Origin of the sequence: Streptomyces sp. BHT-5-2 (assembly GCF_019774615.1) — a bacterium.
Lineage (GTDB): Bacteria > Actinomycetota > Actinomycetes > Streptomycetales > Streptomycetaceae > Streptomyces.
The window spans coordinates 2,915,781-3,377,153 of sequence record NZ_CP081496.1 but is presented as its reverse complement, the minus strand read 5'-3'; the positions used below and the strand labels follow the sequence as shown (position 1 = coordinate 3,377,153).

Here is a 461,373-nt window from a genome sequence, read left to right as displayed (position 1 = left end):
ACCTTCCGCTTGAGGGAGTCGGGGGACTTGAGGCGATGGTCGAAGCCGACGAGCTGGGCATGGCTGCGGTTGGCGGCAGCCTGTACGTCGCGGCTGATCGACGGCTCCGCCGCGCGGGCCCGGGCAAGGTACGCATCGACCTTGCGATTGTCCGCGGCGTTCAGGCACAGTCCGTCGCGGTCCCAGCCGTCCGGGTCGTCGTCGCACTGCCCAGGATCGCCACCGCTGCGCATGGCGGTGGTGTGCTTGCCCGTCGTGTCGGAGGGGTCGGCGGCGTACGCGGGGAGCCCGGTAGCGGCCGTGGCCAGGGCGAGAGCAGCGCCCAGTACAGCAGCCGTCCGGCCCAGGTGATGCATGCTCATGTGGAGGGAGTGTCCCTTCGTGGCGCGTGGCACCGCCTGCACCGGGTGAACGGTGCGGGCAGTGATCGTCACCGGGGACAACGGGCGAAAGGACGGAGAAGTACCGCGGAGCAACCCCAGATACGCGGTATTGGCGTGATGCCGCCGTCCGGCGGCGCAATCGTGCGGCGGAGCGGCGTTGTGAGCCAGCCTCCGAGCCTGTGATCGTCTCGGCGAATCTTGGACTCCCGAACGCGGATGCCCAGCGTCGTCCCACAGCGGGACCGGTCAAAGTCCGGTGAGACGGGTCAAAGTTCGATGAGACAGGTCACCAGGCGCAGGGGTGAGCCGGGCCGGGGCGACAGAGCGCACCAGGAACAGGCCGCAGAGGGCGGATGTGGTGGGTGGCTGCCCTTTGCGGTGCGGTGAAGGCAGTTTCGTCGGCCGTGAGGACAAGCGCCCCGATGAGGTCGGCTTTCCTTGAGTTGGTCGCCGTAGTAGACGCGTACGGACGTTTTCATGGGGGGCAGTTGCTGGTCAGACGTCCACTCGCCGAAGGTGAGCGTTTTCTTCGTTTCAGGGGTGCTGCTCTAAAGCGAGGGGCGCCGCGGCACGTTCATCCATCCCCCGGCTCTGGCACTGATAGTGGCCGGGGCCGGCATGTCTACCGCGGCGAGCTGGGCTGCTACTTCGACTAGAAAGCAAAGGAATGACGCGGTACCGGCACGCCGACTCAGGCGGTCGGCGTGCCGCTGGCCGACGTCGCGCAACTGCTCGGCGTCGCTGAGGGCGAGCACGTCATGATCCGGGACCGGACCGCGGGGCCGCGGAAGCGCCCCCAACTGGGCACTTCCTACCTGCCGATGGCGCTCGTCGAGCCGGCTGCTGGTCCTGGGCGCGGCCAAGGCGGGGCCAGGACCGGGGGGATCTACGACCGGATTGATGAGCACCTCGACGCGCCGATCTCGGTGCCGAAGGGATCGCGCCGGTCCTTTTCGGGAAAACCTGCGTCATGCCGGCCACGAGTTCGCCGGCTCGTCCAGCCACACCTGTTGCCCATCCGGAGTGACCGTCAGACCGAACCGGTCAAAACCGGGGGAGGCCTGGGCGGTCCACCAGTGGTAGGCGGCTTCCACCTCGTCCCACAGCCGACGCGGCCCCGACTGCCACACGCGCGCCTCCGCGCGATCGTCTCGGAACAACACACACGCCCATGACCGGTCGCTGAGGCCATAGAACCAGACGGGCCGGGCGCCGTCCCGTTTGTCGGCCACGGCTTGGGTGCAGTCCCGGACCCGGAGACCGAGCACGAAGGGCAGAACGCCGAAGCGGCCGCTGGCGAATTGCTCCTCGGTGACACTGGTCCGCGATGTGTCGGCGCCGCGAACCCCTTCGGAGGGCACATAGTCACTGGGGCTGATCGCCGTGCGGCGCTGACTCCGCGACTTCATGAACTCGACGCCGCTGGTGAAACGCCCCGAGGCGGCGGCCTTTTGAACCGTGAGATGGACGACGGCGTCGGCGTTGCTGTAGTGCGTGCCCCACGGGGCGACGATCAGACCGCCGGGCCGAGTCTGCTCGACCAGCGCGCCGGGGACTTCCCGCAAGCCGTAGGTGACCAGGATCCGGTCGTACGGGCCATGTGCCGAGTCGCCAGCGGTGCCGTCGCCGACCACGACAGTGGGGTGAAGTCCCGCAGCGTTGAGGCGTTGTGCGGCCTGCTGGGATGCCTCTGCGTCGACCTCGATCGTGGTGACTTTGCCCGATCCGCAGCGGTGAGTGAGGGCACCTGCGGTCTCCCCGGTGCCGGTGCCGTTGTCGAGCACGCGCATGCCCTCGTCGACGTCTAGGTCGCCGAGCAGGCGGTAGACGACAGAGGGCATGGAGGAGGAACTCGTCGCCGTCATCCCCGGGCCGGGGCGGGTGTGCCGACCATCGTCCCACTGGGTGACGATCGGCTGGTCCGCGTCTGCGGCCGCATGCCAGGCATCCGCATCCGTGGCTTTGTCGACGCGGTTGCTCGCTCTGCTCATCATGTCCCACGGCCACATCACGTCGGGCAAGAACATCGCACGGTCGACGGTTGTGAACGTCGCCTCCCACTCCGGACGCAGGGCACCGGCATCGAGAAGCGATCGTGCCAGCCGCCGGCGGCCGGGACGATCCACTGCCACCGTCATGGGTTCATTCCCTGCGGTGCGTGCCGTCGCCGGGCGGCGTCGTCCCGTCAGGACTCGGCTCGTCGGGAGTCCAAGGTGATCCGGGCAGGTCGTCGTCCCCGTCCCCACCATTGCACAACGCGTAGACCAACGACATTCCAGCTACTCCCGGAAGTTGAGGGCGTCAGCCTCGTAGCCTCGTGCACCGGAGAGCCGATCCGCAAGACGACCACCGGCCGCAACGCGGATGAAGCCCCGCAGATGGGCGAGCAGTTGACCGATATCGCGCCGGGTGCCCCGCGCTGGGCACTGGCGTGCGCCCAGCGCGGTCTCATGTGTAGACGCGTCGGGCGGACACCAGACTCCCTTGAACGACTGGGCGAACTCCGGCAGGAACATCAGGTGCTCGAAGCGCGTCATTCACCGGCCTCGGACCTGTCGCATGCGTTGCTCGGCGCGGCCCCTCGCTGACGGGCTCGGCAGGTAGACCTGCGCACCGGCTGCGACGGCAGCAGCGGCACCGCAGAGCGTGGTGGCATCTTCGTCGGGATTTCGGTCCGGCTGACACCAGGTGCCAGACAGCTAGAAGAGGCCCGTTGACGTGTACTGCGGGAGGTTGTCGACGATCTCGCGCAGCCACGGGCTGCGAACGGCTGGTATTCGGACCAGCGTCTGCTGGAACGTTCCCTGGTCGGCCCGGAACAGTCGACAGGGGCGCGGCAGGGGCGGGTCGTCACGGAGGACGTCGCCGGGTATGCCCCCCGACGCTGGAACCGGCAGGTCCGGCTGGGGAGAAGTCATCGACAACCACACCCCCAGCGGCAGCGGCACCGGATATGCCGACGCAGCCGGGCCGGCGGGGGTCCAGGTCTGACCCGTCTGCGGATGGACAGGCACGAGGAGGATGTCGACGCCCACGTCGGGGGCGGGCCGTCCCGGTCCGGCCAGTACGGCGCGCCGCTTCGACGGACCCACGGGAAGCAGGGCGTCGAGGGCGCGTTGGAACACGTCCGTGGCCATACCTTCGGGGACCTCCACCGGCTGTCCTTCGGAGGCGGCCAGCAGGTGGGCGAGAGCCCGGCCGGCTGCGGCCTCCCATTGTGGGCTCCATGACCAGTAGTGGCTCGTTCCCAGCCGTCCTCCCCAAGTCGCGATCGGCTCGAACGGGGGTGTGCTCTTCCCCTCCCTGACCAGTTCCTCCCAGGAGAGGGGCGCGGTGTCGGCACCGTCAACGAGTATGCGATGCACGGCATGTGGGGCGAGCCACACCGCCTGCCAGAGCGAGCAGTCGTCGATCCTGGTCGCCACGGGCAGGCCGCACTCTTCGCAGGCCATGTTCGGGCCGTCCCTACCGTCGACGCCGCAGCAGGCGCCGCCGCGTTTCTCGGGAATGAACCGGGTGCCGCGCACATCTCCGGGTGCGATCACGATCGCGCCGGGCGCACCGTCGGACAGGGCGTAGACCGGCGCGTAGATGCCGCGGGCCTCCGCTTCGCCCAGATCGATCTCGTCCCACTTCCGCCACGGCGGTCCGGAGGGATCCGGATCCACGGCGAACGTCCCTGCGTCCATAAGCACCGGGAGCTGGATCCCGTTCCCGTATCTCTGATGGGCGTGGAACGGAAGGGAGACCTGGGACAACGGGGTGGTCAGTTCGGCATCACACCGCGCGCAGACGAAAACGAACAAGGGCCCTCCGCATAGGAAACATCCGTATCGTCGCACCTCCGCGGCAGCCGGCCAACGTGTTTTTCGTCCGCCACGGGGGCCGACGCGTCCCGCAAGCGCACAGCCCGATGGTCTGAGGGCGTACGGGCCTGTGGTGGGCGCCGAACTCCTGAAGAATGCGGGGAAACCCGTGTGTGTTGGGTAGCGGCATCGAAGGGGTCAGCGCATGGCCCCTCCGGCCACAGCACGCGTACCGGGGTGCCTGTCCGTTCAGTGAAGTCCCGTTCACCCACGAGGGTCTGAGCCGGCTCACCCCCTGGCGTTCGGTGGCCTACCTGCGTGATCTGCTCATCCAGGTCGGGGTCCTGCCACCTGTCGACCGACAACTGCTGCTGTTCCAGCGATGGCTCGCCGAGAGGCTGCCCGCCATCGACGATGCCGGGCACCGGCAGTTGCTGGAGCTCTTCGCCGCCTGGCACGTCCAGCGCCGCCTCAACACCCTGGCCGGCCGCGGTCCGTTCACCGGCAAGCAGGTCCAGCAGGCCCGCGACGAGATCCACCTCGCGCCCGCCTTCCTCGATCATCTTGCCGAGCGTGGATGGTCTCTCGCCGACTGCACGCAGGCCGAAGTCGATGCTTGGTACGCCGGCGGCTACACCGCCCGGCGCCTCACCCACGCCTTCCTGCGGTGGGCGATGCGGTCCAAACACATGCAGAAGGCCACCGTCCCGCACCGTTCCACAAGCAATCCCGCCCCGCTCGCCCAGCACCAGCGGCTCGCGCTGCTGAGGCAACTCGTCAACCACGACGACGTGCCGCTCCAGGACCGCGTCGCCGCCCTGCTCGTCCTTCTCCACGCACAGCCGCTCACCTGGATCGCCCGACTCGGCACCGACGACGTCCTGCAAGAGGAAGGCGAGGTCTTGGTCCGGCTCGGCGACCTACCATCGCCTGCTCCGGCCCCCTTCGCCGGGATGCTGCTGGACTGCCTGGGTCAGTGGCCGAACACCATGACCGCGACCAATCCGGAAGCCCGGTGACAGTGGGAAGGAGCCGTCCAGACACGACGCGGTAACCGTCAAGACTGTTCTGTGAGGAAGTCCACCACAGAGTCCACGAACTCCGCCTGCCCTTCTACGTTCGCCATGTGCACCGTGGGCAGGACGGTGAACCGCGCGCCGGGGACCGTCGCGGCGAGCTCCTTCCCGTGGTCGGCGGACGTGACGGTGTCGTGCTCGCCCGCGATGACCAGTGTCGGGTTGTGGATGAGCGTGGCCGTGCGGCGCAGGTCGTAGTCGCGCACCGCGGCCCAGCTCCCGGCCACGCCCTCGCGCTGCGTGGCGAGCAGGGTGCGGCGGAAGCCCTCGACAACCTCGTCGTCGCCTTGCAGCATGCGGGCCGGGAACCAGTTGTGCAGGAACCTCTCCGCGGTGACCTGCATGTCGGGGGCTTCCAGCAGTTCGGCGATCGGTCGATCCCACTGATTCGCCGGGCCGAGGTACGCGGCGGTGTTGGAGAGCACCAGGCGGTCAACGCGCTCCGGAACGTGGATCCCCAACCACTGCGCGACGATTCCGCCCAGAGACAGGCCCAGCACGTGCACCCGCTGCAGGCCCAGGGCATCCAGCAGTTCCACCACGTCGCGCCCCAGTCGGTCCAGGGAATACGGGCCGCTCGGGACATCGGAAGCGCCGTGGCCGCGCGCGTCGTAGCGCAGCAGCCGGAAGTGCTCGGTCAGAGCCGACACCTGGCCATCCCACATGTGGAGGTCGGTGCCGATGGAGTTCGAGAGCAGCAGCACCGGCTTGTTCTCGTCACCGTCGAAGCGGTAGACGATGCGGACGCCATCGCCGGTGGTGATGGCAGTACGGGTCTGAGAAGTCATGTCGGCTCCAGTGGTCTAGCGGGTATGCGCTCAGCCTATGAACGCCGTCTGCAGAGTTCTATTACAAAGATCCAACGAGCCCTGTAGGTTTGCTGGACAATGTCAAACTTCACGCTCCACGAGTTGCAGTGCTTCAACGCCGTTGTGCTCGACGGCGGCTTCCAGGCCGCCGCCGAGCGGCTGCACCGCTCGCACCCTTCTGTGTTCGCCGCAGTCGCCAAGCTGGAGCGCCAGCTGGGCCTGGAACTGCTGGATCGCTCGGGCTATCGGGTTCAGCTCACCGAGGCGGGGCACGCCTTCCACCGCAAGGTGCGCTCCCTGCTGCACGAGGCCGAGGAACTGCAGACCTACGCCGCGCAGTTGGCGATGGGCGAAGAGGCCGAACTGCGAGTGGTGCTGGGGGACCTGTGTCCACTCCCACCGGTGTTGGAGATGCTCAGCCGCTTCTTCGCGCAGTGCCCGCAGACACGACTGCACCTGCAGTTCGAGACGGTCACCGGCCCCTGGGAGCGGCTGCTGGAGGACGAAGCCGACCTCATCGTGCACCGCGTCCCCAAAAGCGACGTGCGGATGGAGTGGATCGATCTCGGCCGCGTCGCGCTGGTGCCCGTCGTGGCGCCCGGTTTCCTGCCCTTCCCTCCGGACGCCGACATCACACCGCAGCGGATGCAGGTCTTCACCCAATGCATCGTCCGGGATTCGGCGCGGCATCCGTCGGAGCAGGGCCATTTCCTGGTCGAAGGCGCACCCCGGAGCTCCGTTCCGGACCACCTCATGAAGAAGGAGCTGATCTTGCACGGCATGGCGTGGGGACACGTGCCGCGGTTCATGATCGAGACCGAGTTGCGTGACGGAAGCCTGCTTTCCATCGCCGGACGGCACTTTCCCGGTGTGGTTGAGGAACTCTCGGCAGCTCGCCGGCGCGACCGGCCGCACGGGCCAGTCGCTGACCAGCTGTGGGACTTCTTGGCCCGCCATGCCCCGGTCCTGCGGCCGACGCTAGGCCATGTGCCGAAGGCGAAGAACGCACCGGAACACCACAGGTGACATCGCCACGACCACCATTGGGTGTACCAAGGTCGCTTCTATGCGTCGTCAAGTGGGTCGGAGACGTCCACTGAAGCCCCGCCATCTTGAAGTCGCAGGTAATCGTGGTGGTATGGCGTCGTGCCGGGGTGCTCGTGCTGGTCGCGGGCGGCAGTCTGTGTCCTTGATCGTCAGGCAGTGGTCAACGCCGGGCCGCTCGTTTCCAGGCCGTCGTTTCCAGGTCGCGGCGGCGTAGGGATTCGTAGGCTCGCGGGATGACGGAGATCAACGAGGTCGCCGAACGCGTCGCAGCCCGCCGGGCGGAGCTCGACGAGGAGGAGAAGCTCCTGGCCGAACGGTTCGATGCGGTCCGCGCCGAGCGGGAGGAACGCGCGGTGGCGATGCGCGTGTGGGAACGCATGCACGCCCAGCTCGACGCGGAGAAGCCGTCGACGCAGGCGGAAACGGCTCAAGTGGGCGGGCGCGGTTGTGCTGTTGGTCCCGCACCGGAAGGCCGGCGCGGGCGAGGACATCCTGCCGCCGGACTACCAGCGGCTGATGAAGATCGTGCGAGATGCCGGTGGTCCGGTACGGATCAAGGACGTCGGCGTCGAGCTGGACCTCGTGCAGCCGGCGCCCTCGTCGCCCCGGGGCCGAGGGGGAGTTGGTTGCGGAGGCTGTTCCGGCGAAAGTGAAGGAGCCTACGAGCCTCCGCCCGCCCGACCGGAGGGATCGGCGGCGGCTCTCATGCCGCGTACCGTCTCCAGGTAGTCGCCGATCGCGTCCCGGTTGCGGGTCAGGCAGTCGATCCGCTTCGTCAGGTGGCCGTGTTCGCACTCCAGAACCCTGAGCATCTCGGGCGTCAGATCGTCGAAGTAGATGCTCCGGGGCTTGTCCAGGCAGGGCAGGATCTGCCGGATGATCCGGGTCGGCAGCCCGGAGCCCAGCAGTCCCTTGATCTGCATCACACGGCCCACGTGCGCTTCCTCGTACTCACGGTAGCCGTTGTAGGAACGCCCAGGCGTGATCAGCCGCTGCTCCTCGTAGTAGCGCAGCAACCGCCGGGAGGTGCCGGTGCGTTCCGCCAGTTCTCCGATCCTCATGCCGCCGAGCGTACGGCGTCGCCTTCGGGCCCCGTTTGACCCTCACATAAATGTGAGGGCCAAAGACTCGCAGGGCGGCCAGGACGCGGCCGCTGTGCATCTGCGACGAGGAGGGCCTGCCATGGTCTGGATCGATGTTCCCGTCTTCTACCAGGAATGGGCGACTCGCAGCGGCGGTGTCATCGACGCTGCCGCCGGGGTGGGCCCCGACACTCTGGAGGACGCCCGGCTCGCCTACCGGACGTTCTTCCAGGACAGCTTTCCGGCACCGGACGGGGTGACCTTCGACTCCGTGGACGCGGACGGGGTGGCCGCCGAGTGCGCGACTCCCGCGGACGCCGTCCCCGGCCGGCACCTGGTCTATCTCCACGGTGGCGCCTACCTGGCGGGAGACCCGCAGGGCTACCGTGGCCTGGTCGGCGAACTCGCCCGACGCCTGCGCGCCCGCGTTCTGGTCCCGCACTACCGGCTCGCGCCCGAGGCGGTCTTCCCCGCCCCCATCGAGGACGCCGTCACCGCTTACCGCCGGCTGCTGGAAGAGGGCGCCGAACCGCACAACGTGGTGCTCGCCGGCGACTCCGCCGGTGGCGCGATGGCGGTCAGCGCCCTGGTCGCCGCTCGTGACCAGGGACTTCCGATGCCGGCCGCCTCGATCGCCATCTCCCCCTGGGCCAACCTCGAACACACCGGGGCCACGATGTTCACGCTGGACGGCGTGGACCCGTCCGTCAACCGTGCGGGGCTGAGCCGCGCCGCGGACATCGTCCTGGGCGGCGCCCCGCGGAACAACCCGCTGGCCTCGCCGGTCTTCGCCGACACCCGCGGACTGCCTCCGGTTCTGATCCAGACCGGCGGTCACGAGGTCATGCTCAGCGACGCGGTCAGGCTGGCCGCCAAGCTGGCCGAGGACTCCGTACCCCTGCGCCTGGATGTCGCGCCGGGGATGGGACACGTGTGGCATCTGCTCGCCGCTCACCTCCCTGCCGCGGACAAGGCGGTCGCCGACGCCGTCGCCTTCGCCGAGGAGCACCTTCCTGCCGCGGTCGCCAGGTGACGCGCACGTTCCGCGGGATCCAGGCTTCCAGGCTGGCGAATCACTGCCGTCTCCGGCGCGCGGCCCGGCTACCCCACCGCCCCCGCCGTATCCACCTACCGTGCCCAACCACGCGCTCGTTGGTTGCCGGTGGCGGGTGCGAGGCTGTGGGATGGACGAGCTGATGCGTGGTCAAAACCGCTTTCAACGCCGGTCCGAGGCGGACGGAGTTTCCGGGTACTCCACCCGCCTCGGACCGGCACCCGGTCACGCCGGTGCTGCCGACTGCCGCTCCGTCGCAAGGACTGCGAGCGGGGAACGCCGGCCCTTGCGGATGCTGCGCAGCTGCGTCGAGTCGACCTCGGGGTGCTGTGCGGGCAGCGCGTCGACGTGGCCGGGGGAGAAGCGGGGCACGGTCACGGCGCCGCCCTTGGACGCTCCGCACTGGACGCGGCCGTGGGAGACAGACGTGAGCCAACCGAGGCGCCGCATCCACTCCTAGTCGACCCTACGCACGCCGAGCCGAGCGGCTGCCTGCTCAGGGCCGAGCGGCGCTTCCCACGCCAGGATCTCTGCGAGATCCGGCCGGGCGCCGACCTCGTCGACCTGGTCCGGGATCAACGCCGCTGGTAGTGCTCCCAGATCTTGATGGCGACATTGTCCTTGATGTCAGCCCGAACTATGACGTCGCCGCGTTTGGCGGCGTTCTTGAGCTGGGTGAGGGTGCGCGGTGTGGTGCCGTAGCCCTCTTTGTTGACGGTGAGGCGATGGGCATCGCCTATGCGAAGGGCGCCGAACACCTTCGTGTGCGCACTGAGGCAGAGCTGATACTCCTCCGTGTGGGGGTCGTCCTTGGATCCGTCGATCTTCTCCGTGACGGTCAGTTTCCCCGCCTTATACTTCAACACTCCCTCTACAGGGCCGGTGAAGATGCCTCCGCCGTGGCCCTTGCGGCATGCGTCGATGGGGGAGTGGGCAGCGGTCGGGTGCCCTCTGGAATGGCTGGCGGACTGCGATGCCGCGTGCCCGGCCGTCGCCGTCAGGCCGACGGCGGCGACAGCGGCGACAGATATCGAGGTGATACGCCGAACCTGACGGTGTTTCCCGTCGGTGCTCATGGAGGGCATGTCATCAGCTCCCGAAAACAGGGGATGGTTCTGCAGGACGGGGGTCAACATACTTGCCGTGATTGACCCTGTTTACGCGGTCTGGTGTCAACGGGCCAACAGCCCGACCTCGGCCGTGTAACGGATCCGGCATGTGTGAGCTGTGGCCTCTCGGTGTGGTGTCGGTGGCGGGTGCGAGGCTGTGGGGATGGACGAGCTATGCGCGGCCGTGTCTACGGCGCGGACCACGATGACCCCGACCCCGGTCCGCAACCGGGCCACGTCTACCGGTGACCGGGCTCGCACGGCGGGCGCAGGGCATCTGGGATCGGCAGGGTGGGGGTATGTCCAAGCCTCGGCCCCGCATCGTGGTGCATCCGCCGGCGCCGACCGGTGGCCGCCGTGTGTATGTCGATGCCGAGAGCCTGGGCGTCGCCTTCGACGTGGCCGATCTGCGAGAGTTCCTTCGCCGAGCCGGCCGGGACCCGGAGGACGTCTGGCTCGACGACCCTGCGATCGAATGGCGCGTCGGCGGCCCCGATGTGTGGAGCATCGCGACGGGATGACGGCGTAGAGCCCGGCGCAGTCGGCGGCGCCCGCACACCGGCGCCCAGCCCACGGTCGGCGGTGACCAAGGCCGAGGGCGGTTGCCCAGGGCACCGTCCCCAAAGCACAGCCGGGTTCCACCGTGCCGTGTGACACTGCGCTGATGATCGAGATCGAGACCCCGCGCCTGATCCTGCGCCGCTTCCGTATCCAGGATGCTGCCGCCATGGCGGATTGTGGCGATGGCTTCGATGCCGCCGGCGGCGCCTTGCAGGTGGCCGAGGGCTCCCTTGGTCGGCCTGCAGCACGGGAGGGAGACCTCGTTCCTGGGGCGGCCTACGGCGCGCCTACCCGGGATCGGGGCAACCGTTGGGGGAGAGCGGTCCGGCCGACCCGACGCCGAGTCCATGGTCCGGACGGTGCCTTCCCGGGCGGTGAACGCCGCGCTGCGCCTGTGCTGGCCGGGCCTGGGCTGTCGGCGGGGCTGGGAGCGTGTCCGGCCGGGGGCACGCTCTGGGTGAGTCGCCGCTGTGGTCCGCCGTCACGTGCGCCCCAGTGTGCGTTCTCCTTCCGGGCCCGGCTGCCAGGGTGTGAAGGCGATGGGCAGTTCGGCGATGCCGTAGACCACGCGATGGTCGTGGGTGCGGATCTCGTCAGGGGCGGCGGCGAGCCGCAGGTCGGGGAAGCGGCGTAGGAGGCTGGTCAGCAGGGTGCGCAGTTCGATGCGGGCGAGGTGGTCGCCGATGCAGCGGTGGGGGCCGTGGCCGAAGCTGAGGTGTTTGACGGCGTTGGCGCGGTGGGGGTCCATGCGGTCGGGGTCGGTGAAGTGGGCGGGGTCGCGGTTGGCGGCGGGCAGGTGGAGCACGACGCGGTCGCCGGCCTGGATGGGTTGGCCGGCGATGGACAGGGGTTCGCGGGCGACGCGGAGCAGTCCGAACTGCAGCGCGGTGGCATGCCGGAGGGTCTCCGCGACGACGCCGTCGACTAGGTGGGGTCGGTGGTGCAGGGCCTGCCACTGGCCAGGGGCGCGGAGCAGGTGGAGGACGGCCAGGGCGAAGGCGTTGGTGGTGGTCTCGTGGCCGGCGATGAGGATGAGCTGGGCCAGCGCGGCGATCTCGTCGTCGGTCAGGGGGGTGCCGTCGGTCTGGGCCTTGACGAGGCCGCTCAGCAGGTCGTCGCTGGGGGCGGTCCGCTTGGCGTGGATGAGGCCCAGGAGGTAGGACTTCAACTCTGTTTTGGCGGAAAGAAGTTGTTCGCGGGTGCGGTCGAGGGAGAGGAGTTCGCGGGTGAGTCGCTGGTAGAGGTCGCGGTCGGTGAAGGGGACGCCGAGCAGCTCGCTGATCACCAGTGCGGGGACGGGCAGGGCGACGGTACTGATCAGGTCGGCGGGGCGGGGGCCTGCGGCCAGGGCGTCGAGGTGGTCGTCGACGATGGCCTGGATGCGCGGGGCGAGCTGGTTCATCCGGTGGGCGGTGAACTGGCCGTTGACCAGGCGGCGCAGCCGGGTGTGTTCCGGCGGGTCGCTGGTGAGCAGGTCCAAGGGGCGTAGGGCGGCCATCTCCTGGGGGGTGATGAGGCTGGCCCGTACGTGGGAGTTGAGGTGGGGGCGCCGGGAGCTCAGCCGCGGATCGGCCAAGCCGGCGCGGACGTCGTCGTAGCGGGTGACCAGCCAGCCCGGCGGTCCGTCGGGGAAGGCCATGGGGTGCCACCGGGAGGTGGGTGCGCAGCTGCTGGAAGGCGGCGGGCAGGCCGAGGGGGTCGGGCCGGTCGACGGGCAGCGCGATCGGCTGGGGCTGGTTCTCGTGGGTGTCGGGCACTACCAGTTCCAGTCACTGTCGCAGCCGGTAAGGGCCAGCAGGGCCCAGGTGTCGGAGAAGACCGGCGCGTCGAAGGGCAGCGGACGGGGCGCCACTTGGTCGGGCGGGGCGGTGAAGCCGCCGTTCGGGTCCTGACGGGAGATCAGGTGTGAGACTCCCGCCCGCACCAGCGGGTCCTGGTTTACGCGCGCGCCCATGGCCGACAGGGCCAGCAGGCTGTAGCAGGTGCTGGCGATGTCGCTGAGGTCCCCGGGCCGGTAGCCCCAGCCGCCGTCGGCGTTCTGCGCTTCGGCGAGGAACCGGTGGGAGGCGGTGCTCGCGTGGGCGATGCGCGACCGTAGGTCGGTGCGGGCCGGTTCGGGCATCGAGTGCAGGGCCCACATCGCCCGCCAGATGGTGTTGGCTTCGCTCAGGCTCCAGCTGCGTTCGAAGGTGCCGTCCTCGTGCTGGGCGTCGAGCAGCCAGCGGGCGGCGCCGGCGCCAGGCCGGCGGGCCCGGTGTTGAACACGGCCAGGTTCGACATGGGCGGCACGCCGCCGTCGACGTTCAGGCACCCGAGCAGCCCGCTGACACCGGCCTCCGTCAGCGGGTGGGCCGGGGCGAATTCCTGAACGGCCAACAGCGCCGGCAGGTGCGCCGCCAGATAGTTCTCCCATACCGGGGCACCACTGGAGCCCAGCAGCTCCAACAGCCGCTCCCGCTCCAGGTCCGTGACCTCCGCCCCCCTGCCGAGCCTGTACGCGACCAGGACCCGCACGCTCAGCATGATCATCTCGATCCAGGAGACCGTGTTGTCCTCCCCGGGACCCGCCAGCCGAACCGGCTGCAGCATCGACTCGTCGAACGGCACCGCACCTGTCGCGGCGAGGTAGGCGTCGAAGAGCAGCCGCTTGCGCGCGATCGAGAAGTGGTCGAAGCCGGCCAGCAGTTCCTCGCCGACCACATCAGCGCCGGTCGTCCGGCCGTGCAGTACCGCCTGCGCCAACGCGCTGTCGAAGGCGGTGGCCTGCGCCGGGGGCGTGGCCAGGAAGTCGACGAGGCGCCGGACCGGACCGGGATGGCCGCCGCGCCGGCGCAGCAGCACGAGCAGTAGCGCCGACTCCAGCGCGCGGCTGGCACACGGCTGTCGCACCGCGCCATCGGCGTCGACAGCGGCGCCAAGGTGCGCGGCCACCCGGTCGCGCACGGCCGCGAGCCCGACCGGAGCCGGTGGTGCCACACGGGTCGTCCGCAAGCCAACGGCTTCGATCTCATCCGTCGTCATCGTCGCTCTCCCCTACAACGTCGCCAACCCCTGAGACCCCTCACGCCCGTTGTCCCACAGCGAGCGGCGCCTCACCTGGAATCGCCGATCATCGAGTCCCAAAGCATGAGAAGGCTTGACGACAGGGAAGTCACCCCGGTACAGGCCCCGGAGAACGTTCCACCGCACAGGCCGAACATCGCGGAGGCGTGCTCGGTCGCCCCCGTGAGCAGGAAGCTCGGCGCCGCCGGAGCATCGCGTGCCCGCCGTGCACTCCCACCCCCGACAACGAAGCGCCACCAGGAGCAACGGCGACTCCGGCGTCCGGCTGGCACGCGGCCGCCGCACCGCCCTGCGGCGTCGATGGCGGCCGCCAAGCGTACGGACTCCGCTCCCTGACGGCCGCGAGTTCCACGGGAGGCGCACACCGGCGCGCCGGCCGTACACGGACCGGCCAGCGAAGTCCCGCCCCTCGCCGTCGTTACATTCTCCTGCCGGGGACGGCCGGTTCGCGCGAGGCTGACACCGCTCTACGCGAGTGACCACCCGGCATCGCGTCACCGTTGCCGAGGTTGATCGGCGGTCCCTTGGTCACCTGTTCCACCACCCTGTGGAACGGGGAGGTGAATAACGCCACGTGCACCGGCGAGCTGTGCGTCGACATAACAATTGAAGGCATTCCTTCCGAGGTTTCAACAGAAAGCGAGGGGGAATGACACGGCGGATCTGCTGTTGAAAGGGGAGGGCTCGTGCGACGTATCCAAGCCGTCGGTGGCGATCAGACCCTGGCCGCTCGCACCAGGTGCCTGAGCTCTGGTCGCTCCAGCTCTCCGGTCCTGTCATGAGCGGCGCCATCTCGGAGTCGAAGGAACGGGGCGAGGATTTCTTCGACCCTTATGGCGCCCAGTGGGACAACCCCTTTCCGGGTCTGCGCCAGGCCCAGGAATTCCAACCGGTATTCTTTTCTTCACAGCTGGATGCCTGGTGCGTCACGCGCTACGACGACATCGTCGCAGTGCTGCGGGACACAGAGAGCTTCTCTGCCCGTGAGCACAATCCGCGGCCCGTCGCCGAACTTCCTCCCGAAGTGGAGGCGGTGCTGAAGTCCTGGCGGGGGCAAGGGGTCTCGATGGGCTCCCTGGATCCCCCTGAGCACGGCCGCGTGCGGACCGCCGTCAACGTCGGCTTCACGACCCGGGCACTGGTCAGTTACGCACCGCGCATCCGCGCGGTGGCCGCCGGCATGCTGCAACGCCTCACCACCGCACCGGACTTCGACCTCGTCGACGAGTTCGCCCGCCCGTACGCGCTCACCGCCGTCCTGAGCGTGCTCGGCATCCCCGAGGAGTACCACGAACGGTGCCGCACGTGGAGCGAGCAGCGCCTGGACCTGCTGCTGCGCCACGACCTCGACCCCGGCCACGCCGTGCAGTGCGCCCGAGGACTGCGGGAGTACGGCGAGTTCGCCACAGCCATCACCGCCGAGCGCCGGGCCCGGCCGCAGCAGGACCTCATCTCCTACCTGTTGCACGAAGCGCCGTCCGGGCATCAGCTCACCGCCGAGGAGGTCGCCGCCCAGATCCCCGCGTTGATCACGGCCGGGCACGAGACCTCCGCCCAGGCGCTCGGGTCCACCGTGTGGCAGCAACTGCGCTCCGCCGGAGGCTGGCAGGAGTACGTGAGCGGCGCCCTTACCACCGACCGGCTGGTGGAGGAAGGGCTGCGTTTCGACACCGCCCTGTTCGGCATGTACCGGACGACGCTGCGTCAGGTGACCATCGCCGACACCGTGCTGGCACCCGGCAGCCGACTGCTCCTGCTGTACGGCGCGGGCAACCACGACGCCAGCCGGTACGCGGAGCCCGACCGCTTCCTGCCCGGTCGGACGTCGGCCGCCCCGCACCTGGCCTTCGGGCGCGGCATTCACTACTGCATCGGCGCCCCTCTGGCGCGCATGGCACTGGGGATCGCCCTGGAGGAGCTCGCTCTCCACATACCCGGCCTCGCGCTGGTCCCCGGCACACGGCCGCGCTACCGCAGGAACTTCCCGCTGCGGGCCGTCGGCGGTCTGCGGGTGCGACCGTGAACGGGACCCGAACGCCGCCCGCCGCCGTCGTCTTCGACCTCGACGACACCCTGACCCTCGACAACTCCCTCTACCTCACCGCCGGGAGGCTGGGGACGGACCTGCCCGCACTCGCGACCCTCATCCACGACGCCCACAACGGTGAGGTCTCCGAACTCGCGCACCGGTTCTTCTCCCTGCTCACCTCGCGAACGCCGACCGTCACCCGCACGATGCTGACGGACGCCTTCGCCGCGGTCCGGCTGCGTCCCGAGGCGGTCCCCCTCGTGGCAGCCCTCCAGGCCACCGGCCATCCGGTGGCCCTGATCTCCAGCTCCTTCGACCTGTACGTCGCCGCCATGGCCCAGCGGCTGGGGGTCGACGACTCCTACAGCAACATCCACCTGCGTTTCGATCCCGGCGGCGTGCTCGTCCGCACCGACCTCACGGTCTCCGGCGACCAGCTCAAGCATCGGCAACTGCATGACTTCTGCCGCCGGCACCGACTGGATCCCGCTCGTGTCCTCGCGGTCGGGGACAACGTCAACGACCTGGGCCTGTTCACCTGCACCGGCAACGGGGTCCTGCTGCACAACGCGGCCAACTCCTCCCTGCGGCCGCACGCCCGGCATGTGATGACAGACCTCCGCGACATCACCACCCTCTTCCCTCCAACCGTCCAGGCGGCCGTGCAGCGAGCTCTGAAACAGGAGGCCGGATGAGCCCCGAACCCCGCGCGGCCGAGGAGCCGGCCCGCCAGGTGGTCGCCATCACCGGTGGCGCCCAGGGCCTGGGCTCGGCGCTGGCCGAGGTCTTCGCGAATTCTTTTTGCCGCCGGACACGCTCTGGGTGGGAGCGTCAACGTCGCCCATGCGGCCGCCCTCGCCGTGACCACCACCGCAGTCACCCTGTGGCAGCGTTCCCTCGTCCCGGCCGTGGCCGCACACGGGCTCTACGATGCGTGCGCCTTCGCTTGGGGGGACCGTGCTGGGAGATGTCTTCAAATGTCACGCCCACATCAGGAGCGATGCGAGGGTGACGGCTGCTTGATAGGACTCGACGGTTTTGTCGTAGCGGGTGGCGATGTCACGCCATTGCTTCAACCGGTTGAAGCAGCGTTCGACCACGTTGCGCTGCTTGTAGAGCTGCCTGTCGAAGGCCGGCGGGCGTCCGCCCCGGCTGCCGCGCCTGAGCCGGTTACGGATCTGGTCGGCCCGTTCGGGGATGGTGTGGCCGATGCCGCGCCGCCGGAGCCAGGCGCGGATGGCCTTCGAGCTGTAGCCCTTGTCGCCCAGGACGTGGGCGGGCCGGACCCGTGGCCGTCCGAGACCGACCCGGGGAACCCGAATCGCCTCCATCACGGCGGTGAGCTGGGTGCAGTCGTTGGTGTTGCCACTGGTGACAGTGAAGGCGAGCGGGCGGCCCAGGGCGTCGCACGCCAGATGGATCTTGCTGGTCAGACCGCCCCGGGACCGTCCGAGTGCGGGCTCGCGCAGCCCCCCTTTCGGGCCCCGGCAGCGTGCTGGTGGGCGCGGACCACGGTGGAGTCCACCGACACGAGCCAGTCGATGTCCCCGGCTGCGTCCGCCCTCGCCTGGGCCTCCCGCAGCATTCGCTCGAACGTGCCGTCCAGGGCCCACCTGCGAAAACGGGTGTGCAGCGTGGCCCACGGTCCATACCGCTCCGGGATATCACGCCAAGCCGTGCCGGTACGGAACTTCCACACGATCCCGTTGAGCACGGTCCGATCGTCCAGCCGCTTCCTGCCCCGCGACGACTCAGGCAACAAGGGCCGGACAAACTCCCACTCGGCATCGGACAGTTCATGGCGACGTATCACCCAACCATGATCCACCACTCAAGATCATTTGAAGACGCGGCCTAGGCCGAACCGTCCCTACGGATGTGCCCCGACCTGTTCCCTGAGGCCGGGGCACATCCGTGTGCTTCGACCAGCTGGAGCGCCGGTTGTCCGGTTCGGCCAGGCGGCGCACCAGTCCCGCCTCCTCCAGGGCGTCGATGAGGGGCGTCACGGCTCGTGGCACCACGCCCAACCGCTCCGCCAGTTCCGTCATCTGTGGCGATGTCCCACTCCGGGCGAGAAGGCCGAGCACCCGCTGCGCAGGGGTGATCCCGAAGGGTGCAAAGCGTTCCGTCTGCCGGGCGCGCACCTGTTTGGCCACGCCGATATTCCGGCCGCCCAGCCTCTACTGCATCAGTTGAGTCGATTTGCGGAAGTCGGCTACCGTTCGGCGGAATCAGAGGGAGGGAGATCCAGGTGTCGAGCCGCATACGACGATGGACCGCTGGGGTGCTGGGTACCGCGCTGGTAGCCGAGGCTGTCCTGGGCTGTGCGCGGGACGAGGGCGAGCGCGTCGCGTCGATGGGCGGTGCCCGTTCGGCGTGCGCGTTGCCGGTGACGTTCAAGGTGGGCGGACCCTGGAAGGCGAAGCCGCTTGAATCGATCGACTCGGGCACGAAGAAGTGGTTCCACTTCTCCTATGTCTGCAAGCTCGAACTGGGGACAGGGAAGGAAATGGTGGAGCTCACCGTCGACATCGACGACCTCAAAGGAAACAACCCTCGCGAGGTGTTGGGCGGCCACGACGGCGAGCACATATCCAGCCATGGCGAGTACACGCACGAACAGCACATAAACGAGTCGACGACGGTCGCCGAACAGCCGGCAGCGGAAATGGACTACCGGATGGACCCGCCAGCAGAAATACCCGACATCTGGGTCCGGAAGCTCGCGGTGGTGGCGCCAAAGGGCACCATCGTGGTGGAAGTACAGAGCAACGACCCCGGCGGTAAGGAACGTACCCGTCAGGTGTACGACCGGGTGAAGTCCTCCATGCGGGTTGCCTCCTGACGTCTGCGACCTTCATCCGGTGGGAGATCCCGGACTAAGAGCGACCGAGGATTGGCATCATCTCAGGCGGCGTGCGGTTGGGCGGTCCGGCCACCGGTATAGGTTTCTGGCCTGCCGAATCAGCGCGCGAACGGTGACGAATGCAGCGGCAAGGTAGAGGTAGAAGTCGACTACTCGGCCGTCTCGCTCGAAGCAGCGTCGTATCTTTCCGTAACCGTTCATCCAGGATTGGGTGCGCTCGACCACCCAGCGTTTGCCGACTTGGATCGGTGCTGGCACGCCCTTGCGGGCGATCTTGCCAGCGAGGCCCTGTTCATCGAGAACCCGGCGGCTGGGCTTTCCGTCGTATGCGGAGTCGAGATGCACGGTGGCGTCAGTGGGTAGGTGCCCAATCTGATGCTTGGCGGCGTGAGTTCCTGCCGCAGCACCGCGAGCAACGGCAGCAGCTGCTGCAGATCGTCTCGGCCGCCGAGGTCCGCGGGCAAGCGCGCGTGGTCGAGATGAACCGCCAAGTCCTCGACAATCTGGAGAAGATCGTCACCGGCCTGGAGTCCGGCCCCGGGCAGTCGGAGGCGACCGCCGATGCGAGCTGACAACATCCAGCACATCGTCGACGCCGCCCGCCGCCGCAGCGAATACACCCGCGCCAAGGCCATCGAGGCCCTCCGCGCCCTCGATGCCGCGGGCGAGCCGGTCACTTTCGAGACCGTTGCCAAGCGGGCCGGGGTGTCCCAGCCGTGGCTTTATGCCCAGCCGGACCTGCGAACGGAGATCGAGCAACTGCGGGCAGCACACCGCCGAGAGCCCAGATCACCGATTCCCGCACGTCAAGGCACTTCCGACGCTTCCTTGCCGCGGCGCCTCGAGGCTGCCAACGCCCGCATCCGGCGGCTCACCGAGGAGAACCAGCAACTGCGCGAGCAACCGCCCACGCACTCGGTGAACAACGCGCCGTGACAACTCGCACCAACCCACCACAAGCAGGAGCGGGTAATCCCAGGCGGGGCAACTCGCTCGCATCGTCTTCACCTCAGTGACGTGGTGGACCCGGGTAAATGTTTCATGTGCGCGGCCAGTCCCGAGACGAGAGACACTCGCAGGCTGGTACGGACGGGACATGGTAGATACAAGAAGACGTCAAGGGCGTTTGGGGGAGGACCAGTTGGAACGGTTCGGATCGTACGCCGTGGTGCGGGAACTCGGTGCGGGCGGGATGGGCACGGTCTACCTGGCCCGGTCGCGCGGCGGGCGTCTGCTGGCGGTAAAGGTGGCTAGGCCAGAGTTGGCCGCAGACACGGCCTTCCGGGCCCGGTTCCGGGCCGAGGTGGACGCGGCGCGCAAGGTCGGCGGCTTCCACACAGCGCAGGTGGTGGACGCCGATCCGGACGGGGAGCCGCCTTGGCTGGCCACGGCGTATGTGCCGGGCCCGACACTCGCCCACTTAATCGCCGCCGAAGAGCACATGGCCGAGGGAGAGCTGCGACAGCTCGGCGCGGCGCTGGCGGAGGCGCTCCAGGCGGTACACAGATGCGGGCTCGTGCACCGCGATCTGAAGCCGGGCAACATCATCATGGCGCCGGACGGTCCACGAGTCTTGGATTTCGGCATCGCCCGGGCCATCGAGTCCACCCGGCTGACCATGACAGGCCACGCCTTCGGCACTCCCGGCTATCTCGCGCCCGAACAGGCGGAGGGCCGGGAAGTGACCGGCGCCGCCGATGTGTTCGCCCTCGGCGCCGTCCTCGTGGCGGCAGCGGGCGGCAGCGCCTTCGGCGAGGGCACACCGATGATGCTGATGTACCGCTCGGTGCACGCGGAAGCGGACCTGTCACCAGTCCCCGAAAGCATATGCGGGATCGTCGGGGCCTGCCTGGAGAAGGACCCGGCTCGTCGCCCCACCACGGAGCAACTGCTCGACGCGTTCACCGGGGTCGTGGACGCCTCGCACCCGCCCACCCTCGTGGCGCCACCGCCCACCCTCGTGGCACTGCCCACCGAGGACGGTCCTGGAAAGGCCCAGGAACTCCTTCCCGAGGACGCCGAATTCTTCCAGGCCGAGGACGACGAGCGTGCCATGGTCATCGATGCCCACGGGGTCGAGATCAGGCTGGTCGGCCTCAATGGCATCAGCATCGACTTCCCCTGGAACGAAATCGCGAGCATCGGCCACACTCTCAAGGACGCCAGCCTGCAATGCACGCTGTTCATCGAGTGCACCGACGACGTTCCGTACGACTGCACGCTGACCGCACCCGACGACGTGACGTACGACAGATGGGCACGGCACCTGCTGGACGTCCTGAATCACTACTGCGAGTAGGAGCATGCCTCGGTAACCGGCGACCCGCGCGCGTTCCGTGACCATTCGTATTCCAGGTCAGTGGCCCCTCGAAAGGAACTGCTCCCATCCCAGATCTATATCGACCAGCCCGTACTGAAAGAACCCCCAGTGCCCTCACCCGCTACGTCACGGACCACCACCACGACGCAAACACACAGGTCAACAGCCTGCCGAGCAGGCGAACTCAAGGTAATCCAGCAGCAATTCGGTCACGAGTGTGACAGGTCCACGGCCATCTACACGCACGTCAGCGACGACTTCATGAACACCGCCCTGAGCAAGGCCCTGGCCCCGGCGTTCGCCGGCGTCTGACGAGGAAGGACCGACATGAACGAAGCGGTCAAAACCGAGGTTCTGGCGGAACTCGACGCGCTGCGGCGCGCGAGCGGTGTCGCCGCCGGACACGCCGACCTGGTGCGCGAGTACTCGGCGGACGGCTCGGAGTGCCGGATCGTCTTCGCCGACCTGGCGGACGGCGAGGTCGTGGAACTGGTCCGCGGAGAGCGGGAGCTCGCCCGGTCCGGCGGCTACACCCTGGAGTGGAAAGTCTACGGCCACGACAGGCAGCAGGGCCTGGCTGCCGCGCTCGAAGAAGCGGGCTTCGAGCCCGACGAGGAGGAGCAGGTGCTGATACTCCCAGTCGCCGAGGCATCATCGTCCCTCTTCGGCACCTCGGACTACGAGGTACGGCAGTTGACCGACGACGCTGCGCTCGACGACTACGCCGAGATCTCCCGCCAGATCGGTCGGCGTAACGCGGACGAGGAGCGTCGGCAGCTGGCTCGGCTGCTCGAAGAGCAGCCTGACGCGATGAGCGTGCACATCGCCTATGCCCAGGGCGAGCCGGTCTCCTGCGGACGGGTCTACTTCCAAGCTGGCAGCCCTTTCGCCGAGCTGGCGGGCGCCCGGACCAAGACGACCCACCGTCGGCAAGGCTTCTTCACCGCAGTGGTCGGCTCCCGGCTGCGGCAGGCCAGGGAGCGCGGCTGCCGCCTGCTGGTCACCGATGCGCTGCCCACCTCTGAACCAATCCTGCGCAAGCGCGGTTTCGAGGTGGTCACCTTCACCCGGCCATACATCTTCGAGCCGGACAACTGAGCGCCTCGGTGCGCCGACGCCGTGGTCGCGGCGACGGGTGCGCTCTTCGTCATCCGTGAGCCCGCCGGCGGCCGCCACCGCGCACCACTCGACATACCGGGCGTCCTGCTCGCCACCACCGGCCTGCTGGCGCTGGTGTATGGCTTCACGCGTGCCGGGTCCGCCGGAGGGCCGGATACCCTGACAGTGTCCGTGTTCGTCGCCTCAGCCGTGCTGCTCTTCGCCTTCGTGCTCACCGAGGCGAAGGTGCCCTTCCCGCTGCTCCCCTTACGCGTCCTGACGGAGCGCAACCGCGCCGGTGCCTACCTCGTGCTCGGACTCGCCGCCGTTCCGATGTTCGGTCTCTTCCTGTTCCTGACGTACTACCTCCAGCTCGTGCAGGGCTACTCTCCAGTCCGGACGGGCTTCGCATTCCTGCCGGTGATCGCCGGCATGATCGTCGGCTCCACGCAGCTCAGCCCTCTCCTGATGCCCCGCTTCCCGCCACGCCTCGTCATGGCGCCGGGACTACTGATCGCCGCGGTCAGCATGCTGCTCCTGACCCAGCTGGAGGTGGATTCGGCGTACGCGGATCTGCTCCTGCCCGCGCAACTGATGTTCGGCGTCGGCATGGGCACGGCCCTCACGCCCGCCATATCACTCGCCACGCACGGCATCGAGCCGCACGACGTCGGGGTTGGCTCCGCCATGGTCAACGCCTCACAGCGGGTCGGCGGCGCCGTCGGCACCGCCCTGCTGAACACCGTCGCGGCCTCCACCACGACGGCCTACCTCTCCGTGCACCCGGCAGACGCGACCAATCCGGCCGCACACCAACTGCTCCGGGCTCAGGCCCTGGTCAACGGCTGCACACAGGCCAGCTGGTGGGCGACCGGCATCCTCGTCGTGGCCGCCCTGATGTCCACCGTGCTCGTGAACACCGGCGTTCCACAGGGCAGTCCGTTGCCCGCACCCGGCAACGCGGCCAGCACGGCGGACACTGAAGGCGCGGCCCAAACGCCCCAGCGATGAGGTTCCCGATCGGCGGGGACCGGGATCGGCGGGCCGACGGCATCGAGCAGCACCCCACCAGCAGGAGCGTCGATGAGGGAACTCCTGGACAAGTTCGAGACTCGCCAGCGGCTCGTCCGCGAGACGGCCGAACGGCTGCGTGCCCAGATCGCCCACCTCACCGAGTAGCTCACCGCCGCCGAAGGCACCTTGAAACGCCTGGAGATCACCCGACAGACCCTCCTGGAACTGGCCACCGAGGACGGCACCCCACCGCCCGAGCCGCTGCCTGCCGGACGTAGCAAGATCCTGGCCGCCATCGAGAACGCCGGGGAAGGTCTCCGTGCCAGGGACGTCTGCCTGGCGCTCGGCCTGGGTGCCGAGCCGCGGCACACCGAAGGCACCCGAGCCAAGCTGAAGCGCCTGGTGAACCAGGCGAAGGCCCGCGTTCGGTATGGGCAGCACCGAGCCCGCCGCTTTGGGCCGTGGGCAGGCGGGGCCTCCGTCGGGAGGTCCCGCCTGATCGGGTTCGGGTGGGTCAGAAGCGCACTGTGCGGTCTCGGGTGACTGTCGGGACGGCGATCACGGCATCGAATGCCTCGGGGACTGGGGTGCTCAGATGGGAGCTCTGGAACCGGATCCCGTTGAGCAGTGGTGCCCCCTGGGCGTCGCGAGGTGCGTGGCGCAGGTCGGTCAAAGTGATCTGGTCGGCGAGTCCGGAGTCGGCGAGGGCGGCCTCGACGCTGCCGGGCTCGGCAGGCTCAAGGTGGGTTTCGGCGAGGGTGAAGCCGACCGCGGTGCTTGGGTCGGGGTACATCTCCGGCACATGGTTTGCTGTGTGGACGAGGGCCACTGCGCGGTAGTCCTGGCCGAGCATCCGGTGGAGGTGCTGGCCCATGGGAAGTGTGGTGAGGCCGCCGGCGAACTCCAAAGAAAACGCCGTCTTGTGGATGTGGTTGTTGTGTGCCGCAAGGACGATCCGGGACCCCGGTTCTGTGTGATCAAGGTGCCAGCCCACGGATTCGGCCATGTAGATCTCTCGCACCGACAGGTCCGCCGCCAAACCCCGGCCGGACAGCAGGGCGTTCATCGCCTGGTACATGTAGTCGGTGTGGCAGGCTGCCTCCACCCGGCGCCTGGCGATGTCGAAGCGGCCCTGGCTGCTGCGGGAGACGTAGAGCGGCTCGGCAGCGCGCAGCCGCAGCAGCAGGCGCGCCAGTGTGGCGGTAAGTTCGTTCTGCTCGTCGGCAGGCAGAGCCGCCCACGCGGGGCCGGCCGCGGCGCCGGAGCCGCAGTCCTTGAGGAACCGGTCGCTGACGTCAAGGACCGTATCGACGAGGGGCAGTGCGTCGGGGTCGACCTCGCGCAGGTAGTCGGCCACGGGTTCCAGGGCGGGTCGTAGTGCGCCGCCGGCTTCGGGGACGTCGATGCCGGCGAAGCGCAAGGGGTGGGCGCTGGTGCGGTTGTGGTGGCGCAGCCAGTTCATGAGGTCTGCGGCGCCCCATTCGGCGGCGGCCCGGCTGACGTTCGCCAGGTCGCCGTCATCGCCCCCGCCCTGGAGCCAGCGGTCGAGGGGGAAGGCTTCGCTGAAGCCGAACTCCATGGCGAAGACGGTGAATCCGCAGCGTTCGGCGAGAAAGCGGAGCACCCGCTGGCGTGCGCGGGAGAACTCTTCGACGAAGTGGGCGCCCTCACCGATCGCGATGACCCGGGCGTCGCCGACGATCTCCCGGAGCACTTCGAGGTCGTCGAGGGGGTGCTGCGGATCAAGAGTGGTCAGGGTGGTGGAGTGCATGCGGAACCAATCGGCAAGCACGGCACGGGAAGAACGAGAAGAAGGCTGAACAGGCACAGCTGGAGCTCATTTCTCGGCTCGGAGGTTCAGGACACAGCCGCCTGTCCGCACGCGGGCGGACGCGGCGGCGCGACGATGCGCAGACGCGACCGGCACCGGGCCATTGGCCAACGGCGCGCCGCGTTTGTCGACGAACCCCGTCAGAGAAAGTTGCTGAAGACTGCCATGATCGAAAAACTAACACTGGGCGTCGCACACGAGCACGCGAATTTTCCGGTGCTTGATCGCGTGGCCGGGGGCTTCCTCGTGGCCGACGCCGTCGGGTACCGGCCGCCCCCGCCCGGAGCGGTTGCCGAGGCCCCGCTGAACGCGGCCGACCCGCCGATCTGCCGAGTGGAATTGTCGGCGCTCGCGGACGCCATCGACATCGTGAACGCCTACGCAGAAACCGCGCACACCGTCGCGGACCTGACGGAGCTGCGCGATGCGGCGACGGCCGCCTCCCTCAAGAGGTGGGGCCGCGCCCCTTGGTGCTGCTCCCCGGACCCGGACCCGGACGCGGAGCAGACCGAGGCCGAGCCTGACATCGCTGCCGAGTGGGCAGCAGCCGGCGGCCACTACCGCTGAGTGGTGCGGTGTTCCGGCCAAAACGCCGCATCACTTACCCACGCGCAGTGGTCCATGTTGGCGTTTGCCCGGCAGTGCCCTCGCCGCCGCGGAGTCCGCAGCCTCGATCACTGCTCTGCCACCCGCTCGACGGCGTCCGCGCACATCTCGGCGAACTCGTCGCCGTAGCGCTCCACGCTCTGGTGCCAGTCGTGCGCGCCGCGCATCAGGGTGCGCAGCGCGTCGTGGTCGTAGCGTTCCAGGGCCGTGCGCTCTGCCTCGTCCAGTCCCAGGCTCTCGGCGAGGGCCGGCAGCCCCTGCTCCAACTCGACGAACCGCTCTGTCCGTTCCTTGACCATCGTGCGCATCAGTTCCATGGCCGCGGTGCGTGAGCACCGGCGCTCGCCCTGGAGCAGGAGCACCAGGTTGATCTCGCCGACAGCTTCTTCCTTCTCCACCGACACGATGTCGTTGTCGAGGATGACCACCTCGGCGGCGAGCTGCCGCAGGTCCCCCAGCAGCGGGCTCGCGAGGGCGCGGGCCGGGCACTCGTAGTGCCCGACGCGTTCGGCCATGTCCAGCACGGGCAGCGCGCCGATCGTGCGCGTGCGCAGCGCGAGGTGGTCCGCTGAGGCCGGGGGCCGCACTCGGCTCCGTGCGTGTGCCTCGCCCACGTAGCCATCGAGGTACATGCGCCAGTCGGTCGCGGCCCGGGCACGCCAGGCCCCGGACATCCCGGCGGCGCTGCGTCCCCACAGGTCCGCGAACGCCCGGGCGAGCGGATGCTGGGCCGGGCCCGGGCCGTCGAGTGTCGAGGCGACTTCCCGGACCAGCGCTCGTACCGCGTCGGGGTCGGAGCCGACCGGCCCGTCGAAGTGGTCATCGAAGAGGAAGTACCAGCTCTGCTGGTCCACGGCCAGGTCCAGTTCGGGCCCGGTGGCCGTGGGATGGAACCGGGCTGCCACGTCGGCGTATGCGCCCATCAGGTGCCGGCGCTCGGCTGCCGGGCCCGGCAGAAGTCCGTGGGACCGGGGCCACGCAAGGTGCACGCGACGCGCACGGTCGGCATCCGGACTGATCCGGCCAGGGAAGGGGATGTGCAGGTCCATGCCTTGGGGCACGAGCTCTCCAAAGGTCATAAGGCGCGGGCATACGGAGCCGGACAGCAGCGAAACAGCCAATGGCTCCGGAGATGATCATGGATTTCCCGGCCGTCGTCCAGACCGCCCAGCAGCGGGTCCTCCTCAGACGCCGGGAGCGTAGCCGCGTCGCCACCGGGCGGCCCGCGATGCGCATCCGTGCCCCATCGCGCTCCACGGTCTCGCCCGGCAGGATCAGCAGGCTTGGCTCGCTTGCCTGCCACGCGCCTCCGACGCGGCGCGCCTGCACCGCCGCACCTCGCGCCCCGGCCATGAACACCGTCGGGCCGGGACGATGCCCGCCCAAGGTCGACTGCGTCCATTCGGCCCCTGTCCGGCAAAAAGCGGCCGCATTGGCCCCGTTGGGCCTGGCGGGACCAGCCGCGGATCGACCCCTCGATCGCCTTGCAGTGGCCCTCCCCTCCAGGCATGCCCGTCAACCGGCGCGTGTGTAGCGCGCTTGACGTTTCACTTGATCCAGTACCCCTTACGGGTCGGAGCCGTGACCCGGCAGGTCCGCAGAAATGGGTGGGCGCTCGTGGCCATTCTCAGTCCGCGCGCGGGACTGCTGGTGAACAGGCCGGACTGTGCGACGTCGAGCGTGCGAAGGTGCGGCGGTAGGAAGTGGGGGTGGTGTCCAGTGCGCGCCGGAAGTGCAGCCGCAGGTTGGCGGCCGTGCCCAGCCCGCTGTCCCGCGCCACCTGTTCCACCGAGCGGTCCGTGGTCTCCAGCAGTTCCCGTGCCCTGCCGAGCCGGGCGTTGAGCAGCCACTGCAACGGGGTCGTGCCCGTTTCCTCGGCGAACCGCCGCATGAAGGTGCGCTGCGAAAGGCCCGCGTGTCGGGCGAGTACGCGCAGCGTGAGCGGCTCGCCGAGCCGGTGCAGGGCCCATCCACGGGTACCGGACAGCGACGCCTCACCGGTCACCGCGACGGGAGCCGGCACGTACTGGGCCTGCCCGCCGTCTCGGTGGGGGGCGGCGACCAGGCCGCGGGCGATCTGGCTGGCGGCCTCCGCTCCCAGGTCGCGGCGCACGATATGCAGGCACAGGTCGATGCCGCAGCACACCCCGGCCGAGGTGAGCACGTCGCCCTCGTCGACGTAGAGCACGTCGCGGTCGACCGTGACGGCCGGGAAGCTCCGCTCGAACTCGTCGATGTGCTTCCAATGGGTCGTGGCGCGCAGTCCGTCCAGTACGCCTGCCGCGGCCAGCGCGAAGGCGCCCGTACAGATCGACACCACACGCTTACCTCGTTCGCGGGCCTCGGCCAGGGTGTCGAGCACGGCGTCCGGCAACGGGAGGATCGGTTCGAATCCCGGCACGATCAGGGTGTCGGCGGTGCGCACCTGTTCCAGAGTCCCGTCGGCGACCAGTGCGAAACCCGCGGTGGTCGCCACCTTCGTCTCCAGCGCGCACAGGGTCATCTCGTAGGAGGTTTCCGGCCGGGTGGTGAAGATCTGCGTCGGGATCGCCAGGTCGAGTGGGGTGACCCCGTCCAGCGCCAGGACCGCGACTCGATGCACTGTCATGGCAAGATTCTAACGAAGTATGGAATTTTTGCCTCTCACCAGGTCAGGGCGGTCGCGGTCAGGCTGAAGACATGACCGGACCTACCTACGAAGCGACCGACGACCTGATCAGGCTGCCCGGCACACCGCTTGCCGACGCCGTCATGAACCTCATCCGACCGGTGGAAACGCCGTCCGTCTTCAACCACAGCATCCGCAGCTACCTGTTCGCCCGGCTGGTTGCCGGCCGCCTCGGCCTGACCGTCGGCCGCGACTACCACGACGACCTGTTGTTCGCCGCGTGCGCGATGCACGACCTCGGCGTGGCCTCGGACGGCCCGCACAGCCAGCGGTTCGAGGTCGAAGGCGCCGACCGGGCCGCCGCATTCCTGATCGACCACGGAATACCCGCAGCCGACGCCGACCAGGTCTGGCAGGCCATCGCCCTGCACACCTCCCCGGGCATCGCGGAACGCCGCGGCACGCTGTGCGTGCTCGTCCGCGAAGGCGTCGCCCTCGACTTCGGCGGCCCACTGGGCGCCGGACACGTCGACGCCGTCACCGACAAGCAGGCCGACGCCGTGCACGCCGCCTATCCACGGCTGGACATGATCCGCTCACTCACCGACGCGATCGTCGCGCAAGCCGCGAAAAAGCCGAAGAACGCACCCCGATACGCGATCCCCGGCGAATTCCTCCGTGAACGCGAGACCTTCGGCCGGACCCGGCTGGAGCACGCCTGCCGTTCGTCCCGCTGGGGCAACTGACTCCACGGACTCCACGACCCCGTCAACAGAGAAAGGGCAGCGCCGCAATGACCATCCACACTGTCGAGGTCCCCGAGGACAACGCAGTCTTCGGGCAAACCACCAGCGCCTTCGCGAACTTCGGCTATTCCGCGGCGGTTCGCGCGCACGGCCTCCTGTTCATCGCCGGAACGATCGGTCGCCGCGCCGACGGAACCATCCCGGACACCATTGAAGAGCAGACCGAGATCGCCATCCGGAAGATCGAGGAGATCCTTCGACTGGAGAACCTCGACACGTCCGCCCTCGTCGACGTCACCAGCTACCACGTCGACATCCGCCAGCACCTGCCCGGCTTCATCGATGCCAAACAGCGCCTCGTCAACGCGCCCTACCCGACCTGGACGATCATCGGGGTCAGCGGACTCGCCAGCCCCGGACTCCTCATCGAAATCCGCGCGACCGCCGCGTATCCCGACGCATCCCGATAGACCGCCGCCCTGGGCCCGCTCTCCGGCCCAGGAGCCCGTCACGGCGGACGTGAGGTTCGCTTCTGTACCGACCGGAGTCACCGCCCCGCCGTCTGAAGGCCGTTGAAGCAGGCAAAACGCGGAAGAAGGCCGAGGAGAGCACCAACCTGCTCGCTCTCGAACTCACATCCGGCGCCCTTGGCCTGCTCATCAGTCAGAACTCCACCGGCCCACTGGGACTTCGAGGAGGGCGAGTGGGGGGCTGGGGTGGCGACGGGCCCCGGGTGGATCAGCGGTCGGCTTCCGCCTGCTTGACGATGTGGCGGAGCTCGCCGCCGTGTCCGGCGAGGGCCTTCCGGCCGGTCGGGGTGAGCGCGCGCCAGGCGCGCCGGCGGATCTTTGAAGGCGGGCAAGACCGCGCTGCGGCCGGAGCCGGAAGCGTGTCGCGCGGGTCCACCGCCAGACCCGTCACGGGACCCCTCGGACACGTCCTAGCAGGGGTCGTGGTGGCTGCTCGCCCACACGGCGGGGGTTCGCTGCGCCCAGGGAGCGGCCTGTTCCAGCTGTCCGGCGAGACGGAAGAGGACGTCCTCGCGTCCGAATCCCGCGGCGAACTGGATGCCGATGGGGAGTCCGGTGGCGAGGTCGGTCTCCAGGGGGACGGACATCGCGGGGGTGCCCGCGACATTGAACGCGGCGGTGAAGGGCGAGCGGTGGAGGAGTTGCTCGATCCAGCCGAGACCGTCGGCGCCCCCGGCACTCCCGGCGTACGTGCCCAAGGGGACGGGCAGTTCGGGCAGGGTCGGGGTGAGCAGCACGTCGTAGTCGGTGAAGTACTGGCCGATCGCGCGCGCGACGCTGTTGCGCATCGCGAGCGCGTGGACGAACTCGGCCCCGCTCACCTGTTGTCCGTAGGCGTAACTGGCCAGCGTCTCGGGTTCGACAGTGGTGGAGTCGACGGGTCGTTCGAAAGCCGCGGCGAAGCCGTCGATCCACGTCACCAGATTGGTGCTCCAGAGGCGGGCATTGGCCAGGATGAACTCCTGCCAGCTGACGCCGAGGCCAACCTGGACCTCTTCCACCTGGTGCCCCAGAGACTCGGCGAGTCGTGCGGAGCGGAGTGTGGCGTCGACGACGGTGCCATCGACGGCCCGACCGCCCCAGGGTCGCGTAAGGAGGCCGATCCGCAGGCTTCCTGGGGAGCGAGTGATCTCCTGTGCGTAGGGCCGCTCCGGCCGCGGGGCGAAATAGGGGTCGCCGACCTCGGGGCCATGGACGAGGTCCAGTAGCGCGGCGCTGTCGCGTACCGAGCGGCTGAGCACGCCGTGGACGGCGAGCCCGTTGAAGACCTCGTCCGCGTCGGGGCCCATGGAGATCCGGCCGCGGGTTGGCTTCAGCCCGAACAGACCGTTGCTGGCCGCGGGGACACGGATGGAGCCCGCTGCGTCGGTGGCATGCGCGATCGGGACGATGCCCGCGGCGACGGCGGCTCCCGAGCCGCCGCTGGATCCGCCAGGGCTACGGGTCGGGTCCCAGGGGTTACGGGTGGCTCCGTACAGGACGCCTTCAGTGGTGGTGCTGTACGCGAACTCCGGAGTCGCCGTGCGTCCGAGCGTCACCAGCCCTGCGCGACGGAAGCGTGCCATGAGCGACGAGTCGGCCCCGGCGACGTTTCCGGCGGCGATACGGCTGCCCAGCTCCACCCGCTTGCCGGCCATCGCGACGGCAACGTCCTTGATCAGGAAGGGCACCCCCGCCAGTGGCGTACCGCCAGGAGTCGGCGTGTCCTGTGCGGGCCAGGTCTCGACGACGGCGTTGATCCGTGGATTCACCACGTCGGACGCCAGCTGGGCGGTCGAGGCGAGCTCGGCGGGAGTCACTTGGCCGCGAGCCACCAGGTCTGCCAGGCCGACGCCGTCGTAGCTCACGTACTCGGAGAGCTTCATTTTCGTCCGTTCAGGAGGATCGGTACCGGTTGGCGATACCGATCGGTATCTCATGAGACCGATCGGTATCGTGTGGGACTGAGCGGTACCGTAGCATTGCGGCCAGGGCGGTGGACCACCCCACGGGACCGATGAGGGGCCGTATGGCGAACAGGGACAGAGCCAGCAGGCAGAGCAGGGTGGCCAAGTTGCCGCCCCGGGAGCGGATCCTCGACGCGGCGGAGCACCTCTTCTCGCGTGAGGGGATCAAGGCGGTGGGTGTCCAGGCGATCGCCAGCCGGGCCGAGACCACCAAGATGGCGCTGTACCGCCATTTCGCGACCAAGGACGCGCTGGTCGAGGAATGGCTGCGCATCGTCGCAGCCGACTACACCGCTGTGTTCGACCAGTTGGAGACCGCACACCCCGACGAGCCCCGGGCACAGATCCTGGGGATGGCCCGGTTCATCGCGGACGGACTTCCCGAGATCTCCCACCGCGGGTGTCCGTTCATCAACACCATCGCGGAACTGCCCGACCGCACCCACCCGGCGCGTCGGCTGATCGAGGCCCATAAGGCCGGCCAGGTGCGCCGGCTCACCGACCTGTGCGCCCGGGCCGGGCTGCCCTACCCGGACGAGGCGGCCGCGGAGATCACCTTCGCCCTTGAAGGAGCCCAGGTAAGCGCCCAGAACGGAAGCATCGAGCACGCGGGTGAGCGGCTCATGAGGATCGTCGAGGCTGTCCTGACCTCGAAGGCCGCCCCGTGAAGGGGCACGCCACGAAGTGAGGAGGCACGTAGCTGGGCAGGGCAGGAACCCTGCGCAGCTAACGGCGACCGATGCGCGGAGGCTCTGCGGCCACGGCAAGAGGCGCGTCTGCGGCCTCCAGGATGATCCGGCCGTCAACTGCGGGGCACTGTGAGCGACTGGTGGGCGACCCGGGCGCCCTGTGGTGCTCAACGGACGAGGTGGGGTGGAGCGGTGCGGCGCAGGACGACGTAGCCCTGGTCGGCGTAGACGCGGTGGTAGCCGACGGCTGTGGCCTGGTTCACGACGGTGCGGGCCTCGCCGGCAGGCCAGGCGTCGGAGGTGTCCGCGACGATCCAGTCGGCCGGGTGCCGCCGGGAGGCCAGGTGGTGGTCCAGGACGCCTTGGGTGGCGAGATGGACGGTCGTCCGGTCGGTGAGATGCGGGGCAAGGCTGTTGCTGGCGAGGACGTGGGCGCCGTCCGGTATCCGGGCCAGGGCCGCGCGTGCCGCGACCGTGCGCGGGGTGTCCTGCCACAACCCGGTGGTGAACAGCTGCGACAGCGGGAACGCGAGGGTGAGCGCGGCAGCGATGACAAGTACCAGGCCGGGAACAGCGGTTGCGGCCCGTGAGCCGAACCGCGTTCCGAGGGGTGTACGGGCGGGCGCGCGTGACAGGGCGGCGGCGGATGCTCCGTCTCGTGCCCGACGGGTCCGTGCCAGGGCGTCGATCAGGGCGGTGAAGACGATCGGTGCCAGTACCGCCGAGTAGTGGTACTGCGTTCCCCAGTAGGCCGGGTTGTCGGAGGCCAGGCGCCAGCCGAGCGTCGGTAGGGCGGTCAGCAGCAGGGGGCTGCGCAGGGCGAGGAACGCCGAGGGCAGCAGGATCATGAACACGGTGACGGCCTTGGTGCTCGGGGTGAAGAGCCGAAGTGCCCTCTCCCAAGCGTGGGAGAGCATCGCTGCCCACCCGCCGTCCGCGTCGGCGGCCAGGTAGCCGTACGTCCCATCGGGGCTGAAGTGCGGGATGATCGCGAAAACGGTCAGGGCCATCGCGACCGGGCCGAGGACGCACAGCACGGCCCCGGCCCGCCGGTGGCGGCGCAGCAGCAGGAAGCCGAAGGCGCAGACGGTCAGTCCCATGTCCTCCTTGACCAGCAGGAGGGCCGAGGCCCAGCACGCGGCCCGCACCCAGCGCCCATCGAGGTAGGCGGTCAGGGCGAGAGCCAGTAGCGGTACGGCGAAGGCGACCTCGTGGAAGTCGAAACCGATCAGTTGCTGGAGCGGCCAGGACAGCGCGTAGGCGGTGCCCAGGCAGGGAGCGGCCAACCGGCCGAGGCGGGCGAGGTGGTGTGCGGCGGCGCGGGTGAGGGTGTACGCCGAGGCGGCCACGAGTGCCGCTTGGGCCACGAGCAGGACCTCGATGTGCGGCAGCAGCCGGTAGACCGGGCCCAGCAGCGCGAGGACGGGGTGGAAGTGGTCGCCCAGCAGCGGGAAGCCGTCCGCCGCCAGGCCCGCTCCGCCGGTCGCCGTCCGTATCTCGGAGACGGGCAGGTGCCCCTCGGAGTAGGAGCGGACGGCCTGGCCGAAGATGCCCAGGTCGTAACCGGTGGTGCGGAACTGGGCGTGCCGGCGCAGCGCGAGCACGCTGTAGATCACGAACGCGACAACGGCGACGGTGGCGGCCACTGTCCTGGACCGCACGGCCGACCGGGCCCCTGACAGCGCCGGCTCTGGAGCGGTCGGAACACTGCGCCGGGGGGCGGCTGTTGCAGGGGCCGTGGTCACAGGTCACCTCATGGGAGCGGGGGATGGGCCCCGAGGGTCTCCCGACCCCCCTGAGACAACGCTGAAGCATCCTGAAGATCGCTTCAGGATGAGGGTGCCGTCACCGGTGATACTGGTGGGATGCGCCTGCTGGTGATCGAGGACGAGGAGCGGCTGGCCGCCGCCCTCAAACGGGGACTGGAGGCGGCCGGGTATGCGGTGGACGTGGCCCACGACGGCCGCGTCGGCCTGTACATGGCTCGCGAGAACCCCTATCAGGCGATCGTGCTCGACATCATGCTGCCCGGCCTGAACGGCTACCGCGTGTGCGCCCGGCTCCGCGCGGAAGGGCTCGAGGTCCCGATCCTGATGCTCACGGCCAAGAACGGCGAGTATGACGAGGCCGAGGCACTGGACACCGGCGCCGACGACTACCTGGCCAAACCGTTTTCGTACGTGGTGCTGGAGGCCCGACTGCGCGCCCTGCTGCGCCGCGGCGGCGCGCGCCGGCAGGCGGTGCTGCACATCGGCGACCTGTGGCTGGACCCGGCCGGCCGCACCTGCGGACGAGGCCAGGCACGGATCGAGCTGACGGCCAAGGAGTTCGCCGTACTGGAATGCCTGGCCGAGCGGGCCGGCGAGGTGGTGACCAAGACCGAGATCGTCGAGCAGGTCTGGTCGGCGGACTTCGACGGCGACCTGAACATCGTGGAGGTGTACGTCAGCGCGCTGCGCCGCAAGATCGACGCGCCGTACGGGCGCGCCTCGATCGAGACCGTACGGGGCAGCGGCTACCGCCTGACCGGACAGGGGCACCCCCATGACCGGCACACCCGCTGACCGGCCGGGCGTGCGAGTGCGCCGGGCGGCCGGACAACCACGAGCCCGGGCGGCGCTGACCGCCGCGCTCCTGGCGGTGCTGGCCCTGGCCGCGGGCATCGCCTGGCTCCAGTACGCCGACGCCGCCGCGGGCCCACCGGGCACCACCCTGGTGGAACGGCTCAAGACCGAACGGGTCGGCCCCCAGCTCGACCAGGCCGTACTGCTGGGCGTCCCCCTGACCGGCGTGCTGGTGGCCGGCGGGACCTGGGCGGCGGGCCGGGGCGGTGCACCCGTGCCGCGCCTGCGCGCCGCCCTGACGGCGGGGGCCGCCGCAACCCTGCTGCTGCTCGCCGACGGCCTGTGGCTCCAGGATCTTGATGCCATCCGTCCCGACTACACGGCCCAGGCCGCCCTGTACTGGGGTATGCGCCTGGGCGCCCCGACCATCGGGCTCATCACCGGCGCCACCGCCTGGGGCTTCGCCCGGCCCTCCGGCCGCGGCCTGCCCCTGCGAGCCGGCTCCGCCTTCCTGGCCGGAGCCACCGCCGCGCTCCTGGTGCTCCTCGCGCTGCTGTGGCTGCGCCACGTGAACACCTCATACCCCGTGTTCAGCGTCGACGCCGCGCTGACCTGGGGCACCCTCGTCGGTGTCCCGGCCGTCGGACTCCTGGTCGCCGCCACCGCCTGGGCCGCCGCCGGCCGCGCACTGCGCCCCGTCGACGAGATCCGCCGCGAACTCGACGACATCACCGCCCACTCGTTGGACCGCCGCGTCCCCGTACCGGCCTCCGGCGACGAGATCACCAAACTGGCCCGCTCCACCAACGCCACCCTGGACCGCCTGCACAGCGCAGCAGAACGCCAGCAACGCTTCGTCGCCGACGCCTCCCACGAACTGCGCAGCCCCCTGGCCACACTGCGAGCCAGCCTCGAAGCGGCCCTGACCCACCCCCACGGCATCGACTGGTCCGACGTCGTACGCGGCGCGCTCACCGACATCACCCGACTCCAGAACCTCAGCGAAGACCTGCTCCTGCTCACCCGCCTCGACGCCAGCACACCACCCCAGGGCGACACCGTAGAACTGTCCGCGCTCGCCCACGACCTCGTGGCCGAGTACCAGCACCTACGCCACACCCACCCCCTGGACATCCGCTGCACCGCCGACGGCCCCGCCCATGTGCGCGGAAGCGCCCTCCAACTGGAACGGCTGCTGCGCAACCTCCTCGACAACGCCTGCCGCTACGCACGCACCACCGTCCAAGTCACCCTCCGCACCGAGCACACCGACCACACCCCCTGCACCGACACCGACGACCGCCCCACGCTCCGCCTCCACGTGGTCGACGACGGCCCCGGAATCCCCCCAGCCGACCAGGAGCGCGTCTTTGAACGCTTCACCCGCCTCGACGACGCCCGCAGCCGGCACACCGGCGGTGCCGGCCTCGGCCTGGCCATCGCCCGTGAAATCGCCGTACGCCACGGCGGCACCCTGCACGTCGCGGACAGCCCCCAGGGCGCACACCTCGTGACGGAACTACCCCGGCACCACCCCGAGCAGTAGGCCGCTGTGCGTACCCGCCCCGAACCCCGGCAACAGGAAACCGACTTCGAAGGTCACCCGTAGCCGCGGCTCGCCAGAAATCACACCAGTTGTGAATTTGCCACCCTGGCAAACGAGTTGAGCATCCGGCTCTCGGTCGGCCGCACCGGGCAGTGTTGGGACAACGCGCCGGCCGAGTCGTTCTTCGGCACCCTGAAGAGCGAGCTGATCGGCGACCGCACCTGACCGGGCCGCCCCGCCGTTCGGCCGCGGGATGGGGGAACGGGTGTAGAGGGGGGCGGCTTTGGGCTGTGAGGTGCCGGAGACGACGCGAGCCATTGCCCAGGCGGCGTTTCCCCAAGCTCAAGTGCGGGCGTTCATGGGATAGGGGGCCAGCCGACCAGCCGCTGGCTGTAGTCGGGGTGAGCGATGGGTGCACGGAGCCGGGCCACGGGGGTGGCCATGGCGGCGACGAGCGTGGGGATGTGGTCGGTCAGGGCCTCGTCGGCGTGCGCGTAGTCGGTGCGCAGCGCGGCGGCCCGTTCCTGGGTGAGAGTGCCGTGTTCCAGGTGCCAGCCGAGGTCATCGAGGGTTTCTTTGAGCTCGTAGAGTCTTTTGGCGGCGCGCAGGGCGGCGGCGGAGGCGTCGTCGCAGTGTTCGTCGGCTTCGAGGACGGTGCGGTCGAAGAGGAGCTGGGTGTGCCAGCGGACGTGGGCGTAGGCGGCGTCCACCATGGTGGGGAGCAGCGGGTTGAGAGCGTCGAGGTCGCTTTCTGCTGTGCCGGTGGCGCGCAGGTCGTGAAGGAGCACTGTGGCGCGCAGTGCGGCGAGGTCGCAAGGGTGCCGGCCGCTGTTGTTCGGACGGGGTGGCGGGGTGTGGTCGGTGAGGAGGGCGTTGGCCGCGTCCAGGAGGATGAACAGCTTGTCCCCGGTGGCGGACTCCAGGGCTTGGGTCAGGCCCTCGTATTCGGGCAGTAGGTTGACCGAGAGCATTGCTTGGGCGCCCAGCCGAGGGCGGAGACCGGTGATGACGCGGTTGGCGAGGTCGCATGCCCAGGCTTTGTTCAGGGCGAGTTCGCGGTGGACGCCGGACCATGGAGCCCAGGTGACGGTGCGGGAATGGTCGGTGATCTCGGGCTTCTCGGGCTGGGGGCGGATGACCAGGTCGCGGGCACGGCGGCTGAGCACAGTGGCGGCGAGGGTGTCGACGAGCGCGGCGTGGAAGGCGCGTCGCTGGGTGGAGTAGCCGAGGACTGGTCCGCCGGGGGCGAGGCGCGCGTTGGTGATGCGTCCTTGCCAGTAGGTATGAGCGAGCACGATGGTGGCACGGGCGGCTGCGGTGAGGGCGACGGTACCGAGTGAGGACATACGCCGGGTGCCTTCCATGGTGGTGCGCAGCCGTTCGTCGGTGCTGAGCGGGTCGTGGAAGACGCCGTCGTCGTTGATGGTGGCTCCGCCCGCGAGCCAGCCCGAGTAGGGAACGGTGGCTTTGTCGAAGTGGCAGGATGCGTAGTCCTGTGGCAGAACGACGCACTCGGGCAGTTGGTGGATGGTCACGCCTTTGCTGGGGCCGAGGTCTTCGGCCAGCCGCACAGCGAACAAGAACACTCCGCAGTCGCGTCCGTTGACCTCCAGGCGGGCGGCGACGCATCCGGCGTGGGCGCGTTGTGGAAGTCCCAGTAGGGAGATGAAGAACTTGGCTGCTTCCGCGCGTGGGGTGGTGAGGGTGAAGCTGCGGGTCGAGTGGTCGTATCGGGCAATGGTCTGCGGGTTGATGTGTGAGTTGCCGGCGCCGATCTCGGTGATGACGATGGAGCCGTAGCGGTGCACCTGGTCGAGTTCGGCGAGCAGCTCGCGCAAGTCATCGTCGAGCGTTCCGAGTTCGCAGATGGGGCCCACGCACATCGCGACGTGTGCGGCCAGTCCAAGGCAGGCCGCTGGATCGACCTGGGCCATCCACTCGTACAAGGTGAGCATCTTGCCGGGGTTGTGGTGCAGGGCGAGGGCTCCTCCGGCGTACCGCACCAGGGCACGGATCCGGTCGTCGTTGCGTGCGTGCCGCTCGGGGCCCGTGGCGGGGCCGCCGACGTGGAAGGGTTCGGTGTCGAGGAGCTTGTCGAGATCGGCGGCGGTGGTGCGAGAGGCGGAGTGCAGCAGCTGGCTGAGCGGTAGCTGTTGGCCTTCGGGCGTGGGGTCGGTGGTCATCGTCGGTTGCTCCTGCCGTGATTGCAGTGTTGGTTGCAGTCGTCGGTGAGCGGCAGTGGTGCGCGGACGTCAGATCCGGTCGAGGGTTTTGCGGGCCTGAGCGTGTTCGACGGCAAAGATGTGAGAACGGTCGAAAGCGTCCAGCCTCACCGTCAGCGTTGAGCATTGACGCCCCGCTTGCCAGATGGTGACGGTGGACTTGAGCGGGATCCGCTCGTCCTCGGGCTTGCCATTCGGCTCCAATTGGCCTTCCAGGACGGCAGGGAGGGGAAAGGCGAAGCGGTGGAAGGCGAACTCGCAGGCATGCATCACCGCGTACCGGTCGCCCTGACCGGGCAGTGGAGTGGTCAGTTTGGCGACCGCCCAGGTGATGGCCTGGATGGCGGCCTCGATCAAGAGCATTCCGGGGACGTGCTGTTGATCGGCGGTGTGGTCGCGCATCAGCTCACTGTCGTTCGCGATGACCAGCTCGCACCTGAACCTGTCCCCGTCGGTACTGGCATTGCCGATGACGACGTTGTCGCTCGCGTGCTTGAGCACCACCCTGCGCGCGACCGGCACGGCAGGGGACCCGTCGAAGGCAACCTGCCCGCTCGTCGTCTTCTGCGCGGCCTGCTGCTTGACCCACTCCCACGTGGCGATGTCCAGTCCGAGCCCTGGGCGGATCAGCATCGGCGGCGCGTCCGTTCGCAGCTCCTCCACGAGTTGGTCGACCGTCTGAACGTCGGGGTGGCAGGTCGAGCGGTGGAAAGACTCGCCGACCAAATAACGCACCGTCTGATCTGACATCTGCCTTCCTTTCTTCCCGAATGCGCAAAATTCAGAACCATCTCGACAATTCTGGTGTTCGACCTGGAACGGGCCAGACGGGATGGGGGAGGGGGCTTGTCAGGTGAATTGCCGTAACCGTTCCCGGTGTTCCTCCTATTGGGCCTATTGGGAGCCTTGGTGATCGGGGACGGACGGCGTCGACGGCTAGGGGATTTCGGGCCTTGCACATCCCGGCCGAGCGTGGCTGCGCCGCCGCGTGCGGAGCGCAGGAAGACCTGCGCTGAGGGACATGTGAGACGTCTTCGGCGAAGGCCGCGCCCTCGCTCAAGAGCCGACCAAGAGCCTCCGCCGGAGCCGCTGCCGCACCCACCCCTCTCCCGCTCGGCATGCAGATCCTGCACGGCGCGAACCGGAAACGGCCGCGATACAAGGTAGGCAGACGCACGGCAGGGATGGGAAGAGACATCCACACCGGACAGCGTGAACGTGTTGAATCGGGGCGCCCTTGCGAAGGCGGCCGGAGGTGACGATCTGCCCGGGTGCTGCTCAGGTCGAACTCGTGAGGCCCGGTGCTCTGATGGCGTCGTCGTTCACGGTCGGGCCGGTGGGCGGGAGGCAGCCGACGATCAGGTGGCGCCGGTACTGGATCTTCTTCAGCCTGCGATTGATCACGCGAGTGAGATGCACGAGGTCGGCGGCACCGCGAAGTCGGCGACGAGGGCCCCAGCATCACCACGGCATCTGCCGTGTCGGAGCCCGGCAACGACCCTTCCCCGACGGCTGGTTCGGGTGGCCGTGGTGTGCCCGGCTCCCTGCTGCGCAACCGATCCACACGCGGCGCATGCCAGGCCCCCTTATCCTCGGTACCACCGTATCCGCCACCCCGGAGGTATCCGATGGCCCGCTCACTCATACCGGACCAGTCCGTCCCGCAGGCCGACACGGCCGCAGCCCTGATGGAGCGCGTGGTCGAACAGTTCGGTAGCCGGGCCTCGGTGTCGGCCGTCTTCGGCGAACCTGTCACCAGCGACGGAATCACCGTCATTCCGGTCGCCGAAATCGGCTTCGGATTCGCCGGGGGCACGGGCCCCGAAGCAGGAGCCGTCAGCGCCGGCCAAGGAGGGGGCGGAGTCGGCGCCCGCCCTCGCGGCTACATCGAGATCAAAGACGGCATCGCCACCTACAAGCCTTTCCGAGCCCCCTGGGTGAATGTCGCCGTACCGCTCGCCGCTCTCCTGGCAGGGACCGTCGTCCCCCTGCTCGCTCGCCGCCTCGCCAAGCGCCGCCCTCGCTGAACAACTGCAACGACGAACCAGACATCAACCCGCGTACCGCCCTCTGAGACGAGCCGGCTTCGAACTTGAAGGCCGGCGCCCCGAGTTCACCTTGAACGTCAACACCGGCGAATGGACCGACTCCCTCCGCTACGGGCATGCTGGCCAGTGCAACACCTGTAGTGCCACCGCTGATTCAGGAGATCCAGGTGATCCAGGTGATTCGGCTGGGAGTGGTTTGCCCGGTCAGCAGCCTGCTGACTTCAGAGTTCCGCCGCGTTTGCGACCGAGTTGCCGACGTTCGGGTTTGACGAGGCGCCGCACAGCGGAGAGCTGTCTGGGGCACTGCGCGCGATGGTGGCGTGCCGATCAGTTGCCCCACTGCGGTCGAGACTGCCGGAGGAGGCATGTGAGCATGAGCGATCGCGTAAGCGGCGTCGTCAGGTGGTTCAACCAAGCCAGGGGATATGGATACCTCGACGGAGACGACGGCAGCGAGGTTCGGGTCACGAGGGAGGCCATTGGTGACCTCACATTCGTCACCGAAGGTATGAGGGTCACGTATGTCCCCGCCGTGGATGGTGATGGCGTCGTGCATGCGGAACACGTCCGAGTCATTGAGTAGCGGGCAGAGGCTTCCGGCTCAGGCGCTTTGAGTGCGAGGTCCGGCCGCGTGAGCGTCTCGTCTGCCCCTTTGCAAGCGGGGCTGTCGGCCAGGCTGGCAGCCCCGCTTGGCTTGCAAAGGCATGGCGCCAGCGCTCGGTTGGCCGCGCCGTTGAAGGCCCGAGTCAGATCCTGGTGCGCACGGGTGACGGTCGCGATGCTCCCGAACTCACCGCACTCGCCGACAGATCACGTTGTCCGGGTTGCGGAGCCACACCCGTTGCTGACCGAGCCGGTCACCGGCTCCCAGCAGCCCGGCAACTGCGCCAGGCGCGTTCGGGAGCTTCTTTGGCTGCGGACGGCTGTCGTCGTCGGGAGAAGGCTCCTCGGGAGGCGTCCACGGGGTAGAACACTCCGTCCCATCGATCATCAAAGTGCGTCCAGCCTTCGTCGCACACCGCTTGGCGAAGCAACGCGGAGTCAGCCTTGTGAAGGGCGGATCAGTCCGGGACGGCTCCGACACCGTGATCACGCCAGCCACAGCACGGTCGTTTCAGTGGGGGAGAGGCGGCCCCGGCGGCAGCAGGCGCTGCGCCCGGCCCTGGTGGCGGGACTGACGCCGGGAGGAGCCGGCCGTTGTCAATCGGTGTCGTCGGCGCGGAGGGTCAGGTCGAGGAGGCCGGGGAAGCGGGCGTCGAACTCTTCGCGGCGCAGCCGGTTGAGTCGTTTGGGGCCCTGGTCGCGCTGTTCGACCAGGCCGGCATCGCGCAGGACCGAGAAGTGGTGGCTCTTCGCGGCCCGGCCGACCGGTACGTCGAAGTTGCTGCAGCTGAGCGCCCAGTCGGGGTGGCCGGCCAGCTCGCGGATCAGCTGCATGCGCACGGGATCCGCGAGCGCGGACAGGGCGGTGAGAAGCGGGACGTCGTCGGGGTGTGTGTGCACGGGCGCCGAACGGTGACTCGCGCATTCAGCCTGGTCCGACATTTCGAAGTCCTCCTCCGCCCAGTGTTCGATGGCCATCTTACAGTGCTAGTGTTCGCTTCCGGTCGAACACTCATGGAAGGGTGGTTCTGCATATGCGTGCGGTTGAGTTCCAGGAGTACGGCGGTCCCGAAGTGCTACGGATCATCGAGGCTCCGACGCCCGAGCCGGGGCCGGGCCAGGTGGCCATCGAGGTCGTCTGGGCGGGGGTGAACTTCGCGGACGTGAAAGCGCGTACCGCGGGGTACCGGGTGACGTCGCTGCCCTACCGCCCTGGCTTGGACGTCTCCGGGCGCATCCGGGCGGTCGGCAAGGGCGTGGCAGGGCTGCGGGTGGGGCAGGAGGTCGCCGCGCTCGTCGAGGGCGGCGGTTACGCCGAGGTGGTCTGCGCAGAGGCCGCGACCGTCTTCCCACTGCCCACGGGGCTGGACCTGCGGACCGCGGCCACGCTGCCGACCGTGCTGCCGACCGCGCACGCCCTGATCCACGAGGTGGGGTGGCTGCGTGCCGGGGAGAGCGTGCTGGTGCACGGCGCGGCGGGAGGCATCGGCACGGTGGTCGGGCAGCTGGCCCGGGCAGCGGGCGCCGGCGCGGTGTACGGGGTGGCCTCCAGCGACGCCAAGGCCGACTACGCGCTCAAGCACGGCTACGACGCGGTGTTCCGGCCCGACGCCTTCGAGACGGACGTCCGCCGGGCGACCGGCGGCAGGGGTGTCGATCTGGTCCTGGACCCGGTGGGCGGCGACACGCTGCGCCGCGGCCTGGCCGCACTGGCAGTCTTCGGGCGCCTGGTGTCCTTCGGTAACGCCAGCGGTGCCGAGCCCTGGCAGGCCGGGCAGGACGAGCTGTACGCGCAGGGCCGCTCCATCGGGGGCTTCTCCGCGCTCGCCCTCGCCCAGTCCGCCCCCGACGCCCTGCGTGCGCTTACCGAACGCGCCCTGCGCACCGTCAGCGACGGAGCGGTCGTCCTTCCCGTCACCGCCGAGTTCCCCCTGTCGGATGCGGCCGACGCACACCAGCTCATCGGTGGACGCACGTCCATGGGCAAGCTGCTGCTGCGCGTCACAGACTGACCGCAGACTCCCGCACACGACGGCCCGTCAGACGGGTCCAGCCCGCTTCTTCCGTCGTGTCCTGCCCACCGCCGGCCGATCAGCCGGTCCCGGCCCCGTGTTCAGCGCGCCGCGGCCTCCGGAGCCCCCAGGCGCCCATTGGGCTGCCTGCCGTATCTCGGACTGCCGCAGGAGGGAAGGATGGTGGTGGATATCGCGGTCGCCTGAGGCAGCCCTGCCGACGGCCCCGTGGTCGCCTGCGCCATCGCCTCGACACCAGCCGCGCCGCCGGCTCCCGCCTCGCCGCCGACTTGGACGAGTGATCCCACCGCCGAGCTCGGCGTGTCCGCAGCGCCTGCGGAGCCAACCGCCGAGGCGGTTCGGTGTGTTCGTGGCCCGCGTTGGCAGCGAGGTGTCGACCGTTCCCCGTGCCCGTCGGCGAGGCGGTCGGCGGAAGGGGACGGGTGCCTCACCGGGAATTCCGCCGGTGGGCACCCAAGCGCCCAACCCCAGCCACCTGCTACTACAGCCGGTGGTTTCACGGTGAGTGAGCAGCAATCTCCCGGAGGAGTCGACCGGTACGCCCTTGACCTCAAGCCCAGTTGAGTTTCTACGGTCGATCTCGTCGAACCGACAGACAACGACAGACAACGACAGGGATCCCGGTCATGGAGTATTCACACGGCGACACCGACCTGATCAAGCAACCCATCGGCTACTGGAGTTGGGCGGCCTACAAGGCCGTCGTCGCCCGCACCGGGGCCGCCCTCGCCAGGATCGGAACCACCCAACCGCAGTGGTGGGCCCTCGGGCAGGTGGTAAACGCCGACACCGTCAAGACCCGTGACGAGGTGTCCCGCCTCCTTCGGAACTACCTCGACACCGGCCCGGAAACCATGGAGTCAGAGATCGACACGATCATCGCCCAGGGCTGGATCACCGAGGACGCCGAAGGGCGCCTGGGCATCACGGCTGAGGGCAGGGCGTTCTACGACAAGGCCGCGGCCCTTCAGGACGAGCTCTGGACGGAACGGCACGCGGGTGTCTCCGACGAGGAGTACCTGATCACCCTCAAGGTGCTACAGCGCTTCATCCACAACACGGGCGGGCGAGCTTGGCACCACTAGCGTCATGGGGTTTCACGGTGGGTGAGCGTGTGCGCGAGCGGGGGCGAGGACGATCCGGTCGTACAGGTGGCGGATCTCGTTCACGGCCGGCGGTCGGGTGTCAGCGGCTGACGGGATATCAGCCGGCTCCGGATGGTGACCAGAATGACCACGGCGAGCACGGACACAGTGGTGTGCCGGTACCACGAGCACCACTTGTGTACGTGCTCGTTCAGTCCCACCTGTCCCTTGGCCACCTGGAACGCCCCCTCCACCATCCGCTGTCCGGCCGTCGGGATGTCAGTGGCGGGTGCGAGGATGTGGTCCATGCGCCCCATCGGTCAGCGCATGGGCACATCAACGCATCAGGGCACCGCCGTTGATGTCGTACGTCGCGCCGGTGATGAACCCCGCATCGGGACCGACCAGATGGCGCACGAGGAGGGCGACCTCCTCCGGCGTCGCGATGCGGCCCACCGGTACTTGCGCGATGAGACCAGCAAGCGCTTCCTGGCCGATTCCGCGAGCCATCGGGGTGTCGATCATGGCGGGCGCGACGGTGTTCACGGTCACCCCGTACGGCCCGAGTTCGGCGGCGAACACGCGAGTAAGGGCGGCCAGTGCGGCCTTGGACGCGCCGTAGGCGGCGCCGGTGGGCCGAGCGGTCTGGCCGGCGAGCGACGCCATGTTCACCACGCGGCCCCAGCCGCGCGCACGCATGTCCGTCGCTGCGATCCGGGTGAGGAAAAACGCCGCGCGGACATTGACCTCGAAAACCTGATCCCACTCGGCCGCCGTGGTCTCCCACAAGGACTTCGGCAGGGCCCTCGCAGCGTTGTTCACCAGGATGTCCACGGGCCCGAACCGATCCCGCCCGCGCCGGTACGCGCACTCCACCGCATCGGGGTCGGCCAAGTCGACACCTACAGGAAGGACCAGGGCGCCGTCGGGATCGATCTCCACGGCCGTCGCGCGGTTACGCTCCTGATCCACATCCCACGTCAGCACCCGCGCCCCCGCGTCGTACAGGACCCGGACCACGGCGGCGCCGAGACCCTGGGCGCCGCCGGTGACCAGAGCGGTGCGCCCGGACAATGCTCCGCCGTACACCGGCGTGACCCCCGTGTCCCCGCTCATCAGCGGTTGCCGAACATCAGCGGGCGGCCGACCCGGGCGTCGATCCGCAGATATCGCCACAGCCGATGGGAGCCGATCCGGGTCTCGCGCAGCAGCCCGACCACCCGCACGGTCGCCGCCAGGTCCGGGGCGTCCGCGAGGACATAGCTGATCCACTCCCCGGCCGCACCGGTCTGCAGCCGGTCGTCGTCCAGGGTGCCGAGGACGCGTACGCCGAAACGCCCACCCAGGTCGTCGAAGGCCCGCAGGATCGCGGGGTGTACGGCTGACCGCTCCTCCTCGGGGGCGTCGAAATAGCTCTGGGTGACCCCGAGCCGGAACAGCACACGCAGCGGCCCTTCGTCGGCTGACTCGGCGGTGGACAGAACAGATCGGGGGGACTGCGCAGGCATGGACAGCTCCGTACGGTGTCGGCGATACGTTGTCGAACAGCGGCCCGTGGGGCCGGTACGGACACCAGCCTGCGCGCCGTCCCCGCAGCCGAGAAGACCCGCCTCGTTCCTGGTAACGGCTGTACCAGGAACGAGGCGGGCAGGCGGTGCGATACTCGGTGGCCATGGCACGACCGACACCACACACCACCCTGGGCAAGTTCCTCGCCGCACGGCGGGCGGCCGTGGCACCGCACGAGGTGGGGCTGCCCGCAGTGGGCAGCCCCCGCCGGGTGCCGGGCCTCCGCCGCGAGGAGGTCGCCCTGCTCGCCAAGGTGAGTGTCGAGTACTACACCCGCTTGGAACAGGGCCGGGTATCCAGCGCCTCGCCCGCCGTCCTTGCCGCGCTGGCCGGCGCACTGCGGCTCAACGCCGACCAGACGGCCTATGTGCACCAACTCGGCAGCATCAACAGCAAAGAAGGCGGACCACAGCCGCCCCGCTGCCCGAACACGCTGCCCGCGCGGGTGCACTCCCGCACGAGGGTGCTGCTCGACAGCCTCACCGGCAGCCCCGCCGTCCTGCTCGACCGGAGCATGGACATCCTGGCGTGGAACTCACTGGCATCCGCACTGTTCCTCGACTTCGGCACCGTGCCGACCGAACACCGCAACCACCTGCGCATGGTGTTCCTCGAACCGCGGGTGCGCCAGCTGTACCGCGACTGGGAGCACACCGCGGGTAAGTGCGTCGCCCGGCTGCGAATGGAGGCCGCCCATGAGCCGCACCCTCCGCGACTCGTCGCGCTCGTCGACGAACTCAGCGCGGTGGACGGCGACTTCCGTCGGCACTGGGCTCGCCACGACGTCCGTGCCATCACGCACGGCCGCAACCACTTCGCGCACCCGCTCGCCGGGCCCCTGACTCTGGACTGGCAAGCCCTCCGAGTCGCCATGGCGCCACAGCAGACCCTGGTCGTCTATACGCCGCCACCAGGGGATGCCGGCACCCACTCGGGCCTCGAATTCCTGGCCTCGTGGTCGAGCGCCCCATCACGGGAAGACCCGAAGGACCAGGCCAATCAGGGTATCCAGCGGGGAAAGCGGGGCAACCAGTGAGGTATCCGCACCTCCGAAGCGGGCATCCGCTTACCGTGGACCACCCGGAGGGCGGCCGGTGGCTCCCAAGCCGGCGCTGAGTTCGGCAGCGGGGCTGGGCGCGACCAAGGCGCCGGTGCCTGGGGCGACTTCACACCACGTCGCCCAACCGATCCGCCTGCTGCCTGCTGCCCCGCATCACGGTCGATCCGGGAGAACGGGGCGATCCGGCCGGCCCGTCGAACTGCTCCGCGGCAGCGGTCCCGCACTGGTACCACCATAAGGATCGGCGTACGTACCATCGGTGCAGGGGCCCTCTCCTGCGCCATCGGCTGGCAAGTACGCTTGGTCCCGTGAAGCAGTACAACCAGCGCGGTACCGATGCGCACACCTACACCGTCCTCGCCTTGACTCTGATCGGCACCGCCATCGGCGGCTTTACCTTCAGCGCCGCCTCGGAGTGGCAGGGCAAAGTCCTCGCGCTGATCATCCTGATCGGTTGGGGACTCGGCGTCCGATGGTGGAGCCGCACCCGGCCGCTCCACACCAGTGACACCCACTGACCTCGCGAGGCGACGAGAACGCGGGCGGGGGCCACGTCACTTCAGTGCCGTGTTCGCCGCCACCGTCAGGATCGACCGTAGCTGCGTGATGATGTCCAGCCGGTTCTGTACGAACTGCGGATCCGTGATCCTTCCGCTCTTCGGATCGGTGTTGCCGGCGCCGAACTGGAGCACCGGTGTGTGCACGTGCCCGCCTGGCAGCCTGTCGTGCAGGCCCAGTCGGTCGCGCAGCAGGGTCGCGCGGTAGGCGATCTCATTGGAGAGGTAGTTGCCACCGCCGCCCTCGCGGGCCGTGGAGCCCGGGGTCGGGCCGTCGGGGCGTACGACGGGTTCGGTGCCGCCGGTCGGGATCTCGGTGACCTCGGTGTGGTCGTAGCTCGGGAACCGGCCGGTGTGCGCGGTCACGATCGCCTTGTAGGGGAGGGTGGTTGTCGTCCACTGCGGCTGTGTGGCCGGGGCGGCGACCGGGATGGTCCCGGTGCTGCTGGTGTTGTCGTTGTCGGGATAGCCGCCGCGCCAGGCCCCGTTCGTCCGCTCGACGTCGAAGCGGCCCACCCGGCCCTGGCTCACCGTCGTGTACAGGTCGACCTTCGGCAGGTACGGCGCCAGCGTCCGCTCCACCGTCCCCTTCGCGAAGTCCTGCCAGCGAACCGGGAACGTCACGGCCTCGATGCGGGCCGGACCGGAGTTGGTCCGGATCACCGTCCCGTCGAGAGCGAGTGCGACGGCCCCGGACGGGTTGGAGATCCGGATGTCCTGGTCCAGTGTGAACGGGTCGAAGCCGGTGACGAGAATGCGCTTGATGCCCGTGGCGCGCGACGGATAGCGGATGTCGCTCTGGCCGCGCGAGGTCCGCTCCAACTGGTTCAGCAGGACCGAGCGTTGCGCGTCACTGAACCGGAAACCCGGCTTCCACGTACGCAGGTCCCGCGTCATCCCGAGCCGCGCCCAGTACAGCGGCCGGTCGTCGCCCCGGCCGAGGCCGCCGCCCGCGGGGCCCCGCCCCTGCGCCCGGTCGACGGCGCGCCGCCACAGCGCCGTACCGTCCCGAACGACGATGCCGCGGGCCTGCTCAAAGGAGTGCGTCCGGGCCAGGTCGCGGACGAAGTCCGGGGCCACGGAGTCGAATCCGGAGCGTCGCAATATCTCCTGCGGTGCCGCCTTGTCGAGGCGCTGCTCCTCGACGGTCGGGGTCGGGGCGCCCCGCGCGGCCCGAGCCGCCGCCGTGGTCGCGGGTGTTGCCAGCCCCGCCAGCAGGGCCATACCGAGAATGCCGATCCGAACACGTAGGGAATTCAAGGGGCTTGGGGTCCTTCCGTCGCTGTGGGGGCGTGCGTACTGTCGGAACGCTGCAGTATCGCGCGACGGAAGTGGTCTACGCCATGGGTGTGGCTCATGGGTCTCGAACTCAACAAGACCAACAAAATCCATGGAGGTGTCGGCCGCTGTCGCTGGTCTTGACCGCGGGACAGGCCGCCGACAGCCCGCTTTCCGTCCCCTTGGGCGGGAGCTGCGATGTGACGGTCGCCGGCTTTCCTGCCACGGTCGTAGTGGGCCCTGGCACCTGGAGGCTTGGTTGGGGAGACGAAGGTCCGTGAGGATGCCGCGGCGGAAGTGTGTCGGGGCCACGCCGACCGAGGCGATCCCTGACCGTGGGCAGGATGCCTCCGGGAATGCTTCAGCATCCGGCTGTACACGGAAGCGCCGGCCACAGGCACGTCACCGTCGAAGGCCCCCAGGGTCCGGTCCAGTTGTGTCGCGGCCCGTTGGCCCACCAACTCCTGTTCCGAGCGGTCCATGCCGTAGGTGTCGGCAATCATGCGCGCCCAGGGCACGAACTCTTGGTGGGTGACCAAACGAAGCGGAAGCGACAAGGTCGTCATCCGGCATGTGTACAACACCCGGCCGGGCCGCTGCGGAGTTGCTGGGAGGCGGCTACGACGACCGGTCACGCCGCGTTCCGGAGGGCTGCCGGGCGTACTCCACGCGGATCTCCGCCCAGGGCGGCTTGTACGTAGTCAATCAGGTTCCGGGGGATGATTGCGGATCACCCCCTTGGCAGCTCGGGTAGTCGAAGACCGCGTGACGAGGTGCGGCGAGTGATCGAGCGAAGCTGTGCGATGCCGCCCCTCTGACGGGCGAATAAAGGGGCGGACGGCGCGGTCCCGTTGTGGGATGGGTCGCACATCACGGTCGATGGGAGGCATACATGAAGATCCGTACTCTTTCCGCTGTGGCGTGCCTGGTGGTGGGCGCGACGCTGTGCGGTACCGGTGCCGCGGCCGCCGACGGCGGAGCCAGGGGCGCCGCCGGAGATGATCCCGGTACGCACTCGCGAAACCGGATCCAGATCCGCGTCTGGGATTCGTTCAACATCTGCGGCAACAGCATCCTCACCCCGTTGCTGAACCCCGCATCGAGGGGGACCTGCGGCGACAAGTGACCACGGTGGGCTGTGGTTACGGCGCGGGTACGAGGGTGGTGCCCGGCAGCCCAATGCCCGGAGATACGGCGAACGTCCAGGTCAGTCGGCGTTGCCCCAAGCGAGGCCCTCAAGCAGGAACCGGGAGACGGGCGGCCTTCGTGTGAGTGCGGTTCGGCAACGGAACGCATGCCCATGCGGGGCCGTCCGCCCGTCCGGCGAATGCTCGGGCAAGCAACTCGGTTCGAGGAACATTTCGACTCGTCGATATCCCGCGTCAATATGATGCGCGCTGTCTTCTGGCGGCCGGGCTGCAAGTACTGCTTCCACATGCGCGTCAGGCTGGGCCGCAGTGCCCACCGGCTGCACTGGGTCGACATCTGGCGTGACTCGGCTGGAGCGGCAGCGGTGAGAGCAGTCAACGACGGCAACGAGACCGTGCCGACGGTCATCGTGGCGAGCCGCGCCCCTTCGGCTCGTTGCTCCGGCGGCACTCTGCGGTTATGTACTGATCGGTCCAATGTTGTGGTAGCGTCGATAATGTATCGATCAATCCAAAACGATGTGGCTGCGGGATGAGCAACGCAGCGGCAGTGGCAGCGGTGGTAGGGAGTGGGGACGTCGACATGACTACGGACGTGCTTGCGGGCGGGGCGTTGGCGGGCAAGGTGGCTCTGGTGACCGGGGGTTCGCGGGGGATCGGGGCGGCTGCCGCGCGGGCGCTGGCCGCCGAGGGGGCCGCGGTGGCGATCAGCTACACGGCGTCGCGGGAGCGGGCCGACGCGGTGGTGGCGCAGCTGGAGAAGGCCGATGTCCGGGCGGCCGCCTACCGCGCAGACCAGGCCGAGCGGCGGCAGGTGGCCGATCTGGTGGCCGCCGTGGCGTCGGACTTCGGGCGGCTGGACATCCTGGTGAACAACGCGGGCGTGTCGGTCAATGGCCCGGTGGACGACGCCGAGGGCGATCTCGCGGCGTTCGACCGGCAGTTGGCGGTCAACGTCGGGGGTGTCGCCTCGGCCATCCGTGCCGCGGCCGGTGTCCTTGAGGAGGGCGGGCGGATCATCACGGTCGGCTCGACCCTGGCCGCTCGCGCCGGCTTCCCGGGCGTGGCCGACTATGCGGCGACCAAGGCCGCGATCGTCGGCTACAGCAAGGGTGCGGCCCGGGACCTGGCGCCGCGGGGTATCACGGTCAATGTCGTCCAGCCCGGCTGCGTGGCCACCGACATGAACCCGCCGGAAGGGGACTTCGCGGATGCTCAGCGCGCGGCCAACCCCATGGGGCGGTTCGGGCGTCCGGAGGAGATCGCGGCAGGCATCGTCTTCCTCGCGAGCCCTGGGGCGTCGTATGTGAACGGGGCCGTGCTCGACATCGACGGCGGTTACATGGCCTGAGGCACGACTGGGGTCGGCAGCTCGCCGGACAGGCGCAGGTACAGGTCGCGCAGCATCGCGAATTCTGCGCCGTGGCGCATCACCTCGCCGTCACGCCCCGGTGCGACGTGATCGGGCCGGGCCGGCAGGGACAACTCCCCGCCGGCCCGGCCCGTCAGTCGGTGCCGGCGGCGGTCGGAGGCCGTACGGGTGCGTTCATGCCTTCCGCAGGCCGAGGGTGCCGTTGCGGTGCTTGAGCGACTGCTGCGGGTCGTAGCCGGGGAAGGGGCGATCGAAGAGCCAGTTGTAGAGCATCTCCCGGCAGATCTGCGGCTGGAACGCCGGCACCTGGTGCCCGGCACCGGGCACGCTGACCTGCGTCAGGTTCCTGTGGTGGCGCACGAATCCCTTCGGGTTCCCCTGTGCCTGTGTCCAGATCATGCGGGGCGCGTTGCGCCACTCCGCGTGCGCGTGCTCGCCTTTCTGCCGCATGAGGTCGTCGAGGATCTCCTCCGTGCTCCGGTATCCACAGGCGGTGTCGAAGTTCCCGGTGTAGAGCAGGGCCTTGTAGCCCTTGTCGAGGAGCTCGGCGTACTGCCCGGAGCAGTCGGCCATGTTGTCGTCCACCAGCCATTCGGCGACCGGGCCCTCGTTGTCTGCGCACTGCCAGGTGACGTCCGCCGGGACGTGCAGGGCTTCCTTCACGTTCTTGCTGTCGAGGTAGGCGCGCAGCGCGCCCATGGGTAGGTCGTCCCACCGTCGCACGTCGTAGATGTCGAAGTTTCCCCCGTACGCCAGGGTCGTGGTGACCAGGTCGTTGCCGAGCTTGGTGGCCTTCGCCATCTCTCCGGCGTCGAGGGCGGCCTGGTAGTCGGCGTGGGCCTCGTACAGGGCGTCCCGCTGGCTGATGCCGAGGAGCCCGGTCGTGTAGACGTAGTCGATCATGGCGCGGAGCGACAGCTCGGGTTTGATCCAGCCGTTGCCGACGGAGACGCCCTTGAGATTGATGTGCCGTCCGCCGGTCTTCCGGCGGTTCTGCCTGTCGATCGCCAGGGCGATCGTCGGCACGTACTTGCCGGCGTAGCTCTCCCCGCAGACGTACACCGGGCATTGCGCGTACTCCGGGTGCGTGCTGAAGAACTCCTGCAGGGCTTGCCAGAACATCTCGCCGAGAGCGTTCTCGCTCCGGACGTACTCGCCGACGTCGGAGTAGCTGTATCCGGTTCCGACGGGCTGGTCCCAGAAGACGACGTGCGCTTCCTGGTTCCAGCTGTTGGCGGTCACCGACACTGTTCCCGCGGCGTCGGCGCCGATGGACAGCGGTCCGTTCTCCAGGAACAGTCCCAGCAGCGAGGAGGCGCCGGGCCCGCCGTTGAGCCAGATCAGTAGCGGTGTCTGGCTGATGAGGTCCTGTTGGTCGTGGACCGCGACGTGGGGGTTGCAGGTCTGGCTCTCGAAGAACCAGTAGAACAGGTGGTTCTTGGTCCCCGGATGCTCCTTGCTGTCGATGTGCACGTGTCCGGAGTAGGAGCGGGCCTTCTTGGTGTCCGGGGTGTGGAAGTCGATCCGCTGGGTGTTGGGGATGTTCGCCGGAATCGAGGCGACGAGGTCTGCGGACATGAGCCACCTTCCGTTCGGCATTCGGGGTCAGGGAGCCAGAGGGCGGCGGCGCCGGGACTGCGTGTGGTAGGAGCCGGTGAACAGTCCGGCCGTCCGTTCCGGCTGGTCCAGGACTCCGATGCGCTGTCCCTGGAGCAGTTGCAGTGCGGGGAACCGGCCCTTCTCGAACAGCAGGATGTTCAGCGACCCGCCGTACTTGAAGTTCCCGATCTGCTCGCCCTTTTCGACCTCGACCGGCATCGCGAGGCCCGGCCCGAGACCTTGGAACTTCTCCCTGAAGTTCACGGAGGCGATCGAGTTGAGACCGACGGGTACGAGCCCGACGAACCCCACCTCGTTGTTCTTTCCCTGGGTGTCCGGGTACCAGGTCTTGATGATGAGGTATCCCCGGCGGAAGTTGTCGAACATCTCGTAGTCATACCCGTAGCCGACGTTCCCCTTGTTGAGCAGTTCGGGGAAGTCGCGCATCCCGTAGTAGACGCCCCTGATGTCTTCACGGGCCTCCACCACCTGGCCCCTCACCGGGGAGTGGTACCAGTGGTACGAGTCGGGCATCAGGATGCACGACACCGCAGTACCGCCGATGAACATCTCGGCGTAGTCGGAGTCGCCGAGCAACTGCCTGACGTTCATGGTCACCGTCTTGACCGGGATCGGCGTTTCCTCGGTCAGCTCATCAACGATCATGTTGATGACGCAGTCGGCCGGGGCGACCACCACGCTGTCGTCGTCCTTGTAGTCGATCGGCCGTTTGCCGTCCTGCAACTCCCGGACGAAGAAGTCGTTGAAGGTCCGCCAGGGCCCGGGCCTGAAGTCGGCCATGCGCTTCGGCCCGAGCTCGTCGACCCACTTCTGAATGAGTTTCTGTCCCTCCGGCCCGTCGTCGTCCATCTGCTTCCCTTGCAGATGTGTGAAGTCGGCGGTCATTTTGAACCCCGGGCCGGACGTCACGAAGACCATGCCGTAGTCGTTCTCGTAGTTGATCCAACTGAACTTCTCGATGTAGTCCAGCCCGTTGTTGACCCCCGTCTTCCAGTGGTACCACTCCGTGAAGAAGTCGCACAGGAACTGGATGCCCTTGCCCTTCCAGTCGCAGCGCACTTCTTCGGGAGTGTCCTCCGGGTACGGCACGACGTTGGCGACCGCCGCGTCGTACATGGTCTTGAAGCCCTCGTGGTCGGTCTCGTACCACAGCGTGATCTTCTTGAGGAAGTCGTCGAGGTTGTCGGAGTACTGTTCGTCGCCCTGCGTCATTTTCCTGTCTCCTTCCGCGGGAGGGGTGTCGACCCCGTCTTCCTGTCCGGACGCACTGATCCCTGTAGCGGCGCGGCGGGGGAGGGCGCGGTCCGGCCGTACTCCGCCGTTGCGTGAGACGTGCCGGTCAGCCGCAGATGGGGTTGACGGCGAGGTCGTCGACGTTCACCGCGTATCCGTCGCAGCCGCCGCGGATGTTGGAGAAGTGGTATTGCAGGTGCGGCCGGGCCACGAGGGGCTTGACCAGCGAGACGTATTGGTAGGCGTCCCCGTGTCCGGCGTCCTGGAGGATGCTGTACGCCTCGTCGGGTGTCGGGCCGGCCTGGCTGGTGATCGGCATGACGCCTGCCCACGACGAGGTGTGGTAGATCGGCTGGTCGATCTCGCCCTCAAGCGTGGCGTGGAGTTCGATCGACTTGATGCGGGAGGCGCCGTCGCCGGTGTTGTAGACGAGCCGCCAGTCGGTCACCTGCGACATGTCCTGGGTCGGGCCGATGGGCGAACTGCCGTCGGCCACCATGAGCGTGGCGTTCGGGAACGTCATGTGGACCTCGTCCGCGGCCGCATCGAGCAGTTGCTGCAGGGACAGCTGGTCCGCCGCCCGCACCCCGTGGCCGGCCGACGCGGAGGCCGGCGCGGCCGCCTGTGCCGCACCGGTTCCCGCAACACCGGTCACTGCCAGTCCGCACGCGACGATGACGGCCGCGACACTGTGCCTGAGCTTCATTGCCTCTCCGTTCTCTTCTCGGAAGGGGACATGCTCATCCGACCCGCGTCGACACAGGCATGGCGATTCGCCTGGACCGAACGGGAAGCCCTGAGCGCGACCAACGATTCCGTCACGATGAGTACTCGCTCAAGAGCGAGATGTAGCCATGGAGTTGGAAGTGGGTGTGCGGCCAAGACGACCGAAACCACCGCCGCTGCCTGCGGCAAAGCAGCGGAGACTGATGCTCCGGGGACGGCAGGCCGCCACTGACGGTCGCCGGGGATCGGCGCTTCGGACGAGCAGCGTCAGCGCTCACGCCTCCCTGTCGCACGCCCGGCCAGGCATGACACGCCAGGAGTCGGCGACCACCCCCAGCCGCAGGCCCGCCCCACTCGACCTCCCCGAACCACGCACCCAGGGCGGGCGACCGCTCCTCGCACGCGTTTACGAACTCAATACGCAACATGCCGGCCTCGGAACCGAGGGCCGGAAGCCGCGGCCCTGCACCCGCCCTTGGGTCATGCCGGGTTCGCGCGTTCCGGGACGTGCGCCCTGATGCGCGGGGGCGTACGCCCTGATACCTCGATCGAGGGATCGTCGGTCAGATCGATAGTGGGCAGGATTGCGGCCGGAGATCTTGCCCCGGATCCGGTCGATCTCCTGGTGAGGCCCACTAGCTCGGTTTCCGTGCGGCTGGGCGTGAGGCGATGCGTGCCTCACGCCCTGTGGCGGTCGGAGCTGGCCGGCGGAGAGATCGAGCTGCGCCTGTCTGTGGCGTATTTCCTTGACGACGATGAATGGAGCTCCACACGGTGGCTTTGACGGTTGAAACGGTCGCGACGGAGTTGGAAGCGGCGAACAAGGCAGGTGACCCACTCGCCGATGTCTTGGTGTCCGACCTGATCGACAACAAGGAGGTCGATGGCGTCAACGGCCTGTTCCGCACGATCGGGACGCTGAAGCCAGGCCAGGACAACTCGCACCTGCCGCAGCGGCTGCGCGAGTTCCTGGACACGGCCGCGGGCGAGCCGCCAGGCTGGAGCCAGCAAGACGTCAAGGCCGCGGAGGGTTTCTTCGCCCACCACCACGGCGAGGCGTCCATGCTCCAGGGCACCGTCGGGCTCATCGGCACCTACCTTTCCCCCACCGGCGCCTTCACCCTCCGCTCGACCGGCCGCCTGGGCGGCGTCGAAGGCCCCGGCCGGCGACTGTCACAGTCCTCCCGCCTCTTCCTGGACATGGGCAACAAGAACGCGCTGCGGGACGGGTCGCTGGCCGCGACCGTCACCAAGGTCCGCCTGGTCCACGCCTCGGTCCGGCAACTGCACAAGAAGAGCGGCGAGTGGAACTACGAGAAGTGGGGCGAACCGGTCTCGCAGAAATACACCACCGGCGCCTCCTTCGTCTTCAGCACCCAGATCCTCCAGGCAATGAAACACCTCGGCATCGACGTCTCCCGCGACGACGCCCACGGATTCATCTGCGCCTGGCACTACGTCAACCACTACCTCGGCACCCCGGAGAAGTGGCTGCTGCCCAAGGATGCCGACGAGGTCGAGCGCCTGTGGAACTCCCAGCGGGACACCGAATGGCAGAAGACCGACGACGGAGTCTTCATGACCAAGCAGGCCGTCGACTTCTACCGGAAGTTCCTGCCACCGGGCGCACACGACGCCTACATGGCCATGGTCCGCGTGGCACTCACCGACAAGTACGCCGACATGGCGGGCCTCCCGCGCAGTGTCCTGGACCTGGCAGGCAAGCCGCTCGCCACCGGCCACGACGTCATCAGCAGCATCGGCGGCGGCCTCCTGGGAGGCACCGCCAAGGACACCGTCGGCGTCAACCCCTACAAGGAAATCCTCGGGGTGGCGTCCAAGGCGTTCAACGCCGTCGAACGCTACGCCCTCACCCACGACCAGGACGACCAGCCGCAGATGCACCAGGAACTCCACGACAACCGCTGACAGAACCCGCACGTCGGGTGGGATGCCACTCGGCCGCCGTGGGTTGGGCCCGCTGCCGAGCGCAACGGGCCCAACCATGCGCGAGCCCCTCGCACGTAGCCCAACCGGCGGCTGTAGTGTGCGGTGTGGTCTCGGCCTGGGATGGGCAGGGGTGTGTCCGCGTGGCAGTGTCGGGTCTCCGCCGCTCCCGAAATGCGTGATCGAGGCGCAGGGGACCTAACCACTGCGTCAACCGCAGGACCGTCCCCGCCTTCGACGTCATGCGTTCGCTGCGCAGGAGCGGAGTCAAGGTCATCAGTGACGGAAACGGGCACGCGATCATCACGGCCAAGGTGCCCGCGAACGGCAGCAAGCCCGTCGAGGAAGGCGACTTGGTCCTCCTCCGTGCCCTGTGTCACGACCACGGACCTGGTGCCGAGGGAGCCACGCATCGTCCGGTGAAGGTGGTTCCGGCACAGCACGGCTGAGGACGCCCCCGGTCGGACGGCCCTTAACGGCCTGGCAAGCAGAGCGTCACACGGACCCATCGGACAGCCCTTAGCGAACCGGCCGCATGGTTGGCATGGTTGAGCCATGAAAACCCAGCTCAATGACATGCCGAGCCACCCCTGGCTCGGTGCCCCGATCGATGCCCGCTCTTTGTTCGCGCCGGAGCAGGCCGCTCTGATGGCCACGCTGCGCGGCCTGGCACCCACTGACTGGGGCAGGGAGGCGCTGCCGGGCTGGACCGTGCGCGATCTCGCCGCCCATATCCTGGGCGACTTCTACGGGCGGCTCGCCCGGGACCGCGACGATCACCAGGAGGGCCCCACCTTTGTGCCGGGCGAAACCCTGGAGGCGTTCATCCACCGCATCAACCAGGAATGGGTCGACGCCTACCGCCGAGTGAGCCCGGCCGTGCTCACCGACACCCTCGGCCTGATCGGGGAGCAGATCGCCCACCACTTCGAGGCCACCGACCCTGACGCCCCGTCCCTGGGAGTCTCCTGGGCCGGCGTCGATCCGGCACCGATGTGGCTGGACAGCGCCCGCGACCTCACCGAGTTCTGGACCCACCGCCAGCAGATCCGCCACGCCGTCGGCCAGGCCACCGACTCTGATCCGCGCCTCCTCTCAGTGGTCCTGGACACCTTCATGCGGGCCCTGCCCCACACCCTGCGCGAGGTCATCGCGCCCACCGGCACGCAGGTCCAGGTGCGGATCGACGCGTTGGCCGGTGGCACTTGGACGGCGACGGCCACCGCAGACGCCTGGTCACTTGCCGAGCCGGACAACAAACGCCCCGACGCGCTCGTCGAGCTGGATACGGAAACCGCATGGCGGTTGTGCACCCGCGGCATTCAGCCGGACACCGCACTGGCTCGCGCCCGGATCGACGGCGACCGTGAACTGGCCGAAGCAGCCTGCCGGATCGTGTCAATCGTCTACTGAACCGATGGATCTCCTTGCTGGAATGGACACACCGAACCAGTTCGGAGGCATTCACCCCCGATGCATCGGCGGCCAGTCGTCTCCCCCCTATAACCGGCCGCCATTGGGAAATCCGAACCGGCCGGACAGGAGGGAGTGCGTACCGCCTGCCCGTCAGGTGGTCACTCGACGGAGCACGGTGTCGATGATGAGGTCGATCTCCCGGGGGCCCGGTGGTTCGCCGGTGAGCAGAAAGCTCTGCAGTATCAGCGCGGGACCGGTGCGGGCGGCCAGCGGGTGTACGACCTCGGGTTCGAGCTCGCCGCTGTGGACGCCCGCGCGCAGGATGGCTTCGATGCGCTCCAGGCGTGGCGTGATGACCCTTTCGGCGAACATGGCACGCAGTTCCGGCTCGTGCAGCATGTCGACGATGAACTCGATGCCTGGTACGAGAGTCCTGCCCGCCAGTACGTCGTTCAAGGCGCCCAGCGCGCCGGCGAGGTTGTCCCGGGCGGAGCGCTCCGGGTTCGGTTCGGGCAGCGGGGGCAGGGCGTGGTGCAGGGCGTCCAGAACCAGGGGCTGCTTACCGGGCCAGCGCCGGTAGAGCGCGGCCTTGCCCGTGCCGGCACGGGCGGCGATGCCGTCCATGGTGAGTCGGCCGTAGCCGTTCGCGGCCAGCTCGTCGAGCGTCGCGACGTAGATCGCGTGTTCCAGTTCCGTACCCCGGCGGCGGCCGGGTGTCGCACTTCCTGCCATGGGCTCGACAGTAGACGCTGGCGTTCCCTTCTGCCTACACTCGCTTTAGTGAACAACCTCGTCTACTAGAAGAGGTGAGGGTTGAATGACCGATCTGCACACCACGCATGACCACCAAGGCGGCCAGGAGCCGGCATTGGACTTCGAGGCGATGTACCAGGGGCGTGAGGTCGCCTTCGGAGCGGACGACCGCCGGTCGGACCTGATCCCGTGGCAACTGGACGCCCCCCAGCCGCTGGTCGTCGAGTTGGAGGCGGCAGGGGAAATCACCGGGCCGGTTCTGGAATGCGGCTGCGGTCTCGGGGACAACGCCCTGTTCTTGGCCGGTAAAGGTCATGAGGTGACCGCTTTCGACGCCGCCCCCTCCGCGATCGAGCGCAGCCGAGCCAAGGCAGTGGCCGCAGGCAGCCCGGTGACCTTCGTCGTCGCCGACGCGACGGAACTGCACGCCAGTGGTGTCCCTGGTGGCTTCCGCACAGCCGTCGACAGTGCCATGCTGCACTGCCTGGACGCCGATCAGCGGCGGGCGTACCTGGCCGGCCTGCGTCAGGTGTGCGCACCCGGCGCGAGGCTTCATGTCCTGTGCTTCCGTGGCGAGTTGGCCGCCTACCTGGAGATGCCGGCCGCCACGGACGAGCGCAGCCTGCGCGAGGCTTTCCAGGACGACTGGGTGATCCGGCGCATGGAGCCTCGCCACTACACCACCGGTTTGACCCACCAGGAATGGCAGAAGCTGGCGTCCCCCGTCTCGGACGCCTCGGAACAGGACGGCCTTGTGGCCGTCGACGAGAACGACCGGGTTCTCCTGCCGTTCTGGCAGATCACCGCAGAACTGGCGTGACGGACCACAGTCAAGTCCTGGGTGCCTTCTCGGCTGCCCGAGGAGGCATCCGAGGGCACCACTCCCGGTTCCGCTCAAGGTCGTCCGTGGTCAAGACCGGGGCGGACGTCGACAGTCAGTTGCTGCACCGGGGTATCTGTCCTCGCGTCGCGAGCGGCAGGTTTCCCGTGCGGCCTGTTGCCGACCTTGCTGATGGGCGTGAGTTCTGGCCGCGTCCGGCTGCGTGGGTGGGGCCTGGTCGGCGGACACCGGTTCCACCTCGCCGATGTCCTGCGGTGTGAGATCGAGGTCGGAGGGCTCGTCGGCGCCGGGTCCCGCTGCCTCTCTTCCGGCCCTGCGCCGGTCGTTGACAAGCGAAAAGACAACGGCGGAGAAGTAGAGCGCCCAGATCGGCGCGGCCAACGCCAGCATGGACAGCGGGTCCGTGCTCGGTGTCGCCACGGCCGCAAAGACCGCGATCCCCATGACCATGCCCCGCCACCTGCCGAGCATCCGCCGGCCGGACCACACTCCGGTGAGGTTCAGCATCACCAGCAGCAGCGGCATCTCGAAAGCGAGACCAAAGACCACCACCATGCGGGTGACGAGGTCGAGCAGGTCGTCCAGCGGCAGCAGGTTGGCCACCCCGTGCGGGGTGAAGCCGATCAACACCTTCGCGGTCGTGGGCAGCACCTTGTAGGCGAAGAAGGCGCCGCCGAAGAAGAGCGGGACGCCCGCGCCGACGAACGCGTAGGCATACTTCCGCTCGTGCCTGTGCAGGCCGGGGGCGACGAACGCCCACAGCTGGTACAGCCATACCGGCGAGGCCAGCACGACGCCGGCCATCAGGGACACCTTCAGTGCCAGGGTGAAGGGCGCGAGCAGGCCGCTGATCGTGATCCGCGCGCAGGTGGTGTCCGCGGTCTGTCTGGCCAGATCGGCGAAGGACGTCGGGCAGCCGACCGAGTCCAACACCGGCCTGGTGAAGAAGTTTACGATGCCCTTGTAGGAGAAGGCCGCGGCGATCGTGACGACCAGGATGGCAAGGACGGCCTTGGCGAGCCGGTTGCGGAGCTCACGGAGGTGCTCCGCGAGCGGCATCCGACTCTCGGGATGCTTCTCCTTGTTGCGGGCTGACTGGGGCACGGCACGTCCTCATCTCGTGCGGCGGACCGGAAATCCTCGGACTCAGTGGCCGGTCGTGCTGTCCGTGGGCGCGGTGCGGGCGGTGGAGCTTCCTCCGGGAGCGTTCGAGATCGTCCGCGGTCCCGGCGCAGGACCAGGGTCGGGGCGTGGCTCGTTCGAGGCGTCGTCGTCCTTCATGGCCTGGGTCTCTCTCTTGAGGATCCGCATGGACCTGCCCAACGCCCGGGCCGTGTCAGGCAGTTTCTTCGAGCCGAAGAGCAAAATCACCACCGCGACCAGGATCAGCAGGTGCCAGGGTTCCAGCGCGTTGCGGAACATCGTCACACCACTCCTTCGAACGTCTCGGTCCTCGTGTCTGTTTCAGTGATCCGTGCCGCTTGTTCCTGCGCGACAGCGGCGGGAGCGGAAGTGCCCGTGGCCTTGTGCGCGTGTGTCTGGGAAGAGGTCACCCGGCGCACTGGGCACGGCGGTTTCACCTGCGCCCATCGCCCGCGCCATCGGGAGATTCCCACGGTGTCGCCCAGCCAGGTTTCACACGTGAATCCGTTGTCGGCTGTCGGGCCGGCGGGGCGTGTGGGGGCGTTCGGGCCGGATGGACGCTCGGCCGCTGCCCCTGGGAGCAACCGCGTTCGGGCACGCGGAACAGCCGATGGGGTTTCGCGTTCGGCCATGGTGCGTTCCTCGGCGTTCCCTGGCGTGACCGTTCCTGTTGCCGACCGGCGTGGTGTTCACACACGACTGTCGGGCATCTGAGGCGAGGCGAGTGGAGCGGGCCGGCTGCCGCGAGGGCGTGCCGGATGTCGATGTCCTTGCGGGTCATGTGTCCTCCTCCCTGTCGGATCGGGGGCGATTCAGGTTCCGGGGCGCCCGGCAGCCGTCCAGGCCGCGTACTCCTGGCGGACGTAGCGGCGGTGGTCGGGGGCGGGCGTGGCCGTGTCGGGGTGGTGCGGGCCGGCCACCAGGTCGGGGTGGCGCCGGTCGTGCCGGACGAGTTGCTCGGCGGTCTCGGCGGCGGCTGCGGCGGGGCCGGGGCCGGGGTCATCGAGGGCCATCCGGTCCATGAGCGCTGCCCGGCGTAGCAGCCAGGCGCGTTCGGCGGCTGTCGCATCGATCGGGGGGCCGGATACGGGCCTGGCCCGGCGGCCGTCGCGTTCGGCTCCGATGGCGAGCACCTGGTGCATCTCGCGGCGCAGGTCCGGCGCATTCGCGTACGCCTGGTGCGGGGGCGGGGCGGCGATTGCCTCACCGCTGTTCGGGGTGACGTGCATGCTCACACCTCCGCCGGTGGCTACGGTCCGGCGCCGCGGCGTCGTCTCCTGGTCGGAGGCGCCGTGATCGAGGGCCGGTGGGTGTGCCGCGGACCGCAGGGGCGGCGGGGCCGGGCCGGGGCAGCCGTCGACGGGGAACGGCTTGTGGGGCGCGAAGGCCCACCCGGCGGGGCCGTCGGGTGACCCGGCGTCGCAGTCAACCGCGGTGACGCGTCGCTGTGCTGCGGCGCCGACCTCGACCAGGGCCCGCAGTCCGCGCCGAACGACCGGCCCGGTCATGGCGCGTACCTGAGGCATGCGCGGACCTCGCGGCCGCTGCGTGTCTGGTGGACCTCGGTCGACTGGGCGAGGCACTGGACGATGCCGGTGCCGCGACCGTGTTCGTCGGGGGCGACGTCGCGGCGATGCCGTTCCACCGCCGTGCCGGAGTCGGTTACCACGATGTGCAGAGTGCCGTCGTCGAGGACGAGCAGCAGGGTCATGCGCTCGCGGCCGTACTGGGCGGCGTTGGCGGCGAGTTCGTCGACGATGAGAACGGCGGAGTCCCGCTCACTTGCGGGCACGCTCCAGGTCTCCAGCAGAGCGGCCGCGAGGTGACGGGCGGCGGCGACGTGTGCCTCCTGCGCGGGCAGGGTGAGCAGCGCCTCGTGGCGGCGGGGCCGGCCGAGCAGTGGGCTCGGGCTGGGGAAATCGGTCACAGACATGGTCTTCTGGCTCTTCTGTGGATGTGCGTAGAGCGGAACGGGGGAGACGCCCGGCAACTTCGGAGCTGTCGGTGGGCCGGCTCCTGAAGAGGCGCGCTCATTCAGTTCCACGTGCGACGCGCATCGAACGGTTCAGGCTGTTCGCCTCTTTTGCTCGACTTCTTGTGGGTGATGTCCCTGTCGGTGGCCTGGCTGGGCTCACTTGCCTCAGCAGGGGCTCGATGCCGTACCCGGTCGGACCGGGCACCGGAGGCTCGTTCCCTCGCCACGCGCTCTACCGGACGGCCCCGCGGCAACGTCGCGCCGCAGGGTCGGACGAGTGTCCCGGCCCGCGTCAAGTCGGCCGCGGACGCAGCCGGTTCGCCCGAGCCGGGGTGAGGGGCACCGGTCCCGTGACATGACGGCCCCGGCCGCGCCTCACGCCCTGATGGTGACCATCTTCTGACCGTTGCCTGCGATGATCTCGAAGTGGTCGATGGTTCCCGGGGACATGGCAACCGCCCCTGGGATCGTGGTGCCGGGAGGATACTGGCCCGCCCGCCAGGTGGCGCCGTCCGTCCTGGCTCCGCCGGGTCCGACCGCCTGCAGCCGGCAGGTGATTCCGGCAGGTGCCCCCTTGGCGGAGACCTGCAGAACGCTGCCCCAGGCAGAGGGCGAGACCTTCACCGAGGCGCTGACGCCGGTGGTGGCATCGCTTCCGGAGAAGGTGCGCCAGACAGCCGGTGCGGTCGGCCCGGGCGGCGTCGCCTGACTGCCCACGGAGCCGATGGCCGCCAGCCAAGTACCGCCGGCCGCTGCCGCGATGAGCGTCAGCGAGGCGGCGGCGCCGGCCAGTTGTAGTCGCCAGGTCCTGCGGCGTCTGGCCGCGGCCTGTCGGAGGAGCCTCTCCAGCACACCCCCTGCCGGCTCCTTCGACACCGCGGGGGCGGCGGGCCGTTCGGGCAGTGGGCCCCGCGCGCTCTCGGCTGCCCGTGCCACCAGCCGGTCGACCAGGTCTCCGTCGGCCGCCGGCACTGTCCGTCCTGCGGCTTCGGCTTCGGTCACCGTGGCCAGCAGCGCGGGCAACCCCGCCAGCCGGCTGTGTTCGGCCTGGCACTCGGCGCATTCCGCGAGGTGGATGCGCACCTGTTCCCGTTCCGCCGAGGGCAGCGTGCCCAGGACGTATCCCCCCAGCGCCAACCGGAGGGCGTCGTGCTCCGCACTCATGGTCGCCACCTCCTGCCCGTCCCGGTCATGGCTCGATGCCCCGTTCCTCCAGCGCCAGCCGCAGGGCGCGCAGGGCGTAGTGCGTCCGCGACTTCACGGTGCCCAGCGGGATGCCCAGCACCTGCGCGGCCTCCGTCATGGTCCGGCCCCGGTAGTAGGTCTCCAGCAGCACGGCGCGGTGGTCCGGGGACAGCGACCGGACGGCGTCGGCAACCGCCCAGCTCTGCAGCGCCTGCTCGATCTGGTCCTCGCCCGGCGTCTGCTCGGTGGCCCGCTGAAGGGCCTCGCCACCGACCTCGGCCGGTCTGGCCTGCCGGGCCCGGTGGGCGTCGATGACCAGGTGCCGGGCGACGGTACACAGCCAAGCCCGGGCCGGGCCGCGGGCCGGGTCGAACGCGGCGGGATGCTGCCACGCCCGCAGCAGCGTCTCCTGCACCACATCCTCTGCCCATTGCCGATCTCCTGAGGTCAGACGCAGCACGTAGTGGAACAGGGCCCCTGCGTGCTCGGCGTACAGCGTGCGCAGGAGTTCCTCATCTGCGGTCGAAAGCGCCCCTCTACCAGAGACACGGTGCGCGGAGCGATTCGGATCGGTCCTTGGACCACCACGTTTTCGGGGACTCCAGGGCATAAGTCGATCATCGCGCAAATGCCACCTTTTGTCCCGTAACGCACGGCGCGATGCGAGTGACGCTCCGTATGTGCCGCAGGTGATGTTTCCCCGCCGGGTCTCGTGGCATCCAGAGGGCCGAGCGTGCGCGGGCGGCCCGGAGGTCGACTGGTCTGCGACGACGCCAAGGGGTCTCACAAAAAGCGCATATCACCCGAACCGGGGACTCGCGCCGTCCGTGGAGCCGGACAAGAGCCGACTCACACGCAATTCCTCATCGATTCCCCACGCGACAAAGGACCGATCGGAGATGACCGGGATACACCACGCGACGGACGCACTCCTGGCGTCGGCCAAGTTCGCCCCGCTCCCGTGCATCCACGCAGGCACCACCGTGCAGTCCTCGCCCGCGCCCAGCACACGCCACGGCGACGGTGCCGGACCCACGGCGATCGGGGGTCGCACAACCACCGCGACAGGAAACCGACCGGCCCGGTGTGCGCACCACCCGTACGCGCACGGCCGACCTGCCTCGGATCACTCGCGGCTCCTCGCAAGGAGAACTGCCGCCTACCGCCGGAACCTTCACACCGCGCAGGGGCGGATCTGCGGCGCGGGGCACGTCGAGGCGGCCTGCCGGCCTGGGCCGACATCCATGCTCGTCCGCCGGTTCCGTGAGGAGCGCGCGCCCCTGGACACGGCATCCACCACACGTTCCTGCGGTTACGCGCGCCGAGCCGGCGCAGCCCCCATCTCCGTCTGATCAGCAAGGAACGGACACCATGTACCCGAACTCTCGCCCACCATCCCGGCGATCACGCACCGCGGCCGGTCTGGCCGCCGCCCTCATCGCCACTGCCGGCACGGTGGGGCTCCTCAGCTCATGCGGCCAGTCGCCGCCTTCCCCGGCCGACGGAGCCGGCGCCATCACACCGGGTCCGGGGCAGCACCAGACGGCAGGGATGCCCGGAGCCACGGGGTCGGGGAAAGGCTCCGCTCCCGATGCTTCGCCGATGCCCGGCATGAGCAAGCCCATGAGCCCCTCGAACACCGGCGTGCCGGCCGTGCCGGTGACCGGGAACGCGGTGGCGATCAAGAACTTCGCCTTCTCCCCGGCCACGCTGAAGATCAAAGTGGGCACGAAGGTGACGTGGACCAACCAGGACACCGACACCCACACCGTCACCAGTACCGGTTCGGGCGGCCCGTTGCATTCGCCCGCCCTGGCCACCCAGGCCACCTACAGCTACACGTTCACCAAGCCCGGCACCTATGCCTACCTCTGCACGATCCATCCGTTCATGACCGCCACCGTGGAGGTGACGCAATGACCAACTACTACGACGGACACGACGGAGTGCCGGCCGACGCCGCCGCTCAACCCGACACCGAACACGGTATGACCCGACGTCAACTCCTCCGGCACGCAGGGTGGTTCGGCGGCGCGGTGGTGCTCACCGTGGCCAGCGGAGAGGTGATAAGCCACATCGCCGGCTCCCAGGACATCAACGCCGGCACCGCAGCAGCGGGAAGCGGCGCGCTGCGGTTCGTGCAGGTCTCCGACAGCCACATCGGGTTCCAGGGACCGGCGAACACAGACGTGGTCGGCTCCTTCGCCGAAGCGATCAAGCAGGTCAACTCGCTCGGATTCAGACCCGACTTCGTCATGCACAGCGGCGACCTGACCCACCTGTCCACAGCCGGGCAGTTCGACCAGGTCAAGCAGATGATGGCCGGAATGAAGACAGACCGCGTCTTCACCGTGCCGGGCGAGCACGATTCCATCGGCGATGCCGGCCGCGCCTACCGGCGGACCTTCGGCACGGGCACGCTCGGCGACGGCTGGTACAGCTTCGACACCCACGGCGTGCACTTCATCGCCCTGGTCAACACCCTGAGCCTGGAGAAGCTCGGCCACCTCGGCACCGACCAGATCGACTTCGTTCGCAAGGACATCGCCGGACTGCCGTCGGACACCCCCATCGTGGTCTTCAGCCACATCCCGCTGTTCGCCATGTACCCGAAGTGGGGCTGGAGCACCGACGACGCCCTCAAGGTCATCGCTCTGCTGCGCCGCTTCTCCTCCGTCACCTGTCTCAACGGGCACGTCCACCAGCTGTTCACCAAGACAGACGGCAACATCACCTTCCACTCCGCCACCACCACCGCCTACCCCCTGCCCAAACCGGGCCGCGCTCCCGCCCCCACACCGCAGGTCGTCCCCGCCCGGCAACTCAAAGAGGCACTCGGCATCCGCAGCGTCGGCTACCACCGAGGCGACCGTGAACTGGCCATCAAGGAACAGAGACTGGCATGAACACCCACAGGTTCCTCGCCCCCGCCCTGCGGTCGACGACCGCCGCGACCCTCGCCGCCGGCGGATACATTCACGCCCAGCTCTACATCGACGGGTACCGCTTCATCCGCGTCATCGGCCCCCTGTTCCTGCTCCAGGCCAGCACTTCCTTCGCCTGCACCGCCCTGCTGCTGGTCGGGACACCGCCCCTGCTGCTGAGGGCAGTCTCGGCAGGCGTCGCGCTCGGCGCTCTTGGCGGCTTCACGGCTTCGCGCACCGTAGGAGTGTTCGGATTCACCGAGCACGGTCTGCAGCCCGAGCCACAAGCTGTCCTCAGCCTCCTCGCCGAAACCGGCACGCTGCTGCTCCTCGCCGTCTGGCAGGTGACCATGACCAGACGACCCCGCACCGCTCGACCACCCGTCAGGGCACCCAACCCGGTCACCACCCGCACACCACCCGACTGAACCACCGCCACCAAGCCGCTCGCGATGCCTGCGTCCTGGCTCCGGGTGCGGCGGGACCGGCAATGTCACACCCCGCCGCACGAGCCACCACGACGGACCGGAACGGCAGCGCAAGGCGACCAGGGGCTCACCGGTTGCCTGGACTTCGTGTCGGCCCAGGCACTGCACGACGCACTCCTGCTCGCCGAAGCCCCCTCACGCGGCCTGACCACCGACCGCTCCCCACCACGCTGCGCGAGCCACAGGCCGACAGCGGTGCGGATGCCGTACGCCAACAGACAGGCCGGCAGGGCACACCCGTCCGCGTCCCTTCGACCGGCACCGCCACTCCAGCCGTGCCGCGGCTACCGCACACCCCGCCCGCGGGCACCGACACCGTTGAACCCCGGAGTACCCCATGTATCTGGAACCGCGCCCAGGAATCGCCCTGGCCGAGCCCGCACCTGAGCGAGCTGCGGGCCACCCTGCTCCACCACGGACCGAGCTGATCGGAACCTGACCTGACTTTCGGCGCTCACCCCTCGAGACCCCCCGGTCGACGTGCCCCTCACAAGATCGGTACTTCGCTGGCCAGTCTGGGTACACAGCACGAAGCCGCTGGTGTCTGCCCGCGCCCGGGTTGGCCGGGGCCGTGGTGGCGGTGACGTGGACGGCGTGGCCGAACCGCGGGGATGTGGTGTCCGCGTCGAGCGTGACCGAAGTCCCGTACTGGAACGTGATGAGGGCATTGCCGTTGCCTTGGTTGACGCCCTCTGCTCAGCCATGATCATCAACTCCTGCCGTTCCCGACCCGCCTGAACGTCGTTTCGGTGGCCCGGCGAAGCGCTGTCGGCCGTCCAACAGCTCGCCGCTCAAATCATCGCCCAGGCGATCACTTCCCGCAGCAATGAGGCGATCTCCGCGCCCACGACAAGATCTCCGGGGCCTCGTATCGCAAGTCCGGGCGTACGCGGCGCAGGGCCGGCCCGTCGCCGTCTGCCGGCCGACAGCAGCACTTCCGATCTTGCATGGCACATCGTGATGATCACCCATAAAATGGATACCGCTGACGCACTGGCGTGCCGGTCGGCACGCGGAGTCGGTGCGGAAGGGCGATCGACCCGGGGACGGGATGCCTATGGACCAGGCCGCCGGCCCGGCGCGGACCGTCATCCTGACCGTGGACGACGACCCGGGTGTGTCCCGTGCCGTCGCCCGTGATCTGCGGCGACGCTACGGCGCGTCGTATCGCATCGTGCGTGCGGAGTCCGGCGAGTCCGCCCTTGCCGCCCTGCGCGAACTGAGGTTGCGCGGCGGCCCCGTCGCGGTGATCGTGGCCGACTACCGGATGCCGAAGATGAACGGCATCGAGTTCCTCGAGCGGGCCATCGACATCTATCCCGGCGCCCGGCGGGTGCTGCTGACCGCGTACGCGGACACCAACGCGGCCATCGACGCGATCAACGTCGTCGACCTCGACCACTACCTCCTCAAGCCCTGGGAGCCACCCGAGGAGAAGCTCTACCCCGTCCTGGACGATCTCCTGGCTGCCTGGCGGGCCACCGACCACCGGCCGATCGTCATCACCAAGGTCGTCGGACACCGCTGGTCGGCGCGCTCGTCGGCGGTACGGGAGTTCCTGGCCCGCAACCAGGTGCCGTACCGCTGGTACGCGTCCGACGACCCGGAAGGCCGGCAGCTGCTGTGCGCCGCGAGCCAGGACGGCCTGCGGCTCCCGCTCGTGGTCACTCCGGACGGCACGGCCCTCGTCGAGCCGGGGGACCTGGAGCTCGCCGCCCATGTCGGCCTCGCGACGACCCCGGCAACCGACTTCTACGACCTCGTGATCGTCGGCGGTGGACCGGCCGGTCTGGGAGCGGCGGTGTACGGGGCCTCCGAGGGCCTGCGGACCGTCCTCGTGGAACGCTCCGCGACCGGAGGCCAGGCGGGTCAGAGCTCGCGCATCGAGAACTATCTCGGCTTTCCGGACGGAGTGTCCGGGGCACAGCTCACCGACCGGGCCCGGCGCCAGGCGGCGAAGTTCGGTGCCGAGATACTGACCGCGCGCGAGGTCACCGGGCTGGAGATCAATGGCGCGTCGCGCGTCGTCCGGTTCTCGGACGGCTCCGCCGTCGCCGCGCACTCCGTGATTCTCGCGACTGGTGTGTCGTACCGGCAACTGGATGCACCCCACGTGCCCGAGCTGACCGGCTGCGGAGTGTTCTACGGCTCGGCCCTGACCGAAGCGGCCGCATGCCAAGGCCATGACGTGTACATCGTCGGTGGCGCGAACTCCGCCGGCCAGGCCGCGATATACCTGGCCCGGAGCGCCAAGTCGGTCACCCTGCTGGTGCGCGGGCCGTCCTTGTCCACGTCGATGTCGCACTACCTCGTCCAGCAGGTCGAGGAGACGCCCACCATCTCGGTGCGCACCAACACGGTCGTCGACGCCGTCCACGGCTCGCGTCAACTGGAGCAGATCACCCTGCGCGACACCACGACCGGCCACACCGAACTCGTCGACGCACAGTGGATGTTCGTCTTCATCGGGGCGGCACCGCTGACCGACTGGCTTGGGGACTCGGTGCTCCGGGACTCCCGCGGATTCATCCTGACCGGCCCCGATCTGACCGCGGACGGGCGCCCGCCGGCCGACTGGGAGTTGGACCGGCCGCCCTACCATCTGGAAACGAACGTCCCCGGAGTGTTCGTGGCCGGCGACGCCCGCGCCGAGTCCGCCAAACGCGTCGCCTCCGCAGTCGGAGAGGGAGCCATGGCGGTCATGCTCGCACACCGATACCTGGAGCAGTCATGAACAGCCGGTCGCTGCCGTGCAGTCAGGCGGAAATCGGCTCGCTGTTCCTGTTCGAGAAGCTGGCTCCCGACCAGCTCGCCCGGCTCTGCCGCGAAGGCTGTGTGGAGGAGTTCGAACCCGGGCCCGTGTACGGGGAGGGCGAAGCCGCCACGTGCTTCTACGTGCTGCTCGAAGGGACCCTCGTCCTCTCGCGCCGGATCGGGGACTACGACGTGGAGGTCAACCGGACTTCCAGCCGCGGGGTGTACGCGGGAGCCTTCCAGTCCTATCTGGGTGACCGCCTGCGGCAGGTGTACAACAGCTCCCTGCGTGTCACCGAGCCCTCACGCTTCTTCGTGCTGCCCGCGGAGACCTTCGCCGCGATCATGCGCGAGTGGTTTCCCATGGCCGTGCACCTGTTGGAGGGCCTCTTCTTCGGGACCAAGAGCGCTCAGGAGGCCGTTGGCCAGCGAGAGCGGCTGCTGGCTCTCGGGTCGTTGTCCGCGGGGCTGACCCATGAGCTGAACAACCCCGCCGCCGCGGCCGTGCGGGCCACGTCCGCGCTGCGCGAGCGGGTTGCCGGGATGCGCCACAAGCTCGGCACCATCGCGGCCGGCCCCTACCGGCGGGACAGCCTGGAGACCCTCGTCGACGTCCAGGAACGCACGGCCGAGCGCGTCGCCAAGGCCCTCACCCTGAGCCCGTTGGAAGCCTCGGACCGGGAGGACGCCGTCTCCGACTGGCTGGAGGACCACGGCATCGGGGACGGATGGCAGCTCGCACCGACCTTCGCACAGGCCGGCCTCGACACCGACTGGCTGGACCAGATCGCCGCGGTCGTGGACCGGGACACCCTCGAAGGTGCCGTGCGGTGGCTCAACTACACCGTTGAGACCGAACTGTTGATGAACGAGATCGAGGAGTCCACCACCCGCATCTCGGCCCTCGTCACCGCGGCCAAGCAGTACTCGCAACTCGATCGGGCGCCCTACCAGGTAGCGGACGTGCATGAACTGCTGGACAGCACCCTGCTGATGGTCTCCGCGAAGATCGGCCCCCACATCACCGTCGTCAAGGACTACGACCGCAGCCTGCCGAAGATCCCGGCCCACCCCGGCGAACTCAACCAGGTGTGGACGAATCTGATCGACAACGCTGTCTCGGCGATGAACAGTACGGGCGCCGACGGCACGTTGACGGTACGCACCGCGCGCGAGGGAGACCATCTCCTCGTCGAGTTCCAAGACACCGGCCCCGGAGTCCCCGTGGAGATCCGCGACCGCGTCTTCGACCCGTTCTTCACCACCAAACCGGTGGGGGAGGGGACCGGTCTCGGCTTGGACATCTCATGGCGCATCATCGTCAACAAGCACAGAGGTGACCTGCGGTTCCACTCCGTCCCCGGCGACACCCGCTTCCAGGTGCGCCTCCCGTTGGCCTCCGCCGAGCCCCCTGCCCCAGAGGAGCCGTCATGAGTTCCCCGAACGGAATCGACACCTCGGTCCCGCCCAGCGGAACCGGATGCACCGAGTGCGACGCCGGCGGCGGCTGGTGGTTCCACCTGCGACGTTGCGCACAGTGCGGCCACATCGGCTGCTGCGACGACTCGCCCGCCAAGCATGCGACGGCCCACGCCCGGGCCACCGGTCACCCGGTGATCCGCAGCTTCGAACCGGGCGAAACCTGGTTCTGGAACTACGAGACCTCGGAAGCGTACGCCTCGGGCCCGCACCTGGCTCCCCCCGAGAGCCACCCGGCCGATCAACCCACCCCCGGCCCCGCGGGACGAGTCCCGGAGGACTGGGCCGACCATCTGGGTTAGTACTGCAACCGCGTGTGGCGTGACGGATGGTGTTGGGTTTCGCCCGTCGACAGACAGCTCACGTGTCCTTGATCAAGACAGTGATCGAGCTTGACTCCGGTCCGTGACGGTCCGTCGGAATTCCCGACAGGCCGTCACGGCGTGTCGTGCCTTTCGTCTCCCGCGCCGGTTTCCGGGCGCCTGCTTCGAGCGGGGCGTCATCGTGGGCCCGGGGCCCGCCGACTGCTCGAGCCGTCGCCGTCCGGTCGCTGGCGTCATTGTCCGCTGTGAATCCTGCCGGCGGCCCGTAGCTGGCTGGCCGTGCGTCACAGGCCCACCGTCACGCTGTCGGCCGGCCTCGGCGCAGTTCTTGTCTTCCGGCGGTTACTGTGCGCCCGGTTCGCCGGGCGTGTGCTCTCGCACGCGAGCGTGGAGATGCATGTCGTGCCGGCCGTCTGTGTGCAGCAGTGCGTCGCGGTGGACGCCTCCCTGCACGAGTCCCACCTTGACTGACACGGCTTCATACGGGTGGATGCCTACGAGGGGTAGGAGTACGGCAGCAGGCCGGGCCCGCGGCGTGCTGCTACCGTGGCCCCGCCCTGTGCGTCGTGGGAGGCGCACGGGCTGTTCAGCGACCGGCCGGCGGTGGGTTGCGCTGGGGACCGTGCCCAGGAGTCGAATCCGCGGGTGACGTTCTTGGCTTGCGCAAGGGTGCAAGTATGATCCCGACGGGAGTTCTTCCCTCTCCCTACGGGGCGTCCCTCACGGCGGCGCCGCACTGCTCGGGAACGATACGGTCTGGACGGGGTTTTCCATGCGTTACCTGGTACGCGATCGCATGCTGGCGTTCCACGAAGAAGCCTGGGTCGAGACCGAGCATCGGGAGAAGCTGCTCAAGGTCAACCGCAAACTGTTCCGTCTGCGGACCACGTTCGACTTCGTGGACACCGAGGGCAACCAGGTCGCCAGCATCGTCAAGAAGGCCCTCACTCTCCATCACACCATCCTGATCAAGCAGAATGGCGAGCTGGTGGGCCGTATCAGCAAGCGGGCCTTCGGGTTCTTCGGGGACCGCTTCAAGGTCAGCCTGACGGACGGTCGGCGGCTGCGGATAGTCGGCAGCTTCTGGGACCGCGAATTCGACATCCTCTACGACGGCACTTGCCTGGCGCGCATCTCGCGCCGCTGGTTCAGCATCCGCGATGCGTACGCGGTGGATGTGATGAGCGAGCCGGACGCCCTGCTGTTGATAGTCCTGGCGGTCTGCGTGGACCACACGCTGGAGGACCGCAAGGGCGAACGGCTCACCAATCTCTGACTGCGGAGCGCGTCAGAGGACGCACCCGTGCGCACACCGCAGTGCACCACACATATCCGCGCGCCAAATCTCGTGGCGCTGAATCGGGGGAGAACAACCTCACCATGATGGGCCATTCGCATGCCGTGAGCGGCGCTCTGCTGTTCGCGGGCACCGCACCCTACCTGCCGCCGCTGGTGCTGCACACGCATCTGGCGCCGCAGGAGGTCCTCATCGGCACAGTGCTGTGCGCAGGCGCCGCGCTGCTGCCCGACCTGGACCACCATGACGGGACGATCGCCAACTTCCTCGGCCCGGTCTCGAAGACGCTCTGTCGGTTCGTCAGCTGGATCTCCGGCGGACACCGGCATGCGACGCACTCCCTGTTCTTCGTCGCCCTCATGACCGTCGGCAGCTGGGCCGGAATCACCTACCTGGGGCGGCCGTTCACCCTCGCCATGACCTTCTTCCTCCTGGCCATGGCCGTGCGCGCGCTCAATCTCTGCCCGCCCGGGCACGGCTTCCACGCGTGGGGCACCATTGTGGCCCTGGCCGGTCTGGGCACGGCGGCCATCGACAAGTTCATCCCGTCCGCGCCCGGTTGGCTGCCGTACGCCATCGGTCTGGGATGCCTGGCGCATCTGATCGGCGACTCCCTCACCAAGCGCGGCGCACCGTGGCTGTGGCCGCTCAAGACCCGGTACGAAATAGTCCTCATCAAGAGCAGCGGCAACAAGCTGGAGACCGAGATACTCACCCCGCTGATGGGCGCCGCCACCATCGTTCTGCTCTGGCTGACCGTCCTGGCGCCGCACCCCCTCAACTGACGTCCACCACCGGCCGGCCGGACCGCCGAGCAGATCAGAAGAACGCCCCGGACCACGAGAGGCCCGGGGCGTTCTTCCTGCCGGTCCCGGACGGTGCATCGCGACGCGCGGCCGAAGAAGGAACGGAAGCGTCGGCGCATATGGCCGTTCGGCCTGATCGCGGCTGACTCCGGGCGTCGTCAGCACCGTAAAGGGGATCACAGCAGAGAAAGCACGTGGTGCGGAGAGCGCGGGGGCCGTCGCCGCACGGCCGCCGTCCTGGGCGCCAACCTGCCACCGGGACACCTACCGGCCAGGCGGACGGGGCGCCGGGCGTATACGAACTGCGCAAGGCACTGACCGCCGCGAGCCTGTCCGAAGAGACGGACCAGTAGTGCCGTGCCGCGGCCACGCTCGACCTGGTCTGCCGGGGAGTCCTGGCGTGAAGACGCCCCACAGGGCCGCTACACGCTCACCGTGGTCAGCCACCACGGCAGGCAGACCACCAAACAGCACGTCACAGTCGTCGGCGCACCCGTCGGCCACGGCCCTTCCTGGACGGTCCCCGGCGCCGTCGCGGCGGCCCGCACCGCGGGCGGAGTGATCGCGGTGCGCCGCCGCTCACGCACGACCGCGTGGTTCGAGTAACTCCTCGCCCATTGCCGCCCTTCCGCTGTCACGCCACCGTGGTCCGTGGCCTTCACGCTGACGTGAACAGCGTGAAGTCAGCCGGCCCTGCCGATGTCGCGCATCTCGATCGTCTCGGCGTGCGGCAGGTAGGCGAATCCGGCACTGCTTCCCGAAGGCTTCCCTGATCTCCTGCCAGGAGCCAGGACGGATGGCCGGTCCGGGCTTGGTGGCGAACGCGGGGTCCGGGTCTCGGTGAGGAACTCCGCGAAGCATGCCAGGAGGCGTCCTGAGCCGGAGGTGGCCCGAGTAGCACTGGCGCACCGCGGGAGTGATGACCGCCAGCTGGAGGAGGTTCGGGTGGCGGGGGAAGGGGCGGTGAGTGATCCTGCGGAAAAGTCACCTTGATCAGCGGAGGTCTTCATGAAGCGCTTGATCGTTCTCGCTACAGCGGTAGCGGCCTCAGCACTGATGATCCTTGGCGCCGGCACCGCCAACGCCGACGACGACTTTGAACGCGATATCGGAGTCGCTCCTCAGGTGGGAACTAACCAGATCACCGACAGCCTTCAAAGAGTCGGATCCTGGCTTCTGGGCGGCTGAGCTCCTCCCGGCAAGCGGTCAGCGGCTCGGAGCCGGTCGTTTCCGGATCGGAGCCGACTGTGGCCGTAGGCGGCTTTTTTCAACCGCGCATGCCCGGCAGAGGTCAGGGTCATCGGGCGGGCGACGGCAGCGGGCATGGCAGGCAGACCGATCGAGAGCGGTGGATCAACGACGGGCCGCAGCCTGCGGCATTGTGCGGACCAGGCAGGATGGTCGCCATGAAGGCACGCTTGGCCAGTTCGCCTGCCACTGGTTGACCACCGTGCGCACAGGTGCCCGGGACGGGCGCGGTGATCTGGTCAGATGGGCCAAACACGGCACGGTGAGCGGCTGAGGCAGAGTCCGACCATCGGCAACGGGGTGTTCCGCTCGGTGACCGGCGTGCCGAGGGTGGTCTCCAGGACGGACTTGAAACGCTCCCACGCGCGGGGGTGCCGGGATATGTACGTGCGCAGTGCCGCGTCCGCCTCGTCCTGCGGGATCACGCGCGCGGTGGCCGATGCCGGACCGTGCGTGCCGATGGTCACGTGGACGTGTGGGTTGGCCTGGATGTTGCGGAACCACCGGGCCCGGTCGCCGAGGCCGGACGCCACCACGTACGTGTCCGGGGTGGGGTGGTCGATGACCTCCAGGACGACATAGCGGGTGGCGCCGGACCGCCGTCCGGTGTGTTCCAGCATCAGCGTCCGCGACCCGAACAGGAAGCCGAGCCTGGCCCGGTACAGCCGGATCGGGGCGCGCATCAGCCAACGGGTGCGCAGGATGCGGGTGCCGATTTCGACGATCGCGCTGGAGGGCGTGGGCGTTTCGGGCATGGAGATCTCCGTCTCGGTGCGGATCTTAGATGCGGTCGGTGTTGCCGCCGGGGCCGGTGCGGTAGATCGACAGCATCTCGGTGGCCCCGCGCTGCATGCCGTCGCCGGGCAGTGGGTCGATGCCGAGCACCTCGCGCAACTGCGTGCGCAGGATCAATACGGCGAGGTCGTTGACCAGCAGGACCGCCGCGCGCACCTCGGGGTCCGCGCCGGTGTCCGCGGCGCCGGTCTGTGCCAGGGCGGTGAGCATGGCTGTGCTGACCGCGTGCAGCCGTCGGAACAGGGCGGTTCCCACCGGCCCGGCGGTCAGCAGCAGCCGGCCGAGATAGCTGGGACGGGGAGTCGGCGGGCAGGAACTCCGCCATCGCTTCGGCCAGAGTGGGCAGGGCCGCCTGGTCGAACGGACCCTTGTCGCCCGGCCGCACGGTGCGCGTCAACATCGCTTCGAAGGCGTCGGCCATGTGCTCGTCGACCGCCTCGCGCAACTCGTCCTTGGACCGGTAGTGCCGGATAACGAGCGCGGGCGATACCCCGGCCGCCGCCGCGAGGCTATCCAGGAAGGCTCCGACGCCGTGATCGCATCAGCCACCCCATCTGTCCAATCCAGACCACGCCCTCGACCAACAGAAACATAGGCGAGGTCAAGCAGAGAGATAAGGCAATTCATATGCGACGTATGACAGTTGCTGTCCGGCACACGGCGGATCCCGCGACGCTGATCGCGCTCGGCGAGACCCCGCACTGCCCCCTCCGAACGGCAACCTGGACTCCAGGGGCGCCCCAAGAAGGTTCAAAGATCAGGCGGTTGGGACGGGCGGGCTCTTGACGACGGGCTTGGTCTAGTCCAATTGTTGTCGGTGAACGGTCATCCCCCCTCTCTTCCTCCCCACGGAAGGACCGGACACCCGATGAGGAAGCCGACCCGTATAACCCTGGCCGCAGCCGCCGCCGGAGCATTGTCCGCCGCAGGAATCACCGCCGCCGGTGCGAGCACCGCGCACTCGCAGATCCGCTCGGCCGCCCGTCTCGACGGGGCGGTACAGTTCGCCCCGTACGTGGACATGAGCAACTCCGCCGAAGGCCGGCTCGACGCGGCCATCACCGACCACGGGCTGAAGACCTACACCGCCGCATTCACCATCGGCTCCGGTTGCGACAACATCTGGGGCGACACCCTCCCGGTCGGCAACGACTCGAACGTCGATCCCGAGATCGCCAAGGCCAAGTCCGAGGGCGCCAGCGTGATCATCTCCTCCGGTGGAGCGAGCGGTGAGCCGCTGGCCTTCACCTGCACCGATCAGAGCAAGATCGACGCGGGCTACCAGAAGGAGATCACCGCCTACGGCACCAACTCCCTGGACTTCGACATCGAGGGCGCGGCCGTTGCGGACACCGCGGGCCTGGCCCGGCAGATGACCGCGATCAAGGACCTGAAGGCCAACAACCCCGGGCTGACCGCCTCGGTGACGCTGCCGGTGTTGCCCAGCGGCCTGACTGGCGACGGCATCAACGTACTGAAGGCCGCCAAGGCGGCCGGCGTGAAGCTGGACAACGTCAACGTCATGGCGATGGACTACGCGCAGGGCACCGGTACCGACATGGGAGCGGCCGCGATCAGTGCGGGCAAGGCCACCCTGGCGCAGATGCAGTCCGTGGACTCCAGCTACACCTACGCCAACCTCGGCCTTACCCCGATGATCGGTGTGAACGACGACGGCTCCACCTTCAGCCTGGCCGACGCCGCCTCGCTGGCGAGTTGGGCGGCGAGCAACGGCGTCGGCAGAATGTCCTACTGGTCCGTCAGCCGCGACCAGGCATGCACGTCGGCTGCGACGGCGTCGGCCAAGGGCAGCATGGAGCCCGCGAAGACCATGAAACCTGCGTCCTCGCCGGTGTGCAGCGGCGTCTCGCAGTCGCCGTACGCCTTCACGGACGCCCTCGGCAAGGGCTGACCTCCGAGCTGGACAGGATCGTGCACGGATCACCGCGTGTGGCGTGCGACCACCGTGGTGACCGCACGCCACACGGGCGCCGTGGGGACCGGGCCCGTCGCGCCGTGGGCCGACCGACCGCGAAGCCGATCCCGGGTACGACTTCCAAGGAGCGCCCGACCACTGGCCACGGCCGCCACGCGAGCCATCACGCCCGGCTCGACACGGACCTGCTGGGGTTCATCGAGCGCCGACCGCCAGCTCGCCGGCGGTCGGGGCCGGTGGCCAGGCAGCCCGCAGGGGGACGCGTGCCAGCGGGGCAGTGCACCGACGCGTTCAACCGCTCGGCGCAGGGCCGGGACCGGTACGCGGTGAAGATGGCGTTCGGCTGCTTCTGGAGTTCGCGGGCCCGCTCGGGACCGATGCTCGGCCGCCGCCGCTCCTCGTAGAGCTTGTGGGCCGCCGGCGGGGCGGCTCTGATCTGCGGGGTGCGTGACTGGACCTCGAAGACCTGGCCTGAACGGGGATCCCTCCAGCCCGAGTTGACGTGCATGTACCCCTTGGCGCGGGCCCAGGTGTTGGCCCACTTCTTGCTGTCGTCGCCCCAGGAAGAGAGCAGGCCGGCGGCGACAACTGGACGGATGCGTAGGTGAGCTTGCCCTGGAAGCGCTCGCGGACCGTGGCCGCGGCGCCGCGGAGGAATGCGTTGATGTGCGCGCCGAGCTCGCGCATTGCTTCGGGCCACCGCTCGGGTCGGCTCATCAGCTGCTCGACCCGCTCCTCGGGGCTGTCTCCGGGCGGGAACCCGCGGTTCATCACGCTCAGCTCAACCTCTGCGACGAACACGACTGTGGCTGCCTGCTGCCGGAGTAGTTCCGCTCGCTCTCCAGCCCTGCGAGTGGTCCGCCGCCGACGCCTGCGCTGCCGTTCGGTCCTCCCGTTGCGCTGGTCGGCGTCAAGCGGCGGGTGGGATGGCTCGGCGGGAGTCGAGTCGTTCTTCTTCGCCACGACGGGTGCAACAACTGCCCGAGACAGAAGCATGAGTTGGTGGCATCGGTCACGGCGGGGTGGCCGCTGCCGGTACCGCAGATGACGACAGCGGTGTGCAGCGGTGGGGCGCGCTGGACGGCCGGCCGCCGTTGTGTGGCGTTGTCACGGTTTCCGATAGATGGCCGAAAGGTGTCTGTTTCTGGCGATGCCCATGCCAGCGGACGATCTTGTCCGCAATGCGGGGACCGTGCCGGCGGGGGAGGTGAGCAGTGCCGGAGCGTGTCGTCCCTGCGTGAACCTTGATCAGTTCCCCTTAAACAGGGCGGAGTTGACGGCTGTACATATCAAGTCATTCGCGACGGTCTGCTTGACCGGTCGCTTTTGAGATCTATATGTTCATCCGTGTCCGGACGAAGCCCAGGGATGAGCGAATTCTTTCGATTGGGGAGTTGCTGCCGTGGCCGCGGATGCCGCTGACATACGTTTCGACCAAGCTCTCACGGCTTATGAGACGGTCGCCGCCGACTATGACTCACTCGCCATCGACCCGCTCTTCTCCCGATGGGTCTCCTTCTACCAGAGGCTCATCGAGAAGTACGGTTCAGGTGGTAAGAAGCTACTCGATGTGGGATGCGGTACGGGAAACAGCGCGGTCGCTTTTCGCAACCTCGGGTACGAGGTGACGGGTTCCGATCTGTCCCCCGCGATGATTGACCGCGCACGGGCGAAGCCGGATAACGAAGGCATCCCCTTCGTGGTCGGCGATCTCCGAGACCTTCCGGACCTGGGCTCCTTCGACGCAGTGACTTGTATGGGCGAGCCGCTCAGCTATCTCACCGACGACCAGCAGCTTTCGGGGGCATTCCGCAGCGTTGCCCGGCAGCTGGCCGATGGCGGGGTGTTCGTCTTCGATATGAATACCCTGGGGAGCTATCAGCGGGCCTACGCGGTGACGCGCATCATCGACGAGGACGGTCACTTCGATGTCTGGGAAGGCGGGCCGGTGCCCGTGGAGCCCGATGCCGTCATCGACGTCACTCACACCTATTTCCGGCGTGTGGGAGAAGGGGGGCGAGCCGAAGGTGTCGAGGCGAACACCTGGCGGCGCGTCACCTCCCGGCACGTCTACCGGCACCATTCCGACGCCACGGTGCGACGCCTACTGGCGGATTCGGGATTGCGCCTGGTCGCCGCGCACGGTCTCACAGCCGGTGAACTGACCGATTCCGGCGACGAGATCCGCGGCCGCAAGATCCTCTATGTCGTGAGCCGCTAGCACCGCGCGGCTCCGCCCCATGAGCCGGCTGACCGATCCGGTCGTGCTGACTGCGCCCGGACGTGGATTCTCCAGGTCGGCCGTACCAGAAAACAACTCTCGTGAAGGAGGTGGCTCATGCGCAAGATGACGGTGAACGTGAAGCCGGTTGTCACCGAGGAGAAGTACCTCGTGCTTCACTCCGCGTGACGACGCTGCGGCCGGGCTCCTGCTGGAGTCCGGCCGCAGGCCACACTCAGGAGAATATCCACGCCAAGGGGAGCGAGCATGCCCATTCGCCGGGCTCGCAGTATCGTCTGCTACTGGCACGACGGCGCGTTCGTCGTGGAGAATTTCCGCACCCGCATCACCGTTTCCCTCGACCCGGTGGCCGCGGAACTGCTCAACGAACTCGGCGACTGGACGGAACCGGAGAAAGTGGCGGCCCGTTTCCCGGACTTCGACCCCGAGTCCGTCCGGCAGTCGCTCGCCGACCTGGAAGAGTCCGGCCTCATCGTGCGTCAGGGGCAGTCCGCCGCCGAGCACGATGAAGTGGTGGGGACGAGCTGGCCCGAATGGAATATGAGTGCCCGCTACCTCCACACCATGACGAAGAACGCTCCGTACACCGAAGACACACCGGAACTGCGGGAGGAGTTGGCGGCCCAAGGCGGGCGGCCCGCGCTCTTCAAGTCGTATCCGGACGCCGATGTTGTCCTCCTGCCCCGCATTCCACGCCCCATCGGCGCGTCCTTCGAGGAGGTCCTCTACAGTCGGCGGACCCACCGTGCGTTCGCCGACGAGGACGTCCCCCTCGTGGACTTCGCGACGTTGCTCTCCTCAGTGTTCGGGCCCGCGCAATTCATCGACGCCGACGCCTACGGAAGCCTGATGCAGCGGACAAGCGCATCGGGTGGAGCGCGCCAGGAGATCGAGGCGTATGTTCTCGTCCGCCGTGTCGAGGCGTTGGCTCCCGGAATTTACCACTACAACGGGCTCATCCACGGCCTGGAATTCCTCGGCGACTGTCCGCCCTGGCAGGACGTGGCCCAACTCAGCGTCAATCAGCGCGGAATAGAGGACGCAGCCTTCGCCATCGTGCTCACCTCGCTGGTCGAGCGGATGCGGTCCAAGTACCGCACGGCGCGCACCTACCGGATCATGCTGATGGACGCAGGTCACCTCGCCCAGACCTTCGCCATGGTGACCACCGCCCTGGGCCTGGGGCCCTTCCAGACCGCGGCGTTCGCCGATACCGACGTCGAGGACCTCCTTGGCATCGACGGAGTCGACGAGACCGCGCTCTACCTGCTCAGCGCCGGGGTGCCGGCCGACCCGCAGCAGGACGGCACCAACGGACTGAAGACGCCGGCCGGCCTGGCCGCCTTCCGCCGAAGCCGCATCGCACACTGACGAACGAAACGGACACAGCAGAGCCCGTTCCACACACGTGTGCCGAACACGTCGGCGCCCACTATTCCAGCATGCCGTTCCGCCACCGGGCCTGCCGACGATGCCACCCCACCCGGCAGGCCCGGTGGTAGAGGGGAGCGGAGCGGTTCGGCCGAGTTCGGCTCGGCCCATCTACATGCCTACACCCGGGGACTGGACCGGGACATCGATGCCGTGATCGCTGGGCTCACGCTTCCGTAACAGAAACGGCCCCACCGAGGGCGTCAACACCAAGACCAAGCGGATCGCACGCCAGATGCATGGAGGAGCGGGCTTCACCCTGCTTCGGCACCGCATCCTCCTCGGATGGCCTCGGATAGCGGCACGCTCCGTCACCACCGAAAGTGAGACAGGGCCAAAAACTCTACAGCCCCCGTGGAGGAACTGGCCATAAGAGCGACCGAGGATAGGCGTCTGCGACTCTTCGAGATGGATGACTTCTGGTCGAGCGATCTGATACCTCCACGCGGTTTCCAACCGCCGGCGGCGAAGCGCGTAAGTCATTGGGCGGGCCGATGCAGCATGTGGTCGTGGTCACCCGTCCCGACCGGGGCGGGTTTCCTGTCGAGCCAGAGGGGTGGTGGCCCAACCGCGTTCCAGTAGGGCGAACAAGTCGCGCATAGTCCGGGCCGGGTCTTCGCTTGCACGGGCGAGGCTGGGGGCTTCCAGGGCGAAGCGTGCCAGGCCGGTGACGGCGGGGTCTTCCGGGGTGAGCCCGGTGGCACCGGCGAGGGTGGCGGCCAGTGCCTTCTCGTGGCGCGACCACATGCGCCGGGCGTAGTCCCGCAGCGCGGGGGTGGATTCGACGAGGACGAAAGTGGGGTCGTCGGTCCGCACGGCGGTACGGGTGTGCACCATGTGGTCGCGCAGGGCGTGCAGCACAGACTGACCGGGGGCTCGGTCGCGAACGGCGGCGACCAGGGCGCTCTCAACGTCCGCGTCCAGATCGAAGACGAGGGCTTCCTTACTGGGGAAGTGCTTGAAGAGCGTGCTCAGCGAGACGTCAGCCGCCTCCGCCACCTCGCGTACACCGACGTTGTCGAAGCCGTGCTCGGTGAACAGCCGCACCGCGGCATCCGCCAGGGCCTGCCTTGTCTGGGCCTTCTTGCGCTCGCGGCGTCCTGACGTTGTCTCGACCATGCTCCCACCTTACCGCCCTTGAGGGGATTCGATCGCAAAGGCAATCGGATCGAAAGTCGGAGCAGTTGTACTTTTTGAGCTGCTGTGCTTCTGTGTGCGGGTACGCCTGACCGGCACCCTGCCGGACCCCGGAGCGCGTCACCACACCGGAACGACTGATCTGCCATGCCCGAAACAGCGCGTCACCACACAACAGTCACCACACAACAGCAGCACTCTCCTTAACCGTCGAACGGAGCGTGACCCTCATGTCCACCACCCCTCGCATCGCGATCGCCGGCGCTGGCCTCGGCGGCCTCGTCTGCGCGCGCGTCCTGCAGCAGCACGGCGTGCCGGTCACGGTCTTCGAGCATGAGACCGACCCTCGCTCCCGCTCGCAGGGCGGCACTCTCGACATCCACGAAGACACCGGCCAGGTCGCCCTGCGCGCAGCCGGACTGTTCGACCAGTTCCTCGCCCTGTCCCGGCCCGAAGGCCAGGAGTGGCGCCTGTACGACCGCCACGCGACCCTGATACGTCACGACCAGGCCGACGAGGACGATCTGAGCAGGCCCGAGATCGACCGCGGCCAGCTGCGCGCGCTCCTGCTGGACTCCCTCGCCCCCGGCACGGTCCGCTGGGGCCACTCCGTAAGGGCCGTCACCCCGCTACCCCAGGGCACCGCCCGCCTGCACCACCACGACCGCACCGGCGAGGACTTCGACGACTTCGACCTGGTCATCGGCGCCGATGGCACCTGGTCCCGGGTACGCCCCGCGCTCACCGACGCCCAACCTTCCTATGCCGGTGTCACGTTGGTGGAAGCCCACTTCGACGACGTCGACCGCCGTCACCCCGGCATTGCCCACCTGGTCGGTCGCGGCACCATGTCGGCCAAGGCGGGCCGCCGCAGCCTGGTGCTGCAGCGCAACAGCAACGGACACGTCCGCGCCTACATCACCTTCCGCGGCCCCCAGGACTGGCACGCCGGCCTCGACCTCGCAGACACCGAAGCAGTACGCGCGCGCCTCCTCGCCCAGTACCAGGGGTGGCACGAGAGCCTGCTGGACATCCTGCGCGACAACGAGGGCGGTTTCACCAACCGGCCCATGTTCGTCCTTCCCACTCCCCACTGCTGGCAGCGCGTCCCCGGCATCACCCTGCTCGGCGACGCCGCCCACCTGATGCCACCCGTCGGCGTCGGCGCCAACCTCGCCCTGCTCGACGGCGCCGAACTCGCCCAAGCCGTCATCGACCACTCCACCATCGACGAGGCCCTCGACGCCTACGAAAGCGTCATGCTGCCCCGCGCCGCCGACAACGCGAAGACCGCCCAGCAGATGCTCACCACCCTCATGCCTGACACCGACTCCGACGACGCCGCCTTCCCCGACAGCCTCTGGCCAGCCAGAGCCCTCCCTGACTCGCGCCCCGCTCACACCAGCTAAGCCCGGCCGACAACACACCCGTCCCCGACGCCCGCCGATGGAACAGCCCACCAGATGACGCGCGTAGCGGCTACGCGTATGGCTCATCGTGCGCTGAACGGTCACTGCCGCCACACACCCGGTACGCCGAGCAGGTGTCAACAAGCTCGACCTTCTGGTGCCAACTGGAGCGACCAGCAATGCGCCTGGGCCCAAGTCAGGCCATCGCCTCGATGTCATCTACCTCGAAAAGTCGCAGCGTCGTCTATCGAGGTCCTCGTGGTGCTCGCGCTCTGCCGTCCATTGCCTGTGCGACGGGGCGTTCAGCGGGTACTGGCTCGCACCACGGCCGCAGCCGCCCTGCCCAACCGCCGCACACTCCTGCACGACCTGGGATACCAAGACATGGACGCACTCCCTGACCGACTCGTCGACACGATCGTGGCCCACGGCCGGGCCGAGGACATCGCCCGCCGCGTCCACGAACACCTGCACGCCGGTCAACCTCCACTTCCTCACCCCCACACCCCACAACCCACCCATCCGGCAGTGGGAGCAACCAGCCACGCACCTTCCGACCTGATCCTCGACGCACCTGCGCGGGGACGCTGCACGAGTGCGGCTCCCCACAGACAGGGGCCGACGCCGACGATGTTCCACCTGCTCCGAAAGTTCCCCCACATGCCCGAGATATCAATCCGATGCGCAAGCACGGCTCGGGTGCCTCCTGTCCTTGCTGCCGTGCGGAGAGGCCGTGCCCGTCTTACCGTCATCCCTGTTCGAGCCTGTCTGGGAGCAGTTCTCGGCGTTACCGCCCAAGCGACCTGAGTTCGACCCTGCACACCCGCTGGGCTGTCACCGTCGACGCGTGCCCGACAAGATCGTGTTCCGTCTGGTCGTTGAGGCGCTGGTGCACGGCTCCGGCTACGAGCGGGTCGCCACCGTCGGGTGTTCGGACTGGACGATCCGCAACCGGGTCAAGCACTGGGCCACTCTGGGACTGGCACAGGAACTGCACCGCGCTGCGCTTTCCGCCTACGACAAGATGATCGGCCTGGAACTGTCCGAACTGTCCGCCGACGGCTGTCACACCAAGGCCCCCTGCCAAGGCGACAAAGCCGGGCCGTCACCGGTCGACCGCGGCAAGCAGGGCCTCAAGCGTTCGACCATGGTCGACAGCGGCGGGATACCAATCGGTCTGGCCTCGGCCGGCGCAAACCGACACGACTCCGTCCTGCTCGGACCGACCATCGGCGCCGCCAAGCATCAGATTGGGCACCTACCCACTGACGCCACCGTGCATCTCGACTCTGCATACGACGGAAAGCCCAGCCGCCGGGTTCTCGATGAACAGGGCCTCGCCGGCAAGATCGTCCGCAAGGGCGTGCCAGCACCGATCCAAGTCGGCAAACGCTGGGTGGTCGAGCGCACCCAATCCTGGATGAACGGTTACGGAAAGATACGACGCTGCTTCGAGCGAGACGGCCGAGTAGTCGACTTCTATCTCTACCTTGCCGCTGCATTCGTCACCGTTCGCGCGCTGATTCGGCAGGCCAGAAACCTATACCGGTGGCCGGACCGCCCAACCGCACGCCGCCTGAGATGATGCCAATCCTCGGTCGCTCTTACCGTCCAAGTCAGCCCGCCCCAGGACGGCCTCGTCGAGCTTCCGCCAGTCCACCGCATCCAAGAACCCGACCACCACGTGCCGGACATTGGCAGGCGCCACAAAAACCTCGGCCAAGCCCTCGAACTCCATGCCACGCCAGCCTTGCTGCACGTAGAGCGTCACCTCGGGGCCCTCGTCGACGGTCTGCGTGATTCGGTACGCCTCAACCGCGGAAGCGACGTCGCGTCCATCGATCTCGACGACCAGATCCGTTTCGGGGCACGCGGCGATTCGAACTCGGTGCACGTCTGGATGCGTGGTGCTCATGCCCACGACCCTAGGCCCTGTCTCCCCGATCGAGAGTCTGCGGCGTGGCCGATCGAATCGAGGGGTGACCAGGCCCTGGGGGGCAGCTCAGTCGGCGGTGTCCGCTATCTCCCGGCTGCGGCCAGCCCACTGGATCACGTATGGCATGGCGAGGCCGGCTGCGACGAACACGCCGCCCATCACCAGCCAGCCGGGCGTCCCCCAGGTCACGCAGAGCAGGCCCAGCAGGCTCGGTGCGACGGTATAGCACAGGCCCATGCCCATGCCGAACACTCCGGAGTACTGGCCCTGGGCGTGTGCGGGAGCCAGCCGGAACCGGAGCTCCAGCGATCCGGCCGCATGCCACAGCGAGCCCACCGTGTGAACGGCGACGCCAGCCATCATGATGGCCACGGCGGCCCAGCCGGGTACTGCGGAGGCTGTTGCGATGACCGCCATGCCGATCAGGAACGCCAGCCCGGCGCGGCGGGTGGCCCGGCCGGCGACCGTGCCGCCCTTGATCCCGCGACTGGTCCGGATCTGCAGGAACACCACCATCACGGTGTTGACGGCGATCGCCAGACCGACGAACCACCGTGGTGCGTCCGTGTGCAGGACCACCCACAGCGGCAGGGCGTACGAGAGCACCTCGCTTTGGATCCACATGATGCCGTCGAGCACGACGAACGCCATGTACGGCTTGTCCTTGAGCGCGATCCACCGGCCTGCCTCGCGCGGGGACGGCAGGGGTTCGAGTTTGGGCAGCTTGAACAGGACGGCGGCACTGCCGATGAACGTCAGCGCGTTAGCGAAGATGAGGGCGTGGTAGGCGAAGTCGCTGTCGATCTGTACTACCGCACCGGCCGCCATCGCGCCGAACGTGCTGGCGAGCATGGCCACCGATCGCAGGTAGGAGCGGAACTTCGGTACCTCGTCACCGCCGAAGCGGCGGATCATCGGGCCACGAGCCGCACCGCCGGACGAGCCGGCGAGGTCCGTCACGGCCACCGCCAGCGTGAACGCGAGGAACGAGTGGGCGAACAGCAGCGACGTCATGGACAGGGTCTGGATCAGCAGAGTGATCAGGAAGATGTCCCGCGGGCCGCGGCGGTCGGCGAGATGCCCTACCGGGATACCGGCGATCAGACCGACCACTCCCGCGACGCTGAGGCCGAGGCCGACCTGCCCGATGGACAGATGGATCACCTGATGGGCGTACAGCGGCACGGTTGTCAGGAAGGCCGCGGTGCCGAGCTGGTTGACGAAGCCGGCGAGAGCCAGCTTCCGCTGGGGGCCGGACTCCAGCAGGAGCCCTCGCCGTACCAGCCAGGATCGGCGTGCGTCGCCGATTTGCCCGGGAGCGCTCTCGGTTGACGCGGTGGGGGCTTGATTCACCCTGTACTCCATTGTCTGTCGATCGTGCCGTGCCGGGATCAGGGGTGTGCGTGTGAAGGCGGCGTGCCACACGGCTCCGGTGCGAGGATCACGAGGGGCGAGCTGCTCGTTGAGAGACTGAGCGGCAGGCCCAATGGCCCTCGCACTGTGGTGACTTGAGACGAGGCAGGCGTGGAGTATGCCCAGGTGGGAGCCATGATGAGAAGACGCCCGGTGTTGGGGGAATGTCACAGTGAAATCGGGAATCTGCGCACGGCACGCCGGGTTATGGGTAGTGGTGCTTCCCTCTCATGGATGCCTGTTACGAGCGAAGCCAGATGAGGAGAGCGGCGGCGGTGACGGTGCCGAGGTAGACGTATCCGCGCTTGTCATATCGGGTGGCGACGGCTCTGAACTGCTTGAGCTTGCCGATGGCGCGCTCTACGGTGTTGCGCTCTTTGTACCGGTCCTTGTCGAAGCCCGGAGGCCATCCGCCGAGTGAACCCCTGCGTAGGCGGGCGGCCTTGTGGTCCTTCTTCTCCGGGATGACGTGGCGGATGCCGCGCTTACGCAGGTAGGTGCGGATCTTGCGGTTGCTGTATGCCTTGTCGGCGCCGACGCTGTCCGGGGTGCGGCGGGGACGGCCGAGCCCCGTGCGCGGAACGCGGATCTTGTCCATGACCGGCTCGAACTGGGTGCAGTCCGCCCGCTGCCCCGGCGTGATGAGTAGCGACAACGGGCGGCAGCGTCCCTCTGCGGCAACGTGGATCTTGGTCGTCAGCCCGCCGCGAGAGCGGCCGAGGGCCTCACCTGGCGGTCCACCTCCTCCAGCGGGTGCCGCAGGGTGATGTGCGCGCGTAGATGAACTGATCTTTGCGGTGCCCCTTTTGAGGAACTGGGTGGGGCGGGTGGCGCGTTCTTGGGTGCGCCGGCGGCGTGCTGGTGGGCCCGCACGGAGGTGGAGTCGACATTGACGTTCCAGTCGAGGTCACCGTCGGCGTCGGCAGTGGCCTGGACGTGCTGGAGGAGCATCTCCCACGTGCCGTCGGACGACCACAGCAAATGGCGTTTGTGGACCGTCTTCCATGGGCCGAAGCGTTCGGGCAGTTCACGCCACTGCACCCCCGTGCCGAACCGGTGAATGATCCCGTTGATCACTTGACGGTGATCCCGCCAGCGGCCGCATCGGTTGTTGCTCACCGGCAGCAGTGGTGCCAGCACAGCCCACTCGGCGTCGGTCAGATCCCCCCTGCTGAGCATGACCAGAACAACGAACTACCTGATCGAAGAGACACGGCCTAACCCGGCAACGCACCCTCGTCGAAGGCTTTGCCGGGTGCCGACACATGTTTGGCGTGCCTGCCGCTCCAGACCTTCACGCAGTCAGCACACCGGAGGCAGGGGCTACGTTCAGCGACGGCGCAGTGGGAACGGCGCCACGTTGCTCCTTCGGATGACCCCGGCTCCGCCATTGGTGGGAGGTTGTGCCTGTCTCCGGCGCCATGACTCGGAATCCATCCCGCGTTCGGTGTGACGGGAATCTGCGATCACTTGCGGGTATCCGCTGGTCCTCGCGAGTTGGGTAACCGGTTACCCAACTGCTTACCCAAGCCTCTGAACTGCGGGTAAGCCTCTCTGCCGCCGGGTAAGCCTGAACGGCGCCGAGATCTGGCCGACTTCCTCGACGGCTGGGGTGACGGGCGCCGCGGACCCGCGAAGAACTACGGGCCAGTCCTACCGCCCGGACAGCGCTCGGTTACGTCTCGTGCCCTGTCCGGCTTCGTACGGCGTCGGGTACGGCGGGCGGACCTCTCCTTCATAAGGCCGAGGTGAACTACGCCCTGTTACATGCCGCGCGCTATGTGTGGTTGCCTGGTGGGGTGTCCGATCCGGGGGATGGAGCGGACCACGCGGGGCATGCGGCGTCCCCTGGAGCGCCCAGTGCGCCGGGATCGCAGCAGCGGCTTCCGGGCTCGGAGCTGGGGATGTGGTCTTCGCTGATGGGAGGGGAGAGTTGTCATGACGGAGAGGTCTTCATCGCTGGCGTTCCGCTCACGTTGTGCTCGAAAGGGACGGTGGCGCCAGGCGTGCTCTACCCGGGCGTCGCCGAGCCGGCCATGCCTGTCTCGGCGACGCCCGCTACGTTGTCGGCCAGTCGGGGAAGCTTGGCGCTGGTTGCATCGTCGGCGGGGAGGTAGACCACTACCCGGGCATGCGACTGCTGCTCCATTGGGGCGAGCTTCATGTAGTCGACGCTCAATGCGCCCAGTACCGGATGGTTGAAGTGTTTGCGGGCCGGCTGGAAGGCGGCGATGTCGTGCTGCTGCCACCAGGCCCGGAACAGCGGGCTGGCTGCATGTAGCGCTTCCGTCAGCTGCTCGAAGCGTGCATCGCCCGCATACTGTGCGGCGGCTGCCCGGTACTGTGCCAGCAACTGCTGGGCCTCCCGTTGCCAGTCCGGCAGCAGGGAATGCATGGCCGGGCTGGTGAAGACCAGCCAGAGGATGTTGCGTTTGGCAGCAGGCAGACGCAGGGGATCGCCGATCAGCCCGGCTTCGGCCCGGTTCCAGCACAACAGGTCCCAGCACGGGCTCAGAGCGTAGGCCGGATACGGGGTGAGCCCGTCGACGAGCTTCTGCAGCAAGGGGGTGGAGGTTGACACCGGCTCAGCCGGGATCGGGATGTCGGCCAGCGTAAACAGAAGACGCAGCTCGTCGGGATCCATACGGAGCGCTTGGCCGATAGACCGGACCACTTGGCGGCTCATGGTGATGGGCCGTCCCTGCTCCAGCCAGGTGTACCAGGTGACGCTCACCCCCGACAGCTGCGCGACCTCTTCGCGCCGCAGACCCGGCGTCCGGCGCCGCGGCCCTTGGGGCAGCCCCACAGTGGCCGGCGAGACACGCTCCCGTCGGGAGCGGACGAACGTCGCCAGTTCCTTGCGCCGCGCTGCAGACTCCATCAACGGGATCCCCTCTGACATACCCCCGCCATGAATCCAACCCGCGTTTGAGGCTGTCGAGTTGGATACCAGCATAATCTGTGTCTGGTCCCCCTTTCCCGGGGTGGGCAGCATGGTTCCATGACCTCCGCACGCACGCCAGCCGCTGCTCCAGCGTCGGCAGAGCACGCGCTTCACGACACCACCCGCACCTGGCGCGCAGTGCTGGTGGCCATGTCCGGCACCTTCATGGCGATCATGGATGTGTTCATCGTTCTGATCGCCGCCCCCGCCATCCAACGCAATCTGCACGCCACGGACGCCGAGGTGCAGTTCGTCCTGGCCGGTTACCAACTCACCTATGCCGTGACCTTGGTGACCGGAGGACGCCTGGGCGATCTGTACGGACGCAAGCGCATCTTCCAAACCGGCCTGCTGGTCTTCACGGTCGCCTCGCTCGCCTGCGGGCTCGCGCCCACCGCGGGGGTGCTCATCGCTGCCCGCCTGGTCCAGGGCGTGGGCGCCGCGCTGCTCTTCCCACAGGTCTTCGCGATGATCCAGGTCCTGCTCCCGGAGAGCCGCCGAGGCCGCGCCTACGGCATCCTCGGCGCGGTGATCGGCATGTCCACCATCGTCGGACAGGTACTCGGCGGCCTGCTCGTCCAAAGCGACCTGTTCGGCACCAGCTGGCGCCCGGTGTTCTGGATCAACGTTCCGATCGGCGCCGTGGCACTCCTGCTGTCAGCACGACTGCTCCCGGAGTCCCGCGCCCCCCAGGCCCGCCGTCTGGACCCGGCTGGCACCGTGGTCCTGACCGTCGCACTGTTCCTGTTGGTCTTCCCCCTGATCGAAGGAAGGGAGGTTGGCTGGCCGACCTGGACCTGGCTCTGCCTGGCCGGGGCAGTCCTGGCACTGGCGGCACTGGCGTGGGTGGAGCGCCGGGTCAGCCAGTCCGGACGCTCTCCTCTGGTGGAGCCGAAACTCTTCCGCCAACGAGCCTTCCTCACCGGCCTGGTGCTGATCCTGATCTACTACAGCGCCCTCAACTCCTTCTTCCTCATCTTGTCGATCACGCTCCAGGACGGGCTCGGACTGTCCGCCGTAGCCACCGGACTCGTCTACACCCCACAAGCCATCGCCTTCTTCCTCGCCAGCCTGCTGGCAGGCCGTCTGATCAGGCGGCACGGACGCCGGGTACTGGAAGCCGGCGCGGCCATCGCACTGCTCGGATTCGCAGCCACCATCGCGGCCACACTGGCCGCCGGCGCACACCTCAACGCCTGGATCATCATGCCTTGCCTGATCGTCCAGGGCTTCGGAGAAGGACTCCTGCAGACCCCGCTGCTCAACGCCATCCTCTCCAGGATCGACGAGGACCACGTCGGCCTGGCCTCCGGCGCCTTGTCCACCGCCCAACAGGTCGGCGGTGCACTTGGAGTGGCCGTCATCGGCGTACTGTTCTACAACGCCCTTGGCAGCGCACGCACCGGCCAGGTCGGCGTGTACGCGCACGGATTCGGCATCGCGACAGTGTTCAACGCGGTCGTCCTGGCAGCCGTCACCGCACTGGTGTTCCTCCTGCCGACCCAACGCCGGGCCGACACTGCCTGACAGGGCCACGCCCGGCCCGCACCACGCTTGCCGCCATGCCCGGGGCAGCGTGGACCCCCGTTGCGTGCCGGGCCTCCAGAACGGCACTCGGGCGCAGGCACGCCGCGCCAGCGCCCGAGTGCCGCTCGTGAGTGGACCGGCGGGCGAAGAACCTTGGGACGGTCGCAGGCAGGGTCGCGGAGGCGGCGCGCGCAATGGCTGCCACTCTGCCGAGTTCAGACAATCGCCGCGGAAGATCGCGCCAGGCGTGGGCCCGGCGCACGCCTGGCGCGAAACTCGTATCTGAAAGTTCGCACGCATGTGTGCATGCGGGGCGGTGCCGGCGACTGCGGCGCCGAAGACCGAAGTGGCGCTCTGAACGGCCCGCCAACGGAGCCGGGCCCGGCCGGTGGCGGCAATCAGAGCGAACGGTGCTCTGCACCGTGTTCGGTCTGGGCCTCGCGTCGATGGCACCTGTGGGGCAGACGAGACGGCCAGGGAACAGCGGAACACGGTTCCCTGATTCTGCCCTGACGGCAATCACGATGCGGGGGTTGAGTGTCTGTCAGCCAGGTCCCTGGCGAGCTGACTGATGCGTGCGCGGGCCGTCTCAGGGGCGAGCACCTCGATGTGGTCGCCGAACTGAAGAAGCTGACGCACCGACTCGATGTCGGGGTAGCGCACGACGACGACGCACGAGCCTTTTTCCGCGTCGGAGACATGGTGGATGCGGGTGCCGAGGATGCGCCGCGCCAGGTCGAGACCCTTTTCCGGCAGGCGGATGGTCACGCTCACGCGATCTTGCTCCTCAGTGCGTTTCTTCAACTCGGCCCATCTGGTGCGGAGGGTTTCGCCTGGTTGGAGCACGGCTGGTGCGTCTAGCTGTTCGAAGGCCGACAGTCGTTCCAGAGCGAGCAGCCGGCTGTCGCCCTGGTCATCGGCGACGAGATACCAGCGACCTGATTTCGCCACGATCCCGTACGGGTCGACCACCCGTGTCGAGGCCTGGCTCTCGGCGCTGCGCCGGTACTGGATTCGAAGGCGTCGCCGGTGTCGCAGGGTCGAGGCCAGATCCGATACTTCGACCGCTGCCTGGGGGGCAGCAAACCACGCGGTGCTGTCGACAAGCACAAGGTCAGCCAGCCGCAGCGGGCTCGGCGACTCAGGGGCTGCAGCCTGGCAGGCGGCGATCTTGCGCTCGGCCGACTCCCACGCCGCAGTTAGGCCCATTCGCTCACGTAGTGCGCTGTCCAAGCCGGCCACGGATAGGGCCTCCAGTTCTGGTGGTTCCAGATGGGATGCGCTGAGCCGTGCACTGGGGAGCAGGACGATCCCGCCGTTCCGCCCACGTTCGGCATAGACGGGCACGCCCGCTGTCGATAGCGCCTCGACGTCCCGCAGCACAGTCCGCCGGGACACCTCAAGACGCGCGGCGAGCTCCGTGGTAGTGAGCCGCTGACGGGTCTGCAGGAGCAGCAGGAGATGCAGGAGCCTTGAAGCCTTCATGCTTACCCATGTTCTCAGAAAAGGTGACAGGTTCCGTCGCGATTGGGTGATCCACTGGGTGCTGGGCCGAGAAATCAACGAGTTGAGGAGCACTCCATGCCCGCACCGAACCTGTTCCTGATCGGCGTCCGCGACGCCGAGGCCGCCACCGCCTTCTACAGCGACCTGTTCGAGATCGAACCGACCTTCACCAGTCCCCACTACGTAGCCTTCGAAGCTGCCCCCGGTGTCCTGTTCGCACTGTGGACGGGCTACAGCGAGCACGCGGTCCCGAGCCTCCCTCGTACGACAGAGATCGGACTCATGGTGCCGGGGCCATCGCAGGCGATTGACGAGATCTTCACGAGGTGGGCCTCGAAGGGGGTCCACGTTGTGCAGGAGCCGCATGATGCTGTCTTCGGCCGCACGTTCGTGATTACGGACCCTGACGGCAACCTCATCCGAGTCTCCCCGGTCGACTGACCTGCACTATCCCTCCCCGCATATCTCCAAGCTGAAGGGCCGGCCACACACCATGGCCGGCCTTTCAGCCTGTCTAGGAGCTCAGAAATGTCGCATTCGAACGCGGCCCTCACCCCGCGCCACCGGCTGAAAGTCGCTCGACCCGTCGCTGACGACGGCTGGCCAATCAGCGAAGTCGCGGCCCGCTTCCAGGTGTCCTGGCCGACCGTGAAGCGCTGGGTCGATCGCTACCTCGCAGGCGAGTCCATGCAGGACCGATCCTCACGACCGCGGAGCTCTCCGGCCAAGACACCCAAGACCATGACGAAGAGGTACGTCAGCCTGCGACTACGTCTGCGGGAAGGGCCGGTCAGCTCGCTGCGAGACTCAATATCGCCCCGTCGACAGTGCACCTCATTGAGGACCGGGTAGAAGGGCTGCTCGGGCAGCCGGGGTGGCCAGGCACGCCAGTTCAGCTCTCGAACCAGGTCCAGCTCCTTGGGGCCGGTGGGGCGCCACAGGGTCGTCGTTGCTTGCTGGCTGGTCATGGGAATCGCTCTCTGCACTGCGCTGGCCGCCGGTGCGGCTGGTCGGGAGACCGGACGATACCGGCAACACAAGCGCAGCGGCCGCGAAGTTTCGGACCCTACCCCCACGGCTGACCAGCGGTTGTCGGGTAGGCCCGGCGCATTACTGCGCCGGGCCCCCCTCAGAGTGAAGTAGGCCGCCGACGAGGTGCCTCAGGCTGAGGTCCTTTTCCGACGGCCCCTTCCCGAACGGAACGGGCGAGTTTCCCCGCATTCCGCTCTCCAGTGATCACGCCCGTTTGGGCGCGGTGGGCCGTCCGGCGTGGATGCCTTCGTGACAGCGGCGGCAGATCACCAAGGTTTTCCGCCGTCGCATGGCCATAAGACGAACCCATGCCGGTTTCTCTCGCCGCCCTGGCCGGTTGAGATCCGCGAGTTTCCGAACGTGGTGCACTTCCAACTGCGTCCGGGATTCGCACATTTCACAACATCCCGCAAGGAGCCGATGGATCAGCTCGTTGCGTTTGCTGCTGGCCATCACGGGTTTGAGGTCGGTGAGGGTCGCAGGGCGCTGTCGTTTGAGTGGGATCCCGCCGAAGCGGGCGACCAGCGGTTTCCTCCCTCGATCGCGTTCAACCGTGACCTGGAAACAGGTGCGCGGACCGTCTGGCGTCTCGATCAGTCTCTTGTACTTTCGAGCCGTCTTCGTGACCGTGCTGCGGTGTTTCCCTGCCAGGGTCTTCAGCATCGAAGTCTCCATGACCCACCGGAGCTTGCCCAGGCGAAAGACGTCCTGGGCCAGGAGGTAGTACTGGATGACACCTTGAAACTCAGACTGATACTTCGCAACGATAGTGAAGTCATCGTCACGCATCACCGAGCCTCTTAGCGCCGGTTTTCCCTTACTCATGTAGAGCGCGCATCGCTGCCTGATCGCCTGTCTGGGTACGAACAACCCAATGGAGCCGTTGACTGCCCGTCGGTTGCCGGTGATCTTGTCGTTGGCGTATTGGGACTTGATGTCGTAGCCGAGGAAGCGCGCCGCCTGGCTGGTGGGGTGTGTGATCAGCGTCTTGGGTTCGGAGAGTTCCAGCTTGAGTTCTTCTCGCAGGAACGTCCGGATCTTCGACTTGATCTCCTCTGCTTCGTGCCTGGGCCCGGCGAATCCCAGCAGCCAGTCGTCGGCATAGCGGACGTACCGAAGCCGCCGGTAGTCCGGATCGTTGGGGTCTTGGCTCGGCAAGGCTCGGCGGCGAGGCTCAAGCTCGCGCACCGATTTCCGACAACCGCGCCGTCTTGCCCCTTGGATCCAGTGCTCCAGCTTTCGGTATTCCGGGTTCGGCTGTCGACGCCGGCCGCGGTTGTATTCGGGCAGCAGCGACTGTTCAACGAACTGGTCGAGCCGGTCAAGGTAGATGTTCGACAGGATCGGGCTGGCCACGCCACCCTGCGGAGCACCGCTGAGTGTCGCATTCCAGCGCCAGTCCTCCAGGTATCCAGCCTTGAGCATGTGCCCGATCAGCCGGAGGAATCGGCCGTCGTGGACCTTCTCCGAGAGGATCGACAGCATGACGCTATGGTCAAGGCTGCCGAAGCAGTCGGAGATATCGCCCTCAACAAACCAATGGGTTCCCGTCCAGTACCGTTCCACCTCGCTCAGCGCGGTGTGACAGCCCCGGCCGGGACGGAATCCGTGGGAGTGGTCGGAGAACTGGACGTCGTAGTACGCCTCAAGAAGCATGCGAACTACTTCGGCCACGAGTTTGTCCGACCAAGTCGGCAGTCCTAAGGGTTGTCCCGTAACGGCTGGCCACGAATGAGATGTTCTTGATGTGGCTGGTGTGATCACGGCGTCGGAGCCGTCCTGGATAGGCCCGTTCACGGGCCTGAGTCCGCGCTGCTTCCGCAAGTTGGTGACGGCGCTGCGCCGCGAGGGCGGCGACGGGGTGCGCCGGGGCCGGCCCTGGAGTCTGTCGCTGGAAGATCGGGTGCTGCTGGTCACGACCTATTGGCGCACGAACTTGACGATGCGCCAGCTGGCCCTACTGTTCGGGATCTCGAAGTCCGCAGCTGACCGGATCATCGATCAGCTCGGTCCGCTCCTCGCATTGCAGCCCCGGCTCCGCTTCGCGAAGGACGCCGTGCTCATTGTGGACGGCACCCTGGTACCCACCCGTGACCACACGGTGGCCGAGCAGTCGAAGAACTATCGATACTCCACCAACCACCAGGTCGTCACCGACGCCGACACCCACATGATCGTCGTGGTCGGCCGACCCTTGCCAGGCAACCGCAACGACTGCAAGGCGTGGGCTGAGTCCGGCGCGAAGGCTGCCGTGGGCAGGACCCTGACGATCGCCGACGGCGGCTACCCCGGAACCGGACTCGTGATGCCCCACCGCCGCCGCAAGGGCGAGGAACTGCCCGCGTGGAAGGAAGCCCACAACAAGTCCCACAAGCAGGTGCGCGCCCGGGTCGAGCACGCCTTCGCCCGTATGAAGGGCTGGAAGATTCTGCGCGACTGCCGGCTCAAAGGCGCTGGCGTCCATCACGCGATGCTCGGCATCGCCCGCCTGCACAACCTGGCCCTCACCGGATAGACGGTGGAGGGCTCAGGTCGTCTGTCCGTCTGTGTTCACCAGTGGGGCCGGTGTGTGGCGGGGCCATGGTGCGCCCGCCCGTTCCGAGGCGGCGGCCCGAAACGCTTCCGCCAGCGAGCTTCCCGGATACGTGCCGAACTCCGGGTATTTCCAGCGGTAGTAGCAGGACCAGTAGCTCACCACACGTCGTTCCGTGCTGGCGAAAAACGCAGGATTCCGAGCGATGAACTCCCCATAGAGTCCGCGCTGGACCGAGTCCGGGACACCGAGTCCGGGCAGCCCTCGGTAGATCGCCTCAAGGATCTCCACCACGTACTCGCCGGCCAGCTGCACGACGAACGGGACCACCCATGCCTCGTCAAGCCTCACGATCTGTTCGAGGTGACGCTGACGGGCCCTGCCATCGCAGTGCCGGGAGTACAGGCAGTGCAAGATCACCTGCTGGATCCCGGGCAGTGAACGCACCACGTCAGCGTTCGGCTCATCGTGGTAGATCCGATAGGGGATGGTGACAGTCTCACCCCACACCTCGACATTCAACGGGTCCGCCGATGAGAGCCTGCCGTCCGGTACGACTGCCAGAACACTCCGGACGTCACCAGCAAGCCGGGACGGAAACGCACTCACCAGGGCATCGGTGCTATTCGGCGACTCCCAGGACTTCTCCACTACACGAGGGTAAGCGGCCAGCGCCTGGCCCCTCACCCGCCTACCCGATCAACGGCTCGCACCATCGCTGCCACGTCATTGCGGGACAGCCCTTAGGTAAGTCAGGTGACCCAGAAACATTCCTCCAAGTTCCTCCCGATTGAGTCGGGGATACAACGAAGCGCCTCACGGCGCACACCGTACGTGCGAGTTTCTCCGCATACGGCTCAAGCGGGCCTCTGGCCGGTTGGCTATGGTTCCCTTTTCCGGTCACCGGCGTGAAGTTGCCGGTGGCATTGCGTGTGAATGACCACCAGGTTGCTCGGGTCGTCTGTTCCGCCCTTGCTGTGGTAGGTGAGGTGGTGCACGTGGATGGCGCGGTACTTGGCCGTGAACCACCTCGCCCAGTCGTTGACGTCGTCGGGGTCGTACCCCGCGCCCTCGATCAGGTCCTGCCCGCATCTGGTGCACAGTCCCTTCTGGCGAGCCGCAAGAGACAGAATCCTCTTGGATTCAGTCTGCGGCATCCGTTTCCGGGCCCGTTCCCTCCAGTAGCTTTCCAGCTCGGCATCGTCCCGGGAGTGTGTTCCCGTCACGAGCACGTGCCGGACGATTCCGGTCCACGCGAACTTCGGCAAATACCGCTCGGCGGATACGAAGACCCACCGGTCCGCGCGTCCCTTATGGAATTGACCCCAGTACCTTTGCCTGAGCCATACCCCTGTCTTGGTGGTGTGCCCCTTGCAGGCCCATCGCCATAGGGCCTGGTACGTGAAGTTGTCCAGCTTGCTGAAGGTTTTTGTCGAGACAACGTGCCGGTAGTAGGTCGACCATCCCCGGATGAAGGGGCCCAGGTCACCCACCAGCCTCTCGGCCGGTGCGCCGTTGTGTCGGCGGATGGAGTCCTTGATCTTCCTCTTGGCGCGCTGCACTGCATCCTTGCTCGGCTTGATGAGCATCTTGCCGTCATACCGGCGGACGTTGAAGCCGAGGAAGTCGAAGCCGTCCCTGAGATGCACGACCTTCGTCTTGTCCTCGTTGAAGGACAAGCCCCTCGGCTCCAACCATTTTGCCAGTTCGGCCTTCATCCCCCACGCCTCCTCTTCCGTGGTGCAGAGAACCACGAAGTCATCGGCGTACCGAACAAGAGCCGGGGAGTCCTTGCGCCTTCCTCCGGAGAGGTTCGCGCCTATCGCTTCCCCCATCCCGTGCAGGGCCACGTTCAGCAGCAGTGGGCTGATGACACCGCCTTGCGGGGTGCCCTCGGCCGTGTGCGCGTAAGTGCCCCGCTCCATGACTCCTGCCTGCAGCCAGCCCTTGATCTGCCGCCGGCCTGGGAACTGGCCGATGGCGTCCATGAGATGACTGTGACTGATCCGGTCGAACGCCGCTGACAGATCGGCGTCCAGGACCCAGAGGCGTTTGGCCTTCTTCTGCGACGACACCACAAAGATCGTGGCTATCGCATCGTGGCAGCCCCGACCGGGTCGGAACCCGTAACTCCGCCCTTCGAACCGCGATTCCCATTCCGGCTCCAGGGCGTTCTTCACCCTGGCCTGGTTAACGCGATCCCGAATGACAGGGATTCTGAGCGGCCGGGTCTTGCCATTGGCCTTCGGGATGTACACACGCTTGACGGGCTTCGGGGAGATCTCCGGCTCGGCCAAGACCTGCCGTGCCAGACGCCCTCGATCCTCCGGGGCCAGCGCAACGACCCCGTCAATTCCCGCCGTCTTCTTTCCGGTGCTCTGCTGTGTCACCCGGCGCACACTTGTCACGGCGTTTGCCCTGGATCGCAGCATGAGCTTTTGCAGGTTGCGCACCTGCTTCAGGTTTCCATTCCGTGCGGCCCTGTAGATCCGCTGGCGCAGTCGCTTTACAGACTCCTCTTCCGCGCGCCAGTCGCTGCTGGCCCAGAATTCGGCGTCGCCCTCGGGTCCGTTCATCAGATGCGCCGCTGCATTCACTTCGTCGTTCCCCCCTCTGTCTAACTTGCGCCTCAGCACAAGCTCGTGTCCATCTTCCCTACATGGCCTACCTGATCCACGTCGGCGCCCTTTTGGACCCAGCCATGAGGCCGGTATCCGCCGGGTTATGGTCGGCGGGCGAGAGAGCCCGTGCTGCCGATCTTTCCCCTGGGCTTTCGCCCAAGCGGCATTCGCTTCTTGGATCATCCTGTCCCGCACGGGGATTCAGCCCTCGTTGCCTCCGGCCTACCGGTCGACTACACCGGACCCATACGGGGTTTCCACGTTCCACTGCGTCTAGTTGCGTCCGGGTAGGGCGCCCTCTATGAGCCGACTCCCACGGTGGCCTACGCCCCCTTCCCGACCGAGGGTGACGCCGTGTCGCGCTTTCTAGCGCGAGGACTTGCTAACCGCCGAATGCTTGCCATTGTCGCGGCATGACTTTAACGGCCCTTTGCTACGAGGGTTCACTCTCGTTCGCCCGCTCGGACTTCCTCCTCGTCTGTTGCCCAGCGATGGCTCACCAGGCTCTTGGACTTGACCACCTCGGCTCAGCACCCCCGCGTTACCACGGACGCACCCGAGGCTGAGGACCGGCCGTTGGCCACAGGCCGGGAAGTTCACCTACCTCTCTGTGTACTTTCACTAGAAGCGCAGCGACTTCGTGTCGCACACGGGACAAGCCTTTAGCAGCCTGAACGTTGCAGCGTGCCCCAGCCGTCATGGGCAGGGGGCACGCTTTCTCATTTCTCCAGGCGCCGGGATTACGGGTTGAGGCGTACTGTCTCTACAGCACCCCGATCACAGCGTTCTCCTCCCAGATCACCGTGTCGAGGACGGTCCACTTGATGCAGGCGGTGACGTAAACGTTCGGGCCGCCCGTCACCAGAAGGTGTCCAAGGATGTCCAGGCCCGCGTAGTACACAGTGTTCGCGGCGCGGGGGACCGTATGGTGCGTGAGGTTGGGCGCCGTGGCTGCGGTGCGGGTCGCGAACGCGAGGTCGTCGTCACGGTGACGTTCGTCGATGAACGTCACCGCAGCCACCTGGCCGCGTTGGGCAGCCAGCGTGGTGGAGTCGAGTTCCACCAGGTCCGCGCTCAATGGCCGATCGTCGACCCGGGTGGCGACCGCCTCGGCGAGCGCGGCTGGACGTTAACCAGGCCCACCACTACTGGCGTCACCGATAGAACCACCGCTCAGAGGTCCAACCGAGCACATCAACCCCGCGAAGGTGCCACCTCAAGGCGCCGCTCACCCGCACGACGCGGCGCGATCACGTCGGAGTAGTGGTGATCGAACGTCAGAATGAGCGGACGGCGCAGGCGCCACGCCGGCGCAGCATTTATGGTGTCCGCCAGTCCAAGCGCATGGCCTTGGTAGGTGGTCATCAGTCGCTCAGCTTCGGCGAGCAGGTCACCATCCACGTCCGCAACAAGGGCCCGGCCGAGACGAACGAGTGCGGCGATATGCCGTACTGCGCCGATGGCGGCGTGCTCGCCGGCCTGCCGGGTAAGGAGGTAGTCCAGCTCGGCCATGCACAACGGGGAAATCACCAAGGTGCGGGGCTGACCCAGTACCTCCCGTGCAGCATGGTGATTGCGGTCTTTCGGATTGAACACGGCCAGCAGCACCAAAGTATCGGCGACGGCAAAGGCGGGCGCCGCGGTCACTGGCCCATCCCCTGCACGTACTCGTGAACGCGCTCGGACAGGTCGGCCGGCCCATCAAACAACGCAGGCCAATCGGGAACATCCGGATCATCCGCAAGCGAAGTCCCCGGGACCGCCACCTGCCCAGCCGCACACTGAACCGCGACCGCCTCGGGCGTCCGCCCGGTAAGAGCCGCCAGCTCACGGATGTAGTCCGCCGTTTGACCAGTGGCAGTGACATGAGCAGTGATACTGCGCCCCTCGGTGGAGGCGGCGGCAGCCGGCGAGCCAGGACATGGTGCGTTCGATGGTCCAGCGGTGCCGGCCCAGTCGCTGGGAGGTCTCGACGCCCTTGCGGGCGATGCGGTGGGTGATGCCGCGCTTGCGTAACCATCGACGCAGATGGGAGTAGTCGTAGCCCTTGTCACCGTGCAGCTTGCCTGGCCTGCGTCGTCGGGGTCCTCGGCGGGATCGGATCGGCGGTATGCCTTTGACCAGGGGGGATCAGAGCCTGGCTGTCGTGCAGGTTTGCGCCTGAGATTCCGACGGACAGGGGCAGACCTGTCCGTTCGGTGATCAAGTGGATCTTCGAACCGTATTTGCCCCGGTCCACAGGATTCGGGCCCGTCAGGTCCCCTTTTTGAGGGCCCGCATGTTCACCGAGTCGATCGCGCAGCGGGACCAGTCCAGCTCACCACGAGAGCCGAGCTCGTCGAGAACCAGGCGATGGAGCTTGGCCCACACCCTGGCCTTGGTCCACTCGGAAAAGCGCCGATGAGCCGTAGCTCCGGATGGCCCGAACGACGCGGAGGGCAACTGCTGCCACGTACATCCCGACGTGGCCACGAACACGATCGCTGCCAGCACTTCCCGGTCGCCGTGCCGGCGTCGCCCACCACCCTGCGGCCGCGACGGCGCCTCCGGCACCACGCGCTGGAACAACTCCCACAACTCGTCCGGCGCCAACCGCTCAACGATCCCCACCATGACCGACAGCCTATCGGGCCATCCAAATGAGATGACTTCTAACGAGTTGGTGCGTGATAGCGGGTGAGGCGTCGGGCCTGGCGGGTGGCATGATCCGGGTGTGGTGATCACGGTCAATCGGATGGTGCTGGCGCATCGACTGTTCACGGGGACCTCTCGGCAGCATCTCGCTTGCCTGGCCGAGGAGTTGGCCGTGCCGTGGCAGGCCGGACTCGAGGGCCGACGCCATGCTGCGCGAGGAGGAGCCCGGAAGCGGGCCGCGGGTGCCGGCGCCCGCCACCAGCTGGTGTTCGTCGACCGACTGGTGGCCACGCTGATCCATCTGCGGCACGACCTGCCACATTCGGTGCTGGGCCTGCTGTTCGGCGTTGACCGCTCCACCATCACCCGCGCGATCGCAGAGATACGCACGCTTCTTGCCAAGCGGGGGTGCGCGGTTCCCGACCGTCCTGGCCTGCGTCTTCGGACGCTGACGGACGTGTTCGCCTACGCCCAGGCCGAAGGCATCGAGCTGCGGCTGGACGCCACCGAGATCCAGGTCCGCAGGCCGCCGGCCAACCGTGGCGGACGTCGTGCGTTCGTCTCGGGTAAGAAGAAGCAGAACACGATGAAAGCCACCGTGATCGCCGACTGGCGGGGCCGCACGTTGTGGACCGATGCCCTGCGGCCTGGACGTATGCACGACGCCACGGCCGCCCGCAATGAAGGCATCGCCGTCTGCTTCCAGCACTTCCCCGACGTTGAGGTCCTCCTGGATGACGGCTACCTCGGCCTGAGCCGCGACCACCGCGGGCAAGCGATCACACCGCCCAGAAAACCCCGCCCGGGAGCACTGCCCGGCAGAGTCGAACAGTGGGAACGCGACCGCCACGGGCACTCCTCCGACCGCATCACCGTCGAACACGCCCTCGCCGATCACAAACGCTGGAAGCAACTGACGCGCTGGACCCATCGCCGCGACCGCCTGGCCGACACCTACCGCGCCATCGCCGGCCTCGTCTCCGACCGCACCGCTCAAGCCTGAACCAGCGGTCCTCCAACGGACCAGCACTCCTCACCCGCTATCACGCACCAACTCGTAAGGATGCCGCCGACCGGGCGGCAAAGGAAACCGAGGCGGCGAGGAAGAACTCCAAGTGGGCGGCAGTCAAGGCCAAGGAGGCCGCGGACGCGGCCCGGGCCGCCGCCAATGCGGCCCAGCGGGCCATCGGCGCGGCCAACGCCGCCAACCGGTCCGCACGCATCGCCGCGCTGGCCGCTGCACAGACTGCCGCTGCGGCAGCCGCTGCGGCCAACGCTGCCAACGACGCCTACAACGCCGCCATCGCAGCGAGCAACGACGCCGACAGTGCCGAGAATGCCAAGGCGCAAGCTGCGAAGGCCCGCGAGGCGGAGCGGATCGCGAAGGATTCGGTTGCCGCCGCCAATCAGGCAGGCAAGGCGTCTCTGGCCGCCTCCGTGGCAGTCAAGAAGGCTCTGAGCGCCACCGACAACGCCGACGCCGCCGCCGACGCTGCCGACAGGGCCAACCGCCACGCCGAAGCCGCAGGAATCCACTCCGGCGAGGCCAAGGCAGCAGCCATCGAAACCCGTCGGCACGCCAACGAGGCCAGGCGCGCAGCCAACGCCGCCGACGCCCTGGCCCGCAAGGCCGCCAACGCAGCCTTCGACGCACGCGACGCCGCCAACGAGGCTGCCAAGCACGCAGGGAAGGCGGCCGCTGCGGCCGAAGAAGCCGCCAAGCACGCCGGCGAAGCGAAGAACGCAGCCGACGAGGCCGACAAACACGCGAAGGCTGCCGCCGCGGCTGCAGCAGAGGCCGACAAGGCCAAGCAGACCGCAGAAAAGGTGTACGAGGTCGCCCGGGAAACCGAAAAGGAAGACCTCGCCACCCGCACCTCCGCCGCCATCGAACGCGCCAAGTCCAACACGACACAGACCGCCGCTCTCACCCATTCCGTTGCGGCCAACATGGCCGAGGCACGGTCCCTGGACACCACGGCGGCTTCGCTGGCCACCGAGGCGTCCAAGCCCGACGCCGACGCCAAGACAATTGCCCCCAAGGGGCGCCAGTTGGCCATGCAGGCGATGAAGCTGCGCGGTCCCTGGATGCAGGAAGCTGCCGCCCGCGCCCTGGGCGGTACGGACGATGACGTCCTGGACTACCTGCGTACCGGCTGGAAGAAGGCAGAGCAGGACGAGACTCGAGAACAGGTCCGTCAACTCAGTACCCAAAGCCCCTTCGCGCGCGTGCGCACCGGCGCGGCCGATGCGCTCAAGGGCACCGATGCGCAGATCCGCGACTTCTACACCACGGGCCAGTACAAGGTGGGCGCCGACGACTACAGCGTCCGCGTCTCCCAGATCAACCACGACGGCGGGCCCGGTGTAAAGGAGGCGTCCAAGGCCGCCCTCGCCGACGGCAGCGGCAAGGCACTGGTCGCGTTCCTCAACAGCGGCCAGTACGTGGCACGCAACTCCGACGAGTCAGTCATCGCCTCGCAACTGGTCAATGACCGTGGCCCCGAGGTCAAGGCCGCAGCCAAGATCGCACTTGCGGGACCCGCCGACCAACTGCACAACTTCGTCCAGGTCGGCCAGTACATGGCCGACCGCAAGGACAAGCTCGCCGACACCCACATCGCGCGCGTCCAGGTGCTACTCGCCCAGACCGCCCGCGTCGCGGCCAAGGCCCAGCAGAACAAGTGGATCGCAGCCGAAGCCGCCGCCAAGGCCAAGAAGGCATCCACCGAGGCCGACCAGGCGGCGACCGAGGCCAAGAACAACGCCAAACTCGCGGAACAGTACAAGGCCGATGCCGACAAGGCAGCCACCAGCGCCGAAAAGAGCGCTGCCGAGGCAGCCAAGTCCGCCACCACCGCACGCAACGCCGCCGACACCGCCGACCGCGACGCCGCAGCAGCCGAAGAGTCCGCAGCCCAAGCAGAGTTCTCAGCCAACTACGCCCGCAACTCGGCCGAGTTCGCTAACGACGCCGCCGACGAAGCACGTGAATCCGCGCACGCCGCTGGAAAGAGCGCCAAGGAAGCCGACACTCTCGCCAAGCAGGCATGGGAGGGGGTCCGGAAGAAGCGCGAGGCCGAGGAAGCCGAGGCACGCCGTAAGGCCGAGGAGGCCCGCAAGCAACAGGAAAAGCAAAAGGCGAAGAAGCAGTGCTACTTCAATCCCTTCAGCGACCGAGGTGACGTCGCCTGTATCAGCGGTGGCCTCGCCAACGGCGGCGTCGACCTCATCATGGTCGAAATCGCCCCCAGAGTGACCGCAATCGCCTTGGCGGTCACTGGCGTAGATGAAGTCATCGATGCATGCGTCGAGGACCCATCGGCAGGAAAATGCCTCCTCGCCATCACCATGAACATCCTCCCTACCGGGAGGTTCAAGGCAGCAAAGAAGGGCCTCGATACTGTCGAGGAAATCTCGAAGGGGACTCGAATAGGTAAACTAAAAAAGTGCTTCAAGTGCTTCCTCGCCGGCACTCAGGTGCTCATGGGTGATAACTCGACCAAGAATATTGAGTCGGTAAAGGTTGGGGATTCGGTGATAGCCACCGATCCGTTCAGTGGCGAGACCGGTCGGCGCACCGTAACCGACCTCATCGTCACAGAACATGACAAGGACTTCGACGACCTCACAATCGTCACCCCCAGCGGTGATCAACATCTCACGGCTACAAACGAGCACCCCTTCTGGTCTCCCTCCCAGAAAGCATGGGTCGAGGCAGCCTACCTTCGCCCGGGCATGACGCTCAGGACCGTCGACGGAAGCACGGTCAGCATCAAGAACAACCGTCCCTTCACCAATAACGCCAGGACGTACAACCTCACTGTTGCAGGTATGCACACGTACTATGTACTGGCGGGCAAGAAGCCAGTGCTTGTCCACAACAGTGGTGACTGTGGTGGTCCCGGGCTGTCCATCATTGAGGGGCAGTTCGGGAAGAAGTGGGGAAAGCATGCTCAGGACTACGGTCTCAACCCCGGTGATACTTCTGCCCGTGTGTGGTTCCGTGACAAAATCGCAGACGTTCGCGCTTCGTATAACGAGGTGCGGCGAGGCGCATGGAACCCGGCGAGCGGCGGCGGAGATGATTACTTCTTCTACCGTAAAGGAAAAGATCTCCTAGTGACGAAGGGGGGCGGTACGTTCGTCACTATGTTCCCCATGGATAAGCCAAACGGCTGGTTCGAGAAAGCCACTCCCTATTCATGAGGGTGTAGAAAATGACCGAAAGAAACGTTTCTAACCTTCGGGCCGGACAGCGGGTGCGGGCTGCGGTTGGCATCAAGTATCTCGCGGATGAGGCCGACGATGTCACATCGGTCGAGGCTGTGGAATTCCTGCCAGACGCAGGTCCTTCCATTCTCCTGTCTTGCGGTACGGACTGGACTCTGCAGATCTCCGAAGGCCGATGGCCGGTGCTGCCCGCCTGGTGCTGGCCCGCCGAGTCGTGGGCTTTCGAGAAGCTAGATCAGATCGGAAGCCCTGGGCTCGACAGAATCATCTCAACCTCGGATATTCGCAATTCCGTGGGTGAGATCTGCGGCATCCTCCTGGAGTTCCCCGCAGCGTGGGTAACCGTTAGATCAGGTGAAGCGCTGACGTGGAGTATCTCCCGCAAGGAGTGACGACAACGTCTGAAGCCCCGCCAGTCATCTGGTGGGGCTTCAGCGTGGAGTGTGAGGGGCGTGTCCCCTGTGGCGGTGTAGCCGCGGGAGTTCAACGGCGCCCTTAGACGTCATCTCATTTGGCTGTTTCGGTAGACTGCTGGTTGTGGTGGGGATTGTTGAGCGGCTGGTGCCGGATGAGTTGTGGGAGTTGTTCCAGCGGGTGGTGCCGGAGGCGCCGATGCGCCCTCAAGGTGGCGGGCGGCGTCGGCACGGAGACCGCGAGGTGCTGGCCGCGATCGTGTTCGTGGCGACGTCCGGCTGTACCTGGCAGCAGTTGCCGTCGGTGTCCTTCGGGCCGTCGGGGGCGACGGCCCATCGGCGGTTTGCCGAGTGGAGCAGGGCCCGGGTGTGGGCGAAGCTGCACCGCCTGGTCCTGGACGAGCTCGGCTCCCGTGGGGAGTTGGACTGGTCGCGGTGTGCGATCGACTCGGTGAACATGAGGGCGTTGAAAAGGGGGACCTGACGGGTCCGAATCCTGTGGACTGGGGCAAGTACGGCTCGAAGATCCACTTGATCACGGAGCGGACCGGTCTGCCCCTGTCCGTCGGGATCTCGGGGGCGAACCTGCACGACAGCCAGGCGCTCGAGCCCCTGGTGTGGGGTATCCCGCCCATCCGCTCGCGCCGCGGCCCCCGGCGTCGACGGCCCGGAAAGCTGCATGCCGACAAGGGCTACGACTACGACCACCTGCGGCGATGGTTACGCGGCCGCGGCATCACCCACCGCATCGCCCGCAGAGGAATCGAGAGTTCCACCCGCCTGGGACGCCACCGCTGGACCATCGAGCGGACCATGTCGTGGCTGGCCGGCTGCCGCCGACTCCACCGCCGCTACGAGCGCAAGGCCGACCACTTCCTTGCCTTCGCCAGCATCGCCTGCACCCTCATCTGCTACCGCAGACTCGCCAAATGAGATGATGTCTAATGCTGCAACCGCATCTGGCGTGACGGATGGTGTTGGTTCTCGTTGGTGTGACTGTGTGCTGATGAGCTGACGGTTGAGCAGGTCGAGTCGTGGTCGGAGGGGATAGCCGGGCTGCATGCCCGCTTCGCCCACCGTTTCGGCAGGTCCGAGCCGCGTGAGCGGGCACTGGACTACCTTCACGGGCTGATTGCTCCTGTGGAGAGGAAGAACGGCTGGACGTTGTCCGAGCAGGTTGGGCAGCTCCGCCCGGACGGTGTCCAACGCCTGCTCAACCACTCCGACTGGGACGAGAACGCCGTCCGCGACGACATCGAAAAGATGCTGCCAGGGGATGTAGAAAGTCGCCTAGAACTCTTCGGTCTTCTTTCTGACGTCGGGAAGAGATGGTCCTACGTGAGGCATCCCGAAGGGACGGAAGCAGGGAAACTTCGTATCGTCCTGGTCAGTGATGAATCGCATTTCGAAGACCTGAAGTCGACCTTCGAAAACCTCCTCGGCTCCTGAGGCGCGGAGAGGCCAGACCTGCAAATCTGAAACCTCATCGGGCATCCTTGGGATCTAGTCTCGATCTTGCATGAGGGGGCCGTCAGCAAGCTGACGGCCCCCTCCGCTCGTTGAGGTATTTGACCCCGAACCCGACACGGGCAGATCGAAGACTTCGCAAGGCAGATTGATAGGGGATACGGTGGCTATTTCTGGAGAGAGACTAAGTAACTGGATCGAGGAAGTGACGGAACGATCCTCAGAGTTGATGCGGACTTTTGAGGACTGTTTCGGACGCGAACCGGGAGAGAATTTCTTGGTTAGAGCCAGTTCGGAGCGTGAGACTGGAGTGATCCAAGGTCTGTCTACCCTTGGAGCCCCTGACGCCCTGTGCGACTTCTATGCGCAGATCGAAATGGTCTCGCTGCCTGATGTAGGAAATGGGCTTTTCGTGCATCCGGCGGAGGATCTGCTGGATGACGCGGAAGCAGGCCAGCCTACAAGAGTGGTTGGGGCCATCAATGACGGCATCATCGTGTTCGCCTCCGACGGCGGAGGCGGATTGTTCGCCATCAGTCGATCAAATGGAAAGGTCTATCGCCTGGAGGGCGGATCTCTTGTCGGCACCGTCCATGATGTTGACGACTCGGGATGCACTGAGATGGCGCACAACTTTTCGGGCTTCTTGGAATATGTGCGACAGGAGTTTCTTCAGGCCGTTCCACGGTAAAGGAAGTAGGCTCCGGGAAGTATCCTGACCTGACCGAGGTGGCCCTGACCGAGAATCCTTGGTCAGGGCCACAGGCGTATTGCGCCCAGCCTTCCCGCATCAGAGTCAGGCCGGTTCCAGATGGCCATCCTCGGCAGCGCCATGGTAGCGATGAGGGACTACCTGGCCAGGCCGAGCGCGGTCAGCACCCAGGCCGCGGAAGTACTCTGCGTAAACAACGTCCGCTGCCACGTCGCCGACGGCACGACCGGCTTCGCCGAACGCGCCCCCTACGACCGCATGGTCGCCTGGTGCACCCCACCGCTGCTACCGAATGCGTGGACAGACCAAGTCGCCGACGGTGGCCTCATCGTCGCCCCGCTGCCGATCGCCAACGTGCCCAACATGACCCTCGTCGCCAAAGTCCGGGTCAACGCCGGCGCCCCGAGCGTCGAGGCCGTCTTCACCGGTGGCTATATCGAGGCGACGGCCTCACCCAGAGGCGATCTCGACCTGCCGGGCCGATGGGTGGACTGGGAGAACCGCGTTCCGGCACCCTCCTGGATCTCCCTCTCGTGGCGGGCGGACGACGACCGGCTGCACACCGGCGCCCGCACTGCCTTGGACCGGCTCCTGCACGCCGCTCACACCGAGCCCTACGACGGCACAGAGGTCGACTGGCCGAGCTGGCGAACCTTCGCCGCCGCCCTCAGCTCCCCTGGGCTCACCATGGCCGGACTCCGCCCGGACCTGTGGGCAATCGGCCACACCACCCCCGACACGGCCGCCGTCATCCAGCAGGACGGAACGATCCTCGCCGACAGCCCCAACTCCCCGTCCCTGGCCGCCCTGCGCGACTGGCTCACCGCCTGGGAAGAGGCCGGACGCCCAGCCTCCGAGACCTACACCCCGAACCTGGTCCGCGCGGACGACAACAGGCAGGGCCCGGCCGGCTGGCACCTTCGGCTGTCCCAGTAGCCGTTCACCGACACGAAGGAGATTCCCTATGTTGCACGGCATCGGCACCGAGGTGCAGGTCATCGCCCCCTGCCCCGCCTACGGCATGTACGGCGTGATCATCGGATACGGCGATGGCGCTGACTACCAGGTCGACATGGACGCTGTGGAGCGCAACTGCTTCGACCACGCCGAGTGCATCGCCGGATGGAACGGCAGCAGCCTGCGCCGGGTCAGCGGCGGCGATGGCCACGACGACGTGCTGCCCGCACCGGTCGACCCGGGCGCGACGATCCCGCTCACGGACGAGGTCGGCCTGGCGGCCTGAGGAAAGACCTGGGGCCCGGTGCCTTCGGCGGTGAGCCATAGGCGAGACTGGACGGGCCCGGCGGCCGGGTCCTGCGTCCGGCCGATGCTGCCGCCGCCGGGCACCTCACCGTCACGGCAGAAGTCTTGTAGGTTCTCGTTTAATCTGTCGGGCGCCGGTCGCTCGACCTGGGCTTATGTCCCGGTGTCTCAGCGGTTTGTCGGCGGTTCTGTCTCGTCGATCTGTCGAAATCCTCAGACAGATCGGGCATCTTGCTGGCCCGGACAGATTGGTGAGACGCTTGTCCTGTCGCAGTGAGCCTGTCAGATGGCGAGTCTCTGACCTGCTGGGGTGCCAGATCGTTTGAGATCACAGGATTCCCGCGTTCTCAGCCGATGTGGCTTTCGCGGAAGTCCCGTTCGCGATAGAGGCAGAAGCGCCGGTAGAGAGGGTCCTGGGTTCCGAGGGTGGTGTAGATCCGGGCGAATCGTCGGCTCAGCTCGGCAGTCGTGGCCAGATAGAGCTCTTTGGGGACGATGGTGTTCGTCGGCGGGTCGAGGACCAGGGTGGCCAGCACCACGATCTCGGGGAAGGCCGCGAGGCGGTGGCGGTCCTCCGCTGGAATCATCTTGCTGGCGGAGTGCGCTTCGATGCGGTCGAGGCGATCGGTCCACTCTCGCCTGAGATCGATCGGCATGCCGGAAGCGGACCACTCGTCGACGATCTTGCAGCCGACATCGAGGGCTTGCCTCATCTTTCGGTGGCGGCGGGCGAAGCGGTCGAGTCGCCGTTGGGCGTGAAGGACTTCCGGCAGGTGCGCGAGCGGGATGTCATGCGTGGAACGGGTCCAGAGCCGATGCCTCAGGCAGACGTGCTGGTGGGCGGGCGAGAGCGTGATCACCACGGAAGCCGATGGACTGCGGCTGGCCGTGCAGCAGCGGCAGGGACGGCCGATCACCCGGTCGGAGTGAGACCCCGAGGCGTCGGGGTTGAGGAAGTCGGCGAGCGCGGGCAGGGCCCTGGCGAGCCTGGCCGCTGGGCGTCCGGAGAGCGTCGCCAAACGCTCCACTGAGTGGGATGTCCAGCCGGTTGTGGTGTTGCTGAGCGGGGAGAACTCCGGCGGCAGGGGACCCAGGAGCCGGGCGAGGGGGCCTGCGGGTCGGTTGTTCGCGACGGCCAGGCGGTGGAGATAGGAGCCGAGGGTCTCGTTGTGGATGGGGCCGGGCGAGACGGGCAGCTGCCGGAGCTGGTCAGGCCGCATCGGCGTCGGGCCTCTTGCGGCGGGGCCGTCGTGCTCGGCGGCGTTCACCGTGTGAGCTCTCGGCGGCCTGGTCCACCTCGATGGTGTCAAGGGTCTTGCGGGTGATGACTTCGCTGCCGTTGAGGATGGCTTCGAGGGCGGCTCCGCGGACCAGTTGGGAGAGGCTGCCGATCGCACCGTCAGTACGTTCGTGGAGATAGCCGTCGAGTTTGACCAGGCTGCCGGGCTTGTGCCGGTGCAGCCGCAGCGCGTCTTCGAGCGAGGCGATCAGGCTCCGCCAGTTCTGCCGCTGTGCGCTGGTGCCATAGGCGAACGGTTGGGTGTCGGTGACGGTGTAGCGGCCGGCGATCTGCTGTCCCCGGACCCCGTTGAACAGGCCGCTCGCGGCGACATCGATGCCGGCCAGTACGAAGGTGGCGGGGATGCGCTCGGACAGGTATTTGAGCTGGTCGGAAGCTTCGGCCCCGGCCTGAGTCGCGAGGTTGAGGTTGTGGATCTCGTCGACAAGCGCGAGCTCGACCCGCATTTTGATCAACAGGTCGCAGACGGCGTTGGTAATGGACTTCTGGGTTTCTTGGCGGACGACCGGGAGCCCCAGAAACCGTGCGAACTCGATGGCGAGCATCTTCGGGGTGGCCCGGGGCGGGACGGTGACGTAGACAACCGGCATGCGTCCCGCGGCGGCCGGGCCAAGACGTTTGCGGACCAGGAGCTCATGGTTGCGGCCGAGCTGGGCGATGGCGGTGGTCTTGCCGGTCCCGGCCTGGCCGGTGACGATCAGTCCGCGGCGGCCGGAGATCTGGTGCCGGTTGAGCAGGACGAGGCGCCGTCCGGTGGTGAACACGTTGCGGATGGTGGGGGTGGCCACGATCACCAGCCGGGAGTGGTAATCCAGCCGCGGCTCGTTGTAAGCGAGGCGGTTCTCCTCACTCAGGGCCCTGAAGGCCCGAAGCGAGAGCATCTGCGGGCATGCTGGGATGGCGTCGACGAACCGGTGCCAGCCATCTTTGGTGGTCAGCGGATTGTGTTCGTCGTCGAGGGTGTCGGCGGGGGGTGTCACCACAGCGGTTTGCCTTCCTCTTCCAAGGGGTTGAAGACGCCGAACGGTGTGACCGGCACCTCCTCGTCCTCGACCTCGCGATCCCCTGCATCGGCGGCTGCGGCAGGCGGAAGTGCGGGCCGTGAGGGCGCTTCGAGGGCGGCCCGGGTGCGGGCCAGGACCTGCTTGGACCTGGCAGGCGGCTTCCCGGACCGGTGCAGAAGTTTCGCCAGGACCTGGGCAATGGCGGTCTCGCTGGTGTCGTCGTGGCCCTGGTCGGCGAGAAGCTGGCGCGCGTGACGCCAGGTGAAGTCGGCGAACGGGGCCCGAACCATGGGCAGATGCGTCCAGGGCGCCTCGATCCACCGGCGGCTGTCGCTTCGCCGTACCCAGACACGGGAGACGTCGTAGGGGTCGTAGTGCACCTCCCAGAGGTCGTCCTTGGCCGTCAGGCCGGACGGCTGTCGTCGCAGGCGGTTGAGTTCGGGGCTGTCGTAGGTGCGGTAGTTGACCTTGATGCCGTAGTCGTTGATAGCCCTCCAGACCGCGGGCAGGAGCTCGATGTAGTCCTCTGCCGACAACGCGACGGGCAGATAGCCGGCGCGGGCAACGGCGATCGCGTACGACTCGTTCGGGGACAGCGTCCGTCCCGACATGTAGGGGTTGCGCAGGCCCTCGTGGGGACGCTGCTGCCAGCAGATGATCCACTCATCGAGTAGGTCCTGGAGCTGGGCGAGGGTCCAGACCGCTTCGGATGCCGGGTCGCTGCCGCGGCGGGTGACGTCCGAGCCGGTGTAACCCGCGACGTACTGGCAGAAGAGCGAGTTGATCGACGCGAAGGTCCTCTCCACGATCGCCTTGTCCGTCGGGGTTCGGGGGCGGGCGAGCTGAAGCGAGATCCCCAGCAACGAGCAGGCGGAGGAGAACGTGTCGGAGACGAACACCTTGCCGTGGTCAATCACGATGGTGTCCGGGACAATGACCGGCTTGGCCGCGGCCTGCTCCAGCCGCGTATCGATGGCCATCAGCCGCTCGTGCGGCAGGATCGAGTCCGCCATGGCCAATGTATGGCTCCAGCCCGGCCTCATCGGTTCTGGAACCAGCATCCTGGCCAGCAGCACTGCGGCGTCGACGCCTTTCGTGCCCGCGGGTCTCAGCAGGGCCGCGCAGATCGTGCGCGTGGTGACATCGACCGCAATTGTCAATTCCGGTCGGGCGATGACGCCGTCGTCCAGCACCGCCATCACGTCCAGGCGGGTGGAATCGATCTGCACGATCTCTCCGGGCCGGGCGGCCATCGACGGCGTGAAGGGGCCCATGGGCCGAAGAGCCTTCTGACGGCGGACCGTTGCCGATCCGAAGGCTTCGTTGTTCTTGGCGAGGCTGTTCACGAGCCGGTAGAAGGTCGCCCGCTTCGGCAGAAGTTTCACCGCCTCCTCGCCGTGTCTCGCGTCGAGGATCTGCTCGGCCTGCATCATCAGGCGCTTGCGGTCGCCGGTCGACAGCTCCGTCTGTCCATCCAGGGCTTCGGTGACAGCTGCCACGACACGTTCGTCCACTCGGCCGGTGCCGGGGACCGGCGCCGGCGGCTTCCGGGACCGGCCGTCCACCAGACCCCACAATCCCTCGGCCTCGTAGCGCTGCCGCATCCGCAGAAACGTCCGCTGGCTGAGCTGCTGTCCACCGGCCGCCAACTCAGCGACCTTCGCGGCCTCGCGCTCCATCAGCGTCCGCCAGGCCGGGTCGTACTCCGGCCGAGGAGAGGCGCCCTCCGGCGCATCCGGCGGCAACCCGGTGAGCACCTCCACGACATGCCGTTCCCAGAACCGGGCCTGCTCGACGACCGGCGGGGGCAAGGCGTCCACCAGCGCGAACGGCGGCAAGGTCGCCGCCGGGACAGCGTCCGACCCTCGGTCCAGCACCTCGAAGTCCGCGGCCGCCATCACATATCCCGCGGCCATGACGCTGGTGTCCCCGTCGTCGCTGAGCAGCCGAAGAGCCGTGCCCTCCAGCCCGATGACCTGGTGGGTCCTGCCCTCGAACCGGACCCGATCCCCGACCCGCAACACCCCTCGCGGAGCCAGCTCACCCACGGCTCACCTCCGCGCAACCGATCACAGAGCCATCCCCCAGCGGAACCGTCAGATCGGCCCGTAGCTCACCGCACCACAGCAGGTGGAAGAGCGTGGGCAGCACCGCCAGCAGATCCCCCACATCCCTGGCGCCGTCCATCAGCAGCCGCGGATCTCGGAAGACATCCGTGAGCCGAGCCACGACCTCGCCGACCCGGTTGCGCGGGTGCCGATAGCCCGACAGCCAGCGGACGTTGGCCATCTCCACCGGCTCGGGTTCGTGTACCAGCGCATACGACCAGCAACCCATGGCCTGACACATCGCCTCAGTCGCCGAGAACTTCACCGCGTCCTCCGGACCTACCCGGTCCTCCGGCCGGACATCGACCACCAGACCCGACCCGTCCTCCAGCCGTGCGAAGTAGTCCGGCGTATGCGAGATCCGACGCGTCGCCCCCGGCCAGGTCACCCGGAACGGCTGCGAAGCCAGCCCCACCACCCGCCGGTCATGGTCGAGCAACATGGCCCGGTCCCGCTCCAGCCACGACTCGAACCCGACCAGCGACTCCGTCGTCGCCGCCCAGTACCTGCCCGTGAAGTGCCGCTGCCCGCGATACGACGCGAACTGTCGTACCGGAAGTACAGACTCGAACGGGACCCGAGATGCTGCCTCCAGCACGGACTTCCTCGGCCCACCGCCCTCCCCGTCAGCCCACTCGACATCGACCAGATCCAGGTCCATCGCCACCCCCGGCTCCGCTTACCTGCCGAAAGCGACGGTGACAGGTACAGCGAGAACGAGACCAGAGAAGTGAGATCAAACCCCACGAACGAGGCAAACGTCGCCGCTCAGCACGCGACGCAGTGAGAATCCGCCAGCGCGAACGAGAACGACTGAGAATCCGACAGCTTCGATGCGACAGGACAACGCTTGACCTGCGACGTCTCCGGGATGCGGCGTCTCGGCGACAGAACGCTGAGACAACGACATTTCTGATGAGAACCTACAAGTCTCCTACGCGACGCGCCGGATGTCCCAGGCGTAGTTCTCCCAGTATCCGGCCAGGCTGATGATTTCCACGGATTTTCCTGGTCGGGGGGCGTCGACCATGCGGTTTCCGCCGGCGTAGATGCCGACGTGTCCCCACCCGTCTTTGTCGAAGATGATGAGGTCGCCCGGTTGCATTTGGTCGCGCGATATGGGAGCTCAGACATGGCGCTGTTCCTGAGAGGTGCGTGGCAGGACGACTCTGTGGCTGGTGCCTTGATACACCGCGTATGACGTGAGGCCGGAGCAGTCGAATCCTCCGCCGGTGGTGCCGTTGATGGTGCCGCCGCCCCATACGTAGGGGACGCCGAGCTGGGTGAGGGCGGCTTTGACGATCGGGTTGGAGGCCCCGTCGGTGTCTGTGTTGCCGGTGCCGGTGGGCTGTGCCGCGGCGTACGACTTGGCTTGGGCGAGGACTTTGTTCACGTACCAGTCGGCGTGGTTGTAGGAGTAGATCGCCTTGTAGAGGCCGTCGCTGGTGCCGGTCTTGGCGCCGTTGGCGCACAGCATCCGCGCCGCGGCATACACCGCATCGGTCGGGTCCCAAGGGGTGGGAGGGTTGGCGCCGCCGGGCGGGACTGGGTACGCGTACCCGGTGAACGTGGAGGGAAGGAACTGCATCGGCCCGACCGCGCCCGCTTCTGAGCGCATTGTGGGGTGGCGGGCATGGTCGGTCTCGACCTTGCCGATTGCGGCGAGCACCGACCAGTCCAGTCCGCGGCAGGCGGCGGGTGCCGCCTGCCGGTAGAGGGCCAGCATGTCCGGGGGTATGTCGCCCACCTGCCCGCCTCGGGCCGAGAGCTGTGACCCGGCCGCGCCCTGCTCCTCCGGGTGGCCGGCGGCGCCGTTGGCGACAGCGGCGATGAACAGCACCAACACGCCGATCAGCGCGAACGCTGCTGTGCCAAGGCCGACGCCGGTAGCGATGGCGGGCTTCTTCACGAACGCCTCCCGGGCCGCGGGGGCCGGGACGGCGGGGGCTGGCGGCGCGGCGGAGCGGGCGGAGTGATGGGCCGGTTGGCAGCGGCGGCGCGGGTGCGGATGCGGTGCAGGCGCTGCTGCAGACTCGCCTGCTGGCTGGAGGCCGGCGGGGTCAGCGGCCGCTGCGGCACCATCTGCGACCGGCGGCTGCGCCGCGGCGCAGCAGCGGTGGGCGCCGAGCTGAGCGGCCGGTTCGGCGCGCGTCGCGCCGCCGGGGAGAGGGGGCCGGTGGTTCGGCGGGATGAGCGGCCCGAGGGGCGGGAGGGCAGCGGCGGCAGGCCGCGGCGTGCACGGACGCGGTTGCTGATCCAGCGGCCGCCGATGCCACGCCAGTACTCGTCGGCGAAGTCCCGCACCTGCGGCTCATACACATTCCGGGCAGTGTCGAGGCGGTCTTTGAGCTGGGCGGCCGCGGTGGTGACCTGGCCGGGCACGGCCTGCACGGCGGCCACCGTGCGCCGTGCGGCCCGCGGCCCGTAGACGGGCAGCCCCACCGTGCTCTTCAGCCCGATGCGGCCTACCCGCATGCCGGTTCGGGCTCCGGCCCGCATGGTTCTCTCGGCGCCCCGCGCGAGACTCCCGGCGCCCTTGGCCAGGCGCCCGGTGAGCGCGCGGGCACTGCCGGCCCGGCGCCCAGGCCGCCGCCGACCGCCCCGGCAGTGCCGCCGGTGGCGGCCATCAGGCCGAGCATCAGTGCGGCTCCGCCGATCTTGCCCAGGGTGCCGCGCCGACCGCCACCGGCGCCGAGGTCGGAGGGGGCGGCCGCGCCGCCGAGCTTGGATGCCCCGATGCGCGCCTTGAGCCGGGCGGCCATCTGGTGCGACTTGCGGACCAGGCGCTTTCGGAAGATCAATGCACCGACACACAGGATGTCGACGGTGACGAAGCGAACGACGATGCCGCCGGGAACGTCGCGCGGGGCGGCGGAGACCACGGCGGTGACCGCGACGACGAACACCCCGAGCCCCACCACGAGTCCGACGAGCAGCGCCAGGCCCCGGGCGATCGCGGCACCCCGCGACCACAGCCATGCCCGTCCGGGCCCTGGCAGAGTGCCGGCGATCAGCGCGCAGCGCAGCAGCATCGCCTCGGCTGCGAGCCATGCCTGGGCGGCCAGGTAGCTGCCGGCGAGCCCGATGATCAGCACGCAGACCAGCAGGGCGGCCAGGAGCATGAAGAAGGCTCCCGCGAGCTTGTCCACGGACGCCTTCTTGGCCTCCTTGGCGTCGCCGGTGACGCAGAGCTTCTCGAACTTCTCGTCGGGCTTGGTCCCGAAGGTGTCCACGCCCCACTGCGCCGCCTTGTCCTTGACGAAGTCCTCGATCTTTCCGCCGGGCCCGGGCAGGAGGATGTCCCCAGCGCCCGGCATGTCCCTGATGGTCTTGGTCTGCTCGGCGACCTGCTGGTTGACGAAGGCCGTCTCGATCCGGGAGGACGTGAAACGCGACGCGCACTTGTCCTTGGTGTCGTCGGTGAACGTCTGACCGTAGGTGAGCACCTGAGAGGGCTGCACCACGAACGCGTTGACGAGTTCGTCGGTGATCGGTGTCGTGATGCCGGCAACTGTGTCGGCCGCCGAACGTCCGGTGGGGTCCTTGTCGCCCATGACGATGGCGGCCACGGCCACTCCCAAGTCGCGTGCCTTGCCCACCGCGCCGTCGGGGCCGAGCAGCATCTGGGGCGGCGAGGCGAGGCTGGTGACGGCGAGCGCGGAGATCAGCAGGGACGCCGTGAGCTCGCCCCAGCCGCGGGAGCGGTCACCGAAGAAGAAGTGCCACGCCGCGACGGTGCCGCTGAAGGCGAGGAACAGGCCGGGCAGGCCGAGCTGGAGCAGAACGCTGTTGTAGAGGGAGTCCGATACCGCGAGGGCCGGCTTGAGGAGCAGCGAGGCCAGCTTGAAGCCGAGGGCCCACAGGAGCAGCCAACAGGCAAAGGCGATCAGCCACTTGGTGCACATGAACAGCAGGCTGGTCAGCCACTCTTCGACCTTCAGGTCCCAGTCGGACCACTCGCCGCTCTCGGAGTCGACCTTGAACGCGGAGACCGGGATGCCGTGCTCATCGGTGATATGGAAGGAGTCGAGCAAGTCGTCCTTGCCGATGCCCAGCCGGTGCAGCTTCTGGCGCAGACTCTCCTTCTGCTCCCGCAGCGCCTTCCGCGACGCTGCCTTACCCTCAGCCGTCTGCGAGTACCGCAGTCCGCCGGCCGACGGCGCACCCGAACCGCTCGGTGCGCCCGGCGTCGGCGTCTTACCGGAATCCGCGGAGTTGGACGGGGTGGGCTGCTGCGCACTGGCCGACGCGAACGGGGCGGGGGAGGGGGCGGCAGCCGCGTGCGCGGCCACGGCCGTGGTGAGAACGGCCGCGGCGCACAGCGCCAGCAGCAGCTGCCAGGCTCCCCGCCGCCCTATCCATGCCGTGTGCCCGGCCAGGCGCAGCCACCTCATGCCGACATCGCCGGGTCGGAGTGAATATTGGCCTCTGCCTCGGGGTCGGCGGGGATGACGACCTGCATCCCGCCGATCCGCCCGTACAGATCCCGGTGCAGGCACTCGCCGGCACGCTGCGCGCGGAGCTCGTCGTCCACGTCGATGGGGGACAGGCCAGTGGTGACCAGCTCCACCAGGTCCTCGTCGGTCGGGTCGAGGTCGAGGAAGGCCAGGCCGCGCTTGGCGAGGGTGACATCGGTCTGCCGGAAGAGGAACTTGCGGGGGAAGAGTCCGCGGATGACCTGCCCAGTGGCTGATGCCTCCGGGCCAATGTCCTCGCCGTCGTGCGACCCGGCCAGGACCCCGGCCTTGTGCTTGCGGCCGTCGCGGACGAGCTCCAGGAGCAGGGCCATGCCCTCGGGGGAGGAGGTCAGCCACCAGCACTCGTCCCACACCGCTACGCAGAACTCATGGGGGTTGGCGAAGCAGATTTCCCGGCACAGCGCCGCGATGAGATACAGCGCCGCCCGGCCGAAAGTCTTCTCGTACTCCAGCGTCGACAGCCGGTCAGCACTGAGTTCGTTTTCCTTGGGCAGGGCCAGGTTGGCGGTGGCGAAGACGATCGCGTCCGCCTTCGAGGAGTCCACCACCGGCAGCGTGGGGTCGAAGATGGTGCGGGCCAGGTCCTTGCGGGCCACCGCGGCCAGCTTGCGCGCCACGGCGTTCGAGGTCGCATCGCGCTTGCCGGGTGCCTGCAGTTCGCCCACCAGCGCTGCCATGGACGGCGCTGGCCCGGCCAGGGTTGCCTCGATCGCCTCCGACAGCGCGATGCCCTGGTCGCTCATGGGGCCGATGCCCAGCAGCAGCGTCAGGAACGACTCGGTGCGGCGCTGGGCCTGGCCGGCGTCGCGGATGGTGCGCAGCGGGTCGAGGGAGACCTGGGCTTGGTCATCGATGGTGATGACCTGGGTGGTGCCAGGGCACGCCTTGGCGAACCGCAGCCACTCCTGCTGCGGGGTGCGGTCGACGATGACCGCCCGGCCGCGGCTTCCCGGCTGCCCCGTCTGTCGGCCGGCGGCGAGGATGTCGTACACGGCGGATTTCATCGCGACGCTCTTGCCGCCGCCGAGCTCACCGACGAACGCGGCAGACGCGGACGCGGACTTCTGCGGGCCCAGGGACCAGTCGGTGAGCACGGGCCGGGTGCCGCCGCCGGCCAACTGCAGCCCGTACAGCGGCCCCTTGGCATCCCCCAGCGCCGATCCGGCGAAGGCGCCGGCCATCGCGAAGTCCCTCGCGAGCAGCACCTGGGCGTAGGACAGCATCACCTTCGGCGTGCGGGCGCCCGGCAGCATCCCGTAGAACAGCCGCTCCTGCTCCCCGACGGGGCGGATGAAGGTGTAGTCGTGCTTTCCGAAGTGGGTCTTCAGATCGGCGGCGCGGGCCTCAGCTTCGGCCGGGGTGGTACCCCACACGCACAGCGTGCCCATGGCTTGGACCTCGACCTCCGATTTCGAGCGGGTCACCGCACTGCGGAAGTCCTCCATGTCTTCGGCGGCCTGATGCACATGCGACGGCACACCGGAGACCTCCCCCTCGTACTCGCCGGGCTGGTTCGCCAGCTCATTGGCCTCCCGACGCGCCTTGGCCTCGGCGACAGCACCCGGGGTGACCTTGAGCCGCATCACCCAGTCCACCGGAAACCCGAAATCGTCCAGGCTTGCGAGGTATTCGCTGCCAGGAAAGATGAACCGCTCGGGCATCTCGGCCAGCGACAGGAACGTCTGGTAGGACTCGCCCCACTCCGTGGAGACTTGCAGCCAGCGCCGCCCGAACCGGCTCTTGCCCGCCTCGTCTTCTTCCCGTCCGGCCTCGGCGGGATTGCTGCCCTCCGCAAGGATGACCTCGCCCAGAGCCGCAGCTCCGCGGCCGCGGCTCCGTCCGGTGCTCTGCTCTGCTTCGGGCAGCAAAGGCTCCAGCACTCCCCGCCGGGCGCTGTGCCCGTAGATCCACAAGATTTCCGCCTCGCTCGCGGGCCGCAGCGCGATCGTCGAGGGCCACGTTCCGGCAAGCGCACGCGCCTGCTTCAGCCGGCGCTCCTCTTCGCGTGCGCTGACCGGTGCGGGCAGCAGGCCCAGCTGCAGCGCCATTTCAGCGCGGGCCGCATCGAACGCCATGCCGGCCGCCCGCTTCTTGCCGCCGGCGGGCAGCGGGACGGCCAACCAGTCCGCGCGGCTGGTGAGCTCCATGCGCTCCAGCTGGTCCCACACCCGCGTCGCCAACTGCGCGTAGCGCTCGCACGCAGCCAGGTCGACGCCGTCGGTCATCTTGCGCACCACCGAGGCCGGGTCGACCTGCGGACACAACGACAGCAGCATCGCCTCGCCCTGCAGCTGCTTGACCAGAGATTCCAGGGCGCGCAGGCGACGTTCCTTGACGGTGCGAGAGGACTGCGCATGTCCGCTGCCCTCCACCCGCCACAGCGCCCAGCACGTACCGTGCTTGGTCCAGATGACGTTGCCGGCTACGTGCCGGACGGGGATCCGCATCACTGCCCCCGCTCGTTCGAGTTCGTGGTGGCGGCCGGGCCGGCGGCGCGGGCGGCAAGCAGCGCACCCACGCCCGACGCAACCCGCACCACCGGCGTGTCGGCATCCGGCTGGCCGACGGCTGACGCGATCTTCGGGGCACCGGTTGCGGGAACGGTGCGTACCGGCTTGGTGAGAGTGGGGACGACCTCCGGTCGAGCGTTCGCGCTGCCCGTCCCGATCGCCGGCTGCCATGTCAGCGTGCACAGCCCCACCGCGGCACCGCGCCGGGGACGCCGCACACGGCGTCCACCCAACCGGCCGGAGTTCCCGCTCACGGCCAGCCCAAGTGCACTGGCGGCGACGGAGAGGGGGTTGCGGCCATCGACGTGGATCCGGCCGACGACGAGCGCCAGGGCATAGGGCACACCGAGCAACGGCAAGAGGTCCAGCACGCCGTGATGTGCCCACACCCCCCGGGTCACCAGCAGCGCTGCGATCGCGGCCAGGGCGACGAAGATCTGCGGCCACGTGTAGGGCCCGCCCCAGATCCGGCCGCCACCGGGCCAGTTGCCCACCACGTTCTGGTGCCGACGTGCCCTGGTGTAGCAGCGGCCGATCAGCGGCTCAGGCTGCACAACGGGGGTGCTCATCGCCGGCCGCCGTCGAGCGGGTCGATGCGGTCGACGATGCGGACGGCTGCCGGGGCCGCGTTGCCGGAGGGGTTCTTGATATCCTCGCCGACCTTGTCCCGCAGCGCGGTCATGTTGACGACGATCGCCATGACCACCGCCCCGCCGATCGCGGCAACTGCGGCTTTCATCACGCTCTTGGTCTGGCCCCACACCAGAGCGATCGAGACGACATACATCAGCCCCAGCACGCCCACGAGGAAGAAGTCCTTGAGCTGGGTGACGAGGCTGTTGGCGTCGGAGATGGCCCCGGCCATCTGCATGAGCCCGTTCATGAGCCCTGTCCTTTCTGAGGATGTGAAGAGCGGTCGGACGTCGCCAGGGCCGGCGCGGCTTCCAGCGCGGCGATCTCCCAACGGCCGCCGCGGGCGCGCAGCTCGATCGCGTACGTCATCGGCCAACCGTTCGCGTTCCGCCCGTCGCCCTCGACGTCGACCAGGAGCCGCCGCTGCACCCCATCCGGCGGGGTTTGAGCTTCCGCTCCTTGGGCCGGCCCGTGGCCGTGGTCGGCGATCTGCGTGAGCGTCACCGCCGTGTACGGCGCCGGCCGCACGGGATGCAGCGTGATGCCGGGGGAGAGGTAGCGCTCGACGTCGCCCTGTCCCGTCAGATACGCGGCAAGAAAGCCCTGGATCGTCTGCACCGCCGGGTCGGATGCCAATGGCGCGTGCCCCGACCCGTACGACAACTCCGGGGCCTTGGCAGCATCTCCGGTCGGGGCTGCCACCTCGGCGGGCAGCGCGGCCGCCACCCACCCCGACGCCGTGCCCCTCGTGCCGGCTGTGGAACGGACCGGTACCTGGAAGTAGTGGAGCTGGCCCGCGTCGTCCTTCGACGATCCAGAGATCCGGGCGGCCACGGTCACTGACCAGTAGCCGGCCGTGACCTGCCGTACCTGTACGGCGGATGCCGACTCCGCGCGCTCCGCCCCGCCCTGAGACGGCCAGGTCATGGACCGGGCAGCGGGGTAGAACGCCGCGAGCTCCTGCACGGCCGCATCCCCCTGCCCGGCCTTCACATAGGCCGCGACGTACAGCTCGGCAAAGCCCGCCGGAGCCACCGCATCCGATGACGCCGGCTGTGCCCGCGACGCCTCGGCCTGCGCGGGCGCGGTCACCGGTGTCGTAGCAGAGGCCAGGGCCCAGCCGCCCAGCAGCGGACCGGTCAGCAGCAGGCCCCAGGCGCTCCACCGCACCACGGCCGTCCAGTTCGCCATGGCGCCCGTCGACAACGACGTGGTGGCCCACCCGGTGTCCAGCTGGGCGGGCTGCTCCACCGGCGGCGCTTGCTCTTCCTTGCGGGGCCACTTCATGACCGCGGCCCCTTACCGAGCAGATGCCCCCAGGTACCCGTCGGGTCCAGAACCCAGATGTACCGACCGTCGCGGCGAGCGGCCGCCAACTGGTCCCTGACTGCTGCCTTCAGGGCCTGGCTCTTTCCGTAGCCCACAGGTCCGAACGTCGCCTTCACGCCGTCACCTCGCCCTGAACGGCCTTGGCACGGGTCAGCTCGGCGATCCGCTCGCGCAGCCGCGCCGGCGGAAGCGCCAGCACCTCCCGCACCAGCACCTGCGCCTCATCGGCGTCCCGCTCCACGTACGACCGCAGCTGCGCGTAGGTGTCGGCCGAGAACGGCTCCGTCACCAACGCGACCGCCAACTGCGTCGCTCGTCGGCGGATCGCCACCAGCCGCAACTCCTCCTCCTTCGGCTCCACCGCTTCTCCCTCATGTCCCAGCCCCTCGCTCACGACGGCTCCCTCCGCTGCGTTCGGTGCGCGGAATCCCCCGCACACACAGAGAAGGGAGCCGGATCGGCCCTGATGTGACACCGGCGCCCGAAAAACTTCCGACGGCTTCCTCACGCCGCCTCCGCCCACTGCGGCGCCGCCTGCCGCAGCCGCGACACCGCCCGGCTACGCCGACGCCGCAGCGCCACCGGGCTCACCCCCCACGCCGACGCCGCCGCGGCATCCTGCGGTGCGCCCTCGCGGTAGTGGTCGCAGATCCCGGACGCCGCCTCCGTGGTGAGCACTTCGCGCTCCAGTGCCCAGACCAGGAGCGCGACCATCTCGCCGCGAACCCCCGCCAACTCCTCCACCGCACCCACTGCTGCCCGAAGGCCGGCCTCCTCAGCGGCCCGCGCCAACAGCACCGGCGCGACAGCCTCCGCAGGCTCGACACCCCCCGGAAGCGCCGCCACCCACGCCTCATCCAGATGCTCAGAAGGCGCCAGCTCCCGCTTGAGCTCACGCGAAACCCGGTGCCACAACTCCATGCGCAGACCCGACGCGACCTTCCGCGACCGCCGCGCAATCGGGTAGGTGCGCACCACCTCCCACAGGGAAGCGATCACCACCTGCGCCACGTCCTCGCTGCTCTCGCCGCTGCGCACACAGTCGCACAGCATGCGGCAGGCGAGCGGGAGCATCGCCTGGACCAGTACGCGGGCGGCCAGTTCGGCATCCCGTCCGTCGCTGGCACTCACTCGGTACAGCAGGACACCCATCCAGGCGTCGCTGAACTCCGGTCCGTCCCGCTCAGAGCGTTTCCGCAGAAGAGCGCACAGCTCACCCAGCTCGGCGGGGGGCAGGTCCTCGTCCAGCACACCGGCATCGAGCATCCAAGACCGCACCCGATCTGAGGTGCCACGGTCAGCGCACAGCCACTCCCACTCGGCATTCAGACGTGTGACCAACGTCGGCTGTACGGCATCCACGGCAGGCTCCTTCCGGATCGACTGCCGTGAACTCTGCTCAGCACCCCTTACCAAACTGCTTGCCCCAAAACGACAAAGGAGCAGGTCAATTGGGGTATCCAGCGGGGTAACCGGCGGGGTATCCGCACTGTCCCAGCGGGTATCCCTTGTGCGGGCGACCTCCCGCAGGTCACCCAGCGACTCGTCAGGCGGTGTTGTGATCGGCGTCGGGACCGAGCGCAGCGGAGCTCGTCGCCTGCTGCTAGCTCTTGGACCTTGCTGTCGACGGCCGTGCCGAAGGGCGAACTGGGCGGGTGCAGTGGGAGGGGAGCGGGCCCGCTATTTCGTCGCGCAGGTGAGGCTCGCGGAAACGGGACGCTTTGGCCACTGCACCGCGTGGGCCATTGCCGAACGGAAGCAGTCCGAACTGGTACCACCGTAGGTGCCACCGTGCGTACCAACGTACGTTCCGCCGTGCATTCCACCGTAAGTGCCACCGTGCGTACCAGGCACTCCCGGAGCACAGGTGAATCCATGCAGGTCAGGGCATGGGGGTATGCGGTCCGTGCCGCTGACACCTCTTCCTCAGGAGGAGGAAGAGGACTTTTCTCTCCGTTCGGGCCCCGTCGCGTCGGGCGGTGTGTGGACCGGTAGGCATCGGGTCAGCTCCTGGTACCTCACGGCATGTTGTCTGCTGCCCGGCAGCCGTTGCCGGCACCGGCACGATGCTGCGCATCACCCTTCAGCGGATACCGGCGGCGACGAGGGTCATGTCTGGGTGCCCGAGCGGCGATGAATGATGGCGTCTGGTGTCAGTTGGCCCGCGCGTGTTCGAGGAGTTGATCCACGTCTTCGACTCCGGCGTGTTTCTTGAATGCGGGTGCCAGGTCACGGACGAGCGCGGCACATCGCGGTGCTCCGATCTTGTTGGCCAGGGTGAGCGACTCCGTTGCGGCAGCTGCCGCCTGGTCGGGTTCGCCGGCCTTGAGATAGCTGCTCGCCTTGTGGAAACCGTCGGCAGGCCGAGATCGGTTACACCCTCGCCCCGGCCCTGCACGGCCAGGGATACGCCACAGCCTTCGGGCCGCCGTATGCCTGCCACCATCGTTTTTCGGAACGCGCTTCTTCGCCTGCTGCATGCCGAAATCGGAGCACCGGTCGCCCGGGACCGGTTCCGAAGCGCTTCGGCGCGCGCCGGTGAGAGAGCTGTGATGGGTTACCGAACCATGCTCGGGACCGGTCCTGAAACGGGCGCCATACGGTGGCGGCCAGAAGGACGGTGCAGGTTCGGACCAAGGGGGGTGGGTGTGCAGATCCGGGAATTCGTTCCACAAGTACTGCCGGCAACGATGCCGACGCTCTCGGGCTGCCTGCCCAAGGCTCCGCCGGGGACCATCGTCGTGAAGTCCCCGCAGAGCGGATTAGCCGTCCCGCCGCGGAAGTTCACCCTGCACTTCGGGCGCGCCGCGGACGACGCCCATGTACCCATCGGCGCAGACGACCCGTATGTGACCCGACTGCACGGGGTCTTCACGTGCGACGGGCAGCAGTGGTGGCTACGGAACGAGGGCCGATGCCCGATCCAACTGCCGGGCACTGACGCCCTGCTTCGCGGCCATGAACGGGCGATGTCCCCCGGCTACTCGGCGCTGCTCATCGAGCCCTGCAATCGCAGGTCCCATCTGCTGGAGGTGCATATCGTCGGATACCCGGCCGTCGTCGACGACGGCGACTCAGAGGGAACCGCGGCCACGGACGACGTATACGACCTGAGTGCGTGACGCTGTCGGGGATCTTGGAAATCCCCAGGTCGGGAGACCGGTCACCTCGGCGTCGGGCCTCGGCGGCGTTCGGACATTCTCCCTGATCAGCGATCTGCCGAGGCGTCCTTGCCGTACTCCGGCCTGCCACGACCCTGCTCTGTAGCCGTTCGGCGAACGCCACGTTGGTGACTGGTGGGGCGTGCAGTGCTGGAGGTGGGAAAGTCATCGCGAAGTCGGCATTCCTCCTTCCGGTGCCAGTTCGAGGATTCCCGCCGTACGGGGCTGGTGCGGGTGGGACGTTGGGGCTCTGCCCGCAGCGGAGGTAATCGAGATGGGCGTCCGTGCTCGTTCCGGCTCGGAGATCCCGGAGCTGACTGCCCGTGTTGCCCGCGCCAGCAATCCCCACGGCACCACCGCCATGGCCATCCGCGACCACCTGGATGGGTTGTGGAGCGACGAGGACTTCGTCGAGTGGTATCCGCGGGACGGCAAGCCGGGCCTGTCACCAGCACAGCTGGCCACCGTCTGCGTGCTGCAGTTCCTGATGGAACTGTCAGACCGGCAGGCCGCCGAGGCGGTGCGCTGCCGCATCGACTACAAGTACGCCCTGGCGATGGAGCTGGACGACCCCGGCTTCCACCACAGCGTTCTGACCGATTTCCGCGAGCGCCTGGCCGAGGACGGCCGGGCTGACAAGCTCCTGGACCTCGCCCTGGAACGGATCAAGGCCGTCGGCCTGGTCCGCGAGCGAGGTCGCCAGCGAACCGACTCCACCCACATCCTGGCGGCGGTCCGTGACCTGACCCGCTTGGAGCTGGTCACCGAGGCGATGCGCGCCGCCCTGGAGGAACTCGCCCGCCAGGCCCCGCAGGAACTGGTCGGCCTAGTGACGGAGGACTGGGGCCGGCGCTACGGACGCGCCGCCCGGCTCGGCAAGAACCCCACCCGGCCCAAGACCCGCATCAAGGACACCGGCAACGACGCCTACCTTCTCCTCCGCTATGTGCGCCGCTACCTGCGAGGTCTGTGGGAGGGGCCACAGATCCAGGCCCTGCGGCAGATCTTCCTGCAGAACTACTTCATCGACGGCCGCGGTGCTGTCCGATGGCGCCTGCCGGCGGAGACCGGCTTGCCGCCGTCTGCCATCGCTATCGTCTCGCCCTACGACCTGACCGCTCGCTATGCCCGCCGCGGCGAGAACCGCTGGAAGGGATTTCAGGCACACGTCACCGAGACCTGTGATGACGATGCCGTGAACATCATCACCGACGTGACCACCGCCCCGGCACCCGTCTACGACGCCAAGACCCTGCCCACGATCCACACCCGGCTGAAACACCGGAACCTCCTACCTGCTGAGCACCTGGTCGACGGCGGCTACACCTCCGTCCCGCTCCGCGAACGGGCTTCCCGCGAGCACGAGATCACCCTGGTCGGACCCGTCAGGCGGAAGAGCACCCGGAAGTCCCGCAAGGGCAATGTGTTCGACCGGGCCGCCTTCACCATCGACTGGGATCGACAGAAGGTGACCTGCCCGGGAGAGAAGCAGAGCATCAGCTGGGCGACCTTTGCCTCCATCGCGCCCTACGTCCAGGTCAAGTTTTCCAAAGTCGACTGCGGTCAATGCCCTATGAAAACGGCCTGCACCCGTAGCAGCCACCGCCTGTTGACCTTCCTCCCACAGCAGTTGAACGAGCTCCAGGCCGAGGCCCGGGGTGAGCAGGAGACCCACCAGTGGAAGGCCCGGTACGGGATGCGCGCGGGGATCGAGAGCACCATCAACGAGTTCGTCAACGGCCATGGCATGCGCCAATGCCGGTACCGGAGCGCAGACAAGGCCCACGTTCAGCACGTCCTCACCGGGATCGCCGTCAACCTCGAACGGATTACCGTCCAACTCTCACCCGCTCTGGAACACCAACCTCGAACGCCGACCGCCCTGCAAGGCTTCCTCGACTGGCAAGGCATCCCCAGACCACGATCATGGCGGGCAACCGGCTGAATCATGGCGCTACAGGGGCTCACGCGCCGCTGAAGATCTCCGAGGTCTCCAAGTCCAACTCGACGATCAGGTCGTCAAGGCGCGACTTCTGCTCGCCGCTCAGCGCCAGCACCTCGTCCCGCGCAAGGGTCTCCAACGCTGCGGCGGCGAACCCCCGCGCGACGGCTTCCAAGGCGTGGTTCATCACTTCCCTGGCGGCGTTCGGATCGTCGTCCGCGTAGTGCAGGGCGATCCCATATGCCTCCGCGGCCGGTCAACCAAGTTCGTGAATGCCCGAGTACGTTGCAGATCACCGGAGTCGTAGCCCATGCGAGGCGCGCGTCGTTACTCATGCCAGCCCAGCCTCCTCTCCCGCCACACCAACGATCACGGCCTCGATCGGGTACGGACCAGAGGACAGGTGATCAAGATCCCCGACAGCGTCACGCACTCGCTCTCTGGACGACGAGCGATGCCGGAACCCACCGACAAGTGCTCTCGCTTGAGACCTACGCAGCCAGCTGCTGTCCTGCCGAGGCGGCAGACGGTAGTGGCCGCGTCCAGTGCAGGTCTTGAGGGTGGCGTCCATGAGTGCCTCCTTCCGCCCGTACCGCACGCCTTCGTGCACCGCCCGGTCTTCCGATCGCGGTTGCCTACCGGCCGGTGGGCCCGGCGGCTCCGTCGGGGTCCACGCGGCGCTCGGTGGTTTGTTCATCGGGGGCTGGGGCTCAGCCAAGGGTGAGATCGCTGGTCCGTACCGCGTGGGCGACCCACCCGACCGCGTGTGGAAGCCTGCCCCGGGCGGGTTGGTGGTGACGACGGTGGTGTCCTCAGCCTCGGTGTTGCGTGCGGCTATTTCCACACTCCGTACGGCGTCATCGCCAGTGCAAGGAAAGCCACCAGCATAACCGCGGAGAGAGAAGCGACAATCCAGGTCGTCATAAGCAGATCAGTCTTGACCCCGGCTCCGGGGTTCAGCTGATGGGCGATGTACTGCTTCAGCAGCCGACTGCGGACCGGGACGACAGCGAGCGGAACGGAGATGCACGCGACGCTGTACAGAAAAAGGACCGCAGGTGCCGGTTCGGACCGAATCAGGTTGATCGCCAGAACAACACCAAGGCCCACGGGCGCCAGAGCGTAGAACACCCTTTTGGCACGTACACTCGGTAGCTTCACGACGCTTCGCAGTTCGTCCGGAATTTTCATTCCGGCGCTCAATCTCCCTATGCCGATCATGAAAATCGCCGTCGCTGCGACTGCGATCAGGCACCAACCATAGTCAGGTATCGAAAAAAGCATCTTTCCCATTCTTTATTTCCGTAACGGCTGGTCATCCCACCCGATAACACAGCCCTGCCTTGAGAGCACGGACCCCACCAGGTGAAGGGTCAAAGCGGATTCGCGAACGGCATCACGGCAACGTGACCTGGCTACCCGACTTCTACGGGCGCGAGGCCGTTGGCTGGCCGGGGCAACTCGGTGCCGGTGGCAGGTAGGCCGACCGACACGAGCGCCTATCAGCAACACCTAGCTTGGCCAATTATCGTAAGCAGAGTGGGGTATCGGTCCTGATCGGTGGGCTCCGCCAGAGTCATCCGTTTTAGAAGATCTTCACGGATCCGAGGGGGCTGACATAGCGCTCACCCCCGGGCGACGACTGTGGCGGAACGGGGTGGTCTGGCGTGGGGTCTTACAAGATCTCGACAGTCCCAGGTGGAACCGGTCCCTCACCCATGTAGGTGTCGCCGAGCGGTGCCGACGGTGCATCCTCCTCGGCGAGCGTCAGGCTGGGCCAGGGCCCAGCAAGAGCGGCATCGTCTAGGGCGATGCCGAGGTGGTCGAGTACGAGGGCCACCACAGGTGCCATCCCGGCGCCCTCGCCTTCGTGTGCGGCGAGCTTCTCTTCCACTCGGTCCCACCAGGTGCTGGTCCGTACGGGCCGGGTGTGCTCCATGCCGGGCTCGAAGTACTCGACGCACTCGCCGTCGCGCCAGTATTGGAAGACGTCGATCCCCTCGGTAGTCGCTACGCTGTACGTCTCAGTGCCCCGCGACAATGCCGCGAGCGATGCCTCCCCAAAGCCGATGCCACCTTCTTCCTCAACGCAGAAGGCCCATTCACCGATCCTTCCGGACCGCAGTAGCGAGACCATCCCGTCGTCGGAGTCGCCCGAGACAAGGTCTGAAGCCGCGTCCCAGTCGAGTAGGCGGGCCCGGGACGGTTCGGCCCCATAGCGGGTGAAGACCTCCTCGGGGCTGAGGCCGCGGGTGAAAGTAACGCACACCCAGGCGGCCGCCCAGCGGAGCGAATGCACGTCCGTTTCTGCTTCCATGTTCTGCTCCCTTAGTTCATTGTCTATTTCCGGTACCACTGGCTGACCCCAAGCCTCCGGGCCCCCGGCCATGCGCGCGGCACGGCAGGGAGCCCGGCTCGTGATGCCTGGTTCAGGCGGTGAACTCGATGCGGAAGGGGTCGCCGTCCACGAGGCGCTGGTGCTTGCGCAGGGATCCTAGAACCCCGCCCGCCGAGCTGTTGGCGCGCTGGGTGATGTGGAGCCGCAGGCAGGTCTCCGTGCCCGAGGTCGGACGACCGGGCCAGGTCGCCGGGGCGGACCACACGCCGTTCGCTATTTGAGGGGTCAGCTCGGCGCACAGGTCACCGTTCTGACCGCCCTCCTTCGTGCTGGCGGGTGGGAACTCGTCGCAGCTGTCCGCGTACTTCTGCCCTGGGTACAGGTTAGTGAACGGTGTGCACGTCGCGGCGCGGTTGGCGTTCGCCGTGGTCTGATTGACCGAGTGCAGGATGTCTGTGCCCCGACGATGATCTCTTCGTAGATGGGCACGACGATCCCGTACTTCGCGTGCGACCTCGAGTAGGTCAGCACCGGTAGTTCGTCGCTCGGTATGACGCAGCCGCGCAGCCGGGGCTGCTCCTTGTCGCAACGGATCTTTCCGTTCGCGGGGCTGGAGCAGGAGGCGCTGGGGTCGACCGGCGCAGCACCGGGCATCATCACGTACAACTTGTAGCTGGTCTGGAACGAAGAACGAGTGGTGCCTTCCGCGAAGGCGTCGCCGCTGTACTTGGTCGTTCCGGTCTTCACCTCGCCGGGCGTCATGGGGGTGGAGCCATACCACGGTTGCTTCGTCACCGTCTTACATCCGGCATCGCAGCCCACCTGCATTTTGACGACGAGATTCTTTACCGCGCCGGTGACCCGGACCAGTTTGGCGGTGATCGTTTCCTTGAGGTCCAGCGACTTGTAGGAGGTGGCGAGTGTGGAGCTGACCTGGATGAGGCCAGTGCCGATGGACTTGCCGGACTGGTCGTAGAGCGTATATGTGACGTCGACGCCATTTAGGCACAGGCCGCCGGTGCGGCTCCAGCTCCACTGTCCCGGATTGGTCAGCTCGCAAGAGGGCGGGGGCGGCTCAGGATCGTCGGTGTCTGGCTCGAACTCCGGGTCGGTGCCGGCATCGCCCGGTTCGTCGGCAGCGGAGTTTGCGAGGTGAGTGACGGAGGAGGGGGTGAACGCGGCGGCCTTCTTGCTTGCCGCCGTGCTTGCGCCGGGCGCGTTGTGAACGCTCACACACGCGGTGACGGCGTCGCGGACCTTCGGGCGGGCACTGGCGGAGAGCCGGGTGCAGGAGTCCTCGGCAGTGAAGGCGGTACGTTGCAAGGTCGCTACGGAAGCGGCGGGGTCGGCGGAAGTGGTATCCGCAGTCTTGTTCGCAGCCCCAGTGAGAGCCGTGCGGGCCGGTGCGATCTGACTGTCGGCGGCGCCGGCGGTGCCGGTCGTGGTGAGGGCCACAGTGAGGAGGAGGGCGGGCAACACCCGTCTGGTACGTGGTGAGGTCATGACTTCTCTCTAGTGTGGGCAGGAAGGGGAGTCGTGGGGTGGCTGGGTCACCACTCGGTCGCGGGGCTCCACGCAGGCACGCGGTTACCGGTTGAGGGTTCGGCGCCGACGTACGGGGTGTGCCTACTCAGAAGATCGATGCCAGTGTCTTGGTGGCCGTGGAAACGAGGTCTTCGCCGATTTCTGTGACCTTCTTGACCACAGGGGCCACCGCCCTGCCGCCGAATTTGACAGCTGGGATGATCCATTTCGACTGGCCCCCGTGACCAAATTCAGGGCGGCTTCGGTGGTGGAGTTAATGAATTGACTGCTGGCGAAGCCGTATTCGATGCCAGTTGCCAGGGCGCTCAGTGCGCCAGATCCCATCGATACGACACCGAAGAAGACCGCGGCGGGTGCCAGCGCGGGAACAACGAGGCTGGCAAGGCCGAGGCCGACCTCCAGCAGACCTGCTCCCACGCTGATCTTGTTGAATGTGTCGGCGTACCACTTGGCGTCGTTCCACCACTCGTCCTTGTCGCCGCCGCTGCTGCCGTTCGGATTGACCTGGTCGTGGGTCGGGGTGTCGGCCGGGTTGGTTCCGTTCTCGCGGTCCTTCTCCGCCTCCTCAGCGGCCTTGCGTGCGGCTTCCTTAGCCTCGGCATTGCGCTTTTCGATCTTGATTTTGCGGGCTTCACTGGCTGCTGCCGCTGCAGTCTTCGCGTCCTTGCCCGCCGCGAGCGCGGAGGCGCGTGCGCTGGCCGCCGAGGACTGGGCGCTGTAGGACGAGTTCAGGGCACTGCGTGCTGAGTCGATCGCCTTGTTCGCCGAGTAGTTGGCAGAACGCGAGGCGCTGCGTGCGGTCTCCGCTGCTGCTTTGGCCTTGTCCGCCGACGCCTGGGCTGCTGCTGCGGACTTGTCCGCGTCATTGGCGTACTTCTTCGCCTGCGTGGCGTAGTCGCTGGCCTCAGCTTTCGAGTCGAGCGCCTTGTTCGCCCACTTCGTCGCCTCCGCTGCCGCTCCGGTGGCGTCAGCGGCGGCTTTCGACGCCAGCGCTGCGTCTTCCTGGGCTTTGTATGCGATCTTTGCGGCTGCCGCGATGGCACCACTGATCGCGGCAGTGTGAGTGGCGAAATCGTAGTCGAGCTGTGCCGTCCGATGCTGCACGGTCTGAACAAAGTTCCGGCGCATCCACGTCGGACCTTCCAGGGCCACTTCGGCGTATGCCTTGGTGTAGGCGCCCCCTGTGTTCAGCAGTGTCGAGACGGCGACCGCGTCATCCTCTCGCACTGCGGCGGGATAGGTGCTGTCGAAGAAATCCTGCAGGGCCTCGGGGGTGTTCGCGTCGAGCGCGTCGTTGGCCGCCTGGGTGACGGCCTTGCCGGGGCGTTGGGTGAGGATACGGGAGATCTGGACGCGGTTGTCGTCCCTGGATGCCTTGATCACCCCTGAGGTGACGAAATCGCCCACCGGCTTCGAGGTTCCGCTCTCCAGCGAGCTCGCCGCCGCTTGTGCGATGGCGGGACTGGATATCTGGGCGAGGTAGAGAACCGTTTCCTTGTCGTCCTGCTGCTGTGCCAGCTCCCGGTCCACGTCGATCCAGGAGAACACGTCGTCGTCAGAGCCAGCCAGGGCGAACTGGGCTGCCTGCTGAGTCCAGGTGCCCCGGGCGTTGAGCAGACCGACGGCGGCCTTGCGGCCCAGGGTTGCGGCCACTTCCATGTCGCCGTCCGTGAGTGCTCGCTCGGCTTTGGCGATCAGGTCCTTGACTGCCTGGTCGGTCCGCTGCGCTTGCGCGCGCTTGGCCTGGTAAGCAGCTTTTTCATCGGCCTCGATCCGGGCAAGTAGCTTGGCCTCATCCATGCCTCGGAGCTTGTCCGTCTCAAGGCGGGCGAGTTCAGCCTCCCGCGCGGCCTTCTCCACTGCCTGGGCGTCCAGGATTGCCTTGACGGCCGTGTCGGCGGCCTTCCCCGCCGCGGTGGCGTGAGCGGTCGACTTGTTCGCGAAATCGACCGCCTGACCGGCATATTTGACTGCTTCGTCAGCTGCGTCCGCCGCCTTCTCCGCATGGTTCGCTGCAGAGTTGGCGTGGTCACGCGCGGCGCGCGCGGCTGTAGCGGCCGCAGTGGCCAGGGCCTGTGCGGTGGAAGCCGCGTTGGTAGCACGGTTCGCGGCACGGGACGCGATGGATGCCTGGCGCTTGGCCTCAGAAGCCTGCGACTGCGCGACCCCTGCGGCGGCCGCAGCCTGGGAGGAAGCATTGGCGGCGGCCGCAGCGTTGCGGGCGGCAGAGGCCGCGGAGGAGCCGGCGGTAGCGGCTTCGGATGCGGCAGTCGCCGCGTAGTCCGCAGCAGCAGCCGCGGTGCGCGCCTTCGCGGCACCGTTGCGGGCCGCGACCGCGGCGTCCTTGGCCTCCCGGGTCTTAGAAGCGTCCTTGGACGCAGCGATCGCGGCATTGTATGCGCGGGAGGCAGCGTTTCCAGCCGTGGCAGCGGCCTGAGCGGCAGCGGTGGCCGCCCAGGAAGCACGGCGGGCAGCACCCACCGCGACGTCCGAAGCATTGATGGCTTCACGCGCTGCGTTCGCTGCGCCCTTGGCGGCACTGGCTGCCTTGCGTGCTGCGTCTCCGGCCTGCTTGACGTCCTGCTGAGCGTCCTTTGCTTGCGCAGCAGCCTCCTCGGCCGCTTCTTTGGCCTTCGACGCTGCAGTCTTGGCACGCTCGGAAGCCTCGACGGCCAGATTCGTTTCGGCTTGGGCACGCTTGCCCTCCCGATCGACTACCGCGACGAGCTCCTCGATCGTTGCCGATTCCTGGTCGCGAGCACGGGCGATGTGCTGGCCTGTGTCAAGGAACCACTGGATGTCCACCGCGGTGCCGCTCAAAGCACGGTCGGCGTACTTCCGCACTTCGGGCCCAGCGTTGACTAGCATGCTGGACACCTCGACTTTCATGTCCTTCAGGTCGGCCGTGAACTGCCCCTTGGTGAGGAAGTCCTCCAGCGTCTGCCTGCTGCCCATGTCCAAGGCAGCGGAGGCCTCCCGTCGTACCGACTTGCCACCGGTAGCCGACACGGTGGAGGTCGCTACACGCAGGTCCTCCAGGAGGGCGGGCTTGAAGCCGCCCTGGAGGAAGACTTCGATGGCGCTGTCACCCTTGTTAAGGGCGGCGTCCGCCTCGCGGCGCAGGCCCTTGCCGGCCAAGACGAGGAAGCTGGAGACGGCGACACGGATATCTTCCACAGTCGCTTTCGGCAGCACCTTGGCAAGGAAGGTCTGGACGTCTGTGTCAGTGCCTGCAAGGGCGTCGGCCGCGGCAGCCTTGACGGCCTTTCCGCCCGTCACCCATGCCTTGACCGCCTTTGCGCGGTCGGTGTCTGGCAGCAGGAGCGGATCGGGCGCCGTCCCCTGGCTGTCAGCGGCATGGGCCAGACCCTTCAACGTCACGGGGGAGGCGGCAGCAGCGGTGAGCGCTGTGAGCGCGCCGAGGAGGCGTCTGCGACTCCAAAACGTCGTCTTCATAAGGATGTTGTTCTCCTGGCTTGTGGTGGTGAGGCGGGTCAGCGATCACTGTCGCGGCGCTGGCGAGACGTACACTCATCCGCCCGCACCTCCCATGACGGGACTGGCCAGGGTCTGCTGTGCCTGTCGGCGCCAAGGATCAGACGTTGGCGCGTCGCAGGGCTTCCCTGGTCGGACAGGGTTCAGCCATGCGCTCTCAGTACTCAGGGCCTTTGGATGGTGCAGGTAGGGGAGCTCTGTCCCTATGAGCCGGTCACTGGACCGCGTCGCGAAAAATCCTCCGACCGGCGGGACGATGCCCTACTGAGCCGGTGCGTGGTCGCAGCCATCTTGGCGGGCTGCGGAACAGGCATGTGCGTCGCTGCCGACGATGCAGTGTTCAGGTAGAGGCGTGGACAGTGTCGATGACGCCGATGACAACGGGCCCCGAACAGGGGCTACTTAGAGCCCCTAACGAAATGATCTTCGAGGTGATTGGATCGCTCCGGGACCGTTGATCCGGGGGTGTGGGGTGGTTCGGCCGAAGCCGTGGGAAGCTGATGACGAGTTGTGGGCGGTGGTCGAGCCGCTGCTGCCGAAGGTGGAACGTCGCGTTCGGTATCCGGGACGCAAGCGGCATCCAGACCGGCTGGTCTTCCAGGGGATCCTGTTCGTGCTGCATACCGGGATCGCCTGGGAACACCTGCCGCAGGAGCTCGGTTTCGGCTCGGGCATGACGTGCTGGCGGCGCCTGGCTGAGTGGACCAAGGCCGGCGTGTGGCCCCGGCTGCACGGGGTCCTCCTCGCCAAGCTCCGCAGCGCGAACGCCCTGGACTTCTCCCGGGCGGCGGTTGACGGCTCCCACATCCGGGCCTTAAAAGGGGCCCCAAGACGGGACGAAGTCCTGTCGACCGGGGCAGGAAGGGCAGCAAACACCACCTGATCACCGACGCAACCGGCATCCCCCTCGCCGCCACCCTGACCGGCGGCAACCGCAACGACGTCACCCAGCTCATCCCGCTACTCGAAGCAGTGCCGCCCGTACGCGGCAAGCGCGGCCGCCCCCGCCGCCGCCCTGAGATCGTGCTCGGCGACCGCGGTTACGACCACGACAAGTACCGCCGGCTCGTCCGCACGCTCGGCGTGAAACCGCTGATCGCCCGCCGGGGCACCGAGCACGGCTCCGGCCTTGGAACCCAACGCTGGGTCGTGGAACGCGCCTTCGCCCACCTGCACTGGTTCCGCCGCCTGCGGATCCGCTGGGAGATACGCGACGACATCCACGAAGCCTTCCTCACCCTCGGATGTGCGCTGATCTGCTGGCGCCGGCTGGTTCAGCTCGGGCAGAGCTGTCCGTAATGGGTCTACTGCGGCGACAGCTGACGGACGCGCTCCAAGTACCGGTGCTGCTCTTCGACCCAGCCGTCCGGCAGATCCACCGGGACGGCCATGGCCGTCCCGGAGCCTTGGACGTCCTCCACCGTGATCAGAGGAACCGAGAACTGAGTATTGAACTCGATGTTGATCTCGGGGTTGCGTACATCGGTCATCCAGCAGATGCTGCGACCGGCGGCGAGCCCGTCCAAGGCGTTCGCCCAGTCTTCAACGTCTTTGGGCGCCAGGCAGAGGCCGAGTCGACCGTTGCAGAAGGTGCTCGCGATGATGACCTCGGCGTCGAGCTCGCCCGAATCACGGCGACCGAGCACTCTGACGACAACGCTGTTCTCATGATCGGCCAGGTGGATCAGTTCCACCGCCTTGCCCTCGACCACACACACTCCTAGAACGGAAGACCCCTCCAGGCAATCATGCAGGACTCGCAGGGCCGCTCCGACCAGCGCATTCCGTTAGGAGTTCTAAGTGAGAAAGCTCAACAGAGCTGCAGTGAGTTCGGCCGGGGTGTCTTCTTGGACCAGGTGGCCGGCGCCAGGAAGCAAATGCAGCTCGGCTGCCGGGATGCTGGTCACCAACTCGTGCGCCTTGGCCACGGGGATCCACTTGTCGTCCTCTCCCCAACACACCAGGACCGGGAGGTCGATGGACCCGTAATGTCCTTGGATCTCATCGGTGAAGCGTTGGTCTGCCTGCGCGATCTGGCGGTAGAAGGCCCGCTGACCGTCATCACCGAGCCAAGGTTCGACTAGCGGGTCGAGGACCGCCGGGTGGAGCCCAGGACTGCTGGCCGAGCTGATGTATTCGCGTACGAGGACACGGTGCAGGTTGGGCGGCAGCTGCTCGAAGACCTTGAAGTGCTCGCCGACCAGGCGGAAGAACGGTGAGCCCCAGGGTGCCAAGGCGACCGGGTCGACCAGTGCAAGTCGTCGATATCGCACGCCGTGTAGCAGATGGGCGCGCAGGGCAACGGCGCCGCCGAAATCGTGTGCCGCAACGAGAGGTTCGGACAGCCCCCAATAGTCCAGCAACTCAGTGAAGACTCGGCTCTGAGCAGCCAGTGAGACGTCCTGCCCATCGAATTTTGCCGAAGCTCCGTAGCCGGGCATGTCCCAGACGAACACCTGGTGATGCGCCGCGAGCGCGCGGGCGACACCGCGCCAGACGTAAGAGGAGAAGGGAGTGCCGTGCAGGAGAATCACCGGCGCGGCGTTCGGATCACCGAGCCTGTCCCAATGTACTTCGCCCGAGGTGCTGTCAAACTTCCTGCTCAGCTCCCAGTCATGCAACGTGTCCATCCTTCCAGTGTCAGCAGCCACTCGATTTTGACACCTTACTTGCCGTGATGATGGGTGGGGATGCCAAGGTCGACGGGGGCGCCGTTGCCGCGACGGCGGTCGAGTTGGGCGAGCTTGTCCTCGGCGCCGGCGAGGCTGACTCGCAGCCCTTCGGCCTCACCGAGCCAGCCCTCTCGCTCGGCCTCCGCGATGCGAGCGTGGAGGTTGTCGCGGATCTCCACCATCCGGTCGCGTTGGGCGGGGTCGGGCCAGAGCATGGGGCGGCGGACGCAGGCGTGTTCGTGGATGCAGGGGGTGCTGAACGAGCGGCCGCAGGTACCGATGGAGACTTTGCGTCGTTCGAAGTGGCCGAGGAACTCGGTCCACTTCTCGTCGGTGGGGACGCGGTATTCATCGGTTGGCCGCATGGCTCGTCGGCGGGCTAGAAAGGCCAGATGGGCTTGGCCGGCCTCGTCGGGATAGACCGCCTTGTAGCCGAGGGTGACGTTGATGTCCTGGTGTCCGGCGATGACCTGGGCGATGTGCGGGGGCAGCGTCGGTGAGGACAGCGTCGGTGATGAACAGTCGGCTTGTGTCCGCAGAGGCCGTGTGCGGATGGATCCGTGTGGTGATTGCGCTGGGTGCGTGCGGACGAGGCATTCGCAGCGCAGACCACCGGCCGTGTTGCATTCCACCGGCCTTGCTGTGATGTAGATCACTCTCGTTCTGTGGTGGCCCCTCCGTGTCGTTGACGCGCGGCGATCTGCATAGGCTGGCCCGATGCGGGGGCGAGTGCGAGAACGATGGAGTGGTCAGCCACTGTGGGCGAGATGGGTTCTCGCGGTGTACTTGATCGGCTTCCTCCAAGGTGCCTGCGTTCATTTCCTTGACCTGGTTCGCGGCGGGATCCATGCCTATGCGTCGTTCCCGCAGGTTTCCTTCCGGGCGTTCTTCATCAGTTTGGCGGTCCTCGATCCGCTGGTCGTCGTGCTGGTGGCACTCATGCGGCCGGTAGGCGTCTGGCTGGCCGTCGTCGTGATGGCGTTGGACGTCTCCGCGAACTGGATCGGTAACTGGCCATGGCTTCAGGATGATCCGACGCGGCTGCTGCAACCGGTCGGACTGCTGCCCATCACTCTTTTCGGTCTGTTCGTCGTCGCGTCCTCGGCGCCCTTGCTTCGAGCTATGACGGGGCGGCATCTCAGTTGCACGACCCGATGACGGTTGTTGCCGATCGTGCTGCGGGCAGGCGGCTGACGCGGCTGGTTTTGGCGACGGTTTCGCGGAGGTGGACGATTTCTTCGTGCTGGGCGGCGAGGCGGGCCATGGCCTGGCTGCGGAAGTCAGTGAGCTCGTCGATCGTCTTCTCCGATTGAGCAAGCCGTTCCTTGAGCTTGAGGCTCTCTGCCTTGAGCCGTGCGATCTGAGCCTCGCGAGGGTCGGGGATCTCGCCGGCGTCGTGCAGCGCCTGGACCCGTCGTTCGAACTCGACGCGGAGGTGAGCGTAAGGCCGGGTGCCGTAGAACGCGGTGCGGTCAACGCCGGCTTCGTTGGCGAGGGGCTTGATGTCGCACTTTCCGCCGGGCGGGATTTCGCCCCGGAGGAGCCGGTCCATGGCGGCTCGGATGCGGTTCTCGTTCTCGGTGCGCTGAGTTGCGGAGATTCTCATGCGGATTCCTCGTCCGTGGTGCCGGCGGCGTCGATCTCGGCGACGACGCGGAGGGCCCGGTCGTAATCGGCTTGGAGCCTGGTGCGTTCGGTCTTGCGGGTGGTGCCGAGCTGGCCGAGGAAGGTCTCGGTGCGTTCGGCGTGCTCGGCCCAGACAGGCCGGTGGCAGGGGTGGTGGGTGGCCTGCGGGCAGCGGGCGGCGTCACACATCCCGACCAGTGGACGGTCCGCTGTCGGGGTGCCGGCCAGCTTGAGGCAGAGTGCCCGGGACGGGTCGGTGAACCAGCAGTAGTTCGCCGGGCCGAGGTGGAGGACCTTGGCGCGTTTGGTCAGCAGGTTGAGCACGTCGCGGTCACTGCGCGGGGTCTTCGGCGCCTTCGCGGCGGTCGCGTCGAGTTTGGCGTCGACGTGCGCGAAGAACTCGGTAAGGCTGCGGGCGCCGGGGCCTGCTGGGAGGATGACTTGCTGGTAGTTTCGGAACTCGGCGAGGACGAGGTCGAGGTTGCGGTCGCTCTCGTGCTTGTTGACCTCGGCGAGAAGCTCGGCCTGGGCCCCGCCGGGGCGGGATGATGGTGGAGTCGGGTATTGGAACTCTCCGAATGCCTGCTGGATGAGGTCGGCGTTGCTCGCGGCGGGGGTGCCGTCCGCTTTCGGAGCTCACTGAGGTCAACAGCGTTGGCCGCGAGGGTCCTTGGTATGTGGCGTGCCGCTTTGCCGATCAACGGCGGCCGATAGAGGCGGCGCGAAGATCCGAGCCACGGTCCACCTCCTTGAACAGTGCCGCAGCTCGCGCGGCGGTGCCCAAGGCCCAGCCCGTGGTGCTGAACAGTCCCAAGACCACAATGCCCAGGCCCAGCCCGACCACCATCCACCACACTCCGCGCTCCGTGCTGCTGAACGTTGTCCCGCCGCGGGGCAAGGTCGACCCCACGATCGTTCCGGAGATCGCGACGCCCAGGGTGGTGCCGGTCTGCCGGCCAGCGGAGGCCAACGAGGTAGCCACTCCGGCCATCGAGCGGGGCATTCCGGAGACCGCTGTGTTGGTGATCGGCGGGTTGACGGTGCCCAGGAAGATGCCGAACAGTAGGTAGATCGAGAGCACGGTCGGCAGAGGGGTGGCCGGTCCGAGCCAGACCGACGCGCCGCCGCCCAGCGCCAGTGCGCCCCCGGCGAGCACCAGCGGCAGCCTGCGACCGTGTGTGACGACCAGCCGTCCTGCGAACGGGGAGAGCACAATGACCAGCGCCCCGACGGGGAGCAGGCATAGCCCGGTCGTCAGCGCCGACATGCCGCGCACGTCCTGCAGGTACTGGGTGGTCACGAACAGAAACGCGCCGAACCCGCACAGTGCGAAGAGCGCCATCAGGATCGCCGAGCTGAACGGCACGCTGCGAAACAGGCGTAGCTCCAGCAGCGGGTCGACGCGGCGTGGTTCGTAGCCCAGGACGCCGAGCACGCCGAGCACGGCCACAGCGAGCAGGCCCAGGATGACTGGTGAGGACCAGCTCAACTCCTTGGATTCGATGATCGCAAAGACGACGCTGCCGAGGACCAGGGTCGTCAAGATCTGGCCCACCGGGTCGAATCGGCGCGCCCGGGGGGCGCGGGACTCGGGTACGAACAGTGTGGTGAACACGATCGCGGCGGCCACGATCGGTATGTTGATCCAGAAGACGGAGTGCCAGCCGAGGCCATCGACCAGGGCACCGCCGATGATCGGACCGAGCGCCAGAGACAGGCCGGTCATCGACCCGAACACGCCGATCGCCCGGGCCCGTTCAGCGGGGTCGGAAAATGTGGTGGCGACGATCGCCATCGCCACCGGGTTGAGCATCGTGCCACCGACGGCTTGCAGCGTACGCGCCACGATCAGCCAACTGATGCTCGGCGCCAGGCCGCACAGCAACGAGCCGAGCCCGAAGGCGGCTAGGCCGATCTGGAACACGCGCCGACGGCCGACGCGGTCCGCGGTGGACCCGGCCAGCACCAGGAAGCTGGCCAGCGCCAGGGTGTAGGCGTCGACCGTCCACTGCAGGCCGGACACTGAGGCGTGCAGATCACGACGAATCGACGGTAGCGCGACGTTGACGATGGAGATGTCCATCACCACGACGATCACGCTGGCGCAGCAGATCGCGAGCACCAGGAGTCGACGGCGAGGAGTGAGTACAGGTATGGGTTCGGGCATGTCCGGGACGCTAAGTTTTAGAGCGTGGTCGAAGTCAACCAACAACTTCCCGAGCCCGTGCCCGAGACGGGGCTGAGTATCGCCGAGGCTGCTCGCCGTACCGGAGTGAGCACGCACACCCTGCGCTACTACGAACGCGCCGGCCTGGTCGTCACCCCCGTCGACCGCACCCACGGCGGCCGGCGCCGCTACCGCGAGTTCGACCTGGAGTGGATCACCATCTGCACCAGGCTCCGGGCGACCGGCATGCCTATAAAGGGCATCCGCCGCTACGCCGAACTCGTCGCGGCGGGCCGAGGCAACGAAGACGAGCGATTGGACTTGCTTGAATCGCATCATGACCAGGTGCTCGCCAAGATTGCCGAACTCCAGGAGAACTTGAAACTCATCGCTCGCAAGGTCGACGTCTACCGAGGCCGACTCGCCGCCGGCGACGCCGACCAGCTATGGGCGCCCAACCGCACACCGGCTGCCCGCTGAGTAGCCCCTCCGAGCGGGCCCGAAATCACCGGTCATCGCCTGGTTCCGCGGAAGCACGCCTTGGCGTGCCGCCGCCGTCAACAACGTGCTGTCCCGTAGTACCTAGATCTGACAAGCAGAGGTCCCGTCATAGATAACCGCAGATAGCTATTCCGTTTCCGTGACGCCGTTGCGACGGCTGACGTCGGCGGCCCAGTCCCCGCCTGATGCCTGTTGCCACTGGACGGCGACTTTGATGTGGACCCCGAGCATCCGGGCGAGGATCGCGGCGGGCACTTCGGTGGCGAGGGTGAACAGCGCGGTGGAGCGGTCCTGCTTGGGCCGGATCCCGATCTTGTGGAGGCGCTGGCCGATCCGGTCGTCGCCGAGGGGGCGTCCCGGCTGACCTCCGGGGAAGAGCCAGGGAGCGTCCTTCGGGGTGCCGATCTTGGCCTTGCCGCGACGGGTCGCGACGAGCTCGCGGACGAGGGTGGCCAGCGGTGCGGGGAGGACGCCCGGCGAGGTGCCGAACGTGATGGAGACGGTGTCGCCGTCGAAGTCGACGTCATCGACGGTGAGTTGGCTGATGGTGGCGATCTTCTGCGCGTAGAGGATCAGCAGCAGTCCAGCGACGCGGTCCGGGGTCGGCAGGGTGTCGTCGTTGAGGAGGCGGCGGGCGTCGGCCCAGCGTTTCTCGCTGTCGATGGTGCTGAGCGGGCCTGTTCAGCGGACCGTGCCGTAGGTCAGGTCGCGAGCATGCCGGTGCTTTACCGACCAGCGGACGAAGTGGCCGGTCTCGTCGGGGTAACTGACCGTGGGGCCGGCCATCCAGCGTTCCAGGTCCGTCTGGGTGCAGGTCCTCAGCGTGAGCCCGTCGCCGCCGAGCCAATCGGGGAGGTTGCCCGCCGCGGTGACGTGGCAGCGCACGTTCAGGTCCTGGAGCCGGGTGGTGTGGTCTTCACCGAGGCGGCGCCGGAGCCGGCGCATGTGGTGCCAGACCGCGTAGCCGTGCAGGATCCGGCGCTCTGCGAGGTCGGTGCGGGCCTGGACCGTCGCGGTGATCCATTTCTCCAGGGCAACAAGCCGCTCATCGCGGGGCGGCAGGGCGCCGGCCGCGACCAGGACACTGCGCAGGTGGGACAGCACCTTGCCCGGGGGCAGTTCGTCGAGGACCTCGTGGGTAACGGGCCGCTCGTTGCGGCCTATGCGTTCCAGGAGGTCACGGGCCTTGGAGCGGGAGACCCAGGCGAAGGCGACGTCGGGACGCTCGGCGCTCGTCAACGCGTCGTGGAACGGGGCGTGTTCGGGGCGGATGGCCCCGTCCGGGCCGCCGAGGAGGTCACGTACTTGCTGGTCGAGGACGCATCGCTGGCAGGGGCGGGTGCTGAGCTGCCAGGTGATGGTGCAAACCGGGCAGCGGCCCCAGAAGTCCGGGTCGGGGTTGGTGCACTTCGCGCACAACGGCTCCTCCCAGGTTCCGCTGCGGGCCTGGGCGACGGTGCCGCAGCCGCTGCAGGCCACCCATCGCTGCTGGCAGCGGTCGCACCAGGGCTGGCCGGTGGCCCGGGACATGTCGCAGAGCGCCGTCCGCCTGCAGATGCCGCACTCCGCGGTAGTCCTCGGCCGGCAGTTCTGGCAGCGTGGGCCATCAGGCAGCCGGTTCGCGACGGGCTTGCGTCGGCCGCAGCCGACGCACTCCTCCAGGTTCTCGGGCTGTCTGATCATGCAGTTCGGACACAGCGGTCGACCCTCGGCGTCGCGTGTGGCGGGTTCGCGCACGGCGCCGCAGCCGAAGCAGGGGACGGCTGCGTGGTGGGCGAAGCAGGCCCGGCAGATCCTCTTACCGTCCAGCAGCTTGGACAGCGCCTCCACTCCGTGGCAACGCGGGCAGGCCGGTCGGACGACCTTGGTCGCCCCGGCCTTGACGAGGCTCGTCGACGAACCGCAGGGCGGCCGGGGTGGGAGCTTCGTAACCGGCGCCGGTCAGCAGCTCAGGACGGGCGACGACCACCCAAGCCAGGCGGCGCTGGCCGGCGGGCCGGACGGTGGCCCGCCCGAGCGCAGCCAGGACCACGTCGTCGTTGAGGGCGGGATCGAGGCCCGTGACGAGTTCGGTGAGTTCCTGGAGCGGATCGCCTTCGGTGTCCGGGCAGTTCGTGCAGCGGGGCTCGCCGTGACGGTCCCTGCTGACGACGCGTCGCTCTTCATGGCATCCCGCGCAGACGGCGGGCTTGTCGAAGCAGCGCGAGCAGCCTCAGTGCCCACCTTTGCTGCTGCCGACGTAGCCGCATGCGCGGCCGCACTCGCCGCAGCGGGGCAGCGCGACGTTCTGGGCGCCGGCCTCGTGCAGGGCCATCAGCAGTTTCGCGACGTAGTAGGGCGCCGGTGGCTGTCCGGTCAGCAACAGTGACGGGTCGTCGTGCAGGGCCTGGGCGAGGCTGCGGCGGCCGGCTCGTGCGCGTACGACCGTGAGGACGATGTCGCGGACGCGCTCGGCGGGCAGGTGCTTTTCGACGTTCCCGATCAGCCGCACGACCAGGCCGACCGGATCCGCGAGGACTTCCCCGGCGAGACCTGTCACCGGTCAACTCCGCTGATGCGGGCCCGCCGGGGCCTCAGGTCGCCGACTCCTTCGGAGACCGAAGTCCCGCCGCCGGCGGCGGGACTTCTTCGGCTTCTTCGCGGAGCCGGCCACGGCGATGGGCTCGATGAGGTCGTCCATGGTGCAGTCGAGGATGTCGAGCAGGGCCATGAGGATCTTCAGGCTGAGGTGTTCGGGCCGCTCGACGACGAGCCGGTAGACCTGGCTCGACGACAGGCTGATGCCGCGTTCCTTCAGCGGCGGGATGAGGTCGGTGGTGGAGAACATCCCGCGGTCCGCCATGACCTTGCGCAGGTGCCAGTGGTAGTCGAGCTTGGCGGCCATCATCGGGTCCTTCCTCGTCAGACGCCGGCGAACGCCGGGGCCAGGGCCTTGCTCAAGGCAGTGTTCATGAAGTCGTCGCTGACGTGCGTGTAGATGGCCGTGGAGCTGTCGCACTCGTGTCCGACTTGCTGCTGGATAAATCGTCTATCTATACCGTCTTCGGTCAAATGTGTGGCATATGAATGACGAATTGAGTGCGGAACTAGATCTTTTGGGAGTTTTAGGGCATCACGGTATGCCTCGAACCGGTCGTTGATAGAGCCGGGCTGAAGGCGTCCGCCGCGTTCGGTGATCCAGAGAGCCGGATGGTCGGGAAACCCGAAGCGCGGCCGGACGTTCTCGACGTTGTTCGCGACCGCCTCGACGGCCCAGTCCATCACCGACAGGACGTTCCGACGCCGTGGCGGCTGGCCCTTCTTCGCTTTGCCGTAACGGACGTTGAGCGTGCCGTACCGGCCGAACTGGCGGGCCTTCGGGTTCCGTCCGAAGTCGACCACGTCCAGCTTGGGCGTCTCGGTCCGGCGGAGTCCCCAGCCGTAGATGACCTTGAAGATGGTGGCGTCACGGTAGGTGGCGAGGGCTCCCTTGCGTTTGGACTTCACAGCGCGTGCGACCTGGTCGTCGGCGTAGTCGAGGAACCGCTGCAGCTCTTCGCGGGTGAACGGCCTCGCTTCCGGATCGCCCTCGTAATCCTGCAGGTGAGGGAGGGTATTCCACTCGTGAGCGATGGCCACCGGATAAGCGCCGAAGGCTTCTTCGCATGCCGGGCCCCAGCCGTAGCGGGAGCCGTAGTCGAGGACCGCAGCCCGCTCGGCAACGTAGTGCACCAGGACATCGCGGATCTCGCGATGGGCGATCGGGTAACGGTCGATAAGCTCGGCGGGGGTGAGCTGCCCCGGGGCACGAGCATGCCGAAGGGTCGGCGGCGCGTCCTTCAGGCCGCCGACGGCGTGCAGGATCTCGTAGGCAAACGGCAGCGAGGCCACCGTGCGGCCTGAGGCCCGGCGGGCCGCCGCGTACTCTTCGAAGTCCTCGACCTGCAGGTCCAGCAGGTCTTTGCCAGTCACGATGACCATGCGTGTGAGCAGGTTGAGCGCCTCGGCGGTGTGCTCGTCGCAACCTTCCCGCCCGCCGGCTCGATCCTGCAGCTGAGCGAACGCCTCGGCCTGGTTGTGCCGTCGGTAGGCGTCGTAGACCCCGAGCAGACGGCTGCCGCACAGCCAGGCGTAGGACGGCCGGACCGCGCGGAGCACGATCAACACGCCGAGCCCGGCGGTGAGCCGGCACCGCTGGGACGGGCTGAGCCCCGGTGGGCCCCACTGCTTGCCGAGGGTATCCGAGCCACTCAGCAGCCAGCGGTCCTGCCAGTCCTCGCCGGGAAGCTCGCCGAGCCAGTCCAGAACGCGGGTCATCGCCCGGTCCTGGCGGGACCGCTGCTGGGCAGTTGGCTCCACAAGCAGCCCGCGGGCGAGCTCGACCAGTGCGGCCCGGGATGCCTTCTCCCGGCCCGGAGTTGGCCTCCCGCCGAGCCGTTCGGACGGGCGTGGGTCGACCAGGACCGCAGGATCGCGGACGCTGGCGGGAGTGCGGGCGGTGCGTCCGTGGCGGGCGGCCATCACTGATGGGAACCTTTGAAAACGGCCGGGGCTGCTTCTCGCCCCATTTGCTTGGTCTTTGAACTGCCTGGGGAAGGTGGGGAGTGGAGAGCGGCCCTTGACTACCGCAACGGGTCTGCATGGCCCCGTTGGCTTGATAGGTCCGCGATCCTTGATCGTTGCCGATCCTGCTGATTGGTTGGTCGGCATGACTGAACTCGGACCCGTCGCCTGGCCGCCTGCCCCGATCGAGACTGAGCGGCTCGTGCTCCGAGAGCCTGAGGCCCGGGACCGTGCGGCGTTTATCGAGCTGCTGGCGTCGCCAGAGGTGCACGCCTATCTCGGCGGCCCCCAGTTGCGGGACGAGCTTGAGCGTGAGATGCCCGAGGTGCCCGAGCGTTGGCCGGGGAGTTTCGTCGTTGATCTCGATGGGGCGCTGATCGGCCAGATCCTGCTCAGGAGAGCAACGGAGCATCTGCGCCCGGCTGCTGTGGGGAAGGTCGATCTCGGCTATCTGTTCCTGCCGCGGGCGTGGGGATTCGGGTATGCCGCCGAGGCGTGCGCGGCGGCACTCGATTGGCTCGGCGGTGTACTTCCCGGCGAGCCGGTGGTGCTCGCCACCCAGACCGCAAACGTTGGTTCGATGCGTCTCGCGGCAAAGTTGGGGTTTACCGAGGTAGAGCGGTTCCAAGCCTGGGATGCCGAGCAGTGGCTCGGCTTGCGGCCTCCGGTCGTGACGTCTGCTTGAACTCGTGGACGAAGCCGCGTTGTGGACCCGTCGACCGTCAGGTCGGCGGGCCCGGTGATCGGTGGCGGTAGCCGATGCTCACTGGAGGCGTCTGAGCGGGGCGATGTCGGTGACGCGGTTGGTGATCGTGGGGCGGGCGGCTTCCGGGGTGGCGAGCAGGGCGACGATCGTGACGGGCTGGTCGCAGTGGGGACAGTTCCGGACGGCCGTTGGTGCCAGGGGGCTGAGCAAAAGTACCTCTACCTCGCCTACACCCGCTGGTGCGAAGGCGAAGGAGCCACCCCCGTCTCCTCCCGCGCCTTCGCCGGCCGCGTCCGCGAGACCCTGGGTATGAGCTCACCCAAGGAGATGGCCACCTCCAACTCCAAGAAGTACTACCCAGGCATCGGACTCATCGCCGACATCACCGAGGAGAACGCGTGAGTGCCCTGATCGACCCCAAGGATCTCACGCACGAAACCGACCTTGTGTGGCTCGAGGACATCACCCACCTCGACTACGTCCGTCAAAGCCTCGACCGCGTCTCCAGCCGACGCCGCCAACCCCCAACCACCGCGACGGCCGCCTCGTCGGCTACGCCACCCTCGGCACCACCGCCAAAGCCTCCCGCGCCTCCGGCACCTTCCTACGCCGCGTCTTCTGGCTCGCCCCCCCATGACCGCGACCAACAACCCCACGGCCTCTACGCCACCGCCGCGCCTTCCGAAGCCGTCGACCCCCGCACCCTCCAACCCCGCATCAAGGGGTACAAGACCGAACGATCCGAAGGCGGACCCGCCTCCGACGCCATGCGCGAAATGGGCATAACGCTCCCGAAGGTGTAGCCGAGACCTGCCCGCAGAGTTCGACGAGCGCGCTGGTGGCGCAGGCGAAGGCGGCGCAGCTCATGCTGGCGAAGGCAGGGTCCCTCGTCAGCACCGACGGTGTCATCAACGTGGCGCAGGCGTCGAGCCCTACGTCGAGCAGGTCGAGGACCTCGGTGCAGGTACTACGGCTGTGGCCGGCGATACGATCCTCGGAGTCACCGGGAACCTCCGCACAACCGCCCTCTTCCAGCTGGCCACCGAGCTGCCCGCCGCCATCCTCGCGCGCTCGGCATCCACATCCAAGTCGCCGTCCAGTGGCAACGAGCCGCTGCCGGCGACTGGGCAACCTACGCAGCCGAAGTCAGCCTACGCCCCAACCTTCCCGGCCAACGGAGAGAAGCACGTGACCTTCGATGACCAGCGCCTACTGACTCTGCTTCGAATCCTGGACGATCCAGAACATTGGGAGTTTCCTCGGGACTACGACCATGTCGCCACCCGATCCCGCTTCGATCAGCTCGCCGCCTACCTCGATCAGGCATTCGACTGCACATGCTCCGTTGATCGCGGAGTGCAAGATGCCAGCTTCCACGGCGACATGGTCATCCCAGCGGTCGCCACGAAGAGCCGTGACTTCATCGTCGTCCGCTTCAGCAATTTCGGATCCCTGATCACCGCGACTGCTGGAGGCGTCGCAGCCGATACCGCAGAGCTCGCCGACGGGATACACGACGAGGACCGCAGCCGGATCACAGCCGCCTCAGCGGCACTCGGCTGCGTCTGGATGCCCAGGCACGTGCTGAGGAAGCGATACGACGGACCGACGGAGATGGACGACTGGCAGCAGCTGTGGTGGCACCGCTACTTCGACTACATGTGAGCACGGGCACCCGGCATTCAGACAGTTCCAATACCCGACGTCACCGTTAGTGAAGGAAGTACGCCTGCGCGAGGCCGTCGACAAGGTCACCCACATGCAGTTCGACCGCCACGGAACGCGTGTCTGGGGAGCGGTCACCACCTTGCTGGACGCCGAACGTACCCGCCAGGCGGTCGGCTCGGTCGTTGTCCCTTTCGGCACCTGCTCCGAGCCGTCCAACATCGCTGCCGCCGGCGGCGCCTGCCCGATGCGGTCCCGCTGCGTGGGTTGCGACCACTTCTCCACCGACGTCTACCTCGACGACCTGGGAGAGCAGGTCTGGCGCGAGTCCGGCATCGGCGGCCCCGACGACACCGAACAGCTCCAAGCCCGGATACCACCCTCGAACAGCAGGTGATCGACCTGGAACTCAAGCTCCAGGACCGTGACGACGACCTCGCCGCCGCCCGCGCCGTTCGGCACGACAAGCGCGCAGAGCTGTCGACCGACCAACTGCGCGCGCTCCTCGCCGTTGTGCAGGGGGAGGCGGCTGGCAGCGTCGAGGGGATGTGACGGCGCCTGGCGTGCGTGTCAGCTCGGCCGAGGCACCAGGCGGCTGGGGCCATGCATGCTTGGTGTTTCGGCGGCCCGGCGCCCTGCGCACGGGCTGCCGTCCCGCGCCTCGTCGACCCGGGGCTGCGCGCCGGTCGTTTGCCGGGTCGACATCCCGACCCCCGAGGTGCGCCGCAGCCTGCGGGGCGGGCCCACCTGTCCAAGGCGCAGGTCGCTCGCGCACTCGGCGTGAGTTCGTCCACGGTCAGCGCGTGGGAGGGCGGCCAGGGTCCGTCCGGGGAGATCCGTACCAAGTACGCGTATCTGCTGGACGGGCTGAGCATCAAGTTCGCCGCGGAGGAGGGCGACAGCCTAGGCCGCGTGATGCTCGCGACCCAGGCCACAACTCCTACGGTGCGCAGGGTGCTACTGCCGGCTCTCCCGCCGCCGGAGAGAATCGATCGTCAGCGCCACGCCCGCCAGGCCGGCCAGGCCACCGGCGGCGGTGATGACCTGGCTGACGACCTGCCAGAACACGGTCGTGCTCGGGTGGGCCATGGCCAGCGTTGCGCAGACGACCGCAACCACCGTAAAGAGCAGGCGCACTACCGTCACGCGACCTAGTCGGGGCCGCGCCGCGGGCGCGACGTCCGTCCCGGTGGGGACGAAGACGTTGTCATCGCCGTTGTGATCGCCGCCGTAGACGTGACCGTGGTTGTGATCACGTTGACCGTGATGGGGCTGTAGAAGGCTCCCGAGTACGGCGGACCGGCCCGGTAGGCCGTGGGCGGCAGTGTCGGCGAGAGGTACGGCGCCGTACCGGGGGCCGGCGCCGGGGCGGGGATGGTCACGTAGGACAGGGCCGGCTGGACGGGCACCTGACGGGTGGTCGGGGTGGTCATGGCGATCTGCGGCTGATCGGGCAGGGACGTCCACGTCCACGTCAGGCGGTCCCCGTCACGGAACTGTGTGCAGGGCGGTACCGGGGCTATGTGCGGCATCGAGGCAACGTCCACACGTTGGGGCAGCACCCGCACGGTGCTCTTTGGCCTGGCTCCTCGGGTGCATCGAGGAGGGTGGGCGTGGCATCCGCATCTGTTCACGGGTATCCGTGAATGCGGGCGCTGGTGCGGTGCTGGGAGCGAGCATCTCGGTATGACCTCGCACACGGGCCGCCGGCTGGGTTCGGATCAGAGCTCGTCAATGATCGCCCTCGTCCAGCAGCAAGCATCGTGCCGGCGTCGCCTTCACGTCGCCCGCGGCAAGCCTTCGGATACGTCAGTAGCTATGCGTTAGCTGTGTGTTAGTGGGTCGCATGCGCGGTGGTCGAGAGTAGTGGGCGTACGCCCCCGCCGCGGCGGAGAACCTGGTCGTTTACGGCGCGGTTCTCTGCGGGGTCAGGACGTTTGTGACCGTGATCTTCGTGGACGCCGGACACCGCTCGGGTGTCCATGGATAGGAGAAACCTCGTTGAATGCTCGTACGTTAGCGCGTCGCGCGACTCTGGCAGCCATCTGCACGGCGGTGTTGGTCGGGGCAACATGCACCCCCAGTTACGCCGACCGCCTTCCTGCTCCGGTCGACGGGCAGTCGAAAAGGGCGGTAGCGCTGCACCCGCAGGCCCTGTCGCAGCCGGCCACAGTGAAGCCAACGACCTTGCATGACGCCAGTACCTCCCACTCGGCAGCCAGCGGGCGACGGCCGATCTCAACCGTGATCCCCTGGCGGTTCGAGGCCGAGCAGAACGGCTCCATTCCCTATCAGCGCATGGTGCAGGCACTACGCGACGCCTCAGGCCCCTCGATCGGACACGGAGTCCACGAGACGACGGACAGCTCCAGCCTCATCCAGGTCGTCGTGACCGGGATCGGGGACGGGACTCTCAACCTCTACTTCACCGCGAATGACCTTTACTTTCGTGGATACACCGTGGGAGACAACACCGGTCTCTACGGCCTCGGATTCTTCGGGGACTTCGACCTGGCCGACGCCTTGGGTATCCCAGCGAACCAAGCGCCGAACCGGATCCGGATCGCCCCGGATCCGAGCTACGGCGCCCTCGCCCGTGTCGCGGGACAGGGCCTGGACAGGGTCTCTGTCAGCTCCTACAACGTCTACGCAGGACTGCGGCTTCTCTACCAGGTGTCGACCAGCGGTGCTAGCGGCGGCAACCGCCAAGGGGTGGCCGCTGCAGTGCAGCGCCTCATCGTGGTCACCTCCGAAACTGCCCGCAGCCAGGACATTTTCACCCGTGCCACCCGCACTTACATCAACCACCAGGTGGATTCGAACCTCTCCATCAGCGAGCGCGAGGAAATCCAGCAATGGCGGTCCCTCTCGGCATACCGCGTCGGACAGATCCACGGACGAACCAACTCGAATAGCACGATGAGTCGCCTGTACGACCAGCTGGAACGGGCCTTCCGGTCACCGGAGGCAGTCACCGAAGCCCTGGACAGTGTCGCAGTGGCCAAGCACCCCCACCGCGAACTCTAGGAGCCACGACAGGACTGGGCCTCAATCCCAAGGGCCTGACACTTCGAGGCACCACCACTACCGGGTCACCATGACCGCGGCCCCCGATGCCGCCCCCACTCCGCGACGCCGAGTTCGCCGGCCCACCCGATGCCGAGGCCCCAATTGCCACTGGCCCGGACAGCAGTTCCGAGGGCCGGCGGGCAGGGGTATTCCGGCTCATTGGCATCACGGACTTGGCGATGCCGGAGCGCCCTTCGGGCACGGCAGGACAGGTCATCATCGCCTGCACTGAAGTGCTTGGCGCTCCCGGGCCAGCTGTCCGCGGAATCCGGGGCGACCGAGCTGCTGGTCTGACCGCTGACGAACGAATGAGATGGTGAGTGCGGCGGGACCTGGGTCCCGCCGCACTCCCTCCGATTGGCGATTAGGAGGGTGTTCAGGATTACGCGTGTACACCTGGTAGAACAAATCGGCCCGGGGCGGCACCTGTCTGCCGCCCTGTCGGTTGTGGTTATGTCCAGTCGAGTCCGAGCTCGGTGAGGGTGGTGAGTTGTTCGTTGGTGAGTTTGGCGCGGCGGCTTTTGGTGTTGGATAGCCATACGCCGAGCCGAACAGGGACCAGGTCACCGTCGTCGGGGTGGAGGTTTTCCTCGTGCTTGCGGGGCACCTTCGTGTGGCCTTCGCGTGCGGTGTACTGCGCCAGCGCCGCGATGCCTCGTTCGAAGGCCGTCATCTTCGCCAGACCTGGCACTCCTGCGGGGACGGCCGTCGGCTGCTGCGCGGCGACTGCCTCCGGTTTCGGGGCGGGTGCGGGGGAGGGGGCGGGGCCGACGCCGAGGCCGGCCAGGCGCTCGCGCTGCTCCTCGCTCAAGCGCTCCCAGCCCTCCCGTTGTGCTTGCAGCCATGCTCCGATGTGCTGGCTGCTGACGGTGACGCCGGGCAGGATCTCCTCCAGTGTTGCTCCGTCTTTGATGAGGCCGGTCAGTGCCGCATATCGTCGCTGCCAGTCGATGGGCCAGGTGGGGTTCCAGTCGGGGTCGATGGCCTCCAGCGCCCGCCGGCGGGCCTCCGCGCGTTCTTCGTCTTTGCCCAGGCCGTCGGTTTTGCGGCAGTTGGCGAGCCATTGGCCCACCGCGACCGTGTCGATGGAGGCGTCCTTGGGAGCTGCGAGGGTGCCGTGGAGGGCGAAGTAGTCCCGGGCCGCGGCCAGGTTCTTCCAGAACCGCGCGTCAGCGACCGACCACACCATGCCCAGTTCGTTGAGCAGGTCGACCCGCCACGCCTTGAGCGTCCCGGCGCGGAAGGCGCGCCGTTGCTCGCTGACCCAGGCCCCCAGCGCATACGTGTCACCGTTGCCGTTGCCGGCGTTGTCTTCGCCGTCAGCCTCGGTCGTCCCGATCGGGACAACGGCATCCAGCGGCACTTGCGCATCGCCATGCTTTTCGACCCATGTGCGCAGGGCGTTGAGGCCGGACAGCCAGACTTCGGAGTCGGGCGCAGCACCCCGGGTGCGCAAGAACATCGCGATGACGTCGGGGTCGCGTGGCAGGGAGAACCGCAGCAACGGCACCCCCTTCTTCCCCTCCTCCTGGTCCTCGTGCCCCTCCTGCTCCCGGCCGGCCTCGCCGCGCCCGGTCTTCTCTTCGCCGCCCTCGCCTTCCTCTTCCTCGGAGGTGCCGGCGTCGCGGTCTTCGGCCGCCTCCAGCTCCGCACCGTCTTCGTCGGCTGCCTGCTGCTCCTCGTCTTTCTCGTGGTGGGGGTCGAGGGCGACGACGGAGGTGGCTTGTCCGCGGGTGCCGCGGTCCCCAGGACCATACGTTCGACGATCCGCTCGTCGTGGGCGCGTAGGCCCTGGAGTACGGCGACCAGGGGGCGGTAGCTGGGGGAGGCCATCATGTCCTGCGGGTTTTCGCCCGGCTGAAGGAAGATCGGCACGATCAGCCTCGCCACCTTCCCCTCACCGGGGTCCTGACGCAGGCCGCGGCCGGTGATCTGTGACAAATCCACTAATGATCACTAGATGTGTGAAGTGCTGAGCTGTGCATCTAGTGATCGTTTCAGGATTTTTGGGCGTGGTGCGGTGTGGCTCTGAGCTGGGGTTTTCGTGGAGCTTTGGAGGTTGGAGAGGCCCCTGAAGTGCAAGTTCAGTGATCGGCTCGGATTGTAGTGATCGGCATGGGATTTCGTTTTGCTTGCACGGCCGGGCGGACGGCTTTGTCCTGGTCAGGTCCGGTCTGGGGAATGTCCCTGTGCGGCGGCTTCGGCCTCGTGTCAGCGGCAGGGGCGAGCGCGCTGCGGACAGGTCCTGCGGGTGAAGACGGGCCTGATCCTCTTCGTCATGGCCGAGTTGGCCCCGCGCCTGGTGGAAACCGGCTGATCACGGCAAGTCGTTCTCAGGGGTGTCTGTAAGGCCGAGTTCCTCGTCGGTGAAGGGATCGCCGAGGTCGGGCATGGCGAAGAGGGAACCCGCGCCGGTAGTGGTCTCGATGAACCTGACGAACCGGTCGACGGGCCGGTGTACCTGTTCTTCCTCCAACGATGCATGGCATGCGCGGCAGCGCCACGGGCGCTTCAGGGTGGTCCACTGGGCCCTCGTGCACGCTGGGCATGTCACGAAGTACGTGGAGGGTCCGAAGGCGTTCTCCCAGTGCGCGTATCCGCTGCGGGGGCGGTGGCCAGTCTCGGTCCGGTCGGAGGCCAGGGACGGCCTGCCGAGGAGCACGAACTCGCCGCCGGGCCATCGGCAGGTGCAGGCGGTCTCGCACCGGCATGTGCGGGTCTGGGCCAGTTCCTTCGTCTTTTCGGTGCGCGGTATGCCGGAGCCTTTGACCTCGATCCAGGTGCCGAGTTCGGGTAGCCAGAAGTCGGGGATGTAGAGGGTGCCGGACTCCAGGGTGATCGTCTCGGGTTCGTACTCCCACTGGATGTGGTTGCTGTCGAGGGTGGCGGCCCAGTCGGCTTCGAGCCGGGACCGGAACGTGGCGTCGCCGTAGCGGGTCGGGACAGCGTCCATGGACGGGCCGGGGCTGTCGGGGGTGCTGATCAAACCGGGCTCCTGTCCTGGAGTTGCGAGCGTGCTGATTATGCCGGTCGTAGGCCGAGGCAACCACGGCGGACCCCTGCCGGGGGCAGACGGTGCTCGTCGAGTGGGCTTTCGCCGCCCGGCAGCCCCGGGCGTGAGCGCCGGCCCGGCCGCCTGCTGCGGACCTGCGGTTCGTTTCAGGGGCCGAGCTGGGCTGTCGCGGCGTCGATCTCTTTCTCGGTGATGTTCTCGCTTCCGCTGCGGATCGCGAGGACGGCGGCGGTGGAGATGACGTAGGTGAGGGCTTTGAAGTAGCCGCCGGTGCGCTGGTGCAGTGTGACAGCATGTTTGCTCAGGGCGTTCTCCTCCAGCTGGTACAGGCACAGGTCGGCCTCGAAGCTCGCCAGGACGCGCCGGAAGGTCTCGTCGTCCTTGGTGTCCAGGGGCAGGGGGTGCAGCCAGGTCACGGGCAGCAGCGCGGTGGGGGAGGGCGAGACGGGTTCGGCCGGCCGTCCCGCCTGTTCGAGCCGTACCCGGTTTTCCTCGCTGACCCGGGTCAGCTCTCCGGCCAGGATGCGGGCCTGGTGCAGGCGGTGGCTGGCGCCGGTGCCGCAGAAGACGAGCGAGATACCCAGCTTGTCGCGCAGGTAGTCGAAGTAGGGCAGGATGTTCGCCAGGTGCTGCGGCGAGGCGCGGTTGATGTCGTCGATGAGCAGCAGACGGGTCTGTGCGGTCTCCAGGACATAGTTGACCGGCAGGGTCACGTCCTGGTGCTTGCGCATCTCCAGGACTTCCACGAGGCTCTTCGGCTCGGGATTGAGACCCAGGTAGGAGCCGATCTCCCAGAGCCAGTTCACCCTCGGCTCAGGGTCCGCGGGGGTGGTGATGTGTACCACCGGGATCGTGTTCTGGCGCCTGCCGCCCATGGCGGCTTCGACCTCCCTCTGGGCGGTGCGTCCAATTGCCCGCAGCAGACAGGTCTTGCCGGTGCCCGCGGGCCCGTCGATGACATGGTCCATCAGCCCGTCACGGCGCCCGCTGTTGCCGTGGACCGCCTGGACGACCATCTCCTGCATGTGGGTCATCGCGTCGGTGGGCCCGGTGTTTCAGGTTTCCGGTGTCGATGCTTCGCTTCTAGCCTCCTGCTACCGGGAGTCTCTTCGGGTCGCTGACGAGCTGGGCGCGCGGACAATCGCGTTTCCGGCCATCTCCACCGGCGCCTATGGGTGGCCGTTGGACGACGCTGCTCGCATCGCGGTACAGACGGTGCGGGACACGGAGACGGCGGTGGAAGAGGTGCGTTTCGTCCTCTTCGACGACCAGGCGTTCGCAGCTTTCGCTGTGTGCGTTCGCTGACTGCAGTACGGCCTGGATGGATACCCCTGCCTGAGCCCCCATGTACCGTCGCCGGACGGGCCGACACCTCGTACGAGGTGTCGGCCCGTCCGGCGATTCATGACAGGGCCTGTACTACATGTCGTGGCTTATGGCTCACAAAGACGCCTTCCGGAGCCTGGTCCGCGACCGGCTCGGGGCTTCGGCCACGGCTCAGATCCTCTGGAGCGGGCCCCGGCTGATCTGTGTCGACGGCGACTCACCCGTTACGACGCGAGCACCGACACAGCATCGACCTGGTCCGCTGCCGGTATCTCGGCAACGGCACATCGGTCTTGAGGCGGTAGCTTCGGTTACCGGGCAGTCGGCCGCTACCAGGTGGGCCCGCTGGCGCACAGCCCCTGTGCCGTCTCAGCTATGCCGCGGCGTAGCTGAGGGTCGTCCGGTGTGCCCGTGCCGAGCGCGGGAGCCGGGAGGGGCGTGTGAACTTGTAGGCGTGGGGGCGTGTTGCTGCCTTTCGACGTGGCGGTCAGGGAATGGCGGTGGATCTCCAATGGTGCGGTGAATCCCCGGTTTCGCTAACCGGGGATCGTGCGCTATAAAGCCTGGTTCTCTCGAAAGCGGGGTACGCCGCGAGGTCAGGCTGAGAAAGGTGGCCAGCACGGACTGGCTCAGGTTGATCCGCCAGGTTCCCTCTTGCCGCTCGTGGAAGACGCGACGGCCGTTTCGGAGAGCCTCTTTGAGCTGCAACCGAGTTGGGATTCGTTGGGAGCAACTTGAAGGCGCTAACCAGTTTTCCGCGGGTGCGGCGGCTGGTATGTTCTACCTAAAGCCATCCACCGTGGCTGCATGCCTTGCGGAGGACACGGGGCAGGTTCTCGGTCGTTGAGTGTGCGGGAGGCGATCGGGTCATAGTCTGCAGGCTCGGGGCGAATCATTGTCGGTGGGCGGTATCTGAAACGGTCGAACGCCATGGGAGGATGACCGGTATGGCTGAGTACGTAGAAGATTTCCTGGAGGCAAGGGCCTCATTCATCGGCGGTGAGCCTGTCGTGAAGGCGATCGTGCGGCGTTACCGTGAAGGGTTGGAACAGGGCAACAAAACGCGACCGCGTCGGTGCTCGGGGAGCTGATGCTGGAGATCGCCAAGCCCTTCGGAGACCTCGGGGATCCTGAGTGGCGAAGTGACTGGAAGCCCTAGCCGGTTCCTGATGAGGCTCCCAAGCCCCAATTGAGCGATTGGGGGCCGATTGAATGCCCTAAGGGCTGTCCCGCAATGACGTGGCAGCGATGGTGCGAGCCGTTGATCGGGTAGGCGGGTGAGGGGCCAGGCGCTGGCCGCTTACCCTCGTGTAGTGGAGAAGTCCTGGGAGTCGCCGAATAGCACCGATGCCCTGGTGAGTGCGTTTCCGTCCCGGCTTGCTGGTGACGTCCGGAGTGTTCTGGCAGTCGTACCGGACGGCAGGCTCTCATCGGCGGACCCGTTGAATGTCGAGGTGTGGGGTGAGACTGTCACCATCCCCTATCGGATCTACCACGATGAGCCGAACGCTGACGTGGTGCGTTCACTGCCCGGGATCCAGCAGGTGATCTTGCACTGCCTGTACTCCCGGCACTGCGATGGCAGGGCCCGTCAGCGTCACCTCGAACAGATCGTGAGGCTTGACGAGGCATGGGTGGTCCCGTTCGTCGTGCAGCTGGCCGGCGAGTACGTGGTGGAGATCCTTGAGGCGATCTACCGAGGGCTGCCCGGACTCGGTGTCCCGGACTCGGTCCAGCGCGGACTCTATGGGGAGTTCATCGCTCGGAATCCTGCGTTTTTCGCCAGCACGGAACGACGTGTGGTGAGCTACTGGTCCTGCTACTACCGCTGGAAATACCCGGAGTTCGGCACGTATCCGGGAAGCTCGCTGGCGGAAGCGTTTCGGGCCGCCGCCTCGGAACGGGCGGGCGCACCATGGCCCCGCCACACACCGGCCCCACTGGTGAACACAGACGGACAGACGACCTGAGCCCTCCACCGTCTATCCGGTGAGGGCCAGGTTGTGCAGGCGGGCGATGCCGAGCATCGCGTGATGGACGCCAGCGCCTTTGAGCCGGCAGTCGCGCAGAATCTTCCAGCCCTTCATACGGGCGAAGGCGTGCTCGACCCGGGCGCGCACCTGCTTGTGGGACTTGTTGTGGGCTTCCTTCCACGCGGGCAGTTCCTCGCCCTTGCGGCGGCGGTGGGGCATCACGAGTCCGGTTCCGGGGTAGCCGCCGTCGGCGATCGTCAGGGTCCTGCCCACGGCAGCCTTCGCGCCGGACTCAGCCCACGCCTTGCAGTCGTTGCGGTTGCCTGGCAAGGGTCGGCCGACCACGACGATCATGTGGGTGTCGGCGTCGGTGACGACCTGGTGGTTGGTGGAGTATCGATAGTTCTTCGACTGCTCGGCCACCGTGTGGTCACGGGTGGGTACCAGGGTGCCGTCCACAATGAGCACGGCGTCCTTCGCGAAGCGGAGCCGGGGCTGCAATGCGAGGAGCGGACCGAGCTGATCGATGATCCGGTCAGCTGCGGACTTCGAGATCCCGAACAGTAGGGCCAGCTGGCGCATCGTCAAGTTCGTGCGCCAATAGGTCGTGACCAGCAGCACCCGATCTTCCAGCGACAGACTCCAGGGCCGGCCCCGGCGCACCCCGTCGCCGCCCTCGCGGCGCAGCGCCGTCACCAACTTGCGGAAGCAGCGCGGACTCAGGCCCGTGAACGGGCCTATCCAGGACGGCTCCGACGCCGTGATCACACCAGCCACATCAAGAACATCTCATTCGTGGCCAGCCGTTACGGGACAACCCTTAGGCGGCGGAGAGCACCTTCTTCGAGCAGTTCTTGCAAGCGTTTCTGCTGTCTAGGTTCTGCATTCTCGATCACCTGCCGGACATCCCCGTGAAAGCCCGAGGTTCGGCGTGTGGCCCCTGGGTTGGTCATGCCTCAACGTGACGATCTCGGGCACGGTTTGTAGAGCAAGGTCCTTGGTCTCGGTTATCAGTCACGCCTCACGCGACGATTGCTGCGGTGATCCCTTCGTGGGCTCGGCTGGTCGCCGGGCTTGTCCTTTGAGGGCTACGCGTGGTGGGTCGCAGGGGGACCGTCCCTGGAGCGTCGCATTTCTCAGCGGCGGTGGCGACGGGAACGGCAGCGAGCTATTGCCGCAAGGCTCCGTGGCCTGGCGTGAGGAGATCCCGCAGAGCGGTGAGGAGCAGGGCTTCCTGTCGGACGATGGCTCCGCTGGTGAGCGGGTGGGCTGTGAGGGGGGCGAAGTGGCCGGTCTGCCCTCAAACACGCCGCGAGCGGCGACTGACCTGGACAGTCGTGGACATCGACGACGCACGCCCCTACCCGCAGGCCGAGCTGCAGCTCCCCGACGGCCAGCGCGTCCGGGTCCGGGTGACGCGATGCCGGCCGGACCGGAGCAGCCGATTCTGGTACGACTACGTCCTGGAGCTCCCGACGCGGGCCGATAGCCGACGCTACGGCCCCTCCCTCACCACCTACCTCGTCGAAGGATCGGCCCCCCACCCGATCATCCAGCCGATCGAGGGCGAGGACTACCGCGCGATCCACGCCCCACCGCCCCAGGAACGGAAGCGCTGGCGGCTCGCCCCGGCGCCCCAGCCCGCATGGTCGGACTTCATCGTGCACCGGCTCGACTGCGCCCAGGCCGAGAACGCCGAACGCGAGCTGACCGATGCCGAGGCGTTGGAGACGCTGGCGGATCCATCCGTCGCGGTGCCCTGCCCTGTCTGCCGACCCGAGACGGTCCTCCGCAACCTGTGAGCACGCTCGAGATCGACCGGTCGGACGAGCACGGGTAACACCACTCGCCGGGGCTCGTTGCCTGCATGTGCCTCTCCGCCTCCCTGTGACCGTGGCGCTGGCCGAAGCCGCCACGGACCTCCCCTCCGGTGAGAGCAGGTCGAACACAGTGATGCAGAAGCGCCGATCGCACGCCGCAACGGGATTCCTCCGCCGTCCGGCGCAGGATCGGGCGGTGCGCAACGTCTTGTAGAGCGACGGGTTTCCCCGGCCTTCGGCAACGGCAGCAACTGGAGTGATGCCGTGAAGGGGAGGGGTTCCGTGCAAGACGACTTATTGGTGGTGGGTTTCGATCTGGAGACCGGTAGGGAGGTGCACGTCGCGGAGCGGCCCGCGGAGCACTGGAAACGACGCGGGTACGGCGGTACGGGGCAGCTGGTGTGTTTCTACTGCTTCCACGGGTTCGAAGCTCCGGCGGGCACCCGGGTGCCGCTGGTGACGCGTGGGCGGCTGGGCGGGAAGGTTCGCCGGCACTTCGCGCACCCTCCCGGACAGGCCCCGGCCGGTGGCCACAGCCCTGAGACGGTCTGGCACATCACGACCAAGCACACCCTGGCGGCCTGGGCGTGGTCGAGGCCCGGGGTCGACCGCGTGCGGTTGGAACAGTGGACGGACGATCACGACCGGCGGGCCGACGTCGAGGTGCTGCTGAAGAACGGCACGAAGGTGGCGCTGGAGGCTCAGCGCAAGCTCATGACTGATGACGGGTGGCGGGCCCGCCACCGGGACTACGCGCGCCAGGGCGTGGTCGACGTCTGGTTCTGGCGGCCGGGCGTGCACTTCCCGCACATCGTGCTCGATGAGGGCCTGCCGGTGTGGTTCTACTCCGTTTCCAGGGGAGAGGCGGCGACGTCGCTGGGGCGGGCGCATGCGCGTGTGCGTCAGTGGTGGCAGGCGCCGGACCCTTCGGTGTTCGGGCTGCACCACCCACCGTGCGCATTGGACGAGTTGGAGCGGGTGACGATGCCGCTGGGCGCCCTGGACCTGGGGTCGGGCGGCGCAGTGCTGCCCGAGGACCTGCAGAAGCGGTTGCGCGAGTCGCAGCGAGGGGCGCGGGAGGAAGCGAAGCGGCGACGGGACAGCGAGGCCCGGTACGCCCGCGCGGTCCGTGCGTCCCGTGAGCGAGCGGCGCAGGCGAACCGGGAGGCACCACGGTCTGTACCCCTGCCGCCGGTGCCAGCGGGCGGTTTGCGATGCGAGGTGTGCCATCGTCCGCTGGATCCGATCCTGGCGAAGGGCCGGCGTCACATCCTGTGCTGAGGCACCCGAGTGCCCCTGTCAGACCTAACGGCCCTGAGAGGGCATGACGGGCGAAGGCGCTCACCCCGTACCACTACGGGGTGAGCGCCGTCTCGACAGGTGTCGTGGCTTGACGTGCTGCGGATGCACGGCAACGAGCTGCGCAAAGCGCAGCTGACCGGAGCCGCGGTGCACCGTCTTCAAAACGCTGCCGCCCTGGCACCCGACCGCAAGGCCCGCGCATCCGTCCTGCCCTTGCTCGCCCGCGCAGCGGGGGCCTTGCACGACGGTCCGCTGCTCGACACTGTGATGCGGGAGGCCGATCACCTCCTGGACCACGTTGAACACACCAGTCTGTTCAACCACTACTCGCTCCACGAGATCAGGTTGCGGGGCCTGATCGGCACCGGCCGGACCCTAGCTGCCATAGAGGTCTGCGAGAACGCTCCCTCCCCCACCATGACGGTCGCTCCACAGTGGAGGGTCTCGAACTCATCACCGTTGCGCACGTACAGCTGATCGGCGGTGCCCCCCGCGAGGTTGCAGCATGCCTTCACAGCGCCCTGGGCGAAGCAGTCCGCCAGTGTCTGCCGCACCAGCTGCAGCGCATCATCCGCGCCGCCGCCGACCGCCTGCCCGACGTACGCGACGCCGCCGGAGCGGCCCTGAACCGCATGCGGCACGAGATGGCCGCCTAACGCCACCAGCCGCGCTGCAGAGGGTGCCGGGGTCATTTAATTCGTGGATCAACACCGCGCGAAATCTACTCGTGCTCTGAGCTCAGCCACCGCGAAGCGGAACGTCACCTACGGGTGATGGCGCCCACGCAGGCGGGAGCCGAGGCGTCGCCCTCGAGATCGTGCGGGTCGAGCCGAACACCGTCTCGTGGACCAGATCGAGCTGATCGTCCTCCGCCGGGACCGGTAGGTGTACGAGTGGGAAGCCCACACGCAAATCCCCCTCGGCGGGTAACAGGAACCATCGGCGCGCACAGCGCGCCGATGGCGCAGCATCAGGGGCGGGAAGCGGTGCCGCGCAGCAGGTCAGGGCGGGCATCAGTCATCGCGAAGGCCCTCGTGAGCCCGGCCACGAGGGCATCGTCGATGCGGTATCGCCGTGCTTGCTCGTCACGCTGGAGGAGGGGGCCTGTGCTGTCCGGGGCGATGCGGCGCTGCGCCGCCTTGATGCTGGTCATCGTCCCACCGATCCGGGATATGGGGATCGGGTCCGCCGGGTGATCGGCGAAGTACTGCAAGACGTCGTCGTACGAGGCGGTGCCGCCCAGGTCAATGATCCGGCGCAACGCTCTCCGGGCCCCGGGCATGAGCGCGGCGAGTACGTGGAACAGCAGCTGCTCACTCCAGCCGTCCCCGAGGCTGTCCTTACTCAGGTCCTGGGGACCGGGCCGGGGCTCCACGGCTGGCGGCTCCGGCCAGTCGGCCGGGGTGACGGGGTGCAGCCCGTAGGCGGCTTGGACCGCGGCGATCGCCTGCTCGTAGGTGTCCGTCGTGGTGTCGATCGTCAGCCGCACGCCGCCCCTCCAGGATCGCTGCCACCGTCCTTCCCCACCGCCGGGACGGTCGGGCGCCAGCGCCTTCTTGCCGCTGTCGGAAAGTACGCTACTCGCTGCGGTTCCGCTCCCTGGCGCCCAAGAGGCCGCTCCGGCTAGTCCACCCGGCGCGTCTCTTACTCTCCCCTCTCCAGTTGTCCTGATGTGCTCGCACGTCGGCTCGAGCGTGAGGTGTCGTTTTGAGCGGGCCCTCCGGGTATTCGCTGCACGGGGTGCGGCATGCTGGTGGGGAGTCCGGTTTTCCGGGGGTATTGAGATGCTAGGGAGCTACGGGATGCCTGATGGGTTGCAGTGGATTGCTGATGGCGGTTTTGATCATTTCTGTTTGACTTTCGTGAAGGGGATCAGTCCCCAAGAGCTCGTGGCCCGGATGGGCGGAAATCCGGAGAATATGTCATCTCCCGTTTCCTTGGAGGAGGTGGAACGGCTGGACAGAGAGCAGGGCATGATGGCCTTTGTTGGCATGTGTCACGAATGGGCTTTCGCTTTTGAGCCGTGGAGCGCCGAAGGTGTCGAGGAAGACGTCATCGATGCCGTGGCTGATGGAACAGAGGCTGTAACGCTGTTCAGCAGCTTCACTGCCCCCTCTATTTTTAGCTATGTGAAAAACGGCGTACTCGTATCGCAGTTCGAAATCCACGACGTCGACTCAGGGGCGATCCTGGGAGAGAATCCCGGATTCCTCATCCCGGGAATGAAGCAGGCGGGATTTTTGCTGCCCAGTGGTGAATCTGCCGATCCCGGTGATCCGGATAGGTGTGCGCTCCGTCTCGGCGAAGAAGTATTCGGATTGTCCGTCCCGCCGATCAATGCATCCCTTCAAGGCTTGTCTGTCGTGAGCCTGAACCCTGCGCCATTCGCGTAGTGATCGCGAACGGGCAGTGAGCAAGGGGCCCCTTGCTCACTGCCCGTGACATTTCAGATCAGGTCAGACGCGGGGGCGAATCTGGCACAATTCTTCCAACGTGCACCCTTCGAACCCCGGGGTGTTGACGAAGAATGGATCTTCGTCGAGCATCCGGTTGTTCGGAACGAAGATCGTTCCGATTCGGCTCGCCGCTCCGGTGTTCTGACGGGTCGGGATGAGGGCTCGCCCGCACTTCTCGTGCCAGGTAGGAAGATCGAACTGATCGTGATCGCGGAGCGTCCAGTCGTTAGGGGCTACCTTCACCGCGTAGAGCGTTGCGCATTGGTCACCTGAATCCACCTTGTTCGGTCCCCCGGGCATTCCGCCGCTCTCGTGGGAAATGGCGAAGGCGTACTCGTCGCAGCTCGTTGATTCTGGAGCTTCCGGGCGAGCGTATTTTTTATTCCATCCCGAGGGGCAGATGACCTTGCGGTTGTCCGTGTTGGTCTGGTCTTTCCCGTTCTCTCCCTTGCGGTTCCCGGGGCCGAGGTAGTGGAGGGGGGCGTTGTGCTTGCGGCTTCCGGGGTGGGAAGGGAGTTTTTCCATCAGTACCCAGTACAGTGCGGCTGCTGCAGGGTGCTTGGCGCTATCCACTATGTAAGTGGGTGTGTACGCAGGGAAGACGCATCCCATTTTGTTGTAGTCCTTCGTTCCCTTGGTGATTTTGTCGCAGCGGATCTTAAGGGAAGGCTCGGACCACTCGATCCTGTTGAGGGGGAATTGTCCGACGCGGCCGGACAGGGCCCATTCTATCGCCAGGTTACTCTTGTCCTTGGTTCCCGAATCAGTCCACTCGTGCTTGAAGGTTCCTATGCTCTGGTGAGTGTCCGTGGGGCTCCAGCGCAGCGGTCGACTCCAGTTCTCGCCCGTTGTCGAACATCCGCCTCTGCAGAAGTCCTGGACATTAAGGTCAACGAACTGGAGTGTCGGATCTATCTTGACCGGGTATATCAAGAATTTTTCCGAGAATTCCTTCTTTCCGGCATCCAGAGTGATTTCCTGCTGGATTCGGAAGCTGGCCTTCCCGACGAGCTTCTCGTTGACGACCAAGTACATCTGGGCGTCCATGGGGCGGCATGCTTCGGTCCGAGTGTAGGAGCGGTCGCCGAAGACTGCTTCGCAGAACGGTTTAGCGGCCTGCGGTGTCGCCGAGCGCAGCTGATTGGCCTTCTTAGGCGCAGCATCCTGTACGGCGCTGAGCTCGATGCAGACCTGCTCGTTGCCCTTTCCGCCAGTTGCCCTGCATGCGGGAACAGGCGCTGAACGCTTGGTCCTCTTGGGCATGGGGATTTCCTGGGGAAGGTTCCGATCGTCGGGGTCCGGTGCGTTGGGATCGGCGTCCGGGAACCTGATATCGGGCATCAGCGAGTAGTTGCCGGGGACGAAGGCGACCGCGTCGTAGGCGATGTCCTGGTCACCGGTGCCGTCAGGGGTGATGGAGGTCAGCTTGACTTCCGGAACGGTGTCGTTGAACCGGAAGGCGCCCAGGGACATCCACCGGTTCTCCCCTATCTTCTGGTTGAGAGTCTCTGTACGGGTGCCGTTGGCCGTTTTGATCTCGTACTTGGCCTGCTTGGTCTGAGCTCCGTGGTCGGGGAGGTGGACCAGGACCATGGCCTGCTTCTCGGGGATGGCCTTGTCGAGCTTCCAGGTGCCGGTGACCTTCATCCGCTGGCCCTGGGCGTCGTCCTTGCGGGTGTGGGCGAACCAGAAGTGGCCGCCGTAGCCGGCGCCGAGCTGCTGCAGGTCGATCTTGGCTGAGTCGCTGCCGAAGGCGAGGTTGAAGGTGCCGCTGTTCTTCTTCGGCTGTGAGCAGCCTGGCCGGTGGACGGGCGTGTTGTCCGGCACGTCGTCGACGACGAGGGCGTTGCCGGGCAGGCCCTGGGTGGAGCAGTTGGGCGGATAGGCGGTGCCGTCGGCTTCTTCCTTGTAGGTGTCGTTGAAGCGCAGCAGTTCATTGCCGCACTGGGCTTTGGTGCAGTCCTTCCACGTGACCGGCTTGTTCCACCAGCACTTGAGGTCGCCGCGGGTACATGCGCCCAGGCCGGGCTCGTTCTTGTCGTTCGGGCCGATCTTGCTGGGGTCGCAGTCGTTGTCCTTGGTGCAGAACAGGCCCTCGGGCGGCTTCATTGCGGTGCGGGCCTCGTTGCTGTTCCACCAGGCGGCGCGGAAGCCGTGCAGCATCGTCCCCGGGGACTCCAGTGCCTCCAGGGGGCGTGCGGCCCAGCCGAGCACCTTCTCCTGGTAGGGCCAGTCCTGCGGATGCGCGGCCTGGGAGTAGTCGTCCTTGCCCTTGGCGTTCTCCAGGAACGGGGTGCGGTTGGCCTTCCACAGGGGGTTGGCCGGGTTGTTGGTGAAGCCCACCCCCCACTTGCCGCCGTTCTTGGACGCCTCGGCCTTGGGGTAGTAGCCGGCGTTGTAGGCCCACAGGGCGAAGAACCAGTTCTCCATCCACTTCGGGTCACCGTTGTTGACGGTGAGGCCGTCCTTGCGGGTCTGGTTCCACTTCTCGATCAGGATGTTGACGCCGGCGGCGATGTTCGCGGTGTAGTCCAGCGCCACAGCCTCCTGCTTGAGCGGGGAGAGGGCGGTCTCGTCCTTCTTCTCCTTGCCCTTCAGACGCATCCCGTCGGTGACCTGGGTGATGCCGTAGCCGCAGTCGGCCTTGTCCCAGTTGATACCCCACGGATCGTTCTGCTGACCGTCGGCCGCATATTTGATGCCGTAGTAGTTGCCGATCAGCGGGTTGCCGGTCACACCCGGCACGACGACCCGGGATGCCTGCCACATGTTGGATTCCTGCGCGGTGACGCCGAGCATCACCTGCGCCGGGACGCGGCCGCCGCCTTCCAGCGAGGTGAGGGGGAAGAGCGACTGGGGCTGGTAGGCGCCCATGCCGAGGTTCTTCCAGTTCGCCGGGCGCGAGATGTGCTTGTTCAGGTTGTTGGTGATGGCCTGGTCCACCGCCCACTCGACCTGCCGCGGCTTGGGCTGCATGGCCTGCTTGCGCGGGTCGTTGCGGGGCACCGCGCAGTAGCGTTGCGGCTCAGCAGTGTCGTCCAGGGACCCCGAAGCCGCCGTGGCACGGAAGGTCGCCTGCTTGGCACCGACACCCTTTGCGCCGGCGGGCGCGGCCAGAGCCGGTGAGCGGTCGGCCCCCTTGGTGCCGTGCTCCTCGGGGGTGACGCGGAACTCGGCCTGCTTGCCGGTGTCGAGAACGTTCAGGTCCACATCGGCCGGACGCGGGGCCGCAGCCTCCTGCGCAGTGATCCGGGAGTCCTTGCCGTCCGACCACGCCGTCTTCGTCACGAGCGCCTCGCCGCGAGTGGAGGCGAGGGATTCCTTGGGAACGTCCGCACGACGTTTGACGGGTGCAGGGAGTGCCTGGCCGGGCTGTGTCTGGCCGGTGATGAACACCGTGCCGTTCGCGCTGCTGGAGACGTCCATCTTTGCCAGCGGGCCGTGGGCCAGCAACGCGGACTGGGTCTTCTTCGCATCGGCAGCAGTGATGTCCTGCGTACCGACCCGCCGCACCTCGCCCTGGGCCTCACCGGCCGCCGGGGCCGGGGCCGCCGAGCGGAGCATGGGCGACAGGCCCGCCTTCGCCTTGGGGCGGTCCATGTACACCACGCCGCCCTCGGCATCCGCCTTGAGCTGGAAGGGGATCTGCTCGGTGTGGGCGATGGTGCTGCGCTGTCCGGAAGCGGTGATCTTCACCAGCCGGTTGGCGTCGGCGGCGACGATGTCCTTGCCCACCGGAACGGCTGAGGTGACCTGCCCTTCCAGCTCGATCGGCGTGTGCATCTTCGCGGCCTGGGCGTCCACCTCGATGAGGCGGGTGGCGTTCTTGTCCTCGCCGCCGGCCTGGGTGAACACCGCGGTCTCCCCCGTGCCGCACCCGGGGCTGAAGTAGGCAAGTGATGCCTGCCGGTTCAGCTTCTTCACGTCGCCGGAGTCGAGGTCGACGACGGCGGTGAACGCGCCGCGGGCCATCAACTCCGGGTTGTTGGTGAAGGTGCGAGGCGCGTAGGCGACCACAGCTCGCTTGCCCGAACCGGTCACACAGGCGTTGCCGATCCACATGTCGGCGTCGAAGCCAGGCTCACGCAAGGTCGCCGCGGTGCGCCAGTTGTAGGCGTCCTTCTGGTCCGCGACCAGCACGTGGAATCCCTGCGCGTCGGCGCTGGTGGTCCAGGCGCGGTCTTGGGACTTGTGCCAGTCCTTGCCGAGCACCGCGTCGCGGTCGGCGTTTTGGACGACCGAGGGACGGTCAGGCTCGGGACCTTCCGGGGGCGTGGTGTCGGCTGCCCAAGTGGTTGTCTGGAGGAGTGAGGTGAATATCGCGGTGGCTGCCGCCGCTGCGACAGGTGCCCGCAGTCTGGTGAAGCGGTGTCTCAAAGGGGTTCCTTCATCGTCGCGGCCAAGAGGGCCGCGTCGTACACGTACCGTGGAGCCGTCGAGGCTCGGCGGCGGCCGGGCGCAACTCAACGACGTCAGGCGAGAGTGCACCGCGCTCGTACTCGGGCACGGTGCCCCGTGGACAGGTGACCGCAACAGGAAGTCCTTCGACAGACAGCGATAGCGGGAGTCAGGACAGCTGCGTATGAGCGTCCGAGTGACGCGGATGGGGAAGGCAAGCGGTGCCAGGCCGGATAGATGGGCCAGCAGCCCGGCTGCCAGAGCCGGGTCGGCGTAGGGCGCTTGCGAAGGAGGATCCGGGTTCCCATGGCGGCAGCGGATCTCACGCCTGTGGGCCTTCGTTGTGTCCGAAAGCCGCTGCTCACGACCTGTCTACCTGGTGCCACTCCTGGCGGCACTATTGAGGAACGGGTGCTCGCACACCATGCCGCTGCGCGAGCGCCCCGAACCATGTGTGTGTCACGGGCGGATGACTTGGAAGATATCGACCTTGTCGTTCCAGTTCCCGCCACCCGGGTACTCAAGGTTGGCGAGGTTGGAGTAGCGCGCGGGGGCGGTGAGGTCGCGCTGACGGTTGTGCAGCAAACCCGACCGGAGGTCCCAGATCCTGGCGCGGCCGTAGTTGGGCGTCCAGTTTCCGACGAAGTAGAAGACCGAACTCAGCCTGTCGCGGAATCCCCACTCTTTGAGGTCATGATTTCCATTGCTGCTGAGCCGGACGACCTTTCCCTTGTAGTTGGCGTGGTCGTAGAGGCACCAGAGGTCGGCGAAGCAATTAGCGGGAATAGGTGACGCGTACAACGTGGGAGAGTTCAGGGTCTTTTGGCGGGTCGAGGCGGGAAGAGCGGGATCAGCCAGTGCCTCCTCATCCGTGTCGTAGCAGTGCACCTTCCCGTTGGGAAGTTCGGTGCAACTGGTGGCACCTTCCCAGTCCTTGGCAAGGTTGATCTGCCGCCCCTGGTATTCGGCGATCACCGGCTTGGACGGCTTTGCCCCCGGTGTGGGGCTGTCTGTTGCTGTTGTGGCAGGGGCCGTGGTGGGCTCATCAGCCTGTGCAACCGGGCCGGATGTGAACAGGAATGCGCCGGCTGAGACAGCGGCCAGGAGGGTTCTGGCAACATGCTTGGATATCAAGGATTGTGCTCCGGTGTGGTGTCAAGGTTGTGCAGACGGGTTCCGTCAGAGCCGTACACGTTGAGTACGTACCCCCCATCGAGACGGATGCCTTCCCGCGTCAGGAACGACGCCAGGCCGGCGGCGAAGCGGTCGATGACCTCGTCGTAGTTCTTCCTGTGGGTCCACACGCTCAGCACGAGTACGCCCTTGGCGTTCTTCGCGTGGTCGATACCGTAAACCCCCGCGTCTCCGCCGGCCTTGCGGTATCGGCTGGCCAGTCCCGTGCCGGTTTGCGAGGGGGTTGCGGTGGTGGTCGGCGGCCCTGATGGACGAGCATCGCCAGCCACATCACATCCCGTGAGCAGAACAGCGGCAGCGAGAAACAGAACAGGCAGGATGCGCTTCATCACGCCAATGTTCTCGGCCTTTCGGCGCCCGGAGGGCAACAACGGGTCAACAACCCGCCTCGCCCCTTGCCCGGGACCCTCACTCCAGGAGCGGATGCTGCGCACCATCTCGACAGCCATAGCCGCGTCTTCCCTTCGACGATCAGAGCTCTGTGGAACCCGACGTTCAGTCAGATCGCTACGACCGTAGGTGAAGCAGGTGCGGCACCCAACCAGTCAATTAGGTCCATATATCCACGAAAGCGTGTAGATGTTGATTGTTCCCCTATGTGGCTCGTCACGGTTGTGTCATCAGCGAACACGAACCCATAACGGATCAAGAACAAACCTTCCCTATGGAAGGTTTTCACCTCGCGATGAGGACTGTGGCGTGCCGGCTCCGGCACGCCACAGTCGGCTTGAATGGTCCCGTTGGTAGTCCAGGTACTGAAGGTGTGCGGCGGGAAGTCGTGCGGCCGGCAACGCCAAGGGATCCCTGTCCGATTGACGTAGAGGATTGCGTTGAGGACTTCGCGCAGGTCGGTGACCTTGCCGCCGAGGAGGTCGCTCGGATAGGACTTGCGGGGCTGCTCTGTCGTCATAACAGCACTGATACGGCAGGGTGTTGCAGTGGGTTATCGCTCGTCGGAGTGACCTGAAGCGGGTGTTCCTGGCAAATTCGAACCGGACAGGCCGGTGAGGCCGCGGGCGATGAGCGAGCGCAGGAAGGCGACCCGGCCAGCGCCGTCCTCGGCGGTGGCGACGTCGATGCCGAGGATCTCGCGGTGGCCATCGGCGTTGACGCCGACCGCGATGAGGGCGTGGACGTTGATGATGCGGCCGCCTTCGCGGACCTTCTGGGTCAGTGCGTCAACGAGCTCCCTGTGAAGGCTCAGCTCGCCCCACACTTCGCTGCGACAGGTAACCGGCGGATCAGGTAGGGAGGGCCCCGTCGTCGGCCTGTCGACCTGCCGTTTTTCACGCCCGCCGTCTTTGAGACCATGTATGGAGCGGCAAAACGCCTTAGACGAGGAGAAGTGAGTTGTTGTTCAAGAAGACCAAGGGTGACCGCAAGGATTTTGCCCTCAGGTACTACATGCGTTCCAAGGGCCGCAGGAAGACCGGATGGCGGTTTAACGGGGGCAAGATGTCCGACGAGGAGACCGCGGCGGCGGTTGCAGCGACGGTGGCTGCGGCTTCCACCACTGTGATCAGCTGACCCGCGACGCACTGGCTGCCTGCCCTTGTCGGGCAGCCAGCCAGTGCGTCGCGGGTCTCCAGTACTACAGCAGCGGATCCACAAGCACTGCATCGGCGTGATGCCCCCTACAACCAACGGGGAGTCCCGTCGGCCGCCTTCGCGGACCTCGATGAACACCGTCGCCCAGGCCCTGGCCCAGCTCCGCCGAGATCTCGGACTCGCGGCCGCCGACGAGGACGACGACCAGGACCAGGCCGTCACCCTGCCGGCCCCGATCCGCCGGCCCCGCGCTCGCCGTGGCCTCGGCCCCGCGTACCAGGGCCTGCGGATTCCGCCGGGGCCGTACCGCGTCCGGGCGGTAGACGAGTAGCGTCGACACCAGAGCGACGAGGAGGTCACCGTGACCGCAAAGGCCGACCACCAGGCCGACCGGCCCGGCTTCAACCCGCCCATGAGCACGCTCGCCGAGCTGCGCGAGGCACTGTCGACGTGGTGCTTCCCCGGCGACCGCCAGCGGTTCGAGGAAGAACTCGACGCCCTCGACCTCGACGACCTCACGAAGGTGCGCGAGCTCACCCAGGCGTACCGGCACCGGGTCCTGCTCCGCTACGACCCGGAGGGCATGACCGCGCTCGCCCGCTCGACGGACGACGTCGAGGCCGAGCTCCGGCAGCGGCTCAGGGGGGCCGGCGACCGGTGAGCCACGCGTTCTACTCCTTCGCCGTCCTTTGCGAGTTCAGCCGGTCCGAGCAGTCCGCCGTCGAGTCCGTGCGCCGAGCACTCGAGGGCGACCCCGAGCAGGGCCGGGGGCTCCCGGACGCCGATCCGCGCTCGGAGCCGTAGGTCGTCGAGTTGCTTCCGAGCAGACCGGCGGCTGCGGGATCAGCGTGGTGTACCGCTACTCCCAGGACGTCCTCATCGCCCCTGGGAGGGGTACCAACATGACGGGGGGAGGGCAGTGCCTCCGGCATCGGAGTCCTCATCGCCCCTGGGAGGGGTACCAACGTGCAGTTGGACAGGACGCAGACCGGCAGGTGCCGGCGCCCTCCTCGTCCCTGGGAGGGGTTACGGTGTGGACGGTCACGTAATTCGGCTCAGTCGCTGATCTTGTGATCGGGGGTCATGCTCGCTGGAGGATGCGAATCCGGAGGAGGTCGAAGTTAGCCCGGCCGTATCCGTCCCTTTTGATCCGTTTGACTTGCGTGTTCTGACCCTCGACCTGGCCGGAGCTCCAGGAGCTGGACAGGCCGGCGATGACGGCGTCCTGGTCCCGGCGCAGACCGTTGACCAGGGAGTGCAGTGCGGGGAGGTCGTCGTGTTCGACGCGTTCCATCCAGGCGGGGAGTTCGCTGCCCGTCTTGTCCCGCATCATCGTGGCGAAGTCGCGGACGTGCTGGGTGACTGCATCCAGTTCGGGACAGCCGGCACGGATTTCCTTGAGCGCGAGGGCGTCCTCGTCCGGGAGGTTGCCGGGGTTCGTCGTGATCCGTCGGACGATACGGCGGGGGCGCGGTGCCACACGGGGCGCTGGCGGTGCGGTGGCGGAGGACTTGAAGGGACGCAGGTAGCGTCGGGTGGTCTGGATGCTGCCTGGGAACCCCAACGCCCCGATTTCTGCGTGGAGTTGTGCGCTGTCCCGGCAGCCCTCGTTCCACCGCTGGTGGAGGTGGGCCGTGTACGGGTCGAGGATGCTTGCTCGGTTCGTCGCTTTGACGAGCAGTTCGTCGATGCTGGTGGCGCGGGCGAAGCGGCGCACGGTGGACCGGTCCAGCCGCAGCGTCCGGCAGATGCCCTCCAGCGAACTGCCGTCGGCCAGAAGTTGCTGTACGGCGGTGTACCGCTCCTTCGTCCGGATCACCAGGCGGCGCTCGCGCCCGCAGGCATCGAGCGTGGAGGCAGCTACGGGTGGCGGCAACTGCCAGATATCGTCTCCGGGCGGCGGGCTCGCCGGTACGGAGGTCGCGAACACGGTCCGGACGCAGGCATGATGGGTACCGACGGTCTTCTCCACCGCTTCACCCAGATTCCTCCACAAATGCCAGCCGTCGGCAATCTGTGACGCCTGCGGGGCGCCGGAGCGGGCTCCCTCGGCATAGGCCCCGCCGCGGTCCCTACAAACGATCTCCACCTCGGGGTGGTCGCGGAGCCACGCGGCCAGCGGCTCGGCCTCGCGCCCCGGCAGCACGTCGACGGGCCGCCGCTGCTCCAGATCCACCAAGATCGTCGAGTACGAGTCGCCCTTGCACATGGCGAAATCGTCAACCCCCAACACCCGAATCTGCCCCACCGGTTCCTCGGGAAGGGCCCGGAGCAGGCGTAACAGCGTGTCCTTCGCCACTGGCATCCCCAGGACCGCCGCGAGCCGGCTCCCCGGCCGCCCGGCCAGAGCCACCGCGATGCTGGTCAGCATCCCCCGCAGCAGCGGGGTGAAGCGGGCGTGCGGGCTGGTCAGCCCGGTCACCTGCTCGACGAACGTCACGGCCGCGCAGGCCGTGTTGAGGCACCGGAACCGGCGCACCAGCAGCTCGATCACCACCCGGGCACCGCTGATCGCCGCATCCGACAACCGCCGCAGATACCGGCCATGCACCCGGCTGGACGCACGGCCGCAGTGCGGGCACCGTCCATCGGCCGCACGCACGCGGGCATGCATGGTGATCGCGCCGACCGACCGCTCCACCAACTCCACCACGACACCGGCCAGATGAGGAACAAGCGCCTCAAGACTTCGCGAAGTACACGCGAACCATGATCACAGTCGCGCCACCTGGAGATCACCCGATCACAAGATCAGTGACTGAGCCCGTAATTCCCCATGGCTGACGTCACGTAGTTGGCCAATTGGTCGCCTGTGCAGGCTGCGTCGTGTTCCGTCGCCGTAATCTGGTTGAGGGCCATGATGGGTCCGTGGACACTGTCGCGGTGTACTCAGACGCTGATGCTGCTGCGTTGTATGACTTGCTGAACCCGTGGGATCCGGAGCGATGGTCCGGCGACGCGTTCTATGCCGAGTTGGTGATGGCCGCAGGCTCAGTGCTGGACGTCGGCTGCGGCACCGGATCGATGCTGCGCTGGTCGCGCGAGCACGGTCATGTCGGGCGTCTCGTGGGCCTTGATCCGGACCCCGCTGCCCTCGCCCGCGCCCGGCGGCGTGCCGATATCGAGTGGATCGACGGCATGGCGGCTGGCGCGAAGTGGGAAGCTGAATTCGACCTTGCGACGATGACCGGCCACGCGTTTCAGTTCCTGGTCACTGACGACGATGTCCGTGCTTCGCTCGGCGCGATCCGTGCCGCACTGCGCGAGGGCGGCAGGTTCGCTTTCGAGACCCGCCATCCGCGGGCGCGAGCCTGGGAGGCATGGAATCCGTCGAACGCAACGGACATCACCGACGCGGCCGGCCGGATCCTGCGTGTTTGGCATGAGGTCGAGGCCGTCGTCGACGGTGCGGTCACGTTCACCGGGACGACCGCTGATCCCTATGGCACCGTGTTGCGTGTCGACCGGGCCAGCCTGCGCTTCCTGGATGTCCTGGCACTCGACGCGTTCCTGGCCGAGGCGGGCTTCGAGGTCGAGGCCCGTTATGGTGACTGGCAGCGCGGACCCGTCACCCCGGTGAGCCAGGAGATCATTACCCTCGCCCGCCGACCGTAGGCGGGGCAGATCCCCTGCAGCGGCGGGGGATCGGGGCGCGGGTCCGGGCAGCGCGTCTGCTAGGCGGTGTCTTCAAATGATCTCGAGTGGTGGATCATGGTCGGGTGATACGTCGTCATGAACTGTCGGATGCGGAGTGGGAGTTCGTCCGGCCGCTGTTGCCGGAGTCCTTGCGGGGGCGGAAGCGGTTGGATGACCGCACCGTGCTCAACGGGATCGTGTGGAGGTTCCGGACGGGGGTGGCCTGGCGGGATGTGCCCGAGCGGTGCGGCCTGTGGGCGACGCTGCACACCCGCTTCCGCCGATGGGCGCTGGACGGCACGTTCGAGCGAATGCTGCGGGCCGCGCAGACGAGGGCGGACGCGGCGGGGGACGTCGACTGTCTGGTGTCGGTCGACTCCACCGTTGTCCGCGCTCGCCAGCACGCAGCCGGGGCCCGAAAAGGGGGCTCCGCAGCCCGGCACTCGGACGGTCCGGAGGTGGTCTGACCAGCAAGATTCACCTGGCCTGCGACGCTGTCGGCTGCCCGCTCGCCTTCACCGTCACGAGCGGCAACACCAACGACTGCACCCGGTTCACCGCGGTGGAGGCGATACGGGTGCCCTGGCCTGGCCCTGGACGGCCACGAATCCGGCCTGCCCACGTGCGGGGAGACAAGGGCTACAGTTCCCGGGCCATCCGGACCTGGCTCAGACGGCAGGGCATCGCCCACACCATCCCCGAACGGGCCGCCCAGATCCGCAACCGGCTCCGGCGTGGCAGTCGAGGAGGACGCCCGCCCGCCTTCGACAAAGGGCTCTACAAACTGCGCAACGTGGTCGAACGCTGCTTCAACCGCTTGAAGCAATGGCGCGGCATCGCCACCCGCTACGACAAGACCACCGAGTCCTATCAGGCAGCCGTCACCCTCGCCTCGCTCCTGATGTGGGCGTGACATTTGAAGACAACTCCTAGGCGTCCCCGTCGACCACCTCCTCGGCACCCTCTGCGAGGGGCACGCGCCCCCGGCCGGCACCGCCGAATAACCCCCACGGTCCAACTCCGGCGGATCACCCGATCCAGCAACCCCTTGCGGACGCGTGTACGTAGATTCGAACGTGTTTGCATGGAGATTGGTCCGTATGCGGGACCGCGGCGGCACTGACACCGTGTTCCCGGCGCGCCTCCTGTCACCTTCACGGACATGCGCTCCACCACTACCTCATCCGGCCGCCGATGGGACGGCACCCCCGTCCGACCACATCACCGCCCGCGTGCCCTGCGCGTCGCTGCGGACAGCCCCAGCCGGCTCCTGTGCTCCGCCCAGCCCAGCCGTTGCCGCGACTGCGGCAACCGCATCAACTGGCACACACGCACCAACCACAACCCCATCAGCCTCCACCCGCACGAGGTACCCGCGGCCGGCGTCCCCGCCCCATACCGCTGGCATGTCAGCTCCGGCATCGCCCACCCCGCACACGACGGCACCCCCTGGTGCCGCATCCCCCACACCGCCCTCTGCCCCACCCACCCCACCGACGAGCCCCTCACCCCGAAGCTCACCGAACTACGCCGCCGCCTGGCCCTATACACCCGACACCTCATCGACACCGGCGCCTTCATCCCACAATCCACCCAACCCATCACACCAACACGGCCGACTGCCTGCCGACCAGCAAGGCCGGTGGTGCAACTGCTCTACTGCCGCTACCTCGCCCCCACCCCCCTCGACAACATCCAGTGCGTCGCCCAGACCCGTCAACGCCACCGATGCACCCACCCTGTCCTCTCCCCACAAGCACCAGCGGGAACCTGGACACTCACGCCCGCGACACCACACCGCGGACAACTTGCCTTTCCCACCTCACAGATGGCCCTCTACAACCTCAACCACCTGCCCTACCCAGAACAGCTGCGCTGGCGCGCCCAACGATGCCCCCTCCACGCCGCCCCCTCACAGGCACCAGACCTGGCGCTGGCCGAATGGGAAGTCTTCGACCCCCTCCTGCACCACACCCACATCCACACCCGACTGCCTACCGCCACCCGACGCCGCCGTTCCGCAGCCGACCGATAGCACCACGTGCCCCCTCCACGCCCGCACCCGCCACCGACCAGACGGAACCCACGTGCTCAACCCCACCGACGAACAGACAGCAGCAGCCGACGCCTTCCACGCCGGCGACCACCTGGTCCTCTAAGCCGGCGCCGGCACCGGCAAAACCACCACCCTGGCCCTCCTCGCCCACGGCACCCAACGCTGCGGCCGCTACCTCGCCTACAACCGCGCCATTGCTCAAGACACCGCCACCCGCTTCCCCGCCACCGTCACCTGCAAGACCGCACACGCCATGGCCTACGCCGCCCTCGGCCACCGCTTCGCCCGCCGCCTGGGCGGCCCCCGCCAACCCAGCTGGCGCACAGGACCGGCCCTCGGCATCACCAAACCCCTGCGCATCGGCGACCACGACATCAGCACCCGCACCCTGTCCAACACCACCCTGCGCACCGTCACCCGCTTCTGCCGCTCCGCCGACGACCACCTGGACTCCCACCACGTGCCCCGCTTGCGCGGACTGGAAGACGACGCCCTGCACACCCAGTTCGCCCGGACCATCGTGCCCTTCGCCCGCAAGGCATGGGCCGACCTGCAACACCCCGAGGACGGAGTGGTCCGCTTCGACCACGACCACTACCTCAAGATCTGGGCTCTCACCCACCCACAGATCGCCGCCGAATTCCTGCTCCTGGACGAGGCCCAGGACACCAATCCCGTCGTCGAGCAGATCTTCACCGCCCAACGCGACCACGCCCAGCTGGTGATGGTCGGCGACTCCGCCCAGGCCATCTACCACTGGCGCGGCGCCCGCGACGTCATGACCGGATTCGAAGGCACAGCTCTGGCCCTGTCCCAGTCCTTCCGCTTCGGCCCCCGCCTGGCAGCCGAGGCGAACCGGTGGCTGGCCGTCGCCGATGCCCCGATCCGCCTGAGCGGCACCGAGATCGTGCCCACGGAAGTAGGGCCAGTGGACCGCGCGGATGCGGTGCTGTGCCGCACCAACGTCGGCGCCATGGCCACCGTCATGGACCTGCTGGCCACCAGAGCCAGAGTGGCCCTGGTCGGAGGAGGAGAGAGCCTGCAGGCCCTGGCGCTTGCCGCCCGCGACCTCAAGGAGGGCCGCCGCACCGCACACCCGGAACTGGTGCTGTTCACCTGCTGGGGCGAGGTCCAGGACTACGCCGCCCACGACCCGGCCGGCCGTGACCTCCAGCCCCTGGTCGACCTCGTCGACACCCATGGCACTGACGCTCTTCTGGCCGCCATCGCTCGCATTCAGCCCGAGGAGCAGGCGGAGGTGACCGTCTCCACAGCTCACAAGGCCAAAGGCCGCGAATGGCCCTGCGTCCGCATCGCCAACGACTTCACCCCGCCCGAAGACACCGAAGAACACGACGCGAGCGGCCGCCCCCTTCCCGGCCCCATCGACGAGAGCGAAGCTCGCCTGGCCTACGCCGCCATCACCTGCGCCCGCCAACACCTCGACCTGGGCGGCCTGTCCTGGATCAACGATCACCCTGACGGACGCCCATCATGAGCATGCGGCACACGCTTCCCAAGACCGTTATGGTGCCTGCCCACTCGTCCGCGCGCTGATCCACGACGGCAGTGGGATCCGCATTGTAGGGGTGGAAGGCCGACGGCTGGCAGACATATCTCGGGTCCGGGAAGCGGCGATGCTCGCGGGCTCCGGCGATACCACCGCAGCATCCGGCCAGGGTGCCGAGGCGTAAGAGAGCGCGGTGATGACTGACGCCATCTGCCAGGCGGACTGTACCGACTGGCGTCTACGCGGTCATGGCACCGGCGAGGCGGAGGTCCGAGTGGTCGGCGAGGATGCGCTGGTGGAGTCTCTCAACCGCAGACCCGGGTTCGACTCCGTATGCCTCGGCGAGGAGCTTTCGCAGCCGGCGGTACGCGTCGCATGCCTCAATTCGCCTTCCGCTGCGGTACAGGGCCGTCATGAGTTGTTCCACGACACGTTCCTGAGGCGGATCCATTGAGGCGCGGGCCCGTAGCTCCGGTATGAGTTCTCGGTGCTCCCCGAGGTGAAGCCGGGCATCGACAAGTCCCTCGGCCACCAACTGCCGTTCTTCATCCAGTTCCATGACGAGAGGCCAGACGTCAGGAGAGTCGGGGACGTCGGTGAGCACTGGCCCGCGCCACAGGTCCGCCGCCTGTCGTAGCAGCCTGCCTGCCGCCGCGTAGTCGCTGGCGGACAGAGCCTCGCGGCCGCGGGAGGAGAGGTCCCTGAACTCCGCCAGATCCAATTCCCCGGTGCGGACCTCGATCAGGTAGCCGGCGGGGACGGTTCGTACCCTGTCGGCTGCGGAGCCCAAGGCCCGGCGCAGCGCGGCGATGTGGGTCCGGAGGGTGCTGCCGGCCATAGGGCGTGTGCCCTGCGACAGCCACTCGCACAGTTTGGTCTCTGGGACCGGTCCATCCTGGAGCAGCAGCGCGGTCAGGAGCTGTCGGACCCTTCCGCGTGGCAGCGCCACCGCGGCGCCGTCGTCTCCTACGACGCGTAATGGTCCGGTGACTTCGAATCGCATAGGGCCCCCTCTGATTGAAGATCAGTCGCGTCTCGGGCATACCTTATGGCCGGACCCAAGGTTATTCATAGACTAGAGTTCAAGAATTTTCGGACAGCTTCCGTCGTGATCGATGTGGTGTTGTGTCGTGCCTGGCCGGGCCAGCATTCCGGGTGACCGGTATGTATCGCACTCAAGGGAGGGGCCTTGCTCCGCGCTGCTGAAGTGTGTGTCCCTCATCAAATCAGGCCCAGTTGAAGGGAGTTGTGACTAGAGTTCAGCTCGAAGCAAGCCTGGAGGCCAAACTTGACCCGCGGTGCAAATTTGGCCTGAGTTAGCACCAAATCGCTGCCCAGGCAGCGCTGACATCGACGGGGTGAGCAAGGATGATCACGGGACAGGCGCCTGCCAGAGGATCGGCGGAAGACGCCGTCGCTGTAATCGGAATGGGCTGCCGCTTCCCTCAAGCGGAGAGCGTGGATCAGTACTGGCGGCTACTCACCGACCAGGTGGACGCCATCACGGAGGTCCCGGGCGATCGCTTCGACATCGCGGAGCACTACGACCCGTCGCCAGGAACGCCAGGGAAGACCGTCTCCCGTTACGGGGGCTTCCTCGAGTCTCCCTTCCACTTCGATGCCGCGTTCTTCGGCATCTCCCCACTTGAGGCCACCGGCATGGATCCCCAGCAACGTCTCCTGCTACAAGTGACCTGGGAAGCGCTGGAACATGCCGGTATCCGGCCGTCGTCCCTGGCGGGAAGCCGTACTGGGGTCTTCGTCGGCCAGGCAACGGCAGAGTACGGCGAGATATCCGCGCGTACGGCCGACACCGATGTGCGGGAGGCCGCAGGGAACAGACTGCGTGCGGTCACCGCCGGACGCGTTTCGTACACCTTCGACCTGCAGGGACCGAGCCTCGTACTCGACACCGCGTGCTCGTCGTCCCTCGTCGCGGTGCACACCGCCAGGCGCAGCCTTCTCACCGCGGACTGCGACCTCGCAATAGCGGCCGGCGTCAACATCGTGCTGTCGGCCACCGACGCGGTGGCCTACTCACAAGGGTCCATGCTGGCCCCCGACGGGCGGTGCAAGTTCGGCGATGCCAGGGCCGACGGGTTCGTGCGTAGCGACGGCATCGGTGCGGTCGTCCTCAAGCGGTTGGTGGACGCTGAGCGTGACGGTGATCCCGTCCTCGCGGTACTCAGGGGAAGCGCGGTCGTCAACGACGGGCGCGGTAGCGGACTGCTGCTCAAGCCCGCTGCCTCCGGCCAAGTTGCGGCCATGTGGGAGGCCTGCATCTCTGCCGGGATCACTCCAGGTCAACTCGACTATGTCGAGGCACACGGCACCGGGACCCGGGTCGGAGATCTGGCCGAGCTACAGGGACTGGCGGATGCCGTGGCAGGAGAGCGTACTCCTGAACGGCCCCTGCGAGTCGGCTCAGTGAAGACCAACATAGGGCACACGGAAGCCGCAGCGGGCATCGCGGGACTCATCAAGGCGGTGCTCGTGGCCCGGCATCGGCTCGTCCCCGGCTCACTTCACCTCACCACGCCCAACCCGGCCTTGGCGGACGGTCTGCCAGTCGAGGTCGTACGAGGTACCGCAGAGCTGACGCCGACGGGGGATGCGGCTGTGGTGGGAGTCAGCTCCTTCGGTATTGCCGGGACCAACGCCCACGTGATCGTGGGGGAGTACACCGGCGGGCAGGCAGAGGTGTCCGTCGTCCCGGCGCCTTCGGAGACGCCCTACCTCCTTGTCCTGAGCGCACGCTCCATGAAGTCCCTGCGCCGTTTGGCACAGTCGTACGCCTCCTACCTGGAGCCGGGTGGCAAGGGGCGGTCACTTTCCCTGGCTGACGTCTGCGCCACCGCTGCGGCCCGCCGTGATCACCATGCCTGTCGACTGTGGGTGGTCGGCGGCACCGCGGACGAACTCGCCGACCGACTGCGTGCCCTCTCCGAAGGAGGAGAGATCGCCGACGGCGGCATCGCCGAGTGCGGCTTCGAGGGGCCCAGGCGCATTGCATTCGTCTTCCCCGGCCAGGGCTCGCAGTGGCTGGGCATGGGCCGCAGGCTGCTCGCGGAGTCAACTGCGTTTCGTGCTGCGATGTCGGCCTGCGACCGGGCCGTGGTGGCCGAGAGTGGTTGGTCGCCGCTGGAGATTCTCACCCGAGGACGGGAGGAGGATCTGGCGGAAATGGACATCGTCCAGCCGCTTCTGTGGGCGGTGCAGATCAGTCTGGCGGCACACTGGCGGCAGCTGGGAGTCCGGCCCGACCTGTGCATCGGACACAGCATGGGCGAAGCGGCGGCAGCGTATGTGTGCGGTGCCTTGCCCCTTGCCGACTCGGCGGCCGTCATCTGCCGCAGGAGCCGGCTGATGAAGCGGCTGGCTGGACGCGGGGCCATGTTGGCGGTGGGACTGTCGGCCCCGGATGCCCTTCGGGTGGCAGACCGATATGGACCCGCGGTGTGTGTAGCCGCAAAGAACGCGCCCCAGGCCACCGTTCTCGCTGGTGACCCCGAGGTGCTCGGCAGGATCGAGGAAGAACTCGTCGCCGCAGGGGAGACGGCACGTAGGGTGAAGGTGAGCGTCGCCTCCCATTCACCCGATATGGACCTGATACGCGACGACCTCTGCGCGGCCCTCGCCGATCTCGCGCCGGCGGCTGTTCAGTCACCGATGCTGTCGACCGTTACCGGTGCCCTGGTGCAGGGCGAGGAACTCTCGGGCGCCTACTGGGTGGACAACCTCAGAAAGACGGTTCGCTTCGTCGACGCCGTGCGCACCGCGGCGATGCAAGAAGACACCGTCTTCATCGAGCTCAGCCCGCATCCTGTGCTGACGCACGCCGTCGAGGAGACACTCGCTGCGGCAGAGGCCGGAGGATGGGCCGTCCCGTCCATGATGCGTGACCAGGACGACACACTCGTGATGGCCCGCGCGCTTGGCAGGCTCTACTCCCACGGTGGTGACATCGACTGGAATCTCTGGGCTGGCGACAAGGCCCGTCCGGTTCCTCTTCCCGGCTATGTCTGGGACGACAGGCCGTTCCGGAGCAGAACGGAGGCATCCGGTCTCACCGAGGTACGAACCGTAGCGCTCGATAGCCCCAGCGTGCCGGTCTCCTTGCAGGGACTCGCTCCCACGCCGCCTGCCATGATCATGAATGCTGCCCTCGACACCGTCACGGAGATGACCGGGCAGCGGTTCGCGCTGGAAAACACGCGGCTCGAAGCGGTCTCCCCGCCACTCCACGAAGACGCGGAGATCCGCGTTCGCGTGGCCGTGGACGCCCCCGACAGCGACGGCAGCCGGTCGGTGACCATGGAGTCGCTCGAAGGCGCCGCGTGTGTCACCACGCTCCGGGCGACCGGGCGCCTTCGGCCCATGACCGGCGAGCGACCCCTGGACGCCAGCAAGGACATCAACATGGCTCTCGCCCGTTGCCGTTCCTATCTGGCTCCCGAAGCCTTCCGGCAGTTGACCCTGCGATGGGGATACGACAAGGAAGAGGGCTCCCTCCCGATCACCCAACTGTGGGCGCGCTCCGGGGAGTCCGTCGCCTGGCTCCGCTTCCCCCAGACCCCCTCCTACGCAGACCTGGAGTCCGGACTGCTGCCGCTGCTGGCCGCCCTGCCGCAGGCACACGCAGGCACCAGTGTCTACATTCCGACTGTCTTCTCTCGCGTCGCCTTCCACGGGCGCCTCACCGCTCAGATGTGGAGCATGACTCGCTTCACACAGGTACGAGGCCGGCCGCCGAGGGGCGATGTCCGGCTGCTGGGGCCGGAGGGGCACCTCCTCGCCGAATTCCAGGGCATCCTGCTGCGCAGGTTGGACACGGGCGGACCACACAGCCGTGGGCGGATCGGCTCCGCGCTGGCTGCATTGCTTTCCCGGGGAATGTGCCCCGACCGCGGGCCCCAGCGGTATCGCGTGACTCCGGCGCTGCCGGCCCCCCACACGCCGATCCGCGTTCCGGCACAGCGGACAGCGTCACTGCCGCAGCAGCCGGCCGGCGTGCGGGATACCGAGGCACCGGCACAAACCTTGCTGCGTTGCCTGGCTGCCATCATGCACAGCGCGCCGCAGGAGATCGAGGTGCGCCGGCCGCTGCGGGACCAGGGGCTCGACTCCTTGATGGCCATGCGGCTCCATAAGCTCCTGCTGGCCGAGGCCGGTGTGAAGATCGCCGTCGGACGTTTGCTGAGCGATGTAACCGTGGCGCAGCTCATGGACGAGCTTTCTCCCACTCTCGCCAGATCACCGGCATGAGACCGCGGACCGGCCGTGTGAGTGCGTGCCGTGCGGCAAGCCGCGGCCGGGTGCGTCGCCCGGCCGCGGCTGTCGCCCAGTCAGACCGTCGACCGTACGTCCCCGGGACGACGTCCGAGGCTGGGAGCCTTCCTGGGAAGTCCGGAGGAGGCCACCGGGTCGCACCCGGATGCGCCTCGTATGCCCTGATACCGGCCACGGTGAAACACCAGCGGGGGCGCTGCGGCCGCTCCGCAGTGACGTACCTCGCCCACGACGATGAAGTGGTCGCCGCCCGGGTGGATCTCCTTGACGTCGCAGTCGATCCACGCCGACACTCCGGCGAGAAGCGGTGACCCCAGCGGGGTCAGGGACCACCGCACGTCGGCGAACTTGTCCGCGCCCGAGTGCGCGAAGACGTTGCTGAGCTGTCGCTGGTGCTCAGCGAGAACATTGACGCAGAAGCGGCCGGATGCCGCGATCGCCGGCCAACTGCGGGACGAGCGGCCGGGAAGCACGACGACCAGCGGCGGGTCCAGGGAGAGCGAGGAGAACGACTGGCAGGTAAACCCCACGGGGGAGTCCGGCGCTCCACCGGTGACCACGGTGACCCCGGAGGGAAAGTGCCCAAGGACCGAACGGAAGGTGTCATGGTCGGGTAGGGCGGCAGTGGAAGGAGGATTTGTCATCCCGCGCTACTCCGTCTCGTCCTGGGCACGACCAGCGGCTTCGCTGACGACGTTGACGATGTCGTTGACCGTCGTGAACACCCGGTCGATGAAGAGGTCGTCCGGGAGCTCGACTCCGAGTTCGTCTTCGAGCCGGATGAACATGCCGACGAACCCGAAGGAACTCACGTTGAGGACGGGGCCGGTCAGGGGCTCGTCGTCACGCAACTCGGTGGGTTCCATGGTGAGGCGTGACTCGGCGATGAGCATGCGCTTCACGATCGTGGCCACTTCAGAGCGGGGCGGGGCGAGACGGGGGTTGGTGGTCATCGCTGTCTCCTTGTCATGGTGATGTGCTCCAGTGGAAGGTCCGCGGAGCCGGCGTCAGGTGTGCGTGTCGACGGTGCCCTCGACGGTCCAGCTGTAGGTGTAGAGGGATTCCAACGTCACCGGCCCACGGACGTGCAGTCGACCGGTGCTGATGGCGAGCGCGGTGCCGATCCCCATCGCGGCGGCGTCGTTCAGCCGCAAGGAGCCGTTGACGACGATCGTCGCCGCGTCGATCCGCTGCCCGAATGCGGCGCGAGCCTCCTGGCTCGCGGCGATAACACCCTCGGTGTGTCCGGAGCCGAAGCGGTTGATGTGCTCGATGGCCTCCGACAGGCCGGAAACGGGGCGTATCGCCAGCGTCGGGCTCATGTATTCGCGGCCGTTGTCGTGCGGACCCAGCCGGGTAGGGTCGATCTGGGCCGACAGCGCAGCAGGGACCCGGCAGACGAGTTCCTGCGGAAGGCGCAAGATGCACCGTTTGGATTCCGGGTCGTGCTCGACGGCCTGATCGAGGGCCGCCAGGTAGGCGTCGACGGCGGAGTCGTCCACCAGGACCATGTCGAGCGCTGTGCAGGCCGCCGGGTCGAAGAGTTTGGAGTCCAGGGTCAGCCGTGCCGCGGCCTGGAGGTCGGCGCTGTGGTGGACGTAGATGTGGTTCACGCCGCCGCCGCTGGCGATCAGAGGAATCCGCGATGCGGTACGGCAATGCTCGATCAAGCTGGGACTGCCGCGGGGAATGATGACATCGATGGCATCATCGCGACGCAGCAGCTCTTTGAGCTGGCGGCGGTCGCTGCTGTCGAGAAGGGTCACCAGGCCCTCGGGGAGTCCGGCATCTGCCAACGCCGCACTGAGAAGCCCGCTGATCGACCTGGCGGTTTCGGTCATTTCCTTGCCGCCGCGCAACAAGACAGCATTGCCGGTCGCACCGCACATCGCCGCGCTTCGGATCGCGATTTCCGCCCGAGACTCGAAGATCATGAGGATGACGCCGAGCGGGCGTCGCACGCGGTGGGAACGTGCCGTCGCCGTGACCAGTGAACTGTCCTGGACAGTAGCCTGGTCCGGCAGGTTCCGTTCGATGGAGACGCAGGCACGCTCCAGGGATATGCGTTGGGCGTCGGTGAGACGCAGACGTTCCAGCAGAGCCTCTGACAGCCCCTGTTCCCGGGCGGCGGCCAGGTCGCGGGCGTTGCCCTCGAGGATGAAAGGCCAATGCTCGTCGATGCGTGCCCGGATGGCCTGAACGAACGCGCGGTAGGCGCCGTCGCCTATCGGGGGCGCCGCCATTCTTGCCGCAGACGTGCGGTCAAGAATCTGATCGATGTCCATGGTCGTGCGTGCTCCTTGGGCTCGAAAAATGATGGTCACGGCCGTCGTCCGCTATGGCGCGTTGGTCGGCTTGGCGCTGCCGTCCGCCAGCGCGGTCAGAGCGCGGCGGTCGACCTTGCCGTTGCCGTTGAGTGGCAGTTGCCGCAGACAGCGGTACCGGCTGGGCACCATGTACCAGGGCAAGGACCGCTGCAGATGCGCCATCAGGTCTGCTGCCTCGGACTCTGTACCGGTGTAGAAGGCCACTGGGTCCGCTGTGCCCTCGGGCACGACCACCACGGCTTCCTCCGTCCCAGGGTGGGTGCGCAGCACGGCTTCCACCTCACCGAGCTCGACCCGGTACCCGTGCAGCTTCACCTGGTTGTCCAGACGGCTGTGGTGGACGAGGACACCTGAGGCGTGCCTGGAGACCAAGTCGCCGGTGCGGTAGTACACCTCGGCCGGCGCTGAATCGGAGATCTGTACCGGATGCGCCCGGCCGTCGGCGATGCGGACGAACCTGTTCGTGTTGTCGGCCGGGTCGAGATAGCCGGCGAACCTCTGAGGTCCGCGCACGCATAGCTCACCCTCGTCCCCGACATGGCTGCCCTCGTCCACAAGCACATGGTCGACGAGCGGATGCGGGTAACCGATGGGGACGGTGCCGTTGCGGGTCTGCGGGCGCAGGGAGGGGGAATCGGGCACCTGGTAGCCGGTGCAGGTGATGGTCAGTTCCGTGGGCCCGTAGAGATTCTCCAACCGACTTGCAGGAGCAGCGCGTTGCCAGGCGTCCGCCTGTTCCCAGGTGAGCTGTTCGCCGGCGAAGAGCGACCACTTCAGTCCCGGCATGCTGCCGGCGGGAAGCCGACGCATCCTGCGGGCCAGTGAGATCACCGACGGCACCGAGAACCAGTGGGTGATGCGCTGCCGGTTGATGAAATCGACGGGGTCGTGAAGTTCCTCGCGGGAGGGGACCACGAGAGTGGCCCCGCTGCACCAGGCCACAAACATGTCGTAGACGGAGGGATCGAAGGTCAGATCGAAGGACTGGGAGAACCTGCTCCCCGGCCCGGAACGGCGTTGCCGCGCATGATGCTCGACGTATCCGCACACGTTGCCGTGCCGAATGGGGACGCCCTTGGACCTGCCGGTGGAGCCGGAGGTGAACAGGATGTACGCGGTGTCCTCGGGACCCACCACCGGCGTGTCAGGCAGCCCGGGCTCGGTCCGCTCGGCCGCTGCGAGGAGCTCCTGGCCGGCGACGGCACAGGCGGTGGGACGTCCCTCCCGGACCAGATGAGCACAGACGTCTGCATCCGACCCGACGACGGCGTCCGCCCCGGCGGCGCGGACGATCGCGGTGTTCCGTGCGAGGGGGAACTCAGGGTTGAGCGGAATCACGGTGGCGCCCAGTCGCAGCGCCGCCAGGTATCCCAGGTAGGTGACCGCGTCCCGGCGGGCGTGCAGGGCGACTCGGGCAGGCCGACTGCCACATCGGGAGACCAGACGCCGGGCCAACTGGCCGGCAGCCGCCCACATCTCGTCGTAGGTCAACGAGGTGCCCGCCACTTCCAGTGCAGGCTCGGAGCCGTGGCGCCGGACGGACGCGTGCACGAGAGCCGCGAGGCCGGTGGTGGGTGAGTTCATGGCTGGCTCCTCGACAACGGGGGCTGTGATGCCCAGGACGGCGGGCCGAAGTGGGGGGCGGCGCGCCTAAGGGCGTGTTCCTTCTCCGCGAGGTGTTCGAGGGTCGTGGTGACCAGTGCCGTGCGGGGGCGGCCGCGCAGTGCGGAGTCCGCGGCGAACCGCAGCGTCTGCGGCAGGTGTGCCCATGCACCGTCGGCCTCGTCGACCAGTGCACACAGGTCCGGGCGGGCGACGCCCTCCGTGGCGAGCAGGCGCGTGTAGCGGAACCGGTGGTGTTGGGAGGCGCCCCACAGGTCGTCGAGGAATCCGGGCCGGAAGCCGGCGGTCATGTCCTCGTTCAGTCTGCCGGCGAGGAAGGACCACACCTCCTGGGGCTCATACAGCCACCGACCCTGCGGCTCACCATCCCCTTCCGGGGCGTCTGTCCAGGTCAGCCACCGGTAACGGGTGGGTGGCAGTGCGACGGGGAAACCGAAGACAAGTTGGTTGCGTAGCTCCTGATCGGGTGTGAAGTCCGCCGGGCCGCACATGGCGTCCAAGAGGACGGTGGTGGTGACCCAGCCTTCGAAGGCTTTCTGCTCCTGCCCGGACGCCATCAGGCCCGCGAAGTGGTCCACAGCGTGCCAACGGCCCTGATGCGGATCGTAGGAGTCGACCAGCAGGAAGTGCGGGGCATCGTGCTCCGGCCCTGAGAGGGACCATGGAAGGTGCGAGCTGTGGGTGAGAATCAGCAGACACCCCCGCGACGCGTATTCCTGCCGCAGTGCCTCGGCTACTTCGTCGGGCCGGTCGCTCCCCCGGTAGACGAGAGTGCGGCCCTCCCGGGTTTGGTTGAGTGGTGTGCTGTGGTGGGAGAAGCCGATGCCGTCGGCCAGGTCGGTGCGCACGGCCAGGCGCACCGAGCGTGCGAGGGTGTCCGCCACGTCATCGGCGGGTCGGCATTCCTCCAGGTAGGCCGCGAGGTTCGCGGTGTAGCAGCTGAGTACGCGCCAGCGGCCGAGTCCCCCGTCGAGGGTTGTGCTCTGCGGGCGGCTCATCACGCACCTGCCGTTGCCACTGCCGGTACGAGCGCTTCGGAATGATCGGCGATCAGGTCCAGAAGAGTGGCGGTGGTACCGCCCGCGATCCCGAACATGGCGGTCTCCAGGCGTAGTTGCTGTATGCCGTCAGACTTGAAGCCGTCGGCTCCCATCAAGGGGCCGCAGGTGTCCAAAACGGTGTCCAGGGCTCGTGCGCCGGCGGCCTTGACCACTGCGGTGAGGGCCATCGCCTCATCCAGACCGCCGGGGTTGTCAGGGCGCGGTTGGCTCAGACGGTCGCAGAGCGCCCGGAGGGTCTGGTGGGTGAGGACCGCTTCCGCATAGCGCTGGCGAACCGCCGCGTTGTGCCACAGGGGTGCCCCGGCGATGCGGCGTTCGGACAGGTGGGTTCGCACCTCAGCGAGGACCCGGCCGGCCAGTGCCTCCGCCCACAGTCCGCTGGCGAGGCGTTCACCGGCCATCTGCCGGGCGAACAGGGCCAGCCCGCGCCCCCGTCCACCGATGACGTGGCCGGTGCCGAGCTGGACGCGGTCGAAGGTCAGGTCGCCGAGAGCGGAGCCGTTGAAGGCGGTGGTGTCGGCGGGGCTCCGGGTGACGCCGGGCGCGTCCAGCGGTACGAGGAGCAGGGTGAAGCTGGTGAACTGTCGCCCTGGCGCGTGCCGGGCCAGTACCAGCGCCCACTCGGCTGTCATGGCGTTGACAATCCAGCGTTTGGTCCCGGTCAGTTCGACCCGGTCGCCGGAGAACTCTACGGTGGTCCCCAGACTGGTCAGGTCCGACCCAGGGGCGGCCCCGTCGGTGGCAGCGACGCCGATCTGCGCCGTGCCATCCAGAATGTCCTCGGCCACGGTGGTCAGCCGGTGGGCGGAGCCACGCCAGGCCGCCAGCAGCAGCGGCAGGGCGTTCGCCACCTGGACGCAGACGCTGAGGGTGGAGCCCAATGCGGCACGGGCATCGACGTCCGCCAGCAGATTGCGTAGGTGATGCGGATCGTATCCATAGCGAGGGTCGGGTTTGGCGAACACATCGCGCAGCGTGGCGCCGCCGAGTTCGGCCCACAGCCAACGGGTGCGTTGCGCCGCCGTGTCAGACAAAGCGCACCTCGCTGTCCAAGAGGGCCATCGCACCGTCGACGGCGTGGAGCCGGTCATTGCTGTAGTTGAGCGCGGCCGACCGCAGGTCACGTACCGCGCGCTCCAGGCCCAGTTCGGAGTTCTTGAGGTAGCCGTGACGCATACCGACCAACTCGATCAGGTCGTTGACCGCGGCCAGGCACTCCTGTGACGCGGTGAGTTTGACGGCGTTCATCAGCAGTTGATACGGCGCGGCCTGGGGGGACTGCGAGGTCTTGTACACATCGGTGCCGTGTGCGATCAGCGCATGCACCAGATCCAGTCGCTGCCGGATGTGGGACAGGCGACTTCGCAGCAGGTCGGAGGTCATGTCCCGGTGCTTGCGTTCGGCCGGACTGCGCAGCCAGGCGACCGTCCGGGCCAGCGCTCCGGCCGCGGTGCCCAGCCAGCAGGCAGACCAGCCGAGGTGGGCCAGCGGCCCGAAAGTCTCGGTGACGATCTCCCTGAAGCGGCCTGACCCTCCGATCACGTTGCCGTGGGGGACCGCGCCGTCGAAGCGCATCGGGACGCTGCGCGTGGCCCGCATGCCCAGCGGATTCCAGCCGCCGAGTGGCTCGGCCGTCACGTCCTGGGCATCGGCGTAGACCAGCGACACCTGGTTCTCGGCCGCTTCAGTGTCCGCGCGCATGCTGATCAGGTAGCCGTCGGCGTATTCGCCTCCGGTGACAACGGGGGCCATCCGCTGCACTCGCAGGGTGTCGCCGAGGTTTTCCACCGCCTCACCCGCGCTGAGCAGGTATCCGCCATTGCCCACCTCGGTGGTGACGGAGGCGAGATAGACCTCGCCTCGGGCAATTCGGGGCAGCAACTGCTCGGCCAGTCGCGGTGGGCCGTAGCGGACGACGGCCTCGACCTGCTGACTGTGCATGGCGAAGATCATTCCCGAGGAGGTGCACTCCCGGGACAGGGCATGGCTGACCGCGAGGACGTCGTCGACCGTCCCTCCGGGTCCGCCGTAGCGCGTGGGAACGACCAAGCCCAACAGACGGGTCGTGCGCAGGCGGTCCATCACGGCGGTCGGGAAAGCGGCTTCCACGTCGGCGGACGGGGCGTTTTCACGGGCCGTGGCCAGCACGTCGGCCAGCGCCGCGGGATCGACCACGGAGGACGGTCGCAGGTTCAACGGGCTGGTGATGCCCAGTGCCGTGCGGCCCTCTAAGTGCCCTGCCGTGGCGGCCGGTTCTGGAGTGACAAGGGCGGTGCTCATCGCAGCTCGCCTGCCTTCTCGCGGGACTGCTCGACGACCTCCCACAGATTGCCTGCGGTCTCGAAGGTGTGGTCGTTGAGCTTGTCATCGGGTATCGCGGCGCCGTAGGCGTCCTCCAGCGCGAACAGGACCTCGATCGCCTGCATCGAGTTCAGACCCAGTTCGCGGAGCCCGTCGCCCGGGGCGAGCTCACGGTCGTTGGGCAGGTAGGGAAGGTGAGGGCGAAGTACTGCGGTGAACTGCTCGTCCATGTTTTCTCCTGTTGTGAGTCGATGGTCAACGGATCGACAGGGCAGCGTGGTCTGCCGGACCGGTCGCGGTGGAAAGGCTGACTTCTTCACGTCGGGTGCTCAGCTGGGTGGCGCCGACGAACCGGACACCGTCCACGATGATTTCGACGGGCAAGGGATGACTGAGAAACAGTGCCAAGCTGGCGGTCAGCCCGTAGGCGCCGACGTTGGGCACGGCCAGCAGGTCGCCCTCGGCCACCTCTCCGATCGGGTGTTCACCGGCCCAAGTGTCGAGGGGAGTGCACAACGGGCCGCAGATCCTCGCCGGTTCGGCTCCGGACGACTCGGCGACTCTGTGCGAGAAGCGACCCGTGGCGCGCACCACATCGGGCCGCAGCGGCGGGACACGCCGCAGGCCGGCCATGCCGCCCAGGTGGTGGATCCCGCTGTCGAGCACGACGATCCGCTTGCCATGCGTACGTTTGACGTCGAGGACCCGGGTCAGCAGCCGCCCACAGGTGGCAGCCAGTCCCCGGCCCGATTCGAAGGCCACGCGCGGACGGCCCTGGCGCCACCCCGGGAACGTCGTGTCCAGTTCGGCCGAGAGGGCCTCGGCGAGCCCCTCGTTCACTGCGGGCTCTCCGGCCACCGCGTAAGGAGCGGCGAAACCTCCGCCGAGGTCGAGCGTGCCGAACGGCACCTCGAGCATGTCCTGCAGACGCACCGCGATCGCAAGGGCGACGCGGAACTGCGCCATGAGGGCCTCGGTGTCAGGAAGGTTGGTGGCGAGGTAGAGCTGAAGCCCGTCCAGGACCGCGTGCGGATACCGGGTGAATGCCTCCGGCTCGGCGGTGATGGCGGCCTCGTCGGCGCCGAACTGCGAGGGGACACCGGTCATGGTGAGGCCGGCCACTGCCTTGACCCGCTCCGGGTTCACCCGCAGCAGATAGCGAGTGACCGTCCGGTGCTCACGCGCGGCCTCAGCCAACTGCCTGACACCATGGGCGGAATCGACGGAGAAATGACGGACACCGGCGCGCAGGGCCCGGTCGATGTCCTCACGGCGTTTGGCTGGCCCGTTGTAGAGAAACGTCGCCGGGTCCGCACCGGCCCGCAGGGCCACGTCCAGTTCTCCGGGCGAGCTGATCTCAGCACTGCAGCCCTGACCGAGCAGGGTGGCGACCACGTCCGGGTGCGGATTTGCCTTGACCGCGTACAGCAGATCCGTCGGCTGGGGGAGAGCGCGCCGCAGGGCCTGATAGCGCGTGCGGAGCTCCGCGAGATCGTACACATAGCAGGGCGTCGGAAGGGTGGACAGGGCCTCGTCGAGGGTGAGTTCAGACACCGTGTGGCTCCTTCGGCATCTGCGCCAGGCCTGTGTCGGCTCTCGGTTGGAACATCCGGCACAGGGCATCGATACTGCGCAGGTTGTGCGGGACGAGGTCCGGCGCGTCGACCTCCACACCGAGGTGCTGTTCGAGCGACTCCACGATGTCGAGTGCGCGGAAGCTCGTGTAGGTGGAAAACTCGGTGAGGTCGCCGGCCTGCGCAACGTCCTCCGGACGGACGCCGAGCACGTGCGCCGCAGTCCGGACCACTAGGACCTGAAGGGTGTCGCGGCTCATCGGACCACCGCCGGGGTCTCCTGCAGGCAGGCCTTCAGCCGCCTGCTGTCGGTCCGCAACAGATGTGCGATGCGGTCCAGTACTCCGCCCGGGACCGGACGGCTGCGCTGCGCCCGGCGCATGGCGAGGTAGGTGGCCTCCGCCGCTTCCAGCCACTGGTCCGCTCCCTTGTAGGCGGGACGGTCATCAGTGCCGGAAGCGGCATCGGCGGTGGCGAGCCAGCGGGCCTGCGCCATCCGCTGACGGGCCATCAGCCACACTTCCGTGGTCAGCCGCGACAGAGCCGCAGCATGGTCCGGGTGGCGGGCGTAGGCGTCCAGGTAGGAGTCGATCCGGCCGTCGTCCGTTGCGGAGGTGAGCTCACGCACCGTCGAGGCCAACGCCTCGGCAGGGCCGATGGGCATGCCTGCCGAACTTCTGGTCAGTCCCACCACGGTGAACGAGTCGACGTGGTCAAGAGTGGCCCGGAGCGCGGCGGGCGTGAGTGTCCATACCGACGGGCGCGCGGCGCCCCAAGGGGTGTCGTTGGTGTAGGCGTCCAGCAGCTCCACCGAGCCCTCCGTGGTGCGCACCACGAAGCTGTGGCCGGCGTGCTTGTGCTGGTAGTAGGGGACCCACGGCAGGTGAAAGGCGTCGGCGATCACCAAGTGCCAGACGTCCGCGGGCGCGTCCGTCAGCCGGTCGGGTATGGAGACCCGCTCGGGTGCGGTGTGGCGCAGCCCCAGGCTCCTGCCGGCGGTCGCCACCCGGTCCGCCAGCGTCGGTTCGATCGTCGGCAGCCCGGTCCTGTCCTGATCGTCCTCCAAGACGACGGCCCGCGGCCGGAAGGCGAAGACGGCGCCGAGCTCGTGCTCACGTCGCGTGCGGTGCATAGCGTTGCCGACAGCGGCCAGGTTCGCCTGAATGCAATCGAGCGCAGAGGTGTCTATATCGATTTCGGCTCGGGCAAGGTGCTCAATCAAAGGATTCCCCTTCCGGCGTGTGCCGTACCCGTCGGCCATATGGAAACTTCCGTAATATGGCAGGAAGTCGGCGTGCGAACCTCCAAGGAATTCACCGATCGCTCCGGCTGCTCTCGCCGTCCGCGAGATCGATGCTCGGGGTGCCGCGTCGGATTCTGGTATAGCCAGCGGCATGCCGAGGTTCTGTCGAGCTCACGCCGAAGCGATGAGGTCGCCCTGTTCAGACGCTTATCAAGCGTGACCTCGACGAGATCTCGACGCGAATTCGGCGTCGGCGTAGATATACCTGAGCCGTTTCCGGGCCGTCTGCGGTACATCGACGGTGGCCGTGGCCGGTGAGCCGCAGGACACACGATGTCCGAGTGCCCTGCCCCGGCTTCCCTGCGCAGACGCATCGCCCGGAAGACGACTCTGCCGGATCTTCCTACCGAGGTGGCACCATGCAGCGAACCATTCCGGAACTCCTCGAACATGCACGACGGTCGTACCCAGAAAGGCTTGCCGTGGCCTTCGATGGCGAACGCCTGACCTTCGCCGAACTGCACTACCGCGCCCGCTCAGCGGCCGGCCACCTGGCCGACCTTGGGATCGAGGCGGGTGACCGGATCGGCGTGTGCCTGCGACCGGGGCTCGAGCAACCCATCACGGTGCTGGCCGCGAGCTGCGCGGGTGCGGTGGTGATTCCGATGCACCCCAACCTCATGGCGACGAACGTCGCCCACGTGGTCCGGAACGCCGGAATCCGGCTGCTCGTCGCTGATGACTCCCGCGCTGACGAACTTCGCACCGCTCTGCCGGGAGTGACGGTAATCCCGCCGCTGACCGGAACCGATGAGAACACCGCGAGGACCGAAGGCCGGGCCCAGGACACGGCTCAGACGCTGGTCGTCGCCCGCCCGCAGGAGAACGACCTGGCGATGCTCATCTACTCGTCGGGTTCCACCGGACGCCCCAAGGGCATCATGATCACCCATGAGAACCTCGTGCGGGGCGCCGAGATCGTGGCCGAGTACCTGGGCACCCGGCAGTCGGACCGGATCGCCGGCCTGCTGACACTCAACTTCGATTACGGCCTGAACCAGCTGTGGCAGTCCCTGCTGACCGGAGCCTCCCTGCATCTACACGAGTTCGTCATGCCACGCACGGCCTTCAGGATGCTCGCCGAGGAACGCATCACGGTGCTCCCCGTCATGCCCGCTCTCGTCCAGCGTCTGTTCGCGGCACGCGTCGGCGGCGTGCCGGAAGGACTGGACCTGTCGTCAATCCGCTACGTGTGCTCCAGCGGCGGAGCCATGTCCGAATGGGCGATCAACACCCTGCAGACCGCCTTCCCGAAGGCGGACCTCTACCTCATGTACGGCTTGACCGAGGCCTTCCGCAGCAGCTACCTGGAGCCCGCCCAGCTCACCGTCCGTCCGACCTCGATCGGGAAAGCCATTCCCGGGGTCCAGCTGCACGTGGTCGACGACGAGGGCAACGACTGCCCGCCCGGTGAGGTCGGCACCCTCATCCACCGCGGCGGCTGCATCAGCAAGGGCTACTGGAACAACCCGGAGCAGACCGCCCGGGTCTTCCGCCGCCTGGACCGCTTCCCGGGGGAGACGGTGGTGTGGACGGGGGATCTGGCGACCGCCGACAGTGAGGGATACCTCTACATCCTCGGCCGAGGGGACTCACAGCTCAAGCGCGACGGATTCCGGATCAGCCCCAACGAGGTCGAGGCGGTGCTCAACGACCATCCGGCGGTCGCCGAGTCGGTGGTCCTCGGATTCCCGGACGGAGACCGCGGTCACCGACTGGTGGCGACATGGGTGGCCCGGCCCGGCCACACCGCGGACGACGGCCCGGATGACGCCTGGCTGGTGGCCAATCTGCCAGCACACATGATCCCCGGCGAACTGCGGTACATGAAGGAGTTCCCCATCACGGTGAACAACCAAGGGAAGGCCGACCGGATCGCTCTCAAGGAGCTGCTCACCGCGGAGTTGTCACGATGAGCGCGGGCGAGGGCCGAAACCTGTCACTCGTCCGCCGGCGCCCCCTTCCCGCCCTGGCCGGGGCACATCCGGCACACCCGATCGTGACCACGGCCGGTGAACCCCCTGCCTTACGAGACGGGGCGCGCAACCGGCCGCGCGTCATCGTGTCGAGCCTGGCGTCCGACTCCCACACCTGGAACCTGGTCTACCTGCAGCTCCTCCTCGAGGAACTGGGCCACGAGGTAACCAACCTGGGGGCCTGTGTCCCCGACGACGTGCTGGTCGCCACGTGCACACGGCAGAGCCCCGACCTGATCGTGATCAGCAGCGTCAACGGGCACGGCTTCCAGGAAGGCGAGCGGGTGATTCACGCACTGCGCGCACAGCCATCGCTCGCGGCCACTCCCATCGTCATCGGTGGCAAGCTCGGAACCGCCGGGTCGGATCCCTGCCAGTCCCGGACGCTCATCGACGCCGGGTACGACGCGGTCTTCGAGGACGGCGCCGCGGGCGTCGTCTCCTTCCGGTCGTTCGTCGCCGCACTGCCGGCCGGAGCACACTGATGCACCCGAGAAGGTCAAAGCCGCCCACCAGGCAGCCAGCCGGCCCGGTCAGCGGCCCCCGCGCCTCCTTCGGCGCCTTCGTCCAGCAGATGGAGCAGGCACAACGCCTGGTGGTGCAACCGCGGATGGGAATGAGCGACCCGCGGGAGATGCGCCGCGGGCTGCTCGCCACCAAGCATGCGGCAGCAACGACCGTCGGCACGATCACCCTGGACAGCTACACGCGGGTCGGTGCCCACGACACCGCCCGAAGTGCGCTGCATGTGGGGGCGCCGCTCAACGGATATCCCATCGTCGCGCACGAAACGGCGACCACCAGCGCGGTGATCGAGGGGATCGGCGACGCGTCCTTCCCGATTCAGGTGCGGCATGGCTCCGCGGCGCCGGAGGACATATTCCGGACCCTGGTCACCCTGGGCCTGGACGCCACCGAAGGCGGCCCCCTCTCCTATTGCCTGCCCTACAGCCGCCGACCGGTGCGTGACTCCGTGGAGAGCTGGGCACGGTGCACCGAGTTATTCGGACGGCTCCGGTACGTCGGCCAAGAGCCACACCTGGAGACCTTCGGCGGCTGCATGTTGGGGCAGTTGTGCCCGCCAAGCCTGCTCGTGGCGATCTCCGTGCTGGAGGCCATGTTCTTCCGTGAGCACGGGGTGCGCAGCATCTCCCTCAGCTATGCGCAACAGACCAGCCACGATCAGGACGTGGAGGCGATCTGGGCCCTGCGGCGGCTGGCGGGCGAACTCCTCCCGGACGTTCAGTGGCATGTCGTGCTGTACGCCTACATGGGCGTCTATCCCAAGACGCCGGAGGGAGCCCGGCATCTGCTGGAGGAGGCCGCCAGGCTCGCAGTCCGTGCCGGTGCGGCGCGACTGATCGTCAAGACGGAGGCGGAAGCGCACCGCATCCCCACGATCGAGGAGAACGTCCGCGCGCTCCAGACAGCCGCTGCGGCCGCACAGGGGCACGCACGCACCCTCGGCGGTTCGATGACCGACACCGGTCTGTACACCGAGGCCAGAACCCTCGTGGAGGCGGTCGCCGACCTGCATCCACGACTGGACCGAGCACTGGTCCTCGCCTTCGAACGCGGATATCTCGACGTTCCCTACTGCCTTCATCCCGACAACCGAGGGGAAACGCGCAGCTGTATCGCTCCGGATGGGAGGCTGGCTTGGTCCCGTGTCGGCCGGCTGCCGATCCCCGCACCGGCACAGCCCGCAGGGGGCGGGGCGATCACCTCGACGACCTTGCTGTCCGCGTTGTCCTACGTGGCGGACAAGTGCGATGCCCTCGCACTGGACCCGGCTGCGGACAAGGTCCTCACTGCACCACAGGGCTCCTGACCTGGGCCCGCGGACGCACTACCACACCGGGCGAGGTGGCAAGACCGCCTCGCCCGGCGCGTTCACCCCTCGTAGGCCACCGCCAGCGGTACCGGAGCGGATCCGCGCAGGCTTCTCCAACACAGAGATCCGATCCGGCCCGAGGTGGTGAACGGCGGAATGTCCAACGTCCAAGGACGGCCCTGCAACCCCACCCCGCGCGCTTTGACGCAGGCCTCCTGAACACTCCAGACCCACGCAATCTCCTCGTCCAATCGGTGGCTCGGCAACACCTCCAGGAGACCGGCGTAGCGGCCCGCGCAGCGGCGCACCAGCCGGCCCCCGGAGCCACCCACGGGAACCTGCACATCCACCCCCACAGCCCTGCCCCGCCCCACCGCGGCCGCAACCCAATTCCCGTCGTGCGACAGGCTGATGTGCACGTCCGGATGGGCTTCGATCACCGGGGCCCCCGCCGGGGTGCGCGCCAACCGCGCGTCGGCCGCCTCCGGTGCGACCTCCACCATCAGCTGTCGCAGCAGGGCACGCACGGCGTCCGACTGCCGGCACCGCTGCGCCCCCGCAGCGGCGATGGAATGTTCGATGTCGTCGCTCCTGCGCAGCGAAATCCACACCTGGGAAGCGATTTCGAATCCAGTAATCCCGGCTGCGGAGAAACCATTCCAAGCAATTCTCTGTGGTGACATGGGAATTCATCCTTGCGGCGGCCCCACCGGCAGTCAAGGGGACGGGCGTCGCCGGTCCGGGAAGAGTCGAAATAACCGCACCCCAGCGGGATCTCGGCGAGACCTCGGCAAGTAATTCGCTATACCGGATACCGGCGCTCGGGTTCCGGCACCGTGCGATGCGGAGGCGTGGCTCGTCACTTCCGGATCGTTTCACGGTCACAGCTGATGCGAGCAGATCCGCCTGGGCGCCGCCTACCGCTCACATACTCCGGGAGTCGCCATGGGAATCGGAATTCCCACGCACTGGTACAACGTCCTGGCCGACCGCGGCCTCGAACTGCCGGCAGAACGCCCGGCGCCCGCCCGTGATGACGCAGCGAGCGGCGGGATCTCGCTGGCCATACCGAAGGCCCTGATCCGCCAGAACATGCCACTGCAGTCCTGGGTGCCGATACCAGAACGGGTGCGGGAGGCGTACGCGGCATGGCGGCCGACCCCGCTGGTCCGGCTGCGGCACCTGGAGGCCGAACTCGGCACGACCGCACGGCTGTACATGAAGTACGAAGCCGGCAACGTGGCGGGCTCGCACAAGTACATCACCGCCGTGGCCCAGGCTCACTACTACTCGGAGTCCGGAGTCCGCACACTGGTGACGAGTACCGCGGCCGGCCAATGGGGCGTGGCGGTCGCAGCCGCAGCCGCACGGTTCGGCATGGACTGCGTGGTGCACATGGTCCCGGGCAGCTATGACCGGAAGCCGGGGCGACGAGCCACCATGGAGATGTTCGGCGCCAAGGTTCACCGGGGACGGCCCGCCGACCTGGCAGCGGACACCCGGTCGACCTCCCTAAGTGACGTGATGAGCGAGGCCATCGAAAGCGCCAACCGCACCGAGGGTGGCCGCTGGATCCTGGGCGGCAGTGAACCGTTCGCCATCATGCACTCCACCGTGATCGGCCTTGAGACACGCGAGCAGTTGGCCGCCGTCGGTGAGAACGGCGCCCCCGTCCTGATCGGCTACCTGGGTGGTGGCAAGAACATCGGCGGGCTGGGCCTGCCATTCCTGGCCGACGGTGCAAGCGCCACTATCGTCCCGGTCGAGTCCAGCGCCTATCCGCTCCTGACCCGGGGCGAGTACCGCTACGATGCCACCGACCGGGCCGGCCGGGGATCGGCAGCCAAGATGTACACCCTTGGCACCGACTTCGAGGGCGCCCCCATCCAGGCCGAGAGCATGCGCTACCACGCCGCCCCCAAGCTTCTCAGCACGCTACGCGCGCAGGACATGTTGCACCCGCTCGCATATGACGAACAGCCGGTCTTCGACAGCGCTCGCCGGCTACTGCGCACCGAGGGGTATCTGCCGTCGGCGGAGGCGTCTTATGCGGTCCACGCCGCATGCGAGCTTGCACAGCGGCCGGAGAACGCTGGTCGCCCGCTCGTTTTCTGTGTCTCCGACCACGGTTACTACGACGGCGACGCCTACCGTGCCTACTTGGACGGCAAGTTGGCTGCGATACCCGTGTGACGACGCCCGGGAACCGGTGGCGGGGTGCGAGCCGAACCGGCCCCGCCATCCAGGCCGAGCAGCGGGAGGATGCTGCCCCCGGCAAGCACGCTGCGGGGGCGCAAACGGAGGCCGAAACTTAAGCCTGTAAGCCATTTTTGAACTAGGGTATATTCCGGCACGCGGGGGCACCCACCACATCCGGCGGGGAGCTGCACGTAGGGCTCGAGCACAACAACCGTGGATGAAAGGGAGGCGAAGCCCTCTTGGATACTCAGCACGACGTGCCGGCGCGGCCCGTAGGGCGTCGCGAACGCAACAAACAAAGGGTCAGGCAACAGCTCTACACCGCTGCGCTGAACCTTTTCGCCGAGCAGGGGTTCGACCGGACTTCCATCGATGAGATCGCCGAGCGCGCCGACGTGGCGCGGGGGACCTTCTTCAACCACTTCCAACGCAAGGAAGACCTCATCGCCGTCTGGTCCGATCAGCGGCGAGAGCGCCTACTGGCCTCCATGCAGAGGGAGGAGGAGAACCTGGACGGATGCCACTCAGGTGCCGTCGTGCGGCTCCAGCGCTGCATGACGCTGCTGGCGAAGCTGAACGACGAAGAGCACGATGCCACGATCCCCATGATCACCGCATGGGTGAAGGCCGGCATGCCGCTCCAAGAGGAGCCGTACACCGCCGACATCTTCACGCGGATCGTCACGGACGGCTGTCAACGCGGGGAGTTGGCAGCGGACGCCGCACCTCGACACCTCGGTTACATGCTGCGCGACCTGTATCTCGGCGCGCTCTACCGCTGGTGTCAGCAGCAGGGGGCGAACGCCGCCATCGACTCCCTCACTGAGGACTTGCAGGCCAGTCTTCGCGTCTTGGTGCGAGGCATCGAGGCGCACCCCGAGACGCTGTCCTGACCGCGTCCGGCAACACCGACGTCTCCGGCCGGCATCGGAGCATTGCTACGGCCCCAGGCTGTAGGCCCAGGCTCAGTCGGCCAGGGACGCTGGTGCTGCCTGTGTGGCGTCGTTGCGTGGCGAGGCCGGTGCGAGCAGCTGGGCTATGCCGCGTCCGGCCTGACGGAACGGCTCTTGTGAGCCCCTGAGGCGTGCGAGTACGTGCGCACCCTGGCGGATCGCGAGGATGGAGACGGCCAGACTGTCGACGTCGATGTCCGGGGAGAGTTCGCCGCGGGCGACGCCCTCGTTGAGCACCCGGACGATTTCCGCCTGGATCCAGGCATAGGTCTCCGCGATCGGTTCGCGCAACTCGTCGTTGGAGGCGACTTCCTCGTCCTGGATGAGTCGGCCGAGGCGGCAGCCGCGTATCACGTGCTCGTCCGGCGCGAGGTACGCCTCGATCTTTTCGTAGGTGGTGGAGGCTGCGGTGAACCGCTCGGTGACCTCGCGCTTCAACTCCTCTCCCATGCGCTGCTCCGCGGCCAGCGCCAGCCGCGCCTTGCTCTGGAAGTGGTGGTACATGCTGCCCTGTCCGGCCTTGGCGAGGCGCTGTACGGCTGCGGGACTGGTGGCCGAGTAACCGCGTTCCCACAGCAGCTGCTTCATGCTGCCGATCAGCCGCTCGCTGGTTCTTTCGTCACTAACTCCGTTGATCCTGGCCATGGTTGCCAGTCTAGCGCCCCCTGAGTACAGTCTGTACTTCGAGGTACATTGTACTTTGAAGTACAACTCCTTCGCAGGCCGAGTCCGGCCGCATCGGGCCAGGGGAAAGGCACCATCGACATGACCGTGACGACCGAGTTACCGGGTACGAACACCCCTTCACAGACCCACGGGCGCGCTGCCGGGTTGGCGCTGCTGGCGGTGTGTCTGGGCTACTTCATGGTGCTGCTCGACGGCAGCGCCCTGAACATCGCACTGCCCTCCATCCAGCAGGACGTCCACGGGACCATGTCCACCCTCCAGTGGCTGGTCAACCTCTACACGATCCCGCTCGCAAGCCTGCTGCTGTCCTCCGGCGCACTGGCGGACCGCGTGGGCTCACGCAAGGTGTTCATGTGGGCCCTTTCGGGGTTCGCGCTGACCTCGCTGCTGTGCGCCCTCAGTCCGAACCTCGGCGTCCTCATCGCCTGCCGCGCCCTGCAAGGCGTGGCGGCCGCCGGAGTCCTGCCGACGACACTGGCGATCATCGCCCGCAACTACCCCGTCCTGGCCGAACGCGCCAAGGCGATCACCGTGTGGGGCGCCACCGGCGGCATCGCCCTCGTCGTCGGCCCGATCGGCGGCGGCCTGCTGACCCAGACCTTCGGCTGGCGGTCCATCTTCCTGGTCAACGTGCCCGTCGGCGCCTTCGCGCTCTGGCTCTCCTGGCGCTACGCCCAGGAAACCGAACGCCGCAGGGAGCGCTCCTACGACCTCCCCGGCCAACTCACCGCGATCGCCAGTCTCGGACTGATCGTGGCAGCCCTCATCGAAGGCGGGGCCCGCGGCTGGACCGACCCCTACACCCTGGTACTGGCCGGCGCCGGCATGCTCGCCCTGGTGGCCTTCGCGCTCGTGGAGAAGCGCGTGGACGCACCGATGCTGCCCCTGGCGATGTTCCGCCGTCGCGCCTTCTCCGCGGCCATCACCGCGGGATTTGCCTACCAATTCGGCGCCTTCGGACTGCAGTTCATCATCGCGATCTTCATCGAGGCCCAGTGGGGGTACTCGGCATCGCAGGCCGGCACCTTCCTGCTGCCCTTCGCCGTGCTCCTGACCATCGGCACCTCCTACCTCAACCGACTCTGGAAGGCCCGGGGGATGCGCTGGCTGATGCTCGTCGGATCGAGCATCGCCACGGTCGGCACCGTGCTCTGCCTGGCGGCCGGTGACGAGAAGACATGGCCCGTCCTGGCGATCGGCTTCGGTGTCACCGGTCTCGGCGGCGGAATCCTGGCACCGAGCATCAACGGCGCCGCCCTCGCAGAAGCAGACAGTCAGTACGCCGGCATCGCCTCCGGCGTTCTCAACACCTTCCGGCAGATGGGACTCGCCGTCGGCGTCGCCGTCCTCGGGGCGATCCTGGCCGGCGGCGACCACGTCACGGACCTCCGCATCGACCTGGCCATCGGCGCACTGTGCTTCCTCACCGTTGCCCTCCTGAGCCGACGCCACATCCACCGCTGAAGGCCCCCTCCCAGCCGCTCCCCGGCACCAGCGCAAGAGGGGAGCGGCTGGGATATAACAGCTGATGACCGCGCGCAGGATCCAGCCACTCAGGTTGCTGACATCGCTGCCGGTACCGGTCCGCGCCCCGCGAACGCTAGGGGACGAGTGCGCCTTCCGCGCGCCGCACGTACGGCACCGTGCTGGTCGATGTCGACGCAAGCCGGATCGTGGATGTCCTGCCCGACCGCACGTCCGAGACGTGCGCGGGCTGACTCAAGGGGCATCCCCGTGCGGAGACCCTCTGTCGTGACAGGGCCTCCGTCTACACGAAGGCGGTAAAGAAGCCTGCGGAAACGCGGTTCCCGGGTGACAGAATCTTCGGTGTCTTACGCTGATGAGCACGAATGCCGACAGTGGGGTTGTGGTCGTACTCCTGTGCCCTCGACAGGCCGGCGGTGGGTATCAGCCGCCAGGAAGGGGCTCGGGGTAGCGCTTGAGGACCTGGGCGGGGTGGTCTTCGTCGGTGGGCCAAAGCACTACGTGGTAGCGGTCCTCGCCTTCCAACCCATCCTCGGAGACGGTACGCAGACCGTGGGAGTAGATGCGCACGGCGTATGTGCCGGGGGTGAGGGGGATACGAGGCAGCCTGTCGTCGACGTCCTGCATGGAGATCAGCAGGCGTCCGGAGCAGAGCGCGAGACTGGCCTGAGTGACGTGATCGGCCTGTTGAAACTCTAGGTCGTCGCCGGCCGGCGACGTGCGGCGTACGTCTACGGTGACGGGAACGCTGAAGGGGCGGGCGGTTCCCATACTGACGACGCCGGGGGAGGCGTTGATCCAATCCGCAACCAGTGTGTCGAACCAGGCGCGTTCGGGTTCGTCCAGGTTCGCATCGTCGTCCATGATCAGCAGAGTTGAGTAATCAGCGCGGACCTCGAGTTCGTGGTGGGAGAGCAGGTCGGGGTCGCTCGGGGGCGGCGTGGCAGTCATCTGGAAGTGGGCTCCGTCGGGTAGCGAGTACAGGGCTTGGGCGAGGGGGCCGCGGATGCGCATGCACTGTGCGGCCTCTTTGACGGTGAGGTTGGCGTCCTCGTAGGTACCGCCGAGAGTGAAGAAGCGTAGTGGGATCAGGCGTTGGTCGTGTGTCAGGGCGCCATGGCGGTCCTGCCAGCTCGTGGCGAAGGCGTGGGTAGCGTTCACGTCGGGATCGGACAGGAGCCATTGCGCCCACTGTTCCAGGCTGTCACCGAGGATGGTGCGTTCGGCGGTTTCCGGATCGAAGCGCACCACGTGCCCCTCACTGTCGAGGGCGAACTGGGTGCCAAAGAGGTCTTGGGCAAAGCACAGCAAACCATCGGCCAGGCCCTGGTAGGTGTGCTTCCAGGTCTGCGGATCGTTCCAGGTCTGCAAGTCTGGGCCCAGACCTTCGGCACCAGCCCGAAAGATCTGCAGGCCGGCGTTGAAGGCAGTGAGGCCGTTGTGGCGCGTCAAAAGCGCAGCCAGCTCACCGTAGGCCCCGTCGGAGCGATCTAGTTCCACGGTCACGGGTGGCCCCAGGGGGTAGCGGGCTCGTGCGGTGAGCGCATCGAGGTACTGGGGATCGAAGGGCGTGGTCATGCAGTTATCACCGTCACATGCTCGCCGTTGTCGAGGCCCCTGAGCTGATTACCCATCGATCTGCCAGCCCCGCGGTTGTCGCTCCGATCTATGTACTTCACCGAGGCGCCGAGACCGCCTTCCGCGAACATCGCTGGCGGGTACTCGTCCCGGTCCAGCTTTTCAGCGCCTCGCTTCGGTATCCCGCGCAGGGACTCCTTTCGGTTGTCGTCAGCGCCGTCACGATCGATCGTCAGATCCGCGGGCTGCTGTTGCTCGCGTCGCTCGTCTCCGCGCCAGGAGATGCCGGATTGGGCCTCGTCGACGTGCTGGGCGGTCTCGGGGTACTTCACCTTGTCGATGATGACGTAGTGCCCACGGCCGCCAACATCTCTACCCCCACCGCCACCACCATGGCCGCCGCCCCCCTCGACGTCGGTCGCCTCCCGATCCGCCGTGTCCTCAACGTCTCTGCCTGCCTCCTCCGTGCGGTGTTCGACATCGTCGCCGGCGCCTTCGGTAGAGGTTTCCACGTCTTCGCCTGCAGTTTCCAGGTCGCGCGAACCGTCGCGGAACCCCAGGCCCGACAGTACGGATGCGCCGGCGTGCAGCGCTCCACCCGCAATCTTTCCGCCAGCCTTGATCTCCTCTCCGAGCAAGGTGCCGGCGCCCTGCAGGGCCATGTTCTCGACATGCCCCGCACCACGCAGCGCACTGGCCGCGCCGTGACGGAACCCGCCCGCGAGAGAATCCAGCCCCGTTTCCACCGCACCGACGGCTTTGTCCCACAGCGTTGGTTTCGGCGGTGCCGCTTCCTGGGCCTTGGCCACCACCCCAGCGCTGCGATGGCCTTCTGCCTGCACCTGGCCGCGGGCCTGAGCCAACAAGGACCGGGCCTGCTCCCGTGTTGCCTCGCCCGGATCCGAGAACGGGGCAAGTACGGAAGCTGCGCCCACACCGTTCTGCTGTTGGGCTTGCAGGGCAGTTCGTTCGTAGGTCGCCTTGGCTTGTTGCGTCTGCCTCTCACCCTGCTCCCACAACGCAACGGCTTCGCGCGCCTGCTCCTGGGCCCACGCAAGGGTGTTGCTGTAGGAGTTCAAGGCTTGTGCGGCGTCGTGGAAGGCGTCACCGCAGGTGATCCAGCGTTTCGGTTCCTCGTCGTAAAAATCGTGAAAGGCGTCCGCCGCTTTCCCTTTCCAGCCATCGTGGTCCAGGTTTCGCAGTCCCGAGCCGACTCGGGACAACGTCTGCCCGAATTGGGTCAGGAGGCGAGCCGTGGCCTGCACGGCCTTCACGTCGCCGGGCACCAGATCCTTCGGGTCCCGACTTTCCCCCAGCTCAGCCATGCACACCACCACGGGCGAGCTGAGTGATACGCGTCAGGTTTGCGGCGACCTGGTGGTCGACCTCCAGGTAGGCGCCTGCCGTGTCGATCAAATTGCGCGAGAGCCCCCGACCGTCCTTCGTCAGGTTCTGCACACCCACCTGCCACCGTTCGCAGAAGCCGGCCAGTGCCGCGCTCAGACCTTCATGACCCACGACATCCGCGTCACATTCGACGTCCTCGACACGGTGACTCTCCAACAACGCCATCAGATCCGCCGCCCCCAACCCGGCGTTCTTGAGCGCCTCTATGTCCACGGAGAACGACTCCGCCCCCACCCGCTGTCACTCCCTCAATTCGACTGCGCACACCAAGACGCAGCGGCACCGTCACCCAGTTGCAGCGCCCAACGTAACCCGAGCCCGTCGTGCGACCAACAGGAAACCAAGTCGCCGGCGCTGACGTCCGGTGCGACGGAGAACTTCCTCGATTCCCTGCGCAACATTCTCGCCGCTGCCCGGAAGGCCGCCGCGATGATGGGCACCGACGAGCTCCACGCCACCGGTGACTGGCGCCAGGTCTTCACTGAACGGCGGTGTGGAACGTCGCGTAATTCCCCAGCCGCAACGCCAAGCTGCTCCCCATGGGGCCGCGGAGCCGCACCGGAATGACCAGGGGGACGCCGCACTTCCCCGGGCCGCCCGATAGCCGGCTGAGCCTCAGGGACGCGGTGGGCAGTCAGGGATGAGCGCAGCTCACCGCGGTAGCGGCGCCGTAGGCGTCCTTGACGGCCCGGTGCGTTCCAAGACACTTCCAAGGCGGGCGGCCCGAGCCAGGAACCGCACCCGACTCGAACGCTTGCCTGGGGAAAGTGGCGCTCTCGGTGGGGAATTGCATGACCGTCGACAGTCGAGTTCGGTGGAGGTGTTGTCTATCGGCATCAGGTCGCACGGCCGGCAGTGTCAGGTCGGAGGCTGAGTCGGTGCTGGGGGAGACCAGCACGCGCGAGGGCGGGCTTCGTACGGGCATCTTCTAGCGGGCAGGCGTCAACTGGGGGAAAGTGCCCGGACATTGCTCGGTGTGCCTCTAGTATGAACGGTCTGCGCTGGCGGCTCACGCGCACCTTCTGTATGTGTTTTGCACGCACGTCTTACCCCTCCAGCCGGAGAGGGAGATTCGGAGCAGCTCGACCGTGTATCTCACTCGATTCTCCGCGAGCGGCTTCCGCTCATTGGCGCGTGTGGAGGACATCCCGGTCAGCAGTCCGACGATCCTGGCCGGCCACAACGACGGTGGGAAGAGCGCTGTACTGACCGCGCTTGCCTTCCTGTTGGGAAGCCACCGGCTGATGGACGAGGACCGCACCTACGAACAGGCGGAAGGCGCCGCGGGTGGCCGCTGCGCCCAGACATGGGTCGAGGGCATCTTCACTCTCGACGCCGGCGAACAGGCTGCCACGGCACTGCCGCCCAGCGTGCGGATCCGCCGCATTGCCGAGGATGGGCAAGCGGCCAGGTGGCAGTACTTCGGTTCCCGGCCTGCTGACAGCCGACTGCACGATCTGGGACGGCTGTTGAAGGGCGAACTCGCTGAGTTGGTAACCGAGTTCGGGCTGTCCCCGGCTGGATCCCTGAAGGGCGATCTGCTGCAAGCGCTCGCCGCTTATGCTGCTACGGCACCTCAGGTGGAGCAGTGGCAGCCGCTTCCGAAAGAGCTTCAGGAACGGCTGCCGCGGCTGCTGTCATTCGGCGGTAGGGATGAGAGCCCCGACGATACGGTGCGCACGGCGCTGAACGGCTGTTATGAGACATTCCTGGAGGATGAGACGCTGCAGGGACGGGTGCGGGAGATCGAAGCGGAAATCACCCAGCGTCTGGAGAAGGAAGCCGACTCCCTGTGTCAGCACATCCGCCAGCACTGCCGTGAATTTGTCGGGGTACAGGTCAAACCCGAGGTTTCCTTCAGGGGTGGCTTCAAGCGCGCTCCTCTGGAGGTCTCCAAGGCCGACGGGGAACCGGTAGACCTGACGCGCTCCGGGCAGGGCAGCAACCGCAGGATCGCCCTCGCGGTGTGGGAGTGGACCAGCAACCTGCTGGAGAACAATGAACTCGCTGCCCTAGACGGGGAAGATGAGCAGGAGCCGACCCAGACCATCGTCGTCTACGACGAGCCCGACACCCACCTCGACTACCGCCACCAGCGCACCGTGATGGACACCATCCGCAAGCAGTGCGCTCTGCCTCATGTGAGCGTCGTGGTCGCCACTCACTCAATGAATCTCATCGACGGTGTCGACATCGCCGACGTGGTCCACCTTAGGCTCAGCGACGGCGGCCGCACCATTGTCGAGCGCCTCGCCGACGGCTCCCATGACAGCATCGACTTCCACCTCGGGCAGATCGCCGCCGCCGTGGGCCTGCGCAACTCCGTCCTGCTTCATGAGCGCTGCTTCCTCGCCGTGGAAGGCCCCACGGAACAGCAGTGCCTGCCCCTTCTGTTCCGCCTCTCCCAGGGACTGTCCCTTCAGGCGGCAGGTATTGCCTTGTGGGCCTGCGGTAACAACGAGGGAGCCCTGATCCTGGCCGGGTACCTCGTCAAGAACCACCGCACCGTCATGCTGATGGTCGACGCCGACAGCCGCAGCAACAAACACTTCAAGACGGAAAAGCTCATCAAGGCAGGTCTTGACCTCTCTACTCAGGTCACCTACGTCGGTGAGGCCGACGGCTTCAACGAACTCGAAGAACTCTTCACCGACACACAGTGGGCCACTGCGGCGAACACCTACTGGCCCCGCCCCGAAGACAAATCGTGGACCGCCGAGGACTTCACCACGCACCGCGGCGGCAAGTTCAGCGCCCGCATCCTCACCATGATCAAAGAACAGGCGGCGCAGACAAGCCCCGACGGCAAGGGAGACATGCTCTACGCCCTGGTATCCACTCTCACCAAGCCCGAAGACGTCCCCGCCCAGCTGAGGAAAGCCTTCAGCGACGTGCACGCCCTGGCTTCCTGACTGCCTCGCGGGCGCGTCGCTGCAGCATGCGCTCCTTGCGCTGCTGCAGCGTCGGCGTAGTCCAGGCATGCCAACCCACGTCCGGCACATGCTGCCGGCCGTGCCCTCGCGCTTCGATCCCGCACCAGCGGCACCCGCCCGGGGCCACGATAGGCTCAGCGCCGGTAGAACGCGATAACGACATCACATCCTCCTTCCCCCTACCGCTCATCTTGCCTCCTGCCACTGACAATCACCCGGTGGCGCAGCCTCGCCCGCAGCCGCGGCGGCGACAGAAGAGAAACCATTCTTCGCCTGCCGTCGCACACCCACCCGAGGAACCGTTTATCAGAAAACCGCCCGAGGTCGCCCCCTCAGTGGTTACGGTCTGTGCCCATGCGGTTCTTGCACACCTCGGACTGGCATCTCGGGCGCCGGTTCCATGAAGCCGACCTGATCGACGCGCAGCGCGCCTTCCTCGCCCACGTGCACGACACGGCCCGCGACCACGCCGTCGACGTCATCCTCGTGGCGGGAGACATCTACGACCGGGCCATCCCCAGCCTGGATGCCGTACGCCTCTTCGACAGCGCTCTGAGCCAGCTCGCCGATCTGGGCATCCCCATCATCATGATCAGCGGCAACCACGACTCAGCACACCGGCTCGGTGTCGGCGCCAGCGTCCTGGCCCGAGCCGGTGTGCACCTGCGGACCGACCCGGCCACCACCGGCACCTGCCCCGTCCTGCTGGACGACGAGCACGGCACCGTCGCCGTCTACGGCATCCCCTATCTCGAGCCGTCCCTGACCCACGACGACCTCGAGGCCAACAAAAGCCACCAAGCCGTGACCACCGCAGCCCTGGACCGCATCCGCGCCGACCTCGCCACCTACCCGGAAGGCACCCGCAGCGTCGTGCTGGCGCACGCCTTCGTCGCCGGCGGCGAACCCTCCACCAGCGAGCGCGACATCACCGTCGGAGGCCTCGACTACGTCCTGGGCAGTGCCTTCACCCGCATCGACTACGTCGCCCTCGGCCACCTCCACGGTGCCCAGAACGTCAACGACCATATCCACTACAGCGGTTCACCGCTGGCCTACTCCTTCTCCGAAGCCCACCACACCAAATCCCTGACCATCGTTGACATGGCCGGCGACGGCACCGTCACCCTCACCCGCGTGCCCACCCCCGTCCCGCGCCCCCTGGCCCTGCTCAAGGGCGCCCTCGAGGACCTGCTGACCGACCCCGCCCACGAGGCTCTGGCCGACCACTGGCTGCAGGTCACCCTCACCGACCCCGCCCTGCCGTACGAGCCGATGGCCCGGCTGCGCCGCCGCTTCCCCCACACCCTGAGCCTGCTGCACGAACGCCCCGACAACCCACAGCAGGCTGCCGACCGCCCCACCTACACCCAGCGCCTGCAAGGCCGAAGCGACCTCGACATCGTCCACGACTTCATCAAGAAAGTCCGCGGCGACGACCCCACCCCCGCCGAACAGGCCCTACTGCGCCAAGCCGTCGAAGCCACCCAGCACGCCACACACGAGGAGACCGTCTAAAGTGCGCCTGCACAGCCTCACCCTGCAGGCCTTCGGCCCCTTCGCAGGAACCCACACCATCGACTTCGACTCCCTGACCAGCGAAGGCCTCTTCCTGCTGCACGGCGCCACCGGAGCCGGCAAAAGCACCGTCTTCGACGCCATCTGCTACGCCCTCTATGGCAAGCCGCCCGGCGACCGGGACCAGGTGCTGCGCAGCGACCACGCCGCTGACCACCTGCTCACACAGGTCATCCTGGAGGCCACCATCTCCGGGCGTCGCCTGGAGATCACCCGCATTCCCGCGCAGACCCGACCCAAGACCCGTGGCACCGGCACCACCCAGCAGAACGCCAAGGCACTCTTGCGTGAGTGGAAACACGACACCGCCGGTGAGGCCCGCTGGGAGGCATCCAGCAAGTCCCACCAGGAGATCGGCGACCACCTCCTGACGCTGCTGGGCATGAGCCGGGACCAGTTCTGCCAGGTCGTCCTCCTGCCGCAGAACCAGTTCACCCAGTTCCTGCGCGCCAAAGCGTCCACTCGCAAGGAACTTCTCGGCAAGCTGTTCCGTACCGGCCGCTTCACCGACATCGACCGCTGGCTTCAAGAACGCGGCCGCGAGACGGAAAAGGACCTCAAGGCGGCCCGCGGCGACGTCATCAGCCTCATCGACCGCATCCACGGAGCGGCCACAGGACTCGACCACGAGCAGGACGCCCCCACCGGCGACGATCCGCAGACCCTGACCGAGCCGGCCAAGGCGTGGGCCACAGCCCTGATGGAAGCGGCAGCCACACACCTGAAGACGGCAACCACCCAGGCTGAGGAAGCGGCCGCCGACCTCGCCGAGCAACAAGCACACGAACTGGCCGTGCGCACCCTGCACCAGCAGCAAACCGAGCACCGCACCGCCACCGAGCAACTGCAGCAGCTGGAGCAGCAAGCACCTCGGCAGCAGCACATCACCGGCCAGCTCGAACAAGCCCGCCGCGCCGGCAAGCTGGCAGCCGTCCTCCACGCTGCACACACCGCCGCAGACGCACACACCCGTGCCGTCGCCGACGAGGACAAGGCCCGCAGCGTCCTCTCCCCGCCGCACACCACAGCCTCGGCCGACGAACTCGCCACCGCCGAGCAGCAGATACGCGCCGAGAGCACCCGCGTCGAAGCACTACTGCCGAAGGAAGCCGCCGTACAGGAACTGACACGAGACCTGCAGCAGCTTGACGCCGAACGGGAGACGCTCGCAGCCGACCAACTCGAGGCCAAAGAATGGCTCGCTAAGGAGCCCGACCGCCGTACCGCGCTGACCGCACGTCTTCAAACCGCCCAGCGCGCCGAGACCGACAGCACCCACCAGCAGACCACCCTCGCCGAGGTGCGCCGCCGCCTTCAGGACGCACGGCAGCGCGACGCGCACCTCGCCGACGTCGCCTCGTGCGAACTCCGCCTGGAAGCCGCCCGCACCGCCACAGCCAAGGCAGCACAGGAACACATCGACATCCGCCGGCAGCGCACCGATGGCATGGCTGCAGAACTGGCCGCCGAGCTCACCGACGGCTCGCCCTGCCCTGTGTGCGGATCGTGCACCCACCCAGCCCCGGCTGCCCCGCACCCGGGACAGCCCACCCGTAAAGACGAGCAGGCGGCAGAGAAGCGGCACCTCAAGGCCGAGAAAGCCGAGAAAGCCGCCACCGCCGACCTCCAGCAGGCCCAGGAACGCGCCGCTCAGGCCCGGGCTCAGGCCGGCGATGCACCGCTGACCGACATCCAAGCCCTCGTGGACGCCACCCAAACGCAACTCGAGCAAACACTGAAGACCGCCTCCGACGCCGGACCCGCGACCGAGGAACTCACCGCCCTCGAACGCGAACACACCGCCATGACGCAGAAGTCCACCACCGCCGGCGAACACCTCGCGGCACGCAACGCCGAGTACGACCACCTCTCAACCCAGCTGACCGACCTCACCCAGCAATTGGACCAAGCACGCAACGGCGCCGCCTCCGTAGCCGACCGCCTGGCCGACCTCACCCACACCGCAGAGCAGCTCAAAACTGCTGCTGAAGCCGCCACCACCACCCTGCGCCGCGCACAAGAGCGGGATACGCGTCTCACCGAGGCCGCCACCGCCGCCCGCCAGCAGGGCTTCGAAACCCTCCAGGCCGCACAAGAAGCCCTCCTCGACGACGACACACTGCACGCCCTCGAAGGGGAGATCCAGCGCTTCATCCACGAGCGCGCGGTACACACCGCCACCCTCGAGCGGCCCGACCTCGCCCACGCCGCATCCCAGCCGTCCGCCGACCTCGAGGCCGCAACCCAACTGCACAAGAGCGCAGCCCAACACCACACCGACACCGTCGCCGCAACCACCGCGGCCCGCACCCGCCACGACAACCTCGCCGAGCTCACCACCGCCCTCACCGGCAGCATCGAGCGCCTGCACCCCCTGCAAGACGCCTACGACACCGTCCACCACCTCCAGGAAGTCATCCACGGCACCTCACCGAGCAACCGTGACCGTATGGAACTGGAGGCATACGTCCTCGCCGCCCGGCTCGAACAAGTCGTTGACGCCGCCAACACACGCCTGCTGCGCATGTCCGACCACCGCTACACCCTCGCCCACAGCGACGACCGCGCCTCCCACGGAGCCCGCTCCGGCCTCGGGCTGAAGATCACCGACGCGTGGACCGGCCGCGACCGCAACACCGACACCCTCTCCGGAGGCGAGTCCTTCTTCGCCTCCCTCGCCCTCGCCCTGGGCCTCGCCGACGTCGTCACCCACGAAGCAGGCGGACGCGTCCTGGACACCCTCTTCATCGACGAGGGCTTCGGCTCCCTCGACGACGACACCCTCCACCAGGTCCTCGACGTCCTGGATTCCCTACGCGACCACGACCGCACCGTCGGCTTGATCAGCCACGTCCCCGAACTCCGCCGCCGCATCACCAGCCAGCTCCACGTCCGCAAAGGCACTAGCGGCTCCACACTGCACCCGGTAACCCAGACCGCCGAGTGATACCCCCAATGCCACAATGACCTCGCCCTCAGCTCACGCCCCGGAGCAGCGCCCCCATGGCCACAGCCCCCCTCCAACTGCGCCCCCACCAAAAGGACGCCGTCACCGCGGCCACCCGGACCCTCGACCAACAGCCCCGCGCCAGCGTGATCGCCGCCTGCGGCACCGGCAAGACCCTCATCGCCGCCCGCACCACCGCCCGCATCGCCCCCCGCGGCCGTGTCCTGGTGCTCCTGCCAACCCTGGACCTGCTCTCCCAAACCATCCGCTCCTGGCGCACCGCCGGACGCAAAGGCACCACCATCGCCGTCTGCTCCGCGCGCCAAGCCCTCGACCACGAACCGCTCGGCGCCGACGTTCCCCTGACCACCGACCCCGCCGAACTAACTGCCCTGACCACCCCTTCCAGCCCCGGCCCGGTCACCGCGTACGCCACCTACGCCTCCCTCCCTGCGGTGGTCGCCGCCCACCGAGACCACCACCTGCCTCCCTGGGACATGGCAGTCGTCGACGAGGCCCACCGCACCGCCGGACGCCTCGGCAAGGCATGGGCCGCCGTCCACCACGACGACCAGGTCCCCGCCGCCCGCCGCCTGTATCTGACTGCCACCCCACGCATCTGGGACGCGGACGCCGACCAGGACGGGGACACCGAGGCGGTGGCCTCCATGGACGCTGAGAGCCTCTTCGGCCCGGTCGCCTACCGCCTGAGTCTCTCGGATGCCATCGACCTCGGTCTGCTCGCCGACTACCAGATCCTTGTCCCCGTCGTCACCGACGAAGACCTACGCGACTGGCTGGCCACCGGCCCCGGCGCCGGAGTCGACGGACTACGCCTGGCCGGCCGCCAGGTCGCCGCCCTGCGCGCCATCCACGACCACAAGCTGCGCCGCGTCCTGACCTTCCACCACCGCGTCGCCGATGCCCGCGCCTTCGCCACCACCCTGGCCGATACCGCCGCCAGCCTCCCCGCCGACCTGCGGCCCCCGGAACTGTGGGCGGACTGGATCAGCGGCAGCCACGCCCCCCAAGTCCGCCGACGCCTCCTGCTGGACTTCGCCTCCCACACCGACCCCCACACCCCAGCCGTGCTGTCCAACGCCCGCGTGCTGGGGGAGGGCATCGACGTACCCGCCATCGACGCCGTCGTCTTCGCCGACCCCAAGAACAGCCCCATCGACACGACCACCTGTGGATGCACTTCACCCGCATGTCGTCGTACGAGAACGCCCCCGTGCCCACCATCGTGCGCGGCGAGGGCACCAACATCTACGACGACAAGGGCAAGCGCTACATCGACGGCCTCGCCGGCCTCTTCGTGGTCAACGCCGGCCACGGCCGGGCCGAGCTCGCCGAGACCGCCTACAAGCAGGCGCAGGAGCTCGCGTTCTTCCCCGTGTGGTCCTACGCCCACCCCAAGGCCGTGGAGCTCGCCGAGCGCCTGGCCAACGAGGCCCCCGGCGACCTCAACAAGGTCTTCTTCACCACCGGTGGCGGCGAGGCCGTCGAGACCGCCTGGAAGCTGGCCAAGCAGTACTTCAAGCTCACCGGCAAGCCGATGAAGCACAAGGTGATATCCCGCGCGGTGGCTTACCACGGCACCCCGCAGGGCGCCCTGTCGATCACCGGTCTGCCCGGCCTCAAGGCCCCCTTCGAGCCGCTGGTCCCCGGCGCGCACAAGGTGCCGAACACCAACATCTACCGCGCCCCGATCCACGGCGACGACCCCGAGGCCTTCGGCCGCTGGGCCGCCGACCAGATCGAGCAGCAGATCATCTTCGAGGGCCCCGAGACCGTCGCCGCGGTCTTCCTCGAGCCGGTGCAGAACGCCGGTGGCTGCTTCCCGCCGCCCCCCGGCTACTTCCAGCGGGTCCGCGAGATCTGCGACCAGTACGACGTGCTGCTCGTCTCCGACGAGGTCATCTGCGCCTTCGGCCGTCTGGGCACGACCTTCGCCTGTGACAAGTTCGGCTACGTCCCGGACATGATCACCTGCGCCAAGGGCATGACCTCCGGTTACTCCCCGATCGGTGCCTGCATCGTCTCCGACCGCCTGGCCGAGCCGTTCTACAAGGGCGACAACACCTTCCTGCACGGCTACACCTTCGGTGGCCACCCGGTCTCCGCGGCCGTCGGCGTCGCCAACCTCGACATCTTCGAGCGCGAGGGCCTCAACCAGCACGTCCTCGACAACGAGGGCAACTTCCTCAGCACCCTGCAGAAGCTGCACGACCTGCCGATCGTCGGCGACGTCCGCGGCAACGGCTTCTTCTACGGCATCGAGCTGGTGAAGGACAAGGCCACCAAGGAGTCGTTCAACGACGAGGAGACCGAGCGCGTCCTCTACGGCTTCCTCTCCAAGGCGCTGTACGACAACGGTCTCTACTGCCGCGCCGACGACCGTGGCGACCCGGTCATCCAGCTGGCCCCGCCGCTGATCGCCGACCAGCCGGTCTTCGACGAAATCGAGCAGATCCTCCGCTCCGTCCTGACCGAGGCGTGGACCAAGCTCTGATCATCGCGTCACCTCCTGGTGCGCCAGTGCAGAACTGAACAACTGAACAACAGTGCAAAACCGAACATCCGACGGCCTGGATTCGCTCGTTCTCATCCATACGAGTGAATCTGGGCCGTTCTGGCTGCCGAGCCACAAATGACCGGGGAGGCGATTCCTTACCGTGCTGGTGACCGATACCCTCCGTGGTCGTTCCCCCGGCCGGGGGAACCGAGCAGCGAACAAGCGAGAGGTGTGCAGATGGTGGCCCCGCCTGACAACGACGTTCTCCGGGCTAGCGGCCTGCACCACACGCACGGAACCACCGTCGCCCTGACCGATGTCTCGCTCGATGTCCGCAGGGGCGAGATCCTCGCCGTCACCGGCCCCCGCGGCAGCGGCAAGACCACACTCCTCAAATGCCTTTCCGGACAACTCGTCCCGACCGAGGGCGAGGTCTGGTTCGACGACGCCCCCGTGCATGCCCTCTCCTCCCCCAGCCGCGAACGGCTGCGTCTCGACCGGTTCGGCTGGATCGACACCGAACCCCACCTCGTCCCCGAACTCACCGCCTGGGAGAACGCCGCCCTCCCGCTCCTGCTGCGCGGTACCGGCCACCGGGCGGCCAAGCACACCGCCGTCGAGTGGCTGGAGCGCCTCGACGTCGGCATGTGCGCCCGCCACCGCCCTGCCCGGCTCGACCAGTCCCAGCGCCAGCGCGTCGCCATCGCCCGCGCCCTGGCCGGCACCCCGCAGGTGCTCTTCGCCGACGAGCCCACCGCCCCGCTGCACAGCGCCGACGGCACCCAGCTGCTGCGCACCCTGACCACCGCGGCCCGCTCGCACCACATCACCGTGGTCCTGGCGACCTACGATCCCCAGGTCGCCGCGCTCGCCGACCGGACCCTCGCCCTGCTCGACGGCCGCCGCTCAGGCGCCGTCCCCGAGACCCCCGGCGCCTCCGATGAGGAAAGCAGGGCAGCGTGCTCGCTCTCCGTCTAGCCCGTGGCACTCACCCCCTCGTCCTGCTGCGTCGTCTCCTCGTCACCGGCGCCGCGGCCGGCACCGGCTTCCTGGTGCTGGCCGCCCTCGGCCACGCCGCCGCCCATCCCTCGGCAGACGGCCCCTCCCTGGACCGGCTCCTGTGGTGCACCGCCCCGCTCGCCGCCACCGCCCAGCTCGCGGTCGCGGTGGCCCGTACGGACCCGGCCGCCCGCCTCCAGCGCGGCATGACCGCCGCCGGCCTCGGCCCGTTCCGGCTCACCCTGCTCGCCGCGGTCTCCACCGCTCTCTCCTGCGCCCTGGGCGTCCTCCTTTCCCTCTTCGCCTTCCTGTCCCTCCGCGGCGACCTCGGCGGTGATTCCTCCGGCTCCCGCGCCATCGACGCCGGCCTGCTCGGCGCCGGCCACCCGCTGCCCCTGGTCGGCGCCCTCATGCTGCTGTCCGTCATCCCCCTGACCACCGCCGCGGCCACCGCCTTCTCGCTCCGGCCCCGCGCCGAGGCCGGCGACATCGACTCCGGTCCCGCCCCGACCACCGAAGCCCCCTCCGGCCTCCCATGGGGCGTCGCCCTGGCCGCCGCGGGCCTGGCCATCGAGGCGTACACCAGCCCAGCCGCCGGCGCCCACGGCGGCCTGCTGCCCCTCCCCGGTCGGCTGATCGGCAGCCCCCCGGGCGTCCTGGCCGGCTGGGCCCTCGCCGCCCTCGGCCTCGTGCTCGCCGGCCCCGGCCTTGTCTACCTGTCCGGCCAGCTGCTGTGCATGGGCCGCCCCGGCGCCCTGCGGCTGCTGTCCGGGCGCGTCCTCCAGCAGGAGTCGCACCGCCTGGGCCACCCGCTCGGCGTTCTGTGCGCGGTCGCCTCCGGCGCCTATGCCGCCGGTGTCGTGTATCAGGCCGCTCCCTCCCGCCCCGTAGGCCCGTTCACCGCGATCGGTGCGGCGATCGTCCTTGCCTGCGTCGCCGTCAGCGCGCTCAGCGCCACCCTAGAATCCCGGGCGGCCCGCGCCCGCACCACCGCCGCCCTGCGCCGCCTCGGTGCCTCCGCCCTCGCCCTTCACCGCGCCACGGCCTTGCGCGCCCTGGCCCTCGCCCTCGTCCTGGGCCCCCTGACCTGGACCGTCGCCGAGATGGCCACCCTTCCGCTGGCGCGTTGAGCGGCGGGAGGCTCGGGCCCGATCCGCTTGGGCCTCTGCGGGTTGGGGCGTGCAGGTTGGGCGGGTGGGGCTGTTGTGAGGTGGGGTGGTGAGCGGGGACGCAGGGGTGTCGGAACTGGGTTGGTGGCCTGGGGTGTTGGGCCTGGGCGGCGGGCTTGGAATGGTGGGTGTGCCTGAGGTGGGGCCCTGTGAGGGGATATTGCTTGCGGACGAGCTCCTTGAAGCGTTGAGGTTCGATGCCGCCGGGGCCCGGGCGTTGGCTGACGGCATGGTGGGCTGTGATGGCGCGGCGGGTGGGCAGGGTTCGGTCGGGCCGCGGCACAGGGCGCCGTGTGCGGTGGATGTCGGGGGTGCGATGGCCGTGGCGAGTGTGGCGGATGCAGCCGGGGCGGTCGCACGGGTGCCGGCTGGGAGACATTCCGCGGGCTTGGATGCCATCGACCTTCGCACCCTTGGGGATGGGAACGGCCGGCGCCGGACCACGCCCCGGCCCGGGCCCGGGCGTCAGCGGGCGAGGGCGGTGACCTCGACCTCTATTCGCCACTCCGGCTGGGCCAGCGACGAGACTTCGAGCAGGGTGTCCGCGGGATAGGGCTCGGACAGGAACTCCTCGCGCAGGGTGATGACATGCGCGAGGTCGGCGGCCATGTCCGTGACGAAGATGCCCACCTTCACCACATCGGCGAGCGACGCGCCGGCCTCGGCCAGGACCCGCTCGACGTTGGCGAACGCCTGCCGGCCCTGGGTCAGGAAGTCGTCCGAGACGGTCCGCCCCCGGTCGTCGACACCGGCCTGACCCGATACATGGATCAGCCCACCGGCCTTGACGGCCTGTGAAATCTTGTACGGCTCATACCAGTCCGGCGCAGTCGCGATCCGCTCGATCTCCCGGACACTGCCCGCCCCTGCGGCAGCCGTCGACGTCATGACACTCCCCCTTGAATATCCATGTACACACATCTCTTGTATGCACATACATAAGTTTCAGGCGCATGTACGCTGATGTCAAGAGCGAAAAGCGAAGCGCCTCGGAGCACGCCGGAGAGGGGCGTCGAGGCAGGTGCACGGCGGAAGAGAGACGGAAGAGAGCGGAATCGATGGACGCGGAGCACTGGGACCGGCTCGGAGCGCTGCACACACGCGTCGAGCAGGAACTGGCGAAGGCACTGCAACAGCACCACAGGCTCGGCCTCTCCGAGTACCGCGCGCTGGCCCGCCTGGCGGAGTCGGAGGACGGCGAGCTGCGGATGCAGGAACTCGCCGACCTGATCGGCCTCAACCAGAGTTCGGTCAGCCGGCTGGCCTCACGCCTGGAGTCGTCCGGCCTGACCCGCCGGGACTTGTGCCCCGACGACCGCCGCGGCGTCTACAGCGTGATCACCGACGAGGGCCGCGAAGTACAGAACAGAGCGCGCCCCACGTACGACACCGCGCTGCGGACCGCCCTCGACACCGCGTCCGAGGACGGGCTCCTCGGGCCCCTGGTGAAGTCGCTGCGGCCCTAACATGGCGGGCGTGCAGTCGAGCAGCGAGCCCCCGACGCCCCGAGGCTTCCGTGAGCGCGGTCATGAGATCGACTCGCTCGCGGAGTTCGACCGGATCGCCGCGACCGGCAGTCTCGCCGGATACCACATCCAGTCCCTCGACCTGACGGACCGTAGCTTCGCACTGCTCGCCACGGACACCGCGGACTCCGTCTTCCTCGGCTGCGTGATGGAACCGGACGCCGCCGCGAAGGTGCGCGCCGGGGGCGCCCTGGTCTTCCCGCCGGTGCCGGGCCTGCCGTTCGACCCGTATCGCGGCGCCCTCTACACACCGGACGAACTCTTCACGGGACTGCTCGACGCCGGTTACGACGCCACCCCGGACGCTCGCGCCTACCGCTGGTACCAGGAGACCAAGGCGGCCGGCGATGTGGTCGCCGGCATGCTCCGCAGCATCCACGACGACGCCGTCTCGGACGCGCTCGACAGCCACCTCGCCGGTGCGCGCGTGGTGGGCATCCTGGGCGGGCACGCCATGGAGCGCAGCTCCGCCGCCTACGCGGGCGCGGCCAGGCTCGGGCGCCGGCTCGGCCGCGGCGGCCTGACCGTCGCGACCGGTGGCGGCCCCGGCGCGATGGAGGCGGCGAACCTCGGGGCCTACGCCGCGCCGTTCGAGGACGCGATGCTCGACAAGGCACTGGAACTCCTCGCCCGGGCGCCACACTTCAGGCCCTCGGTCACCGCCTGGGCCGGGGCCGCGTTCGAAGTGCTCCGGCTCCGACCGGGCGGCGGTCGGTCCGTCGCCATGCCCACGTGGTTCTACGGTCACGAGCCGCCGAACGCCTTCGCGACCCATATCGCCAAGTACTTCGTCAACGCGTTGCGCGAGGAGGGGCTGCTGGCCCGGTCCAACGCCGGTGTGGTGTTCCTTCCCGGCGCGGCGGGGACCGTGCAGGAGGTCTTCGACGCCGCGACCATGAACTATTACCGGTCGCACGGTGAGCCGACCCCCATGGTGCTGGTGAACCGCGAGCACTGGACGGAAACGCTGCCGGCCTGGCCACTGCTACGGACACTCGCAACGGGCCAGTCCATGGAGGCCCGGATCGCCCTGGTCGATTCCGTGGACGATGTCCCGGAGGCACTGACCCGCCTCGCTCCTGCCGAGACCAACCGTGACGATCCCCCTTCCTGACCGTCGCCCCCGATCCTGACCGGCACTTGCGAAGCGGCGATCCCGGCGGCTCGTGCGTGATCGCCTTTCGCTGCCGGCCGCCCTGAAGCCACTGCCCGGGACAGCGATGATGCGCACGGCGCGACAACACCCGAAAGATCTTTTTGCCCGCCCAGGCAACTCACGTCCCGAAATGCGCGTCTGCCAATCCAGGTAATGAGCAGGTAATGCAGTGCGCGAACGGAGCTCTCGGTGATCATCGGCCTTCTGACGGCCATAGCAGCGTCCATCTGTTATGGCACGGGTTCGGTCCTGCAGGCGGTGGGCTCGCGCAAGTCCGCTCGCCAGGAGGCGGCGAAGGCAGCCGGCAGCGCCGTCACCCAGCACGGCGGCCCCAGCCTGTCGTCGACCGCGAAGGCGGCTGTGACCTGGGAATTCATGGTCGGTACCGTGCTGGACTTCATAGGTTTCGGACTGGGTGCGCTCGCGGCGCGGATGCTGCCGCTGTTCCTTTCGCAGACCGTGATCAGCGCGAACCTCGTGATCACGGCAGTGCTGAGCATCAAGCTCCTCAACATCCGGCTCACCCGTCCCGAATGGGTCTCGATCGGTGTGGTCTGCTCGGCGCTGGTGCTGCTGGCCACCGCCGCCGGCCCGGAAGGCAGCGGTCACACTCCGATCGACACCCACTGGTGGCTGCTGGTCGCCTCGGTCGTGATCATCGGCGGAGGCACTTTGATCGTGCGCGTGCTCGGCGGGCGGGCCGCGATCCTCGCGGGTCTGCTGTCCGGTCTCGGCTTCGGCGCCCTCGGGGTCGGCGTACGCGTGCTGAACGGTGTGGATCCGTTCCATCTGCCCTCCCTCCTCGGTGACCCGGCGCTGTACGCGATCCTGGTCGCGGGCATCGGCGGCATGTATCTCCACACCGTCGCCCTGCAGATCGGTTCGGTGAACGGCGCCACGGCGGCCCTGGTGGTGGGCGAGACCGTGGTGCCCGGCATCCTCGGGGTGCTGTGGCTGGGTGACTCCTCTCGTCCGGGTTTCGCCTGGGTGGCGATCCTCGGCTTCGTGGTCGCTGTGGCGGGGGCCGTCGCGGTCGCCTGGTTCGGCGAGCCGGAGGAGGCCCCGGAAGCGGGTGCCGCTCCGGTTTCCGGGGCGGACGAGGAATGCGGGTCGAGCCGGCCGGCGGCTTTGCTCGACCGGCCGAGAGCATGACCGTCGGCCTCGAGATCCAGCCGGCGGAGAGGTCTCGTCGCACTGCGGTGTGAGGCAACTACCGACGACGAGGGGGTGCGCCACCACTCCGGCGTTGCGGCTCATGGAGCGGCCTCCTGTCTGATGTCGGGCTTCGCTCGCTTCCGGTCAGGCCCGTCAGACCCGTCCATGGTGTGTAGCGAACCGCGCAAGTGCCTTTCGCATGAACCGGTTCGGGTTCGCCTTACGGTGTTCGCCGGGAACGCGGTCGGCACACGGCAACGGTTCGCCGCGTGTCGCCTCAGCGACGCAGACGTCAGGCGTGGCCACGCCCAGAGCACCAGGGGATAGACGAGGTACCCGAAGCGAGTGGCCGGCATGAGTGCCATGGCGAGGGCCAGGCCGAGCGCCAGGCGATCGGCTGCCGCCGGCACCGTCTGCGGTGGCCGTATCAACAGGGAGGCAACGATGCCGAGGGCTGCGACCGCCAGCAGGCCCATGGCAATGAGCGTCCCGTCGGGCACGTAGGCGGCCAGGAGCCGACCGGGCAGCGGACTTTCGGCGGGTGATGCCGTCATGCCCAGCCCCATCGGGAACGCCAGGACGTTCTCGGCGAAGGCACCAGGTGCGGTCAGTGCGAACGGGAGCACCGCTGTGGCCGTCGTCAGCATGGCAATGGCGCCACAGGTGATGGCCTGGCGCCGCCCACGGCGGGCTGTCATCAGGGCGAGAGCGACGGGCACGGCGGGCCAGGCCGTCCACTTCAACGCTGCGGCAAGACCCAGCAGGAGTCCCGCACTCCCCGGCTTGCCTCGTCCGGCCGTGGCCAGGCCCCAGCACATCAGGCCGATGACCGGGAGATCGATCCCGCCGACCGCCAGCGGCAGGGCCACCAGTGGGCAGACCGCGAGCCAGCGCACCACGGGTGTGCTGTCGCGGCGGGGCACGGCATGCACTGCCTGCCGTCTGCGGACGAGCGTGGTGATCGCGCCGCCCGTCGACGCGAAGAAGGTGCCGGCCATCCACCATCGTGCGTCCGTCAGGGGCCCGTTGCCGAACAGTGCGTGCGGCAGGCCGAAGACCGCCATGCCCGGGAGGTAAGGGTTGTAGCCGTCGACGGTGGTGGGTGCGGGTATGTAGGGGCTGCCGGAGTGCAGCAGCAGATCGCCCGAGCGCTCGACGACCGTCACTTCGAGCTGTGCCCTGCCGGCCAGCACGAGCATCAGCAGCGGTAGGACCACCGCACCCGTCAAAGCCAGTATCAGCGGTAGTTGGGAGGTGTCGGCGGGGGCGCGTGCGGTATCGCGTCCTCTTGCCCGGCGCGCCTCGGCCAGCATCGCGCAGCCGTATCCGGCCGCCGCGACGAGACCCCATGTGCGGTGTGCGGGGAGGGTGGTGAACAGCCCGAGGCCCAGCGCGGAGAGCGCGCACGCACCCCAGCCCCAGACCTCGGTGTTCCGACATCGACTGCGCGCAGGGCCCGAGCGCCGTGCTGTGCGCGGATGCCGCAGCGCCTTCGCGATCGAGGTCAAGTTCCTTGTTTTACAGGTCAGTTGAGTCTTCATGACGCTCCCTTCCTCGCCTTGATCACGAGGCTATGGACAGCCGGGCCGCGGAACGTCAAACGAGCAACCGAACTTCGGCGTCAACCCGTGGCATGACATGCCCGGCATGGATCAACCCGTGCGGTGACGCCTGCGACCACCGCGAGCCGAAAAAATATCGGCCATGAGCACTTCTCTCCGGCATCGTCTTCGCGCATGGCCCGCGTCGCCGTCCTACCCCTGGGCCACCGGCGGGGCACTCACGGCGTTCGCCGCCGTGGAACTGGTGGTCGTACCGCGGCACTCGCCGGTGATCGCGGTCTGTGTGCTGCTCTCCGCGGCGGTCCTGTCGTTGCGTCGTGCGCGCCCGGCCACCGCGGCCCTTTCGGCCTCGGCGGTGCTGGTGGGTTTCGCGGCCGGCTCGGATCTCTATGTCGCGGCGGCCGTCAGCGGGCTCGTGGCGTGCTACACCCTCGGCCGCCATCGCGTGGCGCATCCGGCGCTGCTCGTCGGCGGCGGTTCGGCGCTCTCCCTCGCGGTGAACGTCTGGCACATCGCCTCCTGGCACCCGCGGTCGTACTCCGCCGACCTGCTCGCCGAGTGGTTCGTGCTGACCGTGGCAATCCTGGCCGCGGTGTCGACGGGCGACGCGGTACGCGCGCGCGAGGAGACACAGCGCGAGCGGGCGGCTGCGCAGGCCCGGGTACTCGCGATGGAACGGCGACAGGCGGCGGAGGCCGAACGGGCATCGATCGCCCGCGAGTTGCACGATGTGGTCTCGCACTCGGTCTCGGTGATCGCGGTGCAGGCGGAGAGTGCCACCTACACCACGCCGGGTCTGTCACCGCAGGCCCGCGAGGGCTTTCAGCAGATCGCTGCGTCCGCCCGCGCCTCGATGGCCGAGCTGCGGCGGCTGCTGGGGGTGCTGCGGACGGACGTCGAGGACCGCACCGGCACGGCACCCCAGCCGACTCTGGACGGACTGGGCGATCTGATAGCGCAACACCGTTCGGTGGGCGGCGAGGTGGAGCTGCGGATCAGCGGGGACCGGGTCGAGTTGCCCACGTCCTGTGAACTGTCCGCGTACCGCATCGTGCAGGAAGGTCTGACCAATGTGCGTCGGCACGCCCCGGGAGCCCATGCGGTGGTGGAGATCGACTACCAGCCCGATCGGCTGGCGGTGCGGATCGCGGATGACGGGCCGGGCCCGCCGGGCGTGGTCCACTCCGGCCATGGCCTGGTCGGGATGCAGGAGCGGGCGGTGCTGCTCGGCGGAAGGCTCTCCGCCGGCCGGGGCCGGGACGGCGGCTTTCTCGTGGAGGCGGAAATCCCGTGGTGATCAGGGCCATCGTGGCCGACGACCAGGCCATCGTGCGCACCGGGTTCGTCAACCTCCTCGGCACCCAGGACGACATCGAGGTGGTGGGCGAGGCGGAGGACGGCGTCCAGGCCGTCCGGATCGCGGCGGAGCGGCGCCCGGATCTCGCACTGCTGGACATCCGGATGCCGCACAAGAACGGCATCGAGGCGGCCCGCGAGATCACCCGGGCGTCCGGTGGCGCCACCAAGGCACTGATGCTGACGACATTCGGCCTCGACGAGTACGTGTACGACGCGCTCGCCGCCGGGGCCAGCGGCTTCCTGCTGAAGGACACCACGTTTCCCGAACTCCTGCATGCCGTGCGGGTCGTGGCGGAGGGCAACGCACTGTTGGCGCCGCAGCTGACCAAGCGGCTGATCTCGGAGTTCGTCAAGCAGCGCACGGCGCCGGCCCCCGTACGAACGGTGCAGGAGCTGACCGACCGTGAGGTGGAGGTGCTCATCCGGATCGCCCAGGGGCTGTCCAACGCGGAGATCGCCGATCGGCTGACGATCACCGACCACACCGTCAAGACCCACATCAACCGGCTCTTCGCGAAGATGGGCCTCCGTGACCGCGCTCAGGCGGTGATCCTCGCCTATGAGCTGGGGCTGGTCGTGCCGCAGGGCCGACGGCCCGCCCCTCCCCCGCGCGCCTAGTGGCGCCGATCCCTCAAGGAGCGAGCCATGACATGGCAAAGGTTGGCGGCGCGGCTATTCCGCCGTGTCGTCGTCCAGCACCACCACGTCCTCGGCAGCGAAGGAGATCCCCACCCGGTCTCCCGTCTCCGGCGCTTGGTGGAGTGGGCACGCCGCCTCGATCTGCGGTCCGCCCGCAGGCTGGAGCAGCAGCGCGACATGTGTGCCGCGGAACGTCCGGGCCGCGATGGTGCAGGACAGCCCGTCCGCCGCAGAGGTCAGCCGGACGCCGGCCGGGCGTACGAGCAGGCGGCAGGATCCGTCCGGAGTGCCGTCCGGTACCGGCACCTTGCCCCAGGGGGTGACGGCGGACGCGCCCTGTACGGTCGCCTCGACGACGTTGTCGAAGCCGAGGAAGCGCGCGACGAACGCGCTGGCGGGCCGCTGCCAGACCTCCAGCGGAGTGCCGGTCTGCGCGATCTTGCCGTCCCGCATCACCACGACCCGGTCGGCGAGTGCGAACGCCTCCCCCTGGTCGTGAGTGACGGCCAGCACCGTCGTCCCCAACTCGCGGAAGAGCCGCCGCAGTTCGACGACGAGGCGCTCGCGCAGCCCGCGGTCCAGTTGCCCGAGGGGCTCGTCCAGCATCAGCAGCCGCGGGCTCGGGGCAAGCGCGCGAGCCAGCGCGACCCGCTGCTGTTCGCCACCGGACAGCGATGCCACAGCCCTGCCCTGGGCACCCGGAAGCCCTACGAGGTCCAGCAGTCGGGCGACCGTGCGCTCCTGGTCGGTGCGGTTGGTGCGCCGCATGCGCAGCCCGAAGCCGACATTGCCCGCGACATCGCGCTGCGGGAAGAGCTGGTGGTCCTGGAACATCAGCCCGACGCCGCGCCGGTGCGTCGGGACCCCCGTCTGGTCGCGCCCCTCCAGCAGCACCGCGCCCTGGTCGACGTGCTGGAGTCCGGCGACCACCCGCAGCAGGGTGGACTTGCCGCTGCCGCTCGGGCCCAGGACGCAGACGATTTCCTGCGCGGCCACATCCAGGTCCACCGCGTCGAGTGCGGGTTGCGCGCCGGGCGCGCCGAAGCGGACGCTGACGCCGTCCAGCCGCAGCATCTCCGGTGCCGTGGTCCCGGTCCGTGCCGTCATCTAGAACTCCCCGGAGTGGTCGATCGGAGCACCGCCGGCCGAGCCCGTCCGGGGCTGGAGGCGGATGCGTTCCAAGGCCAGGAGGGCGCCCGCGCACACCACCATCAGGATGGTCGACAGGGCCATCGCCTGGCCGTAGTTGAACTCCCCGGCACGGCCCAGCAGCCGGGTCACGGCCACCGGCAGGGTGGGCTGGTCGGGCCGCGCGATGAAGACGGTCGCGCCGAACTCGCCGAGCGACACGGCGAAGGCGAAGCCCGCTGCGATGAGCAGGGCCCGCCGCACCATCGGCAGGTCCACCTCGCGCCAGACCTGCCAGGGCGAGGCGCCGAGGACGGCCGCCGCCTCCCGGAGCCTGCTGTCGACCGCGCGCAGCACGGGCAGCATGGTGCGGATCACGAACGGCACGCCCACCAGGGCCTGGGCGAGTGGTACCAGCCACCACGAGGACCGCAGGTCGAGCGGGGGTTCGTCGAGGGTGATCAGAAAGCCGAAGCCGACGGTCACGGCGGAGACGCCGAGCGGCAGCATCAGCAGTCCGTCGAAGCCGCGCAGGAGCCGGGTGACCATCGGTGTCCGCCCGTCCGGCCCGCTCCGTGGCCGGGAGCGGGTGAGCGCGGCCGCCGCCAGGCCGCCGATCAGCAGGGCGATCGCAGTGGCGGCCACACCGTAGGCGAGGGAGTTCCACAGGGCGTCGAGCGGGGCGACGGCGAAGGTGCTGTCGGCGGAGGCCGCGGAGCTCAGTGTCCGGTAGAAGACGAGCCCGTAGCCGTCGGGTCCGGCGAAGGACCGCTCGACGAGTACGGCCAGCGGCAGGACGAGCAGCACGGCGATGACGGCGAGCGTCCCCCACAGCAGGGCCCACTGGGCGGGACCGCTCGGCCGGCGGGCGGTCCGCGAGGCGTCGACGAGCCGCAAGGCGGTTTCGCGGCGCCGCACGGTCCAGGCGTGCAGCGCCAACAGCCCCAGTACAGCGGCGAACTGGATCAGGGTCAGTACGGCGGCAGTGGGCAGGTCCAGGAAGTCGGCGGTCTGCCGGTAGATCTCCACCTCCAGCGTCGAGAAGGTGGGCCCGCCCAGGATCTGCACCACGCCGAAGGAGGTGAAGGTGAAGAGGAACACCATCAGTGCCGCGGCCGCCACCGCCGGCCCCAGTGCGGGCAGCGTCACCTTCCGCCAGGCCGCGAACCGTCCGGCGCCCAGGACCCGGGCGGCCTCTTCCTGACGCGGGTCGAGCTGCGCCCAGAGTCCGCCGACGGTGCGGACGACGACGGCGTAGTTGAAGAAGACGTGCGCCAGCAGGATCGCCCACACCGAGGTGTCCAGCCGCACGCCCCACAGGTGGTCCAGCAGTCCGCCCCGGCCGACCAGTGCCAGGAAGGCCGCGCCGACGACGACGGTGGGCAGCACGAACGGCACCGCCACCGCCGCCCGCAGCAGTTGCTTGCCGGGGAAGTCGAAGCGCGCGAAGACATAGGCGCCGGGCAGTGCGACCAGCAGCGTCAAGGCGGTCGACGCGGCGGCCTGCCAGAGGGTGAACCACAGCACATGGAGCACGTCCGGGTCGCCGAGTACGGCGCCGAACCGTCCGAGCTGCCACTGCCCGCCGTCGTTCAGTCCCCGTCCCACGATCGCGGCGACCGGGTAGGCGAAGAAGAGCGCGAAGAAGGCGAGCGGCACGGCCATCAGACCGAGCCGCACCGCCGTTGCGCGCGCGGGCCCCCTGCGGTGGGTGCGGGCTACTTCAGAACGAGCGAGGACCACTGCTTGATCCACTGGTCGCGGTTCTTGGTGATCGTCTCCGGTGCGAGCGTCGTCGGCTTGTCGATCGCCGTGCCGTAGCGGGTGAACAGATCCGGCACCTTGGCGTCCTTGCGGGCCGGGTTGACGAACATCTGCAGCGGCATGTCCTCCTGGAACGTCTTCGTCAGGAGGAAGTCGAGCAGCGCCTTGCCGCCCTTCTCGTTCTTGGCGCCCTTGAGCAACGCGCCGAATTCGATCTGCCGGAAGCAGGTGCCGGTCGCGACGCCGGTCGGGGCCTCCTTGGGCGCGGGCTTCTTGCCCATCACCTCGGCGGGCGGGCTGGAGGCGTAGGAGACGACGAGCGGCTTGTCGCCCTTGCTCTTGCCGGCCGCGGAGCCCGAGAAGCGCTCGTTGTACGCCTGCTCCCAGCTGTTGACGACCTCGACGCCGTTGGCCTTGAGCTTCTTCCAGTAGTCCGGCCAGCCTCCCCCGCCACCGTGGGTGGCGATGGTGCCGAGCTGGAAGGCGAGCCCCGGAGAGGAGGTGGCGGAGTTCTCCGTGACGAGCAATCCCTTGTACTGCGGCTTGAGCAGGTCGTCGAAGGTCTGCGGCGGCGCGAGCTTGTGCTGGGTGAAGTAGGCGCGGTCGTAGTTGACGCAGATGTCGCCGTAGTCGAGGGGCGTGACCCGGTGGGCGTCCTTGTCGAGCTGGAGGTCGGCCGGGACGCTGTCGAGGCCCTTGGCCTTGTAGGGGGTGAAGAGGCCGGCGTTCAGGCCGCGCGAGAGCAGGGTGTTGTCGATGCCGAAGAAGACATCGCCCTGGGGGTTGTCCTTGGACAGGATCGCCTTGTTTACGGCTTCGCCGGCGTCCCCGCCCCTGATCACCCTGACCTTGTAGCCGCTCTCCTTCTCGAAGGCGGCCAGGACGGACTTGGAGGCGTTGAACGAGTCATGACTGACGAGCGTGACGGTCTTGGCGTCGGCGCTGTCGCCGCTGCCCGTGCCGCACCCGGCGAGTGCGGTCACGCCGGCCGCGGCGGCCAGCGCTGCCGCGGTGATCCTGCTGGTGGTGCTCACTGATTTCCTCCTGGCTGGCCAGGAAGAGACGCGGCCCCGCCCGGTGCCCGCTGCGTTCTGCGTCGGTGACGTTCGGCAACGGACGGTGGGCGGGGCGCAACAGCATGAGTGACGACCGAACTTCCTACCCGGAATGACCCGGGCGAGGTTCAAGGGTCTGCGGGCGCCGTAGGGCTGCTACGACGTCTCCGCACTCTCAGCGCTGTGGCGCTCCCCTGTCGGAATGTGCGTTTGTTCGACGCCACCGTACCAGCGGGCGGTCAGCGCTCCGAGGCCGCGAGCTGTCCGCAGGCGCCGTCGATCTCCTGGCCCCGGGTGTCCCGGACGGTCACGGGCACGCCGTGTGCCTCGATGGCCCGGACGAACGCCAGCTCGTCCTCGGGCCGCGAGGCGGTCCACTTCGAGCCCGGCGTCGGATTGAGCGGAATGAGGTTGACGTGGACCCGCTTGCCCTTGAGCAGCCGTCCCAGCAGGTCACCGCGCCACGCCTGGTCGTTGATGTCGCGGATCAGGGCGTACTCGATCGAGACCCGGCGGCCGGACTTCTCGGCGTACTCCCATGCCGCGTCCAGCACCTCGCGGACCTTCCAGCGGGTGTTGACCGGCACGAGGGTGTCCCGCAGCTCGTCGTCGGGCGCGTGCAGCGACACCGCGAGCCGGCACTTGAAGCCCTCGTCGGCGAACCGCAGCATCGCCGGCACCAGCCCGACGGTGGAGACGGTGATGCCGCGCTGGGAGAGCCCCAGCCCGTCGGGCTCGGGGTCGGTGAGCCGCCGGATGGCGCCGACCACCCGCTTGTAGTTGGCGAGCGGCTCCCCCATGCCCATGAAGACGATGTTGGACAGCCGGGCCGGGCCGCCGGGCACCTCGCCGTCGCGCAGCGCCCGCATGCCGTCGACGATCTGGTGCACGATCTCGGCGGTGGAGAGGTTCCGGTCCAGGCCGGCCTGGCCGGTGGCGCAGAACGGGCAGTTCATGCCGCAGCCGGCCTGCGAGGAGATGCACATGGTGACCCGGTCCGGGTAGCGCATCAGGACGGACTCCACGAGGGTGCCGTCGTGCAGCTTCCACAGGGTCTTGCGGGTGGTGTCGTCGTCGCACGAGATGTGCCGCACCACCGACATCAGGTCCGGGAGCAGCTCCGCCGCCAGCTTCTCGCGCGCCGCCGCGGGGATGTCGGTCCACTGCGCCGGGTCGTGCGCGTAGCGCGCGAAGTAGTGCTGCGACAGCTGCTTGGCGCGGAACGGCTTCTCGCCGATCGCGGCGACCGCCTCGCGGCGCTCGGCCGGGCTGAGGTCGGCGAGGTGCCGCGGAGGCTTCTTGGCGCCGCGGGGGGCGACGAATGTCAGTTCTCCCGGGGCCGGGCGTGCCATGGGCGGAAACTCCTCTGTGCGACGAGGCCCGGCGGCTTCCGCGGGCGCGCGGCCAGGGGCCGGACGGGGACGGAAGCAGGAGACCTCACGGATCGTCCCCACGGCCGCGGGGACGGAAAGAGCGCGCCGCGAACGAGCGGCGCGCCCTTCAAGGGTAACCGGCGGCGCTCAGCCCGATCCCACGAAGATCACGAACAGCAGCCAGACCACCGGGGCGGTCGGCAGCAGCGAGTCCAGCCGGTCCATGATGCCGCCGTGGCCGGGCAGCAGGGTGCCCATGTCCTTGATGCCCAGATCCCGCTTGATCATGGATTCGCCGAGGTCGCCGAGGGTGGCGCTGACCGCGACCGCCAGCCCCAGCAGCAGGCCCTCCCACCAGGCACCGCCCTTGATCAGGAACTCCATGCACAGCGCGCCCGCCACCATCGCGAAGAGCACCGCGCCCACCAGCCCCTCGCGGGTCTTGCCGGGGCTGATCCGCGGCGCCAGCTTCTTCTTCCCGAAGCGCCAGCCGACCGCGTACGCCCCGGTGTCGCTGACGACCGTCAGCAGCAGGAACGTCAGCACCCGCTGCGGCCCGTCGTGCTCGGCCGACAGCATCAGGGCCACGAACGTCGCCAGGAACGGGACGTAGAAGGCCGCGAAGACCCCGGCGGTGACGTCCCGGAGGTAGTTCTGGGGCGCCTCGGTCATCCGCCAGACGAGGACGGCGAGCGCCGTGAGCGCCATCGCCACCCAGGCCCCCTCGGCACCGCGCACATACCCGGCGATCACCATGGCGGTGCCGCCGACCGCGAGCGGGACCAGCGGCACCCGGATGTCCTTGCGCTCCGCCAGCCGCGAGGTCAGTTCCCACAGGCCCACGACGACGGCGATCGCGATGACGCCGATGAACACCGGCTTGTAGACGAAGAGCGACGCGAGGATCACCGCACCGAGTCCGACGCCGACCCCTATGGCGGCGCGCAGATTACGCCCCGCGCTCTTCTTCTGCGGTTTCACTGGGTCGCTGTCGGACCCGGGGAGCGAGGTGGGCATGGGCTCCTGCGGCCTGTCGTCGCGGAACAGGGGGCCGCTCAGGCGAGCAGCCCCCCGGTCGTCCGGGTTGTTGCGGCCATCCCGGATGTCCCGATCGTCGTCCTGGTGTCCGCCCGGTTGGGGCACGATGGGCATGGGCCGAGTCTGCGCCGCACCGCCCCCGTCGTGCACGGGACCCGCCGGGACGGGAGGCGCCGCCCCGCGCAGCGAGGCGGCCGGTCCGTGGTCGGGCGGTCCCCAGTGGCCGGCGCCGGGCGGGGTCCCCCAGGATGACTCGTTCATCAGACCTCTAGGAGCTCGGATTCCTTGTGCTTGAGGAGCTCGTCGACCTGCGCGACGTACTTCGCGGTGGTGTCGTCGAGCTCCTTCTCGGCACGGCGCACGTCGTCCTCGCCGCTCTCCTTGTCCTTGACGAGCTTGTCGAGGGCTTCCTTCGCCTTGCGCCGCACGCTGCGGATCGAGACCTTCGAGTCCTCGGCCTTGTTCTTGGCGACCTTGATGAACTCGCGGCGGCGCTCCTCGGTGAGCTCGGGGAACGTCACACGGATGATGTTGCCGTCGTTGCTCGGGTTGACACCGAGGTCCGAGTCGCGGATGGCCTGCTCGATGTTGCGCAGCGCGCTCTTGTCGAACGGGGTCACCACGGCCATCCGCGGTTCCGGCACCGAGAACGACGCCAGCTGGTTGATGGGCGTCATGGCACCGTAGTAGTCCGCCACGATCTTGTTGAACATCGCCGGGTGCGCACGCCCGGTGCGGATCGCGGCGAAGTCCTCCTTGGCGACCACGACGGCCTTCTCCATCTTCTCCTCGGCTTCGAGGAGGATCTCTTCGATCACCACTTGCTCCTGGTCTTTTCGGTGGGAAGCAGAGCCTCGCCCCTGCCGCGCGTCTTCTCCTGCACGGTGTCCGACCGGCAGGCGGTTGTCCATCCCCGTACCGAGGTCTTCCCGCGGCCGAGGGTTGCCGCCCGTACGGGCCTGCGCCCGCACGGAATCACGGCAGTTGGGGCCGTCAGGCCCGGGTGTTCTGATCGCTGACGAGCGTGCCGATCTTCTCACCCTTCACCGCACGCGCGATGTTCCCCTCGGCGAGCAGCTCGAACACGAGGATCGGGAGCTTGTTGTCCCGGCACAGCGTGATGGCCGTGGCGTCGGCGACCTTCAGGTCGCGGGTGATGACCTCGCCGTATTCGAGGGCGTCGAACTTGACCGCGTCCGGGTTCTTCTTGGGGTCGGAGTCGTAGACCCCGTCCACCCCGTTCTTGCCCATGAGCATGGCCTCGGCGTCGATCTCCAGGGCGCGCTGGGCGGCAGTGGTGTCGGTGGAGAAGTACGGCATGCCCATACCGGCGCCGAAGATGACGACCCGGCCCTTCTCCAGGTGGCGGACCGCGCGCAGCGGAATGTACGGCTCCGCGACCTGGCCCATGGTGATGGCCGTCTGGACGCGGCAGTCGATGCCCTCCTTCTCCAGGAAGTCCTGGAGGGCCAGGCAGTTCATGACCGTACCGAGCATGCCCATGTAGTCGGAGCGGGCCCGGTCCATGCCGCGCTGCTGGAGTTCGGCACCGCGGAAGAAGTTGCCGCCGCCGATCACGATGGCGATCTCGTAGCCGTCGCGGACCACTGCGCCGATCTCACGGGCAATGGCGTGCACGACGTCGGGATCGACGCCCAGTCCGCCGCCGCCGGCGAACGCCTCACCCGAGAGCTTCAGAAGGAAACGCCTCCTGTCGCCCTTGTCGGCTTTGTGTGTGTCCGCGCCGTCGGCACCGTGATTCATTGAGCTCTCCTCGTGCACATACGAAGAAGGCCATTGCCGTGGGTCTGGTCAGATCCCTGTCCGGCAATGGCCTCCTCGTCACATCTGCGGCCGACCGATGAGCGGCCGACTGCGTACGACCCTAGCGGGGCCGTAGGTCATTCGCTGCCTCCGCGGCAGGCTCAGATGCCGACCTTGATGCGCGCGAAGCGCTTCAGGGTGACACCGGCCTCCTGGAGGACCTTCTCGACCGACTTCTTGTTGTCGAGCGCGTACGGCTGACCGAGCAGCGTCGCGTCCTTGAAGAAGCCGTTGAGGCGACCCTCGACGATCTTCGGCAGCGCGGCCTCGGGCTTGCCCTCGGCGCGGGTGGTCTCCTCGGCGACCCGACGCTCGGCCTCGACGACGTCGGCCGGGACGTCCTCCTTGGCGAGGTACTTCGGGGCGAAGGCGGCGATGTGCTGCGCGATGCCCCTGGCGACCTCGGCGTTCTCCTTGTCGAACTCGACGAGGACACCGATCTGGTGCGGCAGGTCCGGCATGGTGCGGTGCATGTACGCCGCCACGTAGCCGTCGGAGTACTGCGCGAAGCGGTCCAGGACGATCTTCTCGCCGAGGTTCGCATTGGCCTCGTCGACGAACGCCTGGACGGTCTTGCCGGCCTCGATCTCGGAGGCGAGCAGGGCCTCGAGGTCGGCCGGGTTGGTCTTGGCGACGTGCGCGGCCAGGGCGTTGGCGACGGACTGGAACTTCTCGCCCTTGGCGACGAAGTCGGTCTCGCACTTCAGCTCGAGGATCAGGCCGGAGGTGTTGTCGTCGGCGATCAGGGAGACCACAGCGCCGTTCTCGGCGGAGCGGCCCTCGCGCTTGGCGACGCCCTTCTGACCCTTGACGCGCAGGACCTCGACGGCCTTGTCGACGTTGCCCTCGGCCTCTTCCAGGGCCTTCTTGCAGTCCATCATGCCGGCGCCGGTGAGCTCGCGGAGCTTCTTGACGTCAGCGGCGGTGTAGTTCGCCATGGTCTGTGAATCTCTTCTCGGAATCGCGAAAGTCGAAAGATCTACGGGTGGACGGCGGGGGCGGCGCTTGTGGCACCCTCCCCCGCCGTCATCAACCGGTCTTGAGGTCAGCCCTGCTCGGCCGGCTTCTCGGCTTCGGCGGCCGGGGCCTCGGCCTTGGCGGCCTCGTCGTCGGACTTCTTGTCGCCTTCGAGCAGGTCGCGCTCCCACTCGGCGAGCGGCTCGCCGGCCTTCTCGCCCGGCTTCTGGTCGCCGGTGGCGGCGCCGGAGCGGGCGATCAGGCCCTCGGCGACGGCGTCGGCGATCACGCGGGTGAGCAGGGTGACGGAGCGGATCGCGTCGTCGTTACCCGGGATCTTGTAGTCGACCTCGTCGGGGTCGCAGTTGGTGTCGAGGATCGCGACAACCGGGATGTTGAGCTTGCGCGCCTCGCCGACGGCGATGTGCTCCTTCTTGGTGTCCACGATCCAGACGGCGCTGGGCACCTTCTGCATCTCGCGGATACCACCGAGGGTCTTCTCCAGCTTGGCCTTCTCGCGCGAGAGGACCAGGAGCTCCTTCTTGGTGAGGCCGGAGGCGGCCACGTCCTCGAAGTCGATCTGCTCGAGCTCCTTCAGGCGCTGCAGACGCTTGTAGACGGTCGAGAAGTTGGTCAGCATGCCGCCGAGCCAGCGCTGGTTCACGTAGGGCATGCCCACGCGGGTCGCCTGCTCGGCAATGGCCTCCTGGGCCTGCTTCTTCGTACCGACGAACATGACCGAGCCGCCGTGGGCAACGGTCTCCTTGACGAACTCGTAGGCGCGGTCGATGTACGACAGCGACTGGAGCAGGTCGATGATGTAGATGCCGTTGCGCTCGGTGAAGATGAAGCGCTTCATCTTCGGGTTCCAGCGGCGGGTCTGGTGCCCGAAGTGGACGCCGCTCTCCAGCAGCTCCCGCATCGTGACGACGGCCATGGCCGTACTCCTTGTTGTTCTCGGTTCCACCACGACCGGTCGGCCGCGGTGCCTGACGCCCCGACGCGCCTGCCAGGGGAGGAACCGGGTGGAACCTTCCGAGGACCGAGGAGCGCGGCCGACGTGCTGCCCGAACGGGACTGGTGCACTGGTGGCGGGGCGTGCGAAGTCGACCCGGTGACCCGGATCGCCATCAGAAGTGTACGGGACGGGCGATGCACCGGGCGACACGCACCATTTCGTGCCCCCACAGGGTGACGTCGTTGTCCACAATCGCCCCGTCGTCCACAGCTTTTGACCAAGATCCCCGCGCCGGCGCCGCTTCCGCCAAGGTCGACACATGCGACGACTCACCGGCCCCGCCAGGCGCCTCCCCCGGACCACCCGCCCTCCCTCTCTACGACCGACCGTGCCTCGCTCACGACGCTCCGCCCCGCGACGACGCGGGGAGCCCGGCGGGCGCCGGCCGGCAGATCGGCACCTCGGCAAGCGCGTCTGCTGTGCCCGCGACGCGCCTCGCCCATGGGCGCCGGGGCCACCGACACCAGCGGGCGGTCCGGGCGATCCGGGCCGTCACGAATCGGACGCGGGGCGGGTGCGGCCGGGGCTGGCGCCAGGGCTCGAAACGGGGAAGAGATCGGCACCGAGGTCGGCAGCTGTGCTGGCACCGGCACCGGCCGGGACGGTTCGGGAGTGGATGCCGTCCCTCGCCTTGAGCCGGCAGGGCGGAAGGCGTTCACTCGCCGCGCTCGCCATGTGCGTGCTGTGGGCCGTGCCCCCGGCGGGGCTGATCGCTTCCGCCGGTGCAGCCGGCGCCGCGGCCCCGTACTCCGTGGCCGCACCGGTGCCCGGGCCGGCCCACCCGGGGCCGGACCGCTCCTGGCCGGTAGACGGTCCCGCCGGTACACACCCTGTGGTCTTGCGTGGTTGGGACCCGCCTCCGGCCCCATGGGCGGCGGGGCACCGAGGCGTGGACCTCGCAGCGTCCGACGGCGCCGTCGTGAAAGCCGCCGCGCCGGGCCGGATCGCGTTCGCCGGCACCGTGGCCGGCCGGGGCGTCCTGACCATCGAAGTCTCCGACTCGGGCCACCCGCCCTTACGCACCACCTACGAGCCGGTCCGCGCCTCCGTGCACAAAGGACAGCACGTCACCGCAGGTCAGCCCGTCGGTGCGCTGGAGGATGGGCCGTACCACTGCCGTGCCCCGTGCCTCCACTGGGGCCTGCTCCGCGGTACGACGTACCTGAACCCGCTCTCGCTGCTTCCACCAGAGGCCCTCCGCACCGGCCCCTCGCGATTGCTCCCAGTCTTCGGCATCCCCGAACCCGAAGCCGTCCCGGAACCCGGAACGGCGCGTCCGAATCGTGAGCAGCCGGCGCCAACGGCTCATAAGACGACGGACTCGCCAACGGCGACCACGGGCGCGGGCCTGCTCGGCGCGATCACGCTGGCGGGGATTGCGGTGTGGGCCCTCGGACGGCTTCGACGCGGGCGGGAGAGGAGCCTGCACGGCGGGCGGCCCGCATGAGACGGACGGCAGGAACGCCCCCCGCCCGACGCACCCCGGGGGTCTCCCCCCTGGGGCCGTGCCGGCCTTCAGCCACCCACTCCCTTGAGGGCCATGGCTACGGCTGCCTCGGTGATCTCCTCCGGGTTCTCGGCGGCGCCGAGTTCGATGCGTCGGACCGCGGCGTCGACGACGCCCTGGAGCAGCATCGCGGCAAGCCGCGGCTGCGCGTGTCCGAGGGCGGCGAGCGCCTCGACGATCATGGCGATCAGTCCACCGTGCGCCGCGCGGATCTTCTCCCGGGCCCCGGCGTCCAGCTCCCCGGCGGAGATGGCGACGACGGCGCGGTGGCGGCGGTCGCCGACCAGCGCCAGTTGCCGGCGCACGTACGCCTCGACCTTCGCCTCGGGCGTCTCGGCGTTCTCCATCGCCGCCTCGACCTCCGCGGCCCATACGGGGAAGTCGACGACACACAGTTCTTCGACGACCGCCGCACGCGAGCGGAAGTACTCGTACACGGAGGAGCGCGCGAGTCCCGTGCGCTCAGCGAGGGCAGGGAAGGTCAGCGCCTCCGTTCCGCCCTCGGACAGCAAGGTGCGAGCGGCGTCCAAGAGGGCGCCGCGCTGCATCGTCCGGTGCTCGGCCACCGAGGCCGCTCGAATCCTGGGCACGTCACCACTGTACGGATGGCGTCCTCGCCGTGGCACTCCGCATCGCGACACGGGTCGGCGTCGGTGCGTCGGCGGCGCCCGACCCTGCCTCGGACCAGGGCGATGCGCCCACGACACGCTATCGGTCGGTGCTCCCCGGCTGGACCCGCCGGCTGTCGTCCCCCATCAGTTGGTCGGGCATGTGCAAGCCCGACGCGTGGGTCCAGAAGCGGTCCGCGACGGCCTGCCGCCCAGGAGTTCCGGTTTGCCCGGCAACGTCTCGACGAAGCCCGCCCTCTGTCCCGACCATCGCCGGTTCGGGTCCCACCCGGGAGGACCTCCGGCCTCTCAGCGCCCCACGTCTGCCAGCTTCGCCCGGAGCTGGAGTACGGACTTGGTGTGGATCTGGCTGACCCGGCTCTCGGTGACGCCGAGTACGTTGCCGATCTCGGCGAGGGTGAGGCCCTCGTAGTAGTAGAGGGTGACCACGGTCTTCTCGCGGTCGGGCAGGGTGTTGATGGCCCGTGCCAGCAGCCGCCGCAGTTCGCGGTCCTCGGCGATCTCAACGGGGTTCTCCGCGGCGGTGTCCTCCAGGGTGTCCATGAGGCTGAGGCGTTCGCCGCCCTCGCCGTTGACGTGGAGGAGCTCTTCCAGCGCCACGACGTTCGCCAGCGACAGCTGGCTGAAGACGCCGTGCAGCTCCTCCAGCGGGATGCCCATCTCGTCGGCGACCTCGGCCTCGGTCGGCGTCCGGCGCAGCTGCGCTTCGAGGGTGGCGTAGGCGCGTTCCACGGCCCGGGCCTTCTGGCGTACGGATCGTGGGATCCAGTCCAGTGCGCGCAGCTCGTCGATCATCGCGCCGCGGATGCGGGTGATGGCGTACGTCTCGAACTTGATGGAGCGTTCGGGCTCGAATTTCTCGATGGCGTCGATCAGTCCGAAGACTCCGGAGGAGACAAAGTCGGCCTGCTCCACGTTGGGCGGCAGTCCGACGCTGACCCGGCCGGCCACGTACTTGACCAGTGGTGAGTAATGCAGGATCAGCTGTTCCCGCAGGCGTCCGTCGCCTGACGCCTTGTAGGAGCGCCACAGCTCGTCGAGCGAGGTGGGCGGGGCGGGGCGCACGCTGCCGCACGCGGCGGGTGGTACTGCCGCGCGGTCAGACCCGGAGGTGTGCTGGGGCATTCGTCGCCTTGAGCCGTTCTGCCGAGACGGGGGTGGGTGGGTGTATGAGGCTTGAACTGTCGTGAGCGTAGCGTGACCGAGGCGTCGCGGTGCGCGAGGAAGTCGGGTTGGGCGTGCGCAGATACGTTCCGCGGCCCGCACCCCAGGGTTACTTCGCGCGACACGGCGGCACCCGGAAGGAGTGCCTCAGACGCGTCGGCCGGAGTGGCATGCCTGGAGGGCGGTACGGGCGAGCGCGGTGCCGCGGCGGGCGGGAACCCGCGCGTACGCTGCGCCTTGCCGTCGGCACCCAATGGGTCGGCCACACCTGCCGAAGCGCGGCAAATCTGGATTCTGCGGTCATTCCCCTCACCCTTTCACCCGTTCGCGCCAGGTCAAGTACCGCCTCGCCGGGAACCTTCGGTCGAGTTGACACGTCGCACCAACTCCCAGCGCTCACCGCACCTTTGAACGAATCCGAGGGACTGAAGCTCGAAGAGCTTGCCCTGGGTGAGGTCACGGGGCGTGCCCGACTCCCGGGCCAGGTGGCCGGTATCCGCGCCACCGCGTGCGGGCAGGGCTTCGAGAACACGGAGCGCGGTCGGGTCCAGCAGATCGCGGGCAAAGGCCGGGCCGCGACGCTCGGGCGCGAGATCCCCGATACTGCCGACGAGTTCGATGACCTCGTCCGCGCCGGTGACCACCGTGGCTTCCTCGCGCAGGAGTTGGTGCACTCCGGCGGACAGCCCGCTGGTGACCGGGCCGGGCGTACCCATCGTGAAGCGCCCGAGGGCAAGGGCGCGCCGCGCCGTGACCAGTGAGCCGCTTCGGAGTTCGGCCTCCACCACGACCGTGCCGCGGGTGAGGGCGGCGATGACGCGGTTGCGCTGGACGAAGCGGCTCCGGGTGGGGTGGTCGCCGGGCGGCAACTCGGCCACCACCAGGCCCTGTTCGGCGATCCGGTCGATCAACTCGGTGTGCCCGCGCGGATAGGGGTGGTCCACACCTGAGGCGAGCACGGCGACGGTCGGGCCGTCGGCGGCGAGGGCGCCACGGTGGGCCGCGCCGTCGATGCCGTACGCGGCTCCGGAGACGACTGTCCAGCCGCGGTCGACGAGCCCGGCGCCGAGGGTGGTGGCGAGGTGGGCGCCGTACTCGGTGCAGGCGCGCGCCCCGACCACGGCGACCGAGCGCAGTGCCCAGATCCGCAGGTTGGCTCTGCCCCGCACCCAGAGGCCGATCGGCCGGGCGTCGCCGAGGTCGTCCAGCTGGCCGGGCCATTCCTCGTCGCCGGGGCAGAGGAAGCGGCCGCCGAGTGCGGCGACGGCGGCGAGATCCGCGAGGGGGCGGGCCCGGGCGGCACGTAACCGAAGGCCGGCGATCTTGGTCGGGGCGGCGCCGAGGGGCGGGGGTGCGTCGTCCTGGGAGAGCGCGTGCCAGAGGGCGACGGGGCCCATCTCGCGCAGCCAGCGGCCGGCGGTTTCGTCACCGGGTTCGAGGATGCGGGTGAGGGCGGCGCGGGCCGCCCGCTGCGGTTCGTAGGTTTCGTGCTCCGCCTGTGCCGGGTGGGGAGCGGGATGCTTTCGCGCGGCGGTGGGAGTCGGGCTCGACCGCCCGATCTCCGGCTTCGGTCCCGGCCCCTCCCCGCTTGTGATGAAGCCCCATTCGTCGAGGGCGTTCATCGTTCACCTCCGTTCTCCGCCGAGTGGGCAAGGGCGCTCCGCAGATGCGAATCCGGGGGCGGCCGGCGGGAATCCGGTGTCTCTTGGGGCCGCTTCGCCAGGGCTGTCCCCGCCCCCACCTCCGTCTGCGCGCCCGGTGGTTCTTCCGGCTCGGCTTCCTGGCCCCCGGCGGCGGTCACTTTCGGCCATGCGCCGGTCCTCGGTTGTGGAGTCGGCGTGGCGGCGGCAGCCAGCCGCAGTCCGGTTCCGGGCCTGGCGCCCGCGTTCCTTCGCCCCCTCTTGGCCGTGCCGGTGGCCAGTCCTGTCGCTGTCGTCGTTGCTGCTGAAGTCGCCGTCGTCGTTGCGCCGCGCCGTACCCCCGTGCGGAGTTCCAGCGCCCAGTCGACGTCCTCTTTCGTCGGGCGGCCGCGGCCGGCGAGGTCGGCTGCGGTCCAGGCGACGCGGAGGACGCGGTCGAGGCCACGGGCTGTCAGGAGGCCGCATTCGAGGTCGCGTTCGGCCTGGGCGAGCGCCCCGGGGTGGACCGGCCAACGGGTGCGCAGTTCGTGGCCCGGTACCTCGCTGTTGGTCAGCCAGGGCGTGCCGTCGAAACGGGCCGCGGCGCGTTCACGGGCGGCGTGGACGCGTTCGGCGACGGCGGCGCTCGATTCGGCGCCGCGGCCGAACGCGATCAGTTCGGAGCGGGCGACCGGTTCCACGGCGATCCGGAGGTCGACGCGGTCCATCAGCGGTCCGGAGAGCCGGGCTCGGTAGCGGCGGATCGAGGAGGGCCGGCATTCACAGCCACCGGCGGTGGTGCCGTGCCGGCCGCACGGGCATGGGTTGGCCGCGAGGGCGAGCAGGACACGTGCGGGCATCCGCAGCATGCCGCCGGCGCGGGCCACGACGATATGACCGGATTCAAGGGGTTGGCGGAGTGCGTCCAGGACGCGCGGACTGCATTCGGCGGCCTCGTCGAGGAACAGCACGCCGTGGTGGGCGAGCGAGACGGCCCCCGGGCGGGGCAGGCCGGTTCCGCCTCCTACGAGGGAGGCCATGGTCGCCGAGTGGTGCGGGGCACAGTAGGGCGGGCGATCGACCAGCGGCTGGCCCGGTGGGAGGGTGCCGGCGACCGAGTGGACGGCGGTGACCTCCAGGGACTCCTTGGGAGTGAGCGGTGGGAGCAGCCCGGGGAGGCGTTCGGCGAGCATGGTCTTGCCCGCTCCCGGCGGGCCTTTGAAGAAGATGTGGTGGCGTCCGGCGGCGGCCACCTCCAGGGCGCGCCGGGCGTTGTGCTGTCCCGCGACGTCGGAGAGGTCGGGGACGTGGTCGCCCTGTGGGAGGCCCGGGGCGACGCCTGTGCCGGGCATCACCAAGCCGGCCATCAGAGGGTCGGGGCGGCCTTCGTCGAGGGGGTTCTCCTCGTCGGGGACCGGTTCGTCCGCGAGGACGGCGATGAGTTGCCGCAGGCTGCGGATGCCGAGGACGGAGACGCCGGGGACCAGTGAGGCTTCGGCCAGGGTCTGCTCGGGTACGACGACCTGGCGGTAGCCGGCGTCGGCCGCCGCGAGGACGGCGGGCAGCACTCCGCGGACGGGGCGGACGCGGCCGTCGAGGCCCAGTTCGCCGATCATCATCAGGTCGGTGAGCTCGCGGGGGTCGAGCCGTTCGGCGGCGCCGAGGACGGCGCAGGCCACGGCGAGGTCGAAACCGCTGCCGCTCTTGGGGACGGACGCCGGACTGAGGCCGACGGTGAGCTTCTTCTGCGGCCACTCGGCGCCGGAGTTCACGACGGCGGCCCTGACCCGGTCCCTGGACTCGACCAGGCTCTTGTCGGGCAGCCCGACGAGGGTGAAGGCGGCCACGCCGGGCTCCAGGTCGGCCTGGACCTCGACGACGACTCCTTCGACGCCTACGAGCGCGACGGAGCAGGTACGGGCGAACCCCATCACGCCACCCCTCGTACGTGCTCGACCACGGGGGCGCCGCGGGCGGGCAGCAGGACGCCGATGACGTCGATGCGTACGCCGCCGGGCGGTGGGCCGCCGTGCCGTTCCATCCAGCGCTCGGCCAGCAGGCGCAGCCGGGCGGTCTTCTCGGGCCGCACGGCGGCCATGGGGTGTTCGTACCAGCCCGCCCGGCGGGTCTTGACCTCGCAGACGACCAGGGCGTCACCGTCGGCGGCGACGATGTCGATCTCTCCGTGGCGACAGCGCCAGTTGCGGTCGAGGATCCGCATGCCGGCTTCGGTGAGCCGCCGGACGGCCAGGTCCTCTCCGTAGCGGCCGAGGGCGCCGCGGGACGTCGTCGGCGAGGCCGGTGGCGTCGGTGAGGCCGGTGCCTTTGGTGCCGTAGGTGGCGTCGGAGGCCGCTCCCTCGGCCCCGATACACGGCTCCCCTTCCCTGACCTGCCGGGGCGGCTCGGCGCTGCCGTAGTGCCCTTCCTCGACCTGGTGCGCTGTCCCTTGCCTGCCGCGTCCGCGGTGGCGGCCTGTCGGCCGGTCCGTGTGGCGTTCATGCGGTACCACCTCCGGCACCGACTCTGACGCCTCCGCAGAGATCTATTGGATCTTGGTGGACAACCACCCGGCTGTGGATAACTCCGTCACCCGACGGAGCGACGCACCTGGATGCCGCCGGCGGGCAGCCCGCACCACCCCACCCCGAGGCCGATCACAATCCGTACGACCTCAAGGCTCAGCCCTCAGGACCCAGCGTCCAGATCTCGGCCGCCATCGACCCGGCCACCACCCACCCGCCGACGCCCGCTCCAGCCGACCGGCGCGGAACCGCACCTCCCCCGGAAGCCGTCAGCTCCCCGGAAGATCCAGATCGCTCTTGTTCAGCTCCTCGATGTTCACATCCTTGAATGTGAGCACCCGCACCTGCTTGACGAACCTGGCCGGGCGGTACATGTCCCAGACCCAGGCGTCGGCCATCGAGACCTCGAAGAACACTTCACCCTGGACCGAGTGCACCTGCATCTCGTAGTCGTTGGTGAGGTAGAAACGACGCTCGGTCTCGATCACGTATTTGAACAGCCCGACGACGTCTCGGTACTCCCGGTAGAGCTTCAGCTCCATCTCGGTCTCGTACTTTTCGAGGTCCTCGGCGCTCATGGCAGATCCCCTTCAGCCGTGCGTCCCCCTATTGTGCGTCAGACCCGCTCGGTCTCCAGGAGCACCGGCGCACTCGGGGGCCCTTCGTCGAGCAGCGTGCGCAGCAGCTCGGCGAGTCTGGTCGGATACACCGTCTCATGCGACGCCGACAGTTCCTCCGAGGTCCACCACTTCAGTCCGGAGACGCTGCGGCGTTCCAGGTCCGTGTGACCGGCGGTGTCGGTGGTGGTCCGGTCGGTGCGTGCCAGGTAGTACCACTCGTCCTGCTCCCAGCGTCTCCCGTCGAAGGGAAAGGCGCAGCGGCGCTTCCACAGGAGCGGGCCGAGGCTGACGTCGGTGATGCCGGTCTCCTCGGCGAGTTCCCTGAGGGCCGCCTCCGCACGGGTCTCGCTGCCCTCCAGGCCGCCGCCGGGGGTGAACCACCAGGTCTCGGCCGGACGGTCCGGTTCGAAGCCGTGGAGCAGCAGAATGCGGTCCTCGGAGTCGAGCAGCACGACCCGGGAAACCAGGCGCGCGGCCCGCCCCCCGGCCTCGTCGGCGCCATCAGTCTCATCAGCCATGCCAGCCTCAGCGGTCGCACCGGCCTCAGCAGTCGCGGCGGCCTCACAATCCGCGAGCGCCCCGCCGCGCGCCTCCGGCCCCCGCTCCCTCTCCCACTCCCCCGCCGGCTCACCCATGCCCGCGTCCACCTCCACGTCCCTTCCTCCGTACGATCGGCCCGTATACCGCACCACCCAGGATGAGCACAGCACCGGCGGCGACGGCGAGGACGATGGGCCGCAGCGGGCCCGGCTGGGAGGTGCCGCCGGGGAGCGCGGCGAAGCCGTCGGGGCGCTGGAGCATGCCGACGCTGCCGAGCGGCCAGGCGCGGGCGTCGACCCGGGCGGCGACGGCGCTGCGCGGCACCGAGCCGTTGTCGCCGTCGGTGAGGTGGACGCGGGAGTCGAGGGAGTCGTTGCGGTGGTCGCCGAGGAGGAAGAGCTGGCCGTTGGGGACGACGGCCTTGAAGCCGACGGGCGAGGCGGGGCCTGCGGACCGGAGGTACGGCTCCTCCACGGGGGTTCCGTCGACGGTGAGCAGGCCCTTCTTGGTGCAGCAGGCGACCCGGTCGCCGCCGACACCGACGACCCGCTTGACCATCGGCAGGTCGCCCCAGGCGGTGTCCTTGAAGACGACGATGTCGCCGCGGCGTATCTCGGAGCCGCTCACCTTCTCGGCCAGGACCCGGGCGCCCGCGGCGATGGTGGGCGACATGGAGTCGGTGGGCACGGTGTACGGGCGGTAGAGCAGCGCCCCCCAGACGAAGCCGCCCAGGAAGAGCACACAGCCGACGGCCACGGCCAGACCGGACAGCACACTGCCCGTGGTCCGGCCGCGGCCGTCCGTCGTACGTTCCGTACCGCTCATCCCAGTGCTCCCGCCCCGCGGGCCGGGCCCGCGTCGAAGATCCGGGACGGCACCTTACCCGTGGTTACGCGCTGCGGTCAGCCTCCGGCGGCGCCAGATCACGATCGGGACCGCGCCGACCAGGCCCATGGCGGCCGGCGCCGCGGCCATCGCCTTGTTGATCCCGGGCTGGTCGAAGGTGTCCGGCACGGGGAGGGTCGACCAGCGGTTGATGGGCCAGGCGATGGTGAAGGCACGGCCGACGACCTCGTCCTCGGAGACCGTGCCGTTGCCCTTGAGGTTCTGGTGGTACCGGGAGTCGAGGGAGTCGTCGCGGTGGTCGCCCATCACCCAGATCCGGCCCTGCGGGACCTTGATCGGACCGAAGGGTCGGTCGCCGCACGGGGTGGCGCCGGGGAAGATGTAGGAGTCTTCCTTGAGTGCCTTGCCGTTGACCTTGACCGGGCCGGTGCCCTGGCACTCGACGGTGTCGCCGCCGACCGCGATGACCCGCTTGATCAGGTCCTTCTCCTCGGCCGAGGGCATCAGGCCGATGAAGCTGAGCACCTTCTGGACGGGGTTGGGCTGCGGGGTGGGGGTTTCGTTGAGCCAGCCGCCCGGGTCGTGGAAGACGACGACCTCGCCGCGCTGCGGCTTGGAGCCGAACCACGGCGTCAGCTTGTCGACCAGCACCCGATCCCCGCGCTGGAGGGTGTCCTGCATGGAGTCGGACGGGATGGAGAACGCCTGCACCAGGAACGTCTTGATCAGCAGGGCGAGCAGCAGGGCGATGCCGATGAGGATCGGCAGCTCCTTCCAGAAGGCACGCGGCTTCTTGCCTTTGGTCACGCTGCCGGTCGCCTCCTCGTCGGCCGCTGCGTCGTCCGACTGCTTCGATGGATCGGTGTACGGCAGGCCCGCTGCGGACCCGCCTGACTGCGCCTGTGCCCGATGTACGGAACTCGCCGCCTGCCGCGCGGACTCACCGCGTCCTGCCGGCTCTTCGGGCTCTTCGGTTCCGGACCGCGCGCCGACCGCCAAGTCCCCCACATCTGCTCCTCACTCCGCGCTCTCGCCTGCCCGTCAACCGGCGCAGGCCCACCACTCCCATAACGAGCGGGAGTTCCGCAGGGGTCGGGAGTACGGCCAAACTCTCGGGTGACACCCTATGCGCTCCCACCGCAGCCGATGCCTTGGCTCCCGGCGCGTCGTGCACCGTGGCGAAGGTGTCGGGCTCCTCCAGGAAGCGCCAGTGGCTGAACGGCCAGGCGATGACGACGGCCCGGCCCACGACGTTGTCCACCGACACCGTGCCGTCGTAGGGCTCGTCCAGGTGGTAGCGCGAGTCGGCCGAGTCGGAGCGGTGGTCGCCCATCACGAAGATCCGCCCGGTGGGGACGTTCACGGTGAACTTCAGCTGGGACGGCGGGTTGCCGGGGTGCACATAGGGTTCGGTGAGCGGCGTGCCGTTCACCGTGACCCGGCCCTTGACGTCGCAGCAGCGGACGGTGTCGCCGCCGACCGCGACCACGCGCTTGATCAGGTCCTGTTCGTCGGCGGACGGCAGCAGCCCGATGAAGGTCAGGAAGTCGTTGACCGGGCCGGGGCTGCCGGTGGACTGCTTCTGCTCGCCCTTGAGCCAGCCGCCGGGGTCCTTGAAGACGACGACGTCGCCGCGGTGCGGCTCGGCGCCGAACCACGGGGTGAGTTTGTCGACGAGCACCCGGTCGCCGATCTTGATGGTCTGCTCCATGGAGCCGGACGGAATGACGAACGCCTGCACCAGGAAGGTCTTGAGGACCAGCGCGATGGCCAGCGCCACACCGATCAGGATCGGGATTTCCTTGAGGTAGGAGCGGCGTCTGCGGCGCTTGATGCGCTTGGCCTGGCGGCGGCGCTCGGCCCGCCCGCCGGTCGTCCGGCCGCCGCTCGCGCCGTCGGCCTCCTCGGTCCCGCCGGTGGTACCCCCGGGCGTGCCGCTCTCGTGGGTCTCGCGCCCGTGGCGGGGGCGCCCGCGGTTACCCATGAGGGCCTGCCGGAGCCGGTATACGGGCCAGCGCCCCAGGGGTGTCGAGGGAGCCCCAGCGGCCCACCGGCCAGGTGATCAGGCCCGCGCGGCCGATGACCTTGTCGACGGGGACGGTGCCGCCGCCGGGCTCGCCGAGGTGGTCGCGGGAGTCGCTGGACCGGGAGCGGTGGTCGCCCATGACCCAGAGCCGGCCCGGCGGCACCACGATGTCGAAGGGAACGTCGGAGGGCGCGTCCCCGGGATGGAGGTACCCCTCGGTCACCGGCTCACCGTTCACGTCGATCCGCCCCCGTTTGTCGCAGCAGGTCACATGGTCTCCACCGACCCCGATGACACGCTTGACGTAGTCGGTGTCGTCGGACCGGGCCAGGCCCAGGGCCGCGCCCGCCTTGCGCAGCAGTCCCGTGACGGGATTCTCCTCCTGTTCCCTGTGAACGAACGATCCGGTGCCGTCGAAGACGACGACCTCGCCGCGCTGCGGGCTGGCGCCGAAGCGGTAGGCGAGCTTGTTCACCAGGACCCGGTCGCCGACCCGCAGGGTGTTCTCCATGGAGGTGCTGGGGATCAGGAACGGCTGCGCCACGAAGGTGCTGAGCAGGAACAGGAAGGTCAGGCAGAGCGCAAGGAGGGTGACCGGCCGGTACCGCAGGCGCGCCACCCGGGTCCGGAAACGCGCGGAGCGCGACCGCGCCTCCGGCCCCTGGTCGGGGTCCGGAGCGGGGTCGCGCTCCGTGAGCTGTGCGTCGGTGTCCATGGGGCCCAGAGCCTATCCGGCCGGTCCCGGACGCCGGTCGCGAGCGTGGCCTCGCGGTGCACCGGGGCGGCCTGGCGCCGCCCGGTGCCGCGCGGCTCAGCTCTCGCGCTTCTCCTTGATCTTGGCGGCCTTGCCGCGCAGCTCGCGGAGGTAGTACAGCTTGGCGCGGCGGACGTCACCGCGGGTGACGACCTCGATCTTCTCGACGATCGGGGTGTGCACGGGGAAGGTGCGCTCGACGCCGACCGAGAAGCTGACCTTGCGGACCGTGAAGGTCTCGCGCACGCCGGAGCCCTGGCGGCGGATGACAACGCCCTTGAACTGCTGCACACGGGAGCGGTTGCCCTCGATGACGCGGACGTGGACGTTGACGGTGTCACCCGGGCGGAAGGCCGGGACGTCGCTGCGCAGTGCGGCGGAGTCGATGGAGTCGAGGAGGTTCATGACCTGCTGCTTTCTTCGCTGATGCCACAGGTCATCAGCGGAATCATTTCGGAAGGTTTGATGTGCTGCCGGGCCGCCGGACGGACGTCGTTCCCCCTGTGGCAGGGGCGCACGCCGGGCGCGGACAGCAGCGGCTCATTCTTCCACGGACCGACTCGTCCGCCCAAATCGGCCGTCCTCGCCGGGGGCCCATCCCAGGATGGAGAGGGTTTCCCGGTCCTTCTTGTCGAAGGCGGCGGGGTCGGCGCGCTCGATCAGGTCGGGGCGGTTGCGGTCGGTGCGCTGGAACGCCTGGTCGCGGCGCCAGCGGGCGATCTTGCCGTGGTGGCCGCTGAGCAGCACCTCGGGGATGGTGCGGCCGCGCCACTCCGGGGGCTTGGTGTAGACGGGGCCTTCCAGCAGGTCGGCCATCGCCCCGGGGGCGAAGGAGTCGTCCTGGTGGGAGGCGGCGTTGCCGAGGACACCGGGCAGGAGCCGGGCGATGGCCTCGACCATGACGAGGACCGGGGCCTCGCCGCCGGCCAGGACGTAGTCGCCGATGGAGACCTCGCGGACGTCCAAGCGGTCGCCGTACTCCTCGATGACGCGGCGGTCGATGCCCTCGTAGCGGGCCGGGGTGAACACCAGCCAGGGTTTGCCGGAGAGCTCCACGGCGAGCTGCTGGGTGAAGGGGACGCCGCTGGGGGTGGGGACGACGAGGACGGGGGCGCCCTCGCCGGACGCCAGGACGTCGTCGAGCGCCGCGCCCCACGGCTCGGGCTTCATCACCATGCCGGGGCCGCCGCCGTAGGGGGTGTCGTCGACGGTGTGGTGCTTGTCGTGCGTCCACTGCCGCAGGTCGTGGATGCGCACGTCGAGCTGTCCGCGGGCGCGGGCCTTGCCGACCAGCGAGACGTTCAGCGGTTCGAGGTACTCCGGGAAGATCGTGACGACGTCGAGCCGCATCAGCTGTCCTCGCGCCCGGAGGCGATCTCCGCCTGGGTCTCGTCGAGGAGTCCCGGCGGCGGGTCGACGATCGCGCGCTGCTCCTCGAGGTCGATCTCGGGGACGATCTCGGCGACGAACGGGATCATGACCTCGCCGCCCTCGGGGCGCGCGACGATCAGCAGGTCCTGGTAGGGCAGGTGGGAGACCTCGGTGATCCGGCCGACGGCGGTGCCGTCGCGGGTGACGACCTCGAGATCGATCAGCTGGTGGTCGTAGAACTCCTCGGGGTCCTCGGGGAGTTCCTCGGGGTCGACCTCGGCGATCAGCAGGGTGTTGCGCAGCGCCTCGGCGGCGGTGCGGTCCGCGACGCCCTCGAAGCGCAGCAGCAGCCGGCCGCTGTGGACCCGGCCGGTGGCGATGGTCAGCGGTCCGACGGCGGACGGGTCGGTGGCGAGGACGGCGCCCGGGGCGAGCCGGAGTTCCGGTTCGTCGGTGCGCACCTCCACGGTGACCTCGCCCTTGATGCCGTGGGCGCGGCCGATCCGGGCGACTACCAGCTGCACTTGTGCACTCCCTTTTGCGGCTAGACCGCCGCCGCTTTCGCGGACGTGGCTGCGGAACGCGGGGTTCCGCGATGAATGGTGACGGGGCGGGCCCGGTGGAGGACGGTCGCGGGACCGGCCCGGAGTGTCCATCAGGACCAGGCTCGCATACGGACGCGGGCCGGGGCGGACCCGAAGGCCCTCCCCGGCCCGAGCCGGTGTTCAACTTGGATCAGCGAACTTGGTCGACGTCGACGAGGTCGACGCGGATGCCCCGGCCGCCGATGGCGCCCACGACGGTCCGCAGTGCGCGGGCGGTACGGCCGTTGCGGCCGATCACCTTGCCGAGGTCGTCGGGGTGGACCCGGACCTCCAGCACGCGCCCGCGGCGCAGGGTGCGCGAGGCTACCTGCACGTCGTCGGGGTTGTCGACGATGCCCTTGACGAGGTGCTCAAGGGCCTCCTCAAGCACGCTCAGTCCTCGGTGGACTCGGAGGTGGACTCGGCCGCGGCCTCGTCCGCCTTCTTGTCGGCCTTCTTCGCCTTCGGGGTGATGGCCTCACCCTTCGGCTCGTCACCGGAAGCCTTGGCGGCGGCCTCGAAGAGGGCGCGCTTGTCGGCCTTCGGCTCGGCGACCTTCATCGGCGCCGGGGCGGGCAGACCCTTGAACTTCTGCCAGTCGCCGGTGACCTTGAGGATGGCCAGCACGGGCTCGGTCGGCTGGGCGCCGACGCTCAGCCAGTACTGCGCACGCTCCGAGTCGACCTCGATGCGGGAGGGGTTCTGCACCGGGTGGTACAGGCCGATCTCCTCGATGGCGCGGCCGTCCCGGCGGGTGCGGGAGTCGGCGACGACGATGCGGTAGTGAGGCGAGCGGATCTTGCCCAGACGCTTCAGCTTGATCTTGACTGCCACTGGAGTGGTGTCTCCTGGTCTTGACGTGGTGGGGCACAACGAGATGCCACGTGGGGTTGCGGTACTCGGGGCCCCGATGGACGCGTCAGCCGGAGGAGAGAGGGGTCCTGTGCGACTGTCGAGTACAGCTGGCAATTGTGCCACACGCCCGAAGGTCAGCCGACCGCGGCCACCTCGGGGATCCGGAAGGGCTTGCCGCAGCCACCGCAGACGATCGGTGCCTGGGCCAGGACAGACGGGACGACGCGGACATTGCGCCCGCAGTCGCAGACGGCCTTGACGCGGACGCCGCCCCCGGAGGAGCCGTGCCGGGCGGCCGGTCCGCGGAAGCTGCGGCTGGTGTCGGTGGCGGTGGCGGCGCTGTGGGCCTTGAGGGCTCTGGTGAGCCGCTCGATGGTGGGCCGGTAGCGCCGTCTCGCCTCGGGGTTGAGTGTGACCAGCGAGAAGCCGCTGCTGGGGTGCGGCTCGTCGGCGTGGTCCAGGCCCAGCTCCTCGGCGATCGCCAGGAACCGGCGGTTGTGGTAGCGGCCTGCCCGGGAGGTGTCGCGGATGCCGCGGGCGGCGGCGATGCCGTGGACTGCCTCGTGGAGCAGCCGTTCGAAGGAGAGCTCGGCGCCACAGGCGGACGAGGACTCTCCGATCAGGGACTCGGGCGCGGCCAGGTCCGGCAGCTCGGGGTGGTGCCGTTGAATGTCGGCCCACGCGAGCGCCAGCTCGGCGGCGAGAACAGGCGGTGTCGTGCTCACGTCGTGACAACGAGCCGGAGTCGCCCGGTGTTCCGATTCCGGGGCATCTCAAATAATTTGCACGTACCGGTCAGTTTCCGGGCATGGGGCGCGGCACGTACGCGGTGCGCCGATCTGCGGAGAAGCCGCCCGTCGACCGCAAGCCGGTACGTAGGGCGCGTACCCCCGCGTACGCCACATGGCGTAAGCCCTCCGCACGTAGGGGCGCCGGCGCCCGGCGATGTTACCGGTGGTACGAGCCGCGGTGGGCCCCGGCCCCGCCCTTCCACCGTAGGGCAGCAGGAGCGGGCCGCGTCACGGGGGCTCCGGCGGCGGCCGGCGGCGCGCGGGGCCGCTGCCGTGGCGGGACCGCACTCCCCGGGGCACCCTGGAACGGCGCTGCGGGAGCGCGGCGGCCGGCGCACACAGGGGCGCGCGGGAGCCAAATCCCGGCGCACCCTCTGGACGGCCGGTCGGATGCGCAGTTGTCTGGATCGCGGGGGCGCACAACGCTCGGAAACACGGGGGCGGACGGTACTGATCAGCTTCGGGTTCTCGGCGAATAGGGGCGCTATCGATGTCACCCACGCTCGTGCGGCACCAGATTCCGAACACCGCGTGCGCGCACCCTGACGGCCCGGCCCCGACGGCCGGCACCCGCGCCCGCGACTGGGCGGAGATCCAGGAACGGATGCTGGTCCCCCTCTACGAGGCCGCGTACGACCGGCTGGGCATCGGCCCCGGCACCCGGCTGCTCGGGCTGGGCTGCGGCTCCGGGCTGGCGCTGTTGCTCGCGGCGGCACGCGGGGCGCAGGTCAGCGGGGTGGACGCGGACGAGAGCCGGCTGGAGCTGGCCCGCGAGCGGCTCACGCCGGACGGGATGCCGGAGGTCACCCGGCTGGTGAGCGGCGGGCTGGCGGACGCGGCACCGGAGGACGCGCGGTTCACCGTGATCACGGCGTTCCACCCGGTGGGCTGCGGCGGCACCGAGGAGCTGACCGGTGCGCTGACCGCCGCGGCCGCCCTGGCCGAGCGGGGCAGTGCGGTGGTGCTGGGCGGCTGGGGCCCGGTGGAGCGGTGTGCGGCGGCCGGCGTGCTGCGGGTGGCGCACCGGCTGGTCGCCCCGGCGAAGCGCCCGGGCGCGGGCTGGGTCCCGGCCGGCCGGGACGACCTGGAGGAGCTGGCGGCCCGGGCGGGACTGCGGCCCGACGGGTCGGGGCGGGTGGCCTGCCCCTTCGGGTACGCGGACGTGGCGAGCGCGGTGCGCGGGTTGCTGTCGACCGGCCTGTTCGAGGAGGCGTTGGAGGTGGCCGGGCCGCGGCAGGTGGAGAAGGAGCTGGCCGAGGCGCTCCATCCGTTCCAGCGGGCGGACGGAACGGTCTGGATGGCGAACGTCTTCCGGTATCTGATCGCGCGCACCCGTTAGCCGGGCCGCCGCCCCGCGCGCCCACGGACGAGCCCCCGGCCACGGAAGAGGTGGCCGGGGGCTCGTCGTACGGTGCCGGGCGGGCGCCGGTTTCAGTTCATGAACTTCTTGAATTCCTCGGGGAGTTCGAAGTTCTGCGGGTCCTGGCCGTCCTGCGGCAGACCGAAGGGGCTGCCGGCGGCGGCCTCGCGGCGCGCCGCCGCGGCCTCCTCGTCGGCCTTGCGCTTCATCGGGTTGCCGCTCTTGCGCTTGCCCTTGGCCTGCTTGATCTGCTTCTTCTTGCGGGCGCCGCCGCCCCCCATCCCGGGGATGCCGGGCATGCCGGGCAGTCCGCCGCCCTGCGCCATCCGCGACATCATCTTGCGGGCGTCGAAGAACCGCTCGACGAGGCCCTTGACGGTGCTGACGTCGACGCCGGAACCCCGGGCGATACGGGCCCGGCGCGAGCCGTTGATGATCGTCGGGTCCTGGCGCTCGGCCGGGGTCATCGACTTGATGATGGCGGCCGTGCGGTCGACCTCGCGCTCGTCGAGGTTGTTGATCTGGTCCTTCATCTGCGCCATGCCGGGCAGCATGCCGAGGAGCTTGGAGATCGAGCCCATCTTCCGGACCTGCTCCATCTGGGCCAGGAAGTCGTCGAGCGTGAACTCCTTGGGGCCCTTCGCCAGCTTGGCCGCCATCTTCTCGGCCTCTTGCTGGCTGAAGGTCTGCTCGGCCTTCTCGATGAGCGAGAGCATGTCGCCCATGCCGAGGATGCGGGACGCCATGCGGTCCGGGTGGAACGCGTCGAAGTCGTCCAGCTTCTCGCCGTTGGAGGCGAACATGATCTGCTTGCCGGTGACGTGCGCGATGGAGAGCGCGGCACCACCGCGGGCGTCGCCGTCCAGCTTGGAGAGCACCACGCCGTCGAAGCCGACGCCGTCGCGGAACGCCTCGGCGGTGTTGACCGCGTCCTGGCCGATCATGGCGTCGACGACGAAGAGGACCTCGTCCGGGGAGACCGCGTCGCGGATGTCGGCGGCCTGCTGCATCATCTCGGCGTCGATGCCGAGGCGGCCGGCGGTGTCGACGACGACGATGTCGTACTGCTTGGAGCGGGCGTACTCGATGGAGTCCTTGGCGACCTGCACCGGGTCGCCGACGCCGTTGCCGGGCTCGGGGCCGTAGAAGGCGACGCCGGCGCGCTCGGAGACGACCTGGAGCTGGTTGACGGCGTTGGGGCGCTGGAGGTCGCAGGCGACCAGCAGCGGCGAGTGGCCCTGGGCCTTGAGCCAGCGGCCGAGCTTTCCGGCGAGGGTGGTCTTACCGGCACCCTGGAGGCCGGCGAGCATGATCACCGTCGGGGCCTGCTTGGCGAAGCGCAGGCGGCGGGTCTCGCCGCCGAGGATGCCGATGAGCTCCTCGTTGACGATCTTGATGACCTGCTGGGCGGGGTTCAGCGCCTGGGAGACCTCGGCGCCGAGGCCGCGCTCCTTGACCTGCTTGATGAAGGAGCGGACGACCGGCAGGGCCACGTCCGCTTCCAGCAGGGCGATCCGGATCTCGCGCGCGGTGGCGTCGATGTCCGCCTCGCTCAGGCGGCCCTTGCCCCGGAGGTTTTTGAAAGTACTCGCCAAGCGGTCGGAAAGCGTATCGAACACGGCGGTCGTCGATCCTCGGGGTCGGGGGCGTGGGTCCGGTCGGGTTCTAGGGTATCCGGCCCCGCAAGCGAACCGGTCCCTGGCCGTGGGGAGCGGCGGGGGCGTGGGGGCGGGCAGGCGGGCCGTAGGGGGTGGGCGAACGGATCCTGTAGGGGGCGGGGGCGCCCCTTGCGGGCCACAACGTGCGGGGGGCGGTGGGTGTTCCCGGGGCCGTCGTCAGGTGCCCGGGGCGGCGGTGGGGCCCTGGAGGGCGTCCTCCACGGTGCGGGCGACCTTGTGGGCGTCCGGGTCGGGGAGCGGCCGGCCGTCGGGGTCGGTGACGTAGAAGGCGTCCACGGCGTTGGCGCCCAGGGTGCTGATGTGGGCGCTGCGCACCGCGACGCCGGCTGTTTCCAGGGCCCGGCCGATCCGGTGCAGCAGTCCGTGCGCGTCCTGGGCGCGGACCTCGATGACGGTGGCGGTGCGGGAGCTGCCGGCGGCGACGGTGACGCTGGGCGGCGGGGCCGGGGCGGGGCGGGAACGGCGGACGTAGGCGCGCTCGCGTTCGGTGAGGCGGCCGGGGACGTCCAGGGAGCCGTCCAGGGCGCGGACGAGGTCGGCGCGGAGCCGGCCCGCCTCGGGCAGCGAGCCGTACTCGGCCGCCACCCGCCAGCTCAGCAGCAGGACCGGGCCGTGGCCGAGCGGGTCGAGGGTGCGCAGGTCGGCCGCGCGGACGGTGAGGCGGTGCAGGGCCAGCACGCCGGCTGCGGCGGGCAGCACACCGGGCTGGTCCGGGACGGCGATCAGGAGTTCCACGCCGACCGGTTCGGGGGCGGTGTCCGGCACGGCGGACGACGGTTCGGCGGAGCCGGCGGGGTCGGCGGCGCCCGGCGGGCCGGTCTCGGGGCGGGGGCGCAGGGTCAGGACGGGGCCGCCGGTGCGCGCGGCCTCGACGGCCAGGCGCTCCTGTTCGGCGGTGGGCGCGTCGGTGCCGCGCGCCTCGGGCGCCGGCTCCCCGGCCAGCCGGTCGGCGACGCGCTGGACGAGGGTGGCGACGAGACCGGCGCGCCAGGAGCTCCAGGCCGCCGGCCCGGTGGCGAGCGCGTCGGCCTCGGTCAGGGCGTGCAGGAGCTCCAGGGTGCCGGTGCCGCCGACGGCGTCGGCGACCGCGCCGACGGTCTCCGGGTCGTCCAGGTCGCGGCGGGTGGCGGTCTCGACGAGCAGGAGGTGGTGCCGGACGAGGGTGGCGATCACCGCGGTGTCGCCGGGGCCGAAGCCGAGCCGGGCGGCGACGTCGCGGGCGATGGTCTCGCCGGCCACCGCGTGGTCGCCGGGCCAGCCCTTGCCGATGTCGTGCAGCAGGGCGGCGACCAGCAGCAGGTCGGGCCGGTGCACGCGGCGGGTCAGCGCGGCGGCGCGGACCGCGGTCTCGACCAGGTGGCGGTCCACGGTCCAGGTGTGGACGGGGTTGCGCTGGGGGCGGCAGCGGACGCGTTCCCAGTCGGGCAGCAGGCGGGCGATGACGCCCTCGGCCTCCAGGGCCTCCCATACGGGCACGGTGGGCGCGCCGGCGCCGAGGAGGGTGACCAGTTGCTCGCGGGCCTCCGCCGGCCAGGGCACCGGGAGCGGCGCGGCGGCGGCGCAGCGGCGGATGGCGTGGGTGGCCAGCGGCAGTCCGGCCTGGGCGGCGGCGGCCGCGGCGCGCAGCAGCAGGACGGGGTCCCGTTCGGGGCGTGCGGTGCGGGCCAGCACCGCCTCGCCGTCGAGTTCGACGACGCCGTCGGCGAGCGGGGAGCGTTCGCCGCGGCCGTTGGCGCGGATGGGCAGCAGCCCGCGCAGCACCGGTTTGACGGACCGGGCGCGCAGCACCCGGCCGACCTCGCGCCAGGTGACGTCGGCGGCGTAGGCGATCGTGCGGGCGGATTCGTAGGTCCGGCGGAGCAGGGCGTCCGCGTCGAGCAGACCGAGGGCACCGGCGACCTGGTCCTGCTCCTGGAGGGAGAGGCGGTCGGTGGCGCGCCCGGTGGTGAGGTGGAGGGCGTCCCGGGTGTCCAGGAGCCGGGCGCGGGCGGCCTCCAGTCCACCGCGAGGGGCGTCGGCCAGCCAGGAGGCGGCGATGGCGCGCAGTGCGGTGGCGTCCCGCAGGCCGCCGCGGGCCTCCTTGAGGTCGGGTTCGAGGAGGTACTGGAGTTCGCCCTGGCGGGCGGCGCGCTCCTGGCAGAGTTCGCGGAGTTCCGGCAGCCGCCGGGGGGCGCTCGCGCGCCAGTCGGCGTAGGCGGCGGTGCGGACCGCGGCGGTCAGTTCGGGGTCGCCGGCGAGGTGGCGGGCGTCGAGCAGGCCCAGTTGCACCTTGAGGTCGTCGCGGGCGGCGCGGCGGGCCTCGGCGGGGGTGCGGACGGAGTGGTCGAGGTCCAGGCCGAGGTCCCAGACGGGGTACCAGAGGCGGTCGGCGAGGGCGGCGAGGTCGCCGGTGGCGGCGCGGCCGTCGTGCAGCAGGAGCAGGTCGAGGTCGCTGCGCGGGGAGAGTTCGCCGCGGCCGTAGCCACCGACGGCGACCAGCGCGGCGCCGGGGGTGCCGGGGCCGGCGGCCCGGGCCAACAGGGCGGCGAGCCAGTCGTCGGTGAGGCGGGCGAGGGCGGCGCGGCGGTCCGGGCCGGTGGCGGTGTCCTGCTGGAGGAGCCGCAGCCGGGCGGCGGGGTAGCCGCCGGGCCCGTCCTCCGGGGCGGGAGCCCCGGAGGACGCGGAGTGGTCGGCACTGTCGGTCAACTCGGGCTCTCCTCCGTCGTGTTGGTCCCCGCCGGTGGTCCGGCCGCCGCCCCCGGCCGGCGGCTCACAGCGCGTCGGGTCCGCGCTCCCCGGTGCGCACCCGTACGGCCTCGTCGACGGGGACGCTCCACACCTTCCCGTCGCCGATCTTGCCGGTGCGGGCGGCCTTGACGACCACCTCCACCAGCTCCTCGGCGTCGGCGTCCTCGACGAGCACCTCGATCCGGATCTTGGGGACGAGGTCGACGGTGTACTCGGCGCCCCGGTACACCTCGGTGTGCCCGCGCTGCCGTCCGTAGCCGCTGGCCTCGGTGACGGTGAGGCCGTTCACGCCGAACGCCTGCAGGGCGTCCTTCACCTCGTCGAGCCGGTGCGGCTTGATCACCGCCGTGATGAGCTTCACGCTTCCACCTTCCTGGTCAGGGTCTCGCCGAGTGCCGTGGTCCTGCGGGTCGCCGTGCCGCCGCCCGCACCGGCGAAGTCGTACGCGGTCTCGGCGTGCGCGGCCTGGTCGACGCCGCTGATCTCCTCGTCCTCGCCGACCCGGAAGCCCATCACCAGGTCGATGGCCTTGGCAAGGACGTAGGAGACGACGAAGGAGTAGAGCAGGACGCACACCACGCCGACGGCCTGTTTGCCGAGTTGGGCGAAGCCGCCGCCGTAGAGGAGGCCCTTGGCGTCGCTCTGTACGCCGCCGGTGGCGAACAGCCCGATCAGCAGCGAGCCGACGACGCCGCCGACGAGGTGGACGCCGACGACGTCGAGGGAGTCGTCGTAGCCGAACTTGTACTTGAGGCCGACGGCCATGGCGCACAGCACTCCGGCGATCACGCCGACCGCGATCGCGCCGAGCGGGCTGACCGCGCCGCAGGCGGGGGTGATGGCGACGAGTCCGGCGACCGCGCCGGAGGCGGCGCCGAGGGTGGTAAACGAGCCGTGCCGGAGCTTCTCGTAGGCGAGCCAGCCGAGCATCGCGGCAGCGGTGGCGACCTGGGTGTTGACGAAGGCGACGGCGGCGACGCCGTCGTCGTTGTTGAGCCAGGAGCCGGCGTTGAAGCCGAACCAGCCGAACCACAGCAGGCCGGCGCCGAGCATCACCAGCGGCAGGCTGTGCGGCCGCATCGGGTCCTTCTTGAAGCCGATGCGCTTGCCGACGACGAGGATCACGCCGAGCGCCGCGGCGCCGGCGTTGATGTGGACGGCGGTGCCGCCGGCGAAGTCGATCACGCCGAGCTTGAAGAGCCAGCCGCCGTCGGCCCAGACCCAGTGGGCGACGGGGAAGTAGACGACGGTCACCCACAGCGCGGCGAACAGCGCCCAGGCGCTGAACTTCACCCGGTCGGCGAGGGCGCCGCTGATCAGCGCGGGGGTGATCACCGCGAACATCAGCTGGAAGACGGCGAAGACGTAGACGGGGATGGTGGTGGTTCCCCAGAGCTGGGTGAGGCCGATGTGGCCGAAACCGGCGAAGTCGCCGTTCCAGCCGATGACGCCGCCGGTGTCGGTGCCGAAGGCGAGCCCGAAGCCGTAGAGCACCCACAGGATGGTGACGATGCCCAGGCTGATGAAGCTCATCATCAGCATGTTCAGGACGCTCTTGACCCGGACCATGCCGCCGTAGAAGAAGGCCAGGCCGGGGGTCATCACCATCACCAGGGCGGAGCAGATGAGCATGAACCCGGTGTTGGCGGGACTGAGCGTGGCTTTCTCCGCGAGGCCGTCTGCGAGCGTAAGGATGCCTGGGGGCATCGGCGTCTCCTCGTCGTCGATGCGGCCCTTGCGGGTGTGGGGTGGGCCGGCTTCGCGATGAGCGTGTCGCGGCGCCGTTTCGGCCAAACCTTGCCGGTGTTTCACCGGGGTGACGAAGTGGTCCTGTGTGTTACGCCCCGGTGAACTCCGAGGTCGCCCGGCGGGCGGTCCGGTCAGCCCGCGACGGCGGTCTCCGGGAGCTGGCGGGAGAGCTCGTCGCCGAGCCGGATCACCTCGGCGACGGTGCCGAACTCCCGGACCGCGGTGTCCACCGTCTTGCGCAGCCGGGTGTTGACCCGTTCGGAGCGGACCTGGCGGGCGAACGGTATCGCCTGCTGGGCCACCGCGGCGCACGCCTCGGGCTCCTTCTGGAGGAGGTGGACGGTGGCCATGCCGATGAGGTTGAGGGCGTAGGAGCGCTGGTGCTCGGGGTCCTTGGCGAAGAGTTCGACGGCGCGCTGCATGACTGGTTCGGCGAGCGAGGCGTAGGTGGGGCTGCGGCCGGCGACATAGGCGAGGTCGCGGTAGGAGTGGGCGTTCTCGGCGTTGAGTTCGGCCTCGGAGAAGAAGCGGATCCAGTCCGGATCGGCCTCGCCGGGGGCGATGTCGGAGAAGGTGTCCTCGGCCATCCGGACCGCCCGCTTGACCTTGCTGGGCTGGCCCATGCCGGCGTAGGCGCGGGCCTCCATCGCATACAGCATCGCCTGGGTGCGGGGGGTGGCGGTCTCCCGGCTGCCGTACTGGGCGAGGTGGATCAGCTCCAGTGCGTCGTCGGGCCGGCCGAGGTGGATCATCTGCCGGCTCATGCTGGAGAGGACGTACGAGCCCAGGGGGCGGTCGCCGGCCTCCTTGGAGGCGTGCAGCGCGAGCACGAAGTACTTCTGGGCGGTCGGCTGGAGGCCGATGTCGTAGCTCATCCAGCCGGCGAGTTCGGCGAGTTCGGCGGCGACCTTGAACAGTCGCCGGGCGACCTCCGGCTCCTGGGGTTCCTGGAGGAGGTCGGTGACCTCGTGGAGCTGGCCGACCACGGCCTTGCGGCGCAGGCCGCCGCCGCACTGGGCGTCCCACTGCCGGAACATCGCGGTGGTGGCCTCCAGCAGCTCCAGCTCGGGACGGGAGAGGCGGGCCGGGCGGCGGGCCCGGTCGGGCCGGGCGGCGGTCTCGCCCGGGCCGGCGGGGACCGGCACCAGCCAGCGCTGCATCGGCTCGACGAGGGTGGGGCCGGCGGCCAGCGCGAGGGAGGTGCCGAGGAAGCCGCGGCGGGCCAGCATCAGGTCGCTGCGGGTGAACTCGCTGATGAGGTCGACGGTTTGGGGCCCGGCCCAGGGGAGGTCCACGCCGGAGACGGACGGGGACCGGTGCGCCGGGCGCAGTCCCAGCTCCTCGACGCCGACCACGCAGCCGAAGCGTTCGGAGAAGAGTTCGGAGAGGATCCGCGGGATGGGTTCGCGGGGCTGCTCGCCGTCCAGCCAGCGGCGCACCCGGGAGGTGTCGGTGCTGATGTGGTGGGCGCCCATCTGGCGCGCCCGGCGGTTGACCTGCCGCGCCAGCTCGCCCTTGGACCAGCCGCTGCGCATGAACCACGAGCCCAACTGCGCGTTGGGACGTTTGACGGCGTCGGTGCCGCCCGTGCCGGTGGAGCCGGCGGTGCCGTCCGTGCCGCCCACAGGGATGCCCCCCTTCCGATAGCGCTTCGCCGCGAACCCCCCAAAGGATGCCGCCTGTTGCGGCGCCCGTTCCGCGGTACATCTACCCGACCGCGGATTCCGGCCACACCTCGGCCGCGGCCTTCGCACGCCTTGCCACGGGCATACCCGTGCGAAGGATGCCCCTCCGGGATCGTGTACCGAAAGTAATCCTACGATCACGCCCGCCGGGAGGTCGATTGCGGAAACGCCACCATTCGCCACCCCTTCGACGGAACTCCCCGGCGACCTCTCGCGATTGACTTGACACAGGTCGTACGGGGCCGGGCGGAACGGAGCGCGCCAGGGCGTGCGCGCCGCACCGCACCACCCGGCGCACGACGGCACACCACCGGCACCGCGATCCGCCGACGGAGCGTGAACACCAGAGTGAAGAACCGTCTCCTCGTCAACTCCCCGACTCACAACCACTCGTACGCACCACCCGTTGGAGGGGGCATGGGTTTCACGATCGGCGCCATCCGGGACCTCCGTGCCGGGTCGCGCCGCCGCACCCGCTCGGCCGAGGGCACCGCGGTGGCGGAGTACACGGGCCTGTGGGGGTGGGACGTCGTCCCGGGGGCCCGGGCGGTGCGCGCCGGCGGGAGGACGGAGTGCTCGTGCGGGGCCGCCGACTGCCCGGCGCCGGGGGCCCATCCGCTCTCCTTCGGCCGGGAGTTGGCGGCCGGGGCGACGCTGGACAGGGCGGTGGCGGCCTGGGCGGAGACGCCGGGCGCGGCGGTGCTGCTCCCGGTGGGCCGGACCTTCGACGTCCTCGACGTACCGGAGGAAGCGGGCCGGGCCGCGCTGGTGCGGCTGGAGCGGATGGGGCTGCCGCTGGGGCCGGTGGCCGCCGCGCCGACCGGGCGCGCGCTGTTCTTCGTCGCCCCGGGGGCGGCCGCCGCGCTCCCCGACCTCCTCTACCGCATGGGGTGGGACGACGCGGATCTGGATCTGCGTCCGCTGGGCCCCGGTGACCACATCACCGCGCCGCCGTCCGACGTGGGCGGCCAGGGGCCGATGCGCTGGCTGCGCCCGCCGACGCTGGACGGCGCGGGCCGGCCGCCGCAGGCCCGGCTGCTGCTGGGAGCGCTGGCGTATGTGTGCAACCGGGCGGCGGGCCGGGCGGGCTCGGACGCGGCCGGCCCGGCGGTGTGCTGAGCCGGAACGCCCGCCGCGTCGCCCGCCGGGGCACCGGCGCTCGCGAGCCCCGTCGTCCTACGGGAACGGCGGCGGCCCCCGGTATCCGCGGATATACGGATACCGGGGGCCGCCGCCGTCACGCCGTGCCGCCGGATCGACCGGCCGGCCGACTCAGTCGATCAGCGCGTCCACGAACGCCTCGGGCTCGAACGGCGCCAGGTCGTCCGCGCCCTCGCCCAGGCCGACCAGCTTGACCGGCACGCCCAGTTCGCGCTGGACGGCGACGATGATGCCGCCCTTGGCGGTGCCGTCGAGCTTGGTGAGCACCACACCGGTGATGTCCACGACCTCGGCGAAGACCCGCGCCTGCACCAGGCCGTTCTGGCCGGTGGTGGCGTCGAGGACGAGCAGCACCTCGCCGACCGGCCCGTGCTTCTCGACGACCCGCTTGACCTTGCCGAGTTCGTCCATCAGGCCGGTCTTGGTGTGCAGCCGGCCCGCGGTGTCGATCAGGACGACGTCGGCAGACTCGGCGATGCCCTCCTTGACCGCGTCGAAGGCGATGGACGCCGGGTCGCCGCCCTCGGGGCCGCGGACGGTCCGGGCGCCGACCCGCTCGCCCCAGGTCTGGAGCTGGTCTGCGGCGGCGGCGCGGAAGGTGTCGGCGGCGCCGAGCACCACGGACTTGCCGTCGGCCACCAGGACGCGGGCGAGCTTGCCGGTGGTGGTGGTCTTGCCGGTGCCGTTGACGCCGACGACCATCACCACGCCGGGGATCTCGTCGCCGCCGTTGCCGATGCCGTTGGCGGTGTGCACGGTGCGGTCGGCGTCGGTGCCGATGAGGGCGAGCAGCTCCTCGCGGAGCAGCTGCCGCAGGTCCTCGGGGGTGCGGGTGCCCAGGACCTTGACCCGCTCGCGGAGCCGCTCGACCAGTTCCTGGGTGGGGGCGACGCCGACGTCGGCGGTGAGGAGGGTGTCCTCGATCTCCTCCCAGGTGTCCTCGTCGAGGTGCTCGCGGGACAGCAGGGTCAGCAGGCCCTTGCCGAGGGTGTTCTGGGAGCGGGCGAGCCGGGCGCGCAGCCGGACCAGGCGGCCGGCGGTCGGCTCGGGGACCTCGACGGCGGGCGCCGCGGGCGCCGCCGGCTCGGCGACGGGCGCCTCGGCCTCGGCCGCGGGGGCCTCGGCGGCGGGCAGCTCGACTTCTTCGATGGTGCGACGTTCTTCGTCGCTGGGGGTCTCGGCCTCCTCACCGACGTGCGGTTCGGCGGGGGGCGCGGTGACGGAGGGCTTGGGCGCGGCCGGCGGGGGCGGCGGCAGCTGCTTCTTTCTGCGGCCGCTGACGACGAGCCCGCTGATCGCGCCGAGCACGACCACGGCGATGATGACAGCAAGGATGACGGTTTCCATAACCCCTCCAGTATCAGCCACGGCCCGCGGGGGACGGCCGCACGCGCCCGGGGACCCGCGCCGGGCCCCCGTGAGGCGCGCCGGGCCCCCGCGGCCCCTCGGTGCTCCTCGTCAGGACTCCCTGTGCTCCTGCGTCCGCCAGCGCTCCAGTGTGGGGTCGCGGTGGGAGTCGTACGTCCCCGATCCCCGGCAGTGCCGGCACTCGCCGGCCCGCTGGACGGTCTCGTGGGGGCCCCGGAACGGGTCGACGCCGGGGGCGTAGGCCAGGGCCTGGGACACATAGCCGGTGCCCTGGCACCACTGACACGTCTTGCCGGGCACATCGGCCTCCTGCGGGTGGTCGCTCTCGTTCATCGGGATCACCTTGCACCAATACCGACGCGTCATGCCCGGCCCGTCGGCATCCCGCCGTGCGGTGGCCGGCGGAGGGCGCTCAAACGAGACATGCGTCTCTCCGACGGGCTCGGTGCGGGGCTCCGGAGGGCGGCGAAAACCCGGAAGAGGTGCCTCCGGTTCCCCTCAAGGGCGTCGATAGCGTCACGTATGTCCTGATCAGGTGGGTGTGACTGGATTCATCGACAGGGCCGGGGGTTTCGTGTCATCGTCAGGGAGTCCAAGGGGGCGGACCAGTTGAAGTTGGATCAAAGTACGATGGTGGGCGGCCGCGCAACGCGCGTAGAGTCCTGGCAACCACTTTCTGGCCAGGCACCACAGCCGCTGCCTGCACCTCCTCCCCGGGGGTGCTCCCCAGACCCCCGCACGGAGACAGCTGCACCCATGGGCACCAGCACTACGTCCGCACCCACGTCCACCCCCGAAGTCGACGGCGCCGTCGAAACGCGCGGTATCGAGCCGGTTCCCGACCACGAGCGCCGGGGACGGGTCCGCGAACTCTTCCCGACCTGGGTGGCGGCCAACATCAGCGTGCTGCTGCTCACCATGGGCGCCTCCCTGGTGATCAACAACGGGCTGAACTTCTGGCAGGTCCTGGTCGTCGCCGCGATCGCCTCGACCATCTCGTTCGGGATCGTCGGCCTGCTGTCGGTCTCCGGCAAATGGGGCGGCGCGCCGGGCGCGATGCTCTCCCGGGCCGCCTTCGGCGTGCGCGGCAACTACTTCCCGGGCGCGATCCTGTGGGTCGCCCGCTTCGGCTGGGAGACGATCAACGCGGTCAGCGGCGCCTACGCGCTCCTGACCGTGCTCCACCTGGTCTTCGGCATCAAGACCAACACCTTCCTGGTCGTGCTGACCCTGCTGGGCTTCGTCGCCTGCACCTTCCTGGTCAGCGGGATGGGCCGCAAGGCGCTCAACGTCTGCAACAAGTACTCCACGTACCTCTTCAGCCTCATCAGCGTCGTCGTCCTGATCTACCTGATCGTCGAGATGCCGTGGGGGGCGATCTTCGCCAAGTCGCCGGGCAGCGGCGCGATGATGATCGCGGGCGTCGGCACCATCGCGGCCGGCGGCCTCAGCTGGGTGCCCACCGGCCCGGACTTCGCGCGCTACCTTCCGCACTCCGCCTCCGGCCGGAAGATCGTCGGCACCACCGTCTCGGGTGCCGCGCTGGTGCTCGTCCCGATGGTGGTCATGGGCGGCGTGATGGCCGTCTCCAACCCGGAGCTGGCCAACCAGAACACCGACCCGATGTCGTTCCTCGGCCAGGTGCTGCCGTCGGCCATCGCGATCCCGTACCTGATCACCGCGCTGATCGGCATGATGCTGATCAACAGCCTGTCGATGTACTCCGCGGGCTTCACCGCGCAGACCATGGGCGTCAAGCTGCCGCGCGCCCTGGCGGTCAGCATCAACGCCGCGATCAGCCTGATCGGCGGGCTGTTCATGATGCTGGTGGCCAAGGACTTCGTCGGCCAGTTCATCGCCTTCCTGACGCTGCTGGGCGTCTCCTTCTCCGCCTGGATCGGCGTCTACGGCATCGACATGGTGCGCCGCCGCAAGAAGGCCGTCCGCTACCACGCGGAGAGCCTGATGACGATCGACCGGACCAGCCGCTACTGGTACAAGGGCGGTTTCTGCTGGCAGGCCCTGACCGCCTGGGCGGTCGCGCTGGCCGCGGGGCTGTGCTTCACCAAGGTGCAGTGGTTCACGGGCCCGCTGGCCGGCACCTGGATCGGCGAGAACGGCCTGGGCTGGGCGGCCACCATCCTGATCGCCGCGGCGGTCTTCGCGGTCCTGCCCGCGGCCCGGGAGAACGGGGCCCCGGCGCCCGCCGCCGACGAGGCGCGGCAGGCCGTCGAGGCCGGCTGACCCGCGGCCGGTTCCCGACCATGGCCCTGGCGGGCTGACATACCGTCAGCTACGGTCCCCTTCGCCACCTGCTCAGGCGAAGGGGACCTTGTCATGTCCGCCGGTCACACCGCACCCACCACGGTCCTGCGTGTCAACCTCGCGGGCCCACCGGGCGGGCCCGCGGAACTCTCCGCCCGCTACCGGGCCGCCGTCGAGATGGCCCGGTACGCCGACGACCACGGCCTGGGCATGATCCAGACCGAGGAGCACCACGCCACCGAAAACGGCTGGATGCCCTCGCCGCTCGCCTTCGCGGGCGCGGTCCTCGGCAGCACCCGCCGGATCGGCGTCACCGTCTCGGCCATGATCACCCCGCTGCACGACCCGCTGCGGCTGGCCGAGGACATCGCCGTGCTCGACCTGCTCGGCGCCGGCCGGCTGATCACCGTCGCCGGCCTCGGCTACCGGCCCGAGGAGTACGCGGCCCACGGCAAGGAGTGGCGGGACCGCGGCGCCCTCCAGGACGAGGTCCTCCAGGCGCTCCTGGACGCCTGGACCGGCGAACCGTTCCACTACCGGGGACGCACGGTCCGGGTCACCCCGCGCCCGTACACCCGGCCGCATCCGGCGCTGCTCGTCGGGGGCTCCTCGCGGCCCGCGGCCCGGCGCGCCGCCCGGTTGGGGCTGCCGCTCTTCCCCAGCGCCCACCTGCCGGAGCTGGAGCGCTACTACCACGAGCAGTGCGCCGCCGCCGGGACCGAGGGCTGGGTGCTGCAACCGCCGCCGCGCACCTGTCTGCTGCACCTCTCCGACGACCCGGACCGGAGCTGGGCCGAGCACGGCGGGCACCTGCTGTACGAGGCGCGGCAGTACGCGGCCTGGCAGGCCGCCGGGACGCACTCCGCGGTGCACTCCGCCGCCCAGGACGCCGAGGCGCTGCGCGAGGAGGGCGTGTACCGGATCCTCACGCCCGACGAGTGCGTCGCACTGGCCCAAGAGGAGGGCTCCCGGGGCTCGTTGATACTCCATCCGCTGTGCGGCGGGATGCCGGTCGAGGAGGGCTGGCGGTCGCTGAAGCTGTTCGCGGAGCAGGTGCTGCCGCGGCTGAGGGGCTGAAGCGGCGGGGCGGCGACCGCGGCGCGGCGGATTGTCAGTGGCGGATGCCACGATCGGTGCATGAGCTTCTTCGACGGTCTGCCCGAGTCCCCGCCCCCGCCCGAACCTCCTGACGAGACCCTGGAGTTGAGCGCGTACGCACCCGTCGGGGACGAGGAGTTCGCGCCGTCCCAGTGGTTCGTCCCGGCGCGCCTCGCGCAGGTCGCCGAGGCCGGTGCCGGCCCGGACGTGCGGCTCGTGCTCACCGGCTGGGAGGTCTGGCCGCGGTCGGTGACGATGCGGCTGTCGGTCTTCCTGCGGCGGATCCGGCCCGGCGGCCGCACCTCGCCGTACGGGCGGCCGGGCGACGGGGCGCTGCGCTGCGGCCTGCTGCTGGCGGACGGGCGGAAGGTCACCACGCTCGACGGCGCGCCCTGGCCGGCGGCCGGGCCGTCCGGCCCGACGTTCCGGCTGCGCGGCGGCACCGGCGGCGCGTTCCACCACGAACTGGAGCTGCATCTCTCGCAGTTGCCGCCCGCCGGCGCCACCCGGCTGGTGGTGGAGTGGCCGGACGAGCAGGTGCCCGAGACGGTCACCGTCTTCGACGCCGGGCCGCTGCGGGCGGCGGCCGGCGAGGCGCTGGAGATCTGGCCGGCGGCCCCGCGGGCGGCGGGCGAGGAGTCGCGGGGGTTCCTCGGCCGCGGTCCGGGGCCGGCGGAGATCCCGCCCCGGCCGCCCGGGTCCGAGCCGCGGCCGTGGGCCCCGCCGGACCCGGGCGCCGACCGCGGCGACCGGCAGCTGCCGGCCCCGTCCCACTGGCGGGACGCCCTGGTGCCGGCCCGGTCGGCCCGCGGCGCCGATCCCGCCGCCCTCGCGCCGGGCTCCGCGGAGGCCCCGTTGCATCTGGCCGCCGGGCACGGCGCCCCCGAGGCCGTCGCCGCGCTCCTCGACCGGGGCGCGCCGGTGGACGCGCCGGACGCCGAGGGCTGCACCCCGCTGTGGCACGCCGTCTGCCACGGCGCGCGGGAGAACGCCGCGCTGCTGCTGCGGGCCGGCGCCGACGCCTGGAGTCCGCAGCTCGGCGGCCGCTCCCCCGGCCGGCTGGCGCTGACCACCGCCCTGGCCCCGCTGTTCGCCGGGCTGCCGGGCGCGGTGCCGCCGACGCCCGAGGAGCGCGCCGCCCAGCAGGACGCGGACGCGCGGGTGGCGGTGTTCCACGGGGCGCACACCGACGGCATCTCGGTGGCGTTCGTGCCCGGCGTCGACGAGGCGGAGGCGGTCCGGCGCCTGGGCCGCGACCCCGACGGCTGCCCGACCCCCGGCTCCGGCTTCGACTCCGAAGCGGATCCGGCCTCCTCGGGGGCACACGACGGCGATCCGTACGACGGCGCGGGCGCGGACCACCGCCGGATCGGGGTGACAGGGGTGCCCGGCGGCTGTGTCCTGGTCCAGCCGTTCTCGTATCTGCTGAGCACCCGCCCGGTGCTGGACGCCCTCTCCCCGGGCACCGCCGCGTACGGCGTCTATTTCCACCCCGCCGGCGGCACCTTCGGCACGCTCTCCCGCGACGGCCGCACCGAGCTGACCGAGGAGATCGGCCTCCCGCCGTTCGGGGACGAGCCCGAGGGGCACTGGCACTACCGCTTCTGGAGCTGGTCCCGGCCGCGGGACGCGTACGGCGCGAGCGAGCTGGCGTACGCCTCCGCGGCGGCGGGCCTGCGGGTGGCGGACGCCCGGCCGGTGACCGGCCCGCCCGGCCGCTGGGTGGAGATACCCGACGGCAGCCCGCTCCTGCGGTAGGTCCCGTCCGGTGGGCCGGGCGCGGAAACCACTGCTGCCCCGGCTCGGGTGAGCCGGGGCAGCAGCGAGAACTGAGGAGTGGACTGGCGGGGAGGTTAGCCCATCTCCTCCAACGCCTTGCCCTTGGTCTCCTTCACGTACTTCAGCACGAAGGGGATCGAGAGCAGAGCGAAGACCATGTAGATCACGTAGGTGCCGGACAGGTTCCAGTCCGAGAGGCTGGGGAAGCTGGCCGTGATCGCCCAGTTGGCGATCCACTGCGCGGAGGCGGCGACGCCCAGCGCGGCGGCACGGATCTTGTTGGGGAACATCTCGCCGAGGAAGACCCAGACGACGACGCCCCAGGAGAGCGCGAAGAAGAGGACGAAGCCGTGCGCGGCGATCAGGGCCACGGTGCCCTCGGCGGACGGCAGGGTGCCGGCCGCGGTCTTGGCGGAGAAGGCCCACGCCTCCAGGGCGAGCGCGACGGCCATACCGGCCGAGCCGATCAGCGCCAGCGGACGGCGCCCGATCCGGTCGACGAAGATCATCGCGATCACGGTGCCGATGATGTTGATGATCGAGGTGGTGAAGCTGTAGAAGAACGAGCCCTCGGGGTTGATGCCGACCGACTGCCACAGCGTCGAGGAGTAGTAGAAGGCGACGTTGATGCCGACCAGCTGCTGGAAGACGGAGAGTCCGATGCCGACCCAGACGATCGGGAGGAAGCCGCCCTTGCCGCCGAGCAGGTCCCGGAAGGTCGACTTGTGCTCGCGGCGCATGGCGTCCTGGATCTCGGTGACCCGGGCGTCGAGGTCCACGGTCCGGCCCTCGACCTCGCCGAGCACCTCCTTGGCGCGGTCGATCCGGCCGACGGAGATCAGGAAGCGCGGCGACTCGGGGATCGCGAAGGAGAGCAGACCGTAGAGGACGGCGGGGATGACCATCACGCCGAGCATCCACTGCCAGGCTTCCAGGCCGCCGATCTTGCCGCGCTGCTGGCCGTCGGCGAGGTTGAGGATGCCCCAGTTGACGAGCTGGGAGACGGCGATGCCGATGACGATCGCGGCCTGCTGGAAGGAGCCGAGCCGGCCGCGGTAGGCGGGCGGGGAGACCTCGGCGATGTAGGCCGGACCGATGACCGAGGCCATACCGATCGCGATGCCGCCCAGCACCCGCCACATCGCCAGGTCCCACAGGGCGAACGGCAGCGCGGAGCCGATGGCGCTGATGGTGAACAGCACCGCGGCGATCTGCATGACCCGGATCCGGCCGATCCGGTCGGCGATCCGGCCGGCGGTGGCAGCGCCGACCGCACAACCGATCAGGGCGATGGCGATGACCTGCGCGAGGACGGCGGAGCCGACCTCGTAGCGGCCGCGGATCGCCTCGACGGCGCCGTTGATGACGGAGCTGTCGTATCCGAAGAGAAAGCCGCCCATCGCGGCAGCCGCGGTGATGAAGATGACATGGCCGAGGTGGTCCGGCTGGGCCTTGCGGCCTTCCGGGACCGTCGGCTGCGCGGTGCTGGTCAACGTGAACTCCAGTGGCCCGGCTGCGCTGCCGGGCGTAGGGGGCTGGCCCTACAAGTGGTGCACACGTCGGGGGTACCCACCACTTGAAGGTAAAAGCGACGTTGCAGAGACTATGCCTTTAAGTTTCGAAGTCAATACCTCGAAGCCGACGTATTCCTCACCCGACTACCGCATGCTTCATTCAAGTTCTGAATTGATCTTCGAGGAGTGAAGAAAGCACGGCGCGCAGGCACCGCACGACGGGTCCGCCCGGCCGGCTCAGCGCAGCCGCTGGCTGATCACCTTCGAGACGCCGTCGCCCTGCATCGAGACGCCGTAGAGCGCGTCGGCGACCTCCATCGTCCGCTTCTGGTGCGTGATCACGATCAGCTGCGAACTCTCCTGCAGCTCCTCCATGATCCGGATCAGCCGCTGCAGATTGGTGTCGTCCAGCGCCGCCTCCACCTCGTCCATCACATAGAACGGGCTGGGCCGCGCCTTGAAGATCGACACCAGCAGCGCCACCGCGGTCAGCGACCGCTCGCCACCGGACAGCAGCGAGAGCCGCTTGACCTTCTTGCCCGGCGGCCGCGCCTCCACGTCCACCCCGGTGGACAGCATGTCGTCCGGGTTGGTCAGCACCAGCCGGCCCTCGCCACCCGGGAAGAGCCGCGCGAAGACGCCCTCGAACTCCCGCGCGGTGTCGTGGTACGCCTCGGTGAAGACCTGCTCGACCCGCTCGTCGACCTCCTTGACCACCCGCAGCAGGTCGGCCCGGGTCTTCTTCAAGTCTTCAAGCTGCTCGCTGAGGAACTGGTGGCGCTCCTCCAGGGCCGCGAACTCCTCCAGCGCGAGCGGGTTCACCTTCCCGAGCTGCTGGTACGCCCGCTCAGCGGCCTTGAGGCGCTTCTCCTGGGCGGCACGGTCGTAGGCCACCGGCCGGTTCCGCGGATGGTCCGGGTCGTCGGGGAGCTCCTCGCCCTCGGCGGGCGGGGACGGCGGGACGGGCTGGTCGGGACCGTACTCCGCGACCAGCGCGGCCGGTTCGACGCCCAGCTCCTCCAGCGCCCGGCCCTCCAACTGCTCGATGCGCAGCCGCTTCTCCGCGCCCAGCACCTCGCCGCGGTGCACCGAGTCGGTCAGCTTGTCCAGCTCGGCCACCAGCTCCCGGCCCTGCTCGCGCTCGGCCGCCAGCGCCTTCTCCCGCTCGTCCTTGGCGCGCTCCGCGGCGGCCTGCTCCTCCTCGGCCCGCAGCACCGACACCTCGATGTGCGCCAGCAGCTGCCGCGCGCCCGAGGCCACCGCCCCGGCCACCGCCGCCTCGTGGCGCAGCCGGGCCCGCCGCCGTTCGGCCCGGGTGCGGGCCTCGCGCTCCGCCCGCGCCGCGCGGTCCAACGAATCCGCCCGCCCGGCGAGCGCCTTGACCCGCTCCTCGTGCGTCCGCGCCTGGAGCCGGGCCTCCATCTCGGTCTGCCGGGCGTTGGCGCCGTCGGCGGCCAGCCGGTCACGGACGGCGGTGTCGGGCTCCTCGTCGTCCGCCCCCGGGTCCTCCTCGGCCGCGGCGAGCCGGGCGGCCAGTTCCTCCGCCTCCTCCGAGGCCCGCGCCAGTGCCTCCTCGGCCCGGGCCGCGGCGGCGGCGGATCGTTCCGCCTCCCCCGCGGCCGCCCGCGCCTGCCCGGCGAGCCGCCCCAGGTCCCCGGCGACCTTCGACTTCTCCCGGTCCGCCGCGCGCCGCCGGGCGTCCAACTCCTCGACCAGCGCCGCACACTCCGTACGCCGCTCCTCCGCCGCCCGCCGGGCCTCGGCCAGCCCGTCGCAGCGCGCCGCCAGCTCCGTGAGCTCGGCCGCCGCCTCGTCGACGGACGCCTGCACCTCCAGCAGACTCGGCGCCCCCGCCGAGCCGCCCTGGGCGAAGTGCGCCCCCAGCAGATCGCCGTCCGCGGTGACGGCGGTCAGCTCCGGCCGCGCCGCCACCAGCTCCTCGGCCTCCGCCAGCGTCCCGACGACCACCACCTCGCGCAGCAGCCGGGCCACCGAGGCGGTCAACTCCCGCGGCCCGTGGACGAGTTCATGAGCGGGCACGGGCCCGCCGGGCGTCCCCGGCCCGCCGGCGGCACCGCTCCCCGCGGCCGGCTCGCCGCCGGCCCGCTCGGTGCCGTCCACCGCGGCCGCCACCGCCACGGCCTCCTCGGCCTCCAGGGCCCGGGCCGGTGCCGGCACCCGGGCGGGTCGGCTGCCGCCCAGCACCATCGCCGCCCGCCCCGCGTCCTCCTTGCGCAGCAGCCGCAGCGCCTCCGCCGCGGCGGCCGGGTCGGTGACCGCGACCGCGTCGGCGGCGGCGCCCAGCGCGGCCGCCACCGGGACCTCGAAGCCCGGCGTGACGGTCAGCAGTTCGGCCGCCGGCCCGAGCACCCCGCCGATCCGGTCCGCGGCGGCCAGCAGCGCGCCGGTGCCGTCCTTCCGGCGCAGCCCGAGGGCCAGCGCGTCGTGCCGGGCGGCGGTCGCGGCCCGCTCCCGCTCCGCCGCGGTCAGCGCCTCCCGCGCCGCGGTCAGCGCTGACTCGGCCTCCGCCAGCTCGCGCCGGGCCGCCCCGTACCGCCCGGTGATCTCCTCGTCGTCCGCGTCCAGCCCGTCGACCTCGGCCCTGAGCTGCTCGTACTCCTCCTGGGCCGCGACCGCCCGGCTCCGGGCGGCGTCCCGGGCCTCGACCAGCCGGCCGATCTCCGCCTGTGCCGACGCGGCCCGGCCGCGGGCGGCGGTGACCTGCCCGCTCAGCCGGGCCAGGCCCTCGCGCCGGTCGGCCAGCGCCCGGGCGACGTCCCGCAGCCGCCGCTCCTCGTCCGCCAACTGGCGCTCCAGCGCGGCCCGGTGCTCGACGGTGTCGTCCAGGGCCCGGGCGGCCGCCTCCAGCGCGGCGCTCAACTCCGCCTCCTGCTCGCGGATCCGGGCGGCCTCCCGCTCCAGGTCCTCGGGGTCCCGGCCGCGCTGCTCCTCCGGCGGGACCGCCGCGGCGCTGCGCACCCGGGCCTCGGCCAACGAGACCGTGCCGCGCACCCGCTCGGCGAGCTGGGACAGCGCGTACCAGGTCTGCTGGGCCCGCTGGAGCCGCGGGGCGAGGGCCGCCACCTCCGCCTCCAGCGCCGCCTCGCTCCGCCGGGCGGCGCGCAGCCGCTCCTCCACGGCCTCCTTGCGCGCCTTCAGCGCCGCCTCGTCGGCGATCTCCGCGGCCAGCGCCCGGCGCAGCATGACGAGGTCGTCGGCGAGCAGCCGCAGCCGGGCGTCCCGCAGATCGGCCTGGATGACGGCCGCGCGCCGGGCGACCGCGGCCTGCCGGCCCAGCGGCTTCAGCTGCCGCCGCAGTTCGTCGGTCAGGTCCTGGACACGGGCGAGGTTGGCCTTCATCGCGTCCAGCTTCCGCAGCGCCTTCTCCTTGCGCTTGCGGTGCTTGAGGACGCCGGCCGCCTCCTCGATGAACGCCCGGCGGCCCATCGGGTCGGCGTGCAGAACGGAGTCGAGCTGCCCCTGGCCGACGATCACATGCATCTCGCGGCCGATGCCGGAGTCGGAGAGCAGTTCCTGGATGTCCAGCAGCCGGCAGGTGTCGCCGTTGATCTGGTACTCGCTGCCGCCGTTGCGGAACATGATCCGGGTCAGGGTGACTTCGGCGTACTCGATGGGCAGCGCACCGTCGGAGTTGTCGATCGTCAGCGAGACCTCGGCGCGGCCCAGCGGCGGCCGCCCGGTCGTCCCGGCGAAGATGACGTCCTCCATCTTGCCGCCGCGCAGCGACTTGGCGCCCTGCTCCCCCATGACCCACGACAGCGCGTCCACGACGTTGGACTTGCCGGAACCGTTGGGGCCCACGACGCAGGTGATGCCCGGTTCGAACCGGAGCGTCGTGGCGGAGGCGAAGGACTTGAAGCCTCGCAGGGTCAGACTCTTCAGGTGCACGCCTTTGAACTCTACCGGCCGCTCCCGGCGCCCCTTCCGCAACATTCCGGGCATCCGCGCGGCCGGTACGTCCCCGGGGCACCCGCTGCCGTTCCCCTCCCGTTCACCGGGCCGTGCATGCCGTCGGTTTCACCGGGTAGGGGGAGGGGCACATCATGCGGTAAGGACGATACCGAGGGGCTGGGGAGACACCGCGAGACGGAAGTGACCGGACACGACCATGGTGTCCGGCGCGGCAACGGCACACGGCGGGGCGGGGAACCGCCGGCGACGGAAATGCGGGGGAACGACGAAGGGACGCCGAAGCGTCCCTTGCAGATCTTGCAGTGCGGATCGTGAAGCGTGCAGATCTTGAGGTGTACATCTTGAGGCGTACGGTGCCTCAAGCGGCTGGCGCGCGGCCCATCCGCCCCTGCACGGGGTCAGGTGAGCGCGGGCTCCGCCTGGGGTACGTCGAGGTCGAGCACCGAATCGTCGCGACGCGCGGCAGCGGAGAGCATGTCGTTCTCGGCCTGCATCCGAAGGAGCTCGGATTCGAGATCCTGGACGCGCTGCTGAAGCCGTCGCATCTCGGCGAGGACTCGGGGGTCGGAGCCGCCGACGTAACCGAGAAGCGCCTTTGCCATGATGGATGGTCCTCCACAATGAGTGACCGACCGAAGCGGTGTGGGTCGTGAGGGATTCGCACCCGCGGTGCTTGTCATTCTCCAGGTGTACTCAATGCCAAACAGCTAAGGTGCGCGGGGATTCCAGAGTCTCACCAAACGGATGGAGGGTCAACACGATCACGCCCCGTATCCTTGGGCGCCTGAGAGTGCGCGGCCGCCAGGGCATGGCGTCCACTCTCCAGAAAGGTCCCGGGGGGCGTGGAGATCATCCGTACAGCGGCAGCCTTGCACGGGTCGGCCGAGTTGGCAACCACCAGGGCTTATCTCCCGTAAGCAGCTCACGAAGGCGCACCGGCGAAAGGGCCCGGTGCGGCCGTCCGGGCGGCTTGTTCCGGGCCGGTCAGCGGATCTCGAAGCCGTCGTAGCCGCCCCGCGGCGTGGCCCAAATCTCAGTGACGCCGTCGACGCGCCCGGGCGTGTCCCCGGTGCGGAGCCACTCCAGCAACTCCGCGCAGCGGTCCTTCGGTCCCTCGGCGACGACCTGGACGCGGCCGTCGCCGAGATTGACCGCGAAGCCGGTGAGCCCACCGATGCGCAAGGCGTTCGCTCGGGTGAACCAGCGGAACCCAACTTCCTGGACCCGCCCGCGTACCCACGCGGTCATCCGCACTTCCTCGTCCATGTGTGCACGTTAACCGGCCAATTGCTCAGCAAGCACATCCGCCCCGTGCGTCATGGCGTACAGTCCCCCGACAGCGAGGACTCACCCTTTCGGATGAGGCATCCCAGGAAATCTGCGCGGCGACAGCCGCTCCAGTGGAGCCGGTGCTTGCACCGGGGGAAGGAAGTTCCGCGGATGGGCCGCCATCGACGCTCTGCTCCCCAGATACCGGAACGCCCTCGTACGGGGCAGGTTGACGGTCCGACGGATGCGGCCGCGCCCGCGGGGCACCGGGGTCACCGCGCGGCCCGCCGGACCGCGCCGGTGCGCACCGGACTGCTCGGCGCCTCGGCCGCGGTGGCGATGGGCGCGGTGGCGGTGGCGTCCGGACTCGTCCCGGGCGGCGGGCGGTTCGTGGGGGTCGGCGGCGACGGCGCCGACCGGGTGCGGGCCGGCACGCTGCCGGACGCCCTGCCGCAGGAGAGCTTCTCCGCGCCGGTGACCGGCCCCTCGGACGTGGCCGGGCGGGACGGCGGGGACGTGAGCAGGGGCGGGACGGGCGGGGACGGCGGGAACGCCGCCTCGCGGGGCGCGGGGCGGACCGGTCCGGCGACCTCCCCCGCCTCGCCCACCGCCGCCCCGTCGGCGTCCCGGGCCGTCGCGTCCCCGACCCGGGTGCCCGGCGGCCGGCCGTCCGCGTCGCCCACCGGCGGCACCGCCACCGCCACCCCCCGGCCCTCGGCGTCCCCGACCGCCACCCCGATCGCCGGCGGCGGCACCGAGGCGGCAGCCGAGGCCGAGGTGGTCTCGCTGGTCAACCAGGCGCGGGCCGAGGCGGGCTGCGCGCCGGTCGCCGCCGGCGACCAACTGACCGGTCTGGCCGAGCGGTTCAGCGACGACATGGCCCGGCGCGGGTTCTTCGGCCACACCGACCCCGACGGCCACACGCCCTGGGACCGGGCCCGCGCCCATGACATAGCCGACCTCGGCGGGGAGAACATCGCCCGCGGCCAGGCCGACGCGCACTCCGTGATGGACTCGTGGATGAGCAGCCCGGGACACCGCGCCAACATCCTCAACTGCGAGTACAAGTCCCTCGGCGTCGGCGCGCACTTCGGGCCGGGCGGCCCGTGGTGGGCCCAGGAGTTCGGCTTCTGAGGCGGGTGCCCGCAGGCCCTCCCCGCCCGGGTCCGTTCAGCGCGGCCGCGGCGGGCGCTGACAGCGCGGGCAGAAGTAGCTGGACCGGTTCATCCAGGGACGGCGGCGGATCGGCGTACCGCAGCGGCGGCAGGGCTCGTCCTCGCGGCCGTAGGCGTCCAGGGAGCGCTCGAAGTAGCCGGACTCGCCGTTGACGTTGACGTACAGGCTGTCGAAGCTGGTGCCGCCGACGGCCAGCGCGGCGGTCATCACGTCCCGGACGTGGCCGAGCAGCTCGGCGGAGCGGGGCCGGGTGAAGGTGGCGGTGGGCCGGTCGTAGTGGAGCCGGGAGCGCCACAGCGCCTCGTCGGCGTAGATGTTGCCGACGCCGCTGATCAGGGTCTGGTCGAGGAGCGCGCGCTTGATCGTCGTCCGGCGGCGGTGCAGCGCGTCGTGGAAGGCGGCGTCGTCGAAGGCCGGGTCGAGCGGGTCCCGGGCGATGTGCGCGATCACGTCGGGGAGCAGGTCGGGGTCGCCGGGCACGGTGTCGTGCAGCGAGAGGCCGCCGAAGGTGCGCTGGTCGACGAAGCGCAGCTCGGTACCGGCCGCCTCGGGCGGGGCGCCGGTGTCGGTGAAGCGGATCCGGATCCGCAGGTGCTTCTCGTCGGGGGCGTCCTGCGGCTGGACCAGCAGCTGGCCGCTCATGCCGAGGTGGGCGAGGATCGCCAGACCGTGGGTGACGGACGGGGTGACGACGGGGGCGATGCCCTCGGCGGCGCTCTGGGAGGCCGGGCCGCCGCCGGTCACCGGGAGCCAGAGGTACTTGCCGCGGCGGCGGGCCGGGCCGACGCGCAGGCCGGTGAGCCGGGCGGCGAAGTCCGCCGCGCCGGCGGTGTGCCGGCGGACGGCGCGCGGGTGGCGGACCTCGACGGCCTCGATGGTGCGGCCGCTGACCCAGCGTTCCAGTCCGCGGCGGACGACCTCGACCTCGGGCAGCTCGGGCACGGGCGCTCCTGACGGAAACGGACGGGAAAGCGGAACGGGGCGGGAGCCGGGGGCTCCGGAAAGGCTTCTGACCCCGCCCGGGACGGCGGTGAGGCCGCCCGGGCGGGGTCAGAAGTGGTGTTCAGTGTGTCGGCGACGCGGTGTCGCCGGAAGCCTGCGTCGGGTCGCCGCCGCTCGGCGTCTTCCCGGCCGCCTCGTCCGCCGCGGCGCGGATCGCGCGCCACGCGGACTCGGCCGCCTGCTGCTCGGCTTCCTTCTTGCTGCGGCCGGTGCCGGTGCCGTACGAGACACCACCGACGCGGGCGGCAGCAGTGAAAGTCTTCTCGTGGTCGGGGCCGGTCTCGGTGACCAGGTACTCGGGAACGCCGAGTCCCTCGGTCGCGGTGAGCTCCTGGAGACTGGTCTTCCAGTCCAGGCCGGCGCCCAGGCTGGAGGACTTCTCGATGAGCGGGTCGAAGAGCCGGTGCACCAGCTCGCCGGCCGCGTCGAGGCCCTGGTCGAGATAGACCGCGCCGATCACCGCTTCCAGGGTGTCGGCGAGGATGCTGGCCTTGTCCCGGCCGCCCGTGCCCTCTTCGCCCCGGCCGAGGCGGATGAAGGCGCCGAGGTCGAGGCCGCGGCCCACCTCGGCGAGCGCCCGCGAGTTGACCACCGCGGCCCGCAGTTTGGCCAGCTGGCCTTCCGGCAGGTCAGGGTGGATGCGGTACAGCGTGTCCGTGACAACCAGGCCGAGCACCGAATCCCCGAGGAATTCGAGCCGCTCGTTGGTGGGCAGACCGCCGTTCTCGTAGGCGTACGAGCGATGCGTCAGCGCACGCACCAGAAGGGCGGACTCAAGTGTGTACCCGAGCCGCCCTTCCAGAAGCGAGAGGGACGAGGCCGTGTCCGCCGGTGCCGTTTCGTCGCCGCGCCCGCGCAGTGACGAAGGGCTGTCCTCTGCCTTCTTCGGGCTAGACACAGTGCCTGTCACCAGCCGCTCAGACCGCGATGACCTGGCGCTTGTTGTAGGTGCCGCAGCTCGGGCACGCGATGTGCTGCTGCTTCGGCTCCTGGCAACGCTCGCACGCAACCAGGGTGGGGACCGCAGCCTTCCACTGCGACCGGCGGTGGCGCGTGTTGCTGCGCGACATCTTCCGCTTCGGAACAGCCACGGCTACTTCTCCTGAGGTTCATCCCCGCCGTCGCGGCGGGGTTCATTGTCCATCTCGTCGTCCTGGTCGGACCCGACGAGTTCCTTCAGTGCCGCCCAGCGCATGTCGACGGCGTCGTGGTGGTGGTCCGGGTCGTCCGCCAGCCGTGCCCCGCAGTCGGAGCACAGGCCCGGGCAGTCCTCCCGGCACACCGGCTGCAGCGGCAGTGCCAGCACTACCGCGTCCCGCAGCACGGGTTCAAGGTCGAACAGGTCGTCCTCGAGGTGGAGGGTGTCCTCCTCGTCCTCGGCGTCGTCGCCGGACTCGGTGGTCCGGGCGTCGGCGTCGGGGTAGGCGAACATCTCCTGGAAGTCCGCTTCGAGCACTTGCTCCAGCGGCTCCAGACACCTTACGCACTCCCCCGTCACGGTCGCACGGGCGGTGCCTGTGACAAGCACCCCGTCCATGACCGCTTCCAGGCGGAGGTCGAGCTCAACGGCCGCGCCCTGGGGCACTCCGATGACCTCGTTGCCGAGGTCCGCGGGGGCCTCGACGGAGCGGGAGAGCCGCTTGAGCGTGCCGGGACGTCGGCCCAGCTCGCGTGTGTCGAACACGAGCGGGGAACGGTGGTCGAGGCGGGAGCCCAAGACTTTCCTGCTTTCTGTACTGCGGTATCAGCCGTCCACGGCCGGAATCCGGCGTGCGGGCAGCAGTGATCGCGGACATACACGCGACCGAGGAGCCAGGATACTGGACGGCCCCCGTTAGGCCCAATCCGCCCGGTCGACCCTCGGCCACCGGGCCCTCCCGGCGCGGTCGACGCGGTCGACGCGGTCGACGCGGTCGACGCGGCTAGTGGCGCCCTTCCTCGTACTGACGCAGCTGGTCGAGGTTGATCAGGCTGGTGTCGAAGAGGCTGGTCTCGTCCAGGGCTGCGGGCTGGGCGCCGGGGGTGTGGGGAGTGTGCTGGGGCTGCGGGGGCAGCTGCTGCGGGTCGTAGCCGACGCCGGTGTCGTAGCCCTGCGGGGGAAGCTGGGCGGCCTGCTGCTGGGCCTGCTGCTGCCAGTCGTAGCCGTAGGGGTCCTGGTGCTGGGTGTAGGGGACCTGCTCGGCGTGCTGGTAGGAGTAGCCGTCCGGTTGCTGGTAGGCGGCGGCCTGGCCGTCGTAGTAGCCGGGCTGCGGGCCCTGGGTCAGGTCCTGGGGCGCGGCCGGCGGGGCCTCCTGGACGGGGGCGACGCCCGCCAGGCCGGCGAGGTACTCCGCGTCCGCCTGCGGCGGGGCGCCGGCCTGCGGGTCGCTCTGGGCGGCGAGGTGGGCGCCGAGCTCGTCGATCGGCTGGGCGCCCTGGAGCTTGTCGCGGCCGCGGCCGACCGCTTCCAGGGTCTTGGTGAGGACGGCCTGGAAGGCGCCGAACTTGGTGTCCACGTAGGCGTCGGCGCGCTGCCGGAGGATCTCGGGGTCGGCGCTGCGCTCGGGGGCCTCGGCGTCGTCCGCCACGGGGTAGCCCTGCTCGTCGAGGCCGGGGCCGCGGCCGAGCAGCTTCTCGCGGCCGCGGTCGACGGCACCGATGGTCTTGGTGAGCACGACCTCGAAGTTGGCGAGCTTGCTGTCGACGTAGTCGTCGGCCTGGACGCGGATCTCCTCGGCCTCGCGGCGCGCCTCGGCCAGGATCCGGTCCGCCTCGTCCTGGGCCCGGCGGGCCACCTCGGTGTCCGAGACCAGCGAACCGCGCTGGCTGTGCGCGGACTCGATGATCCGCTCGGCCTCGACGCGGGCCTGCTCCACCATCTGCTCGCGCCCGCCGAGGAGTTCCTGCGCCTCGGCGAGGGAACCGGGCAGCGCGGTGCGCACGTCCTCCAGCATGGCGAGCAGCTCGGCGCGGTTGACCACGCACGAGGCGGACATGGGCACGGACCGGGCGCTGCCGACGGTTGCGACGATGTCGTCGAGCTTCTTCTGGACGTCCACCTTGGACTCGCCACTCTCTGCAGGATCGGAAGACGGAACGGGACGACTGTACGGCCAGGAGCCCCCGTCCCGACACCTGCTGACGAACCGTCAGTTCAGTGCCGGTCCCACCGCACCGGATGCCGGGTCACGGCTTGTTGCGGAGCCGTTCGGTCAGCGCTTCGAGGACGAACGGCGGGACCAGGTGGGAGACGTCGCCGCCCCAGGCCGCGACCTCCTTGACCAGGCTGGAGGAGAGGAAGCTGTAGGTGGGGTTGGTGGGCACGAAGAGCGTCTCCACCCCGGAGAGGCCGTTGTTCATCTGGGCCATCTGGAGTTCGTAGTCGAAGTCGCTGACCGCGCGCAGACCCTTGACGATGGCGGGGATGTCGCGCTGCTTGCAGAAGTCGACGAGCAGACCGTGGAAGGACTCGACCTCGACGTTGCCGTACTCGGCGGTGGCCCGCCGGATCAGGTCGATCCGCTCCTCGACCGTGAACAGGCCCTTCTTGGACTGGTTGATCATGACGGCGACGTGCACGACGTCGTACAGCCTGGAGGCCCGGGCGATGATGTCCAGGTGCCCGTTGGTGATGGGGTCGAAGGACCCCGGACAGACGGCGCGGCGCAACTTCGTCTCCTTGCTCTGCGGTCCGTTCATGACACGGTTGCTGATGTCGGTTCGGCGGACGCCGAGGCGGCGCGACCGTACCAAAGCGTCCCCTCGCCGTAGCGACGGGCCCTGATCGCTTCGAATCCGTCCGGCCAGGCGAACGTGCCGCCCCGGGTACTCCGCTCCACGGTGACGAGTGCCTCCTCGGCAAGCCACCCCTGACCACGGAGTGTGAGCAGGATCTCGCGGAGTTCGGCGTCGCCGACGGCGTAGGGCGGGTCCAGGAAGACGATGTCGTACGGCTCGTCGGGGGCCGGGGCGGCGGCGGTCTGCTCGGCCTTGCCGGCCCGGACCTCGGCGCCGGGCAGGCCGACCGCCCTGACGTTCTCGCGGATGGTGCGCAGCGCGCGGGCGTCGGCCTCGACCAGCAGGACGTGCGCGGCGCCGCGGGAGAGCGCCTCCAGGCCGACCGCGCCGGAGCCGCCGTAGAGGTCGAGGACCCGGGCGCCGGTCAGCGGGCCGTCGAGCGACTCCCAGGTGGAGAACATGCCCTCGCGCGCCCGGTCGGAGGTGGGGCGGGTGCCGTTGCCCGGCGGTACGGCGAGGCGGCGGCCGCCGGCCGCACCGGCGATCACGCGGGTCATGGGCCCGTCCTTACGTTTGAGCGCGTCCCGGAAGAGGGGCGGACACCCCGGCGGGCTCCGCCCTCCCACGATATGTCCGTCCCCCGCGGGGCGGGCCCGCCCCCGGCGCCGCCCGGCCGTGATCGTTCTCACGGGGTGCGGCGCCGCTGCCGCGCGCCCGGCTCAGCCCTTGTCCAGAAACTGCTCCCGTTCGTCGTCCAGCAGCGCGGACAGGGCCGTCCGCAGCTCGGGGCAGCCGGACAGCTCGGGGTCGGCGGCGACCAGGGCGGTGGCCTCCTCGCGGGCCGCCGCGATCACCTCCTCGTCCTCGATGACGGCGAGCATCCGCAGCGAGGAGCGGGCGCCGGACTGGGCCTGGCCGAGGACGTCGCCCTCGCGGCGCTGTTCGAGGTCGATACGGGAGAGTTCGAAGCCGTCGAGGGTGGCGGCGACCGCGGCGAGCCGGGCGCGGGCCGGGCTGGCCTCGGGCATCTCGCTGACCAGCAGGCACAGGCCGGGCGCCGAGCCGCGGCCGACCCGGCCGCGGAGCTGGTGGAGCTGGGAGACGCCGAAGCGGTCGGCGTCCATGATCACCATGACGGTGGCGTTGGGGACGTTGACCCCGACCTCGATGACGGTGGTGGCCACCAGGACGTCCAGCTCGCCGGCGGCGAACCGGCGCATCACGTCGTCCTTGTCGTCCGGGGCCATCCGGCCGTGCAGCACGGCCACCCGCAGGCCGGCGAGCGGGCCCTTGCGCAGCTGCTCGGCGACGTCGAGGACCGCCAGCGGGGGGCGCTTCTCGGCCAGATCCTCCGGTGAACTCGGCTGCGCCGCGGTGTCGTTGGCCGTCTTGCCCTTCTTCCCCGTGGCCGCGGCGGGCTCGTCGTCGTCGCCGATCCGGGGGCAGACCACATACGCCTGGTGGCCGGCGGCCACCTCCTCCCGGACCCGCTCCCAGGCGCGGGCGAGGAAGTGCGGTTTGTCCTTGGCGGGAACCACATGGCTGGCGATCGGCGAACGGCCGGCGGGGAGCTGGTCCAGCACGGAGGTCTCCAGATCGCCGAAGACGGTCATGGCGACCGTGCGCGGGATCGGGGTGGCGGTCATCACCAGCAGGTGCGGGGGCTGCCCGCCCTTGGAGCGGAGGGCGTCGCGCTGCTCGACGCCGAAGCGGTGCTGCTCGTCGACGACGACCAGGCCGAGGTCGTGGAACTGCACCACGTCCTCGATCAGGGCGTGCGTCCCGATGACGATGCCGGCCTCGCCCGTGACCAGGTCGAGCAGCGCCCGGCGGCGGGCCGCGGCCCCCATCGAGCCGGTCAGCAGCACCACCTTGGTGCCCCGCTCCGCGCCGCCCAGCATCCCGCCCTCGGCGAGGTCGCCCATCATCTCCGTGACGGACCGGTGGTGCTGCTGGGCCAGCACCTCGGTGGGCGCGAGCATCGCCGCCTGGCCGCCGGTGTCCACCACGCCGAGCATGGCGCGCAGCGCGACCATGGTGTTGTGGGTGACCGTGAAGTGGTCGGTCACATAGGCGTGGGAGGGGTGGGCCACGCTGATGCACTGGACGGGCCGTCGGCCGATGCGCTCGACGGCCAGGACCGCGCGCCCGAGGGCGGATCCGTCGTCCTCGGAGAGCACCACGTGGACATCGAGGCTGCCGCCGGCTGCCGGGGTGGTGCGGGCCGTGCCGGCCAAGGAGCGCGCGAGCCAGGCGAGATCGGCGGCCAGCGGCTCCGGCGCGGCACGGAAGAGCGTGCCGCCGCCCGTGGTTTCGCCGCCGGCCGCCAGCAGGCCCGCCAGCAGCGCCCGGCGGTCCTTGGCGGGGGCGTTGCGGTAGGCGTCGGGGACGGTGCGGCCGGCCGGGCCGGTGCCGCCGGCGCCCAGCGTCCGCCCCAGCGCGTACGCGTCGAGGGGGCGCGGGCCGCCGTCGTCGAGGTCCACCGGGGCGGCCGGGGGGATCGACCAGCGGGGCCTGCCGTCGGCGTCCAGCAGGGCGGCGCGCAGCTCGCGGGTGGTCAGCACCCGCTCGCCCGTGGCGCGGGAGGAGACGATCCACAGGTGCTCGTCGTCGCACTCGACGGTGCTGCCGTCGGAGAGCACCAGCCGCCACACCTCCCGCTCGCCCTGCGGGAACACCCCGTCCACCAGGGCCGTCGCCCCGCTGGGCACCACCACCTCGGTGCCCACCGTCATCTCGCCCATGGGGCGGAAGCCGCGCGGGGTGAGCACCAGGGCGTCCAGCGGCTGGGCCTTGCCGGAGCCGACCTCGCCCTGGAGGAGGCGGTGCATCGGATGCTCCGTCGCGAGGTCGTCGAAGATCTCCCGGCTGACCTTGGTCTGGCCCTCGGTGAGGGTGAAGGGCAGTCGCGCGTCGAACGCGTCGAGGATGCCGCCCGGTGTCAACCTCCGAGGTACGGCGGGGAGTTGGGCGTCGGCGAAGCGGCGGCGGGCGAGCGCGACCTGGAGGACGAACGCCTCGTCCCACTTCAGCCGGGCGCGGGCGTCGGCGATGTCGGCCTTGGTGGCGGGGCGGTGGATCTTCAGCAGTGCCTCGGTGAGCGGGACCAGGCCGCGGCCCTCGCGCAGCCCCGGGGGCAGCGGGTCCACGGCGTCCCGGGCGCTGGGCAGGACGGCGTCGACGGCCTTGGCGATCTTCCAGGAGGCCATCTGCTGGCACGCCGGATAGATCGGCATGAGCTGGTTGGCGAAGGCGTCGACGGCCCCGCCGTCGGTGTCGCCGTCGAGGAGTTCGTATTCGGGGTGGGCGAGTTGGAGCTTGCGGTTGAAGACCGAGACCTTGCCCGCGAACATCGCGCGCCGCCCGGGCACCAGGTCCTTGTGCGGCTTGTGGATGCCCTTGCCGAAGAAGACCAGCTGGAGGCGGCCGCTGCCGTCGGTGAGCGTCACCTCCAGCCGCTGGCCGCGGCCCTGGTTGAACTTCAGGACGCGGGCGTCGGCGACCCGGGCGACGACCGTGACGTGTTCGTCCAGCGGCAGGTCGGAGAGCCGGGTCAGCTCACCGCGCTCGGCGTAGCGCCGCGGATAGTGGTGCAGCAGATCGCCGACCGTTTCCAGGCCGAGGTGCTCGGCCAGGACCTTCGCGGTGGTGCCACCGAGGATTTTCTTCAGGGGTTCGTCGAGCGCTGCCACGCGTTCCATTGCACACCATGGCTCTGACAACCAGCCACCACCGCCGCTTTCCACGGCCGGGAATTCCCGGCGGAGCCGGAATCCGGACGGTATGCGGCCGGTATCGGGGGTATTCCGGCGGGCGCCGCGATAACCGCGGCGCGGCGCGCTATTCCACGCCGATCAGCAGCGGCGCCGCGTATTCGCCGCCCTCGTAGACGACGGTGTCCACCGCGAGATGGCGTTCCCGGACGTGCCGTTCCAGCCGTTCGGCGAGGGATTCGGGGACGTCCGCGCCGAGGACGAGGGTGACCAGCTCGCCGCCCGCGGAGAGCATCCGGTCCAGCACCGTCGTCGCGGTGCGGACGAGGTCGGGCCCGATCACCGCGACGTCCCCGTCGATCAGGCCGAGCACGTCGCCGGCCTGGCAGACCCCGGCCATCGTCCAGGAACGGTGCTCGGCGACGGCCAGTTCGGCGTAGCGGGTGGCGCCGGCCGCCGCGGTCATCGCGACCATGTCCTCGTCGAAGCTGCGCCCCGGCTCGTGCACCGCCAGCGCCGCCAGCCCCTGGACGGCGGAGCGGGTGGGGATGACGGCGACCCGTACGCCCTCGGTGCGGGCCTGCTCGGCGGCGGCCGCCGCGGTGTGCCGCAGCTCCGGGTCGTTGGGCAGCAGCATCACCTCGCGGGCGCGGGCCTGCCGGATCGCCTGGACCAGTTCGCCACTGGCCGGCGGCTCCCCGGGGCGTACGGTCACCGGGGTCGCGCCGGCCTGCGCGCACAGCCCGGCGAGGCCCGCACCGGGCACCACCGCGACCACGGCCCGGGCCGCCAGCGCGGGCTCCCTGGTCCGGCCGCCCGCGCCGAAGTGGGTGATCCGGATCCGGTACGGCCGGCCGGCCTCGATCCCGGCCTCCACCGCGGCCCCGGCGTCGTCGACGTGGACATGGACGTGCCACAGGCCGTCCCCGCCGACCACCACCAGCGAGTCGCCGAGCCGGTCCAGCCGGGCCCGCAACCGGGCCACCTCGCCGTCCCCGGCCTCCAGCAGGTAGATCACCTCGAAGGCGGGCCCGCCGGCGTGCGGATCGGCGCAGCCCGCCGCCTCCGGGTCCGCCGCCGCGCAGCCGGCCGGCTCCGGCAGCGGCCCGTCGGCCCGTACGGCGACGGGGGCGGCGCCGACCTCCCCGGACAGCGCGTCGGCGAGCGCGCCCAGCAGGGCCACCAGCCCGCAGCCGCCCGCGTCCACCACGCCCGCCGTCCCCAGCACCGCGAGCTGCCCCGGGGTGGCCCGCAGCGCCTCCGCGGCGCCCCGGTGGGCGGCCCGGGCGACGTCGGCGGCCTCGCCGGCGGCCTGCTCGGCGGCGCCGGCGGCGGCCGTCGCCACGGTCAGCACGGTGCCCTCCACGGGGTGCGCGACCGCCTCGTAGGCGGCCGAAGCGGCCCGCCGCAGCGCCCGCCGCAGCGCGTCCGCACCCGCCTCGCCGCCGGCCGGGGCGGTCGCCAGCACCTGGGCCATGCCGCGCAGCAGCTGGGCCAGGATGGTGCCGGAGTTGCCGCGCGCCCCGATGAGGGCGCCGTGCGCCATGGCGCCCGCGGCGTCGGCGAGGCCGGGCGCGGTGCCGGCCGAGCCGTGGCCGTCGAAGGCGGCCTCGACCGCGCGGGCGGCCGACTCCACCGTCAGATAGAGGTTGGTGCCGGTGTCGCCGTCGGCGACGGGGTAGACGTTGATCGCGTCGATCCGCTCGCGCTCCCGTCCGAGCGCCTCCAGGGCCAGCCCGCACCAGGCGCGGACGGCGGCGGCGTCGAGCGGGTGGGGCACGTCGTCCTCCTGAGGGTCGCGGGATGCACCCGCACAGTAGTCGCGTCCGCCGGGACGGCCGGGGCGGGGGCCGGAGGGTGCGTGGTAGTTTCGTCCTGCGGGAGCGGCCGTTGTATGCTGCTCCGGTTGCCCGATGAAAATCGGGCCATTCCTCTCCCATCGGCGCCGGCACGGCCATGCACTCGGCCCGGTGGGATCTCACCGTAAGTGCATCTGAAGTCTTTGGAGTGACCCGTGGCTGCCAACTGCGACGTCTGCGGCAAGGGGCCGGGCTTCGGCAAGAGTGTCTCGCACTCGCATCGCCGTACCAACCGTCGTTGGAACCCCAACATCCAGACGGTGCGTGCAGTGATCGGGCGCACGCCGAAGAAGCTGAACGCCTGCACCTCGTGCATCAAGGCCGGCAAGGTCTCGCGCTGACGCCTTAGCCGTAGCGCAGCCCCGCCGGTTGCTTGTGAAGCCGGTCCACCGCAAAGGTGGACCGGCTTCTGCCATTGCATGACCGGACGCCGTGGTCAGTGCGCCGCGCGCAGCCGCCACCCGTGGTCGACCGGCCCGATGCCCGCGCCCAGCCGGAAACCGGCCGCGATCGCACCGCTGACGTACTCCTTCGCGGCCGCGGCGGCCTGCGGGACGGTGTCGCCGTGCGCGAGCCGCGCGGCCAGGGCGCTGGCGAGGGTGCAGCCGGTGCCGTGGGTGTGCCGGTTGTCGTGGCGCGGGGCGCGCAGCCAGTGCTCCTGGGCACCGTCCGTGAGCAGGTCGACGGCCTCGCCGGCCGCGTCCGGGGCGCCGGCCGGCAGATGGCCGCCCTTGATCAGCGCCCAGCGCGGCCCGAACGCCAGGATCGCCTCGGCGGCCCGGCGCATCCCGTCCGCGGTCCGCACCCGTATACCGGTGAGCTGCGCCACCTCGTCGAGGTTGGGGGTGGCGACCGTCGCGGTCGGCAGCAGCGCGCCGCGGACCGCGTCCAGCGCCGAGGCGGCCAGCAGCGCGTCACCGTGTTTGGAGACGCCGACGGGGTCGACGACGACCGGGACGGGGAGTCCGGCGAGGAGTTCGGCGACGGTGCCGACGAGCTCGGCCGAGGACAGCATCCCGGTCTTCACGGCCTGGACGCCGATGTCGTCGACGACGCTGCGGAACTGGGCGCGCACCGCCTCCGCGGGCAGCTCCCACGCGCCCTGGACGCCGAGGGAGTTCTGCGCGGTGACGGCGGTGAGCACGCTCATGCCGTGGGTGCCCAGCGCCAGCATCGTCTTCAGGTCGGCTTGGATGCCCGCACCGCCGCCGGAGTCGGAGCCGGCGACGGTCAGGACGCGGGGAGGTGTGTGCATGCGGGCGAATCTACCGGGCCGCCCTCCGGGGCTAGTCGGCGTCCCCGTTGTCCCCGAAGTGGTCCCAGCCGGCCTTCGCCCAGGGGGCGCCGTCCACGGTCACCTGGGGCAGCGCCGAGGGGTTGAGGACCTCGCCGATCACCTTCCAGCGGGCGGGCAGCTTCACGTCGGGCGGGAAGGTGGCCACGATCGCGTGGTCCTCGCCGCCGTTGAGCACCCACTGCATCGGGTCCACGCCGACGGCGGTGCCGATGTCGGACATCTGCGAGGGGATGTCGATGTTGGCGGACCGCAGGTCGATGCGGACCTTGCTGGCCTCGGCGATGTGCCCGAGGTCGGCGACAAGACCGTCGCTGACGTCGGTCATGGCGGTGGCGCCCAGGCCCGCGGCGGCCGGGCCCGCGTGGTAGGGCGGTTCGGGGCGGCGGTGCGCCTCCACGAAGGCGCGCGGGGAGCGGAAGCCGCGGGTGAGCACCGCGTGGCCGGCCGCGGACCAGCCGAGCCAGCCGGTCACCGCGACCACGTCGCCGGGCTGCGCGCCGGCGCGGGTCACCGGCTCCTGGTTGCGCAGGTCGCCGAGGGCGGTGATGGCGACGGTGATGGTGTCGCCGCGGACGACGTCCCCGCCGACCACCGCGGCGCCGGCCACCTGGCACTCGTCGCGCAGCCCGTCCATCAGCTCGGTCGCCCAGGTCGCGGGGAGTTCGGCGGGGACGACCAGGCCGAGCAGGATCGCGGTGGGCACCGCGCCCATCGCCGCGATGTCGGCGAGGTTCTGCGCGGCGGCCTTGCGGCCGACGTCGTAGGCGGTGGACCAGTCGCGGCGGAAGTGCCGTCCTTCGAGGAGAATGTCGGTACTGGCGACGACCCTGCGGTCCGGCGCGGTGACCACCGCGGCGTCGTCCCCCGGCCCGATCCGTACGGCGGGAGTGGAGGTGAGCCGGGAGGTGAGCTCTCTGATAAGCCCGAACTCCCCCAGCTCGCCCACGGTGCCCTTCATGCTGTTGCCCTTCCGATGTGTACGGACGGTCCGTACGTGGCTGACGACTGCGCCGCACCGGCCCAGTTCACCGCGCGGGTCTCCCCGCTCCGCTCGGTGACGCGGTACCGTGGCGTCCCTTCTTCCCACATGATCCTCGTAGCCGCCCTGGAGGTTCCGTGGTACAGGCTTACATCCTGATCCAGACCGAGGTCGGCAGGGCCTCGGCGGTGGCCGAGGTGATCGCGAAGATCCCCGGCGTGCTGACGGCCGAGGACGTGACCGGACCCTACGACGTCATCGTGCGCGCGCAGGCGGACACCGTCGACGAGCTGGGTCGCATGGTGGTCGCGAAAGTCCAGCAAGTGGAAGGCATCACGCGGACGCTCACCTGCCCGGTGGTCCATCTCTAGCTCCCCCGTATGCTCGGCCGGGTGAGACGCGCAAGACACCGGTACCTGGCCGCACTGCCCCTGCTCGTCGCGGTGTCCGCGCTCGCGGGCTGCTCGTCCGCGACGGAGGTGGCGCCGCCCTCCCCCACCGGCGGGAGCGCGGAGAACTGCCGGGCGCTCCACCAGGACCTGCCGCGGACCGTGGACGGACTGCGACGGGGTACCGCCGAGCCGGTCTCGGACTTCACTGCCATATGGGGCGATCCTGCCGTGGAGCTGCGCTGCGGGGTGCCCAAGCCGGAGGTGCTCAGACACGGGAGTGAACATTACAACCCCGACACCGACTCGGCGGAAGTCGACGGCGTCCAGTGGCTCTTCGAGAAGCAGGACGACGGCTACCGCTTCACGACGGTGCTGCGCAAGATCTATGTCGAGGTGACCGTACCGGGCAGGTACGCCCCGGAGGTCAACGTCCTGCCGGACCTCGCGGCCGCGGTGAAGAAGACCATCCCGGCGGGGGTGTAGGCGAGCGGGCGCCCGTCCTCGTACGAGGGGCTTCCTCGTACGAGGGCCTCTGCGGTGGCGATGCCCTGGGGCGCCCCGCCCCCGCCGCCGCACACCGGAATACCGGCCCCGGCCCGCCGCGTTGGGCCCCGCAAGGGGCGCTCACGTCCCCTAGGGGATCCGTTCGCCCAACCCCCAAGGGCCCGGGCCCCGAACACCGCCCGCTCGCGGTGCGGGCCCCTCCTCGGCCCGGGGCCCGCTCTCAGCCTCGGTTCGGCCTCAGCGCAGTCCCGTCGAGCGGGTCAGGGCCGCCTGGAGGAGCCGGTCGATGAGTTCGGGGTAGCTCACGCCGCTCTCCTGCCACATCCGCGGGTACATCGAGATGGGCGTGAAACCGGGCAGCGTGTTGATCTCGTTGATCACGAACTCGCCGTCGTCCTGCAGGAAGAAGTCCGCGCGGACCAGGCCCTCGCAGGACGCCGCCTCGAAGGCCGCGACCGCCAGCTCCCGGACCTTTTCGGTCTGCTCCTCGGTCAGCGGCGCCGGCACGATGCCGGCGGCGGAGTCGATGTATTTGGCCTCGAAGTCGTAGAAGTCGTGGGCGGTGACCGGCGGGATCTCGGCCGGCACGCTGGCCCGCGGGCCGTCCTCGAACTCCAGCACCCCGCACTCGATCTCGCGGCCGCGCAGCAGCGACTCCACGATGATCTTCGGGTCGTGGCGCCGGGCCTCCTCGACGGCCTCGTCCAGCCCGGACAGGTCGTCGACCTTGCTGATGCCCATGGACGAGCCGGCCCGGGCGGGCTTCACGAACAACGGCCAGCCGTGCTCGGCGGCGAAGTCCACGATCTTCCTGCGCGCGGCCGAGCCCTTTTCTCCGTTCGGAGCGGACGTCTCCCACTCGCGCGGGCGGATGACCTCGTACGGGCCGACCGGCAGCCCGAAGGAGGCGAACACCCGCTTCATGTAGTCCTTGTCCTGGCCGACGGCCGAGGCGAGCACGCCCGAGCCGACGTAGGGCACCCCGGACAGCTCCAGCAGGCCCTGCAGCGTGCCGTCCTCGCCGTACGGGCCGTGCAGCACGGGGAAGACGACGTCGACCTCGCCGAGCGCCTTGGGGACCGCTCCGGGCTCGGTGTAGACCACCTCGCGGCTGGTGGGGTCGGCGGAGAGCACCACGGCGCCCTCGTCGCCCTCGGTCAGCTCGGCCACGCTGGGCAGCTTCCGGTCGGTGATCGCCATCCGCCCGGGGTCGTCGGCGGTCAGCGCCCAGCGGCCGTCGGTCGTGATGCCGATGGGCAGCACGTCGTACTTGTCGCGGTCGATGGCGGCCAGCACGGCTCCGGCGGTGACCACCGAGATGGCGTGCTCGGAGCTGCGACCGCCGAACACGACGGCGACGCGGGGCTTGTGGGTGGAGGTCTCGCTGCTCATATCGGCTTGAGGGTACCTGCTGGTAGGAGTTGCGTCGGCGCGGCGGCGGCCGGTCGGGGCGTGGCGGCGCGGTGCCGTGCGCCCCGTCGCGGTCAGTGCCGTTCCGGCTTGGCGGTGCGGGACATCAGCTCCTTGAGGGCCACCAGCGGTGGTTTGCCCTCGTGGACGATCTCCACCACGGTCTCGGTGAGCGGCATGTCGACGCCGTGCCGGCGGGCCAGATCGAGCACGGACTCGCAGGACTTGACGCCCTCGGCGGTCTGCTTGGTGACGGCGATGGTCTCCGCCAGCGACATGCCCCGGCCGAGGTTGGTGCCGAAGGTGTTGTTGCGGGAGAGCGGCGAGGAGCAGGTGGCGACGAGGTCGCCCATGCCGGCCAGGCCCGCGAAGGTGTGCGCGTCGGCGCCCATGGCCAGGCCGAGCCGGGTGGTCTCGGCCAGTCCGCGGGTGATCAGGGACGCCTTGGCGTTGTCGCCCAGTCCCATGCCGGTGGCGATGCCGACTGCGAGCGCGATGACGTTCTTGACCGCGCCGCCCAGTTCGCAGCCCACCACGTCGGTGTTGGTGTACGGGCGGAAGTACGCGGTGTGGCAGGCGGTCTGGAGGCGCCGGGCGACGGACTCGTCGGCGCAGGCCACCACGGCGGCGGCGGGCTGCCGGGCGGCGACCTCCTTGGCGAGGTTGGGGCCGGTGAGCACCGCGACGCGGTCCGCGGGGACCTTGGCGACCTCCTCGATGACCTCGCTCATGCGCTTGGCGGTGCCGAGTTCGACGCCCTTCATCAGGGAGACCAGGACCGTGTCGGAGGGCAGCAGGGGCGCCCACTCGGCGAGGTTGGCGCGCAGCGTCTGGGACGGCACGGCGAGGACGGTGAAGTCGGCGCCGCGGGCGGCCTCGGCCGGGTCGGTGGTGGCCCGTACGCCCTCGGGCAGTTGGACGCCCGGGAGGTAGTCGGGGTTGGTGCGGCCGGTGTTGATGGCGTCGACGAGGGCCGCTCTGCGCCCCCACAGGGTCACCTCGCATCCCGCGTCGGCGAGCACCATCGCGAATGCGGTGCCCCAGGACCCCGTGCCGAAGACGGCGCAGCGCGTCACTTGCCTTCATCCTCCTGTGCCTGCCGGTTGCTTCGGGCCTGCTGCGCGGGAGCCGCCGGAGCGGTGGACCCGGCCGGTTCCCGTGCGGTGTCGTCGGTGCCGGCCGCCTCCGCGGCCCGGGCGGCCTCGCGGGCGGCCCGCCGCTCCCGGGCGATCTCCTTGCGGTAGTCGAACGGTTCGGCCGGCGCGGTCTCGCCGCGCAGCACGGCCAGTTCCGCCGTGATGGCGGCCATGATCTTCTCGGTGACGGCGCGCAGCACCTCGGCGGTGGGCTCCTTGCCGTGGAACTCGCTGAGGTCGACCGGTGGACCGGCCTTGACCCGCAGGGTCTTGCGCGGGAGGAGCCGGAGCTTCTGCTCCTTGGCGTAGGGCGGCATCGCGTCGTTGGCGCCCCACTGGGCGACGGGGATGACGGGCGCCTTGGTCAGCAGCGCGACCCGGGCGGCGCCGGTCTTGCCCTGCATCGGCCACATCGCGGGGTCGCGGGTGAGGGTGCCCTCGGGGTAGAAGGCGACGCATTCGCCCTTCTCGATGGCGTGCACGGCGGCCCGGAACGCGGTGGCGGCGTCGGTGGTTTCCCGGTAGACCGGGATCTGCCCCGTTCCGCGCATCACCATGCCGACAAAGCCGCTCTTGAAGAGTCCGGCCTTGGCGAGGAATCGGGGGACCCGCCCGGTGTTGTACTGATAGTGCGCATAGGAGAGCGGATCAAGATACGAGTTGTGGTTGACCGCGGTAATAAAACCGCCGTCGACCGGAATGTGCTCCATTCCCCGCCAGTCCCGCTTGAACAGAACCAAGAGCGGCGGTTTGCAGATGACCGCGGCCAAGCGGTACCAGAAGCCGATTCTGCGGCGGGACACTGGGACACCCTCCTTGTGGGACCTGCGAAGCTGCTGCGAGCCGGCAGCCGCACAAGTGTCGCCCCGAGTACCCGCTATGTCGAGAACACCGTAACCCCGCCACTCCGGAAAGCTTCCGGCGGCAGGTGAGAATGAACCCGATGCGAAGAGACGGAGCGGTTGTGGCCTGGAGCCTCGTAGTCCCGCTGAAACCGCTGGTGCGGGCCAAGAGCAGGCTGTCCGGGGCGGCCGGCGAGGAGTTCCGGCCGAAGCTGGCGCTGGCATTCGCACTGGACACCGTGACGGCCGCGCTGGCCTGCACGGACGTGCGCGATGTGGCGGTTGTCACGGACGATCCGGTGGCCGGGGAGCACTTGGCGGCGCTGGGGGCGCGCATCGTGCCGGACGCTCCGGCCAACGGGCTGAATGCCGCACTGGCCCACGGCGCCGCCGTGGTAAGGGCCCGGCGGCCGGGTGCGCCGGTGGCCGCGCTGAACGCCGATCTGCCGGCGCTCCGCCCGGCCGAGCTGGCCGTGGTGCTCCATTCTGCGGCGCTATTTCCACGGGCATTTCTCGCGGATGCGGCGGATATCGGGACAACACTTCTGTCCGCGACTTCCGGCACGGAATTGGACCCGGCTTTCGGGGGCCCCTCCCGGGCCCGCCACCTGGCGTCCGGGGCGCGGGAGATCACCGTGCCGGACGTGCCGTCGGTGCGCCGGGACGTGGACACCGGGGAGGATCTCCGGGCCGCGCTGGCGCTGGGGGTGGGCCCGCACACCGCGCGGCAGGCCCCCCGCGTGCCGGGCTGGGCGGCGCGGGCGGAGGCCGTGCCGGTGTCCGGCCACGCCGGGGGGTACGGGGTCGTGGGCCTGCCGGGTGCCCGGAGCGGCGCGGAGCCCCAGGTCAGAGCGTCTGGAGCGTGACGAGGACGATCCGCCGGGCGTCACCCTCGCCGGTGACCTCGATACGGACCCGCTGACCGGGCCGCAGCAGGAGCAGGCCGCCGGCGTCGAAGGCCGCCGCGTCGAAGGGCAGCGGGGTCCCGTCGTCCAGCAGCACGCTGCCGGAACGGGTCGTCTCGTCGTAGGTGTACGCGGTGGCCTGCATGGGGCCAGCGTAGACGGGGCGCCCGGTGGGCCACGCACCGCGGGCCGGGCTCCCCGGAAGGGAGACCGGCCCGGCGCTTGGCGTTGCGTCGCCGTGGAACTACCGCTTGCGGGCGGTGGTCTTCTTGGCGGTCGTCTTGCGCGCCGTGGCCTTCTTGGCGGGAGCCTTCTTCGCCGTGGCCTTCTTCGCGGGCGCGGTCTTCTTCGCCGTCGTCTTCTTCGCGGTGGCCTTCTTCGCCGCGGTGGCCTTCTTGGCGGCGGTCGCCTTCTTCGCGGGCGCCGCCTTCTTCGCCGTGGTCTTCTTCGCGGTCGTCTTCTTCGCCGTGGTCTTCTTCGCCGCCGCCTTCTTCGCCGGCGCCGCCTTCTTGGCGGCGGCCTTCTTGGCGACGGCCTTCTTCGCCGCGGCCTTCTTCACGGTGGGCTTGGCGCCGCCGGTCAGGCTGCCCTTGGGCGCCTTCTTGACGGCGACTTCACCGCCCTTGGGGAGCTTCTTCGAGCCGCTCACCAGGTCCTTGAAGCCCTGACCGGCGCGGAAACGGGGCACCGAGGTCTTCTTGACCCGCACCCGCTCACCCGTCTGCGGGTTGCGCGCGTAACGGGCCGGGCGGTCCACCTTCTCGAACGAGCCGAATCCGGTGACCGAAACCCGGTCGCCGGCGACAACTGCACGGACGACTGCGTCCAGTACGGCGTCCACCGCGTCCGCGGCGTTCTGGCGGCCGCCGAGCTTGTCGGCAATGGCTTCTACGAGCTGCGCCTTGTTCACGTCTTCCCCTTCGGAGACATTGCTGGAACGAAAGTTTCCAAGCTTTTTCGCACGTTAGGCAGATATATACCGCAAATCAAACACGAAACGGGCTAATCACCCTTGTGCCGCAACGGACTCGACCTTCACGGACTTCCGTCGGCATGCACATCTTCGGGATAACGACCTTCGTCAAGGTCGTGCATGAACCACTCCAGACGCCTTGCCGCGTCCGCAAGATCGTGTTTAGCCGCGGCCGTGATGACGAGCAGCTTCCGGGTCAGCGCCATCCGTACGCCCTCCGGGACTTGCAGTGTCCGCACTCTTGCGTGTGCGTCCTTGAGTCGGTCGGCGACGAAACCGTAGAGCTCGAGTTGGTCGTCGCGTTCCATGCGCTAATTGTGCCATCTGCGGCGAGTTGTCGCTTCACGGGGCCTCAACACCGGCCTCCACACGCCGATGCGCCCCCTGCCAACTGCACAGGGGGCGCATCGTACGCAATAAGCCTTTGAGCCATAAAACCCGAGGTCAGACCTCGATGGTACGCGGTTTGAACGACGGCCTGTTCACCTCGTACGCGGCGATGGCGGACTCCTCCCGAAGGGTGAGGCTGATGTCGTCCAGACCCTCCAGCAGCCGCCAACGGGCGTTCTCGTCCAGCTCGAAGGCGGCGGTGACGCCCTCGGCGCGGACCTCGCGTGCGACCAGGTCGACCGTCACCTCGGCGGTCGGGTCGGACTCCACCAGTTTCTGCAGCCGGTCCACGGTCTCCTGCGGCAGGACCACCGTCAGCAGGCCGTTCTTGAGGGAGTTGCCGCGGAAGATGTCCGCGAACCGCGAGGAGACGACGGCCTTGAAGCCGTAGTTCTGCAGCGCCCACACGGCGTGCTCGCGCGAGGAACCGGTGCCGAAGTCGGGGCCGGCGACCAGCACCGTGGCGCCCTTGTGGGCCTCCTGGTTGAGGACGAACTCCGGGTCCTTGCGCCATGCCTCGAAGAGCCCGTCCTCGAAGCCGTCGCGGGTGACCTTCTTCAGCCAGTGGGCGGGGATGATCTGGTCGGTGTCGACGTTGCTGCGGCGCAGCGGAACGGCCCGGCCGGTGTGGGTGGTGAAAGCTTCCATGGTTCAGACTCCCGCGGGCGTGGCGACGTCGGACTGGCCGACCAGGTCGGCCGGTGAGGCCAGATGGCCGAGAACCGCCGTTGCGGCGGCGACCTGGGGCGAGACCAGGTGGGTGCGGCCGCCCTTGCCCTGCCGGCCCTCGAAGTTGCGGTTGGAGGTGGACGCGGAGCGCTCGCCGGGCGCCAGCTGGTCGGGGTTCATGCCCAGGCACATCGAGCAGCCCGCGTGCCGCCATTCGGCGCCGGCGCCGGTGAAGACCTTGTCCAGCCCCTCCTCGACGGCCTGCAGCGCGACCCGGACCGAACCGGGGACGACGAGCATCCGCACGCCGTCGGCCACCTTGCGGCCCTGGAGGATCGAGGCCGCCGAGCGCAGGTCCTCGATGCGGCCGTTGGTGCACGAACCTACGAAGACGGTGTCCACGGAGATCTCACGCAGCGGCTGACCCGCCGTCAACCCCATGTATTCCAGGGCCTTTTCGGCGGCCTGCCGCTCCGAGGGGTCCTCGTACGAAGCCGGGTCGGGGACGCGCGCCGAAAGCGGCGCGCCCTGGCCGGGGTTGGTGCCCCAGGTGACGAACGGCGCCAGCTCGGCGGCGTCGATGACGACCTCGGCGTCGAAGACCGCGTCGTCGTCGGTGCGCAGCGTCTTCCAGTACGCGACGGCGGCGTCCCAGTCGGCGCCCTGCGGCGCGTGGTCACGGCCCTGCAGGTAGTCGAAGGTGGTGCGGTCGGGGGCGATCATGCCGGCCCGGGCGCCCGCCTCGATCGACATGTTGCAGATGGTCATCCGGGCTTCCATCGACAGCTTCTCGATGGCCGCGCCGCGGTACTCGATGACGTAGCCCTGGCCGCCGCCGGTGCCGATCCTGGCGATGATCGCCAGGATCAGGTCCTTGGCGGTGACGCCGTCGGGCAGCTCGCCGTCCACGGTGATCGCCATGGTCCGAAACGGCGCCATCGGCAGCGTCTGGGTCGCCAGGACGTGCTCGACCTGGCTGGTGCCGATGCCGAACGCCAGCGCGCCGAACGCGCCGTGGGTGGAGGTGTGGCTGTCACCGCAGACCACGGTGGTGCCGGGCTGGGTCAGTCCCAACTGCGGTCCCACGACGTGGACGACGCCCTGCTCGACGTCGCCCAGCGGGTGCAGCCGGACACCGAACTCCGCGCAGTTCTTGCGCAGGGTCTCCAGCTGGGTCCGCGAGACCGGGTCGGCGATGGGCTTGTCGATGTCGAGGGTCGGGGTGTTGTGGTCCTCGGTGGCGATGGTCAGGTCCGTCCGCCGCACCCGGCGGCCGGCCTTGCGGAGACCGTCGAACGCCTGCGGGCTGGTGACCTCGTGCAGCAGGTGCAGATCGATGAAGAGAAGGTCGGGCTCGCCTTCCGCGCGCCGGACGACATGGTCGTCCCAGACCTTCTCCGCAAGTGTCCGTCCCATCGCTTTCCCTCCGGCCGGCCGCAGTGCCGGCCTTGCTCGTCTGTGCGCGATGCCCGCCCGTGTCCCCTGGCGGGCCTGACGCCGGGCCCTGGTCGAGGGCCGCATCTACAGAGTGACGACTTCCCTGGAAAATTGAACTTGCGTTTCACACTGTGAGACGCGAGTATCGTTGCATGGACAACTCTAGCGGCGTCGGCGTTCTCGACAAGGCAGCTCTGGTTCTGAGCGCTCTGGAGTCCGGTCCGGCCACCCTCGCCGGGCTGGTCGCGGCGACCGGGCTCGCACGACCCACGGCCCACCGGCTGGCCGTGGCACTGGAACACCACCGGATGGTGGCGAGGGACATGCAGGGCCGGTTCATCCTGGGCCCGCGGCTCTCCGAGCTGGCCGCGGCCGCCGGCGAGGACCGCCTCCTGGCGACGGCCGGGCCGGTGCTCACACATCTGCGCGACGTGACGGGCGAGAGCGCCCAGCTCTATCGCCGGCAGGGCGACATGCGGATCTGCGTGGCGGCGGCGGAACGGCTGTCCGGACTGCGGGACACCGTCCCGGTGGGCTCCACGCTGACGATGAAGGCCGGCTCGTCCGCCCAGATCCTGATGGCCTGGGAGGAGCCTGAGCGGCTGCACCGCGGCCTCCAGGGCGCCCGCTTCACCGCCACCGCGCTCTCCGGCGTACGGCGCCGCGGCTGGGCCCAGTCGATCGGCGAGCGGGAGCCCGGCGTGGCCTCCGTCTCCGCGCCCGTCCGCGGCCCCTCCAACCGCGTGGTGGCCGCCGTATCGGTCTCCGGCCCGATCGAGCGCCTGACCCGCCACCCGGGCCGGATGCACGCCCAGGCGGTCATCGACGCCGCCGCCCGCCTCTCCGAGGGCCTGCGCCGCAACGGCGGCTAGGGCGCTTCTGTCGCACCGGACAGATCTGGGCCCCGACGGCCGGTCCCCGCTCCCCCGCGGCGGCCGGCCGTCGCGCTTCCCGGCGTCCTCGTCCGCCGCACGCCCAACTCCCCGTCCCGCGCGGGCCACCGTCCTGGCTGCCGACCCAACTCCCCTGTCGCATCAAGGGCATTGGATGCCGTGCGGAGTTACGGTGCGGACCGGGGTGGCGGGTTCCGGGAACAGCGGAAAGGCCCCCCGCATCACGCGGAGGGCCTTTCCTGGACGTACCCCCGACCGGATTCGAACCGGCGCTACCGCCTTGAGAGGGCGGCGTGCTAGGCCGCTACACAACGGGGGCCTTGCAGATGAGCTCTGCGAGCTGGCCTACCTGGACTCGAACCAAGACTAACTGAACCAGAATCAGTCGTGCTGCCAATTACACCATAGGCCATGGTGGTGTAGACCAGTACCCCCGACCGGATTCGAACCGGCGCTACCGCCTTGAGAGGGCGGCGTGCTAGGCCGCTACACAACGGGGGCCCTAGCGATCCTGCGTGAGTGGCAGTGGGTGCGACCCGACTGCCTCCCCGGGAAGGATCTGTACCCCCGACCGGATTCGAACCGGCGCTACCGCCTTGAGAGGGCGGCGTGCTAGGCCGCTACACAACGGGGGCCTTGCAGATGAGCTCTGCGAGCTGGCCTACCTGGACTCGAACCAAGACTAACTGAACCAGAATCAGTCGTGCTGCCAATTACACCATAGGCCATCAAAGTGCAACCCCCGGTGGGGGGCCTTGCCTTGATCTGCGCTTCCCGGTCCGGGCCTCTCGGCTCTCTCGGGCGGCGCAGGAAGAACATTACCTGATCGTGGAGGGTGCTCCAAAACCGATAACGCGGCGCACCAGCTCGGGAAGCGCGGCCAGCCCGCCGATGCGGTGTACCCCCGCCGGGGGCCGCTCGCCGGTGCCCGTGCGGTCCAGCCACACGGCCGCCAGCCCGGCGTCCCGGGCGCCCAGGCCGTCGACGTCGAGCTGGTCGCCGACGTAGAGCACGTCGGCCGGCGGCAGGCCGAGGGTCGCGCAGGCTTCCCGGAACGCCTCGGGGGCGGGCTTGGCGTGGCCCAGACCGTCGGCGCAGAGCACCGCCTCGAAGCGCTCCCGGATGCCGAGGGCGGAGAGCTTGCGCTCCTGGTTGGCGGTGGAGGAGTTCGAGAGCACCGCCTGGCGCACCAGGGGGGCCAGCGCCTCCAGGGCGGGGAGTGAGTCGGGGAAGAGCTCCCAGGACGCCTCGTAGTGGGCGAGGTAGCGGCCGAACCAGGCGTCGGCCTCGGCGTCGCTCAGCGGGGTGTCCAGGAACGTGCGGGCGCGGGCCCTGCGGTGTTCCAGGAACCCCAGCTCGCCGGCGAGGAAGCGGGCGAACTCGGTCTCCATCGCGGCCCGCCAGCGGGCCAGCGCGGCCGCCTCGCCGCCGTACGCGGACAGCAGGCCCTCGGTCCGCAGGTGCCGCAGCACACCCGTGCGGTCGGACCCGGTGTAGTCGAAGAGGGTGTCGTCGATGTCCCAGAGGACGGCGCGGAGGGCCATACCGGAAATCTAGCGGGCGGTGGGCCGGGCCGCGCGGGGGAATACAGGCACCCGCCCGGGAAAAGGGGCGGGCCCGGAAGCGCGGGGCTTCCGGGCCCGGGGTCCCGTGGGGTTGCGGTCGGGTCAGGCGGTGAGCCGGGCCAGGGCCGCGTCGATACGGGCGAGGGTGCGGTCCTTGCCGAGGATCTCCAGGGACTCGAAGAGGGGGAGGCCGACGGTGCGGCCGGTGACGGCGACCCGGACCGGGGCCTGGGCCCTGCCGAGCTTGAGGCCGTGCTCCTCGCCGGCGGCGAGGACGGCCTGCTTGAGGGGCTCGGGGCCGGAGGTCCAGTCCGCGGCGTGGAGGTTGGCGCGGGCGGTGGTGAGCAGGGCCACCGGGTCGCCCTTCATGGCCTTCGTCCAGGACGCCTCGTCGTCGACCGGCTGCTCGCGGAAGAGGAAGTCGACGTTGGCGGTGATCTCGGAGAGGACCGTGAGGCGGGTCTGGGCGTGCGGGGCGATGGCCTCCCACGCGGCCTGGTCGAAGTCCTCGGCCGCCCAGTTGGCGAACGGGGCCTTCAGCCAGGGCTCGCAGGCCGCGGCGAAGTCCTTGGGGTCCAGGCGGCGGATGTGCTCGGCGTTGATCGCCTCGGCCTTCTTGAGGTCGAAGCGGGCCGGGTTGGCGTTGACGTCCGCGATGTCGAACTTCTCGATCATCTCGGGGATCGTGAAGATGTCCTGGTCGGCGGAGAACGACCAGCCCAGCAGCGAGAGGTAGTTCAGCAGGCCCTCGGGGAGGAAGCCGCGCTCGCGGTAGAGGTTGAGGTTGGCCTGCGGGTCGCGCTTGGAGAGCTTCTTGTTGCCCTCGCCCATGACGTAGGGCAGGTGGCCGAACTCGGGGACGGCCGAGGCGACGCCCAGCTCGATCAGGGCCCGGTAGAGAGCGATCTGGCGGGGGGTGGAGGAGAGCAGGTCCTCGCCGCGCAGGACGTGGGTGATGCCCATCAGGGCGTCGTCGACCGGGTTGACCAGGGTGTAGAGCGGTGCGCCGTTGGCCCGGACGATGCCGTAGTCGGGGACGTTCTCCGGGGTGAAGGTGAGTTCGCCGCGGACCAGGTCGGTGAAGGTGATCGGCTCGTCGGGCATCCGGAAGCGGACGATCGAGGAGCGGCCCTCGGCCTCGTAGGCGGCCTTCTGCTCGGCGGTCAGCTCGCGGCAGGCGCCGTCGTAGCCGGAGGGCCGGCCGGCCTTGCGGGCGGCCTCGCGGCGGGTGTCGAGCTCCTCGGTGGTGCAGTAGCAGGGGTAGGCGTGGCCGGCGGCGAGCAGCTTCTCGGCGACGTCCTTGTAGAGGTCCATCCGCTGGGACTGGCGGTAGGGGGCGTGCGGGCCGCCGACCTCGGGGCCCTCGTCCCAGTCGAAGCCGAGCCAGTGGAACGCGTCCAGCAGCTGCTGGTAGGACTCCTCGGAGTCGCGGGCCGCGTCGGTGTCCTCGATGCGGAAGACCAGCTGGCCGCCGGTGTGCCGGGCGTAGGCCCAGTTGAACAGGGCGGTACGGACCAGGCCGACGTGCGGGTTGCCGGTCGGGGAGGGACAGAAACGTACGCGGACGGGGGTTCCGGGGGTCGCGTTAGCCACGCTTGATCACCTTGTTGGTGAGAGTGCCGATGCCTTCGATGGTGACGGAGACCGTGTCGCCGTCGTGGAGCGGGCCGACCCCGGCCGGGGTGCCCGTGAGGACGACGTCGCCGGGGAGCAGCGTCATCGCCTCGGTGATGTGGACGATCAGGTCCTCGATCGGGCGGACCATCTCGCTGGTACGGCCGAGCTGGCGCTGTTCGCCGTTGACGGTGCACTGGATGGTGAGGTCGCTCGGGTCCAGGTCCGTCTCGATCCAGGGGCCCAGGGGGCAGGAGCCGTCGAAGCCCTTGGCGCGGGCCCACTGCTTCTCGCGGCGCTGGACGTCGCGCGCGGTGACGTCGTTGGCGCAGGTGTAGCCGAGGATGACGTCCTTGACCCGCTCGCGGGGCACCTCGCGGCACATCCGGCCGATGACCACGGCCAGTTCCGCCTCGTGGTGCACTTCCTCGGAGAAGGCGGGGTAGGCGAGGGGGTCGCCGTGGCCGATCACCGAGGTGGAGGGCTTGAAGAAGGTGACCGGCGTCTCGGGGACCTCGTTGCCCAGTTCGGCGGCGTGCTCGGCGTAGTTGCGGCCGATGCCGACGACCTTGTTGGGGAGCACGGGCGGCAGCAGCCGCACCTTGTCGAGGGGGACCTTGCGGCCCGAGCGCTCGAACTCCGCGAACGGATGCCCCTTGATGACGTCGAGTTCGTCTCCTTCGAGGACGCCGAAGCCGACGGTGCCGTCGATGGAGAATCTGGCGATGCGCACGGGTTGCCGCTGCCCCTCATGATCATTGGCCGGAGTTGACACTCCAGGCTATCGCGGGGGCATCGGGGCATCGCCGCCCATTTAGGCGGTGACGTTCTGCTCCGGGGGGTCCATGAGGACGGTGCGGCGGGGATTGGCCGTCCGGCGGGGCAGTTCGACGGTGTGCTCCGGGGCCTGCGGGGCGCCGAGCTCGCCGGCGTCCTCGAGGTGGGCCAGGGTGGTGCGCCGCGGGTTGGCTATGTTGCGGAACATCATCGTCGTCTTCACTGCGGTATGCCTCGCGTCTGCTCGGAAAAGAGTTGCCGGACGTTGCGTTTTCGGCGGTTGTCGTTTTACGCAACTGTGTAAAGCGTCAGGCTAAGCGCGCTATTCCCAGCGGATCGGCGGGAAAGTCGGCGATCTTCCTGTGAGTTTCCTCACGAGGGGTGTGACATATGCCGCATTTCCCATGATCAACATCCATGGTCGAAACGGACATTGGTGGATTGAACCGCATGTTCCGCTCCTGATCACCGCACCTGGGACAGGGCGCGAGGGCGGACGACTCGCGGGTAAAAGTCCGAAATCAGGGGGCCGGTCTTCTACCGGTCGTAACGCTTTCCGCACATTGCGTCATCCACGTCACGGCGGCCGGCTCCGCTCTTGTTGGAGATCCGGCACTGTGCTGGAATTCCACGGACCGCCGCACGATTCCGCCGGCGCGCAGGTGCGAAGGAGCGCCGCGCGGTGGTGCCGCTCTCTCGGCCAGAGGGGGCAGCCCGCCGGTCACTCACGACCGCCATGGGGGACTTCGCGGTCCCCTTCGACTCGACACCGTCCCGCCGTTGACGCGGTGGGACGCCTGGTCCAGAGGTTGCGACGCTAGTGCAGGGACGTTTCAAGAGGGATGGCAACGCTGCGGCGGACCCGGAGCTGCGCGGCGGCACAGACCGCGAGCGGACTCCGGGCGAGGACGCCGCGGACGGAGGCAAGCCCAAGAACAGCCCCAGCGGGCCCGGCAGTCGAATGGCGCTGCGCAACTGGCGCATCAGCACCCGCCTGGTCTCCCTGCTCGCGCTGCCCGTCGTCGCCGCGACGACCCTGGGCGCGCTGCGCGTCAACACCGAGCTGGAGAACATCGACCAGCTCGACAAAATGCAGCTGCTCACCGAGATGACCCGGCAGGCCACCGAGCTGGCCGACGCCCTCCAGGTCGAGCGGGACAAGTCGGCCGGCCCGCTGGCCGGCAGCGGCAACGTCAAGGACGACCAGGGCGTGGTCGCCCCGCGCGAGGCCACCGACCGCGCCAAGGTCTCCTTCAACCAGGCCACCGGCGACATCAAGCCGGACGACGCCACCATGGCCGGCGTGCGCGCCACCGTGCTGGAGATCGGCCGCCAGCTCAACACCCTCAACGAGATCCGCGCCAACGCCTACAAGGACGACGAGAACGTCACGCGGACCGTCACCGCCTACAACCAGCTGATCACCTCCCTGTTGGGCCTCTCGCAGGACATGGCGCAGGCCACCAGCAACCCCGAGATGATCCGCAGCACCCGTGCGCTGGCCGCGTTCTCGTCGGCCAAGGAGTACGCGTCGATGCAGCGCGCCCTGGTCAGCGCCGGCCTGGCGCACCCGGGCGGCCCGGAGCTCTCGGCCAACGACCGGCAGGCCGGCCGCACCGCCGAGGACGACGAGAAGGCGGCCCGGGACCGCTTCTCGCAGATCTACAACGGCAACGCCGGCACGCTCACCCGCGGCCTGGACGGCAACAACGACGAGATCAAGGCCGCCTACGCGTTCGCGCACCGCGCCTTCGCCAGCCCGACCGGCATCCGCAGCCAGGAGTACAAGTACCTCGACTGGTACGACTCCGACACCGTCAAGATCGACGAGATGTCGCGGATCGAGACCTCGCTGCTCTCCGAGATGGAGCAGAAGTCCCGCGAGCTGCGCAACGCCGCGACCCAGGACGCGATCCTCAACGGTGCGGTGATCCTGCTGGTCCTCGGCGTCTCGCTGGTCGGCGCGTTCGTCGTGGCCCGCTCCATGGTCCGCTCGCTGCGCCGGCTCCAGGACACCGCGCAGAGGGTCTCCCAGGACCGGCTGCCCGAGCTGGTCAAGCAGCTGTCCGAGTCCGACCCGCAGGACGTGGACACCTCCGTCGAGTCGGTCGGTGTGCACAGCCGGGACGAGATCGGCCGGGTGGCCGCGGCGTTCGACGAGGTGCACCGCGAGGCCGTCCGCCTCGCCTCCGAGCAGGCGCTGCTGCGGGGCAACGTCAACGCGATGTTCACCAACCTCTCGCGCCGCTCCCAGGGCCTGATCCAGCGTCAGCTCTCGCTGATCTCCGAACTGGAGTCCCGTGAGGCCGACCCGGACCAGCTCTCCTCGCTCTTCAAGCTCGACCACCTCGCCACCCGTATGCGCCGCAACGGCGAGAACCTCCTCGTTCTCGCCGGTGAGGAGCCCGGCCGCCGCTGGACCCGTCCGGTCCCGCTGGTCGACGTGCTCCGCGCCGCCGCGTCCGAGGTGGAGCAGTACGAGCGGATCGAGCTGAACGCCGTTCCGCAGACCGAGGTCGCCGGCCGGGTCGTCAACGACCTCGTGCACCTGCTGGCCGAGCTGCTGGAGAACGCCACCTCGTTCTCCTCGCCGCAGACCAAGGTCAAGGTCACCGGTCACGCGCTGCCCGACGGCCGGGTGCTGGTCGAGATCCACGACACCGGCATCGGCCTCTCCCCCGAGGACCTCTCGGCGATCAACGAGCGGCTGGCCAGCCCGCCGACCGTGGACGTCTCGGTGTCCCGGCGGATGGGTCTGTTCGTGGTCGGCCGGCTGTCCCTGCGGCACGGCATCCGCATCCAGCTGCGGCCGTCCGACTCCGGCGGCACCACCGCGCTCGTCATGCTGCCGGTCGACGTCGCCCAGGGCGGCAAGAAGCCGGCGCCGAGCACCGCCAAGAGCGGCGGCAAGCCCGAGGGCGGCGCGCCCACCAGCCGGCTGGCCGGGCTCCAGCCGCGCGGCCAGGTCGGTTCCGGCCCCGGCGGGCGGGCCGCGCTGCCCGGCCGTGGCGGCGCCCCCGGCGGTGCCCCGAACGCCTTCGGCGCGCCGGCCCCCGGCGGCCGTACCGCGCCGGACCGCGGCGCCGACGGGCGGCCCGCGCTGCCGGTGCGCGGTGCGGATGCGGACCGCGGTGCCGAGGACGGCCGCACCCCGACCGTGGCGCCGCCCGCCGGCCTGCCCGGTCGCGAGGAGCGGCCGCAGCTTCCGACGCGTGCCGCCGGACCGGCCGAGCTGCCGGGCGGCGGGGCCGGACGTGGCTCCGCGGACGCGGGGCAGCCGGGCGAGGCGCCGCTGGGCGTGCGCCGGGACCGCGGCACCGACGACGACTGGCCGCTGGCGCCCAGGGAGGCGCAGGACCTGCCGCGTGGCCACGAGGAGCCGGAGACCCCCGGTCCCTTCGGCCGGCCCGCGCCGGCCGCCGGCCCCGGCGACACCGCGGCGTTCCCCCGGCCCGACTTCGGCGGCCCGCGGCCCGGCGCGGACGACGCCCCGGGCGCCGGCCGCGAGCCGGCCCGGGCGGCCGGCGGCCCCGGCGACAGCGGGCGCTTCCCGCGGCCGGACGGCGACACGGGGCAGTTCCCGCGGCCGGACGGCGACACCGGGCAGTTCCCGCGCCCCGAAGCCGACAACAGGCAGTACGACACCGGGCAGTTCGACACGGGCCGGTTCCCGCAGCCCGACGCCGGGCGGTTCGACGCCGCGCCGTCGGAGAGCACCGGGCAGTTCGAGACCCCCGGCCGCTTCGAGACCGGCCAGTTCGAGACCACCGGGCAGTTCCCGCGTCCCGAGGGCGAACGGCCGGAGCCGGGCCGGCAGGTCCGGCAGCCGGACGCCGGACGGGCCCCGGCGGGCCAGGACCCGCTCGGCGATCCGCTGGGCACCACGGACGCCGGCCCCGTCGACGACCGCACGCCGATCTTCGACACCATCGAGTCCAACTGGTTCAACACCCCGGCCTCGGCGGCCGCCGGTGTGCCGCCGCTGCCGCGCCGCGGCGCCGGCCAGGAGGGCCAGGACCGCACCACCCAGGACCGCACGGCCGAGAACCGCACCGCCCAGGACCGCACCGCCCAGGACCGCGCGGCGGAGAACCGCGCGGCCCAGGAGCGCGCGGCCCGGCCCGGTGCCGGCCGGGGCGAGACGCCCGCCGGCGGCATACCGGCCGCCGGGGCCCGCACCGGCGCCCCGGCCGACGCCTCCGCGCAGTGGCGCACCTCGCCGAACGACGAGGCGTGGCGGCAGGCGGAGCAGGTCCGCCAGCCGGCCTCGGGCGGGGTCACCACGTCCGGGCTGCCCCGTCGGGTGCCGCGCGCCAACCTCGTCGCCGGCACGGCGCAGCAGCAGGCCCCGCAGAACGGTCCGCAGGTCTCCCGCGCGCCCAGCGACGTGCGCGGCCGGCTGACCAATCTCCGCCGGGGCATCCAGCAGGGCCGGCAGGCCGGGACGTCGTCCACCGGCACCCACGGCATTGTCGATCCCACTCACCAGCAGGAGCGTTAGTTGAGTCCGATGAGCCAGGCGGCGCAGAATCTGAACTGGTTGATCACCAACTTCGTGGAGAACACCCCCGGGGTGTCCCACACGGTCGTGGTCTCCGCGGACGGTCTGCTCCTCGCCATGTCCGAGGGCTTCCCCCGGGACCGCGCCGACCAGTTGGCGGCGGTGGCCTCCGGTCTGACGTCGCTGACCTCCGGCGCCTCGCGCATCTTCGAGGGCGGGACCGTCAACCAGACGGTGGTGGAGATGGAGCGCGGTTTCCTCTTCATCATGTCCGTCTCCGACGGGTCGTCGCTGGCCGTACTGGCGCACCCCGAGTGCGACATCGGCCTCGTCGGCTACGAGATGGCCCTGCTGGTCGACCGTGCGGGCACCGTCCTCACGCCCGATCTGCGTGCGGAACTGCAGGGCAGTCTGCTGAACTGAGTACCGGCGGCGTCCGCAGCGCCGCCGCGCCGGTGACCCCTCATCCATTCACGCCGTACCCCCCACCGGCCCAACCCGACGACACGTCAGTTGTCCCGCCCGGAGGATCCATGACCCCGCCACCCGCCAATTCCGGCCCGTACGGCGCCTACAGCCCGGCGTCGTACGGGAGCGAAGGTGACCAGCCGCTGGTGCGCCCCTACGCCATGACCGGAGGCCGGACCCGGCCGCGCTACCAGCTCGCCATCGAGGCACTGGTCAGCACCACCGCCGACCCCTCCCAGCTGCCCGGGCTGCTGCCCGAGCACCAGCGGATCTGCCACCTGTGCCGCGAGGTGAAGTCGGTGGCGGAGGTCTCCGCGCTGCTGCACATCCCACTCGGCGTGGCACGCATCCTGGTGGCGGACCTGGCGGAGGCCGGGATGGTGGCGATCCACCAGCCGGGCGGCAGCGGCGAGGCGGGCGGCACGCCGGACGTGACGCTGCTGGAGAGGGTGCTCAGTGGACTTCGCAAGCTCTGACCCCGGCCAGAGCCCGGCCCGCGCCACGACCTCGGCGAAGATCGTGGTGGCGGGCGGCTTCGGCGTGGGCAAGACCACGTTCGTCGGGGCCGTCTCGGAGATCAATCCGCTGCGCACGGAGGCCGTGATGACCTCCGCGTCGGCGGGCATCGACGATCTCAGCCACGTCCAGGACAAGACGACCACGACCGTGGCGATGGACTTCGGCCGGATCACCCTGGACGAGGACCTGATCCTGTACCTCTTCGGTACGCCGGGCCAGGACCGCTTCTGGTTCATGTGGGACGACCTGGTGCGCGGCGCGATCGGCGCGGTCGTCCTGGTCGACACCCGGCGGCTGGCCGACTGCTTCCCGGCGGTCGACTACTTCGAGAACAGCGGCCTGCCCTTCGTCATCGCCCTCAACGGCTTCGAGGGACATCAGCCCTACACCCCGGACGAGGTCCGCGAGGCCCTCCAGATCGGGCCGGGGACGCCGATCGTCACCACCGACGCGCGGCACCGCGCGGAGGCCAAGAGCACGCTCATCACGCTCGTGGAGCACGCGCTGATGGCCCGCCTCCAGTAGTGCCGGCCGGGCGGCCCGCCCCGCCATCGGGCGTGGGCCGTACGGCAGTTGTTCCCGGGGGTTCCTCACCCCTGCCCTGACGCGGTTGCGGCCGCCCGACCCGGTGATCTGTGTCCTTCGACACGCCGGTTCAGGGCTTCATAACGTTTCGACAGTGAATCGGCCCGCCATCGACACCGCGCGCGCATGCCCGGCTTCGCTGCGCTCACATTTCTCCCGCCTTTTGCCGCGCCTCGCCCTTAACGCCCCTTTTATCTGGCGCCTTTGACGAGCCGCTCCGGCTGTTTTCAGTGTTTGGAACGCACCGCCCTGACGTGCTGAAATTCGCTGAACTCCGGAGTAGTAACGCCCAGAAGAAACGGCACTGCCAACCCGTGCCGTCGCCGAGAGGTTGTTGGTCGAGTGAGGCGAGGCACGACGAGCCCCGAGCCGCAGGAACCGCGGCGGGGCAACTTCACGCCGCCACCCCGTGAGGGTGGCGCACCGGCTTCCGATGCCCCCGAGACCCCGGTCGCGAAGCCTCCGGTCAGTGGCGGCAAGTACTCCCCCCGCAACTGGCGGGTGGCCACCCGCCTGAACGCCATTCTGCTGATCCCGGTCCTGGTGGGCCTGGTCTTCGGCGGGCTGCGCGTCAACGGCTCCCTCGGCACCTGGCGGGACGCCCAGGACGCCGAGAACACCGCGAAACTCGTTCGCGCCGCGCTTTCCTACAGCAACGCCCTCATCGACGAGCGGGACCGCACCGCCGCGCCGCTGCTGAAGGGCCGCACCGACGACCCCGTCGTCCAGGAGGCCCGGGACACCACCGACCAGGCCGCCCAGGCGTTCCACGAGGCGGCCAAGAGCATGCCGGACAAGCCGGGCCTGCAGCGCCGGCTCGCGCTGTTCGAGAAGACCGAGCCCAAGCTGGCGCAGCTGCGCAAGGTCGCCTTCACCGCCAAGCTGCACGGCGTGCAGACCGAAGAGGGCTACGTCGAGATCCAGCACCCGCTGATGGAGTTCGCCAACGAACTCGGCCTCGGCACCGGCAACATCACTTCCTACGGGCGCACCGTCTACGCCGTCGCACTGGCGAAGGCCGCCGCGTCGCTGACCCGCTCGATCGGCACCCACCTGCTGGTCGACCCGGCGTCCCCGCAGGCCGGCAAGGAGCACAAGCAGCAGCTGACGGCGTTCGCTTCGTACCGCTACCTGGAGGGCATCGCCATCGGCGAGTACACCTCCGGCGGCACGCCCGACGACGAGGCGCGGCTGAAGTCGGACGCGGCCCGGCTCCAGCAGGCCGCGCAGCAGCAGGTCGCCCGGGCGAAGTCGCAGGCGGAGGCCGCCGGCCGGACCTTCCGCGCGCCGCCGTCGCTGGACCAGATGACCACCCTGATCGCCTCCGGCGCGACGCCGGACGAGCTGGCCCTCAAGGGCGTCACGCCGGACGCGTACTTCCAGGCGTCCACCGGCAAGTTCGACATGTACCGGGGCATCGAGAAGGACCTGGCCGACAAGGCCGTGAACGAGGCCGCGCAGATCTCCTCGGACGCCAAGTGGTCCACCTTCCAGGACTCCGCCATCGTGCTGGCCGCGCTGATCGTCGCGTTCGTCGTGGCCGGGCTGATGGCCCGCCGGATGAGCCGCAACATGCGGGCGCTGCGCAACGCGGCCTTCGGCGTCGCCGAGCAGCGTCTCCCGCTGCTGGTCGACCAGCTCTCCCGCACCGACCCCGGCCGGGTCGACACCCGCGTGGAGCCGATCCCGATCGCCACCACCGACGAGATCGGCGAGGTCGCCCGCGCCTTCGACCAGGTGCACCGCGAGGCGGTCCGGCTGGCCGCCGAGCAGGCGCTGCTGCGGGGCAACGTCAACGCGATCTTCACCAACCTCTCCAGCCGCAACCAGGGCCTGATCGAGCGCCAGTTGGAGCTGATCACCCACCTGGAGAACAACGAGGCCGACCCGGACCAGCTGGAGAACCTCTTCCGGCTCGACCACCTCGCCACGCGCATGCGCCGCAACGGCGAGAACCTCCTGATCCTCGCCGGCGAGGAGCCGGGCCGCCGGTGGAACCAGCCGGTGCCGCTGATCGACGTGCTGCGGGCCGCCACCTCCGAGGTCGAGTCGTACGAGCGAATAGAGCTCAGCGGCGTCCCGGAGAGCGACATCCACGGCACCGCGGTCACCGACCTCATCCACCTGCTGTCCGAGCTGCTGGAGAACGCCACCACGTTCTCCTCCCCGCAGACCAAGGTGAGGGTGGCCGCGACCCGGCTGCCGGACGGCCGGATCATGATCGAGATCCACGACAAGGGCATCGGGCTGACCGCCGAGGACTTCTCGGACATCAACCACAAGCTGGCCAACCCGCCCAGCGTGGACGCCGCGATCTCCCAGCGGATGGGCCTGTTCGTGGTCGGCCGGCTGGCCGACCGGCACGGCATCCGGGTCCAGCTGCGCCCCTCGGGCGAGCAGGCCGGCACCACGTCGCTGGTCATGCTGCCGGAGGCGATCACCCACGGCGGTGGCGGCGACGAGCAGTTCGACGACACCTTCACCGTCTCCCGGATCGTCCCCGAGCACCAGCAGCAGGGGGCGTACGAGGCGGGCCAGCGCACCGCGGCCGAGCTGGGCTTCGACGACGGATTCCAGGCGCACGACGGACCCGGCGCCGGGCTGGACCCGGTGGGCCGCTCCCTGCTGCGCGAGGAGCGCCGGGCGGCCCTGGAGGCCCAGACGGGCGCCGGCCGGCCCGCGCCCGAACCGGTGGACGAGCGGCCGCTGTTCCGCGACGAGGTGTCCGCCGGCGGCCACGACCACCGCGCGGCGTACGAGGACCACCGAGCGGCGTACGAGGATCACCACGCACCCTATGCGGAGCCCGTTGCGCCGTATGCGGAGCCCGGCGCGCCCCTCTACGACGACCGCTCCTCCGGGGTCGACGCGTTCGGCGCGCCCGCGCCCGCGGAAACCACCGGGCAGTTCTACGCCCCGCAGGACGCCGGTGCGCCCGGCGGCTGGCCTGAACCACCTGCGTACGACGGGCACTTCGGAACCGAAGCGGAATCTGACCGGAATCCACCTGCCGCTCCCGCTGATGCGTCCGAGCGCGTAACATTCGAGCGTCCCGGCCCGACCGCGAGCGTGATCCACTCGCTGACCGAAGCTGGCCTTCCGCGCCGCGGAGCCGGCTCGCCGCACGGTCAGCAGGAGCCCGCAGCGGAGCCCGGCCAGGGCGACGGCCCCGCCTGGCGCAGCGAGAACGACGATCGCTGGCAGCGGGCGGGCCGACTGCGCCAGCCGTCGGCCGGCGGGGTCACGTCTTCCGGCCTCCCCCGGCGGGTGCCCAAGGCCAACCTGGTCGAGGGCACCGCGGAGCAGAGCGCGCAGGGCGGCCCCCAGGTCTCCCGCGCCCCGGAGGACGTCCGCGGCAGGCTGAGCAATCTGCGCCGCGGTGTCCAGCAGGGGCGCAGCGCCGGCACCGGCACGGACCCCTCCTCGGGGGTCCCCCAGAATGACCAACAGGGCTTCGGCCCCGGCAGCACCTACGATCAGGAGCGTTAGTGTGAGCCCGATGAGCCAGGCGGCGCAGAATCTGAACTGGTTGATCACCAACTTCGTGGAGAACACCCCCGGGGTGTCCCACACGGTCGTGGTCTCCGCGGACGGTCTCCTCCTCGCGATGTCCGAGGGCTTCCCCCGTGACAGAGCGGATCAGCTGGCGGCGGTGGCCTCCGGCCTGACGTCGCTGACCTCCGGCGCGTCCCGCATCTTCGAGGGCGGCAACGTCAACCAGACCGTGGTGGAGATGGAGCGCGGTTTCCTCTTCATCATGTCCGTCTCCGACGGGTCGTCGCTGGCCGTACTGGCGCACCCCGAGTGCGACATCGGCCTCGTCGGCTACGAGATGGCCCTGCTGGTCGACCGTGCGGGCACCGTTCTCACGCCCGATCTGCGTGCGGAACTGCAGGGCAGCCTTCTCAACTAGCAGACAGGCAGTGCGTTTCCCGCCACCGCGCCATAGGGTTCGGTGGCGCGACCGGCGTCAGACAGGCAAGTTGAAGGAGGAGACGTGGCAACGCCCCCGAGCGGCTACCCGTATGGATCCGGACAGCAGTCCGGCCCCCAGGGCGAGACCCATCACAACCGCTTCAACTTCCCGTCTGCGCCGAGCCGCAGGCCGCAGCGGCTCCAGCCGCCGCAGCAGCCGCGGCATCCCGCTCAGCAGCAGGGCCCGTACGGTCCGCCCTACGGGCCGTCCGAGCCGTCGCCGTACGACCAGCCGCAGGCGCCGCGCATCCAGCCGGTGCAGCCGCCGCGGCCGAGGCCCGAGCCCTCCGCCCCCACCGGGGGCGCGAACAACCCGCTCGTGCGGCCGTACGCGATGACCGGGGGCCGGACCCGGCCGCGCTACCAGCTCGCCATCGAGGCGCTGGTCAGCACGACCGCCGATCCCGCGAAGCTGCAGGGCCAGCTGCCGGAGCACCAGCGCATCTGCCACCTCTGCCGCGAGATCAAATCAGTGGCCGAGATCTCGGCCCTCCTCTCCATCCCCCTCGGCGTCGCCCGGATCCTCGTCGCCGACCTGGCGGAGGCCGGACTCGTCGCCATCCATCAGCCCGGCGGGGACGAGACCGCCGGTGGACAGCCAGATGTGACACTGCTCGAAAGGGTGCTCAGTGGACTTCGCAAGCTCTAGCGGTGCAGCCCGCTCCACCACCTCGGCGAAGATCGTGGTGGCGGGCGGCTTCGGCGTGGGCAAGACCACGTTCGTCGGGGCCGTCTCAGAGATCAATCCGCTGCGTACCGAAGCCGTGATGACCTCCGCGTCGGCGGGCATCGACGACCTCACGCACGCGCCGGACAAGACCACCACGACCGTGGCCATGGACTTCGGCCGGATCACCCTGGACCAGGACCTGATCCTGTACCTCTTCGGTACGCCCGGTCAGGACCGCTTCTGGTTCATGTGGGACGACCTGGTGCGCGGCGCGATCGGCGCCGTCGTCCTGGTCGACACCCGCCGCCTCGCCGACTGCTTCCCCGCGGTCGACTACTTCGAGAACAGCGGCCTGCCCTTCGTCATCGCCCTCAACGGCTTCGACGGGCACCAGCCGTACACGCCCGACGAGGTCCGCGAAGCGCTCCAGATCGGCCCGGACGCGCCGATCATCACCACCGACGCCCGCCACCGCAGCGAGGCCAAGAGCGCGCTCATCACGCTCGTGGAGCACGCCCTGATGGCCCGCCTGCGGTAGCGGTGGCGCCCGACGGCGCGCGCTTGCCGACGAGCCGTACGCGAAGGCCCCCGCACACCTGCCAGGTGCGGGGGCCTTCGCGTACCGGCCTGCGGCCGGTGCTCTCAGCCGTCCACGAAGTGGTCGAACTCCCCGGCCTTGACGCCCAGGATGAACGCCTTGAGGTTGGCGGGGGTGGTGGTGAGGACGACGTCGGGGTCGTCGCTCTCGCGGAGCTTGATGGTGTCGCTGTCGGGGGCGGCGACGTAGAGACACTGTGCGCCCTCGCCGCTGAACGACGACTTCTGCCACTCGTGTATGGGCATGGCGTTCCTCTCAGACGGTCTTTGCGATCCGGCGGATCAGATCACGCGACTTGGCCGGCGTGAGGGCTCGGGATTCCAAGCAGTCCAGCACCGTCCGGTACTTCTCCAACTGATCCTCGGCATGCATGAAATCACAGCCGTACTCGGTATCGACTTCGACGGTATCCAGTGCAGGAACTGGGCCGGAGACGTAGACGTATGGCTGACCGGACACGGGAACCGAAGCGTCGCCGAACGGGATGACGACGACCGAGATGTGATCGTGTTCGCTCATCTCGGCAAGGTGGTTGAGCTGCCCACGGGACGCCTCAGGGCCTCCGAAGCCCATCCGCAGGGCAGCCTCGTGGACGATCGCGGTGTACGGAGTGGGCCGATCACCGAACAGCACCGCCTGCCTTCTGATGCGGAAGGAGGTGCGGTGCTCCAATTCGTGTGCCGGCAAAGGGGGAACATTCGCGCGGAAGGTCGCGCGTGCATGCTCCGGCGTCTGCAGCAGGCCAGGCATGTGGATCACGACCGCTACGCGCAAGGCCGTCGCGGAGTGCTCAAGCTCCGCGACATCGACCAGCCCACCGGGCAGGAACTCGCGATACTCCTCCCACCAGCCACGCGTCCGCCCTCCCGTCATCCCGGCGAGTCCCTCGACGTAGTCCGGATCCGCGCAGCCATAGCCCGCCGCAAAGGCCCGCACCCGATCGGCGCTCACCGCGTGCCGGGCCGCTTCGATGTTGCTGATCTGCGCCGGCTTGACGCCAAGGCGGTTGGCCGCCTCGCTCGACGAGAGACCCGCTCGTTCCCGCAGTTTCCTCAGCTCAAGGGCAAGTCGCTGCTGCCGCAGGGTGATTGGCTTACTCGACGGCATCCGCTTCCCTCTCCTCACCCGTCAGGAACGACCGCCGTCACCCACACAGGTGGACTGTAAATTCTTAGCTTTCCCACTAGAGCAATATATATCCAGCTGGGCTACCGTGTGTGACGTGAGCCACTCCATCGGCTCCCCCAACTCCCTGAGCAGGAGGACTCCATGAACACCGTAGCGTCACAGGCCAACGACCCTGAGCACACGGGCAACTCCCACCCCGTGGGCACCCTGCACCCCGAACTCGCGGCCATGGCGAACGAATTGGCGCCGCGGCTGTTCGCCGTCGCGCAGCAGTACCCCGTCGGCGACGGGGAGTTCGACGGGCATATCGCCGCCTGGGGGCTGGCGTACGAGGACGGGCGGGCGCAGGTGATCAGCGCGAGCGGACGGGCGCATTACAGCCTCGGCTCGGCGGAGAGCGCGGTGCGTTGGTTCGGGAGGCCGGCGGATACCCAGGCGTGGCTGATCTGGCCGGGGGCGGCGACGCTCTCCGCCTGAAACGTGAGCGGCACGGACAGACGACGGCGGCCCCCACACCGAGGTGCGGGGGCCGCCGGAACGCAAAAGCGGGTCAGCGCTGCCAGCTGGTGGCGCCGTGGAAGCCGGTCTGGCGCTCCAGGCGGCGCCAGCGGGCCGCCGAGGTGCGCGGGCCGGGGACGGCCGACGGGCGGTGCGCGGCGCGGGCCAGGAGGACGGCGGTCAGCGCGGCCAGCTCCTCCTCGCTGGCCTGGCCCTTCTCGACGCGGATGGGAGCGTCGGTGACGGCACTGGGGGCAGTGTTCACTGCGGTCTCGATTCTCCGTGGTGGGATCAGGAAGGACGGTGGGCGGCGCGTGGGCTACTGCGGCGGGTTGCCGTGCTTGCGGGCCGGCAGGTCCGCGTGCTTGGTGCGCAGCATCTCCAGGGCGCGGATGAGGGTGTGGCGGGTCTCGGCGGGGTCGATGACGTCGTCGACCAGGCCGCGCTCGGCCGCGTAGTAGGGGTGCATCAGCTCGGACTTGTACTCCTTGACCATGCGGGTGCGCATGGCGTCGGAGTCGTCGGCCTCGGCGATCTGCTTGCGGAAGATGACGTTGGCGGCGCCCTCCGCGCCCATCACCGCGATCTCGTTGGTGGGCCAGGCGTAGGTGAGGTCGGCGCCGATGGACTGCGAGTCCATGACGATGTAAGCGCCGCCGTAGGCCTTGCGCAGCACGATCGAGATCCGCGGGACGGTGGCGTTGCAGTACGCGTAGAGCAGCTTGGCGCCGTGCCGGATGATGCCGCCGTGCTCCTGGTCGACGCCGGGCAGGAAGCCGGGGACGTCGAGGAGGGTGACGATCGGGATGTTGAAGGCGTCGCACATCTGGACGAAGCGGGCGGCCTTCTCCGACGCCTCGATGTCCAGGACACCGGCCAGCGACTGCGGCTGGTTGGCGATGATGCCCACCACCCGGCCGTCGAAGCGGCTCAGCGCACAGATGATGTTGGTCGCCCAACGCTCGTGGATCTCCAGGTACTCGCCGTCGTCGACGATCTCCTCGATGACCTTGCGCATGTCATAGGGGCGGTTGCCGTCGGCCGGGACCAGGTCCAGCAGCGCGTCGCCGGAGCGGTCGGCGGGGTCCTCGCAGGCCACCACCGGCGGGTTCTCCCGGTTGTTGGCCGGGAGGAGGGAGAGCAGGTAGCGGACCTCTTCGAGGCAGGTGACCTCGTCGTCGTAGGCGAAATGCGCCACCCCGGAGGTCTCGGCGTGCACATCGGCACCACCCAGGCCGTTCTGGGTGATCTCCTCACCGGTCACCGCACGGACCACGTCGGGCCCGGTGATGAACATCTGCGAGGTCTCACGGACCATGAAGACGAAGTCCGTCAGCGCCGGCGAGTAGGCCGCACCACCGGCACACGGGCCGAGCATCACGCTTATCTGCGGGATGACACCGGAGGCCCTGGTGTTGCGCTGGAAGATGCCACCGTAGCCGGCGAGCGCGGAGACGCCCTCCTGGATACGGGCACCGGCACCGTCGTTGAGGGAGATCAGCGGGGCACCGGCCTGGATGGCCATGTCCATGATCTTGTGGATCTTGGTCGCGTGGGCCTCGCCCAGCGCACCGCCGAAGATCCGGAAGTCATGCGCGTAGACGAAGACGGTCCGGCCGTGGACCGTCCCCCAGCCCGTGATCACGCCGTCCGTGTACGGCTTCCTGGCCTCCAGCCCGAAACCGGTGGCCCGGTGCCGACGCAGCGGCTCGACCTCGTTGAAGGAACCCTCGTCCAGCAGCAGGTCGATCCGCTCGCGCGCCGTCAGCTTGCCCTTGGCACGCTGCGCTTCAGTGGCTCGCTCGCTGGGGCCTCGCCGCACCTGCTCACGGATCGCGTGCAGTTCGGCGACGCGCCCGCGGGCGTCGTTGGCACCGGCGGGCACATCTTCGACAGTGGTCATGTATCGACGGTACGTGGGCGAGGGCCCACACACCGATGTCGGTTTCGTACAACGTCGGGCGCGATTTCGTGGGCAGGCGGTACAGAACCACGCTGCACGAGGCCCGACTGCCGGGCTGTGACGGGGTGGACGCGGTGTCCAGCGTCTGTACGGTGCCGACAAACGCCGGCCGGGTGACGTTGTGCTGGTCGGAGGCCGGCCGTAGTGCCGGTGATCAGCGCAGCAGCACCGTGCAGCGGTGGGTGGCACAGGCCGTGCCTGGGGCCAGCCGCAACCGGAGCACGGCGCCGGCGGTCAGCACCGCCACCGCCGGGTCGTGTCCCAGGACCGCGCGGACCGGCCGTGACCAGGTGATCTCCAGGGTCTCACCGGTGCGGGCGGGGGCCGCGGCGCACAGCGTCGCGGTGCGGCCCCGGCGGCCGGGCGCGGGCCGTTCGCGGACCAGCACGCTGGCGGGGCCGTCGGCGGCGAGCGGGCCCGCGGTGCCGGCCCGCCAGAAGTTGGCGGCGGTTACGCCGAGCGGGTCCACGGCGATCGCCTGGCGGTCGGCGTCGTTGGCGAGGACGGTCAGCCAGTGCCGGTCGGCGGCGCGGGCGGCCAGCGCGCGCCGGGTGGCGCCCGGCATCAGCAGGTAGGCGTAGCCGGCGTCGGTGGGGTCGGTGCCGTGGTCGTACCACAGGGTGAGGTAGCGGCGGGTGTACGGGTCGCGGGTGGACGTGGTGTTGATGTCGGACCAGCGGCCGGTGCGGTCCTCGCGCAGGACGTGCAGGGCGGGTCCGCCGGGGGGATCGGGGAAGACCCAGCCGCCGTGGCCGTCGAGGTGCGCCCAGCGGGCGCGCCCGAGGACGGTGGTGCGGCCGGGGGCGGCGGGCCTGCGGGTGCCGTCGACGGTGAGGGCGGCGGTGCCCCGCTCCCCCAGGTTGCGGTTGTCGACGACGGTCTCGGCGGGGACGCCGTCGCGGGAGGTGATGCCGGCGCCGAGGCAGACCACGCAGTCGGCGAGGGCGAACCAGGACTTGCGGGCGGTGAGGGTGGAGGCCAGGCCGCGCAGGTGCTGGCCGAGGGCGGCGTAGCTGCCGTCGGTGGTGCCGCCGACCCAGCGGACGTCGGGTCTGGGCTCGCCCCAGCCGCCGCCCTCGTTGTCGGCGAGGCGCTTGGTGGAGACGGTCGTGCCGGGGAGCCGGTAGGGGTCGACGGTGGGCCAGAAGGCATCGGTGTACTGGTCGCCGGCCCGGCCCGCGGGCCACCAGTAGAGCATTCCGGAGCCGGTGTGCCAGCCGTGGCGGTTCTCGCCGTTGCCGTTCTCGTAGTGGGTGATGCGCTCGGAGGCCATGGCGAGGCCGGCGGTCCAGCCGGGGCGGCGGTGCACGGCGCGGTCCATGGCGGGGAAGAGCCGGTGGCCGAGGGGTTCGGGGGCGGCGGGTGCGGGGCCGCGGTCGACGGCGGCCAGGCGGGCGAGGTCGGCGACGGCGAACTGGCGGTCGGTGAGCACCGGCAGGGTGCGGTCGCGGGCGATCCAGCCCTTGATCAGGGCGTGCCAGCGGTCGCGTTCGACGGGGCTCGCGCCCTCGGCGAGCAGGGCGAGCGCGGCGATCACGGCGTGGCCGTGGCGGTGGTCGCTGTGCAGCAGGTGGCGTTCGTCGGCGCGGAGGTAACCGCGGCTGACGGCACGGCCGTTGACGCTGTCCATCATCAGGCCGTCGTGGAGCAGCGGGGCGTAGGCGTGCTCGACGCTGTCGAAGACGATCTGCCGACCGGGGTCGGTGATCTCCCAGGCGGAGCCGCGCAGCAGGGTGAACAGGCGGCCCAGGCCGTCGAGGAGGACCGCGCCGTAGGTGCCGGAGTAGGCGACCCAGGTGTGCTGGACGAACGAGCCGTCGGCGTAGAGGCCGTCGCCGTGGGTGACGTAGGGGAAGACCGGGGAGAGGGCGTCGCGGGCCAGGGCGAGCTTGCCGGGGGCGCGGCCGAGGACGCCGCGGACGGCGACGACCCGGCAGAGGTCGACGCGGTTGGCGCCGGTGCTGGTGCCGGTGTAGGAGCCGAGCGCCCGGTCGGGGACGAAGTGGTCGACGGCGGCCAGGCAGCGGGTGCGGAGGTCGTCGCCGGTGCCGCCGGGGAGGTGCTCGTCGAGGACGGCGAGGGTGTCGAGGAGGAGTCTGGGGCTGCCGATCTGCCATTCCCACCAGTTGCCGTAGGGGGTGGTGGCGGGGTGGTAGACGGTGCGGTCGAGGTGGTCGAGGCCGGTGGTGACGGCGGTGGCGAGGTCCCCCTCGCCGGTGCGGCCGGTGCCGGGCTGGGCCCAGGCCAGCGCCATGGTGGCCAGGCGGCTGTAGCTGCGGGTGATGCCGGTGGGCGGGTCGTACGGACAGTCCGCCCACAGCGAGTGGGGCTCCGGGCGCATACCGGCCGCGTGGCGGCCGGCGAGTTCCCCCGTCTCGCGGAGGACGGCGGCGTACGGCGCCGCGGCCGGGTCGTACCCGGTGCCGAGCGTCAGCTCACACCAGCGGGCCCGGAGGGTCCGGAAAGGATCCGGGGGTTCCCCGGCTACGGCCGACGCCGGGGCGGCCCGCCCCGCACCGATGGCGGCGCCCGCCGCGAGGAACTCCCGCCGTGACCACATGCGTTGGCCCTCCCCACGTTGTCGGCTCCCCCGCCGTAGGGGTTCCCTTTGCTGCGCCTTCGGCGCATCGGGTCCGCTGCGCGGGGCTTTCGGGTGCGGTGCCGGTCCTCCGGGGCCGGTGGGGGTGAACGTAGACCCTCAACCGCCCGCAGTCGACCACCCGCGTCCGCCCCCGCCGGCCTTCCCCCACCGCACCCGACAGCCCCGCGCAGCGGCGACGCAGTCAATGCGCCGCAGGCGCACACGGCAAGCGCCGCCAGGCGCAAGCAAGGCGAACCCCTACGGCGGGAAAGCCGACGACGTGGGGGGGGTCACCCCTGCGGGGGCACGCCCGCGCGCAACAAGCCGTACGCGTACGCGTCATCCAGTGCCTGCCAAGACGCCGCGATGACGTTCTCGGCGACGCCGACCGTGGACCACTCCCCGCGGCCGTCGGTGGTGGAGACCAGGACCCGGGTGGTCGACCCGGTGCCCAGGGCGCCCTCCAGGATGCGGACCTTGTAGTCCACCAGCTCCATCGACGCCAGCTGGGGGTAGATCCGCTCCAGGGCCACCCGCAGCGCCCGGTCCAGCGCGTTGACCGGGCCGTTGCCCTCGGCGGTGGCCACGATCCGCTCGCCCTTGGCCCAGAGCTTCACGGTCGCCTCGTTGGCGTGGGTGCCGTCGGGGCGGTCCTCGACGATGGCGCGCCAGGACTCGACGGTGAAGTAGCGCAGCGGCCCGCCGCGCACCTCCTCGCGCAGCAGCAGCTCGAACGAGGCGTCGGCCGCCTCGTAGGTGTAGCCGGCCAGCTCCCGTTCCTTGACCCGCGCCACGACCCGGCCGACGACCTCGCGGTCGCCGCCCAGGTCGATGCCGAGCTCCTTGCCCTTGAGCTCGATGGAGGCGCGGCCGGCCATGTCGGAGACCAGCATCCGCATGGTGTTGCCGACCAGGGCCGGGTCCATGTGCTGGTAGAGGTCCGGGTCCACCTTGATCGCGGAGGCGTGCAGCCCGGCCTTGTGGGCGAACGCGGAGACCCCGACGTAGGGCTGGTGGGTGGCGGGGGTGAGGTTGACGACCTCCGCGATGGCGTGCGAGATCCGGGTGGTCTCGGCGAGCTTGCCGAGCGGCAGCACCCGGCGGCCGTACTTCAGCTCCAGGGCGGCGACGACCGGGAAGAGGTTGGAGTTGCCGACGCGTTCGCCGTAGCCGTTGGCGGTGCACTGGACGTGGGTGGCGCCGGCGTCCACGGCGGCCAGGGTGTTGGCTACCGCGCAGCCGGTGTCGTCCTGGGCGTGGATGCCGAGCCGGGCGCCGGTGTCCGCGAGGACGGTGCGGACCACCGCGGTCACCTGCGCCGGAAGCATCCCGCCGTTGGTGTCGCAGAGCACCACGACGTCGGCGCCGGCCTCGTACGCGGTGCGCACGACCGCCTTGGCGTAGTCGGGGTCCAGGGCGTAGCCGTCGAAGAAGTGCTCGCAGTCGAGGAAGACCCGGCGGCCGTGGGCGCGCAGATGGGCGACGGTGTCGCGGACCATCGCGAGGTTCTCCTCGGGCGTGGTGCGCAGCGCCAGTTCGACGTGGCGGACGTGAGACTTGGCGACCAGGGTGACGACCGGGGCGTCGGATTCCAGGAGCGCGGCGACCTGAGGGTCGTCCTCGACGCGGACGCCGGCCTTGCGGGTGGCGCCGAAGGCGACGAGCCGGGCGTGCCGGAAGTCGATCTCCTTGCGGGCGCGCTGGAAGAACTCGGTGTCCCGCGGGTTGGCGCCGGGCCAGCCGCCCTCGATGAAGCCGACGCCGTAGTCGTCCAGGTGGCGGGCGATGGTGAGCTTGTCGGCGACGGTCAGGTTGATGCCCTCGCGCTGTGCGCCGTCGCGCAGCGTGGTGTCGAACACGTGGAAGTCGTCGGGGACGGCGGCTTCGGGAACATCCGTCATGCTGGTCTGGCTCCTGTCGGGTCTCGGTCTACCGGAATAACCGGTTCCACCGTCCCTCCATGATCCCTCGCGCTCCGCCTCCGGTGAACGGGTGGGCCCGGAAACGAAAAAACCCCTCGCGGGTGCGAGAGGTCTGCGCGCGGGTCGGGGACGACGATGGCCGCTCCGTACTCGGGTCGTACGGGCGGTCACTGCGGACCGGCGCGCCTGCTGCCAATAATCATGGCGAACGAGAGCACGGGGGCAGTCTGGCACACGACCGCCCCCGTCCCGGCGTCCGTCTCAGGATGCGAGCACGCGCTCGGCGGTGCCGTCGCCGCTGTCCTTGCCGACCCGGTGCAGGTCGATGGTCCGGGTCTCCCGCATCGTCAGGTAGACGATCAGCGAGACGGCGGCGCAGCCGGAGACGTACCAGTAGAAGCCGGACTCGATGCCGCCGTTCTTGAACCACAGGGCGACGTATTCCGCGGTGCCGCCGAAGAGGGCGTTGGCGATGGCGTAGGGCAGGGCGACGCCCAGGGCGCGGATGCCGGTGGGGAACAGCTCGGCCTTCACGCAGGCGTTGATCGAGGTGTAGCCGGTGACCACGACGAGGGCCAGCAGCGACAGGCCCAGGGCCGGCCAGAAGGAGCCGGCGTGCTTGAGCAGCGTCATGATCGGCACGGTCAGGAAGGTGGAGCCCACGGCGAAGGTGACCAGCAGCGGGCGGCGGCCGATCCGGTCCGAGAGCCGGCCGGCCAGCGGCTGGAGGCACATGAAGAGGAACAGTGCGCAGAAGCTGACGAGGGAGGCGGTGGGCTTGGACAGTCCGGCGGTGCCGGAGAGGTACTTGGTGAGGTAGGTGGTGTACGTGTAGTACGCCACCGTGCCGCCCATGGTGAGGGCGATGACGAGGAACGCCTCGCGCTTGTGGGCCCACAGGGCCTTCATGGTGCCGCGGTCGGGGTCGCTGTGGGCGTGGTCGTCGTCGGCGTAGACCTCGGTCTCCAGCATGTTGCGGCGGAGGTAGAAGACGATGCCGGCGCCGAGTGCGCCGACGATGAACGGGATCCGCCAGGCCCAACTGTGCAGCGCCTGCTCGGACATGCTGCGCTGGAGGATGATCTGGAGGCCCAGGCCCAGCAGCTGGCCCGCGGTCATGGACACGTACTGGAAGCTGGAGGCGAAGCCGCGGCGGTCGGGCGCGGACGCCTCGGTGAGGTAGGTGGCGCTGGCCGCGTACTCGCCGCCGACGGAGAGTCCCTGGAGCATCCGGGCCACGAGCAGTACGGCGATGCCGCCGTAGCCGGCGACCGCGTAGGTGGGGGCGACGGCGATCAGGATGGCCGAGGCGGACATCAGCGTCACGGTGAGGGTGAGCGCGGCTTTGCGGCCCCGGCGGTCGCCGACCCGGCCGAGCACCCAACCGCCGACCGGGCGCATGAAGAAGCCGACCGCGAAGATCCCCATGGTGTTCATGAGGTTGGCGGTGTCGTTCCCCTTGGGGAAGAACGCGTCGGCGAAGTACACCGCGAAACTGGCGTAGACGAACCAGTCGAACCACTCGACCATGTTGCCGGCCGAGCCGACCCAGATCTTCTTCCATTGCTCTCGTCCCATAGCCGATCACGGTCGCCCAGAGCGGGCCGGGCGGCAAGGGCCGGGGCGGCAACGATCGCGCGTACTTGCGTGCGTTGCGGTCACGGCCGCGGGGCGTAAGGGGTCAGGCCGGGGGCGGGGTGAGGGCCTCGTCGAGGAAGGTGCGGACCTCTTCGCGCACCCGCTCGCGGTCGGTGCCGGGGAGGCCGACGACCAGGTGGGTGCCGAAGCCGTCGAGCAGGGCCCGGGTGCGGGTGGCGAAGCGTTCCGCGTCGACGGGCCGGAACTCGCCGCGGGAGGCGCCCTCGACGAGCAGGGCGACCAGGTCGCGGTGCCAGGCCAGCTCCAGGTCGAGTTGGCGTTCGCGGGTCTCGTCGTCGGCGTTCTGGGAGCGGACCCAGACCTCCAGCCACAGGGTCCAGCGGGGGTCGCGGTGGCCTTCGGGGAGGTAGAGGTCGATCAGGGCGTCGAGGCGTTCGCGGGCGGAGCACCGGCGGGCGAGGGCGGCCCGGCGTTCGGTGCCGAGCTGTTCCTCGCTCCACTGGAGGGTCTGGAGCAGCAGTTCGTCCTTGGTGCCGAAGTAGTAGAGGATGTGGCCGCTGCTCATGCCGACCTCGCGGCCCAGTCCCGCCATGGTCAGCCGGTCCAGGCCCTCGGCGGCGATGGTGGCCATCGCCGCGGCCAGCACCTGCTCGCGCGGCTGGCTGAGCCGCCGCCGGGGACGGCGTACGGGACCGGGCACGGGGACCTCCGGGGTCGGGACGGGCGGTCGGACGGGCGTCAGACCTTCGGCTGCTGCTGGGTGATGCAGTGGATGCCACCACCCGCTGCGAAGATCGTACGGGCGTCCACGAGGGTGACGGTGCGGTCGGGGAACAGCCGGCGGAAGATCGCGGCCGCCTCCTCGTCGCGCGGGTCGTCGAAGGCGCACAGCACGATGCCGCCGTTGCACTGGAGGTGGTTGATGTAGGAGTAGTCGACCAGCTCGCCGTCCTCCTCCAGGACGGTGGGGGCGGGGATCTCGACGACCTCCAGCTGCCGGCCGCGGGCGTCGGTGGCGGCGCGCAGCATCTTGGCGATCTCGTTGCAGATGGCGTGGTCGGGGTGGTCGGGGTCCGGCTGGGTGTGGACCATGACGACGCCGGGGCGGGCGAAGGCGGCGACGATGTCCACGTGGCCGCGGGTGCCGAACCGGCCGTAGTCGGCGTAGAGGCCGCGCGGCAGCCAGATGGCCTTGGTGGTGCCGAGGTGGGCGTGGATCTCGGCCTCGACCTCCTCCTTGGTGCGGCCGGGGTTGCGGCCCGGGTCGAGCTGCACGGTCTCGGTGAGCAGGACGGTGCCCTCGCCGTCGACGTGGATGCCGCCGCCCTCGTTGACCAGGGAGGTGGCGTAGCTGCGGGCGCCGGCGAGCCCGGCGACGTGTTCGGCGATCTTCGCGTCGCGGTCCCAGGCGGCCCATTCCTGGGCGCCCCAGCCGTTGAACACCCAGTCCACGGCGGCCAGTCGGCCCTGGTCGTCGGTGAGGAAGGTGGGGCCGATGTCGCGCATCCAGGCGTCGTCGAGGGGGCGTTCGACGAGGTCGACGCCGGGGCCGAGGAGGGCGCGGGCGCCGTCCAGCTGGCCGGGGCCGGCGACGACGGTGACCGGTTCGTACCGCCGGACGGCGCGGGCGACGGCGGCCCAGGCGCGGCGGGCCTCGGCGAGTGTGTCGTCGCCCTCGGCGCCGAAGGTGAAGTTGGGGCCGGGCCAGGCCATCCAGGTGCGCTCGTGCGGCGCCCACTCGGGGGGCATGCGGAAGCCGTGGGCGGCGGGGGTGTTCATAGGGGTCCTCGGTCCTGGGGATGCGCGCGGGGTCGCGGAGCGGAAGGGCGGGGCGGCGGGCCGGGGCGGCCGGTGGCGTCAGAGGAAGTACAGCCGGGAGAGCGGGACGGCGTCGGCGGGTTCGGAGCGCATCGGGTCGCCGTCGAGGGTGACCAGTCCGGTGCGTTCGTCGACCTGGACGTCGCCGACCCGGGAGTTGCGGAGCAGGTCGCGGGGGCCGATGCCGCGGGTGCCGCGGACGGCGACCCGGCGCCGGCGGGTGGGCAGGGTGTCGCCGCCCTGTGCGGCCGCGGCGCCGGCGACGAAGGCCACCGAGATCTCGGCGGGGGTCGCGCCGTGCGCGCCGAACTGCGGGCCGAGCACGAGGGGTTCGCAGGTGTCGGTGGCGGCGTTGGGGTCGCCGGTGACGCCGTAGGCGGGGAAGCCGGACTTCAGGACCAGCTGCGGTTTGGCGCCGAAGTACTGCGGCTTCCACAGCACGATGTCGGCCATCTTGCCGACCTCGATCGATCCGATCTCGTGCGAGAGGCCGTGGGCGATGGCGGGGTTGATGGTGAGTTTGGCGATGTAGCGCAGCACCCGGGCGTTGTCGTCGTGGGCGCCGTCGCCTTCTGCGGGGCCCAGTTCGGCCTTCATCTTGCCGGCCATGGCGAAGGTGCGCCGGACGGTCTCGCCGGCCCGGCCCATGCCCTGGGCGTCGGACGAGGTGATGCCGATCGCCCCGAGGTCGTGCAGCACGTCCTCGGCGCCCATCGTGCCGGCCCGGATGCGGTCGCGGGCCATGGCGGCGTCGCCCGGCAGATCGGTCTTGAGGTCGTGGACCGAGACGATCATGCCGTAGTGCTCGGCGACCGCGTCCCGCCCGAAGGGGAGGGTGGGGTTGGTCGAGGAGCCGATGACGTTGGGGACGCCGGCCATCTTCAGGACGTTGGGGACGTGTCCGCCGCCGCAGCCCTCGATGTGGAAGGCGTGGATGGTCCGGCCGTCCAGGACGCGGAGGGTGTCCTCGACGGTGAGGCACTCGTTGAGGCCGTCGCTGTGCAGCGCCACTTGGACGTCGTGTTCCTCGGCGACCCGCAGCGCGGTGTCCAGGGCGCGGGTGTGCGCGCCCATGTCCTCGTGGACCTTGAAGCCGCAGGCGCCGCCCTCGGCGAGCGCCTCCACCAGCGGGGCGTCCCCGGAGGACGAACCGCGGCCCAGGAAGCCGATGTTGACCGGCCAGGCGTCGAAGGCGCCGAAGGCGTGGCCCAGCGCCCAGGGGGAGTTGACGCCGACGCCCCAGACGGGGCCGAACTCCTGGCCGATGACGGTGGTCACGCCGGAGGCCAGCGAGGCTTCCATGACGCGCGGGGACAGCAGGTGGACGTGGGTGTCCACGGCGCCGGCAGTGGCGATCATGCCTTCGCCGGAGACGATGGAGGTGCCGGTGCCGACCACCACCTCGACCCCGTCGAGGGTGTCGGGGTTGCCGGCCCGGCCGATGGCGTGGATGCGGCCCGCGCGGATGCCGACGGACGTCTTGCGGATGCCCTGGACGGCGTCGACGACCAGGACGTTGCTGATGACGATGTCGCAGGTCTCGCGGAGCGAGGCGGCCTTGAGGTGCAGTCCGTCGCGGGCGGTCTTGCCGAAGCCGGCCAGGAACTCGTCGCCGGGCTTCTGGGAGTCGGACTCGACCCGGACGACGAGTCCGGAGTCGCCGAGGACCACCCGGTCGCCGGCCCGCGGGCCGTGCACCGAGGCGTACTCGTGGGGGTCGATGGTCATGCCTGGTCCTCCGCTCCCAGGTAGCCGCAGGCGGCGGCCCGCCGCAGCGCTTCGGTCTTGGCGCCCGGTGCGTCGAGCGGGCCGTCGACCAGGCCGGCGAAGCCGATCGCGATCCGGGCGCCGCCGATCGGCACCAGGCCGACCTCCGAGGACCCGCCGGGGTCGAACCGCACGGACGAGCCGGCGGGCACGCACAGCCGCATGCCGTAGGCGGCGGCGCGGTCGAAGGCCAGCCGGGGGTTGGCCTCGAAGAAGTGGAAGTGCGAGGTGACGCTGATCGGCACGGTCGCGGTGTTGCGCACCGCGACGACGACCGCCGGCTCGGGCTCCGGGTCGGCGGGGCCGGGCAGCACGGCGCCGGGCGCGGGCGCCGTCCCCCGGCCGGATTCCGCGGCGGGCGCTGCGCCGATCGGGTCGGTGACCACCGCGAGCCGGGAGCCGTCGTCGAAGACGGCCTCGACGTGCACCTCGGTGACGACGTCGGCGACGCCCGGCAGGACGTCCTCGGGGCCGAGCACGCCGCGGGCCGCCTCGATGGCCTGCGCGAGGCGGCGCCCGTCCCGCGCCGCCTCGCAGACCGTGTCCGCGATCAACGCGGTCGCCTCGGGGACGTTCAGCTTCAGTCCGCGGGCCCGGCGCGCCCGCGCCAGCTCGGCGGCGCCGAACAGCAGCAGCCGGTCGCGTTCCGTGGGGGTGAGCCGCATCCGATCACTTCCTCCCGTGTGCGAATTGAGCGTCACTCTAACTCGGAATTCTTCATTCCGAAACCATTGACCTAGGCAGCAACGGTGCTTCATATTGAGCGTCGCTCTAGAACATGGCTCGATCTGATCGTTTTTAGAGCATCGTTCAAATGATCTCGCAGCAGCGAGCACGCGCTTCGTAGGCACCGCCGAACGAAGCCCTTGTCCACGACGGAGCACCGCGCCCAGCACCGCTTCTCATCTCTGTTCCGGCCTCTCAGGGGAGCCCTCATGCCGATAGAACAACGCGGAGTCGACACCATCCCGGACGACGAGCGCACCAGTAGGCCGCGCGACCTGGTCTCCATCCTGCTCGGCTCGAACCTCGCACTCGGCGTGGTGATCTTCGGCTGGCTCCCGGTCTCCTTCGGCCTAGGCTTCTGGGGCTCGGTCACCTCCCTCACCGCCGGCACCCTGGTCGGCGCGGTGCTGACCGCGCCGCTCGCGCTGGTCTCCCTGCGCAGCGCGACCAACCTCTCCACCAGCAGCGGCGCCTTCTTCGGCGTCCGCGGCCGGCTCATCGGCTCGGTGATCGGCCTGCTGCTCTCGCTCGGCTACACCGCGCTGACCCTCTGGGTCGGCGGGGACGCGATGGTCGGTGCTCTGCACCGCCTGGTCGACCTGCCGGCGGACGGGGCCGCGTACACGGTCGTCTACGCGGTACTGGCGGCGGCCACCGCCGTCGGCGCGGTCTACGGCTACAAAGTGCTGCTGCGGCTGAGCAAGGTGCTCTCGATCGGGCTGACCGTCCTGCTGCTCATCGGCGTCTTCGCGTTCGCGCACCACTTCTCGACCGGCCCGGTGCCCGGCGTCCACTACGCGCTGGGCGGCTACTGGCAGACCTGGCTGCTCTCCGCGGTCTCCGCCGGCCTGAGCGGCCCGATCGCCTTCATCACCCTGCTCGGCGACTACAGCCGCTACATCTCGCCCCGCCGCCACCGCCCCGGGGCGGTCTTCGGCGCGACCTACCTGGGCCTGGTGCTGGGCCTGCTGGTGCCGCAGTTGTTCGGCACGTTCAGCGCGCTCGCGGTCGGCGCCGGCTCCGACTACGCCGGCCCCCTGGTCGCCGGCGCACCCCTGTGGTACCTGGTCTTCCTGCTGCTCAACGCCTCGGCCGGCTCGGCCGGCAACTCCGGCCTGATGCTCTACAGCATGGGCCTGGACCTGGACGCGATCCTGCCGCGCGCCACCCGCACCCAGGCCACCTACGTCGTCGCCGGCCTCTCCACCGCGCTGGTCTACGCCGGCCACTTCCTGTGGGACGCGCAGAACGCGATGACGTCCTTCGTGCTCCTGATGACCGCCATCGGCACCCCGTGGGCGGTCGTCACCGTGATCGGCTACGTCCGCTGCCGCGGCGTCTACGACGCGGACTCGCTCCAGGTCTACAACCGCGGCACGGTCGGCGGCGTGTACTGGTTCCGGGCCGGCTGGAACGTCCGGGCCACCGTCGCCTGGGTGCTGGGCTCGGCGGTCGGCCTGCTGGGCGTGGGCTCCCCCTACGAGGGGCCGCTGCTGAAGTACACCGGTGGGATCGACATGAGCTTCCTGCTCGCCGCCGCCACCGCCGCGCTCGTCTACCTCGCCCTGGTCGCCCGGCAGCCGCGCCCGGTCCCGCCGCTGCGGGCCGCCGGTACGGCCCGCGCCGGTGCCGCGCAGGAAGCGCCGGCCGAGGTCGGCTGAACCGCCGGGCCGTCCGTACGCACACCGAGGCCGCCCCGGCATCGCGCCGGGGCGGCCTCGGTCCCGCTTCCGGCCTCAGCCGATGAGGTGCCGCCAGCCGTGGGCGTCCGCGGTGACCCCGCGCTGGATGTCCAGCAGCGCCTCGCGCAGCTTCAGCGTGACCTTGCCCGGCTCGCCGCCGGACTGGGTCCACTCGGCGCCGTCGCGCTTGACCGTGCCGACCGGGGTGATCACCGCGGCGGTGCCGCAGGCGAAGACCTCGGTGAGCGTGCCCTCGGCGGAGTCCCGCTGCCACTGGTCGATGGAGATCCGCCCCTCCTCCGCCTCGTGACCCAGGTCGCGGGCGACGGAGAGCAGCGAGTCGCGGGTGACGCCGGCGAGCAGCGAGCCGGTCAGCTTCGGGGTGACGATCCGGTCGCCGTACACGAAGTAGAGGTTCATCCCGCCGAGCTCCTCGACCCAGGTGTGCTCCACCGCGTCGAGGTAGGCGACCTGGTCGCAGCCGCGGGCCGCGGCCTCGGCCTGGGCCAGCAGCGACGCGGCGTAGTTGCCGCCGGTCTTGGCGTCGCCCATGCCGCCGGGGACGGCCCGCACCCGGTCCTCGGACAGCCAGATGGAGACCGGCTTGACGCCGCCGGGGAAGTACGCGCCGGCCGGCGAGGCGATCACGACGAAGAGGTACTCCGAGGCGGGCTTGACGCCCAGCCCGGCCTCGGTGGCGATCATGAACGGGCGCAGGTAGAGCGACTCCTCGCCGCCGTGCGGCGGCACCCAGTCCCGGTCCTGCCGCACCAGCAGGTCGCACGCCTCGACGAAGGTCTCGACCGGCAGCTCGGGCATGGCCAGCCGGCGGGCGGACGCCTGGAAGCGCCGGGCGTTGGCGTCCGGACGGAAGGTGGCGACGCTGCCGTCGGGCTGGCGGTACGCCTTCAGGCCCTCGAAGATCTCCTGCGCGTAGTGCAGGACGTTGGTCGCCGGGTCGAGCGAGAGCGGGCCGTACGGCACGAGCTGCCCGTCGTGCCAGCCGCGGCCCTCGGTCCACCTGATCGTCACCATGTGGTCGGTGAAGTGGCGGCCGAAGCCGGGGGCGGCCAGGATGCGCTCCCGCTCCGCCGCGGGCAGCGGGTGCGAGGAGGGCTTGAGCTCGATCGTGGGCGTCGTCATGTATCCGTGTCCTTCACTGCGTGGTCCGATACCTGCGCCGGCCGCGCGCACCGCGGTCGCTCGCTCGTACCGGTCGTTGCCGGGACGTCCGAGTTTCCTGCCGGACGGCGGACCCTCGTCCGATTATCGCTCGCGGGCGTCCGCCGCCGGAACCGGTGTGCACACCCGCTTCGGACGGTGCGCGCGATGCGGTGCAACGCGGCAGCGCCGGACCGTGACCGGCCCGGCGCTGGGGTCCTGCGGCTGCGTCGGGCGTCAGCCCTCCACAAGTGCCGCGATCGCGTCACCGATCTCTTCGGTGCTGCGCACCGTACCGTCCCGGGCCTCCAGCTCGGCGGCGACCTCCGCCTCGATGCGCGCGGCCTGCTCCCCGTAGCCGAGGTGGCGCAGCAGCAGGGCGACGGAGAGGATCGTGGCGGTCGGGTCGGCCTTGCCGGTGCCGGCGATGTCCGGCGCGGAGCCGTGGACCGGCTCGAACATCGACGGGAACGCGCCGGTGGGGTTGATGTTGCCGGAGGCGGCCAGGCCGATGCCGCCGGTGACGGCCGCGGCGAGGTCGGTGAGGATGTCGCCGAAGAGGTTGTCGGTGACGATCACGTCGAACCGCTCGGGCTGGGTGACAAGGAAGATCGTCGCGGCGTCGACGTGCAGGTAGTCGGTGGTGACCTCGGGGTACTCCTCGCCGACCCAGTCGAAGATCTTCTTCCACATGTGTCCCGCGTAGACCAGGACGTTGTTCTTGTGGACCAGCGTCAGCTTCTTGCGCGGCCGGGCGTTGGCCCGCTCGTAGGCGTCCCGGACCACGCGCTCCACGCCGTAGGCGGTGTTCACGCTGACCTCGGTGGCGACCTCGGCGGGGGTGCCGGTGCGCAGGCTGCCGCCGTTGCCGGTGTACGGGCCCTCGGTGCCCTCGCGGACGACGACGAAGTCGATCTCGGGGCGGCCGGCCAGCGGGGTCGCGGTGTTCGGGAAAAGCTTCGAGGGGCGCAGGTTGACGAAGTGGTCGAAGGCGAAGCGGAGTTTGAGCAGCAGCCCGCGCTCCAGGACGCCGGAGGGCACCGACGGGTCGCCGATCGCGCCGAGCAGGATCGCGTCGTGCTCCTTGAGCGCGGCCAGTTCCTCGTCCGGCAGGGTCTCGCCCGTGCGGTGCCAGCGCTTGGCCCCGAGGTCGTACTCCTTGGTTTCGAGCTTGACGTCCTCCGGGAGGACCGCGGTGAGGACCTTCAGGCCCTGCGCCACGACTTCCTGGCCGATTCCGTCACCGGGGATCACTGCGAGGCGAATGCTGCGAGACATGCCTGGACCCTACTCTCCGTCCCATGGATTGACATGTGATGTCCGGCATTCGGACAGCGTCGCCGGTGCGCGTCGGGGCGCCCGGGACCGCTCCCGGGCGCCCCGACGCGGGTGCGGGGTCGGCGTGCTCAGTGACCGGTGGCGCCGCCGTTGTCGCGGCGGTCGAGTGCCCTCTGGAGGGCCGCGGCGGCGTTGCGGCGGTCGGCGTCGTTGGTCTGACGGGAGGAGTGACGGGTCCTGCGGACGATGGTGTCGGCCATGATGCGCGTCTCCAATGCCAAAGCCCCGAGAAGTGCAGGGTTGTGTCGAAGAGGGGTGGTGGTGCGACGGCCGGAGGGGCGGGGGCCGCGGCGCCGCAGGGGTCACCTGCGCGGACGCGCCGGGCCGCATCCGCATTCGCTGGATGCAGCGATACGTTCGGCTCCTACAAAGCTAGGACAGCCCGGCCGTGATGTCTGCACAATTACTTGGGCTTCCTACTATTTGAGACGGCGATCATGCGCGGAGCCCTTCCGGTGCAGCTCAGGGGGCGGGCCGGAGGGTGTGCCGACGGCCGCGGCCCGGCACCCCCGAAGGAGTGCCGGGCCGCGGCCGTGCGGGTGGACGTCAGCCCATGTGCGGGTAGCGGTAGTCGGTCGGCGGGACCAGGGTCTCCTTGATGGAGCGGGTGGAGGTCCAGCGCATCAGGTTCTGCTTGGCGCCGGCCTTGTCGTTGGTGCCGGAGGCGCGCCCGCCGCCGAACGGCTGCTGGCCGACGACGGCGCCGGTGGGCTTGTCGTTGATGTAGAAGTTGCCGGCCGCGAAGCGCAGCTTCGCGCAGGTGGCGGCGGCCGCGGCGCGGTCCTGGGCGATGACGGCGCCGGTCAGGCCGTAGGCCGAGGCGGACTCCATCTGGTCGAGCATGGCCTCGTAGCCGCCCTCGACCGAGTCGTCGTAGACGTGGACGCCGAGGATCGGGCCGAAGTACTCGTCCTTGAAGATCTCGTTCTCCGGGTCGGTGGAGACCAGGACCGTCGGGCGGACGAAGTAGCCGACGCTGTCGTCGTAGGTGCCGCCGGCCACGACCTCCACGGTCGGGTCGGCCTTGGCGCGGTCGATCGCCGCCTTGTTCTTGGCGAAGGCCCGCTCGTCGATGACGGCGCCCATGAAGTTCGCCAGGTCGGTGACGTCGCCCATGGTCAGGGCGTCGACCTCGGCGGCGAACTCCTCCTTGAAGCCGGCGTTCCACAGGGAGGCCGGGACGTAGGCGCGGGAGGCCGCGGAGCACTTCTGGCCCTGGAACTCGAAGGCGCCGCGGGTCATGGCGGTCTTCAGCACGGCCCGGTCGGCCGACGGGTGGGCGACGATGAAGTCCTTGCCGCCGGTCTCGCCGACCAGGCGGGGGTAGGTCCGGTACTTCTCGATGTTGGTGCCGACGGTCTTCCACAGGTACTGGAAGGTCCTGGTCGAGCCGGTGAAGTGGATGCCGGCCAGCTCGGGGTGGGTCAGGGCCACCTCGGAGACGTCCTTGCCGTCGCCGGTGACGAGGTTGATGACGCCCGGCGGCAGGCCGGCCTCCTCCAGCAGGCGCATCAGCAGCACCGCGGCGAGGGTCTGCGTCGGGGACGGCTTCCAGACCACCACGTTCCCCATGAGGGCGGGGGCGGTCGGGAGGTTGCCGGCGATCGCGGTGAAGTTGAAGGGCGTGATCGCGTAGACGAAGCCCTCCAGGGGGCGGTGGTCCGAGCGGTTCCACACGCCGGGGGCGTTCACCGGGGGCTGCTCGGCCAGGATCTGGCGCGCGAAGTGGACGTTGAAGCGCCAGAAGTCGACCAGTTCGCAGGGAGTGTCGATCTCGGCCTGCTGGGCGGTCTTGGACTGGCCGAGCATGGTGGCGGCGGCCATCGTCTCGCGCCAGGGGCCGGCCAGCAGGTCGGCGGCCTTGAGGATGATCGCGGCGCGGTCGTCGAAGGACATCGCGCGCCAGGCCGGGGCGGCGGCCAGCGCGGCGTCCACCGCGTCCTGCGCGTCACCGACCGTGGCGTTGGCGTAGGTGCCCAGGCGGGCGGAGTGGTGGTGCGGCTGCACGACGTCGAAGCGCTCGCCGCCGCCCATCCGCCGCTCGCCGCCGATGGTCATCGGCAGCTCGATGGGGTTGCCGGCCAGCTCCTTGAGCTTGGCCTCCAGGCGGAATCGCTCCGGGCTGCCCGGGGCGTAGCTGTGCACCGGCTCGTTCACCGGCACGGGGACCTGGGTCACAGCGTCCATGGTTGCCGTGTCTCCTTACGCTTGCGATCGTCACGCTCGCGATCGTCGGTATGCGATCACTCGTCGTCGTACGTAGGTGTGTTGTCGTACGTCGGTGTACGTCGGTCATGCCGAGGCCGCTGCCACGGCGGGTGGCCGGGGATGGCCGGCGGTCCGTGCGCCGTCCCGGGAGAGGCTCCCCCGTCCAGGATCCACCCATACGGTGCCAAAAGAGTCGTACGGGTCGTTCCCGGGCGTCGGTCGGGGTCCTCAGCCGCGGGTGGCCAGGGACCTCAGGAAGAACGTCAGGTTGGCCGGACGCTCGGCGAGGCGCCGCATGAAGTAGCCGTACCAGTCCGTTCCGTAGGGGATGTAGACCCGCATCCGGTGGCCCTCCTCCACCAGCCGCCGCTGCTCCGCCTCCCGGATGCCGAACAGCATCTGGAACTCGTAGTCGGCGGGCTTGCGGCCGTTGCGGTGCGCCAGTTCCTGGGCGATGGCGACCATCCGCGGGTCGTGGGACCCGATCATCGGGTAGCCCTGCCCCGCCATCAGGATCTTCAGGCAGCGCACATACGCCCGGTCGACCTCCTGCTTGTCCTGGAACGCGACCGTCGCGGGCTCCTTGTACGCGCCCTTGACCAGCCGTACCCGGGAGCCTTCCCCGGCCAGCGCCCGGCAGTCGTCCTCGGTGCGGAAGAGGTAGGACTGGAGCACCGCGCCCGTCTGGGGGAACCGCTCGCGCAGCGCCGCGAGGACGGCGAGGGTGGAGTCGACGGTGGTGTGGTCCTCCATGTCCAGCGTCACGGTCGTGCCGGCTTCGGCGGCGGCCTCGACCACCGGGGTGACGTTGCGCAGCGCGAGGTCGTGCCCGCCGGGCAGCGCCTGCCCGAACGCGGAGAGCTTGACCGACATCTCCGCCCTGGTGCCCAGCCCCAGCTCCTTGAGGGCGGCGGCCAGCTGGAGGTAGGCGTCGCGGTTGCGCAGCGCCTCGGCCGGGTCGGTGATGTCCTCGCCGAGGTGGTCGAGGGTGACGTCCATGCCGCGCGCGGCCAGATTCCGTACGGCCGCCATCGACTCGTCCAGGCGCTCGCCCGCGACGAAGCGTTCCACCACGGGTCGGGTGACCGGAGCGGCCGCGACGACGCGGCGGATGCTGTCGCTGCGTGCGGCAGCGAGAAGCACGGGACCCAGCATGGGGCACCTCCACGATTCAGGATGACAAAAATGCCGGGGCCAACGCCGATCGGGCGCTCGCGGCGGCGAGATGAGCCACCTGAAATTTAAGGATCTCGCCACTTTCCGGCCATCGACAGCTGTCACGCCTTCGTGGCCGGCATCTCAGACAGATGTATGAGAATGGGAGGCAGGCGACGGCAGTGACAGGAGAGGGGTGGGGCGGCGGTGCGCGGCGACTACCAACAGCTGGTGGACGAGATCTCGGCGGCGCTCGGCGCGCCGGCGACGCTGGAGGACCGGGACTTCGGGCTGATCGCGTTCGGCGCGCACGAGGGCGAGGACGACGAGGTCATGGACCCGGTGCGGACCCGTTCGATCCTTCAGCGGCGGTCCTCGGCGGCGGTGCGCGCGTGGTTCGAGGCGTTCGGGATCGCCCGCGCCACCGCGCCGCTGCGGATTCCGCCGGACCCGGCGGCCGGGGTGTTCCGCGGCCGGATCTGCCTGCCGGTGCGGCACGGGGGCGTGGTGCACGGCTATGTCTGGCTGCTGGACGACGGCCATCTGACCGATCTGGAGCTGGGCGGCGCCGGCGCCCCGACCGACCCGCGGATGGCCCAGGCGATGGAGACCGCCGCCCGGATCGGCGCCCTGCTGGCCGACGAGTCCCGGGCCGGGCACGAACTCGCCGAGGTGCTGCGGGAGTTGCTGACGTCACCGGTCTCCGGCCGGGCCGCGGCGGCGGCCGCGCTGCGCGACGCCCTCCGGGACACCCTGCGCTTCACCCCGGGCACCCCGCTCACCCTCGTCGCGGTCCTGCCCTGGGACACCGCCGGCACCGACACCGCTCCCCTGCCGAGCCTGCCCGGACTCCTCGCGGCCTGCCCGCTGCCGGGCGCCCCGGCCGGGGACCCGGGCCGGCCGGGCCCCGGCGGCACCGCCGCGCTGGCCGGCTTGGTCCGGCTGCGCCAGACCGGCTCGCCGGCGCCGGCCCATGCGGCCGCCGAGCATCTGCTGCGCTCCCCGCGGGCGGGCGTCGGTCCGGCGGCGGCCGGGGCGCGCGGCCCGCGCGGCGCCGCCGGGATCGGCCTCGCCACCCGTGAGCCGACCGAACTCCCGGCATCCTGGCGGCAGGCGCTGGCCGCGGCCCGCGCCGCCCGCGCCGAGCCCCGGCTGGGCCCCGTCGCCGAGTGGGACGGCATAGGCGCCTACCGCCTGCTGACCGGCCTCCCGGACGCCGCGCCCGACCCGACGGTCGCCCCGCTGCTGACCCCCGCACACGCCGAACTCGCCCGTACCGCCGAGGCGTTCCTGGACTGCGCCGGCCAGGCCGGCCGCACCGCCCAGCACCTGGGCATCCACCGGCAGACCCTCTACTACCGCCTCGGCCGGGTCGAGAAGCTGACCGGCCTCGACCTGGACGAGGGCGCGGACCGGCTGCTGCTCCACATGGCGCTCAAGGCGTCGCGGCTCTGACGCGGACCGCGTGCGCCGCGGTCCGTGCCCTGGGGCGGGTGCCGAACTCGGCTGCGGGGGCGGGACGTTGGACGCGGGGCGATCGGCGGTCGCCGGTTGTCCCGGAGTGCCCCGGGACGCCACCTGATGTCCATGAACCCGTTGTCCACAGGACCTGTTGCCGGTCGCTACCGGCAAGTAGCGTGTGCGCCGTCCGAGGGTGCCCGACCGCCCGGCCGGTTGGCGGGGCACCCCCGTCTGCCGTCATGTAGCGCAGCCCCAGGGGGATTTGATGCACGGGATGAACCGCCGCCAGTTCGTGTCCAGACTGTCCGCCGCGGTGGCGGGGGCCACGCTGTGGTCGGCGGCCTCGTACGACCGTGCGCTGGCGGTCACCGCGGCGCGGGCCGTGCGCACCAGGGGCACCACCCTGGAGCAGGCCGCCCGCCCCGTCGGCACCGGGGCGTACAAGCGGCTGGTGGCCGGCCCCGGTTGGCCGCTGGTGGTGCGCGGCGAGCTGGCCGCCGGGAGCGCCGGGCGGGACGACCGCCGGACCGGCCTCGCCTCCTTCGTGCAGTTCACCGACCTGCATCTGGCGGACGTCGAGTCGCCGGTCCGGTTCGAGTATCTGGCCCGGGTCAACGACAGCGCGCACCGCCCGCACGAGGCCCTGACCGTGCGCGGCGCCTCCTCGCTCGTCGAGCGGGTCAACGCGGTGCGCCGGGGCCCGTACACCGGGCTGCCGTTCGGCTCGGTGATGGCCACCGGCGACAACACCGACAACCACGAGCGGATCGAGCTCGACTGGTATCTGACGGTGATGAGCGGCGGCCGGATCACCCCCAGCAGCGGCGACCCCCGGCGCTACGAAGGCGTGCAGAACTCCGGCAACGCGGCGTACTGGAACCCCGAGTCGGCGCTGCGGGACGCCTACAAGGCCAAGGGGCTGCCGCAGATACCGGGTTTCCTGTCGGGTGCGGCCCGCCCGTTCACCGCGCCGGGCCTGGCCGTCCCCTGGTACACCACGGTCGGCAACCACGACGACAGCATCGAGGGCACCCTGCCCGATCTCGGCCTGCTGGGCGAGCTGTACACCGGCGACCGGAAGCTGGAGGGCTGCGACGACGCCACCGCGGCCCGGCTGGCGGACGCCCTCAAGCACGATCCGGCGCAGGCCGCGGCGCTGCTCGGTTCCCTGCTGGCCGACGGCGGCGCGGTCCGCAGGATCACCCCGGACGAACGGCGGCACCCGTTCACCCCGGCCGAGTTCGCCAAGGCCCATCTGGACCCGGCGTACACCGGCGCGGGCCCGGTGGGCCACGGCTTCACCTCCGACGCGGCGGCCAGCGGCCGCCTCTACTACACCTTCCCGCTCGCCGAGGGCGTCCTGGGCGTCAGCCTGGACACCACCAACCGCGCGGGCTGGGCGGACGGTTCGCTGGGCACGGCGCAGCTGCGGTGGCTGGAGTCGGTGCTCCAGGAGCACAGCAGCCGCTGGTACGACGGCGACGGCCGCACGGTGCGCGGCCGCGGGGGCGACCCTCTGATCGTGCTGTTCAGCCACCACACCAGCGCCACCATGGGCAATCTGCTGCCCGACCCCTACCGGCCCTTCGAGGGCCGGCACGACGGCAAGGCCCTGGTCGCCCTGCTCCAGCGCTATCCCAACGTGGTCGCGTGGGTGAACGGCCACACCCACGAGAACCGCATCACCCCGCACGCCCACGCCGTGCCCGAGCGCGCCTTCTGGGAGATCAACACCGCCTCGCACGTGGACTTCCCGCAGCACGCCCGGATCATCGAGCTGGCCGACAACGGCGACGGCACACTGTCGCTGTTCACCACGCTCATCGAGTCCGCCGCCCCGTACGTCACGTCCGTCACCGACACCTCCGACGCCGGACTCGCCGCGCTCTACCGCGAGTTGTCCTACAACGACCCCTACGCGACGCCGGACGCCAAGCTGGGCACGTCCGCCGACCACAACACCGAGCTGCTGCTCGCCCGCCCCGGGAGGTGAGCCGGCCGGAGCGGACCGGGGCCGCGCCCACCCGGCCCGCTCCGGCACCCGTCCCCTCAGCCCGACGTACCGGGCGGTTCCGTCGGCTCCGTCGGCTCCGTCGGGCCGGCCGGTCCCGGCGGGAGCAGCCCGTAGTGCCGGTAGAGCCGCTCCTCCTCCGACGGGTCGAGATGGCCCTCGGCGTCGATCCGGGGTGCCGCCTTCATCGCCCCCTTGGTGTGCGGGACATGCAGTTCGTCGCCGGCCCGCCGGGCCCCGGCCAGCGGCACGAAGGTCTCCTTCAGGCCGAGCAGTCCGGTCCGTACGGTGATCCACTCGGGCTCGTCGGTGGCGTCGTCCCGGTAGACCTGCTGGACGACGCCGACCTTGGCGCCCTCCGCGTCCACCACCCGCAGTCCGGTCAGGCTCTGCGGAGTGCCACCCATGGGTGCGTCCATGGCGTCCCGCCTCCTTCCGCGCACACCGGCTCCACCGGGGCACGCGCGGTGTCCCCGCACGCGCAGTTCCCATTGCGCGCCGGGCCCGCCGCGACGGCGACCCGGGCGGTCCGGTGCCGGCGGGCCGCGGCACCCGCCCGACGGTCCTGGCGGGGCGCCCGCCCCAGGACACCGCTTCCCCTGGACCCCACTCCCCCGTTCGGGTGAATTCTCGAACGCGGCGACCGCCCCGGACGGCCACGGGCCCGGCCCCCGCCGAAGCGGGGACCGGGCCCGTGGCCCTGCGAGAACCGGTGGGTCAGTGGGTGAGGTTCACCGCGCGCACCGAGGTCGCGCCGATCTCGTCGGAGATCTCGGCCAGCACGCTCGCCGGAATGGTGTCGTCGACCGTCAGCACGACCAGCGCCTCGCCGCCGACATCGGCCCGGGCGACCTGCATGCCGCCGATGTTGATGCCCGCCTCGCCCAGGATCCGGCCGACGGTGCCGACCACGCCGGGGCGGTCGGTGTAGCGCAGGAACGCCATGTGGTCGGCGAGCGCGAGGTCGATCGAGTGGTCGCCGACCGCCACGACCTTCTGGACGTTCTTGTGGCCGGCCAGCGTGCCGGAGATCGACACCTCCTCGCCGCCGGCGAGGGTGCCGCGGACGGTGACCACGTTGCGGTGCTCGGGCGACTCGCTGCTGGTGGTCAGCCGCACCTCGACGCCGCGCTCCTGCGCGAACAGCGGGGCGTTGACGTAGGACACCGTCTCGTCCACGACGTCCTCGAAGACGCCCTTGAGCGCGGAGAGTTCGAGCACCTTGACGTCGTGCTGGGTGATCTCGCCGTACACCTCGACGTCGAGGCGCAGGGCGACCTCGCCGGCCAGTGCGGTGAAGATCCGGCCGAGCCGCTCGGCCAGCGGCAGCCCCGGCTTGACGTCCTCGGCGATCACGCCGCCCTGGACGTTGACCGCGTCCGGCACCAGCTCGCCGGCGAGCGCCAGCCGCACCGACTTGGCGACCGCGATACCGGCCTTCTCCTGCGCCTCGCCCGTCGAGGCGCCCAGGTGCGGGGTGCACACGACCTGGTCGAACTCGAACAGCGGGGAGTCGGTGCAGGGCTCGACGGCATACACGTCGAGGCCCGCGCCGGCCACCCGGCCCTCCTTGAGCGCGCCGGCCAGCGCCGCCTCGTCGACGATCCCGCCGCGGGCGGCGTTGACGATCCGGACCGACGGCTTGACCTTGTGCAGCGCCTCGTCGCCGATCAGGCCGAGGGTCTCGGGCGTCTTGGGGAGGTGGACGGTGATGAAGTCCGAGACCGCGAGCAGCTCGTCCAGGGTCAGCAGCTTGACGCCCATCTGGGCGGCGCGGGCCGGCTGGACGTAGGGGTCGTAGGCCACGACCTTCATGCCGAACGCGGACATCCGCTGGGCGACCAGGACACCGATCCGGCCGAGGCCGACCACGCCGAGGGTCTTCTCGCTGAGCTCGACGCCGGTGTAGTTGCTGCGCTTCCACTCGCCGTTCTTCAGCGCGGTGTTGGCCTGCGGGATGTTGCGGGCAGTGGCGACCAGCAGACCGCAGGCCAGCTCGGCGGCGGTGACGATGTTGGAGGTCGGGGCGTTGACGACCATCACGCCGGCCTTGGTGGCGGCGGAGACGTCGACGTTGTCCAGGCCCACCCCGGCCCGGGCGATGACCTTCAGCTTCTTGGCGGCGGCGATCGCCTCGGCGTCGACCTTGGTCGCGCTGCGCACGAGGACGGCGTCGACGTCGGCGATGGCGGGCAGCAGCTCGGCGCGGTCGGCGCCGTTGCAGTGCCGGATCTCGAAGTCCGGGCCGAGGGCGTCGACGGTGGCCGGCGACAGCTCCTCGGCGATCAGTACAACGGGTTTACCCGGGTTGGCAGTGCTCACGTGGTCTTCAGTCCTCACTAGTACCTTCGCGGACGGCCGTCCCGACGGCCGAAGGCGGTAAGGGGGGAATGCCGCGTGGAAGACGCACGACGCTGTGAGCCTGACGCGCTTGTGTCGAGCAGTGTAGTGGCGGGGCACGGCACGGTCTGTGCCGGAGCGTAAGGATCACCCATGCGTGGTTCTACGCGGTGGACAAGGCGGCGGACGGGCCCGCGGACAGGGGGTGCGGCCGCATACGGACGAGGGGGCCGCGAGCAGTGTCGCGACCCCCTCTCCCACGGCTCACGCCTCGTCGTCCACCCAGCTCATCAGCTTGCGCAGCTTCTTGCCGGTGGTCTCCAGCAGGTGGTTCTCGTCGGCCTTCTTGTACTCGTTGTACTTCGGCAGGCCGGCGTTGTACTCGGCCATCCAGTTGTTGGCGAAGGTGCCGTCCTGGATCTCGGCGAGCACCTTCTTCATCTCGGCCTTGGTGGCGTCGGTGATGATCCGCGGGCCGGTGACGTAGTCGCCCCACTCAGCGGTCTCGGAGACCGACCAGCGCATCTTCTCCAGGCCGCCCTCGTACATCAGGTCCACGATCAGCTTCAGCTCGTGGAGGCACTCGAAGTACGCGATCTCGGGCTGGTAGCCCGCCTCGACCAGGGTCTCGAAGCCGGCCTTGACCAGCGCCGAGGCGCCGCCGCAGAGCACCGCCTGCTCACCGAACAGGTCGGTCTCGGTCTCCTCGGTGAAGGTGGTCTTGATGACGCCGGCACGGGTGCCGCCGATGCCCTTGGCGTACGAGAGCGCCAGGTCGAACGCCTTCCCGGACGCGTCCTGCTCGACGGCCGCGATGCACGGCACGCCGCGGCCCTCCTCGTACTGACGGCGCACCAGGTGGCCCGGCCCCTTGGGGGCGACCATGCAGACGTCCACGCCGGCCGGGGCCTTGATGAAGCCGAAGCGGATGTTCAGGCCGTGCCCGAAGAACAGCGCGTCGCCGTCCTTGAGGTGGTCCTTGATGGACTCCTCGTAGACCTTGGCCTGGATCGGGTCCGGCACCAGGATCATGATGACGTCGGCCTCTTCGGCCGCCTCGGCCGGCGTCACCACGCGCAGGCCCTGCTCCTCGGCCTTGGCCTTGGACTTGGAGCCCTCGTGCAGACCGACGCGCACGTCGACGCCCGAGTCGCGCAGGGACAGCGCGTGGGCGTGACCCTGGCTTCCGTAGCCGATGACCGCCACCTTGCGGTTCTGGATGATGGACAGGTCGGCGTCGTCGTCGTAGAACAGCTCGGCCACTTCGGGTCTCTCCTTGGATCTAGCGGGGTGCCCACACAGTACGTCGGGCGGGGAAGGGAAAGTCGGGGGGTCTCGCGATACGGTCCGAACGGACCGCCGGAATCAGGCTGTACGGTCCAGCGCGCGCAGCGAGCGGTCGGTGATGGACCGGGCGCCGCGACCTATGGCGATGGTGCCGGACTGCACCAGTTCCTTGATGCCGAAGGGCTCCAGCATCCGGAGCATCGCCTCCAGCTTGTCGCTGGACCCGGTGGCCTCGATCGTCACGGCCTCCGGCGAGACGTCCACGGTCTTGGCGCGGAAGAGCTGCACGATCTCGACGATTTGCGAGCGGGTCTCGTTGTCGGCGCGGACCTTCACCAGGACCAGCTCGCGCTGGATGGCCGAGCCCGGCTCCAGCTCGACGATCTTCAGGACGTTGACGAGCTTGTTGAGCTGCTTGGTGACCTGCTCCAGCGGCAGCTTCTCGACGCTGACCACGATGGTGATGCGGGAGATGTCGGGGTGCTCGGTGACCCCGACCGCCAGCGAGTCGATGTTGAAGCCGCGGCGGGAGAACAGCGCGGCGATCCGGGCGAGGATGCCGGGGGTGTTCTCCACCAGGACGGAGAGCGTGTGCTTGGACATGTCGTCTTCTCTCTTCTTCCGTGCGTCCGTGACGTCCTGGGTCAGTCGTCTTCGTTGTCGCCGAAGTCGGGACGCACGCCCCGGGCGGCCATGACCTCGTCGTTGGAGGTGCCGGCGGCGACCATCGGCCACACCTGGGCATCCTCGTGGACGATGAAGTCGACCACCACCGGACGGTCGTTGATGGCGTTGGCCTCCTCGATGACCTTGTCCAGCTCCGCGGGGTCCTCGCAGCGCAGCGCGGCACAGCCCATCGCCTCGGCCAGCTTGACGAAGTCCGGCACGCGGGTGCCCTTGGCCTGCGGGTTGACGTCCTCGGGGCCACTGTGGAGCACGGTGTTGGAGTAACGCTGGTTGTAGAAGAGGGCCTGCCACTGGCGAACCATGCCCAGCGCGCCGTTGTTGATGATCGCGACCTTGATCGGGATGTTGTTCAGCGCGCAGGTGACCAGCTCCTGATTGGTCATCTGGAAGCAGCCGTCGCCGTCGATCGCCCAGACGGTGCGGTCCGGCATACCGGCCTTGGCACCCATCGCGGCGGGCACGGCGTAGCCCATGGTGCCGGCGCCACCGGAGTTCAGCCAGGTGGCGGGCCGCTCGTAGTCGATGAAGTGGGCGGCCCACATCTGGTGCTGGCCGACACCCGCGGCGAAGATCGTGTCGGCCGGGGCGAGTTTGCCGATCCGCTCGATGACCTGCTGCGGGGAGAGACTGCCGTCGTCGGGCAGGTCATAGCCCAGCGGGTAGGTCTCCCGCCAGCGGTTGAGGTCCTTCCACCAGGCCGCATAGTCGCCCTTGTGGCCCGCCTCGTGCTCGGCCTGGACGGCGACGATCAGATCGGCGATGACCTCACGGGCGTCCCCGACGATCGGCACGTCCGCGGCGCGATTCTTGCCGATCTCCGCCGGGTCGATGTCGGCGTGCACGACCTTGGCGTACGGAGCGAAGGAATCCAGCTTGCCGGTGACCCGGTCATCGAAGCGGGCGCCGAGGGTGATCAGCAGGTCCGCCTTCTGCAGCGCGGCGACAGCGGTGACCGAACCATGCATACCGGGCATGCCCAGGTGCTGGGGGTGACTGTCGGGGAAGGCCCCCAGCGCCATCAAGGTGGTGGTGACCGGGGCGCCGGTCAGCTCGGCGAGCACCTTGAGTTCGGCGGTGGCACCGGCCTTGAGGACACCGCCACCGACGTAGAGCACCGGACGCTTGGACTCGACGATCAGCCGGGCGGCCTCACGGATCTGCTTGGCATGCGGCTTGGTCACCGGACGGTAGCCGGGCAGATCGGTCTGCGGCGGCCAGACGAAGGTGGTCCGTGCCTGGAGAGCATCCTTGGCGATGTCGACCAGGACCGGACCGGGGCGGCCGGTGGAGGCGACGTGGAACGCCTCGGCGATCGTCCGGGGGATCTCGGCGGGGTCCGTGACCAGCCAGTTGTGCTTGGTGATCGGCATGGTGATGCCGCAGATGTCCGCCTCCTGGAAGGCGTCCGTGCCGATCGACTTGGAGGAGACCTGACCGGTGATCGCGACCAGCGGGACGGAGTCCATGTGCGCGTCCGCGATCGGAGTGACCAGGTTGGTGGCGCCCGGCCCGGACGTCGCCATGCAGACCCCGACCCTGCCGGTGGCCTGAGCGTATCCGGTGGCGGCATGCCCCGCGCCCTGCTCGTGCCGCACCAGCACGTGCCGGACCTTCGAGGAGTCCATCATCGGGTCGTACGCGGGGAGGATCGCACCGCCAGGGATCCCGAACACCGTGTCGGCCCCGACCTCCTCCAACGAGCGGATGAGGGACTGCGCACCCGTGACCTGCTCGACGGTCGCGGGCTGCTGCGCTCCGCCGGTGTGACGGGTCCGCGGCTGCGGATGGTGGGCCCCGTTGGCCTGCTCGGTCATCTGCGTCTCTTCTCGAAGCTGAGGGTTTTGTCGGGGTTTGTGAGGTTGCTGTGCAACAAAAAACCCCTCGTGCCGTGAGGCAAGCGAGGGGAGCGCGCCGGTGTGGTCAGCTGGGTTCGTCAGGGTCCCAGCTTCAGCCGACGCGCTTTCCAAGTACGAGAATTCGGGTGCGCATGGCACTGACCCTCCCCCTCCCGTGCACCGAGTGTCAAGTGGGTGGGACGGAGGTCTCACTATTTGGGCGCAACGGGGGATGCCTCCGTGTCCCCGGCCGCGGCGGCGCGCCGGACCGGGCGGCTGCCGCTGAGCACCACCGCCCTGCCCTGGCCGGTCAGATCAGGTACCGGATAGCTGCCGCGGGTCAGCGCCCGGCGCAGCCGGGGCTCCTCCAGCGGCGCGGAGAAGGCCAGGCCCATGCCGTGGGTGCACCCCAGGGAGCGCAGCGCCAGCACCTGCTCGGGCAGGTCCACGCCCTCCGCGACCGACTGCATGCCGAGGTCGTCGGCGATCCGCAGCAGCCCGGCGGTGATCTTGTGCAGCCGGGCGGACTCCACCACGCCGTCGATCAGCCCGCGGTCCAGCCGCAGGACGTCGATGGGCAGCCGGCGCAGCGCGGTCATCGCGGCGTACCCGCTGCCGTCCAGCGCGATCCGCACGCCCAGCCGGCGCAGCGCGACCAGCCGGCGCTCCAGGTCGTCGAGCGGGATCCGGGGGTCGCTTTCGGACAATTCCAGGACGAGCGCGCCCGAGGGGAGGCCGTGCCGGGCGAGCAGCGCCTCGATGGCCTTCGGGGTGAGCGCGCGGTCCAGCAGGCGCCGGGCGGAGAGCCGGACCGCGACCGGGATCTGGTGGCCGGCGCGGTGCCGGGCGGCGGCCTGCTCCACGGCCTCCTCCAGCTGCCAGCGGCCCAGTTCGGCGGCGCGCTCGCCGCCCTCGTCGGTCAGCCGCCCGCGGTCGCCGACCCGCAGGAACTCGGCCGGGGTGAAGAGGATGCCCTCGGCGGACCGCCACCGGGCGTGCGCGGCGACCGCGGTGATCCGGCCGCCGGCCAGCTCGACCACCGGCTGGTGGAGCAGCGCGAACTCGCCGTCCTGGAGGGCGGTGCGGAGCTTGCTGACGAGCTCGGCGCGGTGCGCGACCTCGTCCTGCATCTGCGGGGCGTAGAGCTCGACGCGGCCCTTGCCGGCCTGCTTGGCGCGGTACATCGCCAGGTCGGCGTTGCGCAGCAGGCCCGCGGGGCTGACGCCTGGTTCGGCGAAGGCGACGCCGATGCTGGCCGCGACCCGGACGTCCCGGCCGTCGATGCGGTAGGGCTCGGAGAGCCGGATGCGCAGCCGGTCGGCGATCTCCAGGCTGCGGAACTCCCGGGCCGCGCGGTCGCGGGTGCCGTCGCCGGTGATCAGGGCGGCGAACTCGTCGCCGCCGAGGCGGGCCGCTATGTCGCCGGCCCGCACCGACTCGGCGAGCCGGCGGGCCGCCTGGATCAGCAGTTCGTCGCCCGCCTGGTGGCCGATGGTGTCGTTGACCTGCTTGAAGCCGTCGAGGTCGATGTAGAGCACGGCGGTGTCGTGGTCGCTGGCCCGGCGGCCGGTGACGGCCTTGGTGACCCGCTCGGTGAACAGCGCGCGGTTGGGCAGGTCGGTGAGCGCGTCGTGCGAGGCGTTGTGCTGGAGCTGGGCCTGGAGCCGGACGCGCTCGGTGACGTCGCGGGAGTTGAAGATCAGGCCGCCGTGGTGGCGGTTGACCGTGGACTCGACGTTCAGCCAGCCTCCCCCGCTCTCGGCTTCGCCCGAGCGGGAGGTGCCCCCTCCGCCGGCGCGCCGCTCGCCGGCCCGGAAGCGGCACTCGATCCGGGTGGTCGGCTCGACCTCGGGCGAGGCGGCGAGGAAGCGGCGGACCTCGTGGACCACCCGGCCCAGGTCCTCGGGGTGGATCAGCGAGGCCAGCTCGGAGCCGACCAGTTCGTCCGCGTCGCGGCCGTAGACCCCGGCGGCGGCCGGGCTGACGTAGCGCAGCACACCGGTCGGTGCGGCGATCATGATGACGTCGCTGGAGCCCTGCACCAGGGAGCGGAAGTGGTTCTCCTTCTGCGCGAGTTCCTGGGTGAGGGTGATGTTGTCGAGCAGCATGATGCCCTGCCGGACGACCAGGGCGAGCACGACCGTGCAGCCGGTGAAGAGCACCACGCGGTCGATGCGGCGCCCGTCCAGCACGTTGGTGAGGATCCCCAACGTGCAGACCGCGGCGGCCAGATACGGGGTCAGGGCGGCCAGCGAGCCGGCGATGGGGCGGCTGCCGGACGACTGCGGGCGGCGCGCCTCGGGGCCGGGGGCCTCGGCGGCGGTCTCCGCGGCGGACCGGCGGCCCACCCACGGGGCGTAGGCGAAGAGCATCGAGCCGGCGAACCAGCCGGCGTCCAGGATCTGGCCGGAGCGGTAGTGGTCGTGCAGCAGCGGGGAGCTGAACAGCGCGTCGCACAGCACCGTCAGCGCCAGTGCGGCGATGGCGGTGTTGATCGCCGAGCGGTGCACCGAGGAGCGCCGGAAGTGCAGCGCCAGGACCATGCTGACCAGGACGATGTCCAGCAGCGGATAGGCCAGCGAGAGGGCGCTCTGGGCGACCGTGCGGCCCTGGAAGTGCGCGGTGTGCGCGAGCGCGAGGCTCCAGGACAGGGTCAGCAGCGACCCGGCGATCAGCCAGGCGTCGAGCCCGAGGCAGATCCAACCGGCCTTGGTCACCGGCCGCTTGGCGAGCACCAGCAGGCCGACGATGGCCGGCGGAGCGAACAGCAGGAAGAAGAAGTCGGCCAGCGAGGGGTTGGGGACGGCGGCCCCCCGGACGACCTCGTACCAGCCCCAGACGCCGTTGCCGAGACCGGCCATCCCGGAGGAGACGGCGAACAGCACCCAGGCGGGGCGGAAGGGGGTGGAGTACCTGCGGGCGTAGAGGCCGCAGGAGACGGCGGCGACGAGGGCGGCCACGCTGAGCCCGAAGTCCCCCATGACCGCGGCGAGTCGCGGAGATCCCCAGCCCATCGCGGAGCCGACGGCGTAGCCGCCGCAGACGACGGCCAGCGCCACCTGGGGCACCGGGTTCGGTGCGCCGGCGGCCTGTGCGGGCGACCGGGAGAGCATCGCCCCCGGGGCGCTCACCGTGCTCTCCCGTTCACCCGTGCCGGGCCGCGTCGGGAACGGCGCGTGCGGGGTCCCGGCGGCATCGCTGCGGGCGGTCGTGGATCGCGTGTCTCGCGGATCATCCATCGGCAGTACATCGCCCGTCGCCCCCCTCGGTTCCGGATCTTTCGTATCGCGCCGTGACGATCCCGGCGCATCCCCGCTCGGGACGATACACCAGATCCGTCACTCAGGGACATAGTGCTTCTACGGAGCGTGACAACCTAGGGATTTGTAGACACGGAGAGCAGCGCTACGGACTCGTAGAGCGATCCACTGCGGATTCCGGGGCGGTGGCGACGACGTTCCGGACCGGCTCGCCGGCGGCGAAAAGCGTCAACTGACCGCGCAGCAGCCGCTTCGCACGGGGCAGAAACGCAGAGCTGGGGCCCCCGACGTGTGGAGTGACGAGCACGCCGGGTGCGTGCCAGAGCGGGTGATCGGCGGGCAGGGGTTCCGGTTCGGTGACGTCGAGGGCCGCGCGCAGCCGTCCGGACGCGGTCTCGGCGAGCAGCGCGGCGGTGTCGACGACCGCTCCTCGGGCGACGTTCACCAGGAGTGCGCCGTCCTTCATCCGGGCCAGGAAATCGCGTCCTACCAGGCCACGGGTGTGCTCGGTGAGCGGAATGGCGAGGATGACGACGTCCGCGGCGGGCAGGAGGGCGGTCAGCCCGGAGAGTGGATGCACCGGACCGCGCACAGTGTCACGGGCGGTGCGCGCGATGCGCATCACCCGCGCGCATTCGAAAGGTGTGAGCCGGTCCTCGATGGCACTGCCGATCGAACCATAGCCCACAATGAGGACCGACTTGTCGGCGAGCGCCGGCCGGACTTCCGGCCGCCACTCCCCCGCGTCCTGGGCCCGGACGAACTCCGGGACGCCGCGCAACGATGCCAGCGTCAGGGTGAGCGCCAGCTCGGCGGTGCTGGCGTCGTGCAGGCCCCGGGCGTTGCACAACCGGGCGCCGGGCGGCATCCGGTCGAGTCCCGGGAGCAGGTTCTCGGTCCCGGCCGTGAGGGCCTGCACCACGCGCACCCGGCTCATCCGCGCCAGCGGACGCAGGCAGACCTCGGCGGGCTTCATGTAGGGGACCGCGTAGAAGACGCAGCGGGCGGGGTCGGCGGGGTACTCGGGACCGGCGTCCCAGTGGACGTAGTCGAGGCCCTCGGGGAGGCCGTCGATCTCCTCGGGCGGGATCGGGAGCCAGACGTCGCCGGGGGCCGCGTGCGGTGCTGCTGTTGCCATGGCCCGAGGCTATGCGAAGAGACGTTTGGTTCAGACGTTAGTTTGGTCTGGCCCTTGATCGGGGGCGAGGGACGGAGGCACGACCAGGTGGAGCGCAGGACAATCGGCGCGGCGGCCCTGGAGGTCGGCGCGATCGGCCTCGGCTGCATGCCGATGAGCTGGGGGTACAGCGCGTCGCAGCGCAGCAAGGAGGGGTCGCTGCGGGCGCTGCACGCCGCGCTCGACCGGGGGTGCAGCCTGCTGGACACCGCAGACATGTACGGCCCGTTCACCAACGAGTTGTTGGTGGGGCGGGTGCTCAAGGAGCGGCGGGCGGACGCCTTCGTCTCGACGAAGTGCGGGCTGCTGGCCGGGGACCAGCACATCGTCGCCAACGGGCGCCCCGGCTACATCAAGCGTGCCTGCGACGCCTCGCTGCGCCGGCTCCAGACCGACCGCATCGACCTCTACCAACTGCACCGCGCCGACCCCGAGGTGCCCATCGAGGAGACCTGGGGGGCGATGGCGGAGCTGGTGGCCGCCGGGAAGGTGCGGTCGCTGGGGCTGTGTGCGGTGGGGGCGCGCGCCGCGCGGCCCCCGCGTGCCCTCCGGGCGGGCCGGGGCGCGCCCGGTGCCCGGGTCCCGCGTCCCTCGGGGATGCACACCGGGACACTGCGTCAACTGGAGCGCATCCAGCAGGTGTTCCCCGTGAGCAGCGTGCAGGCGGAGCTGTCGGTGTGGTCGCCGGAGGCGCTGGCGGAGCTGCTGCCGTGGTGCGAGTCGCGCGGGGTGGGTTTCCTGGCCGCGATGCCGCTGGGCAACGGCTTCCTGACCGGCACGCTCACCCCCGGCCAGGGCTTCGAGCCGGAGGACATACGGGCCCGGCACCCGCGTTTCACCGCCGAGATGATGGCCGCCAACCAGCCGGTGGTGGCCGGGCTGCGGCGGGTCGGCGCCCGGTACGGGGCCACGCCGGGGCAGGTGGCGTTGGCCTGGGTGCTGGCCCAGGGGCGCCACGTGGTCCCCGTGCCGGGGACGAAGAAGGATCGGTGGGCCGCGCAGAATGCCGCTGCCGCGGCGTTGGTGCTTGCGGCCGAGGATCTGCGGGAGATCGCCGGGCTGCCGGCGGCGCGGGAGTCCTGGTATTAGCTGCGCTTGGTCGGCTTCCCACGGTGTCGGCTTTCCCGCCGTGGGTTTTCTTTTTGCGCCTGCGGCGCGAAGCCGCTGCGCGGGGCTTTCGGGGTGCGGTGACGGACCTCCGGGGCAGGGGTGTGCCGGACTGCTTCGCTTTACGTCCGGCACACCCCTGCCCCTCCGGCCCGTCCCCTCCCGTTGAGGGTCATGAAGACCATGGGTGGGGGCGGGCGCCGGAGGGACGGTGTGCGTGGTCGGGTGGGTGGGGATGTGGTGTCCTTATCCCGCTCGCCGACGAGAGGACCTCTGCCGTGCAACGACGTTCCCGGACCGCCGTGTTGGCCGCCGTTTCGCTGCTTCTGGCGGCGGGATGCTCGTCCGGTGGGGGGACGGGTGGGAGCGGCGCGGGGTCCGCAGGAGCGGGCACGCCCGGGGCGTCCGCCGGGGTGTCGTCGCCGAGCCCGTCGGCGTCGGTCGTGGTGCCGCCCGCCAGGGGCTCGGTGCGGGTCACCGGGACGTCGGCCACGGGGCTGAAGTCGCCGTGGGGCGTGGCCGTGCTGCCCGGTGGGGATCTGCTGGTCGGGGAGCGGGACAGCGGGCGGATGGTGCGGGTGGCCGCGCACGGCGGGAAGGTCACCTGGCTGGGGTCGGTCCCGGGGGTGGCGCCGGAGGGCGAGGGCGGGCTGCTGGGGCTCGCGGTGTCCGCGTCGTTCGGCACCGACCACGAGGTGTACGCCTACTTCACCACCGCGTCCGACAACCGCATCGCGCGCATGATCTACGACGAGCGGCGGGCGCCCGGAAACCAGCTGGGTGCGCCCAACACCATCTTCAAGGGCATCCCCAGGGGCCGGGTCCACAACGGCGGGCGGCTCGCCTTCGGCCCGGACCGGATGCTGTACGCGGGCACCGGCGAGACCGGTGACAAGGCGCTGGCGCAGGACAAGGGCTCGACGGCCGGGAAGATCCTGCGGATGACCCCGGACGGCGAACCGGCGCACGGCAACCCGGAGGCGGACTCGGTGGTGTACGACTACGGGCACCGCGATGTCGAGGGGCTCGCCTGGGACGCCGACCGGAGGCTGTGGGCCTCGGAGTCCGGGCAGGGCGCCTGGGACGGGCTCGATCTCGTCGAGCCGGGGCGGAACCACGGCTGGCCGCAGGTCGACGGGAAGCGGAAGGGCGGTTCGGTCCCCACGGGGTACGCCGACCCGGTGGTGGTGTGGAAGCCGGCGGACGCCTCGCCCGGCGGGCTCGCGTACGCCAAGGGCTCCTTGTGGACGGCCTCGTTGCGCGGCGAGCGGCTGTGGCGGATCCCGTTGAACGGGGCGAGGCCGGTGGCGGCGCCGCAGGCGTTCCTGACGGGTGCCTACGGGCGGCTGCGGACCGTGGTGGCGGCCGGTGACGGGGCGTTGTGGCTGGTCACGAGCAATACGGACGGGCACGGCACGCCCCGCAAGGGGGATGACCGGATTCTCCGTCTGGAGGTGAGCTGAGCCCTTTGGGGAGCCGGTTGCCTGGACTCGGCGCGGGGACGGGTGGGCCGGTGGTCATGCCGAAGCCGAAGGGGGCACGGTGTTCAACGTCGTGGAAGAGCTGTTCGCGCCCGGCCGCCAGCACGCCGACGAGGAGCGCGAGCGGATGACGCTGGTGGTGGACGACGTCGGGGACGGGGCCCCGGGGAAGGGGCCGATCGATCTGGCGTCCGGGGTGGTGGTCGTCCGGGCGGTGAAGGACCAGGGGCAGGGGCAGGGGCGGGTGTCGTAGGGCGCAAGTCTCCGGTGGGTGTGGGCCGTTGGCGGCGCCGGAGGGGCGTCAGGTGGCCGGTTCCATGGTCGGTGGGGGGTCGGCGAAGAGGCGGAGGCGGTGGGCGACGGCGCCTGCCTCGCCGCGGCCGGAGACGCCCAGTTTGGCGAGGATGTTGGAGACGTGGACGCTGGCGGTCTTCGGCGAGATGAAGAGGGTGTCGGCGATCTGGCGGTTGCTGCGGCCGTCGGCGACGAGGCGGAGCACGTCCCGCTCGCGGGGGGTGAGGCCGAGGGACTCGGCGGGGGCGGCGGGTGGCGGTGAGGCGGCGGGGCGATGCGCCGCGCCCGGTGCCGTGCGGCCGGGGAGGGGTATCCGGGCGCGCTGGGCGAGGAGTTCGAGTTCGCCGATGAGCGGGTGGGCGCCCATCCCGACGGCGGCGGCGTGGGCCTGGCCGAGCAGCAGTACGGCGGCCTCGCGCGGGGTGCGGCCGTCGAGGCCGACCGTGGCGCGCTCGGTGCCGTGCAGCAGCGATTCGGCCCAGCGGCAGCAGCACCAGGCCAGCTCGTGCGGCCGCTCCAGCGGCTCGAAGGCGGCGACCGCCGCGGCCCAGGCGTCGGGCGACTCCCGGCCCTCGGCGCGGCGGAGTTCGGCCTCGACCGCCGTGCCGTAGGCGTCCCACACCGGGGAGAGCCGGGCCGGCCGCTTGGCTGCGGCACGGAGGCGGGCGAGGATCCCGGGCCGGTCGGGGGCGGCGGCGGGCAGGCCGCGGGCGTCGGACTCGGCGGCGGCCGCCGCCCACAGCAGCGGCCAGGCGTAGCGGTGCAGGCCGGGGGCTGAGCCGGCCTCCAGTGCGGACTGGACGAGGATGACGCGGGCGTCGAGGATCCGGCCCTGGCGGGCGGCGAGCCGCAGGGCGTGCCGGGCCATCGGCAGGGCGTGCTGCGGCTGGGGGTCGTGGGTGCCGTAGTGCTCCTGGGCGACGGCGAGTTCGCGCTCGGCGGCGGCGAGGTCGCCCTCGTCCAGGGCCAGGCCGGTGAGCCGGCTGGCGGCCAGGGCGATGGCGCGGTGGTCCTGGGCGAGGCGGCGGGCCTCGGCGGCGGCCCGGCCGGCCTCGGCCCAGCGGCCGAGGGACTGGAGCGACTCGGCGCGGTTGCTCAGCACCCAGCTGGTGGTGTTCTTCAGGCCGTAGCGGGTGGTGAGTTCGACGCCCTGTCCGGTGACCTCGACGGCCTCGCGGGACCGGCCGACGCCTTCGAGGGTGCCCGGGAGGTTGACGTGGCCGCGGCCGATGACGGCGAAGTAGCCGCGCTGCACGGCGCGGTCGAGGACGGTGCGGAACTCGCCGAGGCCGCCCTCGACGTCCCCGGCGTCCACCCGCAGCCCCGCCAGTGTCACCCGGGAGTTCAGCTCGGCCTCCTCGTCGCCCACCAACCGGGCCAGCTCCACGGCGCGTTCGGCGGTGGTGAAGGTGCCGGGGCCCGGTTCGTGGAGCATCTGCCAGCTGGCGACGGCGGCCATGACCGTGGCGTGCACGGCGGACGGCGGCAGACCGCGCACCAGCTCCTGGGCCCGGCCCAGGTCCTCCCAGCCGTCGCCGCGGCCGGTGCCCTGGCAGAGCCGGGAGCGCTGCACCAGGAACCAGGCGGTGCGCAGGGGGTCGTCCTCGGAGCGCAGGGCGCGCAGGGCGCGCTTGGTGATGGTGAAGGCGCGCTCGCCGTCGCCGGAGAGCCGGGCGGCCACCGCGATCTCGGCGAGCAGGTCCAGGAAGCGCAGGGCGTCGTCGTCGCAGCCGCAGGCCGGGTACGCCTCGGCGTAGTCGACCGGGCGCACGCCCTGGCGGACCTCGGGGGGTGCGTCGTCCCACAGCTCCAGGGCGCGGTCCAGCAGCCGGAGTTGCTCGGCGTAGGCGTGCCGCCGGCGGGCCTGGACGGCGGCGGCGAGGACGGCGGGCAGCGCCTTGGCGGCGTCGTGGGCCTTGTACCAGTAGCTGGCGAGCCGGGTGGCGCCGACCTCCGAGCGGACCAGGGACGGGTCGGCCTCCAGGGCCTGTGCGTAGCGGCGGTTGAGGCGGGTGCGCTCGCCGGGCAGCAGGTCGTCGACGACTGCCTCGCGGACCAGGGCGTGCCGGAAGCGGTAGCCGGTGCCGTCCTGGGTGGGGATCAGGGTGTTGGTGCCGACGGCGGCCCGGAGCGCCTCGATGAGGTCGTCCTCGGGCATCCGGCAGACGGCGGCGAGGAGTTCGTGCTCGACGGTGGAGCCGCCCTCGGCGGCGATCCGCACCACCCGCTGGGCGTCCTCGGGGAGCGCCTCGACGCGCACCAGCAGCAGGTCGCGCAGCGGGTCGCTGAGGCCGTAGACGCAGCCGTCGGCGAGGCTGCGGGCCAGTTCCTCGACGAAGAAGGCATTGCCCTCGGAGCGTTTGAAGACCCGGTCGACGGTGCCCTCGGCGGGCTCGCTGCCCTGGATGCCGGCGATCTGGGAGCGGACCTCGTCGCGGTTGAAGCGGTCCAGTTCGATGCGGCGGACGGTGCGCATCCGGTCGATCTCGGCGAGGAACGGGCGCAGCGGGTGGCGGCGGTGGATGTCGTCGGAGCGGTAGGTGGCGACGAGGAGGATGTGGGCGTCGTGGAGGGCGCGCAGGAGGTAGGCGAGCAGTTCGCGGGTGGAGCGGTCGGCCCAGTGGAGGTCCTCGACGAGGACCACGAGGGTGCGGTGGGCGGCGAGCCGCTCCAGGAGGCGGGCGGTCAGCTCGAAGAGCCGGGCCCGGCCGAGCTCCTCGTTGCCCGACCCGCCGGCCGTTTCACCCAACTCCGGCAGGATGCGGGCGAGTTCGCCCTCCTGGCCGGAGACGGCGGCGGCCAGCTCGTCCCGGAGCTGGGCGTTGAGGCTGTGCAGGATCGAGGAGAAGGGGGCGAACGGCAGGCCCTCGGAGCCGATCTCGATGCAGCCGCCGAGCGCGACGTGCGCGCCGCGGGCGCGGGCCGTCTCGCAGAACTCCTCGACGAGGCGGGTCTTGCCGACCCCGGCCTCGCCTCCGATCAGCAGGGCCTGGGGCTCGCGGGACGCCGCGGCCCGCGCCAGCGCGTCGCCCAGCTCGGCGACTTCGGCGGCGCGGCCGACGAAAACGGGACTGATGGGTCTGCTCTCCACGATGCCGAGCATCGCACAGGGGTCCGACACTGCGGCAGTGGTGTGCGGCACACCCACAGGTGCCCCGGTGCGCACGGCGCGGGATGTGGAGTGCGGTCAGGCGGCGGCGCGCCGGACGCGCCCCCACCACCGGCCCCGGCCCGTACTCACCCGCCCTTCGGGTTCGTCCTCCCCGGAGCGGGCGGCGGTCCGCTCCGCCCCGGTGGCCTCGCGGACCAGGCGGCGGCGGTCGGCCTCGCGGCGCAGTTCCTCGTAGCGGACCCGGAGTTCGAGTTCGGAGACGTACATGGTGGCTCCCCTTGGGACGCGGTGGTGACGCCGGGTCGGTCGCCCGGCGCCTTCGACCACCACTCTCGTCGCCCAGGGGGGTCCGCCACATCGGGAGAGTTCCCGATCTTCGCGCCGTGGTGCGGCTGCGAAACCGGGGGCGGCGGGCGGCCGGGGGCTCAGATTCCTGCGCCCGGGGGGCGTGCACGGCTTCAGAATTCCGCGGGCGCGCCCCGGGCGCCTTAGGCGCGCCCGCCGCCGGCCTTAGGAGCGGCTCAGGCGCCGCCGCCGGGTGCCTTAGGGAGGCTGGGCAGGCTCGCGAACAGGTCGAGGTACATGCCCGCCGAGACCAGCAGTCCGAGGAGGCCGAGCACCAGCCCGCCCCAGGCCACCGCCCGCACCCAGGTGCTGCGCCGGCCGGTCAGCACCACCGCGGCGACGAGCATGGCGAGCACCGCGAACACCCCGTTGACCAGGGCGGTGGTGTGCCAGGGGGCGCCGTAGAGGGTGCCGATCTGGTCGGTGGCCTTGCCGGACTGGAGCTTGATCTGGCCCAGCAGCGTCTGGCGTTCGGCGAGCAGGGTGCCGAGCCAGGTGCCGGTGACGGAGGCCAGGCCGAGCCCGGCCGCGACCACCGCTCCGGCGCCGGCTGCGGCACCGGAGCGGGCGGGCTCGGGTTCCGCCGGGGCGTCGTCCGCGTCCTCGGCGTCCTCGGCGTCGGCCCGGGTGCTCTCGTCGCCGTTCTCGTTTCCGGTCGCGGCGGCAGCCGCGGTCTTGTCGTCGGCGTCGGTGGCGGTGCCGGCCCCGGCCTCGTCGGCCCCGGCGCCTTCGGCGGGCGTGCCGGCCGCCGCGTCCTCGGTCTCCCCGTTCTTGTGTGTCGCCTTCTTGATCGGCTCGTCGTCGGTTCGCTTGTCGGTCGTCGTTCCCATGGGCGCGACCGTAGGTGCCGCGTCTGAGAGTCCGATGAGAACCGGCCCGCGCCCGGCCGCGGGCGTCAGACCGCCACCCGGGGCCGGTCGTCCGCCGGCGGGGCGGGGGCGGCGGGCTCCGGCGGTTCGATGCTCAGGTGCGGCAGGCGGCGGTCCAGCCAGGCCGGCAGCCACCAGTTGGCGCCGCCCAGCAGGTGCATCAGGGCGGGGACCAGCAGGGTGCGCAGGACGAAGGCGTCCAGCGCGACCGCCGAGGCGAGGCCGATGCCGAACATGGCGATGATCCGGTCGCCGCTGAGGACGAAGGCCGCGAAGACCGCGATCATGATCACCGCGGCCGAGTTGATCACCCGGCTGGTCTCGGCGAGCCCGACCCGTACGGCCCGCCGGTTGTCGCCCGTCCGCCGCCACTCCTCGTACATCCGGCTGACCAGGAAGACCTGGTAGTCCATGGAGAGCCCGAAGAGCACCGAGACCATGATGACCGGGAGGAACGGCTCGATCGGGCCGGCGCTGCCCAGGCCCAGCGCCTCGCTCCCCCACCCCCACTGGAAGACCGCGACGACGATCCCGAACGAGGCGGCGACCGCCGCGAGGTTCATCAGGGCGGCCTTGACGGGGATGCCGACGCTGCGGAAGGCGAGCAGCAGCAGGACGGATCCGAGGCCGATCACCACGCCCATGAAGAGCGGCAGTTTGCCGACGATGACGGCGGCGAAGTCGTCGTAGCCGGCGGTGACCCCGCCGACCCGGACCCGGAGGGTGGTGCCGTCGGCGGCGGCCGGCAGCACCGTGCCGCGCAGCCGGTCGACCAGGTCGGAGGTCCGCTCGGACTGCGGCGCGCTGTCCGGGACGACGGTGATCACCCCGATGGCGCGGCCGCCGTCGAACTCCGGGCCGCTGACCTGGGCGACGCCCGGGGTGTGCCGGAGGGTGCCCGGGAGCTTGTCGAAGGCGAGCCGGTCGGTGGCGCCGTCCAGCGAACCGACCAGGGTCAGCGGCCCGTTGAAGCCGGGCCCGAAGCCGTCCGCCAGCAGGTCGTACGCCTTGCGGGTGGTGCTGGTCGCAGGGTCGTTGCCCTGGTCGGAGGTGCCCAGGCGCAGGCCGAGGGCGGGCAGCGCCAGGGTGACCATCACGGCGGCGGCGACGGCACCGAGGAGCTTGGGGCGGCGGGCGACGAAGCCGGCCCAGCGGGCGGCCGGGCCGGTGCGCCGGTCGGGTCGCGGCCCCTCGGCGGCCAACCGGCGCCGCTCGCGGCGGCCCAGCGCCCGGGTCCCGATCAGGCCGAGCAGCGCGGGCAGCAGGGTGACGGAGGCGGCGACGGTGAGGACGACGGTGAGCGAGGCGGCCAGCGCGACCCCGTTGAGGAAGCCCAGCCGCAGGGTGAGCATGCCGAGCAGGGCGATGCAGACGGTGGCGCCGGCGAAGACCACCGCGCGCCCGGACACCGCCACCGCGCGCACCGCGGACTCCTGGACGGTGAGTCCGGCGCGCAGCCCCTTGCGGTGCCGGGTGACGATGAACAGCGCGTAGTCGATGCCCACGCCGAGGCCGATCAGCATGCCCAGCATCGGGGCGAAGTCGGCGACGGTCATGGCGTGGCCGAGCAGGCTGATCCCGGCGGCGGCGGTGCCGACGGCGGCCAGCGCGGTGACGATCGGCAGCAGGGTCGCGGCCAGCGACCCGAAGGCGAGGAAGAGCACCACGGCCGCCGCGGCCAGCCCGATGAGCTCCGGCAGGCGTTCCTGCGGTGCCTGGGTGAGGGCGGCCCCGGAGCCGCCCACCTCGACCTGGAGGCCGTCGCCGGCCGCCGCCCGGGCGGTCCTGACCACCGCGCCGGCCTGCGCCGGGGACAGGTCGTCGGGCGAGGCGCGGAAGGTCACCGCGGCGTAGGCGGTGTGCCCGTCGTGGCTGATCTGCCGGGCGCCGGCGGGCCCGTAGGGGCTCTGGACGGCGGCGACGCCGGGCAGCCGGGCGACCTCGGCCAGCGTGCGCGTCATGGTCGTGCGGACCGCGGTGGCGCGGACGCCACCGGCCCCGGCCCCGGTGTGCCAGACGATGGTGTCGGTGTCCCCGGCGCGGTCCGGGAACGCCTTCGCCAGCAGCGCGCCGGCCTGCCCGGACTCGGTCCCGGGGACCGCGTAGTCACTGGAGTACGCGGATCCGGCCATACCTGCGGCGACGGCGGTCCCCGTGAAGGCGGCGAGCCAGAGGAGGATCACCACGAGGCGGCGCCTGAGGCACCAGCGAGCCAGAGCGGTCACGGGCTGCTTCCCGGTTGTGCGCCGAAAACTCCCGGGAGCGGGTGGAGCCGAACGCGGACGGACGGGTACGGATGTGTTCCGCGTGCAGGGTGCCAGCCCGAAAAGATCCTTTGACCCCTTTGTGGACTTCCCCACAAAGAATAAGGAATAGGCAACCCAGCCCGCTTATGGGGCAGTTATACCCGACAAATGCCCCTTACCGGGTCACTACGGACGAAGGTGAGTCGGATGGAGGTGAGTCGGGCGACGCCGCACCGGTCCCCCACCACTCACACCACACGGCCTTGCCCGGTACGCGCCCCTCGACGCCCCACTTGTCCGCCAGCGCGGACACCAGCAGCAGCCCCCGCCCGGACTCCTCGTCCACCACGTCGCCCGGCTCCGACGATCGCGGCTCCCCGTCACCACTGTCGTGCACCTCGACCCGCAACAGTCCGTCCTCCGCCCCCAGCGCCAGCCACAGCCGATAGCCGCGCCCCGGCGGGACGCCGTGCAGCAGCGCGTTGGTGGCCAGTTCGCTCACACAGAGCACGACGTCGTCCGCACGGCGCCGCACTCCCCAGTCCGCCAGCGCGCTCCGCGCGAACTCCCTGGCCAGCCGCACGGATCGGCGCTCGCGCCGGTAGAAGGCCGCACGCACCCGCACGACCTGAATCTCCTCTTGCATGCCCCCACTGTCACAGGGGGTGATTGCGCTGGGCCACAGCGTGATTTCGTACAGATTCGATGTACGACTTCCAGCCGTGTCGGACGGTTATGGGGAGGGGAAGGCAGTGCGCATGCACGCGGCGAAGAAACCGAAGAGGATCACGTCCTGGCACGTCATCGGTGCCCAGCTGAGTCACTTCCGGCGGACGGCCCGGCTGACGCAGCCGGCCCTCGCCGAGGCGGCGGGAGTCCACGAGGACACCATCGGCTCCATCGAGCAGGGCCGCCGACCGCTGAAGATCGACCTGGCCGAGACGTTCGACGAAATCCTCGGCACGAAGGGGGCGTTGGCGGTCGCGGTGGCGAAGGTGCCGCAGAAAGAACGCTTTCCGGCCTTCGTGCAGGACTTCGTCGAGTACGAGGCGGAAGCCCTGTCCCTGTTCTCGTACGAGAACCACGTCGTGCCCGGCATGTTGCAAACGGCGGACTACGCGCAGGCCGTCTTCTCGTGCCTGTTCCCGCCCATCAGCGAAGCGGAGGCCGCCGAACGGCTCTCGGCTCGACTCGATCGTCAGCAGCTGCTGCAACGGGATCCGCCGCCCGTCTTGAACTTCATCGTGGAGGAGGTGGTTCTTCGCCGGCCCATCGGCGACGCGGAGGTGCTGCGGCAGCAGATCGGCCATCTGCGGCAGTGCGCGGAGTTGCCGTTCGTCGGGCTTCAGGTCATGGCCACGTCCCGCACGAAACATGCAGGCTTGGACGGGCCGATCGTTTTGCTGGAGACAGCCGATCACGGTCAACTTGCCTATATCGAAGGCCAACGAGTCAGCTACCTCGTAGATGAACCGGACGAGGTCAGTGTCCTCCAACAGAAATATGGGATGCTGCGGTCGCAGGCACTCACACCAGAAGACAGCATCAGCCTGCTCGATCAACTGGCGGGAGAGGCATGAGCGATCTCACCTGGTTCAAGTCCACCTACAGCGGCGATGAAGGCGGCAACTGCATCGAAGTCGCCTACGACTGGCACAAGTCGAGCTACAGCGCCAGCGAGGGCGGCAACTGCGTCGAAGTCGCCCCCTGCCCCTCCCCCACCCCCCGCCCCACCATCCACATCCGCGACTCCAAGAACCCCGGCGGGCCGATGCTCACGCTCGGCGCCGCCGCCTGGGCGGCGTTCGTCGCGGATGTGGTGGGCTGAGCGCCGGACCTGGCTCACCCCTCCAGCAGAGCCGGTGCCAGCTCCCGCAGCTGGTCGAGGCCGAGGTCGCCGCCGGTCGTGATCGGCTGGAGCGACACATGGTCGGCGCCCGCGTCGTGGTGTTCCTGCACCCGCCGCCGGATCGCGTCCACGTCGCCCCACGCCACGATCGCGTCGACCAGCCGGTCGCTGCCGCCGTCCGCGAAGTCGACGTCCTCGAAGCCCAGTCGGCGCAGGCTGTTCACGTAGTTCGGCAGGGCGAGGTAGAAGCGGAGGTGGTGCTCGCGGATCAGGGCGCGGGCGGTCGCCGGGTCGGCCTCCAGCAGCACCGCCTGCTCGGGGGCGAGCAGCGGGGCGGTGCCCAGCACCTCGCGGGCCCGGGCGGTGTGCTCGGGCGTGACGAAGTACGGGTGCGCGCCCGCCGCCCGCTCGGCGGCCAGTTCCAGCATCTTCGGGCCCAGCGCGGCGAGCACCCGGGCGGGCGCCGTGGCCACCGGGGCGTCGTAGGTCGCCCGGTCCATCGCGTCCAGGTAGGAGCGCATCGCGGCGAGCGGCTTGGCGTAGGTGTGGCCGCGCCCGTTGACCTGCGGGGCGTGGCTGGCGCCCAGGCCCAGCAGGAACCGGCCGTCGTACGCCTCGGCGAGGGTGTGCGCGCCGGCGTTCATCGCGGTGGCGTCCCGGACCCAGATGTTGGCGATGCCGGTGGCGACGGTCAGCCGCTCGGTCGCGCCCAGCAGCACTCCGGCGTGGGCGAACGCCTCCTTGGTGGACTGGGCCTCGCCGAACCACAGCGCGCCGTACCCCAGCCGCTCCACCCCGGCCGCGAACTTCCGTGCGGCCGCGGCCGACGCCCGGCCCAATACCCCATGCCAGATCCCGACCCGGCCGATCCGCGCGGCGACCTCCCGCGGCCCCGGTGCGGGACTGTTCTGCTGAGCCATGGCTCACTCCTCCACTCTCCGGCGAGCGTTGCTCCCCTTGATCCTCTTCCGGTGACAGCGCCGGAGAGGGGCGCGGCATTCCGCCTCCAGGGAGGAGATCCCCAAGGTCCAGAGATCGACCGATCGCGGCGCAGCACCTGACGACCGACCTTGTGTCGCCAATCGGCACCCCGGTGAACGGAGTTGAGAGATTGGCGAACGAATCGCTTTGCGGCGAGGCGGTTGCTCATTCGCACCTGAAAAACCTACCTACTGGGAGGTAGCAGTAACCTGCGGCACAAGCCGCTAAATGTGACCTGGATAACATCCGTTGCGGCGATGGCGCCGGCCCGTCCGACGGAGGTCCGCGCATCCCGTTTGATCGATCACCAACACGCTTCTGACCTGGGAGTTTGATGGTCAGTCATGCTGGTTCGAGGGATGCGGAGTTGGCATCCCGGATCACCGCGAGGCGACATCGGGCCCGTTGCGGGTGCATACCACGTCGCACGTTCGGGCGCCGTCGGAAGGACCCGGTAAGCTCGTAGCACTCTCTCTTTCGTGCCCGGTCGGCGGGTACACGTGGCCAACCGGCCTGCCCAAAAGGAAAGAACGCGGAAGGGAGACAGATCCGATGGCCAACAACTCCATGCAGGACGAGGAGGACCGGGACGAACCCCCGGACCACCGCGGCCCGGAGGAGGAGGATCGCGGTAAGACGTGGGTCACCTGGGTGCAGTTGGCGTGCGACACCATAGTCGCGCTCTCCGCGGTCTGGGGCGTGTTCCACGGCAACGGCGGATGAGGTAACCGTCCTCATCCGCCGCCTTTTACCGAGCCGGCCCGGCCCGCGTTCATGGATTCGGCCCCCAGGACGCGGGCCACTTGCTTTCTCATGGCTCGCTTGTTCTCCGGAACCCGCTGGCATGCGCCAACGGCACTTCCGGAATACCGCGGCACACAGTCCGCGTCTCTGATTCTGCCGGTACGCGGCCACACCAGGGAACCCCATTCGACGCTAAACGGTACCGCCGAAACAGCCGATCCAGCACGGATGTCCGCACTCGGGACGGCGCCAACACATCACTCGGCACACAACTGCCGCTAAACGGTACCCTTTGCCGCAGCCAGCCGTCTCCTCGAAGGAAGGTGACCCGGAGCCATGCCCCGTGGAGCCGCCCCTTTCGATCACCGCGTCCTCGCCGGCCTCCGCCGCACCAGGACCGTCGACGGAAACCTGCTGAGCGCCGCCGAACTCGCCCGCCGGCTGGGCACGTCGAAGGCCCGGGTGCTGGCCTACGAGGCGGGCACCTCTGTGCCGGAGGCCGCCCGGATCGCCGAACTGGCCCGGATCTTCCGCGTCCCGGCGAGGGAGCTGTACCAGGAGCCCGCCCGCCCCGAGGACAGCATCCGCACGCTGCGGCTCGGCGCCGGGCTCACCATGGCGGAACTCGCGGCCCGGCTGGGGATCAGCGTCGCCGCCTACCGCGACCTGGAGCGCGCGGCGAGGCTCCCGGCGCGTACGGACGGCACGCTGCCGCTGCGTCTGGCCCGCGAACTCTCCGTGCAGGTGCGGGAGATCGACGAGGCACTCGACCGGCATCCGCACGCCAGCGAACGCCGCCAGAAGATCACGCAGCTGCTGGAGGAGCTGTTCGCCCGCGCGCACACCACGCACACAGCGGCGGTGATCGACATGGAGGAGCCCCAACTCCTCGGCGTGGCACACCTGTTGCGCCGCCCGCCCAGCGTGGTGTGCCGCCTCGTCAATCGCGAACTCGCCCTGCTGCGGCAGTCGTTGCGCGTAGGGGCGGAGGCCCGGGCGAGCCTGGCCTATGCGCAGGGCGAGCGGGAGGCCCAGCGCGCCCGCCATCTGATCACGGTACAGACCCAGGCCGTCGAGGAGGCACCGGAACGCGCCGCCACCACCCTCGTCCGGTTCCTGGCCGAGGCCATGAGCAGCCGGCAGTGGCGGGCGCTGGTGCACCTGGTCAACCGGGAGAGCCCGGTACCGGAGCCGCGCGCCCGCGAGCTGGCGGACCCGGAGGCGTGGGACGGCCTGGTGGCGCGCAACTTCGTCACGCGCGAACGGGTTTCCGGCAACGGCCCCCTGGTCTACGCCCTCTCCTCCTGGGGACTCGGCCGGGTGATGGCGCAGGCTCCGCTGTATGCCTGCCTGTACCCGCGGGCTCCCGCGCCCGACGAACAGCTCGCGCTGCGGCACCGGCTGCGGCCCTGGGCCCGGCGGTCGCTCACCGTACGGCCGGAGCTGGGGGCCGCGCCGGCCGACGCCTGACGCACGCGAAGCGGCCGCCCCTCCGGAGGAGGAACGGCCGCTTCACATACGGGCGGGTGATCAGCCCTCGACGCCCAGCTTCTCCAGGATCAGCTCCCGGACGCGGGCCGCGTCGGCCTGCCCCCGCGTGGCCTTCATGACCGCGCCGACCAGGGCACCGGCCGCGGCCACCTTGCCGCCGCGGATCTTGTCGGCGATGGCGGCGTTGGCGGCGATCGCCTCGTCCACCGCGGTGCCGAGCGCGCCCTCGTCGGAGACGACCTTCAGACCGCGCTTCTCGACGACCGTGTCCGGGTCGCCCTCGCCGGCCAGCACGCCCTCGATGACCTGACGGGCCAGCTTGTCGTTGAGCGAGCCCTCGGCGACCAGCGCGGAGACCCGGGCCACCTGCTCCGGGGTGATCGGCAGCGCGGCCGGGTCCACCCCGTCCTCGTTGGCGCGGCGGGCGAGCTCGCCCATCCACCACTTGCGGGCGGCGGCGGCGTCCGCGCCGGCCTCGGTGGTGGCGACGATCAGGTCCACGGCGCCCGCGTTGAGGATCGACTGCATGTCGTGCTCGGTGATCCCCCACTCCTCGCGCAGCCGGTTGCGGCGGACGCGCGGCAGTTCGGGCAGGCCGGCCCGCAGCTCCTCGACCCACTCACGGGACGGGGCCACCGGCACCAGGTCGGGCTCGGGGAAGTAGCGGTAGTCCTCCGCCTCCTCCTTGACCCGGCCCGAGGTGGTGGAACCGTCGTCCTCGTGGAAGTGCCGGGTCTCCTGGACGATCGTGCCGCCGGCGGAGAGCACCGCGGCGTGCCGCTGGATCTCGTAGCGGGCGGCCCGCTCCACCGAGCGCAGCGAGTTGACGTTCTTGGTCTCCGAGCGGGTGCCGAACTTCTCGGTGCCGTTGGGGCGGAGCGAGAGGTTCACGTCGCAGCGCATCTGGCCCATCTCCATGCGGGCCTCGGAGACGCCCAACGCCCTGATGAGCTCGCGCAGTTCGGCGACGTACGCCTTGGCGACCTCCGGCGCACGCTCGCCGGCGCCCTCGATCGGCTTGGTGACGATCTCGATGAGCGGGATGCCGGCGCGGTTGTAGTCCAGGAGGGAGTGCTGGGCGCCGTGGATCCGGCCCGTCGCACCACCGATGTGGGTGGACTTGCCGGTGTCCTCCTCCATGTGGGCGCGCTCGATCTCGACGCGGAAGACCTCGCCGTCCTCCAGCTGCACGTCGAGGTAGCCGTCGAAGGCGATCGGCTCGTCGTACTGGGAGGTCTGGAAGTTCTTCGGCATGTCCGGATAGAAGTAGTTCTTCCGGGCGAAGCGGCACCACTCGGCGATGGTGCAGTTCAGGGCCAGGCCGATCTTGATCGCGGACTCGACGCCGGTGGCGTTGACGACCGGGAGCGAGCCGGGCAGGCCCAGGCAGGTGGGGCAGGTCTGCGAGTTGGGGTCGGCGCCCAGGGTGGTCGCACACCCGCAGAACATCTTGGTGTTGGTACCGAGCTCGACGTGCACCTCCAGACCCATCACGGGGTCGTAGGCGGCCAGCGCGTCCTCGTACGGCACCAGGTCGGTGACAGTCACGGTGAAACTAACCTCTCAGGTCCGGCGCCGGTCAGCCCGCGAGGACGTCGTCGTCGTTGAGACGGCGCAGTTCGCGGACGAGCAGGGCGACGCCGGTGACGATGGCGGCGGCGGAGACAACGGCGTCGACCAGCTGGAGCGTGTCGTGCTCGCCCCTGGCCTTCTTCGCCTGCTTGACGACGCTCACCGCGCCGAACAGCGTGGTGCCGATGGACAGGTAGGTGCCGGGCTTGGACTTCTTGAAGTTCTTCGCCTTGGCCAGCTTTCCGCTCACAGCTCTCCTCCGAGGTCCTCGTTCTCCCCCAGTGCCCGGACGGCCTGGGCGGTGCCCGCAATTCCGCTCACAGCGCCGGTGCCTCCTCCAGAAGCGGGTGGCCCCACTTCTCGTCCAGCGCGGACTCGACCGCGGCACCGACCTTGTAGAGCCGGTCGTCGGCCATGGCGGGGGCGATGATCTGGAGCCCCACCGGCAGCCCGTCCTCGGGTGCCAGCCCGCAGGGCAGCGACATGGCGGCGTTGCCCGCGAGGTTGGCGGGGATGGTGCACACGTCGGCGAGGTACATCGCCATCGGGTCGTCGGTGCGCTCGCCGATCGGGAACGCGGTGGTCGGCGTGGTCGGCGAGATGATCACGTCGACCTGCTCGAAGGCCCGCTCGAAGTCGCGGGTGATCAGCGTGCGGACCTTCTGGGCGCTGCCGTAGTACGCGTCGTAGTAGCCGGAGCTGAGCGCGTAGGTGCCGAGCATGATGCGGCGCTTGACCTCCGGGCCGAAGCCGGCCTCGCGGGTGAGCGCGGTGACCTCCTCGGCGGACTTCGTGCCGTCGTCGCCGACCCGCAGGCCGTAGCGCATGGCGTCGAAGCGGGCGAGGTTGGAGGAGCACTCGGAGGGCGCGATCAGGTAGTACGCGGCCAGCGCCAGGTCGAAGGACGGGCAGTCCAGCTCGACGATCTCGGCGCCCAGCTCGGTGAGCAGTGCCACCGACTCGTCGAAGCGCTGGAGCACACCGGGCTGGTAGCCCTCGCCCCGGAACTGCTTGACGACGCCGATCCGCATCCCGTCCACGCTGCCGTTGCGGGCCGCCTCGACGACCGGCGGGACCGGGGCGTCGATGGAGGTGGAGTCCAGCGGGTCGTGGCCGGCGATGGCCTCGTGCAGCAGCGCCGCGTCCAGCACCGTGCGGGCGCACGGGCCGCCCTGGTCCAGGGAGCTGGAGAAGGCCACCATGCCGTAGCGGGAGACTCCGCCGTAGGTGGGCTTGACGCCGACGGTGCCGGTGACGGCGGCGGGCTGGCGGATCGAGCCGCCGGTGTCCGTGCCGATGGCGAGCGGGGCCTGGAAGGAGGCCAGTGCGGCGGAGGAGCCGCCGCCGGAGCCGCCGGGGATCTTGGTGAGGTCCCAGGGGTTGCCGGTCGGCCCGTAGGCGCTGTTCTCGGTCGACGACCCCATGGCGAACTCGTCCATGTTGGTCTTGCCGAGGAGGACGACGTCGGCTTCCCTGAGCTTCCTGGTCAGGGTCGCGTCGTACGGCGGGATCCAGCCTTCGAGGATCTTCGAGCCGACGGTGGTCGGCATGTCCTCGGTGGTGAAGATGTCCTTCAGCGCGAGCGGGACGCCGGCCAGCGGCCCGAGCTTCTCGCCGCGGGCCCGCTTCTCGTCGACGGCGCGGGCCTGGGCCAGCGCGCCCTCGCGGTCCACGTGCAGGAAGGCGTGCACCTTCTCGTCGACGGCCTCGATGCGCGCCAGGTGGGCCTCGGTGACCTCGACGGCGGTGAGCTCGCCGGCGGCGATCCGGGCCGCGATCTCGGCGGCGGTGAGCTTGATCAGATCTGCCATGGTGGTCACTCCTCCCCCAGGATCTGCGGCACCTTGAAACGCTGCTGCTCCTCGGCGGGAGCGCCGGAGAGCGCCTGCTCCGGGGTGAGCGACGGACGGACCTCGTCCGGACGCATCACATTGGTCAGCGGCAGCGGGTGGGAGGTCGGCGGGACGTCTTGACCGGCGACCTCGGAGACGCGGGCGACCGCGCCGATGATGTCGTCGAGCTGTCCGGCGAAGTGGTCGAGCTCTTCGTCCTTCAGCTCCAGACGTGCCAGCCGGGCGAGGTGGGCGACCTCCTCGCGCGTGATGCCAGGCATGCAGAGATCCTCTGGTGTTTTCGGCGGTGTTCTGGGCGGAGTGTTCCGGAAGGAGATTTCTGGGCGAATTCTCCGGCGGGGTATTCCGGCCCAATCCTATGGCGTAGGGGAACGCTGCCGCGAAACGCTTTCGCCGGACCGTCACGACGGGCCTGCGGGCGGGGCGCGGCGCGGGCCGCCGCGGCGGCCGCCGCCGGGCCGCCGCGGCCGGTCAGCCGCCGTCCGCGGCGGGGGGCCGGGGGGCGTCCGGCGGCTCCGGCCCGCCGGGGGCGGTGCCGGTGCCGTCGGGTGGAGCGGGGGCGTCCGGGGCGTCGGGTGGCGGATCGTTTGTCCTGGGGCCCCGCGCCGCCGGGCCCCGGGGCGCCGGGACTACCGGCGGGGGACCGTCCGGAACGGGGGGCTCCGGTGCGGGGGTGTCCGGAGCGGATGCGTCCGGTGCCGGGTCGTGCGGTACGGGATCGTGCGGTGCAGGTGCGTCCGTGGCGGTGTCGTCCGGGGCCTGCCGGTCCGGGCGGGGTCGGTGCGGGGGCTGTGCGGTGGTGTCGGAGCGGGGAGTTGGGACGGCCGGTGGCCGGGTCACTTCAGGACCTGTCCCGAAGGGCGCTCGGCTGCCTTCTCCGCCGCCAGGGCGGTCGTCTCCGACGCACGGCGCCAGCCGTGCTCACCGCGGGCCCGCAACCAGGCCGTGGTCTCGTCCGGTGGCATCGCGGCCGCCACCAGCCAGCCCTGGACGGCGTCGCAGCCCAGGTCGCGCAGCCGCTCCCAGGTCTCGTCGTCCTCCACGCCCTCGGCCACGACCAGCAGGCCCAGCGAGTGGGCGAGGTCGAGGGTGCATCGGACGATCTCGGCGTCCTCGGTGTCGACCGCCAGCCGGGCCACGAAGGAGCGGTCGATCTTGAGCTCGCTGACCGGGAGGCGCCGCAGGTGGACCAGGGAGCTGTAGCCGGTGCCGAAGTCGTCCAGGGACATCTTCACGCCGTGGGCGGTGAGCCCGGCGAGGGTGTCGGCGGCCCGCTGCGGGTCCTCCAGCAGGACGTGTTCGGTTATCTCCAGCTGGAGTGCGCCCGGTGGGACGCGATGTCGGGCCAGGCGGGCGGCGACCGCGCCGGCGAAGCCCGGGGAGTGCACGTCGCGGGGCGAGACGTTCACCGCGACCGGTACCTCCAGGCCCATCGCGCGCCAGCGCGCCACCTGGGCGAGCGCGGTCTCCAGGACGTACTCGGTCAGGCGGGGCATCAGGCCGGAGGACTCGGCGATGGCGATGAACTCGTCCGGGGGGACCCGGCCGCGGTCCGGGTGGACCCAGCGGACCAGTGCCTCCAGGCCGGAGACATGGCCGTCGAAGCGGACCTTGGGCTGGTAGTGCAGTTCCACGTCGCCGGCGTCCAGGGCGCGCCGCAGATCGCCCAGCAGGCCGAGCCGGTCGGGGGTGTTGCCGTCCCGCTTGGCCTCGTAGAGCTCGACGCCGCTGCGGTCCCGCTTGGCCTGGTACATCGCCACGTCGGCGCGGCGCAGCAGGCCCTCGGCGTCGAGCGCGTGCTCGGGGAAGACCGCGACCCCCGCGCTGGCTTCGAGCACGAGGGTCAGCCCGTCGAGGTCCAGCGGCGAGCCCAGGGCCGCGACGAGGTTGCGGGCCACCCGCTGGGAGCTGGTCAGGGAGTCGGTGGCGGGCAGCAGGACGGCGAACTCGTCGCCGCCGAGGCGGGCGGCCTCGGCGCCGCGCGGCAGGGCGTGCCGCAGGCGGTCGGCGATCTGGAGCAGCAGCCGGTCGCCGGCGAGGTGCCCGAGGGTGTCGTTGACGGAGCGGAAGCGGTCGAGGTCGATCAGGACGAGGGCGGCCCGGGTGCCGGACCGCCCGGCCTCGTCCAGGGCCGACCAGGTGCGCTCCAGCAGGCGCTGGCGGTTGGGCAGGCCGGTGAGCGGGTCGCGCAGCTGCTCCTCGGCACGCGCCCGGGCTATCCAGAGGGTGGAGTCCAGCGCGATCAGCGGGACCGCGAAGAGCGGCAGCAGCAGCGGGGCGCCCACCGCGCACACCGCGATCAGCGGGGAGATGCCCAGCAGGGCGATGCCGACCAGGGCCTGCCGCACCACCGCCGGGCGGGCGATGGCGGGCAGGCCGCCGCCGACCGGCAGCCGGCTGCACCACAACAGCCCCCGGCTGACGAGGAGATAGCCGCCCGCCATCACCACGACCTCGGGCAGCACGGAGAGGTCCCACGCCTCGGGGCTCCAGGGCCGGCGGACGTCGGGGTGCACCCCGCAGGCGGCCAGGCCGAGCGCGGCGGCGCCGATGCCGAGGAGGTCGACGGCGCCGTGGACCACGGCCTGTCGCCAGCGCTGGCGCCGGGCGGCGCCGACCAGGAGCACGACGGAGAGGCTGACCAGGCCGGCCGCCACCCAGCCGTACAGGAGGAGCACGGCGAGGGCGAGGGCCGCCCCGGAACCGGTGCCGCCCCACCAGCGGTCGCGGCCGAGGGCGACCAGATGGCCGACGATGACGCCGGTCAGGACCGCCAGCGACCAGCCGACGGCTCCACCGGGGAAGAGCGGCTCACCGCCGCCGAGGGCGTGCAGCACACCCGCGGCGAACACCGCGCCCGCCGCCATGACCACGGCCGCGGGCAACACGGGCACCACAAGCCGGCGGAGCCGCGACGCCGGAGCGGCACTGTCGGTCGGTTTCATTCCGATCCCTCTCACAGCCGGCTGTGCCCGCGCCACGACAGGCGCACACGTCAACAGTAGGACGCGGAAGGCCGCCACGGGCAGCGATCCGCAGCGGTTGCCCGAATGCGACCCGGCCTCCCAGATCAATCTGGTATGCGCCGATGGGGTGACACCTCACTCCTCCTCAGGCGGAGTGACCGCTACCGCTCGTGCCGCCTCGGGACCCTGCTCCAGCAGCACAGCGAAGCCGTCATCGTCCAACACGGGGACCTTCAACTGCATGGCTTTGTCGTACTTCGAACCGGGGTTGTCGCCCACCACTACGAATCCGGTCTTCTTGGAAACGGATCCGGTCACCTTTGCACCGCGAGCCTGCAGCGCCTCTTTCGCGCCATCTCTGGTGTGTGACTGAAGTGTGCCCGTTACCACGACGGTGACGCCTTCCAGCGGGCGCGGGCCCTCCTCGCCCGTCTGCTCCTCCTCCATCCGGACGCCGGCGGCCCGCCAGCGCTCCAGGATCTCCTGGTGCCAGTCCACCGCGAACCACTGCTTAAGGGAGGCGGCGATGGTGGCGCCGACGCCGTCCACGGCCGCCAGTTCCTCCTCGCTCGCCTCGCGGATCCGGTCGACGGAGCGGAACTCGCGGGCCAGTGCCTGCGCCGCCACCGGTCCCACGTGGCGGATCGACAGACCGGTGAGGATCCGGGCCAGCGGGCGCTCCTTGGCGGCCCGGATGTTCTCCAGCATGGCGAGGGTGTTCTTCTTCGGCTCGCCCTTCTGGTTGGCGAAGAAGGTGACGACCTTCTCCTCGCCGGTCTTCGGGTCGCGCTTGGGCAGGCCCGAATCCGGGTCCAGGACATGGGACTTGATGGGCAGCAGCTGCTCGATCGAGAGGTCGAAGAGGCCGCCCTCGTCCTTCAGCGGCGGCTCGGCGGGCTCCAGCGGCCGGCTGAGCGCGGTGGCCGCGACATAGCCGAAGTTCTCGATGTCCAGGCACTTGCGGCCGGCGAGGTAGAACAGCCGCTCGCGGATCTGGGCGGGGCAGGAGCGGGCGTTGGGGCACCGCAGGTCGATGTCGCCCTCCTTGGCGGGCTGCAGCGCCGCGCCGCACTCGGGGCACTCGGCCGGCATCACGAACTCCCGCTCGGTGCCGTCCCGCAGGTCGACGACCGGGCCGAGGATCTCCGGGATGACGTCGCCCGCCTTGCGGATGACGACGGTGTCGCCGATGAGGACGCCCTTGGCCTTGACCACGTCCTGGTTGTGCAGGGTGGCGAACTCCACCTCGGAGCCGGCGACGGTGACCGGCTCGACGACCGCGTACGGAGTGACCCGGCCGGTGCGGCCGACGCCGACGCGGATGTCGACCAGCTTGGTGTTGACCTCCTCCGGCGGGTACTTCCAGGCGATCGCCCAGCGCGGCGCCCGCGAGGTGGCGCCCAGCCGGCCCTGGAGCCGGATCTCGTCGAGCTTGACCACGACACCGTCGATCTCGTGCTCCACGGCGGTGCGGCGGGTCTCCGGGTCGCCGTAGTGGCCGATGAACTCCCGTACGGCGGCGAGGGAGTCGACGACGCGGTTGTGCGTGGCGGTGGGCAGGCCCCACTTCCTCAGGAGGTCGTACGCCTCGGAGAGGCGGTCGATCTCCAGGCCGTCGCGGGCGCCGAGGCCGTGCACCACCATGTGCAGCGGGCGGGTGGCGGTGACCTTGGGGTCCTTCTGGCGCAGCGAACCGGCCGCGGCGTTGCGGGGGTTGGCGAACGGCGGCTTGCCGTCGGCCACCAGGCGCTCGTTGAGCTCCAGGAACCGCTCCATCGGGAAGTAGACCTCGCCGCGGATCTCGACCAGGTCGGGGACCCGGTCGCCGCGGAGGCGGTGCGGGATCTCGCCGATGGTGCGGACGTTGGGCGTGATGTCCTCGCCGGTGCGGCCGTCGCCGCGGGTGGCGGCGCGGGTGAGGCGGCCGTGCTCGTAGGTGAGGTTGACCGCGAGGCCGTCGACCTTGAGCTCGCACAGGAAGTGGTAGCCGGCGCTCTTCGGGTCGCCGCCCAGTTCGGTGGCGAGCCGCTCGGCCCAGGCCGACAGTTCCTCGTCGTCGAAGGCGTTGTCCAGCGAGAGCATCCGCTCGCGGTGGGCGACCTCGGTGAACTCCGTGGCGTACGACCCGGCGACCTTCTGGGTCGGGGAGTCGGGCGTGCGCAGCTCGGGGTGCGTCTCCTCCAGTGCCTCCAGGGAGCGCAGCAGCCGGTCGAACTCCGCGTCGCTGACGACCGGGGCGTCCTTGACGTAGTAGCGGAAGCGGTGCTCCTCGATCTGCTCAGCGAGCTGCGCGTGCTTCTCCCGTGCCGCGGCGGGCACCTCGGATGCCGCCGCGTGCTGTTCGCCAGCCACCGTCTTGTCCTCCCGTGTCCTTGAGGGCGGTCACTCAGGGTTGTCCGCGAGCGACCTGGCCGCCCGGACGCAGTGGGCGAGCACCGCGCGGGCGTAGGCGGGCGAGGCGCCCGCCAGACCACACGAGGGGGTGACCACCACGGACTCCGCGAGAAGCCCCGGTGCCAGCCCCAGCCTGCGCCACAGCGTCCGGACACCCATGACGCTACCGGCAGGGTCCGACAATCGACCGTCCACGCCCGGCACCACGCCCGCGAACAGCGCGGTGCCGGCCTCGACGGCCTCGCCGAGCACCTCGTCCTCACGCTCGGTGAGCAGTCCGAAATCGAACGAGACGCCGGCGGCGCCGGCCCGCCGCAGCAGCCCGAAGGGCACCTCGGGCGCGCAGGAGTGGACCACGACGGGCGCGCCGTCCGCGGCGCCGACGAGGTCGCGCAGTGCGCCCTCGACGACCGCGCGGTCCACGGCCCGGTGGGTGCGGTAGCCGCTCGCGGTCCTCACCCGCCCCCGGAGCACCGCGGTCAGCGAGGGCTCGTCGAGCTGGAGGACGACCTCGGCGCCCGGCACCCGCCGCCGGACGTCCGCGAGATGGGCGCGCAGCCCCTCCGCGAGGGATTCGGTGAGGTCCCGGCAGGCCCCGGGGTCGCCGAGCGCCGCCTCGCCGTTGCGCAGTTCCAGGGCGGCGGCCAGGGTCCACGGGCCGACCGCGGAGACCTTCAGCGGCCCGGCGTACCCCTGGGTGAACTCCTCCAGGGCGTCCAGGTCCTCGCCGAGCCAGGAGCGGGCCCGTCGGGTGTCGCGGCCGGGCCGGTCGCTGATCCGCCAACCGCTGGGCTCCACATGGGCGTAGAGCTCGACGAGCATGCCGAGGGTCCGCCCGATCATGTCGGCGCCGGGCCCCCGTGCCGGGAGCTCGGGCAGGTGGGGGAGGTCCTCCAACGAGCCGGTGACGGTCTTCGCCGCTTCGCGGGCGTCCCCGCCGGGCATCGAGCCGATGCCGGTCGCCGCGCCCGCTGCCCACTTGTGCCTGGTGTTCTCGCTCACCCGGGAAGGGTATGCGGCGCCGGGCCGCGGGTGCGGCGGGAGGGTACGGGGGCGCACCGGCCCGGCGCCCGGAGCGTCCGTCGCCCCGGTACGCACGTCGCCCCCGTGCGCTCGGCACGGGGGCGAGGGAGGCACGGGCGGGTCACCGGCCCGGGCGGACCACCACGTCCTTGAGTTCCGCGTCGCGCGGCAGGTCGATCGCGGTGAGGATGGCCGTCGCCACCGACTCCGGGTCGATCCACTTCGACGCGTCGTAGTCCTTGCCCTCCTGGCGGTGGGTGCTCTCCTGCATGGGCGTGGCGGTGCGGCCCGGGTAGACGGAGGTGACCCGGACGCCGTTGTCGTGCTCCTCGGCGCGCAGCGAGTCCGCCAGCGCCTTCAGTCCGTGCTTGCTCGCGGCGTAGCCGCCCCAGTTGGCGTGCGCGGTGAGCCCGGCACCGGAGTTGACGAAGACCACGTCGCCCTTGGCGACCCGGACCAGCGGCAGCAGCAGGCGGGTGATCTCGGCGGGCGCGACGAGGTTGACGGTCAGCTGCCGCTGCCACGCCTTGGCCGGCAGGTCGCCGACCGCGCCCAGTTCGATGACGCCCGCGATGTGCTGGAGCGAGTCCAGCCGCTCCGGCAGCCGCTGGTGGCCCAGTGCCCAGTCGAGCTTCTCCGGGGCGGAGAGGTCACCGACCAGGGTGTGCGCCCCGGGGAACCGCTCGGCCAGCTCCTTGGCCCGGCCGACGTCCCGGGCGAGCAGCCACAGTTCCTCCCCGCGCTCGGCGAGCCTGCGTGCGACCGCCGCTCCGATGCCCGACCCCGCGCCTGTGATCAAATGCGTACCCATGGGGCCGATCCTACGGCGTGCCCTCCGGCGGCGGGTCAGCCCCGGGTGCTCGCCCGCTGCTCCAGGTAGGCCAGCGCGGCCACCCCGTCCTCGGCGAAGAACACCAGCTCGGAGAGGGCGACGGGCAGGAAGCCCTCGGCCGCCATCCGCCGGAACTGGGTCTGCAGTCCGTCGTAGAAACCAGCGGTGTTGAGCAGGACCACCGGCTTGTCGTGCATCCCGTGCTTGCGCAGCTCCAGGATCTCGGTCGCCTCGTCCAGGGTGCCGGTGCCGCCGACCATGACGACGACGGCGTCGGCCCGCGCGAGCATCTCCGCCTTGCGCTCGGCGAGGTCCTTGGTGACGATCATCTCGTCCGCGCCGGCGCGCGCCTTGTCCGCCAGGAACTCCACGGAGACGCCGAGCAGTTTGCCGCCGGCCTCCTGGACGCCGTCCGCCATGACCTTCATCAGGCCGGTGTCCGAACCACCCCATACCAGGGCATGCCCGCTGGAACCGATCAGTTCGGCGAACTTGCGGGCGGGCACGACATAGCGGTCGTCGAGGTCGGCGGCGGAGCAGAAGACGCAGATGTTCATGCCGTTCACCCTACGGGGCACGGGCGGCGCCCCGTAGGGTGTACGGGCGGCGTCAGATCAGACCCTGGTCCAGCATCGCGTCGGCGACCCGCTCGAAGCCGGCGATGTTGGCGCCGGCGACGTAGTCACCGGGCAGCCCGAAGCGCTCGGCGGTCTCGAAGCAGGTGTCGTGGATCCCGCGCATGATGGCGGCGAGTTCGCCCTCCGCGCGCTCGAACGACCATGCCTCGCGGGCGGAGTTCTGCCGCATCTCCAGCGCGCTGGTCGCCACCCCGCCGGCGTTGGCCGCCTTGCCGGGGCCGAAGGCGACGCCGGCCCCCTTCAGGAGCGCCACCGCCTCCGGGGTGGTGGGCATGTTGGCGCCCTCGGAGACCGCCTTGACGCCGTTGCGGATCAGGACCCGGGCCGCGTCCGCGTCCAGCTCGTTCTGGGTGGCGGACGGCAGCGCCACGTCGCAGGCGACGTCCCAGACCCTGCCGCCGGGGACGTACTTCGCCGAGCCGCCGCGCCGCTCGGCGTAGTCGGCGACCCGGCCGCGCTCGACCTCCTTGATCTGCTTGAGCAGCGCCAGGTCGATGCCCTTCTCGTCGACGACGCAGCCGCCGGAGTCCGAGACGGTCACGACGTTGGCGCCGAGCGCCTGGGCCTTCTCGATGGTGTAGAGGGCGACGTTGCCGGAGCCGGAGACCACCACCTGCTGGCCGTCGAGCTCCTCGCCGCGCTGCTTGAGCATCTCCTGGGTGAAGAGCACGTTGCCGTAACCGGTGGCCTCCGTACGGGCCTTGGAGCCGCCCCAGGACAGGCCCTTGCCGGTGAGGACGCCGGCCTCCCAGCGGTTGGTGATCCGGCGGTACTGGCCGAAGAGGTAGCCGATCTCCCGGCCGCCGACGCCGATGTCGCCGGCCGGTACGTCGGTGTGCTCGCCGAGGTGGCGGTGCAGCTCGGTCATGAAGGACTGGCAGAAGCGCATCACCTCGGCGTCCGACCTGCCGTGCGGGTCGAAGTCGCTGCCGCCCTTGCCACCGCCGATGTTCAGGCCGGTCAGGGCGTTCTTGAAGATCTGCTCGAAGCCGAGGAACTTCACGATGCCGAGGTTGACGGACGCGTGGAAGCGCAGGCCGCCCTTGTACGGGCCGAGGGCGCTGTTGAACTCCACCCGGAAGCCGCGGTTGACCCGGATCGCGCCGGAGTCGTCCTGCCAGGGCACGCGGAACATGATCTGCCGCTCCGGCTCGACGATCCGCTCCAGGACCTTGGCCTCGGCGAACTCCGGCCGGGCGGTGAGCACCGGGGCGAGTGTCTCCAGGACCTCCAGGGCCGCCTGGTGGAACTCCGCCTCACCGGGATTCCGACGGACCAGCTCGGCATGCAGGGCGGTGGGACCGCCGCGCGTGGCACCAGTGTGAACAGTCGACATGACTTCCGTTCCCTTCGTGGCCGACGAAAGCCGCGTGCCGTCCGGATCGCCGTTGAACCGTCGACGCGGGGCTCTGTTGTCCCGTCGCATCGCCGACCTTATGCGCAACGGGCCCCGCCGATCGAGGGCGGGGGCCCGGCGCGCCCGATCCTGTACGCGATGTCCCCAACTCCCGCGCGGCTCCGTCTCAGACGGCGGCCGGCACGGCGGCAGCGTCGGCCGGCTCGTCGCCGGCCCCGTCGGACGCGTCCCGGCGCGCGTCCCGGATGTCGGCCTCGACCATCCGCCCCATGTACTCGGCGCTGCAGGCGCCGCCCGCCACCGAGGCCACCAGGATCGACACCAGCGTCAGCACCGTGCCCAGCCACACCATGACGTGCACCGGCAGGACGTAGGCGCCGACGGCCCTGACCACGCAGTCGGTCAGCAGCGCGCCGCCCCAGATCAGCGTGAACCGCCGCTCCAGCCGCCGGAACCGCGCGCTGTGCGCCCGCAGCCGGTCCCAGGCGGCGTTCCCCTCCGGGCCGCCCTTCGTCACCCAGGGCTTGAGGCCGGCGCTCATCAGCGGCCGTCCGGCGACCGCCGAGAGCAGCATCGCCAGACCGATGACGCTGCTGGTGGCACTGTCCTTGGCCATCATCAGCCGGGGATCACCGGTGAGAGTGCTGGTCGCCAGCCCCACCACGTTGACGACGAGCATCAGCAGCGCCAGGGCGTTGACGCGGCGCTCGCGGACCAGGCCCCAGACCGTGCGCAGCGCCGGCACCACGCTGCTCCAGGCCAGCGCGGCCACGTCGCTCATGCCGAAACCGCTGCCGAGGACGTAGTACGACGCCATCGGTATGCCGGCGTCGACGACCAGCGGCATCAGGGCCTTGCCGAGCTGGCTTCCGGCGGACTGCTGCTGGCTCTCCATGGTCTCCCCCGAGTCGGGCCGGTCCCGGCGCCTGCTGCGCCGTGGCGGACGACCCAAGCCTCGGGCACGGGGGCACCCGGCCGGCAGCCCCAACTGTCCCTACTTGACCGTGACATTTGTCCCGGGCGGCACCGGGGCTGGCCCGGGCGCCGGGACGGGACCGCCTGCGGGGCGGGGTGACGGTGGGTCAGCCGGCCTGCTGCTGCGGGGCCTCGGCGGCGGCCGACCGGCGCGTGGTGCCGGCGATCGTCGCCGAGCCGACGACCCGGGTCCCGTCGTAGAGGACGATCGCCTGGCCGGGGGCGACGCCGCGCACCGGCTCGGTGAAGTCGACCCGCAGCTCGGCGCCGTCCTCGGTGCCGCCGACCAGCTCGGCGGTCACCTCCGTCTCGCCGCCGTGCGCGCGCAGCTGCGCGGTGTACCGGGCCGGGCCGGACTCCGGCGGGCGGCCGCACCAGCGGGGGCGGATCGCGGTGAGCGCCGTCACGTCGAGGGAGCGGGCCGGGCCGACGGTGACGGTGTTGTCCACCGGGGAGATGTCGAGGACGTAGCGGGGCCGGCCGTCCGGGGCGGGGGTGCCGATGCGCAGGCCCTTGCGCTGGCCGATGGTGAAGCCGTAGGCGCCGTCGTGGGTGCCGAGCTTCGCACCGGACTCGTCGACGATGGCGCCCTCGGCGGTGCCCAGCCGCTTGGCGAGGAAGCCCTGGGTGTCGCCGTCGGCGATGAAGCAGATGTCGTGGCTGTCGGGCTTCTTGGCGACGAACAGGCCGCGGCGGGCGGCCTCCGCGCGGATCTCGGCCTTGGTGGTCGGGGTGTCGCCGAGCGGGAACATCGCGTGTGCCAGCTGGCGGTCGTCGAGCACGCCGAGGACGTAGGACTGGTCCTTGGCCATGTCGGTGGCGCGGTGCAGCTCACGGGCGCCGTCGTCGTTCACGATCACCTGGGCGTAGTGGCCGGTGCAGACCGCGTCGAAGCCGAGGGCGAGCGCCTTGTCCAGGAGGGCGGCGAACTTGATCTTCTCGTTGCAGCGCAGGCACGGGTTCGGGGTGCGGCCGGCCTCGTACTCGGCGATGAAGTCCTCGACGACGTCCTCGCGGAAACGCTCGGCGAGGTCCCAGACGTAGAAGGGGATGCCGATCACGTCGGCGGCGCGGCGGGCGTCGTGGGAGTCCTCGATGGTGCAGCAGCCGCGGGCCCCGGTGCGGAAGGACTTGGGGTTCTCGGACAGTGCGAGGTGGACACCTGTGACGTCGTGGCCCGCCTCGGCGGCGCGGGCCGCGGCGACGGCGGAGTCCACCCCGCCGGACATGGCGGCGAGGACGCGGAGGCGGCGGGGGGCGGCGGCATCAGTCATAACCCCTCCAGAGTAGACGGAACCGGAGAACGCCCGGAAAGCGTTGTGGAGGACGCCGTGGAGGAGGTGGCGGGCGTGGCGGAGACGACGGCGGCGGCGGACGGCGCGCGGGCGGCGTGGCGGCCCACGTACGGGGAGCAGGACGAGGGGCGGGACGAGGGCGGGACGGCAGCGCGCCGGGAGGCGCCCGGCTCCTCACGCGGCGCCCGGCGCCGGGACCGCTGTCTGACCCTGGTCCGCGCGGAACCGCGCCGCCCGGCGCCCCGGGCGTGACCCGTCGGCGGCGGCCAGGGCGCCGTCCCTTCTGCCACGGAGACCCGTCGGCAGCGCCCTAGCTCAGCCCCGCGCCCCGGGCGCGCTCGACGACCGGGCCGATGACCTCGGCCAGAGCCGCCACGTCCTGGGCGGTGGAGGTGTGGCCGAGCGAGAAGCGCAGGGTGCCGCGGGCGAGGTCCTGGGACATGCCGGTGGCCAGCAGGACGTGGCTGGGCTGGGCGATGCCGGCGGTGCAGGCGGAGCCGGTGGAGCAGGCGATGCCCTGGGCGTCCAGCAGGAGCAGCAGGGAGTCGCCCTCGCAGCCGGGGAAGGTGAAGTGGGCGTTGGCCGGGAGCCGGCCGGCCGGGTCCGGGTCGCCGCCCAGGATGGCGTCGGGGGCGGCCGCCCTCACCGCCTTGATCAGGTCGTCGCGGAGCGCGCCGATCTCGCGGGCGAACTCCTCGCGGTGCGCCACGGCGTGCCGGCCGGCCGCCGCGAACGCGGCGATGGCGGGGGTGTCGAGGGTGCCGGAGCGGACCTGGCGCTCCTGGCCGCCGCCGTGCAGGACGGGCACGGGAGCGTGCTCGCGGCCCAGCAGCAGCGCACCGATGCCGTACGGGCCGCCGATCTTGTGGCCGGAGACGGTCATCGCGGCCAGCCCGGAGGCGGCGAAGTCGACGTCCAGCTGACCCACCGCCTGCACCGCGTCGGAGTGCAGCGGAATGCCGAACTCCGCTGCCACCTCGGCCAGTTCGCGGATCGGCTGGACGGTGCCGATCTCGTTGTTGGCCCACATGACGGTGGCCAGGGCGACATCGGCGGGGTTGCGGGCGATCGCCTCGCGCAGCGTGTCGGCGTGCACCCGGCCGTGGCCGTCGACGGGCAGCCAGTCGACGGTGGCGCCCTCCTGCTCGGCGAGCCACTCGACGGCGTCCAGGACGGCGTGGTGCTCGACGGGGCTGACGAGGACCCGGGTGCGGGCCGGATCGGCCGCCCGGCGGGACCAGTACAGCCCCTTCACCGCGAGGTTGTCGGCCTCCGTGCCGCCCGCCGTGAAGACGATTTCGCTGGGCCGCGCCCCCAGGGAGGCGGCGAGCGACTCCCGCGCCTCCTCGACGGTGCGCCGGGCCCGGCGGCCGGCGGCGTGCAGGGAGGACGCGTTGCCGGTGACGGTCAGCTGGGCGGTCATCGCCTGCACCGCCTCCGGGAGCATCGGAGTGGTGGCGGCGTGGTCGAGGTAAACCATGGTGCGCTGATTCTACGAGCCACTCCGGGGCGCGTGCCCCGCGCGGGGGCGCACTTGCCGGGGCGCACGCTCTGGCGAGAGGAATCGACAGAACCGCACACTTCTGTGCATGGCCGACACCTACGCGACGACAGAGGCGCGGGCCGACTTCGGCTCGCTCGTCCGCCGGACCGCGCTCGCCCGCGAGCGCATCACCATCACCGATCGCGGCCAGCCCGCCGCAGTGTTGATGAACCCCCAGGAGCCGGCGGACCTCGAAGACGCTCTCGCACTCTCCGAGTACCTCGCCCGGGAGGCCGCCGGCACCGCCCGCACCGTGCCGCATCACCAAGCGCGCCCGCCTCGGCCTGGGGCACGAGTGAGCTACGAGATCAACTGATCAACGACTCCACCGTCACGATCACCGTCGTCCACGTCGACCGCACGAGCCGACCTCCCACGAGGCGGCCGGGCGCTACGGGAGGCCACCGTGCCGGTGCAGGAGGACGCACCGGGCGAACCGGCCGTGGTGCTGCGGGAGTTCGCGCGGCGGGCGCGACCGGATCCGCGGGCCCGGCCGGAGATCTCCCGGGCGCCTTCGGACAGCGGCCGGCAGGCGGCGGCGTCGCGGCGGGCCCTACGGTGCCAGGACCGTGCGGGCCAGTTGGCGGGACTGGGCCACGAGGCGGTCGGCGGAGTCCCAGACCTCGGCGTCCTCCTCCAGGAAGCCGCCGGCCAGATTGCGGGTGGTGATGGCCACCCGGAGCGGGCCGGGGGCCGGGCGGTGCCGGACGTGGCAGGTCAGCTCGACGGTGGGGACCCAGCCGCGCAGGCCCATTTCGAAGGCGGTGGGCGGCAGCGCGTCGACCGTCAGGAGGAGGGAGAGCGGGTCGGGGTCGCGGCCGTCGGCCAGGCCGAACCAGCCGCGCATCTCGCCGTTGCCGGACGGGGCGCCCACCGCCCAGCCGACCGTCGCCGGGTCGAGCCGGAGGTCCAGGCGCCCGGCGATCGCGGTGCTGCCGGGGATGGCCGGCCGGTCGCCGGGGGCGCTGTCCGGGCCCGGGCAGTGCTCGTAGGGCGGAATGGCCGGGGGCTTGGCGGTGGTGCGGACGTCGTCGGGGAGGGCGGCGAGGTCGCCGTAGGTGGCCAGCACCCGGATCCGCTCGACCTCGGTGCCGTCGTCGGCGAACTGGACCAGGCGGGCGGTGCCGGTCGAGAGGGTGCGGCCGGTGCGCACCGCCTCGGTGCGGACGACGGCGGGGCCGGGCGCGGAGGCCGTCAGGTAGTGCGCGGTGACGGTGAGCGGGTCCGAGTGCGGCAGGGCGTCGCCGAGGGCGCGGCCGACCAGGGCGAGGAGGTAGCCGCCGTTGACGGCGTTAATGATCGTCCAGCCCGCGGAGAGGTGGGCGTCGTAGACGCCCGGGGCGCGCCGGGTGACCGCGGTGTCGCGGTCGAACTCGCTGTTTCCTACGGTCGCCGTTGCCATGGCGGCACGCTACACGGCTTTATTACCGACCGGTAGTGTCGGTTTCAAGGAACGGACGGACGCATGCGGGGAGCTCGGCCGGAGGGCCCGGTTCCGCGGCTGTCATCATGACCGCATGCTTCATGTGCTCTACCTGGTCGGGGTCGCGGCCTTCGCCGCGAGCGGCGTGCTGGCGGCCTACCGCGCCAACATGGATCCGTTCGGCGGTCTGGTGCTCGCGTTCGCCGCGTCCATCTCCGGCGGCACGCTGCGCGATCTGATCCTGGACCGGCGGCCGCTGTACTGGACGCACGACTGGGTGCTGCTGACGGTGATCATCTGCGTCGGCGTGGGCACCATCCTCTATCTGCGCTTCTGGTTGCTGCCGCGGAAGTCGCTGCTGGTGGCGGACGCCGTCGGGCTGTCCGTGGTCACGGTGATCGGGGCCCGGGCGGCGATCTCGGCGGGCGCCACCCCGCTGGCGGTGATCATCCTGGCGGTGCTGACGGGCGTGGCCGGCGAGGTCCTGCGCGACGTGCTGTGCGGGGAGTTCCCGCCGCTGCTGCTGCGCGAGGACGTCTACGCCATCGCGGCGCTGGCCGGGGCCTGCTGCTACCTGCTGATGGACCGCCTCGGGGCCGGGGCCAACCCCGCCGCAGTGGTCTCGGCGGGGTTGGTGTTCGCACTCCGGATGGGCGCGCTCTACCTGGGGCTGCACCTGCCGCGGCCGCAGCAGCTGCGCGACCGGCGCCGGAAGGGCGCCGACGCCGGCCAGGGCTAGCGCCGGCCCGGCGTCCGGCCGGTCACTTGCCCGGCAGTGCGGGCCGGCTCGGGGTGTCCAGCCAGGTGTGGAAGAGGTCGCCCAGCCGCTTGCCGGAGACCTTCTCGGCGAGCGCGATGAACTGGGCGGTGTCCGCGTTGCCGTAGCGGTGCTGCGCGGTCCAGGTGGGCAGCAGCTGGAAGAACGCCTTGTCGCCGATGCGTTCGCGCAGCGCCTGGAGGGTCATCGCGCCGCGCTCGTAGACCGCGCCGGAGAACATGGTGTCCCGCTTCGGGTCGGAGACCTTGATCTTCCAGAAGGCGTCGTCGGCCGGTATGCCCTGGTACGCCTTGCGGAAGGCGTCGTGGGCGGTGGCGGTGCCCTTGTGCTCGGCCCACAGCCACTGGGCGTAGGTGGCGAAGCCCTCGTTGAGCCAGATGTCCTTCCACTGCCGGACCGAGACCGAGTCGCCGAACCACTGGTGGGCCAGCTCGTGGACGATGGTGGTCTCGTTGCGGACCGCGGAGTAGGCCGGCTTGGACTGCACCTCCAGGGAGAAGCCGGCCTCCGGCATGTCGTCGACGATCGCGCCGGTCTCCTCGAACGGGTAGGGACCGAAGACCTTCGACCAGTAGTCGGTGGCCGCCGCGGTGACGCCGTAGACGTCGACCTTGCCGGTGGGCAGGGTCGGGTCGGTGGCGACGTAGATCGGGGTGCCGCCGGGGGTGGTGCCGGTGCGCACGTCGAACTTCCCGATGGTGGCGGTCGCCAGGTACGGCGCCATCGGGCGGTTCTCGCGCCAGTGGAACCACGCCCGGCCGCCGTGCTCGCCGGTGCCGACCAGCCGCCCGTTGGAGACCCCGGTCAGACCCTTGGGGGCGTCGATGCGGATGTCGTAGGTGGCCTTCTCGTCCGGGTGGTCGCTGGAGGGGAACCACGTCGAGGCGGCGTTGGGCTCGCAGGCGACGAACACCCCGTCCTTGGTCTTCATCCAGCCGTACTTCGAACCGAAGACGATCGGGCCGCTGAGCGGCTGGGGGACGCCGTGATAGACGACGGTGACCGTGAAGCGCTCGCCGCGGGCGAGCGAACGGCCCGGGCGGACGACGAGTTCGTCGCCCGTTCTGGAGAAGCCGGCGCGGTGGCCGTCGACCAGGACTTGGTCCACGGTCAGCTTCTGGAGGTCCAGGTCGAAGGCGGAGAGGTCCTGGGTGGCCCGGGCGGTCACGGTCGTCCGGCCGTCGAGCCGGCCGGAGTCGGGGTGGTAGCTGACGCCGAGGTCGTAGTGGAGGGGCCGGTAGCCGCCGTTGCCCAGTCGGGGGAAGTAGGGGTCACCGATGCCGGGGGCGCCCGGCCTGGCCGCGGGGGCCGCGGCGATGGTGGCGGCCGAGGCCACCGCGGTGGCCAGGGCGAGCCAGCGGGAGGAGCGAAGCGCAGAACGGGAGAGCGCCATGAGCCGTCCTTTCGGTTACGCGGATGCGAGGACAACATCCGCGCCGACTCTGCACTCTCCCGCCCCATTCCACCAGCGACTTTACCAAGTCGTCAGGTGTCACTGGCCAGTTGATGCCTGGCCTTCCGAACTCACGCCTGCCGAAGGGTCGTTGTCCGCCGCCGCCTCGGGGTGGTGGCAGGCCACCTGGTGCCCAGTCCGCAGCTGGACCAGCGGCGGTTCGGTGGTGGCGCACTCCTCGGTCGCCTTCCAGCAGCGGGTGCGGAACCGGCAGCCGGACGGCGGGTCGATCGGCGAGGGCACGTCGCCCTTGAGCAGGATCCGGTCACGCTGGGTGCGCCGCCGGGGGTCGGGCACTGGTACGGCCGAGAGCAGCGCCTTGGTGTACGGGTGCAGCGGCGCGGCGTACAGCGCGTCCCGGTCGGCCAGTTCGACGATCTTGCCGAGGTACATCACCGCGATCCGGTCCGAGACGTGCCGGATGACCGAGAGGTCGTGGGCGATGATGACGTAGGTCAGGCCCAGCTCCTCCTGGAGGTCGTCCATGAGGTTGACGACCTGGGCCTGGATGGAGACGTCCAGGGCGGAGACCGGCTCGTCGGCGACCACCAGCTTGGGCTTGAGGGCCAGCGCCCGGGCGATGCCGATGCGCTGGCGCTGGCCGCCGGAGAACTCGTGCGGATAGCGGTTGTAGTGCTCCGGACTCAGGCCCACCAGCTCCAGCAGCCGCTGCACCTCCTTCTTGACCCCGCCCTCGGGCTCGACGCCCTGGAGCCGGAAGGGGGTGGAGACGATCCCGCCGATGGTGTGCCGCGGGTTCAGCGAACCGTACGGGTCCTGGAAGATCATCTGGACGTCGCGGCGCAACGGGCGCAGCCGGCCGGGTGAGAGGTGGGTGATGTCCCGGCCCTCGAACTCGACGGTGCCGCCGGTCGGTTCGTCGAGCCGGGTGATCAGCCGGCCCATGGTCGACTTGCCGCAGCCGGACTCGCCGACGACGCCCAGCGTCTCGCCGGGGAAGACCTCGAAGTCGATCCCGTCGACCGCCTGGACGGCGCCGACCTTGCGCTTGAGCAGGCCCTTGGTGATCGGGAAGTGCCGGACCAGACCGCGGACCCGCAGCAGCGGTTCGCCGGCGGCCTCGGACTTCCCGGGCTTCACCGACTTCACCGGCTTCTCGGTCGCCGCGGCCGTCTCGGTCGGCTCAGCCGTCCCGCTCAGCTCGTCCGGCTCGCTCGGCTCGTTCGTCTCGTTCGTCTCGTTCGTCTCGTTCGTCTCGGTCACAGCTTCGGCGCAATCTCTTCGGTCCAGATACGCTCCCGCTCCTCCCGCGGCAGATGGCAGGCCGAGAAGTGCCGGCCGTCGACCTGCTGCAGTTCGGGGCGCACCGTGCGGGTGACGTCGTCCTCAGGGACGTCCGCGTACGGGCAACGGGGGTTGAAGGCACAGCCGGACGGCACGTTGATCAGGCTGGGCGGCGAGCCCTTCACCGGGATCAGCCGGTCGGTCTGGTCGCGGTCGATCCGCGGCATCGAGCCGAGCAGGCCCCACGTGTAGGGGTGCTGCGGGGTGGCGAACACCTGGTCCGAGGGGCCCCGTTCGACGCACCGTCCGCCGTACATCACCAGCAGGTCGTCGGCGAGTTCGGCGACCACGCCCAGATCGTGGGTGATGATGATGACCGCCGAGCCGAACTCCTTCTGCAGATCGCGGATCAGGTCCAGGATCTGCGCCTGGACGGTGACGTCCAGCGCGGTGGTCGGCTCGTCGGCGATCAGCAGCTCGGGGTTGTTGACCAGCGCCATCGCGATCATGGCGCGCTGCCGCATCCCGCCGGAGAACTGGTGCGGATGGTCGTCCACCCGCTTGTCGGGCTGCGGGATGCCGACCCGGTCCAGCATCTCGACGGCCCGCCTGCGCGCGGTCTTCCGGTCGACGTCGTGGTGGACGCGGTACGCCTCCACGATCTGGTTGCCGACGGTGTAGTAGGGGTGCAGCGCGGAGAGCGGGTCCTGGAAGATCATCGCCATCCGGCGGCCGCGCAGCCGGCGCACCTCGTCGGGGTCGGCGGCGACCAGGTCCTGGCCGTCCAGCCGGATCTCGCCGGACATCCGCACCGTGTCGCGCTGCCGGCGGGAGGCCCGGTGCAGGCCCATGATCGCCAGGGAGGTCACCGACTTGCCGGAGCCGGACTCGCCGACGATGCCGAGCGTCCGGCCCTTCTCCAGGCTGAAGGTCAGCCCGTCGACGGACTTCACCAGGCCGTCGTCGGTGGGGAAGTGCACCTTCAGGTCCCGCACCTCCAGGAAGGCGGAGGGGGCCTGGCCCGCCGTGGTCTTGTCCTCGGAAGAGTCGGTCACGTGAGCCTCACCCGCGGGTCGACGGCGGCGTACAGAACGTCCACCACCAGGTTGCACAGGACGATGAAGAACGCGGCGAGCAGGGTGACGCCGAGAATGTTCGGCAGGTCGTTGGCGTTGATGGAGTCGACCGCGAAGGCCCCGACTCCCTTGAGCGAGAAGACCTGTTCGGTGATGAGCGCGCCGCCCAGCAGCAGGCCCAGGTCCATGCCGAAGACGGTGATGATCGGGGTGAGCGCGGCCCGCAGGCCGTGCCGGACCACCACCCGGCGCTCCCGCAGGCCCTTGGCGCGGGCGGTGCGGATGTAGTCCTCGCTCAGCGTCTCCAGCATGCCCGCCCGGGTGAGCCGGGCGTAGAGCGCGGAGTAGAGGAAGGCCAGGGTCACCCAGGGCAGGACGAGGGTGCGCGCCCAGCCCAACGGGTCGTCCAGCAGGGGGATGTAGTCGCTGCGTTCGAAGAGGGGCCACTGGTAGGTGAACAGTGCCAGTGCCAGCGCGCCGGTGAAGAACATCGGGAGCGAGACGCCGGCCAGCGCCACGCCCATCGCCAGCCGGTCGAAGACCGACCCGGGGCGGAGCGCGGAGAGCACGCCGGTGGCGACGCCGGAGAGGAGCCAGAGCACCGCGGCGCCGGCGGCCAGCGACAGCGTCACCGGGAGCCGGGACTGGATCTCCGGCCAGACCTCCAGATGGGTCTTGAAGGAGTAACCGAAGCACGGCACATGGCACTTGGCCGCCTCGGGCCCGAACTTGTAGTCGACGCCGACGAAGATGCCCTTGAGGAAGTCCCAGTACTGCTCGTACACGGGCTTGTCCAGGCCGAGGTTCTGCTTCACCGCGGCGATGTCCGCGGGCGTGGGGGCCTTTCCGATGTACTGCTGGGCAAGCTGGTCGGTGGACTGCCCGGCCAGTTTCGGCAGCAGGAAGAAGATGCCGAAGGTGACCGCGCTGACGATCAGCAGCAGGATCACCGCGCTGATCAACCTGCGGATGATGTACGAGAACACGGGGATGCGGCGCCGGTGCCGCGGGCCGGGAGCGACCGGCCCGCGGGCACCAATGCCTTCACCTGCCTTCCAGGGCTGCTACTTCTTGACGCCGATGTTGAGGTAGTCGTACTCGCCGCTCCAGGCCGAGCTGGACACCATGTTGGTGGCCTTGGGCGAGCGGTAGAGCAGGACCTTGAAGTAGGTCAGCGGGACGATCGCCGCCTGCTCCATCGCCTTGCGGTCGATGTCCCCGTACGCCTTCTCGCGGGCCGCCTGGTCGGGGTTGGCGATGGCGGTGTCGAGGAGGTTGTTGATCTCGGGGTCGTCCAGCTGCGAGAGGTTGCTGTTGCCGGACTGGCTGATCGCCTTGCCGTGCAGGATCTGCTGGAGGTAGCCGTAGCCGGTCGGGAAGTCGGCGCCCCACTGCATCATCATCAGGCCGACGTTGTTGGACTTGTCGAACGCCGGCACGCCGGCGTAGTCCGAGAAGTACTTGCTGGTCGGGTACGACTGGATCTTGGCGTTGATGCCGATCTTCTTCAGTGAGCCGATCACCGAGGTGGCCGCGTCGATCTCGTCCTGGCGGTCGTTGCGGGCCAGGATCGTGGTGGTGACGTTGCCCGCGCCGCACTTCTTCCAGTGCGCCCTGGCCTCGGTCAGGTCCAGGTTGTCCCCGTCGTACTTCTGCGGGTACTGGTCGAACTTCTGGTAGCCGGCGAGGTCCGTCGGCAGGACCGTGGAGGCGATGTCACCGCGGATCGGGCCGCCCAGCGCGGTCTGCACGGCCTTCTTGTCGACGGCGTACTCGACGGCCTTGCGGCACTCGACGTTGTCGAACGGCGCGACCTTGGTGTTGATCGCGGTGTAGACCAGGCGCTGACCGAGCGCGTTGTCGGTGTTGGACTTCTCCTTGGGGTCGGTCAGCAGCTGGGCCTGGGTCTGGCCGTCCACGCCGCGCCCGGCCATGTCGACCAGGGTGTTGCCGGACTGGAGGTCCTTGTCGATGGTCGACTGGGCGACCTTGAGGTTGAGGACGATCTTGTCCGGCAGCTGCTTGCGCAGCGGGTCGTTCGCGGCGGACCACTGGGGGTTGCGGACCAGAGTGAGCTGCTTGCCCTCCTGGTAGCTCGCGAACTTGTACGAGCCCGTGGAGACCACCGACTTGGTGTAGTCCGCGCCCTTGTCCTTGGCCTGCGGGACCGGCGCGGTCTGCGGGGCGCTGACGAGGTAGTCGAACTCGGCGAACGCCTTCTTCAGGTGGAAGACGATCGTCTGGGCGTCGGGCGTCTCGATGGACTTGAGCCCTTCCTTGCTCTTGTCCTTGTACGGGCCCTTGTAGCCGCCGTCGTTGTCCACCAGGAACTGCTGGAAGTAGTTGGGGCCCAGCGAGAGGACGTCGCGGGCGAAGTTGCTGCGCTCCACCGCGTACTTGACGTCCTGGGAGGTCACCGGGGTGCCGTCCTCGAACTTCACGCCCTTGCGCAGCTTGTACGTCCAGGTCTTGCCGCCGTCGCTGGACTTGCCGAGCGACTCGGCGAGGTCCGGGGCCAGCTCGTTGCCCTTGGCGCCGGGGCCCGGCTTGAAGGTGGTGAGCGGACGGGCGTACAGGCGGCTGAAGTTGTAGACGAAGGCGTAGTAGGTGTTGCCCGGGTCGAACGACTCGGGGGCGTCGCTCATCGCGTAGGTGACGGTGCCCCCCTTGTCGTCCGAGGCGTTGACGACGCTCTTGGTGGCGGCGTTGGCTCCGGCCGAGCTGTCGGAGGAGCCCTTTCCGCCGCAGCCGGCCAGCAGGAGGCCCGCACTGGTGATGGCCGCGACAGTCGCGACCGGAAGTGACCTGCGCATGATGCTCGGTGTCCCCTTCGTTCGTCGAGAAACGTCAGTTCGAAACGGCAGGATGTGAGGTGTCCGGGGTCGGCGGCCGGTCAGCGGCTGCGCGGGTCCAGCGCGTCCCTCAGGCCGTCACCGAGCAGGTTGAACGCCAGCACGGTGACGAAGATCGCGAGGCCGGGGACGATCATGTACTGGGGGTCGACCTCGTAGTACTTGACCGCCTGGGTCAGCGTGCCGCCCCAGGACGACTGGGGTGGCTGGATGCCGACACCCAGGAAGCTCAGCGCCGCCTCGAAGAGGATGTTGGAGGGGATCAGCAGCGTCGAGTAGACGATGACGGGTCCCACGAGGTTGGGCAGGAGTTCCCGGAAGAGGATGAACGGCCCCCGGGCGCCCAGGCCGCGGGCGGCGGCGACGAACTCCCGCTCCCGCAGCGACAGGGTCTGGGCCCGCACGATCCGGCCCATGTAGGGCCAGTTGAAGAAACCGATCACGAAGATCAGCACCGAGATGTGCAGCGGCAGGCCGTCCAGGCCGAACGCGCCGCCCTGCAGCGACGCGGAGATCGCGATGGCGAACAGCAGCAGCGGGAACGCCAGGAAGACGTCCATCATGCGGCTGATGAAGGCGTCCACCCGGCCGCGGTAGAAGCCGGCGACCACGCCGAGGACGGTGCCGATGGCCACCGACAGCAGCGTCGCGCCGAAGGCCACCAGCAGCGACACCCACGAGCCCTCCAGGATGCGGGAGAGCAGGTCACGGCCGAACTTGGGGTCCACGCCCAGCAGGTGGTCGGCGCTCATCCCGCCGAAGTCCCCCTTGGGGAGCGTGGTGTTGGGGTCGATCAGGTCCTGGTGCGGCTGGTTCGGGTCCAGGCCGAACAGGTGCTGCAGCGGCCGGGAGAGCGCGGCTACCAGGATGAGGAGGATGACAACGACGGCACCCGCCATCGCGACCTTGTCGCGGCGGAACCGCAGCCATGCGATCCGGCCGAGCGAGCGCCCCTCGATCCGCTTGCTCTCCATGCCCTGCAGCACCGCCTCCGGCTGCGCCTCGGCAGCCGCCCCGGTGGTCTCGATCGGTGCGGTCACGGTGCCTCAGAACCCCTCCCGGCCGACGGAGCCCGGCCCTGTGCCCGGCCGCGGCGGCGGCCTGTCGCTACCTCACTGGTGTTCCCCTGCCGCCATCTGCTCCGGTTCGCACGGGAGTTGGCCCTGCGGAACGACTCAGGGATGCGCAGGACTCCGGTGGCGGATGACGCTCGTACAAAGGACCGAGGTCCTCGATGCCGGGAGTCTTCATCCGAGCCGCGATCACTCACCAGCCCTGACGAGGAAAGGATGCGCAACTGTGATGTGGCCCGCAGCCTTCCGTTATACGAACAACGGTGCGGACTGAGCGGTGCGCGAGGCGGGCGCCCGGGCCCTCAACTGCCGGGCGGACGGGGGGAATTCACCGCGAGGCGGACGGTGCGCGAGGCCCCCGCGGCCGGCTGCGGGGAAGGGTGCGGATCGACGGGATCGGTACGGATCGGCGGGATCCGGGGGGATTCGTGGGGACCCGTGGGGATCAGTAGGGGCGCGGGTGGCCGTAGCCGTAGGTGGGCCCGGGGGCGGGCGGCGGGGCGTAGCCGTCGCGGTCGAAGAAGGGGCGGGCGCAGGCCCGCATCCACATCCCGACCGGGTCGTACTCGTCGTTCATGGCGACCGTGGAGACCGGCAGGCCGTCCGGTACGGCACCCATCGACTGCTGGATCATCAGCCGGGCGGCGTCCACCGAGGGCTGCCCGGTGTCGTAGAGGTCCAGCCCGATCGCCAGATACGGGGCGCCGAGGGCGGGTTGGACCCAGGCCCGGCGCAACGACCGCACCGGGGGCGTGTGGTGGGCGTTCTGTGCGAGCAGGGCGTAGAACTGCGGGATGTCGACGACCGGTTCGGAGATCCGCAGCGGCCCGGCGGGCAGCCGGTCCAGGCCGGCGGCGATCCGGCGCAGGTCGAGCCAGGGGATGCCGATGCCGCCGCCGGGTGCGTGCGGGTTCAGCCACAGGCCCCAGCGGTCGGGGAAGAGGGAGGCGGCGATCTCGGGGCCGCCGACGAGTTCGTGGTCGCGGGTCCAGCCGGAGGCGGCGAGTTCGGCGGCGGAGGTCACACAGGGGGCGTAGCCCAGCCCGTCGACCTCCATGTTGCCGTACTGGGCGTCGGGCTGGCCGGCCCGGCCGTGCCACAGGAGCATCCAGACCTGCCCGTGCGCGAGGGCCTGAAGCAGCGCCTCGTAGGCGTCGTAGCGCCCGGGCGTGACCTGCCGGAGCATCTGCTCGACGTGGTCGGCCGCCGCCGCTCCCTGATGGGCACCCGCGCTCACGTGGTCCGTCCCTTCTCCCGGCAGGGCCTGCGCCCGCCCGTCGCTGCACCAGCTTAGGGCGTGTCCGATGGGTCAGGGTCGGGGTCGCGGCGCCTGGCACGGCACTCCCCCAGCCAACGCCGGGAGGGGCCCCGCGCCGCGACCTGTCCGGCCCTGCCTCATCGGACACGCCCTACGAGTGGTCGCGGGTATAGAAAGGCCGCACGCGCTCCAGCATCCAGTCGGCGACCGGGTCGCCCTGGGCGACGTCGAGCAGCACGAGCTGGACGGACCAGGGCACCGGCACCCGGCCCAGCGCCCGGCCCAGCGCCGCGAGCACCTCGTCGCGGGCACTGCCGTCGTAGAGCCGCTCCGGGACGACGTCCAGCTGCACGCCCACGAAGAGTGCCGGCGTGTCGCCCTCGACGCTGGCCAGCGCGCGCCGGGCGGCGAGCACCGAGCCGGCGGCGGAGAACTCCAGGCCGGCGGCGGCCAGGAAGTCCACCGGCTCGTCCTGCCAGTCCGGTTCGAAGAGCCGCACCCTGGCGCCGGCGGCCTGCGGGCCGTCCAGTTCCGTCCGTCCGCTGCGGCACAGTTCGGCCACCGCGGGCGGCGGCAGCGGGACGCCGACGGTGCCGTCCGGATTGACCGCGATGCCCAGCATCGGCGGCAGCCCGCGGGCGAACTCCACGGCGGGCGCGACGGTGTACGACAGGTGGGTGCCGACGACCTTCAGGAACTCCTGCTCGGAGCTGAAGACGGGGACGTAGGCGGCGCCGCCGATCTCGACGGTGGGCAGGTCCAGGCCGGCCGCCCCGGGGCCGGCGCTGTCCGGGCCGCCGCCCTCGGGCAGCGGCACCCACACCGGGCTGCGGCCCAGCACCTCGACGATCCGGCCGCCGGCCCCGGGGTGCCCGACCGACGCGGCCAGCACCTGCTCCAGCTCGTTGGCCGGCCAGGCCGGCTGCGGTATCCCCGCGTCCGGCATCCGCCCCGGCACCGCACCGCCGTGCTGCGGGTAATCGTCCGGATAGTTCATCTCACCCACCCATTACTGGCCGCGCTGCCCGGCCCCTGAACCTGGCGGGCGGGCCCGCGGGCCGCCCCGTGGATCAGACCCTAAGGGTCTGTCCGGTGGACCAGACGCCGCGACCCATCCGACCCCGATCCACCGGACAGACCCTAACCGGCGGACCGCCGGGCGCCGAAGCCGGCGGTCTCACCCGAAGGAGACCCGCTCCAGGGCCCCGGCGGCGGGCCGGTCCAGCAGCACCGCGGAGGCGAAGCCCGCGGGGAGCCGGGAGCGCTCGGCCTGTGCGAGGAGCCGGCGCACCGCCCGGCGGTGCCGGACGAAGGCGTACCTCGACACCCCGCGGCCGCGGGCCCGTTGGCCGGTCAGCGCCGCCTCCGGCGGCACGTCGAGAAGCACCAGGTGCACCGCCCGGCCGTCGCGCCGGGCCGCCCGGGAGAGCCAGCGGCGCACCCACGCCAGCGTCCCGCAGTCGTGCACCACCACGCTGCCGCCGGCGCGGAGCGCCCGGCGCAGCGCACCGTAGTGCGCGAGCCGGACCAGCGGGCGGTAGAGCGCGTACGGGAGGCGGCGGAGCCGGCCGCGCTCCCAACGCTCGCGGGTGTCCTGGGAGTCGAGGCGGTGCACCGGGGCGCCGCGGCCGTCGCACTCCGGCAGCACCCGCCGCATCAGGGTGCTCTTGCCGCTGCCCGGCAGCCCGGAGACCACGACGAGGTCGCCGGGCGGGAAACGGAGGGCGGTGCGCGGGGTGCGGGAGGTGCGGGCGCCGGCGCGGAGCCGGAGGTCGGTGGTGCGGGGCCGGGCGGGCCGGGCCGCTGGGCGCGTCCGGCGGGCCGCCTCCGGTACGGGCCCCGGCGGTGCCGCCCCCGCCCCCGTCGCGTACGCCGCTTCACTGTGCACGTGATCGCCCCTCCCCCTCGGATCGGGCCGGGTTCGGGAACCCGCCTGCCCGCAGAGTGTCAAGAAAGGGTAATAAGCAGCAAGTGACGGCCGGGCGCACCACCGGATCCGTCAGAAGCACCCTAGGTGCGGCGGGCGGCCGGATGCCGAGCGGCGGCCGGGGCTCCTGTATCCGGCGATCCCGTGTAATGATGTGGCCGCCACGGGCACACCACTGGTCACTCGTGCGCAGCCAGCCAACTCCATACCGGCCGCTTGAACCCGCGCGGGAGAGTCCCCGGCCGCCACGGCGGGGCGCCGAAGGAGCAAGTCCTCCCTTGAATCTCTCAGGCCCCTATACCGCACGGGCGAGGCAGATCTGAAAAGCGAGCCCCCGCCCGGCCGACCGGGAACGGCTCCACCCAAGGTGCAAACCGGGCCCGTCCGCGGGCTCCCGGTGAACCTCTCAGGTTCCGATGACAGATGGGGAGACCGTCTTGTCACCCATGCCTGGGAGCCCGGAACGATGACACAAGCCCCCCGCCGCACCGCGCTGGACGCCACACACCGCGCGCTCGGCGCGACCATGACCGACTTCGCCGGCTGGGACATGCCGCTGCGCTACAGCAGCGAACGCGAGGAGCATGTCGCGGTGCGCACCCGCGCCGGCCTGTTCGACCTCTCCCACATGGGCGAGCTCACCGTCACCGGCCCGCAGGCCGGCGCCCTGCTCGACCACGCGCTGGTCGGCAACATCGGCGCCCTGAAGGTCGGCCGGGCCCGCTACACCATGATCTGCCGTGCGGACGGCGGCATCCTCGACGACCTGATCGTCTACCGGCTCGCGGACCAGGAGTTCATGGTCGTCGCCAACGCCTCCAACGCCCAGGTGGTGCTGGACGCGCTGGCCGGGCGGCAGGCCGGCTTCGACGCCGCGGTCCGCGACGACCGGGACGCCTACGCGCTGATCGCGGTGCAGGGCCCGGAGTCCCCCGGCATCCTCAAGAAGACGACCGACGCCGACCTGGACGGGCTGAAGTACTACGCCGGCCTGCCCGGCACGGTCGCCGGCGTCGAGGCGCTGATCGCCCGGACCGGCTACACCGGCGAGGACGGCTTCGAGCTGTTCGTCCGACCGGCCGACGCGGTCGCGCTGTGGGAGGCGCTGACCGAGGCGGGCCGGGACGTCGGCCTCGTCCCGTGCGGCCTGTCCTGCCGCGACACCCTGCGCCTGGAGGCGGGGATGCCGCTGTACGGACACGAACTGACCACCGCGCTCACGCCGTTCGACGCGGGCCTGGGCCGGGTCGTGAAGTTCGAGAAGGAGGGCGACTTCGTCGGCCGCGCGGCGCTGGAGGCGGCCGCCGGGCGCGCCGAGCAGGACCCGCCGCGCAAGCTGGTGGGCCTGCTCGCCGAGGGCCGGCGGGTGCCGCGCGCCGGCTACCCGGTCGTCGACGCCGACGGCACGGTGATCGGCGAGGTCACCTCGGGGGCGCCCTCCCCCACCCTCGGCAGGCCGATCGCCATGGCCTACGTCGACGCGGCGCACGCCGCACCGGGCACCGAGGGCGTCCGGGTGGACATCCGCGGCACCCACGAGCCGTACGAGGTCGTCGCGCTGCCCTTCTACAAGCGGCAGAAGTAGCGGCCGGCGCCGGGCCGTCCGCGGTGCCCGCCACGGGCCCGCACGGTCGCGTCCGGCGCCGCGTGTCTCACAGGGCGAGACAACCCTCGCGGACGCCGTCCGGGAGACGCCCCCCATTCACGATCACACCCCCGCGTACAGGAGAATCGAGCCATGGACAACCCCCAGCAGCTGCGCTACAGCAAGGAGCACGAGTGGCTGTCGGACGCCGAGGGCGGCGTCTCGACGGTCGGCATCACCGAGCACGCGGCCAACGCCCTCGGCGACGTCGTCTTCGTGCAGCTCCCCGAGGTCGGGGCCACCGTCACCGCGGGCGAGTCCTGCGGTGAGCTGGAGTCGACGAAGTCGGTCAGCGACCTCTACTCGCCCGTGAACGGCGAGGTCGTCGCGGTGAACGAGGAGGTCGGCAACGACCCCTCGCTGGTGAACTCCGCCCCGTTCGAGGGCGGTTGGCTGTTCAAGGTGAAGATCAGCGGTGAGCCGGAGGACCTGCTCACGGCCGACGAGTACACCGCCTTCGCCGCCGGCTGACGCCCCGAGCCGGCACCCGCCACCGCACGGGCGGGGCCGCGGCGCCCCGCCCGCTCCCCCTCTCTCCAGGAAGTCCCATGTCGCTTCTGAACAGCTCCCTGCACGAGCTCGACCCCGACGTCGCCGCCGCCGTCGACGCCGAGCTGCACCGCCAGCAGTCCACCCTCGAAATGATCGCGTCGGAGAACTTCGCCCCGGTCGCCGTCATGGAGGCCCAGGGCTCGGTCCTCACCAACAAGTACGCCGAGGGCTACCCGGGCCGGCGCTACTACGGCGGCTGCGAGCACGTCGACGTCGTCGAGCAGATCGCCATCGACCGGATCAAGGCGCTCTTCGGCGCCGAGGCCGCCAACGTCCAGCCGCACTCCGGCGCGCAGGCCAACGCCGCCGCGATGTTCGCGCTGATCAAGCCGGGCGACACCATCCTGGGCCTGAACCTCGCCCACGGCGGGCACCTCACCCACGGCATGAAGATCAACTTCTCCGGCAAGCTCTACAACGTGGTGCCCTACCACGTCGACGAGAAGACCAACCTGGTCGACATGGAGGAGGTCGAGCGCCTCGCCAAGGAGCACCGCCCCAAGCTGATCGTCGCCGGCTGGTCCGCCTACCCGCGCCAGCTCGACTTCGCCGCCTTCCGCCGGATCGCGGACGAGGTCGGCGCGTACCTGATGGTCGACATGGCGCACTTCGCCGGCCTGGTGGCCGCCGGGCTGCACCCCTCCCCGGTGCCGCACGCCCACGTCGTGACCACCACCACGCACAAGACGCTGGGCGGCCCCCGCGGCGGTGTGATCCTGTCCACCGCCGAGCTGGCCAAGAAGATCAACTCCGCGGTCTTCCCCGGCCAGCAGGGCGGCCCGCTGGAGCACGTGATCGCCGCCAAGGCGGTGTCCTTCAAGGTCGCCGCGTCGGAGGAGTTCAAGGAGCGCCAGCAGCGCACCCTGGAGGGCGCCAGGATCCTGGCCGAGCGCCTGGTCCAGGACGACGTCAAGGAGCACGGCGTCTCGGTGCTCTCCGGCGGCACCGACGTCCACCTCGTCCTGGTCGACCTGCGCGACTCGGCGCTGGACGGGCAGCAGGCCGAGGACCGTCTCCACGAGGTCGGCATCACCGTCAACCGCAACGCGATCCCGAACGACCCCCGGCCCCCGATGGTCACCTCCGGCCTGCGGATCGGCACCCCGGCCCTGGCCACCCGCGGCTTCCGGGCCGAGGACTTCCGCGAGGTCGCCGACATCATCGCCGAGGCGCTCAAGCCCAGCTACGAGCGCGAGGCGCTCAAGGCCCGGGTCACGGCCCTGGCCGAGAAGTTCCCGCTGTACCCGTCGCTGTGACGGGACGGCTGCCGGGGCGCCGCGGCCCCCGGTAGCCGCGGGCGGCGGACCGGCTCCCCGGCCCGCCGCCCCACCGGGCCCCGGTCCGGGCCGCCGCCCCGGGGCCGCTTCCTCCTGCCCGGACGTCCCGTCCGCGCCCCACCGGCGCCGTCACCGTCCGGCCTCGCCCCGTCCCGCTGTTCTCCCGCCGTCCCCGGTGGCTTCCCCTGCCCGCCGCCTCCCGTCCGGCGGCATTCCCCCGCGAGCGGGTTACGCTCGACAGTCGGGCCGGAAAACACCCCATTCCTGTCCCGATGTGCTCCACCGTCCACCACGAGCAGACAAGGGAGTCAGCCCCCGTGGCCATCTCCGTCTTCGACCTCTTCTCCATCGGCATCGGCCCGTCCAGCTCCCACACCGTCGGCCCCATGCGCGCCGCCCGGATGTTCGCCGGCCGGCTCAAGAAGGACGGTCTGCTCGCCCAGACGGTCTCGGTCCGCGCCGAGCTCTTCGGCTCACTGGGCGCCACCGGCCACGGCCACGGCACCCCCAAGGCGGTGCTGCTGGGCCTGGAGGGCCACTCCCCGCGCAGCGTCGACGTCGAGACCGCCGACGACGAGGTGGCGCGCATCCGCACCACCGGCCGGCTGCGGCTCCTCGGCGCCGAGATAGGCACCGCCCACGAGATCGACTTCGACGAGTCGAGCCAGCTGATCCTGCACCGCCGCCGTTCGCTGCCGTACCACGCCAACGGCATGACCCTCTTCGCCTACGACGCGGCGGGCGCGCCCCTGCTGGAGAAGACCTACTACTCGGTGGGCGGCGGCTTCGTCGTCGACGAGGACGCGGTCGGCGAGGACCGGATCAAGCTCGACGACACCGTCCTGACCCACCCCTTCCGCACCGGCGACGAGCTGCTGCGGCTCTCCCGGGAGACCGGCCTGTCCATCTCCGCGCTGATGCTGGAGAACGAGAAGGCGTGGCGCACCGAGGAGGAGATCCGCACCGGCCTGCTGGAGATCTGGCGGGTCATGCAGGGCTGCGTCGACCGCGGCATGTCCCGCGAGGGCATCCTCCCCGGCGGTCTGAAGGTCCGCCGCCGGGCCGCCAACGCCGCCCGCGCGCTGCGCTCCGAGGGCGACGCGGCGGCCCGCGCCATGGAGTGGGTCACCCTCTACGCCATGGCCGTCAACGAGGAGAACGCCGACGGCGGCCGGGTGGTGACCGCCCCCACCAACGGCGCGGCCGGCATCATCCCCGCCGTCCTGCACTACTACGTCAACTTCGTCCCGGGCGCCGACGAGGACGGCGTGGTGCGCTTCCTCCTCGCGGCCGGCGCGATCGGCATGCTCTTCAAGGAGAACGCCTCCATCTCCGGCGCCGAGGTCGGCTGCCAGGGCGAGGTCGGCTCCGCCTGCTCGATGGCCGCCGGCGGTCTCGCCGAGGTCCTCGGCGGCACGCCCGAGCAGGTCGAGAACGCCGCCGAGATCGGCATGGAGCACAACCTCGGCCTGACCTGCGACCCGGTCGGCGGTCTGGTCCAGATCCCGTGCATCGAGCGCAACGGCATGGCCGCGGTGAAGGCCGTCACCGCCGCCCGGATGTCGCTGCGCGGCGACGGCCGCCACCACGTCTCCCTCGACAAGGTCATCAAGACCATGAAGGAGACCGGCGCCGACATGTCCGTCAAGTACAAGGAGACCGCCCGCGGCGGCCTCGCGGTGAACATCATCGAGTGCTGAGTCCCGCCCGGACTCCCCCGCCCCGCGCCCCGTGCGCCGACGAGCAGCGTCTCGCCGGCGCCCGGGGCGTCTGCGTGTGCCGGCGTCGTCAGCGGCCGATCTCCCAGGCGAACGGCGGGAGTTCGCAGGCGCGGAAGTAGATGTCCAGGGCCTGCGGGGCGGGGACGAAGGGGTGGACGCGGCCGCCGTCGAGGCCGGGGAGGAGGCGGGCGCAGTGGCGGACGCAGCCGGCCACCTCGCGGCCGTGCCGGTCGACGAGGGTGGCGGTGTCGGGCGGGCCGTCGCACGGGGTGGGATCGGCGGCCGCGGCGGCCGGGCAGCGGCCGCGGGCGCCGGCCGGGCGGAGCGTGGGCGGGGCGCTGATCTGCTGTTTCATGGCGGTCCCCCTGGTGCTGCGCGGGTACGGATGCGGGCGCGGCACCAGCGGCGGTCGGGCGCGCTCACCGGTGCCCAGGACAGTGGTGCTCGGCCCGGTGGGGGTCCATGCGGCCTTGGCGAAGACCTGGGGAGTTCGTCGGCCAATCATGGTCAAGCCCTGGGCGGAGGTCCTGCGGGGACCGGCCGGCGCGGGATCGCCAGGGGGTCGAGGAGCAGCGCGAGCGGCAGCAGGGCGGCGGCCAGCAGCCAGCCGGCCAGGACGTCGCCGGCCCAGTGGACGCTCAGACAGACGCGGGTCAGGCCGACGCCGACGGCCCAGAGGGCGAGCAGGGCGCACCGGAACCGGCCGGCGCCGGGGCGGGTCCGGCGCAGCACACCCCAGGCCAGGATGCCGGCGGCCAGCGCGGCGGTGGTGGCGTGGCCGGAGGGGAAGGAGTACCCGGAGGCGTACCCGGCCCAGTCGGCCCGCGGTGGGCGGGGCCGGGCCAGGAGTTCCATCAGGCCGCCGCGGACGGCCTGGCCGGCGGCGAGCACGAGCAGCGCGCAGGCCGCCGCGCGGATCCGGCCGGGGGTGCCGCGGCCGGCCAGGAGGCCGGCGAGGAGCGCCATCAGGTAGGGGACGGCGCCGGTGCCGGTGGCGGTCAGGGCGCCCGCCAGGGAGCGCAGCGGCTCGCCGTGGTGGGCGGTGGACCAGTGCAGGGCGGCCCGTTCGAACGCGAGCGGGGCACCGTGCCGCACGGCCGTGGTGACGGCCGCGGCGGCGAACAGGGCGGCGGGGAGCGCCGCGAGGGCGAGGAGGCGGCCGGGGGGCGCGCCGAGGCGCGGGCCGCGGCCGGGCGCCGGGCGCGCGCCGTCGCACGGTGGGCCGGGGGCCCGCTCCGGCGGCGCCCCCGGCGGCGTCACCGGGTGGCGACCAACGGGCGCAGCGGGGTCTCCCGGACGCGTTCGACGAGCGGTGCGGCGCGCCGGGCGAGCGGCATGAGGACCGCGGCGACCAGGGAGCCGACGACCAGGCCGACGACGACGTCGTGCGGGTAGTGGGCGCCGACCCAGACCCGGGAGGCGCCCATCAGGAGCGCGGCCGGGACGGCGAGGGCGCCGATCCGGCGATCGAGGAGCAGCAGTGCGATCGCCGCGGAGGCGGCGATGGCCGAGTGGTTGCTGGGGAAGGACCAGTCGCCCAGCCCCGGGCACGGCTCGACGGTGACCACGTCGTGCAGGGTCTGGCAGGGCCGCTGCTCGTGGAAGAAGGCCTTGACCACGTCGTTGGCGACGTAGGCCAGCACGACGACGACCGGGACGGCCAGCGCCATCGCCATCGTCACGGCCGGCGTGTGCCGGCCCTCGCCGCGCGCCAGTCGGCGGCGGGAGCTGCCGCCGAGCCGCTGCCGGGCACGCCACCAGGCGACCAGCATCATCAGCGCGAAGACCCCCAGTCCGAGGTCGGTCCAGTAGGAGACCAGGACGTTGAGGAAGTGCGGCATGTCCTGGGCGAAGCCGGTCACTGAGGTGTACAGGCCGCCGTCGATCGAGGCTCCGCCGAAGGCGAGGTCGGTCACTGGGCTTACTCCTTGGCGGATGGGCGCATGGTGCGTGGGCCGGATGTCGGGCGGCCCGCGTGGTGCGCCGGCCGACGTTGTGCTCCAGCAAGTGTGCCGGGTCGGTCAGGGTGCCGGTGGCGCGGAGGCGTGATCCGGCGCATCACCGGGTTCCGCGGCCGGCTCGCGCGCCGGGCGCCCGGCGCGCGAGCGGAGCACCTCCAGCGCGATCGGGGCCAGCGAGACCAGGACGACCAGGGCGACGACCGGCAGCAGATACCGGTCGACGTTGGGCACCGAGGAGCCCAGGGCGTATCCGGCGAGGGTGAGGCCGATCGTCCAGCCCAGGCCGCCGACGGCCTGCCACAGGGCGAAGGTGCGGGCCGGCACGTTGAGGGCGCCGGCGAGCGGGTTGAGCACGGTGCGGACGATCGGCACGAAGCGGGCCAGGACGATCGCCTTGGCGTGGCCGTAGCGGGCCAGGTACTCCTCGGCGCGGGCGGCGCCCTCGCGGAGCTTGCGGGAGCGGCCCTCGGCGAGCAGCGCCCGGCCGCCGCGGCGGCCGATCCAGTAGCCGGTCTGCGAGCCGGCGAGGGTACCGACGGCCGCGGCGGCCAGGACCTGCGGCAGCGCGAGGTGGACGGCGCCGCCGACGCCGGGCGCGCACAGCAGTCCGGCGGTGAACAGCAGGGAGTCGCCGGGCAGGAAGAAGCCGACCAGCAGGCCGGTCTCGGCGAAGAGGACGACGGCGACGCCGAGCGCGCCGAAGGCGGCGAGCAGCGAGCCCGCGTCGAGGACGTTGACCGCCTGTGTGACGGCGGTGGCGGACAGTGCAGCGGCCGCTACGGCCATGTCGGTGGCCCCTCCCATAATGGGTTGCGGGCCTGCCGAGCGACGGGCCCGACCGTCTACAGCCACGTAGACGGCCTACGGAACTGTAGACGACGAAAGGGTGGAGGGCGTTCCATGTCGGAGACATCCCCCGCGGCCCGCCGCCCCGCCGGCGAGCTGGAGGCGAGCGTGCTGGCGGCGCTGTGGACGGCCGAGGGACCGCTGACGCCCGCCGAGGTGCAGGGCGAGCTGGGCGGCGAGCTCGCCCGTACGACCGTCACCACCATCCTCAGCCGGCTGCACGACAAGGGCGCGGTCTCCCGCACCCGGGCCGGCCGCGGCTTCGCCTACTCGCCGATACACGACTCCGCCGGCCTGACCGCCCGCCGGATGCGCAGCGAGCTGGACAAGCAGGACGACCGCACCACCGCGCTCGCCCGCTTCGTCTCCGAGCTGACCACCGAGGACGAGCGCCTGCTCCGCTCGCTGCTGGACCAGGCGGACGGGCCCGGCCGGCTCCCCGGTTCCCGGCCCGGCCCCGGTTCCGGTTCCGGGACGACGCCATGATCTTCGCGGTCTGGATCCCGCTGCTGGTGCCGCTGCTGGCCGTGCCGACCGCCCGCCGGCTGGCCGAGTCGCTGCCGCCGCGCGCCGCGGCCTGGCTGCTGGCCGGCTGCGCCGCCGTGCTGGCCGCCTGCACGGCCGCGGCCCTGGGGCTGCTGACGGTCGCCGGGGCGCTGCGGCTGCCGCCGGTCGCGGCCTTCGGCCATCTGGAGCGGGCGCTGCCGGGCACCGACGCGGTGGTGACGGTCCCGGCCGCCCCGATCGCCGGCGCGCTGCTGGCCGGCGGCGCGTGCGCGGTCGCCCGCCGCGCCCTGCGCCACCGCACCGAGCTGCGCGCGGCCCGGCGCGCCGCCGACGCCCACGGCCGGGCCGGCGACCTGTGCGTCCTGCCCGACGCGGGGCCCGACGCCTACGCCCTCCCGGGCCGGCCGGGCCGGGTGGTGGTCACCGCCGGCATGCTGCGGGCGCTGCCGTCGGCCGAGCGCGAGGCGCTGTTCGCCCACGAGCGCGCCCATCTCGCAGGCCGCCACCACCTCTTCCTGCTGACCGCCGCACTGGCCGCGGCCTGCCACCCGCTGCTCCGCGGCCTGCGCTCCCCGCTGGCGTACGCGCTGGAGCGCTGGGCCGACGAGTCCGCCGCCTCCCGGGTGGGCGACCGGCAGGTCACCGCCCGGGCCATCGGCCGCGCCGCGCTGGCCGCGCACACGCACCCCGCGGCCGCGCCCCGCCCGAGCACGGTGCTCGCCGCGACGGCCGGCCCGGTGCCCCGCCGGGTCGCCGCCCTGCTGACCCCCGACCGCCCGGCGGACCGCCCCCGCGGCCGCGCCGCACCGGTCGGCCACCGGCTGATAGCCGCCACCCTGCTGGCCTGCGTCAGCTTCTCCGCGGCCGGCGCGGTGGACGCCGCGGCCGACCTCCACCGCACGGTGGAATCGGCCCAGGGGGAAGCGACGGGCCGCTAGGGCGCTTAGGGCGCTTCTGACGGCAGGCGGGAGCGTGCTGCCACGCCCGGCCCCCCGGTCACCCGCCGGCCGTTTCCTCCGTCCCGTCCGGTCCGTCCGGGCCCGTGGCGCGCACCGTGAAGCCCAGTCGGGCGCCGCCGCCGGGGCGGGTGGCGGCGTGGGCGCGGCCGCCGTGCGCCGTCGCGATCTCCCGGACGATGGCCAGGCCCAGGCCGGAGCCGGGCAGGCCGCGGGCGGCCGGGGCGCGGTAGAAGCGGTCGAAGACATAGGGAAGGTCGCTGTCGGCGATGCCCGGGCCGCGGTCCAGGACCTCCACGCGGGGGCCGGTGACCACGACCTCGATGGGCGCGGTGCCCTCGGGGTCGAACTTGGCGGCGTTCTCCAGGAGGTTGCCGACCGCCCGGTGCAGGGCGGCCGGGCGGCCCTCGACCAGCGCCGGTCGGTCGGACCGCACGGTGATCTCGCGGCCGGTCCGGCGGCGGGCCGAGGCCGCCGCGCGCTCGGCGACCTCGGCCAGGCGGACGTCCGACGGCGGGTCGTCGTCGCGCTGCCCGGCCGCCAGGTCGACCAGCTCGTTGACCAGGTCGGTCAGTTCGCGGGCCTCGCCGGCCAGGTCGGCGAGCAGCTCCTCGCGGGCGTCCGGCGGCAGTTCGTCGAAGCGCCTGAGCAGCGAGATGTTGGTGCGCAGCGAGGTCAGCGGGGTGCGCAGCTCGTGTCCGGCGTCCTGGACGAGCCGCTGCTGGTCGCGCACCGCGGTGGTCAGCCGGCCCAGCATGTCGTCGAAGGCCCGGCCGAGCCGGGCGACCTCGTCCCGGCCCGCGACCGGCACCGCCACGTCCGTCGGGCCGTGCGCGGCGACCTGCTCGGCGGCCGCGGTCAGCCGGACCAGCCGCCCGGTGATCCGGCAGGCCAGCCACCAGCCGACGGCCCCGGCCAGCGCGACCACCCCGGCGGCCAGCAGCACGGTGCGCTGCTGGAGCGCGGCGAGCAGGTCCTCGGTGCCGCTGAACTCCTGGGCCACCTGGACGGCGCCGCGCCCGCCGCCGAGCGCGACGGTGGCGACGTGGTACTCCGTGTCGCCGAGGACCGCGACCCGTTCCTCCCAGTCGCCGGCCTTCCGTCCGGCGGCGAGGTGCCGCGCGCGGTCGCCGACCGGCAGCGCCGGGTGCCCGGCCTCGGCGATCCGGCCGTCGGCGGCCAGCACCTGGACGTCGGTGCGGGTGGCGCCGGTCAGTTCGTCGCGCGGCCCGTCGGCACCGCGGCCGCGGCCGCCGGTGTAGTCGGCCGGGGTGTGCGGCCGCTCCCGCACCTGGGCCCGCAGGTCCCGGACGACCCCGGTGAAGACCGACTTCTCGTCCAGCCGCACCAGACGGGCGGCCGAGTCGTAGCTGAGGAGGCCGACGAGGACGGTCACCCCGGCAGCGCCGACGGCGAAGGCCAGCGCGAAGGAGGTGCGCAGGCTGGCCGGTTTGCGGGCACGCAACCAGGCCGGGCGCCGTACGGCCCACCGGGCCGCCGGCAACCGGGCGGACGGATCGCGGCGCCCGGACACTCCCTAGTCCTCCCGGAGCACGTAGCCGACGCCGCGCACCGTGTGGATCAGCGGGCGGCTGCCCGGCACGTCGACCTTCCGCCGCAGATAGCCGACGTAGACCGCGAGGTTCTTCGAGCCCGGCCCGAAGTCGTAGCCCCATATCCGGTCGTAGATCGTGGCGTGGTCCAGCACGATCCCGGCGTTGCGGGCCAGCAGTTCCAGCAGCTCGAACTCGGTGCGGGTCAGCTCCAGTTCGCGCTCCCCGCGCCAGGCGCGCCGGGAGGGGCCGTCGATCCGCAGGTCGGCCGCCTCGACGACGCCGCTGTCCCGGCCGTCGTACCCCTCGCCGGGCCCGGTGCCGTCGGCGGCCGGCGGCGGGGCGGTGCGCCGCAGCAGCGCCCGCAGCCGGGCGAAGACCTCCTCGACCTCGAAGGGCTTGACGACGTAGTCGTCGGCGCCGGCGTCCAGGCCGGCGATCCGGTCCGCGGTCTCGACCCGGGCGGTGAGCATCAGGATCGGGGTGCGGTCCTGTTCGGCGCGCAGCACCTGGCAGACCTGGAGCCCGTCGATGCCGGGCATCATCACGTCGAGCAGGATCACGTCGGGCCGTTCGCGGTGGGCGGCGGCCAGCGCCTGGATGCCGTCGGCGACGGCGGTGACCCGGTACCCCTCCAGGGTCAGGGCACGTTCCAGCGCGGTGCGGATCGGGCGGTCGTCCTCGGCGAGCAGCACGGAGTGGGTCACCCGGCAAGTCTGCCAAGGCGCTTCGCGGGGCCGGCGGGCGGCCGGTCCCCCGGTCGCTTTCTTACCGGTCTCTCACCCGGGGCACGCCCGCGGCTTACCCGGTGGGGCCACGGTGGCCGGTGCCGGACGGGCCGCCCGCGGGACCGGGCGGGCCCGGCCCGGCCGGCGGCACGGACGTCCGGTGCCCCCGGGGCGCGGTTCGGGCGCCCCAGCGCGCGACACCCGGAAGACAACCCCATGAAGATCACCCTCCTGCTGCACAACGCGTACGCCGCCGGCCCCGCCCTGCGCGGCACCCTCGCCCTCGCCGCGGCGCTCGCCGACCGGCACGACGTCGAGCTGGTCTCGATGCTGCGGCACCGCGAGGTCCCGCGGTGCGCGGTGGACCCGCGGCTGCGGCTGCGGCCGCTGGTCGACACCCGGATCGGCAGCGAGGACATGGCGCACCCGCTGTTCGGCGAGCCCGCGCCGGACGTCCCGCGCGCCGAGGGGCAGCACCACCAGTACAGCCGGCTGGTCGGGCTGCGGGCGGCGGAGTTCCTGCGCGGCACCGACGCCGACGTCCTCGTCGGGACCCGCACCGGCGTCAACGTCCAGCTGGCGCGCTTCGGCCCCCGCCGGGCCCTGCGGATCGCCCAGGAGCCGCTGCGGTACGACGCCGGCGACGCCGCACTGTGGGCCGAACTCGCCGGCCCCTACCGGGCGTTGGACGCGCTGGTCGCCCCGAGCGAGGCGGCGGCGGCCCGGTGGCGGGCGCAGCTGCCGCTGCCCGGGGTGCGGGTGCTGGCGCTGCCGCCCGTCGTGCCCGCGGCCGGGACGGGTGACGGCCCGGATCGGGGCACCGGCGCCGACGGCGGCCCGCGGACCATCGCGGCGGCCGGCCGACTGGTCCCCGGCGAGCGCTTCGACCTGCTGGTCGAGGCGTTCTCCGCGGTCTGCGCCAAGCACCCCGGCTGGCGGCTGCGGATCCACGGCGAGGGCCCGGAGCGCCCCCGGCTGCACAGCCTGATCGACGGGCTGGGGCTGACCGGCCGGGCGGAGCTGGCCGGGCCGCGGACGGCGGACGGCGCGGAGTTCGCCGGGGCGTCGATCGGCGCGTCGGCCGCGGAGGCCGGGACGTCCGGGCCGGCGCTGGTCGAGGCGATGCGGCGGGGCGTCCCGGTCGTCGGCACCGGCCGCCCTCCGGGCCCCACCGAGCTGATCCGGGCCGGCGGGGGCGGGGTGCTGGTGCCGTGCGACGACGGGCGGGCGCTGGCCGGGGCGCTGCTGGACCTGGCCGGGGACCCGGCGGGCCGCCGGGCCATGGGCGCGGCCGCCCTGGAGAGCGCCCGCCGGCACGGCCCGGGGCCGGCCGCCGAGCGCTGTCTGCGGCTCTTCGAGGAGCTGCGGGCCACCCGCCGCTCCCGGGCGGTGCGCCGCACGCTCGGGCTGGCCGGGCACCGCGTACGGGCGCTGACCCAGGGGCACGCACGGGCCTGAGACGACGGGCACACCGGCGGGCCCGGACCGGCAGGGGCACGCCCGCCCGCCGCGACCGCCCACCCCATCCGCACCATCCGCCCCACGTGCGCCTTGCGTCACCAACTCCCCTGCGCCGCCGGGAACTTCGGCGCGGCGATCTGGCGTCTCCGGTCGTGAACATGCTGAACTGCTGAGGGGGCGGCAGCCGCTTCGAGCAGATGGCGCTTCGCATTCCGCAGGTCCGACGGGCAGGAGGCCGCTCATGCTGCACGGTGTCGATGTCAGCTCCTACAACACCGGATATTCGGCCAAGGGGCTGGACTTCGTCTTCATCAAGGCGACCGAGGGCCGCTCCTACACCAACCCGCACCAGTCGGCCCAGGCGGCGCGGGCCCGGGAAGCGGGTGCGGTGGTCGGCTTCTACCACTTCCTGTGGCCGGGCAACATCGCCGCCCAGGCCCGTTACTTCGTCGAGAAGTGCGCCTCGCTCAAGGGCGACCTGCTGGCCGCCGACTGGGAGACCACCGGCTCCGGCACCTACGCCAGCAACGCGCAGAAGGACGAGTTCCTCCGGGAGGTCAAGAAGCTCCGCCCCACCCACCGGGTGCTGCTCTACTGCAACCGCGACTTCTGGCTGAACCGCGACTCCACCTCGTACGCCGCGGACGGGCTGTGGATCGCCGACTACGTCACCGCCGGCCACCCGCGGATCAAGGCGGCCTGGCGCATCCACCAGTACACCGACTCACCGCTGGACAAGGACGTCATGGCCTTCGGCAGCAAGGCCGAGCTCAAGAAGTGGGCGCACCCGGCATAAACTTCTCCGGCAGTGACCGGTCACGCCTGGCGGCCACTCCGCGTGACACGATCCCGCGGCTAGCGAACAGTGCGTGACGAAAACGCGAAGGAGCACCCGTGACGGACCCGGCGGCCAAGGCCCTGCAGCAGGAGATAGCCCGCGAACTCCAGGTGCCCGCGGAGTTCGACGCCGAGCGCGAGATCGAGCGCCGGGTGTCCTTCCTCACAGCACAGCTGACGTCGACGGGGCTGCGCGCCCTGGTGCTGGGCATCAGCGGCGGGGTCGACTCCACCACCGCGGGCCGGCTCTGCCAGCTCGCGGTGGAGCGGGCCCGCGCCGAGGGGCACGACGCGACCTTCTTCGCGATGCGGCTGCCCTACGGCGAGCAGGCGGACGAGAAGGACGCGCAGCGTGCGGTGGACTTCCTGCGCGCCGACCGGCTGCTGACCGTCGACGTCCGCCCGGCCAGCGACGCCGCCCTGGCCGCCGCCCTCGACGCCGGCGTCGTCTTCCGCGACGCCCACCACCAGGACTTCGTCCACGGCAACATCAAGGCCCGGCAGCGCATGATCGCCCAGTACGCGGTGGCCGGTGCCGAGAACGGCCTGGTCGTGGGCACCGACCACGCCGCCGAGGCGGTCTCCGGCTTCTTCACCAAGTTCGGCGACGGGGCGGCCGACGTGGTCCCGCTGACCGGGCTGACCAAGCGCCGGGTGCGCGCCGTCGCCCGGGCCCTGGGCGCCCCGGCCGAGCTGGTCGAGAAGGTCCCCACGGCCGACCTGGAGACCCTGGACCCGGGCAAGCCCGACGAGGACGCGCTCGGCGTCAGCTACGACCAGATCGACGACTTCCTGGAGGGCGAGTCGGTCGAGCAGGCCGCCTTCGAGGCCATCGTCCGGCGCCACCGCCGCACCGCCCACAAGCGGGCGCTGCCGATCGCGCCCTGAACGGCTCGGGCCGGGGCGCGGCCAGGACCGGACGCGCCCCGGCACCGACCGGTCATGCGCCGGCCAGGGAGCGGTCACCGGCCCGGTGCTAAACCATGGGCCGGAGCGGGCATGCATCCGGCCATGGGAAGCCACGAAGTGCGATCGGAAGATCAACTGTCAGTGGGGCCGCCTACTCTCCACGACATGGGTGACGCACGCCTGACCGAGCTCCAGACCGCGCTGACCACTGCCTCCGACCTCGCCTCCGCCCTCCGCGCCGCGCCGACCCGGCGGGACGCCGACCAGCTCGTCGACGTCCTCCGCCGGGCCCTGACGATGGCCGGCTCGCTGGACGACGGGACCGCCGGCCCGACGGGCTGCGCCCTGCATCCGCACGGCGCGGTGGACCCCCTGCACGGCGACCCGGACGACCCGCTGCCGCCCGGGTACGGCAAGTGCCTGCTGTGCAACGACCGCCGCCGCCGGGCGGACGCCCAGCATCCGCACGTCCGCCCGTGCACCCGCCCCCGCCCGCACCCGGGCTGGCACCGCCGCCTGAGCGCGTAGGCCCCGGCGGCTAGCCGGACGTGCGGTCCCGGGTGCCGGGGCCGGCCTGGTCGTGGTCCGGCGCCGCCTCCCGCTTCCGGTCCGGTCGCAGGGCGATCCGGGCGAGCAGCGCGGCGACGGCCAGTGCGGCCAGCGCCAGCAGCACCGTGTTCGGTACGCCGTTCCCCAGGCGGGCCGCCCATTCCTCCAGGCGGCCCTCGGTCTCCGCGCTCAGGATCCCGGGCAGTGCGCTGGTCCCGTTGAAGCGCAGGAACAGCACGCCGATGCCGATGAAGAAGAGGCCGGAGACCAGGGACGTGGTGTGCAGCCGCAGCCGGCCGAGGGTCAGCTCGCGGCCGCGCAGCCAGCCCCGGGTGCCGAGCCGGAAGCGGTCCCACAGCAGTGCCAGCAGGAACAGCGGCAGCGCCATGCCCAGCGCGTAGACGGCGAGCATCGAGGCGCCGTAGAGCGGCGATCCGCTGACCGCGGTCACGGTGAGCACCGCGCCGAGGATCGGCCCGGCGCAGAAGCCGGCCAGGCCGTAGACGCAGCCGAGCAGGAAGGTGGAGAGCGCGGTGCGCGGGGTGATCCGGGCGGCCGCGGCCTGGGCACGCCGGGAGGCGAATCCCAGGCCGAGGATCTGGGCCAGGCCGAGGGCTATCACCAGCCAGCCGCCGACGGCGATCAGCTGGTCGCGGTGGCCGTTGAAGAGCCGGCTGGCGGCGGTGCTGGCGGCGCCCAGCGGCACCAGGGTCGTGGCCAGCCCCAGGTAGAACACCCCGGTGCGGGCCAGCAGTCGGCCGGGGCTGGCCAGCGAGTAGGCGAAGAACGCCGGGAGCAGCAGGGCGCTGCACGGGCTGACCAGCGCCAGCGCGCCGCCCAGGAAGGCGGCGAGGTAGCCGATGTCGGAGGTCATTCGCCGGCCCCCGCGCCGTGCTTCTTCGCCGTCGCGGCGGCCTGCTCGACGGCCTGCTCGAAGACCGCGGTGTCCTGCGCCCCGGCGATCGGCCGGCCGTTGACCAGGAAGGACGGGGTGGACTGGACCCCGAGTTGGTAGCCCTCGTCCTGGTCCTTCTTCAGGGCCTGTGCGGCGGCCGGGCCGTTCAGGTCGGTGCGGAACTTCTCCAGGTCCGGCACGCCGGCGGTGCGGGCCAGGTCGACCAGCTTGTCCTCGGCGAGCGCGTCGCCCTTGCGGGTCTTGGCGTAGAGCTCGTCGTGCAGCTGCCAGAACTTCCCCTGCCGGCCGGCCGCCCAGGACGCGTGGGCGGCGCGCTCGGAGTCGGCGCCGAAGACGGGGAAGTTGCGGAACTCGATGCGCAGGGTGCCGGCGTCGACGAACTTCTTCACCAGCGCGGGCTGGGTCTCCCGGGTGAAGCGGCCGCAGAACGAGCACTGGTAGTCGGCGTACTCGACGAGGACGACCGGGGCGTCGGGCTTGCCGACGGCCAGCGGGTCGCCGGGGGTGCGGCGGCTGGTGCGGTTCGCCAGCTGGTCGTACAGCTTCTGCTGGGCGGGGTCGTCCTGCTGTACGGCGGAGGCGCCGCCGTCCGGGGCGGCTCCGGAGGAGGCGGTGGTGTCCCGGCCGTTCTCGACGGCCTTGCCGACCGCGACGGCGATGGCGATCACGGCCACCACGAGCGCGAGGACCGCGCCGACGGCGGCGAGTTTGCGGGCAGGGGAGGCGGAAGCGGGCATGCGGAAGCTCCTGAGGTGCGGAGGTAGGGGAAAAGAAGGCAGCCGGAGGTGGGGCCGGGCGGCCTATATCCGCAGTACGGGCAGGAGCGCGGTGTGGTCCGGGGCGAGGGCGCCGCCGGTGGGCGGGCGGGCCAGGGCGAACCGGTGGGGCAGGTCGGCGGCGAGCGGCCCGGGGGCGGTGACGTCCACGGCGAGCGGCTCGGCGCGGTGCGGGGCGGGCAGCGGGGCGCCCTCGCCCGGGCTCGGCGCATGGCGGCCGGAGCAGTTCTTGGCGGTGTCGGCCACCGCCACGGGAGCGGTGGCCGCGGGGTGCGCGGCGGACGCCGCGGCCGGGCCCGCGGGGCCGCTCCGCCAGAGCTCGGCGGCGGCCGCCGCGCGACCGGCGAGCCATGCCTGGTCGCCGCCGATCCGGCAGAGCAGCGGGCCGAAGGCGACCGCGAGGAGGAGCAGCAGGGTCAGCGTCGCCGAGCGGCGCAGCCGGTGCATGGTCCCCCCTTCGCCGTCGGGCCGTGTCGTTCGGAACATCCCATCCTACGGACCGCCGGCGCGAGAGCCACCGCGGTGGCATAGGTCACGCCGGACACACCCTGCCTTTAATGGCAGAACATCCGGAAGTTTCCGTTTTGCGGCCTTTGGTCGATGGTGGCCTGGCCTGCCATAGTCGTCCGCGGCGGCCCTCCCCCTGCCGACAGCGGGGGCCGGTCGCCGCCGGCCGCACGGGCACCCCCCTTCCGCCCGTGGACGGCCGGGTACTGGGGCTCACCCCGCGTCACCCGCGGGAGGGCCCCAGTCCCGTCTCCGGGAGGAATCCGGAAGCGGGCCGCGCGGGCGCGTTCAGCGGTCGCCGACGCGGATCTCGAACCAGGTCGTCTTGCCGCGCGGCAGCAGATCCACGCCCCAGCGGTCCGAGAGCTTGTCGACGAGGAAGAGCCCGCGGCCGCTGACGTCCATCGGCTGCACCGGCATCAGGCACGGCAGCCCGCGCGAGGGGTCGCGCACCTCCACCCGGATCCAGCCGCGGCGGCGCAGTATCCGCAGCCCGAACGTCCGGGCGCCGGTGTGCCGTACGGCGTTGCCGACCAGTTCCGAGACCAGCAGCACGGAGTGCTCGGCGAGCTGCGGCGAGAGGGACCACTGGCGGAGCAGGATGGCGGCGGTGAGCCGGCGCGCGGTCCGTGCGGACTGAGGTCGCGAGGGGAGCCGGACCTCGCCCAGGGTCGGGTCCCCGACCAGGTCGGGGCCGCCGGGCGGCCGGGCGGCCGGTGCCGGGGCCACGGGTGCCGGGGTCGTCTCCCCGCCCGCGCCGGGGGTTTCCCAGTGCGGGGCCGCGCCGCTCCGCGGCCGCGGCTGCTCCGTTCCATCGAGGCCCGCCATGTCCCCCATGATGACCGTTCGCGGTCGCGTCGGGGGACGGAACCTGTGGAATCCCTTGTCCGGAATCATGACCTCCGCGCCTCCCCCACGACATATGCCAACGGCAGTACGGGCCCTCCCCTGCCGCGCTGACCTGCGGCAACTCCCCGTGTACGACGGGGCGATGGGAGTCGGCGGTGCGGCCCCGTTGCGGTGGGACGAAGTTTTCCGCAATTCGCCCGCACGAGGCATGGTGTACCGGCCAAACCCCATACGCCCCGTCAACACCACGCATCTCAGCGGAACTTTGCCTTGCCCGGCCCCTCCTCGACGAAGCTGCGCATCCCGATCTCCCGGTCCTCGGTCGCGAACAGCCCGGCGAACCAAGTACGTTCGATCGTCAGCCCGGTGTCGAGGTCGGTCTCCAGCCCCGCGTCGACGGACTCCTTGGCGGCCCGCAGCGCCAGCGCCGGCCCGGCCGCCAGCCGCGCGGCCCAGGCGTGCGCCTGCGCATGGACCTCGTCGGCGGGCACCACCCGGTCCACCAGCCCGATGGTCAGCGCCTCGTCGGCCTTCACATGGCGGCCGGTGAAGATCAGGTCCTTGGCCTTGGACGGGCCGACCAGCCGGGCCAGCCGCTGGGTGCCGCCGGCGCCGGGGATCAGGCCGAGCAGGATCTCGGGCTGGCCGAGCTTGGCGTTGTCGGCGGCGATCCGGAAGTCGGCGCAGAGCGCGAGTTCGCAACCGCCGCCGAGGGCGTAGCCGGTGACCGCGGCGACCACCGGCTTGGGGATCCTGGCCACCGCGGTGAAGGAGTCCTGCAGGGCCTTGGACCGGACGACCATGGCGGCGTGGTCCATGGCCTGCATTTCCTTGATGTCCGCGCCGGCCGCGAACACCTTCTCGCCGCCCCAGAGCACGACGGCGCGGACGTCGTCGCGGCGGCCGGCCTCCTCGGCCAGTTCGCGGAGCCGGTCCTGGGTGGCGATGTCCAGGGCGTTCATCGGCGGGCGGTCCAGGCGGATGGTGCCGACGCCGTCGGCGACCTCGAGATGCACAGTCATGCGGGCAGGTTAGTACGCGTTAACGCGTCGCGCCGCCCCGCCCCCGGCCGCCCTTCCGCCCGGCCCGCGGCGCCGCGTCACCGGCCTCTCCGAACAGCGCGCCTAGGACGACCGCCACCGGTCCCACGAGAGGTTCCAGTCGCCGAAGCCGTTGTCCGGCTGGATGGTGCGGTCGTGGGAGTTCCGGACGACGACCACGTCGCCGATGAGCGAGTTGCGGTAGAACCAGGCCGCCGGGGTGTCCGGATCACCGCCGCCGCGCACGTCGTAGAGGCCGACGCAGCCGTGGCTGGCGTTGCGGGTGCCGAACGCGGCCCGGCCGGACCAGTAGTTGCCGTGGATGAAGGTGCCGGAGGTGCTCAGCCGCATCGCGTGCGGGACGTCCTTGATGTCGTACTCGCCACCGAAGCCGACGGTGTCGCCGTTCATCCGCGTCACCAGGTGCTTCTCGCTGATCACCATCCGGCCGTTGTAGGTCTCGGTGCCCGGGGCGCCCGCGGTGATCGGGACCGTCCGCAGGATCCGGCCGTCGCGGACCACCGTCATCTGCTTCGTCCGGGCGTCGACGGTGCTGACCTGGCTGCGGCCGACGGTGAAGGAGACCTGCTTGGCCTGGGTGCCGTAGACGCCCGGACGGCCCTCGACGCCGTCGAGGTCGAGCCGGAGGGTGACCCTGGTGCCGGGCGCCCAGTACTTCTCGGGGCGGAAGTCGAGGCGGTCGTTGCCGAACCAGTGGCCGGCGATCGGGACGGCGGGGCGCGCGGTGACGGTGATGGCCCGCTCGACGGCCCGGGGGCGGGTGATGCCGCGGGTGAAGCGGATCGAGACCGGCATCCCGACGCCGACCAGCTGGCCGTTCTCGGGGGTGTACTGGCCGATGAAGGTGTTCCTCGGGACCAGGGTGGTGAACGTGGCGTGCTCGGCGGCCTGCCGGCCGCGGGCGTCCACCGCCACCGCGTCGACGGTGTACCGCGTCGAGGCGCCGAGGTGGCCGTCGGGCCGCCAGAGGGCGCCGGCGTCGGATATCTTCCCGTCGACCTCGTTGCCCTTGGCGTCGGTGACCTTGACGGAGCTCAGCCGGCCGCGCCGGGCGGTCACCTTCAGGGCGCCGCTGGTGGCCACCTCCCGGGCACCGTCCCGGGGCGCTATCACCACGGCGGCCTGCGAGGCGGCGGTGTCCGGCCCCCGGCCGGTCGCGGTGCCGACCGCGCCGCCGCAGGCGGCGACGAGCAGCAGCAGCGGAGCGAGCAACAGGGCGAGCGGCGCGCCCGCGCGGCGCACCCGCCGCCGGCGCACCGGCTCCCCCGCCATCGGCTGGACGTACACGACTGGCCCCTTCCCCCTCGCCGGCCGGCGGTCCGGCACCCGGGCGCCGGCGGCCGGGTCCGTACCTCCAGGCAACCACACGGCACCGACAGTCAACTCCCCCCGGAGAACGCCGTTTAGTCACCGACGGCGGGGTGGGTGCGCGGGCATGCGTACGAGCGCCGGGCGGTGCCCCGCGGGCGCGCGGGCGGCGGCCGGTTCAGCGCAGCGCGCTGCCGGCCCGCCAGGCCGCCCAGGGCATGTTCCAGCCGCCCAGGCCGTTGTCGGGGGCGACGGTGCGGTCCGGGGAGTTGCGGACCTCCACGGTGTCGCCGACGATCGAGTTCCGGTAGAGCCAGCCGGCCGGGGTGTCCGGGCCGCCGCCCCGGACGTCCGGCAGCCCGACGCAGCCGTGACTGGTGTTCAGACCGCCGAAGACCGCCCGCGGCGCCCAGTAGTTGCCGTGCAGGAAGGTCCCGGATCGGGTCAGCCGCATGGCGTGCGGCACGTCCGGGATGTCGTACTCGGCGCCGAAGCCGACGGTGTCGCCGTCCATCCGGGTCACCGCGTGCCGCTCCAGGATCACCATCGTCCCGTTGTAGGTGGGGTTCGCGGTGTTGCCCGCGGTGACCGGCAGGGTGGCCACCACCTTGCCGTCCCGGCGGACGGTCAGCGTGTGCCGGGCGGCGTCGACGGTGCTGACCTGGTCGCGGCCCACCTGGTAGTGGAGGGTCTTGAGCTGGATGCCGTAGGAGCCCGGCCCGGTGCGGACCTCGCGCAGCCGCAGGTGGACGGTGAGGCGGGTGCCCGGCCGCCAGCGGCTCCGGGGCCGGAAGTCCAGCCTCCGGTGGCCGAACCAGTGGGCGGCGATCTCGACGGCGGGCCGGGCCCCGACGGTCACCGCGCGCTCGACGGCCGCGCGGTCGAGGACCGGGCGGTTGAAGACCAGCGAGAAGATCAGGCCGGTGCCGACGGTGGCGCCGCTCTCCGGCGAGTAGAAGCCGATGACGCGGTGCGGCGGCGCGAAGGTGTTGAAGACGGTGTGGCGGGTGGTGCGGCGGCCGGCGCCGTCCACCGCGACCGCGTCGACGGTGTACCGGGAGGCGAGTTCGAGGGAGTCGGAGAGCGGCCGCCAGATCGTGCCGTCCCGGGAGATGCGGCCGGCGACCGGCTGCCGGCCGCTGCCGCCGGTGCGGTTGACCTCCACCCGCTCCAGCCGGCCCTCCGGGACCCGGACCTCCAGCCGGCCGTTGGCCCGGACGCCGCGGGCGCCGTCGCCGGGGACGATCCGGATCGCCTCCTCGGGGGTCGGCGGTGCGCCGCCCAGGAGGTCCCGTTCGGCGCAGCCGACCAGCGCCGCCGCGCTGGTGAGCACGCCCAGCAGCGCGCGGACGGCGCGACGCGGGCGGCGCGTCCGGGGCGCGCGGCGGGCCGCCGGGCCGTCCCCTGGTGCGCGGCCCGTGGTGCGGCCGCTGGTGTCGCCCCCTGGTCGAAGATGCTGATGGCCGGTCATATCCCGGATTGTGACGGATAATTCGCAAGTTGGACGGTATGTCGCGAAGAGGAATGTCAAGGCGCCGCCCGGCCGGCCGGGCCCGCGGTGGCGGGAAACGTGAGGCAACGCCCGGTTGCGGGCAGAAGAACGGTGAACCATCGTGCACCGCGGGCGGCGGCCCCACGCCCGGCCGGGACGCCGTGCCCGGGCGCCGCCGCCCGGCCCAGGGCCTGCCCGGTGACGCAGGCCCCAGCCCCGAGCCGCAGGAGGCCGGCACGTGTCCAGCGCACCCGAGCAGGAGGCGGTGGCGGACGAACCGCTCGCCCCGCCCGCGGACGTCCGCCCCGGCAGCCCGACGCCCCTGGGGGCCCGCTACCGCACCGGGGCGGACGGTGCCGCCGGCACCAACTTCGCCCTGTGGGCGGGCGGCGCCGAGGCCGTCGACGTGTGCCTGTTCGACGACGAGGGGCAGGAGACCCGCTGCTCCCTCACCGAGCTGACCCATGAGATCTGGCACGGCTTCCTGCCCGGCGTCCGCCCCGGCCAGCGCTACGGCTACCGGGTGCACGGCCGCTGGGACCCCTGGACCGGCGCCCGCTGGAACCCCGCGAAGCTGCTGCTCGACCCGTACGCCCGGGCCGTGGACGGCGACTTCGGCACGCGGACGGAGCAGGGGCCCACCGGACCCGCGCTGCCCGCCCAGCTCTACGGGCACGTCCGGGACTGGCCCGACCAGCAGGTCGCCGACACCGTGCGGGACGACCGCGACTCGGCGCCGTACGTCCCCAAGGGGGTGGTGGTCGGCGACGGGGAAGAGGGGGCGGACGGGGAGGACGAGTGGCGGGACGACCGGCGGCCGAAGACGCCGTGGCCGGATTCCGTCCTCTACGAGCTGCACGTCCGGGGGTTCACCATGCGCCACCCGGGCATCCCGGAGCGCCTGCGGGGCACCTACGCCGGGCTGGCCCACCCGGCGGCGCTGGCGCATCTGACCCGGCTGGGGGTGACCGCGGTCGAACTGCTCCCGGTGCACCAGTTCGCGCACGAGGACCACCTGGTGCGCCGGGGCCTGCGCAACTACTGGGGCTACAACTCCATCGGCTATTTCGCGCCGCACGCCGGCTACGCCGCCACCGGGACCCGAGGCCAGCAGGTCGGCGAGTTCCGGCGGATGGTCCGGGCGCTGCACGACGCGGGCATCGAGGTGATCCTCGACGTCGTCTACAACCACACGGCGGAGGCCGGTGAACGGGGCCCGACCCTCTCGCTGCGCGGCATCGACAACCGCGGCTACTACCGCCTCCAGGAGGACTCCCGCCGCTACGCCGACTACACGGGCTGCGGCAACACCCTGCACGTCGTCCGACCGCACGTCCTGCGGCTGATCACCGACTCGCTGCGCTACTGGGTCACCGAGATGGGCGTGGACGGCTTCCGCTTCGACCTGGCGGCCGCGCTGGCCCGCTCCATGCACGACGTGGACATGCTCTCGCCGTTCCTGGCGGTGATCGCCCAGGACCCGGTGCTGCGCCGGGTCAAGCTGATCGCCGAGCCGTGGGACGTCGGCTCGGGCGGCTACCAGGTCGGTGCCTTCCCGCCGCTGTGGACGGAGTGGAACGACCGCTACCGCGACACCGTCCGGGACTTCTGGCGCGGCGCCACCCACGATGTCCGGGACCTGGGCTACCGGCTCTCCGGGTCCAGCGACCTCTACGCCTGGGGCGGCCGCCGCCCGTACGCCTCGGTCAACTTCGTCACCGCGCACGACGGCTTCACCCTGCGCGACCTGGTCAGTCACGAGCACAAGCACAACGAGGCCAACGGCGAGGACAACCGCGACGGCACCCACGACAACCGGTCCTGGAACTGCGGCGCCGAGGGTGCGACCGACGACCCGGAGGTCGCCGCGCTGCGCCGCCGCCAGCTCCGCAACCTGCTGGCCACCCTGCTGCTGTCCACCGGCGTGCCGATGCTGGTGGCCGGCGACGAGATGGGCCGCACCCAGGGCGGCAACAACAACGCCTACTGCCAGGACAACCCCACCGGCTGGGTCGACTGGTCGCTGCTGGCGGATCCGCACTGGCGCGCGCTGGCCGGCCTCACCGCCCGCCTGATCGCGCTGCGCCGGGCCCATCCGGTGCTGCGCCGCCGGGCGTTCTTCTCCGGGCGTCCGCAGCGCCGCGGCGGCCTGCGGGACCTGGCGTGGTTCCGGCCGGACGGCACGGAGATGACCGAACAGGACTGGTACGCCCCCGGCGCCACCCTGGCCATGTACCTCTCCGGCAACGACATCCCGCAGCGCGACGCCCGCGGGATCCGGGTCACCGACGACAGCTTCCTCGCGGTCCTGCACGCCGGCGCCGACCCCCTGACGCTGGTGCTGCCCGGCCTGCCCTGGGCGGGCGGGTACGAGCTCCTCGTGGACACCTCGGCGGAGCCGCCGCCGGACGGGACGGCCGAACCGCCCCCGGAGGGCGTGCCGTTGGCCGCCGGCTCCGAACTCACCGTGCCGGCACGGACGGTGCTGCTGTTCCGGGCGGTGCCGGGGTGAGCCGGGGTGACGCGGGGGTTACGGCCGCCGGGAGGGTGCGCGCCAACTGACCGTCTCCCGCGGCCGCTTCGGGCGAGGGCAGATACCGGCCCGCCCCCGCCCCGTTCCGGACGGCTCGGCGAAAACCGCATGAGCGTTGTCAGTGGTGCGCCGTACGCTCGCGGGTGATGGCCACGATCACGCGTTCGACGCCGCCGGGCGAGCGGACCGGAGCGGTACGGCGCTCCGCGGTCCGCTCGCTGCTCCGCCTGTGGCCGTTCGTCCGCCCGGTGCGGGCGCGGCTGTTCACGGCCGCCGGCGTGGCCGTGGTGGCGTCCTGCCTGTCGGTGGTCCTGCCGCTGGTGCTCAAGTGGCTGGTGGACGGCCCGGTGGCGCACGGGGACACCGCCGGGGTGTGGCGGGGCGGCGGGTATCTGCTGCTGCTCGGGCTCGCCGAGGCGCTGCTGTTCGGGCTGCGCCGGTGGCTGGTGGCACGGCCGACGGCCGCCGTGGAGGCCGCGATGCGGGACGCGCTGTACCACCATGTGCAGCGGCTCCCGGTCTCCTTCCACGACCGCTGGTCCTCCGGCCAGCTGCTCTCCCGGGCCACCACCGACCTCCAACTGCTGCGCCTGTTCCTGGTCTTCCCGCTGACGTTCCTCCTGGTCAACGGCGCGACGATCGTGGTGGGCGGGGTGCTTCTGCTGGCCCAGGAATGGTCCCTGGGGCTGCTGCTGACGGCGCCGGTGCTGCCGCTCGCGGCGGTGTGCTCGCTCTTCCAGGCCCGCTACGGGCAGGCCGCGCGCCTGGCCCAGGACCAGATCGGCGATCTGACCACGGTCGTCGAGGAGTCGGTGCTCGGCATCAGGATCGTCAAGGGGTTCGGGCGGCACCGCAGCCAGGCCCGCGCGTTCCGAGAGCTGGCCCGCGCGGTGCGCGCCACCGAGCTGCGCAAGGCCCGGCTGCTGGCCGCCGTCTGGGGCGTCAACTCCCTCCTCCCGGAGGTGGCGTGGGGCGCCGCGCTGGTGCTCGGCACGCTCCAGGTGGCCGACGGCCGGCTGTCCGCCGGCACCCTCGTCGCGTTCCTGTCGACGGCGCTGGCGCTGCGCTGGCCGGTGGAGTCGATCGGCTTCCTGCTGGCGATGAGCAGCGCGGCGGCGGCCGCCGCCGACCGGTGTTTCGAGGTGCTGGACGAGCCGGCCGTCGAGGAGGCCGCTCCGGGCCCGCCCGGAGCGGCCTCGGAGGGCGGGCGGGCCCGCGGCGGACTGGTCTTCGAGGGGGTGGAGTTCCGGTATCCCGACGCGGCGCCGGGCGCCCCGCCGGCCCTCCGGGGCGTCGATCTGCACGTCCGGCCCGGGGAGACGATGGCGCTGGTCGGGGCGACCGGCAGCGGCAAGACCACCCTCACGGCACTGGTGCCGCGGCTGTACGACCCGACCGCGGGCCGGATCCTCCTGGACGGCCGGGATCTGGCCGGACTCGGCCGGGCGGAGGCCCGGGCGCTGGTGGCGGTGGCCTTCGAGGAGCCGACCCTGTTCTCGGCCTCGGTGGCGGAGAACGTCCTGATGGGCGCGGCGGACGGCCCGGAGGCGGAGCGGGCCGCGGATCTGCGGCGGGCGCTGCGGGTGGCGCAGGCCGAGGAGTTCGTGGCGGCCCTGCCGCGGGGCGCCTCCACGGGGGTCGGCGAGCAGGGGATGAGCCTGTCGGGCGGGCAGCGGCAGCGGCTGGCGCTGGCCCGCGCGGTGGCCGGCCGGCCGCGCTTCCTGATCCTCGACGACCCGCTCTCCGCCCTCGACGTGCACACCGAGGCCCGGGTGGAGGCGGCGCTGCGGGAGGTGCTGGCGACCACCACCGCACTGGTCGTCGCCCACCGCCCGTCCACGGTGCTGCTGGCCGACCGGGTGGCGCTGCTGTCCGGTGGCCGGATCGCCGCCGTCGGCACCCATCACCAACTGCTGCGGGAGAACGCCGAGTACGCGGCGCTGATGTCCGGCGGCCCGGAGCACGGCGGCACCGGGCGGCCCGAGGGGGAGGACGGGCGATGACGACTACGGAGACCGGCCGGCCGGCCGACGGCCCGGGCCGCGGCGGCCCCGGCGGCACCGGCCGCCGCACCGGACGGGCCGCCGCCGACGCCCCAGGGCGCCCGCGGGACGACGCCCCCGAGGGCACCCCCGACGGCGGCCCCGCCGATCCCCCCGGCGGCCTCCCCGACGGCCCGCCGGACGCCTTCGAGTCCGATCTGCTGCCCACCCCGAAGGGTGCCTCGCGCACCCTGCTGCGTTCGCTGCTGGCCCCGCACCGCGGTCGGGTGGCCGCCGCCACCGGTGCGCTGCTGCTCCAGCAGGCCGCCGCCCAGGCCGGCCCGCTGCTGGTGGCCTACGCCCTGGACGGCGTGGTGCCGGCGCTGCGCGCGGGCGCGCACGGCCCGCTGGTCGTCCTGGCGGTGGCGGCCGTGCTGTGCGCGGTGGCCGCCGGCGGCCTCCAGTGGGCCTTCGTCCGGCTCTCCGCCCGGGCCGGCCAGGACGTGCTGCTGGATCTGCGGGCCCGGATCTTCCGCCACTCCCAGGCGCTCGGCCTGGATTTCCACGAGCGCTACACCTCCGGCCGGCTGATATCCCGCGCCACCACGGATGTGGAGGCGCTGCGCGAACTCCTGGAGGAGGGCCTCCAGGAGCTGGTCACGGTCGTCCTCTCGACGCTCTACATCACCGTGCTGCTGCTCTGGCTGGACGTGGGCCTGGGCGCCGCGGCGCTGCTGTCCGCGGTGCCGCTGGCGCTCCTGGTCCGGTCCTTCCGGCGCCGCTCGCAGCGGGCGTACCGCGCCAAGTCCACCGCGACCGCGGCGGTGATCGTGCGGTTCGCCGAGACCCTGAACGGCATCCGCCCGGTGCTGGCGTTCCGCCGCGAGGCGGCCAACGACGCGGCGTTCGCCGGGCTGAACTCCCGGCACCGCCGGTTCAACGGCGACGCGATCCTGGAGATGGCCCGCTATGTCGTCGGCTCCCGCGCGACGGCCAACGCCGCGACCGCCGCGATCGTCCTGTGGGGCGCCTACCGTGTCGCCACCGGCACCCTCGCCCTCGGCGTGCTGGCCGCCGCGGCCCTGTATCTGCGGCGGTTGTACGACCCCATCGACCGGCTGGGCGTGTTCCTGAACACCTACGAGTCCGCCGCCGCCTCGCTGGAGAAGATCGCCGGGCTGCTGGCCCAGCGCCCGTCGGTCGCCGAGCCGGCCGTGCCGCGGGCGCTGCCGCCCGCCGCCCCCGGCCGGCCCGGCCGCGCGGTGGCCTTCCGCGGCGTCCGCTTCGGGTACCGCACGGGCGGCGAGGTGCTGCCCCGCTTCGACCTGACGCTGGCGGCCGGCACCACGGTCGCGGTGGTCGGTGCCACCGGCGCCGGCAAGTCCACCCTGGCCCGGCTGCTCGCCAGGTTCCACGACCCCACGGAGGGCCGGGTGCTGCTGGACGGCGTGGATCTGCGCGAGCTGTCCGGCGCCGAGCTGCGGCGCGCGGTGGTGATGGTCACCCAGGAGGCGTTCCTGTTCTCCGGGACGGTCGCCGACAACATCGCGCTGGGCCGTCCGGAGGCCGGCCGTGCGGACATCGAGCGGGCCGCGCGGGCGATCGGCGCCCACGACTTCATAGCCGCCCTCCCGGACGGCTACGACACCGACGTCCGCAAGCGCGGCGGCCGGCTCTCCGCGGGCCAGCGCCAACTAGTCGGCTTCGCCCGGGCGTTGCTGGCCGATCCGGCGGTGCTGATCCTCGACGAGGCGACCAGCTCGCTGGACATACCGGGCGAGCGGGCGGTGCAGCGGGCCATGGGCGCGGTGCTGCGCGGCCGTACGGCGCTGGTGATCGCGCACCGGCTGTCGACGGTGGAGTCCGCCGACCGGGTGCTGGTGATGGCCGGCGGCCGGATCGTCGAGGACGGTTCCCCGGCCGCACTGACCGCCGGCGGCGGGCGCTACGCGGCGCTGCACCGCGCCTGGCGGGAGAGCCTGGCCTGAGCAGCGGACGCCGCCCCGCGCTCCGAGCGTCCCACCAGCACCACATCCACATGCAGGGCGGCCCCGCTCGCATCTGGAACGGCCGGGCCCGATGGCCCCCGGTCCGTGCCGTCGGCCTACCGGCCGGTCACCAACGGGCCCTACCCGTTCACTGGTTGGCGAACTTCCGGCTCATGGTCTCGAAGACCTGCTGCGCCTCGGGGCCCAGGTGCGGGCCGGCCAGCCAGCCGGAACTGCCCTTGGGGCCGATGGAGGTGTTGGACACCAGGGTCAGCTTGCCGCCGCGGTTGACGAACCAGCCGCCGCCGGACGAACCGGGGGACATCGTGCAGCCGATGCGGTCCATCGCGGGCGTCCCCTGCGCCACGGTGTAACTGACCGGCCGGTCCAGGCAGCCCATCATCCGCGCACCGTCGTACGGCGCGGCGGACGGGTAGCCGAACGCCTGCAGCGAGCCGAAGCCCTGGCCCGTGGGGGCGTTGAACCAGACCTGGGCGGCGGCGCCGACGGTCTCCTGGAGGGACTTGCCGCCGCCGTTCTCCGGCTTGACGTGCAGTACGGCGAAGTCGTACGGCCAGCCGGCGTCGCTGTCCTCGCCCTGGTTGATCCACTCATTGGAGGTGACGACCCAGTCGGCCCAGAACTTGCCGTACGGCGTGATCTGCTGGGACGGCGTGCGGCCGACCTGGCTCATCGGCACGCCGTTGTCGTTGTACGACGGGACGAAGATGGTGTTGCGCATCCAGCCGCCCCGCTTGCCGGAGTGGACGCAGTGGCCCGCGGTCCAGACGAGGTTGGACTTCCCGGGGTGCGCCGGATCCTCGACGATCGTGCCGGAGCAGACCATCGCGCCCTCGGGGCTGTCGAAGAAGATCTTCCCGACCGGGGCCATGTTGCGGTGGTACGGCTGGGCGACCTCCCGGGCGTTCACCGGCCGCGGCACCGGGTTGCCGGCGCCGTTCCCACTGCCCAGTGCGGCGTCCCGCAAGCCGACGTCCGGCGCGGCCTTGGCCTGGGCCAGCCGCTGCTGCCCCCAGTGGCCCTTGATGATCGGGTTGGTGAAATCCTGCGCCTTGCGCGCCCACTTGTCCCAGTTCTTCCAGCCGCCGTCCTTCCACTTCTTCAGGTCGTCGAGGCTGGTCGGCAGGGAGCCGGGGAGGTGCGAGCCGCCGGTGGCGGACGAACCGCCGGACGCCGCCGACGCCCTGCTGTCGCTGGGGCCGCAGGCGGTGGCGGTGAACGCGAGCAGCGCGGCCGTCGCGACGGCGGCCGCCGCGGAACGGCGCGTCCGGCGAGGCCGGGACGCGGTCGGCGTCGACGGTACGGAAGGTATGGGCGACTTGGGCGGCATGGAGCGGTTCCCCCTAGATGCGTACGTACCGGCGCCGGCTGTGCTTGCGCGCGCCGCGAATGACATGCCCCTGCCGGGGCCGCCCTCTACTATGCCGAACCGGCACGTCGGCCGGGCGACCGGGCCCCCGGGCCCCACCGCCTCCGGGGCGCCGCACCCGTCAGGGAGGCTCCGTGTCCTCCGAGCGGTCCACGCCCCCGCACGGACGCCGTACAAGCGGGCGCGCGGCACCGTTCCGTCGAGGCCCGCCACCTGATTGCCCTCGGGATCACACCGCCCGACCGTCCGGCTTCCGGACGCAGAATTCGCCCAACGGACGTTTTCCGGCCAATTAGTTGAACGGCACCTGACAGCCACTCGCCGGTGGTGGCACTCTTCCCGGCAACCGCCACCCGGACCCCCACAGCACCGCAGCACCGCTCCGGGCGGCCGTGGCCACCGCACCACCGGCTCGTCGATCCCCCCACACGCTCCACGAGTTCTGCCTCGCTCTGCCCGGACGGCCGCCCAGCCGCCCGGTCCCCCCTTGGCCGCTGCGCTCGTGCGCGGCCCCGCAGAAGGAGTCAGTGTGAGACGCACCCCCCATGGCCCCACCAGACCCACCCCGCAGCGGCGCGCCGTGGCGACCGGCGCGCTGGTCGCGGTCACCGCGCTGCTGGCCGTCGGCGTCCAGGCCGGTACCGGCGCGGCCGCCAGCCCGCAGGGCACCCCCGCCGCCCGCCCGGGCCCGCACGTGGCACCGCTCGCCGGTGCGCTGCCGGCCAAGCTCAGCCCGTCCCAGCGGGCCGAGCTGATACGCGAGGCGAACGCCACCACCGCCGCCACCGCCCGCCAACTGCACCTCGGCGCCAAGGAGAAGCTGGTCGTCAAGGACGTCGAGCGGGACGCCGACGGCACCACGCACACCCGCTACGACCGCACCTACGAGGGGCTGCCGGTGCTCGGCGGCGACCTCGTCGTGCACACCGCCAAGGGCGGCGCCGTCAAGGGCACCACCAAGGCCACCAGGTCCGCACTCGCGCTCGCCTCCACCACGGCCAAGGTCGCCCCGGCCGCCGCCGCGGCCAAGGCGGTCTCCGCGGCCAAGTCCCTCGGCTCGGCCCGGACCGCGGCCGACCGGGCCCCGCGCAAGGTGGTCTGGGCCGCCGACGGCACCCCGCGGCTGGCCTGGGAGACGGTGGTCGGCGGCCTCCAGGACGACGGCACGCCCAACCAGTTGCACGTCATCACCGACGCCACCACCGGTGCGCGGATCTTCCAGTACCAGGGCATCGAGACCGGCATCGGCAACAGCCAGTACAGCGGCAAGGTCACCATCGGGACGTCCGGCTCGGCACCGAACTTCACGATGACCGACACCACCCGCGGCAACCACAAGACGTACAACCTCAACCACGGCTCGTCCGGCACCGGTTCGCTGTTCACCGACGCCGACGACACGTGGGGCGACGGCACCACGAACAACCCGCAGACCGCCGGCGTGGACGCCGCCTACGGCGCCCAGGAGACCTGGGACTACTACAAGAACGTGCACGGCCGCACCGGCATCAAGGGCGACGGCGTCGGCGCCTACTCCCGCGTGCACTACGGCAACGGCTACGTCAACGCCTTCTGGGACGACGGCTGCTTCTGCATGACGTACGGCGACGGCCAGAACGACAGCAGGCCGCTGACCGCGCTCGACGTCGCGGGCCACGAGATGTCCCACGGTGTCACCGCGGCCACCGCGGGCCTGGAGTACAGCGGCGAGTCCGGCGGCCTCAACGAGGGCACCTCCGACATCTTCGGCACCGCCGTGGAGTTCTACGCCAACAACCCCAGCGACCCCGGCGACTACCTCATCGGCGAGAAGATCGACATCAACGGTGACGGCACCCCGCTGCGCTACATGGACAAGCCCTCCAAGGACGGCTCCTCGGCCGACTACTGGTCGAGCGACGTCGGCAACCTCGACGTGCACTACTCCTCCGGCGTCGCCAACCACTTCTTCTACCTGCTGTCCGAGGGCAGCGGCGCGAAGGACATCAACGGCGTCCACTACGACAGCCCCACCTACGACAACCTGCCGGTGCCGGGCATCGGCCGGACCAACGCCGAGAAGGTGTGGTTCAAGGCGCTCAGCCAGTACATGAACGCCAACACCGACTACGCCGGCGCCCGCACCGCCACCCTCCAGGCCGCCGCGGACCTCTTCGGCCAGGGCAGCGCCACGTACAACACGGTCGCCAACACCTGGGCGGCGGTGAACGTCGGCTCCCGCGTGGGCGACGGCGGCGACAGCGTCTACGAGAACAACACCAAGGTCGCGATCCCGGACGCCGGGGCCGCGATCACCTCGCCGATCACCGTCAGCCGCAGCGGCAAGGCCCCCAGCGGACTGAAGGTGACGGTGGACATCACCCACTCCTACCGCGGTGACCTGGTCATCGACCTGGTGGCCCCGGACGGCACCGCGTACCGGCTGAAGAACTCCAACTCGGGCGACTCGGCGGCCGATGTCAAGGCGACCTACACCGTCAACGCCTCGGCGAAGGCGGCCGGCGGCACCTGGAAGCTGCGGGTCCGGGACGTCTACGCCGGCGACTCCGGCACCCTCAACGGCTGGAAGCTGACGTTCTGACAGGATCGGGTCATCCGCGCTTCACCGTGATGTGAGACAGCGGATCCCCCGCCGGACGATTCCGGCGGATCACCGCAACCACGCCACCGCACAACCGAGTTGGGCGTCGTCCCCGGATCCCCGGGGGCGGCGCCCCGCTCCGTTATCCGGACATCATGCACCCCTGTACGGACGATTTCCGGCCAACCTCCGATCAGGCTCCTGACATGCACGCGGTCAACTGGCAGTCTTCCCGACGCATGTCACACCCGCATCGCTTTGCACCCCCACCACTTGGCAAAGTTGAAGGAGCACGCGTGACCCCCCACATATCCCGCAAGACCCGTGTGACCGGTGCCACCGCAGCCGCGGCGGCCCTGCTCGTCGCCGGCATCACCGCGGCCGGCACGGCCGGCGCCTCGCCCGCCCCCACCGCCGCCCCCCACGGCGGCGCGCCGCTCGCGCTCAGCACCTCGCACCGCGCGGAGCTGCTGCACGACGCCACCGCGGCCACCGCGCAGACCGCCCGGGCGCTGGGCCTCGGCACCCAGGAGAAGCTGGTCGTCAAGGACGTCATCAAGGACTCGGACGGCACCACGCACACCCGCTACGACCGCACCTACGCCGGCCTCCCGGTGCTCGGCGGCGACCTCGTCGTGCACACCGCCAAGGGCGGCGCCGTCAAGGGCGTCACCAAGGCGGCCAAGGCCGAGGTCAAGGTCGCCTCGACCACCGCGAAGATCGCCCCGAAGGCCGCCGCGCTGGCCGCCGAGTCGACCGCCACGAAGACCATCGGCGCCAAGAAGGTCGACGCACCCGCGCCCCGCAAGGTGATCTGGGCCGCCAAGGGCACCCCGGTGCTGGCGTACGAGACCGTGGTCGGCGGCGTCCAGAAGGACGGCACGCCCAACGAGCTGCACGTCATCACCGACGCCAACACCGGCAAGAAGCTCTTCCAGTTCCAGGGCATCGAGACCGGCGTCGGCAACAGCATGTACGCCGGCAAGGTCGACGTCGCGTCCAAGAAGGGCGGCAGCGGCTACGAGCTGACCGACGACTCCCGCGGCGGCCACCAGACGTTCGACCTGAGCGGCAGCGAGAGCGGCAACGGCAAGCTCTTCACCAACTCCACCGACACGTGGGGCGACGGCAAGCCCAGCAACGCGCAGACCGCCGCCGTCGACGCCGCCTACGGCGCCCAGGAGACCTGGGACTACTACAAGAACGTGCACGGCCGCAGCGGCATCAAGGGCGACGGCAAGGGCGCCACGTCCCGCGTGCACTACGGCAAGGACTACGTCAACGCCTTCTGGGACGACAGCTGCTTCTGCATGACCTACGGCGACGGCCAGGGCAACAACAAGCCGCTGACCGCGCTCGACGTCGCGGGCCACGAGATGTCGCACGGCGTCACCTCGGCCACCGCCGGCCTGGAGTACAGCGGCGAGTCCGGCGGCCTCAACGAGGCCACCTCGGACATCTTCGGCGCCTCCGTGGCGTTCTACGCCAAGAACCCCGCCGAGCCGGGCAGCTACTTCATCGGCAAGAAGATCGACATCAACGGTGACGGCAAGCCGCTGCGCTACATGGACAAGCCCTCCAAGGACGGCCAGTCCCTGGACAACTGGAGCGCGGACGCCGGCAACGTGGACGTCCACTACTCCTCCGGCATCGCCAACCACTTCTTCTACCTGCTGTCCGAGGGCAGCGGCCCGAAGGACGCGAACGGCGACCACTACGACAGCCCGACGGCGGACGGCTCCAAGGTCACCGGCATCGGCCGCGACAAGGCCGAGAAGATCTGGTTCAAGGCGCTGACCACGTACATGACCTCGACCACCGACTACAAGGCGGCCCGCGAGGCGACCGTCAAGGCGGCCACCGACCTCTACGGCAAGGACGGCGCCGAGGTCAAGGGCGTCGAGTCGGCCTGGGCCGGCGTGAACGTCAAGTAACGCTCCGTCAAATCACATGCCGTCGCGGCCGGTTGGCCGCAGCGGCGACCGGCGTGGCCGGGGGTATCCCCGGCCACGCCGCTCTGTTTCCGGCCACGGCACGGCGTCCGCCCGGCCCGTACCGGCCGGTCCGTCGATATGGCCGATTCCGCCCCCTCAGGCGCTCTTGTCCGCGCCCCCCGCGCGGCGAGAGGCTGCGGTGGTGCGCCGACGGGCCCCGGCGCGGCAACGGACTTCCGCACACCGCAACTCCGCTGTGTTCACACCGAGTTGAGGAGGCGAACGCCGACCGTGTCAGCACCGAGCCGCGACCGCCCGCCAGGGCGGCGGCCCCTGCCCAGCACAGCGCGCGGCGTGAGCGGCTACGTATCGGTAGTTCACATTCCCGTGGCTTTCCCGGCCGCCGCGCACGGGAAGCCTCACCCGGTACGCCGTTCCGCGCACCCGGCCAGCGGGGCCCGATCCGGGCCCCCGTGCCCTCCGCCAGCAGAGTGAAAGCGGACCGGAGCGCCCATGCCCGCAACCCTTACCCCTGCCGTGGAGCGGATACAAAGGACAAAATCCCGCAAAGCACCACAAACCCAGGTGAGCCCATGATCGGTCGCATCCCTGTTCTGGACATCCGCCCGCAGATCGATTGCGGCCGCCGCCCGGCGAAGGCCGTGGTGGGCGAGACCTTCGAGGTCTCCGCCACGGTCTTCCGTGAAGGCCACGACGCGGTCGCCGCCAACGTGGTGCTGCGCAACCCGGCCGGCCGCTGCGGCCCGTGGACCCCGATGCGGGAGCACGCGCCGGGCACCGACCGCTGGCTCTGCGAGGTCACCCCGGACGTCGAGGGACGCTGGACGTTCACCGTGGAGGCGTGGTCCGACCCGGTCGCCACCTGGCGCCGGCACGCCGGGGTGAAGATCCCGGCCGGGATCGACACCGAGCTGGTCCTGGCCGAGGGCGCCGCGCTGCACGAACGGGCCGCCGGCGAGGTCCCCAAGAGCGACGGCCGGGAGGCGGTGCTGACCGCCGTCGACGCGCTGCGCGACACCACCCTGCCGGCCGCCGCGCGCCTGGCCACCGCGCTCGCCCAGGAGGTCACCGAGGCGCTGGACCGCCACCCGCTGCGCGAACTGCTCACCGTCTCCCGCCCGATGCCGCTGGTCGTCGAGCGCCGCCGGGCCCTGTACGGCTCGTGGTACGAGCTCTTCCCGCGCTCCGAGGGCGCCGTCACCGGCCCGGACGGCACGGTCGCCTCCGGCACCCTGCGCACCGCCGCCGAACGGCTGCCCGCGGTCGCCGCGATGGGCTTCGACGTGGTCTACCTCCCGCCCGTCCACCCGATCGGCACCACCCACCGCAAGGGCCCCAACAACGCGCTCTGCGCGGGACCGGGCGACGTCGGCTCCCCCTGGGCCATCGGGTCGCCGGCCGGCGGGCACGACGCGCTCCACCCGGACCTGGGCACCTTCGAGGACTTCGACCACTTCGTGCGGACCGCCCGCGACCTGCGGATGGAGGTGGCCCTGGACTTCGCCCTCCAGTGCTCCCCGGACCACCCCTGGGTCACCCTGCACCCGCAGTGGTTCCACCACCGCGCCGACGGCTCCGTCGCCTACGCGGAGAACCCGCCGAAGAAGTACCAGGACATCTATCCGCTCGCCTTCGACGCCGACTTCCGCGGGCTGGTCCGGGAGACCGAACGGCTGCTGCGCTTCTGGATGGCCAAGGGCGTACGGATCTTCCGGGTGGACAACCCGCACACCAAGCCGGTGGCGTTCTGGGAGAAGGTGCTCAGCGACATCAACCGCACCGACCCGGACGTGATCTTCCTGGCCGAGGCGTTCACCCGCCCGGCGATGCTGCACACCCTCGCCCAGATCGGCTTCCAGCAGTCGTACACCTACTTCACCTGGCGCAACACCAAGCGGGAACTGACCGAGTACCTCACCGAACTGACCGGTGAGAGCGCCGCCTACCTGCGGCCCAACTTCTTCGTGAACACCCCCGACATCCTGCACGCCCACCTCCAGGAGGGCGGCCGCCCGGCCTTCGAGACCCGCGCCGTCCTGGCCGCGACCCTCTCCCCCACCTGGGGCGTCTACGCGGGCTACGAGCTGTGCGAGGGCACCGCGCTGCGCGCCGGCAGCGAGGAGTACCTGGACTCCGAGAAGTACCAGCTCCGGCCCCGCGACTGGGACGCCGCGGCCCGCGAGGGGCGGTCCATCGCCCCGCTGATCACCGCGCTCAACCGCATCCGCCGCCGCCATCCCGCCCTGCAGCAGCTGCGCAACCTGCACTTCCACCAGGTCGACAACGACGCCGTGCTCGCCTACTCCAAGCGCGCGGAAAACGGCGACGGGACCGACACGGTGCTCACGGTGGTCAACCTCGACCCGCACCACACCCACGAGGCGACGGTGTCGTTGGACATGCCGGAACTCGGCCTCGGCCGGCACGAGTCCTTCCCGGTGCGCGACGAGCTCACCGGCGACACCTACCACTGGGGCAGGGACAACTATGTGCGCCTGGAGCCGGGCAGCCCACTCGCGCCGGCTCACGTGCTGTCGCTGCGACCGTCCTCACCGATCGGAGGGTCACCCAATTGATCGTCAATGAGCCAGTTCCCGACACGTTCGAAGACACCCCGGCGAAGGACCGCGATCCCGAATGGTTCAAACGGGCGGTCTTCTACGAGGTCCTGGTGCGCTCGTTCCAGGACAGCAACGGTGACGGCATCGGGGACCTCAAGGGCATCACGGCCAAACTCGACTACCTGCAGTGGCTGGGGGTGGACTGCCTCTGGCTGCCGCCGTTCTTCAAGTCCCCGCTGCGGGACGGCGGCTACGACGTCGCCGACTACACCGCGGTCCTCCCCGAGTTCGGCGACCTGGCCGACTTCGTGGAGTTCGTGGACGCCGCGCACCACCGCGGGATGCGGGTCATCATCGACATGGTGATGAACCACACCAGCGACCAGCACCCGTGGTTCCAGGAGTCCCGTACCGACCCCGAGGGCCCGTACGGCGACTACTACGTCTGGGCGGACGACGACAAGCAGTACGCCGACGCCCGGATCATCTTCGTCGACACCGAGGGCTCCAACTGGACCTTCGACCCGGTCCGCAAGCAGTACTACTGGCACCGCTTCTTCTCCCACCAGCCGGACCTCAACTACGAGAACCCGGCGGTCCAGGAGGAGATGATCTCCGCCCTGCGCTTCTGGCTCGACCTCGGCATCGACGGCTTCCGGCTGGACGCGGTGCCCTACCTCTACGCCGAGGAGGGCACCAACTGCGAGAACCTGCCGGCCTCGCACGCCTTCCTCAAGCGGGTCCGCGCCGAGATCGACGCGCACTACCCCGACACCGTGCTGCTGGCCGAGGCCAACCAGTGGCCGGAGGACGTCGTCGACTACTTCGGCGACTACGCCGTCGGCGGCGACGAGTGCCACATGGCCTTCCACTTCCCGGTGATGCCGCGGATCTTCATGGCGGTGCGCCGGGAGTCCCGCTACCCGGTCTCGGAGATCCTCGCCAAGACCCCGGCGATCCCCTCCGGCTGCCAGTGGGGCATCTTCCTCCGCAACCACGACGAGCTGACCCTCGAAATGGTCACGGACGAGGAACGCGACTACATGTACGCGGAGTACGCCAAGGACCCGCGGATGCGCGCCAACATCGGCATCCGCCGCCGGCTGGCCCCGCTGCTGGACAACGACCGCAACCAGATCGAGCTGTTCACCGCCCTGCTGCTCTCGCTGCCCGGCTCGCCGATCCTCTACTACGGCGACGAGATCGGCATGGGCGACAACATCTGGCTCGGCGACCGGGACGCCGTGCGCACCCCGATGCAGTGGACCCCGGACCGCAACGCCGGCTTCTCCTCCTGCGACCCCGGCCGGCTCTTCCTGCCGACCATCATGGACCCGGTCCACGGCTACCAGGTCACCAACGTCGAGGCCGCGATGAGCTCGCCGTCCTCGCTGCTGCACTGGACCCGGCGGATGATCGAGATCCGCAAGCAGAACCCCGCCTTCGGACTCGGCAGCTACACCGAGCTGCCGTCGTCCAACCCCGCGGTGCTGGCCTACCTCCGGGAATCCCCGGGCCGGAACGGCGCCGACGACGACCTGGTGCTGTGCGTGAACAACTTCTCCCGCTTCGCGCAGCCCACCGAGCTGGACCTGCAGGCGTTCAGCGGCCGCCACCCGGTGGAGCTCATCGGCGGCGTCCGCTTCCCGCCGATCGGCACGCTGCCGTACCTGCTGACCCTCGCGGGCCACGGCTTCTACTGGTTCCGGCTCCGCAGGAACGCACACCACGACGACAGGGCCTAGGGGACGTCCGTGCCGGTATCGGGCACGGGACCCGGGGCCTTCCGCCCGTACGCGGCCGCGTGGCGCGTACGGGCGTTTTTCGACCTTTCGCTCGGGCAACCTCCCTACTACCGCACGGGCCGGGTGGCCGGTGGTCACGGATCACGGCCGGCCCCCGGCCCGGGTCGGGCCCCTGCTCGCAAGAGCCCGGGCAGGCACTGCCGCGCAGCGAAGTGCACCCGAAGTGCATGCCGAGAACCGCCGAAACGCCACGCCGTACGGACGATCTCGCCCGACACGTCCCACACCGCAGCATCGTAAAGGCCGCATTCCGGGACACTTTGCCTGTCTGTCGTGTGCCCGGGGAAAGGACGCGACGCCATGTCGGACACCGCCTCGACCCGTGCCACCCGCCACGCCCCCGACCGCTCGCCGGTAACCGCACCCGATCTGCTCTCCTCGCTGGCACCGCTGCTGGCCGCGTGGGTACCGCGGCAGCGCTGGTTCGCCGGCAAGGGACGGCTGCTCACCGGCTTCACGCTGGTCGCGGCGACCGAACTGCTGCCGTGCACCGGCCGGGGCGGCGCACCCGGCCTGCTACAGATGCTGGTCCGCGCCCAGCAAGGCGCCCCGCCGAGCCGCACCCCGGCCGGCGGCGACTGCTACCAGCTGCTGCTGGGCACCCATCCCGCGCCGCCGCCGCATCTGGCGCCCGCGGTGATCGGGCGCCCGGCCGGCGGCCCGCTGGGCGGCCGCACCGTCTACGACGCGCTGCTGGACAACCGGCTCTGCGGGCTGCTGCTGGAGCGGCTGCGGGTCCCGGGCCGGATCGGGGCGCTGCGCTTCCGGCGCGAGCCGGACACCGACATCCCCTCGGGGCTGACCGCCCGGCCGATCGCGGTGGAGCAGTCCAACTCCTCGGTCGTCTTTGGCGATACGTTCATCCTGAAGGTCCTCCGGCGGATCGAGCCGGGGGTCAACCCCGATCTGGAGCTGCCGCGGGCGCTGGCCGGTGCCCGGTGCGCACGGGTCCCGGCGCCCGCCGCGTGGTTCGAGTCGGCGACCCCCGAGGACGGCGGCGAGGCGACGACGCTGGGCGTCCTGCAGCCCTTCCTCGCCGGCTCCACCGACGGCTGGCAGCTGGCCCTCAACGCGCTGGCGGTGCGCGCCGACTTCACCCGCTCGGCGCGGGCGCTGGGGCATGCCACCGCCGAGGTGCACACCGCGCTCGCCCAGGCCCTCCCCACCACCGAGCTGCGCCGCCCGCAGCTGGACGCGATCGCGGCCCAGATGAACGAGCGCCTGGAGGCCACCGCCCGCGCGGTGCCGGTGCTACAGCCCTACCGGGGGCGGCTGCGGGCCGCGTTCGACGCGCTGGCCGCGATGGGCCACGACGGCCGCAGCTGGGCCGCCCAGCGCATCCACGGCGATCTGCACCTGGGGCAGACGCTGCGCTCCGCCGACGGGGGCCGCTGGGCGCTGATCGACTTCGAGGGCGAGCCGGCCCGGCCGCTGGCCGAGCGGCGCCGCCCGCAGCCGGCCGTGCGCGATGTCGCCGCGATGCTCCGCTCGTTCGACTACGCGGCCCGCAGCGGCCCGGCCGGCGGCGACCCGTGGGCGCTGGACTGGGCCCGCCGCACCCGTGCCGCGTACTGCCTGGGCTATGCCGAGGCCGGCGGCCTGGATCCGCGCTCCGCCCCGGAACTCATGCGGGCCTACGAGACCGACAAGGCCGTCTACGAGGTGCTGTACGAGGCGCGGCACCGGCCCGACTGGCTGTCGGTGCCGATGGCGGCGATCCGGCGGCTGGCGGCCTGCGCGGACCCGGGGGCCGGCTGAAACGTTCCCGTGGGGCGGGCCCGGCCCCATCCGCCGTCCCCCTGCCCGCCGTCCGCCCGGAACCGACCGTCCGCCCCCCGCCCGAGGAGGCCCCACCCGTGACCGCCCGCCCGTCGCCCGCCACCCGCCAGGACGGCGGCCGCTCCGCCGCGTCCCCGTCCGGGCGCCCCGTCCCCTCCCCCGCGCCCGCCGCCACCCCGCCCCCCGGCACCGCCCGTCCGACGCCGCCGGCGGCCGGGGACCGGGGGGTGCGGCCGGCCGAGCCGCTGTCCGCCGAGGACCGCGGGCGGCTGCTCGCCGGGGCGCACCACGATCCGCACACCCTGCTCGGCGCACATCCGGTGCCGGGCGGGCTGCTGTTCCGGGCCCTGCGGCCGTTCGCACGGGGCGTCACGGTCGTGGCGCCGGGGCTGCGGGCGCCGCTGCGCTCCGAGGGGGACGGGCTGTTCGCGGGGGTGCTGCCGCTCGTCGGTATCCCCGACTACGAGCTGCTGGTCGACTACGGCGACACCACGGCGACCGTGCCGGACCCGTACCGCTTTCTGCCCTCGGTCGGGGAGCTGGACCTGCACCTGTTCCACGAAGGGCGGCACGAGGAGCTGTGGCGGGCGCTCGGGGCCCGGGTCATGACGCACCAGGGGGTGGCCGGCACCCGCTTCACCGTGTGGGCGCCCAACGCCCGGGGCGTCCGCGTGGTGGGGAACTTCAACTACTGGGACGGCACCGGCAGCCCGATGCGGTCGCTGGGCGCGTCCGGGGTGTGGGAGCTGTTCCTGCCGGGTCTCGGCGAGGGCGAGCTGTACAAGTTCGAGATCACCCGGCCGGACGGCTCGACGACGGTGCGGGCCGACCCGATGGCCCGGCGCACCGAGTGCCCGCCGGCCACCGCCTCGGTGGTGGACGCCTCGCACCACACGTGGCGGGACGCCGACTGGATGGCCCGGCGCGGCGAACGCCCGGTCCACGCCGCGCCGTTCTCCGTCTACGAGGTGCACCTGCCCTCCTGGCGACCCGGACTGACGTACCGTCAGCTGGCGGACCAACTGCCCGCCTACGTCAAGGACCTGGGCTTCACCCACGTCGAGTTCATGCCGGTGGCCGAGCACCCCTTCGGCGGCTCCTGGGGCTACCAGGTGACCGGTTTCTACGCGCCCACCGCCCGGATGGGCACCCCCGACGACTTCCGGTTCCTGATCGACGCGCTGCACCGGGCCGGGATCGGGGTGCTGATGGACTGGGTGCCGGCGCACTTCCCCCGGGACGACTGGGCACTGGCGGAGTTCGACGGGCGGCCGCTGTACGAGCCCGGGGACCCCGCGCGGGCCGCCCACCCGGACTGGGGCACGCTGGAGTTCGACTACGGCCGCACCGAGGTGCGCAACTTCCTGGTCGCCAACGCGGTGTACTGGTGCGAGGAGTTCCACATCGACGGGCTGCGGGTGGACGCGGTCGCCTCGATGCTCTACCTCGACTACTCGCGGGAGGACGGCGGCTGGACGCCGAATGTCCACGGCGGCCGGGAGAACCTCGACGCGGTCGCCTTCCTCCAGGAGATGAACGCGACCGTCTACCGCCGCTGCCCCGGCGTCGTCACCGTCGCCGAGGAGTCCACCGCCTGGGACGGCGTCACCCGCGCCACGCACCACGTGGGGCCGGGCGGCTTCGGCGGGCTGGGCTTCGGCCTGAAGTGGAACATGGGCTGGATGCACGACTCCCTCGGCTACGTCGAGAAGGAGCCGGTGCACCGCAGGTACCACCACGGCGAGATGACCTTCTCGATGATCTACGCCTACTCCGAGAACTACGTGCTGCCGATCTCGCACGACGAGGTGGTGCACGGCAAGCGGGCGCTGGTGTCGAAGATGCCCGGCGACTGGTGGCAGCAGCGCGCCAACCACCGGGCGTACCTGGGCTTCATGTGGGCCCACCCGGGCAAGCAACTGCTCTTCATGGGGCAGGAGTTCGCCCAGGGCGCGGAGTGGGCGGAGAGCCACGGCCCGGACTGGTGGCTGCTGGACCCGTCCTACGGGGCGGCGGCGGACCACCGGGGCGTGCGCGACCTCGTCCGCGAGCTGAACCGCCGCTACGCGGACACGCCCGCGCTGTGGGAGCGCGACACCGACCCGGCCGGCTTCTCCTGGATCGACGCCGGCGCCGCCGACGACAACGTCTTCTCCTTCCTCCGGTACGCCGCCGACGGCACGCCGCTGGTCTCGGTCACCAACTTCTCCCCCGTCGTCCGGCAGGGCTACCGACTGGGCGTCCCCGGCGAGGTGCCCGTCTGGCGGGAGGTGCTCAACACCGACGCCGCGTGCTTCGGCGGCGGCGGCGTGGCCGGGCCCGGCCCGCTGAAGACCGAGCCGGTCCCCTGGAACGGCCGCCGCACCTCGATCGCGGCGGTGCTGCCCCCGCTGGCCACGGTCTGGCTGCTGCCCGCCTGAAGGGCGGGCCGGCCGCCGCCCGCGGTACGCCGAAGGGGCGGGCGCCCATGGCACCCGCCCCTTCTCCCCTCCTGCGCGTCCGGGGTGTCACACCGCGGCGGACGTCCTGGTGCCGTCGGCGGTGCCGCCGGCGGCCGTGCCGGCCCCGGCCCCGGCGTCGGGTGGCGTGCCGTGGCCGTCGGCGGTCAGCGTGCGCTCGTCGAACGGCAGCCGTCCGGAGAGCACCCGCGCGACCCGTTCCCGGTCGATCTCCTTGGTCCAGGTGCCGATCAGCACGGTGGCCACCGCGTTGCCGGCGAAGTTGGTCAGGGCGCGGGCCTCGCTCATGAAGCGGTCGATGCCGACGATCAGGCCGACGCCGTCGACGAGTTCGGGCCGGTGCGACTGGAGGCCGCCGGCCAGCGTCGCCAGGCCCGCGCCGGTGACCCCGGCCGCGCCCTTGGAGGCGATGATCATGAAGACCAGGAGCGAGATCTGCTGGCCGAGCGAGAGCGGCCTGTCCATCGCCTCGGCGACGAACAGCGAGGCCATGGTCAGGTAGATGGCGGTGCCGTCGAGGTTGAAGCTGTAGCCGGTCGGGACGGTGATGCCGACGACCGGGCGGCTGACGCCCAGGTGCTCCATCTTCGCGATCAGCCGGGGCAGCGCCGACTCCGAGGAGGAGGTCGAAAGGATCAGCAGGAACTCCCGGCCGAGGTACTTCAGCAGCGCGAAGACGTTCACCCCGGCGACCAGCCGGAGCAGCGTGCCGAGCACCACGACGACGAAGAGCAGGCAGGTCGCGTAGAAGCCGGCCATGATGACGGCGAGCGACTTCAGCGCGGCCAGGCCGGTGGCGCCGACGACCGCGGCCATCGCGCCGAAGGCCCCCACCGGCGCCGCCCACATGATCATCGAGAGCACCCGGAAGACCAGCTTCTGGACGTGGCCGATGCCGCGCAGCACCGGCTCGCCCGCCGGCCCGAGCGCCTGCAGCCCGAAGCCCACCAGCAGCGCCACCAGCAGGGTCTGGAGCACCTCGCCCTGGGTGAGGGCGGAGACCAGGGAGGTCGGGATGATGCCGAGGAGGAAGTCGGTGGTGGTCTCGTGGGCGCCGGCGGTCTGGGCCTGGCCGGCGTGCCGGAGCGCGTCGGTCAGGTGCAGGCCGGAGCCGGGGTCGAGGAGGTTGCCGACGAGCAGGCCGATGGCCAGCGCGACGGTGGACATCACCATGAAGTAGCCCAGGGCCAGCCCGCCGACCGCACCGACCTTGGCCGCCTTACGGACCGAGCCGACGCCCAGCACGATGGTGCAGAAGATGACGGGCGAGATCATCATCTTGATGAGGTTCACGAACCCGGTGCCCAGCGGTTTGAGCGCCACGGCGAAGCCGGGGGCGGCCAGGCCCACGACGATGCCGAGCAGCACGGCGCCGATCACGGCGAGGTAGAGGAAGTGCGTCCGGTCCCGCTTGGCCGGCCGGGTGTCCTCGCTGGTGCCCCCGGACGGCGGGGTCTGTGCAGCCACGGCTGCCCTACCTTTCTGACGGGGGCCACGGTTCCGCGCCGACCGGGCCCACAACAGGTCCCGGCGACTATGCACGGCGGTGTGGCGCCCGTCACCCTTGCGTACATTTCGTTCACGTAAAAGTGACCGGGCAGACTGTTCCGTATGCGCCTCCCCCGACCCCGCCCGTCACGGCGGCTGCGCGGCCCCCGCAGCCTGGCCGGGCAGCTCTTCGCCATGCAGGTGGTCCTGGTGGCGGCGGTGGTCCTGGGCTGCGCGGTCTTCGCGTACGTGAGCGCCGGGCGGCAGGCGGAGGAGACCGCGCGGCGGCAGGCGACCGCGGCGGCCACCGCCGTCGCCGACTCCCCGGCCGTGGTGGCCGCGGCCCGCACGAAGGACCCGACCGCCGCGCTCCAGCCGTACAGCGAGCGGCTGCGGCGGGACGCCGGCGTCGACTTCGTCGTGGTGATGGCGCCGGACGGGACGCGCTGGACGCACCCGGAGCCGTCCGCGATCGGCGGGAAGTACCTCGGCCACATCGGGCCCGCGCTGCGCGGCGAGATCTTCCCGGAGACCCATATGGGCGTGCTCGGCCCGTCGGTGCGGGTGGTCGCGCCGGTCCGCGACCCCGCGCGCGGCGGCCGGATCACCGCGCTGGTCAGCTCCGGGATCACCATCGCCACCATCGGTCAGCAGCTGCGCGACCAGGTCCTGGCGCTGGTCGGGGTGGCCGCGGCGGCACTGGCGCTGGGCGGGCTGGGCACGTACGTGGTCAACACCCGGCTGCGCCGGCACACCCACGGCATGAACGCCGCCGAGCTGGCCCGGATGTACGACTACCACGAGGCCGCGCTGCACGCCGTCCGCGAGGGGCTGCTGATGCTCGACGGGGCGGACCGGGTGGCGCTGATCAACGACGGCGGGCGGGAGCTGCTGGGGCTGACCGGGGACGCGGTCGGCCGGCCGGTCGCCGGGCTGGGGCTGCCGGAGCCGCTGACCGGGGCGCTGCTGGCGCCCGGCCCGACGGTCGACGCGCTCCATCTGACCGGCGAGCGGGTGCTGGTCGTCAACTCCGCCCCGGTCTCCGGCGATCGGCGCCTCGGCAGCGTCGTCACCCTCCGCGACCACACCGAACTCCAGGCGCTCTCCGGTGAGTTGGACTCCGTACGGGGCTTCGCCGAGGCGCTGCGCTCGCAGGCGCACGAGGCGGCCAACCGGCTGCACACCGTGGTCTCGCTGATCGAACTGGGCCGGGCCGAGGAGGCCGTCACGTTCGCCACCGCCGAGCTGGAGCTGGCGCAGACGCTGACCGACCGGGTGGTGGGCGCGGTCGCCGAACCGGTGCTGGCCGCACTGCTGCTGGGCAAGGCGGCCCAGGCCAACGAGCACGGCGTGGAGCTGGTGCTGACCGAGGACAGCCGGATCGACGACGGGGTGATCCCGCCGGACCTGCCGGCCCGCGACCTGGTCACGGTGCTGGGCAATCTCATCGACAACGCCCTGGACGCCGCCGCCCCGCCCCAGGGGCACGGCGCCCCGCCGCAGGTGCGGGTCACCGCCCGGGCGGACGGCGGCGAACTGCTGCTGCGCGTCGTGGACAACGGGCCGGGCATCGCCGCGGACGCCACCGAGGAGGTCTTCCGGCGCGGCTGGAGCACCAAGGGCCGCGACATCGGGAAACCTGCCGCCGCCGGTGCCCGCGGACTGGGCCTGGCCCTGGTCGGGCAGGCGGTGCGCCGGCACGGCGGCACGGTCCGGCTGGACCGGGGGCCGGAGGGCGGCGCCCGGTTCACCGTCCGGCTGCCGCTGCGGGCCGCGGAAGGCGTCCCGCGGTGACCGGCGAGCCGATCCGGGTGCTGGTCGTCGAGGACGACCCGGTCGCCGCGGCCGCGCACGCGCTGTACGTGGGGCGGGTGCCGGGCTTCGCGGTGTCCGGCACCGTGCACTCGGGCGCCGGGGCCCGCCGCCACCTCGACCGGCACCCGGTGGACCTGCTGCTGCTGGACCTCTTCCTGCCGGACGGCCACGGGCTGCAGTTGGTGCGGACGCTGCGCGCGGCCGGGCACGCCGCGGACATCATCGCGGTGACCTCCGCCCGGGACCTGGCGATGGTCCGCGAGGGCGTCTCGCTGGGCGTCGTCCAGTACGTGCTCAAGCCGTTCACCTTCGCCACCCTGCGGGACCGGCTGCTGCGCTACGCCGAGTTCCGCGCCACCTCCGGGGAGGCCAGCGGGCAGGACGAGGTGGACCGGGCGCTGGCGGCGCTGCGCGCCCCGCGGCCGGCCGCGCTGCCCAAGGGGCTGACCGCGGCCACCCTGCAGGCGGTGACCGACGCGCTGCGGGCCGCCGCCGGCGGTGGGCTGACCGCGGCCCAGACCGCCGCGGACGTGGGCATCTCCCGGATCACCGCCCGCCGTTACCTGGAGCACCTGGTGGAGAGCGGCCGGGCCGCCCGCGCCCCGCAGTACGGCCAGGTCGGCCGCCCGGAGCTGCGCTACCGGTGGTCGGACCGTTGACCCGGCGTGAGCGGTGGCCTGCTTCCAGCAAGCGGTAGGCCGTGGCGAGTTGACGTGACCGGCCGGCTCCGTGACGGGCCGGCCGCGGTTCGTTGGAGGTCGTGCCGTGCGCTCCACCACCCCGCTGGCCCTGTTCACCGCCGCCGTGCCGGCCGCCGGCGCGCTCACCGCCTGCGGCGGCGGTTCCGGGGACGACCCGGACACCGTCAAGCTCGCCTTCGTCAAGGACACCAACAGCAGGGTGCGGGTCCGGGACGACTATGTGGCCCTGGTGGCGCGGCAGTTCGAGAAGGCGAACCCGGGGAAGAAGGCCAAGCTGATCCCCGTCCAGGCGTCGGAGAACGCCTACTACACCAAGATCCAGCAGATGATGCGCTCCCCGCGGACCGCGCCCGACGTGGTCTACGAGGACACCTTCCTGATCTCTGCGACGGCGCGACGCTCCTGACGGTGGGCTGCGCCGCGCCGGCCGCCTATCCGCTGTCCCCCTTCCGGTCCCGCCTCGCCCGGCCCTTCCTGCTCACCGCGCTGTTCCTGGCCGCCGCCCGGCTGCCGTTCGCCCTGTGGCTGACGAAGAACTTCATGGACGGGGTGCCGGTGGCGCTGGAGGAGGCGCCGTGGACCGACGGGGCCTGTTGGTTCCAGAGCCTGCTGCGGATCGTGCTGCCGTTGACGCGTCCGGGCCTTTCGGTGGTCGCGGTCCATGCCTTCGTCATGTTGTGGGGGAATTCCTTCGTCCCGTTCATGTTGCTGCTCTCGCCGGAGCAACTCCCGGCGTCGGTCAGCATTTTCACTTTCTTCGGGAATTACGGCACGATCGCGTTCGGGGAACTCGCCGCATTCTCGATCCTGTACTCGACGCCGGTGCTTCTGCTGTACTTCCTGGTCTCCCGGCGGCTGGCCGGCGGTTTCGCGCTGGGCGGGGCGGTGAAGGGCTGACGGCGGACGCGGGAAGCGCCTGGCCAGTGGCCTCGCGGGGCGGTTTCGGCGGGAAACCGCCGAAACCCGGCCGGACCTCGGCGGAAATGCCGTAGCTTCCTCCAACCTGCAAACTTGGACATCCGTACGATAGGTATCGGACCATCCCGTCACCTACCGTGTGCCGGTGAACACGCACGACGGGGAAGCGCGCAGGCCCCCTTTCGACGCCGCCGCCGCCCGCCGGCTGCGCGAGGCCCTCGGCATGACCCACGCGCATGTCGCCTACGGAATCTGGGCCGCCTACGGAATTCGAATGGAACCGGCCGCGGTGGCGTCCTGGGAATTGGAGGAGAGCACCCCCACCGAGGCCGAACTCGCCGCGCTGGCCGGCGCCCTGTGGTGCGCCCCGGCGGAACTCCTCGGAACCCCCGGAACCCTCCGCGAATTCCGTATGGCGCTCGGTCTGGCGCCCGCCGATCTGGCGCTGCGGATCGGCATGGACCAGGCCGCGTACGAGCGGCTGGAGGACGGCGGGCGGTGGACGGGCACCGACCGGCAGGCGGCGGCGCTCGCCGCGGAGCTGGCGCTGCCGCTGCCCGCGCTGGTCCGCTTCACCGGCCGGGAGGACCGCCTCGTCGAGCTGCTGACCAGTGCCGCGACCACCCGCTGGCAGGGCTACGTCCGGCCGGTCGGCAAGGTCGCGCCGCTGCCCAAGGAGCAGCTGCAGAAGACCCTGGAGGAGCTGCACGAGGAGTACCACGCGCGGATGACCGCGTCGCTCAGCTGGACCGGCGGGGACGCCCCGGACGAGTCCGGCCGGGCCGGCCGGGACTTCCTCGACGGCGTCCTGGCGGAGTTCTGGCGGCGGGTCGGCGAGGCGGCGCTCTGACGCGCGGTACGGGCCCGCCCCCGACATGTCCCGTCGGTCCGCGGGCGGAGGGCCGTCCGTCCAGAGGATGACACCGGCACCGGGTGTGGCACTTCCGGCCGGTACGGATGTCGGCTCCTGGGGCCGACGATCGGGCGGCCCGCCGGATCGAGAATGGGGACATCGTTCCCTCCGTCCCGTTCCGGGACCGTCCCACGCCAGGAGTTGTGGTGCCGCACGCCGCCGTCCCCCGTCCCGCCGTCCCCGCCCGCGTCGCCGCGGCCGTCGCCGCCCGCGCCACGGACCTGAGCAAGGTCTACGGCCAGGGAGAGACCCGGGTGGTCGCTCTGGACTCCGTCGACGTGGAGTTCGGCCGGGCCCGGTTCACCGCGATCATGGGCCCGTCCGGCTCCGGCAAGTCCACCCTGATGCACTGCATGGCCGGGCTGGACTCCATATCGTCCGGCTCCGCCCGGATCGGCGACGTCGAGCTGGCGTCGCTGAACGACAAGCAGCTGACCCGGCTCCGCCGCGACAAGATCGGCTTCATCTTCCAGGCGTTCAACCTGCTGCCCACGCTCACCGCGCTGGAGAACATCACGCTGCCGATGGACATCGCCGGCCGCCGCCCGGACCGGGAGTGGGTCGGCCGGGTCGTGGAGACCGTGGGCCTGTCCGGGCGGCTCAAGCACCGGCCGGCCCAGCTCTCCGGCGGCCAGCAGCAGCGGGTCGCGGTGGCGCGGGCGCTGGCCGCCCAGCCGGAGATCATCTTCGCCGACGAGCCGACCGGCAACCTCGACTCCCGCTCCGGCGCCGAAGTGCTGGGCTTCCTGCGGGAGTCGGTGCGGGCGATGGACCAGACGGTGGTGATGGTCACCCACGACCCGGTCGCCGCCGCCTACGCGGACCGGGTGGTCTTCCTCGCCGACGGCCGGATCGTCGACGAACTGCACGAGCCGACCGCGGACGCCGTACTCGACCGGATGCGCATGTTCGACTCCAAGGGCCGTACGAGCTGACGCCGCAAGCCCCGAGCCCTCCCCAGCCCCAGGGCTGGCACCACCCAGGACTGACACCACCATGCTTCGTACAGCTCTGCGCAACATCGTCGCGCACAAGGCCCGCCTGATGATGACCGCACTCGCGGTCGTCCTCGGTACCGCGTTCGTCTCCGGCACGCTGATCTTCAGCGACACCGTCGGCGCGGCGTACCGCAACGCCATGTCCAAGAACCTCAAGGACGTGGCCGTCTCCGTACACGCGCAGTCCGCCCGCGGCGCCGACGGCCCCGAGCCGGAGGACGGCCGGCGCGGCAGCGCCCTCGACGACCGGCTCGCGGACCGGATCCGCGCGCTGCCGGGCGTGGCGTCCGTACGCCCGTCCCTGTCCGGCGACACCATCGTGGTCGGCAAGGACAACCAGCCGCTCGGCCGCGAGTGGGGGAACCGCGGCGTCAACTACGTCGCGGACAAGGACGGCAAGGACGGCCGCTACCCGCTGAAGGAGGGCCGCGCACCGGCCTCCGCCGGCGAGATGGCGCTGGACGCCCAGTCCGCGCGGCACGGCGGCTACGCACTCGGCGACACCGTGCGCTTCGCGACCGACGGCCCGGCGCTGACCAAGAAGCTGGTCGGCATCGTCGGCACCGACGACCCCCAGGTGGAGTCGGGCGCCAGTCTCGCGCTGTTCGACACCGCCACCGCGCAGAAGCTGTTCCTGCACCCCGGTCAGTACGACGAGCTGGTGGTCGCCGCCCAGCCCGGCACCGACAACCAGGCGCTGACGGAGCAGGTCCGCCGACTGCTGCCCAAGGACCGCGCGGAGGCCACCAGCGGCACCGAACTGGCCGCCCAGGAAGCCAGGATGATCACCGAGCAGACCCGCTCGCTGACGAAGATGCTGCTCACCTTCGCCGGCATCGCGCTGTTCGTCGGCGTCTTCATCATCGCCAACACCTTCACCATGCTCATCGCCCAACGCAGCCGCGAGATCGCGCTGATGCGCGCGGTCGGCGCCTCCCGCCGCCAGGTGGTGCGCTCGGTGCTGGCCGAGGCGGGCCTGCTGGGCCTGGCCTCCTCCGCCGTCGGCTTCGCGCTGGGCCTGGGGATCGCGGTCGGCCTGCGTCCGCTGCTGAACGCCACCGGCGCCGGCTTCCCCGACGGCCCGCTGGTCATCAGCCCGGACGCGGTGCTGGCCGCCCTCGGCGTCGGGGTGCTGGTGACCGTACTGGCCGCCTGGCTGCCGTCCCGCAAGGCCGCGAAGATCGCCCCGGTCGAGGCGCTGAGCACCGTCGAGGCGCCGCCGGCCCGGCGCGGCCTGGTCCTCCGCAACTCCCTGGGCGCGGTGGTCACCGGCCTCGGCGTAGCGGTCATGCTGTACGTCTCCACCCAGAAGAACGCCGATGCGCTGCCCGTGGCCATGCTCGGCGGGGCCCTCACCCTGGCCGGCATGATCATCCTTGCCCCGCTGCTGTCGCGTCCGCTGGTGGCGCTGGCCGGCAAGGTCACCACCCGCCTCTTCGGCGTCACCGGCAAGCTGGCGAAGGAGAACGCGCTGCGCAACCCGCGGCGGACCGCCGCCACCGCATCGGCCCTGATGATCGGTCTGGTACTGATCACCGGCATGACGGTGGGCGGGCACTCCGTCCAGCGGGCCATGGACGAGATGGTCGCCAAGGACCTGAAGGCCGACTACAAGGTCACCTCCTCCCACTTCGACGGCATCGACCCCCAGCTGTCCAGGAAGGCGACGCGGGTGCCGGGCGTCGAGGCCGTCGTGCCGCTGCGGCGGGTCGGCGTCGCGACGACGGGCACCGGGTTCCTCTCCCTCACCGGTACGGACCTGACCCGCCTCCCGAAGGTGACCGACGTCCGCTTCGACAGCGGTTCCTACGACGCCGTACGGGGCAACGGGATCGCGGTGTCCCGCACCAAGGCCAAGGAGCTGGGTCTGAAGCCCGGCAGCACCCTCGCGGCCGAGTTCTTCAGCGGCAAGGCCAAGAAACAGCAGCTGACGGTCACCGGCATCTACGAGGACAACCAGGTCGTCGGCGACGCGCTGGGCGCGGCCTCCCTCGTCGACCCGCACAAGAAGCCCTTCAAGGACGACGCGGTGCTGGTCAAGGCCGCCGACGGCAAGTCCACCGGTCTGGACAAGGAGATCCGCGACGCCCTCGGCAACAGCCCGCTGCTGAAGGTCCAGGACCGCGACGCCCTGCGCAACCAGGACGCCGGTGCCATCAACACCATGCTGAACATGATGTACGGGCTGCTCGGCATGGCCGTGGTCATCGCGGTGCTGGGCGTGGTCAACACCCTGGCGATGTCGGTCTTCGAGCGCACCCGCGAGATCGGCATGCTCCGCGCCATCGGCCTGGCCCGCTCGGGCGTCAAGCAGATGGTCCGTCTGGAGTCGGTGGTCATCTCCCTGTTCGGCGCGGTACTCGGGATCGGCGTGGGCGTCTTCCTCGCCTGGGCCGGCGGCAGCATAACCGCCACCTCCCTCCCGACGTACGAAATGGTCCTGCCCTGGGGCCGGTTGGCGCTCTTCTTCGCGATCGCCCTGGTGGTCGGCGTCCTGGCTGCCGCCTGGCCGGCCCGCCGCGCCGCCCGCCTCAACACTCTGGAGTCCATCAGCGCGCAGTGATCCCGCGCCTCCGCATCCCCCCACACCCGGACCCCGCCCTCAGCCGAGGGCGGGGTCCGGCCGTCACCCGGCCGGAAACGAAACCAGGAAGGCTCCCCCACCACCTGCCGGTCGCCCCTGCCACCCCCCTTGACACTCACCCATCTGTCATGGACATTCCCCAAGGCCCAGTTGGTCCAGGCCAGCCAACCCCCCACAGCCCGGAGGAATTCGTGACCAGATCCCGCCCCTTAGCCAGATCCCGGTCCGCCCTCACCGCTTGCGCCCTTGCCGCCTCGGCTCTCGCCGCCGTCACCGCACTGGCCTTCGCCGCCCCCGCCGCCACGGCCCAACCGCCGGTACCCCGCCCCGCACCGCCCTCCCCCACCGCTCCCCACACCGGCGTCGTGGCCGAGGCCCGCACACCGGCCCGGACCCCGGGGCGCGAGCGCGCCGCCCGCACGTTCCGCGAAGGGCGTCGCGCCACCTCCGGCCAGGCATGGACGCACCACCCGCGGCTCCCCGCCAGCCCGACCGGGGCCGCCGACGTCACCCACAACTGGTGGGGCGTCTTCCCCCAACCCGGCACCCACGACGGCATCATGGCCACCCACACCGTCGATCCGTCCTACACCGTCACCGACGCGGACAACGTCACCTACGCGCCCACCACCAAGGCCCAGAACTCCTGCATGGAAGTGGTGACCGCGTACACCAGCACCGGCAACGAGATCTGGGCCTGGGACTGGTGCGGGACCGTCGGCCCCGCCAAGACCGTCCCCATCGACTCCGACTTCCTGAAGACCTACACCCCGGGCCAGGGCCAACCGGCCGCGTACAGCGTGCAGATGGTACGCGACGACGCCACCGCCAACCGCTGGTCGGCCTACCTCTACAACTACCGCACCGCCGCCTGGGACCTGCTGTTCCGGCAGTCGGGCACGGACCAGAGCGGGCTGGACCACGGTTGGGACATGTTCGAGATCTACGCGAGCGTCAACCCGGCCACCAGCGAGGGCTACTACTGCACCGAGGCACGGAACACCGTCTTCGACAGCAGCGCCGTACAGCTGCGCGCAGGCGGATCCTGGAAGCCCGCGAGCCCCGCCGACTCGCCCTGGACCGAGACCGACCCCGACCCGAACGCCTTCCTGTGCCCGCCCCTGAAGTTCGTCCAGGTCAGTGCCGACGACCACTGGACCGTGCACCAGTGAGCCGCCGCACCCCGCGTTGACGCACCGTCGGAAAGCCGGAAACGGAACGCCCCCGGCCCTGTCCGGACCGGGGGCGACTGTTCCTGCGCGGCCGGGCGTCAGAACACCGACTCGGCCTCGTCCATACGGCTCGCCGGGACCCGCTTGAGCTCGGTGATCGCCTCGGCCAGCGGCGCCATGACGATGTCCGTGCCGCGCAGCGCGGTCATCTGGCCGAAGTCGCCGCGGTGCGCGGCCTCCACGGCGTGCCAGCCGAAGCGGGTGGCCAGCACCCGGTCGTAGGCGGTGGGGGTGCCGCCGCGCTGGACGTGGCCGAGGATGACCGGGCGGGCCTCCTTGCCCAGGCGCCGCTCCAGTTCGCGGGCGAGCGCGGTGCCGATGCCGGAGAACCGCTCATGGCCGAACTGGTCGATGGCGCCCTTCTTGTAGTCCATGGTGCCGGCGAGCGGGTGGGCGCCCTCGGCGACGCAGACCACGGCGAACTTCTTGCCCCGGGCGAACCGCTCCTCGACCATCTTCACCAGGTCGTTGACGTCGAACTCGCGCTCCGGCAGGCAGATGCCGTGGGCGCCGCCGGCCATGCCGGACTCCAGCGCGATCCAGCCGGCGTGCCGGCCCATGACCTCGACGACCATGACCCGCTGGTGCGACTCGGCGGTGGTCTTGAGGCGGTCGATGGCCTCGGTGGCCACGCCGACGGCGGTGTCGAAGCCGAAGGTGCGGTCCGTGGAGGAGATGTCGTTGTCGATGGTCTTGGGGACGCCGACGACGGGCATGCCGGCGTCGGCGAGCATCCGCGCGGCGGTGAGGGTGCCCTCGCCGCCGATCGGGATCAGGACGTCTATCCCGTACTCGCGGGAGAAGTCCTTGGCGCTCTCGCACGCCTCGCGCAGCCGGGCGCGCTCCAGGCGGGCGGAGCCGAGGATGGTGCCGCCGCGGGCGAGGATGCCGCTGACCGCGTCCAGGTCGAGCTTGCGGAAGCGGCCGTCGAGCAGGCCCTTGAAACCGTCCTCGAAGCCGATGACCTCGTCGCCGTGGCCGGTGAGGGCGCGGTGGACGACGGACCGGATCACAGCATTCAGGCCCGGGCAGTCGCCGCCCGCGGTGAGGACTCCGATACGCATCGTGCTGTGTCTCCTGTGCTCGCTGTCGGTTCGTGTGAGCCGGTCCGATTGTTTCATGTGTTCCCCGGTCCCACCTCGGCCCGCCCCGGCCGCACGCCGGGACCACCCCCACTCTCCCCGTACCCGCTCCCCCAGGGAAACTGGGAGAGCGGCTTATCCATCCGCGCAGGTATTGTCAAGAGGGTCAAGGCCACAATAACGGCTGATTTTGGCCTTATGAGCAGGGAAAACCGCGAGCTCGGAGCCTCGCGGCCATCGAGATGGACGGAGACCACGCGTGACGCGCAGCGTGTACGTGACCGGTATCGACCGCGGCGACGGCCGCCAGGTCGTCGAGCTGGGAGTGATGGAACTCCTGACCCGCCACGTCGACCGGGTGGGGGTGTTCCGCCCCCTGGTCCACGACGGACCCGATCGCCTGTTCGATCTGCTGCGGGCCCGCTACCGCCTCACCCAGCCCGCCGAGACCGTCTACGGCATCAGCTACACGGAGGCCGCCGCCCTCCAGGCCGAGCGCGGCACCGACGAGCTGGTCTCCCGGCTCGTCGACCGCTTCCACGCGGTGGCCCGCGACTACGAGTACGTCCTGGTCCTCGGCTCGGACTACGCCGACACCAGCCTGCCGGACGAGCTGGCGCTCAACGCCCGGCTGGCCAACGAGTTCGGCGCCGCGGTGATACCCGTCGTCGGCGGCCAGGGGCAGGAGGCCGAGGCGGTCCGCGCCGAGGCCCGCAACGCCCACCGCGCCTACGACTCGCTGGGCTGCGACGTCGTCGCGCTGGTCGTCAACCGCGTCGCGCCCGAGCAGCGCACCGCCGTCGTCGAGCGGCTCGCCGCCCGTCTGCCGGTGCCCTGCTACGCGCTCCCCGAGGACGGCTCGCTCTCCGCGCCGACCGTCGGCCAGATCGTGCAGGCGCTCGGCGCCGAGGTGCTGCTCGGCGACGACTCCGGGCTCGCCCGGGACGCCCGGGACTTCGTCTTCGGCGGTGCGATGCTGCCCACCTTCCTCAAGGCGCTCACCCCCGGCTGCATGGTGATCACCCCCGGGGACCGCGCCGACCTCGTCATCGGCTCACTGGCCGCACACAGCGCCGGTGCCCCGCCGATCGCCGGTGTGGTGCTCACCCTCGACGAGCGCCCCGGCCCCGACATCATGGCGCTGGCCGCCCGCCTGGCGCCGGGCACCCCGGTGGTCTCGGTCCCGGGCGGCTCCTTCCCGACCGCCGCCGAACTGTTCGCCATCGAGGGCAAGCTGAACGCCGCCTCGCCGCGCAAGGCGGAGACCGCGCTCGGCCTCTTCGAGCGGCACGTGGACACCGCCGAGCTGACCGACCGGATCTCCGTCGCCCGCTCCGGCCGGGTCACGCCGATGATGTTCGAGCACGAGCTGATCGAGCGGTCCCGCGCCGGCCGCCGCCGGGTCGTCCTCCCCGAGGGCTCCGAGGAGCGGGTGCTGCGCGCCGCCGACGTGCTGCTGCGCCGCGACGTCTGCGACCTGACGCTGCTGGGCGAGGAGGAGGCGATCCGCAAGCGCGCCGCCGACCTGGCCATCGACCTGGCCGACGCCCAGATCATCGACCCGCAGTCCTCGCCGCTGCGCGAGCGGTTCGCCGAGCTGTACGCCACCCTCCGCTCCCACAAGGGCGTCAGCTACGAGCTGGCCTACGACATGGTCGCGGACGTCTCCTACTTCGGCACGCTGATGGTCCAGGAGGGCCTGGCCGACGGCATGGTCTCCGGCGCGGTGCACTCCACCGCCGCCACCATCCGGCCGGCCTTCGAGATCATTAAGACCAAGCCGGGCGCGCAGATCGTCTCGTCGGTGTTCTTCATGTGCCTGGCCGACCGCGTCCTGGTCTACGGCGACTGCGCGGTCAACCCGGACCCGAACGCCGAGCAGCTGGCCGACATCGCCATCCAGTCCGCCACCACCGCCGCGCAGTTCGGCGTCGAGCCGCGGATCGCGATGCTGTCGTACTCCACCGGCACCTCCGGCTCCGGCGCCGACGTCGACAAGGTCCGCAAGGCCACCGAACTCGTCCGCGAGCGGCGCCCGGACCTGCTGGTCGAGGGCCCGATCCAGTACGACGCGGCGGTGGACGCGGCGGTCGCCCGGACCAAGCTGCCGGACTCCGAGGTGGCCGGCCGGGCCACCGTGCTGATCTTCCCGGACCTCAACACCGGCAACAACACCTACAAGGCCGTCCAGCGCTCCGCCGGCGCGGTGGCCGTCGGTCCGGTCCTTCAGGGTCTGCGCAAGCCGGTCAACGACCTCTCGCGCGGCGCCCTCGTCCAGGACATCGTCAACACCGTCGCGATCACCGCGATCCAGGCCCAGGGCGCCCGGCCCGGCGCCGGCCACACCGCCTGACCTCCTCCCCCACCGGAAAGCCCCTTCATGACTGCCAACGCCACCCGCGTCCTCGTCCTCAACTCCGGCTCGTCGTCGGTGAAGTACCAGCTGCTCGACATGGCCACCGGTTCGCGGCTCGCCACCGGCCTGGTCGAGCGGATCGGAGAGGCGACCTCGCGCCTGGCCCACACCCCGCCGGCCTCCGGCGGCGCCACCCGCGAGACCACCGGCCCGATAGCCGACCACCAGGCCGCGCTGAAGGCGGTCGCCGACGAACTGGCCGCCGACGGCCTCGGCCTGGACTCCCCGGAGCTGGCCGCGATCGGGCACCGGGTGGTGCACGGCGGGCTGAGGTTCACCGCGCCGACCGTGATCGACGACGCGGTGCTCAAGGAGATCGAGCGGCTGGTGCCGGTCGCCCCGCTGCACAACCCGGCCAACATCACCGGCATCCGCACCGCCCGGGCGCTGCGCCCCGACCTCCCGCAGGTCGCGGTCTTCGACACCGCCTTCCACACCACGATGCCGGAGGCCGCGGCCCGCTACGCCCTCGACGTGGCCACCGCCGACGCGCACCGCATCCGCCGCTACGGCTTCCACGGCACCTCGCACGCCTATGTCTCCCGCCGCACCGCCGAACTCCTCGGCAAGGCGCCCGAGGACGTCAACGTGATCGTGCTGCACCTGGGCAACGGCGCCTCCGCGTCCGCCGTCCGGGGCGGCCGCTGCGTGGACACCTCCATGGGCCTGACCCCGCTGGAGGGCCTGGTCATGGGCACCCGCTCCGGCGACATCGACCCGGCGGTCACCTTCCACCTCAAGCGGGTGGCCGGCATGTCCACCGACGAGATCGACGAACTGCTCAACAAGAAGAGCGGCCTGGTCGGGCTGTGCGGCGACAACGACATGCGGGAGATCCGCCGCCGGATCGACGAGGGCGACCAGCAGGCCGCGCTCGCCTTCGACATCTACATCCACCGGCTGAAGAAGTACATCGGCGCCTACACCGCGGTGCTCGGCAAGGTCGACGCGGTGGCCTTCACCGCGGGCGTCGGCGAGAACGCCGCCCCGGTCCGGGCCGCCGCCGTCGCCGGTCTGGAGGAGCTGGGCATGGCGGTGGACGCCTCGCTCAACGCCGTGCGGTCCGACGAGCCGCGGCTGATCTCGCCCGACTACGCCCGGGTCGCGGTCGCCGTGGTGCCCACCGACGAGGAACTGGAGATCGCCCGGCAGACATACGCCCTGGTCACCGCCTAGTCGCCGGGCCCGCACCCGGGCCCCGCGCCGGGGCCCGGGTGCTCCGCCCCATCGCCTCCCGTCCGGCTAAAGGGCCTGTGAAGCAGAGCGAAATATTCCGCTCCGAAACAAACCGATAGGATCGAGACATGCGCCGTTCCAAAATCGTCTGCACCCTGGGCCCCGCCGTCGACTCCTACGAGCAGCTGAAGACGCTGATCGAGGCCGGTATGAACGTGGCCCGTTTCAACATGAGCCACGGGACCCACTCGGAGCACGAGGAGCGGTACCACCGCCTCCGCAAGGCCGCCGAGGAGACCGGCCGCGCCGTCGGCGTGCTGGCCGACCTCCAGGGCCCCAAGATCCGCCTGGAGACCTTCGCCGAGGGCCCGGTGGAGCTGGTGCGCGGTGACGAGTTCGTCATCACCACCGAGGACGTCCCCGGTGACAAGCACATCTGCGGCACCACCTACAAGGGCCTGCCCGGCGACGTCTCCAAGGGCGACCCGGTCCTGATCAACGACGGCAACGTCGCCCTCCAGGTCGTCGAGGTCGACGGCCCCCGGGTGCGCACCATCGTCATCGAGGGCGGGGTCATCTCCGACCACAAGGGCATCAACCTCCCCGGCGCGGCGGTCAACGTCCCGGCGCTGTCCGAGAAGGACATCGAGGACCTGAAGTTCGCGCTGCACATGGGCTGCGACATGGTCGCGCTGTCCTTCGTGCGGGACGCCAAGGACGTCCAGGACGTGCACCGCGTCATGGACGAGGTGGGCCGCCGGGTCCCGGTCGTCGCCAAGGTGGAGAAGCCGCAGGCGGTGGCCAACATGCAGGAGGTCGTGATGGCCTTCGACGCGGTGATGGTGGCGCGTGGCGACCTGGCGGTGGAGTACCCGCTGGAGAAGGTCCCGATGGTGCAGAAGCGCCTGGTGGAGATGTGCCGGCGGAACGCCAAGCCGGTGATCGTGGCGACCCAGATGATGGAGTCGATGATCACCAACTCCCGGCCGACCCGCGCCGAGGCGTCCGACGTCGCCAACGCGATCCTCGACGGCGCCGACGCGGTGATGCTCTCCGCGGAGTCCTCGGTCGGCCAGTACCCGATCGAGACCGTCAAGACCATGTCGAAGATCGTCGAGGCGGCCGAGGAGGAGCTGCTGTCCAAGGGCCTGCAGCCGCTGGTGCCCGGCAAGAAGCCGCGCACCCAGGGCGGTGCGGTGGCCCGCGCGGCCTGCGAGATGGCGGACTTCCTCGACGGCAAGGCACTGGTGGCGTTCACCAAGTCCGGTGACACCGCCCGCCGGCTCTCGCGCTATCGGGCCACCCAGCCGATCCTGGCCTTCACCACCGACCTCGCCACCCGCAACCAGCTCACCCTGAGCTGGGGCGTGGACTCCTTCGTCGTCCCGCACGTGGACAACACCGACGCGATGGTCGACCTGGTCGACGCCGAGCTGCTCAAGCTCAAGCGCTACAGCGAGGGCGACACCATGATCATCACCGCCGGTTCGCCCCCCGGCGTCCCCGGCACCACCAACATGGTCCGGGTGCACCACCTCGGCGGCGGACGCGCCTGACGCGCCGTCCCCACGCACGAACGGCGGTGGGCCGCCCCCCTGGTCGGGGGCGGCCCACCGCCGTTTCCGCGGCTCCCGGAAGAGCTGCCGGGCCGGTCAGTCCTCGATGGACAGCCGCATGCCCGGGACGTGGAGGTTGCCGCCGAACTGGCCCGCCTGGTCCAGCTTCACCTTGCTGAAGTAGGCGTAGGGGACGTTGAGCGGCGGCGGGTGCTCGGGGTCGAAGACGATCGGGATCAGCCCGAAGAGGTTGCCCTGCAACCGCTCGGTGTAGAGCGTCACCTTGCCGCCGCGGATGGTGGACGTGGAGCCCGGGGTGGACCGCACGTGGTAGTGCTTGCCGGTCGCCGGGTCGTCGACGATCTGGTGCAGGTCGGCGATGTCGATGCTGTCGGCGGTGAACTTCAGGGCCTGCTTGGTGTGGCCGCTCTGCGTGGTGACGTTGACGACGCCGACGTAGTCCAGGCCGCGCAGGGTCAGCCCGCTGGACTCCAGGTGCCAGGGCAGGTCCGGCAGGGTGGCGGGGGTCTGCTCGTTCTTGCCCTGCTGCTTGTTCTCGACGACGCAGGGGTACCCGGGCTTGCCGCTGGCGTCCTTGCCGTCGAGCCCGCCGCCGGGCAGTGCGTTGTCGACCGTGCCGACGGCGCCGTGCACGGTGTCGTTGACCGCCTTCGAGGGGTCCTTCAGCGCGTCGCCGACCGGCTTGGTGACCTCGTCCAGACCGGGCCCGGAGTCCTGGGACGACGGGCTCTTGGCGGCGGCCGACGTCGACGCCGACGGGCTCGGCGACGGCGACTTGGTGGCGGACGCGGAGGGCGAGGGACTCGGCGAGGCCGACGGCGCGTCGCTCTGCTTGTGGATGCCGAAGAGACCGCCGAGCGCGTCGCCGATGCCGCCCAGCAGCCCGCCGTCGTCCTTCTTCTCCGGCGAGGCGGAGGGCGAGGGGGTCGCGGAGGCGGACGGGGACGGCGAGCCGCCCGCGGCGTCCTTGGTGGCCGAGGGCGACGGGGAGGGCGAGGGCGAGGCCGACGGCGTGCCGCCCGCGGCGTCCTTGCCGGAGTCCTTGCCGCTCTTGGCGTCCTTGCCGCCCTTCGCGTCCTTCGCGTCCTTCGAGTCCTTGGCGCCGTCCTTGGCCTTGGCGTCCTGGCCGGAGGTGTCCGGCGCGGTGACGCAGGGGCCGCCCCGGAAGGGGCTCTCGGGCGGCGCCGGCTTGGCGATCGCCATCTGGGGCGTCAGCCCCATGCCCATGAGGACGGCGGACGGCATCGCCGCGATGGCGATCGCCTTGCCCGCGGGCACGTGCAGGCGGGTCAGCAGCGGTTTCCGGGGCGCCGCGTGCCGGGCCCCGCTCCCCGTACGCCGCGGGGTGCCCCCCGCCGCCCCGGAGGCCGCGGCCGCTCCCCCAGCCTCGGGCGGGGGTGCCCCCACCTCCAGTTCGTCACCCGGCACGGTGCCTCCCGTTCGTTCCGTTGGTCGGGCTCGTTCCTGACAGGCCGTCCAGTCCGTTGCCCAACCCGGGACCGCCGGCCGGCGCGGGGCCCGTGGCGACCACGGGTCCGACGACACGGTCCGGCTCACCGGGCCCGTCCGCGCTCTGCGCGGGCCGGCCCGGCGCCCAGGAGACGCCCAGCGCGCCGCCGATCAGCCCCAGCAGGAAGCCGATCAGGAACGCGCCGAAGTTCGAGACGACCAGGGAGACCAGGGCGAGCAGGATCGCCGCGACACCCGCGAAGACCCGTGACACCGGCTGGAACCACATGGTCAGGCCGAGCACGACCAGCAGCACGCCGATGATCAGCGAGCCGGCGCCGGCCGTGGTGGCCATGCGGACGGTGAGCGACCCGATGGTGAGGTTCGCGTAGGGGATGTACATGATCGGGACGCCGGCCAGAAGAGTCAGCAGACCGCCCCAGAACGGGCGCGCTCCGCGCCACTCCCGGAACGCCTGCCGCTTCCGCCCGAAGGACCCGGTCGGCTGTGGTTGCTGCTCCGCGCTCATGCGCCGGCCTCCCTACGGTCGGCGGACCCGCATCCGCACCGCACGTACCTGTCGTCTGCTCTCCCCCGGCCTCCGGCCCGGGAGACCCCCCTGCTCCAGTCACTCATGTCGTCCGGCTCCTCGGGACTGGCATTTCGGTGGTTCCGAGAGCACTTCGGCGCTGCCCGGCGTGCGGACACGGGGAACGGCTCGCGCCGTGCGGCTGCCGACCCGCGCCCGCACGCTCAGCGCGTCAGTAGCACTCGCTCTTGCCCTTGGTGACGCTCATCTTCAGGCCGCTGAGCTTGAAGGTGCCGGCCGTGGTGGCCCAGGCGCGCTGCTGGACGTGGGTCAGCGTGGCCGTGTCGGCCTCCTGGGCGAACGAGCCGGGGTCGGCCTTGTCGCCCTTCTTGATGCCGGGACCCTTGGACGAGGAACCCGCCGCAACACCGATGTTGATGTTGTTGAAGGTCGCGTCCGCGTTCAGCTGGTCCAGGTCGATGTAGAGGTTCTTGGCCTCGACCGGATCACCGGTGCCCGCCCGGAGCTTCATCGACACATCGCCGAAGACCGGGACCGGGACGACGACGGACTGGCACAGGTTGTGGATCTTGGCGCTGGAGAACGCCGAGACCGCGACCGGCACGTTCTTGCCGTTCTTCTGGGCGTCGACCGCGCCGTACTGGACGAAACCCTCGCCGTCCAGCCGGTCCGTGCTCACCTTGAACTGCTGGCCGGACACGCTGAACGACGCCGCCAGGGCACCCTGCGAGAGGGCGACGCCGATCGCGGCGGTGGCCGCGACGCTCGGCACCATGACGACGGCGAACCGCTTCCATCTGGTCCCGCCACGAGTCAGGGACTCCATGACTTTCCTCCTTCTCGGACGTACATCTCCGGTACCCGCCGCCCCGGTTGGGACCGGCCGTACCCGGGATGGGAGAAGTGCTACGTCCTCGGGAAGGAGAGCGCCCGTCTCGGAGGCACAGTGTGTTTCCGAATACCGGCGATCACCCCCGAGCGACAACCACTGGCCACGCTCTCGCGCAACCTCACCGGACAGGCCCTGCGGAAGGCAGGGACCCCCCTGTCCACGGCCGGCGCCACTGCCGCCGACCCACCCGGTGGGGACCCAAGTACCCCGCGGCGCCGACCGGATGCCGGGCTGCGGGAATGGACCGAGCGTGGCCGATCGTCGTGCATTCGGAGCCGCCGCACAAGGCCCTCGTTACTTGCGGGTAACGGGCCGATAACCGCGCCACCACACACAGAGATCAACTGGGTACACAGCGTCGTACCTGATGACGACTTAACAAGGTGCAATTCGGTGCAGAGTCCGGCAAGTTGGCTGCTCGGGCTTACTCCAAGTAACAGCGGCCACGTTTACCAAGTTTCGGTAAAGCGTGGCCGCTGCTCCGTTTGCCGGGCCCTGCCGCGGAAGGTGCCGCGGGACAGAACCGGACGGGACGGGAATCCGCCCGAAAGCGCCGGAAGGAAGAGGAAGTCGGCGCCGTGCGGGCGCCTTTCGGGGAACCGGCTCAGAAGAGGACGCGCGCCAGGGCGGTGCGCGCCTTCGTCACCCGCGGGTCGTCCGGGCCGATCACCTCGAACAGCTCCAGCAGCCGCACCCGCGCGGCCTCCCGGTCGTCCCCGGCCGTCCGCTTGACGGTCTCGACCAGCCGGCCGAAGGCGTCCTCGACATGACCGCCGACCAGATCCAGATCGGCGGCGCGGATCTGCGCCCGGACGTCGGCCGGCGCGTCCGCGGCCTCCTGGCGGACCGCCTGCGGGTCCAGGTCCTGCACCCGCTCCAGGAGTTCGGCCTGGGCGAGGCCGAGCTTGGCCTCGGGGTTGGCCGGGTCGTCGGAGAGGACGTTGCGGTAGGCGCGGACGGCGCCGCCGAGGTCGCCGGCGTCCAGGGCCTCGGCCGCCGCGGTCAGCGCCGCGTCGTACGGACCGACCGGCTGCGGGGCCTCGGTGGGGGCCTGCTCGGCCGCGGCCGGGTCGACCGGCGCGCCCACGATGCCGAACTGCTGCTCGGCGACCTGCACCAGCTGGTCCAGCACCTGCCGCAGCTGCGATTCGGGGACCGCGCCCTGGAAGAGCGGGATCGGCTGGCCCGCGACCACCGCGAACACCGCCGGGATGCCCTGCACCCCGAACTGCTGGAACAGCATCTGGTTGGCGTCGACGTCGATCTTGGCGAGGACGAACCTGCCGGCGTACTCCGCCGCGAGGCTCTCCAGCAGCGGCCCGAGCTGCTTGCACGGCTGGCACCACTCGGCCCAGAAGTCGATGACGACCGGGACCTCGGTGGACCGCTGCAGGACGTCCTGCTGGAACCCCGCCTCGTCGACGTCGAACACCAGGGGGCCACCGGCGCCGGCCGGCGGTGCGCCCGTGCGGGCTGCCTCGGCGCGGGCCTGCTCGGCCTTCTGCTTCGCTTCGCCGGCCGCCTTCACGGCGGCGAGGTCGACGACTCCGCTCATGGACATGTTGCGTGGCTGCATGGGTCCATCCTCCCCCCTGAGCGGCCGGTTCCGGAAAGCGATCCGGAAAGCGGGCCCGCGTCCTCGTGGTACGCCCCGCTGGGATGCGGCGCGCTCCCGGGATCCGGTGCCCGACGGGCGGCCCCGCAGGGCCGGTGCGTGCGCGGCCATGGGTCCCCACCCACGGCCAGTGGTCATCGCTCTTTCGCTACGGGTCGTAGCGTAACTCGGGGCCGCCCCCGCCCGGAACAGCATCCCGCCCGCCGGCGGGTGATCTCCCTCACGAACGGCGCCGCAGGGCGGGCGCCCGATCCCCTACCGGCCGGTATGGTCGCCCGCATGCACCAGTCCGCCCGCCCCGCGAAAGGCCGCCCGGGCCGCCCCCGCAGCGCCGAGACCGACCACGCGATCCTCGACGCCACCCGCGCCGCGCTCGTCGACGTGGGCTGGGGCGGGCTCACCATGGGCGAGGTCGCGGCCCGCGCCGGCGTCGCCAAGACCACCCTCTACCGGCGCTGGGCCAACAAGAGCGAACTGGTCGTGGACGCCGTGGCGGTCCTCTTCGACGAGCTGGAACTCCCCGACCGGGGCTGCCTGCAGTCCGACATCGAGGGCGTGGTGCTCCAGTTCGGCGCGCTGCTGGCCCGGCCCGAGACCAAGACCGCGCTGATGGCGGTGGTCGCCGAGTCCACCACCGACGACGCGCTGCGCGAACGGATCCGCTCGGCGATCGTCGACCGGCAGAAGCGGCTGGTGCTGCTGGGCCGCTCCCGGGCGCAGGAGCGCGGCGAACTCCCGCCGGACGCCGGCGGCCCCGACGGCGAAGAGGCCGCCGAGTGCACCGTGGGCCTGATCTTCGACGTCATCGCCGGGGCCGTCGTGCACCGGCTCCTGGTGAGCGCGGAGCCGGTGGACGCCGACTGGGCCCGGCGGTTCACCACGCTGCTGCTGGCCGGCCTGGCCGCGCTGGAGCCCTGACCCCGGCGCGGCCCGCCGCGCCTCACACCTGGTAGCGGTCCGCACGGAACAGGTGCAGATGCTCCGCCACCCACTCCGAGGTCCGTGCCAGCCCCTCCTTGAGCGAGACCTCCGGCTCCCACGAAGCCCACTCCCGGGCCCGGGAGTTGTCCGACAGCAACCGCTCCACCTCACTGCCCGACGGCCGCAGCCGCTCCGCGTCCACCACCACCTCCGCGTCCCGCCCGGAGGCCGCGATCAGCGCCTCGGCCAGCGTCCCGATGGCGATCTCCCGGCCGCTGCCGAGGTTGACGACCTGCCCCAGCGCCCGGTCGCAGTCGGCCAGCGCCAGGAACCCGGCCGCGGTGTCGGTGACGAAGGTGAAGTCCCGGGTGGGGGTCAGCGAGCCGAGCTTGATCTGCCGTGCGCCGGCGTGCAGTTGGGCCAGGATCGTCGGGATCACCGCCCGGGCGGACTGCCGGGGCCCGTAGGTGTTGAACGGCCGCACCACCGTCACCGGCAGCTCGAAGGCGTGCCAGTGCGACAGCGCCATCATGTCCGCGCCGATCTTCGAGGCGGAGTAGGGCGACTGCGGCTGGAGCGGGTGCTCCTCGCTGATCGGCGCGGTGAGCGCGGTCCCGTACACCTCGCTGGTGGAGGTGTGCACCATCCGCCGCACACCGTGCCGGCGGCACGCCTCCGCGACGTTCTCGGTGCCCACCACGTTCGTCTGCACATACGCGCCGGGCGAGTCGTAGCTGTACGGGATACCGATCAGCGCGGCCAGGTGGAAGACGGTGTCGCAGCCGGCGACGGCGTCCATCACCCGGCCGGCGTCCCGCACATCGCCGGCGACCATCTCGACCGGGCCGCCCGGCACCAGATAGCGCGCCAGATTCCCCTTCTCCGCGTACGGCTTGTAGTGGACAAAGGCGCGCACCTCGGCGCCGGCCGCCACCAGCAGGTCGAC

Annotated in this window: 397 protein-coding genes, 5 tRNA genes, 22 pseudogenes and 2 riboswitches (2 of these 426 running past the window's edge); of the genes and pseudogenes, 171 read left to right on the top strand and 253 right to left on the bottom strand. The window is 70.2% G+C overall.

The window, feature by feature from the left end:
* The 4 genes from K2224_RS15115 to K2224_RS15100 form a co-directional block, all read right to left on the bottom strand.
* A protein-coding gene (locus K2224_RS15115) for an ATP nucleotide 3'-pyrophosphokinase (RefSeq protein WP_221907043.1) crosses the window boundary here: on the bottom strand, window positions 1–362 show its 5' portion. 448 nt of this gene lie to the left of the window's left edge; only the first 362 of its 810 coding nucleotides appear in the window; its start codon is at window positions 360–362; the stop codon falls past the left edge of the window.
* A gap of 989 nt (window positions 363–1,351) precedes the next feature.
* A complete protein-coding gene (locus tag K2224_RS15110) occupies window positions 1,352–2,521 on the bottom strand; it encodes a methyltransferase domain-containing protein (RefSeq protein ID WP_221907042.1) in 1,170 nt (389 codons plus the stop codon).
* 141 nt (window positions 2,522–2,662) lie between these two features.
* The gene (locus K2224_RS15105) at window positions 2,663–2,920 is read right to left on the bottom strand and encodes a hypothetical protein (protein ID WP_221907041.1); all 258 of its coding nucleotides are present in this window, start codon (window positions 2,918–2,920) and stop codon (window positions 2,663–2,665) included.
* A gap of 162 nt (window positions 2,921–3,082) precedes the next feature.
* Window positions 3,083–4,189 (bottom strand): hypothetical protein, encoded by a 1,107-nt coding sequence (locus tag K2224_RS15100; protein ID WP_221907040.1) that lies wholly within the window; start codon window positions 4,187–4,189, stop codon window positions 3,083–3,085.
* A 305-nt stretch (window positions 4,190–4,494) separates the two neighbouring features.
* Here K2224_RS15100 and K2224_RS15095 point away from each other — a divergent pair, with 305 nt between their 5' ends.
* The gene (locus K2224_RS15095; protein WP_221907039.1) at window positions 4,495–5,208 is read left to right on the top strand and encodes a hypothetical protein; all 714 of its coding nucleotides are present in this window, start codon (window positions 4,495–4,497) and stop codon (window positions 5,206–5,208) included.
* A gap of 38 nt (window positions 5,209–5,246) precedes the next feature.
* On the opposite strand, the gene pcaD is transcribed toward K2224_RS15095, so the two are convergent.
* Entirely contained in the window at window positions 5,247–6,053 is an 807-nt protein-coding gene (gene pcaD / locus K2224_RS15090; RefSeq protein ID WP_221907038.1) for a 3-oxoadipate enol-lactonase, read from the bottom strand.
* Between the two features lie 99 nt (window positions 6,054–6,152).
* On the opposite strand from pcaD, the gene K2224_RS15085 reads away from it, so the two are divergent.
* On the top strand, window positions 6,153–7,100 hold the full coding sequence (locus K2224_RS15085) for a LysR family transcriptional regulator (RefSeq protein WP_221907037.1): 948 nt from the start codon (window positions 6,153–6,155) through the stop codon (window positions 7,098–7,100).
* 680 nt (window positions 7,101–7,780) lie between these two features.
* On the opposite strand, the gene K2224_RS15080 is transcribed toward K2224_RS15085, so the two are convergent.
* Window positions 7,781–8,182, bottom strand: a complete 402-nt coding sequence (locus K2224_RS15080) for a MerR family transcriptional regulator (RefSeq protein WP_221907036.1) — start codon at window positions 8,180–8,182, stop codon at window positions 7,781–7,783.
* Window positions 8,183–8,303: 121 nt separating this feature from the next.
* Between K2224_RS15080 and K2224_RS15075 the strand changes: the two genes are divergently transcribed.
* Window positions 8,304–9,236: an alpha/beta hydrolase gene (locus tag K2224_RS15075; protein WP_221907035.1), complete on the top strand. Its 933-nt coding sequence runs from the start codon at window positions 8,304–8,306 to the stop codon at window positions 9,234–9,236.
* A 246-nt stretch (window positions 9,237–9,482) separates the two neighbouring features.
* Here K2224_RS15075 and K2224_RS15070 read toward each other — a convergent pair whose 3' ends face one another.
* Complete coding sequence (locus K2224_RS15070) at window positions 9,483–9,635, bottom strand: hypothetical protein (RefSeq protein ID WP_221907034.1); 153 nt, start codon at window positions 9,633–9,635, stop codon at window positions 9,483–9,485.
* A 197-nt stretch (window positions 9,636–9,832) separates the two neighbouring features.
* The gene (locus K2224_RS15065; protein ID WP_221907033.1) at window positions 9,833–10,333 is read right to left on the bottom strand and encodes a hypothetical protein; all 501 of its coding nucleotides are present in this window, start codon (window positions 10,331–10,333) and stop codon (window positions 9,833–9,835) included.
* 332 nt (window positions 10,334–10,665) lie between these two features.
* On the opposite strand from K2224_RS15065, the gene K2224_RS15060 reads away from it, so the two are divergent.
* Complete coding sequence (locus K2224_RS15060) at window positions 10,666–10,887, top strand: hypothetical protein (RefSeq protein WP_221907032.1); 222 nt, start codon at window positions 10,666–10,668, stop codon at window positions 10,885–10,887.
* A 521-nt stretch (window positions 10,888–11,408) separates the two neighbouring features.
* Here K2224_RS15060 and K2224_RS15055 read toward each other — a convergent pair.
* From K2224_RS15055 to K2224_RS40500, 3 genes are all read right to left on the bottom strand, one after another.
* Complete coding sequence (locus K2224_RS15055; protein WP_221907031.1) at window positions 11,409–12,566, bottom strand: cytochrome P450; 1,158 nt, start codon at window positions 12,564–12,566, stop codon at window positions 11,409–11,411.
* Window positions 12,567–12,683: 117 nt separating this feature from the next.
* Window positions 12,684–13,097 (bottom strand): prenyltransferase/squalene oxidase repeat-containing protein, encoded by a 414-nt coding sequence (locus K2224_RS15050; RefSeq protein WP_260693459.1) that lies wholly within the window; start codon window positions 13,095–13,097, stop codon window positions 12,684–12,686.
* The gene (locus K2224_RS40500) at window positions 13,094–13,948 is read right to left on the bottom strand and encodes a hypothetical protein (protein WP_260692649.1); all 855 of its coding nucleotides are present in this window, start codon (window positions 13,946–13,948) and stop codon (window positions 13,094–13,096) included. The genes K2224_RS15050 and K2224_RS40500 overlap by 4 nt, the downstream gene beginning before the upstream one ends.
* Before the next feature lie 820 nt (window positions 13,949–14,768).
* Here K2224_RS40500 and K2224_RS15045 point away from each other — a divergent pair.
* Window positions 14,769–16,013, top strand: coding sequence for a cytochrome P450 (locus K2224_RS15045; protein WP_221907029.1), 1,245 nt, complete (start codon window positions 14,769–14,771; stop codon window positions 16,011–16,013).
* Window positions 16,010–16,714 carry an HAD family phosphatase gene (locus K2224_RS15040; protein ID WP_221907028.1) on the top strand — a complete coding sequence of 235 codons (705 nt, stop codon included), beginning with the start codon at window positions 16,010–16,012 and terminating at the stop codon, window positions 16,712–16,714. Before K2224_RS15045 ends, K2224_RS15040 begins: the two co-directional genes overlap by 4 nt.
* Window positions 16,715–16,999: 285 nt before the next feature.
* On the opposite strand, the gene K2224_RS15035 is transcribed toward K2224_RS15040, so the two are convergent.
* A protein-coding gene (locus K2224_RS15035; RefSeq protein ID WP_399020043.1) for an IS5 family transposase occupies window positions 17,000–17,829 on the bottom strand; the annotation gives its coding sequence in 2 pieces (ribosomal slippage) (window positions 17,000–17,493 and window positions 17,493–17,829; 831 coding nt in all).
* Complete coding sequence (locus tag K2224_RS41615; protein ID WP_399020041.1) at window positions 17,816–18,163, bottom strand: MarR family transcriptional regulator; 348 nt, start codon at window positions 18,161–18,163, stop codon at window positions 17,816–17,818. Before K2224_RS41615 ends, K2224_RS15035 begins: the two co-directional genes overlap by 14 nt.
* 140 nt (window positions 18,164–18,303) lie before the next feature.
* Here K2224_RS41615 and K2224_RS15025 point away from each other — a divergent pair, with 140 nt between their 5' ends.
* Window positions 18,304–18,864, top strand: coding sequence for a lipoprotein (locus K2224_RS15025; protein WP_221907027.1), 561 nt, complete (start codon window positions 18,304–18,306; stop codon window positions 18,862–18,864).
* Window positions 18,865–18,921: 57 nt separating this feature from the next.
* On the opposite strand, the pseudogene K2224_RS15020 reads toward K2224_RS15025, so the two are convergent.
* Window positions 18,922–19,272 (bottom strand): annotated as a pseudogene (locus K2224_RS15020) (IS5/IS1182 family transposase); the annotation flags it as partial.
* 174 nt (window positions 19,273–19,446) lie between these two features.
* Between K2224_RS15020 and K2224_RS15010 the strand changes: the two are divergent.
* From K2224_RS15010 to K2224_RS14990, 5 genes and pseudogenes are all read left to right on the top strand, one after another.
* Complete coding sequence (locus K2224_RS15010) at window positions 19,447–19,821, top strand: DUF6262 family protein (protein WP_221907026.1); 375 nt, start codon at window positions 19,447–19,449, stop codon at window positions 19,819–19,821.
* 160 nt (window positions 19,822–19,981) lie between these two features.
* Window positions 19,982–21,184, top strand: a complete 1,203-nt coding sequence (locus K2224_RS15005; RefSeq protein ID WP_221907025.1) for a serine/threonine-protein kinase — start codon at window positions 19,982–19,984, stop codon at window positions 21,182–21,184.
* Window positions 21,185–21,532: 348 nt separating this feature from the next.
* The gene (locus K2224_RS15000; RefSeq protein WP_221907024.1) at window positions 21,533–22,303 is read left to right on the top strand and encodes a GNAT family N-acetyltransferase; all 771 of its coding nucleotides are present in this window, start codon (window positions 21,533–21,535) and stop codon (window positions 22,301–22,303) included.
* Window positions 22,304–22,321: 18 nt separating this feature from the next.
* Window positions 22,322–23,314, top strand: a pseudogene (locus tag K2224_RS14995) (MFS transporter); the annotation flags it as partial.
* Between the two features lie 189 nt (window positions 23,315–23,503).
* Entirely contained in the window at window positions 23,504–23,860 is a 357-nt protein-coding gene (locus K2224_RS14990) for a hypothetical protein (RefSeq protein WP_221907022.1), read from the top strand.
* Here K2224_RS14990 and K2224_RS14985 read toward each other — a convergent pair.
* Entirely contained in the window at window positions 23,832–25,088 is a 1,257-nt protein-coding gene (locus K2224_RS14985) for an erythromycin esterase family protein (RefSeq protein ID WP_221907021.1), read from the bottom strand. The two genes, K2224_RS14990 and K2224_RS14985, sit on opposite strands and share 29 nt — an antisense overlap.
* A 135-nt stretch (window positions 25,089–25,223) precedes the next feature.
* On the opposite strand from K2224_RS14985, the gene K2224_RS14980 reads away from it, so the two are divergent.
* Window positions 25,224–25,715, top strand: a complete 492-nt coding sequence (locus K2224_RS14980; protein ID WP_221907020.1) for a hypothetical protein — start codon at window positions 25,224–25,226, stop codon at window positions 25,713–25,715.
* A 107-nt stretch (window positions 25,716–25,822) separates the two neighbouring features.
* Here the strand turns inward: K2224_RS14980 and K2224_RS14975 are convergent, their stop codons facing one another.
* Entirely contained in the window at window positions 25,823–26,677 is an 855-nt protein-coding gene (locus K2224_RS14975; protein ID WP_260692647.1) for a terpene synthase family protein, read from the bottom strand.
* 704 nt (window positions 26,678–27,381) lie between these two features.
* On the bottom strand, window positions 27,382–28,362 hold the full coding sequence (locus K2224_RS14970; RefSeq protein WP_221907018.1) for a GlxA family transcriptional regulator: 981 nt from the start codon (window positions 28,360–28,362) through the stop codon (window positions 27,382–27,384).
* A gap of 71 nt (window positions 28,363–28,433) precedes the next feature.
* Between K2224_RS14970 and K2224_RS14965 the strand changes: the two genes are divergently transcribed.
* Both K2224_RS14965 and K2224_RS14960 read left to right on the top strand, forming a co-directional pair.
* A complete protein-coding gene (locus tag K2224_RS14965; protein ID WP_221907017.1) occupies window positions 28,434–29,108 on the top strand; it encodes an HD domain-containing protein in 675 nt (224 codons plus the stop codon).
* Window positions 29,109–29,155: 47 nt separating this feature from the next.
* Complete coding sequence (locus K2224_RS14960) at window positions 29,156–29,578, top strand: Rid family hydrolase (protein WP_221907016.1); 423 nt, start codon at window positions 29,156–29,158, stop codon at window positions 29,576–29,578.
* A 470-nt stretch (window positions 29,579–30,048) separates the two neighbouring features.
* Here the strand turns inward: K2224_RS14960 and K2224_RS14955 are convergent, their stop codons facing one another.
* The gene (locus K2224_RS14955; protein ID WP_221907015.1) at window positions 30,049–31,503 is read right to left on the bottom strand and encodes an amidase; all 1,455 of its coding nucleotides are present in this window, start codon (window positions 31,501–31,503) and stop codon (window positions 30,049–30,051) included.
* 143 nt (window positions 31,504–31,646) lie between these two features.
* On the opposite strand from K2224_RS14955, the gene K2224_RS14950 reads away from it, so the two are divergent.
* Window positions 31,647–32,252 carry a TetR/AcrR family transcriptional regulator gene (locus K2224_RS14950; protein ID WP_221907014.1) on the top strand — a complete coding sequence of 202 codons (606 nt, stop codon included), beginning with the start codon at window positions 31,647–31,649 and terminating at the stop codon, window positions 32,250–32,252.
* Window positions 32,253–32,440: 188 nt separating this feature from the next.
* Here K2224_RS14950 and K2224_RS14945 read toward each other — a convergent pair whose 3' ends face one another.
* Window positions 32,441–33,934 (bottom strand): DUF2079 domain-containing protein, encoded by a 1,494-nt coding sequence (locus K2224_RS14945; RefSeq protein ID WP_221907013.1) that lies wholly within the window; start codon window positions 33,932–33,934, stop codon window positions 32,441–32,443.
* Between the two features lie 204 nt (window positions 33,935–34,138).
* Between K2224_RS14945 and K2224_RS14940 the strand changes: the two genes are divergently transcribed.
* The 3 genes from K2224_RS14940 to K2224_RS14930 all read left to right on the top strand — a co-directional run bounded on the left by K2224_RS14940 (window position 34,139) and on the right by K2224_RS14930 (window position 36,608).
* Complete coding sequence (locus K2224_RS14940; RefSeq protein ID WP_221907012.1) at window positions 34,139–34,837, top strand: response regulator transcription factor; 699 nt, start codon at window positions 34,139–34,141, stop codon at window positions 34,835–34,837.
* Window positions 34,818–36,383: a cell wall metabolism sensor histidine kinase WalK gene (locus tag K2224_RS14935; RefSeq protein WP_221907011.1), complete on the top strand. Its 1,566-nt coding sequence runs from the start codon at window positions 34,818–34,820 to the stop codon at window positions 36,381–36,383. Before K2224_RS14940 ends, K2224_RS14935 begins: the two co-directional genes overlap by 20 nt.
* A gap of 117 nt (window positions 36,384–36,500) precedes the next feature.
* Window positions 36,501–36,608 carry an integrase core domain-containing protein gene (locus K2224_RS14930; protein ID WP_221909975.1) on the top strand — a complete coding sequence of 36 codons (108 nt, stop codon included), beginning with the start codon at window positions 36,501–36,503 and terminating at the stop codon, window positions 36,606–36,608.
* A 131-nt stretch (window positions 36,609–36,739) separates the two neighbouring features.
* Here K2224_RS14930 and K2224_RS14925 read toward each other — a convergent pair whose 3' ends face one another.
* The 3 genes from K2224_RS14925 to K2224_RS14915 all read right to left on the bottom strand — a co-directional run bounded on the left by K2224_RS14925 (window position 36,740) and on the right by K2224_RS14915 (window position 40,009).
* Window positions 36,740–38,566 (bottom strand): hypothetical protein, encoded by a 1,827-nt coding sequence (locus K2224_RS14925; protein WP_221907010.1) that lies wholly within the window; start codon window positions 38,564–38,566, stop codon window positions 36,740–36,742.
* Between the two features lie 69 nt (window positions 38,567–38,635).
* The gene (locus K2224_RS14920; protein WP_221907009.1) at window positions 38,636–39,355 is read right to left on the bottom strand and encodes an AfsA-related hotdog domain-containing protein; all 720 of its coding nucleotides are present in this window, start codon (window positions 39,353–39,355) and stop codon (window positions 38,636–38,638) included.
* Between the two features lie 528 nt (window positions 39,356–39,883).
* On the bottom strand, window positions 39,884–40,009 hold the full coding sequence (locus tag K2224_RS14915) for a hypothetical protein (RefSeq protein ID WP_260692646.1): 126 nt from the start codon (window positions 40,007–40,009) through the stop codon (window positions 39,884–39,886).
* Window positions 40,010–40,233: 224 nt separating this feature from the next.
* Between K2224_RS14915 and K2224_RS14910 the strand changes: the two genes are divergently transcribed.
* Together K2224_RS14910 and K2224_RS14905 are read left to right on the top strand one after the other, a co-directional pair.
* A complete protein-coding gene (locus tag K2224_RS14910) occupies window positions 40,234–40,632 on the top strand; it encodes a GerW family sporulation protein (protein WP_221907008.1) in 399 nt (132 codons plus the stop codon).
* 394 nt (window positions 40,633–41,026) lie between these two features.
* Window positions 41,027–41,236 (top strand): cold shock domain-containing protein, encoded by a 210-nt coding sequence (locus K2224_RS14905; RefSeq protein WP_221907007.1) that lies wholly within the window; start codon window positions 41,027–41,029, stop codon window positions 41,234–41,236.
* Window positions 41,237–41,853: 617 nt separating this feature from the next.
* On the opposite strand, the gene K2224_RS14900 is transcribed toward K2224_RS14905, so the two are convergent.
* On the bottom strand, window positions 41,854–42,198 hold the full coding sequence (locus K2224_RS14900; protein ID WP_221909716.1) for a helix-turn-helix transcriptional regulator: 345 nt from the start codon (window positions 42,196–42,198) through the stop codon (window positions 41,854–41,856).
* Between the two features lie 92 nt (window positions 42,199–42,290).
* On the opposite strand from K2224_RS14900, the gene K2224_RS14895 reads away from it, so the two are divergent.
* Both K2224_RS14895 and K2224_RS14890 read left to right on the top strand, forming a co-directional pair.
* Window positions 42,291–43,268, top strand: coding sequence for a zinc-binding dehydrogenase (locus K2224_RS14895; RefSeq protein WP_221907006.1), 978 nt, complete (start codon window positions 42,291–42,293; stop codon window positions 43,266–43,268).
* Window positions 43,269–43,915: 647 nt separating this feature from the next.
* On the top strand, window positions 43,916–44,374 hold the full coding sequence (locus K2224_RS14890; protein WP_221907005.1) for a MarR family winged helix-turn-helix transcriptional regulator: 459 nt from the start codon (window positions 43,916–43,918) through the stop codon (window positions 44,372–44,374).
* Window positions 44,375–44,454: 80 nt separating this feature from the next.
* Here the strand turns inward: K2224_RS14890 and K2224_RS14885 are convergent, their stop codons facing one another.
* From K2224_RS14885 to K2224_RS14875, 3 genes are read right to left on the bottom strand one after another with little or no spacing between them, the layout of a single operon-like run.
* The gene (locus K2224_RS14885) at window positions 44,455–44,682 is read right to left on the bottom strand and encodes a hypothetical protein (RefSeq protein ID WP_221907004.1); all 228 of its coding nucleotides are present in this window, start codon (window positions 44,680–44,682) and stop codon (window positions 44,455–44,457) included.
* A 28-nt stretch (window positions 44,683–44,710) separates the two neighbouring features.
* Window positions 44,711–45,490 (bottom strand): SDR family NAD(P)-dependent oxidoreductase, encoded by a 780-nt coding sequence (locus K2224_RS14880; RefSeq protein ID WP_221907003.1) that lies wholly within the window; start codon window positions 45,488–45,490, stop codon window positions 44,711–44,713.
* Window positions 45,490–45,882 carry a hypothetical protein gene (locus K2224_RS14875; protein WP_221907002.1) on the bottom strand — a complete coding sequence of 131 codons (393 nt, stop codon included), beginning with the start codon at window positions 45,880–45,882 and terminating at the stop codon, window positions 45,490–45,492. Before K2224_RS14875 ends, K2224_RS14880 begins: the two co-directional genes overlap by 1 nt.
* 164 nt (window positions 45,883–46,046) lie before the next feature.
* Between K2224_RS14875 and K2224_RS14870 the strand changes: the two genes are divergently transcribed.
* A complete protein-coding gene (locus K2224_RS14870; RefSeq protein WP_221907001.1) occupies window positions 46,047–46,979 on the top strand; it encodes a helix-turn-helix domain-containing protein in 933 nt (310 codons plus the stop codon).
* A 332-nt stretch (window positions 46,980–47,311) separates the two neighbouring features.
* Entirely contained in the window at window positions 47,312–47,521 is a 210-nt protein-coding gene (locus K2224_RS14865; protein WP_221907000.1) for a hypothetical protein, read from the top strand.
* A 36-nt stretch (window positions 47,522–47,557) separates the two neighbouring features.
* Here K2224_RS14865 and K2224_RS14860 read toward each other — a convergent pair whose 3' ends face one another.
* Window positions 47,558–48,820, bottom strand: coding sequence for a pyroglutamyl peptidase (locus K2224_RS14860; protein ID WP_260692645.1), 1,263 nt, complete (start codon window positions 48,818–48,820; stop codon window positions 47,558–47,560).
* 910 nt (window positions 48,821–49,730) lie between these two features.
* On the opposite strand from K2224_RS14860, the gene K2224_RS14855 reads away from it, so the two are divergent.
* The 3 genes and pseudogenes from K2224_RS14855 (at window position 49,731) to K2224_RS14850 (ending at window position 51,337) form a co-directional block, all read left to right on the top strand.
* On the top strand, window positions 49,731–49,964 hold the full coding sequence (locus K2224_RS14855; RefSeq protein WP_221906999.1) for a chaplin family protein: 234 nt from the start codon (window positions 49,731–49,733) through the stop codon (window positions 49,962–49,964).
* Window positions 49,965–50,234: 270 nt separating this feature from the next.
* Window positions 50,235–50,408, top strand: a pseudogene (locus K2224_RS41375) (glutaredoxin domain-containing protein); the annotation flags it as partial.
* 161 nt (window positions 50,409–50,569) lie between these two features.
* Window positions 50,570–51,337 (top strand): SDR family NAD(P)-dependent oxidoreductase, encoded by a 768-nt coding sequence (locus tag K2224_RS14850; RefSeq protein WP_221906998.1) that lies wholly within the window; start codon window positions 50,570–50,572, stop codon window positions 51,335–51,337.
* A 195-nt stretch (window positions 51,338–51,532) separates the two neighbouring features.
* Here K2224_RS14850 and K2224_RS14845 read toward each other — a convergent pair whose 3' ends face one another.
* The 3 genes from K2224_RS14845 to K2224_RS14835 form a co-directional block, all read right to left on the bottom strand.
* The gene (locus K2224_RS14845; protein ID WP_221906997.1) at window positions 51,533–52,936 is read right to left on the bottom strand and encodes a S10 family peptidase; all 1,404 of its coding nucleotides are present in this window, start codon (window positions 52,934–52,936) and stop codon (window positions 51,533–51,535) included.
* A 27-nt stretch (window positions 52,937–52,963) separates the two neighbouring features.
* The gene (locus tag K2224_RS14840; RefSeq protein ID WP_260692644.1) at window positions 52,964–54,190 is read right to left on the bottom strand and encodes a phosphatidylserine decarboxylase; all 1,227 of its coding nucleotides are present in this window, start codon (window positions 54,188–54,190) and stop codon (window positions 52,964–52,966) included.
* Window positions 54,191–54,317: 127 nt separating this feature from the next.
* Window positions 54,318–54,917 carry a hypothetical protein gene (locus tag K2224_RS14835; protein WP_221906996.1) on the bottom strand — a complete coding sequence of 200 codons (600 nt, stop codon included), beginning with the start codon at window positions 54,915–54,917 and terminating at the stop codon, window positions 54,318–54,320.
* 794 nt (window positions 54,918–55,711) lie between these two features.
* On the opposite strand from K2224_RS14835, the gene K2224_RS14830 reads away from it, so the two are divergent.
* Together K2224_RS14830 and K2224_RS14825 are read left to right on the top strand one after the other, a co-directional pair.
* Entirely contained in the window at window positions 55,712–56,866 is a 1,155-nt protein-coding gene (locus tag K2224_RS14830; protein WP_260692641.1) for an oxygenase MpaB family protein, read from the top strand.
* Between the two features lie 573 nt (window positions 56,867–57,439).
* On the top strand, window positions 57,440–58,297 hold the full coding sequence (locus K2224_RS14825; protein ID WP_221906994.1) for a maleylpyruvate isomerase family mycothiol-dependent enzyme: 858 nt from the start codon (window positions 57,440–57,442) through the stop codon (window positions 58,295–58,297).
* A gap of 153 nt (window positions 58,298–58,450) precedes the next feature.
* Here K2224_RS14825 and K2224_RS14820 read toward each other — a convergent pair whose 3' ends face one another.
* Window positions 58,451–59,032 carry a TetR/AcrR family transcriptional regulator gene (locus K2224_RS14820; protein WP_221906993.1) on the bottom strand — a complete coding sequence of 194 codons (582 nt, stop codon included), beginning with the start codon at window positions 59,030–59,032 and terminating at the stop codon, window positions 58,451–58,453.
* An 85-nt stretch (window positions 59,033–59,117) separates the two neighbouring features.
* Between K2224_RS14820 and K2224_RS14815 the strand changes: the two genes are divergently transcribed.
* Window positions 59,118–59,873 (top strand): class I SAM-dependent methyltransferase, encoded by a 756-nt coding sequence (locus K2224_RS14815; RefSeq protein WP_221906992.1) that lies wholly within the window; start codon window positions 59,118–59,120, stop codon window positions 59,871–59,873.
* Window positions 59,874–59,963: 90 nt separating this feature from the next.
* Here the strand turns inward: K2224_RS14815 and tatC are convergent, their stop codons facing one another.
* The 6 genes from tatC to K2224_RS14785 all read right to left on the bottom strand — a co-directional run bounded on the left by tatC (window position 59,964) and on the right by K2224_RS14785 (window position 64,807).
* Window positions 59,964–60,998 (bottom strand): twin-arginine translocase subunit TatC, encoded by a 1,035-nt coding sequence (gene tatC / locus K2224_RS14810; protein ID WP_221906991.1) that lies wholly within the window; start codon window positions 60,996–60,998, stop codon window positions 59,964–59,966.
* Between the two features lie 42 nt (window positions 60,999–61,040).
* Window positions 61,041–61,316 (bottom strand): Sec-independent protein translocase subunit TatA, encoded by a 276-nt coding sequence (gene tatA, locus K2224_RS14805; RefSeq protein WP_221906990.1) that lies wholly within the window; start codon window positions 61,314–61,316, stop codon window positions 61,041–61,043.
* Window positions 61,317–61,849: 533 nt separating this feature from the next.
* A complete protein-coding gene (locus tag K2224_RS40495) occupies window positions 61,850–62,563 on the bottom strand; it encodes a hypothetical protein (protein WP_260692639.1) in 714 nt (237 codons plus the stop codon).
* The gene (locus K2224_RS14795; RefSeq protein ID WP_221906989.1) at window positions 62,542–62,970 is read right to left on the bottom strand and encodes an ATP-binding protein; all 429 of its coding nucleotides are present in this window, start codon (window positions 62,968–62,970) and stop codon (window positions 62,542–62,544) included. The genes K2224_RS40495 and K2224_RS14795 overlap by 22 nt, the downstream gene beginning before the upstream one ends.
* A 417-nt stretch (window positions 62,971–63,387) precedes the next feature.
* Complete coding sequence (locus tag K2224_RS14790; protein ID WP_221906988.1) at window positions 63,388–64,176, bottom strand: anti-sigma factor; 789 nt, start codon at window positions 64,174–64,176, stop codon at window positions 63,388–63,390.
* Window positions 64,177–64,201: 25 nt separating this feature from the next.
* Window positions 64,202–64,807 (bottom strand): sigma-70 family RNA polymerase sigma factor, encoded by a 606-nt coding sequence (locus K2224_RS14785; RefSeq protein WP_221906987.1) that lies wholly within the window; start codon window positions 64,805–64,807, stop codon window positions 64,202–64,204.
* A gap of 1,001 nt (window positions 64,808–65,808) precedes the next feature.
* Between K2224_RS14785 and K2224_RS14780 the strand changes: the two genes are divergently transcribed.
* From K2224_RS14780 to K2224_RS14730, 11 genes are all read left to right on the top strand, one after another.
* Complete coding sequence (locus tag K2224_RS14780) at window positions 65,809–66,117, top strand: cupredoxin family copper-binding protein (RefSeq protein ID WP_260692638.1); 309 nt, start codon at window positions 65,809–65,811, stop codon at window positions 66,115–66,117.
* On the top strand, window positions 66,114–67,103 hold the full coding sequence (locus K2224_RS14775; RefSeq protein ID WP_221906986.1) for a metallophosphoesterase: 990 nt from the start codon (window positions 66,114–66,116) through the stop codon (window positions 67,101–67,103). Before K2224_RS14780 ends, K2224_RS14775 begins: the two co-directional genes overlap by 4 nt.
* Complete coding sequence (locus K2224_RS14770) at window positions 67,100–67,549, top strand: hypothetical protein (protein ID WP_221906985.1); 450 nt, start codon at window positions 67,100–67,102, stop codon at window positions 67,547–67,549. Before K2224_RS14775 ends, K2224_RS14770 begins: the two co-directional genes overlap by 4 nt.
* A 1,117-nt stretch (window positions 67,550–68,666) precedes the next feature.
* Window positions 68,667–70,343 (top strand): FAD-dependent oxidoreductase, encoded by a 1,677-nt coding sequence (locus K2224_RS14765; protein WP_221909711.1) that lies wholly within the window; start codon window positions 68,667–68,669, stop codon window positions 70,341–70,343.
* Window positions 70,340–71,797 carry an ATP-binding protein gene (locus K2224_RS14760; RefSeq protein ID WP_221906984.1) on the top strand — a complete coding sequence of 486 codons (1,458 nt, stop codon included), beginning with the start codon at window positions 70,340–70,342 and terminating at the stop codon, window positions 71,795–71,797. Before K2224_RS14765 ends, K2224_RS14760 begins: the two co-directional genes overlap by 4 nt.
* Entirely contained in the window at window positions 71,794–72,144 is a 351-nt protein-coding gene (locus K2224_RS14755; protein ID WP_221906983.1) for a UBP-type zinc finger domain-containing protein, read from the top strand. The genes K2224_RS14760 and K2224_RS14755 overlap by 4 nt, the downstream gene beginning before the upstream one ends.
* A gap of 300 nt (window positions 72,145–72,444) precedes the next feature.
* A complete protein-coding gene (locus tag K2224_RS14750; RefSeq protein ID WP_221906982.1) occupies window positions 72,445–72,636 on the top strand; it encodes a hypothetical protein in 192 nt (63 codons plus the stop codon).
* 301 nt (window positions 72,637–72,937) lie between these two features.
* A complete protein-coding gene (locus K2224_RS14745) occupies window positions 72,938–73,441 on the top strand; it encodes an LURP-one-related/scramblase family protein (RefSeq protein ID WP_221906981.1) in 504 nt (167 codons plus the stop codon).
* A 104-nt stretch (window positions 73,442–73,545) separates the two neighbouring features.
* The gene (locus K2224_RS14740; RefSeq protein WP_221906980.1) at window positions 73,546–74,247 is read left to right on the top strand and encodes a metal-dependent hydrolase; all 702 of its coding nucleotides are present in this window, start codon (window positions 73,546–73,548) and stop codon (window positions 74,245–74,247) included.
* A gap of 378 nt (window positions 74,248–74,625) precedes the next feature.
* On the top strand, window positions 74,626–74,874 hold the full coding sequence (locus K2224_RS14735) for a hypothetical protein (RefSeq protein WP_221909974.1): 249 nt from the start codon (window positions 74,626–74,628) through the stop codon (window positions 74,872–74,874).
* 402 nt (window positions 74,875–75,276) lie between these two features.
* On the top strand, window positions 75,277–75,456 hold the full coding sequence (locus tag K2224_RS14730) for a hypothetical protein (protein WP_221906979.1): 180 nt from the start codon (window positions 75,277–75,279) through the stop codon (window positions 75,454–75,456).
* A 299-nt stretch (window positions 75,457–75,755) separates the two neighbouring features.
* Here K2224_RS14730 and K2224_RS14725 read toward each other — a convergent pair whose 3' ends face one another.
* The 3 genes and pseudogenes from K2224_RS14725 to K2224_RS41610 form a co-directional block, all read right to left on the bottom strand.
* Window positions 75,756–76,271 carry a nitroreductase family deazaflavin-dependent oxidoreductase gene (locus K2224_RS14725; RefSeq protein ID WP_221906978.1) on the bottom strand — a complete coding sequence of 172 codons (516 nt, stop codon included), beginning with the start codon at window positions 76,269–76,271 and terminating at the stop codon, window positions 75,756–75,758.
* A gap of 25 nt (window positions 76,272–76,296) precedes the next feature.
* A pseudogene (locus K2224_RS14720) lies at window positions 76,297–76,599 on the bottom strand (TetR/AcrR family transcriptional regulator); the annotation flags it as partial.
* 154 nt (window positions 76,600–76,753) lie between these two features.
* Window positions 76,754–76,834, bottom strand: a pseudogene (locus tag K2224_RS41610) (TetR family transcriptional regulator); the annotation flags it as partial.
* A 345-nt stretch (window positions 76,835–77,179) separates the two neighbouring features.
* On the opposite strand from K2224_RS41610, the gene K2224_RS14710 reads away from it, so the two are divergent.
* Window positions 77,180–78,223, top strand: coding sequence for a chitinase (locus K2224_RS14710; protein WP_221906976.1), 1,044 nt, complete (start codon window positions 77,180–77,182; stop codon window positions 78,221–78,223).
* 187 nt (window positions 78,224–78,410) lie between these two features.
* On the opposite strand, the gene K2224_RS14705 is transcribed toward K2224_RS14710, so the two are convergent.
* Window positions 78,411–78,755: a hypothetical protein gene (locus K2224_RS14705; RefSeq protein WP_221906975.1), complete on the bottom strand. Its 345-nt coding sequence runs from the start codon at window positions 78,753–78,755 to the stop codon at window positions 78,411–78,413.
* A gap of 80 nt (window positions 78,756–78,835) precedes the next feature.
* Window positions 78,836–79,099, bottom strand: a pseudogene (locus K2224_RS40490) (hypothetical protein); the annotation flags it as partial.
* 550 nt (window positions 79,100–79,649) lie between these two features.
* Here K2224_RS40490 and K2224_RS14700 point away from each other — a divergent pair.
* The 3 genes and pseudogenes from K2224_RS14700 to K2224_RS14690 all read left to right on the top strand — a co-directional run.
* A complete protein-coding gene (locus K2224_RS14700) occupies window positions 79,650–80,468 on the top strand; it encodes a class I SAM-dependent methyltransferase (protein ID WP_221906974.1) in 819 nt (272 codons plus the stop codon).
* A 267-nt stretch (window positions 80,469–80,735) separates the two neighbouring features.
* Window positions 80,736–81,860: a SagB/ThcOx family dehydrogenase gene (locus K2224_RS14695; RefSeq protein WP_221906973.1), complete on the top strand. Its 1,125-nt coding sequence runs from the start codon at window positions 80,736–80,738 to the stop codon at window positions 81,858–81,860.
* Window positions 81,861–82,028: 168 nt separating this feature from the next.
* A pseudogene (locus K2224_RS14690) lies at window positions 82,029–82,206 on the top strand (ISL3 family transposase); the annotation flags it as partial.
* Between the two features lie 227 nt (window positions 82,207–82,433).
* Here K2224_RS14690 and K2224_RS14685 read toward each other — a convergent pair.
* Window positions 82,434–83,039, bottom strand: a complete 606-nt coding sequence (locus K2224_RS14685; protein ID WP_221906972.1) for a TetR/AcrR family transcriptional regulator — start codon at window positions 83,037–83,039, stop codon at window positions 82,434–82,436.
* A 248-nt stretch (window positions 83,040–83,287) separates the two neighbouring features.
* Between K2224_RS14685 and K2224_RS14680 the strand changes: the two genes are divergently transcribed.
* Together K2224_RS14680 and K2224_RS14675 are read left to right on the top strand one after the other, a co-directional pair.
* Window positions 83,288–84,466, top strand: a complete 1,179-nt coding sequence (locus tag K2224_RS14680) for an NAD(P)/FAD-dependent oxidoreductase (RefSeq protein WP_221906971.1) — start codon at window positions 83,288–83,290, stop codon at window positions 84,464–84,466.
* Between the two features lie 733 nt (window positions 84,467–85,199).
* The gene (locus K2224_RS14675; protein ID WP_221906970.1) at window positions 85,200–86,051 is read left to right on the top strand and encodes an IS5 family transposase; all 852 of its coding nucleotides are present in this window, start codon (window positions 85,200–85,202) and stop codon (window positions 86,049–86,051) included.
* On the opposite strand, the gene K2224_RS14670 is transcribed toward K2224_RS14675, so the two are convergent.
* From K2224_RS14670 to K2224_RS14655, 4 genes are all read right to left on the bottom strand, one after another.
* Entirely contained in the window at window positions 86,007–86,381 is a 375-nt protein-coding gene (locus tag K2224_RS14670; RefSeq protein WP_221906969.1) for a hypothetical protein, read from the bottom strand. The genes K2224_RS14675 and K2224_RS14670 overlap by 45 nt on opposite strands.
* An 87-nt stretch (window positions 86,382–86,468) precedes the next feature.
* Window positions 86,469–87,755 carry an MFS transporter gene (locus K2224_RS14665; RefSeq protein WP_260692637.1) on the bottom strand — a complete coding sequence of 429 codons (1,287 nt, stop codon included), beginning with the start codon at window positions 87,753–87,755 and terminating at the stop codon, window positions 86,469–86,471.
* Window positions 87,756–88,056: 301 nt separating this feature from the next.
* A protein-coding gene (locus K2224_RS14660; protein WP_399018592.1) for an IS5 family transposase occupies window positions 88,057–88,994 on the bottom strand; the annotation gives its coding sequence in 2 pieces (ribosomal slippage) (window positions 88,057–88,553 and window positions 88,553–88,994; 939 coding nt in all).
* Window positions 88,995–89,826: 832 nt separating this feature from the next.
* Entirely contained in the window at window positions 89,827–90,696 is an 870-nt protein-coding gene (locus tag K2224_RS14655) for a helix-turn-helix transcriptional regulator (RefSeq protein ID WP_221906967.1), read from the bottom strand.
* A gap of 120 nt (window positions 90,697–90,816) precedes the next feature.
* Between K2224_RS14655 and K2224_RS14650 the strand changes: the two genes are divergently transcribed.
* Window positions 90,817–92,286, top strand: coding sequence for an MFS transporter (locus tag K2224_RS14650; protein WP_221906966.1), 1,470 nt, complete (start codon window positions 90,817–90,819; stop codon window positions 92,284–92,286).
* A gap of 519 nt (window positions 92,287–92,805) precedes the next feature.
* Here the strand turns inward: K2224_RS14650 and K2224_RS14645 are convergent.
* The gene (locus tag K2224_RS14645) at window positions 92,806–93,771 is read right to left on the bottom strand and encodes a YafY family protein (RefSeq protein ID WP_221906965.1); all 966 of its coding nucleotides are present in this window, start codon (window positions 93,769–93,771) and stop codon (window positions 92,806–92,808) included.
* Between the two features lie 96 nt (window positions 93,772–93,867).
* Here K2224_RS14645 and K2224_RS14640 point away from each other — a divergent pair, with 96 nt between their 5' ends.
* Window positions 93,868–94,233 (top strand): VOC family protein, encoded by a 366-nt coding sequence (locus K2224_RS14640; RefSeq protein WP_046929261.1) that lies wholly within the window; start codon window positions 93,868–93,870, stop codon window positions 94,231–94,233.
* An 87-nt stretch (window positions 94,234–94,320) separates the two neighbouring features.
* Window positions 94,321–94,631, top strand: a pseudogene (locus K2224_RS14635) (helix-turn-helix domain-containing protein); the annotation flags it as partial.
* A gap of 397 nt (window positions 94,632–95,028) precedes the next feature.
* Here K2224_RS14635 and K2224_RS14630 read toward each other — a convergent pair.
* Window positions 95,029–96,534 (bottom strand): annotated as a pseudogene (locus tag K2224_RS14630) (reverse transcriptase domain-containing protein); the annotation flags it as partial.
* A gap of 37 nt (window positions 96,535–96,571) precedes the next feature.
* Here K2224_RS14630 and K2224_RS14625 point away from each other — a divergent pair.
* Window positions 96,572–97,339 (top strand): transposase, encoded by a 768-nt coding sequence (locus K2224_RS14625; RefSeq protein WP_221906928.1) that lies wholly within the window; start codon window positions 96,572–96,574, stop codon window positions 97,337–97,339.
* Window positions 97,340–97,351: 12 nt separating this feature from the next.
* On the opposite strand, the gene K2224_RS14620 is transcribed toward K2224_RS14625, so the two are convergent.
* From K2224_RS14620 to K2224_RS14600, 5 genes and pseudogenes are all read right to left on the bottom strand, one after another.
* Window positions 97,352–98,008 (bottom strand): hypothetical protein, encoded by a 657-nt coding sequence (locus tag K2224_RS14620; protein WP_221906929.1) that lies wholly within the window; start codon window positions 98,006–98,008, stop codon window positions 97,352–97,354.
* Between the two features lie 230 nt (window positions 98,009–98,238).
* Window positions 98,239–99,954 carry a group II intron reverse transcriptase/maturase gene (gene ltrA, locus K2224_RS14615; protein WP_260692635.1) on the bottom strand — a complete coding sequence of 572 codons (1,716 nt, stop codon included), beginning with the start codon at window positions 99,952–99,954 and terminating at the stop codon, window positions 98,239–98,241.
* Between the two features lie 787 nt (window positions 99,955–100,741).
* Complete coding sequence (locus K2224_RS14610; RefSeq protein ID WP_221906964.1) at window positions 100,742–101,056, bottom strand: hypothetical protein; 315 nt, start codon at window positions 101,054–101,056, stop codon at window positions 100,742–100,744.
* A 116-nt stretch (window positions 101,057–101,172) separates the two neighbouring features.
* Entirely contained in the window at window positions 101,173–101,625 is a 453-nt protein-coding gene (locus K2224_RS14605; protein WP_221906963.1) for a type II toxin-antitoxin system VapC family toxin, read from the bottom strand.
* Between the two features lie 240 nt (window positions 101,626–101,865).
* Window positions 101,866–102,591: pseudogene (locus K2224_RS14600) on the bottom strand (IS5 family transposase); the annotation flags it as partial.
* A 121-nt stretch (window positions 102,592–102,712) separates the two neighbouring features.
* On the opposite strand from K2224_RS14600, the gene K2224_RS14595 reads away from it, so the two are divergent.
* From K2224_RS14595 to K2224_RS14550, 8 genes are all read left to right on the top strand, one after another.
* Window positions 102,713–103,615, top strand: a complete 903-nt coding sequence (locus tag K2224_RS14595) for a transposase family protein (protein WP_221909709.1) — start codon at window positions 102,713–102,715, stop codon at window positions 103,613–103,615.
* A gap of 947 nt (window positions 103,616–104,562) precedes the next feature.
* Window positions 104,563–106,821 (top strand): polymorphic toxin-type HINT domain-containing protein, encoded by a 2,259-nt coding sequence (locus K2224_RS14580; protein ID WP_313904798.1) that lies wholly within the window; start codon window positions 104,563–104,565, stop codon window positions 106,819–106,821.
* Window positions 106,822–106,832: 11 nt separating this feature from the next.
* Window positions 106,833–107,237, top strand: coding sequence for a hypothetical protein (locus K2224_RS14575; RefSeq protein ID WP_221906962.1), 405 nt, complete (start codon window positions 106,833–106,835; stop codon window positions 107,235–107,237).
* Window positions 107,238–107,391: 154 nt separating this feature from the next.
* Window positions 107,392–108,191, top strand: a protein-coding gene (locus K2224_RS14570) for an IS5 family transposase (RefSeq protein WP_221909706.1) whose coding sequence is annotated in 2 segments (ribosomal slippage) — window positions 107,392–107,731 and window positions 107,731–108,191 — 801 coding nt in all. Because the reading frame shifts where the segments join, the coding sequence is not laid out codon by codon here.
* Between the two features lie 207 nt (window positions 108,192–108,398).
* Window positions 108,399–108,707: a hypothetical protein gene (locus K2224_RS14565; RefSeq protein WP_221906961.1), complete on the top strand. Its 309-nt coding sequence runs from the start codon at window positions 108,399–108,401 to the stop codon at window positions 108,705–108,707.
* A 181-nt stretch (window positions 108,708–108,888) separates the two neighbouring features.
* Complete coding sequence (locus K2224_RS14560) at window positions 108,889–109,416, top strand: SMI1/KNR4 family protein (RefSeq protein ID WP_221906960.1); 528 nt, start codon at window positions 108,889–108,891, stop codon at window positions 109,414–109,416.
* Between the two features lie 150 nt (window positions 109,417–109,566).
* Window positions 109,567–110,373 (top strand): hypothetical protein, encoded by an 807-nt coding sequence (locus K2224_RS14555; RefSeq protein ID WP_260692633.1) that lies wholly within the window; start codon window positions 109,567–109,569, stop codon window positions 110,371–110,373.
* A 28-nt stretch (window positions 110,374–110,401) separates the two neighbouring features.
* Entirely contained in the window at window positions 110,402–110,680 is a 279-nt protein-coding gene (locus tag K2224_RS14550) for a hypothetical protein (RefSeq protein ID WP_221906958.1), read from the top strand.
* A gap of 367 nt (window positions 110,681–111,047) precedes the next feature.
* Here K2224_RS14550 and K2224_RS14545 read toward each other — a convergent pair whose 3' ends face one another.
* The 13 genes and pseudogenes from K2224_RS14545 to K2224_RS14480 form a co-directional block, all read right to left on the bottom strand.
* A complete protein-coding gene (locus K2224_RS14545) occupies window positions 111,048–111,920 on the bottom strand; it encodes a TniQ family protein (RefSeq protein ID WP_221906957.1) in 873 nt (290 codons plus the stop codon).
* Window positions 111,910–112,983 carry an ATP-binding protein gene (locus tag K2224_RS14540; protein WP_260692632.1) on the bottom strand — a complete coding sequence of 358 codons (1,074 nt, stop codon included), beginning with the start codon at window positions 112,981–112,983 and terminating at the stop codon, window positions 111,910–111,912. Before K2224_RS14540 ends, K2224_RS14545 begins: the two co-directional genes overlap by 11 nt.
* Window positions 112,977–115,052, bottom strand: a complete 2,076-nt coding sequence (locus tag K2224_RS14535; protein WP_260692631.1) for a Mu transposase C-terminal domain-containing protein — start codon at window positions 115,050–115,052, stop codon at window positions 112,977–112,979. Before K2224_RS14535 ends, K2224_RS14540 begins: the two co-directional genes overlap by 7 nt.
* Window positions 115,045–115,773 carry a TnsA-like heteromeric transposase endonuclease subunit gene (locus tag K2224_RS14530; RefSeq protein WP_260693457.1) on the bottom strand — a complete coding sequence of 243 codons (729 nt, stop codon included), beginning with the start codon at window positions 115,771–115,773 and terminating at the stop codon, window positions 115,045–115,047. Before K2224_RS14530 ends, K2224_RS14535 begins: the two co-directional genes overlap by 8 nt.
* A 273-nt stretch (window positions 115,774–116,046) precedes the next feature.
* A pseudogene (locus tag K2224_RS14520) lies at window positions 116,047–116,838 on the bottom strand (NlpC/P60 family protein).
* A gap of 179 nt (window positions 116,839–117,017) precedes the next feature.
* On the bottom strand, window positions 117,018–117,587 hold the full coding sequence (locus K2224_RS14515; RefSeq protein ID WP_221906955.1) for a hypothetical protein: 570 nt from the start codon (window positions 117,585–117,587) through the stop codon (window positions 117,018–117,020).
* Complete coding sequence (locus K2224_RS14510) at window positions 117,578–119,506, bottom strand: hypothetical protein (protein WP_221906954.1); 1,929 nt, start codon at window positions 119,504–119,506, stop codon at window positions 117,578–117,580. Before K2224_RS14510 ends, K2224_RS14515 begins: the two co-directional genes overlap by 10 nt.
* Window positions 119,503–122,037 carry an ATP-binding protein gene (locus K2224_RS14505; protein ID WP_221906953.1) on the bottom strand — a complete coding sequence of 845 codons (2,535 nt, stop codon included), beginning with the start codon at window positions 122,035–122,037 and terminating at the stop codon, window positions 119,503–119,505. The genes K2224_RS14510 and K2224_RS14505 overlap by 4 nt, the downstream gene beginning before the upstream one ends.
* Window positions 122,037–122,654, bottom strand: coding sequence for a hypothetical protein (locus K2224_RS14500; RefSeq protein ID WP_221906952.1), 618 nt, complete (start codon window positions 122,652–122,654; stop codon window positions 122,037–122,039). The genes K2224_RS14505 and K2224_RS14500 overlap by 1 nt, the downstream gene beginning before the upstream one ends.
* Window positions 122,655–122,665: 11 nt before the next feature.
* Window positions 122,666–122,983: a hypothetical protein gene (locus K2224_RS14495; RefSeq protein WP_221906951.1), complete on the bottom strand. Its 318-nt coding sequence runs from the start codon at window positions 122,981–122,983 to the stop codon at window positions 122,666–122,668.
* Entirely contained in the window at window positions 122,980–124,020 is a 1,041-nt protein-coding gene (locus K2224_RS14490) for a conjugal transfer protein (protein ID WP_221906950.1), read from the bottom strand. The genes K2224_RS14495 and K2224_RS14490 overlap by 4 nt, the downstream gene beginning before the upstream one ends.
* Window positions 124,021–124,174: 154 nt before the next feature.
* The gene (locus tag K2224_RS14485) at window positions 124,175–124,456 is read right to left on the bottom strand and encodes a hypothetical protein (protein WP_221906949.1); all 282 of its coding nucleotides are present in this window, start codon (window positions 124,454–124,456) and stop codon (window positions 124,175–124,177) included.
* Between the two features lie 110 nt (window positions 124,457–124,566).
* Window positions 124,567–125,424, bottom strand: coding sequence for a hypothetical protein (locus K2224_RS14480; RefSeq protein ID WP_221906948.1), 858 nt, complete (start codon window positions 125,422–125,424; stop codon window positions 124,567–124,569).
* 1,286 nt (window positions 125,425–126,710) lie between these two features.
* Between K2224_RS14480 and K2224_RS14475 the strand changes: the two genes are divergently transcribed.
* The gene (locus tag K2224_RS14475) at window positions 126,711–127,184 is read left to right on the top strand and encodes an FHA domain-containing protein (protein ID WP_221906947.1); all 474 of its coding nucleotides are present in this window, start codon (window positions 126,711–126,713) and stop codon (window positions 127,182–127,184) included.
* A gap of 313 nt (window positions 127,185–127,497) precedes the next feature.
* On the top strand, window positions 127,498–129,168 hold the full coding sequence (locus K2224_RS14470; RefSeq protein WP_221906946.1) for an IS1182 family transposase: 1,671 nt from the start codon (window positions 127,498–127,500) through the stop codon (window positions 129,166–129,168).
* Window positions 129,169–129,187: 19 nt separating this feature from the next.
* Here K2224_RS14470 and K2224_RS14465 read toward each other — a convergent pair whose 3' ends face one another.
* From K2224_RS14465 to K2224_RS14445, 6 genes are all read right to left on the bottom strand, one after another.
* Complete coding sequence (locus K2224_RS14465; protein ID WP_221906945.1) at window positions 129,188–129,352, bottom strand: hypothetical protein; 165 nt, start codon at window positions 129,350–129,352, stop codon at window positions 129,188–129,190.
* Window positions 129,353–129,999: 647 nt separating this feature from the next.
* Window positions 130,000–130,458: a hypothetical protein gene (locus tag K2224_RS14460; protein WP_221906944.1), complete on the bottom strand. Its 459-nt coding sequence runs from the start codon at window positions 130,456–130,458 to the stop codon at window positions 130,000–130,002.
* Window positions 130,459–130,840: 382 nt separating this feature from the next.
* Window positions 130,841–131,482: a DUF6461 domain-containing protein gene (locus tag K2224_RS14455; protein WP_221906943.1), complete on the bottom strand. Its 642-nt coding sequence runs from the start codon at window positions 131,480–131,482 to the stop codon at window positions 130,841–130,843.
* A 112-nt stretch (window positions 131,483–131,594) separates the two neighbouring features.
* On the bottom strand, window positions 131,595–131,768 hold the full coding sequence (locus tag K2224_RS40485; protein WP_260692629.1) for a hypothetical protein: 174 nt from the start codon (window positions 131,766–131,768) through the stop codon (window positions 131,595–131,597).
* 20 nt (window positions 131,769–131,788) lie between these two features.
* Window positions 131,789–133,006 (bottom strand): hypothetical protein, encoded by a 1,218-nt coding sequence (locus tag K2224_RS14450; RefSeq protein WP_260692628.1) that lies wholly within the window; start codon window positions 133,004–133,006, stop codon window positions 131,789–131,791.
* A 123-nt stretch (window positions 133,007–133,129) separates the two neighbouring features.
* Complete coding sequence (locus K2224_RS14445; protein WP_260692627.1) at window positions 133,130–136,504, bottom strand: ALF repeat-containing protein; 3,375 nt, start codon at window positions 136,502–136,504, stop codon at window positions 133,130–133,132.
* 511 nt (window positions 136,505–137,015) lie between these two features.
* Here K2224_RS14445 and K2224_RS14440 point away from each other — a divergent pair.
* Window positions 137,016–137,842 (top strand): IS5 family transposase gene (locus tag K2224_RS14440; RefSeq protein ID WP_260692626.1). Its coding sequence is split into 2 segments (ribosomal slippage): window positions 137,016–137,370 and window positions 137,370–137,842, totalling 828 coding nucleotides; the frame shifts between segments, so codons are not numbered across the junction.
* A 5-nt stretch (window positions 137,843–137,847) separates the two neighbouring features.
* Here the strand turns inward: K2224_RS14440 and K2224_RS14435 are convergent.
* The 3 genes from K2224_RS14435 to K2224_RS14425 form a co-directional block, all read right to left on the bottom strand.
* Window positions 137,848–138,255 (bottom strand): DUF5959 family protein, encoded by a 408-nt coding sequence (locus K2224_RS14435; RefSeq protein WP_221906942.1) that lies wholly within the window; start codon window positions 138,253–138,255, stop codon window positions 137,848–137,850.
* An 84-nt stretch (window positions 138,256–138,339) separates the two neighbouring features.
* Window positions 138,340–139,164 (bottom strand): alpha/beta fold hydrolase, encoded by an 825-nt coding sequence (locus K2224_RS14430; protein WP_221909698.1) that lies wholly within the window; start codon window positions 139,162–139,164, stop codon window positions 138,340–138,342.
* A gap of 44 nt (window positions 139,165–139,208) precedes the next feature.
* Window positions 139,209–139,847, bottom strand: coding sequence for an integrase (locus K2224_RS14425; RefSeq protein WP_221906941.1), 639 nt, complete (start codon window positions 139,845–139,847; stop codon window positions 139,209–139,211).
* A gap of 148 nt (window positions 139,848–139,995) precedes the next feature.
* Here K2224_RS14425 and K2224_RS14420 point away from each other — a divergent pair, with 148 nt between their 5' ends.
* Complete coding sequence (locus K2224_RS14420) at window positions 139,996–140,373, top strand: hypothetical protein (RefSeq protein ID WP_260692625.1); 378 nt, start codon at window positions 139,996–139,998, stop codon at window positions 140,371–140,373.
* On the opposite strand, the gene K2224_RS14415 is transcribed toward K2224_RS14420, so the two are convergent.
* The 3 genes from K2224_RS14415 to K2224_RS14405 all read right to left on the bottom strand — a co-directional run bounded on the left by K2224_RS14415 (window position 140,354) and on the right by K2224_RS14405 (window position 143,008).
* Window positions 140,354–140,821 carry a hypothetical protein gene (locus K2224_RS14415; protein WP_221906939.1) on the bottom strand — a complete coding sequence of 156 codons (468 nt, stop codon included), beginning with the start codon at window positions 140,819–140,821 and terminating at the stop codon, window positions 140,354–140,356. The two genes, K2224_RS14420 and K2224_RS14415, sit on opposite strands and share 20 nt — an antisense overlap.
* A complete protein-coding gene (locus K2224_RS14410; RefSeq protein ID WP_221906938.1) occupies window positions 140,818–141,165 on the bottom strand; it encodes a hypothetical protein in 348 nt (115 codons plus the stop codon). The genes K2224_RS14415 and K2224_RS14410 overlap by 4 nt, the downstream gene beginning before the upstream one ends.
* Before the next feature lie 373 nt (window positions 141,166–141,538).
* Window positions 141,539–143,008, bottom strand: a complete 1,470-nt coding sequence (locus K2224_RS14405; RefSeq protein ID WP_221906937.1) for an MFS transporter — start codon at window positions 143,006–143,008, stop codon at window positions 141,539–141,541.
* A 24-nt stretch (window positions 143,009–143,032) separates the two neighbouring features.
* On the opposite strand from K2224_RS14405, the gene K2224_RS14400 reads away from it, so the two are divergent.
* The gene (locus K2224_RS14400; protein ID WP_260692623.1) at window positions 143,033–143,488 is read left to right on the top strand and encodes a MerR family transcriptional regulator; all 456 of its coding nucleotides are present in this window, start codon (window positions 143,033–143,035) and stop codon (window positions 143,486–143,488) included.
* Window positions 143,489–144,190: 702 nt separating this feature from the next.
* Here K2224_RS14400 and K2224_RS40480 read toward each other — a convergent pair.
* The 4 genes from K2224_RS40480 to K2224_RS40470 form a co-directional block, all read right to left on the bottom strand.
* Window positions 144,191–145,039 carry a hypothetical protein gene (locus K2224_RS40480; RefSeq protein WP_260692622.1) on the bottom strand — a complete coding sequence of 283 codons (849 nt, stop codon included), beginning with the start codon at window positions 145,037–145,039 and terminating at the stop codon, window positions 144,191–144,193.
* A gap of 682 nt (window positions 145,040–145,721) precedes the next feature.
* Entirely contained in the window at window positions 145,722–146,048 is a 327-nt protein-coding gene (locus K2224_RS40475; RefSeq protein WP_260692621.1) for a hypothetical protein, read from the bottom strand.
* Between the two features lie 3 nt (window positions 146,049–146,051).
* On the bottom strand, window positions 146,052–146,396 hold the full coding sequence (locus K2224_RS14390) for a helix-turn-helix transcriptional regulator (protein ID WP_260692620.1): 345 nt from the start codon (window positions 146,394–146,396) through the stop codon (window positions 146,052–146,054).
* A gap of 14 nt (window positions 146,397–146,410) precedes the next feature.
* On the bottom strand, window positions 146,411–147,805 hold the full coding sequence (locus K2224_RS40470; RefSeq protein ID WP_260692618.1) for a tyrosine-type recombinase/integrase: 1,395 nt from the start codon (window positions 147,803–147,805) through the stop codon (window positions 146,411–146,413).
* A gap of 391 nt (window positions 147,806–148,196) precedes the next feature.
* Here K2224_RS40470 and K2224_RS14380 point away from each other — a divergent pair, with 391 nt between their 5' ends.
* Entirely contained in the window at window positions 148,197–148,736 is a 540-nt protein-coding gene (locus tag K2224_RS14380) for a GNAT family N-acetyltransferase (RefSeq protein WP_221909695.1), read from the top strand.
* A gap of 78 nt (window positions 148,737–148,814) precedes the next feature.
* Here K2224_RS14380 and K2224_RS14375 read toward each other — a convergent pair whose 3' ends face one another.
* Entirely contained in the window at window positions 148,815–148,967 is a 153-nt protein-coding gene (locus tag K2224_RS14375; RefSeq protein ID WP_221906936.1) for a hypothetical protein, read from the bottom strand.
* Here K2224_RS14375 and K2224_RS40465 point away from each other — a divergent pair.
* From K2224_RS40465 to K2224_RS14350, 5 genes and pseudogenes are all read left to right on the top strand, one after another.
* Window positions 148,959–149,159, top strand: a pseudogene (locus K2224_RS40465) (DNA primase); the annotation flags it as partial. The gene K2224_RS14375 and the pseudogene K2224_RS40465 sit on opposite strands and share 9 nt — an antisense overlap.
* Window positions 149,156–149,560 (top strand): annotated as a pseudogene (locus tag K2224_RS14370) (DUF6009 family protein). The pseudogenes K2224_RS40465 and K2224_RS14370, both read left to right, overlap by 4 nt.
* A 172-nt stretch (window positions 149,561–149,732) precedes the next feature.
* Complete coding sequence (locus K2224_RS14360; protein WP_260692617.1) at window positions 149,733–150,422, top strand: hypothetical protein; 690 nt, start codon at window positions 149,733–149,735, stop codon at window positions 150,420–150,422.
* Between the two features lie 49 nt (window positions 150,423–150,471).
* Entirely contained in the window at window positions 150,472–150,819 is a 348-nt protein-coding gene (locus tag K2224_RS14355; RefSeq protein ID WP_221906934.1) for a hypothetical protein, read from the top strand.
* Entirely contained in the window at window positions 150,816–150,974 is a 159-nt protein-coding gene (locus K2224_RS14350) for a hypothetical protein (protein WP_221906933.1), read from the top strand. The genes K2224_RS14355 and K2224_RS14350 overlap by 4 nt, the downstream gene beginning before the upstream one ends.
* Window positions 150,975–151,379: 405 nt before the next feature.
* On the opposite strand, the gene K2224_RS14345 is transcribed toward K2224_RS14350, so the two are convergent.
* Window positions 151,380–151,568, bottom strand: coding sequence for a hypothetical protein (locus K2224_RS14345; protein WP_221906932.1), 189 nt, complete (start codon window positions 151,566–151,568; stop codon window positions 151,380–151,382).
* Window positions 151,569–152,666: 1,098 nt separating this feature from the next.
* Here K2224_RS14345 and K2224_RS14340 point away from each other — a divergent pair.
* Window positions 152,667–153,449, top strand: coding sequence for a ribosome-inactivating family protein (locus tag K2224_RS14340; RefSeq protein WP_221906931.1), 783 nt, complete (start codon window positions 152,667–152,669; stop codon window positions 153,447–153,449).
* Between the two features lie 493 nt (window positions 153,450–153,942).
* Here the strand turns inward: K2224_RS14340 and K2224_RS14335 are convergent, their stop codons facing one another.
* Window positions 153,943–155,001 carry a helicase associated domain-containing protein gene (locus K2224_RS14335; protein ID WP_399018564.1) on the bottom strand — a complete coding sequence of 353 codons (1,059 nt, stop codon included), beginning with the start codon at window positions 154,999–155,001 and terminating at the stop codon, window positions 153,943–153,945.
* 27 nt (window positions 155,002–155,028) lie between these two features.
* On the opposite strand from K2224_RS14335, the gene K2224_RS41605 reads away from it, so the two are divergent.
* On the top strand, window positions 155,029–155,310 hold the full coding sequence (locus K2224_RS41605) for a hypothetical protein (RefSeq protein ID WP_399018561.1): 282 nt from the start codon (window positions 155,029–155,031) through the stop codon (window positions 155,308–155,310).
* Window positions 155,311–155,808: 498 nt separating this feature from the next.
* Here the strand turns inward: K2224_RS41605 and K2224_RS14330 are convergent, their stop codons facing one another.
* Complete coding sequence (locus K2224_RS14330; protein WP_221906930.1) at window positions 155,809–156,477, bottom strand: hypothetical protein; 669 nt, start codon at window positions 156,475–156,477, stop codon at window positions 155,809–155,811.
* Window positions 156,478–156,650: 173 nt separating this feature from the next.
* On the bottom strand, window positions 156,651–157,472 hold the full coding sequence (locus K2224_RS14325) for an AAA family ATPase (RefSeq protein ID WP_399020034.1): 822 nt from the start codon (window positions 157,470–157,472) through the stop codon (window positions 156,651–156,653).
* Window positions 157,473–157,518: 46 nt separating this feature from the next.
* On the opposite strand from K2224_RS14325, the pseudogene K2224_RS14320 reads away from it, so the two are divergent.
* A pseudogene (locus K2224_RS14320) lies at window positions 157,519–157,809 on the top strand (macro domain-containing protein); the annotation flags it as partial.
* Between the two features lie 1,334 nt (window positions 157,810–159,143).
* Window positions 159,144–159,800, top strand: coding sequence for a hypothetical protein (locus tag K2224_RS14315; protein WP_221906929.1), 657 nt, complete (start codon window positions 159,144–159,146; stop codon window positions 159,798–159,800).
* A 12-nt stretch (window positions 159,801–159,812) separates the two neighbouring features.
* Here K2224_RS14315 and K2224_RS14310 read toward each other — a convergent pair whose 3' ends face one another.
* A complete protein-coding gene (locus K2224_RS14310) occupies window positions 159,813–160,580 on the bottom strand; it encodes a transposase (RefSeq protein WP_221906928.1) in 768 nt (255 codons plus the stop codon).
* Between the two features lie 560 nt (window positions 160,581–161,140).
* Between K2224_RS14310 and K2224_RS14305 the strand changes: the two genes are divergently transcribed.
* The 3 genes from K2224_RS14305 (at window position 161,141) to K2224_RS14295 (ending at window position 163,402) form a co-directional block, all read left to right on the top strand.
* Entirely contained in the window at window positions 161,141–161,605 is a 465-nt protein-coding gene (locus K2224_RS14305) for a DUF6233 domain-containing protein (RefSeq protein WP_260692615.1), read from the top strand.
* A gap of 300 nt (window positions 161,606–161,905) precedes the next feature.
* Window positions 161,906–162,904 (top strand): competence protein CoiA family protein, encoded by a 999-nt coding sequence (locus K2224_RS14300; protein ID WP_221906926.1) that lies wholly within the window; start codon window positions 161,906–161,908, stop codon window positions 162,902–162,904.
* Between the two features lie 123 nt (window positions 162,905–163,027).
* Complete coding sequence (locus K2224_RS14295) at window positions 163,028–163,402, top strand: hypothetical protein (protein ID WP_221906925.1); 375 nt, start codon at window positions 163,028–163,030, stop codon at window positions 163,400–163,402.
* A 493-nt stretch (window positions 163,403–163,895) separates the two neighbouring features.
* Here K2224_RS14295 and K2224_RS14290 read toward each other — a convergent pair whose 3' ends face one another.
* Complete coding sequence (locus K2224_RS14290) at window positions 163,896–164,414, bottom strand: hypothetical protein (RefSeq protein WP_260692613.1); 519 nt, start codon at window positions 164,412–164,414, stop codon at window positions 163,896–163,898.
* A 313-nt stretch (window positions 164,415–164,727) separates the two neighbouring features.
* Between K2224_RS14290 and K2224_RS14285 the strand changes: the two genes are divergently transcribed.
* A complete protein-coding gene (locus K2224_RS14285; protein WP_221906924.1) occupies window positions 164,728–165,318 on the top strand; it encodes a DUF6461 domain-containing protein in 591 nt (196 codons plus the stop codon).
* A gap of 63 nt (window positions 165,319–165,381) precedes the next feature.
* Here K2224_RS14285 and K2224_RS14280 read toward each other — a convergent pair whose 3' ends face one another.
* The 5 genes and pseudogenes from K2224_RS14280 to K2224_RS14260 form a co-directional block, all read right to left on the bottom strand.
* Entirely contained in the window at window positions 165,382–169,758 is a 4,377-nt protein-coding gene (locus K2224_RS14280) for a hypothetical protein (RefSeq protein ID WP_221906923.1), read from the bottom strand.
* 480 nt (window positions 169,759–170,238) lie between these two features.
* Window positions 170,239–170,913 carry a peptidase inhibitor family I36 protein gene (locus tag K2224_RS14275; protein ID WP_221906922.1) on the bottom strand — a complete coding sequence of 225 codons (675 nt, stop codon included), beginning with the start codon at window positions 170,911–170,913 and terminating at the stop codon, window positions 170,239–170,241.
* A complete protein-coding gene (locus tag K2224_RS14270; RefSeq protein WP_221906921.1) occupies window positions 170,910–171,422 on the bottom strand; it encodes a hypothetical protein in 513 nt (170 codons plus the stop codon). The genes K2224_RS14275 and K2224_RS14270 overlap by 4 nt, the downstream gene beginning before the upstream one ends.
* Window positions 171,423–171,709: 287 nt before the next feature.
* Window positions 171,710–171,883, bottom strand: a pseudogene (locus tag K2224_RS14265) (transposase); the annotation flags it as partial.
* 87 nt (window positions 171,884–171,970) lie between these two features.
* Window positions 171,971–172,153 (bottom strand): annotated as a pseudogene (locus K2224_RS14260) (transposase); the annotation flags it as partial.
* 173 nt (window positions 172,154–172,326) lie between these two features.
* Between K2224_RS14260 and K2224_RS14255 the strand changes: the two are divergent.
* From K2224_RS14255 to K2224_RS14240, 4 genes are all read left to right on the top strand, one after another.
* A complete protein-coding gene (locus K2224_RS14255) occupies window positions 172,327–172,500 on the top strand; it encodes a hypothetical protein (RefSeq protein WP_221906920.1) in 174 nt (57 codons plus the stop codon).
* A 151-nt stretch (window positions 172,501–172,651) separates the two neighbouring features.
* Window positions 172,652–172,852 (top strand): hypothetical protein, encoded by a 201-nt coding sequence (locus tag K2224_RS14250; RefSeq protein ID WP_221906919.1) that lies wholly within the window; start codon window positions 172,652–172,654, stop codon window positions 172,850–172,852.
* Window positions 172,853–172,882: 30 nt separating this feature from the next.
* Window positions 172,883–173,182, top strand: a complete 300-nt coding sequence (locus tag K2224_RS14245; RefSeq protein WP_221906918.1) for a hypothetical protein — start codon at window positions 172,883–172,885, stop codon at window positions 173,180–173,182.
* Entirely contained in the window at window positions 173,179–173,325 is a 147-nt protein-coding gene (locus K2224_RS14240) for a hypothetical protein (protein ID WP_260692612.1), read from the top strand. The genes K2224_RS14245 and K2224_RS14240 overlap by 4 nt, the downstream gene beginning before the upstream one ends.
* A gap of 277 nt (window positions 173,326–173,602) precedes the next feature.
* On the opposite strand, the gene K2224_RS14235 is transcribed toward K2224_RS14240, so the two are convergent.
* A complete protein-coding gene (locus tag K2224_RS14235) occupies window positions 173,603–175,135 on the bottom strand; it encodes an ISL3 family transposase (protein WP_260693455.1) in 1,533 nt (510 codons plus the stop codon).
* A 254-nt stretch (window positions 175,136–175,389) separates the two neighbouring features.
* On the opposite strand from K2224_RS14235, the gene K2224_RS14230 reads away from it, so the two are divergent.
* The 4 genes and pseudogenes from K2224_RS14230 (at window position 175,390) to K2224_RS14215 (ending at window position 179,711) form a co-directional block, all read left to right on the top strand.
* Window positions 175,390–176,136, top strand: coding sequence for a bifunctional 2-polyprenyl-6-hydroxyphenol methylase/3-demethylubiquinol 3-O-methyltransferase UbiG (locus tag K2224_RS14230; protein WP_260692611.1), 747 nt, complete (start codon window positions 175,390–175,392; stop codon window positions 176,134–176,136).
* A 104-nt stretch (window positions 176,137–176,240) separates the two neighbouring features.
* Window positions 176,241–177,070: pseudogene (locus K2224_RS14225) on the top strand (IS5 family transposase).
* 249 nt (window positions 177,071–177,319) lie between these two features.
* Complete coding sequence (locus tag K2224_RS14220) at window positions 177,320–178,192, top strand: DUF6083 domain-containing protein (protein WP_221906916.1); 873 nt, start codon at window positions 177,320–177,322, stop codon at window positions 178,190–178,192.
* Between the two features lie 52 nt (window positions 178,193–178,244).
* Window positions 178,245–179,711: pseudogene (locus K2224_RS14215) on the top strand (UvrD-helicase domain-containing protein).
* A 250-nt stretch (window positions 179,712–179,961) separates the two neighbouring features.
* On the opposite strand, the gene K2224_RS14210 reads toward K2224_RS14215, so the two are convergent.
* The gene (locus tag K2224_RS14210) at window positions 179,962–180,726 is read right to left on the bottom strand and encodes an AfsR/SARP family transcriptional regulator (protein WP_221906915.1); all 765 of its coding nucleotides are present in this window, start codon (window positions 180,724–180,726) and stop codon (window positions 179,962–179,964) included.
* A gap of 365 nt (window positions 180,727–181,091) precedes the next feature.
* Between K2224_RS14210 and K2224_RS14205 the strand changes: the two genes are divergently transcribed.
* Window positions 181,092–184,988 (top strand): type I polyketide synthase, encoded by a 3,897-nt coding sequence (locus tag K2224_RS14205; protein ID WP_221906914.1) that lies wholly within the window; start codon window positions 181,092–181,094, stop codon window positions 184,986–184,988.
* 80 nt (window positions 184,989–185,068) lie between these two features.
* Here the strand turns inward: K2224_RS14205 and K2224_RS14200 are convergent, their stop codons facing one another.
* The 11 genes from K2224_RS14200 to K2224_RS14150 are packed head-to-tail and all read right to left on the bottom strand — an operon-like array spanning window position 185,069 to window position 195,030.
* On the bottom strand, window positions 185,069–185,656 hold the full coding sequence (locus K2224_RS14200) for a flavin reductase family protein (RefSeq protein ID WP_221906913.1): 588 nt from the start codon (window positions 185,654–185,656) through the stop codon (window positions 185,069–185,071).
* A 6-nt stretch (window positions 185,657–185,662) separates the two neighbouring features.
* Entirely contained in the window at window positions 185,663–185,965 is a 303-nt protein-coding gene (locus K2224_RS14195) for an acyl carrier protein (protein WP_221906912.1), read from the bottom strand.
* 54 nt (window positions 185,966–186,019) lie between these two features.
* Entirely contained in the window at window positions 186,020–187,297 is a 1,278-nt protein-coding gene (locus K2224_RS14190) for a glutamate-5-semialdehyde dehydrogenase (protein WP_221906911.1), read from the bottom strand.
* A 51-nt stretch (window positions 187,298–187,348) separates the two neighbouring features.
* Window positions 187,349–188,923, bottom strand: a complete 1,575-nt coding sequence (locus tag K2224_RS14185) for an amino acid adenylation domain-containing protein (protein ID WP_221906910.1) — start codon at window positions 188,921–188,923, stop codon at window positions 187,349–187,351.
* Entirely contained in the window at window positions 188,920–189,960 is a 1,041-nt protein-coding gene (locus tag K2224_RS14180) for a hypothetical protein (protein WP_221906909.1), read from the bottom strand. The genes K2224_RS14185 and K2224_RS14180 overlap by 4 nt, the downstream gene beginning before the upstream one ends.
* A complete protein-coding gene (locus K2224_RS14175) occupies window positions 189,960–191,057 on the bottom strand; it encodes an acyl-CoA dehydrogenase family protein (protein WP_221906908.1) in 1,098 nt (365 codons plus the stop codon). The genes K2224_RS14180 and K2224_RS14175 overlap by 1 nt, the downstream gene beginning before the upstream one ends.
* Window positions 191,050–192,303, bottom strand: coding sequence for an acyl-CoA dehydrogenase family protein (locus tag K2224_RS14170; protein WP_221906907.1), 1,254 nt, complete (start codon window positions 192,301–192,303; stop codon window positions 191,050–191,052). The genes K2224_RS14175 and K2224_RS14170 overlap by 8 nt, the downstream gene beginning before the upstream one ends.
* The gene (locus tag K2224_RS14165) at window positions 192,300–192,554 is read right to left on the bottom strand and encodes a phosphopantetheine-binding protein (protein ID WP_221906906.1); all 255 of its coding nucleotides are present in this window, start codon (window positions 192,552–192,554) and stop codon (window positions 192,300–192,302) included. Before K2224_RS14165 ends, K2224_RS14170 begins: the two co-directional genes overlap by 4 nt.
* A gap of 25 nt (window positions 192,555–192,579) precedes the next feature.
* Window positions 192,580–193,878: an alanine racemase gene (locus K2224_RS14160; protein ID WP_221906905.1), complete on the bottom strand. Its 1,299-nt coding sequence runs from the start codon at window positions 193,876–193,878 to the stop codon at window positions 192,580–192,582.
* Complete coding sequence (locus tag K2224_RS14155) at window positions 193,871–194,158, bottom strand: phosphopantetheine-binding protein (RefSeq protein WP_221906904.1); 288 nt, start codon at window positions 194,156–194,158, stop codon at window positions 193,871–193,873. The genes K2224_RS14160 and K2224_RS14155 overlap by 8 nt, the downstream gene beginning before the upstream one ends.
* On the bottom strand, window positions 194,155–195,030 hold the full coding sequence (locus K2224_RS14150; protein WP_221906903.1) for a hypothetical protein: 876 nt from the start codon (window positions 195,028–195,030) through the stop codon (window positions 194,155–194,157). Before K2224_RS14150 ends, K2224_RS14155 begins: the two co-directional genes overlap by 4 nt.
* A 530-nt stretch (window positions 195,031–195,560) precedes the next feature.
* Between K2224_RS14150 and K2224_RS14145 the strand changes: the two genes are divergently transcribed.
* The 3 genes from K2224_RS14145 to K2224_RS14135 all read left to right on the top strand — a co-directional run bounded on the left by K2224_RS14145 (window position 195,561) and on the right by K2224_RS14135 (window position 199,008).
* Window positions 195,561–197,117, top strand: a complete 1,557-nt coding sequence (locus K2224_RS14145; RefSeq protein WP_221906902.1) for an AMP-binding protein — start codon at window positions 195,561–195,563, stop codon at window positions 197,115–197,117.
* Window positions 197,118–197,263: 146 nt separating this feature from the next.
* Window positions 197,264–197,662, top strand: a complete 399-nt coding sequence (locus K2224_RS14140) for a cobalamin B12-binding domain-containing protein (protein ID WP_260692604.1) — start codon at window positions 197,264–197,266, stop codon at window positions 197,660–197,662.
* A complete protein-coding gene (locus K2224_RS14135; RefSeq protein WP_221906900.1) occupies window positions 197,662–199,008 on the top strand; it encodes a methylaspartate mutase in 1,347 nt (448 codons plus the stop codon). The genes K2224_RS14140 and K2224_RS14135 overlap by 1 nt, the downstream gene beginning before the upstream one ends.
* Window positions 199,009–199,070: 62 nt before the next feature.
* Here K2224_RS14135 and K2224_RS14130 read toward each other — a convergent pair whose 3' ends face one another.
* Window positions 199,071–199,694 carry a 4'-phosphopantetheinyl transferase superfamily protein gene (locus K2224_RS14130; protein WP_221906899.1) on the bottom strand — a complete coding sequence of 208 codons (624 nt, stop codon included), beginning with the start codon at window positions 199,692–199,694 and terminating at the stop codon, window positions 199,071–199,073.
* Window positions 199,695–199,956: 262 nt separating this feature from the next.
* On the opposite strand from K2224_RS14130, the gene K2224_RS14125 reads away from it, so the two are divergent.
* Together K2224_RS14125 and K2224_RS14120 are read left to right on the top strand one after the other, a co-directional pair.
* Window positions 199,957–201,204, top strand: a complete 1,248-nt coding sequence (locus K2224_RS14125) for a TrpB-like pyridoxal phosphate-dependent enzyme (protein ID WP_221906898.1) — start codon at window positions 199,957–199,959, stop codon at window positions 201,202–201,204.
* 245 nt (window positions 201,205–201,449) lie between these two features.
* Window positions 201,450–202,103: a TetR/AcrR family transcriptional regulator gene (locus K2224_RS14120; RefSeq protein ID WP_221906897.1), complete on the top strand. Its 654-nt coding sequence runs from the start codon at window positions 201,450–201,452 to the stop codon at window positions 202,101–202,103.
* Window positions 202,104–202,175: 72 nt separating this feature from the next.
* Here K2224_RS14120 and K2224_RS14115 read toward each other — a convergent pair whose 3' ends face one another.
* The gene (locus tag K2224_RS14115) at window positions 202,176–202,808 is read right to left on the bottom strand and encodes a TetR/AcrR family transcriptional regulator (protein WP_260692600.1); all 633 of its coding nucleotides are present in this window, start codon (window positions 202,806–202,808) and stop codon (window positions 202,176–202,178) included.
* 120 nt (window positions 202,809–202,928) lie between these two features.
* Between K2224_RS14115 and K2224_RS14110 the strand changes: the two genes are divergently transcribed.
* Entirely contained in the window at window positions 202,929–204,314 is a 1,386-nt protein-coding gene (locus tag K2224_RS14110) for an MFS transporter (protein WP_260692598.1), read from the top strand.
* 444 nt (window positions 204,315–204,758) lie between these two features.
* Here the strand turns inward: K2224_RS14110 and K2224_RS14105 are convergent, their stop codons facing one another.
* The 3 genes from K2224_RS14105 to K2224_RS14095 are packed head-to-tail and all read right to left on the bottom strand — an operon-like array spanning window position 204,759 to window position 207,533.
* Complete coding sequence (locus tag K2224_RS14105; protein WP_221906896.1) at window positions 204,759–205,913, bottom strand: SMI1/KNR4 family protein; 1,155 nt, start codon at window positions 205,911–205,913, stop codon at window positions 204,759–204,761.
* Window positions 205,910–207,238, bottom strand: coding sequence for a putative T7SS-secreted protein (locus K2224_RS14100; RefSeq protein ID WP_221906895.1), 1,329 nt, complete (start codon window positions 207,236–207,238; stop codon window positions 205,910–205,912). Before K2224_RS14100 ends, K2224_RS14105 begins: the two co-directional genes overlap by 4 nt.
* Window positions 207,231–207,533 carry a hypothetical protein gene (locus K2224_RS14095; protein WP_221906894.1) on the bottom strand — a complete coding sequence of 101 codons (303 nt, stop codon included), beginning with the start codon at window positions 207,531–207,533 and terminating at the stop codon, window positions 207,231–207,233. Before K2224_RS14095 ends, K2224_RS14100 begins: the two co-directional genes overlap by 8 nt.
* Before the next feature lie 923 nt (window positions 207,534–208,456).
* Between K2224_RS14095 and K2224_RS14090 the strand changes: the two genes are divergently transcribed.
* The 7 genes and pseudogenes from K2224_RS14090 (at window position 208,457) to K2224_RS14060 (ending at window position 219,425) form a co-directional block, all read left to right on the top strand.
* Window positions 208,457–210,232 (top strand): AAA family ATPase, encoded by a 1,776-nt coding sequence (locus K2224_RS14090; protein WP_313904774.1) that lies wholly within the window; start codon window positions 208,457–208,459, stop codon window positions 210,230–210,232.
* Window positions 210,233–210,607: 375 nt separating this feature from the next.
* Complete coding sequence (locus tag K2224_RS14085) at window positions 210,608–211,771, top strand: exonuclease SbcCD subunit D (protein ID WP_221906892.1); 1,164 nt, start codon at window positions 210,608–210,610, stop codon at window positions 211,769–211,771.
* Window position 211,772: 1 nt separating this feature from the next.
* Entirely contained in the window at window positions 211,773–214,778 is a 3,006-nt protein-coding gene (locus K2224_RS14080) for an AAA family ATPase (protein ID WP_221906891.1), read from the top strand.
* Window positions 214,779–214,834: 56 nt separating this feature from the next.
* A pseudogene (locus K2224_RS41600) lies at window positions 214,835–215,896 on the top strand (DEAD/DEAH box helicase family protein); the annotation flags it as partial.
* Between the two features lie 77 nt (window positions 215,897–215,973).
* The gene (locus K2224_RS14070) at window positions 215,974–217,293 is read left to right on the top strand and encodes an aspartate aminotransferase family protein (protein WP_221906890.1); all 1,320 of its coding nucleotides are present in this window, start codon (window positions 215,974–215,976) and stop codon (window positions 217,291–217,293) included.
* 240 nt (window positions 217,294–217,533) lie between these two features.
* Window positions 217,534–218,274 (top strand): ABC transporter ATP-binding protein, encoded by a 741-nt coding sequence (locus K2224_RS14065; protein WP_221906889.1) that lies wholly within the window; start codon window positions 217,534–217,536, stop codon window positions 218,272–218,274.
* Window positions 218,256–219,425, top strand: a complete 1,170-nt coding sequence (locus tag K2224_RS14060) for a hypothetical protein (RefSeq protein WP_221906888.1) — start codon at window positions 218,256–218,258, stop codon at window positions 219,423–219,425. Before K2224_RS14065 ends, K2224_RS14060 begins: the two co-directional genes overlap by 19 nt.
* Window positions 219,426–219,929: 504 nt before the next feature.
* Here the strand turns inward: K2224_RS14060 and K2224_RS14055 are convergent.
* A complete protein-coding gene (locus tag K2224_RS14055) occupies window positions 219,930–220,352 on the bottom strand; it encodes a RidA family protein (RefSeq protein ID WP_221906887.1) in 423 nt (140 codons plus the stop codon).
* Window positions 220,353–220,522: 170 nt separating this feature from the next.
* Here K2224_RS14055 and K2224_RS14050 point away from each other — a divergent pair, with 170 nt between their 5' ends.
* From K2224_RS14050 to K2224_RS14040, 3 genes are all read left to right on the top strand, one after another.
* Complete coding sequence (locus tag K2224_RS14050) at window positions 220,523–220,930, top strand: MarR family winged helix-turn-helix transcriptional regulator (RefSeq protein ID WP_221906886.1); 408 nt, start codon at window positions 220,523–220,525, stop codon at window positions 220,928–220,930.
* 1 nt (window position 220,931) lies between these two features.
* Window positions 220,932–222,104, top strand: a complete 1,173-nt coding sequence (locus K2224_RS14045; RefSeq protein WP_221906885.1) for an LOG family protein — start codon at window positions 220,932–220,934, stop codon at window positions 222,102–222,104.
* Window positions 222,105–222,335: 231 nt separating this feature from the next.
* Complete coding sequence (locus K2224_RS14040) at window positions 222,336–223,298, top strand: hypothetical protein (RefSeq protein ID WP_221906884.1); 963 nt, start codon at window positions 222,336–222,338, stop codon at window positions 223,296–223,298.
* Window positions 223,299–223,399: 101 nt separating this feature from the next.
* On the opposite strand, the gene K2224_RS14035 is transcribed toward K2224_RS14040, so the two are convergent.
* Window positions 223,400–224,614 (bottom strand): glycosyltransferase family 87 protein, encoded by a 1,215-nt coding sequence (locus K2224_RS14035; protein WP_260692592.1) that lies wholly within the window; start codon window positions 224,612–224,614, stop codon window positions 223,400–223,402.
* A 391-nt stretch (window positions 224,615–225,005) separates the two neighbouring features.
* Between K2224_RS14035 and K2224_RS14030 the strand changes: the two genes are divergently transcribed.
* Window positions 225,006–226,160 carry a sensor histidine kinase gene (locus K2224_RS14030; protein WP_221906882.1) on the top strand — a complete coding sequence of 385 codons (1,155 nt, stop codon included), beginning with the start codon at window positions 225,006–225,008 and terminating at the stop codon, window positions 226,158–226,160.
* Window positions 226,154–226,840 carry a response regulator transcription factor gene (locus K2224_RS14025; RefSeq protein ID WP_221906881.1) on the top strand — a complete coding sequence of 229 codons (687 nt, stop codon included), beginning with the start codon at window positions 226,154–226,156 and terminating at the stop codon, window positions 226,838–226,840. The genes K2224_RS14030 and K2224_RS14025 overlap by 7 nt, the downstream gene beginning before the upstream one ends.
* A 54-nt stretch (window positions 226,841–226,894) precedes the next feature.
* Here the strand turns inward: K2224_RS14025 and K2224_RS14020 are convergent, their stop codons facing one another.
* The 9 genes from K2224_RS14020 to rpsB form a co-directional block, all read right to left on the bottom strand.
* Window positions 226,895–227,968 carry an ABC transporter ATP-binding protein gene (locus tag K2224_RS14020; RefSeq protein ID WP_221906880.1) on the bottom strand — a complete coding sequence of 358 codons (1,074 nt, stop codon included), beginning with the start codon at window positions 227,966–227,968 and terminating at the stop codon, window positions 226,895–226,897.
* Window positions 227,969–229,732 (bottom strand): ABC transporter permease, encoded by a 1,764-nt coding sequence (locus K2224_RS14015; RefSeq protein WP_399020032.1) that lies wholly within the window; start codon window positions 229,730–229,732, stop codon window positions 227,969–227,971. It abuts the gene before it with no gap.
* Window positions 229,708–230,787, bottom strand: coding sequence for a thiamine ABC transporter substrate binding subunit (locus K2224_RS14010; protein WP_221906879.1), 1,080 nt, complete (start codon window positions 230,785–230,787; stop codon window positions 229,708–229,710). Before K2224_RS14010 ends, K2224_RS14015 begins: the two co-directional genes overlap by 25 nt.
* 103 nt (window positions 230,788–230,890) lie before the next feature.
* Window positions 230,891–231,014: riboswitch (TPP riboswitch) on the bottom strand.
* Between the two features lie 33 nt (window positions 231,015–231,047).
* A complete protein-coding gene (rlmN, locus tag K2224_RS14005; protein ID WP_018541468.1) occupies window positions 231,048–232,160 on the bottom strand; it encodes a 23S rRNA (adenine(2503)-C(2))-methyltransferase RlmN in 1,113 nt (370 codons plus the stop codon).
* Between the two features lie 168 nt (window positions 232,161–232,328).
* Window positions 232,329–233,480, bottom strand: coding sequence for a phosphatidate cytidylyltransferase (locus K2224_RS14000; RefSeq protein WP_221906878.1), 1,152 nt, complete (start codon window positions 233,478–233,480; stop codon window positions 232,329–232,331).
* Window positions 233,480–234,037 (bottom strand): ribosome recycling factor, encoded by a 558-nt coding sequence (gene frr / locus K2224_RS13995; protein WP_221906877.1) that lies wholly within the window; start codon window positions 234,035–234,037, stop codon window positions 233,480–233,482. The genes K2224_RS14000 and frr overlap by 1 nt, the downstream gene beginning before the upstream one ends.
* A 175-nt stretch (window positions 234,038–234,212) precedes the next feature.
* Window positions 234,213–234,983 (bottom strand): UMP kinase, encoded by a 771-nt coding sequence (gene pyrH, locus K2224_RS13990; protein WP_221906876.1) that lies wholly within the window; start codon window positions 234,981–234,983, stop codon window positions 234,213–234,215.
* 161 nt (window positions 234,984–235,144) lie between these two features.
* Window positions 235,145–235,981 carry a translation elongation factor Ts gene (tsf, locus tag K2224_RS13985; protein WP_221906875.1) on the bottom strand — a complete coding sequence of 279 codons (837 nt, stop codon included), beginning with the start codon at window positions 235,979–235,981 and terminating at the stop codon, window positions 235,145–235,147.
* A 107-nt stretch (window positions 235,982–236,088) separates the two neighbouring features.
* Window positions 236,089–236,937 carry a 30S ribosomal protein S2 gene (rpsB, locus tag K2224_RS13980; RefSeq protein WP_221906874.1) on the bottom strand — a complete coding sequence of 283 codons (849 nt, stop codon included), beginning with the start codon at window positions 236,935–236,937 and terminating at the stop codon, window positions 236,089–236,091.
* 340 nt (window positions 236,938–237,277) lie between these two features.
* On the opposite strand from rpsB, the gene K2224_RS41370 reads away from it, so the two are divergent.
* Window positions 237,278–238,465 carry a peptidoglycan DD-metalloendopeptidase family protein gene (locus K2224_RS41370; RefSeq protein ID WP_313904773.1) on the top strand — a complete coding sequence of 396 codons (1,188 nt, stop codon included), beginning with the start codon at window positions 237,278–237,280 and terminating at the stop codon, window positions 238,463–238,465.
* Between the two features lie 68 nt (window positions 238,466–238,533).
* Here K2224_RS41370 and K2224_RS13970 read toward each other — a convergent pair whose 3' ends face one another.
* The 17 genes and pseudogenes from K2224_RS13970 to K2224_RS13890 form a co-directional block, all read right to left on the bottom strand.
* Window positions 238,534–239,073 carry a TetR/AcrR family transcriptional regulator gene (locus K2224_RS13970; protein ID WP_221909686.1) on the bottom strand — a complete coding sequence of 180 codons (540 nt, stop codon included), beginning with the start codon at window positions 239,071–239,073 and terminating at the stop codon, window positions 238,534–238,536.
* Window positions 239,074–239,442: 369 nt separating this feature from the next.
* Window positions 239,443–240,279 carry an RNA polymerase sigma factor WhiG gene (whiG, locus tag K2224_RS13965; protein ID WP_026247762.1) on the bottom strand — a complete coding sequence of 279 codons (837 nt, stop codon included), beginning with the start codon at window positions 240,277–240,279 and terminating at the stop codon, window positions 239,443–239,445.
* A 374-nt stretch (window positions 240,280–240,653) separates the two neighbouring features.
* Window positions 240,654–241,940 (bottom strand): DNA-processing protein DprA, encoded by a 1,287-nt coding sequence (dprA, locus tag K2224_RS13960; protein WP_221906872.1) that lies wholly within the window; start codon window positions 241,938–241,940, stop codon window positions 240,654–240,656.
* A gap of 329 nt (window positions 241,941–242,269) precedes the next feature.
* Window positions 242,270–243,868 (bottom strand): annotated as a pseudogene (locus K2224_RS13955) (YifB family Mg chelatase-like AAA ATPase); the annotation flags it as partial.
* Window positions 243,868–244,221, bottom strand: a pseudogene (locus tag K2224_RS41365) (YraN family protein); the annotation flags it as partial. The pseudogenes K2224_RS13955 and K2224_RS41365, both read right to left, overlap by 1 nt.
* Window positions 244,222–244,729: 508 nt before the next feature.
* Window positions 244,730–245,038 carry a DUF2469 domain-containing protein gene (locus K2224_RS13945; protein WP_003980220.1) on the bottom strand — a complete coding sequence of 103 codons (309 nt, stop codon included), beginning with the start codon at window positions 245,036–245,038 and terminating at the stop codon, window positions 244,730–244,732.
* A 38-nt stretch (window positions 245,039–245,076) separates the two neighbouring features.
* Window positions 245,077–245,598, bottom strand: coding sequence for an NUDIX hydrolase (locus K2224_RS13940; RefSeq protein WP_221906870.1), 522 nt, complete (start codon window positions 245,596–245,598; stop codon window positions 245,077–245,079).
* A gap of 109 nt (window positions 245,599–245,707) precedes the next feature.
* Entirely contained in the window at window positions 245,708–246,445 is a 738-nt protein-coding gene (gene lepB / locus K2224_RS13935) for a signal peptidase I (RefSeq protein ID WP_221906869.1), read from the bottom strand.
* A 54-nt stretch (window positions 246,446–246,499) separates the two neighbouring features.
* Entirely contained in the window at window positions 246,500–247,465 is a 966-nt protein-coding gene (gene lepB / locus K2224_RS13930; RefSeq protein ID WP_221909683.1) for a signal peptidase I, read from the bottom strand.
* Window positions 247,407–248,450: a signal peptidase I gene (gene lepB, locus K2224_RS13925; protein ID WP_221906868.1), complete on the bottom strand. Its 1,044-nt coding sequence runs from the start codon at window positions 248,448–248,450 to the stop codon at window positions 247,407–247,409. The genes lepB (K2224_RS13930) and lepB (K2224_RS13925) overlap by 59 nt, the downstream gene beginning before the upstream one ends.
* Complete coding sequence (lepB, locus tag K2224_RS13920) at window positions 248,443–249,207, bottom strand: signal peptidase I (protein WP_221906867.1); 765 nt, start codon at window positions 249,205–249,207, stop codon at window positions 248,443–248,445. Before lepB (K2224_RS13920) ends, lepB (K2224_RS13925) begins: the two co-directional genes overlap by 8 nt.
* Before the next feature lie 96 nt (window positions 249,208–249,303).
* Entirely contained in the window at window positions 249,304–249,651 is a 348-nt protein-coding gene (gene rplS / locus K2224_RS13915) for a 50S ribosomal protein L19 (protein ID WP_221906866.1), read from the bottom strand.
* Window positions 249,652–249,786: 135 nt separating this feature from the next.
* Window positions 249,787–250,596: a tRNA (guanosine(37)-N1)-methyltransferase TrmD gene (trmD, locus tag K2224_RS13910; RefSeq protein WP_221906865.1), complete on the bottom strand. Its 810-nt coding sequence runs from the start codon at window positions 250,594–250,596 to the stop codon at window positions 249,787–249,789.
* On the bottom strand, window positions 250,596–251,141 hold the full coding sequence (gene rimM / locus K2224_RS13905) for a ribosome maturation factor RimM (protein WP_221906864.1): 546 nt from the start codon (window positions 251,139–251,141) through the stop codon (window positions 250,596–250,598). Before rimM ends, trmD begins: the two co-directional genes overlap by 1 nt.
* Before the next feature lie 211 nt (window positions 251,142–251,352).
* Window positions 251,353–251,592 carry an RNA-binding protein gene (locus K2224_RS13900; RefSeq protein WP_003980229.1) on the bottom strand — a complete coding sequence of 80 codons (240 nt, stop codon included), beginning with the start codon at window positions 251,590–251,592 and terminating at the stop codon, window positions 251,353–251,355.
* A gap of 2 nt (window positions 251,593–251,594) precedes the next feature.
* The gene (rpsP, locus tag K2224_RS13895; RefSeq protein WP_018541181.1) at window positions 251,595–252,035 is read right to left on the bottom strand and encodes a 30S ribosomal protein S16; all 441 of its coding nucleotides are present in this window, start codon (window positions 252,033–252,035) and stop codon (window positions 251,595–251,597) included.
* Between the two features lie 155 nt (window positions 252,036–252,190).
* Window positions 252,191–252,781, bottom strand: a complete 591-nt coding sequence (locus K2224_RS13890) for a hypothetical protein (protein WP_221906863.1) — start codon at window positions 252,779–252,781, stop codon at window positions 252,191–252,193.
* 556 nt (window positions 252,782–253,337) lie between these two features.
* On the opposite strand from K2224_RS13890, the gene K2224_RS13885 reads away from it, so the two are divergent.
* Window positions 253,338–254,186 (top strand): methyltransferase domain-containing protein, encoded by an 849-nt coding sequence (locus K2224_RS13885; protein ID WP_221906862.1) that lies wholly within the window; start codon window positions 253,338–253,340, stop codon window positions 254,184–254,186.
* Between the two features lie 92 nt (window positions 254,187–254,278).
* Here K2224_RS13885 and ffh read toward each other — a convergent pair whose 3' ends face one another.
* The 5 genes from ffh to K2224_RS13860 form a co-directional block, all read right to left on the bottom strand.
* Window positions 254,279–255,826, bottom strand: a complete 1,548-nt coding sequence (gene ffh / locus K2224_RS13880) for a signal recognition particle protein (RefSeq protein ID WP_221906861.1) — start codon at window positions 255,824–255,826, stop codon at window positions 254,279–254,281.
* Window positions 255,827–256,042: 216 nt separating this feature from the next.
* On the bottom strand, window positions 256,043–258,571 hold the full coding sequence (locus K2224_RS13875) for a [protein-PII] uridylyltransferase (RefSeq protein ID WP_221906860.1): 2,529 nt from the start codon (window positions 258,569–258,571) through the stop codon (window positions 256,043–256,045).
* Window positions 258,572–258,635: 64 nt separating this feature from the next.
* On the bottom strand, window positions 258,636–258,974 hold the full coding sequence (locus tag K2224_RS13870; RefSeq protein WP_221906859.1) for a P-II family nitrogen regulator: 339 nt from the start codon (window positions 258,972–258,974) through the stop codon (window positions 258,636–258,638).
* Entirely contained in the window at window positions 258,971–260,320 is a 1,350-nt protein-coding gene (locus tag K2224_RS13865) for an ammonium transporter (protein ID WP_221906858.1), read from the bottom strand. The genes K2224_RS13870 and K2224_RS13865 overlap by 4 nt, the downstream gene beginning before the upstream one ends.
* 173 nt (window positions 260,321–260,493) lie before the next feature.
* On the bottom strand, window positions 260,494–261,987 hold the full coding sequence (locus K2224_RS13860) for a hypothetical protein (protein WP_221906857.1): 1,494 nt from the start codon (window positions 261,985–261,987) through the stop codon (window positions 260,494–260,496).
* 477 nt (window positions 261,988–262,464) lie between these two features.
* Here K2224_RS13860 and K2224_RS13855 point away from each other — a divergent pair, with 477 nt between their 5' ends.
* Window positions 262,465–263,166 carry a bifunctional DNA primase/polymerase gene (locus K2224_RS13855; RefSeq protein ID WP_221906856.1) on the top strand — a complete coding sequence of 234 codons (702 nt, stop codon included), beginning with the start codon at window positions 262,465–262,467 and terminating at the stop codon, window positions 263,164–263,166.
* Between the two features lie 153 nt (window positions 263,167–263,319).
* Here K2224_RS13855 and ftsY read toward each other — a convergent pair whose 3' ends face one another.
* Together ftsY and K2224_RS13845 are read right to left on the bottom strand one after the other, a co-directional pair.
* On the bottom strand, window positions 263,320–264,555 hold the full coding sequence (gene ftsY / locus K2224_RS13850) for a signal recognition particle-docking protein FtsY (protein WP_221906855.1): 1,236 nt from the start codon (window positions 264,553–264,555) through the stop codon (window positions 263,320–263,322).
* A 111-nt stretch (window positions 264,556–264,666) separates the two neighbouring features.
* The gene (locus K2224_RS13845; RefSeq protein ID WP_221906854.1) at window positions 264,667–264,909 is read right to left on the bottom strand and encodes a hypothetical protein; all 243 of its coding nucleotides are present in this window, start codon (window positions 264,907–264,909) and stop codon (window positions 264,667–264,669) included.
* A 423-nt stretch (window positions 264,910–265,332) separates the two neighbouring features.
* On the opposite strand from K2224_RS13845, the gene K2224_RS13840 reads away from it, so the two are divergent.
* The 3 genes from K2224_RS13840 to K2224_RS13830 all read left to right on the top strand — a co-directional run bounded on the left by K2224_RS13840 (window position 265,333) and on the right by K2224_RS13830 (window position 269,697).
* Entirely contained in the window at window positions 265,333–266,820 is a 1,488-nt protein-coding gene (locus K2224_RS13840; protein ID WP_221906853.1) for a cytosine permease, read from the top strand.
* Window positions 266,821–266,913: 93 nt separating this feature from the next.
* The gene (locus K2224_RS13835) at window positions 266,914–267,918 is read left to right on the top strand and encodes an LLM class flavin-dependent oxidoreductase (RefSeq protein WP_221906852.1); all 1,005 of its coding nucleotides are present in this window, start codon (window positions 266,914–266,916) and stop codon (window positions 267,916–267,918) included.
* Window positions 267,919–267,978: 60 nt separating this feature from the next.
* A complete protein-coding gene (locus K2224_RS13830) occupies window positions 267,979–269,697 on the top strand; it encodes an ankyrin repeat domain-containing protein (protein WP_221906851.1) in 1,719 nt (572 codons plus the stop codon).
* Between the two features lie 95 nt (window positions 269,698–269,792).
* Here K2224_RS13830 and K2224_RS13825 read toward each other — a convergent pair whose 3' ends face one another.
* The 4 genes from K2224_RS13825 to K2224_RS13810 form a co-directional block, all read right to left on the bottom strand.
* Entirely contained in the window at window positions 269,793–271,211 is a 1,419-nt protein-coding gene (locus K2224_RS13825) for a sugar porter family MFS transporter (RefSeq protein WP_221906850.1), read from the bottom strand.
* Between the two features lie 258 nt (window positions 271,212–271,469).
* Window positions 271,470–275,141, bottom strand: coding sequence for a chromosome segregation SMC family protein (locus tag K2224_RS13820; protein ID WP_221906849.1), 3,672 nt, complete (start codon window positions 275,139–275,141; stop codon window positions 271,470–271,472).
* Window positions 275,142–275,563: 422 nt separating this feature from the next.
* Window positions 275,564–275,767: a hypothetical protein gene (locus tag K2224_RS13815; RefSeq protein ID WP_018541165.1), complete on the bottom strand. Its 204-nt coding sequence runs from the start codon at window positions 275,765–275,767 to the stop codon at window positions 275,564–275,566.
* Between the two features lie 382 nt (window positions 275,768–276,149).
* Window positions 276,150–276,431 carry an acylphosphatase gene (locus K2224_RS13810; protein WP_221906848.1) on the bottom strand — a complete coding sequence of 94 codons (282 nt, stop codon included), beginning with the start codon at window positions 276,429–276,431 and terminating at the stop codon, window positions 276,150–276,152.
* A 174-nt stretch (window positions 276,432–276,605) separates the two neighbouring features.
* Here K2224_RS13810 and K2224_RS13805 point away from each other — a divergent pair, with 174 nt between their 5' ends.
* Window positions 276,606–277,568: a CAP domain-containing protein gene (locus K2224_RS13805; RefSeq protein ID WP_221906847.1), complete on the top strand. Its 963-nt coding sequence runs from the start codon at window positions 276,606–276,608 to the stop codon at window positions 277,566–277,568.
* A 36-nt stretch (window positions 277,569–277,604) separates the two neighbouring features.
* Here the strand turns inward: K2224_RS13805 and mutM are convergent, their stop codons facing one another.
* From mutM to K2224_RS13760, 9 genes are all read right to left on the bottom strand, one after another.
* Window positions 277,605–278,552 (bottom strand): bifunctional DNA-formamidopyrimidine glycosylase/DNA-(apurinic or apyrimidinic site) lyase, encoded by a 948-nt coding sequence (gene mutM, locus K2224_RS13800; RefSeq protein ID WP_221906846.1) that lies wholly within the window; start codon window positions 278,550–278,552, stop codon window positions 277,605–277,607.
* Between the two features lie 121 nt (window positions 278,553–278,673).
* On the bottom strand, window positions 278,674–279,522 hold the full coding sequence (gene rnc, locus K2224_RS13795; protein WP_260692586.1) for a ribonuclease III: 849 nt from the start codon (window positions 279,520–279,522) through the stop codon (window positions 278,674–278,676).
* A 7-nt stretch (window positions 279,523–279,529) separates the two neighbouring features.
* Window positions 279,530–279,703, bottom strand: a complete 174-nt coding sequence (rpmF, locus tag K2224_RS13790) for a 50S ribosomal protein L32 (RefSeq protein WP_016578620.1) — start codon at window positions 279,701–279,703, stop codon at window positions 279,530–279,532.
* A 2-nt stretch (window positions 279,704–279,705) separates the two neighbouring features.
* A complete protein-coding gene (locus K2224_RS13785; protein ID WP_260692585.1) occupies window positions 279,706–280,296 on the bottom strand; it encodes a DUF177 domain-containing protein in 591 nt (196 codons plus the stop codon).
* 238 nt (window positions 280,297–280,534) lie between these two features.
* Window positions 280,535–281,650: an ATP synthase F0 subunit B gene (locus K2224_RS13780; protein ID WP_221906843.1), complete on the bottom strand. Its 1,116-nt coding sequence runs from the start codon at window positions 281,648–281,650 to the stop codon at window positions 280,535–280,537.
* A 127-nt stretch (window positions 281,651–281,777) separates the two neighbouring features.
* A complete protein-coding gene (gene coaD / locus K2224_RS13775; RefSeq protein ID WP_199788203.1) occupies window positions 281,778–282,260 on the bottom strand; it encodes a pantetheine-phosphate adenylyltransferase in 483 nt (160 codons plus the stop codon).
* A 26-nt stretch (window positions 282,261–282,286) separates the two neighbouring features.
* Window positions 282,287–282,886 carry a 16S rRNA (guanine(966)-N(2))-methyltransferase RsmD gene (gene rsmD / locus K2224_RS13770; RefSeq protein WP_221906842.1) on the bottom strand — a complete coding sequence of 200 codons (600 nt, stop codon included), beginning with the start codon at window positions 282,884–282,886 and terminating at the stop codon, window positions 282,287–282,289.
* A gap of 162 nt (window positions 282,887–283,048) precedes the next feature.
* On the bottom strand, window positions 283,049–286,030 hold the full coding sequence (locus tag K2224_RS13765) for a helicase-related protein (RefSeq protein ID WP_221906841.1): 2,982 nt from the start codon (window positions 286,028–286,030) through the stop codon (window positions 283,049–283,051).
* Window positions 286,031–286,169: 139 nt separating this feature from the next.
* Window positions 286,170–287,822 carry a DAK2 domain-containing protein gene (locus K2224_RS13760; protein ID WP_221906840.1) on the bottom strand — a complete coding sequence of 551 codons (1,653 nt, stop codon included), beginning with the start codon at window positions 287,820–287,822 and terminating at the stop codon, window positions 286,170–286,172.
* A 234-nt stretch (window positions 287,823–288,056) separates the two neighbouring features.
* Here K2224_RS13760 and rpmB point away from each other — a divergent pair, with 234 nt between their 5' ends.
* Window positions 288,057–288,242, top strand: a complete 186-nt coding sequence (rpmB, locus tag K2224_RS13755) for a 50S ribosomal protein L28 (protein WP_006602870.1) — start codon at window positions 288,057–288,059, stop codon at window positions 288,240–288,242.
* Window positions 288,243–288,337: 95 nt separating this feature from the next.
* On the opposite strand, the gene thiD is transcribed toward rpmB, so the two are convergent.
* The gene (gene thiD, locus K2224_RS13750) at window positions 288,338–289,156 is read right to left on the bottom strand and encodes a bifunctional hydroxymethylpyrimidine kinase/phosphomethylpyrimidine kinase (RefSeq protein ID WP_221906839.1); all 819 of its coding nucleotides are present in this window, start codon (window positions 289,154–289,156) and stop codon (window positions 288,338–288,340) included.
* Between the two features lie 31 nt (window positions 289,157–289,187).
* The gene (locus tag K2224_RS13745) at window positions 289,188–290,156 is read right to left on the bottom strand and encodes a thiamine-phosphate kinase (protein ID WP_221906838.1); all 969 of its coding nucleotides are present in this window, start codon (window positions 290,154–290,156) and stop codon (window positions 289,188–289,190) included.
* Window positions 290,157–290,314: 158 nt separating this feature from the next.
* Between K2224_RS13745 and K2224_RS13740 the strand changes: the two genes are divergently transcribed.
* Together K2224_RS13740 and K2224_RS13735 are read left to right on the top strand one after the other, a co-directional pair.
* On the top strand, window positions 290,315–290,548 hold the full coding sequence (locus tag K2224_RS13740) for an Lrp/AsnC family transcriptional regulator (RefSeq protein WP_018541151.1): 234 nt from the start codon (window positions 290,315–290,317) through the stop codon (window positions 290,546–290,548).
* A 9-nt stretch (window positions 290,549–290,557) separates the two neighbouring features.
* Window positions 290,558–291,052, top strand: coding sequence for a DUF3515 domain-containing protein (locus tag K2224_RS13735; RefSeq protein ID WP_221906837.1), 495 nt, complete (start codon window positions 290,558–290,560; stop codon window positions 291,050–291,052).
* A gap of 258 nt (window positions 291,053–291,310) precedes the next feature.
* Here the strand turns inward: K2224_RS13735 and K2224_RS13730 are convergent, their stop codons facing one another.
* From K2224_RS13730 to K2224_RS13720, 3 genes are all read right to left on the bottom strand, one after another.
* The gene (locus tag K2224_RS13730; protein WP_221906836.1) at window positions 291,311–292,465 is read right to left on the bottom strand and encodes a D-alanine--D-alanine ligase family protein; all 1,155 of its coding nucleotides are present in this window, start codon (window positions 292,463–292,465) and stop codon (window positions 291,311–291,313) included.
* A gap of 92 nt (window positions 292,466–292,557) precedes the next feature.
* Complete coding sequence (locus K2224_RS13725; RefSeq protein WP_221906835.1) at window positions 292,558–293,559, bottom strand: NAD(P)H-dependent glycerol-3-phosphate dehydrogenase; 1,002 nt, start codon at window positions 293,557–293,559, stop codon at window positions 292,558–292,560.
* Window positions 293,556–294,422, bottom strand: coding sequence for a 1-acyl-sn-glycerol-3-phosphate acyltransferase (locus tag K2224_RS13720; protein ID WP_221906834.1), 867 nt, complete (start codon window positions 294,420–294,422; stop codon window positions 293,556–293,558). The genes K2224_RS13725 and K2224_RS13720 overlap by 4 nt, the downstream gene beginning before the upstream one ends.
* 140 nt (window positions 294,423–294,562) lie before the next feature.
* On the opposite strand from K2224_RS13720, the gene cofC reads away from it, so the two are divergent.
* Window positions 294,563–295,327, top strand: coding sequence for a 2-phospho-L-lactate guanylyltransferase (cofC, locus tag K2224_RS13715; RefSeq protein ID WP_260692583.1), 765 nt, complete (start codon window positions 294,563–294,565; stop codon window positions 295,325–295,327).
* Here cofC and K2224_RS13710 read toward each other — a convergent pair.
* The 5 genes from K2224_RS13710 to leuC form a co-directional block, all read right to left on the bottom strand.
* Window positions 295,308–295,511 carry a hypothetical protein gene (locus K2224_RS13710; RefSeq protein WP_221906833.1) on the bottom strand — a complete coding sequence of 68 codons (204 nt, stop codon included), beginning with the start codon at window positions 295,509–295,511 and terminating at the stop codon, window positions 295,308–295,310. The two genes, cofC and K2224_RS13710, sit on opposite strands and share 20 nt — an antisense overlap.
* A 99-nt stretch (window positions 295,512–295,610) precedes the next feature.
* Window positions 295,611–296,276 carry an HU family DNA-binding protein gene (locus K2224_RS13705; protein WP_221906832.1) on the bottom strand — a complete coding sequence of 222 codons (666 nt, stop codon included), beginning with the start codon at window positions 296,274–296,276 and terminating at the stop codon, window positions 295,611–295,613.
* Between the two features lie 125 nt (window positions 296,277–296,401).
* Entirely contained in the window at window positions 296,402–296,647 is a 246-nt protein-coding gene (locus tag K2224_RS13700; protein ID WP_221906831.1) for a hypothetical protein, read from the bottom strand.
* A gap of 136 nt (window positions 296,648–296,783) precedes the next feature.
* Complete coding sequence (gene leuD / locus K2224_RS13695; RefSeq protein ID WP_221906830.1) at window positions 296,784–297,377, bottom strand: 3-isopropylmalate dehydratase small subunit; 594 nt, start codon at window positions 297,375–297,377, stop codon at window positions 296,784–296,786.
* Between the two features lie 3 nt (window positions 297,378–297,380).
* Window positions 297,381–298,814, bottom strand: coding sequence for a 3-isopropylmalate dehydratase large subunit (leuC, locus tag K2224_RS13690; protein ID WP_221906829.1), 1,434 nt, complete (start codon window positions 298,812–298,814; stop codon window positions 297,381–297,383).
* 173 nt (window positions 298,815–298,987) lie between these two features.
* On the opposite strand from leuC, the gene ndgR reads away from it, so the two are divergent.
* Window positions 298,988–299,707: an IclR family transcriptional regulator NdgR gene (ndgR, locus tag K2224_RS13685; protein ID WP_018541140.1), complete on the top strand. Its 720-nt coding sequence runs from the start codon at window positions 298,988–298,990 to the stop codon at window positions 299,705–299,707.
* A 267-nt stretch (window positions 299,708–299,974) separates the two neighbouring features.
* On the opposite strand, the gene K2224_RS13680 is transcribed toward ndgR, so the two are convergent.
* The 9 genes from K2224_RS13680 to K2224_RS13640 all read right to left on the bottom strand — a co-directional run bounded on the left by K2224_RS13680 (window position 299,975) and on the right by K2224_RS13640 (window position 303,907).
* A tRNA-Glu gene (locus tag K2224_RS13680) sits at window positions 299,975–300,047 on the bottom strand.
* A gap of 21 nt (window positions 300,048–300,068) precedes the next feature.
* A tRNA-Gln gene (locus K2224_RS13675) sits at window positions 300,069–300,140 on the bottom strand.
* A 16-nt stretch (window positions 300,141–300,156) separates the two neighbouring features.
* Window positions 300,157–300,229: transfer RNA gene (locus K2224_RS13670), tRNA-Glu, on the bottom strand.
* Window positions 300,230–300,290: 61 nt separating this feature from the next.
* Window positions 300,291–300,363: transfer RNA gene (locus tag K2224_RS13665), tRNA-Glu, on the bottom strand.
* 21 nt (window positions 300,364–300,384) lie between these two features.
* Window positions 300,385–300,456: transfer RNA gene (locus tag K2224_RS13660), tRNA-Gln, on the bottom strand.
* Window positions 300,457–300,546: 90 nt separating this feature from the next.
* Entirely contained in the window at window positions 300,547–301,272 is a 726-nt protein-coding gene (locus K2224_RS13655; protein ID WP_221906828.1) for an HAD family hydrolase, read from the bottom strand.
* Between the two features lie 123 nt (window positions 301,273–301,395).
* The gene (gene gltX / locus K2224_RS13650; protein WP_221906827.1) at window positions 301,396–302,886 is read right to left on the bottom strand and encodes a glutamate--tRNA ligase; all 1,491 of its coding nucleotides are present in this window, start codon (window positions 302,884–302,886) and stop codon (window positions 301,396–301,398) included.
* A complete protein-coding gene (locus tag K2224_RS13645) occupies window positions 302,879–303,640 on the bottom strand; it encodes a fumarylacetoacetate hydrolase family protein (protein ID WP_221906826.1) in 762 nt (253 codons plus the stop codon). Before K2224_RS13645 ends, gltX begins: the two co-directional genes overlap by 8 nt.
* A gap of 81 nt (window positions 303,641–303,721) precedes the next feature.
* The gene (locus K2224_RS13640; protein WP_221906825.1) at window positions 303,722–303,907 is read right to left on the bottom strand and encodes a hypothetical protein; all 186 of its coding nucleotides are present in this window, start codon (window positions 303,905–303,907) and stop codon (window positions 303,722–303,724) included.
* Between the two features lie 597 nt (window positions 303,908–304,504).
* Between K2224_RS13640 and K2224_RS13635 the strand changes: the two genes are divergently transcribed.
* From K2224_RS13635 to K2224_RS13600, 8 genes are all read left to right on the top strand, one after another.
* Window positions 304,505–308,185, top strand: a complete 3,681-nt coding sequence (locus K2224_RS13635; RefSeq protein WP_221906824.1) for a nitrate- and nitrite sensing domain-containing protein — start codon at window positions 304,505–304,507, stop codon at window positions 308,183–308,185.
* A gap of 9 nt (window positions 308,186–308,194) precedes the next feature.
* The gene (locus K2224_RS13630) at window positions 308,195–308,608 is read left to right on the top strand and encodes a roadblock/LC7 domain-containing protein (RefSeq protein ID WP_221909680.1); all 414 of its coding nucleotides are present in this window, start codon (window positions 308,195–308,197) and stop codon (window positions 308,606–308,608) included.
* A gap of 110 nt (window positions 308,609–308,718) precedes the next feature.
* On the top strand, window positions 308,719–309,129 hold the full coding sequence (locus K2224_RS13625) for a DUF742 domain-containing protein (RefSeq protein ID WP_221906823.1): 411 nt from the start codon (window positions 308,719–308,721) through the stop codon (window positions 309,127–309,129).
* Complete coding sequence (locus K2224_RS13620; RefSeq protein ID WP_221906822.1) at window positions 309,110–309,697, top strand: ATP/GTP-binding protein; 588 nt, start codon at window positions 309,110–309,112, stop codon at window positions 309,695–309,697. Before K2224_RS13625 ends, K2224_RS13620 begins: the two co-directional genes overlap by 20 nt.
* A 402-nt stretch (window positions 309,698–310,099) precedes the next feature.
* Window positions 310,100–313,246, top strand: a complete 3,147-nt coding sequence (locus tag K2224_RS13615) for a nitrate- and nitrite sensing domain-containing protein (RefSeq protein WP_398195219.1) — start codon at window positions 310,100–310,102, stop codon at window positions 313,244–313,246.
* A 10-nt stretch (window positions 313,247–313,256) separates the two neighbouring features.
* Window positions 313,257–313,670 carry a roadblock/LC7 domain-containing protein gene (locus K2224_RS13610; RefSeq protein WP_221909678.1) on the top strand — a complete coding sequence of 138 codons (414 nt, stop codon included), beginning with the start codon at window positions 313,257–313,259 and terminating at the stop codon, window positions 313,668–313,670.
* An 84-nt stretch (window positions 313,671–313,754) separates the two neighbouring features.
* Window positions 313,755–314,381, top strand: a complete 627-nt coding sequence (locus K2224_RS13605; protein ID WP_221906820.1) for a DUF742 domain-containing protein — start codon at window positions 313,755–313,757, stop codon at window positions 314,379–314,381.
* On the top strand, window positions 314,362–314,940 hold the full coding sequence (locus K2224_RS13600; protein WP_073447656.1) for an ATP/GTP-binding protein: 579 nt from the start codon (window positions 314,362–314,364) through the stop codon (window positions 314,938–314,940). The genes K2224_RS13605 and K2224_RS13600 overlap by 20 nt, the downstream gene beginning before the upstream one ends.
* A 104-nt stretch (window positions 314,941–315,044) precedes the next feature.
* Here the strand turns inward: K2224_RS13600 and K2224_RS13595 are convergent, their stop codons facing one another.
* Both K2224_RS13595 and K2224_RS13590 read right to left on the bottom strand, forming a co-directional pair.
* A complete protein-coding gene (locus K2224_RS13595; RefSeq protein WP_221906819.1) occupies window positions 315,045–315,245 on the bottom strand; it encodes a DUF397 domain-containing protein in 201 nt (66 codons plus the stop codon).
* Between the two features lie 10 nt (window positions 315,246–315,255).
* Window positions 315,256–316,107, bottom strand: a complete 852-nt coding sequence (locus tag K2224_RS13590) for a helix-turn-helix transcriptional regulator (protein WP_221906818.1) — start codon at window positions 316,105–316,107, stop codon at window positions 315,256–315,258.
* A gap of 162 nt (window positions 316,108–316,269) precedes the next feature.
* Between K2224_RS13590 and K2224_RS13585 the strand changes: the two genes are divergently transcribed.
* The gene (locus K2224_RS13585) at window positions 316,270–316,605 is read left to right on the top strand and encodes a hypothetical protein (RefSeq protein ID WP_221906817.1); all 336 of its coding nucleotides are present in this window, start codon (window positions 316,270–316,272) and stop codon (window positions 316,603–316,605) included.
* Window positions 316,606–316,678: 73 nt separating this feature from the next.
* Here K2224_RS13585 and K2224_RS13580 read toward each other — a convergent pair whose 3' ends face one another.
* From K2224_RS13580 to ureA, 9 genes are all read right to left on the bottom strand, one after another.
* Window positions 316,679–316,891, bottom strand: a complete 213-nt coding sequence (locus K2224_RS13580; protein ID WP_221906816.1) for an acyl-CoA carboxylase epsilon subunit — start codon at window positions 316,889–316,891, stop codon at window positions 316,679–316,681.
* Window positions 316,892–316,945: 54 nt separating this feature from the next.
* A complete protein-coding gene (locus K2224_RS13575) occupies window positions 316,946–318,529 on the bottom strand; it encodes an acyl-CoA carboxylase subunit beta (protein ID WP_221906815.1) in 1,584 nt (527 codons plus the stop codon).
* Between the two features lie 214 nt (window positions 318,530–318,743).
* A complete protein-coding gene (locus K2224_RS13570) occupies window positions 318,744–321,149 on the bottom strand; it encodes a polysaccharide lyase 8 family protein (RefSeq protein WP_221906814.1) in 2,406 nt (801 codons plus the stop codon).
* A gap of 311 nt (window positions 321,150–321,460) precedes the next feature.
* Window positions 321,461–323,071 carry a citramalate synthase gene (gene cimA / locus K2224_RS13565; RefSeq protein ID WP_221906813.1) on the bottom strand — a complete coding sequence of 537 codons (1,611 nt, stop codon included), beginning with the start codon at window positions 323,069–323,071 and terminating at the stop codon, window positions 321,461–321,463.
* Between the two features lie 282 nt (window positions 323,072–323,353).
* Window positions 323,354–324,670 carry an MFS transporter gene (locus K2224_RS13560; protein WP_221906812.1) on the bottom strand — a complete coding sequence of 439 codons (1,317 nt, stop codon included), beginning with the start codon at window positions 324,668–324,670 and terminating at the stop codon, window positions 323,354–323,356.
* A 103-nt stretch (window positions 324,671–324,773) separates the two neighbouring features.
* Entirely contained in the window at window positions 324,774–325,391 is a 618-nt protein-coding gene (locus tag K2224_RS13555; RefSeq protein ID WP_221906811.1) for a TetR/AcrR family transcriptional regulator, read from the bottom strand.
* Window positions 325,392–325,429: 38 nt separating this feature from the next.
* On the bottom strand, window positions 325,430–326,470 hold the full coding sequence (locus tag K2224_RS13550; RefSeq protein WP_221906810.1) for an agmatine/peptidylarginine deiminase: 1,041 nt from the start codon (window positions 326,468–326,470) through the stop codon (window positions 325,430–325,432).
* Window positions 326,471–326,548: 78 nt separating this feature from the next.
* The gene (locus tag K2224_RS13545; protein ID WP_221906809.1) at window positions 326,549–328,237 is read right to left on the bottom strand and encodes an urease subunit alpha; all 1,689 of its coding nucleotides are present in this window, start codon (window positions 328,235–328,237) and stop codon (window positions 326,549–326,551) included.
* Window positions 328,234–328,941, bottom strand: a complete 708-nt coding sequence (gene ureA, locus K2224_RS13540) for an urease subunit gamma (protein ID WP_221906808.1) — start codon at window positions 328,939–328,941, stop codon at window positions 328,234–328,236. The genes K2224_RS13545 and ureA overlap by 4 nt, the downstream gene beginning before the upstream one ends.
* 270 nt (window positions 328,942–329,211) lie before the next feature.
* Between ureA and K2224_RS13535 the strand changes: the two genes are divergently transcribed.
* Complete coding sequence (locus K2224_RS13535; protein ID WP_221906807.1) at window positions 329,212–330,663, top strand: cytosine permease; 1,452 nt, start codon at window positions 329,212–329,214, stop codon at window positions 330,661–330,663.
* Window positions 330,664–330,738: 75 nt separating this feature from the next.
* Here K2224_RS13535 and K2224_RS13530 read toward each other — a convergent pair whose 3' ends face one another.
* The 5 genes from K2224_RS13530 to K2224_RS13515 form a co-directional block, all read right to left on the bottom strand.
* Window positions 330,739–331,827, bottom strand: a complete 1,089-nt coding sequence (locus tag K2224_RS13530; protein WP_221906806.1) for a branched-chain amino acid aminotransferase — start codon at window positions 331,825–331,827, stop codon at window positions 330,739–330,741.
* 255 nt (window positions 331,828–332,082) lie between these two features.
* On the bottom strand, window positions 332,083–333,123 hold the full coding sequence (locus K2224_RS13525) for a 3-isopropylmalate dehydrogenase (protein ID WP_221906805.1): 1,041 nt from the start codon (window positions 333,121–333,123) through the stop codon (window positions 332,083–332,085).
* 128 nt (window positions 333,124–333,251) lie between these two features.
* Window positions 333,252–333,383, bottom strand: coding sequence for a hypothetical protein (locus K2224_RS40435; RefSeq protein ID WP_260692581.1), 132 nt, complete (start codon window positions 333,381–333,383; stop codon window positions 333,252–333,254).
* Between the two features lie 346 nt (window positions 333,384–333,729).
* A complete protein-coding gene (gene pruA, locus K2224_RS13520) occupies window positions 333,730–335,370 on the bottom strand; it encodes an L-glutamate gamma-semialdehyde dehydrogenase (protein ID WP_221906804.1) in 1,641 nt (546 codons plus the stop codon).
* Window positions 335,371–335,619: 249 nt separating this feature from the next.
* Entirely contained in the window at window positions 335,620–336,546 is a 927-nt protein-coding gene (locus tag K2224_RS13515; protein WP_221906803.1) for a proline dehydrogenase family protein, read from the bottom strand.
* A 207-nt stretch (window positions 336,547–336,753) separates the two neighbouring features.
* On the opposite strand from K2224_RS13515, the gene K2224_RS13510 reads away from it, so the two are divergent.
* Complete coding sequence (locus tag K2224_RS13510) at window positions 336,754–338,001, top strand: CdaR family transcriptional regulator (protein WP_221906802.1); 1,248 nt, start codon at window positions 336,754–336,756, stop codon at window positions 337,999–338,001.
* A gap of 271 nt (window positions 338,002–338,272) precedes the next feature.
* Window positions 338,273–340,000, top strand: coding sequence for a TIGR03767 family metallophosphoesterase (locus K2224_RS13505; RefSeq protein ID WP_221906801.1), 1,728 nt, complete (start codon window positions 338,273–338,275; stop codon window positions 339,998–340,000).
* 56 nt (window positions 340,001–340,056) lie between these two features.
* Here K2224_RS13505 and K2224_RS13500 read toward each other — a convergent pair whose 3' ends face one another.
* The 7 genes from K2224_RS13500 to K2224_RS13470 form a co-directional block, all read right to left on the bottom strand.
* A complete protein-coding gene (locus K2224_RS13500) occupies window positions 340,057–340,437 on the bottom strand; it encodes a PRC-barrel domain-containing protein (RefSeq protein ID WP_221906800.1) in 381 nt (126 codons plus the stop codon).
* Window positions 340,438–340,735: 298 nt separating this feature from the next.
* Entirely contained in the window at window positions 340,736–342,340 is a 1,605-nt protein-coding gene (gene serA / locus K2224_RS13495) for a phosphoglycerate dehydrogenase (protein WP_221906799.1), read from the bottom strand.
* A 282-nt stretch (window positions 342,341–342,622) separates the two neighbouring features.
* Entirely contained in the window at window positions 342,623–343,621 is a 999-nt protein-coding gene (gene ilvC, locus K2224_RS13490; protein ID WP_221906798.1) for a ketol-acid reductoisomerase, read from the bottom strand.
* A gap of 102 nt (window positions 343,622–343,723) precedes the next feature.
* A complete protein-coding gene (gene ilvN, locus K2224_RS13485) occupies window positions 343,724–344,248 on the bottom strand; it encodes an acetolactate synthase small subunit (protein ID WP_221906797.1) in 525 nt (174 codons plus the stop codon).
* A 41-nt stretch (window positions 344,249–344,289) separates the two neighbouring features.
* Complete coding sequence (locus K2224_RS13480; protein WP_221906796.1) at window positions 344,290–346,146, bottom strand: acetolactate synthase large subunit; 1,857 nt, start codon at window positions 346,144–346,146, stop codon at window positions 344,290–344,292.
* 233 nt (window positions 346,147–346,379) lie between these two features.
* Window positions 346,380–349,280, bottom strand: coding sequence for a bifunctional diguanylate cyclase/phosphodiesterase (locus K2224_RS13475; RefSeq protein WP_221909676.1), 2,901 nt, complete (start codon window positions 349,278–349,280; stop codon window positions 346,380–346,382).
* A gap of 292 nt (window positions 349,281–349,572) precedes the next feature.
* Complete coding sequence (locus tag K2224_RS13470; protein ID WP_221906795.1) at window positions 349,573–350,565, bottom strand: 2-hydroxyacid dehydrogenase; 993 nt, start codon at window positions 350,563–350,565, stop codon at window positions 349,573–349,575.
* An 87-nt stretch (window positions 350,566–350,652) separates the two neighbouring features.
* On the opposite strand from K2224_RS13470, the gene K2224_RS13465 reads away from it, so the two are divergent.
* From K2224_RS13465 to K2224_RS13455, 3 genes are all read left to right on the top strand, one after another.
* Window positions 350,653–351,693: an aldo/keto reductase gene (locus tag K2224_RS13465; RefSeq protein ID WP_221906794.1), complete on the top strand. Its 1,041-nt coding sequence runs from the start codon at window positions 350,653–350,655 to the stop codon at window positions 351,691–351,693.
* Window positions 351,694–351,989: 296 nt separating this feature from the next.
* Window positions 351,990–353,174: a sorbosone dehydrogenase family protein gene (locus tag K2224_RS13460; RefSeq protein ID WP_221906793.1), complete on the top strand. Its 1,185-nt coding sequence runs from the start codon at window positions 351,990–351,992 to the stop codon at window positions 353,172–353,174.
* A gap of 79 nt (window positions 353,175–353,253) precedes the next feature.
* A complete protein-coding gene (locus K2224_RS13455) occupies window positions 353,254–353,445 on the top strand; it encodes a DUF6191 domain-containing protein (protein ID WP_221906792.1) in 192 nt (63 codons plus the stop codon).
* Window positions 353,446–353,493: 48 nt separating this feature from the next.
* Here the strand turns inward: K2224_RS13455 and K2224_RS13450 are convergent, their stop codons facing one another.
* The 5 genes from K2224_RS13450 to K2224_RS13430 all read right to left on the bottom strand — a co-directional run bounded on the left by K2224_RS13450 (window position 353,494) and on the right by K2224_RS13430 (window position 360,704).
* A complete protein-coding gene (locus K2224_RS13450) occupies window positions 353,494–356,589 on the bottom strand; it encodes a LuxR family transcriptional regulator (RefSeq protein WP_221909675.1) in 3,096 nt (1,031 codons plus the stop codon).
* Window positions 356,590–356,673: 84 nt separating this feature from the next.
* Complete coding sequence (locus tag K2224_RS13445; RefSeq protein ID WP_221906791.1) at window positions 356,674–356,865, bottom strand: hypothetical protein; 192 nt, start codon at window positions 356,863–356,865, stop codon at window positions 356,674–356,676.
* A gap of 254 nt (window positions 356,866–357,119) precedes the next feature.
* Entirely contained in the window at window positions 357,120–357,773 is a 654-nt protein-coding gene (locus tag K2224_RS13440; protein ID WP_221906790.1) for a hypothetical protein, read from the bottom strand.
* A gap of 65 nt (window positions 357,774–357,838) precedes the next feature.
* Complete coding sequence (locus K2224_RS13435; protein WP_221906789.1) at window positions 357,839–360,037, bottom strand: MMPL family transporter; 2,199 nt, start codon at window positions 360,035–360,037, stop codon at window positions 357,839–357,841.
* Window positions 360,038–360,233: 196 nt separating this feature from the next.
* On the bottom strand, window positions 360,234–360,704 hold the full coding sequence (locus K2224_RS13430) for an ATP-binding protein (RefSeq protein ID WP_221906788.1): 471 nt from the start codon (window positions 360,702–360,704) through the stop codon (window positions 360,234–360,236).
* Window positions 360,705–360,816: 112 nt separating this feature from the next.
* Here K2224_RS13430 and K2224_RS13425 point away from each other — a divergent pair, with 112 nt between their 5' ends.
* Together K2224_RS13425 and K2224_RS13420 are read left to right on the top strand one after the other, a co-directional pair.
* Window positions 360,817–361,638 carry a helix-turn-helix transcriptional regulator gene (locus K2224_RS13425; RefSeq protein ID WP_221906787.1) on the top strand — a complete coding sequence of 274 codons (822 nt, stop codon included), beginning with the start codon at window positions 360,817–360,819 and terminating at the stop codon, window positions 361,636–361,638.
* Window positions 361,635–361,886, top strand: a complete 252-nt coding sequence (locus K2224_RS13420) for a DUF397 domain-containing protein (protein ID WP_221906786.1) — start codon at window positions 361,635–361,637, stop codon at window positions 361,884–361,886. The genes K2224_RS13425 and K2224_RS13420 overlap by 4 nt, the downstream gene beginning before the upstream one ends.
* Window positions 361,887–361,900: 14 nt before the next feature.
* Here the strand turns inward: K2224_RS13420 and K2224_RS13415 are convergent, their stop codons facing one another.
* Window positions 361,901–362,827: an LLM class F420-dependent oxidoreductase gene (locus K2224_RS13415; protein ID WP_221906785.1), complete on the bottom strand. Its 927-nt coding sequence runs from the start codon at window positions 362,825–362,827 to the stop codon at window positions 361,901–361,903.
* Between the two features lie 613 nt (window positions 362,828–363,440).
* Here K2224_RS13415 and K2224_RS13410 point away from each other — a divergent pair.
* Complete coding sequence (locus tag K2224_RS13410) at window positions 363,441–363,611, top strand: hypothetical protein (RefSeq protein WP_221906784.1); 171 nt, start codon at window positions 363,441–363,443, stop codon at window positions 363,609–363,611.
* 357 nt (window positions 363,612–363,968) lie between these two features.
* Window positions 363,969–365,102, top strand: a complete 1,134-nt coding sequence (locus K2224_RS13405) for a helix-turn-helix transcriptional regulator (protein ID WP_221906783.1) — start codon at window positions 363,969–363,971, stop codon at window positions 365,100–365,102.
* 60 nt (window positions 365,103–365,162) lie between these two features.
* Here K2224_RS13405 and gatB read toward each other — a convergent pair whose 3' ends face one another.
* From gatB to mnmA, 12 genes are all read right to left on the bottom strand, one after another.
* Window positions 365,163–366,671 (bottom strand): Asp-tRNA(Asn)/Glu-tRNA(Gln) amidotransferase subunit GatB, encoded by a 1,509-nt coding sequence (gene gatB / locus K2224_RS13400; RefSeq protein ID WP_221906782.1) that lies wholly within the window; start codon window positions 366,669–366,671, stop codon window positions 365,163–365,165.
* A gap of 31 nt (window positions 366,672–366,702) precedes the next feature.
* On the bottom strand, window positions 366,703–366,945 hold the full coding sequence (locus tag K2224_RS13395; protein ID WP_018539199.1) for a membrane protein: 243 nt from the start codon (window positions 366,943–366,945) through the stop codon (window positions 366,703–366,705).
* Between the two features lie 67 nt (window positions 366,946–367,012).
* Window positions 367,013–368,506 (bottom strand): Asp-tRNA(Asn)/Glu-tRNA(Gln) amidotransferase subunit GatA, encoded by a 1,494-nt coding sequence (gatA, locus tag K2224_RS13390; RefSeq protein ID WP_221906781.1) that lies wholly within the window; start codon window positions 368,504–368,506, stop codon window positions 367,013–367,015.
* 5 nt (window positions 368,507–368,511) lie between these two features.
* On the bottom strand, window positions 368,512–368,808 hold the full coding sequence (gatC, locus tag K2224_RS13385) for an Asp-tRNA(Asn)/Glu-tRNA(Gln) amidotransferase subunit GatC (protein ID WP_221906780.1): 297 nt from the start codon (window positions 368,806–368,808) through the stop codon (window positions 368,512–368,514).
* A 576-nt stretch (window positions 368,809–369,384) separates the two neighbouring features.
* Window positions 369,385–371,493 (bottom strand): bifunctional diguanylate cyclase/phosphodiesterase, encoded by a 2,109-nt coding sequence (locus tag K2224_RS13380; RefSeq protein WP_221906779.1) that lies wholly within the window; start codon window positions 371,491–371,493, stop codon window positions 369,385–369,387.
* 156 nt (window positions 371,494–371,649) lie between these two features.
* Window positions 371,650–373,866 carry an NAD-dependent DNA ligase LigA gene (ligA, locus tag K2224_RS13375; protein ID WP_221906778.1) on the bottom strand — a complete coding sequence of 739 codons (2,217 nt, stop codon included), beginning with the start codon at window positions 373,864–373,866 and terminating at the stop codon, window positions 371,650–371,652.
* Between the two features lie 30 nt (window positions 373,867–373,896).
* Window positions 373,897–374,910, bottom strand: a complete 1,014-nt coding sequence (locus K2224_RS13370; RefSeq protein WP_221906777.1) for a methionine synthase — start codon at window positions 374,908–374,910, stop codon at window positions 373,897–373,899.
* Window positions 374,911–375,052: 142 nt separating this feature from the next.
* A complete protein-coding gene (locus K2224_RS13365) occupies window positions 375,053–375,742 on the bottom strand; it encodes an SDR family oxidoreductase (RefSeq protein ID WP_221906776.1) in 690 nt (229 codons plus the stop codon).
* A 35-nt stretch (window positions 375,743–375,777) separates the two neighbouring features.
* The gene (locus K2224_RS13360) at window positions 375,778–376,320 is read right to left on the bottom strand and encodes a TIGR00730 family Rossman fold protein (RefSeq protein ID WP_221906775.1); all 543 of its coding nucleotides are present in this window, start codon (window positions 376,318–376,320) and stop codon (window positions 375,778–375,780) included.
* A gap of 52 nt (window positions 376,321–376,372) precedes the next feature.
* Window positions 376,373–377,737, bottom strand: a complete 1,365-nt coding sequence (gene gdhA, locus K2224_RS13355) for an NADP-specific glutamate dehydrogenase (RefSeq protein WP_221906774.1) — start codon at window positions 377,735–377,737, stop codon at window positions 376,373–376,375.
* A gap of 187 nt (window positions 377,738–377,924) precedes the next feature.
* Window positions 377,925–378,653, bottom strand: a complete 729-nt coding sequence (locus K2224_RS13350; RefSeq protein ID WP_221906773.1) for a VC0807 family protein — start codon at window positions 378,651–378,653, stop codon at window positions 377,925–377,927.
* A gap of 187 nt (window positions 378,654–378,840) precedes the next feature.
* The gene (mnmA, locus tag K2224_RS13345) at window positions 378,841–380,007 is read right to left on the bottom strand and encodes a tRNA 2-thiouridine(34) synthase MnmA (protein WP_221906772.1); all 1,167 of its coding nucleotides are present in this window, start codon (window positions 380,005–380,007) and stop codon (window positions 378,841–378,843) included.
* A gap of 45 nt (window positions 380,008–380,052) precedes the next feature.
* On the opposite strand from mnmA, the gene K2224_RS13340 reads away from it, so the two are divergent.
* A complete protein-coding gene (locus K2224_RS13340) occupies window positions 380,053–380,280 on the top strand; it encodes a hypothetical protein (RefSeq protein WP_221906771.1) in 228 nt (75 codons plus the stop codon).
* Between the two features lie 58 nt (window positions 380,281–380,338).
* Here K2224_RS13340 and K2224_RS13335 read toward each other — a convergent pair whose 3' ends face one another.
* Window positions 380,339–381,508, bottom strand: coding sequence for a cysteine desulfurase family protein (locus tag K2224_RS13335; RefSeq protein WP_221906770.1), 1,170 nt, complete (start codon window positions 381,506–381,508; stop codon window positions 380,339–380,341).
* Window positions 381,509–381,617: 109 nt separating this feature from the next.
* On the opposite strand from K2224_RS13335, the gene K2224_RS13330 reads away from it, so the two are divergent.
* Window positions 381,618–381,887: a type II toxin-antitoxin system Phd/YefM family antitoxin gene (locus K2224_RS13330; RefSeq protein ID WP_221906769.1), complete on the top strand. Its 270-nt coding sequence runs from the start codon at window positions 381,618–381,620 to the stop codon at window positions 381,885–381,887.
* Window positions 381,888–382,124: 237 nt separating this feature from the next.
* Here the strand turns inward: K2224_RS13330 and K2224_RS13325 are convergent, their stop codons facing one another.
* Window positions 382,125–382,973: a thioesterase family protein gene (locus tag K2224_RS13325; protein ID WP_221906768.1), complete on the bottom strand. Its 849-nt coding sequence runs from the start codon at window positions 382,971–382,973 to the stop codon at window positions 382,125–382,127.
* Window positions 382,974–383,088: 115 nt separating this feature from the next.
* Between K2224_RS13325 and K2224_RS13320 the strand changes: the two genes are divergently transcribed.
* Entirely contained in the window at window positions 383,089–383,733 is a 645-nt protein-coding gene (locus tag K2224_RS13320) for a trimeric intracellular cation channel family protein (protein ID WP_221906767.1), read from the top strand.
* 22 nt (window positions 383,734–383,755) lie between these two features.
* On the opposite strand, the gene K2224_RS13315 is transcribed toward K2224_RS13320, so the two are convergent.
* The 9 genes from K2224_RS13315 to K2224_RS13275 all read right to left on the bottom strand — a co-directional run bounded on the left by K2224_RS13315 (window position 383,756) and on the right by K2224_RS13275 (window position 394,617).
* Window positions 383,756–385,165 carry a M1 family metallopeptidase gene (locus tag K2224_RS13315; protein WP_221906766.1) on the bottom strand — a complete coding sequence of 470 codons (1,410 nt, stop codon included), beginning with the start codon at window positions 385,163–385,165 and terminating at the stop codon, window positions 383,756–383,758.
* A 99-nt stretch (window positions 385,166–385,264) separates the two neighbouring features.
* Entirely contained in the window at window positions 385,265–386,335 is a 1,071-nt protein-coding gene (locus K2224_RS13310) for an ABC transporter ATP-binding protein (protein WP_260693453.1), read from the bottom strand.
* 110 nt (window positions 386,336–386,445) lie between these two features.
* Window positions 386,446–387,525: an ABC transporter ATP-binding protein gene (locus K2224_RS13305; RefSeq protein ID WP_221906764.1), complete on the bottom strand. Its 1,080-nt coding sequence runs from the start codon at window positions 387,523–387,525 to the stop codon at window positions 386,446–386,448.
* Window positions 387,522–388,532 carry an ABC transporter permease gene (locus tag K2224_RS13300; RefSeq protein ID WP_221906763.1) on the bottom strand — a complete coding sequence of 337 codons (1,011 nt, stop codon included), beginning with the start codon at window positions 388,530–388,532 and terminating at the stop codon, window positions 387,522–387,524. Before K2224_RS13300 ends, K2224_RS13305 begins: the two co-directional genes overlap by 4 nt.
* Before the next feature lie 78 nt (window positions 388,533–388,610).
* Complete coding sequence (locus K2224_RS13295) at window positions 388,611–390,359, bottom strand: ABC transporter substrate-binding protein (protein ID WP_221906762.1); 1,749 nt, start codon at window positions 390,357–390,359, stop codon at window positions 388,611–388,613.
* A gap of 80 nt (window positions 390,360–390,439) precedes the next feature.
* A complete protein-coding gene (locus K2224_RS13290) occupies window positions 390,440–391,438 on the bottom strand; it encodes an ABC transporter permease (RefSeq protein ID WP_221906761.1) in 999 nt (332 codons plus the stop codon).
* 478 nt (window positions 391,439–391,916) lie between these two features.
* The gene (locus K2224_RS13285; protein ID WP_221909674.1) at window positions 391,917–392,657 is read right to left on the bottom strand and encodes an enhanced serine sensitivity protein SseB C-terminal domain-containing protein; all 741 of its coding nucleotides are present in this window, start codon (window positions 392,655–392,657) and stop codon (window positions 391,917–391,919) included.
* Between the two features lie 223 nt (window positions 392,658–392,880).
* Window positions 392,881–393,726, bottom strand: coding sequence for an enhanced serine sensitivity protein SseB (locus K2224_RS13280; RefSeq protein WP_398195143.1), 846 nt, complete (start codon window positions 393,724–393,726; stop codon window positions 392,881–392,883).
* A gap of 180 nt (window positions 393,727–393,906) precedes the next feature.
* Entirely contained in the window at window positions 393,907–394,617 is a 711-nt protein-coding gene (locus K2224_RS13275; RefSeq protein ID WP_221906760.1) for an AAA family ATPase, read from the bottom strand.
* A 256-nt stretch (window positions 394,618–394,873) separates the two neighbouring features.
* A riboswitch (glycine riboswitch) is annotated at window positions 394,874–394,969 on the top strand.
* A gap of 153 nt (window positions 394,970–395,122) precedes the next feature.
* Between K2224_RS13275 and gcvT the strand changes: the two genes are divergently transcribed.
* From gcvT to K2224_RS13255, 4 genes are all read left to right on the top strand, one after another.
* Window positions 395,123–396,241 carry a glycine cleavage system aminomethyltransferase GcvT gene (gcvT, locus tag K2224_RS13270; RefSeq protein ID WP_221906759.1) on the top strand — a complete coding sequence of 373 codons (1,119 nt, stop codon included), beginning with the start codon at window positions 395,123–395,125 and terminating at the stop codon, window positions 396,239–396,241.
* A gap of 153 nt (window positions 396,242–396,394) precedes the next feature.
* Window positions 396,395–396,772: a glycine cleavage system protein GcvH gene (gene gcvH, locus K2224_RS13265; RefSeq protein WP_221906758.1), complete on the top strand. Its 378-nt coding sequence runs from the start codon at window positions 396,395–396,397 to the stop codon at window positions 396,770–396,772.
* A gap of 77 nt (window positions 396,773–396,849) precedes the next feature.
* Complete coding sequence (glyA, locus tag K2224_RS13260) at window positions 396,850–398,109, top strand: serine hydroxymethyltransferase (protein ID WP_221906757.1); 1,260 nt, start codon at window positions 396,850–396,852, stop codon at window positions 398,107–398,109.
* Window positions 398,110–398,447: 338 nt separating this feature from the next.
* Window positions 398,448–399,830, top strand: coding sequence for an L-serine ammonia-lyase (locus K2224_RS13255; RefSeq protein ID WP_221906756.1), 1,383 nt, complete (start codon window positions 398,448–398,450; stop codon window positions 399,828–399,830).
* A gap of 88 nt (window positions 399,831–399,918) precedes the next feature.
* Here the strand turns inward: K2224_RS13255 and K2224_RS13250 are convergent, their stop codons facing one another.
* The 4 genes from K2224_RS13250 to K2224_RS13235 all read right to left on the bottom strand — a co-directional run bounded on the left by K2224_RS13250 (window position 399,919) and on the right by K2224_RS13235 (window position 402,598).
* On the bottom strand, window positions 399,919–400,356 hold the full coding sequence (locus K2224_RS13250; protein WP_260692576.1) for a hypothetical protein: 438 nt from the start codon (window positions 400,354–400,356) through the stop codon (window positions 399,919–399,921).
* 2 nt (window positions 400,357–400,358) lie between these two features.
* Window positions 400,359–401,111 carry a phosphatase PAP2 family protein gene (locus K2224_RS41360; protein WP_221906755.1) on the bottom strand — a complete coding sequence of 251 codons (753 nt, stop codon included), beginning with the start codon at window positions 401,109–401,111 and terminating at the stop codon, window positions 400,359–400,361.
* Window positions 401,108–401,767, bottom strand: coding sequence for a phosphatase PAP2 family protein (locus K2224_RS13240; RefSeq protein ID WP_221906754.1), 660 nt, complete (start codon window positions 401,765–401,767; stop codon window positions 401,108–401,110). The genes K2224_RS41360 and K2224_RS13240 overlap by 4 nt, the downstream gene beginning before the upstream one ends.
* A gap of 105 nt (window positions 401,768–401,872) precedes the next feature.
* On the bottom strand, window positions 401,873–402,598 hold the full coding sequence (locus K2224_RS13235) for a DedA family protein (protein WP_221906753.1): 726 nt from the start codon (window positions 402,596–402,598) through the stop codon (window positions 401,873–401,875).
* 114 nt (window positions 402,599–402,712) lie between these two features.
* Here K2224_RS13235 and K2224_RS13230 point away from each other — a divergent pair, with 114 nt between their 5' ends.
* Together K2224_RS13230 and K2224_RS13225 are read left to right on the top strand one after the other, a co-directional pair.
* The gene (locus tag K2224_RS13230; RefSeq protein WP_221906752.1) at window positions 402,713–403,144 is read left to right on the top strand and encodes a BlaI/MecI/CopY family transcriptional regulator; all 432 of its coding nucleotides are present in this window, start codon (window positions 402,713–402,715) and stop codon (window positions 403,142–403,144) included.
* Window positions 403,141–404,103, top strand: coding sequence for a M56 family metallopeptidase (locus K2224_RS13225; protein ID WP_221906751.1), 963 nt, complete (start codon window positions 403,141–403,143; stop codon window positions 404,101–404,103). The genes K2224_RS13230 and K2224_RS13225 overlap by 4 nt, the downstream gene beginning before the upstream one ends.
* A 58-nt stretch (window positions 404,104–404,161) precedes the next feature.
* Here the strand turns inward: K2224_RS13225 and K2224_RS13220 are convergent, their stop codons facing one another.
* Both K2224_RS13220 and K2224_RS13215 read right to left on the bottom strand, forming a co-directional pair.
* Entirely contained in the window at window positions 404,162–405,655 is a 1,494-nt protein-coding gene (locus tag K2224_RS13220; RefSeq protein ID WP_399018467.1) for an ATP-binding protein, read from the bottom strand.
* Between the two features lie 3 nt (window positions 405,656–405,658).
* On the bottom strand, window positions 405,659–406,381 hold the full coding sequence (locus tag K2224_RS13215; protein ID WP_221906750.1) for a response regulator transcription factor: 723 nt from the start codon (window positions 406,379–406,381) through the stop codon (window positions 405,659–405,661).
* 237 nt (window positions 406,382–406,618) lie between these two features.
* On the opposite strand from K2224_RS13215, the gene K2224_RS13210 reads away from it, so the two are divergent.
* From K2224_RS13210 to K2224_RS13195, 4 genes are all read left to right on the top strand, one after another.
* On the top strand, window positions 406,619–407,860 hold the full coding sequence (locus K2224_RS13210) for a glycosyltransferase (protein ID WP_221906749.1): 1,242 nt from the start codon (window positions 406,619–406,621) through the stop codon (window positions 407,858–407,860).
* Between the two features lie 244 nt (window positions 407,861–408,104).
* Window positions 408,105–408,659: a GH25 family lysozyme gene (locus K2224_RS13205; RefSeq protein ID WP_221906748.1), complete on the top strand. Its 555-nt coding sequence runs from the start codon at window positions 408,105–408,107 to the stop codon at window positions 408,657–408,659.
* Window positions 408,660–408,757: 98 nt separating this feature from the next.
* The gene (gene nadE / locus K2224_RS13200; RefSeq protein ID WP_221906747.1) at window positions 408,758–409,588 is read left to right on the top strand and encodes an ammonia-dependent NAD(+) synthetase; all 831 of its coding nucleotides are present in this window, start codon (window positions 408,758–408,760) and stop codon (window positions 409,586–409,588) included.
* 186 nt (window positions 409,589–409,774) lie between these two features.
* Window positions 409,775–410,137 (top strand): hypothetical protein, encoded by a 363-nt coding sequence (locus K2224_RS13195; RefSeq protein ID WP_221906746.1) that lies wholly within the window; start codon window positions 409,775–409,777, stop codon window positions 410,135–410,137.
* Between the two features lie 10 nt (window positions 410,138–410,147).
* On the opposite strand, the gene K2224_RS13190 is transcribed toward K2224_RS13195, so the two are convergent.
* The 7 genes from K2224_RS13190 to K2224_RS13160 all read right to left on the bottom strand — a co-directional run bounded on the left by K2224_RS13190 (window position 410,148) and on the right by K2224_RS13160 (window position 417,046).
* Window positions 410,148–411,032, bottom strand: a complete 885-nt coding sequence (locus K2224_RS13190) for a cytochrome c biogenesis CcdA family protein (RefSeq protein WP_221906745.1) — start codon at window positions 411,030–411,032, stop codon at window positions 410,148–410,150.
* Complete coding sequence (locus tag K2224_RS13185) at window positions 411,029–411,811, bottom strand: DsbA family protein (protein WP_221906744.1); 783 nt, start codon at window positions 411,809–411,811, stop codon at window positions 411,029–411,031. Before K2224_RS13185 ends, K2224_RS13190 begins: the two co-directional genes overlap by 4 nt.
* 63 nt (window positions 411,812–411,874) lie before the next feature.
* Complete coding sequence (locus K2224_RS13180) at window positions 411,875–412,297, bottom strand: hypothetical protein (protein ID WP_221906743.1); 423 nt, start codon at window positions 412,295–412,297, stop codon at window positions 411,875–411,877.
* 348 nt (window positions 412,298–412,645) lie between these two features.
* On the bottom strand, window positions 412,646–413,185 hold the full coding sequence (locus tag K2224_RS13175) for an ATP-binding protein (protein ID WP_398195119.1): 540 nt from the start codon (window positions 413,183–413,185) through the stop codon (window positions 412,646–412,648).
* 275 nt (window positions 413,186–413,460) lie between these two features.
* Complete coding sequence (locus K2224_RS13170; protein ID WP_221906742.1) at window positions 413,461–414,228, bottom strand: enoyl-CoA hydratase/isomerase family protein; 768 nt, start codon at window positions 414,226–414,228, stop codon at window positions 413,461–413,463.
* Window positions 414,229–414,330: 102 nt separating this feature from the next.
* Window positions 414,331–415,539 (bottom strand): Ig-like domain-containing protein, encoded by a 1,209-nt coding sequence (locus tag K2224_RS13165; protein ID WP_221909665.1) that lies wholly within the window; start codon window positions 415,537–415,539, stop codon window positions 414,331–414,333.
* 214 nt (window positions 415,540–415,753) lie between these two features.
* Entirely contained in the window at window positions 415,754–417,046 is a 1,293-nt protein-coding gene (locus tag K2224_RS13160) for an Ig-like domain-containing protein (RefSeq protein ID WP_221906741.1), read from the bottom strand.
* Window positions 417,047–417,305: 259 nt separating this feature from the next.
* On the opposite strand from K2224_RS13160, the gene glgX reads away from it, so the two are divergent.
* The 3 genes from glgX to K2224_RS13145 all read left to right on the top strand — a co-directional run bounded on the left by glgX (window position 417,306) and on the right by K2224_RS13145 (window position 423,570).
* On the top strand, window positions 417,306–419,579 hold the full coding sequence (gene glgX, locus K2224_RS13155) for a glycogen debranching protein GlgX (protein WP_221906740.1): 2,274 nt from the start codon (window positions 417,306–417,308) through the stop codon (window positions 419,577–419,579).
* 167 nt (window positions 419,580–419,746) lie between these two features.
* Window positions 419,747–421,603, top strand: coding sequence for an ABC transporter ATP-binding protein (locus K2224_RS13150; protein ID WP_221906739.1), 1,857 nt, complete (start codon window positions 419,747–419,749; stop codon window positions 421,601–421,603).
* Entirely contained in the window at window positions 421,600–423,570 is a 1,971-nt protein-coding gene (locus tag K2224_RS13145; RefSeq protein ID WP_221906738.1) for an ABC transporter ATP-binding protein, read from the top strand. The genes K2224_RS13150 and K2224_RS13145 overlap by 4 nt, the downstream gene beginning before the upstream one ends.
* A 148-nt stretch (window positions 423,571–423,718) precedes the next feature.
* Here the strand turns inward: K2224_RS13145 and K2224_RS13140 are convergent, their stop codons facing one another.
* Window positions 423,719–424,921 carry a serine protease gene (locus K2224_RS13140; RefSeq protein ID WP_221906737.1) on the bottom strand — a complete coding sequence of 401 codons (1,203 nt, stop codon included), beginning with the start codon at window positions 424,919–424,921 and terminating at the stop codon, window positions 423,719–423,721.
* Window positions 424,922–425,489: 568 nt separating this feature from the next.
* Here K2224_RS13140 and K2224_RS13135 point away from each other — a divergent pair.
* The 6 genes from K2224_RS13135 (at window position 425,490) to glgB (ending at window position 438,061) form a co-directional block, all read left to right on the top strand.
* Entirely contained in the window at window positions 425,490–427,541 is a 2,052-nt protein-coding gene (locus K2224_RS13135; RefSeq protein ID WP_260692573.1) for a M4 family metallopeptidase, read from the top strand.
* Window positions 427,542–427,837: 296 nt separating this feature from the next.
* The gene (locus K2224_RS13130) at window positions 427,838–429,475 is read left to right on the top strand and encodes a M4 family metallopeptidase (protein WP_221906736.1); all 1,638 of its coding nucleotides are present in this window, start codon (window positions 427,838–427,840) and stop codon (window positions 429,473–429,475) included.
* Between the two features lie 593 nt (window positions 429,476–430,068).
* Window positions 430,069–432,072: an alpha-1,4-glucan--maltose-1-phosphate maltosyltransferase gene (locus K2224_RS13125; protein ID WP_221906735.1), complete on the top strand. Its 2,004-nt coding sequence runs from the start codon at window positions 430,069–430,071 to the stop codon at window positions 432,070–432,072.
* On the top strand, window positions 432,069–433,802 hold the full coding sequence (treS, locus tag K2224_RS13120) for a maltose alpha-D-glucosyltransferase (RefSeq protein ID WP_221906734.1): 1,734 nt from the start codon (window positions 432,069–432,071) through the stop codon (window positions 433,800–433,802). The genes K2224_RS13125 and treS overlap by 4 nt, the downstream gene beginning before the upstream one ends.
* Window positions 433,803–434,162: 360 nt before the next feature.
* On the top strand, window positions 434,163–435,620 hold the full coding sequence (locus K2224_RS13115) for a maltokinase N-terminal cap-like domain-containing protein (RefSeq protein WP_221906733.1): 1,458 nt from the start codon (window positions 434,163–434,165) through the stop codon (window positions 435,618–435,620).
* A gap of 98 nt (window positions 435,621–435,718) precedes the next feature.
* Entirely contained in the window at window positions 435,719–438,061 is a 2,343-nt protein-coding gene (gene glgB / locus K2224_RS13110) for a 1,4-alpha-glucan branching enzyme (protein WP_399018455.1), read from the top strand.
* An 87-nt stretch (window positions 438,062–438,148) separates the two neighbouring features.
* Here glgB and K2224_RS13105 read toward each other — a convergent pair whose 3' ends face one another.
* A complete protein-coding gene (locus K2224_RS13105) occupies window positions 438,149–439,567 on the bottom strand; it encodes a cation:dicarboxylate symporter family transporter (protein WP_221906732.1) in 1,419 nt (472 codons plus the stop codon).
* 144 nt (window positions 439,568–439,711) lie between these two features.
* On the opposite strand from K2224_RS13105, the gene K2224_RS13100 reads away from it, so the two are divergent.
* The 8 genes and pseudogenes from K2224_RS13100 to K2224_RS13065 all read left to right on the top strand — a co-directional run bounded on the left by K2224_RS13100 (window position 439,712) and on the right by K2224_RS13065 (window position 448,689).
* On the top strand, window positions 439,712–441,382 hold the full coding sequence (locus K2224_RS13100; RefSeq protein ID WP_221906731.1) for an ATP-binding protein: 1,671 nt from the start codon (window positions 439,712–439,714) through the stop codon (window positions 441,380–441,382).
* Window positions 441,379–442,062 (top strand): response regulator, encoded by a 684-nt coding sequence (locus K2224_RS13095; RefSeq protein WP_221906730.1) that lies wholly within the window; start codon window positions 441,379–441,381, stop codon window positions 442,060–442,062. The genes K2224_RS13100 and K2224_RS13095 overlap by 4 nt, the downstream gene beginning before the upstream one ends.
* Window positions 442,063–442,168: 106 nt before the next feature.
* Window positions 442,169–442,510: an extracellular solute-binding protein gene (locus K2224_RS13090; RefSeq protein ID WP_221906729.1), complete on the top strand. Its 342-nt coding sequence runs from the start codon at window positions 442,169–442,171 to the stop codon at window positions 442,508–442,510.
* Window positions 442,486–443,001, top strand: a pseudogene (locus K2224_RS13085) (ABC transporter permease subunit); the annotation flags it as partial. The gene K2224_RS13090 and the pseudogene K2224_RS13085, both read left to right, overlap by 25 nt.
* Before the next feature lie 160 nt (window positions 443,002–443,161).
* The gene (locus K2224_RS13080) at window positions 443,162–443,872 is read left to right on the top strand and encodes a helix-turn-helix transcriptional regulator (protein ID WP_221906728.1); all 711 of its coding nucleotides are present in this window, start codon (window positions 443,162–443,164) and stop codon (window positions 443,870–443,872) included.
* A gap of 209 nt (window positions 443,873–444,081) precedes the next feature.
* On the top strand, window positions 444,082–444,870 hold the full coding sequence (locus K2224_RS13075) for an ABC transporter ATP-binding protein (RefSeq protein ID WP_369358809.1): 789 nt from the start codon (window positions 444,082–444,084) through the stop codon (window positions 444,868–444,870).
* 61 nt (window positions 444,871–444,931) lie between these two features.
* A complete protein-coding gene (locus tag K2224_RS13070) occupies window positions 444,932–447,496 on the top strand; it encodes an ABC transporter permease (RefSeq protein WP_221906726.1) in 2,565 nt (854 codons plus the stop codon).
* 212 nt (window positions 447,497–447,708) lie between these two features.
* On the top strand, window positions 447,709–448,689 hold the full coding sequence (locus tag K2224_RS13065; RefSeq protein WP_221906725.1) for a carbohydrate-binding protein: 981 nt from the start codon (window positions 447,709–447,711) through the stop codon (window positions 448,687–448,689).
* Window positions 448,690–448,787: 98 nt separating this feature from the next.
* On the opposite strand, the gene K2224_RS13060 is transcribed toward K2224_RS13065, so the two are convergent.
* Complete coding sequence (locus tag K2224_RS13060; protein ID WP_221906724.1) at window positions 448,788–449,813, bottom strand: ATP-dependent 6-phosphofructokinase; 1,026 nt, start codon at window positions 449,811–449,813, stop codon at window positions 448,788–448,790.
* A 277-nt stretch (window positions 449,814–450,090) separates the two neighbouring features.
* On the opposite strand from K2224_RS13060, the gene pta reads away from it, so the two are divergent.
* The 3 genes from pta to pyk all read left to right on the top strand — a co-directional run bounded on the left by pta (window position 450,091) and on the right by pyk (window position 454,979).
* Entirely contained in the window at window positions 450,091–452,184 is a 2,094-nt protein-coding gene (pta, locus tag K2224_RS13055) for a phosphate acetyltransferase (protein WP_221906723.1), read from the top strand.
* A 27-nt stretch (window positions 452,185–452,211) separates the two neighbouring features.
* Window positions 452,212–453,423 (top strand): acetate kinase, encoded by a 1,212-nt coding sequence (locus tag K2224_RS13050; RefSeq protein ID WP_221906722.1) that lies wholly within the window; start codon window positions 452,212–452,214, stop codon window positions 453,421–453,423.
* A gap of 128 nt (window positions 453,424–453,551) precedes the next feature.
* Window positions 453,552–454,979, top strand: a complete 1,428-nt coding sequence (pyk, locus tag K2224_RS13045) for a pyruvate kinase (protein WP_221906721.1) — start codon at window positions 453,552–453,554, stop codon at window positions 454,977–454,979.
* Window positions 454,980–455,075: 96 nt separating this feature from the next.
* On the opposite strand, the gene K2224_RS13040 is transcribed toward pyk, so the two are convergent.
* The 4 genes from K2224_RS13040 to K2224_RS13025 all read right to left on the bottom strand — a co-directional run bounded on the left by K2224_RS13040 (window position 455,076) and on the right by K2224_RS13025 (window position 459,467).
* Window positions 455,076–456,428 carry a hypothetical protein gene (locus K2224_RS13040; protein ID WP_260692571.1) on the bottom strand — a complete coding sequence of 451 codons (1,353 nt, stop codon included), beginning with the start codon at window positions 456,426–456,428 and terminating at the stop codon, window positions 455,076–455,078.
* Window positions 456,418–456,978, bottom strand: coding sequence for a DUF6114 domain-containing protein (locus K2224_RS13035; protein ID WP_221906720.1), 561 nt, complete (start codon window positions 456,976–456,978; stop codon window positions 456,418–456,420). The genes K2224_RS13040 and K2224_RS13035 overlap by 11 nt, the downstream gene beginning before the upstream one ends.
* Before the next feature lie 232 nt (window positions 456,979–457,210).
* Window positions 457,211–457,825, bottom strand: a complete 615-nt coding sequence (locus tag K2224_RS13030; RefSeq protein ID WP_221906719.1) for a DUF6230 family protein — start codon at window positions 457,823–457,825, stop codon at window positions 457,211–457,213.
* Window positions 457,826–458,495: 670 nt separating this feature from the next.
* Window positions 458,496–459,467, bottom strand: coding sequence for a tetratricopeptide repeat protein (locus tag K2224_RS13025; RefSeq protein ID WP_221906718.1), 972 nt, complete (start codon window positions 459,465–459,467; stop codon window positions 458,496–458,498).
* Window positions 459,468–459,785: 318 nt separating this feature from the next.
* Here K2224_RS13025 and K2224_RS13020 point away from each other — a divergent pair, with 318 nt between their 5' ends.
* Window positions 459,786–460,424, top strand: coding sequence for a TetR/AcrR family transcriptional regulator (locus K2224_RS13020; protein WP_260692570.1), 639 nt, complete (start codon window positions 459,786–459,788; stop codon window positions 460,422–460,424).
* Window positions 460,425–460,446: 22 nt separating this feature from the next.
* Here the strand turns inward: K2224_RS13020 and K2224_RS13015 are convergent, their stop codons facing one another.
* Window positions 460,447–461,373, bottom strand: partial view of a GDP-mannose 4,6-dehydratase gene (locus K2224_RS13015; RefSeq protein ID WP_221906716.1) — the 3' portion only. The gene runs 87 nt beyond the window's last position; 927 of the gene's 1,014 nt are visible here — the last part of the coding sequence; the start codon falls outside the window, past its right edge; the stop codon is at window positions 460,447–460,449.

Coding starts and splice junctions, on each gene's coding strand:
- K2224_RS14510 (WP_221906954.1), bottom strand. CDS start 119,506: ATGAGGTGGCTGCGCCTGGCCGGGCACACGGCATGGATAGGGCGGCGG.
- cofC (WP_260692583.1), top strand. CDS start 294,563: ATGCGAAGAGACGGAGCGGTTGTGGCCTGGAGCCTCGTAGTCCCGCTG.
- K2224_RS14875 (WP_221907002.1), bottom strand. CDS start 45,882: ATGCCTGCGCAGTCCCCCCGATCTGTTCTGTCCACCGCCGAGTCAGCC.
- K2224_RS13350 (WP_221906773.1), bottom strand. CDS start 378,653: ATGGAGAGCCAGCAGCAGTCCGCCGGAAGCCAGCTCGGCAAGGCCCTG.
- leuC (WP_221906829.1), bottom strand. CDS start 298,814: ATGGGACGGACACTTGCGGAGAAGGTCTGGGACGACCATGTCGTCCGG.
- K2224_RS14845 (WP_221906997.1), bottom strand. CDS start 52,936: ATGTCCGCAGACCTCGTCGCCTCGATTCCGGCGAACATCCCCAACACC.
- K2224_RS13735 (WP_221906837.1), top strand. CDS start 290,558: ATGCTCGGCCGGGTGAGACGCGCAAGACACCGGTACCTGGCCGCACTG.
- K2224_RS13150 (WP_221906739.1), top strand. CDS start 419,747: ATGGCCACGATCACGCGTTCGACGCCGCCGGGCGAGCGGACCGGAGCG.
- K2224_RS13230 (WP_221906752.1), top strand. CDS start 402,713: ATGTCGGAGACATCCCCCGCGGCCCGCCGCCCCGCCGGCGAGCTGGAG.
- K2224_RS13225 (WP_221906751.1), top strand. CDS start 403,141: ATGATCTTCGCGGTCTGGATCCCGCTGCTGGTGCCGCTGCTGGCCGTG.
- K2224_RS14695 (WP_221906973.1), top strand. CDS start 80,736: ATGCCCATTCGCCGGGCTCGCAGTATCGTCTGCTACTGGCACGACGGC.
- K2224_RS14115 (WP_260692600.1), bottom strand. CDS start 202,808: ATGGCCAGGATCAACGGAGTTAGTGACGAAAGAACCAGCGAGCGGCTG.
- K2224_RS13100 (WP_221906731.1), top strand. CDS start 439,712: ATGCGCCTCCCCCGACCCCGCCCGTCACGGCGGCTGCGCGGCCCCCGC.
- rlmN (WP_018541468.1), bottom strand. CDS start 232,160: ATGGCACGCCCGGCCCCGGGAGAACTGACATTCGTCGCCCCCCGCGGC.
- K2224_RS13730 (WP_221906836.1), bottom strand. CDS start 292,465: ATGAGCAGCGAGACCTCCACCCACAAGCCCCGCGTCGCCGTCGTGTTC.
- K2224_RS14965 (WP_221907017.1), top strand. CDS start 28,434: ATGACCGGACCTACCTACGAAGCGACCGACGACCTGATCAGGCTGCCC.
- K2224_RS14770 (WP_221906985.1), top strand. CDS start 67,100: ATGAACACCCACAGGTTCCTCGCCCCCGCCCTGCGGTCGACGACCGCC.
- pyrH (WP_221906876.1), bottom strand. CDS start 234,983: ATGAATCACGGTGCCGACGGCGCGGACACACACAAAGCCGACAAGGGC.
- K2224_RS13480 (WP_221906796.1), bottom strand. CDS start 346,146: ATGACCGAGCAGGCCAACGGGGCCCACCATCCGCAGCCGCGGACCCGT.
- lepB (WP_221906869.1), bottom strand. CDS start 246,445: ATGAGCGGTACGGAACGTACGACGGACGGCCGCGGCCGGACCACGGGC.
- K2224_RS14515 (WP_221906955.1), bottom strand. CDS start 117,587: ATGCGGGTAGGCCGCATCGGGCTGAAGAGCACGGTGGGGCTGCCCGTC.
- K2224_RS14145 (WP_221906902.1), top strand. CDS start 195,561: ATGCAGCGAACCATTCCGGAACTCCTCGAACATGCACGACGGTCGTAC.
- K2224_RS13170 (WP_221906742.1), bottom strand. CDS start 414,228: ATGACTGTGCATCTCGAGGTCGCCGACGGCGTCGGCACCATCCGCCTG.
- K2224_RS14195 (WP_221906912.1), bottom strand. CDS start 185,965: ATGACCACCAACCCCCGTCTCGCCCCGCCCCGCTCTGAAGTGGCCACG.
- K2224_RS14110 (WP_260692598.1), top strand. CDS start 202,929: ATGACCGTGACGACCGAGTTACCGGGTACGAACACCCCTTCACAGACC.
- K2224_RS14200 (WP_221906913.1), bottom strand. CDS start 185,656: ATGACAAATCCTCCTTCCACTGCCGCCCTACCCGACCATGACACCTTC.
- K2224_RS14050 (WP_221906886.1), top strand. CDS start 220,523: ATGGACGCGGAGCACTGGGACCGGCTCGGAGCGCTGCACACACGCGTC.
- K2224_RS13415 (WP_221906785.1), bottom strand. CDS start 362,827: ATGGCTCAGCAGAACAGTCCCGCACCGGGGCCGCGGGAGGTCGCCGCG.
- K2224_RS13020 (WP_260692570.1), top strand. CDS start 459,786: ATGCACCAGTCCGCCCGCCCCGCGAAAGGCCGCCCGGGCCGCCCCCGC.
- K2224_RS14465 (WP_221906945.1), bottom strand. CDS start 129,352: ATGAACCACGCCTTGGAAGCCGTCGCGCGGGGGTTCGCCGCCGCAGCG.
- K2224_RS14495 (WP_221906951.1), bottom strand. CDS start 122,983: ATGAACGGGCTCATGCAGATGGCCGGGGCCATCTCCGACGCCAACAGC.
- mnmA (WP_221906772.1), bottom strand. CDS start 380,007: ATGACTGATGCCGCCGCCCCCCGCCGCCTCCGCGTCCTCGCCGCCATG.
- K2224_RS13410 (WP_221906784.1), top strand. CDS start 363,441: ATGGCCAACAACTCCATGCAGGACGAGGAGGACCGGGACGAACCCCCG.
- K2224_RS13365 (WP_221906776.1), bottom strand. CDS start 375,742: ATGGGTACGCATTTGATCACAGGCGCGGGGTCGGGCATCGGAGCGGCG.
- K2224_RS40500 (WP_260692649.1), bottom strand. CDS start 13,948: ATGACGACGGATGAGATCGAAGCCGTTGGCTTGCGGACGACCCGTGTG.
- K2224_RS14070 (WP_221906890.1), top strand. CDS start 215,974: ATGCACTTCACCCGCATGTCGTCGTACGAGAACGCCCCCGTGCCCACC.
- K2224_RS14980 (WP_221907020.1), top strand. CDS start 25,224: ATGCGCAGACGCGACCGGCACCGGGCCATTGGCCAACGGCGCGCCGCG.
- K2224_RS14250 (WP_221906919.1), top strand. CDS start 172,652: ATGAACACCGTCGCCCAGGCCCTGGCCCAGCTCCGCCGAGATCTCGGA.
- K2224_RS14765 (WP_221909711.1), top strand. CDS start 68,667: ATGGACCAGGCCGCCGGCCCGGCGCGGACCGTCATCCTGACCGTGGAC.
- K2224_RS13405 (WP_221906783.1), top strand. CDS start 363,969: ATGCCCCGTGGAGCCGCCCCTTTCGATCACCGCGTCCTCGCCGGCCTC.
- K2224_RS14030 (WP_221906882.1), top strand. CDS start 225,006: ATGAGCACTTCTCTCCGGCATCGTCTTCGCGCATGGCCCGCGTCGCCG.
- K2224_RS14950 (WP_221907014.1), top strand. CDS start 31,647: ATGGCGAACAGGGACAGAGCCAGCAGGCAGAGCAGGGTGGCCAAGTTG.
- K2224_RS14775 (WP_221906986.1), top strand. CDS start 66,114: ATGACCAACTACTACGACGGACACGACGGAGTGCCGGCCGACGCCGCC.
- K2224_RS13835 (WP_221906852.1), top strand. CDS start 266,914: ATGTCCGCCGGTCACACCGCACCCACCACGGTCCTGCGTGTCAACCTC.
- K2224_RS14725 (WP_221906978.1), bottom strand. CDS start 76,271: ATGCCCGAAACGCCCACGCCCTCCAGCGCGATCGTCGAAATCGGCACC.
- rsmD (WP_221906842.1), bottom strand. CDS start 282,886: ATGACCCGCGTGATCGCCGGTGCGGCCGGCGGCCGCCGCCTCGCCGTA.
- K2224_RS13630 (WP_221909680.1), top strand. CDS start 308,195: ATGAGCCAGGCGGCGCAGAATCTGAACTGGTTGATCACCAACTTCGTG.
- K2224_RS13360 (WP_221906775.1), bottom strand. CDS start 376,320: ATGAACATCTGCGTCTTCTGCTCCGCCGCCGACCTCGACGACCGCTAT.
- K2224_RS40435 (WP_260692581.1), bottom strand. CDS start 333,383: ATGGCCGACACCATCGTCCGCAGGACCCGTCACTCCTCCCGTCAGACC.
- K2224_RS14920 (WP_221907009.1), bottom strand. CDS start 39,355: ATGTCAGATCAGACGGTGCGTTATTTGGTCGGCGAGTCTTTCCACCGC.
- K2224_RS14035 (WP_260692592.1), bottom strand. CDS start 224,614: ATGCTGGCCGAGGCGCGCCGGGCAAGAGGACGCGATACCGCACGCGCC.
- K2224_RS13515 (WP_221906803.1), bottom strand. CDS start 336,546: ATGCTGGGTCCCGTGCTTCTCGCTGCCGCACGCAGCGACAGCATCCGC.
- lepB (WP_221906868.1), bottom strand. CDS start 248,450: ATGGGTAACCGCGGGCGCCCCCGCCACGGGCGCGAGACCCACGAGAGC.
- K2224_RS13285 (WP_221909674.1), bottom strand. CDS start 392,657: ATGCTCCGGCAGGTCACGCCCGGGCGCTACGACGCCTACGAGGCGCTG.
- K2224_RS13235 (WP_221906753.1), bottom strand. CDS start 402,598: ATGGCCGTAGCGGCCGCTGCACTGTCCGCCACCGCCGTCACACAGGCG.
- K2224_RS14910 (WP_221907008.1), top strand. CDS start 40,234: ATGGCCCGCTCACTCATACCGGACCAGTCCGTCCCGCAGGCCGACACG.
- K2224_RS14755 (WP_221906983.1), top strand. CDS start 71,794: ATGAGTTCCCCGAACGGAATCGACACCTCGGTCCCGCCCAGCGGAACC.
- K2224_RS14205 (WP_221906914.1), top strand. CDS start 181,092: ATGATCACGGGACAGGCGCCTGCCAGAGGATCGGCGGAAGACGCCGTC.
- K2224_RS14850 (WP_221906998.1), top strand. CDS start 50,570: ATGACTACGGACGTGCTTGCGGGCGGGGCGTTGGCGGGCAAGGTGGCT.
- K2224_RS14045 (WP_221906885.1), top strand. CDS start 220,932: ATGGCGGGCGTGCAGTCGAGCAGCGAGCCCCCGACGCCCCGAGGCTTC.
- K2224_RS13700 (WP_221906831.1), bottom strand. CDS start 296,647: ATGGAACGCGACGACCAACTCGAGCTCTACGGTTTCGTCGCCGACCGA.
- K2224_RS15110 (WP_221907042.1), bottom strand. CDS start 2,521: ATGACGGTGGCAGTGGATCGTCCCGGCCGCCGGCGGCTGGCACGATCG.
- K2224_RS13320 (WP_221906767.1), top strand. CDS start 383,089: ATGCTTCATGTGCTCTACCTGGTCGGGGTCGCGGCCTTCGCCGCGAGC.
- K2224_RS13840 (WP_221906853.1), top strand. CDS start 265,333: ATGGGCACCAGCACTACGTCCGCACCCACGTCCACCCCCGAAGTCGAC.
- K2224_RS14235 (WP_260693455.1), bottom strand. CDS start 175,135: ATGCATGCCCGCGTGCGTGCGGCCGATGGACGGTGCCCGCACTGCGGC.
- K2224_RS13210 (WP_221906749.1), top strand. CDS start 406,619: ATGAAGATCACCCTCCTGCTGCACAACGCGTACGCCGCCGGCCCCGCC.
- K2224_RS14155 (WP_221906904.1), bottom strand. CDS start 194,158: ATGAGCCGCGACACCCTTCAGGTCCTAGTGGTCCGGACTGCGGCGCAC.
- K2224_RS13295 (WP_221906762.1), bottom strand. CDS start 390,359: ATGCGCAGGTCACTTCCGGTCGCGACTGTCGCGGCCATCACCAGTGCG.
- K2224_RS14900 (WP_221909716.1), bottom strand. CDS start 42,198: ATGTCGGACCAGGCTGAATGCGCGAGTCACCGTTCGGCGCCCGTGCAC.
- K2224_RS14125 (WP_221906898.1), top strand. CDS start 199,957: ATGGGAATCGGAATTCCCACGCACTGGTACAACGTCCTGGCCGACCGC.
- K2224_RS14835 (WP_221906996.1), bottom strand. CDS start 54,917: ATGAAGCTCAGGCACAGTGTCGCGGCCGTCATCGTCGCGTGCGGACTG.
- ftsY (WP_221906855.1), bottom strand. CDS start 264,555: ATGGAAACCGTCATCCTTGCTGTCATCATCGCCGTGGTCGTGCTCGGC.
- K2224_RS13945 (WP_003980220.1), bottom strand. CDS start 245,038: ATGAGCGCCGAGGACCTCGAAAAGTACGAGACCGAGATGGAGCTGAAG.
- K2224_RS13175 (WP_398195119.1), bottom strand. CDS start 413,185: ATGGCGGGCCTCGATGGAACGGAGCAGCCGCGGCCGCGGAGCGGCGCG.
- K2224_RS14685 (WP_221906972.1), bottom strand. CDS start 83,039: ATGGTCGAGACAACGTCAGGACGCCGCGAGCGCAAGAAGGCCCAGACA.
- K2224_RS14100 (WP_221906895.1), bottom strand. CDS start 207,238: ATGGCTGAGCTGGGGGAAAGTCGGGACCCGAAGGATCTGGTGCCCGGC.
- pruA (WP_221906804.1), bottom strand. CDS start 335,370: ATGGACGCTGTGACCCAGGTCCCCGTGCCGGTGAACGAGCCGGTGCAC.
- K2224_RS14130 (WP_221906899.1), bottom strand. CDS start 199,694: ATGTCACCACAGAGAATTGCTTGGAATGGTTTCTCCGCAGCCGGGATT.
- K2224_RS40470 (WP_260692618.1), bottom strand. CDS start 147,805: ATGACCCGCGTTCTGGACTGGCTCGGCGAGCTTCCCGGCGAGGACTGG.
- K2224_RS13535 (WP_221906807.1), top strand. CDS start 329,212: ATGCCGATAGAACAACGCGGAGTCGACACCATCCCGGACGACGAGCGC.
- K2224_RS14925 (WP_221907010.1), bottom strand. CDS start 38,566: ATGACCACCGACCCCACGCCCGAAGGCCAACAGCTACCGCTCAGCCAG.
- K2224_RS15080 (WP_221907036.1), bottom strand. CDS start 8,182: ATGAGGATCGGAGAACTGGCGGAACGCACCGGCACCTCCCGGCGGTTG.
- K2224_RS14505 (WP_221906953.1), bottom strand. CDS start 122,037: ATGCGGATCCCCGTCCGGCACGTAGCCGGCAACGTCATCTGGACCAAG.
- K2224_RS40480 (WP_260692622.1), bottom strand. CDS start 145,039: ATGTCCCGGGCCACCGGCCAGCCCTGGTGCGACCGCTGCCAGCAGCGA.
- K2224_RS14825 (WP_221906994.1), top strand. CDS start 57,440: ATGAAAACCCAGCTCAATGACATGCCGAGCCACCCCTGGCTCGGTGCC.
- gdhA (WP_221906774.1), bottom strand. CDS start 377,737: ATGTCGACTGTTCACACTGGTGCCACGCGCGGCGGTCCCACCGCCCTG.
- K2224_RS14840 (WP_260692644.1), bottom strand. CDS start 54,190: ATGACGCAGGGCGACGAACAGTACTCCGACAACCTCGACGACTTCCTC.
- K2224_RS13810 (WP_221906848.1), bottom strand. CDS start 276,431: ATGGACGAGGAAGTGCGGATGACCGCGTGGGTACGCGGGCGGGTCCAG.
- K2224_RS14390 (WP_260692620.1), bottom strand. CDS start 146,396: ATGATGGCCGCCAAGCTCGACTACCACTGGCACCTGCGCAAGGTCATG.
- K2224_RS14575 (WP_221906962.1), top strand. CDS start 106,833: ATGACCGAAAGAAACGTTTCTAACCTTCGGGCCGGACAGCGGGTGCGG.
- K2224_RS13420 (WP_221906786.1), top strand. CDS start 361,635: ATGAGCGATCTCACCTGGTTCAAGTCCACCTACAGCGGCGATGAAGGC.
- K2224_RS14220 (WP_221906916.1), top strand. CDS start 177,320: ATGCGCTCCACCACTACCTCATCCGGCCGCCGATGGGACGGCACCCCC.
- K2224_RS14745 (WP_221906981.1), top strand. CDS start 72,938: ATGCGTTACCTGGTACGCGATCGCATGCTGGCGTTCCACGAAGAAGCC.
- K2224_RS14780 (WP_260692638.1), top strand. CDS start 65,809: ATGAGCAAGCCCATGAGCCCCTCGAACACCGGCGTGCCGGCCGTGCCG.
- K2224_RS13940 (WP_221906870.1), bottom strand. CDS start 245,598: ATGGCTGATGAGACTGATGGCGCCGACGAGGCCGGGGGGCGGGCCGCG.
- K2224_RS15075 (WP_221907035.1), top strand. CDS start 8,304: ATGGTCTGGATCGATGTTCCCGTCTTCTACCAGGAATGGGCGACTCGC.
- K2224_RS14650 (WP_221906966.1), top strand. CDS start 90,817: ATGACCTCCGCACGCACGCCAGCCGCTGCTCCAGCGTCGGCAGAGCAC.
- K2224_RS15065 (WP_221907033.1), bottom strand. CDS start 10,333: ATGAGCACCGACGGGAAACACCGTCAGGTTCGGCGTATCACCTCGATA.
- K2224_RS14785 (WP_221906987.1), bottom strand. CDS start 64,807: ATGCCCTGGAGTCCCCGAAAACGTGGTGGTCCAAGGACCGATCCGAAT.
- K2224_RS14150 (WP_221906903.1), bottom strand. CDS start 195,030: ATGCACCGCACGCGACGTGAGCACGAGCTCGGCGCCGTCTTCGCCTTC.
- K2224_RS14640 (WP_046929261.1), top strand. CDS start 93,868: ATGCCCGCACCGAACCTGTTCCTGATCGGCGTCCGCGACGCCGAGGCC.
- K2224_RS13805 (WP_221906847.1), top strand. CDS start 276,606: ATGGGCCGCCATCGACGCTCTGCTCCCCAGATACCGGAACGCCCTCGT.
- K2224_RS13430 (WP_221906788.1), bottom strand. CDS start 360,704: ATGCAAGAGGAGATTCAGGTCGTGCGGGTGCGTGCGGCCTTCTACCGG.
- K2224_RS14460 (WP_221906944.1), bottom strand. CDS start 130,458: ATGGGAAAGATGCTTTTTTCGATACCTGACTATGGTTGGTGCCTGATC.
- leuD (WP_221906830.1), bottom strand. CDS start 297,377: ATGGAAGCTTTCACCACCCACACCGGCCGGGCCGTTCCGCTGCGCCGC.
- gcvT (WP_221906759.1), top strand. CDS start 395,123: ATGACACAAGCCCCCCGCCGCACCGCGCTGGACGCCACACACCGCGCG.
- thiD (WP_221906839.1), bottom strand. CDS start 289,156: ATGCACACACCTCCCCGCGTCCTGACCGTCGCCGGCTCCGACTCCGGC.
- K2224_RS14935 (WP_221907011.1), top strand. CDS start 34,818: ATGACCGGCACACCCGCTGACCGGCCGGGCGTGCGAGTGCGCCGGGCG.
- lepB (WP_221906867.1), bottom strand. CDS start 249,207: ATGGACACCGACGCACAGCTCACGGAGCGCGACCCCGCTCCGGACCCC.
- K2224_RS40495 (WP_260692639.1), bottom strand. CDS start 62,563: ATGCCTCAGGTACGCGCCATGACCGGGCCGGTCGTTCGGCGCGGACTG.
- K2224_RS14530 (WP_260693457.1), bottom strand. CDS start 115,773: ATGGACCTGGATCTGGTCGATGTCGAGTGGGCTGACGGGGAGGGCGGT.
- K2224_RS14710 (WP_221906976.1), top strand. CDS start 77,180: ATGAGGAAGCCGACCCGTATAACCCTGGCCGCAGCCGCCGCCGGAGCA.
- K2224_RS13165 (WP_221909665.1), bottom strand. CDS start 415,539: ATGGCGGGGGAGCCGGTGCGCCGGCGGCGGGTGCGCCGCGCGGGCGCG.
- K2224_RS13280 (WP_398195143.1), bottom strand. CDS start 393,726: ATGAACTATCCGGACGATTACCCGCAGCACGGCGGTGCGGTGCCGGGG.
- K2224_RS14890 (WP_221907005.1), top strand. CDS start 43,916: ATGGAGTATTCACACGGCGACACCGACCTGATCAAGCAACCCATCGGC.
- K2224_RS13180 (WP_221906743.1), bottom strand. CDS start 412,297: ATGCACCGGCTGCGCCGCTCGGCGACGCTGACCCTGCTGCTCCTCCTC.
- K2224_RS13190 (WP_221906745.1), bottom strand. CDS start 411,032: ATGACCTCCGACATCGGCTACCTCGCCGCCTTCCTGGGCGGCGCGCTG.
- K2224_RS14285 (WP_221906924.1), top strand. CDS start 164,728: ATGCCTGATGGGTTGCAGTGGATTGCTGATGGCGGTTTTGATCATTTC.
- K2224_RS15000 (WP_221907024.1), top strand. CDS start 21,533: ATGAACGAAGCGGTCAAAACCGAGGTTCTGGCGGAACTCGACGCGCTG.
- K2224_RS13380 (WP_221906779.1), bottom strand. CDS start 371,493: ATGAAACCGACCGACAGTGCCGCTCCGGCGTCGCGGCTCCGCCGGCTT.
- K2224_RS14730 (WP_221906979.1), top strand. CDS start 75,277: ATGAAGCGCTTGATCGTTCTCGCTACAGCGGTAGCGGCCTCAGCACTG.
- K2224_RS13575 (WP_221906815.1), bottom strand. CDS start 318,529: ATGACCACTGTCGAAGATGTGCCCGCCGGTGCCAACGACGCCCGCGGG.
- K2224_RS14815 (WP_221906992.1), top strand. CDS start 59,118: ATGACCGATCTGCACACCACGCATGACCACCAAGGCGGCCAGGAGCCG.
- K2224_RS14740 (WP_221906980.1), top strand. CDS start 73,546: ATGATGGGCCATTCGCATGCCGTGAGCGGCGCTCTGCTGTTCGCGGGC.
- K2224_RS13125 (WP_221906735.1), top strand. CDS start 430,069: ATGATCGGTCGCATCCCTGTTCTGGACATCCGCCCGCAGATCGATTGC.
- ureA (WP_221906808.1), bottom strand. CDS start 328,941: ATGCGGCTCACCCCCACGGAACGCGACCGGCTGCTGCTGTTCGGCGCC.
- K2224_RS15060 (WP_221907032.1), top strand. CDS start 10,666: ATGTCCAAGCCTCGGCCCCGCATCGTGGTGCATCCGCCGGCGCCGACC.
- K2224_RS13865 (WP_221906858.1), bottom strand. CDS start 260,320: ATGCCCCCAGGCATCCTTACGCTCGCAGACGGCCTCGCGGAGAAAGCC.
- dprA (WP_221906872.1), bottom strand. CDS start 241,940: ATGAACGCCCTCGACGAATGGGGCTTCATCACAAGCGGGGAGGGGCCG.
- K2224_RS13585 (WP_221906817.1), top strand. CDS start 316,270: ATGAACACCGTAGCGTCACAGGCCAACGACCCTGAGCACACGGGCAAC.
- K2224_RS14270 (WP_221906921.1), bottom strand. CDS start 171,422: ATGGCTGTCGAGATGGTGCGCAGCATCCGCTCCTGGAGTGAGGGTCCC.
- K2224_RS14550 (WP_221906958.1), top strand. CDS start 110,402: ATGTTGCACGGCATCGGCACCGAGGTGCAGGTCATCGCCCCCTGCCCC.
- K2224_RS14985 (WP_221907021.1), bottom strand. CDS start 25,088: ATGCACTCCACCACCCTGACCACTCTTGATCCGCAGCACCCCCTCGAC.
- K2224_RS14020 (WP_221906880.1), bottom strand. CDS start 227,968: ATGACGGCACGGACCGGGACCACGGCACCGGAGATGCTGCGGCTGGAC.
- K2224_RS14170 (WP_221906907.1), bottom strand. CDS start 192,303: ATGAGCACCGCCCTTGTCACTCCAGAACCGGCCGCCACGGCAGGGCAC.
- K2224_RS14325 (WP_399020034.1), bottom strand. CDS start 157,472: ATGGACCATGTCATCGACGGGCCCGCGGGCACCGGCAAGACCTGTCTG.
- rpsB (WP_221906874.1), bottom strand. CDS start 236,937: ATGGCCGTCGTCACGATGCGGGAGCTGCTGGAGAGCGGCGTCCACTTC.
- K2224_RS15085 (WP_221907037.1), top strand. CDS start 6,153: ATGTCAAACTTCACGCTCCACGAGTTGCAGTGCTTCAACGCCGTTGTG.
- K2224_RS13035 (WP_221906720.1), bottom strand. CDS start 456,978: ATGAGCGCGGAGCAGCAACCACAGCCGACCGGGTCCTTCGGGCGGAAG.
- K2224_RS13445 (WP_221906791.1), bottom strand. CDS start 356,865: ATGTACGTCTCCGAACTCGAACTCCGGGTCCGCTACGAGGAACTGCGC.
- K2224_RS13475 (WP_221909676.1), bottom strand. CDS start 349,280: ATGCTCTCCCGGTCGCCCGCACAGGCCGCCGGCGCACCGAACCCGGTG.
- K2224_RS14455 (WP_221906943.1), bottom strand. CDS start 131,482: ATGGAAGCAGAAACGGACGTGCATTCGCTCCGCTGGGCGGCCGCCTGG.
- tatA (WP_221906990.1), bottom strand. CDS start 61,316: ATGTTCCGCAACGCGCTGGAACCCTGGCACCTGCTGATCCTGGTCGCG.
- K2224_RS13030 (WP_221906719.1), bottom strand. CDS start 457,825: ATGGAGTCCCTGACTCGTGGCGGGACCAGATGGAAGCGGTTCGCCGTC.
- K2224_RS13855 (WP_221906856.1), top strand. CDS start 262,465: ATGGGTTTCACGATCGGCGCCATCCGGGACCTCCGTGCCGGGTCGCGC.
- K2224_RS14180 (WP_221906909.1), bottom strand. CDS start 189,960: ATGAGCCGCCCGCAGAGCACAACCCTCGACGGGGGACTCGGCCGCTGG.
- K2224_RS13185 (WP_221906744.1), bottom strand. CDS start 411,811: ATGCCCGCTTCCGCCTCCCCTGCCCGCAAACTCGCCGCCGTCGGCGCG.
- K2224_RS13590 (WP_221906818.1), bottom strand. CDS start 316,107: ATGCCGTCGAGTAAGCCAATCACCCTGCGGCAGCAGCGACTTGCCCTT.
- K2224_RS14000 (WP_221906878.1), bottom strand. CDS start 233,480: ATGAACGAGTCATCCTGGGGGACCCCGCCCGGCGCCGGCCACTGGGGA.
- K2224_RS14940 (WP_221907012.1), top strand. CDS start 34,139: ATGCGCCTGCTGGTGATCGAGGACGAGGAGCGGCTGGCCGCCGCCCTC.
- ilvN (WP_221906797.1), bottom strand. CDS start 344,248: ATGTCCAAGCACACGCTCTCCGTCCTGGTGGAGAACACCCCCGGCATC.
- K2224_RS15045 (WP_221907029.1), top strand. CDS start 14,769: ATGAGCGGCGCCATCTCGGAGTCGAAGGAACGGGGCGAGGATTTCTTC.
- K2224_RS13195 (WP_221906746.1), top strand. CDS start 409,775: ATGGGTGACGCACGCCTGACCGAGCTCCAGACCGCGCTGACCACTGCC.
- K2224_RS14955 (WP_221907015.1), bottom strand. CDS start 31,503: ATGAAGCTCTCCGAGTACGTGAGCTACGACGGCGTCGGCCTGGCAGAC.
- K2224_RS14450 (WP_260692628.1), bottom strand. CDS start 133,006: ATGACCTCACCACGTACCAGACGGGTGTTGCCCGCCCTCCTCCTCACT.
- K2224_RS13450 (WP_221909675.1), bottom strand. CDS start 356,589: ATGCTCGGCATCGTGGAGAGCAGACCCATCAGTCCCGTTTTCGTCGGC.
- rplS (WP_221906866.1), bottom strand. CDS start 249,651: ATGAACCTCCTCGACTCCATCGACTCCGCCGCACTGCGCAGCGACGTC.
- K2224_RS14820 (WP_221906993.1), bottom strand. CDS start 59,032: ATGGCAGGAAGTGCGACACCCGGCCGCCGCCGGGGTACGGAACTGGAA.
- K2224_RS13570 (WP_221906814.1), bottom strand. CDS start 321,149: ATGTGGTCACGGCGGGAGTTCCTCGCGGCGGGCGCCGCCATCGGTGCG.
- K2224_RS14760 (WP_221906984.1), top strand. CDS start 70,340: ATGAACAGCCGGTCGCTGCCGTGCAGTCAGGCGGAAATCGGCTCGCTG.
- K2224_RS13500 (WP_221906800.1), bottom strand. CDS start 340,437: ATGGACGCACCCATGGGTGGCACTCCGCAGAGCCTGACCGGACTGCGG.
- K2224_RS13025 (WP_221906718.1), bottom strand. CDS start 459,467: ATGCAGCCACGCAACATGTCCATGAGCGGAGTCGTCGACCTCGCCGCC.
- K2224_RS14415 (WP_221906939.1), bottom strand. CDS start 140,821: ATGAGAATCTCCGCAACTCAGCGCACCGAGAACGAGAACCGCATCCGA.
- K2224_RS14185 (WP_221906910.1), bottom strand. CDS start 188,923: ATGAACTCACCCACCACCGGCCTCGCGGCTCTCGTGCACGCGTCCGTC.
- K2224_RS14975 (WP_260692647.1), bottom strand. CDS start 26,677: ATGGGCGCATACGCCGACGTGGCAGCCCGGTTCCATCCCACGGCCACC.
- K2224_RS15105 (WP_221907041.1), bottom strand. CDS start 2,920: ATGACGCGCTTCGAGCACCTGATGTTCCTGCCGGAGTTCGCCCAGTCG.
- K2224_RS14595 (WP_221909709.1), top strand. CDS start 102,713: ATGGTGCTGGCGCATCGACTGTTCACGGGGACCTCTCGGCAGCATCTC.
- K2224_RS13545 (WP_221906809.1), bottom strand. CDS start 328,237: ATGACCATCGACCCCCACGAGTACGCCTCGGTGCACGGCCCGCGGGCC.
- K2224_RS14085 (WP_221906892.1), top strand. CDS start 210,608: ATGCGGTTCTTGCACACCTCGGACTGGCATCTCGGGCGCCGGTTCCAT.
- K2224_RS14055 (WP_221906887.1), bottom strand. CDS start 220,352: ATGACGTCGACGGCTGCCGCAGGGGCGGGCAGTGTCCGGGAGATCGAG.
- K2224_RS14870 (WP_221907001.1), top strand. CDS start 46,047: ATGGCACGACCGACACCACACACCACCCTGGGCAAGTTCCTCGCCGCA.
- K2224_RS13560 (WP_221906812.1), bottom strand. CDS start 324,670: ATGGGACGAGAGCAATGGAAGAAGATCTGGGTCGGCTCGGCCGGCAAC.
- K2224_RS14880 (WP_221907003.1), bottom strand. CDS start 45,490: ATGAGCGGGGACACGGGGGTCACGCCGGTGTACGGCGGAGCATTGTCC.
- K2224_RS14960 (WP_221907016.1), top strand. CDS start 29,156: ATGACCATCCACACTGTCGAGGTCCCCGAGGACAACGCAGTCTTCGGG.
- K2224_RS14680 (WP_221906971.1), top strand. CDS start 83,288: ATGTCCACCACCCCTCGCATCGCGATCGCCGGCGCTGGCCTCGGCGGC.
- K2224_RS13325 (WP_221906768.1), bottom strand. CDS start 382,973: ATGGCAACGGCGACCGTAGGAAACAGCGAGTTCGACCGCGACACCGCG.
- K2224_RS13335 (WP_221906770.1), bottom strand. CDS start 381,508: ATGGTTTACCTCGACCACGCCGCCACCACTCCGATGCTCCCGGAGGCG.
- K2224_RS13525 (WP_221906805.1), bottom strand. CDS start 333,123: ATGTCTCGCAGCATTCGCCTCGCAGTGATCCCCGGTGACGGAATCGGC.
- whiG (WP_026247762.1), bottom strand. CDS start 240,279: ATGCCCCAGCACACCTCCGGGTCTGACCGCGCGGCAGTACCACCCGCC.
- K2224_RS13470 (WP_221906795.1), bottom strand. CDS start 350,565: ATGGCAACAGCAGCACCGCACGCGGCCCCCGGCGACGTCTGGCTCCCG.
- K2224_RS13070 (WP_221906726.1), top strand. CDS start 444,932: ATGCTTCGTACAGCTCTGCGCAACATCGTCGCGCACAAGGCCCGCCTG.
- K2224_RS13440 (WP_221906790.1), bottom strand. CDS start 357,773: ATGGGAACGACGACCGACAAGCGAACCGACGACGAGCCGATCAAGAAG.
- K2224_RS13745 (WP_221906838.1), bottom strand. CDS start 290,156: ATGAAGGGCACCGTGGGCGAGCTGGGGGAGTTCGGGCTTATCAGAGAG.
- K2224_RS13115 (WP_221906733.1), top strand. CDS start 434,163: ATGTCGGACACCGCCTCGACCCGTGCCACCCGCCACGCCCCCGACCGC.
- K2224_RS13550 (WP_221906810.1), bottom strand. CDS start 326,470: ATGAACACCCCCGCCGCCCACGGCTTCCGCATGCCCCCCGAGTGGGCG.
- K2224_RS14895 (WP_221907006.1), top strand. CDS start 42,291: ATGCGTGCGGTTGAGTTCCAGGAGTACGGCGGTCCCGAAGTGCTACGG.
- K2224_RS13050 (WP_221906722.1), top strand. CDS start 452,212: ATGACTGCCAACGCCACCCGCGTCCTCGTCCTCAACTCCGGCTCGTCG.
- K2224_RS13205 (WP_221906748.1), top strand. CDS start 408,105: ATGCTGCACGGTGTCGATGTCAGCTCCTACAACACCGGATATTCGGCC.
- K2224_RS13145 (WP_221906738.1), top strand. CDS start 421,600: ATGACGACTACGGAGACCGGCCGGCCGGCCGACGGCCCGGGCCGCGGC.
- K2224_RS14135 (WP_221906900.1), top strand. CDS start 197,662: ATGCACCCGAGAAGGTCAAAGCCGCCCACCAGGCAGCCAGCCGGCCCG.
- K2224_RS14670 (WP_221906969.1), bottom strand. CDS start 86,381: ATGAGCACCACGCATCCAGACGTGCACCGAGTTCGAATCGCCGCGTGC.
- K2224_RS14405 (WP_221906937.1), bottom strand. CDS start 143,008: ATGCCCGAACCCATACCTGTACTCACTCCTCGCCGTCGACTCCTGGTG.
- K2224_RS13815 (WP_018541165.1), bottom strand. CDS start 275,767: ATGGCAAAGGCGCTTCTCGGTTACGTCGGCGGCTCCGACCCCCGAGTC.
- gcvH (WP_221906758.1), top strand. CDS start 396,395: ATGGACAACCCCCAGCAGCTGCGCTACAGCAAGGAGCACGAGTGGCTG.
- cimA (WP_221906813.1), bottom strand. CDS start 323,071: ATGACGGATGTTCCCGAAGCCGCCGTCCCCGACGACTTCCACGTGTTC.
- pyk (WP_221906721.1), top strand. CDS start 453,552: ATGCGCCGTTCCAAAATCGTCTGCACCCTGGGCCCCGCCGTCGACTCC.
- K2224_RS14065 (WP_221906889.1), top strand. CDS start 217,534: ATGGTGGCCCCGCCTGACAACGACGTTCTCCGGGCTAGCGGCCTGCAC.
- K2224_RS13160 (WP_221906741.1), bottom strand. CDS start 417,046: ATGACCGGCCATCAGCATCTTCGACCAGGGGGCGACACCAGCGGCCGC.
- K2224_RS13530 (WP_221906806.1), bottom strand. CDS start 331,827: ATGACGACGCCCACGATCGAGCTCAAGCCCTCCTCGCACCCGCTGCCC.
- K2224_RS41370 (WP_313904773.1), top strand. CDS start 237,278: ATGCGACGACTCACCGGCCCCGCCAGGCGCCTCCCCCGGACCACCCGC.
- K2224_RS13595 (WP_221906819.1), bottom strand. CDS start 315,245: ATGCCCATACACGAGTGGCAGAAGTCGTCGTTCAGCGGCGAGGGCGCA.
- glyA (WP_221906757.1), top strand. CDS start 396,850: ATGTCGCTTCTGAACAGCTCCCTGCACGAGCTCGACCCCGACGTCGCC.
- K2224_RS14490 (WP_221906950.1), bottom strand. CDS start 124,020: ATGAAGTGGCCCCGCAAGGAAGAGCAAGCGCCGCCGGTGGAGCAGCCC.
- K2224_RS14795 (WP_221906989.1), bottom strand. CDS start 62,970: ATGTCTGTGACCGATTTCCCCAGCCCGAGCCCACTGCTCGGCCGGCCC.
- K2224_RS14190 (WP_221906911.1), bottom strand. CDS start 187,297: ATGGACATCGATCAGATTCTTGACCGCACGTCTGCGGCAAGAATGGCG.
- K2224_RS13625 (WP_221906823.1), top strand. CDS start 308,719: ATGACCCCGCCACCCGCCAATTCCGGCCCGTACGGCGCCTACAGCCCG.
- K2224_RS14470 (WP_221906946.1), top strand. CDS start 127,498: ATGGGCGTCCGTGCTCGTTCCGGCTCGGAGATCCCGGAGCTGACTGCC.
- K2224_RS14655 (WP_221906967.1), bottom strand. CDS start 90,696: ATGGAGTCTGCAGCGCGGCGCAAGGAACTGGCGACGTTCGTCCGCTCC.
- K2224_RS14705 (WP_221906975.1), bottom strand. CDS start 78,755: ATGCACGTCAACTCGGGCTGGAGGGATCCCCGTTCAGGCCAGGTCTTC.
- K2224_RS14855 (WP_221906999.1), top strand. CDS start 49,731: ATGAAGATCCGTACTCTTTCCGCTGTGGCGTGCCTGGTGGTGGGCGCG.
- gatC (WP_221906780.1), bottom strand. CDS start 368,808: ATGCCTGGCATCACGCGCGAGGAGGTCGCCCACCTCGCCCGGCTGGCA.
- K2224_RS14445 (WP_260692627.1), bottom strand. CDS start 136,504: ATGAAGACGACGTTTTGGAGTCGCAGACGCCTCCTCGGCGCGCTCACA.
- K2224_RS14555 (WP_260692633.1), top strand. CDS start 109,567: ATGAGGGACTACCTGGCCAGGCCGAGCGCGGTCAGCACCCAGGCCGCG.
- tsf (WP_221906875.1), bottom strand. CDS start 235,981: ATGGCGAACTACACCGCCGCTGACGTCAAGAAGCTCCGCGAGCTCACC.
- K2224_RS13710 (WP_221906833.1), bottom strand. CDS start 295,511: ATGCAGGCCACCGCGTACACCTACGACGAGACGACCCGTTCCGGCAGC.
- K2224_RS14380 (WP_221909695.1), top strand. CDS start 148,197: ATGACTGAACTCGGACCCGTCGCCTGGCCGCCTGCCCCGATCGAGACT.
- ndgR (WP_018541140.1), top strand. CDS start 298,988: ATGGACAACTCTAGCGGCGTCGGCGTTCTCGACAAGGCAGCTCTGGTT.
- K2224_RS13250 (WP_260692576.1), bottom strand. CDS start 400,356: ATGATTGGCCGACGAACTCCCCAGGTCTTCGCCAAGGCCGCATGGACC.
- K2224_RS14580 (WP_313904798.1), top strand. CDS start 104,563: ATGGCCGAGGCACGGTCCCTGGACACCACGGCGGCTTCGCTGGCCACC.
- K2224_RS14545 (WP_221906957.1), bottom strand. CDS start 111,920: ATGCGGCCTGACCAGCTCCGGCAGCTGCCCGTCTCGCCCGGCCCCATC.
- K2224_RS14210 (WP_221906915.1), bottom strand. CDS start 180,726: ATGCGATTCGAAGTCACCGGACCATTACGCGTCGTAGGAGACGACGGC.
- K2224_RS13140 (WP_221906737.1), bottom strand. CDS start 424,921: ATGCCGCCCAAGTCGCCCATACCTTCCGTACCGTCGACGCCGACCGCG.
- K2224_RS14790 (WP_221906988.1), bottom strand. CDS start 64,176: ATGAGTGCGGAGCACGACGCCCTCCGGTTGGCGCTGGGGGGATACGTC.
- K2224_RS14905 (WP_221907007.1), top strand. CDS start 41,027: ATGAGCGATCGCGTAAGCGGCGTCGTCAGGTGGTTCAACCAAGCCAGG.
- K2224_RS14970 (WP_221907018.1), bottom strand. CDS start 28,362: ATGACAGTGCATCGAGTCGCGGTCCTGGCGCTGGACGGGGTCACCCCA.
- trmD (WP_221906865.1), bottom strand. CDS start 250,596: ATGCGGCTCGACGTCGTCACGATCTTCCCGGAGTACCTCGAACCGCTG.
- gatA (WP_221906781.1), bottom strand. CDS start 368,506: ATGGCAGATCTGATCAAGCTCACCGCCGCCGAGATCGCGGCCCGGATC.
- K2224_RS13830 (WP_221906851.1), top strand. CDS start 267,979: ATGAGCTTCTTCGACGGTCTGCCCGAGTCCCCGCCCCCGCCCGAACCT.
- K2224_RS14165 (WP_221906906.1), bottom strand. CDS start 192,554: ATGGACGAGCAGTTCACCGCAGTACTTCGCCCTCACCTTCCCTACCTG.
- K2224_RS14885 (WP_221907004.1), bottom strand. CDS start 44,682: ATGGACCACATCCTCGCACCCGCCACTGACATCCCGACGGCCGGACAG.
- K2224_RS13610 (WP_221909678.1), top strand. CDS start 313,257: ATGAGCCAGGCGGCGCAGAATCTGAACTGGTTGATCACCAACTTCGTG.
- K2224_RS15010 (WP_221907026.1), top strand. CDS start 19,447: ATGCGAGCTGACAACATCCAGCACATCGTCGACGCCGCCCGCCGCCGC.
- K2224_RS15005 (WP_221907025.1), top strand. CDS start 19,982: ATGGTAGATACAAGAAGACGTCAAGGGCGTTTGGGGGAGGACCAGTTG.
- K2224_RS13885 (WP_221906862.1), top strand. CDS start 253,338: ATGTCACCCACGCTCGTGCGGCACCAGATTCCGAACACCGCGTGCGCG.
- pcaD (WP_221907038.1), bottom strand. CDS start 6,053: ATGACTTCTCAGACCCGTACTGCCATCACCACCGGCGATGGCGTCCGC.
- K2224_RS13060 (WP_221906724.1), bottom strand. CDS start 449,813: ATGCGTATCGGAGTCCTCACCGCGGGCGGCGACTGCCCGGGCCTGAAT.
- K2224_RS15055 (WP_221907031.1), bottom strand. CDS start 12,566: ATGGCCTTCCCCGACGGACCGCCGGGCTGGCTGGTCACCCGCTACGAC.
- K2224_RS13315 (WP_221906766.1), bottom strand. CDS start 385,165: ATGGCGCTCTCCCGTTCTGCGCTTCGCTCCTCCCGCTGGCTCGCCCTG.
- K2224_RS13655 (WP_221906828.1), bottom strand. CDS start 301,272: ATGGCCCTCCGCGCCGTCCTCTGGGACATCGACGACACCCTCTTCGAC.
- K2224_RS13970 (WP_221909686.1), bottom strand. CDS start 239,073: ATGCAGCGCGGCGCCCTCTTGGACGCCGCTCGCACCTTGCTGTCCGAG.
- K2224_RS13330 (WP_221906769.1), top strand. CDS start 381,618: ATGGCCGACACCTACGCGACGACAGAGGCGCGGGCCGACTTCGGCTCG.
- K2224_RS13425 (WP_221906787.1), top strand. CDS start 360,817: ATGCACGCGGCGAAGAAACCGAAGAGGATCACGTCCTGGCACGTCATC.
- K2224_RS13845 (WP_221906854.1), bottom strand. CDS start 264,909: ATGAACGAGAGCGACCACCCGCAGGAGGCCGATGTGCCCGGCAAGACG.
- K2224_RS14645 (WP_221906965.1), bottom strand. CDS start 93,771: ATGAAGGCTTCAAGGCTCCTGCATCTCCTGCTGCTCCTGCAGACCCGT.
- K2224_RS13505 (WP_221906801.1), top strand. CDS start 338,273: ATGCACGGGATGAACCGCCGCCAGTTCGTGTCCAGACTGTCCGCCGCG.
- K2224_RS14105 (WP_221906896.1), bottom strand. CDS start 205,913: ATGACCACGCCCTTCGATCCCCAGTACCTCGATGCGCTCACCGCACGA.
- K2224_RS13765 (WP_221906841.1), bottom strand. CDS start 286,030: ATGGAACGCGTGGCAGCGCTCGACGAACCCCTGAAGAAAATCCTCGGT.
- K2224_RS14295 (WP_221906925.1), top strand. CDS start 163,028: ATGCACGGCAACGAGCTGCGCAAAGCGCAGCTGACCGGAGCCGCGGTG.